Annotated in this window: 408 protein-coding genes, 3 tRNA genes, 1 rRNA gene, 2 pseudogenes and 1 riboswitch (1 of these 415 only partly in view); of the genes and pseudogenes, 188 read left to right on the forward strand and 226 right to left on the reverse strand. The window is 71.9% G+C overall.

Features of this window, described 5'->3' with window-relative positions; genetic code table 11:
* A 5S ribosomal RNA gene (gene rrf, locus ACZ4Z4_RS11960) occupies window positions 1-86 on the forward strand; the annotation flags it as partial.
* Between the two features lie 61 nt (window positions 87-147).
* Here the strand turns inward: rrf and ACZ4Z4_RS11965 are convergent.
* Genes ACZ4Z4_RS11965 through ACZ4Z4_RS11980 form a run of 4 tightly spaced genes read right to left on the reverse strand, consistent with a single transcriptional unit; the run spans window position 148 to window position 3,831 of the window.
* Window positions 148-828, reverse strand: coding sequence for a response regulator (locus ACZ4Z4_RS11965; RefSeq protein WP_468325828.1), 681 nt, complete (start codon window positions 826-828; stop codon window positions 148-150).
* On the reverse strand, window positions 825-2,108 hold the full coding sequence (locus tag ACZ4Z4_RS11970; RefSeq protein ID WP_468325831.1) for a sensor histidine kinase: 1,284 nt from the start codon (window positions 2,106-2,108) through the stop codon (window positions 825-827). Before ACZ4Z4_RS11970 ends, ACZ4Z4_RS11965 begins: the two co-directional genes overlap by 4 nt.
* Complete coding sequence (locus ACZ4Z4_RS11975) at window positions 2,105-2,863, reverse strand: ABC transporter permease (protein ID WP_468325833.1); 759 nt, start codon at window positions 2,861-2,863, stop codon at window positions 2,105-2,107. The genes ACZ4Z4_RS11970 and ACZ4Z4_RS11975 overlap by 4 nt, the downstream gene beginning before the upstream one ends.
* Window positions 2,860-3,831 (reverse strand): ATP-binding cassette domain-containing protein, encoded by a 972-nt coding sequence (locus ACZ4Z4_RS11980; protein ID WP_468325836.1) that lies wholly within the window; start codon window positions 3,829-3,831, stop codon window positions 2,860-2,862. Before ACZ4Z4_RS11980 ends, ACZ4Z4_RS11975 begins: the two co-directional genes overlap by 4 nt.
* Before the next feature lie 137 nt (window positions 3,832-3,968).
* Between ACZ4Z4_RS11980 and ACZ4Z4_RS11985 the strand changes: the two genes are divergently transcribed.
* Window positions 3,969-4,532: a GNAT family N-acetyltransferase gene (locus ACZ4Z4_RS11985; protein ID WP_468325839.1), complete on the forward strand. Its 564-nt coding sequence runs from the start codon at window positions 3,969-3,971 to the stop codon at window positions 4,530-4,532.
* A 64-nt stretch (window positions 4,533-4,596) separates the two neighbouring features.
* Here the strand turns inward: ACZ4Z4_RS11985 and ACZ4Z4_RS11990 are convergent, their stop codons facing one another.
* Window positions 4,597-5,193: an NADPH-dependent FMN reductase gene (locus ACZ4Z4_RS11990; RefSeq protein WP_468325842.1), complete on the reverse strand. Its 597-nt coding sequence runs from the start codon at window positions 5,191-5,193 to the stop codon at window positions 4,597-4,599.
* Between the two features lie 44 nt (window positions 5,194-5,237).
* Window positions 5,238-6,776 (reverse strand): MFS transporter, encoded by a 1,539-nt coding sequence (locus ACZ4Z4_RS11995; protein WP_468325845.1) that lies wholly within the window; start codon window positions 6,774-6,776, stop codon window positions 5,238-5,240.
* A 65-nt stretch (window positions 6,777-6,841) separates the two neighbouring features.
* Here ACZ4Z4_RS11995 and ACZ4Z4_RS12000 point away from each other — a divergent pair, with 65 nt between their 5' ends.
* On the forward strand, window positions 6,842-7,555 hold the full coding sequence (locus ACZ4Z4_RS12000; RefSeq protein WP_468325848.1) for a TetR/AcrR family transcriptional regulator: 714 nt from the start codon (window positions 6,842-6,844) through the stop codon (window positions 7,553-7,555).
* 28 nt (window positions 7,556-7,583) lie between these two features.
* Here ACZ4Z4_RS12000 and ACZ4Z4_RS12005 read toward each other — a convergent pair whose 3' ends face one another.
* Complete coding sequence (locus tag ACZ4Z4_RS12005) at window positions 7,584-8,549, reverse strand: helix-turn-helix transcriptional regulator (protein ID WP_468325850.1); 966 nt, start codon at window positions 8,547-8,549, stop codon at window positions 7,584-7,586.
* A gap of 148 nt (window positions 8,550-8,697) precedes the next feature.
* Between ACZ4Z4_RS12005 and ACZ4Z4_RS12010 the strand changes: the two genes are divergently transcribed.
* Complete coding sequence (locus ACZ4Z4_RS12010; RefSeq protein ID WP_468325853.1) at window positions 8,698-9,444, forward strand: SDR family NAD(P)-dependent oxidoreductase; 747 nt, start codon at window positions 8,698-8,700, stop codon at window positions 9,442-9,444.
* 28 nt (window positions 9,445-9,472) lie between these two features.
* Here the strand turns inward: ACZ4Z4_RS12010 and ACZ4Z4_RS12015 are convergent, their stop codons facing one another.
* The 11 genes from ACZ4Z4_RS12015 to ACZ4Z4_RS12065 all read right to left on the reverse strand — a co-directional run bounded on the left by ACZ4Z4_RS12015 (window position 9,473) and on the right by ACZ4Z4_RS12065 (window position 21,924).
* Window positions 9,473-11,146 (reverse strand): type IV secretory system conjugative DNA transfer family protein, encoded by a 1,674-nt coding sequence (locus tag ACZ4Z4_RS12015; protein ID WP_468325856.1) that lies wholly within the window; start codon window positions 11,144-11,146, stop codon window positions 9,473-9,475.
* On the reverse strand, window positions 11,136-12,536 hold the full coding sequence (locus ACZ4Z4_RS12020; protein ID WP_362993989.1) for an ATP-binding protein: 1,401 nt from the start codon (window positions 12,534-12,536) through the stop codon (window positions 11,136-11,138). The genes ACZ4Z4_RS12015 and ACZ4Z4_RS12020 overlap by 11 nt, the downstream gene beginning before the upstream one ends.
* Window positions 12,537-12,566: 30 nt before the next feature.
* The gene (locus tag ACZ4Z4_RS12025; RefSeq protein ID WP_468325859.1) at window positions 12,567-14,126 is read right to left on the reverse strand and encodes an SCO6880 family protein; all 1,560 of its coding nucleotides are present in this window, start codon (window positions 14,124-14,126) and stop codon (window positions 12,567-12,569) included.
* Window positions 14,123-15,496: a hypothetical protein gene (locus ACZ4Z4_RS12030; RefSeq protein ID WP_468325862.1), complete on the reverse strand. Its 1,374-nt coding sequence runs from the start codon at window positions 15,494-15,496 to the stop codon at window positions 14,123-14,125. Before ACZ4Z4_RS12030 ends, ACZ4Z4_RS12025 begins: the two co-directional genes overlap by 4 nt.
* Window positions 15,486-16,331, reverse strand: a complete 846-nt coding sequence (locus ACZ4Z4_RS12035) for a DUF8175 domain-containg protein (RefSeq protein ID WP_468325865.1) — start codon at window positions 16,329-16,331, stop codon at window positions 15,486-15,488. The genes ACZ4Z4_RS12030 and ACZ4Z4_RS12035 overlap by 11 nt, the downstream gene beginning before the upstream one ends.
* Window positions 16,332-16,582: 251 nt before the next feature.
* The gene (locus ACZ4Z4_RS12040) at window positions 16,583-16,891 is read right to left on the reverse strand and encodes a hypothetical protein (protein ID WP_055570172.1); all 309 of its coding nucleotides are present in this window, start codon (window positions 16,889-16,891) and stop codon (window positions 16,583-16,585) included.
* Between the two features lie 216 nt (window positions 16,892-17,107).
* Window positions 17,108-18,535, reverse strand: coding sequence for a hypothetical protein (locus ACZ4Z4_RS12045; protein ID WP_468325867.1), 1,428 nt, complete (start codon window positions 18,533-18,535; stop codon window positions 17,108-17,110).
* Window positions 18,536-18,942: 407 nt separating this feature from the next.
* Entirely contained in the window at window positions 18,943-19,665 is a 723-nt protein-coding gene (locus tag ACZ4Z4_RS12050) for a hypothetical protein (RefSeq protein ID WP_468325870.1), read from the reverse strand.
* Complete coding sequence (locus ACZ4Z4_RS12055; protein WP_468325873.1) at window positions 19,662-20,348, reverse strand: hypothetical protein; 687 nt, start codon at window positions 20,346-20,348, stop codon at window positions 19,662-19,664. The genes ACZ4Z4_RS12050 and ACZ4Z4_RS12055 overlap by 4 nt, the downstream gene beginning before the upstream one ends.
* Before the next feature lie 23 nt (window positions 20,349-20,371).
* Entirely contained in the window at window positions 20,372-21,601 is a 1,230-nt protein-coding gene (locus ACZ4Z4_RS12060; protein WP_468325876.1) for a putative T7SS-secreted protein, read from the reverse strand.
* A complete protein-coding gene (locus ACZ4Z4_RS12065; RefSeq protein WP_468325878.1) occupies window positions 21,598-21,924 on the reverse strand; it encodes a hypothetical protein in 327 nt (108 codons plus the stop codon). The genes ACZ4Z4_RS12060 and ACZ4Z4_RS12065 overlap by 4 nt, the downstream gene beginning before the upstream one ends.
* A gap of 179 nt (window positions 21,925-22,103) precedes the next feature.
* Between ACZ4Z4_RS12065 and ACZ4Z4_RS12070 the strand changes: the two genes are divergently transcribed.
* Complete coding sequence (locus ACZ4Z4_RS12070; protein ID WP_468325881.1) at window positions 22,104-22,748, forward strand: NADPH-dependent F420 reductase; 645 nt, start codon at window positions 22,104-22,106, stop codon at window positions 22,746-22,748.
* Window positions 22,749-22,809: 61 nt separating this feature from the next.
* On the opposite strand, the gene ACZ4Z4_RS12075 is transcribed toward ACZ4Z4_RS12070, so the two are convergent.
* Window positions 22,810-23,487: a DUF4232 domain-containing protein gene (locus ACZ4Z4_RS12075; protein ID WP_468325883.1), complete on the reverse strand. Its 678-nt coding sequence runs from the start codon at window positions 23,485-23,487 to the stop codon at window positions 22,810-22,812.
* 503 nt (window positions 23,488-23,990) lie between these two features.
* Between ACZ4Z4_RS12075 and ACZ4Z4_RS12080 the strand changes: the two genes are divergently transcribed.
* Window positions 23,991-24,473, forward strand: a complete 483-nt coding sequence (locus ACZ4Z4_RS12080) for a hypothetical protein (protein ID WP_468325885.1) — start codon at window positions 23,991-23,993, stop codon at window positions 24,471-24,473.
* 42 nt (window positions 24,474-24,515) lie between these two features.
* Here the strand turns inward: ACZ4Z4_RS12080 and ACZ4Z4_RS12085 are convergent, their stop codons facing one another.
* Window positions 24,516-25,190: a hypothetical protein gene (locus ACZ4Z4_RS12085; RefSeq protein ID WP_468325888.1), complete on the reverse strand. Its 675-nt coding sequence runs from the start codon at window positions 25,188-25,190 to the stop codon at window positions 24,516-24,518.
* 143 nt (window positions 25,191-25,333) lie between these two features.
* Here ACZ4Z4_RS12085 and ACZ4Z4_RS12090 point away from each other — a divergent pair, with 143 nt between their 5' ends.
* The gene (locus ACZ4Z4_RS12090; RefSeq protein WP_468325890.1) at window positions 25,334-25,816 is read left to right on the forward strand and encodes a GNAT family N-acetyltransferase; all 483 of its coding nucleotides are present in this window, start codon (window positions 25,334-25,336) and stop codon (window positions 25,814-25,816) included.
* 36 nt (window positions 25,817-25,852) lie between these two features.
* Here ACZ4Z4_RS12090 and ACZ4Z4_RS12095 read toward each other — a convergent pair whose 3' ends face one another.
* From ACZ4Z4_RS12095 to ACZ4Z4_RS12125, 7 genes are all read right to left on the reverse strand, one after another.
* On the reverse strand, window positions 25,853-26,110 hold the full coding sequence (locus tag ACZ4Z4_RS12095) for a DUF397 domain-containing protein (RefSeq protein WP_468325892.1): 258 nt from the start codon (window positions 26,108-26,110) through the stop codon (window positions 25,853-25,855).
* On the reverse strand, window positions 26,107-26,853 hold the full coding sequence (locus tag ACZ4Z4_RS12100; protein ID WP_468325895.1) for a hypothetical protein: 747 nt from the start codon (window positions 26,851-26,853) through the stop codon (window positions 26,107-26,109). The genes ACZ4Z4_RS12095 and ACZ4Z4_RS12100 overlap by 4 nt, the downstream gene beginning before the upstream one ends.
* Before the next feature lie 34 nt (window positions 26,854-26,887).
* Window positions 26,888-27,811: a hypothetical protein gene (locus ACZ4Z4_RS12105; protein ID WP_468325898.1), complete on the reverse strand. Its 924-nt coding sequence runs from the start codon at window positions 27,809-27,811 to the stop codon at window positions 26,888-26,890.
* A gap of 70 nt (window positions 27,812-27,881) precedes the next feature.
* Complete coding sequence (locus ACZ4Z4_RS12110) at window positions 27,882-29,135, reverse strand: putative T7SS-secreted protein (RefSeq protein ID WP_468325901.1); 1,254 nt, start codon at window positions 29,133-29,135, stop codon at window positions 27,882-27,884.
* 1 nt (window position 29,136) lies between these two features.
* Window positions 29,137-29,460, reverse strand: coding sequence for a hypothetical protein (locus ACZ4Z4_RS12115; protein ID WP_398302716.1), 324 nt, complete (start codon window positions 29,458-29,460; stop codon window positions 29,137-29,139).
* 38 nt (window positions 29,461-29,498) lie between these two features.
* On the reverse strand, window positions 29,499-30,437 hold the full coding sequence (locus ACZ4Z4_RS12120) for a hypothetical protein (RefSeq protein ID WP_468325903.1): 939 nt from the start codon (window positions 30,435-30,437) through the stop codon (window positions 29,499-29,501).
* A gap of 107 nt (window positions 30,438-30,544) precedes the next feature.
* Complete coding sequence (locus ACZ4Z4_RS12125; RefSeq protein ID WP_468325906.1) at window positions 30,545-31,204, reverse strand: hypothetical protein; 660 nt, start codon at window positions 31,202-31,204, stop codon at window positions 30,545-30,547.
* A gap of 226 nt (window positions 31,205-31,430) precedes the next feature.
* Between ACZ4Z4_RS12125 and ACZ4Z4_RS12130 the strand changes: the two genes are divergently transcribed.
* Both ACZ4Z4_RS12130 and ACZ4Z4_RS12135 read left to right on the forward strand, forming a co-directional pair.
* The gene (locus ACZ4Z4_RS12130) at window positions 31,431-32,441 is read left to right on the forward strand and encodes an NlpC/P60 family protein (RefSeq protein ID WP_468325909.1); all 1,011 of its coding nucleotides are present in this window, start codon (window positions 31,431-31,433) and stop codon (window positions 32,439-32,441) included.
* Window positions 32,442-32,687: 246 nt separating this feature from the next.
* Window positions 32,688-33,404 carry a phosphatase PAP2 family protein gene (locus ACZ4Z4_RS12135; protein WP_468325912.1) on the forward strand — a complete coding sequence of 239 codons (717 nt, stop codon included), beginning with the start codon at window positions 32,688-32,690 and terminating at the stop codon, window positions 33,402-33,404.
* A gap of 39 nt (window positions 33,405-33,443) precedes the next feature.
* Here the strand turns inward: ACZ4Z4_RS12135 and ACZ4Z4_RS12140 are convergent, their stop codons facing one another.
* Window positions 33,444-35,042 (reverse strand): FAD-binding oxidoreductase, encoded by a 1,599-nt coding sequence (locus tag ACZ4Z4_RS12140; RefSeq protein WP_468325915.1) that lies wholly within the window; start codon window positions 35,040-35,042, stop codon window positions 33,444-33,446.
* Window positions 35,043-35,132: 90 nt separating this feature from the next.
* Window positions 35,133-35,288: a hypothetical protein gene (locus ACZ4Z4_RS12145; RefSeq protein WP_468325918.1), complete on the reverse strand. Its 156-nt coding sequence runs from the start codon at window positions 35,286-35,288 to the stop codon at window positions 35,133-35,135.
* A gap of 102 nt (window positions 35,289-35,390) precedes the next feature.
* Here ACZ4Z4_RS12145 and ACZ4Z4_RS12150 point away from each other — a divergent pair, with 102 nt between their 5' ends.
* Window positions 35,391-36,209 (forward strand): SCO4651 family lipoprotein, encoded by an 819-nt coding sequence (locus ACZ4Z4_RS12150; protein WP_468325921.1) that lies wholly within the window; start codon window positions 35,391-35,393, stop codon window positions 36,207-36,209.
* Window positions 36,210-36,299: 90 nt separating this feature from the next.
* A complete protein-coding gene (locus tag ACZ4Z4_RS12155) occupies window positions 36,300-36,494 on the forward strand; it encodes a hypothetical protein (protein ID WP_468325925.1) in 195 nt (64 codons plus the stop codon).
* A gap of 56 nt (window positions 36,495-36,550) precedes the next feature.
* On the opposite strand, the gene ACZ4Z4_RS12160 is transcribed toward ACZ4Z4_RS12155, so the two are convergent.
* Window positions 36,551-36,910: a metal-sensitive transcriptional regulator gene (locus tag ACZ4Z4_RS12160; protein WP_468325928.1), complete on the reverse strand. Its 360-nt coding sequence runs from the start codon at window positions 36,908-36,910 to the stop codon at window positions 36,551-36,553.
* 194 nt (window positions 36,911-37,104) lie between these two features.
* Here ACZ4Z4_RS12160 and ACZ4Z4_RS12165 point away from each other — a divergent pair, with 194 nt between their 5' ends.
* Both ACZ4Z4_RS12165 and ACZ4Z4_RS12170 read left to right on the forward strand, forming a co-directional pair.
* Window positions 37,105-37,725, forward strand: coding sequence for a DUF47 domain-containing protein (locus ACZ4Z4_RS12165; RefSeq protein ID WP_030784908.1), 621 nt, complete (start codon window positions 37,105-37,107; stop codon window positions 37,723-37,725).
* A gap of 9 nt (window positions 37,726-37,734) precedes the next feature.
* Complete coding sequence (locus ACZ4Z4_RS12170; protein WP_468325931.1) at window positions 37,735-38,733, forward strand: inorganic phosphate transporter; 999 nt, start codon at window positions 37,735-37,737, stop codon at window positions 38,731-38,733.
* Window positions 38,734-38,838: 105 nt separating this feature from the next.
* Here ACZ4Z4_RS12170 and pstB read toward each other — a convergent pair whose 3' ends face one another.
* From pstB to mshD, 11 genes are all read right to left on the reverse strand, one after another.
* On the reverse strand, window positions 38,839-39,615 hold the full coding sequence (gene pstB, locus ACZ4Z4_RS12175; RefSeq protein WP_468325934.1) for a phosphate ABC transporter ATP-binding protein PstB: 777 nt from the start codon (window positions 39,613-39,615) through the stop codon (window positions 38,839-38,841).
* Window positions 39,616-39,668: 53 nt separating this feature from the next.
* Window positions 39,669-40,742: a phosphate ABC transporter permease PstA gene (pstA, locus tag ACZ4Z4_RS12180; protein ID WP_468325937.1), complete on the reverse strand. Its 1,074-nt coding sequence runs from the start codon at window positions 40,740-40,742 to the stop codon at window positions 39,669-39,671.
* Window positions 40,739-41,761 carry a phosphate ABC transporter permease subunit PstC gene (pstC, locus tag ACZ4Z4_RS12185; RefSeq protein ID WP_468325940.1) on the reverse strand — a complete coding sequence of 341 codons (1,023 nt, stop codon included), beginning with the start codon at window positions 41,759-41,761 and terminating at the stop codon, window positions 40,739-40,741. Before pstC ends, pstA begins: the two co-directional genes overlap by 4 nt.
* A gap of 113 nt (window positions 41,762-41,874) precedes the next feature.
* Window positions 41,875-42,999, reverse strand: coding sequence for a phosphate ABC transporter substrate-binding protein PstS (gene pstS / locus ACZ4Z4_RS12190; protein WP_468325943.1), 1,125 nt, complete (start codon window positions 42,997-42,999; stop codon window positions 41,875-41,877).
* Window positions 43,000-43,361: 362 nt separating this feature from the next.
* Window positions 43,362-43,850, reverse strand: coding sequence for an NUDIX hydrolase (locus ACZ4Z4_RS12195; protein ID WP_468325946.1), 489 nt, complete (start codon window positions 43,848-43,850; stop codon window positions 43,362-43,364).
* The gene (locus ACZ4Z4_RS12200) at window positions 43,847-45,034 is read right to left on the reverse strand and encodes a CHAD domain-containing protein (RefSeq protein ID WP_468325949.1); all 1,188 of its coding nucleotides are present in this window, start codon (window positions 45,032-45,034) and stop codon (window positions 43,847-43,849) included. The genes ACZ4Z4_RS12195 and ACZ4Z4_RS12200 overlap by 4 nt, the downstream gene beginning before the upstream one ends.
* The gene (locus tag ACZ4Z4_RS12205) at window positions 45,015-47,261 is read right to left on the reverse strand and encodes an RNA degradosome polyphosphate kinase (protein WP_468325951.1); all 2,247 of its coding nucleotides are present in this window, start codon (window positions 47,259-47,261) and stop codon (window positions 45,015-45,017) included. Before ACZ4Z4_RS12205 ends, ACZ4Z4_RS12200 begins: the two co-directional genes overlap by 20 nt.
* A 271-nt stretch (window positions 47,262-47,532) precedes the next feature.
* Window positions 47,533-48,501, reverse strand: coding sequence for an ABC transporter permease (locus tag ACZ4Z4_RS12210; RefSeq protein WP_468325953.1), 969 nt, complete (start codon window positions 48,499-48,501; stop codon window positions 47,533-47,535).
* Window positions 48,498-49,397 carry an ABC transporter ATP-binding protein gene (locus ACZ4Z4_RS12215; RefSeq protein WP_468325957.1) on the reverse strand — a complete coding sequence of 300 codons (900 nt, stop codon included), beginning with the start codon at window positions 49,395-49,397 and terminating at the stop codon, window positions 48,498-48,500. The genes ACZ4Z4_RS12210 and ACZ4Z4_RS12215 overlap by 4 nt, the downstream gene beginning before the upstream one ends.
* Window positions 49,394-49,831, reverse strand: a complete 438-nt coding sequence (locus ACZ4Z4_RS12220) for a GntR family transcriptional regulator (protein ID WP_468325959.1) — start codon at window positions 49,829-49,831, stop codon at window positions 49,394-49,396. The genes ACZ4Z4_RS12215 and ACZ4Z4_RS12220 overlap by 4 nt, the downstream gene beginning before the upstream one ends.
* A gap of 98 nt (window positions 49,832-49,929) precedes the next feature.
* Window positions 49,930-50,886, reverse strand: coding sequence for a mycothiol synthase (gene mshD, locus ACZ4Z4_RS12225; protein ID WP_468325962.1), 957 nt, complete (start codon window positions 50,884-50,886; stop codon window positions 49,930-49,932).
* A 301-nt stretch (window positions 50,887-51,187) separates the two neighbouring features.
* Between mshD and ACZ4Z4_RS12230 the strand changes: the two genes are divergently transcribed.
* Window positions 51,188-53,020, forward strand: a complete 1,833-nt coding sequence (locus ACZ4Z4_RS12230) for a bifunctional metallophosphatase/5'-nucleotidase (RefSeq protein WP_468325964.1) — start codon at window positions 51,188-51,190, stop codon at window positions 53,018-53,020.
* 58 nt (window positions 53,021-53,078) lie between these two features.
* Window positions 53,079-54,362 (forward strand): LmeA family phospholipid-binding protein, encoded by a 1,284-nt coding sequence (locus tag ACZ4Z4_RS12235; protein WP_468325967.1) that lies wholly within the window; start codon window positions 53,079-53,081, stop codon window positions 54,360-54,362.
* A 72-nt stretch (window positions 54,363-54,434) separates the two neighbouring features.
* Here the strand turns inward: ACZ4Z4_RS12235 and abc-f are convergent, their stop codons facing one another.
* From abc-f to ACZ4Z4_RS12265, 6 genes are all read right to left on the reverse strand, one after another.
* Window positions 54,435-56,057: a ribosomal protection-like ABC-F family protein gene (gene abc-f / locus ACZ4Z4_RS12240; RefSeq protein ID WP_468325971.1), complete on the reverse strand. Its 1,623-nt coding sequence runs from the start codon at window positions 56,055-56,057 to the stop codon at window positions 54,435-54,437.
* Window positions 56,058-56,190: 133 nt separating this feature from the next.
* Window positions 56,191-57,630, reverse strand: coding sequence for a sensor histidine kinase (locus ACZ4Z4_RS12245; RefSeq protein ID WP_468325974.1), 1,440 nt, complete (start codon window positions 57,628-57,630; stop codon window positions 56,191-56,193).
* Window positions 57,627-58,364 (reverse strand): response regulator transcription factor, encoded by a 738-nt coding sequence (locus ACZ4Z4_RS12250; RefSeq protein ID WP_468325977.1) that lies wholly within the window; start codon window positions 58,362-58,364, stop codon window positions 57,627-57,629. Before ACZ4Z4_RS12250 ends, ACZ4Z4_RS12245 begins: the two co-directional genes overlap by 4 nt.
* An 87-nt stretch (window positions 58,365-58,451) precedes the next feature.
* Window positions 58,452-59,507 carry a S1C family serine protease gene (locus ACZ4Z4_RS12255; RefSeq protein ID WP_468325980.1) on the reverse strand — a complete coding sequence of 352 codons (1,056 nt, stop codon included), beginning with the start codon at window positions 59,505-59,507 and terminating at the stop codon, window positions 58,452-58,454.
* A gap of 111 nt (window positions 59,508-59,618) precedes the next feature.
* A complete protein-coding gene (locus ACZ4Z4_RS12260; RefSeq protein WP_468325983.1) occupies window positions 59,619-60,641 on the reverse strand; it encodes a LacI family DNA-binding transcriptional regulator in 1,023 nt (340 codons plus the stop codon).
* A gap of 23 nt (window positions 60,642-60,664) precedes the next feature.
* Window positions 60,665-61,420 (reverse strand): response regulator transcription factor, encoded by a 756-nt coding sequence (locus ACZ4Z4_RS12265; protein WP_468325986.1) that lies wholly within the window; start codon window positions 61,418-61,420, stop codon window positions 60,665-60,667.
* A 205-nt stretch (window positions 61,421-61,625) separates the two neighbouring features.
* Between ACZ4Z4_RS12265 and ACZ4Z4_RS12270 the strand changes: the two genes are divergently transcribed.
* The 7 genes from ACZ4Z4_RS12270 to ACZ4Z4_RS12300 all read left to right on the forward strand — a co-directional run bounded on the left by ACZ4Z4_RS12270 (window position 61,626) and on the right by ACZ4Z4_RS12300 (window position 66,477).
* Window positions 61,626-62,492: an alpha/beta hydrolase gene (locus ACZ4Z4_RS12270; protein ID WP_468325989.1), complete on the forward strand. Its 867-nt coding sequence runs from the start codon at window positions 61,626-61,628 to the stop codon at window positions 62,490-62,492.
* Window positions 62,493-62,508: 16 nt separating this feature from the next.
* Window positions 62,509-62,763 (forward strand): MoaD/ThiS family protein, encoded by a 255-nt coding sequence (locus tag ACZ4Z4_RS12275; RefSeq protein WP_468087460.1) that lies wholly within the window; start codon window positions 62,509-62,511, stop codon window positions 62,761-62,763.
* Window positions 62,764-62,768: 5 nt separating this feature from the next.
* Window positions 62,769-64,025 carry a hypothetical protein gene (locus ACZ4Z4_RS12280; RefSeq protein ID WP_468325991.1) on the forward strand — a complete coding sequence of 419 codons (1,257 nt, stop codon included), beginning with the start codon at window positions 62,769-62,771 and terminating at the stop codon, window positions 64,023-64,025.
* 122 nt (window positions 64,026-64,147) lie between these two features.
* A complete protein-coding gene (locus ACZ4Z4_RS12285) occupies window positions 64,148-64,900 on the forward strand; it encodes an LmeA family phospholipid-binding protein (RefSeq protein WP_468325994.1) in 753 nt (250 codons plus the stop codon).
* A 172-nt stretch (window positions 64,901-65,072) separates the two neighbouring features.
* Complete coding sequence (locus ACZ4Z4_RS12290; RefSeq protein ID WP_351007875.1) at window positions 65,073-65,153, forward strand: putative leader peptide; 81 nt, start codon at window positions 65,073-65,075, stop codon at window positions 65,151-65,153.
* A gap of 156 nt (window positions 65,154-65,309) precedes the next feature.
* Window positions 65,310-66,155 carry a sulfurtransferase gene (locus ACZ4Z4_RS12295; protein ID WP_468325997.1) on the forward strand — a complete coding sequence of 282 codons (846 nt, stop codon included), beginning with the start codon at window positions 65,310-65,312 and terminating at the stop codon, window positions 66,153-66,155.
* Window positions 66,156-66,189: 34 nt separating this feature from the next.
* Entirely contained in the window at window positions 66,190-66,477 is a 288-nt protein-coding gene (locus ACZ4Z4_RS12300; protein ID WP_030784848.1) for a DUF1416 domain-containing protein, read from the forward strand.
* Between the two features lie 105 nt (window positions 66,478-66,582).
* Here ACZ4Z4_RS12300 and ACZ4Z4_RS12305 read toward each other — a convergent pair whose 3' ends face one another.
* Window positions 66,583-66,846, reverse strand: coding sequence for a DUF3099 domain-containing protein (locus tag ACZ4Z4_RS12305; RefSeq protein WP_468326000.1), 264 nt, complete (start codon window positions 66,844-66,846; stop codon window positions 66,583-66,585).
* Window positions 66,847-67,102: 256 nt separating this feature from the next.
* Here ACZ4Z4_RS12305 and ACZ4Z4_RS12310 point away from each other — a divergent pair, with 256 nt between their 5' ends.
* From ACZ4Z4_RS12310 to ygfZ, 3 genes are read left to right on the forward strand one after another with little or no spacing between them, the layout of a single operon-like run.
* Window positions 67,103-67,675: an FABP family protein gene (locus ACZ4Z4_RS12310; RefSeq protein WP_398302779.1), complete on the forward strand. Its 573-nt coding sequence runs from the start codon at window positions 67,103-67,105 to the stop codon at window positions 67,673-67,675.
* 15 nt (window positions 67,676-67,690) lie between these two features.
* Window positions 67,691-68,119 (forward strand): Fur family transcriptional regulator, encoded by a 429-nt coding sequence (locus ACZ4Z4_RS12315; protein ID WP_468326003.1) that lies wholly within the window; start codon window positions 67,691-67,693, stop codon window positions 68,117-68,119.
* A gap of 34 nt (window positions 68,120-68,153) precedes the next feature.
* A complete protein-coding gene (ygfZ, locus tag ACZ4Z4_RS12320; RefSeq protein WP_468326006.1) occupies window positions 68,154-69,119 on the forward strand; it encodes a CAF17-like 4Fe-4S cluster assembly/insertion protein YgfZ in 966 nt (321 codons plus the stop codon).
* Window positions 69,120-69,136: 17 nt separating this feature from the next.
* Here ygfZ and dtd read toward each other — a convergent pair whose 3' ends face one another.
* Window positions 69,137-69,574, reverse strand: a complete 438-nt coding sequence (gene dtd / locus ACZ4Z4_RS12325) for a D-aminoacyl-tRNA deacylase (protein WP_468326009.1) — start codon at window positions 69,572-69,574, stop codon at window positions 69,137-69,139.
* Between the two features lie 160 nt (window positions 69,575-69,734).
* On the opposite strand from dtd, the gene ACZ4Z4_RS12330 reads away from it, so the two are divergent.
* Window positions 69,735-70,343, forward strand: coding sequence for an RsiG family protein (locus ACZ4Z4_RS12330; protein WP_468326012.1), 609 nt, complete (start codon window positions 69,735-69,737; stop codon window positions 70,341-70,343).
* Between the two features lie 140 nt (window positions 70,344-70,483).
* On the opposite strand, the gene ACZ4Z4_RS12335 is transcribed toward ACZ4Z4_RS12330, so the two are convergent.
* A complete protein-coding gene (locus tag ACZ4Z4_RS12335) occupies window positions 70,484-70,669 on the reverse strand; it encodes a hypothetical protein (protein WP_468326015.1) in 186 nt (61 codons plus the stop codon).
* Between the two features lie 177 nt (window positions 70,670-70,846).
* Here ACZ4Z4_RS12335 and ACZ4Z4_RS12340 point away from each other — a divergent pair, with 177 nt between their 5' ends.
* A complete protein-coding gene (locus ACZ4Z4_RS12340) occupies window positions 70,847-71,758 on the forward strand; it encodes a winged helix-turn-helix domain-containing protein (RefSeq protein ID WP_468326018.1) in 912 nt (303 codons plus the stop codon).
* Between the two features lie 16 nt (window positions 71,759-71,774).
* On the opposite strand, the gene ACZ4Z4_RS12345 is transcribed toward ACZ4Z4_RS12340, so the two are convergent.
* Window positions 71,775-71,963 carry a hypothetical protein gene (locus ACZ4Z4_RS12345; RefSeq protein ID WP_468326021.1) on the reverse strand — a complete coding sequence of 63 codons (189 nt, stop codon included), beginning with the start codon at window positions 71,961-71,963 and terminating at the stop codon, window positions 71,775-71,777.
* 136 nt (window positions 71,964-72,099) lie between these two features.
* On the opposite strand from ACZ4Z4_RS12345, the gene ACZ4Z4_RS12350 reads away from it, so the two are divergent.
* The 3 genes from ACZ4Z4_RS12350 (at window position 72,100) to ACZ4Z4_RS12360 (ending at window position 74,976) form a co-directional block, all read left to right on the forward strand.
* Window positions 72,100-73,008, forward strand: a complete 909-nt coding sequence (locus tag ACZ4Z4_RS12350) for a GntR family transcriptional regulator (protein ID WP_468326845.1) — start codon at window positions 72,100-72,102, stop codon at window positions 73,006-73,008.
* Window positions 73,009-73,071: 63 nt separating this feature from the next.
* Window positions 73,072-73,776: an HAD family hydrolase gene (locus ACZ4Z4_RS12355; protein WP_468326847.1), complete on the forward strand. Its 705-nt coding sequence runs from the start codon at window positions 73,072-73,074 to the stop codon at window positions 73,774-73,776.
* A 168-nt stretch (window positions 73,777-73,944) separates the two neighbouring features.
* The gene (locus tag ACZ4Z4_RS12360; protein WP_468326023.1) at window positions 73,945-74,976 is read left to right on the forward strand and encodes an aminoglycoside phosphotransferase family protein; all 1,032 of its coding nucleotides are present in this window, start codon (window positions 73,945-73,947) and stop codon (window positions 74,974-74,976) included.
* On the opposite strand, the gene ACZ4Z4_RS12365 is transcribed toward ACZ4Z4_RS12360, so the two are convergent.
* Window positions 74,965-75,942 carry a hypothetical protein gene (locus tag ACZ4Z4_RS12365; protein WP_468326026.1) on the reverse strand — a complete coding sequence of 326 codons (978 nt, stop codon included), beginning with the start codon at window positions 75,940-75,942 and terminating at the stop codon, window positions 74,965-74,967. The two genes, ACZ4Z4_RS12360 and ACZ4Z4_RS12365, sit on opposite strands and share 12 nt — an antisense overlap.
* A gap of 60 nt (window positions 75,943-76,002) precedes the next feature.
* A complete protein-coding gene (locus ACZ4Z4_RS12370; protein ID WP_468326028.1) occupies window positions 76,003-76,776 on the reverse strand; it encodes an HAD-IA family hydrolase in 774 nt (257 codons plus the stop codon).
* Between the two features lie 206 nt (window positions 76,777-76,982).
* Between ACZ4Z4_RS12370 and ACZ4Z4_RS12375 the strand changes: the two genes are divergently transcribed.
* Window positions 76,983-78,122: a phosphotransferase gene (locus ACZ4Z4_RS12375; RefSeq protein ID WP_468326031.1), complete on the forward strand. Its 1,140-nt coding sequence runs from the start codon at window positions 76,983-76,985 to the stop codon at window positions 78,120-78,122.
* Here the strand turns inward: ACZ4Z4_RS12375 and ACZ4Z4_RS12380 are convergent.
* Entirely contained in the window at window positions 78,113-78,772 is a 660-nt protein-coding gene (locus ACZ4Z4_RS12380; protein WP_468326034.1) for a TetR/AcrR family transcriptional regulator, read from the reverse strand. The two genes, ACZ4Z4_RS12375 and ACZ4Z4_RS12380, sit on opposite strands and share 10 nt — an antisense overlap.
* A 72-nt stretch (window positions 78,773-78,844) precedes the next feature.
* Between ACZ4Z4_RS12380 and ACZ4Z4_RS12385 the strand changes: the two genes are divergently transcribed.
* The gene (locus ACZ4Z4_RS12385; protein ID WP_468326037.1) at window positions 78,845-80,902 is read left to right on the forward strand and encodes a HelD family protein; all 2,058 of its coding nucleotides are present in this window, start codon (window positions 78,845-78,847) and stop codon (window positions 80,900-80,902) included.
* Window positions 80,903-80,926: 24 nt separating this feature from the next.
* Here the strand turns inward: ACZ4Z4_RS12385 and ACZ4Z4_RS12390 are convergent, their stop codons facing one another.
* The gene (locus ACZ4Z4_RS12390; protein ID WP_468326040.1) at window positions 80,927-82,402 is read right to left on the reverse strand and encodes a peptidoglycan D,D-transpeptidase FtsI family protein; all 1,476 of its coding nucleotides are present in this window, start codon (window positions 82,400-82,402) and stop codon (window positions 80,927-80,929) included.
* A gap of 112 nt (window positions 82,403-82,514) precedes the next feature.
* Window positions 82,515-83,423: an NAD(P)-dependent oxidoreductase gene (locus ACZ4Z4_RS12395; RefSeq protein ID WP_468326849.1), complete on the reverse strand. Its 909-nt coding sequence runs from the start codon at window positions 83,421-83,423 to the stop codon at window positions 82,515-82,517.
* Between the two features lie 137 nt (window positions 83,424-83,560).
* On the opposite strand from ACZ4Z4_RS12395, the gene ACZ4Z4_RS12400 reads away from it, so the two are divergent.
* Window positions 83,561-84,535 carry a helix-turn-helix domain-containing protein gene (locus tag ACZ4Z4_RS12400; protein WP_468326851.1) on the forward strand — a complete coding sequence of 325 codons (975 nt, stop codon included), beginning with the start codon at window positions 83,561-83,563 and terminating at the stop codon, window positions 84,533-84,535.
* On the opposite strand, the gene ACZ4Z4_RS12405 is transcribed toward ACZ4Z4_RS12400, so the two are convergent.
* Both ACZ4Z4_RS12405 and ACZ4Z4_RS12410 read right to left on the reverse strand, forming a co-directional pair.
* Window positions 84,536-85,582, reverse strand: a complete 1,047-nt coding sequence (locus tag ACZ4Z4_RS12405) for an extracellular catalytic domain type 2 short-chain-length polyhydroxyalkanoate depolymerase (protein WP_468326042.1) — start codon at window positions 85,580-85,582, stop codon at window positions 84,536-84,538.
* Window positions 85,583-85,694: 112 nt separating this feature from the next.
* Window positions 85,695-86,378 carry a peroxiredoxin-like family protein gene (locus ACZ4Z4_RS12410; protein WP_468326045.1) on the reverse strand — a complete coding sequence of 228 codons (684 nt, stop codon included), beginning with the start codon at window positions 86,376-86,378 and terminating at the stop codon, window positions 85,695-85,697.
* Between the two features lie 133 nt (window positions 86,379-86,511).
* Between ACZ4Z4_RS12410 and ACZ4Z4_RS12415 the strand changes: the two genes are divergently transcribed.
* On the forward strand, window positions 86,512-87,105 hold the full coding sequence (locus tag ACZ4Z4_RS12415; protein WP_468326048.1) for a TetR/AcrR family transcriptional regulator: 594 nt from the start codon (window positions 86,512-86,514) through the stop codon (window positions 87,103-87,105).
* Window positions 87,106-87,238: 133 nt separating this feature from the next.
* Here the strand turns inward: ACZ4Z4_RS12415 and ACZ4Z4_RS12420 are convergent, their stop codons facing one another.
* Window positions 87,239-88,126 (reverse strand): NAD(P)-dependent oxidoreductase, encoded by an 888-nt coding sequence (locus ACZ4Z4_RS12420; protein WP_468326051.1) that lies wholly within the window; start codon window positions 88,124-88,126, stop codon window positions 87,239-87,241.
* 96 nt (window positions 88,127-88,222) lie between these two features.
* Here ACZ4Z4_RS12420 and ACZ4Z4_RS12425 point away from each other — a divergent pair, with 96 nt between their 5' ends.
* On the forward strand, window positions 88,223-88,627 hold the full coding sequence (locus ACZ4Z4_RS12425; RefSeq protein ID WP_468326054.1) for a winged helix-turn-helix transcriptional regulator: 405 nt from the start codon (window positions 88,223-88,225) through the stop codon (window positions 88,625-88,627).
* Window positions 88,628-88,782: 155 nt separating this feature from the next.
* Here the strand turns inward: ACZ4Z4_RS12425 and ACZ4Z4_RS12430 are convergent, their stop codons facing one another.
* Both ACZ4Z4_RS12430 and ACZ4Z4_RS12435 read right to left on the reverse strand, forming a co-directional pair.
* Window positions 88,783-89,907: a MerR family transcriptional regulator gene (locus tag ACZ4Z4_RS12430; RefSeq protein WP_468326057.1), complete on the reverse strand. Its 1,125-nt coding sequence runs from the start codon at window positions 89,905-89,907 to the stop codon at window positions 88,783-88,785.
* 158 nt (window positions 89,908-90,065) lie between these two features.
* Window positions 90,066-92,525: an ATP-binding cassette domain-containing protein gene (locus ACZ4Z4_RS12435; RefSeq protein ID WP_468326060.1), complete on the reverse strand. Its 2,460-nt coding sequence runs from the start codon at window positions 92,523-92,525 to the stop codon at window positions 90,066-90,068.
* Between the two features lie 253 nt (window positions 92,526-92,778).
* On the opposite strand from ACZ4Z4_RS12435, the gene rox reads away from it, so the two are divergent.
* Window positions 92,779-94,242 carry a rifampin monooxygenase gene (rox, locus tag ACZ4Z4_RS12440; RefSeq protein ID WP_468326063.1) on the forward strand — a complete coding sequence of 488 codons (1,464 nt, stop codon included), beginning with the start codon at window positions 92,779-92,781 and terminating at the stop codon, window positions 94,240-94,242.
* A gap of 30 nt (window positions 94,243-94,272) precedes the next feature.
* Here the strand turns inward: rox and ACZ4Z4_RS12445 are convergent, their stop codons facing one another.
* Together ACZ4Z4_RS12445 and ACZ4Z4_RS12450 are read right to left on the reverse strand one after the other, a co-directional pair.
* The gene (locus tag ACZ4Z4_RS12445; protein ID WP_468326065.1) at window positions 94,273-95,187 is read right to left on the reverse strand and encodes an aminoglycoside phosphotransferase family protein; all 915 of its coding nucleotides are present in this window, start codon (window positions 95,185-95,187) and stop codon (window positions 94,273-94,275) included.
* 493 nt (window positions 95,188-95,680) lie between these two features.
* Window positions 95,681-96,373 carry a TetR/AcrR family transcriptional regulator gene (locus tag ACZ4Z4_RS12450; RefSeq protein ID WP_468326068.1) on the reverse strand — a complete coding sequence of 231 codons (693 nt, stop codon included), beginning with the start codon at window positions 96,371-96,373 and terminating at the stop codon, window positions 95,681-95,683.
* A 53-nt stretch (window positions 96,374-96,426) separates the two neighbouring features.
* Between ACZ4Z4_RS12450 and ACZ4Z4_RS12455 the strand changes: the two genes are divergently transcribed.
* From ACZ4Z4_RS12455 to ACZ4Z4_RS12470, 4 genes are all read left to right on the forward strand, one after another.
* Window positions 96,427-97,551: an FAD-dependent oxidoreductase gene (locus tag ACZ4Z4_RS12455; protein WP_468326071.1), complete on the forward strand. Its 1,125-nt coding sequence runs from the start codon at window positions 96,427-96,429 to the stop codon at window positions 97,549-97,551.
* Between the two features lie 190 nt (window positions 97,552-97,741).
* Entirely contained in the window at window positions 97,742-98,194 is a 453-nt protein-coding gene (locus tag ACZ4Z4_RS12460) for a helix-turn-helix domain-containing protein (RefSeq protein WP_468326074.1), read from the forward strand.
* A gap of 49 nt (window positions 98,195-98,243) precedes the next feature.
* Window positions 98,244-98,855, forward strand: coding sequence for a hypothetical protein (locus ACZ4Z4_RS12465; protein WP_468326076.1), 612 nt, complete (start codon window positions 98,244-98,246; stop codon window positions 98,853-98,855).
* 154 nt (window positions 98,856-99,009) lie between these two features.
* Window positions 99,010-99,348, forward strand: coding sequence for a DUF2516 family protein (locus tag ACZ4Z4_RS12470; RefSeq protein ID WP_468326079.1), 339 nt, complete (start codon window positions 99,010-99,012; stop codon window positions 99,346-99,348).
* A 20-nt stretch (window positions 99,349-99,368) separates the two neighbouring features.
* Here the strand turns inward: ACZ4Z4_RS12470 and ACZ4Z4_RS12475 are convergent, their stop codons facing one another.
* The 3 genes from ACZ4Z4_RS12475 to ACZ4Z4_RS12485 all read right to left on the reverse strand — a co-directional run bounded on the left by ACZ4Z4_RS12475 (window position 99,369) and on the right by ACZ4Z4_RS12485 (window position 103,253).
* Window positions 99,369-100,817: a PP2C family protein-serine/threonine phosphatase gene (locus ACZ4Z4_RS12475; RefSeq protein WP_468326082.1), complete on the reverse strand. Its 1,449-nt coding sequence runs from the start codon at window positions 100,815-100,817 to the stop codon at window positions 99,369-99,371.
* 275 nt (window positions 100,818-101,092) lie between these two features.
* Window positions 101,093-102,196 carry a C40 family peptidase gene (locus tag ACZ4Z4_RS12480; protein WP_468326085.1) on the reverse strand — a complete coding sequence of 368 codons (1,104 nt, stop codon included), beginning with the start codon at window positions 102,194-102,196 and terminating at the stop codon, window positions 101,093-101,095.
* A 220-nt stretch (window positions 102,197-102,416) separates the two neighbouring features.
* Window positions 102,417-103,253: a class I SAM-dependent methyltransferase gene (locus ACZ4Z4_RS12485; protein WP_468326088.1), complete on the reverse strand. Its 837-nt coding sequence runs from the start codon at window positions 103,251-103,253 to the stop codon at window positions 102,417-102,419.
* 298 nt (window positions 103,254-103,551) lie between these two features.
* Here ACZ4Z4_RS12485 and mshA point away from each other — a divergent pair, with 298 nt between their 5' ends.
* The 3 genes from mshA (at window position 103,552) to ACZ4Z4_RS12500 (ending at window position 107,400) form a co-directional block, all read left to right on the forward strand.
* Window positions 103,552-104,907, forward strand: a complete 1,356-nt coding sequence (mshA, locus tag ACZ4Z4_RS12490; protein ID WP_468326853.1) for a D-inositol-3-phosphate glycosyltransferase — start codon at window positions 103,552-103,554, stop codon at window positions 104,905-104,907.
* Window positions 104,900-105,415 carry a type III secretion system chaperone family protein gene (locus ACZ4Z4_RS12495; protein WP_468326091.1) on the forward strand — a complete coding sequence of 172 codons (516 nt, stop codon included), beginning with the start codon at window positions 104,900-104,902 and terminating at the stop codon, window positions 105,413-105,415. Before mshA ends, ACZ4Z4_RS12495 begins: the two co-directional genes overlap by 8 nt.
* A 299-nt stretch (window positions 105,416-105,714) precedes the next feature.
* Window positions 105,715-107,400 (forward strand): glycosyl hydrolase family 28-related protein, encoded by a 1,686-nt coding sequence (locus ACZ4Z4_RS12500; protein ID WP_468326094.1) that lies wholly within the window; start codon window positions 105,715-105,717, stop codon window positions 107,398-107,400.
* On the opposite strand, the gene ACZ4Z4_RS12505 is transcribed toward ACZ4Z4_RS12500, so the two are convergent.
* Window positions 107,342-108,622 (reverse strand): MDR family MFS transporter, encoded by a 1,281-nt coding sequence (locus ACZ4Z4_RS12505; protein WP_468326097.1) that lies wholly within the window; start codon window positions 108,620-108,622, stop codon window positions 107,342-107,344. The two genes, ACZ4Z4_RS12500 and ACZ4Z4_RS12505, sit on opposite strands and share 59 nt — an antisense overlap.
* A gap of 175 nt (window positions 108,623-108,797) precedes the next feature.
* Here ACZ4Z4_RS12505 and ACZ4Z4_RS12510 point away from each other — a divergent pair, with 175 nt between their 5' ends.
* Window positions 108,798-109,559, forward strand: coding sequence for a phosphoglyceromutase (locus ACZ4Z4_RS12510; RefSeq protein ID WP_468326099.1), 762 nt, complete (start codon window positions 108,798-108,800; stop codon window positions 109,557-109,559).
* Between the two features lie 89 nt (window positions 109,560-109,648).
* Here ACZ4Z4_RS12510 and ACZ4Z4_RS12515 read toward each other — a convergent pair whose 3' ends face one another.
* From ACZ4Z4_RS12515 to phoU, 3 genes are all read right to left on the reverse strand, one after another.
* Window positions 109,649-109,999, reverse strand: a complete 351-nt coding sequence (locus tag ACZ4Z4_RS12515) for a hypothetical protein (RefSeq protein WP_468326102.1) — start codon at window positions 109,997-109,999, stop codon at window positions 109,649-109,651.
* A gap of 41 nt (window positions 110,000-110,040) precedes the next feature.
* Entirely contained in the window at window positions 110,041-110,262 is a 222-nt protein-coding gene (locus tag ACZ4Z4_RS12520) for a hypothetical protein (RefSeq protein ID WP_404751455.1), read from the reverse strand.
* Window positions 110,263-110,846: 584 nt separating this feature from the next.
* On the reverse strand, window positions 110,847-111,530 hold the full coding sequence (gene phoU / locus ACZ4Z4_RS12525) for a phosphate signaling complex protein PhoU (protein ID WP_468326105.1): 684 nt from the start codon (window positions 111,528-111,530) through the stop codon (window positions 110,847-110,849).
* Window positions 111,531-111,803: 273 nt separating this feature from the next.
* Here phoU and phoR point away from each other — a divergent pair, with 273 nt between their 5' ends.
* Both phoR and phoP read left to right on the forward strand, forming a co-directional pair.
* Entirely contained in the window at window positions 111,804-113,114 is a 1,311-nt protein-coding gene (gene phoR, locus ACZ4Z4_RS12530) for a two-component system sensor histidine kinase PhoR (RefSeq protein ID WP_468326107.1), read from the forward strand.
* Window positions 113,111-113,791: a two-component system response regulator PhoP gene (gene phoP / locus ACZ4Z4_RS12535; protein ID WP_030362171.1), complete on the forward strand. Its 681-nt coding sequence runs from the start codon at window positions 113,111-113,113 to the stop codon at window positions 113,789-113,791. The genes phoR and phoP overlap by 4 nt, the downstream gene beginning before the upstream one ends.
* Window positions 113,792-113,893: 102 nt before the next feature.
* Here phoP and ACZ4Z4_RS12540 read toward each other — a convergent pair whose 3' ends face one another.
* Window positions 113,894-114,643, reverse strand: a complete 750-nt coding sequence (locus ACZ4Z4_RS12540; RefSeq protein WP_468326110.1) for a copper chaperone PCu(A)C domain-containing protein — start codon at window positions 114,641-114,643, stop codon at window positions 113,894-113,896.
* A 658-nt stretch (window positions 114,644-115,301) separates the two neighbouring features.
* On the opposite strand from ACZ4Z4_RS12540, the gene ACZ4Z4_RS12545 reads away from it, so the two are divergent.
* From ACZ4Z4_RS12545 to ACZ4Z4_RS12575, 7 genes are all read left to right on the forward strand, one after another.
* Window positions 115,302-115,784 carry a CarD family transcriptional regulator gene (locus tag ACZ4Z4_RS12545; RefSeq protein ID WP_003953493.1) on the forward strand — a complete coding sequence of 161 codons (483 nt, stop codon included), beginning with the start codon at window positions 115,302-115,304 and terminating at the stop codon, window positions 115,782-115,784.
* A 313-nt stretch (window positions 115,785-116,097) separates the two neighbouring features.
* A complete protein-coding gene (gene ispD, locus ACZ4Z4_RS12550) occupies window positions 116,098-116,829 on the forward strand; it encodes a 2-C-methyl-D-erythritol 4-phosphate cytidylyltransferase (protein WP_468326113.1) in 732 nt (243 codons plus the stop codon).
* Window positions 116,819-117,322, forward strand: a complete 504-nt coding sequence (gene ispF, locus ACZ4Z4_RS12555; protein ID WP_468326116.1) for a 2-C-methyl-D-erythritol 2,4-cyclodiphosphate synthase — start codon at window positions 116,819-116,821, stop codon at window positions 117,320-117,322. The genes ispD and ispF overlap by 11 nt, the downstream gene beginning before the upstream one ends.
* Window positions 117,323-117,398: 76 nt before the next feature.
* Window positions 117,399-117,803 (forward strand): PPOX class F420-dependent oxidoreductase, encoded by a 405-nt coding sequence (locus ACZ4Z4_RS12560; RefSeq protein ID WP_468326118.1) that lies wholly within the window; start codon window positions 117,399-117,401, stop codon window positions 117,801-117,803.
* A gap of 78 nt (window positions 117,804-117,881) precedes the next feature.
* Complete coding sequence (gene cysS / locus ACZ4Z4_RS12565; protein WP_468326121.1) at window positions 117,882-119,285, forward strand: cysteine--tRNA ligase; 1,404 nt, start codon at window positions 117,882-117,884, stop codon at window positions 119,283-119,285.
* A 106-nt stretch (window positions 119,286-119,391) separates the two neighbouring features.
* Window positions 119,392-120,336, forward strand: coding sequence for a 23S rRNA (guanosine(2251)-2'-O)-methyltransferase RlmB (rlmB, locus tag ACZ4Z4_RS12570; protein ID WP_468326124.1), 945 nt, complete (start codon window positions 119,392-119,394; stop codon window positions 120,334-120,336).
* Window positions 120,337-120,453: 117 nt separating this feature from the next.
* Window positions 120,454-122,127, forward strand: a complete 1,674-nt coding sequence (locus ACZ4Z4_RS12575) for a DoxX family protein (RefSeq protein WP_468326127.1) — start codon at window positions 120,454-120,456, stop codon at window positions 122,125-122,127.
* 92 nt (window positions 122,128-122,219) lie between these two features.
* Here ACZ4Z4_RS12575 and ACZ4Z4_RS12580 read toward each other — a convergent pair whose 3' ends face one another.
* The 3 genes from ACZ4Z4_RS12580 to ACZ4Z4_RS12590 all read right to left on the reverse strand — a co-directional run bounded on the left by ACZ4Z4_RS12580 (window position 122,220) and on the right by ACZ4Z4_RS12590 (window position 124,805).
* Window positions 122,220-122,939: a nucleotidyltransferase family protein gene (locus tag ACZ4Z4_RS12580; protein ID WP_468326130.1), complete on the reverse strand. Its 720-nt coding sequence runs from the start codon at window positions 122,937-122,939 to the stop codon at window positions 122,220-122,222.
* Window positions 122,940-122,974: 35 nt separating this feature from the next.
* Entirely contained in the window at window positions 122,975-123,436 is a 462-nt protein-coding gene (locus ACZ4Z4_RS12585) for a hypothetical protein (RefSeq protein WP_468326133.1), read from the reverse strand.
* Between the two features lie 232 nt (window positions 123,437-123,668).
* Window positions 123,669-124,805 (reverse strand): ABC transporter ATP-binding protein, encoded by a 1,137-nt coding sequence (locus ACZ4Z4_RS12590; protein ID WP_468326136.1) that lies wholly within the window; start codon window positions 124,803-124,805, stop codon window positions 123,669-123,671.
* A 213-nt stretch (window positions 124,806-125,018) separates the two neighbouring features.
* On the opposite strand from ACZ4Z4_RS12590, the gene ACZ4Z4_RS12595 reads away from it, so the two are divergent.
* Window positions 125,019-125,092: transfer RNA gene (locus ACZ4Z4_RS12595), tRNA-Thr, on the forward strand.
* A gap of 68 nt (window positions 125,093-125,160) precedes the next feature.
* Here the strand turns inward: ACZ4Z4_RS12595 and ACZ4Z4_RS12600 are convergent.
* Window positions 125,161-128,334 carry a Tat pathway signal protein gene (locus ACZ4Z4_RS12600; protein ID WP_468326139.1) on the reverse strand — a complete coding sequence of 1,058 codons (3,174 nt, stop codon included), beginning with the start codon at window positions 128,332-128,334 and terminating at the stop codon, window positions 125,161-125,163.
* Window positions 128,335-128,500: 166 nt separating this feature from the next.
* Window positions 128,501-129,922, reverse strand: coding sequence for an NAD(P)/FAD-dependent oxidoreductase (locus tag ACZ4Z4_RS12605; RefSeq protein WP_468326142.1), 1,422 nt, complete (start codon window positions 129,920-129,922; stop codon window positions 128,501-128,503).
* Between the two features lie 150 nt (window positions 129,923-130,072).
* Between ACZ4Z4_RS12605 and ACZ4Z4_RS12610 the strand changes: the two genes are divergently transcribed.
* The 3 genes from ACZ4Z4_RS12610 (at window position 130,073) to ACZ4Z4_RS12620 (ending at window position 132,360) form a co-directional block, all read left to right on the forward strand.
* Entirely contained in the window at window positions 130,073-130,840 is a 768-nt protein-coding gene (locus ACZ4Z4_RS12610) for a DsbA family protein (RefSeq protein ID WP_468326145.1), read from the forward strand.
* Window positions 130,841-130,977: 137 nt separating this feature from the next.
* Window positions 130,978-131,820: an aminoglycoside phosphotransferase family protein gene (locus ACZ4Z4_RS12615; RefSeq protein ID WP_468326855.1), complete on the forward strand. Its 843-nt coding sequence runs from the start codon at window positions 130,978-130,980 to the stop codon at window positions 131,818-131,820.
* Between the two features lie 63 nt (window positions 131,821-131,883).
* Window positions 131,884-132,360, forward strand: coding sequence for a GNAT family N-acetyltransferase (locus ACZ4Z4_RS12620; RefSeq protein WP_468326148.1), 477 nt, complete (start codon window positions 131,884-131,886; stop codon window positions 132,358-132,360).
* Between the two features lie 37 nt (window positions 132,361-132,397).
* Here ACZ4Z4_RS12620 and ACZ4Z4_RS12625 read toward each other — a convergent pair whose 3' ends face one another.
* The 3 genes from ACZ4Z4_RS12625 to ACZ4Z4_RS12635 form a co-directional block, all read right to left on the reverse strand.
* Window positions 132,398-133,645 (reverse strand): GNAT family N-acetyltransferase, encoded by a 1,248-nt coding sequence (locus ACZ4Z4_RS12625; RefSeq protein WP_468326151.1) that lies wholly within the window; start codon window positions 133,643-133,645, stop codon window positions 132,398-132,400.
* Between the two features lie 113 nt (window positions 133,646-133,758).
* On the reverse strand, window positions 133,759-134,781 hold the full coding sequence (locus ACZ4Z4_RS12630; RefSeq protein WP_468326154.1) for a zinc-binding dehydrogenase: 1,023 nt from the start codon (window positions 134,779-134,781) through the stop codon (window positions 133,759-133,761).
* An 82-nt stretch (window positions 134,782-134,863) separates the two neighbouring features.
* Window positions 134,864-136,060 (reverse strand): NAD(P)-binding protein, encoded by a 1,197-nt coding sequence (locus tag ACZ4Z4_RS12635; protein ID WP_468326157.1) that lies wholly within the window; start codon window positions 136,058-136,060, stop codon window positions 134,864-134,866.
* 152 nt (window positions 136,061-136,212) lie between these two features.
* Between ACZ4Z4_RS12635 and ACZ4Z4_RS12640 the strand changes: the two genes are divergently transcribed.
* On the forward strand, window positions 136,213-136,944 hold the full coding sequence (locus ACZ4Z4_RS12640; protein WP_468326160.1) for a pentapeptide repeat-containing protein: 732 nt from the start codon (window positions 136,213-136,215) through the stop codon (window positions 136,942-136,944).
* Between the two features lie 749 nt (window positions 136,945-137,693).
* On the opposite strand, the gene ACZ4Z4_RS12645 is transcribed toward ACZ4Z4_RS12640, so the two are convergent.
* The 3 genes from ACZ4Z4_RS12645 to ACZ4Z4_RS12655 are packed head-to-tail and all read right to left on the reverse strand — an operon-like array spanning window position 137,694 to window position 140,056.
* Entirely contained in the window at window positions 137,694-138,194 is a 501-nt protein-coding gene (locus ACZ4Z4_RS12645) for a hypothetical protein (protein ID WP_468326165.1), read from the reverse strand.
* A 33-nt stretch (window positions 138,195-138,227) separates the two neighbouring features.
* Window positions 138,228-138,872, reverse strand: a complete 645-nt coding sequence (locus tag ACZ4Z4_RS12650; RefSeq protein WP_468326168.1) for a response regulator — start codon at window positions 138,870-138,872, stop codon at window positions 138,228-138,230.
* Window positions 138,869-140,056, reverse strand: a complete 1,188-nt coding sequence (locus ACZ4Z4_RS12655; protein ID WP_468326856.1) for a sensor histidine kinase — start codon at window positions 140,054-140,056, stop codon at window positions 138,869-138,871. The genes ACZ4Z4_RS12650 and ACZ4Z4_RS12655 overlap by 4 nt, the downstream gene beginning before the upstream one ends.
* A gap of 406 nt (window positions 140,057-140,462) precedes the next feature.
* On the opposite strand from ACZ4Z4_RS12655, the gene ACZ4Z4_RS12660 reads away from it, so the two are divergent.
* From ACZ4Z4_RS12660 to ACZ4Z4_RS12675, 4 genes are all read left to right on the forward strand, one after another.
* Window positions 140,463-141,020 (forward strand): GlcG/HbpS family heme-binding protein, encoded by a 558-nt coding sequence (locus ACZ4Z4_RS12660; protein ID WP_468326171.1) that lies wholly within the window; start codon window positions 140,463-140,465, stop codon window positions 141,018-141,020.
* A 61-nt stretch (window positions 141,021-141,081) separates the two neighbouring features.
* Window positions 141,082-141,684 (forward strand): ankyrin repeat domain-containing protein, encoded by a 603-nt coding sequence (locus ACZ4Z4_RS12665; RefSeq protein WP_468326174.1) that lies wholly within the window; start codon window positions 141,082-141,084, stop codon window positions 141,682-141,684.
* Window positions 141,681-142,841 (forward strand): YncE family protein, encoded by a 1,161-nt coding sequence (locus tag ACZ4Z4_RS12670; RefSeq protein ID WP_468326176.1) that lies wholly within the window; start codon window positions 141,681-141,683, stop codon window positions 142,839-142,841. The genes ACZ4Z4_RS12665 and ACZ4Z4_RS12670 overlap by 4 nt, the downstream gene beginning before the upstream one ends.
* 101 nt (window positions 142,842-142,942) lie before the next feature.
* Complete coding sequence (locus ACZ4Z4_RS12675; RefSeq protein WP_468326858.1) at window positions 142,943-144,370, forward strand: M1 family metallopeptidase; 1,428 nt, start codon at window positions 142,943-142,945, stop codon at window positions 144,368-144,370.
* A gap of 26 nt (window positions 144,371-144,396) precedes the next feature.
* Here ACZ4Z4_RS12675 and ACZ4Z4_RS12680 read toward each other — a convergent pair whose 3' ends face one another.
* From ACZ4Z4_RS12680 to ACZ4Z4_RS12700, 5 genes are all read right to left on the reverse strand, one after another.
* The gene (locus ACZ4Z4_RS12680) at window positions 144,397-144,906 is read right to left on the reverse strand and encodes a GNAT family N-acetyltransferase (protein WP_468326179.1); all 510 of its coding nucleotides are present in this window, start codon (window positions 144,904-144,906) and stop codon (window positions 144,397-144,399) included.
* A 52-nt stretch (window positions 144,907-144,958) separates the two neighbouring features.
* Window positions 144,959-146,008, reverse strand: a complete 1,050-nt coding sequence (locus ACZ4Z4_RS12685) for a hypothetical protein (RefSeq protein ID WP_468326182.1) — start codon at window positions 146,006-146,008, stop codon at window positions 144,959-144,961.
* Window positions 146,005-146,352 (reverse strand): PadR family transcriptional regulator, encoded by a 348-nt coding sequence (locus tag ACZ4Z4_RS12690; protein ID WP_468326184.1) that lies wholly within the window; start codon window positions 146,350-146,352, stop codon window positions 146,005-146,007. Before ACZ4Z4_RS12690 ends, ACZ4Z4_RS12685 begins: the two co-directional genes overlap by 4 nt.
* An 89-nt stretch (window positions 146,353-146,441) precedes the next feature.
* Window positions 146,442-146,819: a VOC family protein gene (locus ACZ4Z4_RS12695; protein ID WP_468326187.1), complete on the reverse strand. Its 378-nt coding sequence runs from the start codon at window positions 146,817-146,819 to the stop codon at window positions 146,442-146,444.
* Between the two features lie 150 nt (window positions 146,820-146,969).
* Complete coding sequence (locus ACZ4Z4_RS12700) at window positions 146,970-147,545, reverse strand: TerD family protein (RefSeq protein WP_030791572.1); 576 nt, start codon at window positions 147,543-147,545, stop codon at window positions 146,970-146,972.
* A gap of 183 nt (window positions 147,546-147,728) precedes the next feature.
* Here ACZ4Z4_RS12700 and arfB point away from each other — a divergent pair, with 183 nt between their 5' ends.
* Entirely contained in the window at window positions 147,729-148,157 is a 429-nt protein-coding gene (gene arfB / locus ACZ4Z4_RS12705; RefSeq protein WP_468326190.1) for an alternative ribosome rescue aminoacyl-tRNA hydrolase ArfB, read from the forward strand.
* 272 nt (window positions 148,158-148,429) lie between these two features.
* Here the strand turns inward: arfB and ACZ4Z4_RS12710 are convergent, their stop codons facing one another.
* The gene (locus ACZ4Z4_RS12710) at window positions 148,430-148,921 is read right to left on the reverse strand and encodes a flavin reductase family protein (protein WP_468326860.1); all 492 of its coding nucleotides are present in this window, start codon (window positions 148,919-148,921) and stop codon (window positions 148,430-148,432) included.
* 476 nt (window positions 148,922-149,397) lie between these two features.
* Between ACZ4Z4_RS12710 and cdgB the strand changes: the two genes are divergently transcribed.
* Both cdgB and ACZ4Z4_RS12720 read left to right on the forward strand, forming a co-directional pair.
* Entirely contained in the window at window positions 149,398-151,035 is a 1,638-nt protein-coding gene (gene cdgB / locus ACZ4Z4_RS12715; protein ID WP_468326193.1) for a diguanylate cyclase CdgB, read from the forward strand.
* Between the two features lie 87 nt (window positions 151,036-151,122).
* Window positions 151,123-152,115, forward strand: coding sequence for a carbohydrate-binding protein (locus tag ACZ4Z4_RS12720; protein ID WP_468326196.1), 993 nt, complete (start codon window positions 151,123-151,125; stop codon window positions 152,113-152,115).
* A gap of 10 nt (window positions 152,116-152,125) precedes the next feature.
* On the opposite strand, the gene ACZ4Z4_RS12725 is transcribed toward ACZ4Z4_RS12720, so the two are convergent.
* The 5 genes from ACZ4Z4_RS12725 to ACZ4Z4_RS12745 all read right to left on the reverse strand — a co-directional run bounded on the left by ACZ4Z4_RS12725 (window position 152,126) and on the right by ACZ4Z4_RS12745 (window position 157,303).
* The gene (locus ACZ4Z4_RS12725) at window positions 152,126-152,974 is read right to left on the reverse strand and encodes a class II fructose-bisphosphate aldolase (RefSeq protein ID WP_468326199.1); all 849 of its coding nucleotides are present in this window, start codon (window positions 152,972-152,974) and stop codon (window positions 152,126-152,128) included.
* Between the two features lie 99 nt (window positions 152,975-153,073).
* Window positions 153,074-154,009: a 1-phosphofructokinase family hexose kinase gene (locus ACZ4Z4_RS12730; protein WP_468326201.1), complete on the reverse strand. Its 936-nt coding sequence runs from the start codon at window positions 154,007-154,009 to the stop codon at window positions 153,074-153,076.
* Between the two features lie 156 nt (window positions 154,010-154,165).
* Window positions 154,166-155,317 (reverse strand): N-acetylglucosamine-6-phosphate deacetylase, encoded by a 1,152-nt coding sequence (gene nagA, locus ACZ4Z4_RS12735; RefSeq protein WP_468326204.1) that lies wholly within the window; start codon window positions 155,315-155,317, stop codon window positions 154,166-154,168.
* The gene (locus tag ACZ4Z4_RS12740) at window positions 155,317-156,300 is read right to left on the reverse strand and encodes an ROK family protein (RefSeq protein WP_468326207.1); all 984 of its coding nucleotides are present in this window, start codon (window positions 156,298-156,300) and stop codon (window positions 155,317-155,319) included. Before ACZ4Z4_RS12740 ends, nagA begins: the two co-directional genes overlap by 1 nt.
* Before the next feature lie 109 nt (window positions 156,301-156,409).
* Complete coding sequence (locus tag ACZ4Z4_RS12745) at window positions 156,410-157,303, reverse strand: SIS domain-containing protein (RefSeq protein ID WP_468326209.1); 894 nt, start codon at window positions 157,301-157,303, stop codon at window positions 156,410-156,412.
* Window positions 157,304-157,492: 189 nt separating this feature from the next.
* On the opposite strand from ACZ4Z4_RS12745, the gene ACZ4Z4_RS12750 reads away from it, so the two are divergent.
* The 3 genes from ACZ4Z4_RS12750 to otsB are packed head-to-tail and all read left to right on the forward strand — an operon-like array spanning window position 157,493 to window position 159,942.
* Window positions 157,493-158,758 (forward strand): ABC transporter substrate-binding protein, encoded by a 1,266-nt coding sequence (locus ACZ4Z4_RS12750; RefSeq protein ID WP_468326211.1) that lies wholly within the window; start codon window positions 157,493-157,495, stop codon window positions 158,756-158,758.
* 40 nt (window positions 158,759-158,798) lie between these two features.
* Complete coding sequence (locus tag ACZ4Z4_RS12755) at window positions 158,799-159,053, forward strand: DUF3263 domain-containing protein (protein WP_468326214.1); 255 nt, start codon at window positions 158,799-158,801, stop codon at window positions 159,051-159,053.
* 19 nt (window positions 159,054-159,072) lie between these two features.
* Window positions 159,073-159,942 (forward strand): trehalose-phosphatase, encoded by an 870-nt coding sequence (otsB, locus tag ACZ4Z4_RS12760; RefSeq protein WP_468326217.1) that lies wholly within the window; start codon window positions 159,073-159,075, stop codon window positions 159,940-159,942.
* Between the two features lie 19 nt (window positions 159,943-159,961).
* Here otsB and ACZ4Z4_RS12765 read toward each other — a convergent pair whose 3' ends face one another.
* Both ACZ4Z4_RS12765 and ACZ4Z4_RS12770 read right to left on the reverse strand, forming a co-directional pair.
* Window positions 159,962-161,368 carry an alpha,alpha-trehalose-phosphate synthase (UDP-forming) gene (locus ACZ4Z4_RS12765; RefSeq protein WP_468326219.1) on the reverse strand — a complete coding sequence of 469 codons (1,407 nt, stop codon included), beginning with the start codon at window positions 161,366-161,368 and terminating at the stop codon, window positions 159,962-159,964.
* Window positions 161,369-161,413: 45 nt separating this feature from the next.
* On the reverse strand, window positions 161,414-162,358 hold the full coding sequence (locus tag ACZ4Z4_RS12770; RefSeq protein ID WP_468326222.1) for a glucosyl-3-phosphoglycerate synthase: 945 nt from the start codon (window positions 162,356-162,358) through the stop codon (window positions 161,414-161,416).
* A gap of 192 nt (window positions 162,359-162,550) precedes the next feature.
* Window positions 162,551-162,679: riboswitch (SAM riboswitch) on the forward strand.
* Between the two features lie 17 nt (window positions 162,680-162,696).
* Here ACZ4Z4_RS12770 and thrC point away from each other — a divergent pair.
* The 4 genes from thrC (at window position 162,697) to groL (ending at window position 167,007) form a co-directional block, all read left to right on the forward strand.
* Complete coding sequence (gene thrC, locus ACZ4Z4_RS12775; protein ID WP_468326224.1) at window positions 162,697-164,025, forward strand: threonine synthase; 1,329 nt, start codon at window positions 162,697-162,699, stop codon at window positions 164,023-164,025.
* 142 nt (window positions 164,026-164,167) lie between these two features.
* Window positions 164,168-164,443 (forward strand): MoaD/ThiS family protein, encoded by a 276-nt coding sequence (locus tag ACZ4Z4_RS12780; RefSeq protein ID WP_468326227.1) that lies wholly within the window; start codon window positions 164,168-164,170, stop codon window positions 164,441-164,443.
* A 419-nt stretch (window positions 164,444-164,862) separates the two neighbouring features.
* On the forward strand, window positions 164,863-165,066 hold the full coding sequence (locus tag ACZ4Z4_RS12785) for a cold-shock protein (RefSeq protein WP_005315736.1): 204 nt from the start codon (window positions 164,863-164,865) through the stop codon (window positions 165,064-165,066).
* 315 nt (window positions 165,067-165,381) lie between these two features.
* Window positions 165,382-167,007, forward strand: coding sequence for a chaperonin GroEL (groL, locus tag ACZ4Z4_RS12790; RefSeq protein ID WP_468326230.1), 1,626 nt, complete (start codon window positions 165,382-165,384; stop codon window positions 167,005-167,007).
* 100 nt (window positions 167,008-167,107) lie between these two features.
* Here groL and ACZ4Z4_RS12795 read toward each other — a convergent pair whose 3' ends face one another.
* Window positions 167,108-168,418: an esterase/lipase family protein gene (locus ACZ4Z4_RS12795; RefSeq protein WP_468326232.1), complete on the reverse strand. Its 1,311-nt coding sequence runs from the start codon at window positions 168,416-168,418 to the stop codon at window positions 167,108-167,110.
* 407 nt (window positions 168,419-168,825) lie between these two features.
* On the opposite strand from ACZ4Z4_RS12795, the gene ACZ4Z4_RS12800 reads away from it, so the two are divergent.
* Entirely contained in the window at window positions 168,826-169,038 is a 213-nt protein-coding gene (locus ACZ4Z4_RS12800) for a hypothetical protein (RefSeq protein WP_468326234.1), read from the forward strand.
* Between the two features lie 10 nt (window positions 169,039-169,048).
* Here ACZ4Z4_RS12800 and murQ read toward each other — a convergent pair whose 3' ends face one another.
* A complete protein-coding gene (murQ, locus tag ACZ4Z4_RS12805; RefSeq protein WP_468326237.1) occupies window positions 169,049-170,044 on the reverse strand; it encodes an N-acetylmuramic acid 6-phosphate etherase in 996 nt (331 codons plus the stop codon).
* 48 nt (window positions 170,045-170,092) lie between these two features.
* Window positions 170,093-171,016 (reverse strand): MurR/RpiR family transcriptional regulator, encoded by a 924-nt coding sequence (locus ACZ4Z4_RS12810; RefSeq protein ID WP_362999572.1) that lies wholly within the window; start codon window positions 171,014-171,016, stop codon window positions 170,093-170,095.
* Between the two features lie 91 nt (window positions 171,017-171,107).
* Here ACZ4Z4_RS12810 and ACZ4Z4_RS12815 point away from each other — a divergent pair, with 91 nt between their 5' ends.
* Window positions 171,108-171,464 carry a hypothetical protein gene (locus ACZ4Z4_RS12815; protein WP_468326240.1) on the forward strand — a complete coding sequence of 119 codons (357 nt, stop codon included), beginning with the start codon at window positions 171,108-171,110 and terminating at the stop codon, window positions 171,462-171,464.
* Complete coding sequence (locus tag ACZ4Z4_RS12820) at window positions 171,461-171,736, forward strand: DUF4031 domain-containing protein (protein ID WP_468326242.1); 276 nt, start codon at window positions 171,461-171,463, stop codon at window positions 171,734-171,736. Before ACZ4Z4_RS12815 ends, ACZ4Z4_RS12820 begins: the two co-directional genes overlap by 4 nt.
* Window positions 171,737-171,752: 16 nt before the next feature.
* On the opposite strand, the gene ACZ4Z4_RS12825 is transcribed toward ACZ4Z4_RS12820, so the two are convergent.
* Together ACZ4Z4_RS12825 and ACZ4Z4_RS12830 are read right to left on the reverse strand one after the other, a co-directional pair.
* Window positions 171,753-172,826: a GNAT family N-acetyltransferase gene (locus tag ACZ4Z4_RS12825; RefSeq protein WP_468326245.1), complete on the reverse strand. Its 1,074-nt coding sequence runs from the start codon at window positions 172,824-172,826 to the stop codon at window positions 171,753-171,755.
* A 34-nt stretch (window positions 172,827-172,860) separates the two neighbouring features.
* Window positions 172,861-173,499, reverse strand: coding sequence for an HD domain-containing protein (locus ACZ4Z4_RS12830; protein ID WP_468326247.1), 639 nt, complete (start codon window positions 173,497-173,499; stop codon window positions 172,861-172,863).
* A 118-nt stretch (window positions 173,500-173,617) separates the two neighbouring features.
* Here ACZ4Z4_RS12830 and ACZ4Z4_RS12835 point away from each other — a divergent pair, with 118 nt between their 5' ends.
* Window positions 173,618-174,295: a maleylpyruvate isomerase family mycothiol-dependent enzyme gene (locus tag ACZ4Z4_RS12835; protein ID WP_468326250.1), complete on the forward strand. Its 678-nt coding sequence runs from the start codon at window positions 173,618-173,620 to the stop codon at window positions 174,293-174,295.
* A gap of 39 nt (window positions 174,296-174,334) precedes the next feature.
* Here the strand turns inward: ACZ4Z4_RS12835 and ACZ4Z4_RS12840 are convergent, their stop codons facing one another.
* Window positions 174,335-175,312, reverse strand: a complete 978-nt coding sequence (locus ACZ4Z4_RS12840) for a hypothetical protein (RefSeq protein WP_468326253.1) — start codon at window positions 175,310-175,312, stop codon at window positions 174,335-174,337.
* A 153-nt stretch (window positions 175,313-175,465) separates the two neighbouring features.
* On the opposite strand from ACZ4Z4_RS12840, the gene ACZ4Z4_RS12845 reads away from it, so the two are divergent.
* The 3 genes from ACZ4Z4_RS12845 to ACZ4Z4_RS12855 all read left to right on the forward strand — a co-directional run bounded on the left by ACZ4Z4_RS12845 (window position 175,466) and on the right by ACZ4Z4_RS12855 (window position 179,296).
* Window positions 175,466-177,787 (forward strand): heavy metal translocating P-type ATPase, encoded by a 2,322-nt coding sequence (locus ACZ4Z4_RS12845; protein ID WP_468326256.1) that lies wholly within the window; start codon window positions 175,466-175,468, stop codon window positions 177,785-177,787.
* A gap of 148 nt (window positions 177,788-177,935) precedes the next feature.
* Window positions 177,936-178,643, forward strand: a complete 708-nt coding sequence (locus ACZ4Z4_RS12850; RefSeq protein WP_468326259.1) for a copper homeostasis protein CutC — start codon at window positions 177,936-177,938, stop codon at window positions 178,641-178,643.
* A gap of 50 nt (window positions 178,644-178,693) precedes the next feature.
* Complete coding sequence (locus tag ACZ4Z4_RS12855; RefSeq protein ID WP_468326262.1) at window positions 178,694-179,296, forward strand: DUF2165 domain-containing protein; 603 nt, start codon at window positions 178,694-178,696, stop codon at window positions 179,294-179,296.
* Here the strand turns inward: ACZ4Z4_RS12855 and ACZ4Z4_RS12860 are convergent.
* From ACZ4Z4_RS12860 to ACZ4Z4_RS12870, 3 genes are all read right to left on the reverse strand, one after another.
* Window positions 179,293-181,359 (reverse strand): HelD family protein, encoded by a 2,067-nt coding sequence (locus ACZ4Z4_RS12860; protein ID WP_468326264.1) that lies wholly within the window; start codon window positions 181,357-181,359, stop codon window positions 179,293-179,295. The genes ACZ4Z4_RS12855 and ACZ4Z4_RS12860 overlap by 4 nt on opposite strands.
* Window positions 181,360-181,894: 535 nt before the next feature.
* Entirely contained in the window at window positions 181,895-184,642 is a 2,748-nt protein-coding gene (locus tag ACZ4Z4_RS12865) for a helicase-associated domain-containing protein (protein WP_468326267.1), read from the reverse strand.
* Between the two features lie 108 nt (window positions 184,643-184,750).
* The gene (locus ACZ4Z4_RS12870; protein WP_468326270.1) at window positions 184,751-185,518 is read right to left on the reverse strand and encodes a metallophosphoesterase family protein; all 768 of its coding nucleotides are present in this window, start codon (window positions 185,516-185,518) and stop codon (window positions 184,751-184,753) included.
* 181 nt (window positions 185,519-185,699) lie between these two features.
* Between ACZ4Z4_RS12870 and ACZ4Z4_RS12875 the strand changes: the two genes are divergently transcribed.
* A complete protein-coding gene (locus ACZ4Z4_RS12875; protein ID WP_468326272.1) occupies window positions 185,700-187,340 on the forward strand; it encodes a DNA repair helicase XPB in 1,641 nt (546 codons plus the stop codon).
* Window positions 187,341-187,362: 22 nt separating this feature from the next.
* Here ACZ4Z4_RS12875 and ACZ4Z4_RS12880 read toward each other — a convergent pair whose 3' ends face one another.
* The 3 genes from ACZ4Z4_RS12880 to ACZ4Z4_RS12890 form a co-directional block, all read right to left on the reverse strand.
* The gene (locus tag ACZ4Z4_RS12880; protein ID WP_468326274.1) at window positions 187,363-187,719 is read right to left on the reverse strand and encodes a hypothetical protein; all 357 of its coding nucleotides are present in this window, start codon (window positions 187,717-187,719) and stop codon (window positions 187,363-187,365) included.
* Entirely contained in the window at window positions 187,676-188,911 is a 1,236-nt protein-coding gene (locus ACZ4Z4_RS12885; RefSeq protein ID WP_468326862.1) for a glycosyltransferase 87 family protein, read from the reverse strand. Before ACZ4Z4_RS12885 ends, ACZ4Z4_RS12880 begins: the two co-directional genes overlap by 44 nt.
* 103 nt (window positions 188,912-189,014) lie before the next feature.
* Complete coding sequence (locus tag ACZ4Z4_RS12890; protein ID WP_468326276.1) at window positions 189,015-189,203, reverse strand: hypothetical protein; 189 nt, start codon at window positions 189,201-189,203, stop codon at window positions 189,015-189,017.
* 210 nt (window positions 189,204-189,413) lie between these two features.
* Here ACZ4Z4_RS12890 and ACZ4Z4_RS12895 point away from each other — a divergent pair, with 210 nt between their 5' ends.
* Window positions 189,414-190,508: a hypothetical protein gene (locus ACZ4Z4_RS12895; protein ID WP_468326277.1), complete on the forward strand. Its 1,095-nt coding sequence runs from the start codon at window positions 189,414-189,416 to the stop codon at window positions 190,506-190,508.
* A gap of 18 nt (window positions 190,509-190,526) precedes the next feature.
* Here the strand turns inward: ACZ4Z4_RS12895 and ACZ4Z4_RS12900 are convergent, their stop codons facing one another.
* Genes ACZ4Z4_RS12900 through ACZ4Z4_RS12915 form a run of 4 tightly spaced genes read right to left on the reverse strand, consistent with a single transcriptional unit; the run spans window position 190,527 to window position 194,486 of the window.
* Window positions 190,527-191,507, reverse strand: a complete 981-nt coding sequence (locus tag ACZ4Z4_RS12900; protein ID WP_468326280.1) for an ABC transporter substrate-binding protein — start codon at window positions 191,505-191,507, stop codon at window positions 190,527-190,529.
* Between the two features lie 11 nt (window positions 191,508-191,518).
* Complete coding sequence (locus ACZ4Z4_RS12905) at window positions 191,519-192,364, reverse strand: ABC transporter ATP-binding protein (protein WP_468326283.1); 846 nt, start codon at window positions 192,362-192,364, stop codon at window positions 191,519-191,521.
* Complete coding sequence (locus tag ACZ4Z4_RS12910) at window positions 192,361-193,467, reverse strand: FecCD family ABC transporter permease (protein ID WP_468326864.1); 1,107 nt, start codon at window positions 193,465-193,467, stop codon at window positions 192,361-192,363. Before ACZ4Z4_RS12910 ends, ACZ4Z4_RS12905 begins: the two co-directional genes overlap by 4 nt.
* A 20-nt stretch (window positions 193,468-193,487) precedes the next feature.
* Window positions 193,488-194,486 (reverse strand): FecCD family ABC transporter permease, encoded by a 999-nt coding sequence (locus ACZ4Z4_RS12915; protein WP_468326286.1) that lies wholly within the window; start codon window positions 194,484-194,486, stop codon window positions 193,488-193,490.
* Window positions 194,487-194,902: 416 nt separating this feature from the next.
* On the opposite strand from ACZ4Z4_RS12915, the gene ACZ4Z4_RS12920 reads away from it, so the two are divergent.
* Window positions 194,903-195,532, forward strand: a complete 630-nt coding sequence (locus ACZ4Z4_RS12920; RefSeq protein WP_468326288.1) for an HAD family hydrolase — start codon at window positions 194,903-194,905, stop codon at window positions 195,530-195,532.
* On the opposite strand, the gene ACZ4Z4_RS12925 is transcribed toward ACZ4Z4_RS12920, so the two are convergent.
* Window positions 195,525-195,776 carry a hypothetical protein gene (locus ACZ4Z4_RS12925; protein WP_468326291.1) on the reverse strand — a complete coding sequence of 84 codons (252 nt, stop codon included), beginning with the start codon at window positions 195,774-195,776 and terminating at the stop codon, window positions 195,525-195,527. The genes ACZ4Z4_RS12920 and ACZ4Z4_RS12925 overlap by 8 nt on opposite strands.
* A gap of 192 nt (window positions 195,777-195,968) precedes the next feature.
* Between ACZ4Z4_RS12925 and ACZ4Z4_RS12930 the strand changes: the two genes are divergently transcribed.
* The gene (locus tag ACZ4Z4_RS12930; protein ID WP_362999596.1) at window positions 195,969-196,352 is read left to right on the forward strand and encodes a cold-shock protein; all 384 of its coding nucleotides are present in this window, start codon (window positions 195,969-195,971) and stop codon (window positions 196,350-196,352) included.
* A 56-nt stretch (window positions 196,353-196,408) separates the two neighbouring features.
* On the opposite strand, the gene ACZ4Z4_RS12935 is transcribed toward ACZ4Z4_RS12930, so the two are convergent.
* The 4 genes from ACZ4Z4_RS12935 to ACZ4Z4_RS12950 form a co-directional block, all read right to left on the reverse strand.
* Window positions 196,409-197,299, reverse strand: a complete 891-nt coding sequence (locus ACZ4Z4_RS12935) for a 1,4-dihydroxy-6-naphthoate synthase (protein ID WP_468326294.1) — start codon at window positions 197,297-197,299, stop codon at window positions 196,409-196,411.
* Window positions 197,280-198,050, reverse strand: coding sequence for a futalosine hydrolase (locus ACZ4Z4_RS12940; RefSeq protein WP_468326296.1), 771 nt, complete (start codon window positions 198,048-198,050; stop codon window positions 197,280-197,282). The genes ACZ4Z4_RS12935 and ACZ4Z4_RS12940 overlap by 20 nt, the downstream gene beginning before the upstream one ends.
* Entirely contained in the window at window positions 198,020-198,529 is a 510-nt protein-coding gene (locus tag ACZ4Z4_RS12945) for a DUF2771 domain-containing protein (RefSeq protein ID WP_468326299.1), read from the reverse strand. Before ACZ4Z4_RS12945 ends, ACZ4Z4_RS12940 begins: the two co-directional genes overlap by 31 nt.
* Window positions 198,530-198,604: 75 nt before the next feature.
* Entirely contained in the window at window positions 198,605-199,999 is a 1,395-nt protein-coding gene (locus ACZ4Z4_RS12950) for an MFS transporter (RefSeq protein ID WP_468326866.1), read from the reverse strand.
* Between the two features lie 1,144 nt (window positions 200,000-201,143).
* On the opposite strand from ACZ4Z4_RS12950, the gene ACZ4Z4_RS12955 reads away from it, so the two are divergent.
* From ACZ4Z4_RS12955 to ACZ4Z4_RS12965, 3 genes are all read left to right on the forward strand, one after another.
* Window positions 201,144-202,082 (forward strand): DUF3027 domain-containing protein, encoded by a 939-nt coding sequence (locus ACZ4Z4_RS12955; RefSeq protein WP_468326302.1) that lies wholly within the window; start codon window positions 201,144-201,146, stop codon window positions 202,080-202,082.
* A gap of 552 nt (window positions 202,083-202,634) precedes the next feature.
* A complete protein-coding gene (locus tag ACZ4Z4_RS12960) occupies window positions 202,635-205,937 on the forward strand; it encodes a sacsin N-terminal ATP-binding-like domain-containing protein (RefSeq protein WP_468326305.1) in 3,303 nt (1,100 codons plus the stop codon).
* Between the two features lie 226 nt (window positions 205,938-206,163).
* A complete protein-coding gene (locus tag ACZ4Z4_RS12965) occupies window positions 206,164-207,006 on the forward strand; it encodes a calcium-binding protein (RefSeq protein ID WP_468326308.1) in 843 nt (280 codons plus the stop codon).
* 40 nt (window positions 207,007-207,046) lie between these two features.
* On the opposite strand, the gene ACZ4Z4_RS12970 is transcribed toward ACZ4Z4_RS12965, so the two are convergent.
* Both ACZ4Z4_RS12970 and ACZ4Z4_RS12975 read right to left on the reverse strand, forming a co-directional pair.
* Window positions 207,047-209,449, reverse strand: coding sequence for a cation-translocating P-type ATPase (locus ACZ4Z4_RS12970; protein WP_468326311.1), 2,403 nt, complete (start codon window positions 209,447-209,449; stop codon window positions 207,047-207,049).
* A 95-nt stretch (window positions 209,450-209,544) separates the two neighbouring features.
* Window positions 209,545-209,802, reverse strand: a complete 258-nt coding sequence (locus ACZ4Z4_RS12975) for a DUF2530 domain-containing protein (protein WP_468326312.1) — start codon at window positions 209,800-209,802, stop codon at window positions 209,545-209,547.
* A 195-nt stretch (window positions 209,803-209,997) separates the two neighbouring features.
* Here ACZ4Z4_RS12975 and ACZ4Z4_RS12980 point away from each other — a divergent pair, with 195 nt between their 5' ends.
* From ACZ4Z4_RS12980 to ACZ4Z4_RS12990, 3 genes are all read left to right on the forward strand, one after another.
* Window positions 209,998-211,446, forward strand: coding sequence for an NCS2 family permease (locus ACZ4Z4_RS12980; RefSeq protein ID WP_468326314.1), 1,449 nt, complete (start codon window positions 209,998-210,000; stop codon window positions 211,444-211,446).
* A 191-nt stretch (window positions 211,447-211,637) separates the two neighbouring features.
* A complete protein-coding gene (locus ACZ4Z4_RS12985; protein ID WP_468326316.1) occupies window positions 211,638-212,075 on the forward strand; it encodes a MarR family winged helix-turn-helix transcriptional regulator in 438 nt (145 codons plus the stop codon).
* Between the two features lie 147 nt (window positions 212,076-212,222).
* A complete protein-coding gene (locus tag ACZ4Z4_RS12990) occupies window positions 212,223-213,569 on the forward strand; it encodes an MFS transporter (RefSeq protein WP_468326317.1) in 1,347 nt (448 codons plus the stop codon).
* A 22-nt stretch (window positions 213,570-213,591) separates the two neighbouring features.
* On the opposite strand, the gene ACZ4Z4_RS12995 is transcribed toward ACZ4Z4_RS12990, so the two are convergent.
* On the reverse strand, window positions 213,592-214,122 hold the full coding sequence (locus ACZ4Z4_RS12995; protein ID WP_468326319.1) for a GNAT family N-acetyltransferase: 531 nt from the start codon (window positions 214,120-214,122) through the stop codon (window positions 213,592-213,594).
* Window positions 214,123-214,146: 24 nt separating this feature from the next.
* Between ACZ4Z4_RS12995 and thpR the strand changes: the two genes are divergently transcribed.
* Complete coding sequence (gene thpR, locus ACZ4Z4_RS13000) at window positions 214,147-214,737, forward strand: RNA 2',3'-cyclic phosphodiesterase (protein WP_468326321.1); 591 nt, start codon at window positions 214,147-214,149, stop codon at window positions 214,735-214,737.
* Between the two features lie 143 nt (window positions 214,738-214,880).
* Here the strand turns inward: thpR and ACZ4Z4_RS13005 are convergent, their stop codons facing one another.
* The 3 genes from ACZ4Z4_RS13005 to ACZ4Z4_RS13015 all read right to left on the reverse strand — a co-directional run bounded on the left by ACZ4Z4_RS13005 (window position 214,881) and on the right by ACZ4Z4_RS13015 (window position 217,109).
* Window positions 214,881-215,873: an aldo/keto reductase gene (locus ACZ4Z4_RS13005; protein ID WP_468326322.1), complete on the reverse strand. Its 993-nt coding sequence runs from the start codon at window positions 215,871-215,873 to the stop codon at window positions 214,881-214,883.
* Between the two features lie 51 nt (window positions 215,874-215,924).
* Entirely contained in the window at window positions 215,925-216,515 is a 591-nt protein-coding gene (locus ACZ4Z4_RS13010; protein WP_468326324.1) for a Uma2 family endonuclease, read from the reverse strand.
* A gap of 81 nt (window positions 216,516-216,596) precedes the next feature.
* Complete coding sequence (locus tag ACZ4Z4_RS13015) at window positions 216,597-217,109, reverse strand: MarR family winged helix-turn-helix transcriptional regulator (RefSeq protein ID WP_468326326.1); 513 nt, start codon at window positions 217,107-217,109, stop codon at window positions 216,597-216,599.
* A gap of 22 nt (window positions 217,110-217,131) precedes the next feature.
* On the opposite strand from ACZ4Z4_RS13015, the gene ACZ4Z4_RS13020 reads away from it, so the two are divergent.
* Window positions 217,132-217,638: a carboxymuconolactone decarboxylase family protein gene (locus ACZ4Z4_RS13020; RefSeq protein ID WP_468326327.1), complete on the forward strand. Its 507-nt coding sequence runs from the start codon at window positions 217,132-217,134 to the stop codon at window positions 217,636-217,638.
* A gap of 5 nt (window positions 217,639-217,643) precedes the next feature.
* Here ACZ4Z4_RS13020 and ACZ4Z4_RS13025 read toward each other — a convergent pair whose 3' ends face one another.
* Together ACZ4Z4_RS13025 and ACZ4Z4_RS13030 are read right to left on the reverse strand one after the other, a co-directional pair.
* A complete protein-coding gene (locus ACZ4Z4_RS13025; protein WP_468326329.1) occupies window positions 217,644-217,886 on the reverse strand; it encodes a DUF397 domain-containing protein in 243 nt (80 codons plus the stop codon).
* Entirely contained in the window at window positions 217,883-218,692 is an 810-nt protein-coding gene (locus ACZ4Z4_RS13030) for a helix-turn-helix domain-containing protein (protein WP_468326331.1), read from the reverse strand. The genes ACZ4Z4_RS13025 and ACZ4Z4_RS13030 overlap by 4 nt, the downstream gene beginning before the upstream one ends.
* Window positions 218,693-218,775: 83 nt before the next feature.
* Here ACZ4Z4_RS13030 and ACZ4Z4_RS13035 point away from each other — a divergent pair, with 83 nt between their 5' ends.
* Window positions 218,776-219,216, forward strand: a complete 441-nt coding sequence (locus ACZ4Z4_RS13035) for a hypothetical protein (protein ID WP_468326332.1) — start codon at window positions 218,776-218,778, stop codon at window positions 219,214-219,216.
* Window positions 219,217-219,289: 73 nt separating this feature from the next.
* On the opposite strand, the gene ACZ4Z4_RS13040 is transcribed toward ACZ4Z4_RS13035, so the two are convergent.
* On the reverse strand, window positions 219,290-220,027 hold the full coding sequence (locus tag ACZ4Z4_RS13040; RefSeq protein ID WP_468326334.1) for a GDSL-type esterase/lipase family protein: 738 nt from the start codon (window positions 220,025-220,027) through the stop codon (window positions 219,290-219,292).
* An 85-nt stretch (window positions 220,028-220,112) separates the two neighbouring features.
* Here ACZ4Z4_RS13040 and ACZ4Z4_RS13045 point away from each other — a divergent pair, with 85 nt between their 5' ends.
* A complete protein-coding gene (locus ACZ4Z4_RS13045) occupies window positions 220,113-221,117 on the forward strand; it encodes a TolB-like translocation protein (RefSeq protein WP_468326336.1) in 1,005 nt (334 codons plus the stop codon).
* Between the two features lie 14 nt (window positions 221,118-221,131).
* On the opposite strand, the gene ACZ4Z4_RS13050 is transcribed toward ACZ4Z4_RS13045, so the two are convergent.
* Window positions 221,132-221,908, reverse strand: a complete 777-nt coding sequence (locus ACZ4Z4_RS13050; protein ID WP_468326338.1) for a TetR/AcrR family transcriptional regulator — start codon at window positions 221,906-221,908, stop codon at window positions 221,132-221,134.
* A gap of 123 nt (window positions 221,909-222,031) precedes the next feature.
* Between ACZ4Z4_RS13050 and ACZ4Z4_RS13055 the strand changes: the two genes are divergently transcribed.
* Window positions 222,032-223,018 (forward strand): ATP-binding cassette domain-containing protein, encoded by a 987-nt coding sequence (locus tag ACZ4Z4_RS13055; protein WP_468326339.1) that lies wholly within the window; start codon window positions 222,032-222,034, stop codon window positions 223,016-223,018.
* Window positions 223,015-223,854 carry an ABC transporter permease gene (locus tag ACZ4Z4_RS13060; RefSeq protein ID WP_468326341.1) on the forward strand — a complete coding sequence of 280 codons (840 nt, stop codon included), beginning with the start codon at window positions 223,015-223,017 and terminating at the stop codon, window positions 223,852-223,854. Before ACZ4Z4_RS13055 ends, ACZ4Z4_RS13060 begins: the two co-directional genes overlap by 4 nt.
* A gap of 108 nt (window positions 223,855-223,962) precedes the next feature.
* On the opposite strand, the gene serC is transcribed toward ACZ4Z4_RS13060, so the two are convergent.
* The 7 genes from serC to ACZ4Z4_RS13095 form a co-directional block, all read right to left on the reverse strand.
* Entirely contained in the window at window positions 223,963-225,081 is a 1,119-nt protein-coding gene (gene serC / locus ACZ4Z4_RS13065; RefSeq protein WP_468326343.1) for a phosphoserine transaminase, read from the reverse strand.
* 124 nt (window positions 225,082-225,205) lie between these two features.
* Complete coding sequence (locus tag ACZ4Z4_RS13070; protein ID WP_468326345.1) at window positions 225,206-226,414, reverse strand: cytochrome P450 family protein; 1,209 nt, start codon at window positions 226,412-226,414, stop codon at window positions 225,206-225,208.
* On the reverse strand, window positions 226,411-227,685 hold the full coding sequence (locus tag ACZ4Z4_RS13075; protein WP_468326347.1) for a cytochrome P450: 1,275 nt from the start codon (window positions 227,683-227,685) through the stop codon (window positions 226,411-226,413). The genes ACZ4Z4_RS13070 and ACZ4Z4_RS13075 overlap by 4 nt, the downstream gene beginning before the upstream one ends.
* Window positions 227,682-228,353 (reverse strand): GTP-binding protein, encoded by a 672-nt coding sequence (locus ACZ4Z4_RS13080; RefSeq protein ID WP_468326348.1) that lies wholly within the window; start codon window positions 228,351-228,353, stop codon window positions 227,682-227,684. Before ACZ4Z4_RS13080 ends, ACZ4Z4_RS13075 begins: the two co-directional genes overlap by 4 nt.
* The gene (locus tag ACZ4Z4_RS13085) at window positions 228,334-228,690 is read right to left on the reverse strand and encodes a DUF742 domain-containing protein (protein ID WP_362998030.1); all 357 of its coding nucleotides are present in this window, start codon (window positions 228,688-228,690) and stop codon (window positions 228,334-228,336) included. The genes ACZ4Z4_RS13080 and ACZ4Z4_RS13085 overlap by 20 nt, the downstream gene beginning before the upstream one ends.
* Window positions 228,687-229,151, reverse strand: coding sequence for a roadblock/LC7 domain-containing protein (locus ACZ4Z4_RS13090; RefSeq protein ID WP_468326349.1), 465 nt, complete (start codon window positions 229,149-229,151; stop codon window positions 228,687-228,689). Before ACZ4Z4_RS13090 ends, ACZ4Z4_RS13085 begins: the two co-directional genes overlap by 4 nt.
* Window positions 229,148-231,067, reverse strand: coding sequence for a sensor histidine kinase (locus ACZ4Z4_RS13095; protein WP_468326351.1), 1,920 nt, complete (start codon window positions 231,065-231,067; stop codon window positions 229,148-229,150). The genes ACZ4Z4_RS13090 and ACZ4Z4_RS13095 overlap by 4 nt, the downstream gene beginning before the upstream one ends.
* 556 nt (window positions 231,068-231,623) lie before the next feature.
* Here ACZ4Z4_RS13095 and ACZ4Z4_RS13100 point away from each other — a divergent pair.
* Window positions 231,624-234,413 (forward strand): FAD-binding and (Fe-S)-binding domain-containing protein, encoded by a 2,790-nt coding sequence (locus tag ACZ4Z4_RS13100; RefSeq protein ID WP_468326868.1) that lies wholly within the window; start codon window positions 231,624-231,626, stop codon window positions 234,411-234,413.
* Window positions 234,414-234,416: 3 nt separating this feature from the next.
* On the opposite strand, the pseudogene ACZ4Z4_RS13105 reads toward ACZ4Z4_RS13100, so the two are convergent.
* Window positions 234,417-235,190: pseudogene (locus ACZ4Z4_RS13105) on the reverse strand (LysR family transcriptional regulator); the annotation flags it as partial.
* Between the two features lie 173 nt (window positions 235,191-235,363).
* On the opposite strand from ACZ4Z4_RS13105, the gene ACZ4Z4_RS13110 reads away from it, so the two are divergent.
* The 8 genes from ACZ4Z4_RS13110 to ACZ4Z4_RS13145 all read left to right on the forward strand — a co-directional run bounded on the left by ACZ4Z4_RS13110 (window position 235,364) and on the right by ACZ4Z4_RS13145 (window position 245,069).
* Window positions 235,364-236,425, forward strand: a complete 1,062-nt coding sequence (locus ACZ4Z4_RS13110) for an EamA family transporter (RefSeq protein ID WP_468326353.1) — start codon at window positions 235,364-235,366, stop codon at window positions 236,423-236,425.
* A 76-nt stretch (window positions 236,426-236,501) separates the two neighbouring features.
* Entirely contained in the window at window positions 236,502-237,299 is a 798-nt protein-coding gene (locus ACZ4Z4_RS13115) for a TIGR03084 family metal-binding protein (protein ID WP_468326354.1), read from the forward strand.
* Complete coding sequence (locus ACZ4Z4_RS13120; protein WP_468326356.1) at window positions 237,296-239,083, forward strand: acyclic terpene utilization AtuA family protein; 1,788 nt, start codon at window positions 237,296-237,298, stop codon at window positions 239,081-239,083. The genes ACZ4Z4_RS13115 and ACZ4Z4_RS13120 overlap by 4 nt, the downstream gene beginning before the upstream one ends.
* Window positions 239,080-240,678 (forward strand): acyl-CoA carboxylase subunit beta, encoded by a 1,599-nt coding sequence (locus ACZ4Z4_RS13125; protein WP_468326358.1) that lies wholly within the window; start codon window positions 239,080-239,082, stop codon window positions 240,676-240,678. The genes ACZ4Z4_RS13120 and ACZ4Z4_RS13125 overlap by 4 nt, the downstream gene beginning before the upstream one ends.
* 16 nt (window positions 240,679-240,694) lie before the next feature.
* On the forward strand, window positions 240,695-242,563 hold the full coding sequence (locus ACZ4Z4_RS13130) for an acetyl/propionyl/methylcrotonyl-CoA carboxylase subunit alpha (protein WP_468326869.1): 1,869 nt from the start codon (window positions 240,695-240,697) through the stop codon (window positions 242,561-242,563).
* Window positions 242,560-243,741: an acyl-CoA dehydrogenase family protein gene (locus ACZ4Z4_RS13135; RefSeq protein WP_468326360.1), complete on the forward strand. Its 1,182-nt coding sequence runs from the start codon at window positions 242,560-242,562 to the stop codon at window positions 243,739-243,741. The genes ACZ4Z4_RS13130 and ACZ4Z4_RS13135 overlap by 4 nt, the downstream gene beginning before the upstream one ends.
* A 12-nt stretch (window positions 243,742-243,753) precedes the next feature.
* Window positions 243,754-244,488: an enoyl-CoA hydratase family protein gene (locus ACZ4Z4_RS13140; RefSeq protein WP_468326361.1), complete on the forward strand. Its 735-nt coding sequence runs from the start codon at window positions 243,754-243,756 to the stop codon at window positions 244,486-244,488.
* Window positions 244,476-245,069 carry a TetR/AcrR family transcriptional regulator gene (locus ACZ4Z4_RS13145; protein ID WP_468326362.1) on the forward strand — a complete coding sequence of 198 codons (594 nt, stop codon included), beginning with the start codon at window positions 244,476-244,478 and terminating at the stop codon, window positions 245,067-245,069. The genes ACZ4Z4_RS13140 and ACZ4Z4_RS13145 overlap by 13 nt, the downstream gene beginning before the upstream one ends.
* Window positions 245,070-245,258: 189 nt before the next feature.
* Here the strand turns inward: ACZ4Z4_RS13145 and ACZ4Z4_RS13150 are convergent, their stop codons facing one another.
* Entirely contained in the window at window positions 245,259-246,359 is a 1,101-nt protein-coding gene (locus ACZ4Z4_RS13150; RefSeq protein ID WP_468326363.1) for a citrate synthase 2, read from the reverse strand.
* Between the two features lie 238 nt (window positions 246,360-246,597).
* On the opposite strand from ACZ4Z4_RS13150, the gene pdxH reads away from it, so the two are divergent.
* Complete coding sequence (gene pdxH, locus ACZ4Z4_RS13155) at window positions 246,598-247,233, forward strand: pyridoxamine 5'-phosphate oxidase (RefSeq protein WP_468326871.1); 636 nt, start codon at window positions 246,598-246,600, stop codon at window positions 247,231-247,233.
* Window positions 247,234-247,350: 117 nt separating this feature from the next.
* Here the strand turns inward: pdxH and ACZ4Z4_RS13160 are convergent, their stop codons facing one another.
* Window positions 247,351-248,214, reverse strand: a complete 864-nt coding sequence (locus ACZ4Z4_RS13160; RefSeq protein WP_468326364.1) for an alpha/beta fold hydrolase — start codon at window positions 248,212-248,214, stop codon at window positions 247,351-247,353.
* A gap of 589 nt (window positions 248,215-248,803) precedes the next feature.
* Entirely contained in the window at window positions 248,804-249,496 is a 693-nt protein-coding gene (locus tag ACZ4Z4_RS13165; protein WP_384253717.1) for a metal-dependent transcriptional regulator, read from the reverse strand.
* Window positions 249,497-249,656: 160 nt separating this feature from the next.
* On the opposite strand from ACZ4Z4_RS13165, the gene ACZ4Z4_RS13170 reads away from it, so the two are divergent.
* A complete protein-coding gene (locus ACZ4Z4_RS13170; RefSeq protein WP_468326366.1) occupies window positions 249,657-250,445 on the forward strand; it encodes an SIS domain-containing protein in 789 nt (262 codons plus the stop codon).
* Between the two features lie 99 nt (window positions 250,446-250,544).
* Here the strand turns inward: ACZ4Z4_RS13170 and ACZ4Z4_RS13175 are convergent, their stop codons facing one another.
* The 4 genes from ACZ4Z4_RS13175 to ACZ4Z4_RS13190 form a co-directional block, all read right to left on the reverse strand.
* Window positions 250,545-251,969 carry a PAS domain-containing protein gene (locus tag ACZ4Z4_RS13175; RefSeq protein ID WP_468326368.1) on the reverse strand — a complete coding sequence of 475 codons (1,425 nt, stop codon included), beginning with the start codon at window positions 251,967-251,969 and terminating at the stop codon, window positions 250,545-250,547.
* Between the two features lie 415 nt (window positions 251,970-252,384).
* Window positions 252,385-253,992 (reverse strand): transporter, encoded by a 1,608-nt coding sequence (locus ACZ4Z4_RS13180; RefSeq protein WP_468326370.1) that lies wholly within the window; start codon window positions 253,990-253,992, stop codon window positions 252,385-252,387.
* On the reverse strand, window positions 253,989-254,765 hold the full coding sequence (locus ACZ4Z4_RS13185) for an ABC transporter ATP-binding protein (protein ID WP_468326873.1): 777 nt from the start codon (window positions 254,763-254,765) through the stop codon (window positions 253,989-253,991). Before ACZ4Z4_RS13185 ends, ACZ4Z4_RS13180 begins: the two co-directional genes overlap by 4 nt.
* Window positions 254,766-254,870: 105 nt before the next feature.
* Window positions 254,871-255,530, reverse strand: a complete 660-nt coding sequence (locus ACZ4Z4_RS13190) for a bifunctional DNA primase/polymerase (protein ID WP_468326372.1) — start codon at window positions 255,528-255,530, stop codon at window positions 254,871-254,873.
* Between the two features lie 396 nt (window positions 255,531-255,926).
* Here ACZ4Z4_RS13190 and ACZ4Z4_RS13195 point away from each other — a divergent pair, with 396 nt between their 5' ends.
* Window positions 255,927-257,315, forward strand: coding sequence for a transcriptional regulator (locus ACZ4Z4_RS13195; RefSeq protein WP_468326373.1), 1,389 nt, complete (start codon window positions 255,927-255,929; stop codon window positions 257,313-257,315).
* Between the two features lie 158 nt (window positions 257,316-257,473).
* Window positions 257,474-260,119: a DNA polymerase III subunit gamma/tau domain-containing protein gene (locus tag ACZ4Z4_RS13200; protein ID WP_468326375.1), complete on the forward strand. Its 2,646-nt coding sequence runs from the start codon at window positions 257,474-257,476 to the stop codon at window positions 260,117-260,119.
* Between the two features lie 31 nt (window positions 260,120-260,150).
* On the opposite strand, the gene ACZ4Z4_RS13205 is transcribed toward ACZ4Z4_RS13200, so the two are convergent.
* Window positions 260,151-261,425: an ABC transporter substrate-binding protein gene (locus tag ACZ4Z4_RS13205; RefSeq protein ID WP_468326376.1), complete on the reverse strand. Its 1,275-nt coding sequence runs from the start codon at window positions 261,423-261,425 to the stop codon at window positions 260,151-260,153.
* Window positions 261,426-261,543: 118 nt separating this feature from the next.
* On the opposite strand from ACZ4Z4_RS13205, the gene ACZ4Z4_RS13210 reads away from it, so the two are divergent.
* Both ACZ4Z4_RS13210 and purU read left to right on the forward strand, forming a co-directional pair.
* The gene (locus ACZ4Z4_RS13210) at window positions 261,544-262,044 is read left to right on the forward strand and encodes an SCO4402 family protein (protein ID WP_468326378.1); all 501 of its coding nucleotides are present in this window, start codon (window positions 261,544-261,546) and stop codon (window positions 262,042-262,044) included.
* A 103-nt stretch (window positions 262,045-262,147) separates the two neighbouring features.
* Window positions 262,148-263,029: a formyltetrahydrofolate deformylase gene (gene purU, locus ACZ4Z4_RS13215; protein WP_468326380.1), complete on the forward strand. Its 882-nt coding sequence runs from the start codon at window positions 262,148-262,150 to the stop codon at window positions 263,027-263,029.
* 16 nt (window positions 263,030-263,045) lie between these two features.
* Here purU and ACZ4Z4_RS13220 read toward each other — a convergent pair whose 3' ends face one another.
* Both ACZ4Z4_RS13220 and ACZ4Z4_RS13225 read right to left on the reverse strand, forming a co-directional pair.
* Complete coding sequence (locus ACZ4Z4_RS13220) at window positions 263,046-264,359, reverse strand: zf-HC2 domain-containing protein (RefSeq protein WP_468326381.1); 1,314 nt, start codon at window positions 264,357-264,359, stop codon at window positions 263,046-263,048.
* Entirely contained in the window at window positions 264,356-264,952 is a 597-nt protein-coding gene (locus tag ACZ4Z4_RS13225) for a sigma-70 family RNA polymerase sigma factor (protein WP_468326383.1), read from the reverse strand. Before ACZ4Z4_RS13225 ends, ACZ4Z4_RS13220 begins: the two co-directional genes overlap by 4 nt.
* Window positions 264,953-265,240: 288 nt before the next feature.
* On the opposite strand from ACZ4Z4_RS13225, the gene ACZ4Z4_RS13230 reads away from it, so the two are divergent.
* The gene (locus tag ACZ4Z4_RS13230) at window positions 265,241-265,615 is read left to right on the forward strand and encodes an STAS domain-containing protein (protein ID WP_468326385.1); all 375 of its coding nucleotides are present in this window, start codon (window positions 265,241-265,243) and stop codon (window positions 265,613-265,615) included.
* Window positions 265,616-265,646: 31 nt separating this feature from the next.
* On the opposite strand, the gene ACZ4Z4_RS13235 is transcribed toward ACZ4Z4_RS13230, so the two are convergent.
* Window positions 265,647-266,108 (reverse strand): hypothetical protein, encoded by a 462-nt coding sequence (locus ACZ4Z4_RS13235; protein ID WP_468326387.1) that lies wholly within the window; start codon window positions 266,106-266,108, stop codon window positions 265,647-265,649.
* A gap of 174 nt (window positions 266,109-266,282) precedes the next feature.
* Here ACZ4Z4_RS13235 and ACZ4Z4_RS13240 point away from each other — a divergent pair, with 174 nt between their 5' ends.
* Complete coding sequence (locus ACZ4Z4_RS13240) at window positions 266,283-266,795, forward strand: EF-hand domain-containing protein (protein ID WP_468326388.1); 513 nt, start codon at window positions 266,283-266,285, stop codon at window positions 266,793-266,795.
* A 54-nt stretch (window positions 266,796-266,849) separates the two neighbouring features.
* Here ACZ4Z4_RS13240 and ACZ4Z4_RS13245 read toward each other — a convergent pair whose 3' ends face one another.
* The gene (locus tag ACZ4Z4_RS13245; protein ID WP_468326390.1) at window positions 266,850-268,481 is read right to left on the reverse strand and encodes a class I adenylate-forming enzyme family protein; all 1,632 of its coding nucleotides are present in this window, start codon (window positions 268,479-268,481) and stop codon (window positions 266,850-266,852) included.
* Between the two features lie 160 nt (window positions 268,482-268,641).
* Here ACZ4Z4_RS13245 and ACZ4Z4_RS13250 point away from each other — a divergent pair, with 160 nt between their 5' ends.
* From ACZ4Z4_RS13250 to ACZ4Z4_RS13260, 3 genes and pseudogenes are all read left to right on the forward strand, one after another.
* Entirely contained in the window at window positions 268,642-269,784 is a 1,143-nt protein-coding gene (locus ACZ4Z4_RS13250) for an acyl-CoA dehydrogenase family protein (RefSeq protein WP_468326392.1), read from the forward strand.
* A gap of 8 nt (window positions 269,785-269,792) precedes the next feature.
* Complete coding sequence (locus ACZ4Z4_RS13255) at window positions 269,793-270,662, forward strand: acyl-CoA dehydrogenase family protein (protein WP_468326393.1); 870 nt, start codon at window positions 269,793-269,795, stop codon at window positions 270,660-270,662.
* Between the two features lie 454 nt (window positions 270,663-271,116).
* Window positions 271,117-271,533, forward strand: a pseudogene (locus ACZ4Z4_RS13260) (ATP-binding protein); the annotation flags it as partial.
* 629 nt (window positions 271,534-272,162) lie between these two features.
* On the opposite strand, the gene ACZ4Z4_RS13265 reads toward ACZ4Z4_RS13260, so the two are convergent.
* Window positions 272,163-273,089, reverse strand: coding sequence for a cyclase family protein (locus ACZ4Z4_RS13265; RefSeq protein WP_468326395.1), 927 nt, complete (start codon window positions 273,087-273,089; stop codon window positions 272,163-272,165).
* An 83-nt stretch (window positions 273,090-273,172) separates the two neighbouring features.
* On the opposite strand from ACZ4Z4_RS13265, the gene ACZ4Z4_RS13270 reads away from it, so the two are divergent.
* The 4 genes from ACZ4Z4_RS13270 to ACZ4Z4_RS13285 all read left to right on the forward strand — a co-directional run bounded on the left by ACZ4Z4_RS13270 (window position 273,173) and on the right by ACZ4Z4_RS13285 (window position 278,142).
* Window positions 273,173-274,084 carry an SDR family NAD(P)-dependent oxidoreductase gene (locus ACZ4Z4_RS13270; protein ID WP_468326396.1) on the forward strand — a complete coding sequence of 304 codons (912 nt, stop codon included), beginning with the start codon at window positions 273,173-273,175 and terminating at the stop codon, window positions 274,082-274,084.
* A gap of 10 nt (window positions 274,085-274,094) precedes the next feature.
* Window positions 274,095-275,342, forward strand: a complete 1,248-nt coding sequence (locus tag ACZ4Z4_RS13275; protein ID WP_468326398.1) for an acyl-CoA dehydrogenase family protein — start codon at window positions 274,095-274,097, stop codon at window positions 275,340-275,342.
* Window positions 275,342-276,391, forward strand: a complete 1,050-nt coding sequence (locus ACZ4Z4_RS13280; RefSeq protein ID WP_468326400.1) for a Zn-dependent alcohol dehydrogenase — start codon at window positions 275,342-275,344, stop codon at window positions 276,389-276,391. The genes ACZ4Z4_RS13275 and ACZ4Z4_RS13280 overlap by 1 nt, the downstream gene beginning before the upstream one ends.
* A gap of 515 nt (window positions 276,392-276,906) precedes the next feature.
* A complete protein-coding gene (locus ACZ4Z4_RS13285; RefSeq protein ID WP_468326401.1) occupies window positions 276,907-278,142 on the forward strand; it encodes an MFS transporter in 1,236 nt (411 codons plus the stop codon).
* Here the strand turns inward: ACZ4Z4_RS13285 and ACZ4Z4_RS13290 are convergent.
* Window positions 278,074-279,069 (reverse strand): GlxA family transcriptional regulator, encoded by a 996-nt coding sequence (locus ACZ4Z4_RS13290; RefSeq protein ID WP_468326403.1) that lies wholly within the window; start codon window positions 279,067-279,069, stop codon window positions 278,074-278,076. The genes ACZ4Z4_RS13285 and ACZ4Z4_RS13290 overlap by 69 nt on opposite strands.
* A gap of 71 nt (window positions 279,070-279,140) precedes the next feature.
* On the opposite strand from ACZ4Z4_RS13290, the gene ACZ4Z4_RS13295 reads away from it, so the two are divergent.
* Window positions 279,141-280,472 carry an MFS transporter gene (locus ACZ4Z4_RS13295; RefSeq protein ID WP_468326405.1) on the forward strand — a complete coding sequence of 444 codons (1,332 nt, stop codon included), beginning with the start codon at window positions 279,141-279,143 and terminating at the stop codon, window positions 280,470-280,472.
* Here ACZ4Z4_RS13295 and ACZ4Z4_RS13300 read toward each other — a convergent pair.
* Window positions 280,462-281,172 carry a flavin reductase family protein gene (locus ACZ4Z4_RS13300; RefSeq protein WP_468326407.1) on the reverse strand — a complete coding sequence of 237 codons (711 nt, stop codon included), beginning with the start codon at window positions 281,170-281,172 and terminating at the stop codon, window positions 280,462-280,464. The genes ACZ4Z4_RS13295 and ACZ4Z4_RS13300 overlap by 11 nt on opposite strands.
* Window positions 281,173-281,243: 71 nt before the next feature.
* Here ACZ4Z4_RS13300 and ACZ4Z4_RS13305 point away from each other — a divergent pair, with 71 nt between their 5' ends.
* On the forward strand, window positions 281,244-282,104 hold the full coding sequence (locus tag ACZ4Z4_RS13305) for a hypothetical protein (protein ID WP_468326409.1): 861 nt from the start codon (window positions 281,244-281,246) through the stop codon (window positions 282,102-282,104).
* Window positions 282,105-282,135: 31 nt separating this feature from the next.
* Here the strand turns inward: ACZ4Z4_RS13305 and ACZ4Z4_RS13310 are convergent, their stop codons facing one another.
* The 3 genes from ACZ4Z4_RS13310 to ACZ4Z4_RS13320 all read right to left on the reverse strand — a co-directional run bounded on the left by ACZ4Z4_RS13310 (window position 282,136) and on the right by ACZ4Z4_RS13320 (window position 286,740).
* Window positions 282,136-282,984 (reverse strand): enoyl-CoA hydratase/isomerase family protein, encoded by an 849-nt coding sequence (locus ACZ4Z4_RS13310; protein WP_468326411.1) that lies wholly within the window; start codon window positions 282,982-282,984, stop codon window positions 282,136-282,138.
* 130 nt (window positions 282,985-283,114) lie between these two features.
* Window positions 283,115-285,340 carry an acetate--CoA ligase family protein gene (locus ACZ4Z4_RS13315; RefSeq protein ID WP_468326413.1) on the reverse strand — a complete coding sequence of 742 codons (2,226 nt, stop codon included), beginning with the start codon at window positions 285,338-285,340 and terminating at the stop codon, window positions 283,115-283,117.
* A 242-nt stretch (window positions 285,341-285,582) separates the two neighbouring features.
* Window positions 285,583-286,740 (reverse strand): flavin-containing monooxygenase, encoded by a 1,158-nt coding sequence (locus ACZ4Z4_RS13320; RefSeq protein WP_468326415.1) that lies wholly within the window; start codon window positions 286,738-286,740, stop codon window positions 285,583-285,585.
* 167 nt (window positions 286,741-286,907) lie between these two features.
* Here ACZ4Z4_RS13320 and ACZ4Z4_RS13325 point away from each other — a divergent pair, with 167 nt between their 5' ends.
* The 3 genes from ACZ4Z4_RS13325 to ACZ4Z4_RS13335 are packed head-to-tail and all read left to right on the forward strand — an operon-like array spanning window position 286,908 to window position 288,383.
* The gene (locus tag ACZ4Z4_RS13325) at window positions 286,908-287,351 is read left to right on the forward strand and encodes a Zn-ribbon domain-containing OB-fold protein (RefSeq protein WP_468326416.1); all 444 of its coding nucleotides are present in this window, start codon (window positions 286,908-286,910) and stop codon (window positions 287,349-287,351) included.
* Window positions 287,352-287,383: 32 nt separating this feature from the next.
* Window positions 287,384-287,539, forward strand: a complete 156-nt coding sequence (locus ACZ4Z4_RS13330) for a hypothetical protein (protein ID WP_468326418.1) — start codon at window positions 287,384-287,386, stop codon at window positions 287,537-287,539.
* Complete coding sequence (locus tag ACZ4Z4_RS13335) at window positions 287,529-288,383, forward strand: GNAT family N-acetyltransferase (protein ID WP_468326420.1); 855 nt, start codon at window positions 287,529-287,531, stop codon at window positions 288,381-288,383. The genes ACZ4Z4_RS13330 and ACZ4Z4_RS13335 overlap by 11 nt, the downstream gene beginning before the upstream one ends.
* Here the strand turns inward: ACZ4Z4_RS13335 and ACZ4Z4_RS13340 are convergent.
* Both ACZ4Z4_RS13340 and ACZ4Z4_RS13345 read right to left on the reverse strand, forming a co-directional pair.
* Window positions 288,361-289,053 (reverse strand): pyridoxine/pyridoxamine 5'-phosphate oxidase, encoded by a 693-nt coding sequence (locus tag ACZ4Z4_RS13340; RefSeq protein WP_468326422.1) that lies wholly within the window; start codon window positions 289,051-289,053, stop codon window positions 288,361-288,363. The genes ACZ4Z4_RS13335 and ACZ4Z4_RS13340 overlap by 23 nt on opposite strands.
* Before the next feature lie 43 nt (window positions 289,054-289,096).
* Window positions 289,097-289,441, reverse strand: a complete 345-nt coding sequence (locus ACZ4Z4_RS13345; protein ID WP_468326424.1) for a hypothetical protein — start codon at window positions 289,439-289,441, stop codon at window positions 289,097-289,099.
* A gap of 152 nt (window positions 289,442-289,593) precedes the next feature.
* Here ACZ4Z4_RS13345 and ACZ4Z4_RS13350 point away from each other — a divergent pair, with 152 nt between their 5' ends.
* Together ACZ4Z4_RS13350 and ACZ4Z4_RS13355 are read left to right on the forward strand one after the other, a co-directional pair.
* Entirely contained in the window at window positions 289,594-290,433 is an 840-nt protein-coding gene (locus tag ACZ4Z4_RS13350) for a helix-turn-helix domain-containing protein (RefSeq protein ID WP_468326425.1), read from the forward strand.
* A complete protein-coding gene (locus ACZ4Z4_RS13355) occupies window positions 290,430-290,687 on the forward strand; it encodes a DUF397 domain-containing protein (protein ID WP_468326427.1) in 258 nt (85 codons plus the stop codon). The genes ACZ4Z4_RS13350 and ACZ4Z4_RS13355 overlap by 4 nt, the downstream gene beginning before the upstream one ends.
* Here the strand turns inward: ACZ4Z4_RS13355 and ACZ4Z4_RS13360 are convergent.
* Entirely contained in the window at window positions 290,661-291,842 is a 1,182-nt protein-coding gene (locus ACZ4Z4_RS13360; protein WP_468326428.1) for a thiolase C-terminal domain-containing protein, read from the reverse strand. The genes ACZ4Z4_RS13355 and ACZ4Z4_RS13360 overlap by 27 nt on opposite strands.
* Window positions 291,843-291,995: 153 nt before the next feature.
* Here ACZ4Z4_RS13360 and ACZ4Z4_RS13365 point away from each other — a divergent pair, with 153 nt between their 5' ends.
* Together ACZ4Z4_RS13365 and ACZ4Z4_RS13370 are read left to right on the forward strand one after the other, a co-directional pair.
* Window positions 291,996-293,276: an acyl-CoA dehydrogenase family protein gene (locus ACZ4Z4_RS13365; RefSeq protein WP_468326430.1), complete on the forward strand. Its 1,281-nt coding sequence runs from the start codon at window positions 291,996-291,998 to the stop codon at window positions 293,274-293,276.
* Window positions 293,276-293,758: a nitroreductase family deazaflavin-dependent oxidoreductase gene (locus ACZ4Z4_RS13370; RefSeq protein WP_468326432.1), complete on the forward strand. Its 483-nt coding sequence runs from the start codon at window positions 293,276-293,278 to the stop codon at window positions 293,756-293,758. Before ACZ4Z4_RS13365 ends, ACZ4Z4_RS13370 begins: the two co-directional genes overlap by 1 nt.
* Before the next feature lie 91 nt (window positions 293,759-293,849).
* Here ACZ4Z4_RS13370 and ACZ4Z4_RS13375 read toward each other — a convergent pair whose 3' ends face one another.
* Complete coding sequence (locus ACZ4Z4_RS13375; protein WP_468326433.1) at window positions 293,850-294,497, reverse strand: TetR/AcrR family transcriptional regulator; 648 nt, start codon at window positions 294,495-294,497, stop codon at window positions 293,850-293,852.
* Window positions 294,498-294,675: 178 nt separating this feature from the next.
* Between ACZ4Z4_RS13375 and ACZ4Z4_RS13380 the strand changes: the two genes are divergently transcribed.
* A complete protein-coding gene (locus ACZ4Z4_RS13380) occupies window positions 294,676-295,518 on the forward strand; it encodes a VOC family protein (protein WP_468326435.1) in 843 nt (280 codons plus the stop codon).
* A 172-nt stretch (window positions 295,519-295,690) separates the two neighbouring features.
* Window positions 295,691-298,099: a protein serine/threonine kinase AfsK gene (gene afsK, locus ACZ4Z4_RS13385; RefSeq protein WP_468326437.1), complete on the forward strand. Its 2,409-nt coding sequence runs from the start codon at window positions 295,691-295,693 to the stop codon at window positions 298,097-298,099.
* On the opposite strand, the gene ACZ4Z4_RS13390 is transcribed toward afsK, so the two are convergent.
* The 4 genes from ACZ4Z4_RS13390 to ACZ4Z4_RS13405 form a co-directional block, all read right to left on the reverse strand.
* Entirely contained in the window at window positions 298,096-298,680 is a 585-nt protein-coding gene (locus ACZ4Z4_RS13390; RefSeq protein ID WP_468326438.1) for a hypothetical protein, read from the reverse strand. The genes afsK and ACZ4Z4_RS13390 overlap by 4 nt on opposite strands.
* Before the next feature lie 137 nt (window positions 298,681-298,817).
* Complete coding sequence (locus ACZ4Z4_RS13395; RefSeq protein WP_468326439.1) at window positions 298,818-299,612, reverse strand: enoyl-CoA hydratase/isomerase family protein; 795 nt, start codon at window positions 299,610-299,612, stop codon at window positions 298,818-298,820.
* Window positions 299,609-300,058 (reverse strand): Zn-ribbon domain-containing OB-fold protein, encoded by a 450-nt coding sequence (locus tag ACZ4Z4_RS13400; RefSeq protein ID WP_468326441.1) that lies wholly within the window; start codon window positions 300,056-300,058, stop codon window positions 299,609-299,611. Before ACZ4Z4_RS13400 ends, ACZ4Z4_RS13395 begins: the two co-directional genes overlap by 4 nt.
* A 91-nt stretch (window positions 300,059-300,149) precedes the next feature.
* Entirely contained in the window at window positions 300,150-301,301 is a 1,152-nt protein-coding gene (locus tag ACZ4Z4_RS13405) for a lipid-transfer protein (protein WP_468326442.1), read from the reverse strand.
* Window positions 301,302-301,415: 114 nt separating this feature from the next.
* On the opposite strand from ACZ4Z4_RS13405, the gene ACZ4Z4_RS13410 reads away from it, so the two are divergent.
* Complete coding sequence (locus ACZ4Z4_RS13410; RefSeq protein WP_468326443.1) at window positions 301,416-303,017, forward strand: FadD3 family acyl-CoA ligase; 1,602 nt, start codon at window positions 301,416-301,418, stop codon at window positions 303,015-303,017.
* 13 nt (window positions 303,018-303,030) lie between these two features.
* Here the strand turns inward: ACZ4Z4_RS13410 and ACZ4Z4_RS13415 are convergent, their stop codons facing one another.
* Entirely contained in the window at window positions 303,031-303,426 is a 396-nt protein-coding gene (locus tag ACZ4Z4_RS13415; RefSeq protein WP_468326444.1) for a VOC family protein, read from the reverse strand.
* Window positions 303,427-303,539: 113 nt separating this feature from the next.
* Here ACZ4Z4_RS13415 and ACZ4Z4_RS13420 point away from each other — a divergent pair, with 113 nt between their 5' ends.
* Complete coding sequence (locus ACZ4Z4_RS13420; protein WP_468326446.1) at window positions 303,540-304,385, forward strand: hypothetical protein; 846 nt, start codon at window positions 303,540-303,542, stop codon at window positions 304,383-304,385.
* 475 nt (window positions 304,386-304,860) lie between these two features.
* Here the strand turns inward: ACZ4Z4_RS13420 and ACZ4Z4_RS13425 are convergent, their stop codons facing one another.
* From ACZ4Z4_RS13425 to afsR, 3 genes are all read right to left on the reverse strand, one after another.
* Window positions 304,861-305,064 (reverse strand): hypothetical protein, encoded by a 204-nt coding sequence (locus ACZ4Z4_RS13425; protein ID WP_468326447.1) that lies wholly within the window; start codon window positions 305,062-305,064, stop codon window positions 304,861-304,863.
* Window positions 305,065-305,251: 187 nt separating this feature from the next.
* On the reverse strand, window positions 305,252-305,428 hold the full coding sequence (locus ACZ4Z4_RS13430; protein ID WP_468326448.1) for a sigma-like protein: 177 nt from the start codon (window positions 305,426-305,428) through the stop codon (window positions 305,252-305,254).
* Between the two features lie 203 nt (window positions 305,429-305,631).
* Complete coding sequence (afsR, locus tag ACZ4Z4_RS13435) at window positions 305,632-308,610, reverse strand: SARP-family global regulator AfsR (RefSeq protein WP_468326450.1); 2,979 nt, start codon at window positions 308,608-308,610, stop codon at window positions 305,632-305,634.
* Between the two features lie 325 nt (window positions 308,611-308,935).
* Between afsR and ACZ4Z4_RS13440 the strand changes: the two genes are divergently transcribed.
* The 6 genes from ACZ4Z4_RS13440 to ACZ4Z4_RS13465 all read left to right on the forward strand — a co-directional run bounded on the left by ACZ4Z4_RS13440 (window position 308,936) and on the right by ACZ4Z4_RS13465 (window position 317,317).
* Window positions 308,936-310,186: an amidohydrolase family protein gene (locus ACZ4Z4_RS13440; RefSeq protein ID WP_468326451.1), complete on the forward strand. Its 1,251-nt coding sequence runs from the start codon at window positions 308,936-308,938 to the stop codon at window positions 310,184-310,186.
* Window positions 310,187-310,934: 748 nt separating this feature from the next.
* A complete protein-coding gene (locus tag ACZ4Z4_RS13445; RefSeq protein ID WP_468326875.1) occupies window positions 310,935-311,843 on the forward strand; it encodes an LLM class F420-dependent oxidoreductase in 909 nt (302 codons plus the stop codon).
* 30 nt (window positions 311,844-311,873) lie between these two features.
* Complete coding sequence (locus tag ACZ4Z4_RS13450) at window positions 311,874-312,659, forward strand: SDR family NAD(P)-dependent oxidoreductase (protein WP_468326453.1); 786 nt, start codon at window positions 311,874-311,876, stop codon at window positions 312,657-312,659.
* A gap of 134 nt (window positions 312,660-312,793) precedes the next feature.
* Entirely contained in the window at window positions 312,794-313,921 is a 1,128-nt protein-coding gene (locus ACZ4Z4_RS13455) for an LLM class flavin-dependent oxidoreductase (RefSeq protein WP_468326455.1), read from the forward strand.
* Window positions 313,922-314,105: 184 nt separating this feature from the next.
* Window positions 314,106-315,845, forward strand: coding sequence for an N-acyl-D-amino-acid deacylase family protein (locus ACZ4Z4_RS13460; RefSeq protein ID WP_468326456.1), 1,740 nt, complete (start codon window positions 314,106-314,108; stop codon window positions 315,843-315,845).
* Complete coding sequence (locus ACZ4Z4_RS13465) at window positions 315,842-317,317, forward strand: aldehyde dehydrogenase family protein (protein WP_468326457.1); 1,476 nt, start codon at window positions 315,842-315,844, stop codon at window positions 317,315-317,317. Before ACZ4Z4_RS13460 ends, ACZ4Z4_RS13465 begins: the two co-directional genes overlap by 4 nt.
* A gap of 13 nt (window positions 317,318-317,330) precedes the next feature.
* Here the strand turns inward: ACZ4Z4_RS13465 and ACZ4Z4_RS13470 are convergent, their stop codons facing one another.
* The 3 genes from ACZ4Z4_RS13470 to ACZ4Z4_RS13480 all read right to left on the reverse strand — a co-directional run bounded on the left by ACZ4Z4_RS13470 (window position 317,331) and on the right by ACZ4Z4_RS13480 (window position 319,946).
* On the reverse strand, window positions 317,331-318,881 hold the full coding sequence (locus ACZ4Z4_RS13470; protein ID WP_468326459.1) for a CehA/McbA family metallohydrolase: 1,551 nt from the start codon (window positions 318,879-318,881) through the stop codon (window positions 317,331-317,333).
* Window positions 318,882-319,066: 185 nt separating this feature from the next.
* Window positions 319,067-319,360, reverse strand: coding sequence for a hypothetical protein (locus ACZ4Z4_RS13475; RefSeq protein ID WP_468326461.1), 294 nt, complete (start codon window positions 319,358-319,360; stop codon window positions 319,067-319,069).
* A gap of 157 nt (window positions 319,361-319,517) precedes the next feature.
* Window positions 319,518-319,946 carry an ankyrin repeat domain-containing protein gene (locus ACZ4Z4_RS13480; protein ID WP_468326463.1) on the reverse strand — a complete coding sequence of 143 codons (429 nt, stop codon included), beginning with the start codon at window positions 319,944-319,946 and terminating at the stop codon, window positions 319,518-319,520.
* An 83-nt stretch (window positions 319,947-320,029) separates the two neighbouring features.
* Here ACZ4Z4_RS13480 and ACZ4Z4_RS13485 point away from each other — a divergent pair, with 83 nt between their 5' ends.
* A complete protein-coding gene (locus tag ACZ4Z4_RS13485) occupies window positions 320,030-320,893 on the forward strand; it encodes a TIGR03619 family F420-dependent LLM class oxidoreductase (RefSeq protein WP_468326876.1) in 864 nt (287 codons plus the stop codon).
* Between the two features lie 91 nt (window positions 320,894-320,984).
* A complete protein-coding gene (locus tag ACZ4Z4_RS13490; protein ID WP_468326465.1) occupies window positions 320,985-323,582 on the forward strand; it encodes a bifunctional FO biosynthesis protein CofGH in 2,598 nt (865 codons plus the stop codon).
* A gap of 104 nt (window positions 323,583-323,686) precedes the next feature.
* Here ACZ4Z4_RS13490 and ACZ4Z4_RS13495 read toward each other — a convergent pair whose 3' ends face one another.
* From ACZ4Z4_RS13495 to ACZ4Z4_RS13505, 3 genes are all read right to left on the reverse strand, one after another.
* The gene (locus ACZ4Z4_RS13495) at window positions 323,687-325,129 is read right to left on the reverse strand and encodes an FG-GAP-like repeat-containing protein (protein ID WP_468326467.1); all 1,443 of its coding nucleotides are present in this window, start codon (window positions 325,127-325,129) and stop codon (window positions 323,687-323,689) included.
* A gap of 15 nt (window positions 325,130-325,144) precedes the next feature.
* Window positions 325,145-326,551 carry an FG-GAP-like repeat-containing protein gene (locus ACZ4Z4_RS13500; protein ID WP_468326469.1) on the reverse strand — a complete coding sequence of 469 codons (1,407 nt, stop codon included), beginning with the start codon at window positions 326,549-326,551 and terminating at the stop codon, window positions 325,145-325,147.
* Between the two features lie 62 nt (window positions 326,552-326,613).
* The gene (locus tag ACZ4Z4_RS13505; RefSeq protein WP_468326471.1) at window positions 326,614-328,044 is read right to left on the reverse strand and encodes an FG-GAP-like repeat-containing protein; all 1,431 of its coding nucleotides are present in this window, start codon (window positions 328,042-328,044) and stop codon (window positions 326,614-326,616) included.
* A gap of 200 nt (window positions 328,045-328,244) precedes the next feature.
* On the opposite strand from ACZ4Z4_RS13505, the gene ACZ4Z4_RS13510 reads away from it, so the two are divergent.
* The 3 genes from ACZ4Z4_RS13510 to ACZ4Z4_RS13520 all read left to right on the forward strand — a co-directional run bounded on the left by ACZ4Z4_RS13510 (window position 328,245) and on the right by ACZ4Z4_RS13520 (window position 335,451).
* Window positions 328,245-330,641 (forward strand): tetratricopeptide repeat protein, encoded by a 2,397-nt coding sequence (locus ACZ4Z4_RS13510; RefSeq protein WP_468326473.1) that lies wholly within the window; start codon window positions 328,245-328,247, stop codon window positions 330,639-330,641.
* A gap of 63 nt (window positions 330,642-330,704) precedes the next feature.
* Window positions 330,705-334,094, forward strand: coding sequence for a tetratricopeptide repeat protein (locus tag ACZ4Z4_RS13515; RefSeq protein WP_468326474.1), 3,390 nt, complete (start codon window positions 330,705-330,707; stop codon window positions 334,092-334,094).
* 238 nt (window positions 334,095-334,332) lie between these two features.
* On the forward strand, window positions 334,333-335,451 hold the full coding sequence (locus ACZ4Z4_RS13520) for an ADP-ribosylglycohydrolase family protein (protein WP_468326476.1): 1,119 nt from the start codon (window positions 334,333-334,335) through the stop codon (window positions 335,449-335,451).
* 6 nt (window positions 335,452-335,457) lie between these two features.
* Here the strand turns inward: ACZ4Z4_RS13520 and ACZ4Z4_RS13525 are convergent, their stop codons facing one another.
* Entirely contained in the window at window positions 335,458-335,895 is a 438-nt protein-coding gene (locus ACZ4Z4_RS13525; RefSeq protein ID WP_468326477.1) for a MarR family winged helix-turn-helix transcriptional regulator, read from the reverse strand.
* A gap of 125 nt (window positions 335,896-336,020) precedes the next feature.
* On the opposite strand from ACZ4Z4_RS13525, the gene ACZ4Z4_RS13530 reads away from it, so the two are divergent.
* Window positions 336,021-337,502, forward strand: a complete 1,482-nt coding sequence (locus tag ACZ4Z4_RS13530) for an MFS transporter (RefSeq protein WP_468326478.1) — start codon at window positions 336,021-336,023, stop codon at window positions 337,500-337,502.
* 390 nt (window positions 337,503-337,892) lie between these two features.
* On the opposite strand, the gene ACZ4Z4_RS13535 is transcribed toward ACZ4Z4_RS13530, so the two are convergent.
* Both ACZ4Z4_RS13535 and ACZ4Z4_RS13540 read right to left on the reverse strand, forming a co-directional pair.
* Window positions 337,893-339,467, reverse strand: a complete 1,575-nt coding sequence (locus tag ACZ4Z4_RS13535; RefSeq protein ID WP_468326479.1) for a sodium:solute symporter family protein — start codon at window positions 339,465-339,467, stop codon at window positions 337,893-337,895.
* 275 nt (window positions 339,468-339,742) lie between these two features.
* Window positions 339,743-340,537, reverse strand: a complete 795-nt coding sequence (locus tag ACZ4Z4_RS13540; RefSeq protein WP_468326480.1) for an SDR family oxidoreductase — start codon at window positions 340,535-340,537, stop codon at window positions 339,743-339,745.
* A gap of 149 nt (window positions 340,538-340,686) precedes the next feature.
* Between ACZ4Z4_RS13540 and ACZ4Z4_RS13545 the strand changes: the two genes are divergently transcribed.
* Window positions 340,687-341,526: a hypothetical protein gene (locus ACZ4Z4_RS13545; RefSeq protein ID WP_468326482.1), complete on the forward strand. Its 840-nt coding sequence runs from the start codon at window positions 340,687-340,689 to the stop codon at window positions 341,524-341,526.
* A 152-nt stretch (window positions 341,527-341,678) separates the two neighbouring features.
* Here the strand turns inward: ACZ4Z4_RS13545 and ACZ4Z4_RS13550 are convergent, their stop codons facing one another.
* The 3 genes from ACZ4Z4_RS13550 to ACZ4Z4_RS13560 all read right to left on the reverse strand — a co-directional run bounded on the left by ACZ4Z4_RS13550 (window position 341,679) and on the right by ACZ4Z4_RS13560 (window position 344,159).
* Entirely contained in the window at window positions 341,679-341,888 is a 210-nt protein-coding gene (locus ACZ4Z4_RS13550; RefSeq protein WP_468326484.1) for a DUF397 domain-containing protein, read from the reverse strand.
* Between the two features lie 228 nt (window positions 341,889-342,116).
* The gene (locus ACZ4Z4_RS13555) at window positions 342,117-342,974 is read right to left on the reverse strand and encodes a helix-turn-helix domain-containing protein (protein ID WP_468326486.1); all 858 of its coding nucleotides are present in this window, start codon (window positions 342,972-342,974) and stop codon (window positions 342,117-342,119) included.
* Between the two features lie 420 nt (window positions 342,975-343,394).
* Window positions 343,395-344,159 (reverse strand): GOLPH3/VPS74 family protein, encoded by a 765-nt coding sequence (locus tag ACZ4Z4_RS13560; RefSeq protein WP_362999208.1) that lies wholly within the window; start codon window positions 344,157-344,159, stop codon window positions 343,395-343,397.
* A 219-nt stretch (window positions 344,160-344,378) separates the two neighbouring features.
* Here ACZ4Z4_RS13560 and ACZ4Z4_RS13565 point away from each other — a divergent pair, with 219 nt between their 5' ends.
* Window positions 344,379-346,688 carry a D-alanyl-D-alanine carboxypeptidase gene (locus ACZ4Z4_RS13565; RefSeq protein ID WP_468326488.1) on the forward strand — a complete coding sequence of 770 codons (2,310 nt, stop codon included), beginning with the start codon at window positions 344,379-344,381 and terminating at the stop codon, window positions 346,686-346,688.
* A 78-nt stretch (window positions 346,689-346,766) separates the two neighbouring features.
* Here the strand turns inward: ACZ4Z4_RS13565 and ACZ4Z4_RS13570 are convergent, their stop codons facing one another.
* The 3 genes from ACZ4Z4_RS13570 to ACZ4Z4_RS13580 are packed head-to-tail and all read right to left on the reverse strand — an operon-like array spanning window position 346,767 to window position 349,977.
* Window positions 346,767-348,002 (reverse strand): ABC transporter permease, encoded by a 1,236-nt coding sequence (locus tag ACZ4Z4_RS13570; RefSeq protein WP_468326878.1) that lies wholly within the window; start codon window positions 348,000-348,002, stop codon window positions 346,767-346,769.
* The gene (locus tag ACZ4Z4_RS13575; RefSeq protein WP_468326490.1) at window positions 348,002-348,742 is read right to left on the reverse strand and encodes an ABC transporter ATP-binding protein; all 741 of its coding nucleotides are present in this window, start codon (window positions 348,740-348,742) and stop codon (window positions 348,002-348,004) included. The genes ACZ4Z4_RS13570 and ACZ4Z4_RS13575 overlap by 1 nt, the downstream gene beginning before the upstream one ends.
* A gap of 8 nt (window positions 348,743-348,750) precedes the next feature.
* A complete protein-coding gene (locus ACZ4Z4_RS13580; protein ID WP_468326492.1) occupies window positions 348,751-349,977 on the reverse strand; it encodes an efflux RND transporter periplasmic adaptor subunit in 1,227 nt (408 codons plus the stop codon).
* Between the two features lie 227 nt (window positions 349,978-350,204).
* Between ACZ4Z4_RS13580 and ACZ4Z4_RS13585 the strand changes: the two genes are divergently transcribed.
* Window positions 350,205-350,654: a hypothetical protein gene (locus tag ACZ4Z4_RS13585; RefSeq protein WP_468326494.1), complete on the forward strand. Its 450-nt coding sequence runs from the start codon at window positions 350,205-350,207 to the stop codon at window positions 350,652-350,654.
* Between the two features lie 9 nt (window positions 350,655-350,663).
* Window positions 350,664-351,572, forward strand: coding sequence for a hypothetical protein (locus tag ACZ4Z4_RS13590; RefSeq protein WP_468326496.1), 909 nt, complete (start codon window positions 350,664-350,666; stop codon window positions 351,570-351,572).
* Window positions 351,573-351,947: 375 nt separating this feature from the next.
* Here the strand turns inward: ACZ4Z4_RS13590 and ACZ4Z4_RS13595 are convergent, their stop codons facing one another.
* The 3 genes from ACZ4Z4_RS13595 to ACZ4Z4_RS13605 are packed head-to-tail and all read right to left on the reverse strand — an operon-like array spanning window position 351,948 to window position 355,260.
* The gene (locus ACZ4Z4_RS13595) at window positions 351,948-352,655 is read right to left on the reverse strand and encodes a twin-arginine translocation signal domain-containing protein (protein ID WP_468326880.1); all 708 of its coding nucleotides are present in this window, start codon (window positions 352,653-352,655) and stop codon (window positions 351,948-351,950) included.
* Between the two features lie 47 nt (window positions 352,656-352,702).
* Window positions 352,703-353,023, reverse strand: a complete 321-nt coding sequence (locus ACZ4Z4_RS13600) for a hypothetical protein (protein WP_468326498.1) — start codon at window positions 353,021-353,023, stop codon at window positions 352,703-352,705.
* Window positions 353,024-353,052: 29 nt separating this feature from the next.
* Complete coding sequence (locus tag ACZ4Z4_RS13605) at window positions 353,053-355,260, reverse strand: glycoside hydrolase domain-containing protein (RefSeq protein ID WP_468326500.1); 2,208 nt, start codon at window positions 355,258-355,260, stop codon at window positions 353,053-353,055.
* Window positions 355,261-355,803: 543 nt separating this feature from the next.
* Here ACZ4Z4_RS13605 and ACZ4Z4_RS13610 point away from each other — a divergent pair.
* Window positions 355,804-357,654, forward strand: a complete 1,851-nt coding sequence (locus ACZ4Z4_RS13610) for an MFS transporter (RefSeq protein ID WP_468326501.1) — start codon at window positions 355,804-355,806, stop codon at window positions 357,652-357,654.
* Window positions 357,655-357,675: 21 nt separating this feature from the next.
* On the opposite strand, the gene ACZ4Z4_RS13615 is transcribed toward ACZ4Z4_RS13610, so the two are convergent.
* The 8 genes from ACZ4Z4_RS13615 to ACZ4Z4_RS13650 all read right to left on the reverse strand — a co-directional run bounded on the left by ACZ4Z4_RS13615 (window position 357,676) and on the right by ACZ4Z4_RS13650 (window position 370,496).
* The gene (locus ACZ4Z4_RS13615; RefSeq protein WP_468326503.1) at window positions 357,676-358,980 is read right to left on the reverse strand and encodes an extracellular solute-binding protein; all 1,305 of its coding nucleotides are present in this window, start codon (window positions 358,978-358,980) and stop codon (window positions 357,676-357,678) included.
* A complete protein-coding gene (locus tag ACZ4Z4_RS13620) occupies window positions 358,977-360,170 on the reverse strand; it encodes a hypothetical protein (RefSeq protein ID WP_468326505.1) in 1,194 nt (397 codons plus the stop codon). The genes ACZ4Z4_RS13615 and ACZ4Z4_RS13620 overlap by 4 nt, the downstream gene beginning before the upstream one ends.
* Complete coding sequence (locus tag ACZ4Z4_RS13625) at window positions 360,167-361,777, reverse strand: VWA domain-containing protein (RefSeq protein WP_468326506.1); 1,611 nt, start codon at window positions 361,775-361,777, stop codon at window positions 360,167-360,169. The genes ACZ4Z4_RS13620 and ACZ4Z4_RS13625 overlap by 4 nt, the downstream gene beginning before the upstream one ends.
* Entirely contained in the window at window positions 361,726-364,200 is a 2,475-nt protein-coding gene (locus ACZ4Z4_RS13630) for a tetratricopeptide repeat protein (protein WP_468326508.1), read from the reverse strand. Before ACZ4Z4_RS13630 ends, ACZ4Z4_RS13625 begins: the two co-directional genes overlap by 52 nt.
* Entirely contained in the window at window positions 364,197-365,984 is a 1,788-nt protein-coding gene (locus tag ACZ4Z4_RS13635) for a trypsin-like peptidase domain-containing protein (protein ID WP_468326510.1), read from the reverse strand. The genes ACZ4Z4_RS13630 and ACZ4Z4_RS13635 overlap by 4 nt, the downstream gene beginning before the upstream one ends.
* A gap of 280 nt (window positions 365,985-366,264) precedes the next feature.
* Entirely contained in the window at window positions 366,265-368,220 is a 1,956-nt protein-coding gene (locus ACZ4Z4_RS13640) for a transglycosylase domain-containing protein (RefSeq protein ID WP_468326512.1), read from the reverse strand.
* A 155-nt stretch (window positions 368,221-368,375) separates the two neighbouring features.
* Window positions 368,376-369,056: a snapalysin gene (gene snpA / locus ACZ4Z4_RS13645; RefSeq protein WP_468326514.1), complete on the reverse strand. Its 681-nt coding sequence runs from the start codon at window positions 369,054-369,056 to the stop codon at window positions 368,376-368,378.
* A gap of 174 nt (window positions 369,057-369,230) precedes the next feature.
* The gene (locus tag ACZ4Z4_RS13650; RefSeq protein WP_468326516.1) at window positions 369,231-370,496 is read right to left on the reverse strand and encodes an MFS transporter; all 1,266 of its coding nucleotides are present in this window, start codon (window positions 370,494-370,496) and stop codon (window positions 369,231-369,233) included.
* 229 nt (window positions 370,497-370,725) lie between these two features.
* Between ACZ4Z4_RS13650 and ACZ4Z4_RS13655 the strand changes: the two genes are divergently transcribed.
* The gene (locus ACZ4Z4_RS13655) at window positions 370,726-371,172 is read left to right on the forward strand and encodes a PPOX class F420-dependent oxidoreductase (protein ID WP_468326518.1); all 447 of its coding nucleotides are present in this window, start codon (window positions 370,726-370,728) and stop codon (window positions 371,170-371,172) included.
* Window positions 371,173-371,205: 33 nt separating this feature from the next.
* On the opposite strand, the gene ACZ4Z4_RS13660 is transcribed toward ACZ4Z4_RS13655, so the two are convergent.
* Window positions 371,206-372,561, reverse strand: coding sequence for a cytochrome P450 (locus ACZ4Z4_RS13660; RefSeq protein WP_468326519.1), 1,356 nt, complete (start codon window positions 372,559-372,561; stop codon window positions 371,206-371,208).
* 268 nt (window positions 372,562-372,829) lie between these two features.
* Between ACZ4Z4_RS13660 and ACZ4Z4_RS13665 the strand changes: the two genes are divergently transcribed.
* On the forward strand, window positions 372,830-373,336 hold the full coding sequence (locus ACZ4Z4_RS13665; protein ID WP_468326521.1) for a response regulator: 507 nt from the start codon (window positions 372,830-372,832) through the stop codon (window positions 373,334-373,336).
* Window positions 373,337-373,441: 105 nt separating this feature from the next.
* On the forward strand, window positions 373,442-373,984 hold the full coding sequence (locus ACZ4Z4_RS13670; protein WP_468326523.1) for a sugar O-acetyltransferase: 543 nt from the start codon (window positions 373,442-373,444) through the stop codon (window positions 373,982-373,984).
* 60 nt (window positions 373,985-374,044) lie between these two features.
* On the opposite strand, the gene ACZ4Z4_RS13675 is transcribed toward ACZ4Z4_RS13670, so the two are convergent.
* The 3 genes from ACZ4Z4_RS13675 to ACZ4Z4_RS13685 all read right to left on the reverse strand — a co-directional run bounded on the left by ACZ4Z4_RS13675 (window position 374,045) and on the right by ACZ4Z4_RS13685 (window position 375,327).
* Window positions 374,045-374,611 carry a Uma2 family endonuclease gene (locus tag ACZ4Z4_RS13675; protein ID WP_468326524.1) on the reverse strand — a complete coding sequence of 189 codons (567 nt, stop codon included), beginning with the start codon at window positions 374,609-374,611 and terminating at the stop codon, window positions 374,045-374,047.
* A 128-nt stretch (window positions 374,612-374,739) separates the two neighbouring features.
* Window positions 374,740-374,812, reverse strand: a tRNA-Arg gene (locus tag ACZ4Z4_RS13680).
* 101 nt (window positions 374,813-374,913) lie between these two features.
* A complete protein-coding gene (locus tag ACZ4Z4_RS13685; RefSeq protein WP_468326526.1) occupies window positions 374,914-375,327 on the reverse strand; it encodes an organic hydroperoxide resistance protein in 414 nt (137 codons plus the stop codon).
* Between the two features lie 102 nt (window positions 375,328-375,429).
* Here ACZ4Z4_RS13685 and ACZ4Z4_RS13690 point away from each other — a divergent pair, with 102 nt between their 5' ends.
* Complete coding sequence (locus ACZ4Z4_RS13690) at window positions 375,430-375,903, forward strand: MarR family winged helix-turn-helix transcriptional regulator (protein WP_468326528.1); 474 nt, start codon at window positions 375,430-375,432, stop codon at window positions 375,901-375,903.
* A gap of 33 nt (window positions 375,904-375,936) precedes the next feature.
* Here the strand turns inward: ACZ4Z4_RS13690 and ACZ4Z4_RS13695 are convergent, their stop codons facing one another.
* The 4 genes from ACZ4Z4_RS13695 to ACZ4Z4_RS13710 form a co-directional block, all read right to left on the reverse strand.
* Window positions 375,937-376,575, reverse strand: coding sequence for an isochorismatase family protein (locus tag ACZ4Z4_RS13695; RefSeq protein ID WP_468326529.1), 639 nt, complete (start codon window positions 376,573-376,575; stop codon window positions 375,937-375,939).
* A 55-nt stretch (window positions 376,576-376,630) separates the two neighbouring features.
* Window positions 376,631-378,304, reverse strand: coding sequence for a (2,3-dihydroxybenzoyl)adenylate synthase (locus ACZ4Z4_RS13700; RefSeq protein WP_468326531.1), 1,674 nt, complete (start codon window positions 378,302-378,304; stop codon window positions 376,631-376,633).
* A complete protein-coding gene (dhbC, locus tag ACZ4Z4_RS13705; RefSeq protein WP_468326533.1) occupies window positions 378,301-379,524 on the reverse strand; it encodes an isochorismate synthase DhbC in 1,224 nt (407 codons plus the stop codon). Before dhbC ends, ACZ4Z4_RS13700 begins: the two co-directional genes overlap by 4 nt.
* 260 nt (window positions 379,525-379,784) lie before the next feature.
* On the reverse strand, window positions 379,785-380,591 hold the full coding sequence (locus tag ACZ4Z4_RS13710) for a 2,3-dihydro-2,3-dihydroxybenzoate dehydrogenase (protein WP_468326535.1): 807 nt from the start codon (window positions 380,589-380,591) through the stop codon (window positions 379,785-379,787).
* Between the two features lie 244 nt (window positions 380,592-380,835).
* Here ACZ4Z4_RS13710 and rho point away from each other — a divergent pair, with 244 nt between their 5' ends.
* Entirely contained in the window at window positions 380,836-382,080 is a 1,245-nt protein-coding gene (gene rho / locus ACZ4Z4_RS13715) for a transcription termination factor Rho (protein ID WP_468326536.1), read from the forward strand.
* Between the two features lie 5 nt (window positions 382,081-382,085).
* On the opposite strand, the gene ACZ4Z4_RS13720 is transcribed toward rho, so the two are convergent.
* Window positions 382,086-383,366 (reverse strand): M6 family metalloprotease domain-containing protein, encoded by a 1,281-nt coding sequence (locus ACZ4Z4_RS13720; protein WP_468326538.1) that lies wholly within the window; start codon window positions 383,364-383,366, stop codon window positions 382,086-382,088.
* A gap of 286 nt (window positions 383,367-383,652) precedes the next feature.
* Here ACZ4Z4_RS13720 and ACZ4Z4_RS13725 point away from each other — a divergent pair, with 286 nt between their 5' ends.
* Window positions 383,653-384,309 carry a TetR/AcrR family transcriptional regulator gene (locus ACZ4Z4_RS13725; RefSeq protein WP_468326540.1) on the forward strand — a complete coding sequence of 219 codons (657 nt, stop codon included), beginning with the start codon at window positions 383,653-383,655 and terminating at the stop codon, window positions 384,307-384,309.
* A 93-nt stretch (window positions 384,310-384,402) separates the two neighbouring features.
* Entirely contained in the window at window positions 384,403-385,926 is a 1,524-nt protein-coding gene (locus ACZ4Z4_RS13730; RefSeq protein ID WP_468326541.1) for an MFS transporter, read from the forward strand.
* Window positions 385,927-385,949: 23 nt separating this feature from the next.
* On the opposite strand, the gene ACZ4Z4_RS13735 is transcribed toward ACZ4Z4_RS13730, so the two are convergent.
* Window positions 385,950-386,465, reverse strand: coding sequence for a MarR family winged helix-turn-helix transcriptional regulator (locus ACZ4Z4_RS13735; RefSeq protein ID WP_468326543.1), 516 nt, complete (start codon window positions 386,463-386,465; stop codon window positions 385,950-385,952).
* Window positions 386,466-386,609: 144 nt separating this feature from the next.
* Here ACZ4Z4_RS13735 and ACZ4Z4_RS13740 point away from each other — a divergent pair, with 144 nt between their 5' ends.
* Window positions 386,610-387,380 carry a dioxygenase family protein gene (locus ACZ4Z4_RS13740; protein ID WP_468326544.1) on the forward strand — a complete coding sequence of 257 codons (771 nt, stop codon included), beginning with the start codon at window positions 386,610-386,612 and terminating at the stop codon, window positions 387,378-387,380.
* A gap of 98 nt (window positions 387,381-387,478) precedes the next feature.
* Here the strand turns inward: ACZ4Z4_RS13740 and ACZ4Z4_RS13745 are convergent, their stop codons facing one another.
* Window positions 387,479-388,525, reverse strand: a complete 1,047-nt coding sequence (locus ACZ4Z4_RS13745) for a questin oxidase family protein (protein WP_468326545.1) — start codon at window positions 388,523-388,525, stop codon at window positions 387,479-387,481.
* Between the two features lie 48 nt (window positions 388,526-388,573).
* Complete coding sequence (locus ACZ4Z4_RS13750) at window positions 388,574-389,104, reverse strand: GNAT family N-acetyltransferase (RefSeq protein ID WP_468326547.1); 531 nt, start codon at window positions 389,102-389,104, stop codon at window positions 388,574-388,576.
* Window positions 389,105-389,284: 180 nt separating this feature from the next.
* On the opposite strand from ACZ4Z4_RS13750, the gene ACZ4Z4_RS13755 reads away from it, so the two are divergent.
* Window positions 389,285-390,286, forward strand: a complete 1,002-nt coding sequence (locus ACZ4Z4_RS13755) for a sigma-70 family RNA polymerase sigma factor (protein ID WP_468326548.1) — start codon at window positions 389,285-389,287, stop codon at window positions 390,284-390,286.
* Between the two features lie 23 nt (window positions 390,287-390,309).
* On the opposite strand, the gene ACZ4Z4_RS13760 is transcribed toward ACZ4Z4_RS13755, so the two are convergent.
* Window positions 390,310-391,359: a helix-turn-helix transcriptional regulator gene (locus tag ACZ4Z4_RS13760; protein ID WP_468326550.1), complete on the reverse strand. Its 1,050-nt coding sequence runs from the start codon at window positions 391,357-391,359 to the stop codon at window positions 390,310-390,312.
* Between the two features lie 252 nt (window positions 391,360-391,611).
* On the opposite strand from ACZ4Z4_RS13760, the gene ACZ4Z4_RS13765 reads away from it, so the two are divergent.
* A complete protein-coding gene (locus tag ACZ4Z4_RS13765; protein WP_468326551.1) occupies window positions 391,612-393,144 on the forward strand; it encodes an MFS transporter in 1,533 nt (510 codons plus the stop codon).
* A 117-nt stretch (window positions 393,145-393,261) separates the two neighbouring features.
* Here the strand turns inward: ACZ4Z4_RS13765 and ACZ4Z4_RS13770 are convergent, their stop codons facing one another.
* On the reverse strand, window positions 393,262-394,545 hold the full coding sequence (locus ACZ4Z4_RS13770) for an extracellular solute-binding protein (RefSeq protein WP_468326553.1): 1,284 nt from the start codon (window positions 394,543-394,545) through the stop codon (window positions 393,262-393,264).
* Between the two features lie 144 nt (window positions 394,546-394,689).
* Between ACZ4Z4_RS13770 and ACZ4Z4_RS13775 the strand changes: the two genes are divergently transcribed.
* The 5 genes from ACZ4Z4_RS13775 (at window position 394,690) to ACZ4Z4_RS13795 (ending at window position 399,873) form a co-directional block, all read left to right on the forward strand.
* The gene (locus ACZ4Z4_RS13775; RefSeq protein WP_468326555.1) at window positions 394,690-395,337 is read left to right on the forward strand and encodes a TetR/AcrR family transcriptional regulator; all 648 of its coding nucleotides are present in this window, start codon (window positions 394,690-394,692) and stop codon (window positions 395,335-395,337) included.
* Window positions 395,338-395,505: 168 nt separating this feature from the next.
* A complete protein-coding gene (locus tag ACZ4Z4_RS13780; protein WP_468326557.1) occupies window positions 395,506-396,267 on the forward strand; it encodes a DeoR/GlpR family DNA-binding transcription regulator in 762 nt (253 codons plus the stop codon).
* Between the two features lie 23 nt (window positions 396,268-396,290).
* A complete protein-coding gene (pfkB, locus tag ACZ4Z4_RS13785; protein ID WP_468326882.1) occupies window positions 396,291-397,238 on the forward strand; it encodes a 1-phosphofructokinase in 948 nt (315 codons plus the stop codon).
* Between the two features lie 192 nt (window positions 397,239-397,430).
* On the forward strand, window positions 397,431-399,449 hold the full coding sequence (locus tag ACZ4Z4_RS13790) for a PTS fructose transporter subunit IIABC (protein ID WP_468326558.1): 2,019 nt from the start codon (window positions 397,431-397,433) through the stop codon (window positions 399,447-399,449).
* 109 nt (window positions 399,450-399,558) lie between these two features.
* Window positions 399,559-399,873: a hypothetical protein gene (locus ACZ4Z4_RS13795; protein ID WP_468326560.1), complete on the forward strand. Its 315-nt coding sequence runs from the start codon at window positions 399,559-399,561 to the stop codon at window positions 399,871-399,873.
* Window positions 399,874-399,894: 21 nt separating this feature from the next.
* Here ACZ4Z4_RS13795 and ACZ4Z4_RS13800 read toward each other — a convergent pair whose 3' ends face one another.
* The 4 genes from ACZ4Z4_RS13800 to ACZ4Z4_RS13815 all read right to left on the reverse strand — a co-directional run bounded on the left by ACZ4Z4_RS13800 (window position 399,895) and on the right by ACZ4Z4_RS13815 (window position 404,538).
* Window positions 399,895-400,677 carry a DUF6227 family protein gene (locus ACZ4Z4_RS13800; RefSeq protein ID WP_468326562.1) on the reverse strand — a complete coding sequence of 261 codons (783 nt, stop codon included), beginning with the start codon at window positions 400,675-400,677 and terminating at the stop codon, window positions 399,895-399,897.
* A 205-nt stretch (window positions 400,678-400,882) separates the two neighbouring features.
* Complete coding sequence (locus tag ACZ4Z4_RS13805) at window positions 400,883-402,088, reverse strand: L,D-transpeptidase (RefSeq protein ID WP_468326884.1); 1,206 nt, start codon at window positions 402,086-402,088, stop codon at window positions 400,883-400,885.
* Window positions 402,089-402,264: 176 nt separating this feature from the next.
* Window positions 402,265-403,302: a P1 family peptidase gene (locus tag ACZ4Z4_RS13810; RefSeq protein WP_468326564.1), complete on the reverse strand. Its 1,038-nt coding sequence runs from the start codon at window positions 403,300-403,302 to the stop codon at window positions 402,265-402,267.
* A gap of 27 nt (window positions 403,303-403,329) precedes the next feature.
* Entirely contained in the window at window positions 403,330-404,538 is a 1,209-nt protein-coding gene (locus ACZ4Z4_RS13815) for a low temperature requirement protein A (RefSeq protein WP_468326566.1), read from the reverse strand.
* Window positions 404,539-404,744: 206 nt separating this feature from the next.
* Between ACZ4Z4_RS13815 and ACZ4Z4_RS13820 the strand changes: the two genes are divergently transcribed.
* Window positions 404,745-404,969: a hypothetical protein gene (locus tag ACZ4Z4_RS13820; protein ID WP_468326567.1), complete on the forward strand. Its 225-nt coding sequence runs from the start codon at window positions 404,745-404,747 to the stop codon at window positions 404,967-404,969.
* A gap of 52 nt (window positions 404,970-405,021) precedes the next feature.
* On the opposite strand, the gene mscL is transcribed toward ACZ4Z4_RS13820, so the two are convergent.
* The 6 genes from mscL to ACZ4Z4_RS13850 all read right to left on the reverse strand — a co-directional run bounded on the left by mscL (window position 405,022) and on the right by ACZ4Z4_RS13850 (window position 410,807).
* The gene (mscL, locus tag ACZ4Z4_RS13825) at window positions 405,022-405,498 is read right to left on the reverse strand and encodes a large conductance mechanosensitive channel protein MscL (RefSeq protein WP_468326569.1); all 477 of its coding nucleotides are present in this window, start codon (window positions 405,496-405,498) and stop codon (window positions 405,022-405,024) included.
* Window positions 405,499-405,636: 138 nt separating this feature from the next.
* A complete protein-coding gene (locus ACZ4Z4_RS13830) occupies window positions 405,637-406,170 on the reverse strand; it encodes a hypothetical protein (RefSeq protein ID WP_468326570.1) in 534 nt (177 codons plus the stop codon).
* 216 nt (window positions 406,171-406,386) lie between these two features.
* On the reverse strand, window positions 406,387-407,247 hold the full coding sequence (locus ACZ4Z4_RS13835) for an S-methyl-5'-thioadenosine phosphorylase (RefSeq protein WP_468326572.1): 861 nt from the start codon (window positions 407,245-407,247) through the stop codon (window positions 406,387-406,389).
* A gap of 95 nt (window positions 407,248-407,342) precedes the next feature.
* Complete coding sequence (locus tag ACZ4Z4_RS13840) at window positions 407,343-407,678, reverse strand: FmdB family zinc ribbon protein (protein ID WP_468326573.1); 336 nt, start codon at window positions 407,676-407,678, stop codon at window positions 407,343-407,345.
* Between the two features lie 67 nt (window positions 407,679-407,745).
* A complete protein-coding gene (locus ACZ4Z4_RS13845; protein ID WP_468326575.1) occupies window positions 407,746-409,017 on the reverse strand; it encodes an MFS transporter in 1,272 nt (423 codons plus the stop codon).
* 233 nt (window positions 409,018-409,250) lie between these two features.
* On the reverse strand, window positions 409,251-410,807 hold the full coding sequence (locus ACZ4Z4_RS13850; protein WP_468326576.1) for a potassium/proton antiporter: 1,557 nt from the start codon (window positions 410,805-410,807) through the stop codon (window positions 409,251-409,253).
* 207 nt (window positions 410,808-411,014) lie between these two features.
* On the opposite strand from ACZ4Z4_RS13850, the gene ACZ4Z4_RS13855 reads away from it, so the two are divergent.
* A complete protein-coding gene (locus ACZ4Z4_RS13855; protein ID WP_468326578.1) occupies window positions 411,015-413,870 on the forward strand; it encodes a penicillin acylase family protein in 2,856 nt (951 codons plus the stop codon).
* 91 nt (window positions 413,871-413,961) lie between these two features.
* Here the strand turns inward: ACZ4Z4_RS13855 and ACZ4Z4_RS13860 are convergent, their stop codons facing one another.
* On the reverse strand, window positions 413,962-414,585 hold the full coding sequence (locus tag ACZ4Z4_RS13860) for a 5-formyltetrahydrofolate cyclo-ligase (protein ID WP_468326580.1): 624 nt from the start codon (window positions 414,583-414,585) through the stop codon (window positions 413,962-413,964).
* A gap of 94 nt (window positions 414,586-414,679) precedes the next feature.
* Here ACZ4Z4_RS13860 and galU point away from each other — a divergent pair, with 94 nt between their 5' ends.
* From galU to ACZ4Z4_RS13905, 9 genes are all read left to right on the forward strand, one after another.
* Window positions 414,680-415,591, forward strand: coding sequence for a UTP--glucose-1-phosphate uridylyltransferase GalU (gene galU / locus ACZ4Z4_RS13865; protein ID WP_468326582.1), 912 nt, complete (start codon window positions 414,680-414,682; stop codon window positions 415,589-415,591).
* Between the two features lie 4 nt (window positions 415,592-415,595).
* Window positions 415,596-416,942, forward strand: a complete 1,347-nt coding sequence (gene glp / locus ACZ4Z4_RS13870; protein WP_468326584.1) for a molybdotransferase-like divisome protein Glp — start codon at window positions 415,596-415,598, stop codon at window positions 416,940-416,942.
* An 84-nt stretch (window positions 416,943-417,026) separates the two neighbouring features.
* Complete coding sequence (gene moaC, locus ACZ4Z4_RS13875; protein WP_362998686.1) at window positions 417,027-417,551, forward strand: cyclic pyranopterin monophosphate synthase MoaC; 525 nt, start codon at window positions 417,027-417,029, stop codon at window positions 417,549-417,551.
* Window positions 417,552-417,604: 53 nt separating this feature from the next.
* Entirely contained in the window at window positions 417,605-418,138 is a 534-nt protein-coding gene (locus ACZ4Z4_RS13880) for a MogA/MoaB family molybdenum cofactor biosynthesis protein (RefSeq protein WP_468326885.1), read from the forward strand.
* A 59-nt stretch (window positions 418,139-418,197) separates the two neighbouring features.
* Window positions 418,198-418,758 carry a GNAT family N-acetyltransferase gene (locus ACZ4Z4_RS13885; protein ID WP_468326585.1) on the forward strand — a complete coding sequence of 187 codons (561 nt, stop codon included), beginning with the start codon at window positions 418,198-418,200 and terminating at the stop codon, window positions 418,756-418,758.
* A 228-nt stretch (window positions 418,759-418,986) separates the two neighbouring features.
* Window positions 418,987-420,204, forward strand: coding sequence for a divisome protein SepX/GlpR (gene sepX / locus ACZ4Z4_RS13890; protein ID WP_468326587.1), 1,218 nt, complete (start codon window positions 418,987-418,989; stop codon window positions 420,202-420,204).
* An 86-nt stretch (window positions 420,205-420,290) separates the two neighbouring features.
* Window positions 420,291-420,364 (forward strand) — tRNA-Ala (locus tag ACZ4Z4_RS13895).
* A 120-nt stretch (window positions 420,365-420,484) separates the two neighbouring features.
* The gene (locus ACZ4Z4_RS13900; RefSeq protein WP_468326589.1) at window positions 420,485-420,943 is read left to right on the forward strand and encodes a hypothetical protein; all 459 of its coding nucleotides are present in this window, start codon (window positions 420,485-420,487) and stop codon (window positions 420,941-420,943) included.
* Window positions 420,944-420,953: 10 nt separating this feature from the next.
* On the forward strand, window positions 420,954-422,174 hold the full coding sequence (locus ACZ4Z4_RS13905) for a sensor histidine kinase (RefSeq protein ID WP_468326591.1): 1,221 nt from the start codon (window positions 420,954-420,956) through the stop codon (window positions 422,172-422,174).
* A 33-nt stretch (window positions 422,175-422,207) separates the two neighbouring features.
* Here ACZ4Z4_RS13905 and ACZ4Z4_RS13910 read toward each other — a convergent pair whose 3' ends face one another.
* The gene (locus ACZ4Z4_RS13910) at window positions 422,208-422,795 is read right to left on the reverse strand and encodes a GNAT family N-acetyltransferase (RefSeq protein WP_468326593.1); all 588 of its coding nucleotides are present in this window, start codon (window positions 422,793-422,795) and stop codon (window positions 422,208-422,210) included.
* A gap of 69 nt (window positions 422,796-422,864) precedes the next feature.
* Between ACZ4Z4_RS13910 and ACZ4Z4_RS13915 the strand changes: the two genes are divergently transcribed.
* On the forward strand, window positions 422,865-423,656 hold the full coding sequence (locus tag ACZ4Z4_RS13915) for an exodeoxyribonuclease III (protein WP_468326595.1): 792 nt from the start codon (window positions 422,865-422,867) through the stop codon (window positions 423,654-423,656).
* 169 nt (window positions 423,657-423,825) lie between these two features.
* Window positions 423,826-424,845, forward strand: a complete 1,020-nt coding sequence (locus tag ACZ4Z4_RS13920) for a DUF6528 family protein (RefSeq protein WP_468326597.1) — start codon at window positions 423,826-423,828, stop codon at window positions 424,843-424,845.
* A 12-nt stretch (window positions 424,846-424,857) separates the two neighbouring features.
* Here the strand turns inward: ACZ4Z4_RS13920 and ACZ4Z4_RS13925 are convergent, their stop codons facing one another.
* Window positions 424,858-425,484 carry a MerR family transcriptional regulator gene (locus tag ACZ4Z4_RS13925; RefSeq protein WP_468326887.1) on the reverse strand — a complete coding sequence of 209 codons (627 nt, stop codon included), beginning with the start codon at window positions 425,482-425,484 and terminating at the stop codon, window positions 424,858-424,860.
* 379 nt (window positions 425,485-425,863) lie between these two features.
* Here ACZ4Z4_RS13925 and ACZ4Z4_RS13930 point away from each other — a divergent pair, with 379 nt between their 5' ends.
* From ACZ4Z4_RS13930 to ACZ4Z4_RS13940, 3 genes are read left to right on the forward strand one after another with little or no spacing between them, the layout of a single operon-like run.
* Window positions 425,864-427,408, forward strand: coding sequence for a flavin-containing monooxygenase (locus ACZ4Z4_RS13930; protein ID WP_468326599.1), 1,545 nt, complete (start codon window positions 425,864-425,866; stop codon window positions 427,406-427,408).
* A complete protein-coding gene (locus ACZ4Z4_RS13935; RefSeq protein ID WP_468326601.1) occupies window positions 427,405-428,292 on the forward strand; it encodes an alpha/beta fold hydrolase in 888 nt (295 codons plus the stop codon). Before ACZ4Z4_RS13930 ends, ACZ4Z4_RS13935 begins: the two co-directional genes overlap by 4 nt.
* Window positions 428,289-429,167, forward strand: a complete 879-nt coding sequence (locus tag ACZ4Z4_RS13940; RefSeq protein ID WP_468326603.1) for an SDR family oxidoreductase — start codon at window positions 428,289-428,291, stop codon at window positions 429,165-429,167. The genes ACZ4Z4_RS13935 and ACZ4Z4_RS13940 overlap by 4 nt, the downstream gene beginning before the upstream one ends.
* Before the next feature lie 105 nt (window positions 429,168-429,272).
* Here ACZ4Z4_RS13940 and ACZ4Z4_RS13945 read toward each other — a convergent pair whose 3' ends face one another.
* Both ACZ4Z4_RS13945 and ACZ4Z4_RS13950 read right to left on the reverse strand, forming a co-directional pair.
* Window positions 429,273-429,467 (reverse strand): hypothetical protein, encoded by a 195-nt coding sequence (locus tag ACZ4Z4_RS13945; RefSeq protein ID WP_468326605.1) that lies wholly within the window; start codon window positions 429,465-429,467, stop codon window positions 429,273-429,275.
* A 90-nt stretch (window positions 429,468-429,557) separates the two neighbouring features.
* Window positions 429,558-432,866 (reverse strand): S41 family peptidase, encoded by a 3,309-nt coding sequence (locus ACZ4Z4_RS13950; RefSeq protein WP_468326607.1) that lies wholly within the window; start codon window positions 432,864-432,866, stop codon window positions 429,558-429,560.
* Window positions 432,867-433,085: 219 nt separating this feature from the next.
* Here ACZ4Z4_RS13950 and ACZ4Z4_RS13955 point away from each other — a divergent pair, with 219 nt between their 5' ends.
* A complete protein-coding gene (locus ACZ4Z4_RS13955; protein ID WP_468326609.1) occupies window positions 433,086-433,676 on the forward strand; it encodes a TetR/AcrR family transcriptional regulator in 591 nt (196 codons plus the stop codon).
* Between the two features lie 102 nt (window positions 433,677-433,778).
* Window positions 433,779-436,004 carry an MMPL family transporter gene (locus ACZ4Z4_RS13960; protein WP_468326611.1) on the forward strand — a complete coding sequence of 742 codons (2,226 nt, stop codon included), beginning with the start codon at window positions 433,779-433,781 and terminating at the stop codon, window positions 436,002-436,004.
* Window positions 436,005-436,023: 19 nt separating this feature from the next.
* On the opposite strand, the gene ACZ4Z4_RS13965 is transcribed toward ACZ4Z4_RS13960, so the two are convergent.
* On the reverse strand, window positions 436,024-436,368 hold the full coding sequence (locus tag ACZ4Z4_RS13965) for an SsgA family sporulation/cell division regulator (RefSeq protein ID WP_468326613.1): 345 nt from the start codon (window positions 436,366-436,368) through the stop codon (window positions 436,024-436,026).
* A 299-nt stretch (window positions 436,369-436,667) separates the two neighbouring features.
* Between ACZ4Z4_RS13965 and ACZ4Z4_RS13970 the strand changes: the two genes are divergently transcribed.
* Genes ACZ4Z4_RS13970 through ACZ4Z4_RS13985 form a run of 4 tightly spaced genes read left to right on the forward strand, consistent with a single transcriptional unit; the run spans window position 436,668 to window position 440,504 of the window.
* Window positions 436,668-437,741: an energy-coupling factor ABC transporter permease gene (locus tag ACZ4Z4_RS13970; RefSeq protein WP_468326615.1), complete on the forward strand. Its 1,074-nt coding sequence runs from the start codon at window positions 436,668-436,670 to the stop codon at window positions 437,739-437,741.
* Window positions 437,741-438,502 (forward strand): cobalt ECF transporter T component CbiQ, encoded by a 762-nt coding sequence (gene cbiQ / locus ACZ4Z4_RS13975; RefSeq protein ID WP_468326616.1) that lies wholly within the window; start codon window positions 437,741-437,743, stop codon window positions 438,500-438,502. Before ACZ4Z4_RS13970 ends, cbiQ begins: the two co-directional genes overlap by 1 nt.
* Window positions 438,490-439,254 (forward strand): energy-coupling factor ABC transporter ATP-binding protein, encoded by a 765-nt coding sequence (locus ACZ4Z4_RS13980; RefSeq protein ID WP_468326618.1) that lies wholly within the window; start codon window positions 438,490-438,492, stop codon window positions 439,252-439,254. Before cbiQ ends, ACZ4Z4_RS13980 begins: the two co-directional genes overlap by 13 nt.
* Window positions 439,255-439,289: 35 nt before the next feature.
* Window positions 439,290-440,504 (forward strand): serine hydrolase domain-containing protein, encoded by a 1,215-nt coding sequence (locus tag ACZ4Z4_RS13985; protein ID WP_468326620.1) that lies wholly within the window; start codon window positions 439,290-439,292, stop codon window positions 440,502-440,504.
* Window positions 440,505-441,171: 667 nt separating this feature from the next.
* On the opposite strand, the gene ACZ4Z4_RS13990 is transcribed toward ACZ4Z4_RS13985, so the two are convergent.
* The 3 genes from ACZ4Z4_RS13990 to ACZ4Z4_RS14000 are packed head-to-tail and all read right to left on the reverse strand — an operon-like array spanning window position 441,172 to window position 442,392.
* Window positions 441,172-441,507 carry a hypothetical protein gene (locus ACZ4Z4_RS13990; protein WP_468326622.1) on the reverse strand — a complete coding sequence of 112 codons (336 nt, stop codon included), beginning with the start codon at window positions 441,505-441,507 and terminating at the stop codon, window positions 441,172-441,174.
* A gap of 55 nt (window positions 441,508-441,562) precedes the next feature.
* Window positions 441,563-441,862 carry a hypothetical protein gene (locus ACZ4Z4_RS13995; protein WP_468326888.1) on the reverse strand — a complete coding sequence of 100 codons (300 nt, stop codon included), beginning with the start codon at window positions 441,860-441,862 and terminating at the stop codon, window positions 441,563-441,565.
* A 5-nt stretch (window positions 441,863-441,867) separates the two neighbouring features.
* Entirely contained in the window at window positions 441,868-442,392 is a 525-nt protein-coding gene (locus ACZ4Z4_RS14000; RefSeq protein WP_468326624.1) for a hypothetical protein, read from the reverse strand.
* Window positions 442,393-442,479: 87 nt separating this feature from the next.
* On the opposite strand from ACZ4Z4_RS14000, the gene ACZ4Z4_RS14005 reads away from it, so the two are divergent.
* Together ACZ4Z4_RS14005 and ACZ4Z4_RS14010 are read left to right on the forward strand one after the other, a co-directional pair.
* Window positions 442,480-442,824 carry a PadR family transcriptional regulator gene (locus ACZ4Z4_RS14005; RefSeq protein ID WP_468326626.1) on the forward strand — a complete coding sequence of 115 codons (345 nt, stop codon included), beginning with the start codon at window positions 442,480-442,482 and terminating at the stop codon, window positions 442,822-442,824.
* Window positions 442,821-443,531 (forward strand): permease prefix domain 1-containing protein, encoded by a 711-nt coding sequence (locus tag ACZ4Z4_RS14010; protein ID WP_468326628.1) that lies wholly within the window; start codon window positions 442,821-442,823, stop codon window positions 443,529-443,531. The genes ACZ4Z4_RS14005 and ACZ4Z4_RS14010 overlap by 4 nt, the downstream gene beginning before the upstream one ends.
* Before the next feature lie 136 nt (window positions 443,532-443,667).
* Here ACZ4Z4_RS14010 and ACZ4Z4_RS14015 read toward each other — a convergent pair whose 3' ends face one another.
* The 3 genes from ACZ4Z4_RS14015 to ACZ4Z4_RS14025 all read right to left on the reverse strand — a co-directional run.
* Window positions 443,668-444,519, reverse strand: coding sequence for an EamA family transporter (locus ACZ4Z4_RS14015; protein WP_468326630.1), 852 nt, complete (start codon window positions 444,517-444,519; stop codon window positions 443,668-443,670).
* A gap of 4 nt (window positions 444,520-444,523) precedes the next feature.
* Complete coding sequence (locus ACZ4Z4_RS14020; protein WP_468326632.1) at window positions 444,524-445,048, reverse strand: YbaK/EbsC family protein; 525 nt, start codon at window positions 445,046-445,048, stop codon at window positions 444,524-444,526.
* Window positions 445,049-445,139: 91 nt separating this feature from the next.
* Window positions 445,140-446,055 carry the 3' portion of a penicillin-binding transpeptidase domain-containing protein gene (locus ACZ4Z4_RS14025; protein WP_468326634.1) on the reverse strand. The gene runs 836 nt beyond the window's last position, so only the last 916 of its 1,752 coding nucleotides appear in the window; its start codon lies off the right edge, out of view; it ends in the stop codon at window positions 445,140-445,142.

Below are 446,055 nucleotides of genomic sequence, written 5' to 3' on the forward strand. Positions count from 1 at the left end.
GTTACATTCCGAACCCGGAAGCTAAGCCTCATAGCGCCGATGGTACTGCAGGGGGGACCCTGTGGGAGAGTAGGACGCCGCCGAACTCCTTTTGAATGGGAAACCCCCGCACCTTATGGTGCGGGGGTTTTCTGCGTTTACGGCCCTTCACGACGGGCTCACCAATTTCGTGTCGTACGCCAGAATCACCGCCTGCACCCTGTCCCTCGCCCCCGTCTTCGCGAGAATGCGGCCCACGTGGGTCTTCACCGTGGATTCCGCGAGGTGCAGCCGAGAGGCGATCTCCGCGTTCGTCCAGCCCTGGCCGATGACCGTGAGGATTTCCAGCTCCCGGTGTGTGAGCGAGGCCAGACGCGGGTGGTCCGCAGGGGCGGTGGCCGAGGAGGCGGCGGTGTCGGCGGTCGGCAGCTGATCGGCGTACGCGTCGAGGAGCCGGCGGGTCAGGCTCGGGGCCACCACCGCGTCGCCCGAGGCCACTGCGCGTATGCCGGAGAGGAGTTCTTCGGGCAGCGCGTCCTTGATGAGGAAACCGGAGGCGCCCGCGCGCAGCCCCGCGTACGCGTACTCGTCGAGGTCGAACGTGGTGAGGATCAGGACGCGCGTGCGGGCGCCCGCCGCGACGATGCGGCGCGTGGCCTCGATGCCGTCCAGGCCGGGCATGCGGATGTCCATCAGGACGACGTCCGGGTGGAGTTCGGCCGTCATGCGGACCGCTTCGCTGCCGTTGCCGGCCTCGCCCGCCACCGTCATGTCGTCCTGGCTCTCCAGGAGCATGCGGAAACCGAAGCGCTGCATGGGCTGGTCGTCGACGATGAGCACGGTCGTCACGGTGTTTCGCTGTCCTTCGGGAGGTGGAGACGGACCCGCCAGCCACCCGGCGGGTGAGGCAGCGGCCCCGCCTCAAGTGTGCCGTCGTACAAGGCCGTTCGCTCGCGCATTCCGGTCAGGCCGCGACCACCCACGGCACCCGGCCTGCCGCCCACCCCCGTGTCCGTGACCTCCACCCGCACGCCGTCATCGCCGTAGACGACGTCGACGGAGGCCGTCGCGCCGGGGCCGGCGTGTTTGAGGGTGTTGGTGAGGGCTTCCTGCACCACTCGGTAGACGGTGAGTTGACGGCCCGCGGGAACCGCGTCCGCCCGGCCGCGGACGGTGCTGTGCACCGGGAGCCCCGCGGCGCGTACGCCGTCGACGAGCCGGGACAGGTCGGTGAGGGCGGGCTGCGGGGCGAGTTCGGCCGGGGCGGGGGTGTCGTCGCGGAGGACGTCGAGGAGGCGGCGGAGTTCGCCGAGGGCCTGGCGGCTGGTCGTGCCGATGGCTTCGAGTGCCTGGGCCGCGCGCTCGGGGGACTTGGCGGCGGCGTACGAACCACCGTCCGCGAGGCCCGTGATGACGGAGAGGTTGTGGCCGATGATGTCGTGCATCTCGCGCGCTATGCGGGTGCGTTCGGCGGCGGCGGCGAGCTGGGCCTGCTGGTCGCGCTCGACCTCAAGCTGGCGGGCGCGCTCGACGAGGGCCCGGGTGTAGTCCTGGCGGGAGCGCACCGCGATGCCGAGGAGAGCGACCAGGGCGTACGCCCATACGTACGGGATGATCTGCTGGTTCCAGCTGTCCTCCGGATAGCGGAAGCTGCCCACGACCAGCGGTGCCGTCATCATGAGGCCCGCCCGGCCGAGCGTCTTCAGCGGGAGCCACATCGCGATGCTGAAGAGGACGATCATCTGGATCAGCGAGGCCTGGAGCATCGCGCCGGTCCAGTTGCTGACCAGGCTCGCGGCCACCATGACGCCGAGGACCGCCATGGGGTGGCGGCGGCGCCACAGCAGCGGCAGCGAGAGCGCGACGCTGAGCAGGAGGACGAGCCAGCCCGGCACGCTCGTGTTCGGCGCGGTGTTGCGCCAGCCGCCACTGGCGTCCACGAGGGCGGCCACCACGAAGAAGCCCGTGACCACCAGGTCCCAGACGACCGGGTGGCGCCGGTCGAAGGCGCGCACCCGCTGCGTCGAACGCTGGAGGAGCCGGGTGAGGGGATGCGGCACGGCGTGTGGCTCGGTCACGGCCTCATCCTCGTACAGGACTCGTACGGGAGGGGGCGGCGTTGGCGTCATACGTCTCGTCGCTTGAGCAGCACCGACGCCACGGCGATGACCGCCGCCGACCAGAGGGCGAGCGTGACCAGGGCCGTGCCCGGCGCGATGGTGTTCTCGACCCTGGTGACCGAGCCGAGGGCGCTCGCCGCCTGGACGGGGAAGTACTTCAAGGCGGTGTCGACGGCGCTGAACGGCAGCATCGTCAGGACCTCGGGCAGGATCAGGACCGCGCCGACGAACGCGCCGATCGCGCCGGGCACCGAGCGGAACAGGGCGCCGAGGCCGAGCGCGACCAGGCTGAGCAGGGTGAGGGCCGCGGCGCTCGTCGCGAGGGCGCCGAGCACGCCGGAGTCGGTGAGGGAGAGCTCCTTGTCGGTGCCGGAGAGCCAGATCTGGGCGACGAGGAACGTGACGACGTTCGTCACCAAGCACACCGTGAACGCGACGGCCGTGAAGAGGCCGGCCTTGGACCACAGGACGGGCAGGCGGCTCGGGACGGCCGCGAGCGACGCGCGGATCAGGCCCGTCGAGTACTCGCCCGCGGTGACGAGGATGCCGAGGACGGCGAGGCAGATCTGGGAGAGCTGGGTGCCGATGAGGGTGAAGACGACGGTGTCGACATCGGCGTCGTCCCCGTCGTAGGTGGCGCCCATCGTGATGCCGACGGCGATGACGAGGGTGCTCGCGGTGAGCAGCGTGATCCAGGTGGAGCGGAGCGTCCACAGCTTGTGCCACTCCGAGCGGACGATTCCCTTCGCGGTGAGGGCGCTCATGCCGCCGCTCCTTCCGGCCGACGGGGCGTACGCGGATCGGGGTTCGGGACCGGACCCGTCGGGGTGACGTACTCGACCGCGTCCCGGGTGAGGTCCATGAACGCCTGCTCCAAGGACGCCGTCTGCGGCGTCAGTTCGTAGAGCGGGATGCCGTGCTCGGCGGCGGTGCGGCCGATGTGCTCGGCGTCCGTGCCGTGTACGTCGAGGGTGCCGGGCGCGTCACCGGAGATCCGCACGCCGGGGCCTGCCAGCAGTTCGGTGAGCCGGCCGGCCTCGGGGGTGACGACCTTGACGGAGCCGGTGCCCGACTCGCGTACGAAGCGTTCGACGGTGGTGTCGGCGAGGAGTCTGCCGCGGCCGATGATGACGAGGTGTTCGGCGGTGAGAGCCATCTCGCTCATCAGGTGGGAGGAGACGAGGACCGTACGGCCCTCGGCGGCCAGGGACTTGAGGAGGTTGCGGATCCACAGGACGCCCTCGGGGTCGAGGCCGTTGACCGGCTCGTCGAGGATGACCGTGGCCGGGTCGCCGAGGAGGGCCGCCGCGATGCCGAGGCGCTGGCCCATGCCGAGTGAGAAGCCCTTGACGCGCTTGCGGGCGACTTCCTGGATGCCGGCCAGTTCGAGGACCGTGTCGACGCGGCTCTTCGGGATGGAGTGCGTGTGGGCGAGCGCCATGAGGTGGTGGTGGGCGGAGCGGCCCGGGTGGACGGAGCGTGCTTCGAGGAGGGCGCCCACTTCGTGCAGGGGCGCGGGGTGGTCGGCGTAGGCGCGGTCGCCGATGGTGGCGCGGCCGCGGGTCGGCGTGTCGAGGCCGAGGAGCATCCGCATGGTGGTGGACTTGCCCGCGCCGTTGGGGCCGAGGAAGCCGGTGACGGTGCCCGGGTGTACCTCGAAACTGAGGTCGTCGACGGCCTTCTTGGCGCGTTTGCCGCCGTAGTGCTTGGTGAGTCGGTATGCCTTGATCATGTCTTCGATGCTGCCGTTCACGGGGGCGCGGATCGTCGGACCGGGGGCGGGGAGAGCGGGCTGCGGGTAGTACCCGGGTACGACGGCGGCCCCGGGGATCCCTTAGGGCGCCGGGGCCGCCGATTTAGGATCACCGCATGGAACAGGAGTGCGTGTACGTCGTACGAGCCGTAAGGGCCGAAGAGTGGCCGCAGGTCAGGGAGTTGCGGCTGGCGGCGCTGCGGGACCCGGCGGCGCCGGTCGCCTTTCTCGATACGTACGAGGACGCCGCCGCCAAACCGGACACGTTCTGGCAGGAACGGGCGGCGGGGGCCGCGCGCGGGGAGGGCGTCCGGCAGTTCGTGGCGGAGGGGCCGCACGGCGTCTGGGCGGGGTCGGTGACGGTGCTGGTCGAGGAGGCCGGGGCGGACGACGTCTTCGGCGGGGTGATCGAGCGGCGGCAGGCGCACTTCGTGGGGGTCTACGTGCGGCCCGAGCACCGGGGGCGCGGCCGGGGTGTGACGGACGCGCTGTTCGAGGCGGCTGTCGGGTGGGCGTGGTCGCTGGAAGGGCTCGACCGCGTGCGGCTGTACGTCCACGAGGACAATCCGCGTGCGCAGGCGTTCTACCGGCGATTCGGTTTCGTACGCAGCGGAGGGGTCGTCCCGGTGCCGGGCGACCCCTCCGCGCGGGAGTTCGAGCTGGTGCTGAAGCGGCCTTGAGGCGGTGGCCGAGGGGCGGGTGGAACCCAGCGGTACGGGTGGGGCCTAGCGGTACGGGTGGGACCTAGCGGTACGGCGTCTCCGTGCGGGCCGTCCGCAGGGCCTTCGCCCACCAGGCCAGCTGGTCCAGGAGGACCTTCGCGGCGCCGGCCGCGCCGTTCTCCTCGTGAGCGGGGCCGTTCTCGCCGAAGTGGTCCCAGGCGTTGTGGAAGCTGACGACGTCGCGGACGGTCGCGCAGTGCAGCTCGGCGAAGACGAGGCGAAGCTGTTCGACGGCCCGCAGACCGCCGCCGGCGCCGCCGTAGGAGACGAAGCCGACCGGCTTGGCCTCCCACTCGGCGCGGTGCAGGTCGATGAAGTGCTTCAGGGCCGCCGGGAAGCTGTGGTTGTACTCCGGGGTGATCACCACGTACGCGTCGGCGGCGTCGACCCGCTCGGCGAGGGCGGTGAGGGCGGGGGTGCGCTCGGTGCCCCAGTCCGGGTGGGCGGAGGGCAGCTCCAGGTCGGCGACGTCGATGACGTCCAGGGTGAAGCCGGTGTGCCGGCCGGCGAGGGCGGTGAACCAGGCGCCGACGGTGGGCCCGAAGCGGCCGTCACGGGTGGAGCCGACGATGACGGCGAGGCGGAGGGGGGTGGTGATTGTGTTCGGGGTGGTGGACATGGCGTACTCCTCAAGTGGTGGGCGTGAAGGGTGTTGGTAGGGGGTTACGGCCGCGCAGATGCGGGCGCAGCCGTACTTGCATTCGTATTCGTAGGCATGGGCGCAGGCGTACGTCTCCGAGCCCGCGGCCCGAGCAGCCGGTGGACCAGCAGCGCGAGCCCGGCCGTGCCGCCCGCCACGGCCCACAGGGTGATCCGCCAGGCCTCGGTGAACCGGTCGGCGTGGCCACCCGCGCCGGCCGTGACGCGCCCCGCGAGCTCCGCCGAGCCGACGCGGGACTCCACGAGGGCGAGCAGCAGCGCGCCGAAGAGCGTGAGCGTGACGGCGCCGGTACCGCCGCGGACGGTGTTGAGGAAGCCCGACGCCATGCCGACCTGCGCGGGCTCGACCATGGAGAGCGCCTGGGCGTCGATGATGCCGAGGGAGAGGCCCTGGCCGACGCCGACGGTCAGCAGGGGCCCGGCGAGCGCGGCCGTGGAGATGCCGGGGTGCAGCGTGGTCAGCCAGGCGTTGCCCGCGGCGATCAGGAGCAGGGAGAGGACGAGCAGGTGGCGGGCGGGGGCGCCGCGGTTGACCAGGCGGGCGCCGAGCGGCGGCAGGGCGAGGACGGGCACGGTCATCAGGAGCAGGATCAGGCCCGCCTCGCGCGCCGATGTGCCGCTCGTGCCCTGGAGGTAGGTGGGCAGGAAGACGAGGATGCCGGTGGTGCCCGCGCCGAGCCCGAAGGAGCCGAGGGACCAGCCGAGGAACGCGGGGTCGCGGGCGAGGGAGAGGTCGAGGACGGGCTGTCCGCCGGTCGCGGTGAGGCGCTTCTCGACGCGTATGAAGGCGGTGAGGAGTGCCAGGCCCACGGCGAGCGGCAGCAGCGTACTCGCGGACGTCCAACCGGACTTGGAGCCCTGTGTGATGGCGAACAGGGTCAGGGAGAGGCCGCCGATGAAGGTGACGGCGCCCGCCTTGTCGACGCGCGGCGGGGTGTCCGCGCGGGACTCGGTGAGGAAGCGGGTGCCGGTGAGGACGAGGGCGCCCGCGACGGCGAAGGCGAGGAACGTGGCGCGCCAGCCGAGGCCGTCCACCAGCCAGCCGGAGAAGGTGGGGCCGATGGCGAGGCCGACGCCCGCGGTGGTGCCGAGGGCGGCGAACGCCCTGGTCCGGGCGGGCCCGGCGAAGGTGGCGGCGAGCAGGGAGCCGCCGCTCGCCATGACTCCCGCGGCGCCCACGCCGGAGAGCAGGCGGGCGGCGTCCAGGAGCAGGATGTGGTGGGCGGAGGCGGCGGCCAGGGTGCCGGCCGAGTAGAGGGCGGCGCCCGCGGTGAGGACGCGGCGGCGGCCGAAGATGTCACCGAGCGAGCCGGCGACGAGCATGAAGGAAGAGGCGGCGAGGAAGTACCCGACGACCACCCACTGGAGTGCCGCGCCCGACGCGTCGAGGTCGGAGCCGATGCGGGGCAGGGCCACGGTGGTGCCGGACATCGCCATCGGCAGCGTGAACATGCCGAGGAGGACGACGAGGAGGGTCAGGGCGGGACGGCCCCTGCCGACGGGGCGCCGGTGCGGGGCCTGCGGAGCGGTCTCGTTGGGCATGCGAGTAAAGTACAACGTGCGTTGTAGGAATTACAACGGGCGTTGTAATTTTTTTGAGAGGTGAGATGGAGAGCAAGGCGGAACGGCAGGGTCCGGACGAACAGAAGCCCCAGCAGCCCCAGAAACCCCAGACGTCCCAGAAGCCCTTGCGCAAAGGGATGTTGGAGAAGCGCCGCGCCATCACGAGCGGCGCCCGCACGGTCTTCGGCCGCGAGGGCTACACGCGCGCGAGCATCGACGCCATCGCCGCCGAGGCCGGCGTCTCCACGCGCACGATCTACAACCACTTCGGCGACAAGGAGGGCCTTTTCCGCGCTGTCCTGCTGGAGAGCGCGGAGTCCGTCACGGCGGCGACGGAGGCACTCTTCGAGCGGCACCTGCGCAAGGTCCGTGACATCGAGGAGGACCTGCTCGACCTCGCCCGCGACTGGGTCGGCCAGAGCGAGGCGCACCCCGGGCACTTCTCCGTCGTACGCCAGATCATCCCGGAGGGCGGGCGGCTGCCCGCGGACGTCCTGGAGGAGTGGCAGCGGGTCGGGCCCCGGGCGTCCCAGGAGGCGCTGGCGCGCTGGATGCTGGAGGTGGGGCGGCAGGGGAAGATCGCCGTCGACGACTCGAACGCCCGCAAGGCCGCACGCCACTTCGCCCTCCTCGTGGGCGGCGGCGTGACCGCCGAGTCGTACTTCGGCGCGCTGCCGCTGGAGAAGGCCGAGATCGAGGAGATCGTGCGGGACGGGGTGGAGATCTTCCTGCGGTTGTACGGAGTGGAGGGCTCCTAGGGGCTGGGGGCCAAGGGGGCAGGTGCTTCTAGAGGCCGGGCTCCGTGCGGGCGATGAGGTAGCCGAGCTGTGCCCGGGACTGCGAGCCCAAGTCCCGGGAGAGCGCGGCCACATGGCCCGCCACCGTGCGCCGTGACACCCCGAGGCGGCGTGCGATCGCGTCGTCCGTGAGGCCCGAGACCAGCAGCTTCATGACCGCGCGGCGGACCTCGCCGACGATCAGCGGCTCCCGTGCGCGGCCGGCGGCCGGCTCGGCCACCGGCCTGGCCCGCTCCCACGCGTCGTCGAACCCCGCGGCGAGGTGCGCGACGACGGCGGGCTGCCGGATCTCCACGACGCCCTGGCCCTCGTGGGCGACGTATGCCGTCGTGCGGTCGCAGAGGATCAGACGGCCGGTGAGCTGGTGCAGGGTGCGCACGCGGCCGCCCGCCCGTTCGATGTCCTGGATGTGCCGCCACAGCACGGCGTGGGTGCGGGCCGCGTGCGGGTACAGGGCGTGGTGCGTGACGCCCGCCGGTACGAGGGCGGGGTCCGCGAGGTCGTACGGTCCGCGCTCGCCCGTCGGCTGCACCGTGAGCAGCTCGGAGCGGCAGCCCCGCACGGCCTGCTCCAGGAGTACGGGCACGGCGTCCGCGCCGTCGACGACCGTCAGCCAGTCCTGGGACTCGCGCCGGGCCGCCCGGTAGATCGCGTGGACCGGCGAGAAGCCCGCACTGATCGAGCGCAGCCGTTCCTGCTGCGCGTCGAGCGCTTCGCGTACCGGTTGCAGCAGCTCGGACTCCGCGATGTTGGGCGACACGGGCACGAGGACGTCCGGGTCGTCCGGCGGCGGCGTCAGGAGGCCGAGGTGTACGAGGCAGGGGGGCGCCGTCGCGCGCGGCAGGCAGCCCTTGACGACGGCGGCCCGGTAGCGGCTCAGGCCCTCGGCGCAGGGTGCCCCGGCGGCTTCGGTACATCTGCAACCGGCTTCCGGACCCTGTGCGTCATCGTGCATCGCACGATTATGCACCGGTATTTCCAAGGCCGCGGTGGTTTCTGGCTGTGAGACTTGCGAACAGAAGCCGCACGGGCTTGGGAAATGAAGGGTTCCCGGGGGTCAAGGGGTTCCTGGGAAACAGAGGGAGTAAGGGAGCGTGGTTCGTATGGATCTCGCCGAAAGCACCGTCGTGATCACCGGCGCGGGCAGCGGCATCGGGCTGGCCACCGCCGAGCTCGTCGCGCGGCGCGGCGCACGCGTCGTACTCACCGACCGCAGCGCGGACGTGGTGCGCCCGCACGCCGAGCGCATCACCGCGCTGACCGGGTCCCCGGCGGAGTTCCGCGCGCTCGACGTCACCGACGGCGACGCCGTCGAGGAGGTCATGGCGTCGGTCGGCACCATCGACCACCTCTTCACCTGCGCGTCCGGCAGCGTCATCGCCCCCTTCGCTGAGCTCACCGAGGCGAAGCTGCGGCAGTTCTTCGAGGTGAAGTGGTGGGGGCAGTACCGGTGCCTGCGGGCGGCGCTGCCGTACATGCCGACGGGGAGGGGGGCGGACTCCGGTGCGGGTTCGGGGTCGGTCACGCTCGTCTCCGGATATCTGTTCCGGAAGGCCGACCCGGGCTACTTCGCCTTCGCCGCCGTCAACGGAGCGGTCGAGGCCGCCGTGAAGTCCCTCGCCCTGGAGCTCGCGCCGCTCCGCGTCAACGCGGTCGCGCCCGGCCCCACCGACACGCACGCACACCTGATGAGCCCCGCCGAACACCGCGCCTACCGCGAGGAGATCGCGGGGCGCCTGCCGGTGGGGCGCCCCGGCACGGCGGAGGAGGTCGCGCACGCGGCGGCGTACCTGATGGAGAACTCGTTCACCACGGGGACGACGCTGGACGTGGATGGTGGAAAGCGGTGAGGCGGAGGTGACGACCGGGGGGGGCGGCCTACTGGACCGGTAGCTCGCTGTCCGGCCAGCGGGCTCTGCCCTGCTCCCGCGACCGGAGCAGAGCCAGGGTCGGCAGACCCCGGTCCGCCCCGGTGGAGAGCAGCTCCGGCAGCTGGGGCAGCGGCGCCACCGCGGCGACGTCGTCCAGGACGAGTGTCATTGGTGGGTCGAGCCGACCGGAGGATGACCGTGCGGCCATGCGCCGGCCGTGCTCGACCACGCTGGAGGCGAGTGCCGTCAACAGGGGCATGGCACCCGGGCCTTGGCGGGACTTGGGATCCTCGATCGCCTCACCCACCACAAAAAGCGTGCCCCCTTCATCGACAAAAGAATCCAGGGAAAGCGCATCAGTTCGGTTTGGTGTGCAGGATTCGCGCAGGTGCACGGTGAAGAGTGCGGAAAGGGCCCTGGCGGTCAGCTCTTGGGCGATGTCGCGGCGCTCGGGGTGCGCGGTGAGGGCGGCCTCCAGCTCACCGGCGGTGCCGGACGCGGCCTTGGGGTGGGCACGGAGGATGCGTACCGCCTCCTGGACCTGCGTGCCCTGCGCCCAGCGGTGCACGATCTTCATCGGCTTGTCGGCCACCGCGGCGGCGTGCAGGAAGCTGCGCATCAGCGTCTGCGCCGTGTCCGCGACGGCGACGTCCAGCTTCGCGGCCGGCCTTGTCGGGGCGAGGAGCGCGGTGGCGCGGTCGTTCGCCGTCGCCTTGTCCTGGCAGCCGGAGACGGGGGACCAGTGGAGGCGGGCCGGGGTGTCGCAGAGGTGGGAGGGGTCGTAGAGCAGGACGGGCCCGAGCTTGGCCCGGGCGTCCTTCGTCTCGGCCCACAGGGTCGGGTCGGAGGTCAGGACCAGGGCGGCGCCCTCGGCGTCCCGGACGGCCTGTACGGCGAGGGGGCGGCGGGTGGTGGGGCCGCCCAGGAACAGGGGGGTGCGGGGGGTGGGGACGGGGGGTGGGGGTGCCACGGGGGTGATGTGCTCTGCGCCTCCGGCGCGGAGGTCTCCGTCCGTCGCGCTCGGCACGGGGGTGCTGTTCGCCGCGCCTCCGGTGCGGGGTGCCTCGTGCTCCGCGCCCGGGGCCGGGGTGCTGTTCTCCGCGCTCGGGGTTCCTTGCTTCTTGCCTGGGGCCGGGGCGCCGTGCTCCGTGCCCGGGGCCGGGCTGCCGTGTTCCGTGCCCGGGGTGCCGTGCTCCGCGCCCGGAACCGGGGTGCTGTTCTCCGCGCCTCCGGCGCGGGTCTCCCACCCACCAGCCCTCTCTACTCGCGGCTCCGCACCCCCAGCAGCCAACCCGGCACCCGCCGCGGCCCGCCGCGCCCTCCGTACCGCTCGCCACCGCGTCACCGTCCCCAGTACGAAGACGGTCAGCACGATCAGGATCATCAGCTGGCCGATGAACAGGCCCCAGAACAGGCCGTACCCCGACAGCTGGTCCGGTGGGGTCTCGGGCCAGGCGCCCGTCACGTCGTCCGGCCGGCCGATCAGGTGGCGTACGGCCGGTGGCGTATGGCCGAAGGAGACCTTTTCCGGCCAGGAGCCGTGCGCGAAGCGGCCCGCGAGGTTCGTGGCGGACCAGACGAGTACCGTCGCGCCGATCAACAGGCCGAGGAAGCCCACCAACAGGCCGTCCGGAACGCCCCGTTCGGGGCGTCTGCGACGGTCCTCCCACTCATCCCGCATGCTGCTCCATGTACGCCGCCCGCTGCTCCGCCTCCAGCTCGGCCGCCCGCAGCGCGTCGTCGGCCGGTGTGTCGTCGGAGAGGTCGGCCGACGATTCGGTCATGGCGCGGTCGGTGAAGACCAGCGGCCGCTCCGTCTCGGTGATCAGGTGTTTCACGACCTGGACGTTGCCGTTGACGTCCCAGACCGCGATGCCCGGGGTGAGGGTCGGAATGATCTCCACCGCCCACCTGGGCAGCCCGAGGACCCGGCCCGTCGCCCGCGCCTCGTCGGCCTTCTGGGCGTAGATGGTCCGCGTGGAGGCCATCTTCAGGATCGCCGCGGCCTCCTTCGCCGCCGCGCCGTCCACCACGTCGCTCAGGTGGTGCACCACCGCCACGAACGACAGACCGAGCCGCCGCCCGAACTTCAGCAGCCGCTGGAACAGCTGCGCCACGAACGGCGAGTTGATGATGTGCCACGCCTCCTCCACCAGGAAGATGCGCTTCTTGCGGTCGGGCCGGATCCACGTGTGTTCGAGCCAGACGCCGACGATCGCCATCAGGATCGGCATGGCGATGGAGTTCCGGTCGATGTGGGAGAGGTCGAAGACGGTCAGGGGCGCGTCGAGGTCGACGCCGACCGTCGTCGGGCCGTCGAACATGCCTCGCAGGTCACCGTCGACCAGCCGGTCGAGGACCAGCGCCACGTCCAGACCCCAGGCCCGTACGTCGTCTATGGCGACGTTCATCGCCTCGGCGGACTCGGGCTCCGGGTGGCGCAGCTGCTCGACGATGTCCGTCAGGACCGGCTGCCGGTCGACGATCGTCTCGTTCACGTACGCGTGCGCGACTTTGAGCGCGAAGCCCGACCGCTCGTCGAGCCCGTGCCCCATGGCGACCTCGATGATCGTCCGGAGCAGCGCGAGCTGGCCCGTGGTGGTGATCGCCGGGTCGAGCGGGTTCAGCCGGATGCCCATGTCGAGGGCGGCCGTCGGGTCGAGCCGGATGGGGGTTATCCCCAGCTCCTGCGCGATGAGGTTCCACTCGCCGACGCCGTCCTCGCCCTGCGCGTCGAGGACCACGACCTGGCGGTCCTTGAAGCGCAGCTGCCGCAGGACGTACGTCTTCTCCAGCGCCGACTTGCCGTTGCCGGACTCGCCGAGCACCAGCCAGTGCGGAGCCGGCAGCTGCTGCCCGTACAACTGGAAGGGGTCGTAGATGTACCCCTTGCCGGAGTACACCTCGCGCCCGATGATCACGCCGGAGTCGCCGAGGCCCGGCGCGGCCGTCGGCAGGTAGACCGCCTGGGCCTGCCCCGTCGACGTGCGCACCGGAAGCCTGGTGGTCTCCACCTTCCCGAAGAGGAAGGAGGTGAAGGCGTCCGTGAGGACGGTCAGCGGATCCCGCATCACAACAGCCTGCCTCTACGTCGATACCGTCTAGCGTCGGATGCCGGTCGCGAACGGCAGCGTGTTGACGAAGGCCCTGTGGTGCTCGCGGTCGCACCACTCCAGCTTCAGATACGACTTGCCGGCGGAGGCCCTTATGGTGCGCTTGTCGCGCGCGAGGGCCTCGGGGGAGCGGGAGGAGACCGTGATGTAACCGACCAGGTTGACGCCCGCTGCGCCGCTCGCCAGGTCCTCGCCGCGCTGGTCCAGGCGGGAGTGCGAGGCGATGTCGCGGGGGTCGACCGTGCGGTTCATCTTGGCCTGGCGGCTGGCCTCGGCCTCGTCGTTGGTCTTCTCGGTCAGCATCCGCTCGATGGCGACCTCGGTGGGTTCGAGGTCCATCGTCACGGCCACCGTGCGGATGACGTCCGGGGTGTGGACGAGCAGCGGCGCGAGGAAGTTGACGCCGACGGGCGTCATCGGCCACTCCTTCACCCAGGCCGTGGCGTGGCACCAGGGGGCGCGGGTGGAGGACTCGCGGGTCTTGGCCTGGAGGTAGGTGGCCTCCGTGGCGTCGAGCTCGGCGGGCCAGGCGTTGCGCTTCGTCATCGCCTGGATGTGGTCGATGGGGTGGTCCGGGTCGTACATGGAGTGGACCAGAGAGGCGAGGCGGCCCTGCCCGAGCGGCTGCCGCACACGGATGTCGGCCTCCTGGAGCCGGGAGCAGATGTCGGTCAGCTCGCGGGCCATGACGACGGCGAGCCCGGCGTCCTTGTCGAGCTTCCTGCCGCCGACCGGGCGGGCCGCGCGGGCCATCGCCTGGGCCTCGGCGGCCAGGTCACGGGAGTAGTGCATGCAGGCGACCAGGTAGGCGCGGTGCTGCTCGCTGCTGGTCGACACCATCGACTGCAACTGGTCGTACGACTGCTTGAGCCAGGGCAGCGCACGGTCGTCGCCGCGCTGGGTGACGTCCTTGGCGTGCGCGTCCGGGTCGGCGGGCAGGGTGCGGGCGAGCATCTGGAGCCGGGTCACGAACCCGTCCCCGTTGGCGACGTGCTTGAGGAGCGTGCCGAAGCGGTCGACGAGGGCCTCCTGGTCCTCGCTGTCGCGCAGCCCGACACCGGGCCCCTCGATCTCGATGGCGGCGGTGACGGTCCGCCGGTCGGCGTGGAGCAGCACGGCGATCTCATCCGGGCCGAAGGGCGCGGCGAGCCAGCTGATGCGGCCGATGCCGGGCGGCGGCCCGACCTCGACCTCCCTGCCGTCGAGCCGGACGCCCGCCTCGGGCGCGGCGGAGCGGTAGGTGGCGCCGCGCTTCAGGGAGCGCTTGTAACTGCGGTTGATCTCGTACCACTTGTAGAACGTCCGGCCCTTGTACGGGACGTACACCGCCGCGATGGCGAGCATCGGGAGGCCGGTGAGCAGCACGATGCGCAGGGAGAGGACGGGGACGAGGAGCCCGCACATCATGCCGAGGAACGCCCCCACGATGATGAGGGCGATCTCCCCGGTCTCGCGGTTCTTGCCGACGATCGCGTTCGGCCGGGCGCGGCCGATCAGATATGTGCGGCGGGGCGCGACCGGCTGGGACACGTGGGACTGGGTCGTCAACGCCCTTCACCTCCCGTGCGGTTGGTACTGCTGGTGCGGGCACCGCCGCGGTTGCCCGCGTGCGGCGTGTTCGTGGCGCTGCTGCTGCGCGGCGCGGGCGCGGCGGAGGGGACGGATCCGCCGCCGTTGGAGGAGCCGGAGCCGTGGCCGGAGCCGCGTCCGCTGTGGGCGGCGACGCCACCACTGGCGGGGTTGGCGGGCCGCGGTTGGCTGTGCTGCCCGCCGCTGTTCCCGCTTCCGCTCCCGTTCCCGCGGGCGCTGTGGGTCTTGATGCCCTGCGAGACGAGGGAGGCGGGGGAGCTGATCACGGCGGCGGCCTTGTTCTCGGCGCCGCGCATGATGCGGTTGTTGCGGGAGCCCGCGATCTCGTCGCCGAAGCCCGGGACGAAGCGGTAGATCATGGCGCTCGCGAAGATGGCGAGCAGGATGATCGAGAGCCCGGAGACGACCGCGGAGAAGGCGTCGGGCCCGTCGTCGGCGGAGAGCGCGCCGGCGAGACCGAGCACGATGACGATGATCGGTTTGACGAGGATGACGGCGATCATGATGCCCGCCCAGCGGCGGACGTGGGACCACAGGTTCTTGTCGACGAGCCCGGCGTAGACGACGGTGCCGAGGAGCGCTCCTACGTAGAGGAGCGCCGCCCTGATCACGAGCTCCAGCCAGAGGACGCCCGCGGCGAGGATCGACACGAGCGAGACGACGATCAGCATGATCGGGCCGCCGCCGATGTCCTCGCCCTTCTTCAGCGCACTGGAGAAGTTCCCGAAGAACGTGTCCGTCTCACCGCCCGTCGCCTTCGCGATCACGTCCGTGACGCCGTCCGTCGCCGAGACGACGGTGTACAGGATCAGGGGCGTGAAGGCGGAGGCGAGCACGGTGAGCCACAGGAACCCGATGGCCTCGGAGATCGCGGTGGTCAACGGCACGCCGCGCACGGCCCGCTTGGCGACGGCGAGCAGCCACAGGAGAAGCGTCAGGATGGTCGACGCGGCGAAGACGACGGCGTACTGCTGGAGGAACGTGGGGTTCGTGAAGTCGACGTTCGCCGTCTCCTTCACGGCGTCGGACAACTTGTCGACGGTCCAGGACGCGGCTTCGGCACAGCCCTTGGCCAGGGAGCTGAGGGGGTCTAGGGCGGTGTCGTCGAGGGGGTTTTCGGTGGGGTACTTTTCGTCGCCGTTTTCTTCGGCGTTCTGGCCTTTTTCGCAGTACTTTTTGGCGGGGCCGCGGATCAGATCGCAGGCATCGTCGGAAGGCTGTGGGTCCGGTGCCGCGAAGGCGCGGGTGGCCAGCAGCACGGCCGCGGTCTGCACGGTGGTGACGGCGGCGGCCAGTGTGAGCGTGCGGCGACGGGTGCTACCGGGCATAAGTGAACCCTCCGAACTGCTCCACTGCCTTCGCCATGTCGTCAGCGGTGGATGCCCGCTGGTCGCGCCCGACCGGCACAGGACCGTCCTTCTGCTGGAAATCGGCGACCTTCCAGTCGCCGTCGACCCACCGCAGCTCATAGCTGTTGGTGAACCAGCTCTCGGACACGGGGTTCTTGGCGTTGTCGCCCGCGAGACCGAACAGGGACGAGTACCAGATCTCGACGGTCGCGCTGCTGCCGCTGTACTTGGTGGTCTTGGTGCCCACCGGGATGATGCGTGAGACGAACGTGGTGCCCTTGGGCGCGGAGCCGTCAGGGTTCAGACCGATGCTGGCCAGGAACTTCTCGCCCGAGTACACCTTGTCCAGGGCGGCCTGACGCTTTGTGGCCTGGTCCGGCGTATAGACGGTGTCCACGATGCCGTGCCGCAGGTCCTTGGAGAACATGTCGGCCGAGCCGAGGGCGACCGCGTAATTCGCCGCGGCGCTCTGCGCCCCCTGCTCATCATGCGCGAACCCCGAAGGAATCCCCCCGCTCCTGCCCCCGACCGGCTTCTCCCCCGTCGGGGCCGTCGCCGCCGCGTCCGGCTTCTTCGCGTCCGTGCCCGTCGAGGACGTCTCGTCCCCTCCCCGGTTGGCGAAGGCGATCGCCGCGATCAGGAGGACCACGACGCCCACGACCGTGACGAGGCTGCGCGGGGACGTCCGCCCGGAACGGGTGGATCTGCGCGCGCCGTAGACGTCGTCGCCCCCGCCCTCCCCCTCGGGAAGCCGCGTCCGGGTCTCCCCCGAGCCGCCGAAGAGGCCGTCGTCCCGCTCGTCGTCGAGGCTCATGCCGAGTACGCCCCCTCAACCTCTCGCTGGACCGTCACGTAGGACACGTATGACGGTAGCCCTGCTGGTTCCCGCACGGGCGCGGTGTGGTGACTCGACATCAGGGAGTTGCTACCTCAGCCGGTGGGCACGACGGACGGGTGGGGGAGAAGGGGGACAGGGAGAGGGGGACGGGTGGGGGAGAGGGGGACATAGGGACGAGGGGAAGGGGACGTGGGAGGGAACGGCGGAGGCGAGCGCGCGTGGGACCGCTAGACCGCCATGCCGTAGACGATCGTGAAGAGTGTGCCCAGCGATCCGATGATGAAGACGCCGGTCAGCCCCGCGATGATCAGGCCCTTGCCCTGCTCGGCGCTGAACGTGTCGCGCAGCGCCGTCGCGCCGATGCGCTGCTTCGCCGCGCCCCAGATCGCAATGCCGAGACAGAGGAGGATGGCGATCGCCATCACGACCTCGATCATCACGCGTGCCTCGTTGCCCAGGCTCCCGAAGGGACCCCAGTCGGGGGCGATCCCGCCGATGATGGTGGTGATATCGCCCTTTTCGGCTGCCATAAGCATGTGTAACTCACCGCCCCTAGTGGGTTGTTCTGCCACCTCTGCCCACCTCGGTGCAGAGGACAGCTCATTGTCGCCGACAATCGGGCCCGCGCATGTCGCCTTGGCGCCATTCGTTGGCTGACTTCGTACGTTTCCTCGTACGCGAGGTCCGGTGACTCTGTGTATCACGCGGTACGACGCCGGGCAATGACGGTCCGGCGCGCCTCTGACCAGGTCTTAAGTGGGCCCGAGCCCGGCGGTGCCGCGGGTCACGAAGGAGCAGTCGGTGTAGCGGTACGCGGTGCTGAGTGTCGCACCGTCGGCTCGATTGCGTACGGTGGCCCGCTTGTAGAGGAAGTGATACTCGCCGGCGGGCAGCCGCAGCGTGGTCGTGGGGTACTTCCCGACGCCGGCCCGGCAGGCCGCGTCGCCCTGGGATGTGGTGGCGTAGACGCGGCACGACGCGCAGTCCCTGAGGTTGACGGAGCCGGTGGTGGGGCCGGTGTAGAGGACTTCGAGAGCGCCGGGGCCGAGGTTGGCGACGACCAGTTCGACCGTGCCGCCGCCACGGCCGGAGGAGCGGGCGGGAGGCAGGCCGCGGCCCGCGCTCGGGCGTTCGACGGCGATCTCCGCGCGGACGGCGATGTCCTTGGCGCGGTCGCGCTTGGCGTTGCCGGGGTACTGCCGGGCGAAGTCGTTCAGGGTCTTGGCGGCCCGCGCGAAGTCGGCGTCCTTGAACTCGGCCACACCGCAGGCGTAGACGCCGCGTTCCACGGCGCGGTCGGTGGCGGCACGCAGAGCCTCGGTGTCGACCTTGCCGCCGGGCAGGGCGCCGGCGGTCGCGCCGATGGCGCGGAGCTCGACGACGTCGGGGCACGGGTCGGAGCCCTTGAGGGCGGCCGCCCGCGTGTCGATGGCGGCGCGCAGGGCGGGCTCGACCTTCGCGGCCTGGTCCGACTCGGGGAACGTACGGAGGAGTTCGCTCAGCGGGTCGTTGGCGTCGGCGCGGCCGAGGGCGGCGGCCCCGCACTCGTACAGGGAAGTGGCGAGGCGGTCGTCGGGCCAGGCGGTGAGGGAGCCGAGCCGGTCCTTGCCGGAGGGGCCGAGGATGCCGGGGACGGTCCGCAGGTGTTTGAGGGGGGTGACGGCGTCGCAGTACCGCTCGGCGGTGTAGGGGGCGGCGACGGACTTGTAGTACGCGTCGAGGCTGTCGGGCAGCCGGGCCGCCGCCCTCGACCCCCCGTGCTCCTCCGCGAGGCCGCGGTAGATCCCGAGGGCTTTCCTGTACTGCTCCTCCGTCATGCCGCCGAAGGGCCGGCCGTCGAGGCCCGCGACGATGCGGTCGGCGCTGTCGAGGCGGTCGAGCAGCATCTCCTCGACCGCCTCGTCGCGCGCGGCCTCGTACGCGAGGGCGCCGCCGACCGGCACGGCCAGCAGGACGAGGCCGAGCCCCACGGCGAGGGGCGCCCGCATCGGCCACCCGTGCCCGCCCCCTCCACGCGTGCGTACGGCACGCCGCGCCCCGTCGACCGCCACGACCACGAGAAAGACCACGTACCCGATGACGACGCCGCCGGGGACACCGTCCACGTCGACGGGCAACGCCACGAACAGCAGCGCGGCGGTCGCGGCCCAGCAAAGGGCGGCTAGCAGCCACTGCTTCAACAGGACATAGCCGAGACCGAGGCCGCTGAGGTTGAGGAGGGCGGTGAGGGCGGGGTGGGGGGAGTGGCGAGGGCTGGTGGGACGGGGTGGGAGTGCGGGGGGAGGCGGTGGGAGTGCGGGGGGTGGTTGTGGCGGCATTGGGGGTGGCGGCCCGAACTGCCCTGTCGGCGGGGCACCAGGTCGGCTTCCTTGCGGGGCTTCGCCCCGGAGCTCCTGCGACGCTCCGGGCTGACGCTCCTGCGGGGCTGCGCCCCGGACCCCCTGCTCCGCTCCGGCCACTCCGTCGTCGTCACCCGGTACCGCATCGTGCTTGTCCCCAGGTTGCATCTTCGGCTCCCCCCAGCCGCCGCATGCAGGGCGACGTATTGCGCCCAATTCCCACACGGTCGGGGAAAGTCGGACACCCGTCAACCGCGCGCGGGCCGACTGCCGCCGTCCGCTTCGGCGAGCGCCTTCATTTCGAGGAGGGGGTCCTCGAAGCTGACGTTCTCGGCGATCTGGTGGAGGAGGCTGCGGTACTCCGTGCGCCGGTGTACGGCGGTGGTGCCCAGCGCCAGTACCACCAGGCGTTTGCCGTCCGGGTGGGGGAGGTGGGCGAAGACCTGGAGTACGGGGTCCTGGGGGAGGCCGGAGTCGGCGTTCGGAGTGCGGAGGGTCTCGCTGAAGGATGCGGGGCCGCAGGGCAGTTCGAGGCACTCGATGTTCGTGTGGCCGTCGGCGCCCGTGACGGCTCGGGCGGCGGTGACGGCGGGGGCTGCGGGGGCGATGTCCCGCCAGGACACGGTGAAGAGGGAGAAGAGGAATCCGCCGCTGGGCTTGCCCTTGGCGGGGTCGGGAATGTCGTCGCGGTGCAGGCCGATGGCGCAGCGGGTGGTGCCGACCTCGGCCAGGGCGGCGAGCAGGTGCTGCCCCTGCCCGAGGTGGGCCAGGAACTGCTGGCGGGCGAGGTCGTCGTTGAGGGAGTCCAGGAGGGGGGTGAGGGCCTCGCGCAGTGCCTCGGCCCCGGGGGAGCCCGGCGGATTCAGCAACGTATGGAAGGGGATCGTGGTGAAGCCCTCGGGCTGGGCGAACCACATGTCGGCGTCAGGGTTGTGCGCAGACTCGTCGAGGATGAACCTGGGCGTGGTCACAGGGTCTTCTCTTTCGGCTTGCGCGGATCGGTGTAGGGGGTGAACCCGGCCTGACGCCCGCGCTCCACGTCTTCGGCTGTGGCACCCCACTCGGTGGTGAGGGCGTGCTCGGCCCCGGCAAGACGCTGCCGGAGGATTTTGAAGTGGCGCGGTGTCTGAGTGCTGGGTGAAGGAACGGCGATGAGGCCGATCATGCGGGGGTCACCGGCGAACCAGACCGTCTCGATCTGGGATTTCAACTCTTGTTTGGCGCGGGGTGCCATCCTGCGATGCCACCAGCCCACCCTGAGGTGGTTGGAGACGACGAGCGGGAGTTGCTGCTCGCGGTCGGCGGGGTTGGGGAACTTGAACCATCCGTACTGATTGCCGACGACGTCGGGATAGAGGCTCAGGCCGTTGGGAACCCCTCGGAGTTCTTGCCATGGGTAGGCGCGCAGAATGCGGAGTTTACGCATGGCGTTGGGGAAGTAGCCGAACACCTGGACGAAGAGTCGCCAACTCCCGTAAATGGTGTACGGAATGAAGACCCACAACACCAAGCTCTGATCGACGGGAATGACGATGAGGGCGATCCATACACCGATCCACCCGATGAGCCCGGCCACATTCTTGACCATGAGCAGAGCCCAGGCGCGTCGCGTCGGCGGATGCTGCCATGCGGAGGGGTAGTCGGCAGGGTTCATCGGGCCGCTTCTTTCTAGGGGGGTTAAGAGAAGGCGAAACGTGCGAGGGAGGGAATGCCCGGCAAGTCGAGAAGGAGACGTCCGCCATCGACCTTGGTCGATGCCTCGGACCTCTTTTCGTCGTCGTCGAGGAGCCCGTAGCCGGCAGTCATGATGCCCATGGCTCCCGACGTGACAGCCACGTTCGCAGCTGCTGTCTCGCTGGTAACCACTGCGCTGACCAGTGGGTTGCCCAGCTGGGTGATTTCCTTGCCCGCGTCCAGGGTGTGTGTGCCATAGGTGGCCAATTTCTGTCCCAGGGTCATGGCCCCGGTTCCAGCCATCACCGCCTGAGTGGCAGTGCGGCCACCCTTGACGACGGCCCCCAGCCCAGGCACCATTCCTGCGGCGTCGGCTCCGACCGAAACGACATTACCGAAGAAGTCGGCGTCGAACTCGCCCTTGGTGAAGCCGTCTTTCAGTGAGGCCCACACGACTGGGTCCGTCACTCGAAGACCGAGCGCCACCCCACTCGTAGCCGAAGCCGCCAGCATCAGCGCGGCCGCCACCCCGAGCCCCAGCGGGCCGGTGGCGATGATCGCCGCCAGCGCGAGGACTCCCGCGATGGCGCTGAGAATATCCGGCAGATTCTCCTTGACCCACTCACACGCCTTCTCGAACCAACCCGGCTCGTGCGGCGCCAGCTTGTCCGTCGCGTCGCGGATCTTTTCCGCGCGGTACTTCGACCGCTCCGCGTGCTCGCTCTGTAGACCCCGCGCCCTGCCCAGAATCCGGTCGAGCTCCGCCTGCGCGTCCTCGACCTTTCCGTCGGCGAGTTTCAGGGCCTTCTTCGCGTCGTCCTGCTTCTTGCCCTTCTTGTCCAGGTCAGGATCGTCGCCGACGGAATCGGCGTGTCCCTTCGCGGCCCTCAGCGCCTCTCGGGCGTCCTTGGCCTGCCCGTTCAGCTCCCGCGCCCGGCGCTGGAAGTCGTCGAGGTCGCGCTCCCAGCGCTCCAGTTGCTTGGCGGCCTTTTCGATGGAGCGTGCGGCGTTCTTGAGGTTGAGGGAAAGCGGCCCCTCGTCGATCGTCTCGCGGAAGGCTACGGCCGCGTCGCCTTCCCAGTAACTGCCGTCCATCAGCTTCGTGACCACCTTGCGGGTGTCACGGAGCACGGTGACGCAGCCGTCCAGCTTCTTGTACAGGTCCTTCACGGTGTCGCAGTCGCCGGGGGCGGGGTCGAAGCCGAGGTCCGGGTAGCGGGCGGCGCCTGTCACTTCGGGATCTCCACCGTGTCGTCCTTGGTCTTACCGGCCTTCTTCATGGCTTTCGTCAGCGCCTCTTCGACTTCCATGAAGGCGTTCTTGTTCTGCTCGATGATTTTGGAGAGGTCCTCCGTCTGCTCGCCGATCTGCTCCGCGCCGTACTTCCAGTCCTCTTGGAAGTCCTCGCACGCCTTGTCGAGTTCGTCAGTCCCCAGCCCGCCGACCGTCGCGCCGGCCAGGGCGCTGCGCAGGCCCTTCAAGGACGTGACGGACCCGTCGAGCAGCTTCATGAACTGTTCGAGCTCGACCGCGTCGATTCTGAGCTTCTCGGCCATCGCTGTCCCCGCCTTCGATCGGTCGCCTGATGAAGTCGTTCGCGCTCGGTGTCCATCGTGGCGGTAGCGCGAGGCGTGGGGTGGGGGTTCGGTGGGATTCGGACTAGGTCTGTGGGTCCAGGCGGAGTAGAGCCCAGGACCGATTCCCTCGCCGGGCGGGGGCGCTTAGCGTCCTCGTCATGAGAATCGGACTTATAGGGACCGGCAATGTCGCCCGGGCGTTGGCAGCGGGCTGGAGCAAGGCCGGGCACGACGTCGTACTGGGATCGCGCTCCCCGAAGGAGCGGCGGGAAGCGGATGAGCTGAAGGGGTTCACGCTCGTCGGGGTCGCCGAGGCGGGTGCGCATGGGGAGGTGGTCGTCAACGCCACGCCCGGCGCCGCGTCCGTGGACGTATTGAGGACGGTCGACGCGGCCGATCTCGCCGGGAAGGTGCTCGTCGACATCGGCGTCGGACTCACCGAGGACGGGAACCTCACGCACTCCAACCACAGCCTCGGCGAGGAGATTCAGGCGGCGTTCCCGGAGGTGCGGGTGGTCAAGACGCTCGCCACGGTGGACGCCGTCGTGATGACGGCGCCGGAAAGCCTGGAGGGGCCCGCCACGATCTTCCTCTCGGGCGACGACGCCGCCGCCAAGACGGTCACGAAGGGGCTCCTCGCCGACCTGGGATGGCCCGACGCCTCCCAGTTGGACCTGGGAGGCATCGAGACCGCGCGCGGGCAGGAGCACTTCGCGCCGTTGTTCATGGGCGTGGCTCAGGCGATCGGGTCGTACGACTTCGGGATCAGGGTCGTACCGCGGCAGCGGCGAGGCGGGCAGTAGAGCGGCGGGGGGGGGGGGCTGGTCGAGCTGGCCGGCCGGGGCGGATGTCTGATGGGGCGGGTCAGCCCGCCGGGGAGTCGCTGACCTTGCCGACCGGGCCGATGGCGAGCTTCGCGCCACCGGAGGGGGCGTCGGGGTTGGCCACCGGGAGGGAACCTGCGGGCCATGCGATGGTGACGGTCTTCGTCTCGTTCGGCGGCGTCACCAGGATCTTGGAGATGCGTACGCCGGAACCGCCGCTGTTGTTGACCGGGAACGTGATGTTGAAGGCGGCGGATTCGCCGTCCTTGATGACCGCGGGGGTGGCCTTCTCGCCGTTGCGGTTCACGGACAGCGTGTCGCCCGAGGACGTCTTCAGGTCGACGCCCGCGTAACCGTTGAGGGTGCAGTCGCGGCCGCCGCCGTTCTTGAACACGACGGTGACGACACCCTCCGTCTTGTCGGTGGAGTTGTCGACGGCGGACACCTCCAGCTCGTCGCTGCGGCAGATACCGGCCTGGCCGTTCTCGCCGGAGCCGGAGTCGGTGCCGGTGCCGGTGGCGGCGTCTGCACCACTGTTGCCGGACGAGCTGCCTCCGGTGCCCTGGTCCGAGCCACCGCCCGCCGAGGCGCTGGACGCGGAGTCCGCGGGCGCCGGGTCCGAACCGGCGGTGTCGTCGCCGTTGCACGCGCTCAGGCCGAGGGTGCTGATCAGCGCGAGGCCGGCGAGGAGCGTCTTGGTGGCGTGGGTGTGCTTCATGAGGGTTCCCCGTGAGGTGTGGTGTGGAGGTGTGGCGCGAGGTGTGATGTGAGGTGTGTCGTCTGTCGTACGAGGCCGTGGTGTCCGGCCTGGTGAACAGCGAAGCGGGGGCCGTCGGGGCGGGGCAAGGAGCGCCGGACGATCAGGGACGCTGGAACACTCCCGCCACCTCTGACCTGCGGAAACGCCCGTTCCCTGGAACGGTGCCATGGGACGCTACGATCATGAACATGACCCTGCGCGCACCTCTTCGTATGCTCACCGCCGTGGTCGCGGTCGGCGCACTCGCTCTGTCGGTCTCCGGGTGCGAGGAAGAGGACGGTGGGAGCGGGGCGAAAGGGGGCGGTGCGTCGGAGTCTTCCGGATCTTCCGGACCTTCCGGCTCTTCCGGGTCTTCCGGCTCCTCGCGTACTGCTGGCTCATCGGGCTCGCCGGGGTCCCCAAGCGATACGGGCGGCGATGCCAACCCCGGTCGTAACGGCGGCGCCAGCGGCGGTCCCGGCGTGCGGCAGAAGATGATGCTCGACAACATGCCGGAGGCCGGCATGGTCATGGCGGCGGGCGAGTACGTGCAGCGCTTCACCACCTGCGAGCGCTACAGCATCGACCCGTCGGACGAGCGCTACTACCCCATGGACGAGAATTTCGACGAGACGTGGGGCGTGCAGTTCCGCGGGACGTGCGACGACGGGGCGCGCGGGTACATCCGCGTCTTCAAGACGAGCGACATGAGGAAGTTCCAGACCGCCTACAAGGCGGACGTCGCCGCGCGCATGAAGACCAACGACCTCGCCGCCATCAAGGGCGGTTTCGCGATCGGCAAGGACTTCGCCGTGATCGCGCCCGGCGAACGGACGATCCGTGACCTGTCGGCGTCGGGCCTGCTGATCCTCAACTGCAACCCGAACTTCCAGCCGACCGGGGATGTCTCCACGGCTCCGGCGCTGGTGGAGGGGTGCGTGCTGACGGACGAATTCGTCGGCTAGCGACGGGGAGGGAGGGGAGGGGGCGAGGGGGGGCGGGGCTTCTCAGCGTTCGCCCTTCGGGGCGCCGTACCAGCGCCACTTGGTCGGGCGGGGGCGGTCCGGCAGGTCGCCGCGGCCTGTCGCCCACAGGAGGGTGGGCCACGGCTCCGTGTCCGTCGGGGCGTCCGGGAAGAGGCGGTTCAGGACGCGGGCGCAGAGGTCCGCGGGCGGGTTCCAGGCGTCGCGGCTGCCGAGACCGCCCGTGATGTCGTACGTGTGGACCAGTGTCTCCACGATGCCCATCGCGGCGAAGCCCTCCGGGTCGGAGACGCCCCAGCAGTGGTGGGCGCGGACCGTCGGCGGTGTGGTGGCGACCATGCCGGTGAGGAGGGCGCCGCACGCCTCCACGACCTGTAGCAGGCCCGCGACGCCCGCATCGCGGTCGGCGAAGGTGACGTTGGCGGGGCCGCCGTCCCTGCGGCGGTACCAGAGGAAGGGCACCTCGGTGTCCAGTGGAGGCTGCTGCGGGCCGAGTTGGACGGCGTACGCGAAGAGGTCGTCCGCGAGGTGCTCGGCGGTCTCCCAGCAGTCCCAGTCGAGTCCGCCCGCCCCGGCGCTCCAGTCGGCGTCGGCGGGTGCGGCCCGGAGGGTGGAGACGGCCAGGCGTACGGCGGTGGTGACGTCTGCGGCGGTGACGGGGGCGAGGGTGGGGGCGGGTGGGTCTACGGTCTCGGGCATGGCGGGACGGTAGCAGCGGCTGTGCGGGGGGTGGCCAGCGGATTTCGGCGAGCCTGGGTGGCTGAGCGGTGGGGTGGTGGCTGAGCGGTGGGGGTGGCTGGATGGTGACTGGGTGGCCGCCGGGCGGAGCTTAGAGTGCCCGGATGACAGAGACCCGTCTCCGCCTGGAGAAGATCACGCGCGACAACGTCGAGACCGCGATCGGGCTCAGCGTCCGCCCCGACCAGGAGCGGTTCGTCTCCCCGGTGGTCAAGTCGCTCGCCGAGGCCTACGCCTCGCCGGATGTCGCCTGGCCGCGACTCATCTTCGACGGGGAGGAGTTGGTGGGTTTCGTGATGGCGTTCTTCGGGGTCCAGTTCAACCCTGAGATCCCCGGCGACCGCCGCCGCTCCGGGCTCTGGCGGTTGAACGTGGCGGCGGGGCGGCAGGGGCGGGGGTACGGGCGGTTCGCCGTGGAGAGTGTGTGTGAGGAGTTGCGGCGGCGGGGGGAGTCGGTGGTGACGGTGACGTGGGCGCAGGGGGAAGGCGGGCCCGAGGGGTTCTATCTGGGGCTCGGGTTCCGGCTGACGGGGGAGATGAGCGGGGATCAGGTGGTCGGGGAGATGTCGCTGGTACAGGGCCGCTGACTCAGGAGCCGTCCGCGACGCCTGTCCACCTTCGACTCACTCCGCTCCCTCCGCCCCTTCCACTCCCTCCACGAAGTGGTCGAACTCGCCCGCCTGTACCCCGAGCACGAAGGCGTCCCACTTCTTCTGCGTGGTCGTGACGACGTTGTCGGGGTCGCTCGTCTCACGGAGGTAGACCGCGTCGTCCTCGCCGAAGGCGATCTCGATCCAGGGGCCGGGGCCCGGCTCGTCCTCGGGGGCGGCGCGGACCCAGTCGAGGTCGGCGGGGATTTCGGGGCGGGGGGTCTCGGTCATTTTCCGCTTCTCTGGGTGGGGTCGGGCTCCGGGGCTGGGTCCGGGGCGGGTTCCGGTGCGTTGTCGTCCTCGAGCGGCTCGGTGAAGGAGACCGTCCGGAGGATCGCCGTCATGATGTTGCAGAACTCGGTCCAGTAGTCCGTGGACGCGGTGTGGAGCGTGAAGACGGCGGTGAACGGGCCCGTGGGGAACGGGACATGGACCTGTATCTGTCCGGTGAGGAGATCCGTCGGCTCGCCGGTCGCCGTGATCTCGGGGTTCAGCTTGTACTCGGTCAGGGTGACGCAGGAGACGGCGGGGCCGCAGGGCAGGTCCAGCCAGCGGGCGTCGTTGTGCGGGGTGCTGGAGAGGGTGGCCAGGATGCCCTGGGCGACGGTTTCGGTGTCGCCCGGTGCCTGGTCGGTCGGGACGGCCGCGACGGTGAACGCGCACTGGGCGACGCCGGCGGAGGGCTCCGCTTCTTCTGCGTCCTCCGCCGTGGAGAAGAGCCCCATCGCCGAGTACGAGACGCCGGTCGCCGCCATGAGTTCGGCCAGGCCCGCGTAGTACGGGGCGGCGGGTTCCCAGATGCGGTCGTCGCCCCGGGAGTAGAGGCCGCGTACGAACTCGTGGGCGCGTTCGGTGCGCTCCTCCGGCGTTGCGGCGAGGGGGAGGGCGTGGAAGCCCTCGGGGATGTTGAACCAGAGGGGTGGGGGGTCGAGCGGGTCGGCCGACGGCGTGGGAAGGCTGGTGGGGGAGGTCATGGGGGAGTGTCCAGGTCCGGGTGCGTGGGCAGGGTCAGAAGTCTTCGGGGTGGTATGCGGCGTAGTCCAACTCGGTGCCGTCGGCGTTCATGCTCAGGTCGCGACTATTGGCACCGGAGAACGCGCTGAGCTCGCTCGGCACAAGGGCCTCGGCGCGGTAGTGCCCGCACGGTCGGCGTGTGACAAAGGGTTCTGACAGGTCCGGCGCGCGAGCGGTGGCGAGGAAATGATCGACGGCATCCCGTTGTGCCGGGGCCAGTGATTCCAGTGGGATCAGGTCAAGAGGAGAGATCAGGTATCGAGTGAGTTTGCTCCGGGTCGGCGAATTCAGGGTGCTCAACCTGCACCATGAGCCGTCGGTGAAGGACAACTTCACGTCCCAGCCGTCTTTGAAATCGCGCGGCTCGACTTTGCCGATGGTGGAACGGGGGGTTTCCCAGAGAACCTCGTCCTCGATACGGGCGAGGTCCTTCTTGTAGAAGGGGAGGCCGACGATGACCAAGCGACGGTCGGTGACGATGGCGTGGGTGCGGTAGTGCTCGTCGTTCGAACGCCCGGGGTCCAGTTGCCAGGGCAGAGTACGGGCGAGAGTGCCCGGGGCGGCCCACATGACGGGGAAGTCCTCGACTTCATCAGCGGGCTCGTCCGGAGTGTCCGATCCGGCATCGTCGAAGGCGCTCCCACTGAGATTGCCCCCGGCAGCGCTGAGCACAGCCATGATGGCGCCACCCAGGGCCAGCATCCCGCCCTTTCCGGCTTTGCGTGCCAGCGATGCGCTGCCCGATCGGGCCGTGTACACGGGGCCTGCCGGCCAGCCGGCCAGATCGTTCTGGATGTCGTTGCGCTCGGTGTCGCGGAACCAACGCATTCCCTTGACGCGCGTGGCCGCACCCGTGGCAAAGGTGACCGGTGCGCGAGCGAGAAGTGTCTCACCCGGTTCGGGCTGCCAGATGTCCATGTTCGTATGGCTCTTCCTCTGCGGCGGCTCAGGCTCCGTTGCCCGACGTTCACTCTGTCACTTGGCGCTCTCAGCCACCGGCTGCCGACTGCGCGAATTGGTCGCCGGGGAAGAGCGCTTCGCCCACGTGCTGGTGGATGCTTGTCACCTTGGGGAAAATCTTGAGCCCCGCATCTATGGCGATACCGGCGCCCATGGGGTCGATGTTCACCTTGGGGAGCAGGTTCAGCCCCTTGGAACCGACCCATTGGCCTTCGTGATATCCCGCGGCGGCGAGGCCGCCCATGCGGGACGCGAGCCCACTGGTGGCGTGTGCGACCTCGTAGACTTCGCTGGACTGGCCGCCGATCTTCACCAGGCCCGGCATACCGATGCCGCCCGTGAGCCCACGCGAGTTCTTCCCGAACGCCATGAGGATTTTCGCGTCGCCAATTTTGGTGTAATTGAACCCTTTGCCGAGGTTGGTGGCCATGGTTGCCGCCTTGCCCTTACCGACAACCTTGACCCCCTTCCCGAACATCCCGATCCCCGGCATGAGCCCCACCGCGTCCAGCCCCATCTGCGCCCAACTCACATCCGCCCCGCCCATCTTCGCCAGCCCGTGCGCCCCCAGCGCGAGCCCGCTCGTGATGAGTGCCGCCGTGCCGAAGACCGCGGCCAAGGGCGGGAACGGGAGCGTGACGATGGCGAGGAGGCCCAGGACCGCCGTCAGGTCGCTCAGGAGGTCGCCGATGAGTTTGATCAGGTCGGCGTGGTCCTTGAGCCACTTCCCCGTGGCGTCCCACGCCTCCTTGACGCCCTTGGTGAGCTTGTCCCAGAAGCCCGGCTCGTCCGGGGCGATGTCACCCGCCTTGTCGAGCTCCTTGCTGATCGCGTCGGCGGCTTTGCTGTAGCGGTCCTCCAGGTCGTGGACGTCGCCGATGACCCCGTCGACGTCGCCCGACGCCTTTGCGGCCTCCTTGCTGTCGGGCTTCGCCTCGGAGCGGGCGTCCAGTTTGTCGCCGGCCTTCTTCTCCAGACGGTCGGCCTCGTTCTGGAATTCCTGGAGTTCCCGCGCCCAGCGGTGCAGGGCGCGCGACGCCTTGTCGAATGATTGGTGGCTCTTGCGGATGAGCGGGGTGACGTCCTCACCTATGTACTCGGTGAAGGCGAGCGCCGCCTTGCCTTTCCACGCCCCGCACTCGATCCGCTCCAGGTCCCGGACCGCGGTGCCGAGTTCCGTCGCCAGTCCGCCCAGCTTCTTCGCGAGCTCACGGGTGTCCTCGACGTCACCCGGCGTGGGGTCCCAGCCTATGTGGGGGAACGCAGGTCGCTTGGTTCCCACGTCAGTGGCCCCCGCCCCTCTTCTCCGCGGACTTCTTCTTCGCCGTCTTGAGTGATTCGGCGAGGGCTTGGTCCAGTTTGCTGAACTCCTCGTCGATCTTGTCGATCATTTTGACGGCACCCTGGGTGTGCTTGCCGAGCTGCTTGACGCCGTAGCCCCATTCGTCGGCGAATTCCTGGACGTCCTCGGCGAGTTTGCCCGTGCCGACGACCGAACCGTCGGTGTTCTTGAGAGTCCGGCGTGCGGCGTCCATGCGGTCGCTGACGGAGGAAAACGTCTTCTTGAGGCTCTCGAAGACCGTTCCGTCGAGACGGAGGTCGCTCATGGTGTCGTTCCAGCCTTCTGTGCGTGGTCGTGGCGCGGTCAGCGGTTGACGGATTGGATCTCGCGTACGACGACGTCCTGCGTCGTGCCGAACTCGCCGGGGGGCAGGCCGCCGCCCTGGCCGTTCGTGCTCGTCCAGCTGACCTCCCAGGTGAGGGTGGCCTTCAGCTCGTACGAACCGTCGCGTGACGACCGCAGGTACCGCACTCCGCACGGCGGGTCCGTGTCCGCCGGGGTGCCCTTCGCCCGGGGCGTGCCGATGCGGCCGCCCTCGATCGGGCACTCGCCGGAGGAGGGGTACGTCTCGGCGTCCGACGTGCCCGGCTCGATCTTCAGGGAGACCGGCTTGGCGGTCGTCGTCGCGGAGAGGCCCGTCCCGGGCAGGGTCGCGGTGACCGAGATCTCCTTGAACCTGGCCTTGTCCAGCCACGCCCACGTGGGCAGGTTGACCTTCGTCTCACCCTCGGGCGCCATCTCGACCTCGGTGTCCGGGACGGGGAGCTGGCCGTACGCGTACTCGGCGAGGATCTTCGGAGTCACCGCGAGCGGTTCCTTCGGGGTCTCCCCGTCCTTCACCCAGAACGGCATCCGGTTACAGGCCTTGGCCTCTGGTTCGTCCTTGCGCTTGTCGTCGACGGCTGCCGCCCAGAACTTCCCCTCGCCCTGCTTGTCGAGGTTGTAGTCCTTGTACGGCTTGCCGTCCTTGAAGTACGAGTCGAAAATCCCGCCGACGAGGTCGCCGATGCCCCAGACCTTGAACTTCCGGATCGTCTTGACCGTGGCTTCGATCTGCTTCGGCGTGTACGCGGGTTCGTACCAGCAGGCCGGCGGGTCCCAGTTGCTGTTGGCTGGGGTCAGCGTGCCGGTCTTCGCGGACTGAGGGCTGCCCTCGACCCTTGTCTGGATCCTCGTCTGGATGCCGAGGTTCTTTCCTTGGCGGGTGCCCTGGGACTGCTGCTCGCTGCCCACGTTGGCCACGTCATCCCCTCCCGAGACGCCGCCGCCGGCATAAGCGGCTCCGGGAGCCAGGGCCACGGCCACTGCAATGACAGGAGCGGCCCAACAGGTGGACGCCCGCAGACCGATCACATGCACTTCTTCGCCCCCGCGGTCGACGTGACGGAATCCGTCTGCCAGACACCCTTGTCGTTCTTCTGAACGCGCGTATTGAAGAAGGTGTAATCGCTCGCGGAGCCCTGGATCGACCGGTCCACCTTGCCGGTCTTCAGATCCTTGGGATACGTCTTGGTCCCGTCCTGGCAGTACGTCACCGCTGCCACGCCGTCCTTGAGGAAGGTGACCTTGCGGTCGTAGTACCGCGTGGTCCCGACGAAGCTCCGGTTCTTCTTCTGGAACCCCCGGACGTACTCAGCCGAGGAGATCAGCGCGTCGCCCGCCGCATAGAACTTCAGCGCTGGGTGGTCCTCCGCCTCGACCGTCACCGCTTCGATCAGGGAGTCGACCCACCGCTCATTGTCCGCAAGCACCGCATCCTTCTTGGGATCACCGGTCTTGCCCCCCTCGAAGACGTTCTTCACGTCCTTCGGGAGCTTGATCTCCGGGCGGTCGATGCCGTCGTCCGACGCCTTCGGGGACGGGGATTTGTCTCTCTGCGTGCCCGAGTCCGCGCCCGCGATCTTCTCGTTGTCCTTGGACTCTCCGTCGCCTCCTCCGCAGGCGGAGAGCGTCAGGGCCGCTGCCGTGGTCAGGGCGGCGGCTGCGAGCAGGGCGGGGCGGCGGTTCACGGTCGGCTCCTGAGGGGGGAGGGTTCGCTGGAGTGAACCAAGCTATCGATGGAGTGCTGGACGGCTCCAATGGGAGGTTCGTCGAATGGCGCGCCATATGGGGCCATAACGGCTGCCAGTGATCCTTCTCCGATGTGCGGTGATCGTGCGGTGACCCCTCTCGATGTCGTACGCGGCCTCTACACTGAGCGCCGGTGGACTACCGGCGGGCGAGGGGTGGTTGACGGTGCGTAAGACGTGGCTGGTCGCGTCCGTCGGGGTCGGTGGGGCCCTCAGTTTCGTCGCGCTGCTCGTCTTCGGGACGTACATGGCGGCCGGCAGCATCGCGGGGGGCGGAGGAGGCGGGTCCGTCGGGCTCGCCAAGGGGGCCGTGCCCGCCACCTATCAGCCCCTCGTGCAGAAGTGGGGCAACCTCTGCAAGGCCATCAACCCCGCGCTGCTCGCCGCGCAGCTGTATCAGGAGAGCGGGTTCAACCCGCGGGCCAAGAGTCCGGCCAACGCGCACGGGATAGCGCAGTTCATCCCCGGCACCTGGGCCGCGCACGGGCTCGACGGGGACAAGGACGGGGACCGGGACGTCTGGGACCCGCAGGACGCCATCCCGTCCGCCGCCTCGTACGACTGCAAGCTCGCGAAGTATGTGAAGGACGCCCCCGGGGATCCGACCAAGAACATGCTCGCCGCTTACAACGCGGGGGCGTACGCCGTCATCAAGTACGGCGGGGTCCCGCCCTACCGCGAGACCCAGAACTACGTGAAGACCATCACCGACCTGTCGAAGAGCTTCGCCCGGCCCGTGGGCCGCGTCGAGCCCTCGCGGCAGGCCGCGGGCGCCATCTACTACGCGCAGAAGAAGCTCGGCACCCCGTACCTGTGGGGCGGCAACGGCACCGCCGACCAGGGCGGCCGCTTCGACTGCTCCGGCCTCACCCTCGCCGCCTACCGCTCCGTCGACATCACCCTGCCCCGCGTCGCCAATGACCAGTACAACGCCGGACCGCACCCCAAGCGGAGCGAACTGCTCCCCGGCGACCTCGTCTTCTTCTCCGACGACCTCACCAATTCCCGTGCCATCCGGCACGTCGGGATCTACGTCGGCGGGGGGTACATGATCAACGCCCCGCGGCCGGGCGCGGTGATCCGGTTCGACCCCATCGACACCCCGGACTATTTTGGCGCGACTCGTGTCACCGAGGACGGCGCCGAGGCCGTGCCGGCCAAGCGGTCGGCGGCCTGAGGCGCTCCGCGCGGGGGTGCGCGGGCGCGTGCGCATGGCGTGATGTGGCTTGAACCCTCCGTTAAAACACTCCCCTGAGCTGCGGCGATGTATCTCTCTTCGGTAACGTCTGAGTGATCTTTCGGTGGAGGGTGGAACGTAGGACAGGGGAGCGGGCGTTCCCTTGACTGGACCGACAACGGGGGTTGATGGAGAGGGTGCACGGGAAGGTGTGCCCATGGGCTAGAGACAAGGGGCCACAGCGCCATGGCTGGACTCGATGAAACCGGGTCGAACCCCGATGTCAGCCTGCTCTACGACATCAACGGCCTCACGAAGGACACCCCGTCCTGGTTCGACAGCGCCCTGGCGTTCGTCGGGGAGTACGGCTTGTTGCTCGCCCTCGTCCTCCTCGTCGTGTGGTGCTGGTGGGGCCAGCGCAGGCGCGGCACGCTCGACGAGGCCGCCTCGTCCGTCGCCGCCGTCGTCTGGGCGCCGCTCGCCGCCGGCATCGCCGTCCTGGTCAACGTCCCCATCCGCAGCTTCGTGGAGCGGCCTCGCCCGTTCCGCGACCACCGCGGCATCGAGCTCCTCGTCGACGGCAAGAACGACTACTCCTTCGTCAGCGACCACGCCACCCTCGCCATGGCCATCGGCGCCGGACTCTTCGTCGCCAACCGGAAGTTCGGGCTCGTCGGCCTCGGCCTCGCCGCCCTCGAAGGCTTCTGCCGCGTCTTCATGGGCGTGCACTATCCGACGGACGTCGTCGGCGGCTTCGCGCTCGGCACCGCCGTCACCCTGCTCCTCTCGCCGCTCGCCATGGCCCTGCTCACACCGCTCACCAAGGTGATCGGGCGGTCGTCCGGGCGCGTGGGCCGGCTGGTGTGGGACCGGAAAGTCGGCCCCGTCGCCCCGCTGAACGGGACGGCGTCGCCGTCGGGCGCCGCCTCGGCGGACCCGGACGAGCGGGATCTCGCCGCGTAGCGCTCACCCCCGTGCGGAGCGGGTCGCCAGTGAGGGTGCCTACAGCGCCTGCGGGAAGTCGAAGAACCTCCCCGGGTCGTACTGCTTCTTCAGCTTCTTCAGGCGCGGCGCCGCGTCCCCGTAGTACGCCTCGCGCCAGTTCGTCAGCGTCGGGTCCGTGTAGTTCTGGTACGCCGCCCCGGACGCGTACCGCCCCATCGCCCCGTGCGCCTTTTTCAGCCACGACCGGGCGGGTGAACCGGAGGTGCCCGCGCGCCACGACGCGATGTACTGCGCCAGCATCCGCGAGCGGCGGTGCACGAAGGCCGTCGCCGTCGGGTCGACGCGGTTGATGGCGCCGCCGAGCGCGGTGAGCGCGATGCTGCCCGCGCTCGCGCCCGTCACGTTCTCGATCTGGGAGAGCAGTGTGCGGATGCCCGCCGCCGACAGGGAGCGGTCGAAGAAGTCGGAACTCGCCGCGTACGTCTCACGCTTGAGGGCGCCCCGCGGGCTGCGGCCCGGCGTCGCGCCGGGCAGGTGGCACTGGGCGTCCGACGCGAAGGACGAGCAGCCCGCGTACACCTCCATCGCCTCCTCGTACGTACGCCGCTTGAGGGAGACGCTGCGCGCGGGGGCGCCGACCTTGTCGGCGAGGCGGTCGACGGCGTTCTGAAGCTCGCCGTACGTCCCGAGGGAGAAGCAGGCGACGGAGACGGTCGGGGTGCCGCCGGGGGTGTTCGCCAGGTGGAGGGACGACCAGATCTCGTCCGGCTGGCCTGGGGCCCACGCCTGCCAGGCCTTGACGACCGCCGACGCCTTCGACCAGGGCCAGGTCAGATACGCGGAGACGCCCTGGGGCGCGGCGTGCGTGCGGAAGCCGAGCTCGGTGACGATGCCGAAGTTGCCGTTGCCCGCGCCGCGCAGCGCCCAGAACAGGTCCTTGTGCTCGGACGCGGAGACCGTGAGCTCCTTGCCGTCCGCCGTGACGATCTTCGCGGAGGTGAGGCTGTCGCAGGTCAGGCCGTACGCCCGGGAGACGACGCCGTGGCCGCCGCCGAGGGCGAGCCCGGAGATGCCGACGGTCGGGCAGGAGCCCGCCGGTATGGTGACGCCCTTCGCGGCGAGCGAGCGGTAGACGTCGATGAGCTTGGCGCCCCCGCCGATGGTGGCCGTGCGGCCGCTCGCCCGGATCCTGCTCAGCTTCGACACGTCGATGATCAGCCGGCCGTTGCCGGAGGACCAACCCGCGTACGAGTGGCCGCCGTTGCGTATCGCGACGGGGGTGCGGTGCGTGCGGGCGTACGCGAGGGCGGTGCGGATGTCGTCGGGGTGCGCGACGTACGCCACCGCGGTGGGCCTCAGGTCGTCGTAGCGGGTGTTGTACAGCTGGCGGGCCGCCGCCCACTTGGCCTCGCCGGGCCTGACGAGGGTGCCGTCCAGGTCGCGGGCGAGCGCCTTGAGGGTGGCGGGGGAGGAGGCCGCGGCGCTGGACGTCCTGATGGGCGTGCCACCGGAGTTGCCGGCGCCGCCGGCGGCGTCAGCGCTGCCGCTGCGTGACACGGTGCCTCCCGTCCCGCCGTCCTGGCCGCCGGTGCAGCCCGCGACCGTGGCGGCGGCCAGCGCGGCCGCCGTCGTCCCGATGAACGTACGCCGTTCCATGTCGCCCTCCCGTTGTTTCCCGGAGAACGAGACGGTGTGCGGGGCGCCGGGGTTCCGTGCGCAGGGCCGTCGTGGCCGTGGCAGGGGCTGTCAGGGGGACGCCTCGTGTTCGGCTCCGTCCGTGCGCGCCTTGCTGCGGGCCCGCCGGGCCGGGCCGCGCCAGCCGCAGGTGCAGTGCGCCGCGACGAACCTCCCCTTCTCGACCGTCGTCGTGCGGTGGGGTGCGGGGTCTTGCTGATCGGCCACGCGGTCACCGTACCGACCTCGCGTGACGGGTCAACGAACTGGTCGTTATCGACAACGACGGGGGAACGGTCAGGCGCGGAAACGCTTGGGGGTACACAGGCGATGGTGCTGCGGCACAGGCGCACGGGCGGAGCGGCCGCCGTGGTCGCCGTGATGGGACTGATGGCCGTCACCGCCGGGTGTTCGGACCTCGGCGCCGCGGCCGACGGCAGCGCCGCGGGTGACCCCGGCGACGTGGTGCGGCGGTCCGCCGACGCGCTGGTCGCGGCGGGCAGCGCGAAGGCGAACACGTCCATGGAGATGGCCAGCGGCGGTACGCGCGTCACCATCCGCGGCACGGGCGTCTACGACTTCCGGCGGCAGCTCGGGCGGTTCGAGGTGGTGCTGCCGCCCGATCCCGCGGGGGCCGACGAGCACCGGCCGATCACCGAGCTGATGACCGCGGGCGCGCTCTACATGAAGAACCGCGGGGCCGGGGTGCCCGCGGACAAGTGGGTGCGGATCGAGACACGTTCGCTCTCCGACGGCAACCTCGTCACCGGCGGTGCCACGGACCCCCTCGCGGCGGCGGAACTGCTGCGCGGGGCGCGCAAGGTGGGGTTCGTGGGGCAGGAGCGCGTCGGTGGGACGGAGGTGCGGCACTACCGCGGTGTCGCGGACCTGCGGACCGCGGCGCGGGCCGCCTCCGCAGGTCAGCGCGGTGCGCTGGGGGTCGCGGCGGCGAAAGGGTTCAGCAAGGGGGGCGTCCCCTTCGACGTCTATCTCGACGACCGCGGGCGGGTGCGGAAGCTGCGGCAGCAGTTCACCGTGGCCGAGGCGAACGTGGCGTCGACCACACTGCTCTTCGACTTCGGGGTGCCCGCGAAGGTACGACTTCCGGCCGACAAGGACATCTTCGCCGGGAAGATTGCCGGGCAGTAGTCGCGTACTACTGGTGGAAATGGTCCGTCCGTGCCATGCGCGGTCCGTGCACCGCTCCCTACCCTGGGAAGTCGGCATCAGGAAGAGGTGATGAACGTGGCTCCGACGCGTGGCGGTACGGCGGTTCAGGACCACGTCGCCCTCGCCGAGATCGAACTGTGCGGCGAACTCATCATCGCGGCGAGCGCGGCGGCCGAGCGCCTGAGCTTCGACCGGATCGACGAGGTCCTGAAGGTCACCGACGTGCGGGAGGCCGGCCGGGCCTCCGGTGACGACCGCCGCTGAGGGTCCCGTCCGGGGCCCTCAGCGGCAGTGGCCGCGGCTGCCGATGCCGGGCCGCCTCATGTGCGCAGCATGCGGGCGATCGCCTTCGTGGCCTCTTCGACCTTCGCGTCGATCTCCTGGCCGCCCTTGACCGCCGCGTCGGCGACGCAGTGCCGCAGGTGCTCCTCCAGGAGCTGGAGCGCGAAGGACTGGAGGGCCTTGGTGCTCGCCGAGACCTGCGTGAGTATGTCGATGCAGTAGACGTCCTCCTCGACCATGCGCTGGAGGCCGCGGATCTGGCCCTCGATGCGGCGCAGGCGCTTGAGGTGCTCGTCCTTCTGCTTGTGGTACCCGTGCACTCCGTGGTCGTGGTCGGAGGGCGCTTCGGGCGCCCCCGGGGTGGGCACGGCCGCGTCGGCCGCCTCGGTGGTCGTCATCGCGTCCTCCTCCTGTTCGGTGGATCCACATACCCGATCCGTATACCCCCGGTGGGTATATGATAGCTGATTTCCCGGGGGGTGTGCTGATCACTGTGCCTGATGGGCGACACTGGGGGGCGGCCGGTTAGCCGTGGCCGGATGATGCGCCTAGCATCAGCCTGACCGCATCCAAAGCACCCCGAGGACCCCACGTGCGCTTTCGTCTGACCCCCAGGGAGACGAGCTTCTACGACATGTTCGCCGCATCCGCGGACAACATCGTCACGGGCTCGAAGCTCCTCATGGAACTGCTCGGAGCGGACTCTTCCGCGCGAGCCGAGATCGCAGAGCGTATGCGGGCCGCGGAACACGCGGGAGACGACGCGACGCATGCGATCTTCCACCAGCTGAACTCCTCGTTCATCACGCCGTTCGACCGCGAGGACATCTACAACCTCGCGTCGTCCCTGGACGACATCATGGACTTCATGGAGGAGGCCGTCGACCTGGTCGTCCTTTACCAGGTCGAGGAGCTCCCCAAGGGCGTCGAGCAGCAGATCGAGGTTCTCTCGCGGGCCGCCGAGCTCACCGCGGAGGCCATGCCGAACCTGCGGACCATGGAGAACCTCACCGAGTACTGGATCGAGGTCAACCGTCTGGAGAACCAGGCCGACCAGATCCACCGCAAGCTCCTCGCGCAGCTCTTCAACGGCAAGTACGACGCCATCGAGGTGCTGAAGCTCAAGCAGATCGTCGACGTCCTCGAAGAGGCCGCCGACGCCTTCGAGCACGTGGCGAACACTGTGGAGACCATCGCGGTCAAGGAGTCCTGAGGCCCCGCCATGGACACCTTTGCTCTGATCGTGACGATCGGCGTCGCGCTCGGTTTCACGTATACGAACGGCTTTCACGACTCCGCGAACGCCATCGCCACCTCCGTCTCCACCCGTGCGCTGACGCCCCGCGCGGCGCTCGCCATGGCCGCGGTGATGAACCTCGCCGGTGCCTTCCTCGGCAGCGGCGTCGCCAAGACCGTCAGTGAGGGGATCATCGAGACCCCGCACGGCGACAAGGGGATGTGGATCCTCTTCGCGGCCCTGATCGGCGCGATCGTGTGGAACCTCATCACCTGGTACTTCGGACTGCCCTCCTCCTCGTCGCACGCGCTCTTCGGCGGCATGGTGGGCGCCGCGCTCGCCGGCGGGATCGGCGTCATCTGGTCCGGGGTCGTCGACAAGATCGTCATCCCGATGTTCCTGTCGCCGGTGGTCGGCCTCGTCGCCGGTTATCTGGTGATGTGCGCCATCATGTGGATGTTCCGCAAGTCCAACCCGCACAAGGCCAAGCGCGGCTTCCGCATCGCGCAGACGGTGTCGGCGGCCGGCATGGCCCTCGGCCACGGTCTTCAGGACGCGCAGAAGACGATGGGCATCGTCGTGATGGCGCTCGTCATCTCCGACGTGCAGAGCGCGGACGCGCCCATCCCGATCTGGGTCAAGGTCGCCTGTGCGCTGATGCTCTCCGCCGGTACGTACGCGGGCGGCTGGCGCATCATGCGGACCCTCGGCCGCAAGATCATCGAACTGGACCCGCCGCAGGGCTTCGCCGCAGAGACGACCGGCGCGGGCATCATGTTCACGACGGCGTTCATGTTCCACGCGCCGATCTCGACGACGCACGTCATCACCTCCGCGATCATGGGTGTGGGTGCGACGAAGCGGGTGAACGCGGTGCGGTGGGGTGTTGCCAAGAACATCATCCTGGGCTGGTTCATCACGATGCCTGCGGCTGCCTTGGTGGCGGCGGCCAGCTTCTGGATCGTGAACCTGGCGTTCTTGTAGCTCGAAGAGATGGAGGAAAGGCCCGCCCCCGGGAGCCAGGGGCGGGCCTTTCTTGTTGTCCCTGCGGTGGCACCGCCATGCAGCACCGCGGGGAGTCGGGGGGGCTCAGCCGAAGCGGCCCGAGATGTAGTCCTCGGTGGCCTGGACCGACGGGTTGGAGAAGATCCGCTCCGTGTCGTCGATCTCGATGAGCTTGCCGGGCTGGCCGACGGCGGCCAGGTTGAAGAACGCGGTGCGGTCCGAGACACGGGCCGCCTGCTGCATGTTGTGCGTCACGATGACGATCGTGAAGCGCTCCTTCAGCTCGCCGATCAGGTCCTCGATGGCGAGGGTCGAGATCGGGTCGAGGGCCGAGCAGGGCTCGTCCATGAGCAGGACGTCCGGCTCGACGGCGATGGCGCGCGCGATGCACAGCCGCTGCTGCTGGCCGCCGGAGAGGCCGGAGCCCGGCTTGTTGAGGCGGTCCTTGACCTCGTTCCAGAGGTTCGCGCCCTTGAGGGACTTCTCGACGACGTCGTTCAGCTCGCTCTTCTTGTACGAGCCGTTGAGCTTCAGGCCCGCCGCGACGTTGTCGAAGATCGACATCGTGGGGAACGGGTTCGGGCGCTGGAAGACCATGCCGACCGTGCGGCGCACGTTCACCGGGTCGACACCGCTGCCGTACAGGTCCTCGTCGTCCAGGAGCACCTTGCCCTCGACGCGGCCGCCGGGGGTGACCTCGTGCATACGGTTCAGGGTGCGCAGGAACGTGGACTTGCCGCAGCCGGACGGGCCGATGAAGGCCGTCACGGAGCGGGGCTCCACGGTCATCGAGATGTCGTCGATCGCCTTGTGGGAGCCGTAGTAGGCGGTCAGGCCCGATACGTCGATTCGCTTGGCCATGGGGATCACTGCTTCTTTCGGAGTTCTGCGAGAAAGGTCGCTGATATGGCCGCTCAGCGGCCCGTCTTCGGGGCCTTCCAGCGGGCTACGCCGCGGGCCGCCAGGTTGAGGATCATGATGAAGCCGATGAGGGCGAGGGCCGCGGCCCAGGCGCGGTCGTACGACGCGTCGGTGCCCGCCGCGTACTGCTGGTAGATGTACAGCGGCAGCGAGCCCTGCGCCCCGTCGAACGGGTTCGTGTTGATCATGGGGGTCACCCAGACCAGCAGCAGGACCGGCGCGGTCTCACCGGCGATGCGGGCCACCGAGAGCATGACGCCCGTGGTGATGCCGCCGATCGCGGTGGGCAGGACGACCTTGAGGATGGTCCGCCACTTCGGCACACCGAGGGCGAGCGAGGCCTCGCGCAGCTCGTTCGGGACGAGCTTGAGCATCTCCTCGGTGGAGCGCACGATCACCGGCATCATCAGGATGGCGAGCGCCATGGCGCCGGCCCAGCCGGAGAAGTCGAAGCCGAGGATCAGGATCCAGAAGCTGAGGACGAAGAGGCCCGCGACGATCGAGGGGATGCCGGTCATGACGTCCACGAAGAACGTGACGGTCTTGGCGAGCTTCCCGCGTCCGTACTCGACGAGGTAGACCGCGGTGAGCAGGCCGATCGGCACGGCGATCACGGAGGCCAGGAGCACCTGCTGGAGGCTGCCGATGATCGCGTGGTAGATGCCGCCGCCGGTCTCCTCGTCGGCGACGACGCCCATGGAGTGCGTCAGGAAGTAGACGTCGAAGACCTTGATGCCGCGCTTCGCGGTCTCGTAGATCAGCGAGGCCAGCGGGACGACGGCGAGCAGGAACATGACCCACACCATCGAGGTGGCGAGGCGGTCCCTGGCCTGTCGGCTGCCCTCGACGGCCACCGCGAGGGCGTACGACCCGACGATGAAGAGGACGGCGGCGATCAGGCCCCACTGGATGCGGCTCTCCAGGCCGGCGGCGAGACCGATGCCGACGGCGACGGCGGCCGAGCCCGCGGCGACGGCCAGCGGCGACCAGCGGGGCAGCGACGCGGCCTTGAGGGTGGACGGCCGCTTGGCGAGCGGCGCGGGCGGGGTGGGTGTCGTGGTGCTCATGCGTTGGCCCCCGAGTACTCCTTGCGGCGCGCGATGATCAGGCGGGCCGCGCCGTTGACCAGCAGGGTGATGACGAAGAGGACGAGGCCGGAGGCGATGAGCGCGTCCTGGCCGTACTCACTGGCCTCGTTGAACTTGCTGGCGATGTTCTGCGCGAAGGTGCCGCCGCCGTAGTCGAGCACGGACGCGTTGATGAGGAAGTTCGGGGAGAGCACGGTGGCGACGGCGATGGTCTCGCCGAGCGCGCGGCCGAGGCCCAGCATCGAGGCGGAGATGATGCCGGAGCGGCCGAAGGGCAGCACCGACATGCGGATGACCTCCCAGCGCGTGGCGCCGAGGGCCAGCGCGGCCTCCTCGTGCATCTTCGGGACCTGGAGGAAGACCTCGCGGCTCACGTTGGTGATGATCGGCAGGATCATGATCGCGAGGAGGATGCCGACGGTCATCAGGGAGCGCGGGGCGCCGCCCTCGTACTCGAAGACGCCGGTCCAGCCGAAGTAGTCGTCGAGCCAGCTGTAGAGGCCGGTCAGGTTGGGCGCGACCACGAGGGCGCCCCACAGGCCGTACACGATCGAGGGCACGGCGGCCAGCAGGTCGATCACGTAGGCGATGGGGGAGGCGAGCCTGCGCGGCGCGTAGTGCGAGATGAAGAGCGCGATGCCGATGGCGACGGGGACGGCGATCGCGAGGGCGATGATCGAGCTCACCACGGTGCCGAAGACCAGGACGGCGATGCCGAAGTACGGCTTGCCCCCGGTGCTGATGCCGGCCGGGTCCCACTCGAAGGTGGTGAGGAAGTTGCCCGTGTTGTCGGAGAGGGCGAGGACCGTGCGGTACGTGAGGAACGCCGCGATGGCGGCCATGATCAGGAGGAGCACGATCCCGGAGCCCCGGGAGAGGCCGAGGAAGATCTTGTCACCGGGGCGGGTGGCGCCGCGGGCGGCTGCCTTGCTCACCGGGGCCGTCGGCTGCGCGTCGTCGACGGGCGGGGGTGCGGTCGTATTGCTTGGTATGTCCATGGGGTTCTCCGGTCTGCGGAGGCGCCGTGCGGGTGTCGCAGGCGCTCCGTGGCGGCGGTGCACCGGACGGTGCGGCCGGCCCGGCCTTGCGGGGCCGGCCGCACTCGGTTCAGCTAGCTCAGGCCCGCGACGGTGGCGCGGACCTTGGAGATGATCTCGGCCGGGATCGGCGCGTAGTCGTTCTCCTTGAGGACGTTCTGGCCGTCCTCGCTGGCGATGTAGGTCAGGAAGGACTTGGTGGCGGCGAGCGTGTCGGCCTTGTTGCCCTTCTCGCAGACGATCTCGTACGTCACCAGGGTGATCGGGTAGGCGCCCTCGGCGGTCGGCTTGTAGTTCAGCTCCAGCGCGAGGTCCTTGCCCTCACCGACGATCTTCGCCTCGGCGATGGCCTTGGAGGCGTTGTCGACGGTGGCCTTCACCGGCTCCTTGGCCGCGGTCTTCAGGTCGACGGTCTTGACGCCCTCACCGGCGTACGAGAGCTCGAAGTACGAGATGGCGCCCGCGGTCTGCTTGACCTGGCCCGCGACACCGGCGGAGCCGTTCGCGGACTGGCCACCCTTGGGCTCCCACGACTTGCCCGGCTCGTACGGCCAGGCGCTCGGGGCGGCGCCCTTCAGGTACTTGGTGAAGTTGTCCGTGGTGCCGGACTCGTCGGAGCGGTGGAAGGCCTGGATCTTGGTGCTGGGGAGCTTGGCGTCGGGGTTGAGCTTCTCGATCGCCTTGTCGTCCCAGTTCTTGATCTTGTTGTTGAAGATGTCGGCCAGGGTCTTGGCGTCCAGGACCAGGTTGTCGACGCCGGGGACGTTGTAACCGATGGCGATCGGGCCGCCCACCATGGGCAGGTTGATGGCCTGGCTGCCCTCGCAGACCTTCTTCGACTTCTCGACCTCTTCGGGCTTCAGCGCCGAGTCGGAACCGGCGAACGCGGTCTGGCCCTGCGTGAACGCGGTGATGCCGGCGCCCGAGCCCGTCGGGTTGTAGTTCAGCTGCACGTCCTTGCAGTTGGACGTGTAGACCTTCCGCCAGGCGTCGATCGCGTTCTTCTGCGCGGACGAGCCGGAGGCCGCGAGCTGGCCCTTGGCGTCGTCGCACTTGATGTTGGCGTTGGCGTTCGTCTCCTTGCCGCCGTCGCCCGAGCCCGTGTCGTCGGAGCCGCACGCCGTGAGGGCCAGGGCGCCGGAGACGGCGAGGGCGCCGAGAGAGAGGGCGCGGAGCCGGTTCTTGCGCTGAAGCTTCACTTTTCGGGTCTTCCTTCCGGGAGCCGCCGACCCTTTGCTGGCGGCGTGCGATGACTTGCGTCGTGTTGTAAGGCCGAAATTAGGCAGGGCAAGTGAAGCGGCCGATGGACGCGAGTGAACGGCGGGTGAACCTCGGCGGTCGGCCTGGTTGAGTGATGCGCTACAAAAAGTAGCGCCAAGACTACGCACGGTGAAGGGAGCTGGTCCAGAGGGCCCGGGATACGATCAGCGCATGATCTATCCGTTCCTGCTGGGCATGGCTGTCCTGCTCACCGTCGCCGGCGTGGGCGTCTGGATCTGCTGCGAATTCTGCAAGGCCCTGCGCGAGCGGCGGGACACGGCCGCCTAGGCCTGTCCGGTGCCTAGGGTCTGTCCGGCAGGCCCTGGCGCGCGGTGGGTGCGGCCTGTGCGGCCAGTGCGGCCAGCAGGTCCGTGACGAGTTCCGCGTCCCTGTCGCGTGTCAGGCGGCGGCGGGCGGCGTCGGGGGCCAGCCACCGGAGCTGTGAGACCTCGGAGTTGGGGGCGAAGGTGCCGGAGAGCGCTTCGGCGGCCCAGTAGCGGACCTCCTTGGGGCGGTCCTGTGCGTCCCTGTAGTGGGCCGTGGGGAGCTCCGGGCCGAGCTCGCACGTCATGCCGGTCTCTTCCAGCACCTCCCGCACGGCCGCGTCGGCCGCCGTCTCACCGTGCTTGAGCTTGCCCTTCGGGTGGGACCAGTCCGACCACTTGGGGCGGTGGACCAGGGCGAGTTCGATGCCGTGCGGGGCGGAGGGGGCGGGGCGCCACAGGACACATCCGGCCGCCCGGACGATCTCCTCACCGGGTCGGCGCTCCTCATACGTCTCATGTGTCACCGGGTCCTCGCCTCCTCGTGCAGCCACGCCTGCTGGAAGGCGAAACGTGCCGCCTCCACCTCGTGGCGCTGGTCGGCGTGGAGCACGCCGAGCGCGTACGCCGTGGCCGGGGCGATCCGCGGGGTCCGCGCCGCGTGGGCCGCCGCGGCCGCCGCGGCCGCGGCCTCGCGGTGGACGTTCAGGGCGTGGCTCGCGTCCGCGATACGGGGCTCCGCGTGCGGGTGGCCCTGGATCACCTCCTGGGCGTACCGGTACAGGCGCAGCAGGGAGCGGGCCTTCAGCCAGGGGGCGTCCTGGGCGTCCGGGGCGGTGTCCGACGCCAGGCCGTGGACGAGGGCCCCGGCGTTGTACGGGTGGCCCGCCTGGCCGAGGGGGAGTGTGGCGACGGCTTCGGTGAGGGTGGCCCTGGCCTGCTCCGCGAGGGCGTTCAGGTCGTCGCTCGCGGTGTCGCGGAGGGGGACCTCGCTGGCCAGTACGGCGACGTTGTCCGCCACTGCGTGGAAGCGGGAGGAGCCGAGGGCTTGGAGGGCGGTGGAGTGGGCGCGGGTTCGGGCGAGGGTCAGTTGCCGCTCCAGTAGCGCTGCTGCCTTGGCTGCGCCTACTGCCAGGCCCCGCGGGGTGCCGCCTCCGTTCTCTGTCCCCGGCACCGTGGGCTGTGCCCACCCGTTCCGCCGTGCGGAACGCCTGCCCACAGCAGTAGCGGCAGCGGCAGCGGGAGCGGAAGCGCCGGGCGCAGCCGCAGCGGGGGCGGGAGTGCCGGACGCCGCAGGGGCGGGCTGGGTGGTGTCCATCGCTGGTGCCGGGGGCGGGAGTTGCGGTGGGCCCGAGAGGCGGTGGAGGGAGGTGGTGAGGCGGTCCAGGCGGGTGGCGTAGGCGTGTTCCTGAGCCAAGGTGCCGGAGACCCAGGCCAGTTCGGCGCGTAGGGACGAGGCCCACTCCGGGTCGAGGAGGGGGCGGAAGGTGTGCAGGGTGCCGCCGATGCGGCGCGCCGCGCGGCGCAGGGCGCAGGCCGCCTCCAGGGACTCCTCCGCACCCTGCGCGTCCGTCGTGGACTCGCGGTGCAGCCGCAGCGAGCGGAGGAAGTCGGTGGCCTGGTCCTGAAGGTAGGCCGTGAGGGCCTCACCCGCGGGACCGGCACCGGCACCCGTCTTCGTACCCGTCATCTCATGGTGTTGCTGTGCCACGCCGGCGCCTCCGGGCGTCTATGAGCATCTCCTGCACGTTCCGCAGCGGCTGGCCTTCCGGATCCACCGAGTGGCGGGTCCAGTTGCCGTCCGCGCCCAGGTGCCAGGAAGCGGTGGTGTCCGACATGCCGGTCTCCAGGAGCCGGCTGAGGGCCGCCCGGTGCGCCGGGTCCTGGACCCGGACCAGCGCCTCGATGCGGCGGTCGAGATTGCGGTGCATCATGTCGGCGCTGCCGATCCACACCTCCGGTTCGCCGCCGTTGCCGAAGGCGAAGACGCGGGAGTGTTCCAGGAAGCGGCCGAGGACGGAACGTACCCGAATGTTCTCCGAGAGGCCTTCCACGCCGGGGCGCACGGCGCAGATGCCGCGCACCCACACGTCCACCTCGACGCCCGCCTGCGACGCGCGGTAGAGCGCGTCGATGATCGCCTCGTCGACCATCGAGTTGACCTTGATGCGGACGTAGGCGGGGCGGCCCGCGCGGTGGTGCTGCGTCTCCTTGTTGATGCGTGAGACGAGGCCGTCGCGCAGGGACTTGGGGGCCACGAGCAGCCTGCGGAAGGTCTCGCGGCGGGAGTAGCCGGAGAGCCGGTTGAAGAGGTCGGACAGGTCCGCGCCGACCTCCGCGTTGGAGGTGAGGAGGCCCAGGTCCTCGTAGAGGCGGGCGGTCTTGGGGTGGTAGTTGCCGGTGCCCACGTGCGAGTAGCGGATGAGGGTCTCGCCCTCCTGGCGCACGACGAGGGAGAGCTTGCAGTGGGTCTTCAGGCCGACGATGCCGTAGACCACGTGGCAGCCGGCCTCCTCCAGCTTGCGGGCCCACTTGATGTTGGCCTGCTCGTCGAAGCGGGCCTTGATCTCGACGAGGACGAGGACCTGCTTGCCGGACTCGGCGGCGTCGATCAGCGCGTCCACTATCGGGGAGTCGCCCGAGGTGCGGTACAGCGTCTGCTTGATGGCGAGGACGTCGGGGTCGGACGCCGCCTGTTCCAGGAAGGCCTGCACGGAGGTCGAGAAGGAGTCGTACGGGTGGTGCAGGAGTACGTCGCGTTCGCGAAGGGCGGCGAATATGTCGGGGGCGGACGCCGACTCGACCTCGGCGAGGTCGCGGTGGGTGCCCGCCACGAACTTCGGGTACTTCAGCTCGGGCCGGTCCAGCTTGGCGATGCTGAAGAGGCCGGTCAGGTCGAGCGGTCCCGGCAGCGGGTACACCTCGGCCTCGCTGATCTTCAGCTCGCGCACGAGGAGGCTGAGGACGTTCGGAGCGATGGTCTCCTCGACCTCCAGGCGCACGGGCGGCCCGAAGCGGCGCCGCATGAGCTCCTTCTCCAGGGCCTGGAGCAGGTTCTCGGCGTCGTCCTCCTCGACCTCCAGGTCCTCGTTCCTGGTGAGCCGGAACATGTGGTGCTCCTGGATCTCCATGCCCGGGAAGAGCTCCTGGAGGTGCGCGGGCGCGGCGATGACGTCCTCTATGGGGACGTACCGCTGGGGAGAGGCCTCCAGGAAGCGGGAGAGCAGCGGCGGGACCTTCACGCGTGCGAAGTGCTGGTGGCCGGAGACGGGGTTGCGGACGACCACGGCGAGGTTGAGGGAGAGCCCCGAGATGTACGGGAAGGGGTGCGCGGGGTCCACGGCCAGCGGGGTCAGGACGGGGAAGATCTGCTTCCGGAAGAGTGTGAAGAGCCGGGACTGCTCCTTCTCGGTCAGCTCGTGCCAGCGCACCAGCTGGATGCCCTCTTCGGCGAGGCCGGGCGCGACGTCGTCCTGGTAACAGGCGGCGTGCCGGGCCATGAGCTCGCGGGAGCGGTTCCAGATGAGGTCGAGGACCTCGCGGGGCTGGAGGCCCGAGGCCGAACGGGTGGCGACGCCGGTCGCGATGCGGCGCTTGAGGCCCGCGACGCGGACCATGAAGAACTCGTCCAGGTTCGAGGCGAAGATCGCCAGAAAATTCGCTCGTTCGAGGAGGGGGGTGTGGGGGTCCTCGGCGAGTTCAAGCACTCTTTCGTTGAAGGCGAGCCAGCTGCGCTCCCGGTCCAGGAACCGCCCCTGGGGCAGCTCGGCGCCGTCGTGGCCGACCGCGGCGTCCTCGTCGTACGCGTCGAGATCCGCGTCGATGTCGGGGTCCAGGTCGGAGACGGTGGCGGCGATCGTGGCGGGCCGGTGCGCGGCGATGGAACCCACGGAAGGCTGGGCGTGCTGCACGTGTCCTTGCGTGTTCTGCTGGCTCATGGATCCATTGTTCCGCGCGGGCACGACGATGGGCGCGTCGGAGAGGGCGGGAGCGAGGCGGAGCTTCCCGTTCTCCTGGGCTGGGTCGGGCGCGGCGGGCTGCATTGAGCGAGCGTCGCAAGGCTGTCTGAATCAGTGGTTACGGCGACATGACGTGCGGGACATCGGCCGAAGACCCCCGGGCGTCTACAGGGCCGGGGGTCTTCGTCGATCGTACGGTTCGGGCCACGTTCGGGCCATGGTTCCGGCCGTGCGGTTCAGGCCGTGTGGTTCAGGCTGTGCGGTGGCGGAGGAGGCGGAAGGCGGCGTAGGTGGCGAGGGCGGCGAGGGTGAGGACGATGCCGGTCTCGATCAACTGGACGTGCCAGAAGTGGGATCGGGGGTGGTAGTCCATGTACCAGCCGGTGATCTTCGTGTCGGTGGGGCAGGAGAAGCCGGGGGCCGGCTTCGGGAGGCACACGTGCTCGTTGAAGCGGTCACCTGCGGCGTTGGTGACTCCCTGGTCCATGCTGAAGGAGCCCCACGGGAACCTGGTGGGGAAGGTGTTGCCCGCGGTGGCGGGTCCGGTGGCGGTGTCGACCGGCACCAGGTGCCAGCGGACGTTGCCGAGGCTCCACAGGAGGAGCCCGGTGACGGCCCCGGTGGCGGCCATCGCGAGCAGCGTACGGCGTACGGCGAAGCCGATGAGCGTGCCGAGCGCCACGGCGAACAGGGAGTACGCGACGAGGACGGGGCCGATCGCCTCGTAGACGCCCCGGTCGGCCCAGTGGAGGGGTGAACGGCCGCCGAGCACGTCGGAGGCACCGAGCCGGAACGCCGCCATGAGGACGAGCGTCCCGAACGCGGCGAGCGCGGCGGCCGTGCTCAGCTTGGCGGCGAGCCAGCGCGTGGGTGACACGGACTGCGTCCAGGAGACCTTGTGGACACCGCTCTCCAACTCGCGTGCCACCAGCGGGCCCGCGACGAACGCGCCGATGAGCAGAGGCACCAGGAGCAGGCCCAGCGAGCCGCTCTCCATGCTGGCGTCGAGCAGGTCCTTGGCGCTGGCGAAGCCGAGGAAGGAGTCGCAGGCCTCGCCCACGACACAGTTGTCGTCCGAGACCGGATAGGCGCTCGCGGCCCAGCGCAGCCAGCCGGAGTAGGCGACCGCGAGGACGATGACGGCACCGGCCGTCAGGAGCGCGGTGCGATGCACGCGCACGTCCACCCAGCGCGGGCCCCGCAGAGTCGGCAGGCTCATGCCGTCACCCCCGGCCGGGACGTGGCGGTCGTGCCCGGCGTCAGCAAGGGGGGCGCGTCCGGGGACCGGAGATGGGCGAGCAACAGTTCCTCCAGGGAAGGCTCTTGTACGTCCCAGCCGTCACCGACCGGACCATCGGGGCGGATCAGGGCCGTCAGGCCACGGCCGGTGGCGCGGGACTCGACGACGGTGTGCGGGGCGAGTTCGGCGCCCGGGCGCGCGCCCGTCACCAGGGCGTGCGCGGTGACGAGGTCGTCGATGCCGCCGCCGAGCCGGATACGTCCGTCGGACACGAGAAGCAAGTGGTCGCAGGCGTCGGCCAGTTCACCGACGATGTGCGAGGACATGACGACGGTCGTGCCGTGTTCGGCCGCCTCCGCCATGAGCGTGCCCATGAGCTGGTGGCGGGCGAGCGGATCGAGGTCGGCCATCGGCTCGTCCAGGAGCAGCAGTTCCGCGCGTTTGCCGAGTGCGAGGGCGAGCGCGACGCGGGTGCGCTGCCCGCCGGAGAGCGTGCGGACACGGGCGCCCGGATCGAGAGCGCCCCCGGCGAGGACGCGCTCGGCGACGGCCATGTCCCAGCGGCCGGGGTTGAGTTCGGCGCCCAGACGCAGCGTGTCCGTGATGGTCAGCCGCGGGTGGAGCGGCTTGTCCTGGGCGACGTACGCCACGCGGGTGCGGGCCTTCGCGGGACTGGTGCCGAGGACGGTCAGCGTGCCGCCGCCGGGCCGGTCGAGGCCGGCCGCGAGGGAGAGCAGCGTGGATTTGCCGGCGCCGTTGGGGCCGACGACCGCGCAGACGCGCCCGACCGGCAGGCGGAAGGAGCAGTCGCGCAGGGCCTGACGGCGGCCGAAGCGTCTGGACAGGGCGTGCGCCTCTATGGCGGTGTCGGTCATGCGGGGTCCCCCTCGGTGGCCCGTGCCCGGGCCGGTTCTTCGGTGCGGTGCTCTTCCGGGTCGGTGAAGTGTTCGTCCAGTACGGCGTGGAAAAGGGCCGCGACGTCGTCCCGCTCCAGACCCGACGCGCGGGCCCGCGCGGCCCACTCGGCGAGCTCCCCCCGCAGCGGTGAGTCGGCGGGCGAGCCGCCCAGGGTGCGGCGGACGAACGTGCCGAGGCCTCGGCGGGCCTCCACCAGACCCTCGCGCTCCAGCTCGCGGTAGGCCTTCAGGACCGTGTTCGGGTTGATGGCCGTGGCCTCGACGACCTCGCGGGCCGTGGGCAGCTTGTCGCCGGGCTCCAGCAGGCCGAGGCGGAGGGCCTGGTGGGTCTGCTGGACGATCTGGAGGTAGGTGGCGACGCCGCTGCGCCGGTCGATGCGGTATTCGACCACTGCCTTGCACCACCCTTTCACTAATTGAGTAGTGAAAGGGTGGTGCAAGAAAGGGGCGGCGTCAAGTGACGCCGCCCCCGGGGGCAGGGCCCCGTCGGTCAGGTCTCCGTGCGGTACATCAGGTCCGTCTCGTACGTGACGAAGCCGAGGCGCTCGTAGACGCTGACGGCCGCCTTGTTGTCCGCGTCCACGTACAGCATCGCGGTCGGCAGGCCCGCCTGCGCGAGGTGGCGCAGACCCGTCGTGGTCAGGGCCTTGCCGAGGCCGCCGCCCTGGGCGCCGGGCCGTACGCCCAGTACGTACACCTCGCCGAGGCGCTCCTCCTCGTGCACCTTCGTCCAGTGGAAGCCGACCAGCTCGCCGTCGCTCTCCCGCACCGCGAGGAAGAAGCCCGCCGGGTCGAACCACGGCTGCGCCTTGCGGTCGTCCAGGTCGCGCTGGGTGAGGGAGCCCTGCTCGGGGTGGTGCGCGAAGGCCTCGGCGTTCACCGCGAGCCAGGCGGCGTCGTCCTGGCCCGGCACGAAGGTGCGTACGGTGATGCCCTCGGGGAGGGGCGGCTCGGACAGGTCGAGGGACTGGTCATGGTCTTGGACCACCAAGGGCCGACGCATCTGGCGGAGTTCGCGGAAGAGGGTGAGGCCGAGCACCTGTGCCAGGTGCCGGGCCGCGGAGTGTCCGCCGTGCGCCCACACGCGCAGGCGCCGGCCCGACTCGTGCAGCAGCGCCGTGCCGAGCGCCCTGCCGTGCCCGTGTCCGCGCCGCGACGGATGTACGACGAGTTCGGCGGCCGGCGCCTCGACGGGGTCGGTGTCCTCCAGCTGCGCGTACCCGACGAGCTGGTCGTCGACGGTGAGCAGCAGGTGCCGGACGCCGTCGCGGGCGCCGCCCCGAAGCTGGAGCCGCCCCTGCTCGGACACCGCTTGCTGGCCGTCCGTACGGGCGGCCTCGGCGAGCAGCCCGAGCACGGCGTCGGCCTGCGCCGGGGTCAGGGCGGCGAAGGTCTCGATCTTGCGGAGGGGGGTGGGGGAGGTTTCGGCGGGGCGGTCGTCAGTCATACACCCGAGCGTATTCTGGCGGGGCGCCTTTGGGGGGTGGGCATCGCGCTGCGCGCTCGCGTCCTCAAGCGCCGGACGGGCTTGCACCCTGGCTTGCTGTCCGGTCGTCCCCCGCGGGCGGTGGGTGGTTTGTCGCGCTCCGCGCTCGTCCTCAAGCGCCGGACGGGCTGGAATGCCTGCCCCTGCGTGCTCGCAGGCCGAGCAGCAACCAGGTCGTAACCCGGAACCCTCTGTTGCGCTACGCGCGTTGACCCTAGGCTTCGGGCCGTCCCGTCTTTCTCACACCTCCCCGGGGGAACGCGTGCCCGCCACAGCTAAGCACCGAAGGCCCAGACGCCGTACTACTCGCGTCCTCGCCGTTGCGGCGGGGCTCGCCACCGTCGGGGCGCTCGCCGCTTCGCTGCCCGCCAGTGCGGGGCAGGACGGGGCGGACGCCGGCAAGGGCGGCAAGAAGCGCACGGTGGACGTGCAGTTGCTGTCGTTCAATGACTTCCACGGCAATCTTCAGCCCCCGGCCGGGTCCTCGGGGCAGGTCACGGAGGTGCAGGCCGACGGGAGCGAGAAGAAGATCGACGCGGGCGGGGCCGAGTACCTCGCGACGTCGCTGCGCACCGCCCGCAAGGGCCACCCCTACACCGTCACCGCCGCCGCCGGCGACCTCATCGGCGCCAGCCCGCTGCTCTCCGGGCTCTTCCACGACGAGCCCACCGTCGAGGCGATGAACAAGCTCGGCCTGGACGTCACCAGCGTCGGCAACCACGAGTTCGACGAGGGGGCCAAGGAGCTGGCCCGCATGCAGAACGGCGGCTGCCACCCCAAGGACGGCTGCTTCGAGAAGGACAAGAAGGGCGAGCCCAAGAAGTTCAAGGGCGCCGACTACCCCTACCTCGCCGCGAACGTCACGAACGAGCAGACCGGCAAGCCCATCCTCAAGCCCTACTGGGTGTGGAAGGAGAAGGGCGTCAAGGTCGGGTTCATCGGGGTGACCCTGGAGGGGACCCCCGACATCGTCTCCGCCGAGGGCGTCAAGGGGCTGAAGTTCCACGACGAGATCGAGACCGTCAACAAGTACGCGAAGATCCTCGACAAGCAGGGCGTGAAGTCCATCGTGACCCTCATCCACGAGGGTGGGGCGCCGGCCAGCCAGGCGTACAACTACGACTGCGATTCGCCGGGCGCGGGTGACGGGATATCCGGGCCGATCACCACGATCGCCAAGGGCATCACGCCCAAGGTCGACGCGCTCGTCACCGGGCACACGCACGCCGCGTACGTCTGTACGATCCCCGACCCGTCGGGCAAGCCCCGCATGGTGACCTCGGCGTCGTCCTTCGGGAAGCTCTACACCGACACCACGCTCACGTACGACCGCAGGACCAAGGACATCGTGCGGACCAGCGTGAAGTCGGCGAACCACGTCGTCAGCCGCGAGCAGGCCAAGGCGCCCGACATGACCTCGCTCATCTCCCGCTGGGACAAGCTCGCCGCACCCATCGCCAACAAGGCCGTCGGGCACATCTCCGCCGACATCCCGGGCCGCGGCGCCACCACCCCCGAGTCCCCGCTCGGCGACCTCATCGCCGACGCGCAGCTCGCGCACGCCAAGTCGCTCGACCCCGAGGCCGACCTGGCGCTGATGAACCCCGGCGGCATCCGCTCCGACCTCGTCCACAAGGCGAGTGGGAGTGAGGGCGACGGCGTCGTCACGTACGGCGAGGCGTTCACCGTGCAGCCGTTCAGCAACACCGTCAACCTCGTCGACCTGACCGGCGCGCAGCTCGTCACCGCCCTGAAGCAGCAGGTCAGTGGGGCCAATCAGGCCTCCCCGAAGATCCTTCAGATCTCGGACGGGCTGACGTACACGCTCGACATGACCAAGACCGGTGCCGACCGCGTCGTCGCCGACTCCATCAAGCTGCACGGCAAGGCGCTCGACCCGGCGGCCACCTACCGCGTCGCCCTGAACTCCTTCCTCGCGGGCGGCGGCGACGGCCTCCCCGAGCTGGGCAAGGGCACGAAGCCGCTGGTCGGCGCGGACGACCTGAAGGCGTTCAACGACTACCTGACCGCCAACTCCTCCGCGGAGAAGCCGATCGCACCGCCGAAGGCGGACCGCATCACGATCGTGAAGTGACGCAGTCGACGTCCTGGTGAACTTGGGGTGGGGTGTGAACGTATGGTGAGATCACTTGATGCGTTCCCCCCACCGCATAGCCACGCGACCTTCGGAAGCACCACTCGACGCCCCACGCGACGCACCACTCAACACACCAGCCGACGCGGATTCCTATACCAATCCGTACGACGAACTGGGCGCCCTCGCCTCCAACCCGCTGGAGGAGTTCCTCAAGGAGGACGGCAAGGGCGGGACCGACGCGGATGCCCCCTGGACGCCGCCCAACCACCGGCGTGGCAGCCGCGGCCGTAACCGCAGCCGGCGCCGCCGCAACCGCTTCGCCGGTCTGCCGCTCGCCGCGAAGGCCCTGGTCGCCGTCCTCGTCGCCACCGCGTTCCTCGCGCTCGGCGACCGCTGGGCCCTGCTCTACGCCGAGCACGAGGCCGCGGAGAAGCTCAAGGACCAGATGCACCTGAGCGCGGCGCCCGAGGTCGACATCGAAGGGTTCCCCTTCCTCACGCAGGTCTTCGACAAGCGCGTGGACAAGGTGAAGGTGACCGTCCCGGACGTCGCGGCCGACCGGGTCTCGCTCGCCAAGGTCTCCGCCACCGCCTCGGACGTGACCATCGACGGCGACGGGCCCACCTCGATCACGGGCGCCACCATCGGGCAGATGGATGGCGAGGTCCTGCTCTCCTTCGAGGACCTCAACCGCGAACTCGGCGCCTCCCAGGTCACGTTCACCGGACGCGGCACCGACCAGGTCCTCGCGCGCGGCACGCTGCCCGTCGCGGGCCACGACCTGAAGGTGCGCGCCGACGCCCGCATCCAGCGCAACGGCGACCGCGGCATCTCCACCGACATCGGCGGCATGAGCCTGCAACTCGGCGACCTGGCGACCTACCGCCCGGGGGCGCGGAAGTCGGAGGGCCTGCACCTGTCGAAGAGCTCCGCGGACCGCGTGGCCAAGGAGACCGCCAAGGCGAAGGCGCTGCTCTCCGTCCCGGCGATCGTCGAGCGGCTCGGCGTCCCGGAGAACGTGGTGCGCGGCGCCCTGAAGAGCGACACCAAGCTCAACGAACTCACCGGCTCGCCGCGGTTCGTGAACGACGTGATGGGCCTGAACCTCATCGACGTGGCGATGGGCCACCCCGAGCTCCTCAAGAAGCTGGGCCTCGACCCCGCCCTCCTGAACGGCCTCTCCCAGCTCACCCGCCCCGTCCTCGCCGACCGCCTCACCCTCGCCTTCCAGCTGCCGAAGCTGCCGGGCACCGGGACGATGGCGCTGCGCGACGTGACGGTGGAGGAGGAGGGCATCCGGGTGCGGATCGCGGGGGCCGGGATCGGCGTCGGCCGCTAGGGCCTGTGCCGCTCCAGGTCCTGTGCCGCTCCAGGTCCTGTGCCGGGAGTCCCCTCGGCCCCGTGACGGGCTTCAGACGACCAACCGGCCATCCCGCAACGCCAACTCGTCGCCTTCGAACCGCGCCCGCAGCCGGCGGTCGTGGCTGACGATCACCAGCGTGCCGCGGTACTGGGCGAGCGCCGCCTCCAGGTCCTCCACCAGGGCGGGGGAGAGGTGGTTCGTCGGCTCGTCCAGGAGCAGCAGGTCCAGGGGGCGGGTGACGAGTTCGGCGAGTTCCAGGCGGCGGCGCAGGCCCACCGAGAGGGTGCGTACCGGCCGGTCGAGGTCCGCCTCGCGGAACAGGCCGAGGGAGAGCAGCTCGTCGCGCCGCTCCTCGCCGAAGACGGCGAGCACCGAACGGCGCTCCCGCCACAGTGCGTTGTCCTGCCGCAGCAGTCCGACCCGCGCGGGCCCGCGGACCTCCCCGCTCGCGGGCGTCAGCTCCCCGGCGAGCAGCCGCAGCAGCGTCGACTTGCCCGCGCCGTTCGGCCCGGTGACGAGCAGCCGCTCGCCCGCGCCGATCCGCAGCGTGCCGTCCACGGTGAGGCGTCCCGGCACGCGTACGTCGGTCAGTTCCACCGCCCCCGATGCCTCGCCCCGGACCCGCGCGGTGAAACGCAGGGGGCGCGGGGGCGGCGGCACCGGCCTCTCGGTGAGGCGTTGCAGGCGTTCCCGTGCGCTGCGGATGCGGCTCATCGCGCCGTGCGCCCGCGACCTGGCGCGGAAGGCGCCGGCGCCGCTGAACGCGGCGGGGGCCTTGCGGGGGATCGCGGAGAGCAGCCCGATGTTGGACTCGGCGAGCGCGGACTGCCGGGCGACCTCGGCGCGCCACTCGTCGTACTCGCGCTCGTGGCGGGCGCGCTCGGCGGCCTTGGCGGTGCGGAACCCGGCGTAGCCGTTGCCGTAGCGGCGCACGGTCCGCGTGTCGCCGTCGACCTCCAGGACCGTCGTCATGACGCGGTCGAGGAACGCCCTGTCGTGCGTGACGGCGACCAGCGTGCCGCGGTGGGCGCGCAGCCGGTCCTCCAGCCAGTGCACGGCCTCGTCGTCGAGGTCGTTCGTCGGTTCGTCCAGGAGCAGCAGCTCCGGGGCGGCCGCGAGGGTGCCCGCGAGGGCGAGGCGGGAGCGCTGGCCGCCGGAGAGCGTGCCGAGCGGGCGGGCGCGGTCCAGCGGGCCGCGTTCGCCGAGGCGGCGCAGGCCGACCTCGACCCGCCGGTCGGCGTCGTGCCCGCCGCGCGCCTCGAACTCGGCGACCAGGGCGGCATAGCGGTCGTACGCGGCCGGGTCCGCGCCCTCCAGGGTGGACTCGGCGATCCTGATCCGCCGCTCCAGGCAACGCAGTTCGGCCAGGGCGTGGTCGATCGCGTCGCCGACCGTCGCGGTGTGCGGCAGGTCGAGGGTCTGGGCGAGGTGTCCGGTGCCGCCGGGGGCGACGACGGTGAGGCTGCCGTTGTCGGGCTCCTCCTGCCCCGCGATGAGCCGCAGCAGCGTGGACTTGCCCGCTCCGTTGTCCCCGATGACGCCCGCCTTCTCGCCGGGCCGGACGGTGAGGGAGACGCGGTCCAGGACCAGGCGGTCCTCGTAGCGCTTGGTGACGTCGGTGAGGGTGAGCTGGGAGACGGTGGCGGGGGCGGGGGCGGTGACTGGGAACAAGTAGGTCCTCTTTGCTCGGCGGCATGGGCGGCGACACGACACGCAAGTGCGGTCGCTGGTACGAGACGTATCGTCTCGCGCACTCCGGAAAGGTAGCGCACTCCGGCCCGTTAGGCAAGACGCTCCGTCTCGTTCAGTTGATGGGAGTCTCCGGCGGCGGTGTCGCCGCCCCCGGCAGCTGCATCGTCGCCACCGTGCCGCCCCCCTCGGCCGCCGTCAGCGTCACCTCGCCGCCCGACTGCCGCACCGTACGGGCCACGATCGACAGACCGAGGCCCGAGCCCGGCAGGGAGCGCGCCGACGGGGAGCGCCAGAACCGGTCGAAGACGTGCGGGAGTTCGTCCGCGGGGATGCCGGGGCCGTGGTCCCGCACCGTCAGGCGACCACGGTCGAGGGTGACCTCCACCGTCCCGCCCCGCGGGCTGAACTTCACCGCGTTGTCCAGGATGTTGACGATGGCCCGCTCCAGGGCGGGCGGCTCCACGCGCACGTACCAGGGCGCGAGCTCCGCGGTGATCGTCAGCTCGGGGCCGCGCAGCCGGGCCCGTTCGATGGCCGTCCTCGTGACGTCGTGCAACGCCACGACCTGGACCTTGGCGCCGCCGGCCCCCGTGTCGGGGCGCGACAGCTCCTGGAGATCGCCGATGAGCACGGCCAGCTCGGTCATCTGCGCGGTGACCGAGGCGAGGAGCGCCTTGCGGTCGTCGGGCGGGATGGCCCGGCCCGTCTCCTCGCTGCGGGCGAGCAGTTCGATGTTCGTACGCAGGGAGGTCAGCGGGGTCCGCAGCTCGTGGCCGGCGTCGGCGATCAGCTGCTGCTGGAGGTCGCGGGAGGACGCCAGGGAGGCGGTCATGGAGTTGAAGGACTCCGAGAGGCGGGCGATCTCGTCGTCGCCGTCGACCGGGATGCGGAGGTTCAGGTCCTCGGTGCGGGCGACGTGCTCGACGGCCTCGGTGAGCCGGTCGACGGGGCGCAGCCCGGTGCGCGCGACCCAGAGTCCGGCCCCTCCGGCGCCGAGCACGCCGATGCCGGCGACGACGAGGAGGATCAGGGCGAGGTTGTCGAGGGTGTCGTCCATCTCGCTGAGCGGACGGGCCACGGAGACGGCGAGCGAGAGCTGCGAGTCCTCCAGCGGGTAGGTGTAGACCCGGTACTTCTCGCCGTTGGCCGCGGTGGTGTTGTGGTACGTCGCGGACTTCTTGCCGGCGGCCACCGCGGTGTCCGCGTCGCTGACCTTGATCGACTGGCGGCCGAGGATGATGCAGTTGGTGCCGTTCTCGGCCACCACCTGGATCGTCTGGTTGTACAGATCCGGGTTGTCGCGCCCGGGGATCTCCCGCAGGCACCGCGCCCCGCCGGCCACCGGGTCGATGTCGATCCGCTGGACCACGTCACCCGGCTTGGGACGATTGCTGCTCAGCGCGTCGTCCAGCGAGTCCAGCAGGGCATTGCGCACCACGAACCAGCAGGTGACGGCCGCCGCCGCGACGGCGAGGGCCACAGCCACCGTGACCAGCAACGCCAAGCGCGAGCGCAAAGGCAACCCCCGAAAGCGCCGCACCACCCCGTTCACTCGCCGCCCCGCAGCACGTACCCGACCCCCCGCACCGTGTGCACGAGGCGCGGCTCGCCGCCCGCCTCCGTCTTGCGGCGCAAGTACATGACGTACACGTCGAGGGAGTTGGACGACGGCTCGAAGTCGAAGCCCCAGACCGCCTTGAGGATCTGCTCGCGGGTGAGGACCTGGCGCGGGTGGGCGAGGAACATCTCCAGGAGGGTGAACTCCGTGCGGGTCAGCTCGACCGTCCGCCCGCCCCGCGTGACCTCGCGCGTCGCGAGGTCCATCCGCAGGTCGGCGAAGGCGAGCGTGTCGCCGTCGGCGGCCTGCCCGGCCCCCGCCGCGTACGAGCTGCGGCGCAGCAGCGCGCGGATGCGGGCGAAGAGCTCGTCCAGCTCGAAGGGCTTGACGAGGTAGTCGTCGGCGCCCGCGTCGAGTCCCGTGACGCGGTCGCCGACGGTGTCGCGCGCGGTCAGCATCAGGATCGGCGTGGTCGATCCGGTGGCGCGGAGTCTGCGCGCGGCGGTGAGGCCGTCCATGCGGGGCATCTGGATGTCGAGCACGACGAGGTCGGGCCGGTACGCCGCGGCCTTCTCCAGCGCGTCGGCGCCGTCGACGGCGACCTCCGTGCCGTACCCCTCGAAGGCGAGGCTGCGGCGCAGCGCCTCCCGCACGGCGGGTTCGTCGTCCACGATCAGGATGCGCAGCTGCTCGCGGTCACCGGTGCGGTCGCCTTCGGCGGGGCTCATGGGCTTCGGACTTCCTCGGGTCAGGGGGCGGAACGGGCCGGTACTGCCGGTATCAGCCTCGCACGCGGGGGCGCGGTGCGGCTGCCGTCACGTCTTCGATCCCGACCGCAGCTTGCCCAGGTCGTCCTTGACCGCGTCGATGGGGATGGCGAAGCCGAGGCCGACGCTGCCGGACGCGGACTCGCCCGTCCCCTGGCCGGAGGAACTGGGCGAGTACATCGCCGAGTTGATGCCGATGACGTTGCCGTTCATGTCGATGAGGGCGCCGCCGGAGTTGCCGGGGTTGAGGGAGGCGTCGGTCTGGAGCGCCTTGTACGTGGTCTTCGACGACCCGGTGTCGCCGTTGAACTCCCGTCCGTCGAACTCGAACGGCCAGCCGCCCTGCGGGTCCTGCGGCTGCTCCTGCCCCTCGCCCGTGGAGACGGTGACGTCGCGGTCGAGCGCGGAGATGATGCCGCTGGTGACGGTGCCGGTCAGGCCCTCGGGGGAGCCGATGGCGACGACCTCGTCGCCGACCTTGACGTTCTCGGAGTTGCCGAGCGTCGCGGGCTTGAGCCCGGAGGCGCCCTTCAGCTGGATGAGCGCCAGGTCCTTCTTGCTGTCGGTGCCGACGACCTCGGCGTCGTACGTCTTGCCGTCGTTCGTCCGCACCTTGATCGACGAGGCGCCCGCGATGACGTGGTTGTTGGTGATGATCTCGCCGTCGCTCGTGGTGATCACGCCGGAGCCGGTCGACTTGCCCTGCCCGCTCGTGGCGCTGATCTCGACGATGCTGGGGCTGACCGCCTCGGCGACTCCGGAGACGGTGCCCTTCTTGCTCGTCGGCACGACGTCCGTGCTGGCGGCGGTGGAACCGCTGTCCCGGCCCGTGAGGGTCTGCACGCCGTACGCGGTGCCGCCGCCCACCGCCGCCGCCGCGATCGCGACGGCCGCGAGCAGGGCCGCGGGGCCCCTGGCGCGGCGGCGCCTGGCGGGGGCGGGCGCGAGCAGCGGGTCCTGCGGCTGCTGAGGTGCCTCCGGCGCGTGAGCGGGCGGGGGCGGGTACGCGCCGTGTGCGTACGCTCCCGGCGTACCGCCGTGGTGCACAGGCGCTGACGACTGCTGCTGGGGGTACTCGCCGCTGGGGCGGAAGGTCTCGGTCATGACACTGAGACTGGCGGCCGCAGATGAGAGCTGCCTGAGTACGTCCTGAGAAGCCCGGCAGAAGTGCGTATGCCCGATATAAAGGCGAGCGCGGGCGCTGTCGGCGAGGCGCTACTTGCAGCCGCAGGACTGCCGCACGACCAGCCGCGAGGGGAACAGCTTCAGCCGCTCCCGCCGCGACCCCGCGACCCGGAGCCCGTCGTCCAGGACGAGGTCCACCGCGGCGCGCGCCATCGCGGGCCGGTCCGAGGCCACCGTCGTCAGCGGCGGATCCGTGAGGCCCGCCTCCTTGACGTCGTCGAAGCCGGCGACGGCCAGCTCGCCCGGCACGTCGATGCGCAGCTCCCGCGCCGCCCGCAGGATGCCGATGGCCTGGTCGTCGGTGGAGCAGAAGATCGCGGTGGGCCGGTCGGGCCCGGCGAGCAGCCGCAGGCCGACCTGGTAGGCGTCGTAGCGGTTGTAGGGCGCTTCGAAGAGCCGGCCCTCCACCGGACGCCCGGCCTCCCGCATCGCCCGCCGCCAGCCCTCGACGTGATCGGAGACGGGGTCGCCGACGGTCGGGGTCTCGGCCATGCCGCCGAGACAGGCGACGGACTCGTGGCCGTGTTCGAGCAGGTGCCGGGTGGCGAGCTGGGCGCCGCCGACGTCGTCCGTGACGACCGCGACGTCGTCGATGGCCTCGGGCCGCTCGTGCAGGAGCACCACGCGGGCGTCCCACGCGTCTATCTCGGCGGCGGCCTGGTCGGTCAGGCCGTGGCTGACGAGGATGAGGCCGGAGACCCGCATGCCGAGGAAGGCGCGGAGATAGTGGGTCTCGCGCTCCTCCACGTAGTCGGAGTTGCCGACGAGGACCATCTTTCCGCGCTCGGACGCGGCCTGTTCGACGGCGTGCGTCATCTCCGCGAAGAAGGGCTGCCGCGCGTCCGGCACGATCATGCCTATGAGGTCGGTGCGCCGCGAGGCCATGGCCTGGGCAACCCTGTCGGGCCGGTACCCCAGCTCCTTGATCGCGGCGAGTACCCGCTCGCGCGTGGCCGGGGCGACCGGCCGGGGTCCGTTGTTGATGACGTAACTGACGACCGCGGTCGAAGTACCCGCAAGTCTTGCCACGTCATCCCGAGTCACCTTGGCCACGCGCGGAGTCTACGCGGATGGAACTACCGCTGGGCAGGGCGTACGGCAGCTTCCTTCACAGCGGGCGCCGCGGCCTTCGCCTTCTCGGCCTCGGCCGCGCGTTCGACCTTCTCCGGGGCGACGAAGCGGTAACCGACATTGCGGACCGTGCCGATCAGCGACTCGTGCTCGACGCCGAGCTTCGCCCGCAGCCGCCGCACGTGCACGTCGACCGTCCGCGTGCCGCCGAAGTAGTCGTAGCCCCACACCTCCTGGAGCAGCTGGGCGCGCGTGAAGACCCGCCCCGGGTGCTGCGCCAGATACTTGAGCAGCTCGAACTCCTTGAAGGTCAGGTCCAGGACCCGGCCCTTCAGCTTCGCGCTGTACGTCGCCTCGTCCACGGAGAGATCGCCGTTGCGGATCTCCATGGGGGAGTCGTCGGAGGTGATCTGCTGGCGGCCCATCGCGAGCCGCAGCCGGGCCTCGACCTCGGCGGGGCCCGCCGTGTCGAGGAGCACGTCGTCGATGCCCCAGTCCGCGGTGACGGCCGCGAGGCCGCCCTCCGTCACGACGAGGACCAGCGGACAGCCGGGGCCCGTGGAGCGGAGCAGCTGGCAGAGGCTGCGGACCTGCGGCAGGTCGCGGCGCCCGTCGATCAGGATGACGTCGGCACCCGGGGTGTCGACGAGAGCGGGCCCCTCCGCCGGGGCGACGCGCACGTTGTGAAGGAGCAGGCCGAGAGCGGGGAGCACCTCCGTCGACGGCTGGAGGGCATTGGTCAGGAGCAGCAGAGAACTCATCGCCGACCACCTGCCCGGGTCGTCTGACTGTCGTGCACGTTTCGCTCGCCCATAACGTCGGTTCCTCCTCGGTCCCTGCGAGGACGTTTACGGCACTGCTTCGTACTTTTCTTGTACCTTCGACGGCCCGCGCCCAGGGGCCCGAAAGCACGAAAGGACCCGGGGGCTGCGCTGCCCGGATCCTCTGCCCAGCAGAATAGCCCACATGAGTTCCGGTCCGGCAGGTCAAACCGCGCGATCTTCTGTGCCTCCGATCACGCGCGGTCGGCGTCACGTTCAGCGGTACGCAACGCTGCGTACACAGGACGGAGTGGCCATCGAGGCCGCCCACGACCCCGGACCCGACCCCGCGGGAGAGCTCGCGATCGTCGTCGCGCACGGCTTCACGGGCGACCTCGCACGTCCGCACGTGCGCCGGATCGCGGGTGTCCTCGCCCGGCGTGCGGGCGTCATCACCTTCTCCTTCCGGGGGCACGGCCGCTCCGGCGGGCACTCCACGGTCGGCGACCGCGAGGTGCTCGACCTGGCCGCGGCGGTCGAGTGGGCCCGGTCCCTCGGATACGCGCACGTGGTCACCGTCGGCTTCTCGATGGGCGGCTCGGTCGTGCTGCGGCACGCCGCGTCGCACCGGGGGCGCACGGAAGCGCGGACCGACGCGGTGGTCGCCGTGAGTGCCCCGGCGCGTTGGTTCTACCGGGGTACGGCGCCGATGCGGCGGCTGCACTGGGTGGTCACCCGGCCCGCGGGCCGGGCGGTCGGCCGCTTCGGACTGCGGACCCGAATCCACCCGCACGAGTGGGACCCCGTGCCCCTTTCGCCGGTCGAGTCCGTCCCCCTCATCGCCCCGACACCCCTGCTCGTCGTCCACGGCGACCGGGACCCGTACTTCCCGCTCGACCATCCGCGGATGCTCGCCGTGGCCGCCGCCGGCGGGGCGGAGCTGTGGCTGGAAGAGGGCATGGGGCACGCCGAGCACGCGGCGACGGACGGGCTCGTCGCACGGATCGGCTCCTGGGCCACGGCATCATGGACGTCGGCAACCGCCGAGGAGACATCGGCGACCGCCGACTGAAAGGAAGGGGAGTCGCATGGTGAACGGCACCATTCGTTACTGGGCCGCTGCCAAGGCGGCCGCGGGCGTCGCCGAGGAGCCGTACGCGGCGGTGACGCTGGCCGAGGCGCTGGACGCGGCCCGCGAGCGGCATCCCGGTGAGCTCGTCCGGGTGTTGCAGCGCTGCTCCTTCCTCGTCGACGGGGACCCCGTCGGGACCCGCGGGCATGAGACCGTACGGCTGGCCGAGGGCGGCACGGTCGAGGTGCTCCCGCCGTTCGCAGGAGGATGAGCGCCATGTCCGAGCAGCCCAACGAGAGGTACGCGGGGCGGCAGGGGTACGAGGGATACGAGGGGTACGAGCCGTATCCGCAGCAGTACCCGCAGCAGCAGCCGTATCCGGAACAGCAGCAGCACCAGCCGTACCCGGAACAGCAGCAGTACCAGCCGTATCCGGAGCAGCAGTACTACACGCAGCCGCACGAGCCGCAGCAACAGCAGCAGCAGTACTACGCCGACCCCCAGTCCCAGCAGTACTACCCGGACCCCCAGCAGTACTACGCCGATCCGCAGCAGCAGTACGGCCACGACCAGCACACCCAGCAGTGGGAGGGCCAGACCTGGGAGACGCAGGTGCAGCCGCCGGCGGCCGCGGTGGACGTGACGGAGACGGCGTACCTGCCCGCGCAGGGCGCGAACGCGATGAGCCCAGCGGACGCGGCACGTGCCCAGGAGCCCGCCGCCGCCCCCGGCGACGACCCCTCCTACGGCCCCGCCACCACCACCGGCAACCCCCGCGTCACCGACGCCCAGCGGGCCCGGGCCGAGGGCCGGTCGCCGATCATCGAGCCGGGCATGCAGCCCGCCGCGCTGACCGCCGTGCTCGGGCTGCTGCTCGCGGCGGGCGCCGCCGTCGGGCAGTACGCGCTGCTCGTGCCGCTGGTCCTGCTCCAGGCCGTGACCGCCGCCGGATGGTTCCGCCTCAACGGCATGTGGCCCGCGCGGCAGGGCATCGCGCTCGCCTTCCTCGGCGGTGTCGTCGCGGACGCCGTGCTGCTCGGCGTCGGCAAGGAGCACGGGCCCGCCGCCATCCTCGGCACCCTCGGCGTGTGGGTGCTGCTCGTGCTGGTGCTGCAACTGCGCAGCAGGGCCGGTGCCGACGAGCGGATGTACGGGCTGATGGCCACCGTGGTCTCCGCCGCGCTCGCGATCGTCGCGGCCGGGCACCTCGCGGCCGCCTCCGACGCCGTGACCGTGGGCGGCATCGCCGTCGCCGTCGCGGTCCTCGCCCGCGCGCTGCCGCTGCCCACCCCCGCCTCCGTCGTCGTCGCCCTGCTCGCGGCCGCCGGTGCCGGGATCGCCCTCGGCGGGACCACCGACTACGGCAGCAAGGGCGCGCTGCTCGCCGTCGGCGCCGGGGTGTGCGCGCTGATCGGACACCGGGTCGCCAGCTACGACTACCCGTCCCGCTTCGTGCACATGACGGCGGGCGTCGCGCTGCCGCTCGCGGCCGCCGCCCCCGCCGTCTACGTCCTCGGGCGTGCCATCGGCTGACCGCCCCGCTGATCGTCACAGCTGTTCGACAGGTCCCCGGCCGAGCGATGCGGCCGGGGACCTGTCCTTTAGGCTCGCCGCAACGACAGTCGCCGCGGGGGACAAGTGGGGGAACACCGGACATGAGCAAGCGAGCCGTACGCATACTTCTGATAGTCGTCGTGGTCCTCGGAGGCCTCTTCGTGGCCGCGGACCGGCTCGCCGTGAACTTCGCCGAGGGCGAGGCGGCGGAGAAGATGCGCGCCAACGAGGGCCTGAGCGAGACGCCCGACGTCTCGATCAAGGGCTTCCCCTTCCTGACGCAGGTGGCAGGCGGAGAGCTCGACGACGTCGAGGTGGGCATCAAGGACTACGACGCCAAGTCCGGTGCCGACTCCATCCGGATCGCCGACCTCACCGCCCACATGAAGGGCGTGAAGTTCTCCGGCGACTACAGCTCGGCGACCGCCGCGACCGCCACGGGCACCGCCCACGTCTCGTACGACGAGCTCCTGAAGGCCGGCAAGTCCGAGCCCGTGGAGCTGCCGCTCGGCGCCACCGGCAAGGTCGTCGGCCTCTCCGACGGCGGCAACGGCAAGATCAAGGTCGAGATCGAGGTCAGCAAGGGCGGCGCGAAGCTGCCGAAGCCCGTCCACGTGCTCAGCTCGGTCCGCGTCGAGGGCGACACCATCAAGGTGCACGCCGACGAGATCCCCAAGAGCATCGACGTCCTCGGCGTCTCCATCCCGCTCCCCGAGGGCACCGCACGGAACGTCACCGACTTCGAGCAGAAGATCGACGACCTGCCCGCCGGGATCAAGCTGAAGAAGGTCGAGGCGGCGCCGGACGGCGTGGACATGTCCGTGGCCGGCTCCCAGGTGCGGCTGGCGGGCTGACCACAGTACGAGACGGCGGCGTCCGCCCGCCGGATGTGAGCGGCGCGACACGGAGCCCGCGGCCCCACCGGGGCGGCCGCGGGCTTCAACCATTCCCGCATGGCGGACGATCGTGTCTCACTATGCGGAGCGCCGGTGACACGGCAGCCTCTCCGTCCCTACGATCGGACCCATGCAACGACAGGCGGACCTCACGAAGCGGCGGGCAGTGGACCTGTGCCGCGTCGCCGCCATGCTCTGTCGCACCTTCTAGCGGGAGCCTCGAACCTCCCGTTTCCCCCGGCCCGTCGACGCTCTCGGTCAGGGCCACCCCGTGCCGTACGCCGCGCCTCCCCGCGCGCCCGTCGTCGTACGCGCACATCCCTCGCAGCACCGCCGCACCGCCGTAACTGCCCCGGAGGAGAAAAGCATGAGCCGCAGCGACGTCCTGGTCGACGCCGACTGGGTCGAGGCCCACATCGAGGACCCGAAGGTCGTCATCGTCGAGGTCGACGAGGACACCTCCGCGTACGACAAGAACCACATCAAGAACGCGATCCGCATCGACTGGACCAAGGACCTCCAGGACCCGGTCCGCCGTGACTTCATCGACCAGGAGGGCTTCGAGAAGCTCCTCTCGGCGAAGGGCATCGCGAACGACTCCACCGTCGTCCTCTACGGCGGCAACAACAACTGGTTCGCGTCGTACGCCTTCTGGTACTTCAAGCTCTACGGCCACCAGGACGTGAAGCTCCTCGACGGCGGCCGCAAGAAGTGGGAGCTGGACTCCCGCGACCTGGTCGACGGCTCCGAGGTCCCGAACCGCCCCGCCACCGAGTACAAGGCCAAGCCGCAGGACACCTCGATCCGCGCCTTCCGCGACGACGTCGTGGCCGCCATCGGCTCGCAGAACCTCGTCGATGTGCGCTCGCCCGACGAGTTCAGCGGCAAGCTGCTCGCCCCGGCCCACCTCCCGCAGGAGCAGTCGCAGCGCCCCGGCCACGTGCCGAGCGCCCGCAACATCCCGTGGTCGAAGAACGCCAACGACGACGGCACCTTCAAGTCCGACGAAGAGCTCAAGGCCCTCTACGAGGCCGAGCAGGTCGACCTCTCCAAGGACACCATCGCCTACTGCCGCATCGGTGAGCGTTCGGCCCTGACCTGGTTCGTCCTGCACGAGCTGCTCGGCCAGACCAACGTCAAGAACTACGACGGCTCCTGGACCGAGTACGGCTCGCTCGTCGGCGTGCCGATCGAGCTCGGCGCCAACAAGTAGGACCCCCGGACCTCTCAACCCCTCAGGAGTACCCATGTGTGGAGCAAAGGCCGGCGGCCCCGACGCTTCGACCATCAAGCCCGGTGAGACGACGATCCAGGGCCAGGTGACCCGCGACGGCGAGCCCGTCACCGGTTACGTGCGCCTGCTCGACTCGACCGGCGAGTTCACCGCCGAGGTCCCCACCTCGGCCACCGGACAGTTCCGCTTCTACGCCGCCGAGGGCACGTGGACCGTCCGGGCGCTGATCCCCGGCGGCACGGCCGACCGTACGGTCGTCGCCCAGACGGGCGGTCTGGCGGAGGTCGCGATCGCGGTCTGATCACACCGCACCGCACCGCAGACGGCTGGAGGGCCGCACCCCAGGGGGTTGGACGCCACTGGAACGGGGTGCGGCCCTTCGGCTGCGTCATGGCCGGCTACGCGGCTACGGCTGGTGTCTGCGTCTGCCGTCCAGCTCGTCCCACCACTCGTCGGACTCGGCGTCCCCGCTCGGGTCGTCCCACCAGCGGTCGTCCGGGCCCCGACGGTTCGCCGTGATCGCGGCCAGCGGCGGGATCACCATCGCCACGACACACATCCCGACGGCCACGGGAACCGACCAGAGCCGCACCACACCCCAGGCGAGGACGAAGAGCCCGACGCACGTCCCCATCATGGCGAAGTACAGATGGCGCCTGCGCGCGTACATACACCCAGCGTACGTCCCGAGCCCCCTCACAGAGAGGGACGGGCGCCGCCCGACTACAGTGGGACCGGCTCTGATATCTGCCCCGACCCGCTCACCGAGGAGCACCCCGTGCTTGAGGCCTTCTTCTCCGCCCTGCTGGTTCTCGTCTGCGTCGGCGTTCTCGCCTTCATGGGCCTGACCGTGAAGAAGCTGTACCAGGGCCAGCGCTGACCTTCCCGCCCCCCATCGCCACCTCCACAGATCGCCTGAGCTTCCCATGATCGAGATTCCGTCCGACCTGAACCCCGACCTCGTCCCCCTCGCCTTCCTCCTCGGCAACTGGGCCGGCGCGGGCGTCACCGACTTCCCCGGCGCCGAGAAGGCGAATTTCGGCCAGGAGGTCTCCTTCACGCACGACGGCCGGGACTTCATCGAGTACCGCTCGTACACGTGGGTGCTCGACTCCGAGGGCAACAAGGTCAAGCCCCTGGAGACCGAGTCCGGCTTCTGGCGCATCGACAAGGACCGCAAGGTCGAGGTCGTCATGGTCCGTGACGACGGTGTCGTCGAGGTCTGGTACGGCGAGCTGGCCGACAAGAAGCCGCAGATCGACCTGGCCACCGACGCCGTCGCCCGCACCGCCGCCTCCGGCCCCTACACCGGCGGCAAGCGGCTCTACGGCTACGTGAAGGGCGACCTGATGTGGGTCGGCGAGAAGCAGACCCCCGAGGTGCCGCTGCGGCCCTACATGTCGGCCCAGCTGAAGAAGGTCGTCACCCCCGAAGAGGTCGCCGAGATGGCCCGCAACCTCGGCGATCTGCCGGACGACGGCATCGCTTTCTTCAAGTAGACCTAGACTTCTGGTGTGACGAGTACCGACTCCGACTGGAAGAGCGATCTGCGTCAGCGCGGCTACCGGCTGACGCCGCAGCGTCAGCTTGTCCTCGAAGCCGTCGACACCCTTGAACACGCGACCCCCGACGACATCCTCTGCGAAGTGCGGAAGACGGCGTCGGGGGTCAACATCTCCACGGTCTACCGCACCCTGGAGCTCCTGGAGGAGCTGGGCCTGGTCAGCCACGCCCACCTCGGGCACGGCGCGCCGACGTACCACCTGGCGGACCGGCACCACCACATCCACCTCGTCTGCCGGGACTGCACGGACGTCATCGAGGCCGACACGGGGATCGCCGCGGAGTTCACCGCCAAGCTGCGGGACACCTTCGGCTTCGACACCGACCTGAAGCACTTCGCGATCTTCGGGCAGTGCGCGAAGTGCCGGGGCTCGGAATAAGCCCGGGCGCGGGCTGGTCGTAGTCTTTGTGAACATGAAGAGCCCCCTGTTGTCCCTGCCCGGCGCCGTCCCCGCCGAGGGTGTGGACGAAGGCGTCGCCGCCCACTACGGCGAACTGTTCCGTGAGCAGCGCGCCCTCGCCGACGGCACCGGTTTCGTCGACCTCTCGCACCGCGGGGTCGTCACCGTGACCGGCTCCGACCGGCTGAGCTGGCTGCATCTGCTGATCACCCAGCACGTCAGCGAGCTGCCCGCGGGCCAGGCGACCGAAGCGCTGATCCTCTCCGCCAACGGCCACATCGAGCACCACCTCTCCCTCGTCGACGACGGCGAGACCGTCTGGGCGCACGTCGAGCCGGGCACGCAGGACGCGCTCATCGCGTACCTGGAGAGCATGAAGTTCTTCTACCGCGTCGAAGTCGCCGATCGCACCGACGAGTTCGCCGTCGTCCACCTGCCCGCCGGCTCCATCGCCCCGGTCCCCCAGGGCGCCGTCGTCCGCGAGACCGCGTACGGCCGTGACCTGTTCCTGCCGCGCGCGGACCTGGAGGCGTTCGCCGCCTCCCACGGCCCCGCCGCCGGCCTCCTCGCGTACGAGGCGCTGCGGGTGGAGGCCCACCGGCCGCGCCTCGGCTTCGAGACGGACCACCGCACCATCCCGCACGAGCTGGGCTGGATCGGCTCCGCGGTCCACCTCCAGAAGGGCTGCTACCGCGGCCAGGAGACGGTCGCCCGCGTGCAGAACCTGGGCAAGCCGCCGCGCCGCCTCGTCTTCCTGCACCTGGACGGCAGCGAGGTGCACCTGCCGGCGGCGGGCACGCCGCTGCACCTCGCGAGCGAGGGCGCCGAGGGCCGCAAGCTGGGGTTCGTCACCACCGCCGTGCGCCACCACGAGCTCGGGCCGATCGCGCTCGGCCTCATCAAGCGCAATGTGCCGCTGGACGCGGGTCTTGTCGCCGGTGACACGGCGGCCGCGCAGGAGACCGTGGTCGAGCCGTAGCGAGGCGCCCGCCGCGGTCAGATCTCCACAAGCACCGTGAACGGGCCGTCGTTCGTCAGCCCCACCCGCATCTGCGCGCCGAAGCGACCTGTCGCCACCGTCGCCCCCAGGGCGCGCAGCCGCGACACCACCTCGTCGACCAGGGGCTCGGCCACATCGCCGGGGGCCGCCGCGTTCCACGTGGGGCGGCGGCCCTTGCGGGCGTCTCCGTAGAGCGTGAACTGGCTGATGACCAGGAGCGGGGCGCCGGTGTCGCTGCACGACCTCTCGTCGGACAGCATGCGCAGCGACCAGAGCTTGCGGGCGAGCCGGTCCGCCTTCTCCTTGGTGTCGTCGTGCGTGACGCCCACCAGGACGCAGAGGCCCTCACCGCTGATCTCGCCCACCGTCTCGGGGCCGTTCTCGCCGTCGACGACCACGCTCGCGCCGTCGACCCGCTGCACCACTGCTCGCATACGGCCATCATGCCGTGCCGGGGACGGCGCTCGGAACAAGCCCCGATCCCCCCATCTGGGGCCGATTCCGGGCACTCGCTCCCATAGCGGCCACTCGGGGTGGCACGATGCTCACACGCGGTGCACCGCGTCGACCGGTCGAGGGGACGGGTAGAGGCAGATGAGCACATCAAGTACCGGGCAGTCGCCCGGCCACATCTCCCTGCGGCGCACGGAGGTGCCACGGCCGCCCACGCAGCGCACCGGCGGCCGGCTGCTCGCCGAGGGGGCCGGGCGGGACCTCGGCGGGCTGCGCCTGCCGGAGCTCCGCGAACTGCGCAGGGCGGCCCAGCAGGACGAGGCCGACCTCAGCTATGTGCGGCGGCTCCTCCAGGGGCGTATCGACATCCTGCGGGCGGAGATCGCGCGCCGCGGGGAGCCGCACGCGCAGGCGCCCGAGCCGGAGGCGACGGTCATGGACCGGCTCGCGGAGATCCTCAGGGACGCCCCGGCCCGCCACCGCTCCTCGGCCCGGCACGTCACGCTCGGCACGCCGCACGGCGAGGAGTACCGCCTGCTGGCCACGGAGATGCTCGCGGAGGTCGAGCTCTCCGACTTGGCGGCGCGCACCGACGACGAACTGCACACGGCCATGGGTCGCCTCGTGCGGTACGAACAGCAGGTGTCCCGGCGCCGGCAGCGGCTCCAGCGGACGACGGACGAGTGCAGCGCGGAGATCGCGCGGCGGTACCGGGTGGGGGAGGCGCAGGTCGACGACTTGCTGGCGTGACGTCCGCCGGGTGGTGCGGTGGACGCGTCTGAGCCCCGGCCCGTCCGTAGCGATGGACCGGGGCTCAGCCCCCTGACAGCCGACCGGACTCCCGGCTCCCCTCCGGATGGGAGCCCGGCCTGCCGGGTCTGTGCGGCGCCTCAGCCCGACTGGGCGAGGAGCAGGACGAGGAGCCCGGCCCCGACGCCGCTGAGCTGCATGTTCTTCGCCTTGATGCCGATGGTCAGCAGGACGAAGGCGACGATGCCGAGCGGTCCGTACTTCCACTGGATGAGCTGCTCGAAACCGATGGCGAGGGCGGCGACGACGATGGCGATGAGTGGCATGACGGTCCCTCCTTCGGGATCGGGGCGGCGAACCCCGTTGAGCTGGTGGCCAACCCCGGGAGGGTCTGACCAGGTCGCCGAAGTTGGCTACCAACTTCAACTCACTTATCTCCGCTGAGAGTCGACTCATAACCACCTTTCCTGCAACTCCCCTAAGATGGCGCGAAGTTGTACTGTTTGGTTGTGAGCACCGAACCTGCCTCCGTCAACGGGCGCAAGCGAGCGCAGCGGTCCCACCGCGAGGTCGCCGACGTGCTGCGCGACCGGATCAGGTCCGGGACGCTGCGGCCGGGACAGCGCATGCCGACCCAGGCCGAGCTGGCCGACGAGTTCGGCGTGGAGCGTGGTGCGGTGCGGGAGGCGCTGCGCATCCTGCACCGTGAGCATCTGCTGTCCAACGTGTCCAAGGGCAGCCCCGCCACGGTCGCGGAGGCCGCCGAGCGCGCCCCGGCCGGACCGGGCGGCACGCGCCCGCAGCCCACGATGGTCGGCCTGGCCCCGCGCATCGCCGCCGCCTTCGACGTGCCGCACGTGGAGATAGACGCGCTCTGCCTCACGTCCATCTCGCTCACCATGGCCATCGGCGAGCCGCTGCGGCAGATCCACGCCGGACAGCTGAAACCGGCCAAGGTCGACGTCCGGGTGCTGCTGCCGAGCCGCGACATCGACCTCGCCTTCCCCGCGCCGGTCGACGGCGGGGACCACGAGGGCAACCAGGTCCACCGGCGCTGGCTCGACCAGCGCAACGCGCAGGGGCAGGTGCTGCGCCACAACCTCCTGGCGCTGCGGTCCTCGCACGGCATCGACGTATCGGTGCAGTTCCGCGCGCTGCCGTTCACGCCGCCGGTGAAGCTGTACCTGATCAACGGCTCGGAGGCGCTCTTCGCCTACTACACGCTGGCCAAGCGGGACGAGGAGATCGGCCAGGAGTCCCTGGAGATGTACGACGCGCAGGGCACGCAGTCGATGCTCTTCCCGTTCAAGGAGGGGGACGGGCTGCGGGACACCACGTTCGTGGAGCAGTCCCACCTGTGGTTCAACGCCCTGTGGAACACGATCAGTCAGGACCTGCACCTGGCGGCGGGGTAGCGGCCCGCCTGCCCGGTCAGCTCGCCGGGCCCGTCACCAGCAGGGCGAGGACGACGGCGCCGATGGAGCTGCACGTGGGGTTCCGCGCCTTGACGCCGATGGTGAGCAGGAGGAGGCCGACGATGCCCATCGGGCCGTACTTCCACTGCACGAACTGCTCGACGGTGACGGCGACCACGGCTGCGAGGAGGGCTATGGCCGGCATGGTGGTTCCTCCTTCTGCCATCTTGGACGAGTTGGCAACCAACTCTGCTTAGGTTGTCCCCACTTGGCGTAAGTCCATAAACAACTTCCCATCAACTCCCCGACAACTCCCCTGAGATGGCGAGCGGTTGTATCGTCTGGTCGTGACCCAGGAGAACGTTGCAGTGAACGGCAGCAGAAGACTCACCCCCCAGGACATCGCCGACACCCTCCGCGACCGCATCCGGGCGGGCGAACTCAAGGCGGGCGAACGCCTGCCGACCCAGGCCGAACTGGCCGGCGAGTTCGGCGTCGAACGCGGCACCGTACGCCAGGCGATGAAGCTGCTCCAGGGCGAGGGCCTGCTCTCCAACGTCAGCAAGGGAAGCCCCCCGAGGGTGGCGGACGCGGGGCCGGCTCCCGCGAGCCGGGAGCCACAGCCGTCGATGGTGGCGCTGGCGCCGCGGTTGGCGGAGGCGTTCGGTGAGCCGCATGTGCGGATCGACGTGGTTTCTTTCACCGCGGAGACGCTGATGCTGGCGTTGGGCGAGCCGGTGCGGCTCGTGCATGAGGGCCGGGTGCGCCCCGAGTCGATCACCGTGCGGATTCTGCTGCCGAGCAGCGACATCGAGCTGGCCTTTCCGGTGCCCATCGACACCGACGCGGAGAACCAGCAGCGGCTGCACCGGCGCTGGCTCGCCCAGCGCAACGCCCAGGGCCAGGTGCTGCGGCACAACCTCCGCGCCCTGCGCTCCTCGCACGGCATCGATGTGCATGTGACGTTCCGCGCGCTGCCCTTCACCCCGCCGGTCAAGATCTACCTGCTGAACGGTGTCGAGGCGCTGTTCGCCTTCTACTCGCCCCACCAGCAGTCCCTGGAGCTGGACACGGCCGACGGTGACGAGAGCGAGGTGGTGGCCCTCTACGACGTGGGAGGCGTCAAGGCGCCCGTCTTCTCGTTCGAGAAGGTCATGCCGGCCTCGCGTGACGCGATGTTCGTCGAAGAGTCGCAGAAGTGGTTCGACGCACTCTGGGCAACCGTCACGTCGGACCTGACACTCTCTTAAGTGACTCCTGACTCGACGCAACCCGACGCATTCCGGTCCGAGACGGTCGATGAAGAGATCGGCATGCTCCGCGCCCTGACCGGCCCTGTCCGCTTCGTGCTCTTCGACTTCGACGGCCCCATCTGCCGCCTCTTCGCCGGCCACTCCGCGGAGCGTGTGGCGCAGGATCTGGTCCAGTGGCTCGAGCGGCGGGGGCTGCACGGACTCCTCACCGAAGAGGAGCGGAAGTTGGCCGATCCGCACGTCGTACTGCGCGCCGTGGATCAGCGGCACCCCAAGAGCGATCTGGTCGACGAGCTGGAGGAGTGGCTGACCCGGCAGGAGCTGAGCGCCGTGGCCTCCGCCTGGCCCACCGCGTACGCCGACAGGCTGATCCGCACCTGGTCGGCGGTCGGCACCCGGCTCGCCGTCACGACCAACAACGCGCCCTGCCCGGTGGAGCGCTACCTCGCCACGCGAGGGCTCCTGGAGTGCTTCGCCCCGCACATCTACGGCCGCACCCAGAACCTCCGGCTGCTCAAGCCCGACCCGCACTGCGTGAACCGCGCCCTGCGCGCCATGGGGGCGGATCCGGACGCCACCCTCATGATCGGCGACGCGCCGTCGGACTACGTGGCGGCGCGGCGGGCCGGCGTGCGCTTCCTCGGCTTCGCGCGCAACGAACGCAAGGCGGGGCTGCTGCGCGAGGCGGGCGCGGAACACCTGGTCGCGACCCTCGAAGTGCTCTCCGGGGTTGTCTACGCCATGGGGGACAGGGAGGCGCAGTAGCGCCGGACAGCGCTCCTGACCGTGGCGACCGTCCACTTTGTGGCTACTGCCAGGAACGGCGTCGTCCGAGGGATACTCTCTGCGCTCATGCCGTCACCTCCCCCTCGTCCTCCCCGCGAGGAGCCGAAGAGCTGGCCCCGAGAACTCTGGATCCGTCGACTCGCCCTCTTGCACCGGGAACACCCGGACCGCCAGGTCGTGGCCGGTCACCACAACATCAACCACGTGGTGCCGCTCGGCTGGCGTCTCGCCCTGCTGCTGCGCACGATGCCCTTTCGCGCCCGGGTCAAGTGCCGGATGCCGCGTGACACCGTGAAGGTGGCGCCGCGCATCTGGCCGAGTGAGCCGGAACTCCTCGCCGTGGTGAGCCGGCACCTCAAGGAAGTCCCGCGCTGCCTGCGGGACTTCGGCGACTGGTCGCTGCACTCCTACCGGGCCGGGCGCGCGCTCTCCGAAGTGCAGCCGGAGGGACCCGTCGGCGAGCCGATGATGCGTTCCTTCGCCGACTTCTTCGCCCGGACGGCCTCCGTGCCGGACGAGGAGCTGCCACCGAGGCCTCCCGGCTGGCCGGAGTCCGGGCAGAGCGAGAAGTTCCTCCACTGGCTGATCGGCTTCACCGAGGACCGGGTGTACAGCCCCAACCGCTGGCGGTTCGGCGACCTCTTCGCCGCTGTGGGTATCCGGTCCGACGCTCTGGCGGCCTTCCGCGACGACCCGGGCCGCCGGCCCCTGACACCGCGCCCCTTCTGCCTCCTGCACACCGACGTGCACCGCGCCAACATCATCGTCGACCGCAAGCGCATCGCGGTGATCGACTGGGAGCTGGCCATGTACGGCGACCCGCTGCACGACCTTGCCACTCATCTCGTGCGCATGGAGTACGGAAAGGGCGAGCAGGCACGGATGGCGGAGCTGTGGGCCGAGGCGATGCGGTGGGCCGGCCACGGGGACATGACGGCGGACATGGCCGCCGATCTGCCTGTCTACCTGGACTTCGAGTACGCCCAGTCCGTCTTTCCCGATGTCATGCGCGCCGCCCTCGCCCTGCCGGCCGCCCCGGCCGAAGCCGAGCTGACCGAGGCGGCCCTGCGGGTGTGCCGGGCCGTGCGGCGCGCGGCCGAACCCCTGCGGATGGTGGATGTGCCGGATGAGCTGGACGTGCTGACGGCGCTGCGTCAGTGGGTCGGGTCACGGCGCTGAGCCGCTCGCTCGAGTCGGTTCCCACACGGGGTTGTGGATCACCGGTACCGCCGGTTTGACCTCGTCCAGCACGTCCCACAGGTTTTCGAACCAGGCCATGTGGTAGTTGGCCACCTGGCGGGTCGACCTGGTGCGGGAGCGGACATCCCAGCCGATGTACCGGGCCTCCCCGTGCTTGATGCCGAAGCCGGCGGCGTCCAGGATGCTGTGTGTCCTGCCACCCCGAGCGAACGTCTCCTTCTTGATTCCGTACGTCCCATAGATGGCCCTCTCCTCGTTGAGGATGAAGAGCTTGGACTGAGGGCCGTGCGGTGATTCACGCACCTCGCACTCGATTTCGATCTTGGGGTGCCTTCTGTGTATGGCATCGAGCAGGGTGCGGAATTCGCCCCAGTATTTGAGGGTGAAGTCCTCGCGCATGCGGTCGCGGTTCTCCGACGAGTCGTGGAAATGGAGCTTCCCGCTGTGGTGCCGGTCCGGTGTCAGAGCGCCGGGCAGGTTCATCGGGTTCTCCAGGTGGACCACGATGATGTGGAGAGTGAGCCGCTTCGGCCGCAGTCTGCCGTCGTAGATCTCCATGAGGCGGTCTCTGATGACGTCGTAGAGAGTCTCCATGGTGAATCCGGAGAAGAAGATCCGTATGTGCTTCGCCTCGAAGGCCTCCCTGGCCGGTGGGATGAGGTCGCTCAAGGTGCCGTAGACCTCGACGCCGGTGACTTCCCGGTCCGTGGCGCCGCTGATCGCGTCGAAGAGGATCAGCGCGACGACCGCCGCGAACGAGCCGCCGAGGAGCGGCTGGGCCTTGAGCGCATCGCCCAGGGGCTCGATGAGCTGTGCCGCCACGCCGAGGGCGGCCGTGCCCGCCAGGAGCGTTTTGATGAGGCCGGACTTCATGTCCGAGAGGCGTTGCTTCAGTTCGGCCAGGGCCGACGGTCGACCGTGTCCGTCCGGGTCGCGTGCGGGCAATCCAACCCCCCGAGGTAGTGACGCACTATCTTGGCGTCACCAACTGGGCGGCGCCAGCGCCTAATGGGCGGTGCCTCGTCCTTCGGCGGCCCGGATCAGAGGAGCCAGGGAGGTCCCCGCCCATGCGGCACCCCGCTGACGCATCTCGGCCGCTACGGCGGCGTTCCTGGCGTAGCCGAGAAAGGGTGTGCCCGCGGCGGCGGCCGCGGCGAGGTCGGTGAGCTGGTCGCCGACCAGCAGGCAGTCCGCCCGCTTCACGCCCAGGTGTTCCGAGGCCCGCTGTACGCAGTGAGGATGGGGCTTCATGTGGCGCATCTCGTGCGGGTCGCGGCCGAAGACCCGCTCGAACTTCGTTGCGAGGCCGACGCGTTCGAGGAAGGCCCAGATCGGTCCGTCGGCATTGTTGCTGACGATGACCAAACGTTTGCGTTCGGGCTGCCCCTCCAGTGCTGACAGCAGGGGCTTGATGTGCGGTTCCGGGAGTGCTTGAGCCGCTGCCCAGTACTCGTGGCGCGTCACGATGCCCTCGGCCATTTCGAGCGTCTTCTGGTCCTCGTGTCCCGGTCTGTCTTCGGTGAACACCTCACTTCTGAGGAGCTGGAGAAGGCCGTGCGAATCCCGCGATGCCCGGACCCGGTCCGGCAGGGGCACCTTGCGCTCCGACAGCATGCTCTTTATTTCCTCGGCGATGGGAGCCGTGGGGTAGCCGTCGAAGAAGCGGGTGACCGGGCCGTCGAAGTCGAGGAGGAGCGCGTCGGCGTCGGTCAGCAGGCGGGTGAGGAGGCCCAGTTCACCCCGGCCGGGGAAGCCTCCTGAGGGGCTCTGGGATGTCATTTCAGCAAGTCTGGACCGCAGGCGTTCGTTTGGCCACCGCGAGCGGTGCGCCGTACCGCATTTTCCTCGTACGGGCTAGCGCGGATTCACGCCTGGGTGGGGTCGGCCCCGTCACTTGAGCGGCACTGGACGTGGAGTACCCCGACGCATGGGTATCCTGCCTCACTCCTTCATCATCGGATCGGTCCCAGGCTGAAAGACGGGCGATGTCATCCGAAGCGACGTCTGCGGCCCGGGCGCGGGCCGCTCGGGTGAGCGGTGACCGGCGGGCTCTGATCGGCCCCCTCAAGGGCTATCACCACGAGACATACGTCTTCCCGTTGCCCGACGACCCGCTCGCGGGCGGAGAGGGCCGGCGCTGGAAGTGCCGTGAGCCGCGCAGGGATCTGCTCTGGTTCGACCGGCGTTGCTTCGGTTCCGAGGACGAGCTGGTGCGCGCCTTGGCCGGGCACATCACGCGGATCCCGGAAGTGATCGACATCGGCGGCATCGGCCTGCAAAGGTTCATCGAGGGGCGGACGCTCGGGTCACGCTTCACCTTCACCGATGTCATCCCGGATCGACTGATCAGCCAGATCGTCGAGTTGTTCGGGGAACTGATCGTGGTCGACCCCGAGAAGCTCTCCGTGGAGCGCAGGTGTGTGCTGGAGGACCGGCCGCCCGACGGCGACACCGGCGGGTTCCTGGAGCGGTTGATCTGCTTCACCGAGGAGAAGGTCTACCTGCGGAACGAGCCTGCCTTCGGCGGGCTCTTCCACGCCCTCGGAATCGGCGAGGAGTGCTTCGGGAAGCTGCGCAGAAACGTCCCGCGCATGACGCAGAGGCCTTTCGGACTGCTCCACGGAGACCTGCACAGGGAGAACTTCATCGTCGATCCCGGGGGGCTTCTCTGGACCATCGACTGGGAGTTGGCGATGGTGGGCGATCCGCTGTACGACCTGGCCACCCACCTCCATCTGATGCGCTACCGCCCGGACCAAGCCGAGCAGTTGACCCGACGCTGGTGCGAGGTCGTCGAGGCCGCCAGGCCGGGGAGTGCCAGGGGCTGGGAACGGGACCTGCCGGTTCTCCGTGATTACAAGCGGGCGCAGTCGGCCTTCACCGATGTCATTCGTGCGGCTCTCACCCTCGATGCGGGACCGGAGGGGCAGGGAAGGCAGGGCTGCTCCTGGTGGCCGCTCTTCCGCGCGGGCCGGAGGATTCGGGAAGTCGTCGCCCGGGCTGCTGCTCCCCTGGGGCTGACGTACGTACCGACGCAGTGGCAGGTGATGGAGGCGCTGAAGGTGTGGGCGCGCACGGGCGCGGCGCTGGTGCGCAACGGTCACGACGATGGAGCTCACGCGTAACGCGTGACCCCCGTACGCAGCTGCCCGAACGCCCTGTCCGCGGCCGTGACCGCGTCCGCGTGGATCTCCGGCGCCGGCTCGCCCGTCGCGATGCGGTGCCAGTTCTCCTCGGCGAGGATCCGCTGGACGGTGATGATCTGGCCGGCGGCGAGGCGGGTGTCCAGGGGGGTGCCGCCGTGGGCGGTGCGGAGGGCGGTGGCGAGGGCCTGTTCGGAGCGGTGCTGGTAGCCGTGGAGGCGGGCCACCAGGGCCGGGGTGCCGTAGAGGAGGCGGTGGAAGGCCAGGACGGCGGGGGCGTCGCAGAGGCCGGTGACGGGGTCGTGGCGGTCCAGGCCGTCGAGGAAGTGGCGGTGCAGGGCGTCGAGCGCCGTGGTGTCGCCGCGGGCGGTGACCACGCGGGCCGCCTCGTCCTCGTGGTCGGCGAAGCGGTGCAGGACCAGGTCCTCCTTGGAGGCGAAGTAGCGGAACAGCGTCGGCTTGGAGACCTCCGCCGCCTCCGCGACCTCCGCGACGGAGACCTGTTCGAAGCCGCGCTCCAGGAAGAGGGCGATCGCCGTCTCGGAGATCTCCTCGTACCTGCGCTGCTTCTTGCGCTCGCGCAGGCCCGGGGTGCCGGTCGTCGTGCTGTCGCTGGGCGTGGGGCTGGGCATGGGGGCAGTCTAGCCGGAGTGAGATGCGGTTATAAATTTAACTCGGTTGCGTTTTGTCGTTAGTCTGGGGGGATGACTTCGCCAGCCGATGCCCTCGCCCAGGAACGCAGCTACCACGACGCCTGCCGCGCCGCCCTCGCCGGCATGGTCGAAGGCGCCGAGGAACAAGTGGTCGTAGGCGCGGACGTCTCCGCGTCCGGGGCCGACGCCGAAGTGCTCGGCTATCAGTTCCGCAGCCACGCCAAGGCCATGCGGGAGCTCCCCGAGGCGCCGCTCTTCTTCGGGCGGCTCGACTTCGGCGGCGCCGGGCCGCAGGGGGACGCCGCCGGCGAGCACCGCGGGCAGCGCTACTACATCGGGCGGCTCCGCATCACCGAGCACCCCTCCGCCCCGCCCCTCGTCGTCGACTGGCGCGCCCCCGTCTCCCGCGCCTTCTACCAGGCCGGAGTCCAGGACCCGCAGGGCGTCGCCGTGCGCCGCAGGTTCGGCTGGGCCCCCGGCAGCAAGGGCGACTCCGCCGACCTCACCGGCATGGAGGACGAGCGCCTGGGGGAGGGGGAGAGCGGGAGCGGGGAGGGCAGCCGCATTCTCGCGGGGGAGATCGAGCGGCCCCGCGTCGGTCCCATGCGCGACATCGCCGCCACCATCCAGCCCGAACAGGACGACCTCGTCCGCGGTGACCTCGCCGCCTCCGTCTGCGTGCAGGGCGCCCCCGGCACGGGAAAGACCGCCGTCGGACTGCACCGCGCCGCCTACCTGCTCTACACCCACCCCCACCGCGTCCAGCGCTCCGGCCTCCTCATCCTCGGCCCCAACCGCACCTTCCTGCGCTACATCGCCGAGGTGCTGCCCTCCCTCGGCGAGACCGGCGTACGGCAGTCCACCGTCCAGGACGAGGTCGCGCGCCACCCCGTGCGCGCCCACGACGACGCGGCCGCCGCCCTCGTGAAGCACGACGCCAGGATGGCCGAGGTGCTGCGCCGCGCGCTGTACTCCCGCGTCGCGCCGCCCACCGAGCCCCTGGCGGTGCCGGACGGCTCGTACCGCTGGCGGGTGCCGCTCGGCGAGCTGGAGCGGATCATCGAGGACGTGCGGGGTGAAGAGCCGCCGTACACGGTGGGGCGCGAGCGGGTGCGGAGCCGGGTCGTCCGGGCCGTGCAGGAGCAGGCCGAGCGCCGGGCGGGACCGCGCAGCAACACCTGGGTGCAGCGGATCGGCAGGGCCAGGACCGTCAGCGCCTTCCTGGACGGCGCCTGGCCCAGGGTGCGCGCCGACGAGGTGCTCGCCGGTCTCCTCGGTGACGCGGGCGCGCTGGCCGCCGCGGCCGACGGCGTCCTCGACACCGCGGAGCAGCGGGCGATCCTGTGGGCCGTGCCCCCGCGCTCGTACAAGTCCGCGAAGTGGAGCGCCGCCGACCTGGTCCTCCTCGACGAGATCGAGGGGCTGCTCGAACGGCCCGCCGGGTACGGGCACATCGTCGTCGACGAGGCGCAGGACCTGTCGCCCATGGAGTGCCGGGCCATCGCGCGCCGCGCGGGCTTCGGCTCGCTCACTGTCCTCGGCGACCTCGCGCAGGCCACCACCCCGTGGGCGGCCCGCAGTTGGCCGGAGCTCCTCGCCCACCTGGGCAAGCCGGACGCCGCGGTGACGCCGCTGACCACCGGGTTCCGGGTGCCGCGCGCCGTCGTCGGGCTCGCCAACCGGCTGCTCGGGCGGCTCGACGTGGACGTACCGCCCGCCCGGTCGCTGCGCGCGGACGGGGAGCTGCGGGTGCGGAAGGCGGCGGGGTCCGCGGAGGTCGAGGCCGGGGTCGTCGAGGCGGTGCGGGACGCGCTGGGGCGGGAGGGGTCCATCGGTGTCATCGCCGCCGACCGGCGCGTCGAGCGGGTGCGCGCCGCCCTGGCGGCCGCCGGTGTGGCGTGCGCGGGCCCCGACGAACTGGGCGCGCGGGTGACCGTGCTGCCCGCCTCGGTCGCCAAGGGACTGGAGTACGACCACGTCGTCGCCGTCGATCCTGCGGAGATCGCGGAGGCCGAACCGCGCGGCCTGCACCGGCTGTACGTCGTCCTGACCCGCGCGGTCTCCCGCCTCGACGTACTCCACAGCGGGCCGCTGCCCTGGGAGGAGTAGGGACCTGCGTCGGAAGGGACCCTCTCAGCGGTCGAGGACCGCCTCCATGACCGCCTTCGCGATCGGCGCCCCCAGCTTGCCGCCGGCGATCTCCGAGCGCGGGATGTCCATGTTGGACGGGTCGACGAAGACGGCGACGGCGACGGGCGACTCGCCCTCGCTGTTCTTGGCGTACGAGACGAACCACGCGTACGGCCGCTCGTCGGTGACGTCCGCGCCGTGCTGGGCCGTGCCGGTCTTGCCGCCGACCGTCACGCCGTCGATCCGCGCCTTGTTCGCGGTGCCGTTCTCGACGGTGTTCTCCATCATCTCCTGGACCGTCTTCGCGGTCTTCTCGGAGACCGCCTGGTTCAGCGGGTCGGGCGAGGCCTTCTCGATCGTGGACAGGTCGGGGCCGCGCAACTCCTCGACCAGGTAGGGCTTCATGACCTCGCCGTCGTTGGCGAGGCCCGCCGTGACCATCGCCATCTGGAGCGGGGTGCTGGTCAGGCTGCCCTGGCCCATGCCGGTCAGCGCGGTCTGCGGCTTGTCGAGCCGCTCCGGATAGCTGCTGGCGACCGCGCGCACGGGAATGAACTGCTGTTCGTTGAAGCCGAACTTCTCCGCCGTCTCGCGCATCTTGTCCTTGCCGAGCTTGTCCGCGAGGTCGAGGAAGACGTTGTTGCAGGACCACTGCATGCCGGTCTTCACGGAGACCTTGTCGCAGTTGGAGTCCGGCACGTCGTTGCCGATGCGGGTGGAGCTGAGGGGGAGTTTGTACGGGGTCGGCGCGCCGGTCGGCTTGTCGATGTCCGTCACGACGCCGTGCTCCAGGGCGGCGGCCGCCGTGAGGATCTTGAAGGTGGAGCCCGGCGGGTAGATCTCCCGGAGCGCGCGGTTGCTCAGCGGTTTGTCCGCGCGCTTCTCCAGCTCCTTGAACTTCCTGCCCTCCTCGGCGGAGATGCCCGCGAACACCGACGGGTCGTACGACGGGGTGCTCGCCATCGCGAGGACCTTGCCGGTGCGGGGGTCGAGGGCGACGACGGCGCCCTTCGCGTTCAGGCTCACCAGACCTTCGTAGGCGGCCTTCTGCGCCTCGGGGTCGATGGTCGTGACGACGTCGCCGCCCTGCTGCTTCTTGCCGGTCAGCATGTCGAGGGTGCGCTTGATGAAGAGCCGGTCGTCGTTGCCGCTGAGGATGCCGTTGTGGACGCCCTCCAGGAAGGTGCCGCCCTGCGCCTGCGAGAAGTACCCCGTCACCGGCGCGTACATCGGACCCTCCTTGAAGGTCCGCTTGTACGCGAAGTCGGTGCCCGACGTCTTCTTGGAACCGGTGATGGACTTGCCGCCGACGATGATGTCGCCGCGCGGGTGGGAGAACGCCTCGATCTGCACGCGGCGGTTCTTCTCGTGGTTGGCCAGCTCGTCGTTCTCGGCGAACTGCACCCAGGTCGCCCGCAGCAGCAGCGCCAGCGTGAGGATCCCGCAGAAGACGGCTATGTGCCGCAGCGGACGGTTCATGGGTGGCTCCCCCCGGTGCCGGTGACCGAACTCTTCCGGACCCTTTCGGGCTCTTCCGGTCCATGGTGGCGGCTCACGCCCCGGCACGGGAGAGGAACGCGGGGAACGGCGGCTACGGCGTGGCGGGGGCCCGCAGCACCTCGATGACGCTCGCGAAGCTGTCCTGCCCGTGGCCCGCGGCCGCGGCGCGCTCCATCGTCGACCTCAGGAGCTCGGGCAGCGCGGTGTCGACGCCCCGGGCCCGCGCGGCGTGGACGAGGTGGTCGATCGTCGCGATCTGTACGTCGACGGTGGCGTCGTCGCCCGGATAGCGCGCGGCGTCCACCTGGGGCGCGTACGTCGTCATGAAACCGGAGACGGCGCCGGTCAGCCAGCGCAGGGCGATGCGGGTGAAGTCCGTGGCCGGGGGCCCGTCGGCGGTCACCACGGCGGTGCCGTGCAGCCAGCCGGTGAACGTCGCCCACATCAGGCCGAGCAGGGCGGAGTCGTACAGCGAGGCGAGGCCCGGCCGCGCGCCCAGGTAGAGCGGGTCGCCGAGCGCGGCGAGGGCGGGGCGGTGGGTTTCGAGGACCGTCTCCGAGCCGCTGTAGAGGAACATCATCTCGGGGCTGCCGACGCCCGGCGGGGTCGTCATGATGCCGCCGTCGAGATATCCCGCGCCGTGCTCCGCCGCCCAGGCGGCCATCGCCTCGGCCTGCTCCGGCGACCCGGACGTGAGGTTGACCAGGTCTTTCCCGGCCAGGCCGCCCGCCTCGGCGACCGGGTCGAGGACGGTGTGCAGCGCGTCGTAGTCGAGTACGCAGGCGAGCACGAGGCCGCTCGCGGCGACGGCCCGCGCCGGGGACGCGGCGACGTGCGCGCCGCGGTCGGCCGGCGCCTTCGTCTTCTCCGGGGAGCGGTTCCAGACGGTGGTGGGGTGGCCTCGGTCGAGGAGGGCGGCGGCGAGGGCGGAGCCCATGTTGCCGAGGCCGATGACGGTTACGGGGGCTGCGGTGCTTCCTGTGGTGTTCTCCGCGTTCATGTGCATGCGGATCACGCTCGCAGGGCGGCGCCGGGCCCGACAGTGACAGTGGTGACGGCGGACACCAAATTCCTGCCAGGCGCCGCGGAGGGGCCCGCTCGTCGTACGCTCCGGGCATGAGCGCTGGTTCCGTGGCCGTGGTCGTGGCCGACGAGATCGGGGTCCCGTCCTGGGACCTGTACGAACTGAGCATCCCGCTCACGGTGTTCGGCAAACCGCAGCCGGACCTCGCCGACCACTGGTACGACCTGCGGCTGTGCGCGACAGGGGAACGCGACGCGGACGGCGGCGACTTCGGGTTCGCCCTGCGCACCCCCTACGGCCTCGAAGGCCTCGCCGGGGCCGACACCGTGGTCGTCACCTCGGTGCCGGACGCCTGCGTCGAGGAGGGCGCGCCGCTGCCGGCCGGGCTCACCGACGCGCTGCGCGCCGCCCACGAGGCGGGCGCCCGCATGGTCTCGCTGTGCACCGGGGCCTTCGCGCTCGCCGCGGCGGGCCTCCTCGACGGCCGCAGGGCCACCGCCCACTGGATGCACACCGCCCAGCTCGCCGCCCGCCACCCGAAGGTGACCGTCGACGACTCCGTGCTCTACGTGGACGACGGCGATGTCCTGACCAGCGCGGGCCTGACCGCGGGCCTCGACCTCTGCCTCCACCTGGTCCGCCGCGACCTCGGCGCGCACGTCGCCAACCAGCTCGCGCGCCGCATGGTCGTGCCCGCCCACCGGCCGGGCGGGCAGTCCCAGTTCGTCGACCTGTCGGTGCCGGAGACGGACGACGCGGGCCTCGGGCCCGTACTGGACTGGGCCCGCGCGCACCTCGACCGGCCGCTCACCGTCGACGACCTGGCGCGGCGGGCCGCGCTGAGCCCGCGCACCCTCTACCGCCGCCTGCGGGCGGCCACCGGCACGACGCCGCTCCAGTGGCTGCTCAACCAGCGCCTCGCACGGGCCCAGAGCCTCCTGGAGTCGACGGATCTGCCGGTGGAGAAGGTGGGCGAGCTGAGCGGCCTCGGCACGGCGAACAACCTGCGGCACCACTTCCTCAAGCACGTCGGGGTCTCGCCGGGCGACTACCGCCGGTCCTTCTTCAGCCGCCGCCCAGCTGCTTGATCAGGCACCGCCCAGCTGCGTGACCATGTTCATGATGGCGGTGATCTGCCGGCCGCCCTTCTCGGCGTACTTGGTGTCACCGCCGTAACCCCACCAGTTCCAGCAGCCGCGCGGGTTGTCGAGGGATGTGGTGGCCTGCGGGTACAGGACGATCATGCGGTTCGTGTCGGCGTACTCGTTCAGATGCGCCTGGCGCATGAAGGTGTCACCGATCTGCCCGTACGTCTGCTGACAGCCGTGCAGCGCGACCATGAGACGGCATACCCCGTCGGCGCAGGCTTTCGGGACGTACGCGAAGCCGTCCCTGCCCATGCTGACGGCGGCCGCGCTGCCGCCCGGCGCGTGCCGGTTCTGGTCGAAGCGGACGAGGGTGCCGTCGAGCGGTGCGGTCGCCGCGGGGCTCACCGGGGCGCCGAAGAGGTGCGTGAGCATGGGGCGTTGCGGGTCGGTGCCGCAGTTGTTGAGGTAGGGCGCGGCGGTGCTCGTGCAGGGTACCGTGCCGAGCGGGGAGACCCAGGCGTGGCCCGCGGCGGACGACGTGTCGTACGCGACGTCCGCGCCGAAGTCCCGGTGGTAGCGGGCCAGATCGTCGTTGACCGGGCGGTCGACGGTCCGGTCGTTGGCGCCGTGGAAGAGCCAGACGGGGTCGCCGGAGAGGTTCGCCACCGGGTCGACGCGGCCGGCCGCGGCGCGCTCCCTGGTCAGCTGCTCCAGCTGCGCCGGGGTCCTGCGCGGCATGAACGTGTCCATGCAGGCGTACAGAGCGGTGTTGACGCTGCCCTGCGCGCAGTCGTAGGCACCGGCGCTGAAGATCCCGGCCCCCTCGTAGACGGCGGAGTGCGCCACGTGCAGCTGATCGGCGAGATACCCGCCGGACGAGACGCCGGACACGTACACCGACCCGATGTCGTAGGGGCGCAGTTCACCGGGGGTGGGGGCCGGGACGGCGGCCGCGGCGCCACCGGCCCCGCCGAGGGCGAGGGTGAGGGCGAACGTGAGGGCGGCGGCCGCGGCCGACAGCGTCCGCAGGGTCTTTCGGTACGCCATGAGTACCTCCGGGGACGGGGGTGGAAGCCGTCATCGTGGAGGCTCGGCGCGGGGACGACGAGGTGGGCCGGGGCCACTCCGTGGGTGCGGGGGGTGTGGCCCGGCGCCACGCTCAGGCCGACGCGTCCAGCGGTTCCAGCGCGTCCACCGGTCCCAGTGCGTCCAGGGCGGCCAGGATGTCGGAGGGCTCGGCCCGCACGGTGTAGTCGGTGTCGACGAACGCCCAGCGGACGACACCCGTGCGGTCGATGACGTAGGTGGCGGGCAGCGGCAGGGTGCGGGCGTGTCCGTCGTTCACCCGGCTCAGCTCGAAGCCCAACCGGTCGTAGAGGGCGCCGAGTTCGTCGGAGAGGTCGAAGGCGACGCCGTACTGCTCGGCGACGCGGGAGCCGATGTCGCTGAGGACGTCGAAACCGAGCTGCTCCTTCTCCGTGAGGGAGAGCGTCTCGTCCGGGATCTGCGGCGAGACGGCCACCAGGCGGGCGCCGCGGGCGGCGAAGTCGTCGTGGTGCCGCTGGAGCGCGCGCAGGGTGATGTTGCAGTAGGGGCACCAGGCGCCACGGTAGAAGGTCAGGACGACGGGTCCCTCGGCGAGCAGGCCTTCGAGGGAGACGGGACGGCCGGTGGCCGAGGGGAGGGTGAAGCGCGGGGCCGGGGCGCCCACCGCGAGCGCGCGCTCGGCGAGCCCCGACGCGGCAAGCTCCGTCGCGGCCCGGTCCATGATCTCCAGCACGTCCGGAGGGAGCCTGCGGTGGCCGTTCGTGTAGAGGTCGAGGAGTTCGTCCTTGAGGCACATGGCGACGGCGGCCTTTCTTGGAACGTCCGTTTCAGGATCGGTCGTCTCAGAATGGCGAGCGGCGGGGTGGGCGTCAAGAGCTATCTTGGAATTGCCGTTCCAAGTACCGTGAGGAAGCCGGGAGCCCCAACTCGTGCCCGACATCAAGCACTTCGACCCCGACGAGGCGCTGGACCGTGTGGTCCGGCTCTTCTGGCAGCACGGTGCCGCCACGACGTCGATCCAGGCGGTGACAGCGGCGACGGGCCTCAACCGGTCGAGCCTGTACGCCACGTTCGGCGGCAAGCGCGAGCTGTACGTCGCCGCACTCCGGCGCTATCTGCGCGACCACTCGCACCGGGCGTTCCGGACCATCGCCGAGGACGGGCGGGGGCTGCCCGGCGTACGGGACTTCTTCGAGGCGCTGATCACCCTGCGCTGCGAGGGTCCGTACGCGGGGTGGGGCTGCATGGTGGTCAACGCCCATGCCGGGGCGGAGCAGACCGACCCGGAGGTCCGGGCCCTCCTGGACGACCACCACGAGCGGCTGCGGGACGCGATGCGGGTGGCGCTCGAAGCGGCCCGCGCGCGTGGGCAGTTGGGTCCCGCCACGTCGGTCGATGACTGCGCCGAAGCCCTCGTCCTCCTCGCGTACGGCGTGAACCTCCGCTCCCGCGCCGGGGCCGACGCCACGGTGCTGCGCCGCACGGTGGACGGGGTGCTCGCGACCTGGTCGAGCGGGTGCTGACGGGGGAGCGACCGGGGCGCTGACCGGGGCGCTGACCGGGGCGCTGATGGAGGGCGTACGTGGGCTGAAGACCGTACGGGACGTGGAGGAGCGGGCGTACGTGGGAGGGCGGGCCGGCCCTCCCACGCTCCCTTCACCGGCGACCCAGCAGCTCCACCAGCCTGGCCGGCCCGTCCGTGCCGTGGCCCTCGCCGATGGCGCGCCGGACCAGGCCCTCGGCGGCGCGCATGACGCTCGCGTCGATGCCGCGGGCCTCGGCGGCGTGGACGACATGGGCCATGGTCGAGGCCGCCGACGTGATCGGGTTGCCGTCGCCGGGGTAGCTGCCCTTGTCGACATCCGCCACGGTCCCGTCGATGATCGCGGGCATGATCGCGCTGATGCCCTTCGCGAACGGCGCCAGCTCCTGCGCGGTGACACCCTCCGCCTTCGCCACCGCCAGCCCGTGCATGAGCCCCGTCATCGACGTCCAGAAGAAGTCGAGCAGCGCGATGTCGTACGCCGCCGCCCGCCCGATGTCCTCCCCCAGGTGGGTGTGGGTGCCGCCCAGCTTTTCGAGGACGGGGCGGTGCTCCTCGTAGAGCGCGGCGTCACCGCTGTGGATGAAGACCCCGTGCGGCGTGCCGATGGTCGGGGTCGGCGTCATGATCGCGCCGTCCAGGTACCGGACGCCGTGCCGGGCCGCCCACTCCGCGGTGGACCTGGACCGGCCGGGGGTGTCGGCGCTGAGGTTCACGACCGTACGGCCCTTGAGCGCGGCGGTGACGGCGTCGCGGCGCAGGACCGCGTCCGACGCGTCGTAGTTGACGACGCAGACGACGGTCAGCGGGCTCGCCGCCACCGCCTCCTCGGCCGTGGCGGCGCTCACCGCGCCCTGCCCGACCAGCTCGCCGTCCCGGCCGGGCGTGCGGTTCCACACGGTGGTGCGCACCCCGGCGGCCAGGAACGCGCCGGCCAGGGCGCGGCCCATCGGGCCCAGGCCGATGACGGTGACGGCGGACTGCTCGTTCTGCGAAGACATGATCCAACTCCCGTGTGAGTATGTGAATATGAATGGGCGTGCGTGGGGGCGTGCAGGCATGGGCGTGGCCCATGAGGGCGTACGAAAGGGAGCGATGTGACGCGCAGCCGTGCTCAGGACCCGAACGTGTGCGGCGTGACCGCCGCGATCGCGGTGATCGACGGCAAGTGGAAGACAGCGCTGCTCTGGCCCCTGGAGAGCGGGCCGCACCGCCCCGGCGAGCTGCTGCGGCTGCTGCCGGGCCTGACGGAGAAGGTACTGACGCAGGCGCTGCGCGAGATGGAGGCGGACGGCCTCGTGCACCGGGAGGTGTACGACGTACGGCCGTTGAAGACCGTCTACTCCCTCACGGAGTTCGGCCGCGACCTGTGCGAGGCCCTGGCCCCGCTGTCGGACTGGGGCCACCGGCGCCTGGACAGGCTGGCCGAAGGCGCCGTAGGTGCCATGGACATCGAGGACGCCGTGGACCGGCCGGAACTCCTGCACCGGCAGGCATCGTGACGCGCGACCACCTCACCCCCTTCATCCGGCCCGGTTCGTGCGCTCCGCCGCCCCTCAAGGTTCGCCGCTGAGCCGCCCCGCGCCAAGTACCCACTTAAAAGTGGCTATCGGGGGCGGAGGCGGGACGACGGCCGAGGCACAGGCACCGGGCCGGCTCACTGCCGGAGCTCCACCACATCCGCGATGACACAGCTGACGTTGTCGGGGCCGCCCCTGCCGTTGGCCAGCCCGACGAGGTCCCGTACGGCCTGCTCGGGTTCGCCGACCGTCATGACCACCCGCCGCACCTCCTCGTCCGGGACGACGGCGGACAGGCTGTCGGAACAGAGCAGGTACCGGTCACCGGCCCGCGCCTCGTGCAGACGCAGGTCCGGCGCGGCGTCGGAGCCCGGCGTGAGGGCCCGGAGCAGCAGGGAGCGCTGAGGGTGGGAGTCCGCTTCCTCGGGGGTGATGCGCCCTTCGTCGAGCAGCGACTGCACCACCGTGTGGTCGTGGGTGATGCGGAAGAACTCGCCGTCGCGCAGGAGGCAGGCCCGGGAGTCGCCGATGTGGACGAGGGCGAGGTGCGAGCCGGTCCAGAGCAGCGCGGTGAGCGTCGTACCGTCCTCCTGGGGCGGACCCGTGACGCCTGCCACGGCCCGCCGGGCCTCCTCGACCGCGTCCTCCAGGACGTTGAGGAGGCTGCCCGCGGGGATGGTCTCGGTCTCCAGGCGCTTGAGGGTGTCCACGGCCGCGGCGCTCGCGGGCGCGCCGCCGCGCCCGAACCCGTCGGCGACCGCGAGGAGCCGCGAACCGGCGTACGCGGTGTCCTGGTTGCTCTCCCTGACGAGGCCGGTGTCGGACAGCGCGGCGTAACGAATACCCAGGGGTAGGGGACGGTCGGCAGGGGACGTGGTGGAAGAGGCAGTGGGGGGAGCAAAGGGGAACGTGTCGTCGAACACGGCGGGGCTCTTCCGGGACAGGTGGTCGACGAGGAAGGCGGCCAGGTCCCGCCGCGTGGCGGTCTCCGCCTCGACCCGCGCCCAGTACGCCCGCACCTCCCGCGCCGCCGCGTCCGCGTCCAGCGTGCACACGTGCTGGATGCGGGCGAGCGGCATGCCCAGGCGGCGGAGCCAGGCGACGAGCCGGGCCCGCTCCAACTGGTCCGGTGCGTACAGGCGGTACCCGGTCACGGGGTCGACGCGGGCCGGGGGCAGCAGACCGAGCTCGTCGTAGAGGCGCAGCGCCTTCGGCGACAGCCGGGACGCCTTCGCGAACGCCCCGATGGTCAGCATCCCCATGCCCGCCCCCTTCCTCGGCCGGGCACTTCACCCGGCCCGACCGATGCTGCGGCTTCCCCCAAGGTGAAGGTCAACCGCCGCTCCGGCGCCGCGTTCCCACCGCCCCGCGTACCCGACGTCCCCGCTGTCCCGACGCGGCGGGGCGCCCGACGCGGGGATCAGCCGCCCACGTACGCCGCGAGGTGCTCGCCCGTGAGGGTGGCGCGGGAGGCGACGAGGTCGGCGGGCGTGCCCTCGAAGACGATCTTGCCGCCGTCGTGGCCCGCGCCGGGACCGAGGTCGATGATCCAGTCGGCGTGCGCCATGACCGCCTGGTGGTGCTCGACGACGATGACCGACTTGCCCGAGTCGACGAGCCGGTCGAGGAGGCCGAGCAGCTGCTCGACGTCGGCGAGGTGGAGGCCGGTGGTCGGCTCGTCCAAAACGTAGACACCGCCCTTGTCGGCCATGTGCGTGGCCAGCTTCAGCCGCTGCCGCTCGCCGCCGGAGAGCGTGGTGAGCGGCTGGCCGAGGCTGAGGTAGCCGAGCCCGACGTCCGAGAGGCGCCGCAGGATCTTGTGGGCCGCGGGCGTGTGCGCCTCGCCGGAGCCGGAGCCGGAGCCGGAGCCGGAGCCGGCATCCGGGCCGAAGAATTCCTCCGCCTCGTCCACCGACATCGCGAGGACCTCACTGATGTCACGGCCGCCGAGCCGGTACTCCAGGACCGACGCCTGGTACCGCCTGCCCTCGCACTCCTCGCACGGGGTGGCGACGCCCGCCATCATGGCCAGGTCGGTGTAGATGACGCCCGCGCCGTTGCAACCCGGGCAGGCACCCTCCGAGTTCGCGCTGAAGAGCGTCGGCTTCACGCCGTTGGCCTTCGCGAACGCCTTGCGGATCGGGTCGAGCAGCCCGGTGTACGTCGCCGGATTGCTGCGCCGGGAGCCGCGGATCGGGGTCTGGTCGACGGAGACCACGCCCGCGTGGGCGGGGACCGACCCGTGCACGAGCGAGCTCTTGCCGGAGCCCGCGACTCCGGTGACGACGGTCAGCACCCCGAGCGGGATGTCGACGTCGACACCGCGCAGGTTGTGCGCGCTCGCGCCGCGGATCTCCAGCGCCCCGGTGGGCTTGCGCACGCTCTCCTTGAGCGCCGACCGGTCGTCGAAGTGACGGCCCGTGACGGTGTCGGAGGCCCGCAGCCCCTCGACGGTGCCCTCGAAGCAGACGGTGCCGCCGCCCGCACCCGCGCCGGGGCCGAGGTCGACGACGTGGTCGGCGATCGAGATCGTCTCGGGCTTGTGCTCCACGACGAGCACGGTGTTGCCCTTGTCCCGCAGGCGCAGCAGCAGGCCGTTCATCCGCTGGATGTCGTGGGGGTGCAGGCCGACGGTGGGCTCGTCGAAGACGTACGTCACGTCGGTGAGGGAGGAGCCGAGGTGGCGGATCATCTTGACGCGCTGCGCCTCGCCGCCGGACAGGGTGGCCGCGGGCCGGTCGAGCGAGAGATACCCGAGCCCGATCTCCACGAACGAGTCGAGTGTCTGCTGCAACGCGGTGAGCAGCGGCGCCACGGCCTCGAACGCGCCGGCCGGCTGTCCCGCGGACGACTCCGCGAGGCCGCGGACCCACTCGGCCAGGTCCCTGATCTCCATCGCGCAGACGTCGGCGATGCTCTTCCGCTGGATCTTCGACGAGCGCGCGCCCTCACTGAGGCGCGTGCCGTCGCACTCGGGGCAGGTGGTGAAGGTGACCGCCCGCTCCACGAACGCCCGGATGTGCGGCTGCATCGACTCCTTGTCCTTGGACAGGAACGACTTCTGGATCTTGGGGATGAGCCCTTCATAGGTGAGGTTGACGCCGTTGACCTTCACCTTGACCGCCTCGCCGTACAGGAAGGCCTGGAGCTCCTTCTTGGTGTACTCGCGGATCGGCTTGTCCGGGTCGACGAAGCCGGACTGGGCGTAGACCTGCACGGTCCACTGGCTGTCCGACTTCCAGCCGGGGATGGTGAACGCGCCCTCGGCCAGGGACTTGGAGTCGTCGTAGAGCTGGGTGAGGTCGATGTCGGAGACCGTGCCGCGGCCCTCGCAGCGCGTGCACATGCCGCCGGTGCGCTGGTACGTCGCGGTCTGTGCCTTCGTCTTGTTGCCGCGCTCGATGGTGATCGCGCCGCTCGCCCGGACCGAGGCGGTGTTGAAGGAGTACGCGCTGGGCGGGCCGATGTGCGGCTCCGCGAGCCGGCTGAAGAGGATGCGCAGCATCGCGTTGGCATCGGTGGCGGTGCCGACGGTGGAGCGGGGGTCGCCGCCCATCCGCTGCTGGCCGACGGTGATCGCGGTGGTGAGCCCGTCGAGCACGTCGACCTCGGGGCGCGCGAGCGTCGGCATGAAGCCCTGCACGAAGGCGCTGTACGTCTCGTTGATCAGCCGCTGCGACTCCGCGGCGATCGTGTCGAACACCAGCGAGCTCTTGCCCGAACCCGAGACGCCGGTGAACACCGTCAGCCGGCGCTTCGGGATCTCGATGCTGACGTTCTTGAGGTTGTTCTCCCGGGCGCCGTGCACGCGGATCAGGTCGTGACTGTCGGCGGCGTGCGACAGCGGGGTCTGCTCGCTGCTCGTCTTCCTGGTGCTCATCGTCGTCTCCATCGAGGTCCGGCACGCGGCGTCGTGCGTTTTCACGCTAGCCGGGGGGTCTGACAATCGCGTCTCGACCGGTGAGGAGATCACTGAGGTGAGCAAAAGAGAAAGGCAAGGAGGGATACACACTCCTTGCCACTCTTAACTTATAGCGCACAGGGGGCCTTGCGGCAAGACCCCCGTGGTCCTGCACAATCACCGCTCGTAACAACGACGAGCTCGACAAACGCGGGCGCACATGGGGGACTTCATGGTGGATCACAAGGCGGAGCACACGGCGGAGCACACGGCCGACGTGATCATCGCCGGCGGCGGCCCGACCGGCTTGATGCTGGCGGCCGAACTGCGGCTACAGGGCGTGCACGTCCTCGTCCTCGAGAAGGAGACGGAACCGACCAAGCAGTCCCGTGCTCAGGGCCTGCACGTGCGCAGCATCGAGGTGATGGCCCAACGCGGGCTGCTGGAGCGGTTCCTGCCGCTCGGCAGGCAGTTCACGGTCGGCGGCTTCTTCGCCGGCCTCGGCAAGGCATGGCCCGACCGCCTCGACACGGCGCACTCGTACGTCCTCGCCATCCCGCAGGAGATCACCGAGCGCCTGCTCGCCGAGCGCGCCGCCGAGCTCGGTGTCGAGGTCCGGCGCGGCTGCGAGGTGGCCGGGCTGAGCCAGGACGACGACGGGGTGACCGTCGAACTGGCCGACGGCGCCCGGCTTCGCTCGCGCTACGCCGTCGGCTGCGACGGCGGCCGCAGCACGGTGCGCAAGCTGCTCGGCGTCGCCTTCCCCGGCGAGCCGAGCAGGAACGAGACGCTGCTGGGCGAGATGGAGGTGGCCGTATCGCCCGAGGTCCTCGCGGAGAAGATGGCCGAGGTCCGCAAGACACAGCTGCGGTTCGGCGCCATGCCGCTCGGCGACGGGGTGTACCGCGTCATCGTGCCCGCCGACGGCGTGTCCGAGGACCGGGCGGCCCCGCCGGTACTGGCGGACTTCCAGCGGCAGTTGCGGGCGTACGCGGGCACCGACTTCGGCGTGCACTCGCCGCGCTGGCTCTCCCGCTTCGGCGACGCCACCCGGCAGGCCGAGCGGTACCGGGTGGGCCGCGTGCTGCTGGCCGGCGACGCCGCGCACATCCACCCGCCGACCGGCGGGCAGGGCCTCAACCTCGGCATCCAGGACGCGTTCAACCTCGGCTGGAAGCTGGCCGCCGAGGTCAACGGCTGGGCGCCACAAGGCCTGTTGGACAGCTACCACGACGAACGGCACCCGGTGGCGACCGCCGTACTGGACAACACCCGTGCGCAGATGGAGCTGATGTCGCAGGAGCCGGGAGCGCAGGCGGTGCGCAGGCTCCTCGCGGAGCTGATGGACTTCGAAGAGGTGAACCGCCACCTCATCGAGAAGATCACCGCGATCGGCGTCCGGTACGACTTCGGAGAGGGCCACGAACTGCTCGGCAAGCGGCTGCGGGACCTGGAGCTGAAGCACGGCCGCCTCTACGACCGGATGCACGAGGGCCGCGGACTGCTGCTCGACCAGACCGGCCGCCTCTCGGTGGACGGCTGGACGGACCGGATCGATCACGTCGTCGACGTCAGCGAGGAGCTGGACGCCCCCGCGGTGCTGCTGCGCCCCGACGGCCACGTGGCATGGGCCGGCGACGACCAGCGGGACTTGCTCCGCCGGCTGCCGACGTGGTTCGGGCCGGCCGCGGGCTGACCGTCGGACACGGGGGCCCGGCACCGGCTGTCAGCCGATGAGCGCCTCGGTGATCTGCCGGGTGGTCTGCGCGGCGACCCGCGCGTCGACGGCGGCGTAGAAGGTGTAGGCGTTCAGGCCGGTGGCCAGGGCCCAGCCGCGGCCTCGCAGCCATGTGGCGTCGTCCACGCCGAGCGTGTCACGGAAGACGGCTCGGCCGCGGGCGGTCATCAGGGTGAAGGCGATCATCAGGTCGCAGGCCGGGTCGCCGATGCCGAACCCGCCGAAGTCGATGACGGCGCTGAGGCGGCCGTGGGTGGTCAGCAGGTTGCCCGTGTGGAAGTCACCGTGGAAACACACGGGAGGGCCGGCCCATCCGGGGGCGCTCATGGCCGCGTCCCACAGCTCGGTCATCGCCGCGGCGTCGAAGACGCCGGCGACCTCCGCGATGGCGGCCCGCGTCGCGCGGTCCCGTTCGGCCAGCGACCAACTGGAGAGATGCTCGCGCTCAGGGGCGGCTTCGGGTGTGCTGTCCCATGCGCTCTCGGGCGCGAACCGCTGGAGAGCGGCCAGAAAGTGCGCCAGTTCGGCGGCGGCCGTGGCGGAGTCGGCCAGTGCGTCGACGGTCGCCACGTCGCCTTCGAGCCATCGGGACACCGCCCACGGCCACGGATAGCCGAAGCCGGGTTCCCCCACTTCCACCGGCGCCGGAACAGCCAGGGGAAGGTGCGGGGCGAGCCGGGGCAGCCACTGGAACTCCTTCGCGGCCTGTCCGACGGCATCCGCATGACGGGGCAGCCGGACGGCGAGCTCCTCACCCAGCCGGTAGATCACATGGTCGGAGCCCGCCGGGTCGACCGGCTTCAAGGGCAACCCCGCCCACCGCGGGAACTGGGTGTCGACCAGGCGCCTGACGAGCGCGGCATCGATCTCGGGCCGGATGTCCGCGGTGCGCGCGGTTGCCAAGACAACTCCTGCGGTCGGTCCACTCCTTGTGGCGGACGGTACGGGTCATCACAGTGCGTCTCGGCTCTGCCTGTCGACCGATTTACTGTCCCGTCTCGCTCAACCTGTGAGGCATTCCGTCACGAACCCCTGGGCTTGTGAGCCGGGAAGAAGCCTTGCTGGCCCTGCCAAGGTTCCTCGCTCTCGCCGAACGTGCCGACCATCTGAGCCCAAGACGAGGCTGGCTTGCTCATCAGGTGTTGACGTGTTCAGGGGACACGGCTGCCGGCTGAGCCAGGGCTGACGGTGTGCGAAGAGAACCGCCCCCTGGACGCTGCTCGAACGGCAGGTGACGCGGCGTTCCGCCGACGTACCTACGCAGGCGTCGGCTGTACAGGAGGTGGAACCGGTCGACCGGGCGTGAAGTCGAGCAGCATCGGTGGTGGCGGCACAAGTTCCGCACGGCCCCCGGACACCGACCCCGAGCTCGCTCGCATTCGGCAGGAGCTGAGCGTCACGTCGACGGCGGGACGAGTTTGGCGGCCACGGCGTCGAGGACCCAGTCCAGGCCGGTCGTGAAGGAAGTCTCGGCGTCCACGTCCGTGCCGTCGTACACGGCCTTGGCCAGTGCCGGGAAGCGGCCCGTGGCCAGCATTCTTGTCACGTGCGGACCGTGGGCGCGCTGCCAGTCGTGCTTGGACAGGCCCGTGGCGCGCTCGGCCCGCAGGTTCGTGATCTCGCGCCTGATCGCCCCGGTGAAGTAGGCGCTGACCGTCTCCACGGCCCGCATGACGGTGTCGATGTCGGTGAGGCCGTCGAGAGCGGCCAGCGTCGTCTCAGTCACGGCGAGGCCGTTCGGGCCCAGGGCCGGGCGGTGGCCGAGCAGGTCGGCCAGCCATTCGTGACGGAGAGCTGCCAGCCTGGTGCGGTGGGCGAGGACGCTCAACGCCTCCCGCCAGTCACTGGGCTGTTCCTCGGGGAGGATCTCGGCCTGGACCTCGTCCACCATGAGGTCGAACAGCTCCTCCTTGGTGGAGATGTATCCGTACAGCCGCATCGGGCCCGCGTTCAGCCGGGCGGCGACCTTGCGCAACGACACCGCCTCCAGCCCGCCCTCGTCGGCCAGCGCGAGGGCGGCAGCAACGATCCGCTCCCGGTCGAGCGGCACGGGGCGAGTCGGCGGCTCCGGCCGGTCCCAGACAGTCATGGTCACATCGTACGGTTGCGATACGCCGTATCGGGAAAATACAGTGTATCGACATGAGACAACGTATCGCCGTGGTCGGGAGCGGTCCTGCCGGCCTCACCTTCGCCCGTGTCCTGCACCGCCATGGCCACCCCGTCACCGTCCTCGAACGCGATGCCGCCCCCGACGCCCGACCCCAGGGCGGCACGCTGGACCTGCACGAAGGGCTGGGCCAGCTCGCGCTGGACAAGGCGGGGCTGCTGGCGGAGTTCCAGGTGCTGTCCCGTCCCGATGGGCAGGCCATGCGCATCCTGGACACGGCCGGGACCGTCCTTCGTGACTGGCGACCCCGTCCGGATGACCGGGCCAATCCCGAGATCGACCGGAGTCAACTCCGCGACCTGTTGCTCGGCCCTCTGGACGTCCAGTGGGGCCGGGGCGTGACGCAGGTGGTGCCGGGGACCCGGGACGGCGTACTGGTCCATTTCGCGGACGGGCGACAGGAGACGTTCGACCTCGTGGTCGGCGCGGACGGCGCCTGGTCCCGGGTCCGCCCGGCGGTCTCGTCGGTGACGCCGCAGTACACCGGCGTCTCCATGGTCGAGACCTCCCTCGACGACGTCGACACCCGCCACCCCGACCTCGCCCGGTTGATCGGCGACGGTTCCGTGGCTGTGTACGGCGTGAACCGAGCACTCGTCGCCCAGCGCAACAGCGGCGGCCACGTCAAGGTGTACGCCCAGTTCCGCGCGCCGCTGGACTGGCACGCGAACCTGGACCTGGCCGACGTGGAGGCCGTGCGATCGGCTCTGCTGGCTCTGTTCGACGGCTGGGCCGCTCCCGTCCTCGACCTCCTCCGCCCCGGCACCGCTTTTGTCCACCGCCCTCTCTACGTCCTGCCCGTGTCCCACACCTGGACCCACGTCCCCGGGGTGACGCTCCTGGGTGACGCCGCCCATCTGATGCCCCCGTTGGGGGCGGGCGCGAACCTCGCGATGCTGGAGGGCGCCGAACTCGCCGAGACCGTCGCCACCGCCACCGGCCCTGGGGATCTGGACGAGGCCGTTCACGCCTTCGAGGAACAGATGTGGGCACGGGCCGGCGGATGGGCGAAGATCACCACGGCCGGTCTGGAACGCCTCGTGAGCCCGGACCCCGCCGAAGCCCTCGCCCTCTTCGACGAAGTCCAGCCATCCTGACTGCCAAGCGCGAGGACATCAGCACGTTGTCCGGGACTCGTGCACTTCACACCGCAGATCCGGCGGGAAGCCGCAGATATGCCGGGAACTGACACCGATTTACGGAACGGCCCCCGCAGACCGACGTGGCGTGGCGCACTTTTGCAAGCGGGTGCTTGCAATAGTTAGCGGAGTGCCGCACCATCGGGGCATGGCATCACTCAACGTCGGCAATCTCGGCGAGTACCTGCGCGAGCAGCGGCGCACCGCGCAGCTGTCGTTGCGGCAGCTCGCCGACGCCGCCGGGGTGTCCAATCCGTATCTGAGCCAGATCGAGCGCGGCCTGCGCAAGCCGAGCGCGGAGGTTCTCCAGCAGGTCGCCAAGGCCCTGCGGATCTCCGCCGAGACGCTGTACGTGCGAGCCGGGATCCTCGACGAGAAGGAGCGGGACGAGCTGGAGACGCGCGCCGTCATCGTCGCCGACCCGTCCCTCAACGAGCGCCAGAAGCAGGTGCTGTTGCAGATCTACGAGTCGTTCCGCAAGGAGAACGGCTTCGACGCCGCGTCGCACGACGCCCACGGCAGTGATCTCCACGGCAGTGATCTCCACGGCAGTGATGTCGACGGCAGTGATGCCGACACGAAGCAGACCCCCTCAAGCTGACAAGCCGATAGCGCTGACAAGCCGACGCGAATCCGGGAGGACCATCGTCATGGCCATCACCGATGACCTGCGCAAGACCCTCAGCAATCCCACCCCCGCGTACTTCGTCGCCGGGTCCGCGGACCTCGCCCTCCAGCAGGCGAAGAAGGTTCCCGGCCTCGTCGAGCAGCTGATCGCCGAGGCTCCTTCGCGCATCGACGCGGTGCGCAACACCGACCCCAAGACCGTCCAGGACAAGGCCGCCGCCCGCGCCAAGGAGGCGCAGGAGACCCTCCAGGCCAAGGTCACCGAGGTGCTCGGCACGCTCGACACCGACCTGAAGAAGCTTCAGGAGACCGCGCAGGACCTCGCGTTGCGCGGTGTCGGCGTGGCCGCCGAGCTCGCGGTCAAGGCGCGGGAGAAGTACGACGAGGTCGCCGAGCACGGCGAGCAGGCCGTGAAGGCGTGGCGCGGCGAGGCCGCCGAGGAGATCCTCGACCTGGCCGAGACGGTCGAGCCCGACAGCGAGACGGAGCCCGTGGCGGCCGAGGGCACGGCGTCTAGCTCCGCCGGCGTCGTCGCGCCCAGGAGCGCGCCCGCCGCTCCGGCGAAGAAGCCCGCCGCGAAGAAGGCCCCGGCCCGCAAGACGACGACGGCGAAGAAGACGCCGCCCGCCAAGTAACAGCTGTGCGGCACGCTTCCGGCGCGACACGCTGAGAGCGTGTACGAGGGGCGGGCATTCTCCGCGTGCCCGCCCCGTTGACGGGGTAGCGGGTACCGTGGCCGCGTAATCGATGAGCCGTGACTGGCCGAGACTGGTGGTGGACGTTGTGCTGATGCAAGGGTTCGCGAACTTCATGTGGCTGCTGTCGCTGGCCCTGATCGTCTTCAGCGGGTTCGCCCTCATCGACGCCGCGGTCCGGCGCGAGGACGCCTATCGCGCGGCGGACAAGAAGACCAAGCCGTTCTGGCTGATCATCCTCGGCCTCGCCTTCGTGGTGGACCTGCTCTTCCCGATCCTGTCGTTCCTGCCGATCATCGGGCTCGTCGCCACCATCGTGTACATGGTGGACGTGCGCCCGGCGATCCAGCAGATCACGGGCGGCGGGCGCGGTGGCCGCCGCGGCGGCTCCAGCAGCGACGGCCCGTACGGCCCCTACAACGGCGGCCGTTAGCCCGTCAGCCCCTCAGCCCGTCACCGCGCCCCGGGCGACCGGTCCAGGAGCAGCACCGCCACGTCGTCCGTGAGGTCCCCGCCGTTGAGGTCGCGGACCTCGTTCAAGGCCGCCTCCAGGAGCTCGTCGCCCCGCAGCCCCGCCGCTCGCTGGCGGCGGATCATCTCCACCATGCCCTCCTGCCCCAGGCGCTGGTTGCCCTCGCCGATCCGGCCCTCGATCAGGCCGTCCGTGTAGAGCATCAGGCTCCAGGCGCCGCCGAGCTCCACCTGGTGGCGCGGCCAGCGGGCGCGCGGCAGGAGACCGAGGGCCGGGCCGCCGTCCTCGTACGGCAGGAGCTCGGCGAGGCGTCCCTCGCGCGCGATCAGCGGAGCCGGGTGCCCGGCGAGGCAGAGACCTGCCCTGCGGCCGTCCGGGGCGATGTCGACCGTGCAGAGCGTCGCGAAGATCTCGTCGTCCGCGCGCTCGTGCTCCAGGACTTTCTGGAGCGTGGAGAGCAGCTCGTCGCCGCAGAGCCCCGCGAAGGTCAGCGCGCGCCAGGCGATCCGCAGCTCCACGCCGAGCGCCGCCTCGTCGGGCCCGTGGCCGCAGACGTCGCCGATCATGACGTGCACGGAGCCGTCCGGCGTGCGCACGGTGTCGTAGAAGTCGCCGCCGAGCAGCGCGCGGGAGCGGCCGGGCTGGTACCGGGCGGCGAAGCGCAGCGGTGAGCCGTCCAGGAGCGGGGTCGGCAGCAGGCCGCGCTCCAGACGGGCGTTCTCCTGGGCGCGCAGGCGCGACTCGGTCAGCTGGCGCTGGGCCGCGTCGGCGCGCTTGCGCTCCACCGCGTACCGGATGGCGCGGCTCAGCAACCGCCCGTCCAGCTCCTCACGGAAGAGGTAGTCCTGGGCGCCGACCCGGACGGCTTCGGCGCCGCGCTCGGAGTCGTCGTTCGCCGTGAGGGCGAGGACGGCGTGCCGGGGCGCGAGGCGCAGTACGTGCCTGAGGGCGACGAGCTCGTCGTCGTCCGCCTCGGCGGCGCCCGGGGCCGGCAGGGCGAGGTCGAGCAGGATGCAGTGCACGTCGTCCGTGAGCAGCCGCTCGGCCTCGGTGAGGTTGCGGGCGGTGCGGATACGGATGGGCTTGCCCGCGGAGTCGAGGAGCTCGGGGACGCTCAGCGAGCCCGCGGGGTCGTCCTCGATCACCAGCAGACTGAGCCCGGAGCCGCCGCCGTGGCCGGTCCCGGGCCGGCTGCTGCCGCCGGGGCCGACGGGCTTGCCGATCCCGGTGTGGCTGGTGCTGCCGATGTTGCTGAGGCCGGTGCTGCGGGTGCTACTGGTGTTGCCTGTGCCGCCAGTACTGCCGGTGTCGCTGTTGTCGTTCGATGTCGGGGCGTGGGCGGGCGCCGTCGCGTCGTGCGGGGGCGCCGCGTGAGCCTGACCGCCTTCCGCGGCCGGGATCGCTCTCTGCCGCGGTATGGGTGCGGGCATCGCTTGCTTCCTTCCCTCCCCCCGAGGGCATGGCGCCACGCAGGTCGACGCGGCACCGACGGGGACCATAGCGGTAGCCGTGCCTCCAGTGGAATGGCGCGCGGCAAACGGCCACCGTCATATGCCGCGTCCAGGAACGCACTTGGGCACGGCGGGGTCCCGCCGGGGATGACGAACATCACGCCGGGAGGGTTGAGCGGCCGCACGCGGGGTGCGCTGGGTCACAGGGCCCGCGCCCCTTCCGAGCCCGCCGCCGCGCCCGCCGCTTCGGACGCCTACTTGTCCGGGCGTACGACCCCGAGGATCTTCATCGATCCCGCACCCGCGATCGTCACGTCCCGGCCGGGCCGCGGCGCGTGCACGATCGCGCCGTCGCCCAGATACATCCCGACGTGGCTCGCGTCCGAGTGGTAGATGATCAGGTCGCCGGGGCGCATGTTCTTGACGTCGATGCGCGGCAGCTGCTTCCACTGCTCCTGCGAGGTCCGCGGGATGCCGCGGCCCGCGGCCGACCAGGCCTTCGAGGTGAGCCCGGAGCAGTCGTACGACCCAGGGCCCTCGGCGCCCCACACGTACGGCTTGCCGATCTGGGCGGTGGCGAACTCGATGGCCTTCCTGCCCTGGGGCGACGCCTTCCCGCCGACGTCCTTCAGGGCGCCCGAACTCACCCACGCCGACTGCTTCTTGAGGGCGGCCGCCTCCTCCAGCTTGCGCAGCCGCTCCCGCTCCTTCTCCTCCAGCGTCGATTCGAGCTTCTCGGCGGCCGCGATCTTCTTCTTTATCTTCTTCTTCGAGGCGGCCTTCGCCTTGCGGTTGGCTTCCAGCTTCTTCCAGCGGGCGGTGGCGTCCTCGGCGTATATCCGCAGGTCCTCCTGCGTGCGCTCCAGCTCGGTGAGCATGCCCTTGGTGGCCTTCTGGCCCTGCCGCAGGCGCCCGGCGCCGTCCAGGAACCGGCTCGGGTTGTCGCTGAGCATGAGCTGGGCCTCGTCCGGCATGCCTCCGCCGCGGTACTGCGCACGGGCCGCCGCGCCCGCGCGGGCCTTGAGCTTCTTCAGCTTCGCCTGGCCCTCGGCGATGTCCTTGGCCAGCTTCACGATCTGCTGGGACTGCTTGTCGGCCTTCTCCTCGGCCGCGTTGTACGCGTCGGTGGCGACACCCGCGTCGTGGTAGAGCTTCTCGATGTCCTTGCGGACCTCTTCGAGGGCCTTGTCCGTCCGAGGCGTCGGATCGGTGGGCTTCGCCGGACTGGTGGGTCTCGCCGGACTCGCGAAAGCCGTCCCCGGTGCGGCCAGCACCGTCGCCGCGCAGATCAGCGCCACGGCCGTCGCTGTCGAGTATCGCTTGCCAGTCACGCTCCGCCACCCCCAAAGCCGATGCATCCGATGTACCGCCGCACCCGAGATACCTGATTTACCGTCAGTAACTTATGGTCGCCACCGGGATGTTGCCATGTCGGAGCGCGATCCGACAGGGCCCGGCAGCAACTCCGCTCCCCATACGACCCATGTGACGTACCGCACGCGACGATCGTTCCCCCACGCCGCGTGCACGGGAACATCTCCGGGTGACGTCAGGGTGGACTCGGGGAGACCTGCGGGTTCACCCCGAGCGAGGCGCCAAGGCCGCCCAGCGCACCGTCACTTCGCCCTGCCGCCACCGCGCGACCCCGTCGGCCACCGGCCAGTCGGCCGTCAGGTCCCGCACCGCCCTGATCCACCGCTGCCGCGCCCCGTACGAGGCGTACGGCGCCGCGGCCGCCCAGGCCCGGTCGAAGTCCCGCAGGAACGCGTGCACGGGCTCGCCCGGCACGTTCCGGTGGATCAGTGCCTTCGGCAGCCGCTCGGCGAGGTCGGAGGGCCGGTCCAGGGAGCCGAGCCGCGTCGCGAAGGTCACCGTGCGCGGCCCCTCGGGCCCGAGCGCCACCCACACGTGCCGCCGCCCGATCTCGTCACACGTGCCCTCCACGAGCAGCCCGTCGGGGGAGAGGCGGGCGCGCAGCCGCTCCCAGACGGCGGCGACCTGCTCCTCGTCGTACTGCCGCAGGACGTTCGCGGCCCGGATCAGGACGGGCCCCGAGCCCCCCACCCCCGTTGGCCCCGCCGGCCCCGGCCGCTCCGGCAGCGGGACCTCGAAGCCGCCGTGCAGGAAGGAGAGACCCTCGCGCTCGTACGGCGCGGCGGCCGCAACGCGCGCCGGGTCGATCTCGATACCGACGACCCGCGCGCGTGGAGCGACGGTACGCAGCCTGAGCAGCAGCTCGACGGCGGTCCAGGGTGAGGCGCCGTAACCGAGGTCGACGGCGACGGGGTCCGCGGCGCGGCGCAGCGCGGGGCCGTGGACGGCGGCGATCCAGCGGTCCATGCGGCGCAGCCGGTTCGGGTTCGTGGTCCCGCGCGTCACCGTTCCCACGGGGCGGGAAGAGGTGCGTGGGGCCATGGGGAAAGGGTATGCGGGGACGACGGCGGCCGAGGGACGCGGAGTGGTGGCGCGGGCGAGGCGGCCGAGGGAGGCGGCGCGGGGCGCCGCGGCCGAGAAGGGCCCAGGCGGGGCGCCCGAGAGGGGGCCAGGCGGGGCCGCAGCACGAGCCACGCAGCGTAACGCTTTGGCAAAAACGGGCGGGTCGGCGGCCAGGCGGAAATGGAGCAGCCGACTCCGGTGTTCCCCCTCTGGAGGTACGTACGCCCTCCCCGTAGTCATGCCCGCAGTCATGTCCGTACGCAAGGAGGACCGCCACGTGAGCCAGTACGTGTCCAGGCTCGGGCGTCGCTCCCCGGCGGCACCCCCACGGCTCCGTATCCCCGGCTCCCAGCGGCGGCCGCGCCGCGTGGCGATGCTGAGCGTGCACACCTCGCCGCTGCACCAGCCCGGCACGGGCGACGCGGGCGGCATGAACGTCTACATCGTCGAGCTCGCCAAGCGCCTCGCCGCGATCAACATCGAGGTCGAGATCTTCACGCGCGCCACCGCCGGAGGGCTCCCGTCCGCCGTGGAGCTCGCGCCCGGCGTCCTCGTGCGCCACGTGGACGCGGGTCCCTACGAAGGACTCGCCAAGGAAGAGCTGCCGGCCCAGCTCTGTGCCTTCACGCACGGCGTCATGCAGGCCTGGGCGGGCCACCGGCCCGGCTACTACGACCTCGTCCACTCCCACTACTGGCTCTCCGGCCACGTCGGCTGGCTCGCCGCCGAACGCTGGGGCGTGCCTCTCGTCCACGCCATGCACACCATGGCCAAGGTCAAGAACGCGGCGCTCGCCGAGGGCGACACCCCCGAGCCCGCCGCTCGCGTCATCGGCGAGACCCAGATCGTCCGCGCCGCCGACCGCCTCATCGCCAACACCTCCGAAGAGGCCGACGAGCTCGTACGTCACTACGAAGCCGAGCCCGGCAAGGTCGCCGTCGTCCACCCCGGCGTGAACCTCGAACGATTCCGTCCCGCCGACGGCCGCGCCGCAGCCCGGCACCGCCTGGGCCTGCCCCAGAACGCCCTCGTGCCCGTCTTCGCGGGCCGCATCCAGCCCCTCAAGGCCCCCGACCTGCTGCTCCGCGCGGTCGCCGTGCTCCTGGACGAGCGGCCCGCGCTGCGTTCGAACATCGTCGTCCCCATCGTCGGCGGCCCGAGCGGCAGCGGCCTCGCCAAGCCCGAGGGACTCCAGAAACTGGCCGCGAAGCTGGGTATCGCGGACGTCGTCCGCTTCCAGCCGCCGGTCGGCCAGGAGCAGCTCGCGGACTGGTTCAGGGCGGCGTCCGTCCTCGTGATGCCCTCGTACAGCGAATCCTTCGGCCTCGTCGCCATCGAGGCGCAGGCGGCGGGCACGCCGGTCCTCGCGGCGGCGGTCGGCGGTCTGCCCGTCGCCGTACGCGACGGGGTGACCGGATTCCTCATCCCCAACCACGAACCGGCCCACTACGCGCGCGTGCTGCGCGATTTCGCCGACCATCCACACCTTGTGCACAGCATGGGCGAGGCCGCGGCCCGGCACGCGGAGTCCTTCGGCTGGGACACGGCGGCATCCTCCACGGCGGACGTCTACACGGCGGCGATGCACGATTTCCGCGCTTCCCGCCGTCACGTACGCTCGCACCATGGCTGATCAGGATCAGGCGGACACTGCGACGATCATCGAGCGGACCCTGGACGACGCCGAGCTCGAATGGGAGAGCGTCGAGCCGGGCTCGTACGTGGTGAAGCTCCCCGGCACCCGGAAGCTCTCCACGACCCTGTCCCTGCGGGTCGGCAACCACTCCCTCTCCCTGAACGCCTTCGTGATCCGTCACCCGGACGAGAACCACGCGGCGGTGCACCGCTGGCTCCTGGAGCGGAACCTCCGCCTGTACGGCGTCAGTTACGCGATCGACTCGCTCGGCGACATCTACCTCGCCGGCAAGCTCCCGCTCTCCGCCGTCACCCCGGACGAACTCGACCGCCTCCTCGGCTCGGTCCTCTCGGCCTCCGACGACTCCTTCAACACCCTCCTCGAACTGGGCTTCGCGTCGGCGATCCGCAAGGAGTACGAGTGGCGGGTCGCTCGCGGTGAGTCGACGCGCAACCTTGACGCGTTCACGCACCTGACCCGCCCGACGGGCGACGCGAACCACTGAGGTGAGGGCGGGAGCCCCGGGCGCTGGCGCCCCGCCACGCTTCCGCCGCCCCCGCCTCCTCGGGCTTGCCGTCCTGGGCCACCCAATCCGCCTCTCCGCCCGCCTCGGCTGCCGCCTGCTCCTACTCGCACGACTCGGTGCGGGGCAAACGGGTGGGTGGGTAGGAGTTATCCGCCGCTAAGCGGCGGCGTAGTCCCCCTCGCCCCCTTCCGCCCAGCGCAGCGCCATGCCATGCTCCCGCTCATCGCAAGCATGAACTCCGTTCACATCCATGGAAAACGGAAGGCGGCGGGCAGGGCATGGCGCACGAGGAACCCACCAGGCGAACCCTGCTCGGCGGCGCGATAGGCGTCGCGGCAGCCACCGTCACCGGCATCGGCGCCGCGACAGCCCACGCCACCGCGCCCTCGCCCCCCGCCCTCTGGCGGGAGTTCACCAAGACCCCCTACACCCACCCCCAGATCCCCTACATCGGTCGAGCAGGCTGCCGCGCGGGAAGACACCCCTCTGCTGCCCCCGCCCCCGGACCCCACCCCCGCATCGACGCCCGCCGCTACGGCGCCCACCCCGACGGCAAGTCCGACACCGCCCCGGCGATCAACCGCGCACTCGCCGACGCGGGCGAGAAGGGCGGCGGCACCGTAGTGCTGCAACCCGGCACCTACCGGATCGACGACCTCATCCGCATCACCCACGACAACGTCACCCTCCGCGGCGCGGGCAGCACCCGCACCACCCTCCTCGCCACCAAGAGCCTCACCGAGCTGATCGGCCCCTACGGCTCCCGCTACGGCGGCGACAAGTCCAGCTGGTCCTGGGCCGGCGGCCTCATCTGGCTCTGCCCCGAGTCCCGTTGGCGCTCCCTCACCACCGCCATCAGGTCAAAAAGCTGGCCCTTCGAGGGCTGGACCGGCAACAAGCGCGACGAATGGCAGACCCTCACGACCGTCCGCCCCGCCCGCCGGGGCTCCTGGTCGGTGACCGTCACCGACACCTCCCGCCTCCGCAAGGGCGACCTCGTCCTCCTCCGCCTCGCGGATGACTCCGACCACACCCTTCTGGAGCACATGGCGGGCGACGGCGAGGGCGCGAAGTCGTACACCTGGGACGACAAGACGAAGCTCACCTCGTACGTCCCCTACGAGTGGCCCGTACGGATCGCGGCCGTCGCCCCCGACAGACGCCGGGTCACCTTCGAACGGCCGCTCCCCCTCGACGTACGCCCGGAGTGGGACCCCCGTCTCACCACCCACGTCCCGGCACTGACCGGCTCCGGCGTCGAGGCCCTCACCCTGGAAGCCGTCGAGACCCCGCAGTCCCCGCACCTCCTCGACAGGGGCTACAACGGCGTCACGTTCCAGTGCGCGTACGACTGTTGGGCCGACGACATCGTCGTACGCCACGTCGACAACGGCTTCGGCCTGGTCGCCGCCTCCGCCTGCACCCTGCGCCGCACGCGCGTGACCGGCCGCGGCTCCCACCACCCGTACTTCTGCCGTGAGGGCTCGCACGACAACCTCATCGAGGACTTCCGGATCGACGCCCGCACCACGCCCGCCCCGCCCGGCACCCAGCTGCACGGCATCAACGTGGAAGGCCTCTCCTCCCACAACGTGTGGTCGCGCGGCCACATGGAGATGGGCACGTTCGACAGCCACCGCGGGATGCCGTTCGCGAACGTACGGACGGACATCACCGTCCACAACAACGGCCGGCACGGTGGCGACGCGAGCGCGGGCCCCCTCTTCGGAGCCCGCTTCACCCACTGGAACATCCGCGTCACCAACGAACGCGCGGGCCTGATGAAGATCGACGGACTCGCACCCCACAGCGCGACGGTCGGCCTCAACACGGTCCGCGAGTTCGACCAGATCGACGTCCCCGACTTCACCGGCGACCTGCACGCGCGCCTGGAGCTGTACGGCACTACGGACGCGGTTCGGCCACGGAATCTGTACGAGGCGCAACGGGCTCTGCGACGCTGACCTCGACGCCGCCGATCTCCTCCTCCGGCAGCTTCCGCATCAGCGCCCAGTACCCGACGGCCGCCCCCGTCCCGATCACCGCGCACGACGCCCACAGCCACTCCGCCCCGAACCGGTCGATCACGAAGCCGGACATGAGCGGGGCGATCAGCGCGGCCACGGACCACGACATCGTGTACATGCCCTGATAGCGGCCACGACCGTGCACCGGGGAGAGCCGCACGACCAGCCCGGTCTGCGTCGGCGCGTTGACGATCTCGGCGAGCGTCCACACGCACACGGTCAGCGCGAAGACACCGACCGACCCGGCGAACGCGGTGAGCCCGAACCCGTACCCGGCGAGCACCGAGGAGATCACAAGCAGCCGTCCCGCGTCCCGGTGCTCGATGAACCGCGTGACCGGGATCTGGAGGGCCACGATCAGCACGCCGTTCACGGCGATGGCGACGCCGTAGTCGGCGGGCGTGAACCCCGCGTCGCCCATCGCGATCGGCAGCCCCACGGACCCCTGCTGGAAGATCAGCGCGACGAGGAAGGACAACCCGACCACGCCCATGAAGCGCCCGTCCCGCAGCACGGTCCCGAGGCCCACGTCGGGCTCCGCCGCCTTCTCCAGCGCCGTCCGCACGGGCCGCGACTCCGGCAGCTTCGCGAAGACGACGATCGCGCAGACCATCGTCATGGCGGCCTCGATCAGGAAGCCAGCGCGATAGCTGTACGAGGCGATGAAGCCGGCGCCCGCCGAGGAGATGGCGAAGCCGAGATTGATGGCCCAGTAATTCAGCGAGAAGGCGCGCACCCGGTCCTCGGGGCGCACGATGTCCGCCATCATCGCCTGCACGGCGGGCCGGGACGCGTTGCTCGCCATGCCCACCGCGCAGGCGACGCCGGCGATCGCGACGGGGTGCTCCATGAACCCGAGCACCGCCACCGACACGGCTGTCGAGGCCTGCGCGATCAGCAGCGTGGGCCGCCGCCCGAGCCGGTCGGTCATCACCCCCGCGCCCAGCGAGGAGACGACACCCCCGAGCCCGTGCAGGGCGACCACGAGCCCCGCGTACGAAGCGGAATAGCCCCGCTCCAGGGTCAGGTACAGGGCCATGAACGTGGCGACGAAGGCGCCGAGCCGGTTGACCAGGGTGCTCGTCCACAGCCACCAGAAGGCGCGGGGCAGCCCCGAGACGCTCTCGCTGACAGCGCGTCTCATCGCAGTGAACGGCATGAAGATCCCCCCGAAGGTACTGACGACGTGAGCACCGCGATGTAAGCGTCTCCAGCGGCAGGCAAACATTACGAGCCGCGCCCCTCGACCCGCCACTCAATTGACGGCAACCGTCAACTGGCGCCCCGCCCGGCAGGCGCGCGGGGCCCCCTGGAGTTCGATTACGCTCAGAGGCATGGCCGACGCACCGTACAAGCTGATCCTCCTCCGCCACGGCGAGAGCGAATGGAACGCGAAGAACCTGTTCACCGGCTGGGTGGACGTCAACCTCAACGAGAAGGGCGAGAAGGAGGCGGTCCGCGGCGGTGAGCTGCTCAAGGACGCCGGCCTGCTCCCCGACGTGGTCCACACGTCGCTCCAGAAGCGAGCGATCCGCACCGCGCAGCTCGCCCTCGAAGCGGCTGACCGCCACTGGATCCCGGTCCACCGCAGCTGGCGCCTGAACGAGCGCCACTACGGCGCCCTCCAGGGCAAGGACAAGGCCCAGACGCTCGCCGAGTTCGGCGAGGAGCAGTTCATGCTGTGGCGCCGCTCGTACGACACCCCGCCCCCGCCGCTCGACCGCGACGCGGAGTACTCCCAGTTCTCCGACCCGCGCTACGCCACGCTCCCCCCGGAGCTGCGCCCCCGGACGGAGTGCCTCAAGGACGTCGTCGTCCGCATGCTCCCGTACTGGTTCGACGGCATCGTCCCCGACCTCCTGACCGGCCGCACGGTCCTCGTCGCAGCCCACGGCAACAGCCTCCGCGCCCTGGTCAAGCACCTGGACGGCATCTCGGACGCCGACATCGCGGGCCTGAACATCCCCACGGGCATCCCCCTCTCCTACGAACTCGACGCCGAGTTCAAGCCCTTGAACCCGGGCGGCACGTACCTGGACCCGGACGCGGCTAAGGCAGCGATCGAGGCGGTCAAGAACCAGGGCAAGAAGAAGTAGCCCCGCTCCACACAGATAGCCCCTGGCCGGTGCTTCATCACCCACGGCCGGGGGCTGCTGGCGGCTCTGACGGGGGGCGGCCGCCCCCCCTAGAGCCGGCGTGTCGCCGCCTCGACGCTGTCTCCGCCGTTGGCGTTGAACGCGATGGCGGCCTGGGGTGCATGGCGGTGGATCAGGTTCATGATCTGTTCGAAGAGGGGGAGCAGCTGCTCCGTCTTGCGGATTCCGGCGCCGACCACCACCACGTCCCATGGGCGCTCGGTCAGTGAGGCGACCAGTGTGGGCTCGGCCGAGTCGCCGAACACGACCAGCGTCATGGCGGCTTCGATGCCGTGCTCCTCGAACCGGGTGAGCTCCTTGTCCAGCGCCGCGCGGAGGCCCGCGGCGTCGACGCCGGGTATGGCCTGCGGGTCGTAACCAATGACGAGTACGGAAGACATGCCGTCAACCTACTCGGGCCCTCCGGGCGTGGTCTGTGCGCTCACGGGCCGGACGTGCTCGTGTCCGAGATGCCCTGGGCCAGATCCGTGACCACGCTCTGGATGCCCTGGCCGAAGTCCGTCGGGGCCACCAGGATGCCGAAGACCAGGACCACGGACATGGTCAGGAACGTGTCCGTCTTGGTGCGGGGTGCGACTCGTCTGCGGAGGAGCACGACGATGACGACAGCCAGCAGAACCGCGAGGTCGATCGACAGCACCACTTGGCCACCCCTCCCGTCAGGAGCCAAAGACCCGGACGTTCCTGTGTAACCCGAACTCCCGCGCTGTGGCTGCCCGGTCACGCGGAGTTGGCAGCAAAGCACTGAACCAAGGCCGAATCGGCTCGGAGCTCCAGGGGGGTTCGAGGGGGACTCATGGGCGTCGGCTCGGCGGGCGCGCGGGACGCACGGTCGGGCAGAGGCGCGCCGGTCCGGGGAGTGCGGGGCAACCGCCACGCGCGTGTGCGCCGTTGACGCGCCCCGGTCTTGTGGGCATGCAATGGCAGCAGGCAGTACGCCGGTACGCCTTCGAGGAGGAGACCATGGCCGAGTCCCCTACGCGCGAATCCGTTCCCGAGCAGTCGGTCTGTCTGTTGAAGTCCTGCGGCTGCGGCCCCGGTTGCAGCTGTGGCTGTCAGTCGGGTGGCAGCTGCCAGTGCGGTGGCGGTTGCGGCTGACCACCGCCGGGTCGTACGTGACGGTGCCCCGCGCGCAGCCGGCAGCGGCCGCGGGCGGGGCACCGTCATGCGTCCTCGCGATGTGGCTTCGCGCGGGGAGCGGGGAGGGTTACGCCTCCATCAGGAGGGTTACGCGCCCTCCACCTGCGCCGGCCCCGTCGTCTGTATCTCGTCCGCGTGTTCGCCCGTGACCAGGTACACGACCCGCTTCGCCACCGACACCGCGTGGTCCGCGAAGCGCTCGTAGTAGCGGCCGAGGAGCGTCACGTCGACCGCCGTCTCGATGCCGTGCTTCCAGCGGTCGTCCATCAGGTGCTGGAAGAGCGTGCGGTGGAGCTGGTCCATCTCGTCGTCGTCCTGCTCCAGCTGGAGCGCCAGGTCGACGTCCTTGGTGATGATGACCTCCGCCGCCTTCGCCATCAGGCGCTGCGCGAGCTGGCCCATCTCCAGGATCGTGGCGTGCAGGTCCCGCGGCACCGCAGAGTCGGGGAAGCGGAGCCTCGCGAGCTTCGCGACGTGCTGGGCGAGGTCGCCCGAGCGCTCCAGGTCGGCGCTCATGCGCAGCGAGGTGACCACGATGCGCAGATCCGTGGCGACCGGCTGCTGGCGCGCCAGCAGGGCTATCGCGCGCGCCTCCAGGTCGTGTTGCAGATCGTCGACCTTCTGGTCGGCCGCGATCACGCTCTCGGCCATCTTCAGGTCGGCGTCGAGCATGGCCGTCGTGGCGCGCCCGATCGCTGACCCGACGAGGCGGGCCATCTCGACGAGGCTGTCGCCGATCGAGTCAAGTTCCTCGTGGTACGCGTCCCGCATGTGGCTGTCCCTCTCTAGTACGTGCCAGGGGGCTGGCCCCTACGCTCCCACGGTGCGGGCCGGACGCGTCCGTTTCCGGCACCTCAAATGAACCACCACCGTCATCAAGGTGAACTATGGGCGACGACGGGCGGCACCGCACGACCGGCGCCGCCCGGCCCGCTCGGAGGAAGTGAACCGGTGCGGTCCCCACGGTGAACTCTGAGCGACGACTGTTCGAGCCCGCACCCGTACGGCTGTGACCGGCGCTTACTCGGCGCATAACCTGGACGCATGGACGTGAACGCGGCGGTCGCCGCAGCGGCAGCGATCGCCGGGGTGTGCACCGGTGTCATCGCCATGCTGGCGTTCCGATGGAGCGAGCGCGACCAGAAACGCCCCACCCGGACCTCCCTGCACACCGATCCCGTGCTGCCACCCGGCGTCGACACGGTGCTCTCCGTGCTGCGCTCCTCCGCGGTCGTCCTCGACGAGGCCGACAGCGTGGTCAAGGCCAGCTCGGCGGCGTACGCGCTGGGTCTCGTGCGCGGCGGGAAGCTCGCCGTCGAGCCCATGCTCCAGATGGCCCGCGACACCCGCCGCGACGGGGAGATACGCCAGGTCGAGCTGGACCTGCCGCGGCGCGGCACCGGCCGCGGCGAGGCCCTGGCCGTCTCCGCGCGCGTGGCCCCGCTCGGCTCCCGCCTCGTCCTGCTCCTCGTGGAGGACCTCACCGAGGCCCGCCGCATCGAAGCCGTACGACGCGACTTCGTGGCGAACGTCAGTCACGAGCTGAAGACGCCGGTGGGCGCCCTCTCCCTGCTCTCGGAAGCCGTCATGGACGCCTCCGACGACCCGGAGGCCGTCGAGCGGTTCGCCGGCCGCATGCAGATCGAGGCGACCCGGCTCACCAACCTCGTGCAGGAGCTCATCGACCTCTCCCGCGTACAGAACGACGATCCGCTGGAGGACGCCGAGCCCGTCCGCGTCGACGAGCTGGTGGCGGAGGCGATCGACCGCAGCCGCCACCAGGCCTCGCACAAGCAGATCACCATGGCCGCCGGAGGCACCGCCGAGCTCCAGATCTGGGGCAACCGCGGACAGCTCGCCGCGGCCCTCGGCAACCTCGTCGAGAACGCCGTGAACTACAGCCCGGCCCGCACCCGCGTCGGCATCGCCGCCCGCCGGGTCACCGCACCCGGCGGGGACCTCATCGAGGTCGCGGTCACCGACCAGGGCATCGGCATCTCCGACAAGGACAAGGAGCGCATCTTCGAGCGCTTCTACCGCGTCGACCCGGCCCGCTCCCGGGCCACCGGCGGCACCGGCCTCGGTCTCGCCATCGTCAAACACGTGGCCGCCTCGCACGGCGGGGAGGTCACCGTGTGGAGCTCCGAGGGTCAGGGCTCCACCTTCACCCTGCGGCTGCCCGAGGCGGCCGCACACCGCGATCGCGGCCCCGGTCGAGGCGACCGCGGATCCGGTCACGGCGGCGGACTCGACGGCGAGACCGCAACCGCATCACCCGACGCAAGCGCCGCGAGCGCCGCGACCGCCGGGACCACCACGTACGAACCCATTCCTGCCCCGGAGGTCCTTCCGTGACCCGAGTGCTCGTCGTCGAGGACGAGGAATCCTTCAGCGACGCCCTGTCCTACATGCTCCGTAAGGAGGGCTTCGAAGTCGCCATCGCGGCAACCGGCCCGGACGGACTCGACGAATTCGAGCGCAACGGCGCCGACCTCGTCCTGCTCGACCTGATGCTGCCCGGCCTGCCCGGCACCGAGGTCTGCCGCCAGCTGCGCAGCCGCTCCAACGTCCCGGTGATCATGGTCACCGCCAAGGACAGCGAGATCGACAAGGTCGTCGGGCTGGAGATAGGAGCCGATGACTACGTCACCAAGCCCTTCTCCTCGCGCGAACTGGTCGCCCGCATCCGCGCGGTGCTGCGCCGCCGCGGCGAGCCCGAGGAGGTCGCCCCGCAGGCCCTGGAGGCCGGCCCGGTGCGGATGGACGTCGACCGCCACGTGGTCACGGTCTCCGGCTCCAAGGTCGACCTGCCCCTGAAGGAGTTCGACCTCCTGGAGATGCTGCTGCGCAACGCGGGCCGCGTCCTGACCCGCATGCAGCTCATCGACCGCGTCTGGGGCGCCGACTACGTGGGCGACACCAAGACGCTCGACGTCCACGTGAAGCGGCTGCGCGCCAAGATCGAGCCGGACCCGGGGGCGCCCCGGTACCTGGTCACGGTGCGGGGGCTCGGCTACAAGTTCGAGCCGTAAACAGCACGGTGAACGCAGCACGGTGAACGCAGCACGCTGAATACGGAGAAGGGCGGGGCCCCGGTGGGATCCCGCCCTTCTCGTCCTGCTCTCGTACGTCGCTCAGTGCTCGGTGCCGGTACCCGTGCCCGCGTCCGCGCTGTGCGAGGCCGACCCCGTCGGCTCGGTGTTCGCGTCGTCCGCCGCGTGGCCGGCCGCGTCGTCGGAGGGGCTGCCGGACGGGTCCGTGGCCTCCCCGGAAGCGGACTCGCCGGGCTTGCCGGACTGGCCGGGCTCGCCGGACTTCGCGGGCTTCGACGGCTTGCCGCCGGGCGCCTGCGGCAGGGCGCTCGGGCCCCACTTGCTGAAGTAGCTCTCGGCCGGCACGACGAACGCTTCCATCTTCACGTCGCCGGTCCTGCTGAAGGAGAACGTGATCGGCTGCGCGTTGCCGTTCTTGACGGCGTCGCCGCCGGACAGGACCGCCGAGGCGTTGTCCTTGCCGCCGATGACGAGGGAGCCGCCGGCCGGGATGGTCAGCGGGCCGTTCGGCTTGGAGTCCTTGTCGTCCTTGCCGGGCGTCAGCTTGGCCTTCTTGTCGGCGCCTTCGACCGTGACGGACTCCAGGGTCTGGGGCTTGTCGCCGGCGTTGAAGATCGTCGCGGCGACCGCGGCCGGACCCGTGGACTTCTGGTCGGGCTGCGTGATGACCATGGCGTTCTGGATCTTGATGTCGCCGACGGTGGTCGCGGCGTTGTCCGGCTTGATCTCCATCGTCTGTGCGTTGTTGCCCGCCGCGCACGCGGAGAGCGAGGCGAGGGAGAACGCGATGGCGGTGGCGGCGAGGGCGCCGCGTCGAAGGCTGCGGCTCACGGCGGCGGCAACTCCTTGAACGTGGGCGGTACGGGACGGGCGGGCGGCCGTAAAGCCGTCCTAAGGGTGTGTCAGCGCGCTTAGGTTACCGAGCCGTTCCCGCGCCACCGCACCCGACCCGCCCCTTGGCTCACCCGACAGTCCACCCGACGGCCGCCCGCTCCGCAGCCGGCTGTCACATCGCTCCCGTGGGCCCCTTTCGTAAAAGCGTCACCAAGAGACTCCGGCGTCACGCTCTGTGGATTTCCGGTAAGGAATGCGAGAGGACCGCAGAATTGATCACCTGCTGCATCAACCGGTGGATCAACCGCTCGATCAACCGCTCGATCATGTTCGGCTTGATCAATTCGGAAACGGCTCCGACGGTGTGGAGCACATCTCTCCGGCATCCGAACGGAGTATCGGAAGTTCACCGCTTGGAACCGCGCAAACCGGGACGTTCAGCCGCTCCGAGCGCCCCCGGGGGGCGCGTAACGGGTGCGTTTCCGGCTCCCCGAAGAGCCGCTCCGACCTGCGAATACCCCGTTCCGATGCCCCTCCGCAGCACGTTCCTGTTGCTGTTGTCAAGCCCCGAGATATGCCCTGACCTGCGAAAACGCCATTCAGAAGAGGCGATTCTCGTGTTAGGATGGATAGCCACGGAAGGGGTACCTGTCACATGACGTTCAAGGTTGGCGACACCGTGGTCTATCCCCATCACGGGGCCGCGCTGATCGAGGCCATCGAAACTCGCCAGATCAAAGGCGTGGACAAGACCTACTTGGTGCTGAAGGTCGCCCAGGGCGACCTGACGGTGCGTGTGCCAGCGGACAATGCGGAGTTCGTCGGCGTGCGTGATGTGGTCGGGCAGGACGGCCTCGACCGGGTCTTCGAAGTACTGCGCGCGCCGTACGCCGAAGAGCCCACGAACTGGTCGCGCCGCTACAAGGCAAATCTCGAGAAGCTCGCCTCCGGCGATGTCATCAAGGTCGCGGAAGTCGTCCGTGACCTGTGGCGTCGGGAGCGCGAGCGTGGACTGTCGGCCGGCGAGAAGCGCATGCTCGCCAAGGCCCGTCAGATCCTGGTGAGCGAGCTCGCCCTCGCGGAGAACACGAACGAGGACAAGGCCGAGGCCCTGCTGGACGAGGTCCTCGCGTCCTGACGCGGACGGTCCGAGGTATTCGACAAGACCTCGGCAGTCCCGCGTCGACCAGGCGCAGCAATGCCGCGGTGCCCGCTGACCCTTCACAGGAGTCGCCGGGCGCTGCGGCATGTTCGTACCCGCATATTCTTCGCACCCTGGCACATCATTCGCACCCTGGCACATGTGAGAGCGGCCCCCGGGGAACCGTGTTGGCGTGCTGGACTCGGCAGCTGGCTCGACCAGATGTCACGGAAGGGTCCGGTCAAGATGCCACCCCGGCACGGTGAGGCCATACCCACGTCGGCCGAGCACACAAACCTGAACGGAACCGATGTCTAGCGAATCCCGTACCGCGGTGGTCATTCCCGCGGCTGGGCGGGGCGTGCGCCTCGGCCCTGGCGCCCCCAAAGCGCTTCGCGCGCTGAACGGCACACCGATGCTCATCCACGCCGTGCGCGCCATGGCGGAATCCCGTGCCGTCTCCCTCGTCGTCGTGGTGGCGCCGCCGGACGGTGCCCCCGAGGTCAAGACGCTCCTCGACGACCACGCGCTCCCCGAGCGCACCGACTTCCTCGTCGTGCCCGGCGGAGAGAGCCGCCAGGAGTCCGTGCGGGCCGGTCTTGACGCGCTGCCGGACGGTTTCGACATCGTGCTCGTGCACGACGCGGCCCGCCCGCTGGTGCCCGTCGACACGGTCGACGGCGTCATCGAGGCCGTACGCGACGGAGCGCCCGCCGTCGTCCCCGCGCTGCCCCTGGCCGACACCGTCAAGCAGGTCGAGCCCGCGGCGGAGCCCGGACAGCCCGAGCCCGTCGTGGCGACGCCCGAGCGGGCCAGGCTGCGCGCCGTGCAGACGCCGCAGGGCTTCGACCGCGCCACGCTCGTGCGCGCGCACGAGACCGTCACCGACAACGTCACGGACGACGCCAGCATGGTCGAGCAGCTCGGCCTGCCCGTCGTCGTGGTGCCCGGCCACGAGGAGGCGTTCAAGGTGACGCGCCCCCTCGACCTGGTGCTCGCCGAGGCCGTCCTCGCCCGCCGGAGGGCCAACGATGGCTTCTGAGACGCCCGCGCCGGTGCTCCCCCTGGTCGGCATCGGCACCGACATCCACGCCTTCGAAGAGGGCCGCGAGCTGTGGTGCGCCGGCCTGAAGTGGGACGACGAGGGACCCGGACTCGCCGGGCACTCCGACGCCGACGTCGTCGCCCACGCCGCCTGCAACGCGCTGTTCTCCGCGGCGGGTCTCGGCGACCTCGGCGCGCACTTCGGCACCGGACGCCCCGAGTGGTCCGGCGCCGCGGGCCTGACCCTGCTCGCCGAGGCCGCCCGCATCGTCCGGGACGCCGGCTTCACCGTCGGCAACGTCGCCGTCCAGGTCATCGGCCCGCGCCCGAAGATCGGCAAGCGCAGGGACGAGGCGCAGAAGGTCCTCTCCGAAGCGGTCGGCGCCCCCGTCTCGGTCTCCGGCGCCACCACCGACGGCCTCGGCTTCCCCGGCCGCGGCGACGGCCTCGCGGCGGTGGCCACCGCGTTGGTGGTACGCACGTCGCACTGAGGCCGGTATCGGGGTAGGTGTATGGCTCGTACCGACGATGATCCGTACGGCCAGCCGTCCACGAAGGAGTGAGGCCATGTCCGCCGCGATGTCCGACGACCTCAAGCAGCTGCTCGACACCCCCGTCTTCATCACCGTCGCCACCATCCAGCCCGACGGCAGCCCTCAGCTGTCGCCGGTCTGGGTGAAGCGCGACGGTGACGACGTGCTCTTCTCGACGACCGTGGGCCGCCAGAAGGAGAGGAACCTGCGCCGCGACCCGCGCGTGACGGTGGTGGTGCAGCCGTTCGACGCCCCCTACACGTACGCGGAGATCCGCGGCACGGCCGAGCTGACGACCGAGGGCGGCCAGGAGCTCATCGACGAGCTGTCCAGGAAGTACACGGGCAAGGACTACGCGGACTTCAATCCGGCGTCGAAGGACGACGCGGAGCGCGTGGTCGTGCGGATCACGCCGCGCAAGGTCGTCGGGCGACTTTGAGGGGTCTCACGTCACAGTTGCGTTCCCTGTGGCGTGAGGGGGCGTGGGGCACTGTCCCACGCCCACTACCCTGGAGTGGTGACGATTCGCCTGTACGACACCAGCGCCCGGCAGATCCGTGACTTCAGCCCGCTCAACGACGGCTGCGTCTCGATCTACCTCTGTGGTGCCACGGTCCAGGCTGCACCGCACATCGGGCACATCAGGTCCGGCCTGAACTTCGACATCATGCGCCGCTGGTTCGCCTACCGCGGCTACGACGTGACGTTCGTGCGCAACGTGACCGACATCGACGACAAGATCATCCGGAAGTCCGCGGAGCAGGGCCGCCCCTGGTGGGCCATCGGGTACGAGAACGAGCGCGCCTTCAACAGCGGTTACGACGCGCTCGGCTGCCTGCCGCCCACCTACGAGCCGCGCGCCACCGGCCACATCACCGAGATGGTCGAGATGATGCGCGGCCTCATCGAGCGCGGCCACGCCTACGAGGCCGACGGCAACGTCTACTTCGACGTGCGGTCCTTCCCGGGCTACCTGGAGCTCTCCAACCAGGAGCTCGACAACCTGCTCCAGCCCGAGAGCGAGGGCGAGACCGGGAAGCGCGACCCGCGTGACTTCGCCATGTGGAAGGCCGCCAAGGAAGGCGAGCCGAGCTGGGAGACGCCCTGGGGGCGCGGCCGGCCCGGCTGGCACCTGGAGTGCTCGGCGATGGCCCACAAGTACCTGGGCCGCGAGTTCGACATCCACGGCGGCGGCATCGACCTGATCTTCCCGCACCACGAGAACGAGATCGCGCAGGCCAAGGCCTTCGGTGACACCTTCGCGCGCTACTGGGTGCACAACGGCTGGGTCACCATGAGCGGCGAGAAGATGTCCAAGTCGCTCGGCAACTCGGTGCTCGTCAGCGAGATGGTCAAGCAGTGGCGCCCGATCGTGCTGCGCTACTACCTCGGCACCCCGCACTACCGCTCGATGATCGAGTACAGCCCGGAGGCCCTGCGCGAGGCCGAGTCGGCCTTCGCCCGCATCGAGGGCTTCGTGCAGCGCGTGGTGGAGAAGGCCGGCGACACCGTCGAGCCCGCCGCCCAGGTGCCGCCCGCGTTCGCCGAGGCCATGGACGACGACATGGGCGTCCCGCAGGCGCTCGCCATCGTGCACACCACGGTCCGGCAGGGCAACAGCGCCCTCGCCGCCGACGACAAGGAAGCCGCCGTGGCGCGCCTCGCCGAGGTGCGGGCCATGCTCGGCGTCCTCGGCCTCGACCCGCTCGACCCGCACTGGGCGGGCGGGGAGCAGGACCACGGAGAGGACCTGCACGGCGTGGTCGACACCCTCGTCCGTCTCGTCCTCGACCAGCGCGAGGCGGCCCGCGGCCGCAAGGACTGGGGCACCGCCGACGCCATCCGCGACCAGCTCAACCAGTCGGGCCTCGTCATCGAGGACGGCCCGGCAGGCCCCCGCTGGACGCTCGGCCCGCGCTAGGGGCCCGCTGATGTGCCGCCCGGCCTTCCGGGCGGCACACTTCATAGACGTACACCTCTGCGCGTACGCACGTACGCGCACACGCATCACGACAGACAGGTAGGTCATGGCCGCTAACAACCGCCGCATGTCCGGCAAGAAGGGCGCGCAGGTCGGCAGCGGCGGCAATCGGCGCCGCGGCCTGGAGGGCAAGGGGCCGACGCCGCCCGCCGAGGCGCGCAAGGGGCATGTGAAGAACCGCATCGCCACCGCCAAGGCCAAGAAGGCCGCGGGCCGCCGCGGCACCCCCAAGGGGCGCGGCGGCAAGGGGACCTCCGAGATGGTCGTCGGGCGCAACCCCGTCTTCGAGGCGCTGCGCGACGGCGTGCCCGCCTCCACGCTCTACGTCCAGCAGTTCATCGACAACGACGAGCGGGTCCGCGAGGCGCTCCAGCTCGCGGCCGAGCGCGGCGGCATCCACCTCATGGAGGCGCCGCGCCCCGAGCTCGACCGCATGACGAACGGCCTCAACCACCAGGGCCTCGTGCTCCAGGTCCCGCCGTACGAGTACGCGCACCCGGAGGACCTCGTCGCCGCCGCGTTCGACCAGGGCGAGGACCCGCTGATCGTCGCGCTCGACGGCGTGACGGACCCGCGCAACCTCGGCGCGATCGTCCGCTCGGTGACCGCGTTCGGCGGCCACGGAGTCGTCGTGCCCGAGCGCCGGGCCGCCGGCATGACGGCCGGCGCGTGGAAGACCTCCGCCGGCACGGCCGCGCGCACGCCGGTCGCCCGCTGCACGAACCTGACGCGCGCCCTGGAGGCGTACAAGAAGGCGGGCGTCGCCATCGTCGGCCTCGCGGCGGACGGCGAGCACGAGATCGGTGACCTGGACGCGCTCGACGGCCCCGTCGTCATCGTGGTCGGCAGCGAGGGCAAGGGCCTCTCACGCCTCGTCGGCGAAACGTGCGACTTCCGGGTGCGGATCCCGATGCCGGGTGGGGCGGAGTCGCTGAACGCGGGTGTCGCCGCCGGTGTCGTGCTCTACGAGGCCGCGCGGCGTCGCGCGTAGGTGTTCCCGGGCGTACAGATGTCCGGGCCGTGTGATCCCTTGACGGGAGTCTCTTGACGCGGTCCGGACATTTCCCCGTGGTCAAGGCAGTGTCCTAAACACACATCACTCGGTTAGATGAGTGTGGACACCAGAACACCCCGCACTCCCACAGGGGGAAGCTCGTCAGGTTTCGACGATGCTCCCGCGCTGAGCATGGTGAAGGTGCCGAGCGACCCGGCGCAGGTCATCGTCAATCACGCGAGTTTCCGCGTGCAGCTTCCCGCCGCTGGGCGCACTCAATCCCCTCGTATCTCACGGCACTTGGGCACGTCCGACGAGACGGTGCGCATCCCCGCCGCCGCGGCGGCCGCCAAGCGCCGCGCGCCCGTCGTCTGGAGCGGGAAGTCCGACCCGGACGACACCGGCGCGATCAGACTGTTGCAGGCCGTGCGTGGCGGCGGCATGCTCCGTTCGGCCGAAGAGACAGGCCCCTACGACGAGGGCGGCGCCACGCAGGTCATCCCGCGCGTCGACATCGACGAAGGCCCCGAGACCGTCGAGACGCCCGCCGTCATCGGGCCGCGCGTCCCCGAGTCCGGGACCCGGATGCTGCCGCGGACGCGGCCGTCCGGCAGCGACTACGACGAGCGGCTCGACGAGCAGGGCCGATACGCGGAAGACGCCGCCGACGCCTACGACGACGCCTATGACGAGGCGTACGACGACGGTGGCGAGGGCGAGGAGCGGGTCCGCAGACACGGCTCCGACCCCGTCCGGCACGCCTACTACCCCGGCCGCCGGATGAACCTCGGCGTCGTCCTGCTCCCGCTGCGCGTCTTCCTCGGCTTCATCTCCATCTACGCCGGCATGGGCAAGCTCTGCGACCCCGTCTACTTCGACGGCGGCGAACGCGGCTCCATGGTCAAGTGGCTCAACTCGCTGCACCCCTGGGCGCTCGCCGAGCCACTGCGCGACTTCGCCCTCCAGCACCCGGTGGGCGCCGGGCTCTGCATCGCCTTCCTCCAGGTCGTCGTCGGCGTCCTGACCGTGCTCGGACTCTGGCAGCGGGTCGCCGCCTCGATCGGCGTGCTGCTCTCGGCGGCGCTCATCGTCACCGTCAGCTGGAAGACCGTGCCCGCCTACGACGCGCCCGACATCATCTACCTCGCCGCCTGGTCGCCGCTGATCATCGCGGGCGCACCCGTCTACTCCATCGACGGGCGGCTCGCGGGCGAGGCGTGGCGCACGCTCGGCCCGCGCGTCGACATCTGGGACCTGCGGCGGCGCGTGCTGCGGCGCGGCGGTCTGATCGGTGCGGTCGTGGTCGGCGTGACGCTGCTCATCGGGTCGATGCTGGGCAGTGCGGTGCGCGACGCGGACCGGGTGACCGTGCCGGGCCCCGGCGAGGCGCCGCGCAACGAACTGCCGGGCTCCCCGCTGCCCCAGGACCCCGCGAAGAAGCGCAAGGAGCGCCAGTCGCAGTCCCCGACCGCCGCGACGGGGACGCCGACGCGCGGCAGCTCCGCGACCCCCACGCAGGGCGCCACGGCGCCGGGCACGACCACCCAGGAGACCGGCACGGGCGGCACCACGGGCGGGGGACAGCCCAGCCAGCCGCAGGGCAACAGCACGGCGGGGCAGGCCCCGCCGCAGCAGTCGGCGCCGCAGCAGCCGTCGGCCACGAGCGCGGGCCCGTCGTCCAGCGGCGGCACCGGCGGCAGTCCGAGCGGTACGGGTACCTCCGGCGGCACGAGCGGTGGCGCGGAGGAGAAGCCCGGCGGGCTGCTGGGCGGCGTACTCGGCCGCTGAGTACCTGCGTTGCTCCCTCTCCCGCTCCGATACGCCGACGGGCCCCGCACACACGCTGTGCGGGGCCCGTCGGCGTACGTACGGACGTACGGTCAACGGCTCTTGGCGGCCAGTTCCTTGGCGGCCTCGGTGAGGTCCTTCGCGGTGTCGATCGCGCGCCAGTAGGCGCCCTGCGGCAGCGGGAAGCCCGCCAGGCGCTTCTCGCGGGCCAGCCGCGGGAACGTGGTGCGCTCGTGGTCGCCGAGGTCCGGCAGGAGCGCGGTGAACGAGGCGGAGAAGACGTACACGCCCGCGTTGATGAGGTACGGGGACGGCGGGGCCTCGATGAAGTCCGTGATGTGGCCGAACGCGTCCGTCTCGACGGCGCCCCACGGGATGCGGGGGCGGGCCAGGGCGAGGGTCGCGGTGGCGTCGCGCTCGGCGTGGAAGGCCGCCATGTCGCGCAGTGAGAAGCGGGTCCAGATGTCGCCGTTCGTCGCGTACCAGGGCTGGTCCGCGTGCGGCAGGTGCCGGGCGGCGTACTTGAGGCCGCCGCCCCGGCCCAGCGGCTCCTTCTCGACGACCGTGCTGACGTTCAGCGGGAGGTCGGCGGAGTCCAGCCACTCCTGGAGGACCTCCGCGAGGTGCCCGCAGGAGACTACGGCGTCCGTCACACCCTCCTCGGCCAGCCAGGCAAGCTGATGGCCGATGATCGGGGTCCCCGTGCCGGGGATCTCGACCATCGGCTTGGGCCGGTCGTCGGTGTACGGGCGGAGCCTGGAGCCCTGGCCTCCGGCCAGGACGACAGCCTGCGTGGGCTTCAGCGTGGTCATGCTGGAAACCCTACGCGGCGCCGCGCGGCGCCCACTCAGCCGTTCTGATGGGCGGCTGCCACGCCGGTCGCGAAGGAGGTGTCGCAGACGGGCCTCGCGTACGACTGGGCGCGGGTCGGGCCGTACACGCGGACGGCGGCGCGGCCGAGCGCGCGGGCGATCGCCGCGCAGTGCCGGGCGAGCGACGGGTGGCGGTTCACCTCCTGCTGGAGATGGGTGAGCGCGACGCCGGGGTTCTTCTCCTGGAGTTCCAGGAGGAGCCGGTCGCGCAGGACGTCCTGCGGGGCGCGGGACTTGGCGGGCTTGGAGAGGTTGTCGGCGGATGCGGTGAGCATCGAGTCCGAGGACGGTCCCGACCAGTTGACGCTGGTGACCGCGAGGGTCCCGGAAAGCACCAGCATCACGGGCAGGACGAGAGCGAGCGTGCGGCCGATGCGGCGGGCGGGGCCCCGGTGGGATCGGCGCGGCTTCTGGGTGTAGTTGGCGGAGTGCGTCACGCGAGGAGCGTAGCGCTAGGTGATGATTTGGCGACATTTAGTCACCCGGTCGAGGGATAGGCAAGTGGGTTTCCCCGACGCGGTGTTGACGCCCGCAGGCGAAACGCCCGATGTGCCGGGGTATTTGTCGACAACGGGAGGGTTTCCGGGGTTTCTCCGGGAGTCCGGGTGGGCGTACGCGAAGGGCCCCGCACGCGTCGTGCGGGGCCCTTCGCAAAGCGGGGGCGGGGCGTCAGTCGCTGAGGCGCTCGCCGGTGGAGGTCGAGAACACGTGGGTCTCGCCGGGACGCGGCACGACGTGCAGCTGGGCGCCCTTCTCCGGGACCCGGCGGCCGTTCACGCGGACCACGAGGTCCTTGTGCTCGCCGCCGACCTCGGCGGAGCCGTAGACGTAGCCGTCGGCGCCGAGCTCCTCGACGACGTTCACCGAGACGGCGAGGCCGGCCGGGGCGTCCGCGGTCTCCTTGGAGAGGGACTTCGCGGTCTCGCCGTCCTGCTCGACGATGTCGAAGTGCTCGGGACGGACGCCGACGGTGACCGTGCGGTCGCCGCGGTCGGCGGCGGCGGAGAGCGCCTCGCGGTTCACCGGAACCACGGAGTTGCCGAACTTCACGCCGCCGTCGGTGATCGGGACCTCGACGAGGTTCATGGCGGGGGAGCCGATGAAGCCGGCGACGAAGAGGTTGGCCGGGCGGTCGTACATGTTGCGCGGCGAGTCGACCTGCTGGAGGAGCCCGTCCTTGAGGACGGCCACGCGGTCGCCCATGGTCATGGCCTCGACCTGGTCGTGGGTCACGTACACGGTGGTGATGCCGAGGCGGCGCTGGAGTGAGGCGATCTGCGTACGGGTGCTCACGCGGAGCTTGGCGTCGAGGTTGGACAGCGGCTCGTCCATGAGGAAGACCTGCGGCTCGCGCACGATGGCGCGGCCCATGGCGACACGCTGGCGCTGACCGCCGGAGAGGGCCTTCGGCTTGCGGCCGAGGTACTCGGTGAGGTCGAGGATCTTGGCGGCGTCCTCGACCTTCTGCCGGATCTCCGCCTTGTTCACGCCGGCGATCTTCAGGGCGAAGCCCATGTTGTCGGCGACGGTCATGTGCGGGTACAGCGCGTAGTTCTGGAACACCATGGCGATGTCCCGGTCTTTCGGCGGCAGGTGCGTGACGTCGCGGTCACCGATGCGGATCGCGCCCTGGTTCACGTCCTCCAGGCCCGCGAGCATGCGCAGGGAGGTGGACTTGCCGCAGCCGGACGGGCCGACGAGTACGAGGAATTCGCCGTCCGCGATCTCGATGTCGAGACCGTCGACGGCGGGCTTGTCGCCACCCGGGTAGATGCGGGTCGCCTTGTCGAACGTAACAGTGGCCATGGTGAGGGCCCCCTTCACCGGCAGGAACGTGCCGGACGATCCGAGTAGAGGGAGTGGTGTAGTCCACCTGAGTGAACTGGTGGTGACCGTACCCCGGGGGTCAGCGGTCTGTCAGTAGTCGCGGCGCTGCGACCTTCGAGGAAATTTTCGACGGGCGCACGGGCGGTGTTGGTTACACTGCTCGGGCACGTACGGCGCACGTCCGGCGTGCGTGCCTCCTTAGCTCAGATGGCCAGAGCAACGCACTTGTAATGCGTAGGTCGTCGGTTCGAATCCGACAGGGGGCTCCGTGTGGCGAAGGCCCAGGGCACCTCTTCGGTGGCCTGGGCCTTCGGGTTTTTCGGGGTGGGGGTGGCTAGCGGGTGACGGTTCCTGTTGCCTTGCTCGTGGAGGTGCCGTCGTGGTGGCCCGTGCGGTGGGCCGTCACCTTGAGCGTGATCTTCTTGCCGCGCTGGGCGGTCTTCAGGGGCAGGGACGACTTGGTGGCGCCGGTGATCTTCGTGCCGTTCGCGTACCACTGGTAGGTGTACGAGGACGGGGTGGGCGACCACGTGCCCTTCGTGGACTTGAGGGTCTTGCCCACCTTGGCGGTGCCGGTGATCGTGGGTTTCGTCGTGGCCTTGGGGGCGGTGCCCTTGGCGACCGTCACCGGCGCGGAGCTCGCGGAGGCGTTCCGGGAGGCGGCGTGGGCGGTGACGGTGACGCTCACCTTCTTGTCCAGGTACTTCGCCGGGATCTTGTAGGTCGAGGCGGTGGCGCCCTCGATGGGATCGCCGTTTGCGTACCACTGGTAGGTGTACGAGGACGGGGTGGGCGACCAGGTGCCGGGGGACGCGGTGACCTTGGAGCCGACGGTGGCGGTGCCCGTCACCTTCGGGGCGGTGGTGTTGCGCAGTTCCGGTTCGGTGACGGTGAAGGTGCCGCGGGAGAACTCCCAGCCGCCCCCGTGGACACTGACGGACCAGTCGCCGGCGGGGATGTCCGTCAGGTCCAGCGTCGCCTTCAGCGTGCGGTTGTCGGCCGACACCGACTGTGTTTTGGCCGTGAGGGTCTTGCCCGCCTGGTGCAGCCGGACCGTGAAGTCGGGGTGGAGGGCGGTGCCCGTCACCGTGAGCGTGGGCTTGGTGCCGCTGGGGGCCGTGGCGGGCGTCAGGCCCGTGACGGTGACCTTCTCACCGCCGCAGCGCGCGAACGAGCACTTGAGCGTGGCGCGGTAGGCGGTCTGGCCGGCCTTCTCCGGGAGGCCGAGGACCAGGAGGGAGGGCCTGGTCGGTGCCGACTCCGACTCGTTCACCCCGCAGACGTACCCGTCCGGGATGGTCAGGGTGCAGCCGTTCGTCCACTTGTTGTCGTAGAGCGAGGGGACCGCCGTCGTCGCGGCGCCGGTCGTGTCGGTGATCTCGGCGTCGAAGTGGTCGCCGTCGACGGTCGGCAGGACCGCGCACACCGCGGTGCGGGACTCGTCGAGGGTGCCGTTGATCGGTCCGTAGCCGTAGGCGACGGAGGGGACCTTGGCGCACTCGGCGGCGGGGCCTTCGGCGGTGGCGATGCGGAGGGCGTCGAGGCGGTACTCGGGTGCCGCCCGGCGGTTCGCCGGAGTCTGCACGACGACCTGGTAGGTGGTGCTTCCGGTGACGGCGCAGGCCCGGTTGCGCCGGGAGCACTCGTTGTCGCCGTTGCCGCCGAGGACGTACATGTCGGCGGTGCCCAGGGCGTCCCGCACGTCGAGGTGCACGACATCGGTGTCGGCCGGCGTGGTGACCTGGCGGCAGCGGAGAGTCCCGGGCGCGCCGTACGTGCCCTTGGCGGACGGTCCGCCGACCTTCGCCGCCGGCGTCTTCACGCAGCCCGCGGACGACGCCGTCGACGTCACGTCGCGGCGCGTCAGGGTGTAGCGGGCCGGCTTGTCGCTGCCGGTCACCAGGACCGTGTGGGCCTTGCCGGGTGTGAGCTCGCAGACCGTCCAGCCGTCGGTGGTGGCGTAGCGGTCGCAGACGCGCTTGCCGTCCGCGTCGACCACGGAGAACCTGGCGGGCACGTCACCGGAGACGGCCGTCAGCTGGAGGAGTTCGGCCATGGTGTGGGCGTCGGCCGGAATGGTCAGGCAGTGCGAGAAGACCCCGTCGCCGGTGGTGAGCGTGGCCTTGGCGCCGTCGGCGGAGAAACTGCCCGCGGGCAGGACGGGGCAGTCGTTCGCCGCGTCGGTGCGGTGGAGGGCGACGGAGTAGGGGCCGGTGCGGGGGGTGCCGTCGGCGTGGACGAAAGCGCGGTAGGGGGCGGTGCCGGTGAGCGCGCAGTCGCCTGCGGAGAGCTCTTCCCCGGAGCACTGGGCGGTGCCCTCGCTGTCGAGGAGCTCCGCGTCGGCGTCGACCCCGGGGCCGTCGAGCTCGGTGAGCGCGGCGATCCGGGCGTCCTTGGGCGCGTCGAGTTCCAGGCAGTCGTACTGCCCGGCCGTCGTGAACTCGCCCCGGTGCGGACCCATGTCCGCCTTCACACAACCGCGTCCGGAGGCGCGGTCGAGGACGATCAGGCCGCGCGGGCCGTCGTGGAGGGGGGACGCGCCGTCGAGAACGGCGGTGTAGGTGCCCGCGGAGGGCAGGCGGCAGCCTTCCTCGGTGGTGCGGCAGACGGTTTTGCCGGAGCTGTCGTACACGCGCACCGGCTCAGTGGTGCCTTCGCCGTCGACGGAGTCGATGAGGTGGCGGCCCGCCCGCTCGGGGGTGACGGTGAAGCAGGACGTCTTGGTGAAGTCCTGCGGCTCCAGCGGACCGTAGGGCCGGACCGGGGAGGAGGGGCAGCCCTGGGGGTCGTTCAGGCGGCGGACCTTCACCCCGTACTGGGTGGGGAATCCCGCCTCGGTGCTCGTGACGCGGGACAGCACGCGATACGGGCTCCTGCCGGCCAGGACGCAGCTGTTCTCGTCGTCCTCGGACGTGCAGACCCGGGCGCCGGTGGCGTCCGTGATCCACGCGCTGGAGTCGTCGTGGGCCTTGGTGCCGTGCGTGAGCAGGACGCGGTCGCCGGGCTCGGCCTCGAAGGGCTGGCAGTTGACCTCCAGGGGGCCGCCCACGGTCCGCGTGGCGGCCGGCAGGTCCCATGAGGTGCGGACGGATTCGGCGCAGCCTCGGGTGCCGGACAACGGCACGACGGTGACGGCGGTGTCCGCGTCCTCGAAGCCGTTGTTGACGACCTTCAGGGTGTAGTCGCCTGCGGCGGGCAGGTCGCAGGTCTTGCCGGTGCAGTCGATCTCCGTCTCACCGTCACCGGAGTACATCTGCGTGTACGACTCGTTGCCGCTGTCGGTGAGCGAGACCCTGTGGAGCCCCGCCCCGGTGGCGGTGAAGGTGTAACAGGTGGACGCGTCGGGTCCGACCTTCGCCCTGCCGACCGCGTCGCCCGGGTCGCCGAACGGGGCCAGGGCGAGGGGCGCGCACTCCGCTCCGGCGGCGTGGGCGGCCGTCGCCGGCAGCGCGGACGGTATGAGCAGGGCGAGGAGTGCGGTCAGGGTGAAGAGCACGGCGGCGGACACCGCGGGTCTCGCGGATCTTGTTGATCTCGTGGGTCTCGGACAGGGACGTGGTTCAGGCATCGAGCCCCCCCAGGCTGAACGGATGTTCGGGTGATCCGGTGATCGTGGCACAAGGGTGTGTCAACGCACCTGGAGGGGCCACCGGTTGCAGCGGTGGGCCGGGTGTTCAGTGGCGGCCCGCCACCCGGTCCGCCCACTGGGCCAGGCGGGAGGACTCGGCGGTGTGGGTGGTCAGTTCGCGGCGGTCGGCCGCGTGGTACGTGGCGTACATGCCGTGGACGCCGAGCCAGCGGAACGGTTCCGGTTCCCAGCGGCGGACCTTGTGGTCGACCCAGGGGAGCGTGGTGAGGTCGGTGGGGCCTGCCTGGCCCGAGTCCTGTTGGACCAGGTCGCGCAGGGTGCGGGCGGCGAGGTTGGCGGTGGCGACGCCGGAGCCGACGTAGCCGCCCGCCCAGCCGAGGCCCGTGGCGCGGTCCAGGGTGACCGTGGCGCACCAGTCGCGGGGCACGCCGAGGACGCCGGACCAGGCGTGGGCGACCCGGACGCCCGCCAGTTGGGGGAAGAAGCGGAGGAGGATGGAGTGCAGGGCCTCGACCGTGGGCTGCTGGGTGCGGCCGTCGTTGTCCGTCTTCGAGCCGTAGCGGTACGGGACGCCGCGGCCGCCGAGTGCGATGCGGCCGTCGGCGGTGCGCTGGGCGTACATGTACGCGTGCGCCATGTCGCCGAGCGTCTCGCGGCCCTCCCAGCCGATCGACTCCCACTGGGCGGGTGACAGGGGTTCCGTCGCGATCATCGAGGAGTTCATGGGGAGCCAGGTGCGGCGCTGGCCCTTCAGGGACGCCGTGAAGCCCTCCGTGCAGCGCAGGATGTAGGGGGCGCGGACCGTGCCGTACGGGGTGACCGCGTGCTTCGGCCTGATCTCCGTGACCGGCGTCGACTCGTGGATCGTGACGCCCAGGGCCTCCACGGCGTCGGCCAGGCCCTTGACCAGCTTCACCGGGTGCAGACGGGCGCCGTGCGGGGTCCATGTCGAGCCGACGGCTCCGGCGACCCGGATGCGTTCGGCGGTCTCGCGGGCGCCGTGCAGGGTGCGGTCCTTCTCGCCGTACGAGAGTTCCGCCTCGTGGAAGGCCTTGAGGCGGGCCAACTGCGCCGGCGTGTACGCCACTTCGAGTACGCCGCCCCGGTGGATGTCCGCGTCGATCGACTCCTCGGCGGCGGCGCGGATCACTTCGTCGACCGTGTCGTTCATGGCCCGCTGGAGACGGACCGCCGCTTCGTGGCCGTGCAGCTTGGCGTAGCGGTCGCGGCCCGCGATGCCGTTGTAGAGCCAGCCGCCGTTGCGGCCGGAGGCTCCGTAGCCGCAGAACTTCTGCTCCAGGACGGTGACGCGGAGGAAGGGGGCGGCCTTCTTCAGGTAGTACGCGGTCCACAGGCCGGTGTAGCCGCCACCGACGACGCAGACGTCCGCCGTGGCGTCGGAGGTCAGGGGTTCGCGGGCCGTGGGCAGGCCGTCGTCGGCGTACCAGAACGATATGCCGCCGTTGACCGTGCCGACCGCGTGGTGCGTGGTGTTCGCGCTGCTCATGGGCGGACGTTACTGCGCAGGTGGGGGCCGTGTGCAGGGGTCGGAGCCGGGGTCCTGCGGGGCGGGTCTCCCGGTGGGCGGAGGGCGGGGTAGATTCCGGTGCTTTGAGCGGTACGTGTGGAAAATGGCGAAACTGGGAGGGCTCAACTCATGGCCGTACACAAGGCCGTACACAAGGCTGGACGCATAGCCGGGCGCGTAGCGGGGCGCAAGGCCGGGCGCGTCGCAGCCGCGGTGGCGGCGGCGGCGCTGATCGGGGTGGCCGCGTCGGCCTGCGGTCCCGACGACGGCGACTCCGACGGCAAGGGCGGCACCGTCAGCGAGAAGCCCGCCGCGAAGCCCGCCGAGAAGCTTGCTGTGCCCGCGTCGGTGAAGGGCGGCGTCATCACCGTCGGTGATCCGAAGGCCAAGCATACGGTCAAGGTGTACGAGGACCCGCGCTGTCCGTTCTGCAAGAAGTTCGAGGACGGCGGGGCGCAGGCGCTGGTGGAGCCGGTGGCCGACGGCAAGGTGAAGGTCGAGTACACGATCGCCTCGTTCCTCGACGAGAACCTCGGCGGCAGCGGCTCGGTGAACGCGGCGAACGCGCTGCGGGCGTCCGTGGAGGCGGGCAAATTCCCGCAGTACCACGCCGCTGTCTTCGCCAACCAGGCGGCGGAGGAGACCGACGACGCCTACACCCCGGCCTTCCTGCTGAAGATCGCCGACGGGGTCGAAGGGCTGCGCGGCGGCGCCTTCGACAAGGCGGTCACCAACGGCACGTGCAAGAAGTGGGTCGGCGAGGCGATGGACTCCTTCAGCGCCGACGGCATCCGGGGCACGCCGACCGTCTTCATCGACGGCAAGAAGTCCGGCGGCGAGGCGCTGTACGAGCGGGCGGCGTTCGCCAAGGAGCTGAAGGCGGCGGGTATTTCTTGACTCTCTGAGTCTGCCGGCCCGTCCCTCCCGGCTCTCGGGGGCGGGTGAAATCCACGTGCGGCGTACGGGTGTACGTCGGTAATGTCCCGACCGTGATCGACATTCGCATTCCGGACGAGCTGGTCGAGTCGCAGCACATGTACGCGGGGGAGCCCGGCCGGGCGTTCATCGCCGGGCTGCCCGCGCGCGTGGAGGAGTTCGTCGACCGCTGGGACCTGACCGTCGACGGCGACCCGATGCACGGCATGGCCGCCCTCGTCCTGCCCGTCGTGCGCGCCGACGGCACGCCCGCGGCGGTCAAGTTCCAGCTCCTGGACGAGGAGACCGAGGGCGAGCCGGTCGCGCTGCGGATATGGGACGGGGACGGCGCCGTGCGCCTCCTCGACCACGACGCGGGCACCGGCACGATGCTGCTCGAACGCCTCGACTCCGCGCGGATGCTGTCGACGATGGCCGACACCCGCAAGGCCGTCCTCGTCCTCGCCGAACTCCTCGCCCGGCTCACCGCGACACCCGCGCCCGCCGGCATGCGCACGCTCGCCGACATCGCGGCCGAGATGGTCGAGGAGCTGCCCGCGGCCCTGAAGTCGGTCACCGACCCGGGCGAGCGCGCGCTCATCGAGCGGTGCGGGGGCGCGGTGCGCGAGGTCATGGGCGAGGCCGGCGACCGGATGCTGCACTGGGACCTGCACTTCGAGAACGTCCTGGCGAGCGACCGCGAGCCGTGGCTCGCCATCGACCCGAAGCCGCTCGCCGGGGACCCCGGCTTCGACCTGTGGCCCGCCCTCGACAACAAGTTCGACGCCGACGACGTGCTGTGGCGGTTCGACGCGATGACCGAGATCCTCGGCCTCGACCGCGAGCGGGCCCGCGCCTGGACCCTCGGCCGCGTCCTTCAGAACGCGCTGTGGGAGATCCAGGACGGCCGGCCGCCGGTGGCCGACGACATGGAGATCGCGCGGCGGCTGCTCGGCCGGTGAGAGCCCGGCTCAGGCCGTGAGACCGCGTTGACCGGCGGGGGCCCGCCGTGGCTTGCTGCTCCCATGATTCGTACCGCCACACCTGCCGATGTCCCCGTCATCCACGAGCTGGTCCGCGACCTCGCCGCGTACGAGAAGGTGCCCGACGAGGCGAGAGCCACCGAGGAGCAGCTGCGCGAGGCTCTCTTCGGGGAGCGCCCCGCCGCGTTCGCGCACATCGCGCAGGACGACACCTCCGGTGAGGCCGTCGGCTTCGCGCTGTGGTTTTTGAACTTCTCCACCTGGCGTGGCGTGCACGGGATCTACCTGGAGGACCTGTACGTACGCCCCGAGGCGCGCCGCGGCGGCCACGGCAGGGCGCTCCTCACCGAGCTCGCTCGGATCTGCGTGGAGCGCGGCTACGAGCGGCTGGAATGGGCCGTACTCGACTGGAACGAGCCGTCGATCAACTTCTACAAGTCGCTCGGGGCGCTGCCCCAGGACGAGTGGACCGTGTACCGGCTGACCGATGACGCGCTCACGGAGCTGGGGCGCGCCTAGGAGCACGCTCGGGGGTGGGTGAGCTCGTCGGAATTCGTCAGAACTCGTCCACGGTGTGCGGCAGGAGAGCGGTGTGCAGCGCCGCGTCCAGTGCCGTCGCCGTGCCCGCCGTGTGCTCCGTCGCCAGGCCCGCGCGGACCAGGGCGTCGGTCTTCGTGCCGCCCAGGTAGCAGGCGGCCAGGTCGCGCACGTCGAGGGTGAGGTCCGCGGGGTCCTCGGTCCTCTCGTACGTACAGCCGGCGGGGGACGCCGTCAGGCGGTGGTGGCCCTCGTTGGCCGGGAGGCGGTCGTCGCGGACGTCGAGGACGACGTCCACGGGGGCCGCCCAGGAGCGGGACTCCAGCGCCGCGCGCACGTCGACGAGGCGGACCCACAGGGCGGGGAACTCGCCCGTGACGCGCACCTGGTCGCGGTCGGCGGCGAAGAGGTGCAGCGGGTCGTCCAGGGGGCGGCCCCAGGCGCGGATCTGGCCGGTCAGGTCGATCGACGCGAGGTAGCGCCAGAGGGCGGCAGCGACGGCCGGGGTGTCCGCCTCCAGGTCGTCGAGGCGGACGAGGCCGGGGGCGTCGTCGCGGGTCTTGGTGCGGTAGATCGCGTAACCGGCCGGGGGGCCCGCGGGGTCGCCGAGGACGACGACGCGGGGCGGCGACAGCTCGTCGTCCTCCTCGTCCTCCGCCACCAGCCACTCCTCGCGCCACCACGCCTCACTGCGGGCGATGCGGCCGGCGCGCTCGGCGCGGGTGCGGTCGTAGTACGCGGCGAGGAGCTCGGGCGCGTCCGCCGGGTCGACGAGGCGCAGCGGCCGCTCGTCCGGGGCGATGCGCAGGGCCAGCGGGCGCCGGGAGTCGATCTCCAGGGTGTGGCCCAGGGTGGCGGGGCCGAAGCCGAACCTGCCGTAGATCGCGTCCTCCGACGCCCACAGGGCCGCGATCGGCGAGCCGTCCGCCGTCGCCCTCGCGAACAGCTCCGCGAGCATGCCGGAGAGCACGCCGCGACGCCGGTGCGTCGGCGCCACGGAGACGAACGTCAGGCACGGGCAGGGCAGTTCGCCCCCCGGCACGGACAGGGTGAAGGGGAACGCCGCGACGAAGCCGACGAGTTCGCCGTTCTCGTACGCGCCGACGCGGGTGCAGTCGCGCAGCAGGTCGTGGTGGTGCTTGCGCTTCTCGTCCTCCGGGGTCTCGTGGAAGACGAGGTAGGCGAGGGAGAGCGCGCGGTCGATATCCGCCTCGGGGATGTCGCGGAACTGGACGGATTCCGGAGTCGAAGCCAGAGCCATAGCCATATAACGGACAGTAGTTCCCGGAAGTCGTGCGGGCACCTGGATTTTCGGGCAGGGGCAGGGGCAGGGGCAGGGGCAGGGGTCGGGGCCGGGGCCGGGGCCGGGGGTTCAGGGGCTCACGGGATCAGGACGACCTTGCCCATCGTGGCGCGGGACTCCAGCGCGCGGTGTGCCGCCGCCGCCTCCGCGAGGGGAAAGCGCTGCACGGCCGGTGTGAAGTGGCCGAGCGAGGCGGCGGTGAGCGCGGCGAGCTCCAGGGTGCGGACGGGGTTGTCGCCGCCCGCCTTCCGCATCATCGCCGGGCCGAGCACGTTGATCCGTGTGATGCCGCGCGCGGCGAGCTCCGCCTCGGTCTCGGTCGACTTCGGCTCCTCGCCGTCGTGCGGGCCCTCGCCGGACCAGCCGAAGACGACGTGGGTGCCGCCCGGACCCAGCAGGTCGACCGCGGCCCGGCCCGCCTCGCCGCCCACTCCGTCGAAGACGACGGTGGCCGCGCGCCCTTCGAGCTTCTCCCGGAAGTACGCGCGGACCGCGTCGGGCCACGCCGGGTCGGTGTAGTCCACGGCCAGGTCGGCGCCGTTGGCGCGGACGCGGTCCGTCTTCTCCGCGCCGCCCGCCAGGCCGATCACCGTGGCGCCGCGGTGCTTGGCGTACTTCGTGAGGAGCGTGCCGATGCCGCCCGCGGCCGCGGGGATGACGGCCACGCTGTCGGGGGTCAGCTCCGTGAACTGAAGGATCCCCATCGTCGTACGCCCCGTGCCGATCAGGGCGACCGCCTCCGCGGCGTCCAGTTCGTCGGGGATCTCGTGCAGGCGGGACGCGTCGGTGACGACGCGCTCGGCGTAGCCGCCGGGGGCGAAGCCGATGTGGGCCACGACGCGCTTGCCCAACCAGTGCGCGGGCGTCCCTTCGCCGAGTTCGTCGACGATGCCCGCGATCTCCCTGCCGGGGATGGTGGGCAGGGACGGGAGCTCGGGCAGCGGGCCCTGGATGCCCTCGCGGATCGCGGTGTCGATGAGGTGCACGCCGGCGGCGGCCACGCTGATCCGGACCTGGCCCTCGGCCGGTTCGGGGGCCGGGATCTCCTCCAGGACGAGGTTTTCGGCGGGGCCGAAGGCGTGGAGGCGGATGGCGCGCATGGGGGCTCCTTGGAGGTGGGCGGGGCGGGGCGCTGGGCGCCGCTGATCCGGTACGGCGTTGATCTGGTACGCCCCCCACCCTTCAACCTGAAGTGGACTTGAGGTCAAGGGCCGACTTCGTCAGCGCGAGCGAGACCGCCTCCACGGCACTGTTGAACGACACCTCCGACAGCACGCCCGGAGCCGCCACCTGGTCGCCCGCCAGGTACACGCCGTCGCCGCGGTCGATCGCGGGGCGGTCCCGCCAGGTGGTGCCGGGGCGGTCCAGCGCGCCCGTACGGCCGTTCGCGACCGAGGCGCGACGCCACGTCAGACGCTCGCGCCAGCCCGGGCAGCCGAGGTCCAGCAGGTGCTCGGCGTGGGCCACGCCGTCGGCCTTCGTCTCCTCGGGGGCGAGCGGAATCTGCGCCTGTACGAGCTGTTCGCCCTCGGGGGCGAGGGTGTGGTCCTGGGCGGTGAAACGTTCGACCCAGCCCGTCCGGTCCAGGTCGGAGACGACGAAGGCGTCACCCCTGCGGGAACGGAAGGCCACGTCGACGAGTGCGGTGCGGCCGCTCTCCCAGCGCAGGGAGTCGTCGCGCAGGAGGCGGCGGGCCGCTTCGAGGGAGGTCGCGACGATGACCGGGCCGTCCTGGGGGAGGCCCAGGTCGGCGAGGTTGTCGACGCGGTCCAGCGTCTCCGTGCGGACGCCCATGTTCCAGGCCAGCGCGGCCATGCGGTCGATGACCGAGCCCCAGCCGCCGCGCGGGTAGTGCGCCTCCGGGGGCAGCTTCGTGGCGCGGCGCAGGCGCTCCTGCACGAAGCGGGCGGAGAGCGAACCGGGGTCGTGGTGGAACGTCGCCACGGCGATGTAGTGCGCGGCGGCCCTCGCGCCCTCCTCGCCGACCTGCTCGGTGGCCCAGCTGGTGAAGTCGCGGTCCACAGGGGCCTGTTCCGCCTTGCGGCGCAGCAGCTTCAGCATGGCGAGCGGCGGCGTGCGGCGCAGTGCGCCGTTGTGCAGCAGGCGCAGGCGGGTGCCTTCGAGGGGCGGCAGGGGAGCGAGCGGGCCGAGGAGGCCGCGCTGCTTCAGCCACGTCCAGTGGGGGCCGCCGTTGTAGAGGGCGTGCGGGCCTTCGTTCGTCTTGTACGTGCCTTCGGAGGTGCGGGCGCGGCCGCCGAGGGTGTGGTGGGCCTCGCGGAGGGTGACGCGGGCGCCTGCCTCGGCGGCGCTGATGGCCGCGGTGAGGCCGGCGAAGCCGCCGCCGATGACGGTGATGTGGTGCGGGCTCGCGGTGGGCATGGGTGGGGTTCCTTGGGGTTGGGGCCTGGTGTTTCTGCTTTCACCTCATGGACGTGCGGGGGTGGCTCGGATGTGACATGGCCGTTCGCGTTCGGGTTCGGGGCGTTGCCGGCGGAGGGCGGGTTGTCAGTGGTGGCGGGCACGATGGGGGCATGGGTCAGAATGCGGAACCGACGCGGGCGGCACGGGTGGCGGGGGCGGCACGGGCGGCGCGGGCGGTGCGGGTGGTCAAGGCGGCTCGGCGGGCCGAGGTGCGGTTGCCGCCGCTCCGGCCGTTCGAGGGGAGGGAGCTGGAGCCCGACGGGGACTACGACGGGGTCGAGTTCCGTGACCTGGACCTCGGCGGGCAGGACGGGGGCGGGGCGCTGTTCATGGACTCGGCGGTGGTGGGGTGCGGGGTCGGCGAGACGCGGCTGGCACGGGCGCGGTTCGTCGACTCCGTGCTGACGGAGCTGCGGGGGGTGGGGACGGACCTCGCGGAGGCGTCGCTGCGGGACGTGGAGGTCGTGGACGCGCGGCTCGGCGGGGTGCAGTTGCACGGGGGCGTGCTGGAGCGGGTGGTGGTGCGGGGCGGAAAGATCGACTACCTGAATTTGCGGAAGGCGCGGTTGCGGGATGTCGTGTTCGAGGGGTGCGTGCTGGTGGAGCCGGACTTCGGGGCGGCTTCGCTGGAGCGGGTGGAGTTTCGGGGGTGTGTGGTGCGGGGGGTCGACTTCACGGGGGCGCGGATGAAGGACGTGGATCTTCGGGAGGCGGGGGAGCTGGAGATCGCCCGGGGCATCGACTGCCTGGCCGGCGCGACGATCAGCCCACCCCAACTCTTCGACCTGGCCCCGGCGTTCGCGGCGCAGGTGGGGGTGAAGGTGGCGGGGGTGGGGGAGTAGGGCGGTGCGCGAGGCGCCCGGGTGCGGGTTGGCGCCTTTTGCTCGTCTGTGGGGCGGGGCGCGGTGGTCGGGTGCGGGTTTGCGCCTACTGCTCGCTTATGGGGCGGGGCCGCGGGGGTATGTGCGTACTCGCCATCCCTGCGCCGCGCCTCAAGTCCAAAGGCGCTACTGCTGGCTCGGTGCTCCGTTCGCACATACCCCCACGTCCCCTCCGGCGCGCTTGCGCCTGCCCGGCCGGTGGGGGTGGCGCTCCCGTCCCGCGGCCCGTCGCGGGAAACCCCCGGCCCGGCCGGTGGCGGTCGCGCCCCCGTCCCGCCGACCGTCTCGGGGGACCCCACCCACCCGCCCTCACTCCGGCATCCGGCACAGAGGCCCCACCCGTCCGTCCCTGCTCCCCAGGACGTGATGGGTCGGACCCGCCCGCGCGCTCCTGCTTGCGCTGGGTGTCGCGGGTCAGCCCCACCCACCCGCCCCTATCCCCGCAGAACGTCACGGGCCCCACCCACCCACCCCTACTCGCGCAGGACGTCGCGGACCACGCCCACCCACCCCTACTCGCGCAGGGCATCGCGGGGCACGCCCACCCACCCCTACTTGCGCAGGGCGTCGCGGGGGAGGCCCGCCCACCCCGCCCCTACTCCCGCGGGACGTCGCGGGGCAAACGGGTGGGTGGGTGGGGAACATCCGCCGCGGAGCGGCGGGCTTGGGGCTTCTGCTCGGGCGGGGTGGCGCGGGGCAACCGCAGGGGGCTAGGGGATGCGGGGGAAGCGGGAGAGGAGGGTCCAGATTGTGGGGTTGTCCGCAAGGGACTCGTGGAGGTCGGTCAGATCCGCCACGAGGTCGTGGAGAAAGTCCCGCGCCTCACGGCGCAGCTCCGCGTGGGAGAACGTGAGCGGCGGATCCTCGGGATCCATCCAGTCCGCCTCGATGTCGACCCAGCCGAAGCGCCGGGCGAACAGCATCCGGTCCGTCGACTCGGTGAAGTCGAGCTCCGCGTACTGGGGGCGGGACGCCCGGCTGCCGAGCGGATCCTTGTCCAGGGTCTCCACGATGTCGCACAGCGCCCACGCGAAGTCGAGGACGGGCACCCATCCCCAGGCTGTGGACAGCTCCCGGTCCGCCTTGGTGTCCGCCAGGTACACGTCCCCGCAGAACAGGTCGTGACGGAGCGTGTGGGCGTCCGCGCGGCTGTAGTCCAGCTGGGCGGGGTCAGGGAAGCGTCGGGAGAGCGCGTAGCCGATGTCGAGCACGGGTCGATGGTGTCATGGACCGGGCACCCCGGCTCAGGGCAAGAGGCGCTGCTCCTTCGCCACCGCCACCGCCCCCGCCCGCGTGTCCACGCCCAGCTTGTCGTAGATCCGCCCCAGGTGGGTCTTGACCGTGGCCTCGCTGATGAAGAGGGCGCGGGCGATCTCCCGGTTGCCGAGGCCCTGGGAGAGCTGGCCGAGGATGTCGCGTTCGCGGTCGGTGAGCGTCGGCTGCGGGGCGCGCATGCGGGCCATGACCCGGGAGGCGACGGGCGGCGAGAGCGTGGTGCGGCCCTGGGCCGCGGCGTGGATCGCGGAGAAGAGTTCCTCGGGCCGCTCCGCCTTGAGGAGGTACCCCGTCGCGCCGGCCTCGATGGCGCGGGTGATGTCCGCGTCGGTGTCGTAGGTGGTGAGGACCAGGACGTGGGGGGCGGGGGGTGGGGACTGCGTGATGCGGCGGGTGGCTTCGACGCCGTCGATGCCGGCACCCAGTTGCAGGTCCATCAGGACGACGTCCGGTGCCAGCTTCGAGGCGAGGGCGACGGCCTCCTCGCCGGTGCCCGCCTCGCCGACCACCTCGATGTCGGGCGCGCTGCCGAGCAGGGCGAGCAGTCCGGCGCGTACGACGACGTGGTCGTCGCAGACCAGCAGCCGGACGGGATGGATTGGTGCGGTGTTCACGGCTGGGGCTCCCACGGGCTCGGCTGGTGGTTCGAAGGCGGGTCCGACTGCGGGTGCGGCAGCGGGATCGACACGGAGAGGACCGCGCCCTCGCCCGGCGCCGACTCGATCGTCAGTGTGCCGCCGAGCTGTCCGGCCCGCGCCCGGATCGCGGGCAGACCGTGGCCCCGTACACCTGTCGGCGAGTCGGGACCGGCGGGCGGCGGCGTGAAGCCGCGGCCGTCGTCCGCGACGTCGAGGACCACCTGGTCGTCGAGGAGGGTGAGGGTCAGCGCCGCGGTGGTGGCGTCCGCGTGTTCGCGTACGTTCGCGAGGGCGCCCTGCGCGATGCGCAGGAGCGCCGAGCTGACCCGGTCCGGCAGCGGCACCGGCGCGCCCTCCGCGTGGAAGCGGACGGTGAGGCCCGCGTCGGACTCGCGTTCCGCGAGCGCCCGCAGCGCCTGCGTCACGCCGCCGCCGTCCGCGAGGTCGGCGGGGGCCAGGTCGTGCACGAAGCGGCGGGCCTCCGCGAGGCCGCGCTCGGTGATCGACCCGGCGGTACGGACGTGGGTGCGGGCCTTCGCCGGATCCGTGTCCCAGAGGCGGTCGGCGGCCTGCAACAGCATCCGCTGGCTGGACAGGCCCTGCGCGAGCGTGTCGTGGATCTCCATGGACAGGCGCTGGCGCTCGGCGAGCGTACCCTCGCGCCGCTCGGTGGCGGCGAGCTCGCGGCGGGTGCGGATGAGGTCGTCGATGAGTTCGCGCTGCCGGGCGGCCTGGCGCTGCATGTGGAGGAAGACGGCGGTGGCGACCGCGGCCCAGGCGGGCGGCGCGAGCAGCAGGTTCGGGTCGAAGCGGCCCGCGAGCTGCAACTGGGCGACGACGACGAAGGCGGTGAGGACGGCCACGAGGAACAGGGCGGCGCGTGGCGGCAGCGTCCGCAGGCCCGTGTAGAAAAGCGGCACCGCGCACCACGCGAAGCTCGGCGCGAGGACGACGAGCACGACCCAGACGGCGACGACGAGGATCAGCCAGGCGAGGCGGCGCGGCGCGGTGGGGCGGGCGCCGATGACGGGGCCGAGTACGTAGAGGAGGGCGAGGGAGACCGAGAGCGCGATGATCCACGGGGTGCGGGGTTCGCCGGGGTGCCGCATCAGGAAGCGGGTCAGCGACGACCCCAGGAGCAGGAAGAACGCCGTGTGCATGACGGCCGCGAGCCAGCGGGCGTCGGGGTCCGGCGTGCGGGGGTCGGGCCCCGGCCTGCGTTCTCCCACGGGGCGCCTCCCTTTCGTACTGCCGTCGGTGCGTGCGCGTACGCCGCGCCGTACTGCCGTCGTGCGTGTGCGCGCACGCCGCGTTGAACTGGGCAGACACCCTCATTGTGACCCGGTGGGGCCACGGAGGGGTCAACCGATCGGTTGACCCCGGTGTCGGCCGAGTCGCGCGCCGCTGCGAGCCGGTACGCCGAGGGGTGGGCCCCGGACCCGGCCGGAGGATTGACGGCAGAGGGACACGAGGGACACACGGACACCGGCTCCCTCGGTGCTCAGCCGCCCTCACCCCCTCAACCTCCGCACCTCATCCTCCGCGCCCCATCCCTAGGAGCCCCCGATGCAGAAGCTCTCCCGCCGCACCCGCGTCCTCACCGTCGCCGCCACCGCCGCCGTCCTCGGCGCCGGCACCTTCGGCGCGGTCTCCGCCACCGCCGGCACCCCCGACGCCGCCACGAAGGCCGCCGTCACCGCCGACGCGGGCAACAAGAACCTCACGCAGTCGACGCACCTCTCGGTCGCCGCCGCCACCAAGGCCGCGCAGGCCACCCTCGACGCTGCGAAGAAGGAGAACCAGCGCGTCTCCGTCGCCGTCGTCGACCGCAACGGCAACACCATCGTCCAGCTGCGCGGCGACGGCGCCGGGCCGCAGTCCCCCGAGTCCGCCGTGAAGAAGGCGTACACCTCCGTCGCCTGGAACGCGCCCACCTCCGAGCTGGCCAAGCGCCTGGAGCAGGCCCCGAACCTGAAGGACATCCCCGGCACCCTGTTCCTCGCGGGCGGCGCGCCGGTCACGGCCAAGGGCGCGCCCGTCGCGGGCATCGGTGTCGCGGGTGCCCCGAGCGGCGACCTGGACGAGAAGTTCGCGAAGGCGGGCGTGGCGGCGCTCGGCCGCTGAGGCCCCGAGCCCCCACGCAGAGCAAAGCCCCCCGGCACCCGTGGGACGTAGGAGATCCGGCATGAACACCACCGCCGCCGACCAGCGGCTGCTCGACGCCGCACGGGCCGGGAACGCCGCGGAAGTGGCCGCCGCCCTCGACGCGGGCGCCCGCGTCGAGGCGCGCGACACCGAGCTGCGCACTCCCCTGCTGCTCGCGGCCCTCGGCGATCACGTCGAGGCGGCCCGGGTGCTCGTCGCCGCGGGCGCCGACGTCGACGCGCAGGACCACCGTTCCGACAGCCCCTGGCTGGTCACCGGGGTGACGGGCAGCGTCGCCATGCTGCATGTACTGCTGCCGGCGGGGCCCGACCTGACGCTGCGCAACCGTTTCGGCGGGGTCTGCGTGATCCCCGCCTCGGAGCGCGGCCACGTCGCGTACGTACGGGAGGTCCTGCGCGTCACCGACATCGACGTCGACCACGTCAACGACCTCGGCTGGACCGCCCTTCTGGAGGCGGTGATCCTCGGCGACGGCGGCCGCGCGCACCAGGAGATCGTGGAGCTGCTGCTCGCCGCGGGCGCGACGCCGGACCTCGCCGACCGGGACGGCGTCACGCCGCTCGCGCACGCGGAGCGGCGGGGCTTCGCCGGGATCGCGGAGCTGCTGCGGAGGGCGTCGTGACGGCGCGCAAGGCGGTGCGGGGCGCCACCACGGGTCTCGTCGCCACCACGCGCCTCGTCGCCACCACGGGTCTCGTCGCCGCACTCCTCGCGGGGTGCGGGGCCGGCTCCGGCGGGGCCGCGGCGGACGGCCCAGTGCCCGCCCGTGCGAGCACCACGGCTCCCCTGCCCGCCGGGGCCGGGACCCCCGAAGGCACCCTCCTCGTCGCCGACTTCGGCTCCGACACCGTCACCTTCGTCGACCCGGGGAAGGGCCCCGTCGACTCGGTGCAGGTCGGCACGGCCCCCTACGGGCTGACCGTGGGGGACGACGGCCGCGTCTGGGTGGCCACGGCGGAGGGCGTCGCCGTCGTCGACACGGAGAGGCGTGAGCGCGTCGACCGCGTCCCGTACGAGACGGAGACCGGTCCGGTGACGACGGGCGAGTACCGGGGCGGCGGCATGGGCATCGCCCTCGCGCCGGACGGCGAGCACGTCTACGTCGGCGTCAACGTCCCGGACGGCAAGGGCGTGTTGGAGATCATCGACACGGACGAGCGCGAGGTGACCGACACCGTGCCCGTCGGCCGCCGCCCCTTCGACGTCGACGTCTCGAAGGACGGCCGGGAGGTCTACGCCACCAACCACGACTCCTTCGACGTGACCGTCGTACGCACGGAGTCGCTGCGGCCGCGCCGCCTCGAAGTCGCCCCCTACGGCACGGAGGGCGGCCTCGGCTCCTGGCTGAAGCCGCACTACACGGCCGTGCGGCCCTCCGACGGACGGCTCCTGCTGCCCTTCGAGGGCGAGCGGCTCGTCGTACTCGATCCGGGCACCGGCGACTACGACGTCGAGAAGATGACCGCGAACACGCACCAGCACGGCGTGACGGTCACCGACGACGGCACGCTGTTCGCGGTCGGCACCGGGCCCATCGACCCGGACGCCGACAAGGGGCCGTCGCTGACCGTGCGGACGAAGGAGGGCAAGGAGCAGGTCGTGCCGCTGGACGGGCCGCACGAGGACGTCGCCGTGTCGCGGGACGGCCGCACCGCGTACGTCACGGGCGGCTTCACCCGCGACGGCCACTGGAACGGCATCTCCGTCGTCGACACGGAGGACGGGTCGGTGCGCCGACTCCCCGCGGGCGAGCGGCCGTTGGGCATCGCGGTGCTCTGAGCGCCCGCGGCGCGGCGCTCAGGGTGGCCCGGTGGTCCGGCCGCCGGGCCTCATATCGCTCCCGTACCGAACAATTGCCGCATAAGATCACCGGCGTGGACCTGAGATCTCCGGCCGTCCGAGCCGCCACCGTCACCTCCTGCCTCGCCCTGCTCGCCACCGTCAGTGCCTGCGGCGGCGCGGGCGTCGACGGCACACCGGGCTCACCCGGCGTGCGGGACCCGTACTTCCCCAAGCTGGGCAACGGCGGGTACGACGTGGCGCACTACGGCCTGACCCTCGGCTACGACCCCGGCTCCCGGCACCTCACCGGCACCGCCGAGATCACCGCCCGCGCCACCAAGAACCTCAGCTCCTTCAACCTCGACCTGAAGGGCCTCGACGTCTCCGGCATCACCGTCGAGGGCAAGGCCGCCCGTTTCCAGCGCGCCGGCCAGGAGCTGCGGGTCCGCCCGGCCGACGAGCTCGACCGCGGCGAGACGTTCCGCGCGGTCGTCCGCTACTCCGGCTCCCCGGAGACCATCACCGACGACGACGGCGCCGAGGAGGGCTGGCTCAGGACGGGCGACGGCGCGCTCGCGCTCGGCGAACCGACCGGCTCCATGGCGTGGTTCCCCGGCAACCACCACCCGAGCGACAAGGCGTCGTACGACATACAGATCACCGTCCCCAAGGGCCTCAAGGCCGTCTCGAACGGCGAGCTGACCCGCGAGTCGACGAAGAACGGCCGCACCACCTTCGCCTGGCACAGCGCCGAACCGATGGCGAGCTACGTGGCGACCGTGGCCGTCGGCAAGTACGAGATGGAGACGTCGACGACGGAGGGCGGGCTGCCGGTCGTGACGGCCGTCGACCCCTCCCGGGCGAAGGCGAGCGAGAAGGTCCTCGCGAAGATCCCCGACATCGTGGAGTGGGCGGAGTACAACTTCGGCCCCTACCCCTTCTCCTCCGCGGGCGCGATCGTCGACCGCGAGGAGGACGTGGACTACGCCCTGGAGACCCAGACCCGGCCCGTCTTCCCCGGCGCCCCCAGCACCGCTCTGCTCGTCCACGAGCTGGCCCACCAGTGGTTCGGCAACTCCGTCACGCCCAAGTCGTGGCAGGACATGTGGCTCAACGAGGGCTTCGCGACGTACGCGGAGTGGCTGTACGACGAGGACAACGACGGCGACAGCGCGCAGGAGGTCTTCGACGCGCTCTACAAGGGCGACTACTACGAGGACGAGGAGGACAACGAAGCCATCTGGGCCTTCCCGCCCGCCAAGCCCACGGATGCCGCGAGCGTCTCCGACCCGCCCGTCTACGAACGCGGCGCCATGGTCATCCACAAGATCCGCCGCGCGGTGGGCGACGACACGTTCTACGACATCGTCCAGGGCTGGGCGAAGACGTACCGGCACAAGAACGCGGACACCAGGGACTTCACGGAGTACGTCGAGAAGCACGCGGGCAGCGAGGAGGCGCGCGAGAAGGTCAGCCGGATCTGGGGCGACTGGCTGTACGGCGACGGAAAGCCGGACCGCCCGTAGGGGGTGCCGGCCGTGCTGCCCGGTGGTCAGAGCCGCTTGCGCAGGACCGCGCACGGGCGGTGCAGGGCGCGGTCCTCGCGGTGGCCGATGACGAGGTAGCCGAGCGCGGTCCAGAAGCGCAGGGCCTTCGGGTTGTTCTCCAGGACGGCGAGGCGCACGGCGTCGCGGCCCGCGCTCCGGAACCGCTCCTCGACGAGCGACGCCAACTCCCGCCCAAGACCCGTACGTTGAGCGCCCGCCTCGACCATCAGCAACCCGATCCAGGGGTCCGGATCGGTCGGATCCGGGTGCCGGGCGAGCGTGATGGCGACCCCCGCGAGCCGCCCGCTCGAACGCCCGAGCAGCACCTCCGCGTCCGGGTGGGCGAGCTCGTCCGCGAGGGCCTTGGCGACCTGCTCGACGCGGATGTCGTCGGGGTCGGGGAAGTCCCCGCTGAGCGCGAAGAACTCACGGTTCGACGCGTACAGCGCGGTCACCTCGGTGAGGACGTGACCGGGCAGGGCACCGTCGACGGCGGCGAGCGGTTCGAGGATCATGCGGGGCAGGCTATGGCACGGGCTCCTGCGGTCCGGAGAGCGCGACGAGGTGTCACGTCCGTTGCTTGCGCAGGGTGCGCCATTCGCTGACCGCGCCCCACGCCGCGCAGCCGAACGCGCCCACGTAGCAGGCCACCCAGCCGGAGGACCGCTCCTGCGGGTCGAGCAGCGTGTCGACGGTGAGGACTCCGAAGAGCAGCGCCGAGGTCAGCGCGCCGTAGAACTTCTGCCGCGTGACGCGCTGGGCCCTGCGCGGCCCCTCGGAGAGGCGCAGGGCGTAGATCTCGACGTCACCGAAGACGTCCTCGGCGCGCCCGTCCTGCGGGGCGGCGGCCAGATGCTGCCGCGCTTCCCGTACGTGGCCACGCGCCTCGCCCGCCCGCATGCCGTGCCGGCCGCGCAGCAGTCCTTCCAGGCGGGCCAGCCACCGCTCGTCGTCGGGGCCGCCGGCCGGGCGTGCGGGCGTGAACCAGCGGTCGATCGCGGCGTCGGGGAGCAGGAAGGCGCCGACGGTCCAGGCGGCGCCGGCCAGCATGAGCACCGGGGCGGGCACGCGGAACAGCCGTTCGTCGGGCAGGGCCGTCGCGCAGGCGACCGCGGCCGCCAGGGTGGCGGCGGCCCCGGCGAGGAACGCCCACATGCCCCGGAGCCGCCCGGCGGCGCGGGCGGCGAAGGCGACGCAGGCCAGCGTGGCGGCCGCCACGATGCCCGCGAACCCCGCGACCGAGGACGCGTTCACCCCCACCCACAGCCCGTCCTGGATCCAGTACATGCCGAAGAGGGCGAACCAGAGGAACCCGAGCGACGCGAGCGAGCCGCTGATCCGTTCGCCGGGCCGCATGCCCCGCGTGTCGAGCTGGGCCCGGTACTCCTCGCTGACGCGCTCGGCGGCGACGGTACGGGCGTACGCGGCCGGGTCGCCCAGCACGTCGCGCGCGGGCTGCCCGGCCTCCTCGACCAGCTGGTGCGCCTCGGCGAGTATCTCCTCGGCGAACCCCGCGGGAGCGTCCTCGTCGAGCACGAGGCGCACCTGGACGGTGTCGGCCCACTCCTCGTCCTCCTCGCGCGCCCAAGTCAGCTCGGGTGTCGATGCTTTGCTCATCCCTCGTCCTCATCCCCCGTCGCCGGAAGGAGCGAGGCGACGGTCCGGGAGAACTCCCCCCACGCGGCCTGGTCACGCCGCAGTCTCGCCCGCCCCTCCTCGGTGATCCGGTAGTACTTCCGCCCCGGCCCGCCGTCCCCCGCGCCCCACTCGACCTCGACGGCGCCCTCCTCTTCGAGGCGCGTGAGGGCGGGATAGAGGGTCGCGGCCTTGACCCCGTCGAGCCCGGCCTCCCCGAGCCGCCCGAGCAGGGCGTACCCGTAACTCCGCGCCTCGCCGTCGAGGATCGCGAGCAGACAGAGGGGCAGCGCGGCACGGGTCCACGCGGGGGGCGGAGCGGCCACGGCGCCTTCTTCCGGTCCGGCACGACTGGCTATTCGGGTATTCATAATAGTCGGCGTTCCGTACATCGTCCGGGGGGGGGCGTCCGGACTCAGTGGCGGACCAGGCAGAACGGATGGCCCGCCGGGTCCGCGTAGACGTGCCAGCTGGTGCCGCCGGTCTCGGCGTCGAGGAGGGTCGCGCCTGCCGCGAGGACCCCGGCGCGGGCCGCCTCCAGGTCGGGGACCTGGAGGTCCAGGTGGAACTGCTGCGGGGCGGCGGGGTCCTGCCAGCGGGGCGGGACGTGGTCGCGGGCGCGCTGGAAGGTGAGGACCTGGCCCGTGGGGGTGTGGAGGGTCGTCCAGTCGGGGCTGGTGGTCCAGCGGGGGTCCGGGTGGTTCACCGTGCCGCCCAGGAGCGTCCGGTAGAACTCCGCGAGGGCCGTGGGGTCGGGGCAGTCCAGGACCACGCATTGCAGTTCGGCAATCATGGCGCAGAGGGTAGGGGAACGCGGGGCGCCGGGCGTGGACGCCGAAGGGCCCCGGCGGCGTCGCCGCGGGGCCCTTCGAACTGCCGGTCCCGGCCGCTCGCGTCGGGTGGGACGGAGCGGCCGGTGAGCGTCTCAGATGCGCACGTCGTCTCAGACGTTCACACCGAAGTCCTGCGCGATGCCGACGAGGCCCGAGGCGTAGCCCTGGCCCACGGCGCGGAACTTCCACTCGGCGCCGTTGCGGTACAGCTCGCCGAAGACCATGGCGGTCTCGGTGGCGGCGTCCTCGGAGAGGTCGTAACGCGCGATCTCCGTGCCGCCGGCCTGGTTGATGATGCGGATGAAGGCGTTCCGCACCTGGCCGAAGTTCTGCGAGCGGTTCTCGGCGTCGTAGATCGAGACCGGGAAGACGATCTTCTCGATGTCGGCGGGCAGGCCCGCGAGGTTCACGTTGATCTGCTCGTCGTCGCCCTCGCCCTGGCCCGTGACGTTGTCACCGGTGTGGACGATGGTCTGGTCCGGCGTCGCCTTGTTGTTGAAGAAGACGAAGTGCTGGTCCGAGAAGACCTTGCCCTGGGTGTTCACCGCGATCGCGGAGGCGTCCAGGTCGAAGTCGGTGCCAGTGGTGGTGCGGACGTCCCAGCCGAGGCCCACGGTGACGGCGGTCAGGCCCGGAGCCTCCTTGGTGAGCGAGACGTTGCCACCCTTGGACAGGCTTACTGCCATTGTTGGGAGTCCCTTCCCTCGTTGCATACGTACGGGCTTCGTACTGGGGACGAAGCTACCGTCACCCTTAACAACGCGGGCCGGGCCCCCGAGGGTTCCGCATCGCTTTACTTTCTTTACTCGCCTTACTCGCGTACCGAAAACCGTGTGACGTGAGCCCGACAGGCGCGGGACCATGGAGGCATGTCCGGTCCCTATCCCATCCGCGGCTCCGTCTTCCTGCCCGAGGCCGAGCTCATGTGGCGTTTCTCGCGGTCGTCGGGGCCGGGCGGGCAGCACGTCAACACCAGCGACTCCCAGGTCGAGCTGCGGTTCGACCTCGCCGGCACCGAGGCGCTCCCCGAGGTGTGGAAGCAGCGCGCCCTGGAGCGGCTCGCGTCCCGGCTCGTCGACGGCGTCGTCAGCGTACGGGCGAGTGAGCACCGCTCCCAGTGGCGGAACAGGGAGATGGCGGCCACGCGGCTCGCGTCCCTCCTCGCGGAGGCCACCGCGCCGCCGCCCAAGCCGCGCCGCGCCACGAAGGTTCCTCGCGGGATCAACGAACGGCGCCTCCGCAACAAGAAGGCACGCAGCGAAACCAAACGGGGCCGCTCCAGCCAGGGCTGGACCTAGCCCCCGTGCCGGGGCGCGCCTCACGCTGGGTGCGCCCCGTCAGCTGCGTCTGCGGGCCGTCGCGGGCTGAGCGCGCAGTTCCCCGCGCCCCTATGGGGCCCGTGCCAGGGTGCGCCTCGTGCTGGGTGCGCCCTGTCAGGGGCGCGGGGAACTGCGCGAGCGACCACGGAAAAGCCGCAGTCGCGTCTGCCGAGGTTGCGGCAGGTGCGTCTGCGGGCCGGCGGGGGCTGAGCGCGCAGTTCCCCGCGCCCCTCACGGGGCGGGGCGGGGTGCTAGCTCAGCTGGCGGTAGCGGCCGCGGAAGTACAGGAGAGGGCCGCCCTCCCCGCTGGGCAGCGACGCGGTCAGGACGCGGCCGATCACCAGCGTGTGATCGCCCGCGGCCACGGTCTGCTCCGTACGGCACTCCAGCGTCGACAGCGCGCCCCCGACCAGCGGAGCGCCCGACGCCGCGCCCCGCACGTACGGGATGTCCTCGAAGAGGAGCCGGTCGCTGATCCGGCCCTTCATCGCGAAGCGGCCCGCGATGTGCCGCTGGCTCTCCGAGAGGACCGACACCCCCCACAGGGGCTGCTCGGCGAGCAGGTCGTCCATCCGGGAGCCCTCGCGCAGGCTCACCATGACCAGGGGCGGGTCGAGGGAGACGGAGAGGAAGGCCGTGGCCGTCATGCCCACGTCCTCGCCCGCCGGCGCGGCCGGATCGTCCGGGTCGAGGCCGGGCTCGCGCGCCGTCACCAGCACCACGCCCGCGGCCAGGCGGGACATGGCCGCGCGGAACTCGTCGTTGCTCACCCCATCAGCATGCCCGTCGGGTGACGGGACGTGTGGGGCAGGCGGGGCCGGGAGAGTCTTCAGTACGTGAGCCACGACGTCGAAGCTAGCCCGTGCGCCCTCCTCGAAACATCGGGCTCCGGTCCCAGGCCGGTCCTAGGACCGACGGCGGAGCCTGTCGTGGGCAAGACTCGGCAAAGCAGGCACGCAGTGCCGTCCGGTGCGGTGGACTAGTCCAAGGGACTGGACCAACGGCGGCTCCTCACCTGTGACTTGAGTCACAGGACCCATATTTTGTTGACCCTGTGTACCGAGTGGGCAGCTCGCTGTGATTCAGTGACGGTGGCAATAAGACACTGAGGGCACAAAGGCACAAGACAGCAAGACACGGCACGGAAGACCACCACGGAAGAAACACTGCGGGCGCTGCGCATCCTGGAGTTGCTGTCGAGGTCTCGGGGAGAACGAGCATGGAGACCGAGTCGGAGCCGTACGTCCGTCTTGCGACCCTGCGGCAGCTGCACCAGGTGGTAGCGGAGCTGAACACGGCCCGGAGCCTGGCGGACACGCTGCAGACCGTCGCCGACGGCGTCGTCAACGGCCTTGGCTATGAACTGGCGTGTGTCAATCTCGTGCGCCCGGACGGCGACCTCGTCGTCGCCGCCTTCGCGGGCAACCCCTCCGCCGAGGCCCTCATCACCGGACGCGTCGGCTCCCGCGACGCCTGGGAGCGCCGCCTCGCGATGGGCGAGGCGTGGGGCGCGCTGCGCTTCATCTCGTACACCGAGGGCTGGGTCCTCGACGACGATGACGTCCCGCAGTGGTACACCGAAGGGCCCGAGCCCCGGTTCGAGGACGAGTGGCACCCCTCCGACCGCCTCTTCGCCCCCATGTACGCGACCGGGGCGGCCGGCGGCGAACTGCTCGGTGTGATCTCCGTGGACCGCCCGCGCAACGGCCGCAGGCCCGGCGCCTGGGGCCGCGAGGCCCTCCAGATGTACGCGTTCCAGGCCGCCATCGCGATCAGCAACGCCCGGCTCAGGGCCAACATGCAGCGCGCCCTGGTCCGCCTCGAACGGGAGCAGCAGGCGCTGCGGGCCAGCGAGGAGAGCTTCCGGCAGGCCTTCGAGTACGCGCCGTCCGGCATGGCCATCGCCGAGATGGGCGGCGACCAGCACGGCCGGATCCTGCGGACGAACGACGCGCTCTGCCGCCTCCTCGGCCGCCCCGCCTCCGCCATGCGGCGCTACTCGTTCTCCGACCTCGTGCACCCCGAGGACATCGGGACGCTCCTGCGCACCTCCGCCGAGGGCGGCCGCGCCGAGCTGCGGCTCGCCCGGCGCGACGGGACGTACGTATGGGTGAGCCTGCGCAACTCCGTGGTCGCCGACGCAGCCGACGGGCCCCGCTTCCTGCTCACGCACGTCGAGGACATCGAGGAGCGCAAGCGCCGCGAGCTCCAGCTCGCCCACCGGGCCAGCCACGACTCCCTCACCGGCCTGCCCAACTCCGCCGAGCTGCGCGCCCGGCTCAGCGCCCGCCTCTGCCGCAGGCCGCACGCGGGCCGGCCCAGCGCCGTGGACTCCCTCGACGCCGCCTACGAACACGGCTTCGACTTCGGGCACGCCTCGCTCCAGCAGGACGAGGGCTTCGACCCGCACGTGCACACCGTCGCGCCGCAGGGCGGCGAGGGGGACGTGGACGACGGCGCCAAGGGGCTCGCCGTCCTCTTCTGCGATCTCGACGGCTTCAAGTCGATCAACGACCGGTTCGGGCACCACACCGGTGACGCCGTCCTCATCGAGGTCGCGCGCAGGCTCACCAGCGGGGTGCGGGACGGGGACACCGTGGCGCGGCTCGGCGGCGACGAGTTCGTCGTGCTCGCCGACGGGCTCGGCCGCGCCGACGCCCAGGACCTCGCGGTCCGGCTGCGGAACGCGATCATCCCGCCGATCCGGGTCGACGGCAGAGCGGTCCGCGTGGGGGCCAGTTTCGGCATCGGCTGGGCGCACTGCGGAATGTCGGCGGACGAAGTGTTGCACTCCGCCGACCAGCGGATGTACGTGGAGAAACGCTCACGTGCCAAGCAGCAGCGACGGGCCGGATAGCGGTCTCGATGAGGTCAACGCCACCCCTTGGCCTCACTCGGACCGGGTAGGCTCCCCGCGTCAGCGATGCAAGGGAGTGACCTGGGAATGACGCCCGGCAATAACGGCGAGAACACGCCGAGCGCGCCGCAGGGCGACGACGATCCGTTCGGCTACCTCTACGAGGACGGCCAGGCGGCCGGCGCGACCCCGCCGAGCGGTGGCGGCGGCTACGGGTACCCGGGGCCCCGCTCCTCGTACAACCAGGTCAGAGCGGTCGGCGACCGCCGCCCCGCGTACGGCCAGCAGACCTACGGCGGCCAGCAGGCGTACGGCCAGCAGGTCCCGCACCAGACCCAGCAGCAGGGCTACGGCCGGCCGAACGCCCACTACACCGCCCCCGAGGCGCAGCCCGGCGGCTCCCCCGTCACGCAGCCCATACAGCCGGCGGGCGGCGGCGGCCGCGGACGCGGCCCCAACACCAAGGGGCTGCTGATCGCCGCCATCGCCGTGGTGGCCGTGGTCGCCATCGGCATCGGCGCCGCGATGATCTTCGGCCGCGACGACGACAAGGGCGGCGAGACGCAGGCGGGCGGCAAGCCGACGCAGGCGGAGTCCGTCAAGCCCAGCGAGAAGCCGACCAAGAAGCCCGAGAAGCCCGCCGCCGAACTGCCCAAGACGGACGCGAAGGCCCTGAAGCTGGAGGGCGGCACGACCACGGCGTCCGACGTCGAAGGCGCCAAGGCGTCCGGCGGCATCTACGTGGCCGGGTTCGACAAGGTCGGCGCCCAGGTGACGTGGACCGTCAACGGCATTCCGAAGGCCGGTTCGTACAAGCTGTGGGTGAACTACGGAGTCCCCGGCAAGGACTCGAACGCCACGATCCTCGTCAACGGCAACAAGCAGACCCGTCCCCTGAACATGGAGAACTTCTCCCACGCCGAGGAAGGCGACTGGGAGAAGGGCTGGACCCGCACCTGGGCGCTGGTCCAGCTCACCAAGGGCACCAACACGGTCACCCTCTCCTGCGCCCAGAGCGACCTGTGCGGGACGACCGGTGCGAACATCGACCAGATGTGGCTCATGGAGGCCAGCAGCTAGCCCTCCGGGGCTACTTCAGCAGCCCCAGGAACCCCGCCACCGTCCCGGCCATCGCCTCGCGAGCCGGGGCGAGGTATTTCCGGGGGTCGACGCCCTTCTCGTGGGCGGCGAGGTAGGTGCGGACCTCGCCCGTGAACGCCGTGTTGAGGGCCGTGCCGACGTTGATCTTCACCATGCCGGACGCGATCGCCCGCCGGATCTCCGCGTCCGGTACGCCACTTGAGCCGTGCAGGACGAGGGGGACGGGGACGGCCGCCGCGAGGGAGGCGATCAACTCGTGGTCCAGGGTGGCCGTGCGCTCCGTCATCGCGTGCGAGGAGCCGACGGCCACCGCGAGCGCGTCGACGCCCGTGTCGGCGACGTAGGCGGCCGCCTCCGCCGGATCCGTGCGCACCCCCGGCGCGTGCGCGTCCAGCGGGGCCTCGCCCTCCTTGCCGCCCACCTCGCCGAGCTCCGCCTCGACCCAGATGCCGCGCTCGTGCCCCCAGCGGACCGCGTCCGCCGTCGCCTTCACGTTCTCGCCGTACGACAGCTTCGACGCGTCGAACATGACGGAGCTGAACCCCTCCGGGTACGCGGCACGCAGCAGCTCGACGTCCGTCACGTGGTCCAGGTGGAGGGAGAGGCGGGCCGTCGACGCGCGGGCCACCGCGGCCGTCGCCGCCGCTATCGCGCAGAGGCGGCCGCCGTGGAACTTCACGGCGTTCTCGGAGATCTGGAGGATCGCGGGGGACCCGGCCCGCTCGGCACCGAGCGCGACCGCCTCCGCGTGCTCCAGGGTGATGACGTTGAACGCGGCGACGCCGTGCCCCGCGGCGCGCGCCTCCGAGACGAGTTCGCCGGTGCTGACCAGTGGCACGTGCTCCCCAAATCCCGGGGCGCTGCGCCCCGTTGTGCGGTGCGAGATGCGGTTCTGCGATCAGGTGCGGTGGTGCGCGCCGCCGGGGCGGCGGTGGTGTCAGGCTGCCGCGGTCTGGGCGGTCACCGTGACCAGGGGCAGCAGTTCTTCGTACGTGGCGGGGTCGAACTCGCCCGCCGCCGGCGCCACCACCGTCGCCGCCGACAGGGCCACGGCGCGGGCCAGGCGGTCGGGCCACGGCAGCTTCTCGGCGAGCCCGGAGAGGAGCCCCGCGACCGCCGAGTCGCCGGCGCCGGTCGGATTGCCGCCCACCCGCTTCGGGGGCCGGGCGCGCCAGCCGCCGTCCGGGGTGACCGCGAGGAGGCCGTCGGCGCCGAGCGAGGCGACGACGGCGTGCGCGCCCCTGCGGCGGGCGTCCCGGGTGGCCTGCGCCGGCTCGTGGGAGCCGGTCAGCTCGGCGAGCTCGTCCGCGTTGGGCTTGACGATGTCGGGGCGGGCGGCGACGCCGCGGCGCAGCGGTTCCCCGCTGGTGTCGAGCAGGACGGGGACGCGGGCCGAGCGGGCGGAACGTATGAGAAGGGCGTACGCCCCGACGGGGACGCCGGGGGGCAGGCTGCCGCAGAGGGCGACCGCGGTCAGGTCGCCGCGGTGCAGCGACTCCTCGTAGGAGTCCAGGAAGGCGGCCCACTCGGCGGGGGCGACGGTCGGGCCCGGCTCGTTGAGCTGGGTGGTGTCGCCGGTCGCCGCGTCGACCACGGCGAGGGTGCGGCGGGTCGTGCCCGCAACCGGGGCGAGCGCGTCCGTGACGCGCGGCTCGGCGGCGAGGCGCTCGCGCAGGATGCGGCCGGTGTCGCCGCCCGCGAAGCCGGTGACCGTCACCTCGTGGCCGAGGGCGGCGAGCACGCGGGCGACGTTCAGGCCCTTGCCGCCCGGGCGCTCGATCACCTCGGTGACGCGGTGCGTGGTGTGCGGGACGAGGGCGGGGACGCGGTAGGTGAGGTCGATGGCCGCGTTCAACGTGACGGTGAGGATCACGCGTACCACCCCCGAAGTGCCTGTCCGAACGGGCCTGCCGTTCGCCTCTCCTGTGCTCTGATCATGCCAAACAGAAGGCGGTTGGCCCAGGGGGGAGGGTCAACCGCCTTCTGTTCGAGACACGCGAACGGGTGGGGAAATCACCCGAGTTGGGGGTTAAAAGGGTGCAACCACCCATTCACCCTTCCGCATGACGGCCTTCAGGTCGAAGGCCGCGTCGAGGACCACCAGGTCCGCGTCCTTGCCCGGCTCCAGGGAGCCCACCCGGTCGGAGAGGCCGAGGAGGGCGGCCGGGTTGGCGGAGATGGCGCGGACGGTGTCCTCGACGGAGAGGCCGTCGACGGTCACCGAGCGCTTGAACGCGCGGTCCAGGGTCAGCGTGGAGCCCGCGATCGAGCCGCCCTCGACGAGCCGCGCCACGCTGTCCTTCACCTCGACCTCCAGCGGGCCGAGCATGTAGCGGCCGTCGCCGAAGCCCGCCGCGTCCATGGCGTCCGTGATGAGGGCGACGCGGGAGGCGCCCGCGTGGTGGAAGGCCAGCTCGAAGGCGGCCTCGTGGAGGTGGGTGCCGTCGTTGATCAGCTCGACGGTGACCCGCTCGTCCTCCAGGAGCGCGGCGATCGGGCCCGGGGCGCGGTGGCCGAGGCCCGGCATGGCGTTGAAGAGGTGCGTCGCGACGGTGGCGCCCGCGTCGATCGCCTCGACGGTCTGCTCGTACGTGGCGTCCGTGTGGCCGATGGCCGCGATGACGCCGTGCTCGGCGAGGAGCCGCACGGAGTCGAGGCCGCCCGGCAGTTCGGTGGCGAGCGTGCACATCTTCGCCTGGCCGCGGGCCGCGTCGAGGAGCTTGCGGACGTCGGCGGGGTCGGGGTGGCGCAGCAGGCCCTCGCTGTGCGCGCCCTTGCGGCACGGCGAGATGAACGGGCCCTCGAAGTGGATGCCCGCGATGTCGCCCTGCTCGGCGAGCTCGGAGAGCACGCCGGCCCGCTGGGCGAGGAAGTCCATCTCGCCGGTGACCGTGGAGGCGACGACGGTCGTGGTGCCGTGCAGGCGGTGGGTGTGGACGCCCTTCAGGACGTCCTCGACGGTGCCCGAGGTGAAGGAGGCGCCGCCGCCGCCGTGGTTGTGGAGGTCGACGAAGCCGGGGACGATCCAGTGGCCGGTGAGGTCGACGGTCTCGGCGCCGGTCTCGGCGTCGCCGGGCGGGCTCTGCGCGATGCGGGCGCCGTCGACGAGCACGCGGCCGTTCGGGACGGTTCCGGTGGGCAGCACCACCTGGGCACCGGCGAGAACCTTGCTAGTGGCCATCAGGTGGCTACCTCCGTGGGGTGGTCGGTCGTCGGGTTCGGGTCGGGGTGCGGGTCGGGCGCCGGGGCGAGGAGGTCCCAGGCCAGCAGGCCCGCGCCCAGGCACCCGGCGGTGTCGCCGAGGGCCGCGGGCACGATCTCCGGCAGCGTCTGGAACTGCACGACGCGCGCCGCGACGGCGGCCCGCAGCGGCGTGAACAAGGTTTCCCCGGCCTCCGCGAGGCCGCCACCGATGATCAGGGTGTGCGGGTCCAGCAGGGTGAGGGCGGTGAGCAGGCCGTCGGCCAGGGCGTCGACGGCGTTGCGCCAGACCTCCTGGGCCCTCGGGTCGCCGGACTCCACGGCCTTCGCGCAGTCCGCGGCGTCCGCCTCCGGGTCGCCGCTCGCCTCGGCCCACGCCCTGCTGACCGCGGACGCGGAGGCGAGGCGCTCCAGGCAGCCGCGCTGGCCGCAGCCGCAGGGCGGGCCGCCCGGGCGTACGACGATGTGCCCGATCTCGCCGGCCGAGCCGTGCGCGCCGGGCTCGATGGCGCCGCCGATGCCGATGGCGCCCGCGATGCCGGTTCCCAGGGGTACGAAGAGGAAGCGGTCGGCGCCCTTCCCCGCCCCTATGCGGCCCTCGGCGAGGCCGCCCGTGCGGACGTCGTGGCCGAGGGCCACGGGGATGCCCTCCAGGCGGGCGCTGAGGAGGTCCCGCAGGGGGACGTCGCTCCAGCCGAGGTTCGCCGCGTACACCGCGATGCCGCGGTCGGCGTCGACGATGCCGGGCACGGCGACTCCCGCCGCGGCGGCGGGCTCCCCGAACCGCTCGACGCCGAGGGCGCGCAGGTCCGCGGCGAAGCCGAGGATGGACTCGACCACGGCGTCGGCGCCGCGGTCGCGGCCCGTGGGCCGGCGCGCCTCGTACAGCAGGGTGCCGTCGCCCCCGACCAGCGCGGCCTTCATTCCGGTGCCGCCCACATCGAGGGCGATGACGTGTCTCACGGGGACAGTCTCGCGCGTCGACCGTGACAGGTCTAGTCCACTTCCCCCTCCCTTGCCGGGCGCGCCCTCCTTTTCGGGGCAGGTGTCCGCTTGTGGGGGCCCGCCGGAATCAGCTGAGGATGACGCTCCGCGTCAGGTTGCGCGGACGGTCCGGGTCCTGGCCTCGGGATTCCGCGAGGGCCACCGCCAGGCGCTGGGCGCGGACGAGGTCGGCGAGGGGGTCCGTCTCCTGGCGGGCGACCAGTTCGCCGCCGACGCGGGCCACGTCCCCCGCGAGCCCCTCCGGCAGCGTGCCGAACATCCAGGTCACCCGGCCGGGGCCGGTGATGGAGATCGGGCCGTGGCGGTACTCCATCGCCGGGTACGACTCCGTCCAGGCGCCGGCCGCCTCCCGCATCTTGAGGGCGGCCTCCAGGGCCAGGCCGTACGTCCAGCCGCGGCCCAGGAACGTCCACTGCTCCGCGCCGAGCACCGCCGCAGGCAGCGGCTCGGTCACCGCGAGCTCCGCGTCGACGGCCGCCTCGGCGACCGTCTTGAGGCCGGGGATGTGGCCGAGCCCGGCCCGCAGGAAGGCGAAGGCCGTCGTCGCGAAGCGGGTCTGGACGACCGACTCCTCGTCCGCCCAGTCCAGGACCGCGACGGTGTCCGCCGCGTCCATGACGGGCGTCTCGGGGTCGGCCGTGAGGGCGAGCGTCGGAACCGTGCCCTTCAGGCGGCCCAGCAGGTCCAGGACCTCCGTCGTCGTGCCGGAGCGGGTGATGGCGACGACCCGGTCGTAGCTCCGCCCGGCCGGGAACTCCGACGACGCGAAGGCGTCCGTCTCGCCGAGGCCGGCCGCCTCGCGCAGCGCCGCGTACGCGATGGCCATGAACCACGAGGTGCCGCAGCCGGTGACGGCGACCCGCTCGCCCGGCTGCGGAAGCCCCTCGAACGTGGCGGCCGCCTCCACCGCCCGGTGCCAGCAGGCGGGCTGGGTGGCTATTTCTGCTGCGGTACGCGACATGCGCCGGGCTCCTCGTCAGTGCGGGACTGTCAGTGCGGGACTGGTGCGGACTGGTGCGGGACCACCGCCATGGTCATCGGCGGGACCGCCGTTGCACAAGTGATACGCGGGTGGTGTAGACCTTGTGTCCGGACTCGGGGGAAACTCGCAGTTCAAGCGAATTGTGGAAGCAACGAGGGTGGGACAGCTGTGCAGCGGCGCGTGACAGGACTGACCGCGGCGGTGGCCGCACTGGGCATGGCGGGCGTGCTCGCCGGCTGCGGCGGTCCGGGCGACTCCGGCGACGTCACCCTCAAGCTGGTGGCCGCCGACTACGGCGACTCGGCGGCGAACAGCTCGAAGAAGTACTGGGCCAAGGTCGTCGAGGGGTTCGAGAAGGAGAACCCCGGGATCAAGGTCGACGTGACCGTGCACTCCTGGAACGACGTCGACCGCGAGGTCAAGGAGATGGTCAAGAAGGGCGAGGCCCCCGACCTGGCCCAGATCGGCGCCTACGCCGACTACGCCGCGCAGGGCAAGCTCTACGAGGCCGACGAACTCCTCTCCATCGCCACGCAGGCCGACTTCCTGGCCCCGCTCTCGCAGGCCGGCGAGGTCAACCGCATCCAGTACGGCATGCCGTTCGCCTCCTCCACGCGTCTGCTCTTCTACAACACCAAGCTCTTCAAGGACGCCCACCTCACCCCGCCGCAGAGCTGGAGCGAGTTGCAGGCCGACGCGAAGGCCCTCAAGGCGCGCGGCGTGAAGATCCCGTACGCGCTGCCGCTGGGCCCCGAGGAGGCGCCCGCCGAGACGCTGATGTGGATGCTGAGCGGCGGCGGCGGTTACACCGACAACGTCGGTTCGTACGCACTCGACTCCACCCAGAACGCCAAGACGTTCGCCTGGCTCAGGGACGAGCTCGTCAGCAAGGGCCTGACCGGTCCGACGCCGCCCGCGCAGCTGAACCGCGCCGACGCGTTCGCCGCGTTCTCGCGCGGCGAGGTCGGCATGCTCAACGGCCACCCGACGCTGATGAAGATGGCCGCCAAGAAGGGCGTGAAGTTCGGCATGGTGCCGGCGCCCGGCATCAACGGCAAGGCGCAGGCCACGATGGGCGTCGCCGACTGGATGATGGCGTTCAAGCAGAACGGCAACCGCAAGGAGGCCGGCAAGTTCCTGGACTACGTCTACAGCAAGAAGAACGTGCTGGAGTTCTCGAACGAGTACGACATCCTGCCCGTGACGACCTCCGCCTCGCAGGCGATGGCGAAGGACCGCGGCCACACCGCGCTCGGCAAGTTCCTCAAGGAGCTGCCGACCTCGGAGCTCTACCCGGTCGGCAAGACGTCCTGGGCGCAGGTCTCCGCGGACATCAAGAAGGACATCGGCAAGACCGTCGGCGAGGGCGGCGACCCCAAGTCGGTGCTCAGCCGGATCCAGACCCGGGCGATGACCGCGGAGAGCGCCGAGTAGTACAGCGGTGGTGTCGGAGGCGGCCGGTAGCGTGGCGGGCATGACCGATCAGGGACCCGAGCAGGGGCCGACGGCGCTCTCCGAGCGCGACCGCGCCGTGCTGGCGTTCGAACGGCGGCCGTGGTCAGGACCGGGCGCCAAGGAGCGCGCCATCCGCGAGGAGCTCGGCATGGTGCCGGTGCGCTACTACCAGGTTCTGAACGCCCTCCTCGACGACGCGCGGGCCCTCGCCCACGACCCGATTACGGTCAATCGGCTGCGCCGGGTGCGGGAGTCCCGGCGCGCCGAGCGCTGACGCGGCTAAGGTCGGGCCCATGGGTGACCCTACGTACTCGCTGGACCTGTCCGAGCCGCCCGGCCTGCCCGAGCCCGTGACCCCCGCGGGGCGCGACGGCCTCGCCGCGTTCCTCGCCCGGCCGGAGCGCGCCGTGGTGGCGCTGGACTTCGACGGGACGCTCGCGCCGATCGTGGCCGACCCCGAGCAGGCGCGCGCCCACCCGGACGCCGTGCCGGTGCTCGCCGCGCTCGCCCCCCGCCTGCGCTCCGTGGCGGTCGTCACGGGCCGCCCCGCGGGTGTCGCCGTCCGCTACGGCGGCTTCGCGGGCGTGCCCGGCCTGGAGCACCTCGTGGTCCTCGGGCACTACGGCGCCGAGCGCTGGGACGCGGTCACCGGCACGGTCCGCGCCGCCGAGCCGCACCCCGGGGTCGCGGCCGTCCGCGCCGAGCTGCCCGGCTTCCTGGAGGGGATCGGCGCCTGGCGCGGCTCGTGGATAGAGGAGAAGGGCCGCGCCGTCGCCGTGCACACACGCCGGGCGCAGGACCCGCAGGCGGCCTTCGATGCGCTGCGCGAGCCGCTCGGCGAGCTGGCGCACCGGCACGGCCTGATCGTGGAGCCGGGGCGGCTCGTCCTGGAACTGCGGCCGCCCGGCATGGACAAGGGCGTGGCCCTCGCCGAGTACCTGCGCGAGGTGGGCGCCGAGTCCGTCCTCTACGCGGGCGACGACCTCGGTGACCTGCCCGCCTTCGGCGCCGTGGAGAAGCTCCGCTCGGACGGTGTCGCGGGCCTGCTCGTGTGCAGCGGCAGCGCGGAGGTCGAGGAGCTGGCCGGGCGGGCCGACCTGGTCGTGGACGGCCCGCCGGGTGTCGTACGGTTGCTGTCGGCGATCGGCGCCCGGCTCTCCTGAGCGCGGGCGCACGGGCGCCTCAGCCCGTCAGGGCCCGCAGCTGGTCGAGGAACCACTGCGTGGGCGGCAGCGCCGTCGCTGCCGCCGCGAGGCGCTTGGTGCGCTCGGCGCGCTCCTCGGGCGGCATCACGAGGGCCGTGTGCAGGGCCTTGGCCGTGGCCGTGACGTCGAAGGGGTTCACGGAGAGCGCGTCGTCGCCGAGCTCTTCGTGGGCGCCCGCCTCCCGCGAGAGGACCAGCGCGCAGCCCTCGTCGGAGACGACGGGGACTTCCTTCGCGACGAGGTTCATGCCGTCGCGGATGGGGTTGACCAGGGCGACGTCCGCCATGCGGTAGGCCGCGAGCGAGCGCGCGAAGTCGTCCTCGACGTGCAGGACCACCGGGGTCCAGCCGTCCGTGCCGTACGTGGCGTTGATGTCCTCGGCGACCCGGGAGACCTCCGCGGTGTAGTCGCGGTAGACCGCCAGGTCCTGCCGGGAGGGGTAGGCGAAGGCGACGTGCACGACGCGCTCGCGCCACTCGGGGTGGGTGTCGAGCAGCTCGCGGTAGGCGTGCAGGCCCCGCACGATGTTCTTGGACAGCTCCGTCCGGTCCACCCGGACGATCAGCTTCCGGTCCTCCCCGTCCTGCCGGCCCGCCTGCTCCCGCAGCGTCCGCATCCGCTCCTCGACGTCGTCGCGCCGCGACCGCTCCCGCAGGAAGTCGGCGTCGGCGCCGAGCCCGTGCACCCCGATCCGGGTGCCCGACGTCCCGCCGACGAGCCGCACGCAGCACTCCGTGAACGCGTCCGCCCACCGCCCGGTGAGGAAGCCGAGCCGGTCGGCGCCGAGCATCCCGCGCAGCAGCTGCTCGGCCACGTCGTCCGGCAGCATCCGGAAGTAGTCGGCGGGCGCCCACGGGGTGTGCGAGAAGTGGCCGATGCGCAGGTCCTCGCGGAGCTCCCGCAGCATGCCCGGCACCAGCGTCAGGTGGTAGTCCTGCACCAGCACGGCCGCCCCCGGCCCCGCCTCCTCGGCGAGCGCCTCGGCGAACGCCCGGTTGTACCTCTCGTACGCCGCCCACTGTGCGCGGAACTCCGGTCCGAAGGCCGGCTCCAACGGCGTCTGGTAGAGCATGTGGTGGACGAACCACAGCACCGAGTTCGCGATGCCGTTGTACGCGTCCGCGTGGACGTCCGCGTCGATGTCCAGCATCCGTACGCCGGGTTCCCCGACGCCGCGCCGCACCGCCTCGCGGTCGCCGTCGCCGAGCGCCGCGCACACCCACAGGGCGTCCGCCTCGTCGCCGATGGCGCTGAGCCCGGAGACCAGGCCGCCGCCGCCACGCCTGGCGGTCAGCTCACCGTCCTCTCCGACGGTGTACGAGACGGGGCCGCGGTTGGACGCGACGAGTACCTGTGCTGCTGACGAACCGTGCTCGGAGACCATGTGGCAAAACGTAGCCCGTCCCGGGGGCGGGCAAACGTGCGGCCGTCAGGCGACCCGGCGGTGCGCGTACTCGGCGATGCCCGCCATGGGCGGCCGCTCCTCCGTGTCGACCGCGTACGTCCGCGGCACGAACCCGTGCTCGCCCCGCTCGAACTGCGTGAGCTCGGGACGTACGAGATGTCCGCGCGCGAGCCGCAGCTGTGCCGTCCGGTAGATTGCCGCCGCCATCCGCCCGAGCGCCTGCCCGTCCTGGTGCCGGTGCTTGCGCACCCCCACGTCCACCTGCGCCAGCGCGTCCAGACCCACCGTGTGCAGCGCGTCGACGAGCAGGCCGAGCTCCACGCCGTACCCGACGGGGAACGGCAGCCGCTCCAGGAGCGACCTGCGCGCCGCGTACTCGCCGCCGAGCGGCTGCACGAAACCGGCGAGCCGCGGCCAGTGCATGTTCAACAGCGGCCGGGCCATCAGCTCGGTCACCCGGCCGCCCTGCCCCGCCGCCGCGCCGAGCGGCCGGTCGTACATCGCCTTCACGAAGGCCACGTCGGGGTCGGTGAGCAGCGGGCCCACGATCCCCGAGACGAAGTCCGCGGAGAACTCCCGCAGGTCCGCGTCGACGAACGCGACGATGTCGCCGCTCGTCACGAGCAGCGAGCGCCACAGCACCTCGCCCTTGCCCGGCACCGCCGGGATGCGCGGCAGGATCTCGTCCCTGCGGACGACCTTGGCGCCCGCCGCCGCGGCGACCTCGGCCGTGCGGTCCGTGGAGCCGGAGTCGATCACCACGAGCTCGTCGACCAGCGGGACCCTCTCCATCAGCTCCCGGCGTATCTCGGCGACGATCTCACCGACCGTCCCCTCCTCGTCGAGCGCGGGCAGCACGACGCTCACCGAGGCGCCGCAGGCTCGCTTGGCGTCGGCGAGCCGGTCCTGCGGCCGGTCGGCGACCGACCAGGAACGCCTGCTCAGCCAGTGCTCGACCTCTTCCAGCACGGTCGCGGTCCTCCCATGGGTGATCGATGACCACAGGTGATCGACAAGTGATCGATGTGATCCATCTCGCTGTTCGGACGACTATCTCAAGGGTCCGGGGCTTCGGTTACAGTCTTGAACAACGCCGGTGACCATCGCATGTCGGGGTCGCCGCCGCGTTGAGATCGACAACTGAAACCCATAATCGAAAACCGCTCATCCAGAGGGGCAGAGGGAAACGGCCCGTTGAAGCCCCGGCAACCCTCCCGCCGACCGCGAGGTCACGGTGGGGAAGGTGCCAATTCCGTCTCGCGGCGAGATGCGTCGCGAGGAAGATGAGGAGAAAGGGCCTCGCCTCCATGGCTGTGCAGACTGTCGCCACCGAAAGCACCTCCGGGAACGCTTCGGGAAGCACCACCCCTTCCGTCGACCTCGGGCCCGCCTCCGGCCTCTCCTGCCGTGAGTGCGGCACCACCTTCCCGCTCGGCCCGATCTTCGCCTGCGCCGAGTGTTTCGGCCCCCTCGAAGTCGCGTACGACCTGCCCCTCGGCGACCCGGAAGCCCTCCGCAAGCAGATCGAGGCCGGCCCCGCCAACATCTGGCGCTACGCCCCGCTGCTCCCCGTCCCCGCCGACGTGGCCGACAAGCCGAACCTCAACCCCGGCTGGACCCAGCTCGTCAAGGCCGACAACCTCGCCCGTGAACTCGGCGCCCAGCAGGGCAAGTTGTTCGTCAAGGACGACTCGGGCAACCCCACGCACTCCTTCAAGGACCGCGTCGTCGCGCAGGCCCTCGAGGCGGCGCGCGCCTTCGGGTTCACCACGCTCTCCTGCTCCTCCACCGGCAACCTCGCGGGCGCCGTCGGCGCCGCCGCCGCCCGCGCGGGCTTCCGCTCCTGCGTCTTCATCCCGCACGACCTGGAGCAGGGCAAGGTCGTCATGGCCGCGGTCTACGGCGGTGAACTCGTCGGCATCGAGGGCAACTACGACGACGTGAACCGCTTCTGCTCCGAGCTCATCGGCGACCCGCTGGGCGAGGGCTGGGGCTTCGTCAACGTCAACCTGCGGCCGTACTACGGCGAGGGCTCCAAGACCCTCGCGTACGAGATCTGCGAGCAGCTCGGCTGGGAGCTGCCCGACCAGCTCGTCATCCCGATCGCCTCCGGCTCGCAGCTCACGAAGATCGACAAGGGGCTGAAGGAGCTCATCGCCCTCGGTCTGGTGGCCGACAAGCCGTACAAGATCTTCGGTGCGCAGGCCGAGGGGTGCTCGCCCGTGTCGGCCGCCTTCAAGGCCGGGCACGACGTGGTCCGGCCCCAGAAGCCGAACACCATCGCCAAGTCGCTGGCCATCGGCAACCCCGCCGACGGGCCGTACGTCCTCGACATCGCGCGCCGCACGGGCGGGGCGGTGGAGGACGTGAACGACGAGCAGGTCGTCGAGGCGATCAAGCTTCTCGCCCGCACGGAAGGGATCTTCGCGGAGACCGCGGGGGGTGTGACGGTGGGCGTCACGAAGAAGCTCTTCGAGGCGGGGCTCCTCGACCCGGCGCTCACCACGGTCGTGCTCAACACCGGGGACGGCCTCAAGACGCTGGACGCTGTCGCTGAGACGTCGCAGGCCACGGCGACCATCAAGCCGAGCCTTGAGGCGTTTCGCTCCGCGGGTCTTGCCGGCCAGGCGCCGTAGGGCCCGAGCCCTTCGTCCCGACTGCGGGTCCGCTGTGGCTGGTCGCGCCCACGCGGCGGAGCCGCATATCGAAACAGCCCCGCGCCCCTGGAGGGGCGGCCCCTGAAAGGGGCGCCCCCCGTGATCTATCGAGGTGAATCCCATGAGTGTCAACGTCCGTATCCCCACCATCCTGCGCACCTACACCGGTGGCAAGGCCGAGGTCGCCGCCGAGGGGGCGAATCTGGGGGAGGTCATCGCCGATCTGGAGAAGAACCACGCCGGGATCGCCGCCCGCGTCCTGGACGACCAGGGCAAGCTGCGCCGCTTCGTCAACGTGTACGTGAACGACGACGACGTCCGTTTCGAGCAGGGCCTGGAGACGGCCACGCCGGACGGCGCGGGCGTCTCGATCATTCCCGCCGTGGCTGGTGGCTGACATTTTCGCAAGTACCCTGCGTTAACTGAATTGCCCCCTCCGCGAGAGAAACGGAGGGGGCAATTCTGCTTGGTTGAGCGCGGTACAGTTGAGGTGCGTGCTTCGCCGTCAGTGCCGAGTGCATATACGAAGTCGGTCCGGAGCCGACAAGAAGTAGCCAAAGCGCACTGCCCATTCAAGCCTTATGCGCCTTTTGTCCGGCCCGACTTGCCCTGGATTCCGGTGAATTCTCCGCATATTACCGATCGGGCGCGCCCAGAATTCTCGTCCGATTGACCTGTTGCAGACGGCAGTTGGACAGATACATTCAGCGGCGGTCGACGCGTTCCGGCGCACACCCCCAATCAGTGGGGGGTGAGGTCTGACCCGGGTCCGCGAAGTGCGGTCCTGTGCAAGGGCCAGTAATAGGGGAGTTAGGCATGGCTCAGGGCACCGTCAAGTGGTTCAACGCGGAGAAGGGGTACGGCTTCATCGCGGTCGACGGTGGTGCGGATGTTTTCGTCCACTACAGCGCGATCCAGATGGACGGCTACCGCACCCTTGAAGAAGGTCAGCGAGTCGAGTTCGAGATCTCGCAGGGCCAGAAGGGTCCGCAGGCGGACATGGTCAAGCTCGCCGTCTAGCTCGGCGCGACCGACCACCGAAGCACGCACCGCGAGGGGCTCGTATCCCACCAGGGGTACGGGCCCCTCGTGTGTGCCCACGCTCCCGTGCTCCCGCGCGCCGGGCGGATCTGGCGGGAGCACCTTGCACTCGTGGGGGTCGAGTGCTAATCATTGGGCTTAGCACTCTCCCAGTGAGAGTGACAGAACTTGGATCGGGTCGGTGAGGTCCGCGGGCCGCGTGGGGCAAGGAACCACACGGCACGCAGTCCGTCCGTCGCGGGCACCAGCACGGTCCGTTTTTGCTTGCCACCCCGTCCGGGAGGACCACTTCACATGGCCAAGATCATCGCGTTCGACGAGGAGGCACGGCGCGGCCTCGAGCGCGGCATGAACCAGCTCGCCGACGCCGTCAAGGTGACCCTGGGCCCCAAGGGTCGCAACGTCGTCCTCGAGAAGAAGTGGGGCGCCCCCACGATCACCAACGACGGTGTCTCCATCGCCAAGGAGATCGAGCTCGAGGACCCGTACGAGAAGATCGGTGCCGAGCTGGTCAAGGAGGTCGCGAAGAAGACGGACGACGTCGCCGGTGACGGCACGACGACCGCGACCGTCCTGGCCCAGGCCCTGGTGCGCGAGGGTCTGCGCAACGTGGCCGCCGGTGCCAACCCGATGGCCCTCAAGCGCGGCATCGAGAAGGCCGTCGAGGCCGTCTCCGGCGCCCTGCTCGAGCAGGCGAAGGATGTCGAGACCAAGGAGCAGATCGCTTCGACGGCCTCCATCTCCGCCGCCGACACCCAGATCGGCGAGCTCATCGCCGAGGCGATGGACAAGGTCGGCAAGGAAGGCGTCATCACCGTCGAGGAGTCCCAGACCTTCGGTCTGGAGCTGGAGCTCACCGAGGGTATGCGCTTCGACAAGGGCTACATCTCGGCGTACTTCGCCACCGACATGGAGCGTATGGAGGCGTCGCTCGACGACCCGTACATCCTGATCGTCAACTCCAAGATCTCCAACGTGAAGGACCTCCTTCCGCTCCTGGAGAAGGTCATGCAGTCGGGCAAGCCGCTGCTGATCATCGCCGAGGACGTCGAGGGCGAGGCCCTGTCGACCCTGGTCGTCAACAAGATCCGTGGCACCTTCAAGTCCGTCGCCGTCAAGGCCCCGGGCTTCGGTGACCGCCGCAAGGCCATGCTCGGCGACATCGCCATCCTCACCGGTGGCACCGTCATCTCCGAGGAGGTCGGCCTCAAGCTGGAGAACGCCGGTCTCGACCTGCTCGGCCGCGCCCGCAAGGTCGTCATCACCAAGGACGAGACGACCATCGTCGACGGCGCCGGTGACAGCGACCAGGTTCAGGGCCGCGTCAACCAGATCCGCGCCGAGATCGAGAACAGCGACTCGGACTACGACCGCGAGAAGCTCCAGGAGCGCCTGGCGAAGCTCGCGGGCGGCGTGGCCGTCATCAAGGCCGGTGCCGCGACCGAGGTCGAGCTCAAGGAGCGCAAGCACCGCATCGAGGACGCCGTCCGCAACGCGAAGGCGGCCGTCGAGGAGGGCATCGTCGCCGGTGGTGGCGTGGCCCTGCTCCAGGCCTCCCAGGTCTTCGAGAAGCTGGAGCTCGACGGCGACGAGGCCACCGGTGCCGCCGCCGTGAAGCTGGCCCTCGAGGCCCCGCTGAAGCAGATCGCCGTCAACGCCGGCCTGGAGGGCGGTGTCGTCGTCGAGAAGGTGCGCAACCTGACCGTCGGCCACGGCCTGAACGCCGCGACCGGTGAGTACGTCGACATGATCGCCGAGGGCATCCTCGACCCGGCGAAGGTGACCCGTTCCGCCCTTCAGAACGCCGCCTCCATCGCCGCGCTGTTCCTCACCACCGAGGCCGTCATCGCCGACAAGCCGGAGAAGGCCGCCGCGGGCGCCGCTCCGGGCGGCATGCCGGGCGGTGACATGGACTTCTGATCGACCTCTGGTTGATCACTGTCCTCACGTACCGAGGGCGGCACTCCTTCGCAGGAAGGGGTGCCGCCCTCGGGCGTTTTCCGGGGTACCGGGTTCCGGGTTACGGCAGACGGTCCAGGATCCAGGTGCAGAGTTCCTCGGTGACCAGGGTGTGGCCCTCGTTCTTCGAGGCGCAGAGGAATTCGTCCAGTTCGCTCTCCTCCTCCGCGGAGGCCGTGACCGGGTCGTACAGCTTGTCGTGGGTGTCGATGTCGCGCAGGGCGATCGCGCTGACCGTCGGCACGAAGCAGTGCTCGCGGAAGTCCGCCTCGCAGCCGAGGCCGATCAGCGCGGGGATCTTGTTCAGCTCGTCGGCGAGGATGCCGAACCCCTCCAGGGTGCCGCCCGGCGCGCCGTCGATCTCGGGCAGGCCCGTGGTGCGGATGCGGGGCCTGCGCAGGGTCACCACGCGCAGCTGGGCGACGAGCTGGTCCTCGCCCGCGGACTGCGTGTACAGGTGGGTGCCGGTGATGGCGAGGCCCTTGCCGTGGAAGGCCTGCTCGCCGGCCGGGATGCCGTTGCTCTCGCCGATGCGGGAGCCGTTGGCCACGCCGATCTTCTTCGGCCGCGAGGGCCAGCGGCCCACCCGGTCGAGCTCGGCGAGGAAGGTGCCGCGCTCCTTGTCGGTGTCGGGGGTGTCGCCCCACTCGCTGATGTGCTGCCACAGCAGCTGGCGGGCGGCCGGGCTGTTCATCTGGTTCGAGAACGCCGCGTTGAGACGCCGGATGTAGTGCGCGAACGACTGCAACGCGATGGGGATCCAGGCGCCGCGGTGCGGGCTGTCGTACGAGAAGTACAGGGCTGTCTGGTGGTCGTTCTCGCCCGTCCCGCCGTCGTGCTCCATCTTGGCGAGCGCGTACCGGGTGACGAGTCCGCCCATGCTGAACCCGCCGACGGTCAGCGGGTGATCGCCGTTGCGCCGCGCGATGGTCTCCAGGATGGCGGCCCTGGCGACCTCGGCGTTCTCCAGGATCGACGCGCTGCGCTCGTCGAAGCCGAGCACGATGACGTCGTAGCCGCGCTGCCGCAGCGCGGTGAGGAACGGGTACGGGCCGCGCTCCAGGATCTCCCAGGAGAAGTCCAGCTCGCTCGGGCCGCTGCTGAAGCCGTCGCCGAGGATGACGGGCCGCGTCAGGCCCTTCGTCCGGTCGGCGAGGTACACCCAGGCGGTGCCGCCGGGCAGCGCCCACTCGTCGTCGGGCTGCGGGGCGGCGGCGGGGGCCTCGCGGGCCTCGCGCGGGCCCGGGGCCAGGGTGATGCGGGCGGCCGACCCGATCGCCTCGGCCACCTCGCGCTCGTCCAGCTCCTGGAGGTCCGGCCGGGTCGGCCGCTCGGGCCGGTGCGGCTCGTCGGGTTCGTTGCGCTTGGACATGAAGGGTCCCCTCCGGTCGTGCCGATGCGGTGACGTCCGGTGCCATCTTTGATACGTCGGGTAGTCGTCGACACCCGCTCGCGGCAATCCGCACCGGGGCCGGGGGCCTTTCGGACAGGGGGAGTTCGGCCGCGTACGCGTGTGACGCGTGGGGTGGGGGCCCTTGGCCTGGGGCGTACGCGGGTTCCTTGGCGCCGTACCCCGGCGGGGCGGCGGCGCGTCGGCCAACTCGGCGCGGGTCCGGCCCGCGCCGGGGGCGGGAACTCTGTCGCGAAGCCGACCGGGCCGACGCAGGAACCCTTCGCCGAACACGGAGCGTGGCGGAGACGGCCTGTACTTTTCAGCTCCGTCACAGTTGGACACTCTGGGTAATGGAAGAAGAACGCTCAGTGTGAAAGGCGGAGGTCATGGCGCTGACGACGGAGGAACGGGTGCAGGCGGTCGAGGACGCGGTGCGGCAGCTGAAGGCCGGTCTCGCGGAGGTCGGGGTCACCTTGCCCTCGCTGCGGATCGATCCGCTGACGGCGGCGGCCGAGGGAACGTTGCCTCTCGTCGAGCTGGGGCGCTGCAACCTCGACACCGCGCTGCGGCTGGCCGCCGTACTGGGGGAGGCGCGGTGACCGGGGCTGTCTAGGGCCTCGCCGTGGTGCGGGAGTTGTCGAGGGCCGTGCGGAGGTGGCCGCCGGAGGAGGTGAGGAGGGCGGCCGCCGTGGGGGCGTCGACTTGGCCGAGGAGGGTGAGGATGGCGTTCTTCACCTCTCCGTCGGTGGCGGCGAGCGCGGCCTCGATCTCCTCGTCGCGGGCGCCGGTGGCCAGGGCGACGATGCGGTGGGAGCGGGCCCGCAGCTTCTCGTTGGACGCGCGGACGTCGACCATGAGGTTTCCGTACGTCTTGCCCAGGCGGATCATCGTGATCGTCGACAGCATGTTGAGGACGAGCTTCTGGGCCGTGCCGGCCTTGAGGCGGGTGGAGCCGGTGAGCAGTTCGGGGCCGACGACGACCTCGATGCCGTGCTCGGCGGCGGCCGCGAGCGCGCTGTCCGCGTTGCAGGAGAGGCCGATGGTGAGCGCGCCGTAGCGGGCGCGGGCGTGTTCGACGGCGCCGATCGCGTACGGGGTGCGGCCGGAGGCCGAGATGCCGACGACGACGTCGTCCGCGGTGAGGCCGAGGCCGTCCAGGTCCTCGGCGGCCAGCTCCTTGCTGTCCTCCGCGCCCTCGACCGCCGTGACCATGGCGCTCGGGCCGCCCGCGATGAGGCCGACGACCTCGTCGGGCCCGGTGTTGAAGGTGGGCGGGCACTCGGAGGCGTCGAGCACGCCGAGCCGGCCCGCGGTGCCCGCGCCCGCGTAGATGAGGCGGCCGCCGCGGGCCATGCGCTCGGCGGTGCCGTCGATCGCGGCGGCGATGGCGGGGAGCTGCTCGGCGACGGCCGCCGGGACGGTGGCGTCCTCGCCGTTCATGATCTTCGCGATCTCCGCGGTGGGCAGCCGGTCGATGTCGGAGAGCTCGGGCCGGAACGCCTCGGTGGTCAGGGTGGCCAGCTGGGCGCGGAGCTCGCCGTAGTCGTCGCCGCGCCGGTGGTGGTGGGCGCCCGTCGGGTCGGTCGCGTCGGTGGTGGAGGTCATGGCGGCTGCGGCTCTTTCCGGTGCGGGGGGTGGCGGATGGGGAGGGCGTCAGCGGCTGGTGCCGCGCGGGCTGTGGCGGTGGGCCAGCGCCTCGTAGGACGCGGCGAGCGCGGGCGCCGCCGTCTCGTACGTCCGCTGGGCCACGCCCACGAACAGGCAGTCCACGACCAGGAGCTGGCTCGTGCGGGACGACATCGCGGCGGGCCGCAGCTCGCTCTCGCGGGCCGTGGAGGTGGTCAGTATGTGATCGGCGTACTGCGAGACGGCCGCACCCGGCCGGCCGGTGATCGCGATCGTCGTGGCGCCGTGCTCGAAGGCGACGCGGAGCGGTTCGATCACGTCGCCGGTGGAACCGGAGTGGGTGATCGCGATCGCCACGTCCTTCGCGCGGAGCGTCACCGCGTTGGTGACGGCGAGGTGCGGGTCGGAGTGCGCGTGCGCGATGTGCCCGATGCGGAGCAGCTTCTGGGCGAGGTCCTGGGCGACGAGGCCGGAGGCGGCGACGCCGTAGATCTCGACGCGGCGGGCGGTGGCGAGCGCGGCGACGGCGGCGCCGAGCTGCACGGTGTCGAGCCCGGCCGCGGTGTCGGCGAGGGTCTGCTGCTCGTCGTAGGCCAGCTTCGCGACGACGTCCGCGATGGGGTCGTCGACGGCGATGTCCGCGGTGACGGCGGGCGCGCGCCCCGACTGCTGCTGGGCGGCGAGACCGGCGAGCGCGAGGCGCAGGTCGCGGTAGCCCGGGTAGCCGAGGAGGCGGGCGGTGCGCACGACGGTCGCCTCGCTCGTGCCCGTGAGCTCGGCGAGCCCGGTGACCGTGAGGGCCGCGCAGCCCGCGGGGTCGCCCGCGACGGCCTCGGCGACCCGCTGCATGGACCGGGTCATCGACGGGGCCAGGGTCCGCACCTTGGCCGCGAGGGCGGCGGGGGCGGGGGGTGCGGCGTCCGCGAAAATTTCCTTCACGTCATGGGTCACATTTGAAAGGTATTTTCGGAAACGAGGCCGGTCAAGACCTTTGAAGGCGGTGCGCTCCCCGGTGTGGTGCGCGTGGGGGGACAATGGCCGCATGGACGCGATCGACCCCTTGGAGCAGGCGTTGCACGCCGCTCGCGCACTTGTCCTCGCCGACCTGGTCGCCCGTGAGGTCGCCGAGGCCGAGGTCGTCTCGATGGTCGAGGAGTCGGTGGCGCACCGGCGCTGGTGGGTCGAGCAGTGGCCGGAGGGCGTCGAGTACGTCGCGGGGCTCGTCGCGCAGGACGTCCAGGACGCGCTCCTGGAGCGGTACGGGCGGTGGCCGCTGTGTCCCGTGTGCGGGACGGGGGAGCCCCACGCGCTGGACGTGGAGCCGGAGTTGGGGCCCGACCCGCACTGGGTGTGCGGCAAGGCGGGCGTGGTGGTGGCGCCGGTGGGCGGTCTGACGTGAGCGTCTACATAGACCCGCCGACCTGGCCGGGGCACGGCCGCATGTGGTCCCACCTGGTCAGCGACGTCTCGTTCGACGAGTTGCACGCGTTCGCGGCGTCCATCGGCTGCCCGCCGCGCGCCTTCGAGCGCGACCACTACGACGTACCCGCGGAGCGGTACGAGGACGCGGTGCGGGCGGGCGCGGTGGAGGTCGGCTCCAAGGAGCTGGTGCGCAGGCTCACGGGGGCGGGGTTGCGCAGGCCGAAGGGGCGGCCTGCACAGGGGGCGTGAGGGGCGCCCGGATCGCTCAGCCCCGCCGCAAGCCGTACGCGTGGTTCGTGTCGCGGTCCGGCAGCCGGACGTAGCCCGCACCGGTCGCCACCCGTTGCGACGGGGCGTTGTCGGGGGTGGTGACGGCGAGGAGGGACGTCACCTCGGGGTGGGTCAGGGCCCACTCGGAGAGCGCGCGCAGTGCCTGCGTGGCGTAGCCGTGGCCGCGGGCCGCCGCCACCAGGTCGTAGCCGACCTCGGCGCAGCCGTTGTCGTCCGGCGGGCCGTGGAAGCCCATGCCGCCGACGGCCAGCTCGTCGGCGGTGCGGACCAGCGCGTACATGCCCCAGCCGGGGCGGAGGACCCCGGCGGCGTACGCCTTCGTGATCATCTCGGCGGCCCTGCGGGTGCCGTCGAAGGGGGCGCCGCCCAGCCAGGTCAGCCCGCCGGTGCCGCCCGCGGCGAGGTCGGCGGCGGCCGCGGGCGTCACCTCGCGCAGTGCGACGGGTCCCGCGGGCAGTGAGTGCGGGTTGTGCCAGCGCCACTGCGTGACGGGCGCGCGGCCCGGCAGGGTGCCGCGGCCCGTGGCCCACAGCAGCGTCGTCCAGGGGGTGGTGCCGGCGAGGGCCGGCGGCACGTGCGGGAAGAGGTGCGCGAGGACCGCCGCGCAGAGGTCGGCGGGCGGCTCCGCGTCGATGTCGAAGGCGCGGGCGATGTCGTGCGTGTGGAGGAGGACCTCCGTGACGCCCATCGCGGCGAAGCCCGTCGCGTCGGCGGAGCCGGAGGGGTAAGGGTGGTAGGCGCGGACGCCGCGGGGTGTCGTGCGGACCACGGCGGACAGGATGGCGCCCGCCGCCTCGATCGCCCGGATCGCGCCTTCGGGGCCCGTGCCCTCGTCGAGCGTGGCGTCGAGGGGGACGTAGCTGTCCGTGGCGCGGCCCGTCAGCTGGGTCGCGTACGAGATGTGGCAGCCCGCGATGTGTTCCGCCGTCTTCAGGCAGCTCCAGTCGCCGCCCGCCTTGACGTCCCAGTCGCGGTCGGCGGCCGCGCGCAGCACCCCGGCCGCGTGCGCGACCGCCTCGTCGATCTGGTCCCCACCCATAAGAATCATGCGGCGAGAGTACGGGAGCGGCGGCGGAAGGGCCTCAGATTTCCAGGAGCGCCAGTTCCGTCGCCAGGTTCGCGCGGGCCGGCGCCTCCCAGTTGGCCGCCCCGTACGGCGTCCTGAAGAGGCGGGGGAGCGCCATGAGGGCGCGCAGCACGTCCGCCCTGCCCCGGCGGAACGCCTCGTCGGGCACGAAGCCGTACTCCTCGCGGACGGCGGCCGCGTAGGCGGCGTACGCGTCGGGGGAGGCCGCGAGGATCGCCAGGTCGGCGTCGCACAGCGCCTCGCCGTTGTGGTCGCCGTCGGCCGGGTCGTGCGTGACGGTGAGGCGGACCAGGCGCGCCACTTCGGCCGTCCGGTCGGCGGGCAGGCCCGCTTCGGTGAGGGCGCGCTCGGCGAGGCGGGCGGAGCGTTCCTCGTTCTCCGAGCGGTCGGGTGCGTACACCGCGTCGTGGAACCAGGCCGCCAGGCGTACGAGGTCGGGGTCGTCGGCGTGGTCCTCCAGTACGTCGATGTGGTCGAGGACCGCCGCCAGGTGGTCGGTGGTGTGGTACCGGCGCTGCGGCTCGGCCCAGCGGGCGAGGAGGCGTTCCGCGTAGGGGGCGGGGTCGGGGGCGCCCTCGCCGGCGCGGAGCAGGGCGGTGGCCCAGCGGGCGTGGAGGTCCTTTTCGTCGGCCATGCGGCGACTCTAGTCCTTGGCTACCTCCGGGGGGTATGCCCCCGGGCCTTGCGTCGCCCGTGCGCCGCCGCGGGGCCGGCCTGTTGCCATGTGTGGCCGCAGGCTGTTGGCTGCCGCCATGACCGCCATCGACGAGACCTACGAACCCGACCGCGCGGGACGTCTCTTGCGTACCGAGCGCGACGCGCTGATACCGCTGTTGAGGGCCGCGCCCGACGAGGCGTACGAGATCCGCACCTGCTGTCCGGGCTGGACCGTGCGGCATGTGCTCGCGCACTGCGGCTCGGCGCTGATGCGAGTGGTGGAGAGCCGCTTCGAGGAGGGCGTGTACTCGCCCGAGAGCAACGAACGCGACATCGCCGAGCGCGCCGACTGGTCCAACTCCCGTGTCGTGGACGAACTGGAGCGCGGCATGACGGAGGCCGGACCGGTTCTCGCCGCGGCCAAGGGGGTTCTGGACGGTGTCGCCCTCGGGGAGTGGGTGCACGCCGGTGACGTGCGGGAGGCGTGGGGGAAGCCGGGCGCGTACGGCGGTGAGGGGCTGGCCGACGCGCTGCCGCTGCTCGAACGGTTCAGCAGGTCGGAGCGTGCCGCCACCGTGCTGCCGCCGCTGCACGCGGACGTCGACGGCTGGGACGAGCCGCTGTCCCTGGGCGTCACGGACGGGACGCGGCCGCCCGCCCGCTACATCGGGGACGCGCCGACGCTGGTCCGGCTCTGCGCGGGACGGCCGCTGACCGGCACGCGGTACGAGCTGGTCGGCGTCACCGAGAAGGAGTTGTGCGTCTTCGGGTGAAGGTGGCGCCGACCACCTGAGAGGTGCGCGGGGGCGGCGTCAGTGCTGGTGGCCGCCGTCCTTCTCGGATTCGGCGTGCCCGCCGTCCTTCTCGGGTTCGGCGTGCCCGCCGCCGCCCGCGTGCACGGTGAAGGCCGCCGTGCGGACCTTTCCGTCGTGCTTGAAGTCGAGGAACAGGCGGTAGGCGCCCTTGCTCGGCGCCGCCGTGCCGAACGAGATGCCGGGCCCGGCCTTGGTCCTTCCGTCGCCGGGCGCGCCGTTCGGGTGGACGTGCAGGTAGGCGAGGTCGCCCGCCCGCAGTGCGACGAGGTGGCCGTACGCCCCCAGGTAGGGCTGGAGGTCGGTCACCGGCCTGCCGTTCTTCGCCACGTTCAGCGTGAGGTCGCCGCCCGCGCCCGTCTTCAACTCGCCCTTCAGCGTGACGTCGTAGCCGTCGACCTTCGCGGTGGTGCTGTGTGCGGGCAGCTCCTTCGGGGCGTACGCGCCCGCCACCGCGAGGTCCGCGCCCAGCGTCAGGCCCTCCTTCGCGCCCCGGGGGCGGAAGTCGGCGAAGACGCGGTAGCCGCCCGCCTCGGGGAGCCGGACGCCGGTCGACCAGGTGCCGTCCGCCGCGCGCGTCGGGTGCAGATGGCGGTAGGTCGTCAGGTCGCGTGAGGCGACCACGAGGTGCAGCTCCTTGTCGTGCTCCTTCTGGTACGCGGTGACGTTGCGGCCCGAGGAGTCCTTGACGACGGCGAAGCGCAGCTCCTGCGGCCGGCCCGCGTCGATGCGGGGTGTCTTGAGGTCCAGCGTGTAGCCGCGGTCGGAGATCTGGAGGCCGCCGGGGACTTCCCCGCCGTGGCCCGCGGGCTCGCCCTTCCGCGGCCTCTCCTCGCGTCGGTCCTCGTCGTGCTGCCCGTGCCGGGCCGCCGGCGCCTTGTCCGTGACGGGGTCGATGCCCGTGCCCACGCCGTACGCGGTGCCGAAGGTCGCGGCGACGGCGGCGGCGAATGCGGTGATCTTCAGTCCGGAGTTCATGAGATCGAAGATACCCCCCTGGGGTATTAAGTCAAGCAGGGTGGGTGATGAGGTGAACCCCTTGCGTTCGGTACCCCCCAGGGGTATACATGGATCTCGTCAGCGGTACCCGCCCCGGGTATCGGGACCCCGACTCGTACAGGAGCCCGAACCATGGCCACCAGCACACCCGGTGCCGCCGAGACGGCGGCGCCCGCCGCAGAGGTCGAACTCGCCATCGGTGGCATGACCTGCGCCTCCTGCGCGGCCCGGATCGAGAAGAAGCTCAACCGCATGGACGGCGTCGAGGCGACCGTCAACTACGCCACCGAGAAGGCCAAGGTCAGCTACCGCGGCGCGGACATCTCCGTGCAGGACCTGATCTCGACCGTCGAGGCCACCGGCTACACCGCGCAGGAGCCCACTCCCGTACGCGACGAGACCGCGCCCGAGGGCGCCGAGCCGCAGACCGACGAGGAGCGGCAGGCCGCCGACGAGCGGCAGGCGCGCGAGGAGCTGCGGCCCCTGCGCCAGCGCCTGGTCACCGCGGTGCTGCTCTCCGTGCCCGTCATCGCCATGGCGATGGTCCCGGCGCTTCAGTTCGAGTACTGGCAGTGGCTGTCGCTCACGCTCGCCGCACCCGTCGTCACCTACGCGGCCTGGCCCTTCCACAAGGCGGCGTTCACCAACGCCCGGCACGGCGCCGCCACCATGGACACGCTCATCTCCGTCGGCACCTCGGCGGCATTCCTGTGGTCCCTGTGGGCGCTGTTCTTCGGCACCGCGGGCACGCCCGGCATGACGCACCCCTTCGAGCTGACCATCGCCAGGAGCGACGGCGCGGGGAACATCTATCTGGAGGCCGCGGCCGGCGTGACCGCGTTCATCCTCGCCGGGCGGTACTTCGAGGCCCGCTCCAAGAGAAAGGCGGGCGCCGCCCTGAAGGCGCTGCTCCAGCTCGGCGCCAAGGACGTCACCGTGGTGCGCGACGGCGGGCGCGAGGAGACCATCCCCGTGAGCGGCCTGCGGGTCGGCGACCGCTTCCTGGTCCGGCCCGGCGAGAAGATCGCCACGGACGGCAAGGTCGTCGAGGGCTCCTCGGCCGTCGACGCGTCGATGCTCACCGGCGAGTCCGTGCCCGTCGAGGTCGGCGAGGGCGACTCCGTCACCGGCGCCACCCTCAACGTCGGCGGCCGCCTCGTCGTCGAGGCCACCCGCGTCGGCGCCGACACCCAGCTCGCCCGCATGGCCAAGCTCGTCGAGGACGCGCAGAACGGCAAGGCCGCCGCCCAGCGCCTCGCCGACAGGATCTCCGCGGTGTTCGTGCCGGTCGTCATCGGCCTGGCGCTCGCCACCCTCGGTTTCTGGCTCGGCAACGGCGCCGGTCTGACCGCCGCCTTCACCGCCGCGGTGGCCGTGCTGATCATCGCCTGCCCGTGCGCCCTGGGCCTCGCCACGCCGACGGCCCTGATGGTCGGCACCGGGCGCGGCGCCCAGCTCGGCATCCTCATCAAGGGCCCCGAGGTCCTGGAGTCCACCCGCAAGGTCGACACCATCGTCCTCGACAAGACCGGCACCGTCACCACCGGCCGGATGACCCTCCTCGCCACCCACACCGCGGACAACGCCACGGAGGCCGAAGTCCTGCGGCTCGCCGGCGCGCTCGAGCACTCCTCCGAGCACCCCATCGCCCGGGCCGTCGCCGCCGGAGCCACCGCCTCGGTGGGCGAGCTGCCCACCCCGGAGGACTTCGCGAACGTCGCGGGCCTCGGCGTGCAGGGCGTCGTCGAGGGCCACGCGGTCCTGGTCGGCCGGGCCCAGCTGCTCGCCGAGTGGGAGATCCGCCTTCCCGTGGCGCTGGAGCGCGCCAAGGCCGAGGCCGAGGCGGCGGGACGTACCGCCATCGCGGTCGCCTGGGACGGTGAGGCCCGCGCGGTCCTGGAGGTCGCCGACGCGGTGAAGGAGACCAGCGCCGAGGCCATCGGACGGCTGCGCGCGCTCGGCCTGACCCCGATCCTGCTGACCGGCGACAACAAGGCCGTCGCCGAGTCGGTCGCCGCCGAGGTGGGCATCGCGCCCGAGCACGTCATCGCCGAGGTCATGCCGCAGGACAAGGTCGACGTGGTCAAGCGGTTGCAGGCCGAGGGCAAGTCGGTCGCCATGGTCGGCGACGGCGTCAACGACGCGGCGGCGCTGGCCCAGGCCGACCTGGGCCTCGCGATGGGCACCGGCACGGACGCCGCGATCGAGGCGGGCGACCTCACGCTCGTACGAGGGGACCTGCGGGCGGCGGCCGACGCGATCAGGCTCTCCCGCCGCACCCTCGGCACGATCAGGTCGAACCTCTTCTGGGCCTTCGCCTACAACGTCGGCGCGCTCCCGCTGGCCGCCGCCGGACTGCTCAACCCGATGATCGCGGGCGCGGCCATGGCGTTCTCCTCGGTCTTCGTGGTCGGCAACAGCCTGCGCCTGCGGGGGTTCAAGCCGCTGGCCTGACATTTCCTCCCGCAGGATTTCCGCACTCATTTCCGCACCCCGGCACGGGCGACTCGGCTCGCGCCGGGGTGTTCTGCGCGTAGGCTGGTAATTGGACTAGACCTATGTGACCGGGATCGCGAGCAGCGAGCAGAAGGAAGAGACATCCATGAGCAAGCGTGCAGTCCTGGAGGTGATCGCCCTCGACACCGAGGACGCCGTCGCCGCCCAGGCCGGCGGAGCGGACCGCCTGGAGCTGGTGACCGACATGGCCGCGGACGGCCTCACCCCGTCCCGCCAGACCTTCGCCGCGATCCGCTCCGCCGTCGACATCCCGCTGCGCGTCATGCTCAGGCTGGCCGACGGATTCGCCGCGGGCGACGTCGACGCACTGCTGCGCCGCGCCCACGAACTGCGCGGCGAAGGCGCCGACGAGTTCGTGCTCGGCTTCCTCGACGAGGCGGGCGGCCCCGACCTGCCCGCCGTCGAAGCGCTGGCCGGCGCCCTCGACGGATGCCGCTGGACCTTCCACCGGGCCATCGACCGCGCCGCCGACCGCGACGCCCTGCGCAAGCAGCTCGCCGACCTGCCCGGCCTCGACACCTACCTCACCGCGGGCGCCGCGACCGGCGTCGACGACGGCCTGCCGACCCTGCTCGCCGAGGCGGCCCGGCGCGGCGAACCGGGGTACGAGCCGCAGCTGCTCATCGGCGGCGGCCTCCGCCTCGACCACCTGCCGCACCTGACGGCGGCCGGCGTCGACGCCTTCCACATCGGCGGCGCCGCCCGCCCCGACGGCTGGTCGGCGCCGGTCTGCGCCGCGGCGGTCGCGCAGTGGCGGACCGCGCTGGACGCGGGACAGTCGCTCACCGGTTGATCGGTTCTCCGCGGGACGCGATAGAACTGGTGCGACACGGAGGGGACCTCATGCCGACACCAGCAGAAAAGACGCGTCCCGCGGAGCGCATACTCGCGGCCGGGACACTGCCCGTCGCCGCGACGCTGCTCACGGGGACGGTGGCGCTCTACATCGCGCTCGTCGCGTTCGGGAACATCACCGACTTCGACACCAACCGCCAGTTCGTACGCCATGTCCTCGCGATGGACACCACCTTCAAGGACAACGGCCTCAAGTGGCGCGCGGTGGAGTCCACCGTGCTCCAGGACGCGGCGTACGTCGGGATCATCGCCTGGGAGACCCTGGCCGCGCTGGTCCTCGGCACGTCGACTTTCCTGTGGGCCCGCGCCCTGCGCCGCCCCCAGGGCCCGGACCGGGCCCTGGGCCTGCACCGGGCCCGGCGCACGGGCAGCATCGGCCTGCTGATGATCCTCGTCCTCTTCGGCGTCGGCTTCATCGGGATCGGCGGCGAGTGGTTCGCCATGTGGCAGTCCGAGGCCTGGAACGGCCTGGACGCGGCGACCCGCGTCATCACGATGACGGGCATCGTCCTGATCGTCACGCACCTGCCGTCGGCCGCGGGCACACCGGCCGCAGCACCGGCCGCACACAAGGGCCCTGACGCCCCCTAGGCGAGCTGCTCGGGCAGCTCGGCCGCGTGCACGACGATCAGGCCCGACACGGCACGGGTCAGCGCCACGTACAGGCGGCGCAGGCCCGTGCGTTCGTCCGGTTCGCCGTCGACGACCGCGGAGGGCTCGTCGAGTACCACGTAGTCGTACTCGAGGCCCTTCGCGAGGGACGCGGGCACCAGCGTGAGGCGGGTGTCCGGCGTCGTCTCCTCGCCCGGCGAGAGGTAGGTGATCCCGGCCGCAGCCAACGCCCCGGCGAGCGACGGAATCCGGGCGTCCGCGGCGATGAGGCCGATGGAGCCCTCCTGCCGCAGCGACTGCGCGCACGCCTCAAGACAGGCCGCGTCCAGCCCCTCGGCACCCGCGCCCTCCGCCACCCGGCGCACCTCCAGCGACCCCGGCGCCTCCCGCACCGAGTCGACCGCCGTGAGACCCGGCGCGATCTCCGGCAGCAGCCGCGACGCGTACGCGATGACCTCGCGCGGCACGCGGAAACCGGCCGTCAGCTCCTCCACCACGGCACCGTCCTTGCCGAGGTGGCGCAGCGCCTCGTCCCAACTCCGCGTCGCCCACGGCGTGGTGCCCTGCGCGAGGTCCCCGAGGACGGTCGCCGAACCCGTCGTGCAGCGCCTGCCCACCGCGCGGTACTGCATGGGGGAGAGGTCCTGCGCCTCGTCGAGCACGACGTGCCCGAGGGAGTGGGTGCGCGAGACGAGATCGGTGGCCTCGTCGACGAGGACGGCGTCGGCGGCCGACCACTTGGCGGACTTGACGCTCCGCGCGGGCTTGGCCCACAGAACCGCCTTCTGCTCCTCCTCGCTCAGGATCCCCCCGGCGTGCGCGGCGAGGAAATCGGCGTCCGACAGCAGCCGCAGCACGAGCTTCGCGGGATCGACGGGCGGCCAGACGGCCTTCACCGCCGCCTTCACCGCGGCGTTGCGGGCGACGGCGTCCTGCACGCGGTCGTCCGGCGCCTCGCCCGCCTGCTCCATGCGGACGAGCACGGCGTGCGCGATGCGCTGCGGCAGGGCGTCCCGCGCGGCCCCGTACCGAATGTCGCGGGCGAGCAGCTCCTGGACGATCTCCTCCAGTTCGTACGCGGGAATCCGCCACCTGCGCGACCCGCGGACGACGACGAGCGGCTCGGTGGGCAGGGTGACGTGCGACCGCACGGCGTTGCGCAGCACCTCCGCCATGCGGGCGTCGCCCTTGACGAGGGCGGCGGCGGGATCGTCCGTGCCGCGCACCTCCACATGGGCGACGAGGTCGTCGACGGTGGCCTGCTTGACCTCCAACTCTCCCAGCGCGGGCAGCACTTGCTCGATGTAGTGCAGGAAGGAGGCGTTCGGCCCGATGACGAGGGTGCCGGTCCTGGCGAGCCGCTCCCGGTGCGCGTACAGGAGGTAGGCGACCCGGTGCAGCCCGACGGCGGTCTTTCCCGTCCCCGGCCCACCCTGCACACAGACGCTCCCGCTCAGCCCACTCCGCACGATCTCGTCCTGCTCGGGCTGAATGGTGGCGACGATGTCCCGCATCGGTCCGACGCGCGGCCGCTCGATCTCCCGCTGGAGCAGCGCGCTGGTCCGCTCGGCCTCGTCCGGGTCGCTGAGGTGCTCGTCCTCGTACGCGGTGAGGTCACCGCCGGTGTAGCCGAAGCGGCGGCGCAGCGCGATGTCCATCGGGTCCTTCTTGGAGGCCCGGTAGAACGGCTGGGAGACCGGCGCGCGCCAGTCGATGACCATCGGGTCCCCGTTGGCGTCGTGCACGTGCCGCCGCCCGATGTAGAACTGCTCGCCCTCGCCGCCCTCCGCCTGCTCGGCGCCGGGCGCGTGCAGGTAGTCGAGGCGTCCGAAGAAGAGCGGGGTGTGGGCGAGGTCGGCGAGCGACTTGATCCGTTCGTCGAGCTGCCGCTCCAGGACGGCGGCGTTCACCCAGTTCGCGGTGACGTCACGGATGTCGAGCGCCTCGGCGTCCTCACGCATGGCGCGCAGGGCGGCACGCGACGCGGCGAGGTGGCCGCGCTCCCGGGCGAGGGGGTCAGCAGGGTCGGCGTGCGCGTGCACGGGGTGCCTCCGGCGGTTCAGCGGTGTCGTGGTGCTGGCTCATCGCTCATCGAGCTGCCACCCGGTTTCCGTCCGGACGGCGGCGCTCCGCGGGGGAGGCCGGGGAAGGGGGAATCTTAGACGCGCTTTCCCTGCGGGTGCCAACGACTTTTTCCCGGGGAACCCGTGAGGGCGGCCCCTTCAGGGGCGTGGGGGAGCTTTTTCAGGGGTGCGGGGGAGTTTCTTCAGGGGTGCGGGAAGTTTTTTCAGGGGCGCGGGGAACTGCGCGACAAGCCACGACGCAGCGGCACCCGAGGGACGGGCGTCAGGGGCACTTTCCCAGGGGCGCGGGGAACTGCGCGACCAACCACGACGTGGCGGCACCTGAAGGACGGGCGCCAGGGGCACCTACCCAGGGGCGCGGGGAACTGCGCGACCAGGCACGGCGTGGCGGCACCCGAGGGACGGGCGTCAAGGGCGCTTTCCCAGGGGCGCGGGGAACTGCGCGACAAGCCACGGCGCAGCCGCACCCGAAAGACGGCCCCCAGAGGGGGCCTCAGTCGTCGGCGAGCTCGGCGACACCCGTGATCCGGTGCAAGGGAAACGTACGAACCTCATCCGCAGTGTGGTCGTACGCCGTCACGAACCCCCCTTCCACCCGCACCGGCGCGATGACCCGCTGACTAGCGGCCCCCTCCGCGTTGACGTACCCGATCCACACCGCCTCCCCGGTCAGCACCGCGGCCTGCATCGTGGCGAGCGTCTCGGCCGCGGTGGTCCGCGGCAGCCCCCCGTCCGCCGACGCGGAGGCGGCGGAGGCCGAGGAGGATGCCGGCGCCACCTTGCGGGGCGCCGTGGACGCCAGATCCCCCGCCCGGATAGCCCGCACCGCCGCGTCGACGAGCGTCGGACCGGGCACCGGCGGCCCGTCCGGCACCGGCTCGGGTGCCGAGCGGGGCGGCGTGCGGTGGGCGTGGGCGCGGGTGATCAGGACGTCGCCCTCCGCGCTCTCCGCGGCGGGCGCGAACCCCATGGCGCGCAGCCCCTCCAGGAGCGTGCCGGGATCCGCCTGTGCGGCGAGCACGGTCGGCGCGAGACGGCGCAGCCGCAGACTCTGCGCGCGCTTGTCGGCCATGATCTCGCCGAGCATCGCCTCGTCGTCGCACCGCACGTACGCGGAGGCGGCGCCGATCCGCAGGTGGCCGTGGCGGCGCGCCACGTCGTCGATCAGATAGGCCAGGGGCTGCGGGACCGGCGTACGGGAGTGCGCGGCGAGGAAGGCGTGCAGGTCGGACGCGGACTGCCCGGCGTCGAGCGCGCGGCGCACGGAGCCGGGGGAGAAGCGGTAGACGGTGGCGCCGCCCTTCGACTCGACGTCGGCGAGCACGGCGAGGGCATCGGCGAGGGGCCGCTCCAGCGGGCCGGGGGCGACGGCGGTGAGGTCGGCCTGGAGGAGGACGTGATCGAGGGGCTGGGGAAGCAGCGGCGCAAGAAGCTCAGCGGCACGCACAGCAGCGAGCCGAGCCTCACCGCTACTACTGCCCCCGGCACCCGCACCCGCTCTCGCACCGGCACCGGCACTCACGCCAGCGCCAGCACCGAGACCCGCATTCGCACCGGCACCGGCACCGAAACCAGCATCATCACCACCACCGGCACCGGCACCGGCACCGGAACCAGCACCACCACCAGCACCGGAACGGGAAGCAGCACCGGAACCAGCACCCGCACCGGAACCCGCACCCACCTCCCCCGTCCCCCCACCCAACAACGCCCGCCCATGCGCAGACAACGCCCCCCGCCCCGTGACCCCCAGCAGCTCCGCCTCGTCCAGCGTCCACTGGGCGATGCGCGAGCGCAGGTCAGGGGCGGACGCACCGTCCGTGGGGCGGTTGCGGGTGGTGGGTGGGCGTTCCCAGCGGAGGCGGGCCTGGAGGGAGTCCGGGGCGGGGGCCGAGCCCTCGGGAAGTGTGGCGAGGAGCGCGAGGACCCGGTGGCGGACCTCGGGGGCCGACGACCGGTCCAGGTGCGGGCCGAGCGCGGACAGCGTCCGGTCCTTGCCGTCGCGGCCGCCGACAAGACCGGCCGTGCGGGTGGCGGCGAGCCACGCGCCGGCGAGCGCGGCCCACCGCTCGGGGGCGGGCAGCTCCTGCCACGCGTCGTACGCGGGCGTCGCGGCGTACCGTTCGTCGGCCTCGCCGTCGGAGGCGAGCAGCCCCGCCGCGTAGGCGAGTTCGACCCAGAAGGCGGCCAGCGGCTCGGTCGTGTCGAGCGCCACCGCGGTCCGCTTCAGGTCGCGCACGCTGAGGCCGCCCGCGCGCAGCACGGCGGGGCCGCCCTCGTCCCAGTCCTTCAGGAGCTCCTCGACGGTGGTGAGCGCGGTGTACGCCTGCCCGGCGGCGGTCGCGTCCACAACCTGTGGACGGTGTTCGCGCGCCACCTCGACGGGCGGCGGCGTCGGCTCGACCGTGCGGTGGGCGCGGCCCGCGCGCAGGTGCAGGGCGGCCTCGCGGGGCAGTACGACGGTGCCGGGCGCCGTCGGCAGCAGCAGTCCGCGGTCCAGGAGCCAGCGCAGGTGCCGGGCCGGGTCGGCGGTGACCTGGCCGTAGGGCGGCCCCCACACCAGGCGGGACAGCACCTCCACGGATTCGGCGGGCGCCTCGTCGAGCAGCGCCGACATACGCGTACGGTCCGTGAACAGCGCGGTCAGCGACTGCACGGCGGAGACCGGGTCGTGCGTCGTCGGCAGCCCGGCCGCCGCGACGATCTCCTGGACACGGGTCGGCGACATCCCCGCCGTGGCCTCGGCGACGGTCGGGCCGAGACCGGTCGGGGAGGGGTGCTGCGGCGACGGGGCGAGGAGCTCCCGCGCGGTACGGACGAGCCGGAGCCGGTCGTCGGTCCCCCACACGAGGGCCTGAGCGTGGAGCGTGCCGAGGGCGCGCTCCAAGGCATCCTCGACGGCCGGGTCCCCGTCGTCCCCCGCGAGCAGCCCACGGAGTTCGTCGTACGAGGCGGGGTCCGAGGCCACGGCGAGCGCCTCCGCCACCTGCTGCGCGAACCGGTCGAGCCGCTCAAGGGCCCGCACCACGGAGGCCCGGGTCCCCGCACGCGTGGCGAGCTGGGTGAGGTCGCCGGGCACCGGGTTCAGCAGGTCGGGCCGGACCCGGAGCAGCTCGGCGAGCGCGCCGTCCTCCCGCGACCGCAGCGCTTCGGCGAGGGAACGGGGCGTCTCCGCGCCGCGGGGCGCTTGGGGCGCGCTCGCGCCGGCACGGTCCGTGGGCTGCGGCTCGTCGGTGCTCATCCGGTTCACGGTAGCGGGTCGGGCGCCCCGGCAGCCGCCCTCACGCCCGCGCCGGACCCCCTACGCCTCCCTCCCTCACGCCCGCGCCGGCCCCCCTACGCCGCATCCCTACGCCTCCCGCTGCTCCCGCCCGTCCCTTCCGTCCTGCGGCGCGAACGCCTGAAGTGCCTCGGCGTCGGTGGCGCGGGCCCGCACGTAGTAGTCGGCCCACTCGGTGATCCCGGGGTAGTCGCAGTCGCGGTTCACGCGGGCGACGGCCGCCTCGATGTCGTACTCCGTGGTGCGCAGGTCGACGCCGGGGCCCAGGAGCGCCCAGTGGGCCCCGGCCCGGCCGTAGGGCATGCCGACGCTGCCGGGGTTGACGACCATGCGGCCGTGCGCGAGGCGGACGAACGGCATGTGGGTGTGCCCGCAGACCACCGTCCGCACCTCCGGCCCGAGCCCGCCGAGCACGTCGCGCCACCGTTCGAGCCGGGAGTCGACGAGGACGACCTCCTCGTCGTCGCGGGGCGTGGCGTGGCAGAACAGCACCTCCCCGAGCCCCCGCAGCGTCAGCCGCACGGTCCGCGGCAGCCGGTCCAGCAGGTCGAGGTGCCCGGCGTCCAGCTGTTCCGCGGCCCAGGCGGACATGGCGTCGTCGCAGCGCCGCCCCCGCCGGTGCTCGACCAGCTCCCGGTCGGCGTTGCCCCCGACCAGGACGGCCCGGTCCCCCATCCCGGCCAGCAGCTCAAGCACCTCGGCGGGCTGCGGTCCCGCCGCGATGTCGCCGGTCACCACGATCCGCTCCGCCGCCCGCACCTCCGGCTCGGCGAGCACCGCCTCCAGAGCGGGCAGGACCCCATGGACATCGGACAGCACAGCCACGCGACTCAACATGCCCCCGACGCTCTCCCACTCCTACCCCCGACGTCCCTCCCTTACGCTCCCCGCGAAGCCACGCCCCCCGGCCGGGCGGGGGCCCACCGACCGGCGCCCCCGCGCCCTGTAGCCGACGTCACCACCCCGATCCGCCCCCATGCGGCACACTGGACGTTTGGCCTAAGGAAAGGGCGCTCGCGTGAACGGTCCCCTCATCGTCCAGTCGGACAAGACCCTCCTGCTGGAGGTCGACCACGAGCAGGCCGACGCCTGTCGTCGGGCCATCGCGCCCTTCGCGGAGCTGGAGCGGGCGCCCGAGCACATGCACACGTACCGGGTGACCCCGCTCGGGCTGTGGAACGCGCGGGCCGCCGGGCACGACGCGGAGCAGGTCGTGGACGCGCTCGTGGAGTTCTCGCGGTACCCCGTGCCGCACGCCCTGCTCGTCGACGTCGCCGAGACGATGGCGCGGTACGGGCGCCTCACGCTCTCCAAGCACCCCACCCACGGGCTCGTGCTCACCACCACCGACCGGCCGGTCCTCGAGGAGATCCTGCGGTCGAAGAAGATCCAGCCGCTGGTCGGCGAGCGGATCGACCCGGACACCGTCGTCGTGCACCCCTCCGAGCGCGGGCAGGTCAAGCAGACGCTGCTGAAGCTGGGGTGGCCCGCCGAGGACCTCGCCGGATACGTGGACGGCGAGGCGCACAAGATCGATCTGGACGAGAGCGGCTGGTCGCTGCGGCCCTATCAGCAGCAGGCCGTCGAAGGGTTCTGGCACGGCGGCAGCGGTGTCGTCGTGCTGCCCTGCGGGGCCGGCAAGACCCTCGTCGGCGCCGGGGCCATGGCGCAGGCCAAGGCGACCACGCTGATCCTCGTCACCAACACCGTCTCCGCCCGCCAGTGGAAGCACGAGCTGGTGAAGCGGACCTCCCTGACGGAGGACGAGATCGGCGAGTACAGCGGGACGCGCAAGGAGATCCGGCCCGTCACCATCGCCACGTACCAGGTGCTCACGACGAAGCGGAAGGGCATCTACCCGCACCTCGAACTCTTCGACTCGCGCGACTGGGGCCTCGTCATCTACGACGAGGTGCACCTGCTGCCCGCGCCTGTCTTCAAGTTCACCGCCGACCTCCAGGCGCGGCGCCGCCTCGGCCTCACCGCGACCCTCGTGCGCGAGGACGGGCGCGAGTCCGACGTCTTCTCGCTCATCGGGCCCAAGCGGTTCGACGCCCCGTGGAAGGAGATCGAGGCGCAGGGCTACATCGCGCCCGCCGACTGTGTCGAGGTCCGGGTCAACCTCACCGACAGCGAGCGGCTCGCGTACGCCACCGCGGAGGCGGAGGAGAAGTACCGCTTCTGTGCCACCACCGCCAGCAAGCGGAAGGTGACGGAGGCGCTGGTCAAGAAGCACGCGGGCGAGCAGACCCTCGTCATCGGGCAGTACATCCACCAGCTCGACGAGCTCGGCGAGCACCTGGACGCGCCCGTCATCAAGGGCGAGACGACCAACGCGCAGCGCGAGAAGCTCTTCGACGCGTTCCGGGAGGGCGAGATCTCCGTCCTCGTCGTGTCGAAGGTCGCCAACTTCTCCATCGACCTGCCCGAGGCGACCGTCGCCATCCAGGTGTCCGGCACGTTCGGGTCGCGGCAGGAGGAGGCGCAGCGGCTCGGGCGCGTGCTGCGGCCGAAGGCCGACGGGCACGAGGCCCGCTTCTACTCCGTCGTCGCCCGCGACACCATCGACCAGGACTTCGCCGCCCACCGGCAGCGGTTCCTCGCCGAGCAGGGGTACGCGTACCGGATCGTGGACGCCGACGAGCTGCTGGCCCCGTAGAGAGGGCGTGTCCCGGCAGGCCCTACGCGCCCGCGAGCATCGCCGCCGGGACCACCAGCACCGACGTCACCGCCAACGCCGTCCGCAGCCACGCCGCGCGCGAGTCGCGCGGCGTGAGCCAGCCCGCCGTCAGGCAGCCGAGGCCCCCGAGCGTCGCCAGGACGTAGCGGCCCACCACTTCCTGGTGCTCCGGCGACGACGGGTCGCCGAGCTCCGCGTCGAGCGCGACCACGAACCAGCCCAGGGTGAGCAGCAGGAGGACGGCCGGGGTCGCCAGGGCCAGGCCGACGACGCGGGACGGCCGTGGGACCGGATGTGCGGCGGCGGGGGCGGCGTCACGCGCCGCCCACTCGTGGCGGGGCTCCGTCTCGGGGTGCATGGAGCGAGTCAACCCGCGGGCGTGGGGCCCGCGCCTCGGTCCGCGTACTCAGGTACGTACTCAACATCGGAGCGGCAGGCGGAACGGCAGGCGGAACGACAGGCGAAGCGGAACGCCGAGCGGGGGGCGCGGCCAGCGCCAGTGACACACCCAGGGCCAGTGCCAGCAGCGCGTACGGCGACGCCAGCGGCTGCTGCCACCACGGCAGATGCAGGTCCAGGTCGCCCTGGTGGGGCAGCAGCCAGAAGGTGCGGGCGGTGCAGAGCACGGCCACGGCGGCGGCCGTCCACCGCCTGCCCTCCGCGATCAGGACCGCGAGGAGCGGCACGCACCACACCCAGTGGTGCGACCAGCTGATGGGCGAGATCAGCAAGGTCGTGAACGCCGCCGCGAGCAACGCGCGGGGCTCACTGGGCGTGCGGCGGGCGAGCCAGAGCCCGGCGGCGGCCGTCACGGCCGCCGGGACGGCCCAGGCCGCGCCCGGTTCGGCGTCGTGCAGGAGCCGGGCGATCAGCCCCTGGAGGGACTGGTTGTCGACGATCCACGCCTTGCCGACCCGGCCCGTCTCGAAGACGCGCCGCGTCCAGAACTCGACGCTCGCGGCGGGCAGCACCAGCGCGCCGAGCAGCACGGTGCCCGCGAACCCGGCGAGCGCGGTGGCCGCCTCCCGGACCCGCCCCCGCAGCAGCAGGTACGCGATGAACACGGCGGGCGTCAGCTTGATGCCGGCCGCGACACCGAGCGCGAAGCCCTTGCCGAGCGCGCCGGGCGGCCGGGTGAGGTCCCAGAGGACGAGGCAGGCCAGCGCGAGGTTGATCTGGCCGAACAGGACGGTCTGGAGGACGGGTTCGAGCCAGAGGGCGAGGGCCGTGGCGGCGCAGAGGGGCGCGATGCGCGCGGGCAGGCCCGCGAGCCGGCAGGAGAGGCGGACCAGAAGTGCGAGGAGACCGGCGTTGCCGACGAGGAAGACGCCCTTCAGGACCCCTACGGGAAGCCAGGTCGTCGGTACGAAGAGGATCGCGGCGAACGGCGGGTAGGTGGCGGGCAGTTCCCACTCGGTGACGGTGAAGCCGTACAGGTCGCCGCCGCCCGCGACGGCCGCGCCCTCGGCCCGGTAGACCAGGGTGTCGGCCATCCGCACGTCCTGGACGACGCAGAGGACGGCCAGCGCGGTGAGGGAGACCGCGAGCAGTGAGACGGCTGCGAAGGGTGAGGTCGGAGTCACCGCGCGTGATGTCACGGCGAGACTTTAATCGACCCCCGGGCGCGGGCGGGGGTGCCCGGCCGGGGCGGGGTCAGCGGTGTCGTACGCCCGCTTCCTCGGCGTACTCACCGAGCACGACGACGCCGAACGCGGCGCTCGCCAGGACCTTGGCGGCGCGCAGGACACCGCCCACGCGGTGCGGGTGCGGGGCGGGCCGCCCGTCGGTGGCCGAGTCGGCGGAGGAGTGGACGGACGCGGGGTGGAAGGCTGTTGCGCTCATGACTTCATGATGGTTTCCGGGCGTCCCGCGCACATCGGCCTGCGGTGCAACCCGCCCCTCGGTCTCCGGTGCACCTCACGGCGGAGCCCGTACGCCCTGAGGTGGAGGGCATCCCCTAGGGTGCGGGCGCCCGGCGGCCCGGAGGCGGTACCGTCGGGAGCGCTGTGCACAACCGCGGCGCGTCAACGCAGCCGCCCCGGAGGGGACTTCGTGGGGATCGAGAGCGATCAGCTGGTCTACGACTATCTGAGCCGGGTCGGAGACCTGGCCCAGCAGCGGCAGTTGCCGTCCGGCGACCGGATGCGGCTGGTCGCCGACCTGCGGAACCGGATCGACCGGGGCCGGTCGGGACCCGCGGGCGACAGCCCCGCCGCGATCCGCCGCATCCTGGCCCGCCTCGGCACGCCGGAGGAGGTCGTCGAGGCGGCGGGCGGGGCATCCGGCGACGTACCGGAGGAGCCACCCGCGGGGAAGGGGACGCCGGCGGGAAAGAGCGGGCCGGCAGGGAAGGGCGCGCCCACGGGGAAGAGCACGCCCGCCCTGTCGAAGCAGCGGGCCAACGGTCTGCGGCGCATCGTGCCGGGCCCCCGCCGCGAGGACGCCCCGCAGACCCCGCGCACCACGACCGCCCCGGAGCACCCCGCCGACTTCCAGGGCGCGTCGCCGCCGCACCTCGCGGGCACGGACGAGCTGGGGCCGAGCGGTTCCGAGCCCGACTGGTGGCGGGTGGACAGCAGTCCGTTCGGCGTCGCCGACAGCGTCCCCGGATTCGTCGGCGGCGTGGAGATCCCGGAAATACTCAAACCCCCGCCCAAGGGCGACGCCGAAGAGTCCGACGAGGCCGGGACGGACGCGTACGAGGAAGAACTCGAAGGAGAGGCCGGGGCAGAGGGAGAGGGAGCGGAGGCCGGGCGGCGCCGGTGGTGGCGGGTCGGCCGGGCGGGCGGCGGCGCGGGTCCGCGCCTCGCGTTCAGCAACCCGCTGCTCCTGCTCGCCGCCGCGCTCCTCGTCGTCGGCGCGATCCTCGGCAACCTCGTGGTCCTCGGCGTCGGCTGGCTCATCGCCTACGTCTCCCGCAGGCTGACCCCCGCCGAGGTGAAGTTCGCCGTCCTGTGGCTCCCGGGGCTCGCGGTGGCCGCGGGGATCACGTGGCTGTGGGGGCGCGCCGAGGAACGCTGGGGCGAGCCGATCACGGACGGGCACATGAGCGACGCGATCGCCGACACCTGGCCGTGGGTGGTGCGCGGCGCGGCCGTCGCCTCCGCGCTCTTCCTGCTGTGGAGATCGCAGCGGCGACGGCCGTGAACAGGACCCGCTCGCGGATCACTTCTTCGTCAGGGCCGCCTGCATCTCGTCGAGGATCTTGTCCGCCGCGGTGTAGCCGATGCCCTGGATCCACAGCTCGTCGTCGACGGTGTGGACGTTGCCCGACTTCACCGCCTTCATGCTCTTCCACAGGCCGCTGCCCACGGTCTGCGTCTGCTTGGCCTTCTTCGGATCGCCGTACGTCGACTGGAAGATGACGTCCGTGTCCGCGAGGTCGATCTTCTCGGGGGACAGGTCGTAGGAGAAGCCGTCCTTGGCCTTCGCGGAGATCGGCGCGCGGCCGAGCCCCACGTCCTTGAGGAGCGTGGCGATGTAGCTCTGGTCGCCGTAGAGGCGGATGTCGGCTCCTTCGATGAAGCGGATGACGTTGACCTCGGTCCGCTCGGCCTTGGCTGGCCCGCCGATGGCGGTGGTGACCTTCTTGGCGTGCGCCTTGTAGTCGGCGACGGCCTGCTCCGCCTCGGGCTGCTTGCCCAGCGCTTCGGCGTGGAGCTGGAAGTTCTCCTTCCAGGGGTAGCCGGTCGTCTCCGTCATGACGGTCGGCGCGATCGCCTTGAGCTGGTCGTACTTGGCGGCGTGCCGGATCTTCGACGTCAGGATGAGGTCGGGCTTGAGGGCGGCGATGGCCTCCATGTTGGGGTTCAGCATCTCGCCGACGTCCTTGATGCCGCTGACCTCGTCCTTGGGCAGGTAGCTCAGGAAGCCCGACTCGGCCTCGACGTGCGTGGCGCCGACCGGCTTCACGCCGAGCGTGATCGCGGAGTCCAGCTCGGCGGTGTCGAGGACGACGACGCGACGCGGCTTGTCGGGGACCTTCACGTCGCCCATGGCCGTCTTGACGGTGCGGGTCTTGCCGCCGGCGGCGCCGGACCCGTCGGAGTCGGAGGAGCCGCAGGCGGAGAGCGCGAGCGCGCCGGTCAGGGCCAGCGATCCGGTGAGGAGCGCCCGGCGGCGCAGCGGGGAGCGGGAGGGGAACATGGGGACGCCTTTCATACGGTCGGGTCGGGTGAGGGCGCGGACCACGGCGCCCCGGGGACGACCAGGGGGGAGCCGGTCACGGGGTCCGGCACCACCACGCAGTCCAGGCCGAAGACCTGGCGTACGAGATCCTCGGTGACGATCTCCGAGGGGGCTCCCTCGGCGACGACCTCGCCCCGTTTCATGGCGACGAGGTGGTCGGCGTACCGCGCGGCCTGGTTGAGGTCGTGCAGGACCACGACGACCGTGCGGCCCCGGCCGCCGTCGTGCGAGGTCGCGGCCAACTGGCGCACCAGGTCGAGGACTTCGACCTGGTGGGAGATGTCCAGGTAGGTGGTGGGCTCGTCGAGGAGGAGGATGTCCGTGTCCTGTGCGATGGCCATCGCGATCCACACGCGCTGCCGCTGGCCGCCGGAGAGTTCGTCGACGGAGCGGTCGGCGAGCGCGGTGACGTCGGTGCGTGCCATGGCGTCGGTCACCGCCTTCTCGTCGGCGTCGGACCACTGCTGCCACCAGCGCTGGTGCGGCTGGCGGCCGCGCGCGACGAGGTCGGCGACGGTGATCGCCTCGGGGGCGACGGGCGTCTGCGGGAGCAGGCCGATCTGCCGGGCGATCTCCTTGGTGGGCAGCTCGGCGAGGGACGCGCCGTCGAGGAGGACGGCACCGTTCCGCGGCTTGAGGAGGCGGCCGAGGGCCCGCAGCGTCGTGGACTTGCCACAGGCGTTGGGGCCGACGATGACGGTGACCTTGCCGTCGGGGATCACGAGGTCGAGGCCGTCGACGACGGTGTGGTCCTCGTAGGCGAGGGTCAGCTCACGGGCCGAAAGGCGGGCGGGGCGCGCGTCAGCGCTCGTCACGACGTGCCTCCATTGCGGACGGAGCGGCTCCGGACGATGAGCCAGATCAGGTACGGGGCGCCGACCGCCGCCGTCAGGACGCCCACGGGAAGCTCCGTGGGCGAGAAGAGGCGGCGGGCCAGCAGGTCCGCGAGGACCACGATGAGCGCGCCGAGCAGCGCCGAGCAGAGCAGCGGGAGCTGCGCGGTGCGGGTGAGGCGGCGGGCGATCTGCGGGGCGAGGAGCGCCACGAAGTCGACGGGGCCCGCGGCGCCGGTCGCCACGGAGGCGAGGACGACGCCGAGCAGGACGAGCCCGAGGCGTACGTGTCCCAGGCGCGTCCCGAGAGCCGTCGCCGTGTCGTCGTCCATGCTGACGGCGCGCTGGGCGCGGGCCGCCCACAGGACGAAGGGGAGCAGGACGAGCAGGGTGACGCCGAGCGGGTTCGCCTCGGCCCAGCCGCGGCCGTTGAGGGAGCCCGTCATCCAGATCTGCGCCTGCTGGGCGACGAGGTAGTCGCCCTTCGTCATGAAGAGCGTCGTCAGCGACCGCAGGGCGATGGCGAAGCCGATGCCGATGAGGACGAAACGGGTGGCGTGCAGGCCGCCGCGCCACGCGAAGACGTAGACGAGGACGGCCGCGGCGATCCCACCGAGCACGGAGAGGTAGGGGAGCACCGTGTACGAGGTGACGCCGAAGGTCATCGCGCCGACCGTCAGTGCGCTCGCGCCCTGACTGATGCCGATGATGTCGGGGCTGGCCAGCGCGTTGCGGGCCACGGTCTGGATGAGCGCACCCGCCACGCCGAACGCGGCGCCGACGAGGAGGCCCACCACCATGCGGGGTTCGCGCAGGGTCCCCACGACCAGCGTGTCCGGCGAGGGCTGTCCGAAGACGACCTTCAGGGCCTCGCCGGGCGGGACGAACGACTCGCCGACACAGAGGTACGCGAGACAGCTCGCGGCGAGCAGCAGGGCGAGCGCGACGGCCACGGCGGCGGCCCTGCGGTGCACGAGGAAGGCGGCGTCGCGCACGCGGAGCACGGTGTAGCCGGCGGGCCGGACGCGGGCCCGGTTCCGGTCCGGGGCGGGACCGGGAGACACGACACCCGCACCACCGCTCATGCCGCCACCCTGCATACCCTTCATGCCGCCACCGTCTTCCTGCGGACGAGAGCCACCAGGAACGGCACCCCGATCAGCGCGGTCATCACGCCCGCGGGCACCTCGCCGGGCGGGAAGACGACCCGCCCCACAGTGTCGGAGACGAGGAGCATCACCGGGCCGAGGACCGCCGCGAGCGGCAGTACCCAGCGGTGGTCGCTGCCGATGAGGGCGCGGGCGATGTGCGGCACGGCGAGGCCGATGAAGGCGATCGGCCCCGCGGCCGCCACGCCCGCGCCGGTGAGGACCGTCGCGCCGATCCCGCCGACGATCCGGACCGCTGCGACGTTCTGGCCGAGCCCCTTCGCCACGTCCTCGCCGAGCGCCAGCGCGTCGAGGCCGCGCGCGACCACGAGGACGAGCACCAGGCCCACGAGGAGGAACGGCCAGAGCCGGCCGACGATCCCGGCGTCGCGCCCGGCGAGCGAACCCACCTGCCAGAACCGGAACTCGTCCAGTGCGGAGGCCTTGGTGGTGAGGACCGCGGTCGTCACGGAGACGAGCAGCGCGTTGATCGCGGCGCCGCCGAGCGCGAGTTTCACGGGGGTGGCGCCGCCCCGGCCGCCGGCCGCGATGGCGTAGACGGCGACGGAGGCGATCCCGGCGCCTGCGAACGCCCACCAGACGTAACCCGTCAGGGTGTGGACGCCGGCGTAGGCGATGGCGAGGACGACACCGACCGCGGCGCCCTGGCTGATGCCGAGGATGCCGGGGTCGGCGATCGGGTTGCGGGTCATGCCCTGAAGAACGGTGCCCGCCACGGCGAGCGACGCGCCGACGAGCACGCCGATCACGGTGCGGGGCACCCGCATCTCGCGGATCACACCGGCGGAGCCGCTGTGCCCGCCGTGCAGCAGCGCGTCGAGGACGACGGAGGGCGCGATGGCGCGGGCGCCGACGCAGAGGCTGAACAGGACGGCGAGCAGCAGGGCCACGACGGCCGCCGTCATCACGGCGGCACGTCCGACGGGCACACGCATCGGCTGAGCTCGTTTCACGGGGCGAGGACAGGAGGGGGCGGGCCGAAGGGCTGGGGGAGCGGCGGTAAGGGTGGGCTAAGTCTATGTGCGGGCGGTGCGGCGGCCATCGCATCCGGCGAGGCCGCCATCGGATCCGGCGAGGCCGCCGTCGGCTCTGGTGCGTTAGCCATCGGCTTTGGCGCGTCGGCCGTCGGCTCTGATGGGGCGGCCGTCGGCTCTGGTGGGGCCGCCACCGGCTCTGGTGGGGCCGCCACCGGCTCCGGTATGGCCGCCGTCGGCTGCGGTGTGGCGGCCATCAGCCCCGGTATGGCGGCCATCAGCCCCGGTATGGCGGCCATCAGCCCCGGTATGGCGGCCATCAGCCCCGCTATGGCCGCCATCGGCTCCGGTGCGGTCGGCATCGGCAGAATGGGCTCATGAGCTCACACACGCTGACCGTCGGGTTCGACCTCGACATGACCCTGATCGACTCCCGGCCCGGCATCAAGGCCGCCTATCAGGCGCTCTCCGCGGCGACGGGGACGTACGTCGACGCCGACCTGGCGATCACGCGGCTCGGTCCGCCGCTGGAGCAGGAGCTGCGGTACTGGTTCCCGGAGGACAGGATCGAGGAGACGGCCGACCTCTACCGTGAGATCTACCCCACACACGCCATAGAGCCGACGCTCGCGATGCCCGGCGCCCGCGAGGCCGTCGCCGCGGTCCACGCGCACGGCGGCCGCGCGATCGTCGTGACCGCCAAGCACGAGCCCAACGCGAAGCTGCACCTGTCGCACCTCGGCATCGAGGCCGACGCCGTCATCGGCTGGCTGTGGGCGGAGGCGAAGGCGGCGGCGCTGCGCGAGCACGACGCGGCGGTGTACGTCGGGGACCACACCGGCGACGTACGCGGCGCGCGTACGGCGGGCGCGCTCTCCGTCGCGGTGGCGACCGGACCGTGCGACGCAGCGGAACTGCGCGCGGCCGGCGCGGACGTCGTGCTCGGCGGCCTCGCGGAGTTCCCCGCCTGGCTCGACGCGTACGCCGCGCGTGGCCCCGTCAGCTGACGCTCGACCTGGCCTGACGCCGCTGGAAGGCGATGCCGCGCAGCACCCCGATGCCCGCGATGAGGAACCCGACGCCCATCAGCATGCACACCGCGTACGCGATGGACGGAAAGGGATCGGTGCCCAGGAACAGCGGGGCCACCGTGACCAGTGTGGCCACGGCTCCGACGAAGAAGACGATTGCTCCGGTCCGGACCATTCCATCGCCGGGACCGGCGGAATTCGCTTGGGTTTTGTCACGCACCCGACCAGGGTAGTTCCCAGCGCGAAGGAAGAATCCGGGGACGTCTTGCCACCGGCCCCCGGACCAATAGTCTTGGGTTCGGCGGGTCGAGCGACCCGCTGTAGTGCTATCCAGAGCCGTTTTCGCCCCGCCGTTCCGGACGGGCGGACCCGGCATAAACGAGTACGACGAGTACGAGGACGAGGACTTCACGTGCCTACCGGCAAGGTCAAGTGGTTCAACAGCGAGAAGGGCTTCGGCTTTCTCTCCCGCGACGACGGCGGCGACGTCTTCGTGCACTCCTCAGTACTGCCCGCCGGCGTCGACACACTCAAGCCCGGCCAGCGCGTGGAGTTCGGCGTGGTCGCGGGCCAACGCGGTGACCAGGCCCTTTCCGTCGTGATCCTCGACCCGACCCCGTCGGTGGCGGCCGCGCAGCGCCGCAAGCCGGACGAACTCGCGTCGATCGTCCAGGACCTGACGACCCTCCTGGAGAACATCACCCCCATGCTGGAGAAGGGCCGCTACCCCGACAAGGCGTCCGGCGCGAAGATCGCGGGGCTGCTGCGGGCGGTCGCGGACCAGCTGGACGTGTAGCCGCTGTCCGGCCACGCGCCGAGCGCCAGGCGCCGGGCGCGCCCGCTGGAGAACCGCTAGGGAAACGCCAGAGCGTCCGGGCCGAGGGGCGGTACGAGCCCCTCGGCCGCGGCGCGCGTCAGCAGGCCACGGACCGCCGCGTAGCCGTCCTCGCCGAGGTCGGCGGTGAACTCGTTGACGTACAGACCGATGTGCTGGTCCGCCACCGCCGGATCCATCTCCTGCGCGTGCTCCAGGACGTACGGACGGGAGGCCTCCGGGTCGTCCCAGGCCATCCGGACCGAGGTGCGGGCCGACTCGGCGATCCGCCGCAGCGCGTCCGCGCCGAGGCTCCGCCGCGCGATGATCGCGCCCAGCGGGATCGGCAGGCCCGTGGTGGCCTCCCAGTGCTCGCCCATGTCGGCGAGGCGGTGCAGGCCGTAGTTCTGGTACGTGAAGCGGGCCTCGTGGATGACCAGGCCCGCGTCGACCTTGCCGTCGCGCACCGCGGGCATGATCTGGTCGAAGGGCAGCACGACGATCTCGCCGACGCCGCCGTCGCGGAGCGTGTCCGCCGCCCAGAGACGGAACAGCAGGTACGCCGTCGACTTCTCGCTCGGCACGGCGACCGTCTTCCCCGTGAGGTCGACGCCCGGCTCCCGGGTCAGGACCAGCGGCCCGCAGCCCCGGCCGAGGGCGCCGCCGCAGGGCAGCAGCGCGTACTCGTCCAGGACGTACGGCAGGACGGCGTACGACACCTTCAGGACGTCGAGGTCCGACTCCGCCGGGCCCCTCTCCGCGATGCCGTTCGTGATGTCGATGTCCGCGAACGTGACGTCGAGCGCGGGCGCGCCCGGCACCCGGCCGTGGGCCCACGCGTCGAAGACGAACGTGTCGTTCGGACAGGGGGAGTACGCGATGCGCAGGCGCTCCGCGTCGTTCCGGGGCTCAGTCGTGTGTGCTGCCATGTGGGTTCCAACTCCTCAGGACCGGCGCGGACTTCCCGAACGCGTCGCTCAGCGCGGCCAGCGCGTCACCGATCCGCCAGGCGGCGCGGTCGCGCGGGCCGACGGGGTTCGAGACCGCGCGGATCTCCAGGACGGGCAGGCCGTGCAGGGCGGCCGCCTCGGCGACACCGAAACCCTCCATCGCCTCGGCCAGGGCGCCCGGATGCCGCAGCCGCAGCTCGGCGGCGCGCTCGGCGGAGCCGGTCACGGTGGAGACGGTGAGGACGGTGCCGGTCGCGGCACCGCAGGCGTCCGCCACCTCCCGTACGAGGGAAGGGGGCGGCCGGTGTGTGACGGCGCCGAAGCCCAGTTCGGTGACCGGCGCGAAGCCGTCGGGGGTCTCGGCGCCCAGGTCGGCGACGGTGATCGCGTCGGCGACGACGAGCGAGCCGACGGGCGCGTCGGGTGCGAAGCCGCCGCCGATGCCCGCCGAGACGACCAGGGCGTAGGGGCGGCCCTCGGCGGCGGCACGGGCGAGTGCGGTCGCCGTGCCCGCAGCGGCGGCCGCCGGGCCGACACCGACGGCGAGGGCGTCGACGCCGGCCGCGTCGGGGCCGCCGGTCAGCGCGCGGGCCACCGCGTCCCGTTCGGCGGGGACGGCGGTGGCGAGGAGGACGCGGCCCGTGGTGCGTGCGGGGTCCGCGGTGTGCGCGGGGTCCGCGGTGTGCTCGGTGTACGTGGTCAGGAGTCCTTCTCGAACTTGAACGACCACAGACCCGTGGCCTTGGACTCCGAGCCCTTGCCGCCCTCCAGCAGGCTGACGGTCGACTTGCTGCCGCCACCGCCGTACTGCTGGTTGAAGAAGACGCTGCCCGGGATGACGACGTACGTCTTCTTGCTGGCCTCGGTCAGCGGCTGACCGTTCATCAGCAGCGTCCAGCCCTTCTCGGCCATCTCCGGGTCGACACCGAAGCGGACCTTCTCGTCCGGGTCGACCTTCACGGTCTTCACGTCCTTGTCCTGGAGGCAGGACTTCAGCTGGGACTCCTTCAGCTCCTTGCCGTCGTTGTAGCAGGAAGCTTCCGTGTGCACCGAGTCGCTGCCGACCGTCACGGTGGCCAGCGGCGTCGGCTTGTCACAGGCCGAAAGAACGAGGAGTCCGGCGGAGACGGCGCCAAGGGCGGCCACGGTGCGGCGGCGGCGCACCGCGCTGTTCACATTCGCGGCTCCGCCGCGGAGCAGGGAGGTCATGGGCGAAGGCTATCGGGCGCGTCCAGGGGTGCTGTTACGCGGGGGTCGCGGCGTGCCGTCGCCGGGTGGGGCGTCTCACACCACCCGGGCGCGGCGGGGGCTGCTGTGCCGGGAGGAGAGAAGCAGACCGCGCACGGTCGAGAGCCAGCCCACCGCCACTATCCCGGCCGCCACCGAGAGACCCAGCGTCCCGATCAGCGGCAGCGCGATGCCCACGGCGCCCCCGACCACCCAGGCCATCTGGAGCAGCGTCTCGGAACGGGCGAACGCGGAGGTGCGGACCTGTTCCGGGACGTCCCGCTGGATCAGCGCGTCCAGGGACAGCTTCGACAGGGCCTGCGCGAAACCCGCGCACGCGCCGAGGCAGGCGACGGCCACCGCGCCGAAGAACAGCGCGGACGTCACCGCCACGCCCAGCACCACCGCGACGACCGTCACGATGATGAGCTCCGGAGCCCGGGACTTCAGCCAGGCCCCGACCGCCGTGCCCAGCGCGTTGCCCGCGCCCGCCGCCACGCCCACTATGCCGAGCGACACCGCCGCGCTCTGCCCCGCGAGCGGATGCTCCCGCAGCAGGAACGCCAGGAAGAAGATGAGGAAGCCCGAGAGACAGCGCAGCGACGCGTTGGCCGCCAGGGCGTGGGTGACGGCGGGGCCGACCGTACGCAGCCCGAGGCGCCGCTTGCGGAAGGTGTCGGCCTCGGCCTCGGCTCGGGCGTGCAGATGCAGATGCTCCTCGTCGGCGGCGAGCAGGGCCTTGCTCTCGCCCTTCGACGAGTCGACCTTGTGCGGCAGCGAGAACGACAGGAACATCCCGGAGACGAAGATCACGAAGGCGCCGTACAGCGGCCAGCGCGGCCCGAGCGCCTGCAACCCCGCGCCGGCGGGCGCCGCGACGGCGGTGGCGAGCAGACCGCCGAGTGTGACCCGCGAATTGGCCTTGACCAGGGAGAACCCCGGTGGCAGGAGGCGGGGCACGACGGCGCTTCTGACCACCCCGTACGCCTTGGAGGCGACGAGCACGCCGAGCGCGGCGGGATAGAGCTCCACGCTGCCGGTCACCACCGCGCCCGAGAGGACCAGCGCGAGCAGCGCACGGGCCAGCATCGCGCCGGCCATCGCGGCACGGCGGCCGTGCGGGAGGCGGTCCAGGAGCGGGCCGATGACGGGGGCGAGGAGCGTGAACGGTGCCATCGTGATGGCGAGGTAGAGCGCGACGCGGCCGCGGGCCTCGTCGGTCGGCACCGAGAAGAAGACGGTGGAGGCGAGGGCGACGGTGATCATGACGTCACCCGCGCCGTTCACGGCGTGCAGCTCGATGAGCTTCCCGAGCCCCGACTCGCCCGCCCCGTGGGCGTGGGTGGCCTTGCGGATGCCTCGGGCGGTGCCGGTGAAGGGGAGGTGGAGGGCGCGGGCCAGCGCACGGGCGGTTCGTCTCGCCGGTCCCGGCGAGACGGTTCCTACGGACATCGACCTGGTGGGGGCCACCCCGTCATAGTGCCCCCTTGGGGGCACTACAAGTGCGAATACTGGCTGTGAGCCGTGGCGCCCTGTGCTGGGCCGCCTGGTGGGGGCGGGCGCAGCCCACCCGGACACGGGGCTTTGGCGCCCACTCGGTTGCGCGGCGCGGTGGGCCCCGGGGGGCGGTCGGGCTTTCCGCACTCCGCGGGGTGGACGTTCTCTCCGCCGCTTCGCGGCGGGTTTTTCCCGCCCACCCACCCGTTTGCCCCGCACCGCAGCGTGGAGGCGGTGCGCCGCTGCGCGGCGGGGGTAGGTCGGGCTTCCCGCATCCCGCGAGGCGGATGTTCCCTTCGCCGCTTCGCGGCGGGTTCTTCCCACCCACCCACCCGTTTGCCCCGCACCGCAGCGTGAACGCGAAGCGCCGCTGCGCGGCAAAGGCTCCCCGCCGCTTCGCGGCGAGTTTTCCCACCCACCCACCCGTTTGCCCGGCACCGCAGCGCGGAGCGTGTCGCGCCGCTGCGCGGCGAGTTTTCCCACCCGCCCGCCCGTGCGCCCCGCACCGCAGCGTGGACGTTGTTGCGCCGCTGCGCGGCGGGGCCCTACCCGGCGCCCACCCACCCGCAGGGGGAAATGGAAGGGCGGGTGGGTGGGGGAAACGCCGCGGAGCGGCGACGCGGGGCGAGTACGCGCAGGGGGACTGGTGCGGGTGCTCGGGCGAAACGGGAGGGGTGGTGGAAGGGGTGAGGTGGGTGGGGGAAACGCCGGGGATTGGTGGCGCGGGGCGAGTACGCGCAGGGGGACTGACGCGGTTGCCCGGGCGGGACGGGAGGGGTGAGGTGGGTGGGGGAAGCGCCGGGGAGGGACGGTGCGGGGTGTGGGCGCAGGGGGGTGTGGGGGAGGGGGATGAGGGTGGGCCGGGGCGCGGGGGCGTACGTCGGTGTAGGCCCAGGGGCCAGGAGAAGGTAGCGTGCGTAGCGCGCCTGCGGCGGTTGTTCTTGGCCGCGCGCCTCTCGGTCATCCCGCAGAATGGGTGACGTAGGTGCGCCCGAGAACGTCGGGCGCGGACGTTGACGCGGCCCTCTGGTCCGCTCCGTCCGTACCCCCGCGTAAGGGTGGCGCACTCGTGAGACGGCGTAGGAGAGAAGCGATACTTGTGAGCGCAGCGACAACGCGAAGCCGTACCCCGCGCACCCCGCGTACCCCGGACCGCCTGTGCGCCGAGGCGGTCGGCCTGGCACGCGCCGCGGCCGAGGAGGCCGCCGCGCCCGGTGTGGTCGGCGAGCATGTCGAGGTCGTGGTCGAGGGCGACCGCGTCGTCACGCACCTCTTCGAGTGCAAGGAATTCGGCTACCGCGGCTGGCGGTGGGCCGTGACGGTGGCCCGCGCCTCGCGGGCCAAGGTCGTCACCCTCGACGAGACGGTGCTGCTGCCGGGCCCCGACGCACTCCTCGCCCCCGAGTGGGTGCCGTGGAGCGAGCGGCTGCGGCCGGGCGACATGGGCCCGGGGGACCTGCTGCCGACGGACGCGGAGGACCTGCGTCTGGAGCCCGGTTACTCGGGCGAGGAGGAGCCGCCGCCGAACTCCGCGGTGTCGGAGGAGATGGCCGAGCTCGTCGAGGCGGAGGACGCCGAGATCACGCCGGTGTCGCCCGCCGAGCTGCCGGTCGCGCCGGCCCGCGGTTCCATCGCGGCGATCGCCGACGAACTGGGCATGCGGCGGGCGCGGGTGCTGTCCCGGTACGGGCTGCATGTCGCCGCGGACCGCTGGGACGAGGCGTACGGGGCGAAGACCGCGATGGCGCAGGCGGCGCCCGCGGCGTGCGTCAGCTGCGGATTCCTGGTGCGGATCGGTGGCTCGCTCGGGCAGGCGTTCGGTATCTGCGGCAATGAGTTCGGGCCGGCGGACGGGCACGTGGTGTCCCTGTCGTACGGGTGCGGTGGGCACTCGGAGGCCGCGGTCATGCCGAAGCCGCCGCGGCCGGCGCCGCCGGTGCTGGACGAGACGCGGGTGGACGTACTGCCGCTGCGGCCCGCGGCGGATTCCGGGTCGGTGAGCGGGGAGGGGCCTGGGGAGGACCTCGGCCACTCGTAGTTCCGGCGGCGGGGGGCGGGGGATTTGTGGCCGCCGCCCGCCTTGGCCGGGTAGCCGCATCAGTCCCCCTGCGCGCACAAGCCCCGCGCCGCCGCTTCGCGGCGTTTTCCCCACCCACCCGCCCTTTCATCACCCCTGACGGGGTGAGTGAGCGCCGCGCGTGAACCCGCCGCGAAGCGGCGGCGACCCCCCGCCCCACGGACCGCACAAAACCCGACCGCCCCTCCGCCGCGCAGCGGCGCACCGCGTCCACCTTGCGGTGCGGGGCGCACGGGTGGGTGGGTGGGAGCGATCGCCGCGAAGGGGCGGCAAGGACGCCCGCCTCACAGGCCGCGCGCAACACGCCCGCCTCGCCAAGCGGAGCAGCGGCTCCGTCCTGCGACGCTCCCGGCGGGACGCGGTACCGTTCGCCCGCAGGCCAAGCATCAAGCACCAAGCACCAAGCCAAAGCACCAAGCTCCCGCCCCAAAGCACACAGACGCACCCGCACACGCGCCGCACGCGTCCGCAGCCACCACAAGCCGCAGCCACCACAAGAGGAGACAGTCCACCGTGAGCAAGACCGTGCGGCCGGCGGCCGAGGGTACGGATCCCTTCGGCACCGCCCGCCTCCGCCGCGGAGTCCTCGACGCGTGGGCGGCGGCGCCGGCCCGTTTCCGTGAGGACGCCAACGCCGAGGAGGACCTCGCCCTCGGCGGCTACCGCGACCGGCTCGTCGTGGAGCTCGCCCAGAACGCCTCGGACGCCGCCGCCCGCGCGGGCGTGCCGGGCCGGCTGGCGCTGACCCTGCGCGGCGGGGTCCTCGCCGCGGCGAACACCGGCGCGCCGCTCGACGCCGCCGGGGTCGAGTCCCTCTCCACCCTCCGCGCTTCCGCGAAGCGGGAGACCGGTGGGGATATCGGTGCGGGGACCGGCGCGTGGACCGGTGCGGAGGCCGGTGCGGAGGACGCCGCGCCCAGCGCCGCCACCAGCGTCGGCCGCTTCGGCGTCGGCTTCGCCGCCGTGCTCGCCGTCAGCGACGAGCCCGCCGTCGTCGGGCGTACCGGCGGCGTCCGCTGGTCGCTCGACGAGGCGCGGGAACTGGCCGCGGAGACCGCCAGGTTCAGCCCGGGGCTCGGGGACGAGGTGAGGCGGCGGGGCGGCCACGTCCCGCTGCTGCGGCTTCCGTTCGCCGCCGAGGGCACCGCCCCCGCCGGGTACGACACGGTCGTCATCCTGCCGCTGCGCGACGCCGCCGCGGAGGACCTCGTGGCGCGCCTCCTCGACGGCGTCGACGACGCGCTGCTCCTCGCCCTGCCGGGCCTCGAAGAAGTCACCATCGCTACCCCGGACGGGGCGACCCGCACCCTGCGCCGCCGTACCGAGACCCCGGACGGGACGACTCGCACGCTGCCCCACCGTAGCGAGACCCCGGACGAGGCGACCAGCACCCCGAACGAGGCGACCAGCCCCCCGTACACCGTCATCGACGACACCCGCGACGGCACCACCCGCTGGCGCACCGTCAGCCGGCACGGGCCGCTCGACGCCCGCCTGCTCAAGGACCGGCCCGTCGAGGAGCGGCTCCGTCCGTACTGGTCCGTGACGTGGGCCGTGCCGACGGACGGTGACGGTGCCCCGGTGCGGCCCCGGACCAGCCCCGTCGTGCACGCGCCGACGCCGAGCGACGAGCCGTTGGGCGTACCGGCGCTGCTCCTCGCGTCGTTCCCGCTGGACACCGCGCGGCGGCACGCGGCTCCGGGGCCGTTGAGCGACTTCCTGGTGGAGCGGGCCGCGGAGGCCTACGTGGAGTTGCTCGCCGACTGGCGGCCGGTCACGGAGGAGGTCATCTCCCTGGTGCCGGGCCCGCTCGGCAGGAGCGAGCTGGACGGCGCGCTGCGGCAGGCCATCCTGGACCGGCTGCCCCGCACCGCCTTCCTGCCGCCCGCCCTGCCCCGCGCCGAGGGCGAAGAGGACGAGTTGCCGGAGACGCTGCGGCCGCGCGACGCGGAGGTCGTGGAGGGCGCCGGCGCGGACACCGTCCGGGTGCTCGCCGAGGTGCTGCCGAGTCTGCTGCCCGCGGGCCTGGAGCGCCGTGCCGAGCTGCGCACGCTCGGTGTCGCGCGCGTTCCGCTGACCGAGGCGGTGGACCGTCTCGCGGGTCTTGAGCGGGAGCCGGGCTGGTGGCGGCGGCTGTACGAGACGTTGGCGGGGGTCGACCCGGACCGGCTGTCCGGGCTGCCGGTGCCGCTCGCCGGGGGCACTTCCCAGGCTTTCGGCTCCGGGGGAGGGCGTACGACGATCGGGCCCCGGCAGGTGCTGCTCCCCGCACCCGGGGACGAGCGCGATCCGGCGTCCCTGGCCCGCCTCGGCCTGAAGGTCGCCCATCCGGACGCCGTCCATCCGCTCCTGGAGAAGCTCGGCGCGCTGCCCGCGACACCGCGCGCCGTCCTCACGACGCCGCAGGTCCGTGCGGCCGTGGCCGCGTCCCTCGACGACGACGCGTGGGACGAGGACGCGCTGGACGCCGAGGAGTTGGCGGACGTCGTGCTCGGGCTCGTGCGGGACGCGAACCTCGCCCCGGGCGACGAGCCGTGGCTGGCCGCCCTCGCGCTGCCCGACGAGGACGGTGAGCTCTCCCCGGCGGGCGAGCTCGTCCTGCCGGGCAGCCCTTTCGCGCAGGTCATGCGGGAGGGTGAGCTGGCGTACGTGGAGGAGGAGCTGGCGGAGCGGTGGGGGGAGCAGCCGCTCGCCGCCTGCGGTGTGCTCGCCACGTTCGCTCTCGTACGCGCCACCGACGTCGTCCTCGACCCCGACGAACTGGAGCCCCGCGACAGCGACTTCGCCGAGCCGGACGACGCGGGTCTGCTCGACGCCGTGGACGTGTGGTGCGAGGACGTGCTCGACCGGCTGCCGGACACTCCGGTGCCGCCGGTGGCCACCGAGATCGTCGCCGTACGGGATCTCGACCTGGTCGACGACGACTGCTGGCCGCAGGCGTTGGCGATGCTGTCGCGTCCGCCGCTGCGGGACGCGCTGACGCAGCCGCTGCGGGTGCTGCTGCCGGACGGGACGACGGAGACGGTCCGTTCGTACACCGCGTGGTGGCTGCGCGGCCACCCGGTCCTCGACGGCCGCCGGCCCGCCGGACTGCGGGCGGAGGGCGGCGATCCGCTGCTCACCGGGCTCTACGACGCGGCGGACGCGTCCGGCTTCGGCGACGAGCAGGTGCTGCGGGCTCTGGGCGTACGGACGTCCGTGGCCGCGCTGTTGAAGGAACCGGGTGGCGCGGCCGAATTGCTCGACCGGCTCGCGGATCCGGAGAGGGCCGTCTCGGCCGCGCAACTGCACGCCCTGTACGGGGCGCTGGCCGATCTCGACCCGGAGCAGGTGACCCTGCCGGACGAGTTGCGCGCGGTGGTGGACGGTGAGGTCGTGGTCGTCGACGCGGCGGACGCGGTGGTCGCCGACGCGCCCGATCTGCTGCCGCTGGCCGGCGGTGTGGCGCTGCTGCCCGTGCGGCCCGGCAGGGCGGGGGACCTCGCGGAGCTGTTCCAGGTGCGGCGGCTGAGCGAAACGGTGGCCGCGGAGCCGTCGGGGGAGGGCGTCGAGCACGCGGTGCCGGAGTCGGTGCGGACCCTGCTCGGGGCGTCGACTCCGAAGACGTACGTCGAGTACGAGGAGTTGGTGGCGGGCGGTGTGGAGCTGGACTGGCGCCGCACCCCGGACGGTGTCGTGCACGCGGCGACCGTGGAGGGGGTCGCGGCCGGTCTGGCCTGGGCGGCGGGCCAGTGGCCGCGCCGCTTCGAGGTGGCGGCGCTGCTCGAAGATCCGTCGCGGACGGCGGAGTTGGCTCGGGACCGCTGGTTCGACTGACGCGCCACGCATGCCCGTTCGGAATGCCCTGTTCCGACCCGACGGCCACCTGCCGACCCGGGATGGAACAGGGCATTCCACAACTCGGTCACATTTTCTTAACCCGTCGTACAACCGTTCCCTTCAGTGGCGAGTCTGATCTTGCGAGTCAACAGACTCCTAGATCACTCGGGCCTCGCGTGACGGCAATGCACCGCGAGGCCCCCTTCTCCAACTGGGGAAACACATGCGCATCCGTGCCACCGTGGCCGCACTGTCCGGCACCCTGGCCCTGTCCGCACTCGCTGTCCCGGCCGCCCAGGCCGACGACGCCCCGAAGGCTCCGAACCTCTCCTCCTTCGTCGCCAAGTCCGCCGCGGACGAGGTCGTCGGCGACACCAAGATCACGAAGGTCACCGTCAACGGCGGCAAGGACATCGTCGTCGGCACCTCCGCCAAGAAGACGGTCAAGATCGCCGTCACCGCGACCGACCCGACCGGCATCGAGGACGCCACCGCGTTCCTGTGGCACGGCACCGACTTCGACGCGGAGGACGGCATCGACGGCTCGATGGTCCCCGACGTCATGGAGGGCGACTGCAAGGTCGTCGACGACACCACGTCCACCTGCACCACGACGGTCGTCGCCGACCCGAACGTGAACATCTACAGCAACATCCTCGCCGGCAAGTGGAAGGTCTGGACGATCGCCCAGGGCAAGGACGGCGACCACATGTCCACGGACTCGTACCCGACCAACGTCTCGGTGAAGCGCGCCGCCAAGCTCACCACCAACGCCTCCCCGGAGCCCATCAAGAAGGGCAAGACCCTCACGGTCACGGGCGCCCTGACCCGCGCCAACTGGGACACCGCGAAGTACGCCGGCTACACCAAGCAGGACGTCAAGCTTCAGTACAAGAAGAAGGGTGCCAGCAGCTACACCACCCTCAAGACGGTCAAGTCCGACACCAAGGGCAACCTGAAGACCACGGTGACGGCCTCGGCCGACGGCTACTACCGCTACGTCTTCGCGGGCACGTCCACGACCCCGTCGGTGACGTCCACCAGCGACTTCGTCGACGTCCAGTAGCAGCCGCCGGCAGCAGAAAGCCGGTAGCAGCCGCCCGCCGTCAGGCGGGGAAGCGGCGGTCCACCACGCGGTAGACGACCTCGATGGCGAGTGAGGCCACCGCCGCGATCGCGACCGCCGCCCACGGCATCGTCGTGCCCACCAGCTTCAGCTGGAAGAAGTCCTGGAGCCAGGGCACGGTCAGCACGAGCAGGAAGCCGAGACCCATCGCGCCGATGAGGCCGATCCGCCACCACGTGTAGGGGCGGGCGATGATGGCGAGCACCCACATGGCGATCAGGAACAGCGCCAGGGTCGCCGCGCTGGTCTCGGCTTCCCGCGCGCCCGCGCCCTCGTAGTGGTGCCGGGCCAGCAGATACGTCGCGAAGGTGGCGACGCCCGCGATGACGCCGCCGGGGATCGCGTACCGCATGACCCTGCGGACGAAGTGCGGCTTCGCGCGCTCCTTGTTGGGGGCGAGCGCGAGGAAGAAGGCGGGGACGCCGATCGTCAGGGTGGAGAGCAGCGTCAGGTGGCGCGGCAGGAAGAGGTACTCGACCTGCGAGCAGACCACCAGCAGCGCGATGATCACCGAGTAGACGGTCTTGACCAGGAACAGCGTGGCGACGCGGGTGATGTTGCCGATGACGCGGCGGCCCTCGGCGACGACCGACGGCAGCGTCGCGAAGCTGTTGTTGAGGAGCACGATCTGCGCGACGGCGCGCGTGGCCTCCGAGCCGGAGCCCATCGAGACGCCGATGTCGGCGTCCTTGAGGGCCAGGACGTCGTTGACGCCGTCACCCGTCATCGCGACCGTGTGGCCGCGTGACTGGAGCGCGCCGACCATGTCGCGCTTCTGCTGCGGGGTGACGCGGCCGAAGACGGAGTTGTCGTCGAGGGCCTCGCCCATCTCGTCCCGCTCGGTGGGCAGCTTGCGCGCGTCGACCGTGTTCTCCGCGCCGGGCAGACCGAGCTTGCCCGCGACGGCGCTCACCGAGACGGCGTTGTCACCGGAGATGACCTTGGCGGCGACGTCCTGCTCCTCGAAGTAGCGCAGGGTGTCGGCGGCGTCGGGGCGCAGCCTCTGTTCGAGGACGACCAGCGCGGTGGCGCGCGCCCCGGAGGCGACGTCGGCGTCGTCGAGGGCGCCGCTCGCGCGGGCCAGGAGCAGCACGCGCAGGCCCTGCTGGTTGAGCTCCTCGATCTCGGCGAGGGACGCGTCGCCGTCGGGCAGCAGGACGTCGGGCGCGCCGAGCAGCCAGGTCGACTCGGTGCCGTCGCCCTCGCTGAAGGACGCGCCGCTGTACTTGCGGGCCGAGGAGAACGGAAGCGACTCCGTGCAGCGCCAGTCCTCGCTGTCGGGGTAGGCGTCGATGACCGCCTGGAGCGAGGCGTTGGGCCGCGGGTCTGACTCGCCGAGGGCGCCGAGGACCTTGCGGACGTAACCCTCGTCGCTGCCGTTGAGGGTGCGCAGCTCGGTGACGTCCATGCCGCCCTCGGTGAGGGTGCCGGTCTTGTCGAGGCAGACCGTGTCGACGCGGGCCAGGCCCTCGATCGCGGGGAGCTCCTGGACGAGGCACTGCTTGCGGCCGAGGCGGATCACGCCGATCGCGAAGGCCACGGAGGTGAGGAGGACGAGCCCCTCGGGGATCATGGGGACGATCCCGCCCACGGTGTACGCGATGGACTCCTTGAAGTTGTCGTCCTTGACGACGAGCTGGGAGATCACCAGGCCGATGGAGGTGGGGACCATCAGCCACGTCACGTACTTGAGGATCGTGGAGATGCCGGAGCGCAGCTCGGAGTGGACGAGCGTGAAGCGGCTGGCCTCCTCGGCGAGCTGCGCCGCGTACGCCTCGCGGCCGACCTTGGTGGCGGTGAAGGCGCCGCCGCCCGCGACCACGAACGAGCCGGACATCATCTTGTCGCCGGGCTTCTTGACGACCGGGTCGGCCTCACCGGTGAGGAGCGACTCGTCGACCTCCAGGCTGTCGGTCTCGACGGCCTCGCCGTCCACCGGGATCTTGTCGCCGGGGCCGAGCTCCACCACGTCGCCGAGGACGATCTCGGAGGTGGAGATCTCCACGGCCCTGCCGTCGCGCCGGACGGTGGGTTTGGCCTCGCCGATGACGGCGAGCGAATCCAGGGTCTTCTTGGCGCGCCACTCCTGGATGATGCCGATGCCGGTGTTGGCGACGATGACGAAGCCGAAGAGGCTGTCCTGGATCGGCGCCACGAAGAGCATGATCACCCAGAGCACGCCGATGATCGCGTTGAAGCGGGTGAAGACGTTGGCCCGGATGATCTCGCCCAGGGAGCGGGAGCTGCGGACCGGTACGTCGTTGACCTCGCCGCGGGCGACCCGCTCGGCGACCTCCGCGGTGGTCAGGCCGGTGGCCCGCCCTGGGGGCGGCGGCACCGGGTGGACCGGGTCGAGCTCGGCGCCGGCATCGATATGCGTCATGCATTCGACGGTAAGGGCGGTGCTTGGGCTTCACCCCTTGAATGCCCCAAAGATCCGACCAGGGTAGGACTCGACCCGTCCTGTGGTTGTACGGACTACTGCTGCTGTGTGACCTTCGCCCTCTTGATGGCGGCGTCGCGCCCCCGCACGTACCAGATGCCGATGAGGCCGAGGCCCGCGCCGGCCAGGCAGGTCCACACCCACCAGGTGGCGTCGCGGTCGTCGAACCAGCCGTAAAACGGCAGCTGGACCAGGAAGAGGACGAACCAGAGGATCGTGCCGCCCGTGATGGTGGCGACCACGGGGCCCTCAAGGGGCTCCGGCGCCTCGTGCTGTGGGGTCCACTTCGCCATGCGTACACCTTACGAGGCGGGACCGGGACCCCGTACACCCATGGCCCCCCAGGGGTCTACGCGCGGAGATAGCGATTTCGGCTTCATGTATTCATACTGAAACGGCTCGTTAATGGCCGATTGCTTTCGTATGAAGGTACAAGTTCGCGAAGCTCGGCACTTCACCTTCTTCATTCACAGGTCATGAGGTTTTCCATGTCTTCCTCGGCCAGCGCTCCGGTCGATGCCCGTAAAGAGCCGCCGAAGGCCCCGCAGAACGGCCTCGACGCATTCTTCAAGATCTCGGAGCGTGGCTCGACCCTCGCCAGGGAAGTCCGCGGCGGCTTCGCCACCTTCTTCGCGATGGCCTACATCGTCGTGCTGAACCCGATCATCCTGGGCAGCGCGAAGGACATGTACGGGCACCAGCTCGACAACAAGCAGCTGGTCACCGCGACCGTGCTCACCGCCGCCTTCACCACGCTCCTGATGGGCGTCATCGGCAACGTCCCGATCGCGCTCGCCGCGGGCCTCGGCGTGAACACCGTCGTCGCCCTCCAGCTCGCGCCCCGCATGTCGTGGCCCGACGCGATGGGCATGGTCGTCCTCGCCGGCTTCGTGGTGATGCTGCTGGTCGCGACCGGGCTGCGGGAGCGCGTGATGAGCGCCGTGCCGCTGGGCCTGCGCAAGGGCATCGCGATCGGCATCGGCCTCTTCATCATGCTGATCGGCCTCGTCGACTCGGGCTTCGTCTCGCGCATGCCGGACGCCGCGCACACCACCGTCCCGCTCCAGCTCGGCGGCGACGGCCACCTCAACGGCTGGCCCGTCCTCGTCTTCGTGCTCGGCGTGCTGCTCACCCTGGCCCTGCTGGTACGCAAGGTGCCGGGCGCCATCCTCATCAGCATCGTCGTCATGACGATCGTCGCGATGATCATCAACTCGCTCGCGGACATCCCCTCCTGGGGCCTGACCTCCCCGGAGTGGCCCGGCAACCCCGTCTCGACGCCGGACTTCGGGCTCGTCGGCGAGATCAGCCTGTTCGGCGGGTTCGAGAAGGTCGGCATCCTCACCGGCGTCCTCTTCGTCTTCACCGTGCTGCTCTCGTGCTTCTTCGACGCGATGGGCACGATCATGGGCGTCGGCGACGAGGCCAAGCTCACCGACGCCAACGGCAACATGCCCGGCATCAACAAGGTCCTCTTCGTCGACGGCATCGCCGTCGCCGCGGGCGGCGCCTCGTCCTCCTCCGCCACCACCTGCTTCGTGGAGTCCACGGCGGGCGTCGGCGAGGGGGCCCGCACCGGCTTCGCCAACGTCGTCACCGGCGGGCTCTTCGCCGTCGCGCTGTTCCTCACGCCGCTCGCCACGATGGTCCCGTCCCAGGCGGCCACGCCCGCGCTGCTCGCGGTCGGCTTCCTGATCCTGTCCGGTTCCATCCGGCAGATCGACTGGGCGGACCACACCATCGCGATCCCCGCGTTCGTGACGATGCTGATGATGCCGTTCACGTACTCGATCACGAACGGCATCGGCATGGGCTTCATCACCTTCACCGTGCTGCGGCTCGCGTCCGGTCGCGGCCGTGAGGTGCCGGTCGCGATGTACGCGGTGTCGGCGGTCTTCGCCTTCTACTACCTGATGCCGGCGCTGGATCTGACCTGAGCGGATCTGACCTGAGTGGTCTGACCTGAGCGTTCGTCGAAGTCGTCCCGAATGGGCGTCCGGACCACATGGTCCTGGACGCTCATTCCTCTTTTGGCCACCTCACTCGTTCGGGTGACGAATGGGTGGGGCGCGGTAAGCGGGGAAAACCAAGTGGTCCTTAGCTAGGGTAATGAGTTACGCTAACAAACATGCCGGACCTCTCCCATGGTGACGACGCCGTCGCCGTGAACGCCTTGCGCTCCGCTGTGATGCGCCTGTCCCGTCGACTCAAGCACCAGCGGGTCGACGAGTCGCTGAGCCCCACCGAGATGTCGGTGCTCGGCACCCTCGCCCGCTGCGGCTCCGCCACCCCGGGCGAGCTCGCCCGCAAGGAGCACGTGCAGCCGCCGTCGATGACCCGCATCGTGGCCCTGCTGGAGGCCAAGGGGCTGGTCCGGCTCGAACCGCACCCGGAGGACCGCCGCCAGAAGGTGGTGACCCAGACGGAGACCGCCGAAGCGATGCTCGAAGAGAGCCGCCGCAGGCGGAACGCCTGGCTGGCGGGTCTGGTCGAGCACCTCGACGAGGACGAGTGGGAGCGGCTGCGCGCCGCCGCGCCCGTCCTGGAGAAGCTCGCCCACCTGTAGTCCCGCGGAGCCCCGTGGGTACTCCCGCAGTACCTCGCGGGTGCCCCTGGGGCCTGTGTGGTCCCCGCGCCCGGCGGGACTCCCGCCGACCGGCCGGGAGCGTCAGACATTACGTACGCGCACGTACGCCAAGGAGGCGAACCTACTTTGAGTACGGGATCCGGAGCAGACTCCGCCCCCGCACCAACCACCCTCGACACCCCCGCCCGCCCCCGCAAGACCTCGATGTTCAGCTCGCTGAGGATCCGCAACTACCGGCTCTTCGCGACCGGCGCCGTCGTCTCCAACACCGGCACCTGGATGGCCCGCATCACCCAGGACTGGCTGGTGCTGAGCCTCACCGGGTCCTCCGCGGCCGTCGGCATCACCACGGCCATGCAGTTCCTGCCGATGCTCCTCTTCGGCCTGTACGGCGGCGTGATCGCCGACCGCTTCGCCAAGCGGAACCTGCTCTTCGTCACGCAGGGCGCGATGAGCCTCAGCGGGCTCTTCCTCGCCGCGCTGACGCTCAGCGGCCACGTCCAGGTCTGGCACGTCTACTTCGCGGCCTTCTTCACCGGCCTCGTCACCGTCGTCGACAACCCGACGCGGCAGTCCTTCGTCTCCGAGATGGTCGGCCCCGACCAGGTCCGCAACGCCGTCTCGCTGAACTCCGCCAACTTCCAGTCCGCCCGCCTCATCGGCCCCGCCGTGGCGAGCGCGCTGACCGCCGCCGTGGGACCCGGCTGGGCGTTCCTCGCCAACGGCCTGTCCTTCCTCGCACCGCTCACCGGCCTCCTGCTGATGCGCACCGCCGAGCTGCACCACACCCCGCGCAAGGCGCGCGGCAAGGGACAGCTGCGCGAGGGCTTGACCTATGTCTCGAAGAACCCCGAGCTGATCTGGCCGATCGTCCTCGTCGGCTTCATCGGCACCTTCGGCTTCAACTTCCCGATCTGGCTGAGCGCCTTCGCGGACGACATCTTCCACGGCGGCGTGGGGATGTACGGGCTGTTCAACACCCTGATGGCGATCGGTTCGCTGGCCGGCGCGCTGCTCGCCGCCCGCAGGGGCACCTCGCGGCTGCGGCTGCTCGCGGGCGCCGCGGTGGCCTTCGGCGTCCTCCAGGTCGTGGCCGCGTTCGCGCCCGACCTGTGGATGTTCGTCGCGCTGATCGTGCCGATCGGCATCCTCGGCCTGACGGTGAACGTCACCGCCAACTCCTCGGTGCAGATGGCGACGGACCCGGAGATGCGGGGCCGCGTCATGTCGCTGTTCATGATGGTCTTCACCGGCGGCACACCGCTCGGCGGCCCGCTCTTCGGCTGGCTCGCCGACGCGTACGGCGTGCGGATCAGCATGGCCGTCGGCGGCCTCGTCTGCGCGCTCGCCGCGATCGGCGTCGGCCTGATGCTGGCCCGCGCCGCGAACCTGCGGCTGAAGGTGGACCTGCGCCGCGGCCGGCAGCACGTGCAGTTCGTGCCGAGGGAGCGGGAGCTGGCGACCGCGGCGTGACCCCGCGTGGCCGGGCCAGGTGTCAGACGCGCTGTTCGAGCACCTGGCCGGGCCAGCTGCCGTCCGGGCCCGTGAAGGGCACGGTGGCGGTGAAGCCGTTGCTCTCGTAGTACGCGACGAGAGCCCTGTCCTCGCCCCGGTAGCAGTCGACCCGCAGCAGCCGGACGCCCTGCCTGCGGGTCTCCTCGACGGCGTGCGCGAGCAGCGCGCGGCCCACGCCGCGGCCCGCGAAGCGGCGGCGGTCGGCGGCGAGCAGGTGGATGTACCGCTCGGGTTCGTCCGCCGCGGGGATGGTGTCGCCGCCGGGCCCGTCGGTGAGCGTCACCGTGCCCGCGACCTGGCCGCCGATCTCCGCGATCCACGGTTCGCCCGTCGTCAGGTACTTCTCGACCAGGGCGACGGCCTTCGGATTCTCCGACCAGGGCTTGGTGCCCCACTGTCCCGTACGCCCCCGCGAGACGAGCCACTCCACGGCTCCGTCGAAGAGCGAGAGGACGGCGGGAACGTCTTCGGCACAGCCCGGCCGGATCTTTATGGACTCCCAGTCACTCATGCCGGGAGGCTAGCGTTCGCTCCCATGAGACTCTTCGCCGCCGTCCTCCCGCCGGACTCCGTGATCGCCGAACTGGCCGCCTCCCTGGGCGCGTTGCGGGAGCTGCCGGGCGCGGACGAGCTGCGCTGGACGGCGCGGGACGGCTGGCACTTCACGCTCGCCTTCATGGCGGAGGTCGACGACGGGACGGTGCCCGACCTCACCGCGCGCCTGGAGCGGGCCGCGCGCCGCACGCCGCCCTTCACCCTCTCCCTGCGCGGCGGCGGGCACTTCGGCAACCGGGCGCTGTGGGCGGGCGCCGCGGGCGACGTGGCCGCGCTGCGGCTGCTGGCCGCGCGGGCGGACGCGGCGGCCCGCAAGGCGGGCATCACGATGGAGGAGCACCGGCACTACCGCCCGCACCTCACGGTGGCGCGCGGCCGCGGCGAGCCGGATCTCGCGCCGTACGCGGACGCGCTCCGCTCCTTCGAGGGCACCGCGTGGACCGTCCGCGAGCTGACTCTCGTACGCAGCGACCTGCCGCGGAGCGGAGTGCCGGGGGAGCGGCCGCGGTACGAGGCGGTCGGGCGCTGGAATCTGGGAGGCGGCGTCCGGGAGCCGGGCGGCGCCGGTTAACCTCGACGGTGTGGACCCGAAGACCAGAAACCGGATCATGGCCGGTGTGCTCGTGCTGATGTTCGTCGTGGTGGCGGTGGCGTCCGCGGTCGGCGGTTAGCCGCCGGGGGCGCCACCGCCCCCCTCTCAACCTCCGCCCGGCCTCACCAGGCGAAGGACTCCGGCGAAGGGCCGGGCCCGGGGAAGATCTCTTCGAGCGCGTCGAGGACTTCCGCGGGCAGTTCCAGATCGACGGCGCGCAGTGCGGAGTCGAGCTGCTCCGCCGTGCGCGGGCCGACGATCGGCGCGGTGACGCCGGGCCGGGTGAGCAGCCAGGCCAGGGCGACCTCGCCGGGTTCCAGGCCGTGCTTGTCGAGCAGGTCCTCGTACGCCTGGACCTGCGCGCGGACCTCCGGCTTGGCGAGCTCGGCGGCGGCGCGCCCGCCGGTGCGGCGCGACCCCTCGCCCTCCTTCTTCAGCACGCCGCCGAGCAGCCCGCCGTGCAGCGGCGACCACGGGATGATGCCGAGGCCGTAGTCCTGGGCGGCGGGGATGACCTCCATCTCGGCGTCGCGCGCGGCGAGGTTGTAGAGGCACTGCTCGCTGACGAGGCCGTAGCTGCCGAGCCTGCGGGCGGTCTCGTTGGCCTGGGCGATCTTGTAGCCGGGGAAGTTGGAGGACCCGGCGTAGAGGATCTTGCCCTGCCCCACCAGGACGTCGATGGCCTGCCAGATCTCCTCGAACGGCGTCAGCCGGTCGATGTGGTGGAACTGGTAGAGATCGATGTGGTCGGTCTGGAGCCGCTTGAGCGACGCGTCGACGGCGCGGCGGATGCTGAGGGCGGAGAGCCGTTCGTGGTTGGGCCAGGAGGCTTCCCCGTCCGGGGCCATGTTCCCGTACACCTTGGTGGCGAGCACGACCTTGTCGCGCCGGCCGCCGCCCTGGGTGAACCAGGTGCCGAGGATCTCCTCGGTGCGGCCCTTGCCCACGCTCTGGCCATAGGTGTTGGCGGTGTCGAAGAAGTTGACGCCCGCGTCGAGCGCGGCGTCCATGAGTGTGTGGCTGTCGGGTTCGTTGGTGAGCGGCCCGAAGTTCATGGTGCCGAGCGTGAGCCGGCTGACCTTGAGCCCTGTGCGTCCCAGCTGCGTGTACCTCATGGGGTCCTAGCCAACGGGGTGGAGTGGGCTCTAGGCAAGGGGGGGGCTCGGTCAGTCGCGGGGGAAACCGTCGGTCTTGAGGACGAGGCCGAGGACGGTGCCGGTCAGGTCGACCTCCTCGCCGAAGTCGGACTTCGACTCGGTGCGGTACTCGCCGTCCTTGGGGTCGGTGTAGACGTGGCAGCGGCGCTGGTACGGGTCGGCGATGAGGTAGACGGGGACGCCCGCTTCGGCGTAGGTGGCCTTCTTCGGGCCGTAGTCGTTCATTGCGGTGCCTCGGGAGATGACCTCGGCGATGAACTCCACGTCCTGGTACCGCCAGCGGCCTTCCTCGTCCGGCTTCGATCCATCCTTGAGCTTCGCCATGTCAGGGCAGAAGCCGTTCTGATAGCCGGGGAAGTCGATGCGTACGTCCGTCATGACCAGCGTGTCCCGGCCGAACCTGTCGTCCAGGGCGTAGAGAACCCTTCGGATGATCTGCCAGTGCACATTCCGCTGCGGCACCATAGAAACGGCCCCCTCGACAACTTCTGCCTTGATTCCCTCGGGGGTCATCCGCTCGAGCAGCTCGAACCAGCGGTCCAAGTCCCACTCGACGTCGTCTTCGGCCATGGCGATCCTGTCGGTCTCCACGACGGTCATCGTGGCGCTCCTCCCCGACCGCCCTCGGTCGAGTGCAGCCGCGCAGTACAACGATACGCACGGAGCCAAGGTCACGTCCGGTCACGAGCCGCCCAGCCACCCCGCCGCGTCGAGCCGGAAGGCGTCCGGCGGTACGACCGTGCGGAGGGCCGACTCCAGGTCGGTGAGGCGGTCCGCGCCCACGGTCGCCGCCCACTCCGCCCGCAACTCGTCGAAGACCGCCGCCGACCGGCGCAGCGCGTCGAACCCGTGCGGGGTGAGCTCGACCAGCTTGCGGCGGGCGTCGGCCGGGTCGTCGGTGCGGGCGGCGTATCCGAGGGCGATGAGGCGGTCGACCGTCTTGCCCGCCGCCTGCTTGGAGACGCCGAGCCGCCGCCCGACCTCACTGGCGGTGGCGCCGTCCGCCCCGATGGCCTGCATCGCGAACCCGTGCGCGGGGCGGAGGTCGGGGTGGCCCTGCTCGGCGAGTTCGGCGTGGAGGCGGTCGATGAGGGTGCGGAACCCGGCGAAGAGGAGCAGCGGCAGTTCATATCCCCGGACCTCACCTCCCTTGCGTGGGTCGTCAACCTGGTTTACCTTCTCATCGTCAACCATGTTGTCGATAGTAGGGGGATGCATGTTCGCCGAGCACACCGTGGAGTCCGCCCCGCCCGAGTCCCGCCCCGCCATGGAGGGCGTCGAGCGCGCCTTCGGCCACCTGCCCAACGCCGTCGCCCGCCTAGCCGAGTCGCCCGAACTCCTCAACGGCTTCCTGGAGATGACCGCGGCCTTCGACCGGACGACCCTCGAACCCGTCGCCCGCGAGGTCGTCATCATGACGGTCGCGACGCGCAACGACTGCCACATCTGCGTCACGCTCCACACGGGCAAGCTGCGCAAGCTGGGCGCGTCGCCCGAGCTGATCGCGTCCCTCCGCGAGGGACGGGCTCTCTCTGACGAACCCCTCGAAGCGGTGCGGCAGTTCACGCTGACCGTCCTCGCCACGGCGGGCGGGGTCGACGACGCGGACCTGAAGGCGTTCCTCGCCCACGGCTGGACCGAGCGCAATGCCCTCGAAGTCGTCCTGGGCATCGGCACGTACACGATGTCGACGCTGGCGAATCGGCTGACGCGGGCGACCTGAGCGCGTCAGTCCGCCTCGCCGTGGGGCGCCAGGAAGGCGGTCCAGGTGGCGGGGGCTATGTGGAGGGTGGGCCCGGCCGGGTTCAGCTTTGAGTCGCGGATGTGGATGGTGGTGGGGGTGGCGGCGACTTCCAGGCATTCGCCTTCACTGCCGCTGTATGTGGACTTGGTCCAGGTGAGGGCTACCTCGATGCATTCGCCCTCGCCGCCGCTGTAACTGCTCTTGAACCAGTTGCGGTCCACGCTCATAGTCCCTGCGCCACCTGTTCGATCAGCTCCGCTGACTCTTCCGGGGTCAGAGCCTGCGCCCGCAGAATGCCATATTTGCCGAACAGGTCTCCCAGGTCCGGCTGTTCGCTTACGAAGTAGCCGCCTCGGTGGCCCTCCACATAGGCGAGCTGACGTCGCTCTGCTGTCTCCAGCAGAATCATCGAGCCGTTCAGTCCCGCATGGACCTGCCGTTCATGCGGCATGACCTGGATCTCGACGTGTCGCAGCTGGCTGATTCCGAGGATGTGGTGCAGCTGCTCCTTGAGGACGGGCGGGCCGCCGATGGGACGGGTGAGAGTGCTCTCCTCCAGGACGTAACTGACGTTCGGTGTGGGCCTGCGCTGAAACAGCTGCTGGCGACCCACGCGGTCGACCACCCGCTTCTCGACCTCGTCGTCGTCCAGGGTCGGGTAGCAGTTGCAGTTGTAGACGGCCCGGGCATACGCCTCTGTCTGGAGCGAACCGGGGATCACGTGGCTCTGGTACACGTGAAGGGCGGCGGCCTTCTTCTCCTCGGCCAGGTAGTCCTCGGTCCAGGGCCGCAGCCCGCTGCTCCCGAACTCCTTCTCCGCGAGCAGCATCAATGCACCCTGCGCGCCCAGCACCTCATCAGCAATCTCGACCAACTTGCCCTTGGGTGCTCGCTCCCCGCGCTCCACCATCGCCACCTGCGACTTGGAGTACTGAACATGCGCGCCCAGTGCCTCCAGGGTCATCCCGGCCCGCTCACGGTAGAAGCGCAACAGCGCACCGAACGTCTCCGACCCTCGTTCACCGGAGTGCACAGCGACCTCCCCAAGTGCACAGCGCAGCACGACGCCTGTGAATCCCTGGTCACAGTATGTGAGCGCCCGACAGCATCTGCTGCATGAACTCGGAAACCTCATCACTCAGGGTCCACGACTGGATCCCGGCGACGGGCCACGCCCTGCGGCACGCGGGCATTCACTTCGACGCGGTACGGATCGAAGGCGCGCTGGGCGAACAGGTCGCGTACGACCTGATGCAGTTCACGGAGTTCCGCGCGGGCCCGATCGTCCGCGAGGCGACGGGCGGACGCTACCTGTACTTCCTGCTGCCCCCGCAGGCGGCGGAGTCATACAGCTGGCCGGCTGGCGCGCGTGCGCTGAGCCGGCGCGCGGGAAACCTCGCGTACGTCGGCGTGCCCGCGCTGGACGGCTACACGTGGCCGCTGGACTGGAGGTCACGCCCCACGAGTGAAGTCCCCTTCGTGGAGGGTGATTTGTTGCACGAGACGTTGGCGCGCACCGATCCCTGGCCCCGGGCTGCGTGGCGCCCGCGTACGTGACCCGGCACGTGCAGCCGCGTCGGCGAGCCATCATTCAGTGGTCCTGAGGCCCTGCGCCTGGCCGTAGTCCGTGTCAGGGTCCCGGGACAGCGCGGCCAGCATGCGCGTCGGTGCCATCGCCCGTGAGGGTGGCGTAGGGACCGCCGATGCCCCACCCCTGGAACAGCGCCTCAGCGAACGCCGATGCCAGTTTGTGTTCGCCGCTCGCGTTCGGGTGTGTGCCGTCGTAGGTGTCCAGATGGATGTCGTACGAAGGGGGTGGGGAGGCCAGAAGCAGGGGGGAAGTCGGGGTGTCCAGGTCTGCCGTCGTCTTTGCCAGGAGTTCGTTGAAGTGGGCGACCTCGCTTGCGAACGGGGCGTCCGAGGTCGCGCGGGTGTTTGGGATGACGGGGAGCAGGACCATCCGGACGTGGGGGTTCGTCGCGCGGGCCGCCGTGACGAAGGCGCGGACGTTCTCCGTCGTCTGGTCCGCGTTCGTGTAGAAGCCGAGGTCGATCAGGCCGAGGGAGACGAGGAGGATGTCGGCCGGGTCGCGGGACAGTGCGTCGGCTATGCGGGGGGCCATGTGCAGCCAGCCCTCGCCCCAGCCCGCCAGGTGGTGGCGGGGGAAGTCCGGGGGGACGTCAGCGGCGTAGTCGTGGGAGCTGGGTTCTCCCGTCGCCTTGTCGTGGAGGGTCGTGCGCGGGCCGACCACGGCGACGCCCCCGGGGCCGAGGGTGGCGCGCAGGTGCTGCCACATCCGGTAGCGCCAGGTGTGTTCCCCGGCGCTTCCGATGGTCATCGAGTCGCCGACGAACATGAACCTGAGCATCCGGACATCATCCCGGATCGCGGCCCGCGCCTGCGATGTGAGGCTGCGCACTCCGCCCGGGAGCGCGGATGGCACTCTTGGGCCCATGCGTTCGCTTCGGGCTGTTCCGTCCTCCGTCCTTGTCGCCGGTGCCGTGCTGGTCTTCGCCACCGCCGTGCCCGCTGCCGCCGACGGCCACGACGGGTTCACCATCAAGGACCCGCGGATCGTCGAGTCCAGCGGCCTCGCCGCGTCCCGCGCCCACCCGGGCGTCTACTGGACGCACAACGACCAGGACAAGGGCGCCTTCCTCTACGCGGTCGACTCGAAGACGGGGAAGACCGTCGCCACCGTGACCATGACGGGCGTGGGCTCCCCGCGCGACGTCGAGGCGATTTCGGTCGGCAGCGACGGGAACATCTACGTCGGCGACATCGGCGACAACCTCAACGGCACCTGGTCGAACGTCTGGGTCTACAAGCTGCCCGAGCCGAAGCAGCTGAAGGACCAGACGATCCGCGCCACGCAGTACGTCGTGAAGTACGCCGACGGCGCGCGGGACGCGGAGGCGCTGATGGTGCACCCGAAGACCGGGCGGATCTACATCGTCAGCAAGAATGAGGACGGCGGCGGGCTGTACGAGGGCCCTGAGCGGATGTCCGCCTCAGGCACGAATGTCTTCAAGCGCGTGTCCGAGATCGATCTCTGGGTGACTGATGGGGCCTTCTCGCCCGACGGGAAACAGCTCGCGCTGCGCGGGTACTTCGGCGGCATCTGGTACGCCTGGCAGGGCGAGGGGAAGCAGCCGCAGCGCAAGGGGCGGCTGAGCGTTCCGTTGCAGCGGCAGGGCGAGTCCGTCACGTACACGACGGACGGTACGACCTTGATGTACGGCACCGAGGGCGCGCAGAGCGAGGTCGAGCCCGTCGAGGCGCCGGGGGGCGGTGCGGGGAGCGGGTCCGGTTCGTCGGCGGGCGGCGGCGGGTCCGACAGCGACGGGGGCAAGGACTCCGGGATCGACGGCAGCGTCAAGACCGGCGCCATCGTCCTCGGGGCCGTCCTCCTCGCCGTGTTCGGGCTGAAGCGGCTGGGCCGGCGCGGAAGCAAATAGCGGTCCGTCTCGGGTTATCTCCGGGTGCGCTGGGCCACCAGCACGTCCAGGCCGTCCAGCAGCCGTTGCAGACCGAACTCGAAGTGGTCGAAGTCCGGGCCGAACGAGTCCTCGGAGAGGCCCGCGAGGGTCGGGTAGCGGCCGCTCTTCATGACGCGTTCGAGGACGGGGGTCTGCGCCTCCCAGAACGCCTCGTCCGACAGGCCCGTCTTCTTCGTCGCCTCCACCTCGTGCACCTGGGTGCGGGCGATCCCGGTGACGTACCCCTCCGTCATCACGATCACGCCGATCAGTTCGGGGTCGCTCAGGCCCATCGGCTTGATCCGGGACAGGGTGCGGTCCAGGCCGCCGACGGCGCCCGGGCCGAGCACCGGGCGGGCCTGGTTGACCTGGAGCAGCCAGGGGTGGCGGCGGTAGAGGACCAGGGTTTCGCGCGCGTACGCCTCGACGCCCTCGCGCCAGCCGCCGGTCCAGGGGCCGTCGTCCTCGGGCGGCGCGTACACCCGGTCCAGCATCAGATCGACGAGCTCGCCCTTGCCGGGGACGTACCGGTACAGGGACATCGTGCCGGTGCCGAGCTCCGTGGAGAGGCGGCGCATCGACACCGCAGAGAGGCCCTCCGCGTCCGCGAGGCGCACCGCCTCGGTGACGATCCGGTCCAGCGTGAGGCCCGGCTTGGGGCCCCGGGTCGGGCGGCCGCCCTCGCCCCAGAGCAGCTCCAGGCTGCGGGCGATGTCGCCGCCGGTGCGCCGGTCGTCGCCGCTGCCGCTGCTGCTGTTCGTGCTCGTCATGGCTCTCAGCCTAATCGCAGGTCCAGAAATTGAGTACGCCGTACGCGCCGAAACTGGGTACGGTGTACTCTCTATTGGGTACGGCGTACTCAGAGCGGCGTACTCGGAGGGAAGGGGCGGTCGATGAGCGGCAACGGGAACGGCTTCGCGGTGCGAGCCGAAGGGCTGGAGAAGCGGTACGGGGAGAAGCGCGCCCTGGACGGCTTCGACCTGCACGTCGAGCAGGGCACGGTGCACGGACTCCTCGGACCCAACGGCGCGGGCAAGACCACCGCCGTACGCATCCTCTCCACCCTCGTCCGGCTCGACGGCGGCCACGCCGAGGTGGCCGGCGCCGACGTGGTGCGCGAACCCGCCCTGGTCCGCGGCCGCATCGGCCTCACCGGGCAGTACGCGGCCGTGGATGAGATCCTCACCGGGCGGCAGAACCTGGAGATGTTCGGCCGCCTCTTCCACCTGGGCGGCAGGCGCGCCCGGCAGCGCGCCGACGAACTCCTGGACCAGTTCCACCTCCAGGACGCGGCGGAGAAGGGCGCCGGTCAGTACAGCGGCGGCATGCGGCGCAGGCTCGACCTCGCCGCCTCGATGATCCTCGCGCCCGCCGTTCTCTTCCTGGACGAGCCGACCACCGGCCTCGACCCGCGCAGCCGCCTCGAAGTCTGGGATTCCGTACGGGACTTGGTGGCGCGCGGCACCACCGTGCTGCTCACCACCCAGTACCTCGAAGAGGCCGACCGGCTCGCCTCCCGCATCACCGTCATCGACCGGGGCCGCGCCATCGCCGACGACACCCCCGACGGCCTGAAGAACACGGTCGGCGGCAGCCACCTCGACGTCGTGGTCCGCGACGCCGCCGACCTGCCCGCCGCCGTGAAGGCCGTCACCTGCGTCTGCGACGGCGAACCGCTCACCGTCGACGTGGAGCGCCGCGTGCAGGCCGCCGTCACCGACCGGGTCGGCGCACTGACCGAGGTGGCGCGGAACCTGCGGGACGAAGGCATCGCCGTCGAGGACATCGGCCTGCGCAGGCCCAGCCTCGACGACGTGTTCCTGCGCCTGACGGGACAGACCTCCGAGTCCGCCGACACCACGAAGGAGGTCGCGGCATGAGCGTCGCCCTCACCGCCGACACCGCGCAGACGGCGCACGGGCGCCTCTTCTGGGCCCTCGCCGACTGCTGGAACGTCACCCGGCGCTACCTCACCCACTTCCTGCGCCAGCCCGTCACCATCGCCTGGCAGCTGGGCTTCCCCATCATCAGCGTGCTGCTGTACGGCTTCGTCTTCGGCGAGGCGATGAAGGTGCCGGGCGGCGGCGAGGATGGCGACTACAAGCAGTTCCTGATGCCCGGCATGTTCGTGATGACCATGGCCTTCGGGTTCATGAACACGGCGATGGGCGTCGTCACGGACGCGTCGAAGGGCGTCATCGACCGGTTCCGCTCGATGCCGATGGCCCCCTCGGCGGTGGCGTCGGGGCGCGGCCTCGCCGACCTCATCGTGGCCTGCGCCGAGCTGACCATCCTCGCGCTGACCGCGCTCGCCATCGGCTGGCGCTCCAGCGCGGGCGTCGTCGACACACTGCTCGCCTTTGGCCTGCTGCTGCTCCTGCGGTTCAGCCTGATCTGGGTGGGCGTGTACCTGGGCCTGGTGGTCCCCACTCCGGAGGCGGCGGGTGGCCTCTACGCGGTGGCGTTCCCGCTCACGATGATCTCCAGCGTCTTCGTGGCACCGTCCCTGATGCCGGACTGGCTCGCACCGGTCGCCGCGTGGAACCCCGTCTCGTCGACGGGTACGGCCACCCGTGAACTCTTCGGCAACCCGGGCGCGGGCGGCTCCAGCTGGGTGGAACAGCACGCGGTCCTGATGGCGGTGGTGTGGCCGATCGTGATCTCGCTGGTGTTCCTGCCGCTGGCGGTGAGGAGGTTCAGGCGGCTGAGCAGGTAGGGCGCGGGACCCGCGCCCCGTAAGGGGCGCGGGGCTGTGACATTTGCGGCTCCGCCGCGTGGGCGCGACCAGCCACGACGAACCCGCGGCCGGTCGCGCAGCGAAAGGTCAGAGACGCTCGATGACGAAGTCGATGCACTTGGTCAGCGCCTCGACATCCGCGGGGTCGATCGCCGGGAACATCGCAACGCGCAGCTGGTTGCGGCCCAGCTTCCGGTACGGCTCCGTGTCCACGATCCCGTTCGCGCGCAACGCCTTGGCGACAGCGCCCGCATCGACCTCGTCGGAGAAATCGATCGTGCCGATGACCTGCGACCGCTTCGCCGCGTCCGTGACGAACGGCGTCGCGTACTTCGACTCCTCGGCCCAGCCGTACAGCGTGCGCGACGACGCGGCCGTGCGGCCGGTCGTAAACTCGAGGCCGCCCTGGGAGTTCATCCAGTCCAGCTGCTCGGCGAGCAGGAACAGCGTGGCGAGCGCCGGGGTGTTGTACGTCTGGTTCTTGCGGGAGTTGTCGATCGCGGTGGGCAGCGAGAAGAACTCCGGGACGTGGCGGCCCGACGCGTGGATCCGCTCGGCGCGCTCGATCGCCGCCGGGGAGAACACGCCGAGCCACAGGCCGCCGTCCGAGGCGAAGGACTTCTGCGGGGCGAAGTAGTAGACGTCCGTCTCGGCGATGTCGACCGGGAGGCCGCCCGCGCCGGACGTGGCGTCCACGAGGACGAGGGAGCCGGCGTCGGCGCCCTCGACGCGCTTGATGGGCGCGGCGACGCCCGTCGAGGTCTCGTTGTGCGTGAAGGCGTAGACGTCGACGCCCGCCTCCGCCTTCGGGTCGGGGTGCGTGCCCGGGTCGCTCGCGATCACGGTCGGCTCGGCCAGCCACGGGGCGAGCTTCGCCGCCTTCGCGAACTTGGAGGAGAACTCGCCGAAGTTGAGGTGCTGCGACTTGTTCTCGATCAGGCCGTGCGTCGCCACGTCCCAGAAGGCGGTGGAGCCGCCGTTGCCGAGGATCACCTCGTACCCCTCGGGGAGGGAGAAGAGGTCCTTGACGCCCTCGCGCACGCGGCCGACCAGGTTCTTGACCGGGGCCTGGCGGTGGGAGGTTCCGAGGAGGGAGGTGCCGGTGGCGGCCAGGGCGTCCAGCGCCTCCGTACGCACCTTGGAGGGGCCCGCGCCGAAACGGCCGTCGGCGGGCTTCATGTCAGCGGGAATCTGGATCTCAGCCACGGGGCGAGCCTAGCGGCTCAGGGCGCGCCGTCTCGTTCGTGTCCGTCGGCTGAGATCGCGACCCCACCGGGCGTGGACGCCTCGGGGCTCCGCCCCGGACCCCGCTCCTCAAACGCCGGAGGGGCTAACTCGTCAGCCGTACCGGCAGCTCGTACAGGTCGTTCTGCGTCACCACCGGCTTGTTGCGGAGGGCCGTGTGCGGGACCGCCAGGGTCAGGTCGGGGAAGCGGGCGTACAGGGCCGGGAGGGCGACGCCCGCCTCCAGGCGGGAGAGCGCCGCGCCGGGGCACACGTGCGGGCCGTGCCCGAAGGAGATGTGGCGCGTGGGAGACGTGCGGGTGATGTCGAAGGTGCCCGCCGTGGGCCCGTGCGCCTGCTCGTCGCGGCCTATCGCGCCGTACGAGACGATCAGCGCGTCACCCGCGCGGATCACCTTGTCGCCGACGGGGACGTCCTCGGCCGCGAAGCGGATCAGGACGTGCGAGGTCGGGGTGGCGTAGCGCAGGGTCTCCTCGATGACCGCGTCCCAGCCGACCCGGCCGGACAGGACCAGGGCGAGCTGGTCGGGGTGGGCGGAGAGGTTCACCACCGCGTTGACGATGAGGGAGATCGTCGTCTCGTGGCCGGCCGCGACCATCAGCTGGAGCGTGGAGACGATCTCCTCGTCGGTGAGGTGGTCGCCGTCCTCGGAGGCCTGGATCAGCGCGCTGGTCAGGTCGTCGCCGGGCTCCGCGCGGCGGGCCGCGACGACCTTGCCCATCATCGCGGCGAGTTCGCCGAGCGTCGCCACGACCTCATCAGGGGGCGTCTGCGTGGAGAAGAACTTGTCGAAGAGGACCTTCAGGCGGGGGTGGTCCGCCTCGTCGATGCCCATCAGGTCACTGATGACGTACATGGGGAGGGGGTAGGCGAACTCCGCCTTGAGGTCGACCACCTGGCCGTCCGCCGGGAGGCCGTCGAGCAGGCCCTGCGTCAGCTCCGCGATGCGGCCGCGCATGTGCTCCACGCGGCGGGGCGTCAGCGCCTGCGCGACGAGCGTGCGCAGCCTGCGGTGCTCCTCGCCGTCGGCCGTCAGCATGGAGCGGCCGGGGTTGGCGAGGCCGATCAGCGGCCAGTCGGCGGGGATCTCGCCGCGCCGCCAGGCGCCCCAGACCTCGATGTCCTTCACCAGGCGCTTGTCGGTGAGCAGCTGCCGCGCCTCGGCGTGGTGCGTGACCGCCCACACCGGTACGCCCCCCGGCAGCTCCGCCTCCGCGAGCGGACCCGCCGCCCGCAGCCGTGCGCTCTCGCCGTCGAGGTCGGTGACGAACGGGTCCAGGGCGATGCGCGTCATCTTCGGTCTCCAAACGCTGAGGTCGGGGTCGGGGTGAAGCTCACCGGCAGTTCGGTCAGGCCGCGCAGCCACGGCGAGGGGCGGCGGGTCAGGGAGTCGGCGGGGACCGCGAGGTCGAGGTCGGGCAGGCGGTCGAGGAGGACCTCGATGCCGGTCCGTGCGATGACCTCGGCGACCTCCTGGGCCGGGAAGGGGCAGCGGTGCTCGCCGTGGCCGAAGGAGAAGTGGGCGTTGTTGCCGCCGGTCAGCGCGGAGCCGTCGGTGCGGACCTGCGGGTCGGAGTTGGCGGCGGCGAGGCCGAGGAGGAGCAGGTCGCCCGCGTTGATGCGGCGGCCGCCGAGGTGGGTGTCGCGGGAGGCCCAGCGGCCCGCGACGTTCTGCGTCGGGGTGTCCTCCCACAGGACCTCGTTCATGGCCTCGGCGACGCTGTGCCTGCCGCCGAACAGGGAGGCGGCGAAGCGGTCGTCGGTGAGCATCAGGCGCAGCGAGTTGCCGATCCAGTCGGCGGACGGCTGGTGGCCCGCGGCCATCATCACCATCAGGTCCTGGGCGATCTCCTCGTCGGTGAAGTCCGAGCCCTCTTCCGTCTGCTGGGTCTCGATCATGTACGAGGCGACGTCCTGGTCCGGCTTGGCGTGCTTGTCGGTGATGAGCCGCATCATGGAGTCCGCCAGGTGCTGCTGGCCCGCGAGTGCCCGCTCGCGGCCGTCGATCATGTCGTTCATGGCGGTGACGAGGCCGGGGCCCTGCTCGTCGGAGAAGCCGTAGATGCGGGCGAGGACGCGGACCGGGAGCAGCATCGCGTACTCGGAGATGATCTCCGTGGTGCCCTTGCCGCAGAAGCGGTCGATCAGCTCGTCCGCGAACGTCTCGGCGTGCGACTTGAGTTCGAAGGGGTCGACCGCTTCGAGGGCGTGCGCGATCATCGCGGCGCGCCGGGTGTGCCGTTCGCCGACGGTGTAGAGGATCGACGGCTGCTTGTGGCCGATCATGGGGAGCAGCGGCCAGTCGGCGGGGATGTTCGGCCACTGGTTCCACAGCTCGGAGTCGCGGCTGTAGAGGAGCGGGTCGCCGGTGACCTGGTGCAGTTCGCGGTAGCCGAGGACGAGCCAGGCCGGTATGCCGCCGTCGAGGAGCACGGGGGCGACGGGGCCGTGGTCGCGGCGCATCTCCCGGTAGAGCTGGGCCGGTTCGGTGGCGAACCGCGGGCCGGAGAGCGGGACGGGGCCGGGGGCGGCGCCCTGTCCGGCGCCGGTCACGGGGCAGGTCACTGAGCGGTCTCCTGGGGCGTGTGCGGCTGGGCGGCGGCGCGCTGAGCGGCGTACTGCGCTGCGTACAGCGTCTGGAGGTGTTCGACGAGCGTGATCAGCACGTCCTTGCCGGACTGCCGGGACCGCGCGTCGCAGTCGATGAGCGGCACCCCGGGGTCGAGGTCGAGCGCCTCGCGCAGCTGCTCCGTGGTGTGCGCGGGGCCGCCGAAGTCGTTGCGGGCCACGATGAACGGCGTGCCGTGGTGCTCCAGGCGGTCGATCGCGTACCAGGAGTCCTCCAGGCGGCGGGTGTCGACGAGGACGACCGCGCCGAGGGTGCCGGAGAAGAGGCGGTCCCACAGGAACCAGAAGCGTTCCTGGCCGGGGGCGCCGAAGAGGTAGAGGACGTTGTGCGCGTCGAGCGTGATGCGGCCGAAGTCGAAGGCGACGGTCGTGGACGTCTTGGCGCCCAGCCCTTCGAGGCCGCCCGTCTCGTCGATGCCCCGCCCGGCCTGCGTCATCGTCTCCTCGGTGTTGAGGGGACGGATCTCGCTGACGGAGCGGACCAGGGTCGTCTTGCCGACGCCGAAGCCGCCGACCACGACGATCTTCAGGCCGTTGTCGGCGGTGGCGGTCAGCTCTGTTCGGGTGGTCCCGGTAGCGCTGCGTTCAGAGGTTGCGGAGTCCAACGAGCACCTGCTCCAGGAGGTCGGAATCGGGAAGGCTGTGGGTGGGGCCCGAACGCGGGTGGCGGGCGCTGATCCGGCCCGCGTCGAGCAGGTCGGAGAGCAGGATGCGGGTGATGCTCACCGGCAGGCGGAGCTCGGCGGCGATCTCCACGACCGCCGTGGGCAGCCCGCACATCCGCAGGATCGCGGCGTGCTCGGACTGCATGCCGGGGACCGGAGCGGACTCGGCGACGACGAGGGTCACCAGGTCGAAGGGCGTGTCGGGCGCCGACCGGCTGCGACCCCCGGTGAGGGTGTACAGCCGGTCGGGGGAGTCGTCCCGGCCGGGGCGGCTCATGACGCGGGCCGGCCGCGGGGGGTGTCGTCGGCGCGGGGCGCGGCGCGCAGGTGCTCGCCCAGCTGCTCGACCAGCTCGCTCATGGTGTGGCCGACGAGACCCGCGTCGGCGTCCTCGGCGGCGATGACCGCGAGGTGGGCGCCCTCGCCGGCCTCGACGATGAAGAGGATGCCGCCGTAGAACTCGGCCATCGCCGAGCGGACCCCGCCGCTGCCGTCACCGAACTCGGCGGACGCGCCGTGCGACAGGGACTGGATGCCGGCGGCTATCGCGGCGAGCTGGTCGGCCTGGTCGACGGAGAGCTCGCGGGTGCGGCACAGCTTCAGGCCGTCACGGGAGAGCACGAGGGCGTGCCGGGCGCCGGGGGTGCGCTCCAGGAGGCCTTCGAGCAGCCAGGTCAGCTTGGCGTCGGTGGTGCTGCCGGGGGAGGTGCCGGTGGTGCCGGTGGTGCCGGTGGTCATCGGGGGGTGTCGCCTTCCGGGTGCTGGGGGATTGCGGGGGCGTCCGTGGCTTCCGAGGGGGCCGACGGAGTGGCGGGATCCGTGGGAGTGGTACGGACGGCCTGACGGAAGCTGCTGAAGCGGGCGGCGGTGCTCGCGGCGCCGGGGGCGCGGGGCCTGCGGGTCTCCCCGGTGTCACTGTCGGCACGGGCCCGCTCGGCGGCGGCGAGGGTCCGGCCGCGGGGCCGCTTGGGCAGCGGCGCCACGGCGGCCGACCGGTGGTCGGGCACGGGTTCCGCGTCGACGCGGTCGAGGGGGGCGTCCAGGAGGTACGCGTCCGGGGCGCCGGCCGCACCCGCGGCCGAGGGGAGCTCGGTCCGCGCGTGGGAGGGGGGCGCGGGTTGCCCCTGGGAGGGGAGTTCGGCGCGCTCCCCCGCGGGGGCTCCGGCCTGCGGCCGCGAGGGGGCGCCGGCCTGCCCCTGCGAGGGGAGCGCGGAGCGCTTACGCGCGGGGAGTTCGGCCTGCTCCTGGGAGGGGAGACCGGCCTGTTCCTGGTAGGGGGCGCCAGCCTGTTCCTGCGCGGGGAGTCCGGCCCGCTCGCGTGCGGGGAGCTCGGCCTGTCCCTGGGAGGAGATTCCAGCCTGCCCCTGCGCGGGGACCTCCGCCTGCTCCCGCGCGGGGAGCTCGGCCTCTCCCTGCGCGGGGGCCTCGGCCTGCCCCTGCGAGGGGAGCTCGGCCCCCTCCCGTGCGGGGAGTTCGGCCCCTTCCCGGGGCGGGAGGTGTGTCGGTGTCGCCGGGGGGAGTGCGGCGGCCGCCGCCGGTATCGCTGCCGTTTCCGACGGGCGGGAGAGCAACTCCTGCGGTATCAGCAGGAGTACCCCTGTGCCGCCGCGCGCCGACGGGCGGAACGACACCGTCAGCCCGTGCTTGCGGGCCAGCCTGCCGACCACCGCGAGGCCGAGCCGGGTGCCGGACAGACCGGTGAGCCCCGTCGTCTCGCCCGAGACGGCGCGCTCGGCGCGGCGCTGCTGCACGGGGCCCATCACCAGGCCGCTGTCCTCGACGGAGACGATGACGCCGGCCGCGACCTCCTCGATGTAGACGTGCACTTCGGAGGTGGGCGGCGAGAAGTTCGCGGCGTTGTCCAGGATTTCGGCGAGGGCGTGCATGACGCCCTCGGCGGCGTGGCCCGCGACGGCGAGCTCGCTCGCCGAGTGGACGCGCACGCGCTGGTAGCCGCCGATGCGGCCCATCGCGCCGCGCAGGATCGACTCCATGACGATGGGCCGGGACCAGCGGCGGCCCGAGCGGGCGCCGGTGAGCACGGCCACGGAGTCGGCGATGCGGCCCGCCTGCGCGGTCCTGTGGTCGAGGTGGAGGAGGTCGGTGAGGACGTCCTCGTCGGCGTGCCTGCCCTCCATCTCGCGCAGGTCGGCGAGCATGCCGGTGGCCAGGGCCTGCATGCGTCCCGCGGCGTTGGCGCACGCGGCGAGGGCGGCGGCCCGCTCGGACTCGGCGGTGCGGGCCCGCACGGTCAGTTCGTTCCGCTCACGGGCGAAGTACTCGGTGAGCGCGGTCCGCTCGCGGGTGAACTCCGCGGCGCGGGCCGCCTGTTCGAGGACGAGCCGTTCCGCGTCCTGCCGTGCGGCGGCCACGCGGCGGCGCAGCAGGGCGCCAGTGCGGAGGGAGTGGAAGGCGAGCGTCACGGCGGCGCTGAGCGCGAGGGAGGCGGCGCCCGCCCCCCATGCCAGGGGGGTCCGCACGGAGTCGGGGGCGACGGCCACGGCGGCTCCGGTGAGGGCCGCGGTGGTCAGGGCGCAGGCCAGCAGGACGAGCGCGGTCGGGCGCAGCGGGGGCTTCTCCCGCGTTCCTGTCTCCGCTCGAGCAGGGGAGGCCCCACTCGTCCCGGGGCGCGCGAGGGGGGTTTGCGCGGTCATCAATCGGGGTCCTCGATCGGAAGCGACACACTCTGCTCAAGTCGGGATCACTATAGGAGAGTTATGGACCGGGTTGGGAATCTTCCCGTCCGGATCGTGCAAAAACGGGTGGGGCGGGCTGGTCGCGAGGGGCCTGTGCGGGGGCATCCTGGACGGCATGAGCGATCTCGACGCCGACGCCGAGGGCGGTGAACAGGGCCTGCACGCGGCTGCCGACGGCCGGGCAGCCGACCGGCGTGCGGCTGCCGACGGCCGTGGAGAGGACCTGCACGCGGCCGCCGACGGCCGCGGAGAGGGCCTGCGTGCGGCCGCCGACGGCCGTGAACAAGACGTGCGCGCTGCCGCCGACGGCCGTGGACAGGACGTGCGCCCGGCCGCCGACGGCCGTGAACAAGACGTGCGCGCCGCCGCCGACGGCCGCGGAGAGGACCCGCGCGCCGCCGCCGACGGCCATCGACAGGTCCTGCGCGCCGCCCCCGACGGCCTCGCACAAGACCTGCGCGCCGCCGTGCGCGGGGACGTCGACCTCTCCGTCACCGCGCGGGCCCTGCACACCATGGACGCCTCCAACTACCGCCGGGTGCCCACCGCGGTGGTGGCCCCGCGCGACGCGGACGACGTGGCGGCGGTCCTCGCGGTCTGCCGCGAGCACGACGTGCCGGTCGTGCCGCGCGGCGCGGGCACCTCGATCGCCGGGCAGGCCACGGGGACCGGCGTCGTCCTCGACTTCACCCGCCACATGAACCGCGTCGTCGCCCTCGCCCCGGAGGAGCGCACCGCCGTGGTGCAGCCGGGCGTCGTCCTGGACGACCTGCGCGCCGCCGCGGCCCCGCACGGCCTCACCTTCGGCCCCGACCCCTCCACCCACAGCCGCTGCACCCTCGGCGGAATGATCGGCAACAACTCCTGCGGCTCCCACTCGGTGGCCTGGGGCACGACCGCCGACAACGTCTCCGCCCTCACCGTGCTCGACGGCGCGGGCGGACTCCGCAACCTCGCCAGAGGCTGGGACGGCGCCCCCGCGGGCCTGCGCGCCCTCGTCGACGGCGACCTGGCGCTCCTGCGCACCGGCTTCCCCGACCTGCCGCGCCGCATCTCCGGCTACGCCCTGGACGCGCTGCTCCCCGAACACGGCACGGACCTGGCGCGCGCCTTCTGCGGTTCGGAGGGCACCCTCGGCGTCCTCACCGAGGCGCGCGTACGCCTCGTCGAAGCGCCCCGCGCGCGTGCGCTCGCCGTGCTCGGTTACGCCGACGAGAGCGCGGCCGCCGAAGCCGCGGCGGGTCTCCTGCCGCACGGGCCACTGACCGTCGAGGGCATGGCCGCCGACCTCGTGCGCGGAGCCGCCCGGCAGAGCGGGCTGCCCAAGGGCGGCGCCTGGCTCTTCGTGGAGACCGGCGGCGACAGCCCGGCCGAGGCTCGCGCGCGCGGCGCCGCGATCGTGCGCGCGGCCGCCGCCGGCACCGTGGACGCCGTGGTCGTCGACGACCCGGCGGGGCAGCGGGCGCTGTGGCGGGTGCGCGAGGACGCCAGCGGGACGGCCACCCGCATGCCGGACGGGTCCGAGGCCTGGCCCGGCTGGGAGGACTGCGCGGTGCCGCCCGCCCGGCTCGGCGCCTACCTGCGGGACTTCAGGGCCCTCCTCGGCGAACACGGGTTGCGCGGCACGCCGTACGGGCATTTCGGGGACGGCTGCATCCACGTACGCATCGACTTCGACCTGCTGAGCCCCGAAGGCGTGGCCCGCTTCCGCGCCTTCTCCGAAGACCTCGCCGGACTCGTCGTCGCGCACGGCGGTTCGCTCTCCGGCGAACACGGCGACGGGCAGGCGCGCGCCGAACTGCTCCCGAAGATGTACGGCCCCGACCTCATCCGCCTCTTCGAACGGGTCAAGGACGTCTGGGACCCGGCGGGCCTGCTCAACCCGGGCATGCTGGTGCGGCCCGCGCCCCTCGACGCCGGCCTGCGGTTCGCGCCCCTGCCGCGTGAGCCGGTCGACGTCGTCTTCGGCTATCCGCACGACGGCGGCGACTTCACGGCGGCGGTCAGGCGGTGCGTCGGAGTCGCCAAGTGCCGTACCGCGTCGGCGGCCTCTCCCACCGGCGTGATGTGCCCGTCCTTCCGCGCCACGGGCGAGGAGGAGCACTCCACGCGCGGCCGCGCCCGCCTGCTGCACGAGATGCTCGCCGGTGAGGTGGTGACGGACGGCTGGCGCTCCACGGAGGTCAGGGACGCCCTCGACCTCTGCCTGTCCTGCAAGGGCTGCCGCTCGGACTGCCCGGTCGGCGTCGACATGGCCACGTACAAGGCGGAGTTCCTCCACCACCACTACGAAGGCCGCCGCAGACCCGCCGCCCACTACGCGATGGGCTGGCTGCCGCGCTGGCTGCGGGCCGTCGCGGCGACGCGCACGGCCCGGCTCGTCAACGCGCTGTCCCGGATCGCCCCGCTGGCCGCGCTCGCCAAACGGATGGGCGGCATCGCCCCGGAGCGGACGCTTCCGGAGGTGGCGACGCGGACGTTCCGGCAGTGGTGGGCGAGCAGGGACGAAGGCGGGAAGGGAGACGGGAGCGGGCCGCGGGCCGATGTCGTGCTGTGGCCCGACACCTTCACCGAGCACCTCTCCCCTTCCGTGGGGCAGGCCGCCGTGACGGTCCTGGAGGACGCGGGGCTCCGCGTCGCGGTGCCGGCGCGCGGGGTGTGCTGCGGCCTGACGTACGTCTCGACGGGCCAGCTCGACCGCGCCCGCACCGTCCTGCGCGCCACCCTCGACCGGATGGAACCGCTCCTGGCGGCAGGGACCCCGGTCGTCGTCCTGGAGCCGAGCTGCGCCGCCGCGCTCACCACGGACCTGCCCGAACTGCTCGGCGACGACCCCCGCGCGCCCCGGCTCGCCGCCGCGGTCCGCACCTTCGCGCAGGCCGTCGAGGAACTGGCCCCGCACTGGCGGCCCCCGGCCGTCGACCGCCCCGCCGTCGGCCAGACCCACTGCCACCAGCACGCGGTCCTGGGCGACGCGGCGGAGCGGCGGCTGCGCACGAAGGCGGGCCTGACGGGCGAACTGAGCGGCGGCTGCTGCGGCCTCGCCGGGAACTTCGGTTTCGAACGCGGCCACTACGACGTCTCGAAGACCTGCGCCGAGGAACAACTGCTGCCCTCGGTGGCGCAGGCGGACTCCGACGCGGTGGTCCTCGCCGACGGCTACTCCTGCCGCACCCAGCTGGCCCAGCTCGCCGGGGTGCGGGGACGGCATCTGGCGGAGGTGCTGGCGGACGGGCTGACGGACGGGGTGCGCCACACCCGTGCCGGGAGCGAGACGCGGGAGCCGGGCTCCGGAGACGGTTGAGCCCTACCCCCGCATGACCTCCCGCGCCAGCTCCACCAGTGCCCTCACGTACGGGTGCGGGGCGGGGCCGGCGCGCCAGGTCAGGGAGACCGGGAGGGGCGGGGCGTCCGTGAGGGGGACGTAGGTGACCGACGGGTGCGGGTGCATGCCGGGGGTCGCCGTGGTGGTGACGCCCACCGCGCGGTCGGCGGCGATCGCGGCCAGCCAGTCGTCGGTGTTGGCGACGGTCACCGTGGACGTGGGGCGCGCGTCGGCGGGCCACAGGTCGAGCGTCGTGGTGCCGGAGACCGAGTTGAGGGCGATCGTGCGGTGCGCCAGGTCCGCGAGGGCCAGCTCGGCGCGGCCCGCGAGGGGGCTGTCGGCGGGGACGGCGGCCACCCGGCGCTCCGTGTGGAGGAGCTCGGAGACCAGACCGGGCGCGTCGACGGGACCGCGCAGCAGTGCGACGTCGACCGCGCCACGGGTCAGCCCCGCGGTGCGGTCGTCGATGCGGAGGAGTTCGAGCGGTACGTCGGGGTGTGCCGCGCGCCAGCGGCGCAGCAGAGGAACGGTGTAGGGGCCCGCCGCCGACCACGCGTGCCCGAGCCGCAGCGGCCTGCGCACCGAGCGGCCCGCGTCCAGCGCGTCCTCGAACGCGGCGACGGCGACCGCCGCCCGGTCCCGGAACGCGTGCCCCGCGGCGGTGAGCGTGAGGTGGTGCGTCGAACGGTCCACGAGCCGCACGCCGAGCGCGTCCTCCAGCGCCGCGAGCGTGCGGGACGTGGCGGGCTGCGTGATTTCTCAAGCCGTGCCGGGCGCCGTAGCTTCGACATGTGGGCGCGGTTTGCGTACAGCAGTAAAAGCGCTCCACAATCCTGACGTGGTGCATTACTTTGTATGGCGCAGTGCAGCGTGATGTACTCCACGGACTTCAGGACTTCAGGACACCGGACCTCGGGAAAGGCTCGCGCGTGAACGTCTCCCGCAGCGATCAGGCAGCGCCGACGCCGCGTGCGTTCGGCTCCCTCGGCCCCGTGGGGCTCGTGCTCGCGGGCGGGATCTCCGTGCAGTTCGGCGGCGCGCTCGCCGTGAGCGTGATGCCGAGGGTCGGCGCGGTCGGCATCGTGGCGCTGCGGCTCGTCTTCGCCGCCCTCGTGCTGCTCGTCGTGTGCCGGCCGAAGGTGCGGGGGTACTCGCGGGCCGACTGGGGCACGGTCGTCGCGTTCGGCGTGGCCATGGCCGGGATGAACGGCCTCTTCTACCAGTCCGTCGCCCGCATCCCCATGGGCCCCGCCGTCACCCTCGAAGTCCTCGGCCCGCTCGCGCTCTCCGTCCTCGCCTCGCGCCGCGCCGTGAACCTCGTCTGGGCGGCGCTCGCCCTCTGCGGCGTCTTCCTGCTCGGCGGCGGGGGCGGCTTCGACGGCCTCGACCCGGTCGGTGTCGCCTACGCCCTCGGGGCCGGCGCGATGTGGGCGGTGTACATCCTCTTCAGCGCGCGCACCGGGCGGCGCTTCCCGCAGGCCGACGGTCTGGCCCTCGCGATGGCGGTCGCGGCCGTGCTGTTCCTGCCGCTGGGCGTCGCCGCGTCCGGGTCGCGGCTGGTCCAGCCGGGCACGCTGGCGCTCGGCGCGGCCGTCGCGGTGCTGTCGTCCGTACTGCCGTACACCCTCGAACTCCTCGCCCTGCGGCGGCTGCCCGCGCACACCTTCGCGGTCCTGATGAGCCTGGAACCGGCCATCGCGTCCGTCGCCGGGTTCCTCGTCCTGAGCCAGGCGCTCTCCGCCGCCGAGGCCGTCGCCATCAGCCTCGTCATCGCGGCGAGCATGGGTGCGGTGCGGACGCAGGTGGGACGGCGGCGGGCGCGTGCGGGGTCCGGTCCTGTGACCGGTGCGGAGCCGGCCGAGTCGGCGGCCCCCTTCGACATGACCGCCGTCCCCGGCGCCGAAGGCGGTGCCGAACCCAGTGCCGAAGACGGTGCCGCCCCCCGTGCCGCACACGGTGCCGAACCCGCCGGGCGGCCGTCCGAAAAGTAATGCAAGCACGCTTGCTTGTTTCTCTGCGCGCTGCCATGCTCCCAGGCACACCGCCGTGCCCCGAGGGGAGCGTTCCGTGTCAGACGCCCTGCCCGTCCTCGACGACCTGCGCAGCGAGAGCGAGGAACTCGACCGTCTCGTGGCGGGGTTGAGCCGGGAGCGATGGTCCCTCGCGACACCCGCGCCCGGCTGGACCGTGGCCCATCAGATCGCGCACCTGACCTGGACGGACCGGGCCGCGCTGCTCGCCGCCACGGACCCGGACGCCTTCGCCGCGGAGGTGCGCAAGGCCGCGGCGGCACCCGACTCCTTCGTCGACGAGGGGGCGGCGGAAGGCGCCGCGCTGCCGCCCGCCGAACTGCTCGCCCGCTGGCGTGCCGGGCGCGACGAGCTGTGGCAGATCCTGAGCGAGACCCCCGCAGGTACGCGCCTGCCCTGGTACGGGCCGCCCATGGCCGTCCCCTCCATGGCGACGGCACGGCTCATGGAGACCTGGGCGCACGGCCAGGACGTGGCGGACGCGCTCGGTGTGGCGCGGCCGGCGACGGACCGGCTGCGGTATGTCGCGCGGATCGGGGTGCGGGCGCGCGACTTCGCCTTCGCCGTACGCGGACTGCCCGCCCCGGGCGAGGAGTTCCGGGTCGAGCTGACGTCGCCCGTGACGGGTGAGCTCTGGACGTACGGCCCCGAGGAAGCCGCCCAGCGCGTCACCGGCCCGGCGCTCGACTTCTGCCTGCTCGTCACCCAGCGAGCCCACCGCGCCGATCTCGGCGTCCGCGCCGAGGGCCCCGACGCCGACCGCTGGCTGGACATCGCGCAGGCCTTCGCGGGCCCACCGGGCCCCGGCCGCCCCCGAAAGGCCCCGGCCCGATGACCGGCCCCGGCCCGATGACCGGCCCCGGCCCGACGACCGGCCCCGGTCACCCGCCCGAAGGGACCAGGACAGTGACCGTACGACCCTTCCGCATCGGCAACGCCTCCGGCTTCTACGGAGACCGGTTCGACGCCATGCGCGAGATGCTGACCGGTGGGGAACTCGACGTGCTCACCGGGGACTACCTCGCCGAGCTCACCATGCTCATCCTCGGCCGTGACCGCCTGAAGGACCCCGCGCGCGGGTACGCCAAGACCTTCCTGCGGCAGCTGGAGGAGTGCCTCGGGCTCGCCCGGGAGCGCGGCGTGCGGATCGTCGCCAACGCGGGCGGGCTCAATCCGGCGGGGCTCGCGGACGCCGTACGGGAGTTGGCCGGGCGGCTCGGGCTCGGGGAGACGCGGGTCGCGCACGTCGAGGGCGACGACCTCGGCCCCCGCTTCCCCGGCGCCCTCACCGCCAACGCCTACCTGGGCGGCGCCGGCATCACCGCGTGCCTGAACGCGGGCGCCGACGTCGTCGTCACCGGGCGCGTCACCGACGCCGCCCTGGTCACCGGGCCCGCCGCCGCGCACTTCGGATGGGGTCCGACGGAGTACGACCGGCTCGCGGGCGCCGTCGTCGCCGGGCACGTCCTGGAGTGCGGCGCGCAGGCCACCGGCGGCAATTACGCCTTCTTCGCCGAGCAGGCCGCGCGGCGCGGCGCGGACGTTCTGCGACACCCCGGACACCCCCTCGCCGAGATCTACGAAGACGGCTCCTGCGTCATCACCAAGCACGACCGCACCGGCGGCTTCGTGGACGTCGGCACGGTCACCGCGCAGCTCCTCTACGAGACGCAGGGCGCCCGGTACGCGGGACCCGACGTGACCGCCCGCCTCGACACCGTCACCCTCACCCAGGAAGGCCCCGACCGCGTCCGCATCGACGGCGTACGCGGTGAGGCGCCGCCCCCGACGCTCAAGGCGGGCCTCAACCGGCTCGGCGGGTTCCGCAACGAAGTCGTCTTCGTGCTCACCGGGCTCGACATCGAGGCCAAGGCCGCGCTCGTCCGCGCCCAGATCGAGGACGCCCTCGACCGCGCCAAGTCCCGCCCCGCGCACGTGCGGTGGGAGCTCGCCCGCACCGACCGGGAGGACGCGCCCACCGAGGAGAGCGCCAGCGCCCTGCTCCGCCTCGTCGTGCGCGACACCGACGCCGACACGGTCGGGCGCACGCTCAGCGGCGCCGCCATCGAGCTGGCCCTCGCGAGCTACCCCGGCTTCCACGTGACGGCGCCGCCCGGCAAGGGCTCCCCGTACGGGGTCTTCGAGGCGGCGTACGTCGAGCGGGACAGCGTCGGACACGTGGCGGTCCTGCCCGACGGGGAGCGGCGCCCTGTCCCGTCCGGCGCCGACACCCTCGTACTGGAAGACCTGCCGACCCCGCCCCCGCCCGCGCCCCTCCCGCCAGGACCCGTCCGCCGCGCCCCCCTCGGCCTCGTCGCCGGGGCCCGCAGCGGCGACAAGGGCGGGGACGCCAACGTCGGCGTATGGGTGCGGTCCGACGACGCCTGGCGGTGGCTCGCCCACGAGCTGACGGTGGACCGGCTGCGTGCACTCCTCCCGGAGACCGCCGGGCTGCGCGTCGTCCGCCACGACCTGCCGAACCTGCGCGCCCTGAACTTCGTCGTCGAGGGACTGCTCGGCGAGGGCGTGGCCGCGCAGGCCCGCTTCGACCCGCAGGCCAAGGGCCTCGGCGAGTGGCTGCGCGCCCGCCACCTCGACATACCGGAGGTACTGCTGTGACCGTCCTCGCCTCCGCGCTCGACTCCGCGAGCGCCGAGTACGCCGAGCACCGCCAGGCCATGCTGGACCGGCTCGCGGAGCTCGACGCCGAGCAGGCCAAGGCCCTCGAAGGGGGAGGGGAGAAGTACGTCCAGCGGCACCGCGAGCGCGGCAAGCTGCTCGCCCGGGAACGCATCGAACTGCTCCTCGACCCGGACACCCCGTTCCTGGAGCTGTCGCCGCTCGCCGCCTGGGGCAGCGACTATCCCGTCGGCGCCTCCATGGTCACCGGCATCGGCGTCGTCGAGGGTGTCGAGTGCCTGATCACCGCCAACGATCCGACGGTCCGGGGCGGCGCCTCCAACCCGTGGACGCTGAAGAAGGCGTTCCGGGCGCACGAGATCGGGCACGCCAACCGGCTGCCTTCCATCCACCTCGTGGAGTCCGGGGGCGCGGATCTCCCCTCCCAGAAGGAGATCTTCATCCCGGGCGGCGCCCTCTTCAAACACCTCACGCAGTCCTCGGCGGCCGGCATCCCGACCATCGCCGTCGTCTTCGGGAACTCCACCGCGGGCGGCGCCTACGTCCCCGGCATGAGCGACCACGTGATCATGGTCAAGGAGCGCGCGAAGGTCTTCCTCGGCGGCCCGCCCCTGGTGAAGATGGCGACCGGCGAGGAGAGCGACGACGAGTCGCTGGGCGGCGCCGAGATGCACGCCCGCACCTCCGGCCTCGCCGACCACCTCGCCGAGGACGAGCGCGACGCGCTGCGCCGGGCCCGCCGGGTCGTGGCGCGCCTCAACTGGCGCAAGGCGTACGCCGACCCGGGGCCTGCCGAGCCGCCCAAGTACGACGAGGAAGAACTCCTCGGCATCGTCCCCGGCGACCTGAAGAAACCCTTCGACCCGCGCGAGGTCATCGCGCGCATCGTCGACGGCTCCGACTTCGACGAGTTCAAGCCGCTGTACGGCAGCTCCCTCGTCACCGGGTGGGCCGCCCTGCACGGCTATCCCGTCGGCATCCTCGCCAACGCGCAGGGCGTGCTGTTCAGCGAGGAGTCGCAGAAGGCCGCCCAGTTCATCCAGCTGGCCAACCAGCGCGACATTCCGCTGCTCTTCCTGCACAACACCACCGGCTACATGGTCGGCAAGGAGTACGAGCAGGGCGGCATCATCAAACACGGCGCGATGATGATCAACGCGGTCAGCAACTCGCGGGTGCCGCACCTGTCGGTGCTCATGGGCGCGAGCTACGGCGCCGGGCACTACGGCATGTGCGGCCGCGCCTACGACCCCCGCTTCCTCTTCGCCTGGCCGAGCGCCAAGTCCGCCGTCATGGGCCCGCAGCAGCTCGCGGGCGTCCTGTCCATCGTCGCCCGCGCCTCCGCCGCCGCCAAGGGGCAGCCCTACGACGACGAGGCGGACGCCGGACTGCGCGCCATGGTCGAGCAGCAGATCGAGGCGGAGTCGCTGCCGATGTTCCTGTCCGGGCGGCTCTACGACGACGGGGTCATCGACCCGCGCGACACCCGCACCGTCCTCGGTCTCTGCCTCTCCGCGATCCACACCGCCCCCTACGAAGGCGCACGCGGCGGCTTCGGCGTCTTCCGGATGTGAGGCAGTGACGATGACGATGATCAAGTCAGTACTCGTGGCCAACCGGGGCGAGATCGCCTGCCGCGTCTTCCGCACCTGCCGGGAGCTCGGCATCGCCACGGTCGCCGTGCACTCCGACGCCGACGCGGACGCCCTGCACGTACGCGAGGCGGACACGGCGGTACGGCTGCCGGGGTCGGCGCCCTCCGACACGTATCTGCGCGGCGACCTCGTCGTGAAGGCCGCGCAGGCCGCGGGCGCCGACGCGGTCCACCCCGGCTACGGCTTCCTCTCCGAGAACGCCGGCTTCGCGCGCGCCGTCCTGGACGCCGGGCTCGTCTGGATCGGGCCGCCGCCCGAAGCGATCGAGGCGATGGCGTCCAAGACGCGCGCCAAGGAACTGATGGGCGTCGCGCCGCTCGGCGACGTCACCGAGGCCGACCTGCCCGTCCTCGTGAAGGCCGCCGCGGGCGGCGGCGGGCGCGGCATGCGCGTCGTACGGGACATGGCCGATCTGCCGGGGGAGCTGGCGGCGGCGCGGGCCGAGGCCGCCAGTGCCTTCGGGGACGGGGAGGTGTTCGTCGAGCCGTACGTCGAGGGCGGGCGCCACGTCGAGGTGCAGATCATGGCCGACGCGCACGGCACCGTGTGGCCGCTCGGCACCCGCGACTGCACCCTCCAGCGCAGGCACCAGAAGGTCATCGAGGAGTCGCCGGCCCCCGGCCTGACACCGGAACTGGTCGCCGAACTGCACGCACAGGCCGTGCGCGCCGCCCGCGTCACCGACTACCGGGGAGCGGGCACCGTCGAATTCCTGGTGGCCGGAGAGCGGGCGCACTTCCTGGAGATGAACACCCGCCTCCAGGTCGAACACCCGGTGACGGAGGCCGTGTTCGGACTCGACCTCGTCGCGCTACAGATCCGGATAGCCGAGGGCGCCGCCCTGGACAAGGAGCCGCCGGCCCCGCACGGCCACGCCGTCGAGGCCCGCCTCTACGCCGAGGACCCGGCCGCCGACTGGGCCCCGCAGACCGGCACCCTGCACCGCCTCGACGTGCCGGGCGGCGTGCGCCTCGACACCGGGTACGCCGCGGGCGACACCATCGGCGTGCACTACGACGCGATGCTCGCCAAGGCCGTCGCGCACGCGCCGACACGCGCCGAAGCCGTCCGCAGACTCGCGGGCGCCCTGGAGCGCGCCGCCGTCCACGGACCCGTCACCAACCGCGACCTGCTCGTCCGCTCCCTGCGGCACCCCGAGTTCACCGAAGCCCGCATGGACACCGGCTTCTACGACCGGCACGCCCCCGCACTCACCGCCGCCGCGCCCGACCCGTACGCCCCACTGGCCGCAGCCCTCGCCGACGCGCACGGCCGCTCCCGGTTCGGCGGCTGGCGCAACCTCCCCTCCCAGCCCCACCTCAAGCGCTACCGCACCGAACCCGACGGCACCGAGCACGAGGTGCGCTACCACCACACGCGGCAGGGCCCCGCCGCCGACGGCGTGACCGTGCTCGACGTGCACCCGGGACGCGTGGTGCTCGAAGTGGACGGCGTACGACGTACGTTCACGGTCGCGCGGTACGACGGCCGCGTCCACGTCGGCACACCGGACGGGGACACCGCCCTCACCCCGCTGCCCCTGCTCCCCGAACCCACCACCCGCCGCGCACCCGGCTCGCTCCTCGCCCCCATGCCCGGCACCGTCGTCCGCGTCGCCGACGGCATCGCCGAAGGGCAGCCGGTCACCGCCGGGCAGCCCCTCGTCTGGCTGGAGGCCATGAAGATGGAGCACCGCATCTGCGCCCCCGCCGCCGGAACGCTCACCGCCCTGCACGCCGTGCCCGGCCGCCAGGTCGAGGTCGGCGCGCTGCTCGCCGTAGTCCGAGAGGGAGAGTCCTCATGAGTGTCACCGCTCGCAGCACCGTCCTCGAAACCGAGGAGCACCAGGCCCTGCGCGCCGCCGTCGCCGCGCTCGGCAAGCGGTACGGCCGCGACTACGTCGCCAGGGTCGCCGCGGCAGGCGGCCACCCCGACGAGCTGTGGGCGGACGCCGCCAAGCTCGGGTACCTGGGCGTGAACCTGCCCGAGGAGTACGGGGGAGGAGGCGGCGGCATCGCGGAACTCTCCATCGTCCTCGAAGAGTTGGGCGCCGCCGGCTGTCCGCTCCTCATGATGGTCGTCTCGCCCGCGATCTGCGGCACGGTCATCGCCCGCTTCGGCACCGAGGAGCAGAAGCGCACCTGGCTGCCGGGGCTCGCCGACGGCACCCGCACCATGGCCTTCGGCATCACCGAACCCGACGCGGGCTCCAACTCGCACCGCATCACCACCACCGCACGCCGCGACCCGGACACCGGCGACTGGCTGCTCACCGGCCGCAAAGTCTTCATCTCCGGCGTCGACATCGCCGACGCGACACTCATCGTGGGCCGTACGTCCGACGCGCGGACCGGCAACCTCAAACCGTGCCTGTTCATCGTCCCGCGCGACACACCCGGCTTCGAGCGGCGGCGGATCGACATGGAACTCCAGGCCGCGGAGAAGCAGTTCGAGCTCACCCTCGACGACGTGCGGCTCCCGGCGGACGCGCTCGTCGGCGACGAGGACGCGGGCCTGCTCCAGCTCTTCGCGGGCCTCAACCCCGAGCGCATCATGACCGCCGCGTTCGCCATCGGCATGGGCCGGTACGCCCTCACCCGCGCCGTCGAGTACGCCAAGGAACGCAGCGTGTGGAAGTCCCCGATCGGCGCCCACCAGGCCATCGCGCACCCCCTCGCCCAGTCCCACGTCGAGCTCGAACTCGCCCGCCTGATGATGCAGAAGGCCGCCGGGCTCTACGACGAGGGCGACGACGTCGGCGCGGGCGAGGCCGCCAACATGGCGAAGCTCGCCGCCGCCGACGCCTGCGTGAAGGCCGTCGACCAGGCCGTGCACACGCTCGGCGGCAACGGCCTGACCAAGGAGTTCGGCCTCGCCTCGCTGATCGTCGCGTCCCGCGTGGCGCGGATCGCCCCGGTCAGCCGGGAGATGATCCTCAACTACGTCTCGCACCAGACGCTCGGCCTGCCCAAGTCCTACTGAGGAGCGCCCACCGTGAGTCTCACCGTCTCCTCCCCGGCCCGCGGCATCACCACCGTCACCCTGGACGCGCCCGAGCGGCGCAACGCGCTCTCGGCGGAGCTGGTCGGCGCCCTGGCCGAGGCGCTCGGCGACCTGGGCGAGGACTCCGCCACCCGCGCGGCCCTGCTCACCCACACCGGCTCGACGTTCTGCTCGGGCGCCGACCTGAAAGCCCCGCCCGACCCGCGGGACTTCGTGGCGCTGCTCCGGCAGCTCGTGACGCTCCCCAAGCCGGTCGCCGCACGGGTGGACGGGCACGTGCGGGCGGGCGGGCTCGGGCTGCTCGGCGCGTGCGACGTGGCGGTCGCGGGCCCGGGGGCGTCGTTCGCGTTCACGGAGGTGCACATAGGCGTCGCCCCCGCCGTGATCTCCCTCCCCCTCCTGCCCCGCCTCGACCCGAGCGCGGCCGCTCGCTACTACCTCACCGGGGAGCGCTTCGACGCGGCGGAGGCGGCCCGCATCGGCCTGGTCACGGCGGCCGCCACCGACGTCGACGCCGCGCTCGAACCGCTCCTCGACGGGTTCCGCGCGGCGGCGCCGGGCGCCCTGGCCGAGACGAAGAAGCTGCTCACGGCTAGGGTGCTCGACGCATTCGACGACCAATCGGACGCCCTCACGGCCCTGTCCGCGCGGCTCTTCGGCTCGGCCGAGGCGCGCGAGGGCATGACGGCGTTCCTCGAACGACGGGAGCGCCCATGGGTGCTGTGACCGCCGCCGACCGGGCACCCAAGCAGGACCGCAGCCGCGCGACGCGGCAGAAACTCCTGGAGGCCGCGGTGTCCTGCCTCGCCGAGCACGGCTGGGCGGGCTCCACGGTCTCCGTGGTCGCCGAGCGGGCGGGCGTCTCGCGGGGCGCGGCGCAGCACCACTTCCCCACGCGGGAGGATTTGTTCACGGCGGCCGTCGAGTACGTCGCCGAACAGCGCTCCACGGCACTCCGCGCCCTGCCCGCCCAGGACAGGGCCTCGGTGGTCGCCGCCCTCGTCGACCTCTACACCGGCCCGCTCTTCCGCGCGGCACTCCACCTGTGGGTGGCCGCGTCGAACGAGCCGGCGCTCGGCTCGCGGGTGACGGAACTGGAATCCCGCGTGGGCCGCGAGATACACCGCATCGCGGTGTCCCTCCTCGGCGCGGACGAGTCCCGCCCCGGCGTCCGCGAGACGATCCAGGGCCTCCTGGACATGGCCCGGGGCCTGGGCCTGGCAAACCTGCTGACGGATGACGGGGCGCGGCGGGAGAGGGTGGTGGCGCAGTGGACGGTGCTGGTGGAGGCGGCGCTACGGGCTTGAGGTTTGGCCTGTACCTCGCCGGAGGCAGCTGATCATCCAGCCGCCTCCGGCATGGGCTGTCTATTCTCAGCCGCCTCCGGCAGAGGGGCTTCTCAGCCCCTCCGGCGCGGGGTGCTTGTTTTCAGCCCCTCCGGCGATTGAGGAGCGGGGTCCGGGGCAGAGCCCCGCGACCTCAACGTGTGCCCGCGGTCAGCGGGCGATCTCCTCGTACCCCTCGATCTCCTGCGGGGAACGGCTGCCGGGCCCGACATACCGGGCGGAGGGCCGGACAAGCCGCCCCGTCCGCTTCTGCTCAAGAATGTGCGCCGACCACCCGGCGGTCCGCGCACACGTGAACATCGACGTGAACATGTGCGCCGGCACCTCGGCGAAGTCGAGGACGATCGCGGCCCAGAACTCCACGTTCGTGGCGAGGACACGGTCGGGCCTGCGGGCGTGCAGCTCGTCGAGGGCCGCCTTCTCCAGCGCCTCCGCGACCTCGAAGCGGGGCGCACCCAGCTCACGGGCGGTGCGCCGCAGCACGCGCGCGCGGGGGTCCTCGGCCCGGTACACCCGGTGCCCGAAGCCCATCAGCCGCTCACCCTTGTCCAGCGCCTGCTTCACGTACGCCACCGCGTCCCCCGTGCGCTCGATCTCCTCGATCATGCCGAGGACCCGGGAGGGCGCGCCGCCGTGCAGCGGCCCGGACATCGCGCCGACGGCCCCGCTCAGCGCCGCCGCGACGTCCGCGCCGGTGGAGGCGATGACGCGGGCGGTGAAGGTGGACGCGTTCATGCCGTGCTCGGCGGCCGACGTCCAGTACGCGTCGACGGCCTGCACGTGCTTGGGGTCGGGCTCCCCGCGCCACCGTTTCATGAACCGCTCGACGACCGTCCCGGCCTTGTCGATCTCCCGCTGCGGAACCATCGGCAGGCCCTGGCCGCGGGCCGACTGGGCGACGTACGAGAGGGCCATGACGGCGGCGCGCGCCAGGTCCTCGCGGGCCTGCTCCTCGCTGATGTCGAGCAGCGGCCGCAGGCCCCAGACGGGCGCGAGCATCGCCAGGGCGGACTGCACGTCGACGCGGATGTCGCCGGAGTGCACCGGGATCGGGAAGGGCTCGGCGGGCGGCAGACCGGGGTTGAAGGCGCCGTCGACGAGCAGGCCCCACACGTTGCCGAAGGAGACGTGGCCGACCAGGTCCTCGATGTCGACGCCGCGGTAACGGAGCGCGCCGCCTTCCTTGTCCGGTTCGGCGATCTCCGTCTCGAACGCGACGACTCCTTCAAGTCCGGGTACGAAGTCGGACATCAGGCGGCTCCTCAAGATGGATTCGACATGACTCGCGGTCCGGAACGGTAACCCGGTGATGCCCCGTGAGGCTGGTGGTCACCCAACCGATACGGCAGCAGGACGATATCCCTTGGTGCCACCTTTGGCGACGGTATGCGGCACTCAGTGCCACACGTCACCTCTCCGCACCGCGCGGCAAGTACGGCAAGATGACCGGGTGACCGACTCGAGTGTCCCCCTTCCGGAACCGGCCGACATGCGTGAGCAGTACGTCACCGGAGGGCTGTCAGAGGCCGAGCTGCCGGCCGCGCCCATGGACCAGTTCGCCCTCTGGTTCAAGGAGGCCGCACGCGACAGGGACGCCGTCCCGGAGCCGAACGCCATGGTCGTCTCGACCGCCGACGAGACGGGCCGCCCCAGCTCCCGCACGGTGCTCCTGAAGGGCTTCGACGAGCGGGGCTTCGTCTTCTACACCAACTACGGCTCCCGCAAGGCCCGCGAGCTCGCCGCCAACCCGCACGTCTCGCTGCTCTTCCCCTGGCACGCCGTGGCCCGCCAGGTGATCGTCACCGGCACGGCGGAGCGCGTCGGGCGCGAGGAGACGGTCGCGTACTTCCGGACCCGCCCACACGGCTCCCAGCTGGGCGCCTGGGCCAGCGCCCAGTCCACCGTGCTCGCCTCGCGCGCCGAACTCGACCGCGCCTACGCCGACCTGGCGGCCCGCTACCCGGAGGGCGAACAGGTCCCGGTGCCGCCGCACTGGGGCGGCTTCCGGGTGACACCGCAGGCGGTGGAGTTCTGGCAGGGCAGGACGGACCGCCTGCACGACCGTCTGCGGTACGTGCGTACGGAGGACGGCGGGGGCTGGCGGCTGGAACGCCTCAGTCCGTGAGGCCCGTGAGTCCTGTGCTGTCGGCCCGCAGCGGGGGACGATTCAGCCTGTCCGGCGCTTGAGGACGAGTAGGCCGAAGGCCACGACGAGACGGCGCCGAATGTGCGGGGCGCCGAGTCACCCCGCAAGGACCCCGTCCAGAAACGGCTCGACCGCGGCGCGCCACGCCTCCGGCTGGTCGTAGTGCACGAGGTGTCCCGCGTCGGCCACTTCCGCGTACTCCCCGCGGGGCAGCACGCGGACCATCTCCTGGGACTCGGCCCGGCCGAGCTCGCCGTCCTGGCCGCGCACGACGAGCGCGGGGCAGCGGACCTGGATGAGCTCCTCCCAGTGGGCGTCGTGCACCCACGTCTCGCGGGAGCTGAGCATCTGGGCGCGGTCGAAGACGGGCCGCCAGCCGTCCGGGCCCTCGGTCATCACCTCGGCGAAGAACTCACCCCGCGCGGGGTTGGGCCGCTCCACCCAGGGGTCGTCCTCGCCGAACCACTTGCGTACGTCGGCGAGCGTCGCGAACGGCACCGGCCAGGACTTGAACCAGTCCTCCCAGTCGCGCTGGGAGGCGGCCCCGAGCGCGGAGGCCCGCATGTCGCAGATGACGAGGCCCCGGACGAGGTCGGGGCGGCGGGCGGCGAGCTGCCAGGCGGTGAGGGCGCCCATGGAGTGGCCGATGAGGACGGCGGGGGCGAGGCCGAGCTGGACGAGGGCGGCCTCGGCGTCGTCCACGTAGGCATCGCGGGTGTAGGGGCCTTCGGCGGGCTTCTCGCTCCTGCCGTGGCCGCGCTGGTCGAGTGCGACCGCGCGGTGCCGCTCGGCGAGCCAGCGGGCGGTGCCCGCCCAGTGCGAGGCGCGGCCCATCAGGCCGTGCAGCAACAGCACTCCGCCGGACGCTCCCTCGGCCTCCCTGAGCTTGGGAGGGTCGGCGTACTCCCAGGCGGCGAGGCGTACGCCGCCCGCGCCCGTCACGTCGATGCGCCGCACCATGGTTCCTGGCACCCCCCTGGGTTCCGCTCGGGTTCCACGCCTGGCCCTGCTCCACACCCCCGCACGCTATCGAACTCCCTTTCGAAATCGGCCGGTTCGCCGATAACACCCCACCTTCGGGTGACCACGCTCGGGGATTGACCGGCGCGGCCGCGGGGAGATCTTCATCGGGAGGCGGGCCGCTCGGGGAGTTCGGTCCGAGGGGAATGACCCTGAGAGCTCGGGGCTCCGGGTCAGCACAGGGGAGGACAGGCCCCGGCGCTCACCAGCGCCGGGGCCCTCACCAAACGCACCAGACGGGCACATCCTCCAGCCCCCTCTCCGGCCGACCGGCCAGACCTGGCGCCGACACGGTCAAGAGCCCTCAGGTCATATGCCTCTCGCGACAGCCTCGCACGCAAAACGCTCGGGCGCTGCGATTCCGCACACTGAATCTTGGACTCCGCAAAAACGCGCGGAGATCAGGGAGAACCGTCAACGACCTCACGCGCAACGGGAGTTGACTGCCCCACACGGCCTGACCCGCTCCGGAAGGCGGCCCGCGGCGCAGTCGCCCCGCACCGGAAGGTGACATCCGCTGAGCGCGGCCTCAGCGCTTGGCGACGAAGACGTGCGACGCGACCTCCGTGGTGAGCTCCGCGGCCTCGCCGCTGCTGCCCACCAGGACACCGCCCGCCGACTCCGTCACGCTCACCACGGAGCCCGGCTGCACGCCGGCCCGCCGCAGCGTGTACATCAGCTGCGCGTCCGTCTGGATCGGCTCGCCGATGCGGCGCACCACGACCGTCTTGCCCTCGGCGCCCGGGTCGAGCTCCGTGAGGGAGACCATGCCCTCGTCCAGGAACGGGTCCGCGCCGTCCTTCTCGCCCAGCTCCTCCAGGCCCGGGATCGGGTTGCCGTACGGAGACTCGGTGGGGTGGCGCAGGAGCTCCAGGACGCGGCGCTCCACCGCCTCGCTCATCACGTGCTCCCAGCGGCAGGCCTCGGCGTGCACCTGCTCCCACTCCAGCCCGATCACGTCGACGAGCAGGCACTCCGCGAGGCGGTGCTTGCGCATCACACGGGTGGCCAGGCGGCGGCCCTCCTCGGTGAGCTCCAGGTGCCGGTCGCTGGCGACCGCCACCAGGCCGTCGCGCTCCATGCGCGCCACGGTCTGGCTCACCGTCGGTCCGCTCTGATCGAGCCGCTCGGCGATCCGGGCACGCATGGGGACCACACCTTCCTCCTCCAGCTCGAGGATGGTGCGCAAATACATCTCAGTGGTGTCAATCAGCCCCGACATGGGTGCCCCTCAGAATTCGCTCGTGCGCTGGCCCTGCCCTCAATTCTGACGCATACCACTGACAACCGTGTCGCGCCGGTGGAATTCCCGCCCAGTACTGGCCTGTGAGGGCCTGCGACGGTGTTGACAGGGCGCTGGTCCAGACCGCAACGTGATGCGAATGAGCTCGAAGAGCGAGAGCAAGCGCGAGGGCAAGAGCGAGAGCAAGTCGGCAGGTCAGTACTTCGACGCCGCGATCGGACTGCTCCAGAGGGTCCGCGACGAGGAGTCCGGGAACGTGGCGGACGCGGGCACGCTGCTCGCCGACGCGGTCGAGTCCGGCGGACGCCTCTTCGCCTTCGGCGCCGGGCACTCCTCCCTCGCCGCGCAGGACGTCGTCTACCGCGCGGGCGGCCTCGCCCTCGTCAACCTCCTCGCCGTGCCCGGAGTGGTCGGCGTCGACGTGATGCCCGCCACGCTGGGCTCCGCCCTGGAGCGGGTCGACGGCCTCGCGGGCGCCGTCCTCGACTCCTCGCCGGCCCGCCCCGGCGACGTACTCGTGATCATCTCGCTCTCCGGGCGGAACTCGCTGCCGGTGGAGATGGCCATGAACGCCCGCGCCCTCGGCCTGAAGGTCATCGGCGTCACCTCGGTGGCGTACGCGACGGAGACCAGGTCGCGGCATGTCTCCGGCACCTTCCTGAAGGACCACTGCGACGTGGTGGTCGACTCCAAGATCGGGGTCGGCGACGCGGAGCTCTCCCTCGACGGGGTCGATGCCCCATTCGGGCCCGCGTCCAGTGTCGTCACGAACGCGCTGATGCAGGCCATGACCGCCGCGGCCGTCGAGAAGCTCGCGGAGCGCGGCATTCAGCCGCCGCTTCTCCGGTCCGGGAACGTGGACGGCGGGCACGACTGGAACGGTCGCGTCTTCCAGGAGTACGGGGATCGCATCTTCTACCGGCACTGAGCACCGCCGGGGGCAGTCCTGCGTCGTCGCTCGCCTGCCGGTCGTGTGTGGTTGCTCGCGCAGTTCCCCGCGGCCCTGGGGTGTGGCCTGCGCTGTTTCTCACCCGTCGGTCGGGTTCAGGGTCTGGGCCAAATCCAGGGAGGCGGCTACGCGGGACGCGACGCTCTCCGCGTACGTCGCGTCGCCCCGGTCGAACTGGCCGCGTGCCGCGCCCCGGAGGAAGGTCAGCACGCCCAGTGTGCGGCCCCGGCTGCGCAGGACCACGCAGAGCGCGTGCACCGACTCCTCGGGCCACTGCCGTACCGTCGCCCACTGGCGGGCCCGCTCCGGTGCGGCCGCCGCCCCCGCGCTGGCCCGCACCGATCCGGTGCGCTCCACGCACTGGGGGGCGGGGTGCCCCTCGGGGTAGCGCACGGGGACGCCCGCCGTGGCGACGGGCAGGCAGGGGCCCGGCGCCCCCGCGGGCGTCGCAGCGACCCGGACGAGCCGCACCGGGTCCGCGCCGGCCGTCAGGTCCACCAGGGCGTGATCGGCGAACCCGGCGAGCGCGAAGTCGAGCTGGACCGTCGCCGCCTCCATGGGGCTCTCGCACTCCGCGGTGGCCCGTGCCGCCCGGTGCAGCTGCTGGGAGCGGAACCGCAGCTGCGCGGCCTCCTGCTCGGCCTGCTTGGCCTCGGTCACGTCGAGGAAGAGCCAGCCGACGCCGAGCGGCACGGGCTCCTCCGCGAGCGGCGACGCCAGCCGCAGGAAGCCGCTGCGCCAGCAGCGCCGCTCACCCCCGCCGCCACCCCCCTCCTGCCCGGCTCCGGACTGCCCGGCCCCGGACTGACCCGCCCCGGTGCGCACCGACACCCACATCTCGGCGGGCGCGGGCGGCGTCCCCTCGGCCAGCACATGGGTCAGCGCGCTCTCCAGCTCCTCGACGCCCGCCCCGAGCAGATCGGCCAGCGGCCGCCCGAGGACGGCGGCGGGGCCCACCCCGAAGGCGCGGGCCGCGTGTTCGTTCACCACGGCGGGCCGCAGGTCCGCGTCGACGAGGACCACGCCCCACGAGGCGCTCTCGAAGAGCGCCTCGCTGAGCGCGATGGACCGCTCCAGGTCTATCTGCGCGTGGACCTCGCTGAAGGCGCAGTACACCCCCGAGGGCTTGCCGTCACCGCCCCGCACGGACGCCGACTGCATCCGCACGAGCACCCGCCCGCCGTCCTTCGTGACGAGCGCGAACTCGTGCACCTGCCGGCCCGGCGCGTCCATCGCGGACAGCAGCCGCTCCTCGACCTCGACGGCGTCCGCGGCGCGCACCGCCCACCCCGCGAACCCGCGCCGCCCGACGGCCTCCGCCGCCGACCAGCCGAGTATCCGCTCGGCCTCGCGGTTCCAGTGCGTCACCACACCGTCGGCGTCGAACGCGCACAGGGCCGCGTCCATCCCGTCGAGCAGTGCCGCGAGCAACTCGGCTCCGCCGGGCTCGGGCTCTTCAGGACCCAGTTCGTCAGTGGTTCCGCTCCGCCGCGAAGCACTCACGTGGCACCCCCTACAGGCCGTCCGCCTGTACCGCATGTTCAGATCATTCAACTGGAACGTGACGCACCCCACAGGAAGTTCCCGGAAGTCGGACGGAAATTCGTGCGCGGAAATTCGGTTGTGCGGCCCGCGGGACGGTTCCTAGGGTGGCGCGTACACGAGAAGGGAGGTGGTTCGGCAGATGTATGAAAACCGGACGCGTGAGGTGACTGCGGGCTAGCGGCCCGACGTCGCAACTCGAATTCGGCGCCGGACCAGCGCGTGTGATGTGCGCGCAGCCGGCCCTATTCCCAAGCGGTCACCCGACCCGCGAGCCGCCGGTACGTCCGGCCGGCTTCCTCCGCCCCGGCGGCAGGAACCACGGCTCGCGGGTCGTCTGCGTCCCCGGACACCCCCGGGCCCCCTCAAAAGGCTCTCAGCCCTTGCTGACCGCCGTGAGGATCTCCGGCAGGCGCCGCGCGAGCCGCGGGGCGGCGAGCCGCGTCCCCAGCTCCGTCACCACCGCGCCGTACGCCGCGCCCAGGGGCAGCAGCACCCAGCTCCAGGCGGCCGCGCCCGAGGCGTGCAGCCAGATCGCCAGGGTCAGGACGGGGGCGCACAGCAGGGCCGCCGCGACCATGCCGCCGAGGATGGAGATCCAGGCGAGCCCCGCCTGACCGGGGGCGACGTTCTTGTAGCCCTCCTGCGGGATCGAGTAGGGGAAGCGGGCCGAGGACCACGCGCCCGTGGCCAGCATCGCGCCGAGCAGCGCGAAGGAGAGGCCGAGGACCTCCGCCAGCGCGGGCCAGTCGCCGAGCATCGCGGTGGTCAGGACGGTGACGAGCGCGGCGTACGGAAGGGTGATGAGGAGCAGCGCGAGGGCCCGGCCGCGCAGCTCCACGTACGCGTCGCGCGTCGAGGAGATCGTCATCGCCACCATCCAGAACGCGGACGTGTCCTGGCCGAACTGGTTGTACATGAGGATGCCGAGCATCCCCGCCGCGAAACACGCGAAGTAGACGGACCCGGTGCCCTGCAAGGCGTTGAAGAGCGGCACGATCAGGCCGATGGCGAGGGACGTCACCCAGGCCGCCTTGGTCTTCGGGTCGCGCCACACATAGCGCAGGCTGCGCTCCATGACGGTGCCGGTGCGGCCCGCGGGGAGCAGCGCGGCGAGGGCGCCGGAGGCGCGTGAGGTGCCCTTGTCCGGTTCCGCCGCGGCGAGCGTGGAGCCGTCCGGTGCGGTCATCAGGCGGGTGAGGCTGCGCTGCCAGAGGGCGAGGAGCGCCAGGAGGGCGGCCGCGGTCAGGGCGAGCTGGGCCGCCGCCGTCCCGTACGCGCCGCCGCTCACCGAGTCCACGGCGCCGAGCGCCGCGGCCGGCGGGATCCAGCGCACGACGTCCGCCGCCGGGTCGAGCGTGTCGAGGCCGGACGTGCCGAGCTTCTGCGCCCCGAAGTTGACGGCCTGCGCGCCGACGGCGATGACGAGGCCGCTGAGGACCGCAAGGTCGCGGCCCTTGCGGCTGGTGAGGAGCCGGATGTTGGCGGCGGCGACCGCGCGGGCCAGCGCCACGCAGAGGAGGAGGGCGAGGGCGGTGGCGAGGACGCCGGTGGCGGCCGCCGCCGCGCCGTGGGCCAGGGCGACCGTCGCGCCGGCCGCGAGGCAGAGGGTGAACAGCGGGCCGATGCCGACGAGGGACGCCACCAGGAGGGCCCGGACGAGCGGGCGGGGGCGCAGCGGCAGCATCACCAGGCGCGTCGGGTCGAGCGTCTCGTCGCCGCTGGGGAAGAAGAGCGGCATGACGGCCCAGCCGAGGGCGAGCACGCCGACGAGCAGGACGCAGACGGTGGCGGCGTGGGCGTTGCCGCGCAGGGCGACGAGGCCGAGCAGCTGGAGCGCGGCGAAGAGGAGCGAGACGGCGACGGACGCGATGTAGGCGGCGCGGCGGCCCGCCGACTGGCGCAGGCCGTTGCGGAGCAGGGACAGCTTGAGGGAGACGAGTACGGAGGTGACGGGGGTGGGCGCGGCGGGCCGTGTGGTCATCGCGGGCCGCCGCCGAGCCAGTCGAGGTCGGAGCTCGCGTCGCGGCTGTTCGCGCCGACGAGTTCGAGGAAGGCCTGTTGCAGCGAGGGCGCGTCGCCCCGCACCTGAGCGAGGGTGCCGTGGGCGCGGATGCGTCCCGCGGCCATGACGGCGACCCAGTCGCAGAGCGACTCGACGAGCTCCATGACGTGGGAGGAGAAGACGACGGTGGCGCCGGAGGCGGTGTAGCGCTCCAGGACGCCGCGGATGGTCTGCGCGGAGACGGGGTCGACGCCCTCGAACGGCTCGTCGAGGAAGAGGACTTCGGGGTTGTGGAGCAGGGCCGCGGCGAGGCCGGTCTTCTTGCGCATGCCGGTCGAGTAGTCGACGACGAGTTTGTGCTGGGCGCCCGCGAGGTCGAGTACGTCGAGGAGCTGGGTGGCCCGCTTGTCGACCTCGGCGCCGGGCAGGCCGCGCAGCCGTCCGGTGTACGCGAGGAGTTCGCGCCCCGAGAGCCGCTCGAAGAGGCGCAGCCCCTCGGGCAGTACGCCGATGCGGGCCTTGACCTCGACGGGGTCGCGCCACACGTCGTGGCCGACGACCTCGACGGTGCCGTGGTCCGGCCTGAGGAGGCCGGTGACCATGGAGAGGGTGGTGGTCTTGCCCGCGCCGTTGGGGCCGACCAGGCCGATGAACTTGCCCGCGGGCAGGGCGAGATCGATGCCGGCCACGGCGACCTGCTCGCCGAACCGCTTCCAGAGCCCCTGGATCCGTACCGCCGCCGCCTCGGTCACCGTGCCGCCCTTCGCCGCTTCCGCCGCTTCCGCCCTGGTCCGCACGATACGTCGGAGGCGGCCCCGGGGGCGGCCGGTGGGGCGGTCGGTGGGATGGCCGCTCGCTCAGCGGCGCGCTTCCCTGCCGCACGCGTACGCCAGCGGGGAGATGATCTCCTCGGCGTCCGGCAGCCAGCGGTTGGCGGCGGTGGGGCGGCAGGCCCACTGGACCGCGCCGGAGGTGCCGAAGCGGGTCGGGGGCGCGGCGACATAGGCGCCCTCGCCGAGCGGGACGAGGTCGATGGCGGCCGGCGGCCAGCCCAGCTTGCGGACCAGGTCGGGGACCTTGGCCGTGGCGCCGGGCAGCACGAAGAACTGCATGCGGCGGTCGGGCGAGCGGGTCACGGGGCCGAGCGTGAGCTGCATGCGCTCCATGCGGGCGAGGGCGAGGAAGCCGGCGGTCTCGGGCACGTCGATCGCGTCGAACGTGCGGCCCGTGGGGAGCAGGATCGACGCCTTGGGCTGCTTCTGCCAGAGCCGTCGGGCGACCGTCGCGCTGCCGGTGGCCTGGGTCGCCCAGTCCTCCCGGGCGGGATGTGCGCCGGGCGCACCGCACGGGACGCCCCCGCACGAGCACCGCTCGACCCCTTCGGCGGACTCCAGCCAGGTCCCCGGAAACACGTCCCAGTGACGCTCCTCCGCGTACCGTACGGCCGTGTCCAGCAAGGCTTCTCCGCGCTGCTTCGGGATCTGCGCGGCTGACGTCACTCCGATGGTCTCTTCCACGGAGTTCTCAACTCCCGGTGCCACCGCGGGTTACGGGCGCACGCGAGGGCGGGGGAGGAGCATCGATCCTGCGGCTGGGGCGCATGGGTGCATGGGTGGGGGCGCGCATGGGCAATGGCTCCCGGGTGCGGGTAACCAGGTCACGGGCAGTCAGAGAACGCCTCGGAGGAAGCCCGGGGGCCCACAGGTCCGCGGAGGCCCGTACAGACGTCCGTGCAGAGGTCCGTCCGGAGGCCCGCACAGAGGTCCGTACAGATTGGCATTTGTAGTTCTTAATGCCTTCTTTTGCTTCTTTTGTGGCGCATCTTCGCCTTGCCTCAAGGGCATTGATCATCGCGAGGCGGCCTACGGCGGCCGACCGATCCGATGGTCCACGGTGCACACAGGGGGTACGCCATGGCCGCAAGGCCGCTCGTCGCGCGACAGCCCAACGAAAGGCTGCAGGCGCTCATCCAGGAAGCCGGCTGCTCCAACGCCGGACTGGCCCGCAGGGTCAACATGTGCGGTGCGGAACACGGTCTCGACCTGCGGTACGACAAGACGTCGGTGGCCCGCTGGCTGCGCGGACAGCAGCCGCGCGGCCGGGCGCCCGGCATCATCGCCGAGGCACTCGGCCGCAAGCTGGGCCGCACCGTCACCATCGACGAGATCGGCATGGCGAACGGCAAGAACCTCGCCTCCGGCGTGGGGCTTCAGTTCTCGCCGACCGTTCTCGGCGCCATCGAGCAGGTCTGTGAGCTGTGGCGCAGCGACGTGGGCCGCAGGGACTTCCTCTCCGGGTCGTCCGTGGCCGCGTCCGCGCTCGTCGAACCCAGCCGCGACTGGCTGATCTCGTCGCCCGACTCGCAGGTCGGCAGGGCCGCCGGGCCGCGCGTCGGCATGGCGGACGTGGCCGCAGTCAAGGCGATGACGGAGGCGCTGACCCAGCTGGACCACCAGTTCGGCAGCGGTCATGTGCGGCCGGTCGTCGTCCACTACCTCAACTCCGTGGTCTCCGGGCTGCTCGCGGGCTCCTACCGGGAGGCGGTAGGTCGCGAACTGTTCGCCGCGGTGGCCCGCTTGACGGAGCTCGCCGGATACATGGCCGTCGACACCGGCCAGCCGGGCCTCGCCCAGCGCTACTACATCCAGGCACTCCGCCTGGCCCAGGCGGCGGGCGACCGCGGATACGGCGGATACGTCCTCGCCGCGTCGATGAGCCACCTCGCCGCACAGCTCGGAAACCCGCGCGAGATCGCGCAGTTGGCGCGGGCCGCACAGGAGGGGACGCGCGGCAGGGTCACGCCCCGCGCGGAGGCGATGTTCTACGCCGCCGAGGCGCGCGGGCACGCGCTGCTCGGCGACGCGCGGGCCACGCAGGTCGTGGCGGGGCGGGCGGCCGAGGCGATGGACCGCGCGTCCGGCACGGCCGACTCGGGCGACGACCCGGTCTGGATCCGCCACTTCGACCACGCGTATCTGGCCGATGAAATGGCGCATTGTCACCGGGACCTGGGCCAGGCCGACGCGGCGGCGCGCAGCGCCCAGGAGTCCCTGGACGGGCACCCCGAGACGCGGGCACGCCGCCGGGCGATCGGCCTCGTGCTCCTGGCCACGGCGCAGGTGCAGCGGCGCGAGGTGGAACAGGCCTGCCACACGGGCCTGAAGGCCGTCGAACTCCTCGGCACGCTGCGGTCCAACCGCGGCGCGGAGTATCTGGAGGACTTCCAGGAGCGTCTGGAGCCCTACCGGGAGGAGCCGGTGGTGCGGGAGTTCGGGGCGCGCGTCGACATCCAGGCGGCGTGATCCGGCGCGACGCACCCCTGAACAGCGCCGGGGCGGGAGGTTTTGTTACAGGCGACGGCGAGCGGAGGGCGGCGTTCTGAGCTGCGTGGCAGAGGGATGTGGCGACCCGGTAGCGTGACCCGACGGTTCCGTAGGTCCCCCCAGGTGTAGGAGTCCCGGTGACGCAGCAGAGCGGTCAGGGCGCTGCTTCTTCCGATCCGCAGCAGCGGCCCGCCCACGAGGGCGTCGTGCTGCCCGCGGACGGCGGCGAGCCGCTGTTCCCCGCCACCGCGGCCCCCCACAGCGCCCCGGCGGGCGGCACCCCCTGGAACCACTCCTGGGGCCCCGACACCCCCACCCCGCCCGCCCAGCCCCTCCCCCCGGAGAACGGCCCGGCCCCCGCGTACGACCCATCGCACGGAGACCGGCAGCAGCCCTATGGCACCCCGCAGCCGCAGCCGGGGTATGGCTACCCGCAGGCGGGCCCGGCCGCTCCGCAGCCGGGATATGGGTACCCGCAGCCGGGGCCGGCCGCTCCGCAGCCCGGTTACGGCTACCCGCAGGCGCAGCAGCCGGCACCGGGCACTCCGCAGGGATACGGCTACCCGCAGCCGGGCCCCGGCGCGGGACAGGCCATGCCGCAGCAGGGCCCCGGCGCCTCGCAGGCCGGTTACGGTGCCCAATACGCGGGCCAGGGCGCTGGGCAGCCGGGCGCCGCGCAGCAGGGACCCGGCACCGCACCGGCGGGCTACGGCGCCCAGCACGCGGGCCAGGGAGCTTCGCGGCAGGGCGGAGGCCCCCAGCAGATGGGTCACGGGACTCCGTCGACGGGGCCGGGTGCCGCGCCCGGCCCCGTCGCACAGCAGCCGGGGCAGGGTCCCCATCAGCCTGGGCCCGAGACCTCGCAGCCGGGCTACGGCTATCCGCCTTCGGGTCAGAGCGCCCCGCAGCCCGGTTACGGGTACCCGCAGCCGGGGCCCGGTGCCGCGCAGCCCGCCCCCGGCGCCCAGCCGTCGGGCCAGAGTGCCTCGCAGCCCGGTTACGGCTACCCGCCAGCTGGCCAGAGCGCTCCGCAGCCCGGGTACGGGTACCCGCAATCGGGGTCCGGTGCCGCGCAGCCGGCATCCGGCGCCCGGTCGGCGAACCAGAGCGCCTCGCAGCCGGGCTACGGCTATCCGCCGTCGGGTCAGAGCGCCCCGCAGCCCGGTTACGGGTACCCGCAGCCGGGGTCCGGTGCCGCGCAGCCCGCCCCCGGCGCCCAGCCGACGAACCAGAGCGCCCCGCAACCGGGTTACGGCTACCCGCCCTCGGGTCAGAGTGCTCCCCAGCCCGGTTACGGCTCCCCGCAGCCAGGGTCCGGTGCCGCGCACGGTGGAACCGGAGGCCCGCAGTCCGGTCACCCCGCTCCGGCGGGACAATACGGGCAGCAGCCCGGACAGGGCGCACACGGGGCGCAGGCGGCGCAAGGCGCCCACGCCGCACCGCCACAGGCGCAGGGCGCCCACTCCGCGCCGCAGACGCGCGGTGCCCACGCCGCCCCGGGGCAGCCCGCGCTGCCGAGACACGGCGCGCACGCCGCGCCGCCGCAGTCCGGGCAGGAGGGCCAAGAGGCCGCGCCGCGGCGCGGCCACCGTGCGCACGCCGCGCCTCAGGGCGCTCAGCCGCTGCCCCCCGCCACCCCCGCCGCACAGAGCATGCCGTTGCCGCCCGTCGCCGCCCCGGGAGCGCCCTCCGCGCCCTCCGACAGCGAGGCGACGCAGTACATGGCCCCCGTGGCCGACGAGGGCGCCACGCAGTACATACCCCCGGTGTCCGACGACGGCGCCACCCAGTACATACCCCCGGTGGGCCCCGGTGCCCTGCCGCCCGAGGCTCCCGCCGCCGATGCCACGCAGTTCCTCGGCCGCACCCCGGCGGCCGCGTCCGACAGTGATCCCACGCAGCTCATCGCGCCGGTACCGGCCGACAGCGCGCCGCCCGAGCCGACCGCCGCCCCGTACGGCATCCGGCCCGGCGCCCCCGGCGACCGGCAGCCGCCCGCCGAGTTCGACAGTCTCTTCCGTACCGACTCCGAGGCGGAAGGCCCCGCCTCCACCCAGCAGATGCCCCGCGTCGAGGCGCAGGGACCCCCGCCCGGCCCCGCACCCGCGCCCGGCGTGCCCGGCGGGCACGGCGGCGGTGGCGGCCGCCGCAACCGCACCGGATCGAAGGTGCCGCTGATCGCCGCCGTCGGAGTCGGCATCGCCCTGCTCGGCGTCGGAGCGGGCGCGCTGCTCAGCTCCGGTGGCGGGGACGACGAGGAGAAGGGGGACGGCAAGCCCGTTTCCGCCTCCGCCGAACCCGACGAGCGGCCCTCGCCCACCGCCGACCCCGCCAAGGACCAGGCCGTCGCCCTGGACAAGCTGCTCGCCGACAGCAACAACAGCCGTGACACGGTCATCGCCGCCGTACGCAACGTAGGAAAGTGCCAGGACCTCAGCCAGTCGGCGAAGGACCTGCGCGACGCGGCCCGGCAGCGGAACGGGCTCGTCACCCGACTCGCCGCCCTGAAGGTCGACAAGCTCCCGGCCAACGACCAGCTGACCGCCTCCCTCAACAGGGCGTGGAAGGCGTCCGCCGCGGCGGACAACCACTACGCCGCGTGGGCGGACCAGGTGGCGGGCAAGAAGGGCTGCCGCAAGGGCCACGCCCGCAACACCTCGCACACCGCGGCGGGCAACCGGCAGAGCGGTGCGGCGACGACGGCCAAGGAGCAGGCCGCCAACCACTGGAACGCGATCGCGCGGAAGTACGGTCTGACGGAGCGCACCAAGACGCAGCTCTGACGGGCCGGGGCCTGTCCGTACGCAGTGCGTACTACGTCGTCTGCTCCAGCGTCTTCTCCACGTTCACGAAGCCCTCGCGGGCCGGGACCAGCCGCCCGTCCCGCACCACCTGGAACGTGACGCCCGAGTTGATCAGGCGCGGGTACTCGCTCGCGGCGAGCAGGTCCTCGAAGCGCCAGCTCAGCGGCGGCGTGAGGCCGCCCGTCCCGACCCGCAGGCCGCCGTCGAGGGCGCGGCGCAGCGTGCGGGACGACACCTCGCCGCCGTCGAGCGACTCGACGGCGTGCTTCAGGACGGTGTACGCGATCCACGTCGTCTGGACGCCCGCGTCCGCCGGGTCGACCCGGTTGTCGCCGAACGCCTGCTCGCGGATGACGTCCCGCATCCGGTCCCACCTGGCGTCGCCCGCCGCCGGGTACCAGCCGGTGACGTACGCCCCTTCGTAGGGGCCGTTCGCGCCGCCGGTGCGGTCGATGAGGGACTGGTCGACGCTGCCGAGGACCGACGAGATCCGTACCGGCGGATAGTCGTCCTTGGTGCGCCGGAACGAGTCGTAGAAGGTGTCGGTGCGCGCCCCGAGCGCGGCCGTGACGCAGCCGTCGGAGGAGCCCGCATCCTTCAGGGCGCGTTCGGCCTGCGGAGTCAGGTCGGTGCCGTCCTCGGGGGCGCGGATGTCCGAGACGGGCTTGTGGTGGCCGTCGGCGAGGCCCTGGTTGAGGAGCTTGGGCAGCTCGTCGCCGGCGAGCGTGTCGGGGCGGACGAGGGAGACGCGTGCGCAGCGGGCGGCGAGCTGCCGGCCGTTGCCCGCGAGGAGGGCCGGTTCGCCGCCGTTGACCGGGTAGGAGAGCGGGCTGCTGAACTCGTCGTCGGTGATGCCGTAGCCGCCGATGTAGGGGATGCCGGCGACCTCCAGCGGGCCGAGGAAGGAGCGGCCGTGCTGGCTGTACGCGCCGACGACCGCCACCACGTCGTTCTCGACGGCCTCGCGCGCGCACTCCGCGGCGCCGACGGGGTCGTTGTGGTCGTTGCAGGTGAGGACCTTGAGCTCGCGGCCGCCGAGGCCGCCGTGGGCGTTGACCCAGCGGGCGTAGGCCTGCGCCATGGCGGGGACGCCGGGCTTGTTGGTGGCCTTGGTCTTCTCGGGCGCCCACGTCATGACGGTGATGGGGTCATTCCCGGAACCCCCCGTGGTTCCGGGAATGACCCCGCAACCGGTTATCAGGGACGTGCACGCCGCCACTGCGGCCGCCGAGAGCGCTGCGGTTCGGGAGGGGCGGGGGAGGAAGGTGCGTCGCCAGCCGGTCATGTCCCTGCACGATTCCGTGACGTGGCCAACCTTGGAGTGACGCGTTCTCAACGGACAGTGACATGAAGGTGAACGGGCGGGGTCCGGTTCGCGTGCGCGGCGTGGGAACGTACGATCCATGACCGTGCAAGGTTCGGAGAAGTCTTCCCGTCGCGGCCGTCGCTCCAGCACCATGGGTGGCATGCCGACCAACGACATGCCGTGGTGGCGCTGGCGCAGCAACGTGCGCTCGGCGCTGCACATGCTCTCCGACCCGGCGTTCCAGCGGGAGTGCTGGCTCGCGGGGCGCGAGGAGTACGGGGACGTGACCGACGCCGTGTACCGGCTGGTCGAGGACACCTGGCTGGACAACTGGTCCGCTGAGAAGTACGTGGGCACGATCTTCCGCGACCCGCAGGAGGCGGCCCTCGTCGACACGGCCGTGCTGCGGGTCCTGCGGATCATGCACGAGGTGGGGCCGGACGCGCTGGTCTCCGTCTATCTGGAGCACCCCGGCTGGCCCGAGGCGGTCCGTGCCGCGCGTGACGCGCACGTCCGGCTCGCGGCGGGCGACGGGGACGACCCCGACGTACCGCCGCAGACGCTCGAAGTGCTGCGGATCATGACGCGGTCCGCCTGACGGGACGTCCGCCGGCGCGTTCCCGGCCGCGCTCCCACGGCGACACGGTCCGACCCGCGGGACGATTGCCGTCCGCGGTCCCCGCTGTGGGAACCTTGGCCGCATGAACGAGCAGTCCACCGCGCCCGCCGCCCCCGCTGAGCAGTACGTCCTCACCCTCTCCTGCCCCGACAAGCAGGGCATCGTGCACGCCGTGTCGAGCTATCTCTTCATGACCGGCTGCAACATCGAGGACAGCCAGCAGTTCGGCGACCACGACACCGGACTGTTCTTCATGCGCGTGCACTTCTCGGCCGAGGCCCCGGTGACCGTCGACAAGCTGCGGGCGAGCTTCGCCGCGATCGGCGACTCCTTCCACATGGACTGGCAGATCCACCGCGCCGAGGACAAGATGCGGGTGGTCCTGCTCGTGTCCAAGTTCGGCCACTGCCTGAACGACCTGCTGTTCCGCTCCCGGATCGGCGCGCTGCCGGTGGAGATCGCCGCGGTCGTCTCCAACCACACGGACTTCTCCGAGCTCGTCGCCTCGTACGGCGTCCCCTTCCACCACATCCCGGTGACCAAGGACACCAAGCCGCAGGCCGAGGCGCGGCTCCTGGAGATCGTCCGCGCGGAGAGCGTGGAACTGGTCGTCCTCGCCCGCTACATGCAGGTCCTCTCGGACGACCTGTGCAAGGAGCTCAGCGGGCGGATCATCAACATCCACCACTCCTTCCTGCCGAGCTTCAAGGGCGCGAGGCCCTACCACCAGGCGCACGCGCGCGGTGTGAAGCTGATCGGCGCGACCGCGCACTATGTGACGGCCGACCTCGACGAGGGGCCGATCATCGAGCAGGAGGTCGAGCGCGTCGGCCACGACGTCACCCCCGACCAGCTGGTCGCGGTCGGCCGTGACGTGGAGTGCCAGGCGCTGGCGCGGGCCGTGAAGTGGCACGCGGAGCGCAGGATCCTCCTGAACGGCCGCCGCACGGTGGTCTTCGCCTGAAACCCTTGCCAGGGGCTCACATCCGGCTCAGCGAGGCCGCCGCGAAGAGTACGTCGCGGATCGCCTCGCGGTCGCCGTCCTGGCCCGCGGCCGCCTCCTCCGGCGAGACGTGGCCCGCCGCGAGCCGGCAGAACTCGACGCCGTCCAGCGCCACATGGGCCACCTCGTGCTCCCGCGACGCGGCCGCCGCGGGGGAGTCGAGCGGGATGAGCCACTCGCCGCCGCCGAGCCCCTCGATCTCCAGGCGCAGGCTGCGGCCCGGCGCGCCCGCCGCGACCAGCCGCCGGGGCGGCGTGGCGAGCCCGGAGCGGCGGCGCTCGGCGAGCGTGCCGGGGAGCATCCGGGCCGCGAGGTCGATCATGTGGTGGAGGTGCCGGGGCGCGGGCGGCGTGTACGGATAGTCGACGGCGTCGGCGATGTCGCCCGCGTGGATCCAGCACTCGAAGGCGCGGTCGACCATCGAGTCGCGCAGCGGCAGCTCGACGGTCTGCCGCGGTCCGGGCCCGGCGCCGCTGCCCGGGGCGGCCACCGTCCCGTACGGCACGGGAAGCCGGCCCGAGCCGCCGCCCGCGAACGACACCGTGCGGATCAGCTCGTGCGTCTGCTCGCGCCACGGGGTGCGCACCACGCGCGTGGGCGGGAAGTGCGAAGCGCGCCAGTACGCCTCGGTGCGGTGGGCCGGGTCCAGTGGGACCCCGGCCTCCGGCCCGAGCGGGTCGTCGAGGCCGAGGGCGAGCCCGACCATGCCGTCGACCGCGAGGAGATGCGCGATGACCCCGGCCACGGTGGTCTTCCTGCTGGCCGGGCCGTCCTCCTCGAACCAGCGGAGCCGCACGGGGGCGTGCCACTCCGCGTCGCCGATGTCCTGGAGGAGGGCGTCGAGGCGGGCGGTCTCCGCGTCGTACGGCAGGGCCCACTCGGGCACCGGGATGCGGGGCGGGCGGCGGCCGAGGCAGCTCTCCAGGACGCGGGTGCGCAGGCCCGGGTCGAGGTCGAGGCTCTCCTCGGGGTGGAGCAGGCCGACCGCGTCCCGCAGCCGCAGCGCCTCTTCCGCGCAGGGGCCGCAGCCGCCCAGGTGCTCCTCGACGGCGGTGGCCTCCTCCGCGGAGCAGGCGGCGAGCGCCCAGGCGCCGAGCAGGGACTTCAGGACGTGGTGCTCCAGGACGAGGGGCGCGGGCGCCGGCGGCGGGTCGGGCGGGTCGGGCAGGGGCTGCCCGGTGTCCTCCGGGGAGGCGCGCGGCGTCGGTATGCGCGGCGCGGTGCCGTCGGGGCGGTCGGGTCCCGTGCCGTCGGGGCCGTCGAGCGGTTCGGGGCGGTCGGCGCCGGTCACAGCGCGGCTCCGGGGCCGGGCGAGGTGTCGTGGGGCAGGCCGGCGGCGGGAGCGGGGGTGTCGTTGGCCGTGGCGAGGAGCTGGAGACCGAGGCGGAGCCTGCGGCGGGCCTCGTCCTCGGTGACGCCGAGGTCGGCCGCCGTCTGGCGGTAGTCGCGCCGCTGGAAGTAGGCGAGCTCCAGGGCGGCCCGGAGCGGGGTGGGCATGGCCGTCACGATGTAGTCCGCGCGGGCCGCGGCCGACGCGCGGCGGACCTTGCGCTCCAGGTCCTCGGTGGTGCCCTCGCCGCTGCGGGCGAGGGCGGCGGACTCGGTCTGGCGGAGCCTGCGCACGGCCTGCTGGTGGGCGAGCGTGGCGATCCAGGAGCGCAGGGGGCCCTGGCGCGGGTCGTACGCGTCGGGGTTCTCCCAGACGTGTCCGAAGACCTCGCGGGTGACGCGGTCGGCGGCGCTCACGTCGCCGAGGACGCGGTGTGCGAGGCCGTGCACGAGTGAGGCGAAGCGGTCGTAGAGTTCTCCCAGCGCGGCGGCTTCGCCGTGCGCGAGGCGCTGCTGCATGCGGCGGTCCCAGCGCTGCGGCGCGTCCTTCGGCATGCGGCCCCCTCGTGCGCTTGCCCTGTGCTGCCTACTCGAACGGTACTTCGAGTTCCCCGCTCATGGTGCTGTCCCTCTCTCTCGAATGTAGTCGGCGCCGCTGACAGCACACTCTCGATTGCGGCAAAGCCCGCACCTTGGCGGAGGCCGGATGATATTGCCGGTGGCCTGCTGGTGTTTCATGGAGGCTGCGATGGGGCAGCCGAAGCTGAACGAAACGTAAGGGCTGCTTCCGGATCATCACTCCGCGACGGCGGGGCAGGCGAGGGCGAGCGAGAGGCGTGGCGCGTGACGCTCAAGGTGACGGTGAGCGAGCAGGCAGGCTGGGCCGTGCTGTGCGTCTCCGGCGAAATGGACCTGCTGACCTCGCCCGTGCTGCGCCAGCGCGTGCACGACGCCGTGGCCGACGGCCGCCGCCGTATCGTGCTCGACCTCTCCGAAGTGCTGTTCTGTGACTCCAGCGGCGTCGGTGTGCTGATCGCCACACGCCGGCTGATCCGCTCCTTCCAGGGCAGGCTGCGGCTGATACTGCCCGCCCAGGGCGCCGAGGACGGCTCGCACGTCAACCGGGTCCTCGCGGCGCTCGGCGTCCGCAGGCTCTTCGAGGTCTTCCCGGACGTACCGGCGGCCCTGGACGACGGCGCGACGCCGCTCTCCGCCTAGAAGAGTCTCCGCCCAGGCCGGGCCCCGGCCGCTACACATGCCGCTTGGCCTGCGCCACGAAGGAGTTGATGGCGTCCCGCGAGACGCGGCGCCGCTCGGCCAGCTCGTCGCGGTCGTCGGCCCTGTGCACCTCGGCGACGTGGTCGAGGGTCTCCCAGGCGAGCCGGACGAGTTCGTCGTTGCTGGTGAGCAACTGCACGCGGAACAGCGCCTCCTGGGCCTCCGAGCGCATCTCGTACGAGCGGAAGCGGGACTCCTCGCTCTCCTCGTGCCGGTTCTCCGCCCTGCTGAACCAGCGGTCGACCAGGATCCGCCGGTAGTTGACCAGCGCTCCCGCGTACGCGCAGTACGCGTCGATCCGTTCCTGCCGCAGCCTCTCGCCGCGCGTGAACCGCTCCGTCCGTTCGATCGCCCTCCGCTGGAACGAGTGGGTCAGCCCCGCACCCAGCAGGGTTCCAAGCACCGCTATGACACTCGCCGCTACCGCTTCCACGCAGGACAGTGCAGCACATCCCACCTGTGGCACACCCGTGTCCCGGAATTCCGGCGGTCTTGACACAAGCGTCGCTTTCCCGCCTCCGGGCGGCCGTCGACCACGTACGCTCGCAGCCGGGGAGAACCACCCCGAGCAAGTACCCAACCGCGGAAGTGAGGCGGCCCGAAGATCATGGACAGTGCCGAGTACGAGCGTAGGATCGCGGCCCGGTTCGCCACCTTCGACCAGGACGGCAACGGCTACATCTCCCGTGAGGACTTCAGTACGGCGGCGGCGGCCCTGTGCGCGGAGTTCGACGCGACGGCGCGGTCCGAGAAGGGGCAGGCCCTCTACGTCGGAGCCGAGGCGTTCTGGCAGGGCATGGCCGGGATCGCGGACCGCGACGGCGACCAGCGGATCACCCGCGACGAGTTCGTGGGCGGCGCGGTGAAGCGGCTGCGGGACAACCCGGGCCGGTTCGCCGAGATCGCCCGCCCGTTCCTGCACGCGGCGATCGACGTCGCCGACGGTGACGCGGACGCCGCGGTGACGCCCGTGGAGGCCAAGCGCGCGCTCAAGGCGCTCGGCGTGCCCGAGGACGTCGCCGAGGGGGTCGCCGCGGCACTCGACGCGGACCGCGACGGCCGGGTCTCGGAGGACGAGATCGTGAAGGCCTTCGCCCAGTACTTCACGGTGCCCGAGTAGCACGCGCGCGTGGCCGCCAGGCAGGAGCACGCGCCCCAGGCGTCCGCGTAGGAGTCAGACGCGGGAGAAGCGCTCCCGCAGCTTGTACTTGAGCACCTTGCGCAGCGTCTCGTTGCGGGGAAGCGCCTCGACCACCTCCAGCTGTTCCGGCAGCTTGTAGGGGGAGAGGCCTTCCCCGCGCAGGTACGCGGTGACCGCCTCCAGCGTCAGCACGCCGGTCCCCGCGCGCTGTTCCACCACCGCGCAGACCCGTTCGCCGCGCTCCGGGTCGGGCAGCCCGACGACCGCGGCCTCGCCCACGGCCGGGTGCTGATGGAGCAGATCCTCGATCTCCTTGGCGGAGATGTTCTCCCCCTTGCGGATGATGATGTCCTTCGCGCGGCCGGTGAGGACCAGATGGCCCGTCTTCCTGAGGTGGCCGAGGTCCCCGGTGATCAGGAACCCGTCGGCGTCGAAGACGTCGGCGCTCTGCTCCGGGTCCACATAGCCCTGGCAGACGGCCTCGCCGCGCAGCCGCACCTCGCCGTCCGTGCCGGGCGGCAGTTCGTTTCCGTCCGCGTCCGTGATGCGGATCTCCATGCCCTCCGGAGGCAGCCCCTCCGTCGTCGCGAGGTTCTCCGCGGTGTCGTCGGGGGCGCCCATGGTGATCATCGGCACCTCGGTCATGCCGTAGCCGTGCGTGAGCTGGCAGCCCATTTCCCGTACGACGGAGTAATAGATCTCCGGCGGTTTGGGCGCTCCGCCGCCCGCGAGGAGGCGCAGGCTGGGGATGACCTTCCGCCCCTCCGGGAGTTGGCGCTGCTCGGCGAGGAACATCGAGTAGAAGGCCGTCGACCCGCCCGCCACGGTCACGCCGTGCCGCCGGTAGCCGTCGAGCGAGGCGGGCAGCGCGAAGTGCTCGAACATCACCGCGGGGAATCCGTAGAGCAGCAGCATCACGGTGTAGTCGGGGCCCGCGATGTGCGCGAAGGGGAACGCCATCGAGCCGACGTCCGACGCCCGCAGCCGCAGCGCGTGGGCCAGGCACGAGCCGCCCGCGATCAGGGACCGGTCCGTGTGCAGCACGCCCTTGGGGTCGGACGTGGTGCCCGAGGTCCAGTAGATCCAGCGCACCGACGTGCCTTCGGAGGGCGGCGGGGGCAGGACGGCCGGGTCGGCGTCGGGCAGCGACGCGTACGCCTCGAACACCTCGAAGTCACGGCCCGCGCCGAGCCGGTACGCCATCTCCAGGTGGCCGTGACCGCGCCAGACCCCCGGCACGGCGAAGAACTCCGCCTTGGACTCCCGCAGCGCGAAGCCGACTTCGCGGTCCCGGTGGAAGGGGATGACCGGCGACTGGACCGCGCCGAGGCGGGCGAGCGCGAAGGACAGCAGGGCCGTCTCGATGCGGGTCGGCAGCTGCCAGGCGACGACCGTGCCGGGCCGCACCCCCATCTCGTACAGACCCGCGGCGACGCGCTCGGCGCGGTCCCGCAGCTCGCCGAAGGTCAGCGTGCGGTCGTCCGCGGGATCGGCCGCGGCCTGGATGAGGACGGGCCTGTCGGGGGTGAGGGCGGCGCGGCGCGCGATCAGCTCCCAGAGAGTCCGGGAGGCGCCCAGTTCGTACGCGGTCTCCCCTTCCGGAGATTCGTACGCGGTGTCGTGCTCCGGCAGTCCGTACGCGGTGTCGTTCCCCGAGGCCCCCATGTGATCCCCTCCCGTCCCGCAGCAGCCGAGCTGACGGTCAGTCAGATCGTGCCGAGAGCGTAAGCCCCGGCGCCTTGTCGGTCCAGGGGTGCGGGGCTAGCCTGCGGTCAGACGCTATCTGACGATCCGTCAGTTAGCCCGCCGGACGCGTAGGAGCCGCATGGACCTCACGTACACCGACGAGGAGGAAGCCTTCCGCGCCGGGCTGCGCGAATGGCTCGCCACGGTGCTGCCCGGACTCCCCGCGAAGCCCTCACCGCAGGACTGGCCGGGCCGCCGCGCCTACGACACCGCATGGCAGCGCATGCTCCACGACGCGGGCTACGGAGGGGTCCACTGGGACGCCTCACCGACACAGCGGCTCATCTTCCTGGAGGAGACGGAGAAGGCGGGCGCCCCCTATGTGGGCGCCAATTTCGTGGGCCTGCTGCACGCGGGCCCCACCATCGCCTCCGAAGGCACACCCGCACAGCGCGAGCGGTGGCTGCCGCCCGTCCTGCGCGGCGACGAGGTGTGGTGCCAGGGGTTCAGCGAACCCGACGCCGGATCCGACCTCGCGTCGCTCCGCACGCGCGCGTGGCGCGACGGCGACCACTACGTAGTGAGCGGGTCCAAGATCTGGACCTCCCACGCCGAGGTGGCCGACTGGTGCGAGCTCCTGGTGCGCACCACTCCGGTCAGTGAGGCCGTGCCCAAGCACCGGGGCATCACCTGGCTCGCGATGCCGATGGACGCCCCCGGGATCACGGTCCGGCCGCTGCGGACCCTGGCGGGCTCGACCGAGTTCGCCGAGATGTTCCTCGACGAGGTGCGGGTGCCGGTGGCGAACCGCGTCGGGGACGAGAACGACGGCTGGCGCGTGACGATGGTGACCCTCTCGTACGAGCGAGGCACCGCCTTCGTCGGGGAGGTGGTGGCCTGCCGGCGCGTCCTCGGCGAGCTGGCCCGCGAGGCCCGCTCCAACGGCCGCTGGGACGATCCGGTGCTGCGGCGCAGGCTCGGCAGGCTGAGCGCCGAGTTCTCCGCGCTGTGGCGGCTCACCCAGTGGAACGTGAGCGAGGCGCAGCGCACCGGAGGGGTGCCCGGCGTCGGCGGCTCCGTCTTCAAGCTGCGCTACTCGCACGCGCGCCAGGAGCTGTACGACGCCGCTGCCGACGTCCTCGGCCCCGGCGCCCTCGACCTGCGGCACGAGTGGACCCTCGACCGGCTCTCCTCGCTCTCGTACACGATCGCCGCGGGGACCTCGCAGATCCAGCAGAACATCGTGGCCGAGCGGATCCTCGGCCTCCCGAAGGGGCGGTGAGGGTCCGTATGGATTTCCAACTCAGTGCTGACCAGCGGGCGTTGCAGGAAGGCGTGCGGCAGCTGCTTCAGGGCCGGTTCTCCCTGCGGGACGCCACGGACCGCATCGACCGGGCGCTCTGGCGCGAACTGGGGAAGGCCGGCTTCTTCTCGCTCGCCCTGCCCGAGGCGGAGGGCGGGGTCGGACTGGGGCTCCCGGAGGCCGTGTTGATCTTCGAGGAGGCGGGGCGCGCGCTGCTGCCGGGCCCCGCGGTGGCGTCGTTCCTCGCGGCGGGCGTCGTGCCGGGCGCCGGGACGGGCGAGACCGTCGTGACCGCGGTCGACGGCTCCCTGGTGCCGTGGCTGGCCGAGGCGGACGTGGTGCGCGGCGACGCCACCGGCGCCGTACCCCTGCGCTCCGTCGACCCGCTGACACCGCTGCACCGGGTGCCGGAGGCGGGGGGCCTTGCTGCCCGGGAAGCCCCGGAATCCCGTGGAGCCCCGGCGGTCCTCCTCCACGCGGCCGAACAGCTCGGCAGCGCCGCCCGAAGCTGCGAGACAGCCGTCCAACACGCCCGGCGGCGCGAACAGTTCGGCCGCCCCATCGGCGCGTTCCAGGCGGTGAAACACCTCTGCGCGCACATGCTCGTACGCACCGAGCTGGCCCGTAGCGCCGTGTACGCGGCGGCCGTGACGGGGAACGCGCTCGACGCCTCGGCCGCCAAGCTGCTCGCCGACGACGCGGCCGTGCGCAACGCGCGCGACTGCCTCCAGGTGCACGGCGGCATGGGCTTCACCTGGGAGGCCGAGGTGCACCTGCACCTCAAGCGGGCCTGGGTGCGGGCCGAGCTGGGGCGGTCGGCACGGGAGGCCGAGGAGGAGCTTGCCGCGGCGCTCTGAGGCGCTCCGCGAAAATTGGTCTGTCCGATAACGACGACTTTGTCATGGTCTTCCGTAAGGCTGAACCCGTCCGCGCGAAGACTACGGAGCGTCGATATCGGGTTGTGTCCTACGGGGGACTCGTCACGGCATGTGGTCGGTGTCCGGCTCGGGTACCTTGTGTGAGATGCGAGTGGTTCAGAGGCCGAGCCATGCCGGTGCTGCCCATGGGGCGGCCCCGGACCTGGCAGTGCCCGCCGCTCGCAGGACAGCGCGGGGCTACGCCGCCGCCTGTTCGACCCCCCGCGGCGCGCGTCGCACAGTATGCAGCACGCGTACTCCTTCGCGCTGGAATATGCCCGAAGCGCTTGTTGGGGTAACTGAACGTCAATCATGCTGTCTCCCAAGGGGATCACGTTCGGTGACCCTGTGGAGTCGCGAGGCGATGTGTCCGCCGGTTCGGATGGTGTGAGCGGTGCAGGTGCTTCAAGTTCAGCTGGAGGTCGGGGCCGACCCCGCGGAAGTGGGACGGGCCAGGCGATGGGCCCGTTCACGACTGGCGGGCTCCGGGATAGAAGCCGATGAGCCAGTGGCCGAGACCCTGATCCTGTTGATCTCGGAGCTCGTGACCAACGCCGTCGTGCACACCGGGTGTCCGGCCGTGCTGCGGATGCTCCTTCCCGGCCCCCCGGCCGACGCGGGCGAGGGGACCGGGACGGTGCGGGTCGAGGTGGTGGACAGGAGCGCGCGGCCGCCCGCGCAGCGGCACGCGCACGGCGACGACACCAACGGCCGCGGCCTGGAGCTCGTCGACGGACTCGCCGACCGCTGGGGCTGGCGGCCGGAGGGTGCGGGCAAGAGCATCTGGTGCGAGGTGGACCGGTGCGAGCCCGGTGTCGCGGCGGTCGCGTTCGAGGGGACGACGCATGACGCGGCGGCCTACGACGCGGCGGCCTGCGACGCCGCGGCCTGCTCCACGCCGGCCTGCCACGCGACGACCCACGATGTGACGGTCTGTGACGTCACGGTCCACGGCGTGGCACCCCACGGTGTCACGGCGTGTGACGGGGCGGGCGCCGGCTACGGCAGCCAGGCCTACGGGGTCTACGGCAGGGCGATGCCCAACAGGGCGGCTTACGGCGACGTCGACGTCGCCTACGAAGCGGTCTGAGCGTTCGAGCCCCCTGTGCGCCGCCATGTGCCACGGTGCGCGCACCTGTGCGCGGGTGGAACAAAAGGGGCATAAGCCCCTAATCCCCGGATCGGTGTTGACGTGTCGTGTCCGATTGATCACGCTTGTGTGCAGCGATTCGCTGCGAGGGGACGTCGAGGGTGCCCGGTGACGGAGGTCCTTGACGAAGTGTGGGTCGCGCGTTCGGCGTCAGTCCCTTCGTGGCCGCGCAGGTGCACAGGACGGGACCGGGTGCCGGAACCGGACGGCGGCGTGCGCGGCGGCGCGCTCGGGGCGGAAGCCGACGCGCCGCCGTCCGGTGCGAAAGCGGCGGTCGCGGTATGCGGCGGTCACAGTACGGCGACCGGCGCCACCGGTGTGCCCGTCCCGCCGACGAACGGCTCGGGCATCGCGGACAGCAGGAAGGTGTAGCGGGAAGCTTGTGCACAGGCTGTGGACAAGTTCTCCAGATTCCAGTTCTGGCCCTGGAGCATCCCCATCTCGACCAAGTGGAGCGCGTGCACGGGCAGCCACAGGTTCTCGACCTCCGGCGGGAAGATCTCGAAGGTGAGGGTGTCGTTCGCGACCGCCGCCACGTCCCGCGCGTGGAACCACTCGGGCGTGCGCAGCGAGAGTCCCGGTGACGGATGCCCGTACGCCTGCTTGTCGCCCGCGAGGTAGACCTGGATCTGCCCCGTGCGTACGAGCACGATGTCGCCCGCGCCGACCGTGACGCCTCCGAACTCCGCGGCCTCGTCCAGGTCGTCCGGGGTGACGGCGTGGTCACCGGGCAGCCGGTCGAGCCCTTTGGCGCGCGCGACATCGAGCAGGACGCCGCGCGAGACGACGTGCGGCACCTTGTCGATGCCGCTGAACCGGGCCCGCGTGTGGGCGGTGATGCTGTCCGCGGGGCGGCCGTTGTAGATCTTGCCCGAGTGGGAGGCGTGTGTGAGGGCGTCCCAGTGGGTGGCTGTCTGAAGGCCCATCGTCACCGCGTCGTCGCTGGTGGCGACCGTGCCGGGGCCGAACAGCTCCTGGTTGATCTGCACCATGGTGTGCAGGGGGTTCACGCGGCCCGGGATCAGACCCGTCTGCACGCCGTCCTCCTTGAGCGGGAGCGCGAGCGGGACGCGGTGGCCGGAGCGGACCTCGGCGGCGGCCGCGCGGACGACGTCGTCCGTGACGAGGTTGAGCGTGCCGAGCTCGTCGTCGGCGCCCCAGCGCCCCCAGTTGTTGACGCGCTTGGCGATGTCATGGAACTCCGGGGGCAGTGACATGGTCCCTCCCTGGGTCTTGTCTTCCGCCGTCTGACGGGCCATAGAATCTAACGGTCCGTCAGAAACCGCGGGAAGGGGCCGGCGTGGGGAACTTCTTGGCAGGCAAGGTGGTGGCCGTGACCGGCGCCGGGCGCGGTATCGGCAGGGCCGTCGCGCTCGCCGCCGCGGCCGAGGGCGCGAAGGTCGTCGTCAACGACTACGGCGTCTCCATGGAGGGCGCCGAGCCGACCAGCGCGGTGGCCGACGCGGTCGTCAAGGAGATCGAGGCGGCGGGCGGGGACGCCGTCGCCGTCGCCGACGACATCTCGACCATGGCCGGCGGACAGCGGATCGTCGACGTCGCGCTCGCCGAGTACGGGCGCGTCGACGGAGTGGTGTGCGTCGCCGGGATCCTGCGCGAACGGATGCTGTTCAACATGTCCGAGGAGGAGTGGGATCCGGTCGTCGCCACGCATCTGAAGGGCACCTTCACCGTCTTCCGTGCCGCGTCGGCGGTGATGCGGAAGCAGGGCTCGGGCACCTTGATCGGCTTCACCAGCGGCAACCACCAGGGCTCCGTCGCCCAGGCCAACTACAGCGCCGCGAAAGGCGGGATCATCTCGCTGGTGCGGAGTGCGGCCCTGGGGCTGCACAAGTACGGGGTGACGGCCAACGCGGTCGCGCCCGTCGCGCGTACGCGGATGTCCGCGAACGTACCGATGGAGCTGACGGAGATCGGGGACCCGGAGGACGTCGCCGCGCTGGTCGTCTATCTGCTGAGCGACCGGGCGCGCGAGGAGGAGATCACCGGGCAGGTCTACACGATCGCCGGCCCCAAGATCGCCGTATGGGCGCAGCCGCGTGAGCTGCGCGCCGGGTACGCCGAAGGGGCGTGGACCCCGGAGCGGATCGCGGAGTTCCTGCCGGGGACGGTGGGCACCGACCCGATGCCGATGCTGGCGCGGCTGGAGGCGATGGCGAAGGCGGCGGCCGACAAGAAACGCCCGAACGCGTAGGGGCGGGGCCGTGGATTTCGGGTTCGGGCCCGAGGACGAGGAGTTCCGCGCGGAGGCGCGGGCCTGGCTCGCGGAGCACCTGACCGGTACGTTCGCCGCCGCGGTGGGGCGGGGCGGTCCCGGCAGCGAGCACGAGGGCGGGGCGGTCCGGCGGGCCTGGGAGCGGGAGTTGGGGAAGGGGGGATGGATCGGGCTGGGATGGGATTCGGGTTCAGACATCGGCTTGGGCACGGGGGCGGGTGCGGGTGCGTACGGCAATCGGACGGCCACGCTGACCCAGCAGGTCGTCTGGGCGGAGGAGTACGCGCGGGCCGGGGCGCCCGGTCGGTACGGGCACATCGGGGAGAACCTCCTCGCGCCCACCCTGCTGGCGTACGGGAACCAGGAGCAGCGCGACGAGTTCCTGCCGCCGATCGCCCGGGGCGAGGCGCTGTGGTGCCAGGGGTACAGCGAGCCCGGGGCGGGGTCCGACCTGGCGGGCGTGCGGACGCGGGCGGTGCGGGACGGGACGGGGTTCCGGGTCAGCGGGCAGAAGATCTGGACGTCGCTGGCGCGGGAGGCCGACTGGTGCTTCGTGCTGGCGCGGACGGAGGAGGGCTCCCGGGGGCACCACGGCCTGTCGTTCCTGCTGGTGCCGATGGATCAGCCGGGGCAGATCGAGGTACGGCCCATCCGGCAGCTCACCGGCACGAGCGAGTTCAACGAAGTCTTCTTCGACGGGGCACGCGCGCGTGCCGGGCATGTGGTCGGCGGCGTGGGCCATGGCTGGCGGGTCGCGATGGGGCTGCTCGGTTTCGAGCGGGGCGTGTCCACGCTCGTGCAGCAGATCGGGTTCGCGGAGGAGCTGGCGGGGGTGGTGCGGGAGGCCGTGGCGGGCGGGGGTGCGGGCGATCCCGTGGTGCGCGAGCGGATCGTGCGGCGGTGGGCCGAGTTGCGGGTGATGCGGTGGAACGCGTTGCGGACGCTGGGTGGTTCGGGCGGCCCGGGGGCGCCCAGCGTGGCCAAGCTGTTGTGGGGGCGGTGGCATCAGCGGCTCGGGGAGCTGGCGATGGAGGTGCGGGGGGTCGCGGCCGCGGCGGGGCCGCGGGACTGGTCCCCGGAGGCGCCCTACGAACTCGACTCCGCCCAGCGCCTCTTCCTCTTCAGCCGCGCCGACACCATCTACGGCGGGTCGGACGAGATCCAGCGGAACATCATCGCCGAGCGGGTGCTCGGTCTGCCGAGAGAGGCCAAGGGGCCTCGTGAGGGGCGTGCGTGATGCGGGGTGTGGTGTTCGACGGGGCGCGGGCCGAGGTCGTCGACGACTTGGAGATACGGGGCCCGGGGCCCGGGGAGGTGCTGGTCGCGGTGGCGGCGGCCGGGCTGTGCCACAGCGATCTGTCGGTGATCGACGGGACCATTCCGTTTCCGTCGCCGGTGGTGCTCGGGCATGAAGGGGCGGGGGTCGTGGAGGCGGTGGGGCCGGGGGTGGCACATGTGGTGCCCGGGGATCATGTGGCTCTCTCCACGATCGCCAACTGTGGGACCTGCGGGGAGTGTCATCGGGGGCGGCCGACGATGTGCCGGCGGGCCATCGGGATGCCGGAGCAGCCGTTCTCCCGGGGCGGGGAGCCGGTGTACCAGTTCGCGGCGAACTCCGCCTTCGCGGAACGGACCGTCGTCAAGGCGGTCCAGGCCGTGAAGATCCCGGACGATGTCCCGCTGACGTCGGCGGCGCTGATCGGGTGTGCCGTGGTGACGGGCGTGGGGGCCGCGCTCAACCGCGCCCGGGTCGGGCGGGGGGACTCGGTGGTGGTGATCGGCGCGGGCGGGATCGGGCTCAATGTGCTTCAGGGGGCGCGGATCGCGGGCGCGGGCACGGTGGTGGCGGTCGACGCGAATCCGGAGAAGGAGGGGGTGGCGCGGAGGTTCGGGGCGACGCACTTCCTGCCCTCCACGGAGGGCGTCCGGGATGTGCTGCCGGACGGGGCGGACCACGCGTTCGAGTGTGTGGGGCGGGTGGAGCTGGTGCGGGAGGCGGTGGACCTGCTGGACCGGCACGGGCAGGCGGTGCTCCTTGGGATGCCGGGGGCCACGGCTGAGGCGTCGTTCGTGGTCGCGTCGATGTTCCTGGACAAGTCGATCCTCGGCTGCCGGTACGGGAGTTCACGCCCACAGCGCGATTTCGCGCTGTACGCGGAGCTGTACCGCAGCGGCCGGCTCCTCCTGGACGAGCTGGTGACGGCGACGTATCCCCTGGAGGACTTCGCGAAGGCGGCGGCTGACGCGGGGGCGGGGAGGGTGGCGCGGGGGGTTCTGACGTTCTGACGCGGCGGGCGGGCGCGGGCTGGGGTCCGCGCCTGGTGTTCGTCTGTGGGGCGGTGCGCTGGGCGCCTGGGTGCGGGGCTGCGCCTTCTGCTCGTCTGTGGGGCGGGGCCGCGGGGGTATGTGCGTACTCGCCATCCCTGCGCCGCGCCTCAAGTCCAAAGGCGCTATTGCTGGCTCGGTGCTCCGTTCGCACATACCCCCACGTCCCCTCGGGAGCGCGTGCGCCTGCCCGGCCGGTGGGGGTCGCTGCGCCCCCTTACCCCCGCAGGACGTCGCGGGCCACACCCACCCATTCGCCCTTACTTGCGCTGGACGTCGCGGGCCACACCCACCCATTCGCCCTTACTTGCGCTGGGCGTCGCGGGGGAGGCCCGCCCACCCCGCCCCTACTCCCGCGGGACGTCGCGGGGCAAACGGGTGGGTGGGTGGGGAACATCCGCCGCGGAGCGGCGGGCTTGGGGTTTCTGGCGGTTAATGGGAGGTGGCGGAGGGGGACGGGTGGTTAGCGTCGGGGGATGGGTTATCGGGAGGTCGTCACAGGGGGCGTCGCGCGGTGGGCAGTTGTGGCGGTGGGCGCGCGGATGCCCGTGGCGGCCGCGCCCCTCGCCCTCGTGTTCCTCGTCCGGGAGCGCCCGGGCGGCTACGTCCTGGGCGCGGCGCTCGCCGCCGCGTACGTCGTGGGGGAGATCATCGGTGCTCCCCTGCTCGGCATGCGGATACGGGCCGAAAGAGCGCGTCCACAGCTGGCTGTGGGACTCGCCGTGGGGGCCCTCGCCTTCGCGGGCCTCGGCGCCCTCCCGGACGCGCACCCCGCCGTGCTCGGCGGTCTCGCCTTCCTCGCGGGCGCCGGACCCGCCGCAGCCCCGGGCGGCCTGCGCGCGCTGCTGACGGGCCTCGTGCCGGCGCGGGCCGTCGCGCAGGCGCTGGCGGTCGAGTCGATGCTGACCTTCGGGATCTGGGCGGTCGCGCCGGCCGCCGTCACCGGACTCGCGCTGGGGGTCTCCCCCGTACTGCCGTTGCTGTTGGCAGGGTTGCTGATGGCCGCGTCCGTGGCCGGGCTGTGGATGCTGCCCGCGGGGTGGGAGTCGGACGTGGACGACCGGGGCGGCGAGTCCATGGCGCGGATTCTCGTCCGGGCCTGGCCCGTCTTCGTGACGGGTGCGGCCAGCCTGTCGATGCTGGCGCTCGCGGAGCTGGTGCTGCCCGCCCTGCTGGAGCAGCGCGGGATCGCCGTCGGGTGGGCGGGACCGCTGCTCGCGGGCCTCGCGGTGGGGTCGGCCGTCGGGTCGTTCGTGTACGGGCTGCGGCGGTGGCCGGGGCGGCTGCGGACGCAGAGCATGGTGTTGATGTCCGGCCTCTGCGGATGTCTGGGGCTGGTCGCCGTGGTGCCGGGGGTCGGCTGGATGCTCGGCGTGCTCGTGGTCGCCGGGGTGTTGCAGGCCGGTGCCATGCTGACCCGGAACCTGTCGCTGCGCGAGCTGCTGCCGCCGAGCGCGCTCGCCGCGGGCTACTCGGTGATGTACGCGGCCGTGGGCGCCGGCTACGCCGCGAGCGGCTCGCTGGCCGGCGGGCTGTTGAGCGTCGTCCCGCCGTCGACGGCGATCCTGGCGGGCGTGGCGCTCGGTGTCGTACTGACCGTGGTCGGTGTGCTGGGGGAGGCGAAGCCGCTGGCGGAAGGTCGGTCAGGCGGGGGTGACGTCGCGGAAGGTGCGGCGGTAGGCGGTGGGGGTGACTCCGAGCGCGGCCTGTAGGTGCTGGCGCATCGACTGGGCCGTGCCGAAGCCCGCGTCCCGCGCCACCTGGTCGACGGAGAGCTCGGTGGATTCCAGGAGGTGGCGCGCCCGTTCCACGCGCTGCTGCGTCAGCCACTGGCCGGGGCTGATGCCGACCTCCTCACGGAACCGCCGGGTGAACGTGCGGACCGACATCGACTCCTGCTCCGCCATGTCGCGCAGTTGCAGCGGTTGGTCGAGCCGGCCGAGCGCCCACGCCCGTGCCGTCCGCGTCGTCGCCAACTGCGGTTCCGGCAGCGGCCGGTGGATGTACTGCGCCTGACCGCCGTCGCGGTGGGGCGGTACGACGGTGCGGCGGGCCACGTCGTTGGCGACGGCGGTGCCGTGGTCCCTGCGTACGACATGGAGGCAGAGGTCGATGCCCGCGGCCACGCCCGCCGACGTCAGGACGTCGCCGTCGTCGATGAACAGCACGTCCGCGTCCACCCTGACCTTGGGGAAGAGCTGCTGGAAGTGTGCGGCCGACGACCAGTGCGTGGTCGCCGGGCGGCCGTCGAGGAGGCCCGCGGCGGCGAGGATGTAGCCGCCCGTGCAGATGGAGACCAGGCGCGTGCCCGGCCTGACGTGGGCGAGGGCCGCCGACAGTTCCTCGGTGAGGCGGCCCTCCTCGTACACCGGACCCAGTTCGTACGACGCGGGGATCACCACGGTGTCCGCGGTGGCCAGCGACTCCGGGCCGTGTTCGACGAGGATCGCGAAGTCGGCGTCCGTGCGGATCGGGCCCGGCGGACGCACCGAGCACGTCACGACCTCGTACAAGTGCCGCATCTCCGGGGTGCGGGCGCCCTTGAAGATCCGCTGGGGGATGCCCAGTTCGAAGGGGATCACGCCGTCCAGGGCGAGGACGACGACCCGGTGCGCGGCGGGCTCGGGCAGAGAGGCCATGGCCCGATCCTAGCGAATGCTGTCCCTCGGGCCACTCGTTCGGGACGTACCGTTTCCCGATCCTGAATGACGTGACCCAGACAACCGAGACGCCCGCGCGCGACACCCCGCCGGGCGGCACGCCCCGGCGCCGTACCCGTCGTACTCCCCGCATCCACCGCGCGTGGTTCGTCGCCGCCGTCACCTTCGTGACGATCATCGGCGCCGCCGCGTTCCGCTCGCTGCCCGGTCTCCTCTTCGACCCGCTGAACGACGAATTCGGCTGGTCGCGCGGCACGGTCGGGCTCGCGGTCTCCCTCAACCTCGCGCTGTACGGCGTCACCGCGCCGTTCGCCGCCGCGCTCATGGACCGCTACGGCATCCGCAAGGTCGTCGCCGTCGCGCTCGTCGTGATCGCGTGCGGGTCAGGACTGACCGTGTGGATGGACTCCGCCTGGCAGCTGCTGCTCTGCTGGGGTCTGCTCGTCGGGCTCGGCTCGGGCTCGATGGCGCTCGCCTTCGCCGCCACCGTCACCAACCGGTGGTTCACCGAACGCCGCGGTCTGGTCACCGGCATCCTCACCGCCGCCTCCGCGTCCGGCCAGCTGATCTTCCTGCCGCTCCTCTCCTGGATCGTCGAGACGCACGACTGGCGGCCCGCCACCGTGACGGTCGCTCTCGCCGCCCTCGTCGTCGTCCCCTTCGTCTGGCTGCTCCTGCGGGACCACCCCGCCGACGTCGGCCTGAAGCCCTACGGCTCGCAGGAGTTCGTCGCCAAGCCCCCGCCCGTCCCCGGCGCGGCCCGCCGCGCCGTCACGGTCCTCCTCAAGGCCGCCCGCACGGGCCCCTTCTGGCTGCTCGCGGGCACCTTCGCGATCTGCGGCGCCTCGACGAACGGGCTCATCCAGACCCACTTCGTGCCCGCCGCGCACGACGAGCACATGCCCGTCACGGCTGCCGCGTCCCTGCTCGCGGTCATCGGGATCTTCGACATCATCGGGACCGTCGCGTCGGGCTGGTTCACGGACCGCTTCGACGCGCGGCGGCTGCTCGCCGTCTACTACGCGCTGCGCGGCGTCTCGCTGCTCTTCCTGCCGATCCTGCTCGCGCCGACCGTCCACCCGCCGATGATCCTCTTCATCGTCTTCTACGGCCTGGACTGGGTGGCCACCGTCCCGCCGACCCTCGCCCTCTGCCGCGAGCAGTACGGCGACGACAGCGCGATCGTCTTCGGCTGGGTCCTCGCCTCGCACCAGGTGGGCGCCGCCCTGGTCGCGTTCCTCGGGGGCGTGGCGCGGGACGCCTTCGGCTCGTACGACGTGGTCTGGTACGCCTCCGGGGCGCTGTGCGCGGCGGCGGCGCTGATGGCGCTGGTGATCCGGCGGCGTGACTCCGAGCCGACGGCTCTTGCCGTCAGCGGGTGAAGCGGCCGAACGTCCCCCGGTGGAACAGCAGCGGGTCGGCGTCGCCCTCGGCCGCGCCGAGGGCTTCGACCCGGCCCACCACGATGAGGTGGTCGCCGCCCGTGTGGACGGCCTGGATCGTGCAGTCCACCCAGGCCGGCACCCCGGCCAGACGCGGCGAGCCGGAGACCGGCGCCGCGTCGTACGCCACCCCGGCGAACTTGTCGGCGCCGCTCACCGCGAAGGCGCGGCAGAGGTCGCCCTGGTCGGCGCCGAGGATGTTGACGCAGAAGACGCCCGCGCGCGCGATGCGCGGCCACGTCGTCGACGTACGCGCCACCATGAAGGAGACGAGGGGCGGGTCCAGGGAGAGGGAGGCGAAGGACTGGCAGGCGAAGCCGGCGGGGCCGACGGGATTGGTGGGGCCGGTGGGGCCGGTGCTTCCCGTGGCGTGCCCCTCCCCGGCGTCGTGCTCCCCGGTGATGTCCTCCCCGCCGTCGTCCGTGGGCGGGGCCGTGATCACCGTGACCCCCGTCGCGAAGTTCCCGAGCACCCGCCGGAACTCGCTCCGGTCGAGCGGTGCCCGCTCGTCGTCGCCGACCGCGCGCAGCTGAGGGCGGGGTAGCGCCTCGACGGAGGCCGTCGTGGTCCGGGCCCCGACCGACCTGAGGTATCGAACAGCGGTGGCCGCCATCCCTGCGTGTCCCATCACACCGCCCATTGAAGCTGACGGGCCGTCAGATGTGAAGGGCGTGGCTGAATCCCTGCGGACCCACACGTATCTTCAGTCCCATGAAGCGGGGGAGTACGCGCCGGACCTGGGGCGATGCGAATATGCGGGCCGCCGGGGCGGCGTGCGCGGCGCAGCTGCCGGTGGCCGGAGCGGTGGCATTCGTCCTGTCGCTCGACGACGACACGTACGGCGCGGCGGGCGGGCCCGCCATCGGTCTGGCCTGCGTCCTGCTCTTCGCGCCCCTGCTCCTGCCGCTCCTCGGCCTGCTGCACTCGGCCGTGCTCACGCTCCCGGCCTGCTGGCTCGGGCGCCGGGCCGCCGCCCGGTGGGGACGCGGACGGGAGTGGGCCTGGTCGCTCGCCGGTCTGCTGCCGATCGGCGCCGCGTGGGCGGCGCTCTTCGCCGCGCTGGGCGCCCCCTTCCTCCGGCCCGCGCTGTGGATCGCGGCGAGCGGAGTGCTGCCCGCGCTGAACGTCGCGTACTGCCGACGGCGCGAGGAGCGCCTCGGCAGGCCCCTGCGCAAGGTCTGGATCCTCTCCGGAACCGCCTCGCTCGGCGTGTGCACCGCGATCATCGGCGCGGCCGCCCTGGCCACGGCGGCCGGACTCCTCAAGGAGTACGAGCCGCCGCGCCCGACCGTCGCCCAACTGGCAGGTGTCTGGCGGGGCGAGGGAGGCGACCCCGGCCTGCGGCTGTACGAGAGCGGCCGTGCGGAGCTGCGCGGCTGTGACTCCGACGCCTTCTGGACGGTGGGCGTCGACTCCGACCTGGACCGGCCCGCGGTCCTTCTCGAAGGGCGCGACGGGAAGTGCGAGGTGAGCCCTACCTGGGTCATCGGGGGCACGGAGGACGACCTCGAACTCTTCGTGTCCTCGGGGGACCCGGACTCTCCGGATGTCGAGATCTTGCGGAGGGAGTAGGAGCGGGGTCCTGTGTGGGCTGGGGGGCGTGTCAGCGGCCCCGGTACGACGGGGTGCGGCGGTCGACGAAGCCGGCCACGCCCTCGTTGGCGTCCGCCGTGGTCATGTTGATCTCCTGGGCAGCCGCCTCCGCCGCGAAGGCCGTCGCGCGGTCGGAGTCCAGTGAGGCGTTGATGAGTTGCTTGGTCAGGGCGAGGGCGCGGGTGGGTCCGGCCGCGAGCCGTTCCGCCCACTCCCGTGCCGTCTTCTCCAGCTCCTCGGCCGGTACGACGCGGTTGACGAGGCCCAGCCGCTCGGCGTCGGCGGCGGACACGGAGTCCCCGAAGAACATCAGCTCCTTCGCCCGCTGCGGCCCGACGAGGCGGGGCAGCAGATAGGCGCCGCCGCCGTCCGGCACGAGGCCGCGGCGCACGAACACCTCGATGAAGCGTGCCGGTTCGGCGGCGATGACCAGGTCGCAGGCGAGCGCCAGATGGGCGCCGATGCCGGCCGCGGTGCCGTTCACCGCGGCGATCACCGGCTTCTCGCAGTCGAGGACCGCCGCGACGAGCCGCTGCGCGCCCTGCCGGATGGTGCGGGCGACGTCACCGGCCACGCGCTCGGCCGACCCCGACCCCGACCCCGATGCCGGTGCCCCGCGGAGGTCGGCACCCGCGCAGAAACCCTTGCCGGTCGCGGTGATCACGACGGCCCGTACGGCGGGGTCGCCGGAGGCCGCGCCGAGCAGGTTGATGACGCGTTCGCGCTGGTCCGGGGTGAGGGCGTTCAGGGCTTCCGGCCGGTTCAGCGTGATCCACGAGACGGCGTTGTCAGTGGTGTGCCGTATCAATGAGTCGAGGGGTTCGACGGGTCGGGTCCGTGGTTCGGGGGAGGCTGTCATGGGGGAGTGGCTCCGTTGTGTACGGGGGCGGGTGCGGGCGTCGGTCCGGGCGGGGGCACGGGTGTGTGCGTTGGCGCGGACGGTGTGCGGGCGGCTCCGGGCGCGAAGTGCGAGTGAGCTGCCGGGGGCTCTAGCGGCAGACGGCGAGCGCGTCGAGGGCGACGGCTCCCTGCCCGCGCGGCAGCACCATCAGGGGGTTGATGTCCAGCTCCGCGAGGTCGTCACCGAGTTCGAGCGCCATGCGCTGCACCCGCAGCACGACTTCCACGAGCGCGTCGACGTCGGCGGGAGCCGCCCCCCTCACCCCGTCGAGGAGCGCGCGCCCGCGCAGCTCGGACAGCATCGCCTTCGCCTGGTCCTCCCCGAAGGGCGGCACCCGCACGGCCGCGTCCCGCAGCACCTCGACGAGTACGCCGCCGAGCCCGACCGTCACGGTCGGCCCGAAGAGAGCGTCGTGCGTGACGCCGACGACCATCTCGACGCCCGGCTCGACCATCTGGCAGACGAGGATGCCGTCCAGCGGGACGTCCTCGTAGCGCGCGATGTCCGTGAGCTCCCGGTAGGCGTCCCGCACCTGGCTTGCCGAGGTGAGTCCGATCTTCACCAGACCCAGCTCGGTCTTGTGCGCGAGCTGCGGCCCCGACGCCTTCATGACGACCGGGTAGCCGACGAGCCCGGCCGCCCGGACGGCCGCCGCCGCGCTGGTCACCAGCTGCTCCCGCGGCACCCTGATGCCGTACGCGCGCAGCAGCTGCTTCGCCGCGTGCTCGCTGAGCTGCTGGCCGGGCCGCATCAGGGCCTGTGCCTTGCGGAAGGAGGGGGACGGCGTGCGCGGCGCCTCGTCGAAGGGGGAGCGGTAGCCGGTCGTGAAGCGGTGGTGGTCCAGATGCGCGCGCACCGCCGTGATGCAGTTGGCGAAGGTGCGGAAGGTGGCGACGCGCGACGAGCCGAGGAGCGTCCTGCGGTAGGCGTCCTCGGTGCCCACGGGCGAGCCCCACACCACGCACACCAGTTTGTCCGTCTGCTCCGCCGCGTCCACCAGGTCCTGCGCGAGTTTGTCGCTCATCGGCGGGAAGGGCCCGGTGATCGGGCAGATCAGCACCCCCACCTCCGGGTCGTCCAGGATCGCGTCGATGATCTTCCGGCCGCGCCAGTCGCCGACGGGGTGCCCGCCGTTGTCGACGGGGTTGGCGACGTTCAGGTAGTCGGGTATCCACTGGTGCAGCTCCGCCTGCTTGGCGGCGGAGAGGGTGGGCAGGCGGAGCCCGGCCTCCGTCGCCAGGTCCGAGAAGTGCGCGCCCGTGCCGCCCGAGATCGAATAGACGACGACGCCGTCCGCCTTCGGCTCGCGGGCCCGCGCCAGCAGGGTGGCGGTGTCCTGGAGTTCGTCGAGCCCGTCGACGCGGATCACGCCGAACTGCCGCATCGCCGCGTCCACCACCGCGTCGGCGCCGGTCAGTTTGCCGGTGTGTGAGGCGGCCGTGCGGGCGCCGGTCTCGGTGCGGCCGACCTTCACGGCGACGACGGGCACGCCGCGCCGGGCCGCCCGGTCGGCGGCGAGCAGGAAGGCGCGGCCGTCCTTGAGCCCCTCGACGTAACAGGCGATGGCGCCGACCTCGGGCCGTTCGGCGAAGTAGGAGATGAAGTCGGAGGTCTCCAGGTCGGCCTCGTTGCCGGTGGGCGCCCAGTGGGAGAGGCGGACGCCGAGCTCTTGCAGGGCGAAGACGGGGCGGCCCTGGTGGCCGGACTGGGTGATCAGGGCGATGGCGGGTCCTTCGAGATCGTCACGGAAGTGCTCGAAGGCGTTGAGGTTGGTGTTGGGGCCGAGCAGCCTGAGGCCCGAGCGCTGGACGGCGGCGGCGAGGCGGGCCTGGGCGGCGGCGCCCTCCTCCCCGGTCTCGGCGAACCCGGAGGCGAAGGCGACGGCGAAGCGCACCTTCTCCTCGGCGAGTTGCTCGATGACGGGCAGCGGGTCGCCGACCAGGAGTACGGCGAGGTCGACCTGTTCCGGCAGGTCCGTGACGGAAGGGAAGCAGGGGATGCCGAAGACCGACTGACGTGTGGGGTGCACGGGGTGCAGGCGCGCGCCGACCCGCTCGGCCCAGGCGATGAGCTGGCGGGTGATGCCGGTGTTGGGCCGTCCCTCGGCGTCCGAGGCGCCGATGACGGCGACGGAGTTCGGGCGGAAGAAGCGGTCCAGGTCGGGTACGCCGGCGTACAGCGGGCGTCCGCTGACGTCCAGGTCGTCCGCGGTGACGGCCCGGCCGTGGACCGCGCCGGGAGGGAGTTCGCCGCAGGCCACGACATGCGCGCGGCGGGGGTCGGTGGTGAAGGTGCCGTGAGTCGATCCAAGCATCGGTCCGCCCGCTCCTGTGTGACAGCACATACCTGACGCCTAACCTGACGCTTAGTCAGGTTACTGAACTGACGCTCCGTCAGGAACGGGGCTGCACGTAAAGGCTGGGCGGGACGGGGTTCCCCGTCCACGGAAGCGCATATTCCTGACGGTGCCAAGGTCGTGATTTGGCCTCGGGTTGTTCGTGGCTGGTCGCGCAGTTCCCCGCCCCCCTGAAGGCGCCCTTCGGGCGGCCTTACGGGCTAGCGGGATATCGCCTTGGCGATTCTCTGCGCGTCTCGGGAGAGTTCGCGGAGCATGCCGCTGATGGGGTTGGTGAAGCCGGTGAAGTAGAGGTCGGGGGCTTGAGGTGAGGGGCGGGGGCCGTGGGTCGTGGGGCGGCCCCGCGCGTCGAGGATGCCGAGGTGGGCCACCAGGTCTTCGAGGGCGCGGCGGTAGCCGGTCGCCGCGATGACGACGTCGGGGCCGATCCTCGTGCCGTCTTCGAGGACGACCTTGTCGTCCTCGAAGGAGTGCAGGGCGGCGACCGGCTCCACCCGGCCCTTGCGTACCGCGTCGATCAGGCCGACGTCCTGCACCGGGATCGCGCCCTGCTTCACCCGCGAGTACAGGCCCGTGTCGGGGCGCGGCAGCCCGTGCGCGGTGAGGTCGGGGACGCCGAGCCGGGTGATCGGGCGCGCGAGCCGGTCGACGAGGGCGACGGGGAGCCTGCGGCAGAGAATGGCGGAGCGCTGGGCGGGCCAGCCGGCCGTGGAGCGGCGCACGATGTGCGGGGCGGTGCGCACGGCGAGGCGGACCCGGGCGGCGCCGCCCGCCGCGAGGTCGACGGCGATCTCGGCGCCGGTGTTGCCGACGCCGACGACGAGGACGTCCTTGCCGGCGTAGGGGAGGGGGTTGCGGTAGTCGGCGGCGTGCAGGAGTTCGCCGGTGTAGGTGGCGTGGCCGGGCCAGTCCGGGAGGTGAGGGGTGTGGTTGTAGCCGGTGGCGACGACGACCGCGCTGCCGGTGAGTTCACGTCCGCCGGTGGCGTGCAGCAGCCAGCCGGTGCCGTCGGCGGTGCGCTCCAGGCGGGTCACCTCGACCCCGGTGACGATGTCGAGCCGGTGGTGTTCGGCGTACTTCTCCAGGTAGCGGATGACGTCGTCGCGCGCGACCCAGCGGCCGAACGAACGGGGGATGGGCAGTCCGGGCAGGGCGGAGAGGCGGCGGGTCGTGTGCAGGCGGAGCCGGTCGTAGTGGCCGCGCCAGGAGGCACCGACGTGGTCGGACTTCTCCAGGACGACCGCGCGGACGCCGCGTGCGCGCAGGGCTGCCGCGGCGGCGAGCCCGCCGGGTCCGGCGCCGATGACGTACACGGGACGATCCTGCGTGAGCGTAAGCGGAGGGATCGAGTCGGCCATGACTGGAGAGTAACCGCGTGATTACTTGATGGGTGACGGTCAAGTCCGAAACCGGTTGCGAATCGATCACGGGCGATCCGGCAGGGGCATCCCTTGCGTACGCAGTGCCGGGTGCGGTGAACTGACGTACCGTCAGATGGCTATCCCTTTCGTGATCGGACTCCCTGATGAGCGCGGAACAGCGTGTCGAGGCCCGTTTCGATCTTCCCGAGGTCGACGCCTTCACCCGGCCCTACTGGGACGCGGCCGCCGAGGGGCGGTTGCTGATACGCCGCTGCGGGGCGTGCGGCGCGGCGCATCACTATCCGCGTGAGTTCTGCCCGCGCTGCTGGAGCGAGGACGTCTCCTGGGAGCGGGCGAGCGGGCGGGCCACGCTCTACACGTGGTCGGTCGTGCACCGGAACGACCTGCCGCCTTTCGGCGGGCGGGTTCCGTATGTCGCGGCGGTCGTCGAGCTCTACGAGGGGCCCCGGATGATGACGGAGGTCGTGGAGTGCGAGGGGGAGGGGGAGAAGGAGGGGGCGTTGCGGGTTGGGATGGCGGTTGAGGTGACGTTCCGGGAGGTGAAGGAGGGCCTGGTGGTTCCTGTGTTTCGGCCGTGCCGGGCTTAATTCGGAGGCGCGTGCGAAGGGCGCGGGGGAGCATGGGTCATGCCTTCAGAGACTTCTTCGGCCGCCGCGTCTGCCGCGCAGGTATCTGTGCCCTCGACGCCCTCGACGCCCTCGACGCCCTCGACGCCCTCGACGCCCTCGACGCCTCCGGACCCGTCGCCGCCCGGCGTCTGGCGGTTGACCAGTGACCTCGATGAATTCCTCGACCGGGGTGGAGCATTCCTGCGTGCCGAGCCCGCCCTGCACACGGTGCTGCTCAGTGTGACCGAAACTCTGCGGGTGCGGGGGCTTCAGGCGTACGGGGAGGGGGCGCCCCTCTTCGGTACGTACGCCGATGCCGACGGCACCGTCCGTGGGGCCTTCCTGCGGACCCCTCCGCACCGCGTCTCCGTCAGCCCCGTCGGCCCCGAGGCCGCCGACTCGCTCGCCCGGCTCCTCGCCGACGTCAGCCCGGACCTGCCCGGTATCGCGGCCGAGGGCGTCACCGCGGAGACGTTCTCCCGGGCCTGGGGGAAGCACACCGGAGCCGCCGCCGCCCTCACCAGGCGCCAGCGCCTGTACCGGCTCGGCGACCTGACCCCGCCCGAACCCGCACCGCCGGGCCGGGCCCGCGTCGCCACCGCGGCGGACCGGGACCTGCTCGCCCGCTGGCACGACGAGTTCGGCGAGGCCATGGGCGAACGTGCCGGGACGGAGGCCGGGGAGTGGGCCGACTCCCGTATCGCCTACGGCGGCGTCACCCTCTGGGAAACCCCCGACGGCACCCCCGTCGCCATGGCCGGCGTCACCCGGCGAGTGGCGGGGCAGGTCCGCGTCGCCCCCGTCTACACCCCGGCCGAACTGCGCGGCCGCGGTTACGCGGGCGCCGCCACCGTCGCGGTCACCCGCGCCGCCCTCGACGCGGGCGCGGCCGAGGTGCTGCTCTTCACGGACCTCGCCAACCCCACCAGCAACGGCCTCTACCAGCGCATCGGATACCGGCCCGCCGGGGACTTCGCCCAGTGGGACTTCACGGCCACAACAGCTCCCTGACCCACGCCGGGCCGCCGTCCTCCTTCCGGTACCGCAGCCGCAGGTGGCGGCGGCGCGCGTCGCCCTGGAAGAACTCCGCCTCCACGGGGTCCAGGACGTACAGCGTCCACGTCGGTGAGTCCGCGTCCGGCTCCGCCTGCGCCCGCTCCCACGCGGCGGCGGACGACCGCTCCAACTCCTCGTACGAGGGAAGGATCTCGCTCTGCCGGCCCACCAGCGCCGCCGCGAGCGCGCCGGTCGACCGGGCGTGCAGGTCGGCGAGGCTCTCGGCGTGCGGGGCCGTCGTGACGCGGCCCCTGATCCGGATCTGCCGGCCCTGCGCCGCCCAGTAGAAGTGCAGGGCGGCCTCCGGGCGGGCCGCGAGCTGGCGGCCCTTCGCGCTGCTCGCGTGCGTGGCGAAGTGCCAGCCGCGCTCGTCGGCGTCGTGCAGCATCACGGTCCGTACGTCAGGACCGCCGTCCTCCGCGACCGTCGCCAGCTGCATGGTGTGCGGCTCGGACTGCCCGGCGTCCACCGCCTCCGCGAACCACCCGTGGAAGAGGGGCAGCGGCTCGGCCGGGGCGAGTGACGGGTCGTGTGCCGCGTCGAAGGCGGGGAGCTCGGTGTCCCAGACCTTCTGCGAGCGGAGCAGCGTACGGAAGGTCTCCTGCTGTGGCGCGGGTGAAGTCATGGGTCGATTGTGGCGCGGACCGTCCCGCCTCTTCTCGCTCCGGTCACTCCGGTTCACCGACCAGCTGTGCCATCAGTACGCCGTGCAGCAGCTCGCCGTCCACGAACACGCCCAGCCGTGGCGGTCCGCACCGCCAGCTCAAGGGGTACGTGTTGCCGTACGGCGCCGGGACACCGACGTACTGGTCCCGTGCGGCGGGCCCGAGACATGTGGCCCCTGGTGGCCAGTCGAAGTCCTTGCTCGTCCCCGGCGCGAGCAGGAAGTAGTTCCAGCGGCCCCCGGCCACCTCGCGGATCACGGGCCCGGGGTCGCCCTCCGTGAGCGTGGCGAGGTGGTGCAGGACGGCCTCCCCGCGTACGCCTCTGACCCGGATGGCTTCGAAGTGCACGCCCGTGAGTCGAAGTTGGTGGCCGGAGGCAGGTACCCAATCAGGGGTGAGTTCGCTCGTCATGACTACGAGGTTCGGGGTGACTGCGTAGCGTGACCAGAGGCGCAGGGGACACATCGGCAAGGCGTGGAGAGGGCGGTGGCGTTGTGGTGATGAGTGAGAAGACGACGACCGAGCGGGCGGACGCGGCTGTCCCCTCCCCGGCGCGGAGGCTGGTGGGCGGCCTGCTCCGGAACTTCCGCGAGCGGTCCGGGCTGTCCAGGAAGGACGTCGCCGGGCGGCTCTTGGTCTCGGAGTCCCTGGCGGGTGCGTATGAGCGGGCGGAGCGCATCCCGACGTCCACCTACTTGGACGACGCGGACTCGGTGCTGGATGCGCGGGGCGCGCTGAAGTCGTGCATTCCGCTGATGGAGGAGGAGAAGTACCCGCCCACTTATGTGGGGTGGGTACGGCTTCAGAAGTCGGCGGCCAGTTTCAGTGGATACGAAATCATGGTCTTCCCGGGACTGTTGCAGACCGAGGACTACATCCGGGCCCTGTACGAGGAGCGCGTGCCGCAGCTGACCGAGGGCGAGATCGGGAAGAACGTGGTGGCGCGGCTGGAGCGACAAGCGGTGCTGACCCGTACCCCGCCGCCCATGATCGGATACGTCATCGAAGAATCCGTACTCAGGCGCCCTATCGGTGGCCGGGAGGTTCTGCGGAAACAGTTGCTGCATGTGCTGGAGTGCGTGCGCACCCTGCATCACCTGAAGGTGCAAGTGATGCCGACGGAAACCCGGGAGCATGCGGGAGTCCACGGGGCGATCCAACTGCTGAGCACGCCCGAAGGCCGTAACTTCTCCTACGACGAAGGGCAGATCGCCGGTAGGTTGATCTCAAAGCCACAAGAGGTCAATCAACTCATCGACCGCTTCGGCGCCTTGCGGGCGCAGGCACTTACGCCACGGGCATCTGCGGAACTGATCGAGAGAATGGCGGGACAGCTATGAACGCCGAGCTGGCGTGGTTCAAGAGCAGCTACAGCAGCAATGAGGGCGGCACGTGCATCGAAGTCGCCTACACCTGGCGCAAGTCGAGCTACAGCAGCAACGAGGGCGGCGAGTGCGTCGAGGTAGCCACCTGCCCCCACGCCATCCACATCCGCGACTCCAAGACCGCCCACGAGGGCGGGCCCACCTTCACGGTCACGCCCACCGCATGGGAGACGTTCCTGCGGTCAGCGCCCGAGTACGACCGTCCCTGACGAGCAGAACCACCCGCCCGTCCCTGACGCCACTGCCAGTTCGGGCAGGGTGCCGTCAGGGCGGCGGACCTGGCCGTCGCCCGCCTGCCCCCTGAGCTGACGTACCGCCTCGACCAGCAGGAAAAGGCCACGCATGCCCGGGTGTTGGGCGGAGAGGCCGCCACCGTCCGTGTTCGTGGGCAGGCCACCGTCCCGGAGCAGGCGGCCCTTCTCCACGAAGGGACCGCCCTCGCCCTTCTCGCAGAAGCCGAGGTCTTCCAGGGTCACGAGGGTCATGTACGTGAAGGCGTCATAGATCTCGGCCACGTCGATCTCGCCCGGCGTGACCCCCGCCCGCTCGAAGGCGAGACGGCCGCTGACCGCCGCCGGGGAGACCGTGAAGTCGTCCCACTCGGACATCGTCGTGTGCGAGACGTGCTCGCCGGCGCCGAGCACCCACACGGGCTCGGACGCGCAGTCCGCCACGTACTCCTCGGCCACGAGCAGCACGGCCGCGCCGCCGTCGGACCGAATGCAGCAGTGCAGCTTCGTGAAGGGGTCGGCGATCATCGGGCCGTCCAAGACCTCGTCGACCGTGATCGGGGTGCGGAACATCGCGTCGGGGTTGGTGGCCGCGTTCGCCCGCGCCTGGACGGCGACGGAGGCGAGCTGTTCCGGTGTCGTGCCGTACTCGTGCATGTGGCGGCGCGCGGCCATGGCGTACTTGGCGATCAGGGAGTGCCCGTATGGGACTTCGAACTGGAGGGGGCCGCGCGCGCCGAAGGAGAGGTTCGACGTACGGCGGCGTGCCTTGATGTCGGCGCGGGCCGTGGAGCCGTAGACGAGGAGGACGGCGTTGGCGTGGCCCGCCGCTATCGCATCCGTCGCGTGCGCGGCCATGACTTCCCAGGTGGCGCCGCCGACCGACGTCGAGTCCACCCAGCGGGGGCGGAGCCCCAGGTACTCGGCGACCTCGACCGGTGCCAGTGTGCCCAGGCCCGCCGACGCGATGCCGTCGATGACGTCGCGGGCGAGGCCGGAGTCGGCGAGGGCGCGGCGGGCCGCCTGGGCGTGCAGGGCGTAGGGCGTCGCCTCGTCGACCCGGCCGCAGTCCGAGAGCGCGACACCGACGACGGCGACCTTGCGGGCGGAGCCGGAACGGGGGGAAGGAGACATGGGAACTGACGGTACATCAGATCCACCCTCAGCAAGGAGAATCCGATCGCAGTCCACACTCTGTGCATATCGGCGCCACCGCCCTAACATGACGCCCCGTCAGATCTGGAACCCGGGCCGCCGCGCCCGGGGCCCCCGGGGAGGAGCCTGCCGATGGACGCCGCCTTCAGCGCGGAACAGGGCGAGATCCGCCGCACCCTTCGCGAAGTCGTCACCAAGCGGTGCGGGCCCGACGAGGTCAGGGCCGCCGTGCGTACGCCGGACGGGCACGACGCCGCCCTGTGGAGCGCCCTCGCCGAACAGCTCGGGCTGCCCGGCCTCGCTCTCCCCACCGCGTACGGGGGTGTCGGCTGCACCTCCGCCGAGCTCGCCCTCGGCTGCGAGGAGCTGGGGCGGGCCCTCGCGCCCACGCCGCTCCTCGCCACCGCCGTGCTCGCCGCCCCACTGGTCCTCACGCTCGGCACCGACGAGCAGCGTGCCGCGCTCCTGCCCCGCATCGCGGCCGGTGAGCTGACCGCCGCCCTCGCCGTTCCGGGCACGGGGCTCGCCACGGCGCTCGGGCTCGTCGGCGACAACCGCGGCGACTGGGCGGGCGGCGGGCGTGCGGGCGGTGTGCAGGCGCGGCTCGCCGACGGGGTGTGGCGGCTGTACGGGCAGGCCGAGCAGGTCATCGACGGGCACAGCGCGGGGCTGCTCGTGGTCGCCGCGCACACGGGCGGCTTCGCACGGTCCCGCACGCTCCTCTTCCTCGTACGGGAGGGAGCGCCCGGCATGGTGCGGGCCCGGCAGACCTCCCTCGACGAGACACGCACGCAGGCCCGCGTGGAACTGCGGGACGTGGGGGGCGAGTTGCTGGGCGTCGACGAGGCCGATGTGCCGGCCGCGCTCGGGGCGGTCGGGGACGTCGCGGCCACCGTCGTCGCCGCCGAGGCCGTCGGCGCCGCGGAACGAGCCCTGGAACGTACCGTCGAATACGTACAGCAGCGGGAGCAGTTCGGGCGGGCGATCGGCTCCTTCCAGGCGGTCAAGCACCGCCTGGCCGACGTGTACGTGCAGGTGCAGGCGGCGCGGTCGGCCGCCTACTACGCGGCGTGGGCGGCGGGCGCGGAGGCCGCCGGGTTCGGCGGGCAGGGCGCCGAGCGGGCCGGGGGGCTCGCGCTCGCGCAGGCGCTCGACGCGCTGCGGACCGCCGCGTCCGAAGCGGTGCAGCTGCACGGCGGGATCGGCTTCACCTGGGAGCACGAGGCGCACCTGTACTTCAAGCGGGCGTCCAGTGACGAACTGCTCTTCGGGCCGGTGCACCGGCTGCGGGCGCGTGCGGCTGACCGGGCCGGGCTTTTCGAACCCGCCGAACCCGCCGAACCCGCCGAGGCCGCCGAGGCCACCGAGGCCGGGGAGGTCACCGAGCCCGCCGAGACCGCGGAGGCCGTCTGATGTCGGCGGGGCTGCGGCTGGTGCAGAAGGTGTCGTCCACGCGGACCTTCGCGAGGATCGCGCCGCACTTCATCCCGGCCATGGACCGGGCCGTGCACCGCGTCACCCGCGGCAAGGTGCTGCTCAGCGCGCGGATGCTGCCCGGTGTCATCCTGACGGCGCGCGGTGCGAAGAGCGGGCTGGTGAGGCGTACGCCTCTGGCCTGCATGCCGGAGGGGGACGGGGAAGGCGGCGGGAGCTGGGTGCTGGTCGGGTCCAACTTCGGGCGTCCCGGGCACCCCGCCTGGACCGCCAATCTCCTCGCCCACCCCGACGCCGAGGTGAACTGGCGTGGCACGGACATCCCGGTGCGGGCGCGGCTGCTCACGGGTGAGGAGCGGGCGGCGGCCTGGGAGGCCGCGCTGCGGTTCTGGCCGCCCTACGCCGCGTACCAGTCCCGGATCGACCGCGAGATCCGCCTGTTCCGCCTGACTCGCCGCTGACGGCGCCTTGGGAGGGGAGAGGGGCCGCCCCCGAAACCACAGTGGCGGACCACCCAAGGTGATCCGCCACTGGCTGACAGGAAGGAAAGGGCTACTTCGTCGGCTTTTTGCCGGTGACGCCCAGATGCACCAGCATCGCCAGGTTCGGCTTCAGGTCGTTCTGCTTGACGCCCCACGTCTGGAAGCCCCGCTGGTGGGAGGCGACCGCCGCGAGCATCGCGACCAGGGAGCCCGCCATGGCCGCCGGGTTGACGTCCTTGTCGACCTTGCCCTTGGTCTGGAGCTCCTTGACGGTGTCCGTAAGGGAGTTGTTGACCGAGTTGAGGATCTTCATCCTGATTTTGTAGAAGCGCTTGTCGCCTTCCGCGGCGCCCAGGTCGACGACCCGGAGGATCGCGTCGTTCTTGCGCCAGAAGTCGAGGAAGCCGTCGACCAGGTCCTGGGAGGTCTGCCAGCCGGCCTTGCCGACCCAGGAGCGCCCGTCGAGCAGCTGGGTCAACTCGGCGCCCTCGGCGGCCATTTGCTCCGCGATCTCCAGGACGGCGCCCTCGACATCGGGGAAGTACTGGTAGAAGGTCGCTGGTGAAGTCCCCGCCTTCCGGGCGACGTCGATGACTTTGACGTCCCGGTAGGGCGAGGAGCTGAGCATCTCGCTGAGGCAGTCGAGCAGCTTCTGTCGCGTCGCCTGACCGCGCCGACCGGCCACGCGGCCGTCGACGGTACGTACCTGTCCTGTCATGCCGTCAGCTTACCGAGGGGTGATCGGAGCGCGATTCGGCCGAGTGCAAATGGGGTTGGGGCGCGTGAGCGCGGCGCGGGGCGCACCCCGTCGCACCCGGACGCCCACCCCCGCGAATCGGCCAAGTGTTCGGATTCTGGCGGTGCGGGGGCCGGGGCGGGCGGTTAGCTTGGCTGACATGGACTACGCGGACCGGGAGACAGGGGGCAGCCACCGGTACACCGGGGGCGAGTACGCCGAGGGCGTGCCCTGCTGGGTCGACGCGACGCTCCCCGACGTCGAGGGCGGCAAGCGGTTCTACGGTGAGCTCTTCGGGTGGACTTTCGACCGGTTCCCGGGACCGGAGGACGAGCGCCACGCCCAGGCGTACAGCGACGGCCTGCCCGTCGCCGCCCTCGCCCCCAAGGCCGACGGCCGCATGCCCACCGTATGGACGGTGTATCTGGCCACCCCCGACGCGGCCGCCCTGGCCGAACGCGTGCGGGACGCGGGCGGCTCCGTGATCACCGAGCCCCGGCAGGTCGGGGCCGCCGGGACCATGGCGCTCGCCGCCGACCCCGAGGGCGCCGTCTTCGGGCTCTGGCAGGCCGGCACGCACCAGGGCTTCGGCAAGCGGCAGCGGCCCGGGTCGTACTGCTGGGCCGAGGTGTACGCACGCGACAAGGACCTGGTCGACCCGTTCTACGAGCGCGCCTTCGGATACGGCGGCTTCGACCTCGACCTCGACGGCGAACAGTTCCGCACCTGGTCGCCCCCGGGCAGCGAGCCGGGGCCCGACACGGCGATCGGTGGCCGCAGCCTGATCCCCGCCGCCGCGGACCCGGCCGCCCGGATGCGCATCCCCGATGAGATGCCCGCCCACTTCCTCGTGTACTTCAATATCGTCGACACCGACGCGACGGCCGCCGCGGTGACCCGCCTCGGCGGCCGCGTCCAGGCGCCGCCCCACGACACCCCGTACGGGCGGATCGCGGTGTGCACGGACAACCAGGGGGCCGCCTTCGCGGTCCTCCAGGACTGACAGGCCCGGGAGTCCGCCATTTTGTCCAAAGACACCCCGATCCCGCCCCGGGTTCGCCAGCGCCGCCCCGGACAGGAAGAATCAGGGTGCGTGCCGCCGTAGCGGCTCGGTGGTGAGACGCTGCACGGGGCTGTCTTCTTCGGCGGCCGCGTACGGGGAGGTGGCAGGGCAAGTGGTGGATCAGCTGACGCAGCACGATCCGAGGCGGATCGGCCCGTTCGAGGTCCTCGGCAGGCTGGGCGCCGGTGGCATGGGCCTGGTCTATCTCGCGCGCTCCGCGTCGGGGCGGCGCGTGGCGATCAAGACGGTGCGGACCGAGCTCGCCGAGGACCAGCTGTTCCGTGTCCGCTTCACGCGCGAGGTCGAGGCGGCCCGCGCCGTGTCCGGTTTCTATACGGCGGCCGTGGTGGACGCCGATCCGCGGGCCGCCGTGCCCTGGCTCGCCACCGCGTACGTCCCCGCGCCCTCCCTCGAAGAAATAGTGAACGAACACGGGCCGCTGCCCACCCAGGCGGTGCGCTGGCTGGCGGCGGGCGTGGCCGAGGCCCTGGAGTCCATCCACGGCGCGGGCCTCGTCCACCGTGACCTCAAGCCGTCGAACGTCCTCGTCGTCGAGGACGGGCCGCGCGTCATCGACTTCGGCATCGCGTCCGGCGTCTCCAACACGCGGCTCACCATGACCAACGTCGCCGTGGGCACCCCCGCCTACATGTCGCCCGAGCAGGCCAAGGACTCCCGCAGCGTGACCGGCGCGAGCGACGTCTTCTCGCTCGGCTCGACGCTCGTCTTCGCCGCCACCGGACACGCGCCGTTCCACGGCGCCAACCCCGTCGAGACCGTCTTCATGCTGCTCAGGGAAGGCCCTGACCTCGCGGGCCTGCCGGACGAGCTGCGCCCCCTCATCGAGTCCTGCATGCAGATGGAGGCCGCGCTGCGGCCCACCCCCGGCGACCTCCAGGCGCAGCTCGCCCCGCACCTCTTCGCCTCCGAGAGCGCCGACAACGACGACAGCGGCACGGCGTCCGCGTGGCTGCCGGAGCGCGCCGTCGCGCTCATCGAGGCCCGCCGCGGCGGCCGCCCGCCCGCCCGGGTCCCCGCGGCCGCCGGACGCAGCACCGGCCGGGGCGCCGCCCCCGCCCCCGCCGCCTCCGCCGTGTCCGCGGCCCCCGCCGCCCCCGTCACCGCACCGCCGCCCCCGCAGCAGCCGCCGCCCGCGCCACCGTCCCGGTCGCCCTTCGGCGGCAGCCCCGACACCGGGCCCGTGCGGCTCGCCGGGGCGAAGGTGCCGATCGGTCCGGGACCGCGCGTGGCCGGCGCCCGCCCGGCCGTCGCGCCCGGCGCCGCCGCGCTCGCCGCCTCCTGGTCGCGGTCCGCGGGCCACCGGCCCCCGGGCAACGGCGCGGAACCGGCGCCCGCGGTCCCGGCGCCCGCCCCGGCCCCGGACGCGGCCTCGACATGGCGGCCGTGGCGCTTCCGGATGTCCAACGACGTCTGGGGCACCCCCGCCGTCGCAGGGAACCTCGTCTACGTGACGTCCTTCGAAGTCCACGCCCTGGACGTCGGCACGGGCCGCCGCAGCTTCAAGACGCGGGACGTCGCCTGGTCCATGGCGGTCGCCGACGGCCGCATCCACGCCTCCGACGGCCCCACGCTCTACGCCCTCGACGGCGCCGACGGCGCCGACCTCTGGCGGCTGCCCACCGACGCCTGGGTGTACTCGCTCCAGGCCGACCGCGGCACCGTCGTGACCGGCACGCGCGGCGGCGGCGTCCAGGCGTGGGAGGCGGCCAACGGCGAGAAGCTCTGGGAGATCACCGGCGCGCAGACCGACTTCGAGACGCCGGAGGCCGGGCCCCTCGTCCTCGACGGCACCGTGTACGTCTGGAAGGACGCACGTCTGCGGGCGCTGGAGGCGCGCACCGGCGACGAACGCTGGTCGTACCCCGTCGGCGACGCGGCCTCCTGCGGCGGCGTGCCGGTGCGGCTCTCCCAGGGCCAGGACGGGTACGTGTACGTGGCCGCGGGCACCCGCGTCCTCGCCATCGACGTGGCGAGCGGGCACGTCCGCTGGCACTTCGAGGCGCCCGCCGCCTTCCTCTGCCCGCCCGCCTTCGCGCCCGGCCCCGCCGTCACGGGCGGCGGCGTGTACCTCGCCGACTACCTCGGCACGGTCTACGCCCTCGACGCGACCGACGGCCGCGACCGCTGGCGCATCGCCACCGAGTCCCGCTCCTCCATCGAGCCCGTCCTCGTCGCGGACGGCCACGTCCACGTGGGCAGCGGCAAGGGGCTCTACACCCTGGACGCCGTCACCGGCACGCCCAAGTGGCGCTTCCAGGCGGGCGGCGAAGTCGTGGGCGCGCCCGTCGTCGCCGACCGCCGCATCCACTTCGGCTCCACGGACCACCTGCTCTACACCCTGAAGGCGGACGACGGCCGCCTCCGCTGGAAGCTGGCCACGGGCGGCGAGATCACCGGTGCGCCCGTGGTGCGGGACGGCGTGGTGTACGCGTGCAGCAAGGACCGGTGCGTGTACGCGCTGGACGCGGAGCGGGGGACGGGGACGTCGCCGAGGGCTTAGCGAGGGGGCTGGTCCGGCTGGTCCGGCTGGTCCGGTGGGGCCTGCCACGGGGCGGGCGGGGCTGTCGGGTAGGGGGCCGTCGGGTAGTCGGTGTTGCCGTACGGGTCCGCGTAGGGCTCTCCGTGGGCGGTGGGCGCCGGTGCCGGTGCCGCGCGGCGTTCGCGGCGCCGGCCCGCCATGAGGGCCGCCGCGAGCAGCAGCGCCAGGCCGCCCGCGAGGGCGAGCAGGACACCCAGGCCGAGTCCCGAGCCGTCCCCCGCGACGGCCAGGCTGCCCTGCGCCTGCCCCTGCCGGACCATCCACAGCACCGTGAAGCCCAGCACGAGCACGCCCGCGAGCGCCACGAGGAGCCGCGACCTCAGCGCCAGACCGATCAGCGTCAGGAGCGCCGCGAAGGCGAACGGCAGGAAGGGGGAGCCGAAGAGCTCCGCCTTCGCGTCGGTGACCCCGCCGCCGGAGAACAGCTCGCCGATGCGGAAGTCACGTCCAAGACGGCCGTCGTACCAGGCTCGGAAGGGGCTCCATACGGCGGCCGTCGCTCCGGCGAGAGCGAGAATCGACCCGAGGACGTTGCGGACCATGAACGGGCCTCCTCGTGGCCTCCTCCTGGGCGTGCGACGCGCTGTGCGCATCCGTACGCGTCTCTCAAGATCGACGCTACGCCGGGTGGGGGGCGCTCGCCATGCGACCGTGACCACGGCCTCCTGACACGGCCCCCCTATCGCGTACGGAAGTCGCCGCCCCGCCGCGGCCGCTCCGCGAACAGCTTCGCCTGGCGGTCCGGCGGCAGGTTCCCCAGGGCGATCAGATGCGGCGCGTGCGCCAGCGCCTGCGCGCGGGCCGCCTCCTTCGCCGACCAGACCGCCCGCACCGTGCCCTGCACCGCTTCCGTGGGGTACGAGGCGATGGTCTCGGCGGCCCGGACCGCCGCCGCGACCGAGCCGCCCGGCGGGGTCAGCTCGGAGACGAGACCGGTCTCGTACGCCCGCCGCGCGGAGACCCGTTCGGCCGTGCCCATCAGCGCCATCCTCGCCACCTCGCCGAACGGCATGCGCTGGGCCAGGTGGATCGTCTCGTACGCGCTGACCATGCCGTACGTGGTGTGCGGGTCGAAGAACGTGGCGTGCTCGTCCGCCACGACGAACTCGGACTCCCCGATGAGGTAGAAGGCGCCGCCGCACGCCATGCCGTTGACGGCGGCGATCACCGGTTTCCACAGGTCGTTCGCCTTCGGGCCGATCGCGATGAGCGGGTCGTCGATCGTGTAGGGGGAGGACGGCTGCGGGACGTCCGCATCGCGGTCGATGCCGGTGCAGAAGGCCTTCTCGCCCGCGCCCGTCACGACGACCGCGCGCACCGTGTCGTCGAACCTGAACCGGCGCCAGGTCGCGGCCAGCTCGCCGGCCGTCCGCACGTCGAGCGCGTTGTGGCGCTCGGGGCGGTCCAGGGTCAGGACCGCCACGCCCGTCTCCTCGTCGACCGCCGTGCGCAGGGCGGCGGCGGCCGGGGTCACGGGCGCTCCAGGAGCCAGCGCGGCACCACGGTCCCGCCCACGTCCGCGAAGACGACCTGCACCTTCGCGCCGATGCGCAGCCGCTCCGGGGCGATGGAGTCCAGCGCGCCGTCGGGCGTCGCGACGAGGTTGCCGACGAGACGGATGCGGGGGGCGTCGGCCAGCTCGACGACGATCGCGTTGTACGGGGCCTGCGCGGCATAGGCGGGGAGGAGGGGTGGGTGCGGGAAGACGTACGACCAGATGCGGCCGCGGCCGCTCATGCGGTGCCAGTCGCTTTCGAAGGACTGGCAGTGGGGGCAGCAGGGTCTGGGCGGGAAGCGGAGTTCGCCGCAGGCGGTGCAGGACTGTATGCGGAGTTCGCCTCGGGCGGCGTAAGCCCAGAAGGGGGCGCCGTCGTCGTCCATCGTTGGTGTCAGGAGGGGGTCGGGTGTCGCGTCTGCCATGTAGTCGTCCCTTGCCGGGTGCGGGTTTGTTTTTGGTTGCTCGCGCAGTTCCCCGCGCCCCTGGAAGGCCCCTGCGGGGCCCCCAGGGCGGTTAGTCGGTCTTCAAGAGCAGCGCCGAGGTCGGGACTCCCTCGCCTGCCGTCACCAGGCATGTCGTTGCGTTCGGGACCTGGGCCGTGGAGGTGCCGCGGAGTTGTTTCACGCCCTCGTTGATGAGGTTGAAGCCGTGGACGTAGGCCTCGCTGAGGCCGCCGCCGCCCGTGTTGATGGGGAGGCGGCCGCCGCTCTCCAGGGCGCCGCCCTCCGTGAAGGCGCCGCCCTCGCCGCGGCCGCAGAAGCCGTAGCCCTCCAGGGAGAGGGGGATGAGCGGCGTGAACGCGTCGTAGATCTGGGCGACGTCGACGTCCTGGGGGCCGAAGTCGGCCTGTTTCCAAAGGTGTCGGGCCGCCGTCCAGGCCGGGCCCGAGAGCGGGTCGTCGTTCCAGTAGTTGACCATGCCGTGGTGCTGGGCGGGCAGGCCCTGGGCGACGGAGTGGACGTAGACGGGGCGTCGGCGGCAGTCGCGGGCCCGTTCGGCGGAGACGACGACGCACGCCAACGCGCCGTCGGTTTCGAGGCAGTTGTCGAAGAGGCAGAGCGGTTCGCTGATCCATCGGGAGTGCATATACATGTCGCGGGTCAGCGGGCGCTCGTACATCATCGCGGCCGGGTTCTGGTTGGCGCGGTTGCGGCAGGCGAGGGCGACGTTGAAGAGGTGGTCGCGGGTCGCTCCGTACTCGTGCATGTAGCGGCGCGCGAGCATCGCGATCTCGTCGACGGGGCGCAGGAGGCCGAAGGGGCGCGTCCACTGGGCGGGGGTGGGGAGCTGGACGGTGGTGTTCTTCCAGGGGCGCGGGCCGCTGCCGCGCTTGCGGGAGCGCCAGGCGACGCCGACGCTCGCCTGACCGGTGGCGATGGCCGAGGCGAGGTGGCCGACCGTGGCGCAGGAACCGCCGCCGCCGTAGCCGACCTTGCTGAAGAAGGTCACGTCGCCGGCGCCGATGGACTTGGCGACCTCGACCTCGTCGGTCTCCTCCATCGTGTACGAGGCGAAGGCGTCGACCTCGGACGGGGCGATGCCGGCGTCGTCGAGCGCGCCGACGATCGCCCGGCACGCCAACTCCTTCTCGGTCTGCGCGAGTCGCTTGGCGAACGGGGTCTGGCCGATCCCGACGATCGCAGTGGCGTCCTTGAGTGAAGCCATGGACAACGGCACCTCCGGCCTGTCGCGAGCGTGTCAAGGCTGCTGACAGCGCGTCAGGCTACAGCTAATCTGACGGTTAGTCAGCTACTGGGTTCTCTGCGGGAGGGGCTTGCGATGCGCGGCGACCTGGAGTGGGGCAGCATCCCGGGACTGGTCCGCGCGGCCGCCGGACGGTACGGCTCGCGGGAGGCGGTCGTCGAGGGCCGCACCCGCGTCTCGTACGCGGAACTGGGCGAGCGCGTGGAGCACGCGGCGGCCGCCTGCATGGCGAGCGGCGTGGAGCCCGGCGACCGCGTCGCCGTCTGGGCGCCCAACACCCTCGACTGGATCGTCTCCGCGCTCGGCGCCGTCTGCGCCGGCGCGGTCCTCGTCCCCCTCAACACCCGCTTCAAGGGCTCCGAAGCCGCGTACGTCCTGGCGCGCAGCCGCGCGAGACTCCTCTTCGTCACCGGCACGTTCCTCGGTACGTCGTACGTCGCCTCGCTGCGCCGCGCGGCGGCCGACGGTACCGGCGAAGGACCGCTGCCGGGCCTGCCGCACCTGGAGGAGGTGGTCGTGCTCGCTGACGACGCCCCGCAGGACTTCCGCACGTGGAAGGAGTTCCTGGCGAGCGGCGACGGGGTGTCCGGCGAGGCGGTCCGTAGGCGGGCGGCCTCCGTCGACGGCTCCGCGCCCTCGGACATCATCTTCACCTCGGGCACGACGGGCCGCCCCAAGGGCGCCGTCATCACCCACGCGCAGACCCTGCGCTGCTACGACGTGTGGAGCGACCTGGCCGGGCTGCGCGAGGGCGACCGCTATCTGATCGTGAACCCGTTCTTCCACACCTTCGGCTACAAGGCAGGGATCATCGCCTGCCTGATGCGGGGCGCGACGATGATCCCGCAGCCGGTCTTCAACGTGGACACCGTCCTCGCCAACGTCGCCGCCGAACGCATCTCGGTCCTGCCGGGCCCGCCCACCCTGCACCAGTCGCTCCTGGACCACCCCGCCCGCGACCAGCACGACCTGTCCGCGCTGCGGCTCGTCGTGACGGGCGCCGCGGTGGTGCCGCTGCGGCTCGTGGAGCGGCTGCGCACGGAGCTGCACATCGCCACCGTCCTCACCGCGTACGGACTCTCCGAGGCGAGCGGGATCGTCACGATGTGCCGCCGCGGCGACCCGCCCGACGTCATCGCGGCGACGTCGGGCCGGGCCATCCCCGACACGGAGGTGCGGGTGGTGGACCCCGCGGGAGAGCCGCTGCCGCCGGGCCGCCCCGGCGAGGTCCTGGTCCGCGGCCACCACGTCATGCGGGGCTACTTCGAGGACCCCGCGGGCACGGCGCAGTGCCTGGCGCCCGACGGCTGGCTGCGCACGGGCGACGTCGGCGTCCTCGACGAGGCCGGGAACCTCCGCATCACGGACCGCATCAAGGACATGTTCATCGTCGGCGGCTTCAACGCGTACCCCGCCGAGATAGAGCAACTTCTGGGTCTGCACCCGCAGGTGGCGGACGTCGCCGTGATCGGGGTGCCCGACCCGCGGCTCGGCGAGGTCGGCAAGGCGTACGTGGTGCGGCGGCCCGGTGCCGTCGTGACGGCGGACGACCTGATCGCGTGGGCGCGCCGCGAGATGGCCAACTACAAGGTGCCGCGGGCGGTGGAATTCGTGGCGGAACTGCCGCGGAACGCGAGCGGGAAGGTGGTCAAGGGCGAGCTGCGGGGCCGGGGCTGAGAGCTCGCGGGCCCTAGTGGGCGCCGGCGGCGATCAGCGCCTCCCGCTCCGCGGCGGCGCACTCCACGCAGAACTCGTTGCCCTCCGGGTCGGTGAGGGTGACCCAGCCCCGGCCGTTGGGCCGCCGGTGGTCCTCGTACAGCTTCGCGCCGAGCGCCAGCAGCCGCTCGACCTCCTCGTCACGGGTGCGGTCCTGCGGCTGGAGGTCGACGTGCAGCCGGTTCTTGAGGGTCTTGGTGTCCGGGACGGTCACGAAGAGCAGCGTGACGCCCTCCGACTCGACCAGGGCCTCCGGGTCGCCGGGGGAGTCGTCGTCGGAGACCTTGCCGCCGAGGACCTCGGCCCAGAAGGTGGCCTGGCGGTAGGCGTCGTGGGAGTCGAACGTGAGATGGCGCACGAGTGAGGTCATGGGCGGCACTATTCGCCGCGGGGGCGGGAGTTGTCCACGGGATTTCGACGGGTGGGGATGCGGTGGGATTTCGAGGTGCGGGGAGGCGGTCGGGGCTCTGCGAAAATTGTCCGATGCACACCGCACGACGCCGGCCCCGCCCTCGCATCCTCTTCGTCACGGACCTCGCCTACGTGGCGAACGGCCGCCGCTACTGCGACGAGGACATCTACCTCACCTCCCGCCTCCGCGAGGACTTCGACCTGGCCCTGTGCCACCCGCTGGACGCGGCGTCCCTGATGGAGACGGACGCCTTCGACACCGTCGTGATCCGCAACAGCGGCCCCGTCCTCCATTACGCGGCGCAGTGGGAGGACTTCACGGCACGCGCGGAGCGTCGCGGTGCGCGCGTCTACAACCAGCTGACCGGCAAGGCCGACATGGCCGGCAAGCAGTACCTGCTCGACCTGACGGCGGCCGGTCACCCCGTGATCCCCACGGTCGACGACCCGCGGGACGTCGGCCGCCTCCCGGACACGGACACGTACGTGGTCAAGCCGAAGGCGGGCGCGGACTCCATAGGCCTGCGGTTCGTGAGCCGCGAGGGCCTCGCCGAACTGCGGCCCGAGTCCGGCATCCTGATCCAGCCGCGCGTCGACTTCACGTACGAGGTCTCGTTCTACTTCGTGGACCACACCTTCCAGTACGCACTGCACGCGCCCGACCCCGCCGAGCGCTGGCGCCTGGAGCGTTACGACCCGACCGGGGCCGACCTGGCCTTCGCCCGCGGCTTCGTCGAGTGGAACACCATCGACCGCGGCATCCAGCGGGTCGACGCGTGCAGGACCCGTGCCGGGGAGCTCCTGCTGGTCGAGCTGGAGGACCTCAACCCCTATCTCTCCCTGGACCTCCTGGACGAACAGACGCGGGACGCGTTCGTGGCGGCACTGAAAAGGTCCCTGGCGGCGTCAGCCGATTGACGCACTGCGACTGGTGCCGCGTCCCGCCTTCCCTCCCGCCGCGGACAGTCCTAGCCTCACAAAGGAGGGAAGCCCGCGGCAGCATGGCAGCGCAGTCGCCACTCTTCCCCGTCCCCGGACCCCGGACGCGTCGTTCTGCCCTTGTCCCCACAGCAAGGAGGTGACGGAAGGGTGTGACGCCGAGAGGGGCCCAGTCCGGTGGCACGGCACCCCTCCTCAGACCTCTCGAAAGCGGGCCGAAGCACGGGCGGCCCGTGGACGCCGGAGCCGTGCCACCGACTCGATCGGCTCCGGTCCGTTGCCCTTCCGGCCCGCACCGACCGGGGCGTTCTCCCGCACACCCCGACGCCGCGAGGGCAGGCGTGCGCCGACACCGGAGGGGAGCTACGGCGTTGGCGCACGCAGGCGGCCACCGTCGGCCCGGCGCTCGGCGCCGCGACGGTGGCCGCCGCCACGGCATGGGGCGCCGGCAGTCCTAACCCCGGGGAGCGACCGGTGTGTGGCTGTCACCTTGAGGCGCGACCGGCGTGTGGCTGTCGCCCTGGGGCGCGACCGGCGCGTGGCTGTCGCTGAGCGGGGCCACCGGCGCGTGGCTGTCGGCCAGAGCGGGGCTCGCGGCACCGCCTGCGGCGGCGGTCGCGATGGCCAGGACGACGAGGACCTTCTTGGCGCGGATCATTCCAACTCCCTTGCATGGTTGAACTTTTGGCTCGTACAGACGCTAGCGGCGAATGGCACAGTTGTTCGCTTGGTGTGATCGGTATCCGCCACCAATAGGCCTGAACCAGACACCGGACATGCGTCGGCCGCGACGGCTCCCCCTCCGCGCCGCCGCGGCCGATCGTTCCCCCGTCAGGAATGCAGCTTCAGGCGTCCTTGGGCGGGGTGGGCAGGTGGCTGTCGCCCTGCGTGGTGATGCCGTCCTTGGGCGGGGCGGGCAGGTGGCTGTCACCCATCGTGGTGATGCCGTCCTTGGGCGGGGCGGGCAGGTGGCTGTCACCCATCGTGGTGAGGTCCTGGTTCTTCTTCTTGTCGTCGCTCATGGCTGACAACTCCCTCAAGTGGCGGTCGCTGGGGCAGAACGCCCGCTCGGCAACTCCCCCGAGGGTCGCCGAACGGGCGTTCCAGGGCCGCTCACCCTATCCGTGGGGCCCAAGCGACCCGTCTGCCCCCCGACGCGACGGATCGATGAGGTAAAGACTGGCAGTCACCCATAAACGTTCGATGAACGTCCCAGATGCTCAGGTCAGGCCACTGCGACGGGGGAGAGGAGGCGGCGCAGTTCGTCGGCCTCGGGCGCCGCTGTCCGCTCGTGAATGGTAAGTGCTTCCCTCCAGCAGGCCCTTGCCCGGTCGATCTGCCCGAGGCTCTGGAGGGACCTGCCGAGAATGGTCAGGACGTTGGCGCGCATCCAGTCGCCTCCGATGCAGCCCGTGGCGAGGGCCTGTTCCGCGTGCTGGGCGGCCTGTGCCGCTCGATGGGCGGAGAGCAGGGCCTCCGCCATGCGGAAATGCGTAGTGCCCTCCCACAAGCGCTGGCGACTCTCCCCGAACACGTCAAGAGCCTTGGTGAACTGCTCAAGAGCGTCCGACTGGCGGCCGGCGTGGCTGAGGGCGATCCCCAGCGCATACCTCGCGTTGGCGAGCCGGAAGGTGAGGCCCAACTCGTCGTAGACCGCCATGCCTTGCTGAGCCATTTCGATGGCGGCAGTGGTGCGCCCCATGAAGACCAGGACACGGGACAGGTTGCAGAGGGCGCTGGCCTCTCCCGGTCGGTTCCCGTCCGCGCGGAAGGCCTCGATGGCCTCGTGGAAATAGCCCTCGCTCGCCGCGTGATGACTCCTGCAATAGGTCACGATGCCCTGCTCGTTGGGAGCGTTGCTCTTGGTCCAGGGGTCGTCGGACTCCCGGCCCAGCTCGGCCGCGCGGTCCGCCTCGGGCGCGGCCTCGTCGAACCGTCCGGTGTTCCCGCGGACCTGGCTGAGGGTGACCCGCGCCCGCCCCTCCGCGTGGGCGTCACCGAGCGCCGCCGCCGCATCCCGTGCCGCACACGTGGCCGACTCGTACCGCAACGAGCTCGCCCCCGACTCCGCCAGGTCCTTGGAGGCCAGCAGCAGGTCCACCGCGCGTCGCAGCGTCCTCGGGCCCAGGGACTGCTGGACGCAGGCCAGGATGCAGGCCGCCTCCGAGTGGAGCCAGTCCAGGGCCTTCGTGTCGTCCGTGAAGTCCTGGCCCGCGTGTTCCGTGGGTTCCAGGTGGTCCACCGTGCGGTCGCCGGGCCGCTCGATCGCGTACACCCGGGCCGCCGAGGCGAGATAGAAGTCCAGGAGGCGGGAGAGCGCCGCGTCGCGTTCGCTGGGGGGCTGTTCGTCGCGCTCGGCGCATGCACGCGCGTAGAGGCGTACGAGGTCGTGGTAGCGGTAGCGGCCCGGCGCCGCGGACTCCACCAGGGAGGTGTCGACCAGGGACTCCAGGAGGTCCTCCGTCTCCTCCAGGGGGAGGTCGAGGACCGCGGCGGCCGCCGCGAGGGAGAGGTCGGGGCCGTCCGCGAGGCCGAGGAGGCGGAAGGCGCGGGCCTGGGCCGGCTCCAGCTGGCCGTAGCCCAGTTCGAACGTCGCCTTGACCGCGAGGTCGCCCGCCTGGAGCTCGTCCAGGCGCCGCCGCTCGTCCGCCAGCTTCGCCGCGAGCGTGGAGACCGTCCACGTGCGGCGCGCCGCCAGGCGGGACGCCGCGATCCGGATGGCGAGCGGCAGGAACCCGCAGGCCGCCACCACGTCCAGGGCGGCCTCGCGCTCCGACGTCACCCGCTCCTCGCCGACGATGCGGGTGAAGAGGAGAAGGGCCTCCTCGGGGGACATCACGTCCAGGTCCACCAGGTGCGCGCCCGCCAGATCCACCATGCGCACCCGGCTCGTCACCAGCGCCGCGCACCCCTCCATACCGGGGAGGAGCGGCCTGACCTGCGCCGCGTCCCTGGCGTTGTCGAGGAGGACGAGGACGCGCCGGCCGTCGAGGACCGAGCGGTAGAGGGCCGCCCGCTCCTCCAGGGAGTCCGGGATCGCCGAGTCGGCCGTGCCGAGGGCGCGCAGGAAGGCGCCGAGGACGGTCTCCGGCTCGGCCGCCCGCGGGCCCGCCCCCTGGAGGTCCACGTACAGCTGGCCGTCGGGGAAGTGGGTGCGCGCGACGTGCGCGACGTGGACGGCCAGTGTCGTCTTGCCGACGCCGCCGATGCCCGCCAGCGCCGACACCGCCATCACGCGGCCCTCGGCGGTGGAGAGGATGTCGCTCAGCTCGTCCACGAAGGAGGCACGGCCCGTGAAGTCGGGGACCGTCGCCGGGAGCTGTGCCGGGCGTACCGCCGTCGTGATCGGTTCCTGGTCGGGGGCGGTCGGCTCGGCGAGGGCGGGGTCGGCCTGGAGGATGCGCTGCTGGAGTTCCTTGAGGCCCGGCCTCGGGTCCACGCCGAGCTCGTCGGCGAGCAGCCGGCGCGTGTCCGCGTACACGGCGAGGGCCTCGGCCTGGCGTCCGCTGCGGTAGAGCGCCAGCATCAGCAGTTCGCGCAGCCGCTCGCGGAGGGGGTGCGCCGCCGTCAGGGCCGTCAGCTCCGACACCGCCTCCGCGTGGCAGCCCTGTTCCAGATCCATGTCGAGGCGGGTCTCGACGAGCTGGAGGCGCCACTCGTCGAGGCGGGTGCGCTGGGTGTCGGCGTACGGACCCGGAACGTTGGCCAGGGGCTCGCCGTCCCAGAGGCCGAGCGCCTTGTTCACCAGCGTGCGCGCCTGGCAGAGGTCGCCGACGCCGCGGGCCTTCTCGGCGGCCGCCCAGAGCTCCTCCGCCATGGCCAGGTCGAGCGCGCCGTCCGCGACCCGGACGGCATAGCCCCCGGCCTCGCTGACGAGCACCCCGGGAGGCAGCACCTTGCGGAGCCGGGACGCGTACGTACGTACCGCTGCCAGTGCCTGCGACGGCGGCTCCTCGCCCCAGAGCGCGTCGATCAGTTCCGACGCCGTGGCCGTGCGGCCGTCCCGCAGCAGGAGGGCCGCGAGCAGCGCCCTCTGCTGGGGGGATCCGGTGTTGAGCTGTTCCGGGCCGTGCCACGCGCGCACCGGTCCGAGCACGCTGAAGCGCGACGTCCGGACCTCGGGGGGGTGCCCCTCGGTCCGCTCCTCGGGGGTGTTCCCCGAGGCCGGACGCCGCTGCTCCGGTACTCGCGGTACATCGACCATCGCTCCCCCTGCCGCCCTGCCGTTCCCAATCATGCCGGTCGCGGGTCTGCCCGCCCGCGGTGGTGCGTGCCCTGCGGTCGTTCGGTCCTGCCCGGTCCGTGGCGCCCGGTTCCGCCCGGTCCGCCGTGCCGGTTCTTGCACCCCGCCAGTTTGCCTTGTCCATGCCGGATGCGTCAGCCGTGGGAGACGGCTCTCACAGGGTCCTCGCACGACATTCCGCATCGCTTTCCCGCCACGGGGCACGGCACCGGCCGGGCGGGCGCCCGGACGGTCGCCACCGCACGAGGAGCTGACGGGGCGTCAGATCGGCGCTACCGTTGCCCTCATGGAGACCATGGAGAGCTCGGAGCCCGTCCAGGAGACCTTCCCGAAGATCATCTCGGTGGACGACCACACGGTCGAACCCCCCGACGTCTGGCGGGACCGGCTCCCGTCCAAGTACCGCGACCGCGGCCCCAGGATCGTCCGCGCGCCCCTGCGGGAAATGTCCTTCCTGGGCGGCAAGTTCGCGCCTGTCATGGGGGAGAAGGGGGAGGAAGGGCCCATCGGGGACTGGTGGATCTACGAGGATCTGCACCGCCCCCTCACCCGCCTCGACACCGCGGTGGGCTACGACAGGGACGAGATCCGGCTCGAAGTCATCACGTACGAGCAGATGCGTCCCGGCTCCTTCTCCGTCCCCGACCGGCTCGCCGACATGGACGTCAACCACGTCCAGTCCGCCCTCTGCTTCCCCACCTTCCCGCGCTTCTGCGGCCAGACGTTCACCGAGGCGAAGGACCGGGAGCTCGGGCTCCTCTCGGTCCAGGCGTACAACGACTGGATGGTGGAGGAATGGTGCGGCCCCGAGGCGCACGGACGCCTCATACCCCTCACCCTCATCCCCCTCTGGGACGCCGAGCTCGCGGCCGCGGAGGTGCGCAGGAACGCCGCGCGCGGGGTGCGGGCGGTCGCCTTCTCCGAGATCCCGCCCCACCTCGGGCTGCCCTCCATCCACACCGACGCGTGGGACCCCTTCCTGCGCGCCTGCGACGAGACCGGCACGGTCGTCGCCATGCACATCGGCTCCTCCAGCAGGATGCCGTCCACGTCGGCGGACGCGCCGCCCGCCGTCGGCTCCACCATCACCTTCGCCAACTGCTGCTTCTCGATGGTCGACTGGCTGATGAGCGGCAAGTTCGAACGCTTCCCGAACCTCAAGGTCATGTACGCGGAGGGGCAGATCGGCTGGATCCCCTACATCCTGGAGCGGGCGGACGTCGTCTGGGAGGAGAACCGGGGGTGGGGCGGGGTCGCCGACAAGGTGACGCGGCCGCCGTCCGAGCTCTTCGCGTCGCACGTCTTCGGGTGCTTCTTCGACGACGCGTTCGGGCTGCTGAACCTCGACTCCATCGGGGTGGGGAACGTCCTGTACGAGACGGACTATCCGCACTCCGACTCCACCTGGCCGAAGTCGCGGGAGGTCGGTGAGAGCCAGATGGGTCACCTGGCTCCCGAGGTCGTCGACCGCATCGTCCGCCGCAATGCGATTGATCTTCTGGGCTTGACGGAGGCAGGCCTCTGGCCCGGGGCGTGAGAGGGGCGCCCCCTCTTGGCTCACTGCCCGGCGCCGCGCCGCCCTGCGGGGGCGGGGGCGGGTGGGTGTGGTTGCCCCGCGCCGCCCCGCGGGGGCAGGGGCGGGTGGGCGGGTCTTCCCCGCGCCGTCCCTCCCGGGTAGGAGCCTCAAGCCCGCCGCTTCGCGGCGGATGTCTCCCACCCACCCACCCGTTTGCCCCGCGCCGTTCTGCGGGAGTAGGGGCGGGTGGGTGGGTGTGCCCCGCGCCGTTCTGCGGGAGTGTGGGCGGGTGGGCGGGTGCGGCCCGTGACGTCCTGCGGAGCAGGGACGGGTGGTGGGGCCTCCGCGGCGGCCGTCGGAATGGGGCGGGTGGGTGGGGTTCCCTGCGGCGGTCCGTTGGGCGGGGACGCAGCCTCCGCCGGCCGGGCCGGGAGGTTTCCGCGACGGCCCCGCGGAGCGGGAGCGCAACCCCCACCGGGCCGGTACCCGCGAGCGCGCCGGAGGGGACGTGGGGGTATGTGCGAACGGAGCAGCGAGCGCACATCGGCGTCTTTGTCCGTGTGCCGCGGCGCAGGGATGGCGAGTACGCACATACCCCCGCGGCCCCGCCCCCAGGCGAGCAGTGGGCGCGGACACAAGCCCCCACCCTCCCCGCCCCCGCGAGGGGTTGTCTGACGAGGCGTCAGGCACCACCATGGCGGCAGCCGTCCACTGACGGGCCGTCAGGTCCAGAGCCAGGGAAAGTGGGGTGCCCGTGCTCCGCTACGGGATGCAGTTGCCGGTCCAGTCACAGAGCTTGCTGTACGCCGAACCATGGGAAGCCGAAGCCACCCCGGAAGACCTCATAGAGATCGCCCGTACCGCAGACCAGACCGGCTTCGCCTACATCGCCACCTGCGACCACGTCGCCATCCCCCGCCGACTCGCCCCCGCGATGGGCACCGTCTGGTACGACCCCGTCGCCACCCTCGCCCACCTCGCCGCCGTCACCACCCACGTCCGCCTCCTCAGCCACGTCGCCATCGTCGGCCTGCGCCACCCCCTCCTCTCCGCCAAGCAGTACGCCACCCTCGACCACCTCAGCGGCGGCCGCCTGATCCTCGGGGTCGGCGCCGGTCACGTACAGGAGGAGTTCGAGGCGCTCGGCGTCGACTTCGCACGCCGCGGCCCGATCCTCGACGAGACGATCGACGCCCTGCGGGCGGCCCTCGGCCCGGAGGAGTATCCCGAGCATCACGGCCGGCGATACGACTTCCGCGACCTGGGCCAGCGGCCCCGCCCCGCCCAGCCCCGCGTCCCCCTCTGGATCGGCGGCTCCTCACCCGCCGCCGTCCGCAGGGCGGCCACCCGCGGCGACGGCTGGCTGCCGCAGGGCGACCCCCGCGACGCGCTGCCCGCGCAGATCGCCCGGCTCAAGCGGCTGCGCGAGGAGGCGGGCGTCGAGGAACCGGTCACCGTCGGCGCGATCACCGAGGCGCTGTACGTGGGAGAGCCGGCCCACCCCGTGGGCCACCGCACGCTCTCCGGAAAGCCGGACGCCCTCGCCGAGTCCCTGCGCGAGTACGCCGCGATGGGCGTCGACCAGATCCAGGTGCGCTTCCGCAGCCGCACCCGTACCGAACTCACCGACCAGATGGCGGCATTCGCCGCGGACGTGGCCCCGCACCTCAACGACTGACGCGACTGACCCGACAGCAAGGAGCACGGCATGGGCAAGCTCGACGGCCGCGTCATCATCGTGACCGGCGCCGCGCGCGGACAGGGCGAGCAGGAGGCGCGCCTCTTCGTGGAGGAGGGAGCGCGCGTCGTCGTCGCCGACGTACTCGACGAACAGGGCGAGGCGCTCGCCAAGGAGCTGGGTGAGGACTCCGCGGCCTACGTCCACCTGGACGTAGGAGTGGAGGCGGACTGGCAGGCCGCCACAGCGGCCGCGAAGGACGCCTTCGGCAAGGTCGACGGGCTCGTGAACAACGCCGGCATCCTCCGGTTCAACGAGCTCGTCAGCACCCCGCTCGAAGAGTTCAAGGAGATCATCCAGGTCAACCAGATCGGCTGTTTCCTCGGCATCCGCACCGTCGCGCCGGAGATCGGCGCCGCGGGCGGCGGCACGATCGTGAACACGGCCTCGTACACGGCCCTGACGGGCATGGCGTACGTGGGCGCGTACGCCGCGACCAAGCACGCCATCCTGGGCCTCACCCGGGTCGCCGCCCTGGAGCTGGCCGCCAAAAACATCCGCGTCAACGCCGTGTGCCCGGGGGCCGTCGACACCCCCATGACCAACCCCGCGCAGCTGGACCCCACCGCCGACCCCACCGCGGCGCGGGAAGCCGTCGCGGAGCTCTACAAGAAGCTGGTGCCGCTCGGGCGGATCGGCCGGCCGCAGGAGGTGGCGGCGCTCGCGCTCTTCCTGACGGGGGACGACTCGGCGTACATCACGGGGCAGCCGTTCGTCGTGGACGGCGGTTGGCTCGCCGGGGTGAGCGTTATCTGACGCGCCGTCATGCACGGACCCCGACAAAGCTCCCCGACCCTTGACGCCCCTCCCCCGCCGATGGAACAGTCGACGCATCCCAATCTGACGGCTCGTCAGAAACCGTCAGACTCTCACGAGGACGGTGAACCTCAGTGGAATTCGGTCTCTTTGTACAGGGATACGTGCCCGCCCAGCGGGCCAAGGTCGACCCCGAAGCGGAGCACAAGGCGCTCATCGAGGAGACCGAGTACGTCATCCAGGCGGACAAGTCCGGCTTCAAATACGCCTGGGCCTCCGAACACCACTTCCTGGAGGAGTACTCACACCTCTCCGCCAACGACGTCTTCCTCGGCTACCTCGCCCACGCGACCGACCGCATCCACCTCGGCTCCGGCATCTTCAACCCGCTCGCGCCCGTGAACCACCCGGTGAAGGTCGCCGAGAAGGTCGCCATGCTCGACCATCTCTCCGAGGGCCGCTTCGAGTTCGGGACGGGGCGCGGTGCCGGTTCGCACGAGATCCTCGGCTTCATGCCGGGCATCACGGACATGAACCACACCAAGGAGATCTGGGAAGAGACCATCGCCGAATTCCCCAAGATGTGGCTCCAGGACGAGTACGTCGGCTTCCAGGGCAAGCACTGGTCGCTGCCGCCCCGCAAGGTCCTGCCCAAGCCGTACGGGACGTCGCACCCGGCCATGTGGTACGCCGCCGGGTCCCCCTCCTCGTACGCCATGGCGGGCAAGAAGGGCCTCGGCGTCCTCGGCTTCAGTGTGCAGAAGGTCTCCGACATGGAGTGGGTCGTCGAGTCGTACAAGACGGCCGTGAAGGAGGCCGAGGCGATCGGCGGCTTCGTCAACGACAACGTCATGGTGACGTCCACGGCGATCTGTGCGGAGACGCACGCCAAGGCGGTCGAGATCGCGGTCGGCGGCGGCCTCAACTACCTCCAGTCGCTCCTCTTCCGCTACCACGACACCTTCCCCCGGCCCGAGGGCATCCCCGAGTGGCCCGAGCTGCTCCCCGACTACACCGAGGAGCTCATCGAACTCCTCATCGCCGAGGAGCTGATGATCTGCGGCGACCCGGACGAGGTGCTCACGCAGTGCAAGCGGTGGGAGCAGGCCGGGGCGGACCAGCTCAGTTTCGGGCTGCCGATCGGGATCTCGCCCGAGGACACGAAGAACACGATCCGGCTCATCGGTGAACACGTGATTCCGAAGATCGACACGGATCCCGTCCACCGCACCACGCGATTCCGGCAGGCCGCAGGGGCGTAGTCCCTGATCCCTGACCGCCCCGGCTTCCCCTCCCGGACGGAGGCCGGGGCCCTCGCCGGGCGGGTGGGCGGCTCGGTGGTTGCCGCCACGGGGCTCCGCCCCGGACCCCGTCCATCGCCCTGCGGGCTCGTCCTCAAACGCCGGACGGGCTGAACTCGCCACTCCGAAAGGGGAAGGTCCCGATATGCTCGACCACCTCATCAAGGGCGCGACCGTCGTCGACGGGACCGGCGCCCCCGCGCGCGTCGCCGACGTCGGGATACGGGACGGGCGGATCGCCGTCGTCGCCGAGCCGGGTGCCGTCGCGGAGGAGGCCAGGACCAGTGAGGACGCCCGGGGGCGCGTCCTCGCGCCCGGGTTCGTCGATCCGCACACGCACTACGACGCCCAGCTGTTCTGGGACCCGTACGCGACGCCGTCGCTCAACCACGGCGTGACGACGGTCGCGGGCGGCAACTGCGGGTTCACGCTCGCGCCGCTGCACCCGGACCGGCCCGGCGACGCCGACTACACGCGGCGGATGATGTCGAAGGTCGAGGGCATGTCGCTGGTGGCGCTCGAAGAGGGCGCGCCGTGGTCGTGGAGCTCCTTCGGGGAGTATCTGGACGCACTCGACGGGCGCATCGCCGTCAACGCCGGGTTCATGGTGGGGCACTGCGCGCTGCGCCGGTACGTGATGGGCGCGGACGCCGTCGGGGGGCAGCCGACGCCCGCCCAGCTGGAGGAGATGCTGAGCCTCTTCCACGACGCGATGGACGCGGGTGCCTGGGGGCTCTCCACCACCCAGTCGTCCACGCACTCGGACGGCGACGGGCAGCCGGTCGCCTCCCGGCACGCGAAGCCCGCCGAGCTCCTCGCGCTCTCGCGAGCCGTCGCCGAGCACGAGGGGACGCAGATCGAGGCGATCGTCGCGGGCTGTCTCGACCAGTTCGGGGACGACGAGATCGACCTGCTCGTGGAGATGAGCGCGGCGGCGGGCAGGCCGCTCAACTGGAACGTGCTCACCATCGACGCCGCCGTCCCCGAGCGCGTGCCCCGCCAGCTCGTGCCGAGCGAGCGCGCCCGCAAGGCCGGCGGCCGCGTCGTCGCGCTCACCATGCCGATCCTCACGCCCATGAACATGTCGCTCGGCACGTTCTGCGCCCTCAACCTCATCCCGGGCTGGGGCGACATCCTCGGCCTGCCCGTGCCCGAGCGGATCGCGAAGCTGCGCGACCCGCAGGTGCGCGCGGAGATGCTGCGGCGCGCCGGCAGCAAGGAGGCGGGCGTCTTCCGGCGGCTCGCCCGCTTCGACCGGTACGTCATCGGAGACACGTACTCCGAGGCGAACCAGGGCCTCACCGGGCGCGTCGTGGGCGACATCGCGGCCGAGCGCGGACAGGAGCCGTTCGAGTGCCTGGTCGGGATCTGCGCGGCCGACGACCTGCGCACCGTCCTGTGGCCGATGCCCACCGACAACGACCCCGACTCGTGGGCCCTGCGCGCCGAGACGTGGCGGCACGAGGACGTCCTGCTGGGCGGCTCCGACGCGGGCGCGCACCTGGACCGCATGTGCGGGGCGCCGTACACGACGCGCTTCATCGGCGACTGCCTGCGCGGCCGCAAACTGGTCGGCCTCGAACAGGCCGTCAAGATGCTCACCGACGACCCGGCCCAGCTCTTCGGGCTGCGCGAGCGCGGCCGGATCGCCGAGGGCTACCACGCCGACCTCGTCCTCTTCGACCCCGAGCGGATCGACGCGGGCAAGGCCACCCTCGTCCATGACCTGCCCGGCGACAGCCCGCGCCTGGACTCCAAGGCGATCGGCGTCAACGCGGTCTGGGTCAACGGCGTCGAGACGATCCGCGAGGACGTGGTGACCGGCGCGGTGCCGGGCAAGGTGCTGCGCTCGGGGCGCGACACCAGGACGGTGAGCACGAAATGAACGTGCGCCGGAGCCTGTTCATCGGCGGCGAGTGGGTGGAACCCGCCCACGGCCACCACGAGGTGGTGAACCCGGCCACCGAGCAGGTCGTCGGCCTCGCCCCCGAGGCGAGCGCCGAGCAGGTCCTCGCGGCCGCGGCGGCGGCCCGCGAGGCCTTCGCGAGCTGGTCCCGCACGGCGCCCGAGGAGCGCGCGGCGGTGCTGTCCCGGGCCGCCGCGATCCTGCGCCGCGACTCCGCCGCGTACGCCGAACTCGCACAAGCCGAGAGCGGTGCCACGACCGCGACGGCGCACGGCATGCAGGTGGCGGTGGCGGTGGCGCGCTTCGAGCGGTACGCGAAGGGGGCGCTGGAACCGGTCGAGTCGGCGCTCCCGCCGCAGATCAACGAGGCGGGACCCATGGGGAGGGCGGGCGTCATGGGGGCGCTCGCCGTCCGCCGCCCGGTCGGCGTCGTCACCTGCATCACGTCCTACAACAACCCGTGGGCCAACCCGGCGGGCAAGGTGGCACCGGCCCTGGCGATGGGCAACACGGTCGTCGTGAAGCCCGCGCCGCAGGACCCCCTCTCCGTGTACGGGATGGCGGCGGCCCTGGAGGAGGCGGGCGTCCCGCCCGGCGTGGTGAACGTCGTCTCCGGCACCGACATGGCCGTCGGCGAGGCGGCCGTCGCCTCCCCCGACGTGGACATGGTGAGCTTCACCGGTTCGACGGCCGTCGGCCAGCGCATCGGCGAGGTGTGCGGCCGCGCCATGAAGCGGCAGCTCATGGAGCTCGGCGGCAAGGGCGCGGCGATCGTCCTCGACGACGCGGACCTCGACGCGGCGGTGGCGGGCATCGGCACGACGTTCTCCTTCTACAGCGGCCAGATCTGCACGGCCCCGACACGCGTGATCGCCCACCGGTCCATCTACGAACCCCTGCTGGAGAAGCTGACGGCCTACGCCACCCACCTGAAGGTCGGCGACCCGACCGAACGGGGAACGGTGGTCGGCCCGGTGATCTCCGCGGCCCACCGCGACCGCATCGAGGCATACGTCGAGGACGGCCGCAAGGAGGGCGCCCGCGTCCTCACAGGCGGCACCCGCCCCCCACTCCCCACCGGCTTCTACGTCACCCCCACCCTCCTCGCCGACTGCACCCCCGACATGCGGGTGGTCCGCGAGGAGATCTTCGGCCCGGTGGTCTCCGTCGTCCCCTTCGACGCCACGACCCCGGACGAGACCGAGGAAACAGCGATCACCCTCGCCAACGACAGCGACTACGGCCTCATCGACTACGTCTGGTCCACCGACGTGGCCCGCGCCTTCCGCGTCGCCGCCCGCCTGCGAGCGGGCGGCGTCGGCGTCAACACGATCGGCCGCAACATGGAGGCCCCGTTCGGCGGCTTCAAGAAGAGCGGAGTCGGCCGAGACGTGGGCTCCTACGCCCTGCACGCGTACAGCGAACTGCAATCGCTGGTGTGGCCGGGGTGAGGGGCCGGCCGGTCTAGTCCCCCAGGAAGATCGGATTCGTGAACGCGCACAAGGCCCCCGGCAGACCCGGTGTCGTCGGCGCGTGGCGGACTTCCGCTCTGACGTATGCCGCGTACGACGGTGTCGTGCGCCACTCCAGGGTGCCCGTGCCGGAGGTGGGGAGGGTGGGGCCCGTGTGCAGGACGCCCTGGTCGGTGATGAAGCGGGGGGTGCAGCCGGGGGCGCCCTTGATGTCCAGGCGGACCGTGACGGGGGCGTCGCGGTCGGCGGGGAGGCGGTCGCCGATGGTGGCGTGCCTGCCCTTGCCGCCCGCCGCCGTGAAGGTGAGCTCGACGGATTTCGACTCGGCGACGTAGGAGCGGCCGCGCCGGATGCCGTCCTGGATGGCCTCGCGGGTCAGGTCGTCGGCGAGGACGACGGTCTGCGGGCCGCCGATGCGGTCGGGGTCGCGGTGTGCGTCGCTGTTGCCCATGGCGGGGATCCACGGCCGGCGCCCGCCGCGCACCGACGTGACGAGCATGCTGTCCCAGTCGGCGAGGGAGACCTCGTCGTCGGGTGTGTACGTGCCGTTCCACACCTCGACCGCGTCCGCCTCGCCGAAGCCGAACTTCCAGTTGCAGCCGACGCAGGTGGCGTGCGGGTGGGCCGGGACGACGAGGCCGCCCGCTTCGCGGATGCGGCGGGCGTACTTGCCGAAGCGGTTGTCGCGGGCGCGGTAGCGCCAGTCGATGAACGTGCCGGGGTCGGTGCCGAGGGCGACGAGGTGGCCGTTGCGCGTCGTCACCTCCTCGCCGAGCATGATCAGGAGGTCGTCGCCCGCGTGCTCCGCCCAGTGGGCGTGCGCCGAGTGCGTGTTGTGCTCGGAGCTGTTGATGAAGTCGAGGCCCGCCGCACGGGCCAGGGCGGCGATCTCGGCGAGGGTGCGCCTGCCGTCCGAGTACACGGAGTGCAGGTGGCAGTCGCCGCGGTACCAGGCGCGGCCGCGGCCCTTCGCGCGCTCCGGCGGGTAGACCGGCTTCGGGGTGCGGCCCGGCGCCCCGTAGGTGAGGGTGATCGTCACCTCGTAGGGGAGACCTTCGGGTGCGACCGTGTAGGGGCCGAGCGCGATGTGCCAGGTGCCCGCGCGGATCCGGCCCGGGAGGTAGCCGGGCGTCGCGTCGTCGGCGCGGATGAAGAACTCCGTGCGGGCGCCGCCGGACCAGCCGCGGAAGCCCTTGCCGCCGAGCTCGGTGCCGCGCTCGTCGAACACGCCGATGTCGAGGGCGTTGCCCTGGGTGCCGGGCGGCACGGCCGGCTTCTGGTAGGTGTACGAGGCGTGGAACTCGCGTACGCCGTCCGGGACTTCCACCGGCAGGTAGACGAAGTCGGGGGAGCCGACGGGCAGCGTGCCGCGCACCGTTCTCGTCTCCTTGCTCCCCGGCGCCCTGTCCCGCCCGGGAGCGCGCCGCTCGGCGCCACTGGCGAAGCTCACACTGCCCAACGTAAGCGCGGCGGCGGCTCCCGTCACGAACAGTCCGCGCCGGTTCGGCCCCTTGTGTGCCGGGTGTTCGGTGTTCTCGCACATGCTGCGGCTCCCCAGGGTGTCGGTGGTGACATGGGTGGTGCGTGCAACCCTGGTATTGAGCCGTGAACTGCGCGGCAAGGGAAGGCGAGTGACGGTTTTCGACCCGGTGGCCGACGGACGCGACCCGGGGGGCAGAGGGGGAGGAGACCGGGCCTGGGAGCCGGGCCCGGTTCAGTGGCAGGTCGTCAGTTGTCGATGACCTTGCCGAGGAGCGGCAGCGCGGGCGCGGCCGAGTCGTCCGTGACGTGCGACTTCTGACGGATCTCGTTGCACTGGAAGGTGCGCGCCTGGTCCAGCACTTCCGCGGGGACGATGACGTCGATGTCCTGAACGGTCGGGCAGACGTCACGGATGACTTCGATGTTCTGCGAGTAGTGGCCGTGCGGCGACTCGTCGGCCATGGCCGACGGGACGGCCATACCGGTCGCGGCCAGGGCCAGCACCGACCCGGCCAGCACCTTCTTGTCCATAGAGCTCATGTTGCCGAGCGCTCCTTCCTGGGATCGCACGGCACCCCCTCCGGGTGCCGACGCCGGGGCCAACTGGCGCACCTTCGCGGAAGTTGCGCGATGAGCGGCGTATTCACCCAGTCGCCGCGTGTGCCTGGAAAATGACCCGGGGGCGTCGGGCGGGCGGTCAGGTGTCTGTCGCGCCCGCCGCCAGCAGTACCTCCACCGTCTCCGGATGCGGGCCCGAAGCGCCCTGGCGGGCCCAGCGCAGGGGCGTGCTCCCTGTGCCGTCGTCCTCGCGGAGGTTCGGGTCGGCGCCGTGCGCGAGGAGTTCGCGGACCGTGTCGACGTGGCCCCAGGCGGCGGCCCCGCACAGCGGCGTGCCGTCGGTGAGGCCGCGGCTCTCGGTGTCGGGCCGGGCGCCCGCCCGCAGCAGGACCCGCACCGTGTCGGCCGCGCCGTGCACCGATGCGGCGTACAGCGGCGTCGTGCCGTCGGCGTCGGGGAGTTCGGGGTCGGCGCCGGCCCGCAGCAGGGCACGGACCGTGCCCGTCACGCCGAGCGACGCGGCGAACACGAGCTCCCTGGTCAGCTTCTTCTGCCGGCGTCTCTTCACGCGGGCCAGGCTAATCAGCGCACGGGCATGGACCAACCGACTTTCCCGGGGTAGGAAGAGTGCCCCGACTTCCGGAGGGCTCCGTGCGCATCTCCGCGACGCTCCATCTGACCGACAGGACGATCACGCCGGTACGCCTGGCACGGGAACTGGAGCGGCGCGGCTTCGCCGGGCTCTACCTCCCCGAGCACACCCACATCCCGGTCCCCCGCGAAACCCCCTATCCGGGCGGTGAACTGCCCCCCGAGTGCGCCCGCATGCTCAGCCCCTTCATCGCGCTCGCCCAGGCCGCCGCCGTCACCGAGCGCATCGCCCTCGGCACGAACATCGCTCTGGTCGCCCAGCACGACCCCATCGACCTCGCCAAGCAGATCGCGACCCTCGACCACCTCTCCGGCGGCCGCGTCACCCTCGGCATCGGCTACGGCTGGAACCGCGAGGAGGCCGAGGACCACGGCGTCCCGTGGCCGCGCCGCAGGGAGTTCGTGCGGGACCGGATGGCGGTCATGCGGGCGCTGTGGGCGGATTTTCCGAAGGCGTACGAGAGCGAGTTCGGCGCCGTACGGGCGAGCGAGGTCCATCCGAAGCCGCAGCGGGTGCCGAGGAAGCGGCTCGCGAAGGGGCCGCTGTTCGGGCCGCGCACGCTCATCGGCGGGGCCGCGGGGCCCGGCCTGTTCGCGCACGTCGCGGAGTACGCGGACGGCTGGATGCCCGTCGGCGGCAGCGGTCTGCGCGAGGCGCTGCCCGTGCTCAGGGCGGCGTGGGCGGACGCGGGCCGCTCGGCCGACGACCTGTACGTGGCGGTGACGGCGGTCGCGCCGGACCCGGGCAAACTCGCGTACTACGAGGGCCTCGGCGTGGACGAGGTGATCGCGCAGCTGCCGCCGGCCGGTGAGGCGGAGGTGTGCACGGCGCTCGACCGGCTCGGACGGTACGTCACGCCGTGAAACCCGGTGTGACGCCTCCCGGCGCGTCCCGCACCCGCGCGGGCGGAAGCATCCGGCGGAGGCAGGTGTTCTCGCTCGTATGCTCGGAGACATGACCAACAGCGCGCAGCCCCCCGCCCCCGGACGACCCACCGCGAACGCCATGCGGCGCGCGCTCAAGCGGGCCAGGGACGGCGTCGCGCTCGACGTGACGGAGGCCGCGGTCCTGCTCCAGGCGCGGGGCGCGGATCTCGACGACCTCACGGCGTCGGCGGCCCGGGTGCGGGACGCGGGGCTCGACGCGGCGGGCCGGCCGGGCGTCATCACGTACTCGAAGAGCGTGTTCATCCCGCTCACCCGGCTCTGCCGCGACAAGTGCCACTACTGCACCTTCGCGACCGTGCCCGGCAAGCTGCGCCGCGACGGCCACGGCATGTTCATGTCCCCGGACGAAGTGCTCGACATCGCGCGGCGCGGCGCCGAACTGGGCTGCAAGGAAGCCCTCATCACCCTCGGCGACAAGCCCGAGGACCGCTGGCCCGAGGCGCGCGAGTGGCTGGAGGCGGAAGGGTACGACGACACCATCGCGTACGTCCGTGCCATCTCGATCCGCATCCTGGAGGAGACGGGCCTGCTCCCGCACCTCAACCCCGGCGTCATGACGTGGACGGACTTCCAGCGGCTCAAGCCCGTCGCGCCCAGCATGGGCATGATGCTGGAGACGACGTCGGAGCGGCTGTGGAGCGAGCCGGGGCAGCCGCACTACGGCTCCCCGGACAAGGAGCCCGCCGTCCGGCTGCGGGTCCTTGAGGACGCGGGCCGCTCGTCCGTCCCCTTCACCAGCGGACTCCTCATCGGGATCGGCGAGACGTACGAGGAGCGCGCCGACTCGCTGTTCGCGCTGCGCCGCGTGGCCCGCTCGTACCACGGGATCCAGGAGCTGATCATCCAGAACTTCCGCGCCAAGCCGGACACGGCGATGCGCGGCATGCCCGACGCGGAGATCGACGACCTGGTCGCCACGATCGCCGTCGCCCGGCACATCATGGGCCCCTCGGGGAACATCCAGGCGCCGCCGAACCTCATCGCGGGCGAGTACGAGCGGCTCATCGGGGCGGGCATCGACGACTGGGGCGGCGTCTCGCCCGTCACCATCGACCACGTCAACCCCGAGAAGCCCTGGCCGCGGCTGGACGAGCTCGCCGAGCGGTCGGCGGCGGCCGGGTTCCGGCTCGCCGAACGGCTCTGCGTGTATCCCGAGTTCGTGCAGCGCGGCGAGCCGTGGCTCGACCCCCGCCTCCTCCCGCACCTGCGCGCACTCGCCGACCCCGGGACCGGCCTCGCCCGGCCCGACGCGGTGGTCGAGGGGCACCCCTGGCAGGAGCCCGACGAGGGGTACGTGGCCTCCTCCGGCCGCACCGACCTGCACGCGACCATCGACACCACCGGCCGCACCTCGGACCGGCGCGAGGACTTCGACGAGGTGTACGGCGACTGGGAGGCCCTGCGCGAACAGGCGGCGCCCGGCATGGTGCCGTCCCGCATCGACGGCGACGTCCGCGCGGCCCTCGCCACGGCCGCCGACGACCCCACGAAACTCACCGACGACGAAGCGCTGGCGCTGCTGCACGCCGACGGGCCCGCGCTCGACGCGCTCTGCTCGGTCGCCGACGACATCCGCAAGACGGTCAACGGCGACGACGTCACGTACATCGTCACCCGCAACATCAACTTCACCAACGTCTGTTACACCGGCTGCCGCTTCTGCGCCTTCGCGCAGCGCAGGACCGACGCCGACGCCTACACGCTCTCCCTGGACCAGGTCGCCGACCGGGCCGCGCAGGCCTGGGACGTCGGCGCCGTCGAGGTGTGCATGCAGGGCGGCATCCACCCCGACCTGCCGGGCACCGCCTACTTCGACATCGCGCGGGCCGTGAAGGAGCGCGTGCCGGGCATGCACGTGCACGCCTTCTCGCCGATGGAGGTCGTCAACGGCGCCACCCGGACCGGCCTGTCGATACGGGAATGGCTCACCGCCGCCAAGGAGGCGGGCCTCGACTCCATCCCCGGGACGGCCGCCGAGATCCTCGACGACGAGGTGCGCTGGATCCTCACCAAGGGCAAGCTGCCCACCGCCACCTGGATCGAGGTCATCAAGACCGCGCACGAGCTGGGCATCCGGTCCAGCTCCACGATGATGTACGGCCATGTGGACCAGCCCAGGCACTGGCTCGGCCACTTCCGCACGCTGGCCGCGATCCAGCAGGAGACAGGTGGCTTCACGGAGTTCGTGACGCTGCCGTTCATCCACACCAACGCGCCCGTCTACCTGGCCGGCATCGCCCGCCCCGGCCCGACCACCCGCGACAACCGCGCGGTCACGGCCATGGCCCGCGTGCTGCTCCACCCGTACATCCCCAACATCCAGACCAGCTGGGTGAAGCTGGGCCAGGAGGGCGCCGCCGAGATGCTCCGGTCCGGCGCGAACGACCTCGGCGGGACACTGATGGAAGAGACCATCTCCCGCATGGCGGGCTCCAGTTACGGCTCGTACCGCTCGATCGAGGACCTCGTCGCCATCGCGGACGCGGCAGGCCGCCCGGCCAAGCCGCGCACGACGCTGTACGGGGAGGTCCCGGAGGAACGGCAGCAAGCGGCGCTGGCCTCGGACGGCCACTTGCCGGAGCTGCTGCCGGTGGTGGAGGGCTGAGGGGCGGGTTCCCCGCGCCCCGTAAGGGGCGCGGGGAACTGCGCGACCAGCCCAAGCGGCGCCGCAGCCGAACACTCAGCCCAAGAGATCAGGCAGCCAAACACTCACCCAGGAAAGCTCTCCCCGAAGTACGTCCCCCTCCACTTGATCTCCGTGCCGTCCGAGCCCCGCTCGGTCGCGCCCAGGCCCGCAGGGCCGAAGGAGACCGCACCCCGCGCAGCGGGACCCGACGGTGAACCCCGCAACACCCACACCGCCCCCGAGTCCGGATGCGCACCGTCCTCACCGGGCGCACCCACCATCAGCTCGGGCCGCCCGTCGCCGGTGAGGTCGGCGAGCCGCAGCGCCCCGCCGAAGCGGTCACCGCGCTCACCGGTGCCCGGCATGCCGGGGGAGTCCTGGCCGAAGAAGCCCGCTCCCACGCCCGTCGGACCGGAGCGGGAGCCGCGCAGCAGCACCACGCCACCCCTGCCACCGTCCTTGCCGGGGACGCCGACCGCGAGCTCCGCACGCCCGTCGCCGTCGACGTCGCCCGCGGCGAGCGCGTCGCCGAACCCGTCGCCGGGCGCGGCGATCCCGGGGATGCCGCGTGTGTCCAGGTCGATGAGGGTGCCCGCCCCCGTGGGGCCCGAAGGTGAGCCGGGCAGCACGCGGAGCTCGCCCTTGCTGTGTTCCAGGCCCTCAGCCACCGCGCCGACCTCCCGGGCGGCGAGGTCGCCGTACCCGTCGCCGTCGACGTCGGCCACGACCCCGGTGCCGTTGTAGACGGGCAGTTCTCTCGGCTCGCGGGCCAGCCCCTTCGAGCGGCCCTTGAAGAAGTAGCCGCGGTCCTGCATCTCCTCGAAGCCCTGGCCGGTGACGACGTCGTCGCGGCCGTCGCCGGTGAGGTCGCCGACGGTGATGGTGCGGGGCGCCTGGCTGTCGCCGTAGGAGGTGAGCGGTGGGGCGTCCGTCCTGCGTGGCTTTCCCGTACGGTCGAACGGCCCGTACCGGACGGTCAGGTCCGCGGCGAGCAGGTCGGCGTCGCCGTCCCCGTCGAAGTCCCCGCCCCGCACACCCGTCGCGGGCACCCGGCTCCCGGTGGTGAGGCCGTCGGGTGAGCCCCACAGGACGGTGCGGCCCGTCGCGAGGTCCGTGTAGCCGTCGCCGTCGAGGTCGCGGGCGACGCTGTCCGTCCCGAACCGCTCCTCGCGCGCCGCGAGTGCTCCCAGCGGCCCCTTCGTCGTACGGTCGACGACCTGCGGGCGCCGGAGGTCCGGCCCCGCACGGCCGCCGTACACGACCGACACGGAGCCCGCGAGCCGCACGCCGTCGACGGTGCCGAGCGGGGCGGGGACGGCCAGATCCGCGTGGCCGTCGCCGTCGAAGTCGGTGACGACGCGCTTGCCGCGCGCCGGGGCGGGCCCCTCGTCGACCTCCCCCGTGCCCCGGCCGAACACGACAGCGCCCGCGATCAGCGCCAGACACGCGCCGGCCGCCCACCAGGGCCACCGGGACCACCGGCGGGGGCGGCGCGACGTGCGCGGCGTGCGCGTCGTCAGCGGCATCCTCGGCCTGCGGCCTCAGCCGGCCAGGTGGTCGCCGAACCGGACGCCCTTGTCGGGGGCGCCGATCGCCGCCGGGCCGAAGGACTTGATGCCCGTGACGGTCAGGCCGCCCGCGGCGCCGCGCAGGTGCCAGACGGCGCCCGAATCGGCGTAGGCGCCGTCCTCCCAGGGGGCGGTCACGGTCAGGTCGGCCCTGCCGTCCTTGTTGGTGTCGGAGAGCAGGACCTGGCTGCCGAACTTGTCGCCCTTCTCGGCGGCGCCCGGCACGCCCTCCGTGGCCTGCTGGAAGGCCTGCGCGCCCGTGCCGGTCAGGCCGGAGCGGGAGCCCTTGAGCAGGACGGAGCTGCCGGCGTCGGCGATCGCGTCGATGTCCTCGCCGGGGATGCCGACGGCGACGTCCGCGTAGCCGTCGCCGTTCACGTCGCCCGCGCTGATGGCGGAGCCGAACTCGTCGCCGTCCTCACCGACGCCGGGGACGCCCGCGGTGTCCTGGGTGATCTTGGCGGTACGCGTGGAGGGTCCGTCCGCGGAGCCGTACCGGACGAGGATCGTGCCCTTCTGGTACGGCATGTCCTCGAAGTTGTCGCCGATGTCGCGGACGATCAGGTCGCCGTAACCGTCCCCGTCGACGTCGCCGACGGCGCCGCCGAGGGAGGGCGCGAGCTGCTGCGAGGCGGTGGCGACGCCGTCCTTGCCGCCCTTCCAGAACTTGCTCCTGTACGCCGATTCCTCGAAGCCGTGGCTGGTGACGATGTCGTCGGCGCCGTCACCGGTGAGGTCGCCCACGACGAAGTCGCCGGGGCCGAAAGTCTGGCTGGTGACGATCTGCTGGCTGTTCGCGGGCTTTCCGTCGCGCGCGAACGGGCCGTACGAGACGGTCATGCCCTGGTCGTCGTTGTCCATCGGGTCCTCGGACGGCGGGTACTCGGCCGTGACCAGGTCCCGCTTGCCGTCGCCGTTGAAGTCCCCTGCGGTGACGTGCGCGCCGTTCGAGGCGAGCTCGGTGCTGCCCTCGCCGGTGAGGCCCTGGGCGGAGCCCCACAGGACGACGGCCTTCTCGCCGCCGCCCGCGACGAGGTCGGTGTAACCGTCGCCGTCGAGGTCCGCGGCGGCCGTGTGGCCGCCGAACCGGTCGCCGTTCTCCGGGGTGCCGGGCACGCCGGGCGTGGCGCGGGTGATGGTCTTGGCGTGCGCGGTGTCGGGGCCCGCGGCCGAGCCGTAGACGACCGAGACCTGGCCGGGCGTGGCGCCGGCGGTGCCGCCCGGCGCGGATATGGCGAGGTCGGCGTATCCGTCGTGGTTGAAGTCGGTGACGGGGGTCTTGGGCGGTACGGGCGCGGCCGCCGCGGAACCCGCGGTGGCGAGGGCGAGCGGGGCCGTGAGCGAGGCGACGGCCACGGCGGCGACGAGAGAGCGGCGCACTGGTCCTCCAGAGAGCGTGTGTCGTGTGAGTGGTCGATATGCGGTATTCGGTGAGGTGCGGGTCAGCTGCCGAGCCGCAGACCGAACTCGGCGTCCTTCTCGGGGGCGCCGAGCTTCACCGGGCTGAGGGTGCTCGCACCGGTGGTGGTCAGGCCGCTCGCGGAGCCGAAGAGGTTCCACAGCGCGCCCGAGTCGGTGTAGGTGCCGTCCTCGCCGGGCGCCGTGGCGGTCAGGTCGGCCTTGCCGTCCTTGTTCAGGTCGGTGAGGGCCACCTGGCGGCCGAAGTCGTCGCCCGACTCGGAGACACCGGGTACTCCGGCGGTGGTCTGGTTGTAGGCGACGGCGCCCTTGCCGGTCATGCCGCCGGCGGCCTTGGAGGCGCCCTTGAGGAGGACGACCGCGCCGGTGCCGGTGCTCGCGTCGAGGCTCTCGCCGGGGACGCCGACGGCGACCTCCGCCCTGCCGTCGCCGTCCACGTCGCCCGCGCTGAGGGAGGCGCCGAACGCGTCGTTCTCCTCGCTCGCGCCGGGGACGCCCGCGGTGGCCTGCGTGATGACCTTCTTGCGCGCGTCGGTCGGGCCCGTCGAGCTGCCGTACTGGATGGTGATGCTGCCCGGCGCGGTGTCGATCACCTCGGTGACGTCCCCGATGTCACGGGTGATCAGGTCGCCGTACCCGTCGCCGTCGACGTCGCCGACGGTGCCGCTGTAGGCCGTGCCGAGCGACTTGGCGGTGTGGGTGACACCGCTCCTGCCGCCCTTCCAGAAGCGCGCGTCGTGCGTCATCTCCTCGAAGCCGTGCGTGGTGACGATGTCGTCGACGCCGTCGCCCGTCAGGTCGCCCGTGATGAAGGAGGCGAGGCCGGAGGGGCCGTCGCTCGTGGTGATGCTGTCCTTCTTGGCGGGCTTGCCGTCGCGGGTGAACGGGCCGTACTGGATGGTCATCCCGGAGACGTCGGGGTCGTCGCTCGGGTCGTCGTTGACGACCAGGTCGCGCTTGCCGTCGCCGTTGAAGTCGCCCGTGGCGAACTCGGAGTTGTTGTAGGGCAGGAGGGTGTCCTTGCCGGTCAGGCCGTCCTTGGAGCCCCACAGGACGGTCGCCTTGTTGCCGTTGTCGTCGCCGCCCGTCACGAGCAGGTCGGTGTACGAGTCGCCGTCCAGGTCGGCGGGGAGCGACTGGTAGCCGAAGGCGAACGTGCCGGTGAGCTCGCCGGGGACGCCCGGGGTGGCCCGGCTGATCAGCTGGTGCTTCCCTGTGCCGGGACCGGAGGCCGTGCCGTACACGACGGAGACGTAGCCCGCCTTCTCGACGCCGTCGACGGTGCCGTGGGGCGCGGCGACCGCGAGGTCGGCGTGTCCGTCGTGGTTGAAGTCGGTCATCGGCGCGCGGGGCGGCTGCGGGGCCGCGGCGGCCGTGCCGGAGGTGACGGAGATCGCGAGCGGTGCGGTGAGGGCGGCGACGGCGATGGCGCTGATGAGTGTGCGGCGGGGCACGGGTCCTCCTGGGGGCAACGTCTGTGACGTAACGGGAGACAGGTGCTCAAGAGGGAAGGTTGTACACCACAGGAACTCCGTTACGAGATCCGGACGTTCGGCTGACGACAGCCGCTGTTCACCTGACGCCGTACGGGTGTGTGACACCACACGGGTGTGCGGCAGACTGGCCGCGGGCCGTGGAGCACGGGAGGGACCGGATGGCGCGGACGAGGGTGTCGATGCAGGAGCTCATCCGGCGCAGACGGCGGGCGGGTTTCGTGGGGCGCCGCGAGGAGCTGCGGCTCTTCCGGGAGAACTTCGACCTGCCGCCGGAGGACGAGCGGCACCGCTTCCTCTTCCACGTGCACGGCCCGGCGGGCGTCGGCAAGTCCTCACTCGTGCGCGAGCTCGGCCAACTGGCGGCGGACCGCGGCGCGTTCGTCGCGTACCTGGACGACGCGGCGCAGGACATACCCGCAGTCCTCGCCGAGACCGCCGCGCAATTCTCCCAGCAGGGTCGCCGGCTGAAGTCCCTGGAGCGTGCTCTCGCCCACCACCGGCAGCGGGCCCACGAGGCCGTCCTGGCCGCCGCCCGCGAACCGTCCGCGCCCGACGTGCCGTCGGCGGGCGGCGCGGCCCTGGCGCGGGCGGGCGCCGTCGGGCTCGGCATGGTGCCGGTCGTGGGCGCCTTCGCCGGACTCGTCGACACCGACCGCGTCGGGCTCGGCGCGGACCGGCTGTGGGCCCGCCTCCGCAGCCAGGAGGACGCGCACCTGGTCCTGGAGCCGGAGCGCGCGCTGACCCCGGCGCTCCTCGCCGACCTGGCCGACGCGGCTGACACCGCGCCGTGGCTCGTACTGCTCTTCGACACGTACGAACGGACGGCACCGTTCCTCGACCGCTGGCTGCACGACGTGATGACGACCGACCGGTACGGGGAACTCCCCGCCAACACCGTCCTGGTCACAGCGGGACAGCGTCCCCTCGACCCGGACCGCTGGGACGACGCCGCCGACTTCGCCGCCGAACTGCCGCTGCACCCCTTCACCGAGACCGAGGCGCGCGGCCTGCTCGCCGCCAGGGGTGTCACCGACGAACCGGTCGTCGCCGAGGTCCTGCGGCTCTCCGGGCGGCTCCCCGTGCTCGTCTCCACACTCGCCGAGACCGGCCCCGCGGCCCCCGCCGACGTCGGCGACCCGAGCGCCACCGCCGTGGAGCGCTTCCTGCGGTGGGAGCCGGACCCGGTGCGGCGCGCGGCGGCCCTGGACTGCGCGCTGCCCCGGCGCCTCGACGAGGAGATCGTGCGGGCCGCCGCGCACCGCGGCGACGACAACCCCGCCGAGCTGTACGCGTGGCTGCGCACCCTGCCGTTCGTGCGGGCCGACCGCAGGGGCACCGCCCGCTACCACGACGTCGTCCGCGCCCCGATGCTCCGCCTGCGCCGCAACACCGCGCCCGAGCTGTGGAGCGCGGGCCACACCAGGATCGCCGAGCTGTACGGGCGACGGCGCGCCGCCCTGGAGGAGGAACTGCGGGGCGCGCCGGGCCGCCCCTGGATGCGCCCCGAGTGGCGTGCGCTGCGCGTCGAGGAGCTGTACCACTCGCTGTGCGCGGGGCCGCGCGCCGCGCTGCCCGGCGCGCTGCGCGAGGGCATCGACGCCTGCCGCGTCGACACGGCGGCGGCCCGCGAATGGGCGCGGGCGGTGGCGGACGCCGCCGAGGACACGGACGCCGAGCAGCTGAGGTCCTGGTCCGACGAGTGCCGGACGGCTCTCGCCGACGACCGCCTCGGCGCGCTGCGGCTGCTCGAACTCTTCCTGTCGCGCGCCGGGTTGGACGACGCGGGCCGCGTCGCCGCGTACAACGCGCACGGTCTGCGGCTCTTCCTCCTCGGCCGGCTGCGCGAGGCCATCGCCGACCACGAGCGCGCCGTCGCCCTCGACCCCACCGACCCCTGGGGCCACCACGGCCTCGCCGTCACCCACCGCGCCCTCGGCGAGTACGAGACGGCGCTCCAGCACCTGGCCGCCGCCGACGAGGTGGTGCCGGGCGCGGAGTGGGTGGCACGCGACCGCGGCGAGACGTACCGCCGCATGGGCCGCCCCGAGGAGGCCCTGCCCTGGCTGGACCGCGCGCACGCCCTCGACCCGCGCGAGCCGCTGACCCTGGGCAGCCGCGGCCAGGTCAAGTTCGTGCTGGGCCGCCCCCGCGAGGCCCTGGACGACCTGGACCGGGCGGTCGACCTGTGGCCCGACTACCCCTGGGCCCTGGCCCGCAGGGCCCGCGTCAGACAGTCCCTCGGCGATCTGGCGGGCGCCTTCGCCGACCTCGACCGCGTCCAGGAACTGGCCCCGGACGCGCCCGGCAACCACGGCGACCGGGGCGACGTCCTGCGCTTCGCGGGCCGCCACGAGGAAGCCGTCGCCGCCTACGACACCGCGATCGCCCTCGACCCGGAGTACGCGTGGGCGTGGGGCAGCAGGGCCCTGTCCCTGGAGGCCCTCGGCCGCACGGACGCGGCACTCGCCTCCCTCGACGAGGCGCTGCGGATCGACCCCGGCTACGGCTGGGCGCGGGAGCAGAAGCAGCGGATTCTGGGGACGGACGCGGGCTGACGGGGGAGACTGGTCCGGAGTACGAGCGGGGGTGCACGAGCGTGCGGAGCGGGGGGATGTGCGATGGCGCCGGCCGACGCGGACGAGCCGTCCATGCAGGAGCTGATACGCCGCAGGAAGCGGGCCGGGTTCATCGGGCGCCGCGGTGAACTCGCGGCGTTCCGTGAGAACTTCGACGTGCCGCCCGCGGACCTGCGCCACCGCTTCCTCTTCCACGTCCACGGCAACGCGGGCGTCGGCAAGACGTCCCTGGTCCACGAGTTGGAACAGGTCGCCCGCGAACGGGGCGCCCTGACCGCGTACGTCGACGAGCGGGTGAGCAGCGTCCCCGAGGCGATGGCCGCGATCAGCGCCGAGTTCGCCCGCCAGGGCCGGCGCTCGAAGGACCTCGACCAGCTGCTCACCACCCACCGCGAGCGCCGCCACGAAGCGGACTCGATACCGGCCGCGCCCCCGCCCGCACCCGGCGAGGCCCCGGCGCCGCCCGCCCCGTCCGCGGCCGGTCTGACGGCCGCCCGCGCGAGCCTCGTCGGGCTCGGCATGGTGCCCGGCGTCGGCGCCCTCGCGGGGGCCGTCGACCCGGCGCAGCTCGCACAGGGCGCGGACCGGCTGCGCGCCGGCCTCAGCGCGCGCTTCCGCAACCAGGAGGACGTCCAACTGGTCCTCGCCCCCGAGCGCGTCCTCACCCCGGTCCTCCTGAAGGAACTGGCGCAGGCCGCGAAGTCGGTGCCGTGGATCGTGCTGTTCTTCGACACGTACGAACGGACGGCGCCGTTCCTCGACGGCTGGCTGCACGAGGTGATGACGACGGAGCGGCACGGCGCGCTGCCCGCCAAGGTCGTCGTGGTCACCGCGGGCCAGCGGCCGTTCGACACCGCACGCTGGGGCGGCTACGCGGACTGCGTGGCGGACGTCCCCCTCGGCCCCTTCACCGAGCAGGAGTCCCGCGGCCTCCTCGCGGGCAAGGGCGTCGTCGCGGAACCGGTCGTCGAGGAGGTCCTGCGGCTCTCGGGCGGCCTGCCCGTCCTCGTCTCCACCCTCGCCGAGAACCGCCCCGCCGACCCGGACGACGTGGGCGACCCGAGCGCGACGGCCGTGGAGCGCTTCCTGAAGTGGGAGCAGGACCCGGTGCGCCGCGCCGCCGCCCTGGCGTGCGCGCTGCCGAGGCGGCTCGACGCGGACGTGGTCGCGGCGGCCGTGGAGGGCGTCTGCCCGGCGGCGGACGTGCCCGGTGTCTACGCCTGGCTGCGGGGCCTGCCGTTCGTCAGCGACCGGGGCGACCGGCTCCAGTACCACGACGTGGTGCGCGCGCCGATGCTGCGCCTCCAGCGGCACCGCTCGCCGCGCGGCTGGGCGGAGCTGCACGGCCTGCTCGCGCAGGCGTACGCGCGGTGGCGCGCGGAGGCCGCGCCGGGCCCCGCGGCGCGCGAGTGCTGGGGCGACGAGCAGTGGCGTGAGCTGCGGCTCGCCGAGTCGTACCACCTGCTGTGCGGGTCGCCCCGCAGTGCGCTCCCGGTCGTCCTGCGGGACGTCGTCGACGCGTGCGACGCGGACGCGGCGGTGGCCCGCCGGTGGGCGCAGCTGCTGGTGGACGCGGGGGCGGACACGGAGTCCGTGCGGATCGGGGAGTGGGGCCGCGACCTGCTGCGCGCGCTGGCGGACGGCGGGGGTCCGGCGGCCCTGCAACTCCTCATCGAGCGCGCCGGGTTCGACGTGCGGGGGCAGGCGCAGGCGCGGCTGGTCCGCGGCCGCGACCTGCGGGAGAGCGGCGCGTACGCCGAGGCGCTCGCCGAGTACGACCGGGCCATCGCGCTCGATCCCGGGCTGGAGCGGGCGTACTACGGAAAGGGCGTCACCTACTGGTACATGGACCAGGAGGAGACCGCGCTCGCCGCCCTCGACCGCGCGGTGGAGCTCGCGCCGGGCGACGCCAGGAACCACGCGATGCGCGGCGAGGTCCGCCGCGTCCTGAGCCGCTTCGAGGAGGCCGTCGAGGACCTGGACCGGGCGCTGGAGCTCGACCCGTCGGACGTGGAGGCGCTGGGCAGCCGGGGCACCGCCCACTACGCGCTGGGGCGGGACGAGGAGGCCCTGGCCGACCTCGACCGCGCCCTGCGGCTCACGCCGGACTACGCGTGGGCGCTGGTCTTCCGGGCCGCGGTGCGGGTCAACCGGGACGAGTACGACCAGGCGCTCGCGGACTGCGACCGCGCCGTCGAGCTGGCCCCCGAATCGGCCTGGGTCGTGTGGAGCCGGGCCGACGTCCTGCGCTCGGCGGGCCGGCAGCGGGACTCCCTGGCGGACTACCACAGGGCGCTCGAACTCGACGCCGAGTACTGGTCGGCGTACGCGGGCCGCGGCGTGGCCCGGCACCATCTGGGGCAGCTCCCCGAGGCGCTCGCCGACCTCGACAAGGCCGTGGAGCACGACCCGGAGTACGCCTGGGTGCGGGCCCGCCGCGGCATGCTGCTGCACGACATGGAGGAGTACGAGCGGGCCCTCGCGGACGAGGACCTGGCGGTCGGCCTGTCACCCGACTCCGACTGGATGCACTACCGCCGCGCCGAGACGCTCTTCGCCCTGAAGCGGTACGAAGAAGCCCTCGCCGAGCTGGACCGGGCGCTCGAACTGGACCCCGTGTACACGGCGGCGCTCTGCCGCCGGGGCGTCACCCTGCACCGGCTGCGGCGCTACGACGAGGCCTTCGCCGACCTGGACCGCGCCGTCGCGCTCGACCCCGGCAACACCTGGGCCCTGTACTTCCGGATCAGGCTCACTCTCGCCACCGGCAGGACCGACCGGGCCCTGGCCGACCTCGCCGCCTACGCCGAGAGCGGCGGGGACGCGGACTGGGCCCGCCTGCGCGTCGCGGAACTGCGCCTGTGGCAGGGCGATGCGGCCGGTGCGCTGGCCGCGCTGCCACCCCAGGTGGCGGGCGGTGCGGCGAGTGGGGACACCGGCGCGGAGGAGCTGGCGCAGGTGTACTGCCGGGCCGGTCTGTGGGCGCCCGCCCGCGCGGCAGCGGAGCGCCTGCGCGCACTCGACGACGAGGTCGGCACGGTGCTGCTCGCCGTCGTGGAGACCTGCGCCGGGGACACGGCCGCCGCCGCGTCCCTGTGGCGCCGGGTCGCCGAGCTGGTCGAGACCCCGGCCGCGGACCCCGCCTGGCGCGACTACGGACACGCCCTGGTCGCGATCGCCGGAGGCGACTGGACCGCCGCGGACACCCGCCTCGCGCGCGTCCTCGGCCCGGTCCTGCCGGATCTCGAGTGGGACGACCTGGCCGAGATGGTCTCCCACCTGACGAATCTCTCCCTCTCCCCGGCCGTCGACCGCACCCGCCTGGCACCCCGCCTCGCCCGCCTCACCGAGGCGCGGGACGCCTTCCGGGCACGCCACGCGGAGCCCGTCGGAACCGGACCCGCAGCCACCGGGAACATCCGCGTTCCGTAGCGGCTGCGAAGCTCGCGTGAACGCGCGTGAACGTCGCCCAAACTCGCCGGAGCTCGCGTGAACGTCGCTCAAAAGCGACCTCCAGGGCGACTCCGCGCATACCACTTGGTGCCTGAAGCGACCGTTCCTGTTCGATTACAGTGCTGCGCAGTCGCAACCGGTCGAGGTGCGGGGGTCGAGGCGCGACGAGGGACGTCAGCGCACGTCACCGCACGTCACCGCAGGGAGGGAGACCCGCGTGGGTACCGCAGCAGCCACCGGTGTCTGGGGCCGCGCCGAGCAGCAGGACTTCCGCAGCCGGGTGCGCGGCACGCTCCTCGGGGCCGCTGTCGGCGACGCCCTGGGCGCGCCCGTGGACGGGCTGTCCCTCGACGAGATCCGCGAGGCGCACGGCGCCGAAGGGCTCACCGAGCCCGCCCCCGCGCACGGCCGCCGCGGCGCCGTCACCGCGGCCACGCAGCTCACCCTCTTCACCGTCGACGGGCTCATACGCGCCCAGGTGCGGCGCGACACCGGCGCCTGGCACCCGCCGACCGACCTGCACCGCGCCTACCGCCGCTGGGCCGCCACCCAGAGCGACTGGGGCCCGGACGAGCGGCGCAAGGAGGACGGCTGGCTGGCCCGCGAGGAGTGGCTGTACTCGCGGCGCGACCCGTCCCGCGCCTGCCTCGTCGGCCTCGGCGACGCCATCATGGGCACGCTCGACGCCCCGAAGAACCCGGACGCGCGCGGCGCCGAGGCCGCCGTCAGATCCGCGCCCATCGGCCTCCTCGTCGGCTGGGAGCCGCAGCTCGTGCTCCAGCTCGCCGTCGAGGGCGCCGCCCAGACGCACGGCCACCCCACCGCCTACCTCGCGGCGGGCGCCCACACCGTCATCGTGCACGGCCTCGCCCGCGGCGAGTCCCTGGACGGGGCGATCCAGCGGTGCCTCGCACTCCTCGCCACCCGCCCGGGACACCCGCCGGTCACGGACGCGCTCCGGCACGCGCTGGGCGCCGTACGGCAGGGCATGCCGACGCCCGCGCGCGTGACGGAGCTGCTGGCGGACGGCACGGCGGAGGGCGTGCTGGCCGGCGCCGTTTACTGCGCGCTGGTCGGCGAGGACATCCGGCACGGGCTGCGGCTCGCCGTCAACCACGGCGGCCCTTCGGCGGCCTGCGGCGCCCTGTGCGGGGCGCTGCTCGGCGCGCTGCACGGGGAGACCGCGCTGCCGCCGGGGTGGCTCACGGAGCTGGAGGGCCGGCCCACGATCCTGGAGCTGGCGGACGACTTCGCGATGGAGATGACGCAGGGGCCCGCGCTGCACGGGCCCGCGCTCTCGTCGCCGGGCTGGCTGGCGCGCTACCCGAGGGCCTGACAGGTCCTAGTCGGCGGCGGACGCCGCCTTGAACGTGCGGCTCAGCAGGTCGTGGAGGGTCGCGCGCTCGGCGTCGTCCAGCGCGTCCAGGCCGGCCGTCGTGGCGTGCATGTTGGCGCGGATCGCGTCGACGGCCCGCTCGCCCTCGGGGGTCAGGACCACGTTCTTCACGCGGCGGTCCGTGGGGCTCGGCTCGCGGTGCACGAGACCGCGCTTCTCCAGGCGGTCGATGATCCCCGTCACGTTCGACGCGTCGCAGGACAGCGTCCGGGCGAGCTCCCGCATCGCGGCGGGCCGCCGGCGCAGCACGCTCAGCGTCTTGCCCTGGCTCGCGGTGAGGTTCTCCCGCGCCGCCGCCTCCGTGAAGTCGCCGTAATAGGCACCGAGCGACACCGCCAGCAGCTCCATGAGCTGAGCCGTGTCGACGCGGGGGGTTCCAGACATGTGAGTCACCTTACGCCATGAAACTTGACGATCTCAAATATTGAGGCTTACCTTCTACGAGTTACTTGATGTGCTCAAGTATCGAGATCCTTAAGTATTTGCGTAGTCGGAGAGAAGAAGTCACCGTGTCCCAACCCCAGCACGCGGCCCCGCCGAGACCCACCGGACAGACCGCCCTCGTCCTGGTGCTCGGCCTCGCCGCCATGGTCGTCTCGATGATGCAGACGCTGGTCGTCCCGATCCTGTCGATCATCCAGAACGACCTGGACGCCACCACGTCCGGCGTCAGCTGGGTGACCACCGCCACCCTGCTCTCCGCCGCCGTCTTCACCCCGCTGCTCGGCCGCTTCGGCGACCAGCACGGCAAGAAGCCCACCCTCGTCGGCGTGCTCCTCGTGATGATCGCGGGCTCCGTGCTCGCCGCCACCACGTCCTCCCTGACCTGGCTCATCGTCGGCCGGATCATGCAGGGCGCCGCCACCGCGATCTTCCCGCTCGCGCTCTCCGTGCTCCGCGAGGAGATCAGGCCCGCCAAGCTGCCCGGCGCCATGGCACTGGTCAGCGGCACCCTCGCGTTCGGCAGCGGCCTCGCCCTGGTCGGCGCCGGCCTGCTGACCCAGGGCTCCGACCCCGACTACCACCGCGTGTTCTGGCTCGCGGTCGTGCTCGCCGTGGCGGCGCTCGCCGGCGTGGTCACCGTGGTGCCCGCCTCGCGCTCGAAGACCGGCGGCCGCACCGACTGGCTGGGCGCGGGCACGCTGGCGCTGCTGCTCGTCCTGCTGCTCCTGCCCATCTCGCAGGGCCACGAGTGGGGCTGGAGCTCCGGCCGCACCCTCGGCGCCTTCGCTGGCGCGGTCGTCATGGCCGCCGTGTGGGTCCTGACCGAGTTGAAGGTCGCGGAGCCGATGGTCGACATGAAGATGTTCGCCCACCGCCCGGTCCTCTTCACCAACCTGGCCGGACTGCTGCTCGGCTTCGCGATGTTCGCCCAGTTCATCGGCGTCTCGTACCTCGTGCAGATGCCCGAGGAGCTCGCCGGGTACGGCTTCGGCGCCTCGGTGCTCGACGCCTCCGTCGTCTACCTCCTGCCGACCACGGTCGTCTCGCTCGTCGCCGCGCAGTTCGGTGGCGTCCTGGTCCGCCGGATCGGCGCCCGCGTCACGCTCGCCGTCGGCGCCGCGTCCGGCGTGGCCGGCTTCGCCTGGCTGACCCTGGCGCACGGCACCAGCGCCTCCGTCATCGGCGCGGGCATGGTCATCGGCCTGGCCATCAGCTTCGGTTACGCCTCGATGCCCGCGCTCATCGTGGCCAGCGTCCCGGCCCACCAGACGGGCATCGCCAACGGCATCAACTCCATCTCGCGCTCGGTCGGCAGCGCCGTCGCCAGCGCGATGATCACCTCGCTGCTCGCGTCGAAGACGATCGCGCTGCCGGCCGGGATGCCCGCCCTCCCCCAGGAGAGCCAGTTCACCCTGAGCTTCGCCATCGCGGGGGCGGCCTTCGTCCTGGTCGTCGCGGTCGCCCTGGCCGGCCTCACCCCCCACCATGCCCCGCGTACGCTCGCGCACCCCACCCCGGTGGCCACACCGGAACGCGCCGGGGTCTGAGTCGCCCCTCCAGGGGCGCGAGGAACTGCGCGAGCAACCACGAAACACCCGCAGTCGCGCCTGCGCGAATCCCGGCAGACGCGACTGCGGCATGTCCCGGGCTGAGCGCGCAGTTCCCCGCGCCCCTACCGGGGCGCCCCCTCCAGGGGCGCGAGGAACTGCGCGAGCAACCACGAAACACCCGCAGTCGCGCCTGCGCGGATCCCGGCAGATGCGACTGCGGCATGTCCCGGGCTGAGCGCGCAGTTCCCCGCGCCCCTACCGGGGCGCCCCTTCAGGGCCGCGAGGAACTGCGCGAGCGACCACGAAACAGCCGCAGCCGCGCCTGCGGGGATCCCGGCAGATGCGACTGCGGCTTGTCGGGGGCTGGGCGCGCAGTTCCCCGCGCCCCTAACGGCGGGGCGCCACCGCGTCGTCGCGCGGCTCCGCGGGACCCGGCACCGCACCGGCCGCCCCCGCGGCCCCGTCGTCATCGGTGTTGATGCGCTCGATGAGCGCATCCCGCTCGGGGGAGTCCTCGGGCTTGATGTAGCCGATGACGATGTACAGGACCAGCGACACCGCGAGCGGAATGGACACCTGGTACTGGAGCGGGACGCCGCCCTCGATGTTCCAGCTGATGGGGTAGTTGACCAGCCAGAAGGCGAGCAGGCCGAGCGCCCAACTGGTGAGCGCGGCCGTCGGCCCCGACCGGCGGAACGGCCGCAGCAGCCCCAGCATCATCGGGATCGCCATCGGACCCATCAGCCCCGCGACCCACTTGATCACCACGGTGATGATGTCCCCGAACGCCGGAGAATTGACCTGCGTGGCCGCCGCCATGGACAGACCGAGGAAGACCACCGTCGTCACCCGCGCCGCGATCAGACCGGAACGCTCGTTCCAGGCGCGCGCCTTCGCCGACACCACCGGCGCGCAGTCCCGCGTGAAGACGGCCGCGATGGCGTTGGCGTCGGAGGAGCACATGGCCATGGTGTGGGAGAAGAAGCCGACGATGACGAGCCCCAACAGGCCGTGCGGCAGGAGCTGTTCCGTCATCAGGCCGTACGAGTCCGAGCCGTCGGCCTTCTCCGACTCCACCAGGAGCGGCGACATCCACATGGGGAAGAACAGCACCACGGGCCAGACCAGCCACAGGACCGCGGAGAGCTTCGCGGAGCGCGCGGCCTCCTTCGCGTTGGCGGTCGCCATGTAGCGCTGCGCCTGGTTGAGCATGCCGCCGTTGTACTCGAAGAGCTTGATGAAGAGGAACGCGAGCAGGAAGACCGTGCCGTACGGGCCGACGAGCGGCTTCTCGTGGCCCTGGAGGGCCGGCTCGTCCCAGGCGCCGAAGAAGCCGATGCCCATGTCGTTGAGCTCCATCACCACGGCGACGAACATCGCGATGCCGGCGAGCAGCTGGATGACGAACTGGCCCAACTCGGTGAGCGCGTCGGCCCACAGCCCGCCGATGGTGCAGTAGATCGCCGTGATGACGCCGGTGATGAGGATGCCCTGGTTGAGGGAGACCCCGGTGAAGACGGAGAGCAGCGTCGCGATGGCGGCCCACTTCGCGCCCACGTCCACGATCTTCAGCAGCATCCCGGACCAGGCCAGCGCCTGCTGGGTCTTGAGGTCGTAGCGGTTCTTCAGATACTCCAGCGGGGAGGCGACGTGCAGCCGTGAGCGCAGCCGGTTGATGCGGGGGGCGAAGAGCCGCGCGCCGATGGCGATGCCGAGCGCGATCGGGAAGGACCAGGTGACGAAGGACGTCACGCCGTACGTGTACGCGATGCCCGCGTACCCGGTGAACATCACCGCGCTGTAACCGGACATGTGGTGCGAGATGCCCGACAGCCACCAGGGCATCTTGCCGCCGGCGGTGAAGAAGTCGCTGACGTTGTCGACGCGCTTGTGGGACCAGACGCCGATCGCGACCATCACACCGAAGTAGCCGATGAGCACGGCCCAGTCGAGACTGTTCATATGGCCCTCCAGGGGTCCGCCTGGTGAACTGCGCATAACTGGCTCGCACTTCGCCAGTGCCACGGAAGTGCCCGCTCATGGTGGGTTCGGGGGGTGGGCGCGGACAACGGGAGGTAAGGTCAAGAGCAGGTAAATTCGTTCGTTTCGCTGATTGTCGTTCACGTATCTGTTTACGAGATGGAGGCGCAGGCATAAAAAAGACGCCCCCTTAAGGGGCGTCTTTAAGGGGCGCGGGGAACTGCGCGCTCAGCCACAACGCACCCGCAGACAACCAGCTAGCGCATGACCTCCCCCGCATTGACCAGCAGGGACTGCCCCGTAATGGCCCGAGCCCGATCGGACACGAGGAACACCACGGCATCAGCCACATCCCCGTCCGTCGCCAGATCAGGCAGAGCCATCCGGGAGACGAGCCGCCCCCGGACCTCCTCCTCGGAAACCCCCTCGCTCTGCGAGGTGAACCGCACGTACGCCTCCACCGGCGGCCCCCACATCCACCCCGGCAGCACCGTGTTGACCCGGATCCGGTCCGGCCCCACCTCGTGCGCCAGCGAGTACATCGCCGAGGTCAGCGCCCCCTTGGACGCCGCGTACGCGGCCTGCCGCACCTGCGTAGGCGCCGCGATCGCCGACTGCGTGCCGATGATGACGACCGAACCGCCCCGCCGCTCCCTGAGCGCCGGCAGGCACGCCCGCGTCATGCGCAGGGTGCCCAGCAGATTGACGTCGAGGACCTGCTGCCAGGTGGCGAAGTCCGCGTCCTGAAGGCCGCCGAAGTGGCTGTCCAAGGCGGCGACATGGACAACGGCGTCGATACCCCCGAACCGCTCGCGCGCCAGCCCCGCGAGGGCCTCGCACTGCCCCTCGTCGGTGATGTCGGTGGCCCGGTAGGCCGTGCGGGCCCCTTCGGGGTCGATCTCCGCGGCCGTCTTGGCGAGGTTCGCCTCCGTGCGCGCCCCGAGCACGGCGTTTCCGCCGTCGCGCACGACGGCCGCCGCGACCTGGTGGCCGAGCCCGGCGCCGACGCCCGAGACGACGACGGTCTTCCCTTCGAGGAGCGACGACGGCATGGGGCGCCTCCCGGCTCTGGCAGTTTTGCTGACGGAGCGTCAGAGTATGGGCGCACGCCGGAGTACGGAAGAGAAGGCCACCGTACGAAGAGGAAGCCGCAGTACGGACGAGGAAGCCGGAGCACGGAAGAGGGAAGCAGGGGAGAGGCATGAGCGAGGAGACCCGGAGCGACGTCTACGCGGAGCTGGCCGCCGTCGGACCCTACGGCGTGCGCCCGGGACACGCCCTGATCACCATGGTCGAACCACACCCGGGGCACGAGTACGCGTACAACCGCTGGTACGAGGACGACCACTACTACGCGGGCGCGATGGCCATGCCCTGGATGTACGCGGGGCGCCGCTGGGTGGCCACGCGCGAGCTCCAGCTCCTGCGCTATCCCGACAAGTCCGCGGTGGCCGAGCCGGTCACCGCGGGGTGCTACCTCTCCACGTACTGGGTGACGGACGGCCGCTACGACGACCACATGAAGTGGACCGTCGCCATCAACAAGCGGCTCAACCGCGACGGCCGCGTCTACCGGGACCGCACCCACGTCTTCACCTCCTTCCAGGACCACGAGGCGACGGTCTACCGGGACGGCGCGGCGGGACCGCGCGACTTCCACGCGCTCGACCATCCGTACGGCGGACTCGTCCTCGAAGTCGTCGACGCCGAAGGGCCGGAGAAGCGGGCCGCGTTGCTGGAGTGGCTGCGGTCCCGGCACCTGCCGCGGGCCCTCGCCGGTTCGCCCGCCGCGATGGTCACGCTCTTCCGGCCGACGCCGCTGCCGGGGGACCGCATGACCTACGTGAAACAGGTCGAGGGCGTGGACACCCGGCTGACACTGCTGTGGTTCCTGGAGGAGGACCCGAGGGAACGCTGGGAGGCGCACTTCGCCGGGCGCGACGAGGCGGTGGCGGAGTCGGGGCTCGGGCGGGTGGAGCTGGTCGCGCCGTTCATTCCGACGGTGCCGGGGACGGACACCTACGTCGACGCGTTACGCTGACGGGGTGTGCGCCGGCGCGGGCGCGGGGCCGGGCAGGGCCGAGCCCCCTCGGCCGGGACGGCGGGCCAGTCGAGAGGGCTCAAACGGTACTGCTGGTACGGAACTGCCTGTGGGGTTGTTCCACTGGTGCTTCGCTGATGTGCGCAGTCGTCTCACGCGAGGTCGGCAGCCCCCCGGCTCACCTCGCTGACGAACGCGTTCCACGACGCGGCGGGGAAGGCCAGGACCGGTCCTTCGACGACCTTGGAGTCGCGCACGGAGATGCCGTGCTGCGCGGGGGACGTGACCTCGACGCACGCGCCGTTCCCGGTGGAATAGGAGGACTTGACCCACGTGTGCGAAGTACCCTGCTGAATCGCCATGTTCACTCCGGTTTTTCCAGTCGATGAGTTGCTGCCGCCGCAAGAACTGCGGTGACGGCGCCAACGCTCTTGCTCGATGGCGTGAATGACGCTACTCGCCAACATCGTGGCGTGAAGGGATCGTTCACTCAACCGGATGGCATATTCCAGTGGGGTCTTACGCGTCGACCGGACATGGGTGTACCGTGCGGCGCTTCCGTCAAGGACGGCCCCGGCACGGCCGTGGACTCAGCGGGCGTAGTCCTTCGAGATGTCCGCGATGAGCTGCCTGGACTGCTCGACGTTGAGCGCCTGGGCCCGCAGGTGCTCGTACATGACGCTGTACTGCTGGACGTCGTTCGCCTTCTCCAGGTACAGGTCGCTGGTGACACCCTCGATATAGACGACGCTGGAGTCGGCGGCGTCGGGGAACTCCAGGATCGCGTACTGCCCATTGAGCCCCGGGTGCGCGCCCATCTCGAACGGGATCACCTGGACCGTCACGTGCGGCAGCTGGGACTGCTCGACCAGATGCTCCAGCTGGTCGCGCATGAGATGCCGGGAGCCGACGACGCGGCGCAGCGCCGACTCGTCGAGGACGGTCCACAGGCGCAGCGGATTGTCCGGCGCCGCGATGCGCTCCTGCCGGCGCATGCGCACCTGGACGCGCTTCTCGATGTCGGTCGGCGTGGTCTCCGGGAGCGCGCCGGTGATCAACGCCTCCGCGTACGGGCGGGTCTGGAGCAGGCCGGGGACGACCTGCGGGTCGTACACACGGAGGGACGCGGCGTCCGTCTCCAGGCCGATGTACACGCTGTAGGGGATGTCACCGAAGGAGTGCCACCAGCCCTGCTGCCGCGAGTCCTTGGCCATCTGCATGAGCGAGTCGACGACCCGGTGGTCCTCGACCTCGTAGACCCCGCACAGATCGCGGACGTCGCGCTGGCTGATCGAGCGGCGGCCGTTCTCCAGGCGGCTGATCTTCGACTGCGAAACGAGCAGGCGCTCGGCGACCTCCTCGGCCGTCATGCCCTTGAGCTCGCGGAGCCGACGCAGCTCCTGGCCCAACCGGCGTCGCCTGACAGTGGGATTGACATTGGACGCCACGGGACGTGCACCTCCGGCTTGCCTGCCTCTACTTTGCGTATCTACTGCTCAGCAGGGTGCCACCAACGAGGCCGGCACCGCTGGGAAACAGCGGATGATGCGAACGTGCGGGCGGATGTACGAAGGTGCGGCCCTGCGGCGCCGAAGACGTACGGCCGCGCGGGGCGGTGGCACCGGGGTGTCGTCGTCCGGACGGTCCGGTGCCACTCCCCGCGCGGCTCAGCGGCTCCCGAACCGGGTCTGGGGACTGCGGTGCGGCGCTGATACGGGTGGTGCTGAGCGGTTGCGCGATGGTGGTGCGTGCTCACGTGCTTGCTGGTGCGTGACGCACGTGCTGACGTACTGACATGCTGACGAACTGACGTAGCTGATGTGCTTACGTGCTTCTGGTGCGCGTGACGAGATGGTGCTGAGCCGCGCTCAGTGAGCGACGGCGCGTGCCATGGATCCGCGGCGCGGCTGCATCGGCACCCCGCCGGGGTCCGCTGTCGCCCTGGCCGGTTGCCGGCCACCGCCCGGTCCCTGGGGACCCGCCGGTGCGGCGCTGCGGCGCGGCTGAGCCGCCACGCCGTTCTGGACGTCCATCACGGCGTGCGCCACGAGGCCGCCCATGGGGTCGTGCCTGATGAGATCCCGGAGGCGGGAGCGGGATGAACGCCCCTCGTTCCCGGGATACAGATGCTTGCCGAGACCGACCGCGTGGGCCAGTGCGGCGAGCGCGGCGGTCCGCGGATCCGGCGGTACACCGGTGCGGATCGCCGAATCGAGCCGGGACCTGATTTCCCGGCTGATGGCCGTCTCCGTCGCTTGGTAGCGCGTCGTCGGCAGCACCCCGCACATCTGACCGGCGACGGCATGCACCATGCCGCACCGCTCCAGATGCGAGAGATACGTCTGGCGGAGCCCAAGCCTGGGCCCGCCGATCCAGTGGACGGCCCGGACCGGGCTGCCGCGCCTGCGCAGCAGTTCCAGTGCGGAGTCCAATGTCGGATCTCCGGTCGGCCGTGGCATCACCACGGCGATACGATCCCCGTCTGGGGCTATCCGTCCGGCCAGCGCCAGCTCCACTAGCTGTGCTCCGGCCAGACCGAGGTCGAGCGACTGCGGCTGCGCTGTGGTGCCCGTGGCCGGGTCCAAAGCGAGCAGCAGAAGCTCCTCCGGAATTGTTCTGCGGCTCCTGCCCATCCATGCCTCCCCGCGTGGATGAATGACAGGGTGACCCCTCTCACATTGGTCTGTCGAGAGCGCGTGGGCGGGATGTACGGGAACCAGTAGGTATGTCGTTCTCGTCTACCACGGGGGTTAAGCCCTCACACAGGACACTGGTACACGGTTCGGACAGTGCGGTCCGGCCGGATTTGGCGCACGGTCAGCACACGGCAAGCATCAGTATCGGCAAACGGCATGGCGTACGAGGAGGCATCGGTGGCGGGCGAGACCCCCGACAGATCGAAGCAGCGGAAGTCGTCGGGGAACCCGACCGGGGCGGAGTCTTCCGAGCCGGCGCCGGAGGAACGCGACCCGCGTCTCGCGATGACCCGCGAGACGCCCCAGGTGCGGGAGGACCGGCCGGCGGCCCCGGAGGACCCGGCGGACCCGGAGGCCCCGGAGGACCCGGCGGACCCGGAGGCCCCGGAGAACCCGGCGAACCCGGCGGGCCCGGAGGAGAGCGGCGGCCCCGAGGACGCCCCGAAGGGCGAGGGCGGCGGTGACGCGCGGTTGCGCAACGCGGTCGCGGCGTGGGTCGCGACCTCGGACGAGCCGGAGCCCGAGCCGGACGCGGCGAAGGAAGGTTCCGACAAGACCGAGGCCGCCCCCGAGCCCAAGGCCGCGGCCGCGAAGGACGACGACACGAAGGACGACGACGCGCCGGCCGAGGACGCCGACGCCCCGAAGTCCACCGGCGTCGACCAGGCGACGGCCGTCTTCAAGGCCCCCGGCAAGCCCGTCGGCAAGCCCGTCGACCAGCCCACCACCATGCTCAAGCTGGGCGATCACAAGACGCCCGAGAGCAAGACCCCCGAAAGCAAGCCCGAGGACAAGGCTGCAAAGGGAACTGCAAAGGAAAGCGCAAAGGGAAGCGCGAAGGAAACCGCGAAGCCCGAGGCCGACTCCGAGCGGACCAGCAAGTTCGTCGCGCTGAAGCCGCTCGACGAGCCGTCCTCCCGCACCGCGCCCAAGGCGGCCCCCAAGCCCGCCGCCAAGCCCGCCCCCAAGGCGGGCGAGCCCAAGACCGGTGCACCCAAGACCGGCGGCGAGCCCAGGGCCGACAAGCCCGAGCCCAAGGGCGGCCAGAAGGAGGCCCCCAAGTGGGCGTCCGCGTCGGCCGCCGCCTCGGCGTCCGCGTCGGCCTCCGCGCCGGCCGGCCCCGCCGCGCCCCCGCCCGCGGAGCGCACCACCCAGCAGCCCCTGCCCCCCAAGCCGCCCATCGACCTGCTCGCGGAGCTGACCAACACCCCGCCGCCGCCGGAGACCCCCGTCCGCACCGCCGTGCGCCGGGTCAAGATCTGGACGCCGCTGGTGCTGCTCCTGATCGTCGTCTTTGCAGTCGTACAGGCCGTGCGTCCGCTGCCGACGCCCACCCTGAAGCTCACCGCGCAGCAGTCCGTCTCCTTCGACGGCGGCAAGCCGAGCCTGCCGTGGCCGGCCGACGGCCAGGCCGCGATGGACGTCAACGGCATCGGCACGTTCGGCACCTCGGGCGACCAGAAGCCCGTGCCGATCGCCAGCATCGCCAAGGTCATGACGGTCTACCTGGTCCTGCGCGACCACCCGCTGAAGAAGGGTGAGGACGGCCCGAAGATCCCGGTCGACGCCGCCGCGCAGAAGCACTACGAGACGGGCAAGCCGGCCAACGAGTCCGTCGTCAAGGTCACCGAGGGCCAGAAGATCACCGAGTACGAGGCGTTGCAGGCGGTCATGCTGCCGTCCGCGAACAACATCGCCAAGCTGCTCGCCCGCTGGGACACCAAGAGCGGCTCCGAGGACGCGTTCGTCGCCAAGATGAACAAGACCGCCAAGGAGCTGGGGATGAAGAACACCCACTACACGGACCCCAGCGGCCTCGACAAGACGACCGTCTCGACCGCCGAGGACCTGGTGAAGCTGGGCCGCGCGGCCATGGAGAACCCGGTCTTCGCCGAGATCTCCCAGCAGCGCAGCTACGTCGACCTCAACGGCGACAAGCAGAACAATTTCTTCGGCCTCGTCCCGAGCATCGCCGTCGGCATCAAGACCGGCACCACCACCGCGGCCGGCGGCAACATCCTCTTCGCCGCGGAGAAGGTGGTCGACGGCAAGACGCAGACGATCATCGGCGCGGCCCTCGGCCAGTACGGTGACAACGGCGTGGCCAACATCGACGAGGTCACCAGGGTCACCCGCGAACTCATCGAGGCGGGGCAGAAGGCCCTCACCTCCAAGACCATCGTGAAGAAGGGCGCCGTCGTCGGGCAGGTCGACGACGGCCTGGGCGGTACGACGCCGCTCGTCGCCACCAAGGACGTCTCCGCGGTGGGCTGGTCCGGGCTGACCGTGAAGCTGCGGCTCGACGAGGAGAAGGGCAAGTCCGTCCCGCACACGGCGAAGGCGGGCACCGAGGTCGGCGTGCTGAGCGTCGGTGACGGCAAGGGCGACGCAGTCGAGGCGCCGGTCGCGCTCCAGAAGGACCTCAGCGAACCGGGCTTCGGCGCCAAGCTGACGAGAGTGGGCTGACACCACGGATCGCCGGCTCCGAACCAAGAGGCTGTGGCCCGTCCCCTCACCGGGACGGGCCACAGCCTCTTCCTGATCTCACCGGCGCAGTGCCTCCGCGGGCGGCACCCGGCTGGCGCGCCACGCCGGATAAAGGCCGGCGAGTAGCCCGGTGGCCAGGCCAGTCACCGGAGCCGCGACCAACACCGCGGGGTGGGTGACGGGGGTCCACTCGCGGACGTACGCGACCGTGACGACGGCGACGGTGCCCGCGGCGGTCCCCGCGATGCCACCGAGCGCGCCCAGGATGCCGGACTCCGTGAGGAATTGGAGGGTGATGTGGCGGCGCCGGGCACCCAGCGCGCGGCGGAGCCCGATCTCCCCGGTCCGCTCCATGACGGCGACGAGCGTGGTGTTGGCGATGCCGACCGCGCCGATGACCAGGCACACCCCCGCGAGCAGCAGGAAGAGCTGCTGCAGGTCGCCGGTCACCGTGGTGCGCAGCGTCCGGGGGTCGGACGGCGGTACGGCCGTGAAGCGCTCGGGATGAGCGGGGTCGAGCGCCGTCGCCGCCTCTGCGGCCAGTTGCCGGGCCGCGCCGAGCCGGGTGGAGATGAGCATCCGGGCACGTTCGCCCGGATCGGGCTCGCCCCAGAGCTCTTCCGCCGTGCTCCGGGGCACTACGACGGACAGCAGCAGGTCCGGCTTGCGCTCCACGTCCTCGACGATGCCGATGACGGTGAACGGGGCGTCGTCGAGGAAGATCGCCGGGTTGCCGCGCAGGGTGGTGATGCCGAGGCGGGCGGCGAGGGCGCTGCCGATGACGGCGACCCGCTCGTGGCGCCGCTCGTGGAAGCGGTCGAGGACACGTCCGTGGCGCAGCTGTGCCCCGGCTGCCCGCAGGACACCGGGGGAGGCGGCCACGGTCGTGGCGCGCTCCTGTGCGGCGCCGGGCGAGAGCGACGCGCTGACCAGGTTGTTCCGGCCGGGGCTCACGGTCCAGTAGACGCCCGCGTGGAGAGTGCCGTTGAGCCGTTGGATCCGGGAGTCGGCATCGGTGGGAAAGGAGTTGGCGACGGTGTCGGAGTCCGTGCCGCCGGTGTCCCTGACCGTCACTTCGGTCGCGGTGAGCCGGTCGAAGCGGGCGTCGATCTGCGACGAGGCCGTGGCCGTCAGCCCCAGTACCGTCACGAGGGTGCCCACGCCGAGCACGGTGCCCAGCGCCGTGAGCGCGGACCGTCCCGGCCGCTGCAGCACGCCCGCGAGGGCTTCTGTCAGGAGATCCCGGGGACCGAAGTGGGAGCGGTCGCGGCCGGCGGCCCGCGTGCGGCGGATCAGGCGCACGGTGTCGCTCCGTCCGGGCTCCGGCGCTGTACGTCGGTGACCTCGCCGTCCCTGATGTGCAGCCTGCGGTCGCCGCGTTCGGCGACCTCTCGGTCGTGGGTGATGACGACGAGCGTCATGCCGTCCCGGTGCAGGGCGTCGAGGAGGTCGAGGACCGCGGTCGCGGTTGCGGTGTCGAGATTTCCCGTGGGCTCGTCACACAGGAGGAGCGAGGGGGTGGCGGCCAGGGCCCGGGCGATGGCGACACGCTGGCGCTCACCGCCCGAGAGGCGGGTGGGGGCCGCGTCGAGGCGGTGGCCGAGACCTACGCGCACCAGGGCGTCGCGGGCCAGCGCGGTGCGCTCGTGCCGGGCCACGGCGGGGTTGTAGACCATCCCCAGCATGACGTTCTCCACGGCGCTGCGGTGCGGGACGAGATGGAAGGACTGGAAGACGAAACCGATGCGGCCGCCGCGCAGAGCGGTGCGGGCCCGTTCGGAGAGGGCCGTGGTGTCGGTGCCGTCGAGCAGACAGGTGCCCTGTGTGGGTGCGTCGAGGAGCCCGGCGATATTGAGGAAGGTGGACTTGCCGGATCCGGAGGGACCCGTGACGGTGACGTACTCGCCGGGGTGGACGCTGATGTGGCAGGGCTTCAGCGCCTGGACGGGAGGCGGGCCGGGGTAGGTGAGCGCGGCCCCGCGCAATTCCAGTACGGGGGTGGTTGCGGGCGCAGCGGTGCGGGGCGCCGACACGTGCGGAGTCACCGGTCGTGCCGGGCGCGGGCAGCGGACTCGACACCGACGGAGACGGCGTCCGCCCGCCGCAGCTTCCCGCCGCCGGTCGGTGTGACCTCGACGTAACCGTCGCCGGACATGCCGGTGCGTACCGGTACGCGTCGCTGCCCGCCGTCCGCGGTGCACACCGTGACGAACGACGTGGCGTCGGCGCCGGAGGTGACCGCCGAGAGGGGGACCGCGAGCACCTTTCCCTCGGACGCAGCCGCTTCCACGGTCAGGCGCACATCCTGCCCCGCGAGCTCGGGGCGGAGCCGCTTGTCGGGGGTGACGGTGACCGCGTACCCGGCGCGGGAGTCGGGGGCGTCGTCCTGCTCGCCGTCCCGCGCGCCTTCGGACAGTTCGTGGGCGACCGACTTGACGGTGCCGCTCGCCGTCGTGCCGGTGGTCTCGGAGAAGATCTCGACCCGCTGGCCCGGGCGCACCAGGTTCTTCTCGTCGGGCTTGAGGGTGCCGCGTACCGTCAGCTCGCCGGTGCTGAGCGTCATCAGCTTCTCTCCCGGCTCCCGCCCGACCCGTGCGGTCACGGTCTCGACGCGGGCGGGGAAGTCAGGTACGTAGACGAGTTCGGAGACCGGGACGACAGGGCCCGCGGACGATCCGCCGACGGCGCCGACGGCTTTCTCCTCACCGCGTGACGGCTCGTAGCCGAGGGACGTGTAGAGGCGTTCGACGGCTCGTGCGGTGCCGGCCCCGAACCGGCCCGGGGTGTCGCCGCCGGTGGCGAAACCGGTGTCGGCCAGGGCCTTCTGCAGTTGCGCGACATCGTCGCCGTGCAGGCCTTGCCGCAGGTCACGGTAGGCGGGCAGGCTGCCGCGGAGTACGAAGACGGGGCGTCCGGAGACCTCGACGAGGACGTGGCCCGGCGACACCTCGTCGTCCTGCTCGACCTTCACGCGGGTGACGACGGACCGGGAGGCATCGCTGCCGCCCGTACCGGGCGTGCTGATGTCGAGGGTCCGCCGGGCCCGGATGAGGCCGCGGGTCACCACGGTGTCCTTGAGGACGCGCCGCTCCACGGGTGCGGTCAGCACGTCCGGTTCAGGGGGACCGGCCTCGGCGGCGGCCTGCTGCGGGGACTTGATGAGCCGGCCCGCCGCCACTCCCGTGCCGGTCAGGATGACCGCTCCGGCGACCAGGACCACCACCGTGCGGCGCCGTCTGCCCAGGGCCGTCGCCCGCTCGGTCGTCATGCTTCTTTCCTTCCGGCTTGCCGTGCGGCACAGGGCCAATTCCGGCTCAAGCTACCGAAAGCGCCGCACCTCACCGGTGCGCATTTCCGGCATAGCGCACAACTCGCGAGGGTGTCTGTCGTAAATGCGTCATCACAGTTGTTTGAGGTTGTGATGACTGCTTGAGGTTGATAGATCATTTTGGTCCTGAAACAGCTGTTTCGAAACGCCGGAAGAGAATGAGGAAGATGAAGATGAAGACGAAGAAGCTTCGCGGAGCCGCGGTGGCGCTCTCCGGCGCATGCCTCGTGGTCGCCGTCGGTACACCGGCATCGGCGACGGACAAGAACGTGGGCGCGAAGGCCTGCAACGCCGGTTGGGACTTCGCCCTGCGCCACAACTCGAACCAGAGTGGCGCTTACCGGTACTTCGGCTACTCCGAGGGGAATTTCGAGCGGGGCGCCAACCACCTCGGCGTGTGGCGTTACTGCGACGACACGCGTGCCCCGTACAAGAGTGGTGCGGGGAAGCCGGTGAAGAACAACGCGGCCTCTGCCCAGAACAAGAGCGGCACCTACAAGGCCACGGTCTACTTCAACAGCTGGTGGAAGGGCGCTTCCGACACCCTCCGCCCGAACACGAAGAAGAATCTGAAGAACACGTACAACCAGAACGCCTCCTTCAAGTGGCACAGCTGAGGTTCGAGCATGACGGGCGGCAAGAACGGCGGGCCGCGTGGCCTCGCGGTGCGGTGGGCGGCCTGTGCGCTGTCGGTGGCCGTGGTGTCCGGCTGCGCGGGCGGCGGCGCAGCGGGTGAAAGGGCGGACGACGGGTCTGCCGGCGGGGCGTGGGCTCTTCCCGTGGAGGCATATCTGCCGACAAGGAAAGAGGAGCAGGTCATCACGCAGGCGCGTGCCGCGCTGCTGAAGGACTGCATGGAAAGGCAGGGCTTTGCCTACAACCAGCCGCCCGAACTTCCCGAGATCGGCGGCCAGTCGCTGACCGACGGACGGTACGGGATCTGGGAACGCGACGATGTCGAGCGGTGGGGATACCACCCCGACCCGGAACTGCTCGCGGCGCACGAGAAAGCCACGGCACAGGTCACGGACCTCAAGCGGGAACTTTCCCGGGCCGAGCGCACCGCGCTGTACGGAAAAGGCGCGGGATCGGCCGAGGACCACGGACTCGGCGGCTGCGTGCGGGAAGTCTCGGAGAAACTGGGCGAGGGCGTCACCGAGGTGAGCTTCACGGAGCCGGCCGAGACGATGGCCAACGACGCGTACGGCCGGGCTCAGCGCGAGCCCGACGTGCGCGAGGCGTTCCAGTCGTGGTCGGCCTGCATGAAGAAGCAGGGCTACGGTTACCGGACGCCCATGGACGCCAATGACGATGCGGCCTTCGCCGAGCGGGACACCAGCGACGAGGAGCTCGCGGTCGCCCGCACGGACCTCGACTGCCGCGAGAAGTACCGGGTCAACCAGATCTGGTACGAGCAGGAGGCGCGCTGGCAGAAGCGGCTCATCGAGGAGCAGGCGGAGCCGCTGAACGAGGTGCGCCGGCAGACCGCTGATGTGGTGCGCAAGGCGCAGCGGGTGCTCGAAGCGTCCCGTTAGGCCGCGGCCGCGCTCGCGGCGGCTCCAGCCAGCCCAGCTGCTGGGCCCTGGCGCCCAGCGCGACCCGCCCGGGGACTTCCAGGCGGAGCATCAGTCGGTGGACGCGTCGCTGCACCGTGCGATGGCTCATGCCCAGCCGTCGGCCGATGGCCGCGTCGTCCAGTCCGCTGTGGAGCAGCTGCACGATCAACAGCTCCTGTCCGTTGCAGCTCTCCGCTCCGCTGCGGCTCTCCGCCGCCGCACCTGCGGGACGTGGGCTTTCGGGTGGGGTCATGGGGGTCGCCTCTGCGGTGATGTCGTTCCGGTTGCCGTGGCCCCGCACGGCCACCACGTCCCGCTCCCGGTCGTGGTGGCCGTTGCCTCTGGGCGTGCGGTTCAGCGCCTGCGTTGCCGCTCGGCCAGCCGGTTCGCCTGCTCGCGTCGCGACGCGGCCACCACGTCCACCTCCGCACCGGCCCCCTCGCCCGGGGTCGCCTCCCCGGCGCGCAGCTCGTCGGCGACCTGGGACACCAGGGCGTCGTCCGGGCCGCGGTCGAGGTAGAAGAGCGACTCGTCGACCGGGTCGTCGTCGCCGCCCCAGCGGACCACGCCCCGGCAGTCGGCGAGGATGTCGCGCACCACCAGTTCCTGGAGCGGGAAGAGCCCGCCCTTCGCGGTGGCGCCCGGGCGGATGCGCACCGCGGTGCCGGAGGCGAGGTTCGACTCGGGCAGGCCCTGGTCCAGGTCGCCGATCGGGCACCAGCCGGCCAGGTCGCCCCGGGGGAGCTGTTCGACCTCGTAGTGGAAGCGCCGGATGACGTGGAGCAGGATCAGCTCCGCGTCGCCGATCCGGACGTCGACCGCGAGGCCGGTGCCGGGGACGGGGCGGGTCCACACCGTGGAGACGTGGTTCGCCTCCTTCTCCAGGGGCCAGCCGTTCGCGGACGTAGGTGCTTGGGGAGGCGTCGCCCTCCGGTTCTGCGCGGGGGACGTCCGCGCGGGCGCCGCCGTGGCCACGCCCGGTACCGAAGCCCCCACGGCGACGGCCGCCGTGATGACGCCGGCGTGCTTCATCACGTTCCGCCGTGAGAGGCCATCCCGCATGTCGTGCTGCACGTCTTCTGTTCCTTGTCTCAAAGGGTTCGGTGGGTTCAGAGGGTGATGATGAGGGCGACCGTCGGCAGGAGTGTGGCGAGGACACTGAGCGGCCAGTACACGCGCGCAGCGAGCGCGGTCGCGCGCCGGAGGGGTCTGTTGGCCGACCACCAGAGCAGGCCGTACAGCCCGACGGCGAGGATGACGATCAGCAGCCAGCCCAGCATGCCGTCGTTCTCCGTCGGTTCCCGTGCGGTCAGGCCGAGTCCGGCCAGCGGCCAGTTCGCGGCGAAGTACCACAGCAGCCAGATCGGTACCACTCCCGGGATGCCGAGCAGTACGTTCACCAGGAGCGGCGCCGACCAGTGCCTTGCCATCCGTTCCCACTCTCCGTTCGTGCGGGTCGCTACTTGGCGCGCGACAGGGCGTTGTAGTTCTCCAGCACCTTGTACAGGCCGAGCAGCTCACGGCCGTACTGCTGCGCGTCGGGGCCGGTCCCGTTGTAGCGGGCCAGCAGGGCCTCGGTGTCCTTCAGGCCGGTGGTCGTGCTCGGCCGGGCGATGCCGAGCTGGTGGGCGTTGTAGAGCGTCAGGTAGGCGACCGAGCGGACGTTGTACGTCTCGTCCTCGTTGAGCTGCTTCCACACCGACGGGATGTCGTCCTTGGTGAGCGGAGTGCCGTTGATGATCTTCTGCTGCATGCAGTAGTTGCGGGCCGCGATCGTCACCCACGCGAAGATCTGTCCCCAGCCGGTGCTGGAGTCGTCCTTCAAGCCCTTCTTGACCAGCTCGTCGGCGGCGTAGTCCCCCGCGTTCAGCTTGCGCAGCTCCCACAGCACCGGCGCCTGGATGAGGGCCTTGCGGAGCTTGAGCTGGCGTGCGAGCGACGTGAACAGCCAGTCCGCGCTGAGCACCATGTCGAACGCCTTGGTGGTGGAGATGCCGCCCAGGGTGGCCCAGTCCTTGTCGGTCCAGCCGTCCCCACCGGTCTCGGGGACACCGATCGACGTCAGGTAGTTCTGGACGTCCTTCAGCATCGCGTCCCGGTAGGCCTTCTTGTCGAGGTCCCTGTCGACGCCGCTGAGCGAGGAGCCGGCGTCGAAGTCGCCCTGACCCGTGTCGCGTCCGGACGCGATGTTGTTGTCGATCTCGATCTTGCCGTCGCCCGAGCCGACGGAGATGGTGGCGATCTGGTCGAAGGCCCAGTTGGTGGGCAACGGGTAGCCGAGGTTGCCGGAGAATCCGCTGGACATGTCGGAGACGAAACTCGTCGCGGAGTATCCGGCGTCCGCGACGCGCTGGCACACGTTGCGCGGACCGTAGACGCCCACGCCGTACCCGGAGTTCTCACCGATGGTCCGCATCACCCCGCGGAAGTGCGGAACGATGTACTCGGTGACCTCGCCGTCCATGGCGTCGTAGTCGACCGCGAAGTAGATGATGGTGCCCGGCTTGAACCCGTGGACGCGGGCCCACTCGATCGCGCGGAACGCGTCCCCGGTGCCCTGGTTGTAGCTGAAGTAGTCCGCCGACCTGCTCCATGTCTGGAAGATCGGGAAGCAGCGCAGCCCGGCCTTCTTGATGGTGTCCAGCTCGCCGGGCTGGATCTGCTTCTCCTTGAGGTCGCCCTTCGGGTTGGGGTCCGGGTTGTACAGGTACCGGCCGATGTACTTGTACCCGGCGCTCTTCAGCGCCGCCGCGCGCGCCGGAGTGATCATGGTGACGCCGTCGCAGGCCGTTCCCTTGCGGGACTGGTCGCCGTACGAGACGAGCAGCGAGGCCCAGGTCCGGAAGTCGCCGAGGCCGGTGACCTCGATCTTGCTGAAGGACTGGAAGCTCTCCACGCCGGCCTTCACCGCGGGGGTGAAGTTCCCGAAGGCGACCTTGCGCTTGTTGAGGATCATGGCCCCGGTGAACAGCCTCGCCCAGACGCCCGTGGAGCCGACCGAGAGCGTGTGGGACTTGAGGCCGGACCGGGTGCCGGGACCGAAGGCGCCGTTGGCGACACCGTCGGCCATGCCCAGCTCGTACTGGATCGCGAGCAGCATCGACTTGGCGACGTCTCGGGAGTGGTGACCGTCGCAGGGGATGGCGTAGTAGTCCTTGCGCAGGATGTACTTGCCGTTCAGCCACTGCTGGATGGTCCGGATGGTGTCCGAGCCGCCGCTGACGGTGACGTAGGCGTCCATGTTGAACAGGCCCTTGACCACCTTCGGCCACAGGGAGCTGCCCGGATACGTGCCGTCCACGCCCATGTCCTTGTGCAGCTTGGCGACGGATGCCTTGACCCGGTCGTTGTACTTGCCGTCGATGTCACCACCGTCGTAGCCCTTGCAGTACAGGGCGGCCTGGATGATGCGGCAGAAGTTGGCGGACGGGATGGTCTTCTCGTCCAGCTTGCCGTACTTCTCGGCGATCGTGGCCAGCGTGGTCGGCCCGAAGGCGTTCGACAGGGACTTGATGCCCATCTCGTACTGGAGCGCCCTGGTCAGGGCGTACATCGTGGGCCAGCCGGTCTTCCCGTTCTCCGGCAGCTTGGATATGCCGAGCGTCGCGCCGTTGTTGTAGGTCGTGTTCACGAACCTTTGGGCACGCTTCACCATCTCGTCGGCCATGGGTCTCCTCCTGCCGTCCGGGGTGGGGCGGGGCGGGCTCCTGCCGCCCGGGACCGTCCCGTGGAAGGCGTGTCTGGTGCGCGTTGTGGGCAGCGTTGGCTGCGCTTGCTGTTCATGAGGCGTGTGTCGCGCGACGAGGCGGACCACGAACCGCCAACCGGCATGCCATCCGCGGCAGCTGAGGAGTCCCCCTGGGCTGCCGTCGGTCGGAGCGATGGCGCGGCCCGGCGAATGATCATCATCCTCAGGACTCGTCCCATATCCCGTCAAGCTGGATATGAGGGAAAATGACCTGATTCATAGAGTATGGGGCTGCTTCGGCGTGCAGTCGTGATCAACGCGATACGGAAATCATGGACATTCTGTGATCACTTCGAACGTCGTGGAGGCGGCCGCCCCCGGGCCTCCCCTCGCGCGCGCGTGCTAGCGTCACAAGCTCGGGGGTGGTACGCCGGGGCGGAGGACGAGTGTTCCGGGACGAACTCTCGTCGGCACGAAACCCCGGGTACTCCGGAAACAGGGACGACACGGGGAGAGCCTTCAGTGGCCACAGCGGAGCCGACGCGCGCCGACGACGCCGCCGCCGCGCCTGAGCCGGGCGGCGGCCGCCGCGCGGACGCGCGAATAAAGGTGCCGGCCCAGCGCCGCGCGCCCGAGAGCGGACCCGACGCTCCGTGGCAGCGGCGCTTCCTGCGCCACCCGGTGACGATCACGACGGTGGTCGCCGCCGCGCTGCACGTCGTCTGGTTCTTCGCCTTCGCCAACAGCGGCGGCGACCTCGCGGCGCAGGACGCCTGGGCCGAGTTCGTCGGCCGGCACCCCGACTCCGCGTACAACCTCGCCTGGTACGGCGGCATGCACCCGGTGTCGTACAGCGTCGTCTCGCCGTACCTGATGTCGGTGCTCGGCGTGCGGACGACGATGATGATCGCCGGCACCGTCTCCGCGGCGCTGCTCACCATGATCCTCATGCGCAGCCGGGCGGTGAAGCGGCTGTGGTGGCCCGTCGTCGCCGGCCTCTTCGCGCTGCTGTGCAACGCGGTGTCGGGCCGGGTGACCTACGGCCTCGGCCAGATGTTCGCGCTGATGGCGGTCGCCGCCGTCTTCTGCTGGCCGCACCGCTGGCGGTACAAGCGGTGGGCGAAGGCGCTGGTCGCCGCCCCGTTCGCGGCGCTCGCGACGATGGGCAGCCCGGTGGCCGGGCTCTTCGTCGGTCTCGTCGCCGTCGCCCTGTTCCTCAGCAAGCGCTACCCGGGCGCGTACGCGCTGGGCATCGCGCCGTCCATCGTGGTGGGCCTGTCCGCGTGGCTCTTCCCGTTCTCCGGCACGCAGCCGATGTCGTTCGGCTCGGCGTCGCTGCCGCTGATCAGCGCCGTCCTCGTCTACTTCCTCGTGCCCGAGCAGTGGAAGACGGTGCGGATCACCACCGCCGTGTACGCGGCGTTCGTGCTCGGCGTCTGGCTGATCAGCTCGCAGATCGGCTCCAACATCTCGCGCCTCGCGATGTGCTTCACGGGCGTCGCGCTGCTCGCCGCGCTGCCGTACACCGTGCCGAAGTCCCGCAAGTGGTACGTGATCATCGTGGCGTTCGTCGGCTTCACCGGCTGGATCGGTTTCAAGGCCGTCGACGACATCGTGCACACGCGCTCCGACGCCTCCTGGACGCGTGAGGTCGCGCCCCTGGTGAACGAGTTGAAGGAGCGGGGTGCCGCCAAGGGCCGCGTCGAGGTGGTGCCGGCCCGCAGCCACCGCGAGGCGTCCGCCCTGCCCGCGTACGTCCAGCTCGCGCGCGGCTGGAACCGGCAGGCCGACATGGAGCGCAACCCGCTCTTCTACGACGACACCCTGAACTCCGCGAACTACCACGAGTGGTTGCAGCGCTGGTCCGTGCATTACGTGGCGCTCCCCAAGGGCGAGCCCGACGGTGACGGCGGCAAGCGCGAGGCGCAGCTGATCACGGACGGCCTGCCGTATCTGAAGAAGGTGTGGGTCGACACCAACTGGCAGCTGTACGAGGTCGTCGACCCGAGGCCGCTCGCCGAGCCGAACGCCGTCGTGGAGCGCGCCGAGCAGGGCGAGATGACGCTCCGCGTGGACAAGCCGGGACGCATCCTGATCCGCATCCCGTACTCGCCGTGGCTGAGCGTCGTCGACGCCAAGGGCAAGGGCGTCGAGCGGCCCCAGGAGACCGAGGCGTCGAAGCGGCAGCGGGAGATGAACGAGAAGCGCCCGAAGAAGTACGAGAACGTCCACGGGTGTCTGGTGGAGGCCCGCGAGGACCAGGCCGGCGACAAGTGGGTCGAGCTGCTCGCACCGAAGGCCGGCATCTACCGCCTCGGCTCGCCCTACCAGCTGCCCCGCGGCACGCCCTGCCCGGAGGAGCTGGCGCGCTGACGCGGTTCCCCGGCCGGGCCCTCAGCCGCCCGGCGGCGCGCAGATCCCGGACTCGGGCAGCCGTCCGGGACCCGCGTCCGCCGCGGCCTCCGTGCGCACGGTGTCCAGCTGGCCGAGGAGCTCGTCGAGCCGGTCGCCGGACGGCTGCCTGAAGTACTGGAGGACGGCCCGGTGGAACGCGTCGCGCACGCCCGGCGGCATCACGTCCGAGGCGTCGAAGCAGAGCGTGCGGGCCTTGGCGGTGAGGATCTGCGCGATGCGCTTCCCGGTCGGGTCGGTCGGCTGGGGGTCGGTCGCGTCGGGGAAGAACGGCCGTAGCTCGGCGGCCGCGCCCGACCGCCACAGCGTGCGGGCCCGCTTGCTCGACAGGCGGTCGACGAGGGCGCGGGCCGCCGGTTCCCCGGTGAACACGGCGGCCATGTCGCCCGCCACCTCGTAGGCGCCGTCGTGGGCGGGGTCGCCGCCGAGGAAGCCCGCCGCCGGGTCGACGCGGACCCGGTCGTCCGCGTACACGTAGCGGATGAAGGCGCTCTGGTGCTCGTGCGTGCAGCGGGGCCGGAAGGATTCGAGGAGGCCGCGCGGGCCGCCGCCCTTGCCGTCGCCCTTCGCCGGTCCCGCCGTCCCCTCGTACGACGTGGTCAGTGACCGGTCGACCGACGCCTTGGAGCGGTCGCCGAGGAGCTCCGCCCACGTCGTCCACGCCCTGCGGACCCGCGGGTCGCGCCAGCTGAGCCGCCCGACGGCCCACCGCGTGTACGTCGCCGGGCCCGCCTGGTGGAGCAGGATGTCCTCGACCCAGTCGGTGCCCGGCCACCCCGAGGTGGCCTGCGAGGCGAGGCCCACGCACCATTCGGGGGCCTCGGCGGACCGGTCCTTCCTGCTCCACACCAGGCTTTTGAGGTCGACCTTCAGCGGCACCCAGTAGGTGCGGCGCATGCCGTTCACGTCGAGGCGCGGGGCCCAGGGCGGGTAGGCGCGGGCGGTGGCGGCGCGGTCGAGGGGGGTGAGGCGGTTGGCGCGGGCGTACTCGGTGAGCTCGCCGATGCTGTTGAGGATCGCGACGTCCGGCGGGTCGCCCGCCTCCAGCTGGGCGACGAGCGTCTCCCGCAGGGAACGGGTCCCCTGGTAGGTGTACGTGCGGCCCGTGCCGTCGTCGAGACGGTGCAGCATCGCCTCGAACGCGTCGCCCTCGGGCCCGGTCCAGGGGCCGAGCACGACGAGCGTCTCGGGCCGCGGGCTCCCGCAGGCCCCGGCGGTGACGGCCAGCAGGCACACGGCGAGAAAGGCGCGGCAGACGCGCAGGACGGTGAGCGGCCGACGGCTCATGCGGTGGCTCCTGAGCGGGAGATGAGGACGTACTCGCGGCGGTAGGCGTACAGCGTGCCGCCCATCAGGGCCGCGCAGAGCAGACCGGCGGGCGTCACCCACGGCGCGGCCCCGTCCAGGGAGGAGAGGCGGCCCTCGGCCAGACCGCGCCGGACGCGCTCCTCCAGGACCTGGATCAGCAGCGGGTGCCGCTCACCGAACGGCTTCTCGTCGATGGTCGACTCGACCGCGGGCGACGTGCGGGCGGACAGCTCCTCCGCCGTGGACACGACGCGCTGCTGCGCCCGGTGGGCGAGCACGGCGTCGGCCGTCAGGAACGGCAGCGCGAGCAGCGGCACGGCCGCGGCGAGCAGCGGGACGCTGACGTGCAGGCGCAGCCGGTGGCGCAGGAACAGCTGGGTGCGCCACAGGCCGACGGCGAGCAGGGCGAGGGCGAGCGCCGCGACGGCGCCCGCGGCGAGCACGCCGCCGCCGAGCGCCGCCCGGTCCGCGAGCCTGCCGCGCAGGCGGTCCTCCAGGGTGGAGATGCGGTCCACGACCGCCGTCGCGTCGGCGTCCGAACCGGTGTCGGGGCGGCAGGGCGGATAGCCGTCGGCGTCCGTCTCCTCGGCGGGCCCGGGGTCGGCGCAGAGCATGCTGCGGGCGTACGAGAGTCCGGCGTCGCGCAGCGCGGGGTCGCCGACGTTGTTCTGCGCGAAGGTGATCCAGTTGCCGTAGTCGACGACGAGCCCGGAGACGACGTCGAGCTCCTGGCGTTCCGCGGTGGTCAGGGCGCCGCTGCGGGCCACCTGGTTGAGGCGCTGCACGGCCCGGGTGGTGCGCGTGCTGTACCGCTTGCTCAGCCCGCCGAGCCGCACCGCCTCCCCGGCGCGCAGGCTCTCCCCGGCCTCGCGGTCGGCGATCCGCAGCGACGTCTCGGCCTCGGCGAGCCCGACGAGCGCGGGCGTGAAACTGTCCCGCAGCTCCGCGGAGCCCGCCCGCACGTCCCCGTACGCCCACCCGAACGTGACGGCCACGACGACGGTGAGCACCGGCAGCGCGATCAGCCGCTCCCGCAGGTAGGCCCGGTTGCGGGGCCGTCCGGCGAGCGGCGTGGGCCACACGTGGCGGCGCAGCGCCCGCAGCGCCCGCGGCACTCCGCCGAGGAGCGGCGGCGCGGCGCGCGTCCGGGCCGGTGGGGGCGTGGTCATCGGGGGCCGCCGGGGAGGACGGTCGTGCTCGACTGGATGCGGGCCGCCTCCACGTCGAACTTCGTGATGCGGTCGCGGAGTTCGACGGCGCCGCGGGCCGGGTCGCGGACGCGGACGAGGCGGCGCAGATGGTCCTGCATGGCGGTGTCGCCCGTCTCGACGGCGAGCCGCCAGGCCGTGCCGAGCAGCGTCTCGGCCGCCGCGCGCCTGCCGTGCTTCAGCTCGGCGCAGGCCTCCTCGAAGGTGCGGTGCAGCTCCTCCTCGTGCCGGTAGTGGGCGACCTGGGGGTCCAGCCGGCTGTAGAGGTCGGCGTCGTCGGTCCAGCGCATCAACACGGGCTGTGGGGCGGGGAGTTGCAGCCCGGCGGGAGGCGGGGTGTCCGTGTCCAGCTCCACCTCCGTCAGCAGGAGCTCCTTGCCGGCCTTGGCGGGGTCGTAGGGCACGCCGACGCAGAGCAGATAGGCACGGGTCTCCTCGCCGCACGGGCCGATGTCGTACTCCTCGACCGGCCCGCCCGCGCCCGTCCCGACGCCCGACAGGTCGACGCGGTCGGGGCTGAGCGCGACCCGCGTCGGGTGGACCTGCTCGAAGGAGTGCGGGCGCACCCCGGCCCGGTGGTAGAGGCGCAGCCGCAGGCCGGTGACGTCACGGTCGGCGGCCCGCCCGGTGAGCGAGGCCAGCTCGTCCGGCAGCCGCGTCAGGTCCGCCACGGCCCGGGTGCGGCCCCCCAACGCCCGCGCGATGAGCAGCAGTTCCTCGGTCTCCCAGGCGTCCCCGATGCCCACGACGTCGCACGCGAAGGCCCGCGCGCACCGCTCGACGCGCTCGTGCAGCTCGGCGCGCGTCTCGTAGCCGGGTTCGTTCTTGCCGTCGGTGAGCAGCAGCGCGTGGCGTACGTACCCGCCGGCGTCCGGGGCGGGCAGCTCGCGGAAGAGCTGGCGGGCGCGCTCCAGCCAGGTACCCATCGCGGTGCCGCCGCCGGGGGTGCACTCGTGCAGGGCGGCTTCGGCGGCGGCCCGCGACTCGGCGTGCGCGACGGCGAGTCCGGGCCGTCTCGGGTAGATCATCGCGGTCCTGTCACCGCCCGCGACCAGCGCGAACAGCGAACCGTCGGGGATACGGGCCAGCGCGCTGACGGCAGCGGCACGGGCGGCCGCGAGACGGCTCGGCGGCATCACCATCGACGAGGAGTGGTCGATGAGCAGCACTTCGGCGAGGCGCGGCCCGCCCACGCCGGTGCCCTCCGCCACACCGGCCGCCGGATCCCGCACCGTCGCACCACCCGGCGCATGCCCGCTGCCCGGCGTAGGCCCGGCGCCCGGCGTAGGCCCGCTGCCCGGTGCAGGCCCGCTGCCCGGTGCAGGCCCGCTGCCCGGCGTAGGCCCGCTGCCCGGTGCAGGCCCGCTGCCCGGCGTAGGCCCGCTGCCCGGCGTAGGCCCGCCGCCCTGCGCCTTCCCCGTCCCCGGCCTGCGCACCGTCACCGTGAGGACGGCGTACATCCGCGCCGCCTCCTCCGCGTCCGGTGTGCGGGGCCGGGGCAGCTCGACGACCTGGCTCACCTCCAGGTCGACCGAGGCGGCCACTTCCTGATCTTCTTGCCCAGCCATGGGGTGTCCTTGCCGAATCGTGAGTGCCGGAAGCCGAAGGGGCGTACCGCGTAGGCGCGGTCCAGGAGGATCTCGGCGAGCGGTATGCCGGTGCCGTCGTCCGCGGCCGGCGCGTCCCGGGCGGCCTGGTGGGCGAGGCCGCGGTAGAAGCGGGACAGGTCGGTGCGCAGGTCCCGTTCCGTCGCCGGGAATTCGAGCAGCGGGTCGGCGTGCGCGGCGACGGCGCGCAGCTCGGCGGCGGTCATGCGGGGGCCGCCCCGCTGCGTCTGTGCGCCGCCGTCGGTCTCCGCGCCGAGGAGGCGGTGCGCCGCGCCCCACACCTCCGCCTTCATCCGTACCCGGGACTGTTCGTCGGTCAGGCCGTGCGCGGAGAAGAGCTGGGCCAGCGCCCGCACCGCCGCGTCCAGGCCGGCGGCGTCCCGCGCGTGGTCGACGCGGATGCGCACGGCGGCCGTGCGGGCGGCGGTGCGGTGCCGGGAGTGCTGGGGCACCGCGTCCAGCGCGGCGATGGCGTCCGTGAGGGCGTCGGGGCCGCCGAGGGCGAGCCGTGCCCGGACCGCGCCGAACGCGGCGCTGCCCAGCGACGGATTGCGCAGCCGTACGGCCTCGTAGAAGGCCAGGGCCTCGTGCAGTCGGCCGAGGCGTTCGGCCGCGTATCCGAGGGCCAGCTTCGGCGCGTACTCGCCGGGGATCGCGGCGTAGACGCGGTCGAAGTGGCCGCGGGCCTCCGGCACCCGGGAGCGGGCAAGCGCGAGGAGCCCCCGGTGCCAGTCGAGCCGCCAGTCGTGCGGGGCGCGCGCGGCCCCTATGGCGTCCTCGGCCAGGGCGAGGGCGGTCTCGGCGCCGGTGAGCGCCCCGCCGTCGGTGCGCGGCGCCACCCGCAGCCGCAGCCTGCACCGCAGCAGGTGCACCTCGGGGGAGTCCCGCCAGTCGCCGGTGTGCTGGAGCAGCGCCTCGGGGTCGTCGTCGCTGAGCCTGCTGAGCTCGCCGTGGTGGTCGTCGTCCGGGTCGGGGCGCGGCACCGGGAGGCGCCGGGCGACCTCGGCCGGCGCGGGCGCGGGGTGCCGGGGCGCGGACGGCGGGGCGGCCCAGCGCGACACGTCGGGGGCGGCGCCGAGCCCGCCGTCGAGCGCGTACGGGGACTGGAGGAAGAGCGGCGACGGCTCGAAGGTCTCGGCGCCGGTCCGCAGGGAGCGCAACTCTCGGAAGACGCCGCGCAGTTGCTCGTCCATCTCGCGGGCCGTGGCGAAGCGCCCGGCGCGTGCGGTGCGGGTGGCGCGGCGCAGGACCCTGGCGAGGGAGACCAGGCCGAGGCCGCGGTGGCTCGCGGTGGCGTGGTGGCCGGTCGCGTCGGGGTCGGGGGCTTCGTTCAGCGGGTCGAGCGCCGCCAGGTCCGCCAGGTCGTGGCGGGTGGCGCCGAGACCGCACAGGGTGCGCAGCGTCTCGCCGAGGCTGTACAGGTCGTCCTGGGGCTGCGACTCGCCGTGCGGGCCGACGCTGGGGGCGCGGTAGAGGGCGGTGGTGAGGCCCGCCGCGCCCGCGCGGCGCACGCTGCCGACGTCGACGAGTTTGGTGGTGGAGCCGTCGTGCATGACGTTCGGCGGCTTCAGGTCGCCGTACACCTTCCCGCGCTCGGGGGCGTGCAGATGGGCGAGCGCGGCCAGGATCCGCACGCCGTACGCGAGCACGAACTCCAGGAAGCGTTCGCGCCCGAACTCCTCGGGGTGCTCGTGCGCGCGGGCCCGCACCTCTTCGAGGTTGAGCCCGTCGACGTACTGGAGGACGAGGAAGTCGCCCACCCCGGCGTGGTGCCCGTAGTTGAACACCCGGATGAAGCCGTCGTGGTTGAGCTCGACCAGCTCCTTGCGCTCGCCCCGGAGGAGGCTGTACGAGTCCGCGGCGAGCTCGGCGTGGAGCATCTTCACGGCGACGGCGCGGTCGTCGACCTTGGTGTCGTGGGCCAGGCAGACCTCGCCCATCCCGCCGTAGCCGAGCGGCCGCACGAGGCGGTACTGCCCGGCGAGCAGCGTGCCCGGCGGCAGCGGTAGCCCGCTGAGGGCGGCCGCGTCCGCGCCCTCCGCACCGTCCGTGTCGTCCGCGCTGTCCGCCCGGTCCAGGAGGGTGATCTCCGGCAGGACCGTGGGGTCGGGGTGCTCCGGCGGCAGGACGACGCGGGCCGGGCGGGGCGGGGGCGCGGCGACGCCCGGGTCGACGATCCACTGCTGGGAGGACTCGTCGGCCGCGGAGGGCTCCGGTTCCACGGCCGGGCGCGACGACGGGCGAGGCGCCGGGCGTGGCCGCGGCACGGGGGACGAGTGCAGGCCGGTCTCCGGGTCGACGCGCTCGCCGCTGGCCAGGCAGTACCCGGTCGGCGTGACGGTGCCCGCGCAGCCGGGGTGCGGGCAGGCTCTGACCGGCGTCACGCGTCACCGTCCGCCTCGGCCAGGCGCCGCACCACCCGTGCGAACGCCGCCACCGCCCGCTCGGCGTCCGCCAGCGGGCAGGGCCCCGCCAGCAGGAGCTGCTGCGCCTCGCGGTAGGGCCCGACGGCGTCGGGGTGCTCGGCGAGGCCGCGCCGGGCGAGCCGCGCCAGATGGTCCCTGAGCAGCCCGCGCAGCCGCAGATGCTCGTCCAGTACGCCGCGCAGCTCGCTCTCGGCGCGCTCGGCCCGCAACAGGTAGGTGTCCACGGCCTGTTCGGCGTACGACAGCTTCTCCAGGAACCGCGGCCCGCCCCGCCCGGTCAGCGGCCGCAGTTCGTTGCTGAGCTGCACCGTCCACAGCGCGGCCCGCGCCGCGTACCCGGTGGCGACCGGCGGGTCGACGACGTGCGGTTCGACGCGGTGGAAGAGGCGCCGGGCGCTGCGCTCGGTGTCGGCGAGGGCGTCGACGCGGGTGCCGAGCCGCTGCAACCACTGCGCGGCGCGCTCGGCGGGCAGCAGCTTCTCCGCGAGGGCGTAGGTGAAGCCGTGCGTACTGGACCGCACCACGAGCAGCAACCGGGCGCCCGCGTCGGCCAGTTCGCCGAGGACGCGGGCCGCGGTGGCCGGTTCGGTGGCGGACCTGTCGGCGTAGAGCACGGCGACGGCGGGACGGCGGCGCGGGGCCGTGTGCCGGCGTGCCGCGTGCCGCAGCTCGTGCCGCAGTACGGCGAGGGCCTCGCGCAGCTCCGGCTGGTCGGGGTCCTCCAGGGCGGCGCCCTCCAGATCGAGGACGAGCCCGATGCTGCCGACCCGGGGCGCGATACCGGCACGCGAAAGCAGCGAGTCACCTCCGGCGCCCAGCTCGACCGGCTGCACGGCCAGCTGTGGCGACTGCTCGCGGTCGGCCATGTTCAGCACGACGTACAGGGCCTGACGGGCCCGGTCGTCGTCCTCGGCGATGAAGAGGACCTCGGTGTCCCAGGCGTCCGCGTCGCCGTTCAGCCAGCGGGTCACGGTGCGCTGGAGGCCGTGCGGGCGGGCGGTGCGGGCCGCGTCGGCCGAGACGACGCGGTGGCCCGGAATGGCGTGCGGCCCGGTCACGTACCGCTCGGCGAACCGCCGGAAGTACTTGGCGACCGTCGCCGCCGGGATCATGTACCCGTGCTCGCCGCGCTCGTCGGCCTGCGCGAGGATGCCGAGCAACCGGTCCGTGCCCTCCTCCCGCACGCCCGCCCCGCTGAACCCGCCCCGCAGCCGCTGCCCGGACCCGGCCCCCGCCCCGGCCCCCGTGAGGTCGATCTGCACCCGCTCGTCGCCCTCACCGCCGGGCCCCCGGCAGGCGCCGGTGAGCCACTGGCCGCCCGACTGGTACTCGGGGAACCCGTCGATGAGGACCGTGGCGCCCCGGTAGTCGAGCGTGCGGTGCAGGGTGACCGGCGAGGGCACGGGCGCCGGTGTGTCCAGGACGAGCACCGCGAGGTCGCCCTGCGCCTTGCCGAAGGAGGGCACCCAGTGCCCGGCCTCCACGGTCGCGGTGCGGTGCGGGGTCCTCGCCAGGCCCTGGAGCAGCGGGAACTCGACCCGCACGCGGTCGGGCCGCAGCCCCGTCGCCGGATCGCGGATCACATGGGCGCAGGTGAGCACCCGGTCGGCGCCGAACAGCACCCCGGCGCCCAGCACGTCACCGCTCCCCGAGGCCGCCCACTGCCGCAGCCGGACCCGCCAACTCGCGTGGTCCAGCGGAGAGCCGTCCCCGTCGGCGGCGGACACCGCATCCCCCTCCATGCTTCCTCAGAATAGGCGCGGCACCCGCGGATGACTCCTGGGCTGCATGGGGAGGTAGTGGGGGGACCGCGCACGCAGGGAGCACGAACGGAGCGCATATGGCCGCCGCCCGCCGTCGGCTCCTGCTGGTCGCGCGTGGGCGCCGCGTGCCGCCCGGCACCACCGCCGGTCACTGCCGGGCGCCGACGGCTGCCGCCCGCCGTCGCCTCCTGCCGGTCGCGTACGGCCGCCGCCCGCCACCACCGCCGACCACTTCCCGTCGCGCACGCCTGCCCCCCGCCTACTGCCGATACTCCCGCCAGATCCGCGGCGGAAGCACGTTGCCGCGCTGTGACTTGGCGCCGGCGACGCCCGACATCGGCAGCAGCTGCGGCTCGCCGGGGCGTACCCGGAAGATGGTCACCGCCGTCGACAGGTCCCCGGTGAAGCCCGTGAACCAGGCCGATCTGAGGCGGTCCTGGTCGCCGGTGCGGCCCGCCGCGGCGTTCAGGCCCAGCTTCTTGCCGCCCGCCCGCAGCGCGTCGGTGACCTCCTGTGCCACCTGCGGGTCCAGCGCGCGCCGGGACGCCGGCGGGGCCAGGCCCGGCAGCGTCTCGCCGTCCTTCACGACCTTCGTCACGGAGTAGGGGTCGCGCTGCACGCCGTCGTTGGCGAACGTCCCGTACGCGGAGGCCATCCGGATCGCGCTCGGCGTCGACGTGCCGATGGAGAACGTCGGCTCCAGCCGGGCCATGCTCTGCCGCAGCAGCCCGGCGGCGACGGCCGTCCGCCGGACCGTGTCCCGGCCCACGTCCCCGCCGAGGCGTACGTACGTCGCGTTGCCGCCCGACACCAGGGCCTCGCGGAGCGTGGGGCGGTCGGGGTCGGGGCGCCCGGCGGCCCGGTGCAGGGTGCCGTCGGCGGCGTAGCGGCTGTCGGCCCGGACGCTCTGCCGCACGCCGGGCACGCGGCCCTTGAGGTGGGCCTCGGCGACCGGCTGCTGCCCGTCCCGCGCCGCCACCCCGTGCTGCAACGCGGCCGCCAGCACGAACGGCTTGAACGCCGAGCCCACCGGCACCCCCGACGTGTCGGCGTTGTTGGTGAAGTGCGAGGTCGCGTCGGGCCCGCCGTACAGCGCGACGACCGCCCCGTCGGAGGGCCGCACGGACGCGGCGCCGACCTGCACGTGCCGGTCGGCCGGGCGCCTCTTCGGGTCGAGGTCCCGGTCGACGACGCGCCGCACGGCCCGCTCCAGGCGGCGCACCTCGTCCTTGTCGAAGGTGGTGTGGATCTCGTGGCCGCCGCGGGCGAGTTCCTCGTCGGTGAGGCCGGTGTGCTGCTTCACGTACCGGTTCGCGACGTCGACGAGGTAGCCGGTCTGCCCGCCGAGGCTGGTGGAGCGCGACTGGCGGCGCGGCTCGGGGAAGGTCCGGTACTCGGCCCGCTCCTTCTTGCTCATCAGCCCCACGTCGACCTGCCGGTCGAGGATCCACGCCCAGCGCTGCCGCGCCCGCTCGTGGTTGGCGGCGCCGACCGACGGGTCGTACAGCTCGGCGCCCTTCAGCAGGGCGGCCAGCAGTGCGCCCTGGCTGGGGTTCAGCTTCTTGGCGGGGATGCCGTAGTAGGCGTGGGCGGCGGCCTCGATCCCGTTGGCACCCCGGCCGAACCAGCTGGTGTTGAGGTACCCCTTGAGGATCTCCTCCTTCTCCTTCACGCGGTCCACCTTCAGCGCGATCACGAACTCCTTGACCTTCCGCGTGACCGTCTGGTCCTGCGAGAGATACGTGTTCTTCACGTACTGCTGCGTGATGGTGGAGCCGCCCTGCGTCTCCTTGCCGCGCACCATGTTGACGACGGCGCGGGCCAGGCCCTTGGGGGAGACGCCGGAGTCCTCGTAGAAGGTCTCGTTCTCGGCGGCGATGACCGCGTCGACGGCGGACGGGGCGATCTGGTCCAGCTCCACGTTCTGCCGGTTGACCTCGCCCGTGCTGACCATCTGGGTGCCGTCGGACCAGTAGTAGACGTTGGCCTCGCGGCGGGCGGCCGCGTTCTCGTCGGGGATGTCCACGCTGACGTACACGCAGATGAAGAGCGCGGCGACGGAGGCGACGAACAGCCCGATGAGGGCGAGGTGTTGCCGCCAGGAGGGGAGCCAGCGCCGGACGCCGCTCCGGCCGGCGCGCGGGTAGTCCACGAGCCGCCGCCGGCCGCGGCGGCGCGACTTCTTCCCCTGAGCATGCTGAGCATGTGTCCCCATGCCGGAGGAGAGGGCGCCGCACGCGGCCGGGTTGGCCCGGAGCCTGTTTGCGGTACGTAACAGTCCGCCGCGGGGGAGCGGGCGGGCTCAACGGACCTTCAGGGTCAACGGACCTACAGGGTCAACGGACCTACAGGGTCAACGGACCTTCAGGGTCAGCGGACCTTCGTCAGGTTCCCCTTGTCCTGGAGGGTCGCGATCCCGCGCGCCCACAGGGAGTTCACCCGCTGGCGCTCCGTGGCGTTCGGCGTCGCGTTGGTGCAGGACGGGCCGGGTCCGCCGCCGGACATCAGCTCGCTGCACGGGCCCCGGTAGTTGTCGGGCAGCCCGAGCACGTGACCCGTCTCGTGGGACGTCACACGCGTGGAGTTGTACTGCTGGTTCTGCCGGTAGTCGAGGAAGATGTAGCCGTGCCCGCGCCCGTCGGTGTAGGCGTACGAGCCGCGCGAGTCATTGCCCTCGCGGTACTCGAAGTCGGCGCCCGACGTCACCTCCTGCAACTGCACGTTGCTGACCGAGGAGTTCCATATCCGGGTGCTCTGGGCTATCTGGCTGCGGAAGCTCGGCGCCCGGCTGGTGCTGTACCGGACGGTGACGGCCTGGATGCCCGGCTCCGCCGCCTGCCTCTTCAGCGCCGACTTCATGACGGCCTCGAAGAACTGGCGGTTGGCGGCCTGGTCCTCGGCCGAACCGGCGTACGTCGAGACGGTGTACGCGGAGGTGGGCTTGGCCGTCTCGGGGGCGGGGGCCGCGAGGGCGGTCGGGGCGGCGGCGAGGGAGGCCACGAGGGCGGCGGCGCCGAGGGTGGCGAGGAGACCGGTTCTGCTTCTGTTCATGGGGGTGTGTCCCTTCCGGGATGGAGGCCTGCGGGTGCGGCCTCCGGTCGGGACGAGTATCGGGAGCGCGGGCGCGTTCGGACCGATGCCATTCGGCGATAGCGCGAGAGCATCAACCTACCGGCCTGCCGGTTTGCTACCGGCTCCGGATCCGGTGGCCGGACCCGGCTCCGGCTACCCCACGCGCCGGATGCGATGGACGTCCCGTACGCACAGGTTGAGGAGCGTGGCGGCGACGATGATCCCCGTACAGGCGAGGAGCACGGACCGCCCCGCGAACACGGGCGAGACGAGCGCGACGACGAGATAGCCGAGCGGAATCGCGAGCCGCTCGCCGACCTGGTTGAAAGAGCTCATCCGCCCCAACTCCGCGTCCGGCACGTGCTGCTGGAACGCCGTCACCCAGGTGACACCCGCGACGTCCAGGGCGACGCCCGCGAGCACGGCGGAAAGCAGCAGCCAGGGCAGCGGCAGCCCGAGAGCGAGCCCCGCCAGCGGCAGCGCGAGCCCCGAACTGGCCCCCACGGCCACGGTGAGCAGCCGGTCCGGCTTCCACCGCAGACACACCACGGCCCCCGCGAGGAGCCCCAGCGAGAACGCGCCCTGGATGAACCCCCAGGTGCGAGCCCCCTCGTACTCCTGCTCGACGACGACGGGCCCGAGCAGCTGATAGCCCGCCAGCCAGGCGGCGACGAGCACCGTCCCCGCGGCCGTGTACGTCCACAGCCAGGTCCGCGACCAGAAGCCCGACCAGCCCGCCCGCAGATCGGCGAGCGCGCCGCCCTTCGTGACGGGGGCGCCGAGCCGCAGCCCGAGCAGCAGCAGCGCGGCGACGGCGAACGTGAGCGCGTCGAAGCCGAGCGCCCAGGCCGGCCCGCTCGCCGCGACGACCAGCCCGCCGGCCACCGGACCGACCACCTTGACGGCGTTGGTGGGCAGCCGCAGCAGGGCGTTGGCCCGCTGCAACTGGTCCGGCGCGACGAGCTGCGTCACCACGCCCTGCGCGGCGGGCGTGGTGAACGCCACCGCGACCCCCGAGACGAAGCCGCAGGCGGCGATGGCCCCGGTGCTGGCGTGGCCGCCGCCCACGACGAGGGCGACGGCGCCCTGCGCGGCGGCGGCGAGGAGATTGCCGAGGAACAGCAGCCGACTGCGCGAAAGCCGGTCGGCGAGGACACCGCCGACGAGCAGGAAGACAACGGTCGGCACGGTGTTGGTGGCCAGCACGAGCCCGAGCGCCCCGGCCCCGCCGCCCGCGCCGATCACCGCGTACGCGAGGGCGAGAGGGGCCATCGCGGACCCGGCGGCGGAGACGAGCTGCGCGAGCACGAAGCGGCGGAAGGCGGGGAGGCGGAGGGGGGAGGAGGAGGGGTTCGGGGATGGACTCGGGGAGGGGTTCGGGGAGGGGCTGGGCGTGCGGGTGGTTTCGGTGGTGGTCATGGTTCCCCCGGTCCCGTGGTGATGCGGGCAGCGTGGACGGCCCGGCGGGCAGGATAGGTGGCGGGAGTCTCTGGCGGTGTCGCCGGGGCTGGAGGAGGCGAGTGACAGCCGATCAAGAAGCGCGCCGTTTCGGGGAATTCACCGCCGCGGCGATGAATTGCTGTTGATGCGGCACATCGGTGCCGTGCGTATGCCCTGTCACGTCACCACGCCCACCTGGGAGGCCCCCATGTCCGAGACCCCCGCGCCCGCCCCCGCCTTCGACCCGCGCGAGCTGCTCGCCGAGTCGCGGCTCGGCGTACTCGCCACGATCAAGGCCGACGGCCGCCCGCAGCTCTCGCCCGTGATGCCCTTCTACGACAGGGAGGCGGGCGTCCTCCACGTATCGATGACGGAGGGCCGGGCGAAGACGGCGAACCTGCGCAGGGACCCGCGGGCCACGCTGGAGGTCACCGCCCCCGACGGCCGTTCCTGGGCCACCGCCGAGGGCACGGCGACCCTCACGGGCCCGGGGACCGACCCCGAGGGGCCCGAGGTGGAGGCGCTGGTGCGCTACTACCGCGTCGCGGCAGGGGAACACCCCGACTGGGACGAGTACCGCGCGACGATGGTGGCCGACCGCCGGGTGCTCATGACGATGACGGTCGACCACGTGTACGGCGAGCGGCTCGGCTGAGCCGCCCTTATCAGTGCACCCGTGGGGTCACGCTCATCGCGGGGTCACGGTCATGTGGATGTCGTCGGCGGCCCAGAGCACGAACCGTTCGACGGGCGTCACCGCGTGCCCCGGAGCGAGCCGGAAACGGAACCGCTTGAGCAGGACGGCGAGGACCAGCTCGGCCTCGACCATGGCGAGCTGGGCGCCCTCACAGCTGCGCGGCCCGATCCCGAACGGGATGTAGGCCAGCCGCGCCCGCTTCGCCACCGCCTCCGGGGTGAACCGCTCGGGATCGAACCTCTCGGGCTCGGGCCAGTGGTCGGGGTTCATGTGCACGGCCCAGAAGGGGTAGAAGAGGGTGGTCCCGGCCGGTATCTCGTACGCGCCGAGCCGCAGCGGCCCGGTCGTCTCGCGGGCGCCGTACGGCCCGGGCGGATAGAGCCGCATCGACTCCTTCAGGACCATGTCCAGATACGTGAGCCGCCGCAGGTCGGCGTAGTCGGGCGCGGACCGCTCACCGAGGACACGGTCCAGCTCTTCGGCGACGCGCTCGGCGATCTCCGGGTGGCGCCCGAGCAGGTACAGCGTCCATGAGACGGCGACTCCGGTGGTGTGGTGGGCGGCGAGCATGGTCACCATGACGGTGTCACGGATACGGGCGGGGGAGGTGCCGGCGTCCATGAGGGCACGAATGAGATCACTCCGGTCATTCGGGACTCGCTCCCCGTCCCCACTCCCGTCCTGATGCGCGGCGACGACGCGATCGACGGTGTCACGCAGGTACGCCAGCGCGCGCTCGGCCCGCGCCGCGCTCTCGTCCTGCTCGTCGCCGGAGACGCGGTAAATCCGCCCGAGGTGCTCGGTGAGTACGACCTCGAACGCGCGCACGACCTCGTCCGTATCCCCGACTCCTACCCCTACTCCTGCTCCTGCTCCTGCTCCCAACGCGTAAGCACAGATCATCCGCAGCGACAGCGCGGACAGATCCTTCTGCAACGCGACGGAGGCCCCGTCCCGGGCCGCGGCCGCCCACCGGCCGGCGAGCTCCTCCGCCAGCGCGACGAACTCCCCGAAGTGCCGCTCGTGCGAGGGTCGCCCGGCGAACACCTCCAACAGCACGCGCCGCCAGGGCCCGTGCTCCTCGGCCCCGATGACCTGGAGGTTCCCGGCCTCGCACAGGGGCGCCAGGAACTCGAACAACGGCGCGGGCCGCTCGTCGATCCGGGCCGTGGCCTCCAACAGCACCGGATCGGCGACGGAGACGGCGGCGCCCACCCCCGGCAACTGGAACCGCACCACGGGTCCGTACTCGGCGTGCAGCCGCAACTGGTGGAGGTGCAGCCCTCCGGCGGCCGCGATGGCCCCAGCCCCACCGTCGTCACACCACTCGGGCCCAGGAATGCGCATGCCCGTACCTCCTCGACACTGACGCCGACTCTGACGTCCACACTGATGCCTTCAGGCCAACGAACGGGCGAGGCAGGAAGCCAGCACGTTTTCGGTCAGTCGACCGCGCACCCGACGCCTCGTACCGCTGTGAGCGAAGGGGGCGCTTTTTTCTCTGTTGCTGCTGATACTGCGGCTATGAACTTAGGTATTGCCCGTGTGCAGACATACGGGATACACAACTCGGGGTCGGCTTAGCGTGGTTACTGACAGAGGGGGGCCTCAGTCCATGCTGACCAACTCCGTGATCCTGGTCGTCGACGACCACAAGGACACCCTGTTCGCGTTGGAGAGCGCACTGGGCCCTCTCGGCTACCCGTTGGTGAGCGTCTCCAACGGCGACGACGCGCTCCGGGTGATCCTGCGGGGCAACGTCGGGCTCATCCTGCTCGACGTGCGCATGCCGGGCGTGAGCGGCCTGGACGTCGCGCGCTACGTACGCCGCCTGGAGCAGACGCGCTCCATCCCCATCATCCTGCTGACCGGCTTCGACGTCAGCCGCGAGACGGCCGCCGCGGCGTTCCACCTGGGCGTGGCCGACGTGGCCCTCAAACCCATCGACCCCCTGACCCTGCGTACCAAGGTCCGCTACCTCTTCGAGACGTACGGGCAGCTGAAATCGATGCAACAGGAGATAGACGAACTCCGGTCCCAGCTGAAGTCCGGAAACAGCAAGCCCCCGACCGACAGCCACTCGGAACGCCGCCGCCACAGGGGCCCCCGCCCGGAAAGATGACCGACACCTCCGCCCCCCTCACAATGGTCGCACCCCTCCCCCCTGACCCGACATGGCGCCCGATCTGGGCAAGCCCACCGACACCCACAATGGAAAGACATCGGCATGCCCAGTGACCACCTGATGCGGATCCACAGCCCCGAGTTCCGGGCCATGGCGGAAAGAGTCCAGCGAGCCACCGAACTCACGTCCCGCCTGAACGTCCTCCCTTTCGATGACGAGCCGGGCAAGGCAACCCTGTTCCACGAGATCCTCGGCAAGCCTCTCCCCCCGAGAACCACGATCTACCCACCCTTCTACACGGACCACGGCCTCAACCTGCACCTCGCGGAACGCGTCTTCATCAACCAGAACTGCACGTTCCTGGACTACGCCGGCATCCGCCTCGCCGAACGCGTGATGATCGGCCCCAGAGCCACCTTCATCACCGTCGGCCACCCGGTCGACCCCGAGGACCGCCGCAGCTGGCTGACCGGCGGCCCCATCGACATCGCGGAAAACGTCTGGATCGGCGCCGGCGCAACAATCCTCCCCGGCGTCACCATCGGCCACGACGCGGTGATCGCCGCGGGCGCGGTAGTGACGGAGGACGTGCCCCCGGCAACGCTGGTTACGGGCGAGAAGGCGAGGCCGCGTCGGCAGTGGTGAGGGCCGTCCGAACACCTCCGCCGGACTGGCCGGGCCGCCGGACTGTCTGGTGGCCCGTGGTCAGATCCGCCTGAGGTCAATCTCCACCGGGAAGGGGGCCAGAGCCTTGAGAAGGCCGGTGAACACGTCTCCGTCCCGGTAGGACTTCGACGCGGGACCGAGAACGTAGGTGTACACGAGGGGAACACCTGTCGCGGCCTGCTCGATCCTCCAGTAGAAGCCGATGCCTGCCTTGGCGTACTGATCGGATTTCACGATCCGATCGGTGGTCTCCGAGCCTGGCGACACAACCTCCGCGACCAGCAGCACGTGCTCGGGGCGCGTGGGAGTGATGTCGATCGTGTCCGCGCGGTACACGACGACGTCCGGGCGGCGATTGGTGAGCGGCACGTTCTGGAGCCGGACGTCGAAGCCCGTATCGGCGTTCCACTCCGGCCCCGCGGCGGCATCCAAGGCGTTCGCCAGAGTGCGGGCCAGCCGATTGTGGCGCTTGGACACACCCGGACTCGGGACGACCATTCCGTCCACGACCTCGACACCGGCGCACTGCTCCTCGGACCAGGACGCGTACTCCTCCGCCGTGATCTGCTCATGCATCCATGCCGGGACCACCATCTCGGCCGCCATGAAGCACCTCTCCGCTCGGGACATCCACTCTCCGTCCACTCACGCAAACGGCCCCGGACGAGGAGTCCGAGGCCGAGTGTGAGCCCTCCCTGGCGGAGAATCCCCCAGGTCGGAGCGGTGATGCGTTGTGCCCCCGGCAGGATTCGAACCTGCGACACCCGCTTTAGGAGAGCGGTGCTCTATCCCCTGAGCTACGAAGGCGGGGTGGCCGCAGTCGCGTGTACTGCTGTGCCGCCGTCAGTGTAGCGGGTGGTCAATTCGGGGGTGGGGGGTTGGGGCCGGGTCAGGTGATCGGGAGTGGGTTACTCGATGACGAGTTCTACCGGGATGTTGCCGCGGGTCGCCTTGGAGTAGGGGCAGTACGCGTGGGTCTTCTTGAGGAGGTCCTCGCCCGCGGGGCCCTGGAGGTGGTCCGGGAGTTCGGCGCGCATGACCACGGCCAGGGCGAAGCCGCCGTCCGTGTCCTTGCCGATGCTGACCTCGGCGGTCACCGAGACGTCCGACACGTCGATCTTCTCCTGGCGCGCGATGCTGCCCATCGCGCTCGCGAAGCAGGCCGCGTAGCCCGCGGCGAAGAGCTGCTCCGGGTTCGTGCCCTTGTCGTTGCCTCCCAGTGCCTTCGGGAAGCCGAGCGGCAGGTCGATCTGGCCGTCGGAGCTGACGGCGCGGCCCTCGCGGCCGTTGGCGGTGGCTACTGCCGTGTACAGCGCGTCCATGAGTGGTCCCGTCCTCGTTGCCGTAAGCGTGCTTGCGTCGTAAGCATTGCATGCGATTTAGTTGTGCGCAACTTAATTGGGTGCTGTTGTAGGGTGGGAGGTATGGGAGAACGCGAGGATTTTCTACGGCTCGATGATCAGATCTGCTTCTCGTTGCACGCCGCCGCGCGTGCCTTCAACAGCGTCTATCGCGCCGCGCTGAAGGATCTGGGGCTCACCTATCCCCAGTACCTCGTGATGCTCGTGCTGTGGGAGCACGGTGAGCTTCCCGTCAAGAAGATCGGCGAGCGGCTGCGGCTCGACTCCGGCACCCTTTCGCCGCTGCTCAAGCGGTTGGAGGCCGCCGGGCACGTCGAGCGGCGGCGCAGCGCCGAGGACGAGCGGTCAGTCGCCGTGCGGCTCACCGACGAGGGGCGCGCGCTGCGGGAGCGGGCCCGCGCCGTGCCCCGCGCCATCGCCGAGTCCACCGGGCTCTCCCTGGACGAGGTGCGGGACCTGCGGCTCCGGCTCAATCAGCTCACCGATGCCTTGGATGGCGGGCAGAGGTTGCGGGATTCTCGTGACTGTGTTCGTTGAGCCTTCCCGTTCCTGGCTCCGGTCCCGGGCGGGTTAGCGCGGGCGCGTTTCGAACACCTTCTCCGTCGTCGTCACCACCGCGCACTTCCCCGCCGCCCAGCGCAGCGCCATCGCGTGGTCCTCCGGTGAGAAGTCCGCGACCGCGTCGGCCACCACGAACGCCTGGATGTCCTGCATCCACGCGTCGCACGCCGTCATCAGGACGCCGATGTGGGCGTAGACGCCGGTGATGACCAACTGGTCGCGGCCCTGTGCGCGGAGGCGTGCCAGGAGGTCCGTGCGGACGAAGGCGCTGTACTTCCACTTGGTGAGGACCGTCTCGGCGGGGGCCGGGCCGATCTCGGGGGCGATCGCCGCCGCGTGGGCGTCGTCGGGCAGGCCCGGGCCCCAGAAGTCCTGCTGGAGGCCCCGTTCGGCGGGGCTCTGGCCGCCTGGCTGTGCGGTGTGGAGGACCGGGATGTCGAGGCTGGTCGCCGTCTTTTTCAACTGCGCCACGTGGGACAGGAGTTGTGGTATTGGGGGTGCCGTGCGGTCGTATGCCGAGAGGAAGTAGTTCTGCAAGTCGTGTACGAGGAGGACCGCGCGGGACGGGTCCACATGCCAGTCGACGCGGTTCGCCGGCAGCTCGTCCGCCGACGGCAGCGGGTACGGGGGGATGGCGGGGAGGGCCATGGTGGTGGGTGGTTCCGTTCAGAGAGGGGCGGGCGGGATGAGGGGTGGTTGGTTGCTACTGGAGCGAAGCCGCCCGTAGTGCCTTTTTGGAGATCTTGCCTACTCCCGTCTTCGGGAACGCCTCCACGAACTCCACGCGGTCCGGCACCTTGTACGCCGCCAGGCCCCTCTCCCGTACGAACTTCCTGATCGCCGTCGGCTTCACGGGCTCGGCGCCCTTGCGCAGGATGACGTACGCGCACGTCCTTTCGCCCAGGTAGGCGTCCGGCTCCGCGACCACGTTCGCGTCGTGCACGGACGGGTGGGCGAGGAGGTGGTTCTCGACCTCCTCGGCCGCGATCTTCTCGCCGCCGCGGTTGATCTGGTCCTTCGCCCGGCCCTCGACGACGATGTGGCCGGTCTCGGTGAGGCGTACGACGTCGCCCGTGCGGTAGAAGCCGTCCGCCGTGAAGGAGCGGGCGTTGTGCTCGGGGGCCTTCCAGTAACCGCGGATCGTGTACGGGCCGCGGGTGAGGAGGTGGCCCGTCTCGCCCGTCGGCAGGTCGTTGTCCTCGTCGTCGACCACGCGGATCTCGTCGTCCGGCGAGATCGGGCGGCCCTGCGTGGTGACGATCGTCTCCGGGTCGTCGTCCAGGCGCGTGTAGTTGACCAGGCCCTCCGCCATGCCGAAGACCTGCTGCAACGTGCAGTTCAGGGCCGGCTTCACCCGGCGCGCCACCTCCTCGCTGAACTTCGCGCCGCCCACCAGGAGTACGTCCAGGCTGCTCAAGTCGTACGCGGTGGCCGGCGCCGCCTCCGTCCAGAGCAGGGCGAGCGGCGGGACGAGGCCCGTGATCGTGACGCCCTCGGACTCGATGAGGGGGAAGGCGGTCTCGGGGCTGGGTCGGGGACAGAGGACTACGCGGGCGCCCGCGTAGAGCGCGCCTAGCGAACCGGGCGAGGAGAGCGGGAAGTTGTGGGCCGCGGGGAGGGCGACCAAGTAGACGCTGTCCTCGTCCACCGCGCACAGCTCGTTGGAGCCGCGCAGCGAGTAGATGTAGTCGTCGTGCGTGCGCGGGATCAGCTTCGGTACGCCCGTACTGCCCCCGGAGAGCTGGAGGAACGCCAGGTCGGAGGGGGTGGGAGCAACCGAAAGCCCTTCGGGTGGCGGGTCCGCGGCCACGGTCGACAGCGCCTCGAACGGGCCCGCGTCGCCCTCCGCCACGAACACGTGCCGCAGCGTCGGGACCTCGTCGACCAGCTTCGCCGCCAGGCCGCGGTAGTCGAAGCCGCCCAGCTGCTGCGGGATGACGTACGCGACCGCCTCGGTGAACTCGCAGAAGTAGCGGATCTCCGTCTCGCGGTGCGCGGGCAGCGCGAAGACCGGGAGTGCGCCGATGCGGAACAGGGCGAAAATCGTTTCGAAGAACTCCGCGATGTTGGGGAGTTGGACCACCACCTTGTCGCCCTTGGTGATGCCTCGGGCGAGGAGGCCCGCCGCCAGGCGGTCGGCCCCGCGGTCCAGTTCCCCGTACGTCCAGCGGCGCGCCGGCGTGCCGGTGGAGCCCGGGTCCACGATCGCCACGCGGTCCGGGTGCTCGGCGGCCCTCTCGCGGAGCATCCCGCCGAAGGTCTCGCCCCGCCACCAGCCCGCGGCGCGGTAGCGCTCCGCGAAGTCGGCGGGCCAGGTGGGGGCGTCCGGTGCGTTCGGTGCGTTCGGTGCGTCCGGTGCGTTCGGCTCCGTGGTCACAGCTCAGCCCCCACCGCGTTGAGGAACGTACGGAACTTCGCGCCCGTCTCCGCGGTCTCCGCCGCCGGGTCCGACGCGGCGACCACGCCCGCTCCCGCGTACAGCCGCAGGCTGCGTTCCTCCGCCTCCGCGCAGCGGATGGTGACCACCCACTCGCCGTCGCCGTGCGCGTCGCCCCAGCCGACCACACCCGTGAAGAAGCCGCGGTCGAACGGTTCCGTCTCGCGGATCACCTCCCGCGCCGTCGCCGTCGGCGTGCCGCACACCGCCGGTGTGGGGTGCAGCGCGCAGGCCAGTTCGAGGGCCGAGGTGTCGGGCGAGGCGAGCGTGCCGGTCACCGTCGTGGACAGGTGCCACATCGTCGCCGTGCGGACGAGGGTGGGGCGGGGCGGGACCGTCAGGTCCGTGCAGAAGGAGGCGAGCGCCTGGTGCACGCCGTCCACCACGACGGAGTGCTCGTGCAGGTCCTTCGCCGACTCCAGGAGCGCGGCCGCGCGGCGCACGTCCTCGGCGAGGTCGTCGCTGCGGGGAGTCGAACCCGCCAGGGGGTTCGCGACGACGTGGTCCCCGTGGCGCGAGACGAGCAGCTCGGGGCTGGCGCCGATGAGGGTACGGCCGGGGGCCGTCGGCAGCGCGAAGGTGTAGCCGGACGGGTCGCGGCGGGCCAGGCGCTGGAGCATCGCGGGGAGGTCCAGCGGGGCGGGCGCGGTGAGTTCGAGGGTGCGGGCGAGGACGACCTTGCTGAAGTCGCCGCGCCACATGCGCGCGACGGCGGCGGCCACGCCGGCGCCGTACTCCTCGGGGGTCGGCACCGGGCGGATCCGCCAGCCCGTGGCGTCCGCGGTCTCCGTGGGCAGTGCGATCAGCGGGTCCGCGGCGAGGGGTGGGGCGGCGCGGAGGGTTTCGGGGACCGTCAGTGCGGCGGGCGCGGTGTGGTCGAAGGGGACCGCGCCGATGACGTACGGCTCGGTGCTGCCGGCGCGGCGTGCTTCGGTGAGGGCTTCGGTGACGCGGTGCGGCAAGGGTCTTTCGTCGTGGGGGACGTTGGCGTGGGTGCCGGTGACCAGCAGGGTGCGGGTGGGGGTTGCGAGGAAGCTTGCGGGTGGGGTGTAGGCGGAGAGGAGTGACGTGGCTGCGCCTACGACTGGGTTGGACTGTTCGGTCGTCGTGACGTGCTGGGGGTGCGGGGTGTGCGGGGCGACCTCGGGTGCCGTCGACACAGTGGCTCCAATGCTCGGGTGCGGGTCGGTGCAGGGGGTATCGGATGCGGTGCGTGGGGGGTGCGTGCGCCTCGGGTGCGTCGTGGGGCGGGGCTGCGGGGGTATGTGCGTACTCGCCATCCCTGCGCCGCGGCACACGGACTAAAGGCGCCGATGTGCGCTCGGTGCTCCGTTCGCACATACCCCCACGTCCCCTCGGGCGCGCTCGCGGCTGCCCGGCCGGTGGGGGCCGGCGTGCCCGGTCGCGGCGCGGCCGGTGGTCAGCGCAGGGTCGCACCGCCGTCCACGTACAGCTCCTGGAGCGTGATGTGGCGGGCGCGGTCCGAGGCGAGGAAGAGGACCGCGTCCGCGACGTCCTGGGGGGTGGCGATGCGGCCGAGGGGGATGCCCGTGCGGTACGTCTCCAGGTTGCCGTCGAGGACGGCGGCGGGGGCCTCGGTGGCGGTGGCGGGCCAGAGGGCGCGCTGCATGGCGGTGTCCGTGGTGCCGGGGGCCACGACGTTGCAGCGGACGCCGCTGCGGGCGATCTCCAGGCCGAGGCACTTGGTGAACATCGCGGCGGCCGCCTTGGACGCGGCGTACGCGGCCATGCCGGTCCGGGGGATGCCCGCGGCGTTGGAGCCGACGGTGACGATGCAGCCGGAGCCGCGCGCCGTCATGTGGGAGGCGGCGGCGCGGGAGGTGTGGAAGACGCCCGTGGCGTTCACGGCGAACGTGTCGGCCCAGTCGGCGTCGGTGAGTTCGGTGGCGGGGCCGCCGTGCAGGACGCCCGCCACGTTCACGAGGACGTCGAGGGCGCCGTGGTCGCGGACGGTGTCGGCGATCAGCGACCTGACTGTGGTGGCGTCGGTGACGTCCATGACCCGGGGCGTGATCGTTCCCGTGGACGCGGCGGCCAGTTCTTCGATGCCGTGCGCGTCGCGGTCGGTGGCGACGACGTGTGCGCCACGGGCGGCGAGCGCGGTGGCCACGGCTGCGCCGATGCCCTGGCCCGCGCCGGTCACCAGAGCCGTGCGCCCGGCGAACTCGCCTTCGGCGTCCGGCTCGTTCCGTATGTGCTCAGGCATGCGTGAGCTACCTCCCCGGAGTTCAGTTAGGGAAGCCTAACCTAACTTATGGCAGGAAGGGATCTTGACGGACCGGTGCCGTGGGGCGGTGCGTGTGTTACCTTGCGAGTGGTACGTGTGTACGCCCCTCTCTTCGGGGCGCCCGTGCCGGATCCTCTTCTCCCGGTCCGCCGGGATCTGTCAGGCCCGCTTTCGGCCTTCAACGCACTGTCCGCCTTGTGGCAGTGCTCTTTTCGTCCGCTGTGTGCGGGGCGTGTCATCGCCGCCCCCTCGCCGGGCCTCTCTCCCGCGTATTCCCGCGAATTTCGCGCATGTCCTTGAAAGGACGCCCACTGTGACTGTTACAGCAACCGAATCTTTGTCCGCCGGTCGTGTCGGCTCAACTGCCTCTGCGTGTGAGGGGGTTCTCGACGTCCAGCGTGATGGGCGTGGCTTCCTGCGGGGTGGCAGCCTTCTGCCGGGGAAGGGTGACGTGCAGGTGCCCGCCGCCGTCGTACGTCAACTCGGGCTGCGAGCCGGGGACTTCGTCACCGGTGTGTGCGGGCGGCCCGGTGTGCTCGCCGGGGCCGAGCTGGTCAACGGAGGCTCCGTCGCGGAGTTGCGTGGCCGGCCGCGGTTCGGCGAGCTGACGCCTCTGCATCCCCGCGAACGGCTCCGCCTCGAGGTGGAGGGCGGGCCCGTCGCCGGGCGTCTCGTCGATCTCGTCGCGCCCGTCGGCAAGGGGCAGCGCGGCCTGATCGTCGCCCCGCCGAAGACCGGCAAGACCGTGCTGCTCCAGCAGATCGCCGCCGCGGTCGCCCGGAACCACCCCGAGTGCCATCTCATGGTCGTCCTCCTCGACGAGCGGCCCGAGGAGGTCACCGACATGCGGCGTTCGGTCCGCGGCGAGGTGCTGGCCTCGACCTTCGACCGGCCCGCCAAGGAGCACATCGCCCTCGCCGAACTCGCCGTCGAGCGGGCCAAGCGCCTGGTCGAGGAGGGGCGCGACGTCGTCATGCTCTTCGACTCGCTGACGCGGCTGTGCCGGGCGTACAACAACGCGGCCACCGGCGGCGGCCGTACCCTCAGCGGCGGTGTCGACGCCGCCGCCGTGCAGGGGCCGAAGCGGCTCTTCGGGGCCGCGCGCCTCACCGAGGAGGGCGGCTCCCTGACCATGCTCGCGACCGCGCTCGTGGAGACCGGATCGCGCGCCGACGACTACTACTTCGAAGAGTTGAAGAGCACCGGCAACATGGAGCTGCGGCTCGACCGCGGCATCGCCGGCCGACGTGTCTTCCCGGCTGTCGACGTGGTTCCGTCCGGCACCCGGCGCGAGGAACTGCTGGTGCCGGAGGAGGAGTTGAGTGCCGTACGCGGATTGCGGCGGGCTCTGCACGGGAGGGACCAGCAGGGCGCCTTGGAGGCGCTGCTCGACCGGGTCAGGAAGACGCCGAGCAACGCCGCGTTCCTGCGGCAGGTGCGGCAGACCGTGCCCGGCGCGCAGCCGTGACGGTGCTACGGACGCGTCACGCGCACGCGGTAGTCGCCGTCGTCGGTCGCTCCCGTCACCGTGACCCGCACCCCCGTCTTGCGGTCCGTGAACGTCTCGCCGATGCCGTAGGTCGCGTCGGAGAGCTCCGCGTGGACGTTGGGGCGGCGGGTGCAGCCGCCGCTGTCGGGTGCGGCGTCGGAGACCGTGACCGGGCCGTGGCCGGTGTCGACCTCCGCGTCCACGCGGTAGACGAGCACGCCGGGCTTGCAGACCGCCTCGTCGTTGCCGCCGCGGGTGCGGGCCTCGATCGCGTACCCCGTCTTCTCGCTCAGCGGGGCGAACGCCAGCTTCCGGCCGCCGGAGCGGGCCAGTGGGGACAGGACGTGCTCGGTCGTGCCGGAGTTCGCGGCGCAGCCGATCTGGTCGTCGTCGAGCCAGCCCAGCTTCCACTTGTGCCAGGCCAGCAGGTCGTTGTTGGCGCCCCAGTCCTCGCTCATGATGTCCCAGTGCCCGACCGCGCCGCCGCCGTCCTGCGTGTAGAGGTCGGGCAGGCCGAAGACGTGGCCGTTCTCGTGCGGCAGGACGCGGTAGCCCGTCTCGTGGTAGCTGCCCGAGCCGTCGTCCTGGCGGCTGTAGACGAAGGACGCGTTGGAGACGGGGACGCCGTCCGCGACCGGCGCCTCGTGGTTGCCCGCGAAGGTCACCGACAGGACGGTGTCGAGGGCGGAGGGGCCCGCGTTCGGGGTGATCAGGATGTTCACGAGGTCGTACGTCCGGAAGTCCACGTCCGGGTCGGCGGCCGCCACGATGTCCTCGACGAGCCGCCGGTAGCCGGGGTCGAAGGGGGCGCCGCGCTCTATCCCGTACTCCTTGAACGTCTTCGGCATCCGCAGCCAGTCGGGTACGGGGGATTCCGGGCGGTAGTCGAGGCGCCCGTACGAACTGGTGCGGAACCACTGCGAGGTCTGCGGGAAGAACTCCGCGAGGCGGTCCATCGCACTGCCCTGACCCGGCGCGTCGGAGAAGTCCACCATGAGGTTCAGGGCCCGGACGGTGCCGGTGGAGCGCGAGTAGCCGGGCGGTGTGGGCACGCCCTCCGACATCTGTACGCCCAGCGTGCCGCTGATCATGCAAGGGCCGAGAGCGGTGCTCCGGGAGAGGGAGACCGGGCCCGCCGCGCTCGGCGCGTCCGCCATCAGGCGTCCGGTGCTCGCCGACGTGGTGACCGCGAGGGCCAGCGCGGCGCCGGAGGCCAGGGCGATGCCGCGGCGGGCGGGGCGTATCCGGCGCCGGGTCGGCTGCATGCGTGGGCCCTCCACTCCGCGGCAGCCGCCGGTCCTGGCTGCACCCTGTCCGGTCAGCCTGTGACGGCGGGTGCGCGGGCGCTCGTTGGGTGCGACCGATCGAGGGTTTCCCGGTGAAGGGGTGTGACTCAGGTCACGTAAATTGGGCATCCTGGCGGAAATATCCGGGGAGTCTCTCCCCGTTTAGAAGTGTGTCCGCATGAACCGGGGACTTACTCCCCACATCGCGGGCCCAGGGCCGAAAGCGGGCCCCGGAACCAGCAGTCGACCGAACCGAGGAGCAGCCGTGGACACCGCCACCGCCCCGCAGCGCCGAGTCACCCGCCCGCGGGCCGACGCCCTGCGCAACCGGGAGCGGATCGTCGCCGCCGCACGCGAGATGTTCGTGGAGTACGGAGCAGACGTACCCCTCGACGAGGTCGCGCGCCGGGCCGGCGTCGGCAACGCCACGGTGTACCGCAACTTCGCCGACCGCGCCGAGCTGGTGCGCGAGGTCGTCCGCACGGTCACGGACCGCGTCGCGGACCTCGCCGAGCGGGGCATCGCCACGGCGGACGCCGACGAGGGCGCCGCCTTCGCGGCGCTGCGCACCTTCGTGCACGCTGCGGTCGACGAGCGGATCGGCGCCATGTGCCCGATGCTCGCGCCGGACTTCGACCCCTTCCACCCCGATCTGCTCGACGCCCGCGAACGGCTGGAGCGCTCCATCGAAGGCCTCATGGAGCGGGCCCGCGCGGCGGGACAGCTGCGCACCGACATCGACGTCGGTGACCTGATGGTCGCCCTCTCCCAGCTCACCCGGCCGCTGCCGGGCACGGCCTGCGTGGGCATGGACAGCTTCATCCACCGTCATCTCCAGCTGTTCCTGGACGGCCTGATGACGCCCGCCCGGTCCGAGCTGCCGGGGGAGGCGGCGACGCTGAAGGATCTCCGCCGGCACTGACCCGCTCCGCCGAACCCGCCTCTCTGCACCACCCCTATCACCACCCCTTTTTTTCCGTTTTAGTTCACTCCGTACCGCTAGGTGGCTACCCCTATGTCCGAAACAGCCCTCAAGCCCGACTCAGGGCCAGACGCCAACCGCTGGAAGGCGCTCGTCTTCATCGCCCTCGCGCAGCTGATGGTCGTGCTCGACGCGACCATCGTGAACATCGCGCTGCCCTCCGCCCAGGAGGACCTCGGCATATCCGACGGCAACCGCCAGTGGGTCATCACGGCCTACGCGCTCGCCTTCGGCGGCCTGCTGCTCTTCGGTGGCCGCATCTCCGACCTGTGGGGCCGCAAGCGCACCTTCGTGACCGGCCTGATCGGCTTCGCCGCGGCCTCCGCGCTCGGCGGCGCCGCGACCGGTGAGGCCATGATGCTGGGCGCCCGCGCCCTCCAGGGTGTGTTCGGCGCGCTGCTTGCGCCCGCCGCCCTCTCGCTGCTCGCGGTGATGTTCACCGACGCCAAGGAGCGCGCCAAGGCCTTCGGCATCTACGGCGCGATCGCCGGTGGCGGCGGCGCCGTCGGCCTCATCCTCGGCGGCTTCCTCACCGAGTACCTGAACTGGCGCTGGACCTTCTTCGTCAACATCCCGTTCGCGGTGGTCGCCGCGCTCGGCGCGTACTTCGTCATCCGTGAGCCGGCCGGCGGCCGCAACCGCTCGCCGCTCGACATCCCCGGCGTGGTCCTCTCCACCCTCGGCCTGGTCGCGCTGGTCTACGGCTTCACGCGCGCCGAGTCCGACGGCTGGTCGGACTCCGTGACCGTCGCCATGTTCGTGGCGTCGGCCGTGCTGCTCGCCGCGTTCGTCCTCACCGAGGCCAAGGTCAAGTCGCCGCTGCTGCCGCTGCGCGTCCTGACCGAGCGCAACCGCGGTGGCGTCTACCTGTCGCTCGGCCTCGCCGTCATCGCGATGTTCGGCCTGTTCCTGTTCCTCACGTACTACCTCCAGATCGTCGAGGGCTACTCGCCGGTCAAGACCGGCTTCGCCTTCCTGCCGATGATCGCGGGCATGATCGTGGGCTCCACGCAGATCGGCGCCCGTCTGATGACGCGCGTCCCGCCGCGGCTGCTGATGGGTCCGGGCTTCCTGCTCGCCGCCGTCGGCATGCTGCTCCTGACGCAGCTGGAGGTCGGCTCCTCGTACACCGGGCTGATCATGCCGGCGCAGCTGATGCTCGGCCTCGGCATGGGTACGGCGTTCATGCCCGCCATGTCGCTCGCCACGCACGGCGTCGAGGCCCGTGACGCCGGTGTCGCCTCCGCGATGGTCAACACCTCGCAGCAGGTCGGCGGCGCCATCGGCACGGCGCTCCTGAACACCATCGCCGCCTCCGCGACCTCCGCGTACATCGCGGACCACGCGGCCGGCGCCGCCAACCCCAAGCTCGTCCAGGCGCAGGCCATGGTCGAGGGCTACACCAGCGCCATCTGGTGGGCGGTCGGCATCCTGGTCGTCTCCGCGCTGATCGCGGCGACGTTCATCAACACCGGCCACCAGGGCGGCGCCGCCGCCTCGGGCGGTTCGGTGGACGGCGCCGAGGACGAGGTGAAGATCCCGGTGATGGCCCACTGACCCGACCCTTTCCCGGGTAGCACCTAGCGGAGCCAGGGGAGGTCCGCACCGGCCTCCTTGGGCTGAAGTCCCTCGGCGACGATCGTCATGATCTCGCCGAGGGACTTCTGCTGTTCCGGGGTGAGCCGGTCGAAGAGGGCCTGGCGGACGGCGGTGACATGACCGGGGGCGGTCCTGCGCAGCACCTCGAAGCCCTCGTCGGTGAGTATCGCCAGCTGCCCGCGCTTGTCGGAGGGACAGTCCTCGCGGCGTACCCAGCCGCTCTTCTCCAGGCGGGCCACCGCGTGCGAGAGACGGGACCGGGTGATCTTCATGGTCTTGGCCAGCTCGGTCATCCGCAGCCGCCGCCGGGGGGCGTCGGACAGCTGGACCAGGAGGCCGTAGTACATGTGCGGCATGCCCGCGTCGCGCTGGAGCTGACGGTCGAGGAAGTCGTCGAGGAGGGTGGTCGCCTGGAGATACGCCCGCCAGACGCGCTGCTCGTCGCCGTCCAGCCAGTGCGGCTCGCCGGCCGGGGGAGGGGTCGCTGCCATATCCATGTACTCCACTGTACGAGGCCCTTCCTTGAAGTTTGAACAAACCGTGCGTACGGTTGAGCGGATAGCTTGAGGTTTCAAGTACTCACGCTCGGCACTCTCCCTCTGCTCCCTCCCTCCCACGTTCCGCCCGCCCGGAGGTTCGCGATGACCCGCATGCCCGCCCTGTACCTCAGCCACGGCGCCCCGCCGCTCGCCGACGACCCCGTCTGGCCCGGCGAACTGGCCGCCTGGTCCGCGGAGCTGCCGCGCCCCACGGCGATCCTCATGGTCTCCGCCCACTGGGAGGAGGCACCGCTGGCCCTCTCCGCCACCGAGACCCTGCCCCTCGTGTACGACTTCTGGGGCTTCCCCGAGCGCTACTACCAGGTGACGTACGCCGCGCCCGGCGCACCCGCACTCGCCGCCTCCGTACGCAAGCTCCTGCACGCCCCCGGCACGCCCGTGCAGGACGTGCCGGACCGCGGGCTCGACCACGGCGCGTACGTCCCGCTCGTGGAGATGTACCCGGGCGCCGACATCCCCGTCCTCCAGATCTCCCTGCCGACCCTCGACCCGCGCCGCCTCATGGACATCGGCCGCAAGCTGGCGCCGCTGCGCGACGAGGGCGTGCTGATCGTCGGCAGCGGCTTCTTCACGCACAACCTCGCCGCGCTGCGCCACGGCGGGGTGCCCGGCTGGTCGGCCGAGTTCGACGCCTGGGGGCACGAGGCCCTGGAGGCGGGCGACGTGGACGCGCTGCTCGACTTCGGGCACAAGTCGCCGGCCGGGCAACTCGCCCACCCGCGCACCGAGCACTTCGCACCCCTCTTCGTCACACTCGGCGCGGCCGAGGCGGTGGGAGACCTCGACGGACAGCGCAGTGTGATCGACGGTTTCTGGATGGGCCTGGCGAAGAGGTCGGTGCAGTTCGGCTGAGGTTCCCTCAAGGGGTGCCGGGGGGCTTCTAAGGGGCGCGGGGAACTGCGCGACCAGCCACAACACACCCGCAGCCGAAAAGAAGCACGCCCGGCCCCCTACGCGAGCGGCACGCTGAGCTCCACGGCCCGCAGGGCGGCCGCCAAGGCCTGCTCGTCCCCGACGTCCAGCACCGTATCCGTCAACTTGATCACGTGCTCGTCCCCGTGTGCGAGCGCCCGCTCGAAGACCTCCTCAGCGGTGAAGGCGCCCGGCGACACATACGCCACCGGCCCGTCCGGCGCGTACATGGCGGTGATCGCCGCCGACACCGTCCACGCGGCGTGCAGACTCGGCACCCACAGGGCGCGGGGGAGCGCGGGCAGGGCGCGCAGCACGGCGTTGGGCGCGGTCGCCGCGTGCACCAGCATCGTCTCGTCGCCGTGGCCGTGCGTGACGTACCGGTGGGTGGCCGCCCGCACCAGCTCCGTCAGCCGGCGCCCGGCCTCCTCCGGGTCGTCCACCGTGCCCGCCCACACCGGCAGCCCCTCCACCCGGCCGAGCCGCGCCGGGAAACCGCCGTCGGCCCGGTTCGCGATGGGCGGCACCGCTTCGAGCGCGGCCGCGGCGCTGTCGGCGCCCGGCAGCGGGGCGACACCGGCGAGCGGGTGGTGGCGGGCGGCCCAGTAGCCGAGGCCGTGCGCGAGCTCGGTGAGACGCGGCTCGGTCACCCCGCCCGCCCGACCGCGCCCCGCCTCCGCGTCGCTCCCCTCCAGGGTGCGCACGGCGTGGCCCACCCGGATCACCGGGTGCGCCGACCCGCCGTACAGACCGGGCAGCAGCCGTGGCCACCACTGGGCGAGCACGTCGCGCCACGGCCGGGCCTCGATCTCCCGGCCGAAGTACGCGATCCAGTCGGCGGCGCGGCGCGGGTCACCCAGGGCGGCTCGCCAGTTCACGTCGGTGACCGGCTCGAACGGGGCGGGGAACTCCTCCAGCTTGGAGGCGTAAAGATCAAGCCACCGGTGGACGGCCCGGGACTGCCCGTGCGCGGCGAGCGCCTCGACGGCCATCGGGGCGTGGTTGGTGAGCCGTCCGAGACGCTCGGGACCGGAGGTGTGCAACCGTTGCAGGGCTTCGTCGAGGATTCCTGTGGTGTCGTCCATGCGGGGACGGTAGGCCGCCGACCTGCCGCCGCGTAACGGACCGGAGATCTAGGTCCGCGGGCCCAGAGGCAGCTCGTACCAGGCGACGTCCCAGTACCGCCCGAACTTCCTGCCCACTTCCCCGTACGTCCCCACGTGCCGGAAACCGAAGCGCTCGTGCAGGCGTTCCGAGGCCTCGTTCGGCTGGGCGATCCCGGCGTAGGCGCGGTGCACGTCCTCGCCCTCCAGGGCCTCCAGGAGCGCCTTGTAGAGGAGCGTGCCGATGCCGCGGCCCGCGGCGTCCGGGGCGCAGTACACGCTGACTTCCACGGAAGTGGAGTAAGCGGGCTTCGGCCGGAAAGGACTACTGGTCGCGTATCCGAGCACTCGACCCGTGTCGCGCTCCTGAGCAACCAAGAGGCGGTGCGGGCCGTCTTCAGGGTGGGAGAGCAGCCAAGGGCGGCGCTCTTCCGGCAGGAAGGCGACGGTGTCGAAGGTGACGGCCGTCTCACGCACGTAGTGGTTGTAGAGGTCCGTCAGGGCTTCGAGATCAGCCTCGACGGCCGGTCTCACCTGCACCTCAGTACGCTCCGTCGGCATCCGGACCCCCTCCGTGGCGCGACAGGGTACTGCACTGTCAGGAAAAAAGATGCGCGGCTTGGGAATTCTGTCCGGATTCCAGTCGTTGTTTCCATCGGATGCAGGGCACCCGAGGGTGTGCCATCCACCACAGAGGCCCCAGAAAGGGCCGACCAGGACCACCATCGCAAGGGAGCACGCATGGCAACCCGTGCCGTCGCCCGTCGTAAGTCCGCCGCCTCCGGCGAGACCGACGCGGCACGCAGTGTTCGCGCCGTAGGCGGGGAGATCGCCGACCGCGACCTGGTCGGCATGTACCTCGACGAGATCGCGCGTACGCCGCTGCTCGACGCCGCCAAGGAAGTGGAGCTCTCCCAGGTCATCGAGGCGGGGGTGTATGCCCAGAAGATCCTGGACGGCGAGGTCGAGGACAGCAAGGTCACCGCGGACCGCGAGGAGCTCGAAGCCCTCGTGGCCGACGGCGAGCGCGCCAAGGACGTCTTCATCCGGTCCAACCTCCGCCTGGTCGTCGCGGTCGCCCGCCGCTATCCGCGCAGCGGCCTCCCCCTCCTCGACCTGATCCAGGAGGGGAACGCAGGCCTGGTGCGCGCCGTCGAGAAGTTCGACTACGCCAAGGGATTCAAGTTCTCCACGTACGCCACGTGGTGGATCCGCCAGGCCATCACCCGCTCCATCGCCGACCAGTCCCGCACCATCCGCCTCCCCGTCCACCTGGTGGAGGAGCTGGGCCGGATCCGCCGGGTCCAGCGCGAGTTCAACCGTGAGAACGGCCGGGATCCCGAGCCCGCCGAGATCGCCGCCGAGCTCTCCTCGACACCCGAGCGCGTCATCGACGTCCTGGACTGGGCCCGCGACCCCGTCTCGCTGAACATGGGCGTGGACGACGAGGGCGACACCCAGTTCGGCGACCTCCTGGAGGACACCTCGGCGGTCTCGCCCGAGCAGTCCGTCCTCTCGCTGCTCCGCAGCGAGGAGCTCGACGACCTGATCGGCCGCCTCGACCAGCGCACGGCCTCCATCATCAAGATGCGGTACGGCATAGACGACGGCCGCGAGCGCACGCTCACGGAGGTCGGCAAGGAGCACGGGCTGACCCGGGAGCGGATCCGGCAGATCGAGAAGCACGCGCTGCTCGAACTGAAGAAGCTGGCTCGGGACACCGGGTTCGACGCGGCGGCCTAGGCGGCCGGCCTTGGGCGGGTGCCTCAGCCTCCTGCGCCGTTTTGTTGGGGCGTCGCGCTTCGCGCGTTTTCCCCACCCGCCCGCCCTTTTGCCGGGAGCGAGTGCGTCAGGCGCTCGCTCATCGCTCTGATGCAGTCCACCAGCTCCGCCGGGCCGTGCACCGTGAAGTCGCAGTCCAGGACCGCCAGGCGGACCGCCAGCCACTCGACGGAGTCCGAGGCCCCGCAGCTCAGGCGGCAGCTGCGGTCGTCCACGGGCTCCACCGGGCCCAGGTGCGCGGGCAGCCGCGCGGTGACGAACTCCGCGGGCGCCGCGAAGACCACGTCCACGTCGTACGACTGGCGTCCTCGCCACATCGACTGGCGGATGTATTCCGCGGCGTCCCCCTTCGGCAGCTCCCGCGGCACGAACCGCGCGCCCGTGGCGAACGGATCGGCCACCCGGTCCACGCGGAACGTCCGCCAGTCCTCGCGGTCGATGTCGTACGCCACGAGGTACCAGCGCCGCCCCGTCGACACCAGGCGGTACGGCTCGGTGAGCCGGCGCGACTCCGTGCCGTCGCCCGCCCGGTAGGCGAACCGCAGCCGCTCGTGGCCGGCCGCCGCCGACGCCATCACCGTCAGCGTCTCCGGCGCGATACTCGCCCCGTCGCCGCTGGTCAGCGCCGTCGTCGCGGTCTGGAGCGCGGAGACGCGGTGGCGCAGGCGCCCCGGCAGCACCTGCTCCAGCTTGGCGAGCGCCCGCACCGACGCCTCCTCCACGCCTTCCACGGCGTGCCCCGCCCCGGCCCGCAGGCCGACCGCGATGGCCACCGCCTCCTCGTCGTCCAGGACCAGCGGCGGCATGGCCTTGCCCGCGACGAGCCGGTAGCCACCGGCCGCGCCCTGGCTGGCCCGCACCGGATAGCCGAGGTCCCGCAGCCGGTCGATGTCCCGCCGCACCGTCCGCCTGCTGACCCCGAGCCGCTCGGAGAGCTCGGCGCCGGGCCACTCGCGGGGTGTCTGGAGGAGGGAGAGGAGCTGGAAGAGACGCGCCGGAGTGTCCACACCGGCCGCCGTACCGTCCGCAGTCATGGTCGTACCGCCCGTTCTGCCGTCGTCGTGGTCCGCCGTGGCGACGCGACCCCGTGGCCGGTCGCCGTCATCGAGGTCTGCCGTGGCGACGCGACCCCGTGGCCGGTCGCCGTCATCGAGGTCTGCCGTGGCGACCTCGCACCGCCGTCCGTCGCCGTCGTGGCGGCGTCGCCCGGCGCGTCGCCGTCAACGCGTACAGCATGCCGGACAACTAGGTCACGGACTGGCCTATATGGCCCCTAGCCTTGCGGCATGACTTCACCCAGCACCGCTTCCGCCCCCGGAACACCGGCGGCCGTCGGCGACCGCCGGCGGTGGTTCGCCCTGGCCATCGTGATGACCGCCGCGTTCATGGACCTCGTCGACGTCACGATCGTCAACATCGCCATCCCGGCCATCCAGCGCGACGAGGGCGCCACGTACAGCCAGATCCAGTGGATCACCGCGGGTTACGCCCTCGCGTTCGCCGCCGGTCTCATCACCGGCGGCCGGCTCGGCGACATCCACGGCCGCAAGCGGCTCTTCCTGATAGGGATCACCGGCTTCACCGTCGCCTCGGCGCTCTGCGGCTTCGCGGTGAACCCGGAGATGCTGGTCGCCTCCCGCATCCTCCAGGGCGGCATGGCCGCGCTGATGGTGCCGCAGGTGCTCTCGATCGTGCACGCGACCTTCCCGGCCCACGAGCGCGGCAAGGTCTTCGGCCTCTTCGGCATGGTCGTCGGCCTCGGCGCGGTCTCCGGGCCGCTGCTCGGCGCGCTGCTCACCGAGTGGAACATCCTCGGCCTCGAATGGCGCCCGATCTTCCTCATCAACCTGCCGGTCGGCATCGCGGGGCTCGTCCTCGGACGGAAGTTCATCACCGAGTCGAAGGCGCCGCGCGCCCTCAAGCTCGACCTGTTCGGCGTCGTCCTGGTCACCGTCGGCCTGCTGATGCTGCTCTACCCGCTCACCCGCGGACGCGAGCTGGGCTGGCCGGTGTGGGGCCACGTCATGATGGCGGGCTCGCTCGTCGTCTTCGGCGCCCTCGTCGCGTACGAGAAGAAGAAGGCCGCCAAGGACGGCTCGCCGCTCGTCGAACTGTCGCTGTTCAAGGTGAAGAGCTTCGCCGCGGGCATCGCCGTGCAGACCGTCTTCGGCGTCACGATGGGCATCTTCTTCCTGGTCTGGACGCTCTACATGCAGGTCGGCCTCGGCTGGACCGCGCTGCGCGCCGGACTGACCGGGGTGCCGTTCTCGATCGCCGTCTCGGCGGCGGCCGGCATCTCCGTGCAGAAGCTCGTGCCCCGTTTCGGCCGCAAGGTGCTCCAGGCCGGTGCCCTCGCGATGGCCGCGGGCGTACTGATCTACATCTGGGAGGCCGGCCGGTACGGCGCGGACATCGCCCCCTGGCAGATGGTGCTCCCGCTGGTCGTGATGGGCATCGGCATGGGTCTGATCGTGGCCCCGCTGACGGACGCGGTCCTCTCGGAGGTACCGAGGGAGCACGCGGGTTCGGCCTCCGGACTCATCAACACCGTGCAGCAGATGGGCACCGCGCTCGGCCTCGGCCTGGTGTCGGTCGTCTTCTTCGGGGTGATCGACGAGCGGGTGCCGCGGGAGCGGATCCCCGCGGAGTTCGCGGACGGGTTCCAGAACGCGCTGTGGTGGGTGACGGGCGTGCTCGCCGTCATCTTCCTGGTGATGTTCGCCCTGCCGGCGAAGCCGAAGCAGCATGTCGAGGGCGGCGTGGACGAGGTCGCGCCGGACGCGACCGCTCCGCAGAAGGAGCCGGCGCTGACGCGGTGATGGGTGGTCATGCGGAGTTCCCCGCGCCGGATAGCCCTTCAGGGGCGCGGGGAACTGCGCGACCAGCCACAACCGGCCCGCAGGTCGCGAGGACACGGACCGCCCCCCTACAGAGCGCTAAAGCTCTGCCTGCGTGGCCGCCTCGTCCAAGGACTCCAGTACGGCCTTGGGGCTGCCGCCCTTGACCACCGCCTCGCCGATACGGCGACGCACCGCACTGCGGACCTCCGGCCACGATCCGAGGTTGGTCGGCTGGAACTGCGCCTGCGGCATCTGGTCGATGAAGTCCCAGAGCTGCCGGTGCTTCGGGTTCTTGCGCAGGGCGTCCGACGCGGAGCTCGTCACCGGCAGGGCGGACTGGCTTCCGCCGTACGCCAACGCGGACTTCCGGCCGTACAGGTAGCTCAGGAACGTGCCGCACTGCTCGCGCCGCCCGTTCTGCTTGAACGCCATCAGCCAGTCGTTGAGCCCCACGGGCGGTGCCGCGCCGCCGAGCTTCTTGGGGAACGGGGCGTGCGCGTAAGGGAACTTGGCCTGGTCGGCGGCGCCCATCAAAACAGGGTGGGCGATCATCATGCCGATCTTGCCGCGCAGGAACTGGGCGTACGCCTCCGTCCTCGTCAGCGACTTGGGGTCGGCGCCCGCCAGGCCGCGCGCCACGAGGTTGTCGCACAGCCAGGTGAGGGTGTCGATGTTGCTGGGGGTGGCGAAGTCGTAGCCGGTGAGACCGGCGTAGCCGCCGCCGTCCGCGAGGAGCCAGGCGAGCGCCTCGTCCTCGGCGGCCTCCGGACCGAGTTGCAGACCGTACGGCGTGGGTACGCCGATCGCCTTCAACGCCTCGGCCACCTCCCGCAGTTCGGCCCAGGAGCGGGGCGCCTTGACGCGAGCCTGCTTGAAGAGGGCCTTGTTGTAGAAGAGGCGCGGGGTGCTGGCGAGGAAGGGCAGGCCGTACTGGACGCGGTCGACCATGCCCGCCTCCGCGTAGGAGCGGATGAAGTCGCCCTCGGTACGGACGTCGAAGAGGTCGTCGGCGCCGTACAGCTTGCCGTCCTCGGCGTAGGGCGCGAAGAAGTTGGACTGCGCGATGTCGGGGGCGTCCCCGTCCTTCACGCGCCGGGCCAGGGTCTGGTCGAGCTTGGTGAACGGGACGCGTTCGAGGTGGACATCGATGTCCGGGTGGGCCTTCTTGAAGGTGCCGATGAGGCCGCCCCACTGGTCGCCGATCGAAGAACCCACGCTCTTGTCGTAGCTGGCCACGAGGAGCTTGAGCGGGGAGTCGGTCTCGGCGGAACAGGCGGTCAGGCCGAGGGTCCCGAGGGCGGTGGCGCCGAGCGCGGTGGTGCCGAGCGCGGTGGTGCCGGTGAGACCGGCCGTGTGGAGAAGGAACTTCCGACGACGCACCGTTGATTGCCACCCTCTGCTTGTCCACGCGCATCCCACGCGCATCCGACGACGGCGGATGCGCCTCTGGCGGTGGCAGATTCTGCCATACGGGCAGTAAGTGCCGATGGGGCCGTACCGGGGGACTGGCATAACCTGCCTGGCATGCCTGACATGCCTCCCGTTTCGCTCACGGAGCGACGCAAGAACGAGACCCGCCTGGACATCGCCCGTACCGCGGCGGCGCTCTTCGTGGCGGACGGGCTGCGGGCCACCCGCGCCGAGGACATCGCCCGGGCGGCGGGCGTCGCGCCCCGCACCTTCTACCGCTACTTCGCGACCAAGGAGGAGTCGGTCGCGCCGCTCTTCGTCGCGGGGGCGCAGCAGTGGGCGGAGGCGGTGCGCGGGGCGCCGGCGGAGCTGTCTGTGCCGGACGCGCTGGGGCACGCCGTCGCGGACGCGCTCGGCGCCGGCGCCGGCGGCACCGATGCCGATGCCGACGCGGTGGAGTCCCTGGACTGGGTGCGTGCGCTGCTGCGGATGTCGGCGGAGAGCCCGGCGCTGCGTTCGGTGTGGGCGGACGCGTGCCATGCGTCGGAGCAGACGCTGTTGGCGGTGCTCGCGGAGCGCGCCGGCGCATCGGTCCCGGACGTGGGGCTGGAGCTGCGGCTCGCCGCGGCCGTCGCGAGTGCGGCGGTGCGGGTGGCTGTCGAGACCTGGGCCGCGGGCGACGAATCGGCGGACGCAGCCGAGGGCCCGGCGGCGCTCGCGGCGCGCTGTCTCACGGCGCTGGACGCGTTTCCCTGGCCGTAGAGCTCGGGGCGAGCTTGGAGGCGAGCTTGCGGCACGGAGGTGCCCTCGGCGCGTCGAGCGAGGCCCGTTTGTGTCTGTCTTGCGCCCGGATCTGTTTACTTCAGGGAGATTCAGCCGTACTCTGCGAGTGAAACCACAAGCTCGGGCATTCGGCGGAGGCGAACGGACATGTACGCACCGGAGCGGCAGCAGGAGATCCTGCGGCTCGCGCGGGACGGCGGGCGGGTCGACGTCCTGTCGCTGGCCGAGGAGTTCCAGGTCACCGCCGAGACCATCCGGCGCGACCTGAAGGCGCTCGACCGGGCCGGCCTCGTCCGCCGTGTGCACGGTGGCGCGATCCCCGCCGGGCGCCTCGACTTCGAGCCGGACCTCGCCGAGCGCGAGGGCACCGCCGCCGACGAGAAGGACCGCATCGCCCGCGCTGCCCTCGCCGAACTGCCCGCCGAGGGCAGCGTCATCCTCGACGCGGGGTCGACCGTCGCGCGGCTCGCGGCGGCGCTCCCGCTGGAGTCGGCGCTCACGGTCGTCACGCACAGCCTGCCGACGGCCGCCCGCCTCGCCGACCACCCCGGCATCCAGCTCCACCTCATCGGCGGCCGGGTCCGGCAGCGTACGCGCGCGGCGGTCGACGCATGGGCCCTGCGGGCGTACGGCGAGATCCGCGCCGACGTCGCCTTCCTCGCCGCCAACGGCTTCTCCGCCGAGGCCGGGCTCACCACCCCCGACCTCGCCGAGGCCGCGGTGAAGCGGGCGGCCGTCGCAGCGGCCCGCCGTGTCGTGCTGCTCGCGGACTCCGCCAAGCACGGCCAGGAGCACTTCGCCCGCTTCGGCGACCTCGCCGACGTGGACGTGCTGATCACCGATGCCGGTCTGACCGACGCCGACACGGCCGCGATCGAGCGCGGCGGCACGGAAGTAGTACGCGCATGAGCACGGAAGCAGTCAGTACGCGCATGATCCTCACCGTCACCCCCAATCCGTCCCTCGACCGCACCTACGAGGTGCCGTCCCTCGACCGTGGCGAGGTCGTCCGCGCCACGGGCGAGCGCATGGACCCGGGCGGCAAGGGCGTCAACGTCTCGCGGGCCGTCGCGGCAGCGGGCGTGCGGACGGTCGCCGTGCTGCCGCTCGGCGGAGCGCCCGGTGCCCTCGTCGCCCAACTCCTGCGCGAGCAGGGCATCGAGGCGGCCCCGGTGCCGGTGACCGGGCAGACGCGGTCCAACATCGCGGTGGCGGAGCCGGACGGCACGCTTACGAAGATCAACGCGCCGGGGCCCGAACTGTCGGAGAGCGAGCGCGAGTTGCTGCTCACCACCGTCGGCGAGCGGTCGGCCGGTGCCGACTGGATCGCCTGCTGCGGCAGCCTGCCACGCGGCCTGCGGCCCTCCTGGTACGCGGAGTTGGTGTCCCGCGCGCACGCGGCGGGCGCCCGCATCGCCCTGGACACCTCGGGCCCCGCCCTGCTCGCCGCGCTCGCCGAACGCCCCGACATCGTCAAGCCCAACGTCGAGGAGCTCGCCGAGGCCGTGGCCCGCCCCCTGACGACGGTCGGCGACGCGGTCGAGGCGGCGGAGGAGCTGCGCGCGGCGGGCGCCCGCGCCGTCCTCGCCAGCCTGGGCGCCGACGGCCAGCTCCTGGTCGACGCGACGGGCACGTACTTCGCGAGCGCTCCCGTCGCCGCCGTGCGCAGCGACGTCGGCGCCGGCGACTCCTCCCTCGCCGGCTTCCTGATCGCCGGCGGCACGGGGCCGCGTGCGCTCGCCTCCGCCGTGGCGCACGGCGCGGCCGCGGTCCAGCTGCCGGGCAGCGCGATGCCGACGCCGTCGGACCTCGTCCCGGACGCGGTCACCGTGACGGACGACGCACCACTGTCCCGCCCCTTGACGGTCCCCGCATCCTGACGGCCCCACCCCCTCTCCTCGCCCCTCACCGACACCGACACCGGCACCGGCACCGGCACCGGCACCGGCACCGACACCGGCACCGGCACCAACACCGACACCTCCAGCCACTCCCGTCCCCCTCATCCCCTCACCCCTCCGCTCACCGCCCGACACAGGCGGCCGGGTGATACGCGTGCGAAGGAGCCCGCGATGACTCAGATGATCACCGCGGACCTGGTCGACCTCGAACTCGACCTGTCCGCCGAAACCAAGGAAGCCGCGGCCCGCTCCCTCGCCGAACGCATGGTGGCTCTCGGGCGGGTGACCGACCTGGACGGGTTCCTCGCCGATGTCGCGGCCCGTGAGGCGCAGATGCCGACCGGCCTGGACGGCGGCATCGGCATCCCGCACTGCCGCAGCGCGCACGTCACCGAGCCGACCCTCGCCTTCGGCCGCTCCGCACGCGGCATCGACTTCGGCGCGCCGGACGGCCCCGCCGACCTGATCTTCCTGATCGCGGCCCCGGCGGGCGCGGACGACGCCCACCTGACGATCCTGTCGTCACTGGCACGGCAGCTGATGGACGCGGAGTTCACGACCGCGCTGCGCTCGGCGGAGTCGGCCACGGAGGCGGCGACCCTGATCAGCGGCGAGACCCCCGAAACCGAAGCCGAAACCGAAGCCGAAGCCGAAGCTGAAGCCGAATCCGCACCCGAAGCCGAATCCGCGCCCGAAGCCGGAAGCGCCCCCGTCCAGCCGTTCCGCATCGTCGCCGTCACCTCCTGCCCCACGGGCATCGCGCACACCTACATGGCCGCGGAGTCCCTCGAAAACGCGGCTCGCGACGTCGGCGTGGAGATCACCGTCGAGACGCAGGGGTCGGCCGGCTTCACCCGACTCGACCCCGAGGTCATCGCCGCCGCGGACGGCGTCGTCTTCGCGCACGACGTCCCCGTACGCGACAAGGACCGCTTCGCCGGAAAGCCCACCGTCGACGTGGGAGTGAAGGCCGGCATCAACCGCCCCGCCGAACTCATCGCGGAGGTACGGGAGAAGGCCGCCCGTGGCGACACGACCGCCCCCGCGGGCCCCTCGCCCGTCGACAACGCCGGGGACAGCGGCGACGGCTACGGCACCAAGCTCCGCAAGTGGCTGATGTCCGGCGTCAGTTACATGGTCCCCTTCGTCGCCGCGGGCGGCCTCCTGATCGCCCTCGGCTTCGCCATCGGCGGCTGGAAGATCGACAAGGCGCCGTCCGTCGCCGAGCACTTCGCCTGGACGGACCACACCAGCTGGGCCGCGCTGCTCTTCCAGATCGGCGGCCTCGCCTTCGCCTTCCTGGTCCCGGTCCTCGCGGGCTACATCGCGTACGGAATGGCCGACCGGCCGGGCCTGGTCCCCGGCTTCGTCGGCGGTTCCGTCGCCGTCAATATCAACGCCGGCTTCCTCGGCGGCCTCGCCGCGGGCCTGATCGCGGGCGCCGTCGTCATGGGCATCCAGCGGGTGCGCATCCCGGCCGTGCTGCGCGGCATCATGCCGGTCGTGGTGATCCCGCTGATCTCCTCGGCGGTGGTCGGCTTCCTGATGTTCCTCGTCGTCGGCAAGCCCATCGCCTCGCTGCAAAACGCGCTGACCGACTGGCTGGAAGGCCTCTCCGGAGCCAACGCGGTCATCCTGGGCGTCATCCTCGGCCTGATGATGTGCTTCGACCTCGGCGGCCCGCTGAACAAGGTGGCGTACGCCTTCGCCGTCGGCGGCCTCGCCCACCCGACCGACGGGAGCCTCAAGGTCATGGCCGCGGTAATGGCGGCCGGCATGGTCCCGCCGCTCGCCATGGCGCTCGCCACGACGGTCCGCGGCCGTCTCTTCACCAAGACCGAACGGGAGAACGGCAAGGCCGCCTGGTTCCTCGGCGCCTCCTTCATCACGGAGGGCGCTATTCCGTTCGCGGCGGCCGACCCGTTGCGCGTCATCCCCGCGTCCATGGCGGGCGGCGCGGTCACCGGAGCCCTGTCGATGGCGTTCGGCTGCACGCTGCGCGCCCCGCACGGCGGTGTCTTCGTCGTCCCGCTGATCGGCCAACCCCTGCTCTACCTGGTCGCCGTCGCTGCCGGTGTCTGTGTGTCGACGGCCGTGGTCGTCCTGCTGAAGGGCGCCAGGAAGACGACGGCTTCGGGTCCGGCCGACGAGAGCGCGTCCGCGGAGAAGCGGGTGGCGGCGACGGTCTGAAGGGCCCAACAGGGCAATGGGTCCCGGAGTGTGCGAGTTGCGTCACTTCGGGACCTAAGTCCTATTACCCCCTGTCGAAAGACCCCACCCCTGTTGTCTACTGGGCCGCATGCTCCAGGATGTCTCGATCGTTCAGCAGATAGGCGTGGCCGTGCTCGCCGCGGCCACCGTCGTCTGGGCCGTCGGCCTGGTGCGGATGATGCGCAAGGACCGCTTCGACGCGGAGGCACCGCACCGCGCTCCCTCGCTCGGCACCCCTTCGGTCGGCGCCCCTTCGCTCAACGGCCCCTCTCTACGCGGTCCCTCGCTCCGCGCGCTGCCGGCCCAGCAGGGCCCGCCGCGCGCGGAGGCCGTGGAGCTCACGCCGGACGAGCGGGACGCCTTCGCCGTCCTCGTACGGCACTTCGGCGACGGCCGCTCCTAGGGCGTGCGTCAAACCCAGACCCTAGGAGGCCGGACTGTTCCGCCTCCGCGCCGTCCAGTCGCGGGCCCTGCGCTCCATCGCGGCGCGGGCCGCCTCCTCGCTGTCGTACACCTCGCACATGTGCCGGCCGTCGGGCGTGAGCGTGTGCTCGACCTCCCACAGGCTGATCTCGCCGCCGTCGAAAAGCAGGAACGCGTGCTCGTAGAGCGAGAAGGACGTGCGGATCTCACCGGTCAGGCAGGGGCGGCCGAAGGCCTGGGTGATCTGGTGCGCGAACGCCGCGCGCAGCAGCCGTGCCACGCTCTCGTCGGGGCGGTCGCCGTCCGGGTTCTCCGCGCGGCGCAGGAGCCGGCGCGCGTGGTCCGCGGAGTCGTCCGGAGCGTACGTGTGGCGGGGCTCGGAGTCGGCCGGGAACTGGAGCGCGACGGGCCGGCCGCACGCCGGCGGGTCGGGCGGCAGCGGCAGCCGTGAGGTGGCGATGCCGGCCTCTTCCTCGTCCGCGTAGACCTCGTGGGTCGGGGCGCTGCCCGGCGCGGTGTTGTGGACGAGCTCCCAGAGGGTCAGCACGGAGGCGTCGGCGAGCAGCCACGTGTGTCTGTATGTCTCGCGGTGCAGCCCCGAACTGTGGTGCGCGGAGTGCAGGGAGCTGTCGTGGGCGAGGGCCGAGCCCAGGCGGGCCAGGACCTCGTCCGGCAGGTCGAAGGAGTTCAGGGCACGGCCGAGGAGTCGCTCGAGGTGCTCCTCCGGAGAGTGTGGCTCGGGCGACTCGGGTGGCTCGTACGCAGTGTCGTACGGAACGCTCAAGGCTTGCTCCCGGCGTTGCTACATGTCACCTGGTGAGTGCATACCGTAGCCCCTGGGTCCGACATCATGCCCGGGAACGGGAAAACGCGCGAGCAAGATGCCCGGGATCAGGAAAACGGGCGGGCCGCCCGGGAAGTTCCCGCGCGCCCCGCCCAGTTGGCGCTGCTGTGCGTGCGTCAGGTGTGACGCGTCGGCTGTGGGTGCGTCAGCTCGCGCTGCCGGCCGTCCACTCGCTCCAGGACATGTTCCAGCCGTTGAGGCCGTTGTCCGGGGCGATCGTCTTGTCGGGGGAGCCGGTGACCGACACGACGTCGCCGATCAGGGAGTTGTTGTAGAACCAGGCACCCATGGTGTTCGGGTCGCCCGCGCCGCGCGCGTCCTGGAGGCCGACACAGCCGTGGCTGGTGTTGGCGCTGCCGAAGATCGACGGCGAGCCCCAGTAGTTGCCGTGGATGAAGGTGCCCGACGTGGACAGGCGCATGGCGTGCGGCACGTCCTTGATGTCGTACTCACCGCCGAAGCCGACCGTGTCGCCGTTCATCCGGGTCTGGGTGAACTTCTCCGAGATGACCATCTTGCCGTTGTACGTCGGGTTCGACGGGCTTCCCGCGGAGATCGGGATGGTCTTGATGACCTTGCCGTCCCGCTCGACCGTCATCTTCTTGGCCTTGACGTCGACGGTGGAGACCTGCGCGCGGCCGACGGTGAAGGTGACCGTCTTGTGCTGCACGCCGGTGATGCCGTTCCCGCCCTTCACGCCGTCCAGGTTGATCTTCATGGTGACCTTGGAGCCGGCCTTCCAGTACTCCTCGGGCCGGAAGTCCAGGCGCTGGTTGCCGAACCAGTGGCCGACGACCTTCTGGCCGCTGCTCGACGACACGGTGATGTTGGACTGGACGTCCTTCTTCTCCGTGATCGGCTTGTCGAAGTTGAAGGAGACCGGCATGCCGACGCCGACCGTGGTGCCGCCGTCGGGCGTGTAGCTGCCGATGAAGCTGTTGGCCGAGGAGACGGTGGTGAACGTCGCGTTCTCCGTCGCCGCGTTGCCCTTCGGGTCCTTGGCGTTGGCGGTCACCTTGTACTTCGTGCCGCGCTCCAGCTGGGCCTTGGGCTTCCAGCTGGTGCCGTCGCTCGAGATGGTGCCCTCGACCGCGGCGCCGGACGTCACCGACGTCATCTTCACGCTCGTCAGCTTGCCGCCCTTGACCTTCACACCGGTGGCGTTGATCGAGGCGTCGGTGGCGCCGTCCTTGGACGAGATGGTGATGTCCGCGCCCTTGGCGGCCGCCGAGTTTCCGCTCTTCTTGTCGTCGTTGGCGTCGGCGTCGCCGCCGCAGGCCGTGAGGGTCAGCGCGCCCACAGCGGCGAGCGCGGTGGCGGCCAGCAGGGCACGGCGCCGGGGGTTGACTATGACCGACCTTGTCACGGGCTGCTCCAAGTACGTTTTCTGATCAAGTTACGTGTTCTGATCCAGTACGGGTTAAGAGCGTTCCTGTGCGCGGATAGGTTCCCTCCGGTCAGTGTGAGAGTGAGCACACTCGGTGAGCCCAACAGGCGGCGCTGTGGGGCCTTTTGGGGCTCTTTGGGCTATTTCCCGGAGGGCTCGTAGAGGTCGACGTACGCGGGGAAGGTGCCGCCAGGCGTCTTCACGGAATGGGCCGCGAGCAGCGCCCGCGTGATCGCCGCCGTCACCACGTCCGCGCCCGCTGCGAGGATCTCGTTGAGGGCGAGCGGCTTCTCGGCGGGCAGGGCGTGCTCCCCGGTGGCGAGGGCGAAGACCGTGTCCCCGTCGTTGAGGAGATGCACGGGCCGGACCGCGCGCGCCATACCGTCGTGCGAGGTGCCGGCCAGCTTCTGCGCCTGCGCCTTGGTGAGTTCGGCGTCGGTGGCGACCACGGCGAGCGTGGTGTTCAGCGGTGGCGTGCCGTTCTCCGCGGCGGCCTCGGCGAGGCGCCGCCGCGCCTCCTCGTGCACCTCGGGCGCGGGATAACGCACCGGCCGCCCCTCGAAGTACCGCCCGTACAGCACCCCCGTCCCCGGATCGATCCCCGACCCCGCGGCGTTCGCCACGACCAGCGCGGCGACCGTGATCCCCGAGCCGAGCCGGACGCTCGCGCTGCCGACACCGCCCTTGACACTCCCGACCACCGCGCCGGTGCCCGCCCCCACGCTCCCCTCCACGACAGCGGTGAACGGCTCGGTGCGCGCCGCGTCCTCGACGGCCGCCCGGCCGGTCGCCGCGTCCGGGCGGGCCTTGAAGTCGCCGCCCCGGCCCAGGTCGAAGACGCAGGCCGCCGGGACGACGGGCACGACGTGGGAGGGATCGGGGCCCACCCGCACCCCCCGCCCCCGCTCCTCCAGCCACGCCACCACCCCGGCCGCGGCGTCCAGGCCGTAAGCACTGCCGCCGGTGAGGACGACGGCCTCGACGCGCCGCACCACATTGCGCGGATCGAGAGCGTCCGTCTCCCGGGTGCCGGGCCCGCCACCGCGCACGTCCACGGCGGCGACCGCCCCGCCCTCGGGGGCCAGGACCACGGTCGTGCCGGTCAGCCACCCGTCGCCCACCCGTGTGGCATGGCCGACGCGGAGCCCCGCGACATCTGTCAGGGAGTCAGTAGTCATGCCCCGATGCGTACCACGCGCCGCCTCTCATGAGCTCCGCCCCGCACGCGTGGTGAGCGTCACCCCCGTCGCGACCGTCGCCGCCGTCACGAGCCCGGCCACCAGCACCGCCCAGCGGCCCGCGAACGTACTCGCGAGCACCGCCAACGTACTGACCGGCAACACCAGTTGCTGCGCCGTCCCCACCTTGTAGTAGCGCGAGTGCAGCGCCCACACGGTGAACAGATAGAGCGCCGTCGGCACGGTCACCGCGGCGGACGCGGCCGACGTCGAGATGTGCGCCTTGCCGACGGCCTGCTCGACCGCCACCTCGATCCCGGCACCGATCGCCGCGGCCGAGCCGAGGATCACGTAATGGCCGTAACCCCACAGGAACGCCTGCCGGTTGCCGGCCAGCCGCCCGTGGATGGGCACCACGAAATAGATCCACCACGCGGCGAAGACGATGAGGAGGCCGCCCGCGGCGATGGGCAGCAGCTCGTCCAGCGCGTCGTTCTCCTCGATCCCCGACTTCACGGCGACGGTCGCCGCCGCGATGGTCTCGCCGAGCACGATGATGGTGAACAGGCCGTACCGCTCGGAGATGTGGTGCGGGTGCCAGGCCGTCGTGTACGAGCGCTCCGCGATCACCGGCACGCACAGCTCCGCCACCGCCATCACGAGGAACAGCCAGGGCCGGGCGCCCTCCGGCAGGAACAGCAGCCCCGACCAGCCGACCTGGCAGAGCAGCACACCGCACGCGTACCGCAGGGCCGTGCCGCGCTCGGCACCCGTCGCCGCCCCGGCCACCCGCAGCCACTGCGTGGTGAGCGCGATCCGCATGATCAGGTAGCCGAGCCAGACCAGGAGGAAGTCGTGCTCGTCGAAGGCCTTGGAGACCCCGGCGGCGAAGACGAGCACACCGGCGATCTGGACCAGCGTGACCACGCGGTACAGCACGTCGTCGTTGTCGTACGCCGAGGCGAACCACGAGAAGTTGACCCACGCCCAGAACAGCGCGAAGAAGACCATCGCGTAGTTGAGGACGCCCTCGCCCGCGTGCCCCTCGGCGACGGCGTGCACCAGCTCGGCGCCGGCCTGCGCGACTGCCACGACGAAGCAGAGGTCGAAGAAGAGCTCCAGCGGTGTCGCGGCGCGGTGCTCCTCGTCGCGCCCGCGGGGCAGGAGCGGCCGCAGCGGCTTCGGGGCGGCGGGCGGCCCGGTGTGCGGCGGGGGCGAGGGAGAAGTGGAGGTCATCCCTCCACAACAGCAGAACGGGTACGCCGGACCGGGCCGCTGCGGCGCGCGGCACGGCGCTGCCACCCGGGCGCCGCAGCGCCCGGGGCCCGAAGCCCTGCCGGCGCCTTACCGCCCCGGCAGATCCATCACCGACCGGGAGCCGCCGGGCCGCCGCAAGGCCGGCTGATCCGGGCGGCCTGGTCCGGCCGACGTACTCTGGAGGCATGAGTACCGCCCCCGCCCCCGAACCGCGCGATCCGGACGAGGAACCGCGCGATCCGGACGAGCCGAAGCCCAAGGCGAAGCACAAGCTGGTCTTCGACGACCCGCTGTCGCAGCAGTCCTCGGACGACACGGACCGAGGGTGGGGCGAGCGGGCCGAGACCGGCGGCGACAGCGCCGCCGACCTGGCGCGCTTCCTCGACGAGAAGCCGCCGCACCACCTCTGAGCCCACCGTCTCTGAGCCCACTGCCTCTGAGCCCACCACCTGCGGACCCGCGCTACTCCTCGCGGTGCCCCGAGCCGCGCTGCGCCACCAGGGCGTCGCGGATCTCCTTGAGCACCTCCAGCTCGGTGACCTCGATGACCTCCTTCGTGCCCTCCCTCTCGGCCCGCTTGGCCGCGACCCGCGCGAGGTACTTGGCCATCGGCAGCACCATCAGGAAGTACACGACGGCCGCGGTGATCACGAAGCTGAGGACCGCGCTGAGCACGGAACCCCACATGATCGGGATTCCCTTGGTGACCTCGCCCGCGGCGTTCACCTCGCACGGAGCCTTCAGGCACGAGCTGTAGTGATCGAGGTCCTTCGTCCCGAAGGCGCCGACCAGCGGGTTGATGACACCCTTGACCACCGAGTTCACGATGTTCGTGAACGCGGCGCCGATGACCACCGCGACCGCCAGGTCGACGACGTTGCCGCGCATCAGGAAGGCCTTGAAGCCCTCCCAGACGCCCGGTTCCTTCTTCTCGCTCACCACGAGGCCTTTCGTTGCATGTGCGGGTTGCTGGACAAACAACTTCGCAACCTACGTGAGGCCATGGCGGACCTGTCCAATCGTCCCGCACGAATGAGTTACTTGACAGGCTGTCAGTGCGATCGTGAACGTTCCGCTTCATGGCAGGGTCACCGCGAGACGCGTGCTCGCCCCGGCCCCGGCCAGCCGCGCCGCCGTGTCCCTGGGAACGGAGAACACCACCAGCGCACCGCTCTCGGCAGCGCCTTCCCCCGAGCTTCCCGGATCGGGCACCTCGGTCACCCGCGCTCCCGCCGCCACCACACGCGGTTTCCCCTCGCCGGGCGACCCCTCGGCGGCGACCACATCCACCCGGTCGCCGGGACGCAACAGCCGCGCCGCCTCCGCGTCCGCGATCCGCACGGGCGCCGCCACAGTGGGCCCGACCGCTCCCGCCGCTCCCGCCGCCTCCACCGGCTCCGCGGCGGACGCGGTCTCCTGCGGCCGGGCCGCGTCGCGCGGTGCCGTGGCCGCGAGGGCGGCGGCGGTCATCGCGAGCCCCACGGCCATCGCCCGACGTCTGTGCCGCAGCAGCCGGCGCAGCCGCGGGTGGCCGCCGCGCACCCGCACGGGCGGGAAGTGGGGGACCGGGTGTCCGTCTGCCGGTCGGGTCTGAGGAGGTACGTGCGTCACGACAACCACCGCCTGCGGTGCGAGGAGCTGTGCTTCCGCTCCCACGATGCAGGCCCGCGCCGATCCTCGCTGAGCCCCGTGGACTACTCACCGGTTGTGGACAATTCCCTCACCCGAAGGGGGAGTTCCACAACGTGTCGCCAGCCGTGCGGCCCAAGAACGTGTCGCCGACCGGGCGGCCCAAGAACGTGTCGCCGGCCGGTCGGGCCAAGCCCCTCACGGCAGCCGGATCCCCGGATCCACCCCGCCCAACGCCCCCGCGCACCCGCACTCCCGCCCCCCGTCGCCCCGCGGCAGCCCCGCCACCGCGTCGAACAGCACGTCCCGCAGCCGGTCCACATTGGCCGCGAAGACCCGCAGGACCTCGTCGTGCGAGACGCCCTCGCCGGTCTCCGCGCCCGCGTCCAGATCGGTGACGAGCGTCAGCGACGTGTAACAGAGCTCCAGTTCGCGGGCGAGCGCCGCCTCGGGGTGGCCGGTCATGCCCACCACCGCCCAGCCCTGCTCCGCGTACCAGCGTGATTCCGCCCGGGTCGAGAAGCGCGGCCCCTCGACCACGACCAGCGTCCCGCCGTCCACCGGCTCCCAGGCGCGGCCGCGGGCGGCCCTGAGCGCGGCTCCGCGGCCCGCGGGGCAGTACGGGTCGGCGAGCGAGACGTGCACGACGTTCGGCACGCTGCCGTCGGGCAGCGGTACGCCGTCGAAGTACGTCTGCGCACGCGTCAGGGTGCGGTCCACGAGCTGATCGGGCACCAGGAGGGTGCCCGGCCCGTACTCGGGGCGCAGGCCGCCGACCGCGCACGGCCCGAGCACCTGCCGTACGCCGACGGAGCGCAGTGCCCAGAGGTTGGCGCGGTAGTTGATGCGGTGCGGCGGCAGGTGGTGGCCGCGGCCGTGCCGGGGCAGGAAGGCGACGCGCCGCCCGGCGACCTCACCGAGGAAGAGGGAGTCGCTCGGGGCTCCGTAGGGAGTGTCGACCCGCGTCTCGGTCACGTCGTCCAGGAAGGAGTAGAAGCCGGAGCCGCCGATCACGCCGATCTCGGCCCGCGCGCCGCTCGCCTCCGCCGTGTGCACCATGGCCCGCACAGTAGCCGGGCGGGCACACGCCGACGACCCCGCCGTCACGGGACGGCGGGGTCACACGGAAGAAACAGAAGAACCTGCGGGAAGTCCTACGCGGCCGAGCTCGACGCGGACGCCGAGGAGGAGCCGGACGACTTGGAGTCCGAGGACGAGGAGGACGACGAAGACGACGAAGCCTTCGAGGCCGAGGAGTCGGACGACGACGCCGACTTCGACGACGCGTTCGCCGGGGTGCTGCTCGACGACGAACCGCGGCTGTCGTTGCGGTAGAAGCCGGAGCCCTTGAAGACGATGCCGACCGCCGAGAACACCTTCTTGAGGCGTCCGTCGCAGTTGGGGCATACGGTCAGGGCGTCATCGGTGAACTTCTGCACCGCCTCGAGGCCCTCGCCGCACTCGGTGCACTGGTACTGGTACGTCGGCACTTGCTTCCTCCTGGCACTCTCACTCGATGAGTGCTAACGACGGTCCATAGTGACGTATTCCGCGGGATCAGTCCACTGACACCGGCACGCGGTGACCGACGCCACGTGCCACGGTGCGGCCCGGGGTCTTGGGGGCGAGCCGCGAGCGCAGCGTCACGAGGACCACGAGGGCCAGCGCCGTGCCGCCCAGCGGGACCAGGAATCCGGCCCCGTCCCAGAGGCGGTCCTCCAGCTGTCCGGCGACCGTGACGGCCGCCGCCTGCCCGAGCGCGACCGCGCCGGTCAGCCAGGTGAAGGCCTCCGTGCGGCCGGTCGGCGCGACCAGCTTGTCGACCAGCGTGTAGCCGGTGATCAGCGCGGGCGCGATGCAGACGCCGACCAGCAGGCCGAGGCCGGCGAGCAGCGGCACGGAGTGCGCGGCCCACAGTCCGGAGGCCATCAGGGTCAGTGCCGCGTATCCGACGAGGAGCCGGCGCTGCGGCGAGATCTTCCAGGCGATGGCACCGCAGGCGACACCGGAGAGCATGTTGCCCGCCGCGAACGTGCCGTACAGGACGCCGTTCAGGCCGGGCTCGCCGATCGACTCGGTGAAGGCGGCCAGCGAGACCTGCATGCCGCCGAAGACGGCGCCGATCCCGAGGAAGGTGACGATCAGGACCCGCACTCCGGGGATGCGGAGCGCCGAGACGTGCTCCACGCGCGCGTGGGCGTCGTCGTGTGCGGACGGCTTCGGCTGGGTGCTCTTCTGCGCGGCGAAGAGCAGACCGCCCACCAGGGTGAGCCCGGCCTCGGTGAGGAGACCCGCGGAGGGCGAGATACCGGTGCACAGGGCGGTGGCGAGGAGGGGGCCGAGGACGAAGGTCAGCTCGTCGGTGACCGACTCGAAGGCGGCCGCGGTGGTGGCCAGGGGGGTGCCCTGGAGCTTGACGCCCCAGCGGGCCCGCACCATGGGGCCGATCTGCGGCGTCGACGCGCCCGCGGGCACGGCGGCCACGAAGAGCGCCCACAAGGGGGCGTCGGAGAGCGCGAGGACCGTCAGCGTGACGACGGACGCGGAGTGGACGAGCACGCCGGGCAGCAGGACGGCGCGCTGCCCGAACCGGTCGGCGAGCTTGCCGCTGAAGGGGGCGAAGAGCGCCATGGAGACGCCGGTGACGGCCGAGACGGCGCCCGCGGCACCGTACGAGCCGGTGGTGTGCTGCACCAGCAGGACGATGGAGATGGTCAGCATCGCGAACGGCTGTCGCGCCGCGAAGCCGGGGAGCAGGAACGTCCATGCGCGAGGGGTGCGCAGGAGCTGTCCGTAACCCGGGCGGGATTCGGTGACCGTGGATGCCACGGCCCGTGCCTTTCTGCCGCCTGGTAGCGGTCGCCCTGGTGGGGCGACGACGCCGAGAGCTGTCCTCTTGCGCGGAACTGCGGTAGATGCCGGGCTCCACTGCGGGGGTGCCTCGGCCGCCATACGGTCGCGCCAGCTCTGCTTCAGGCAGAGTTGGTTCGATCTGGTGCCTTTATCGTACAGGGGAACGTCCCATCAGCCCCTGTATTCGCAGCCGATGAGACCCCCGCCACCTACGATTGGTGTTTTTCTCCGTCGGTTCCCAGCCAACCGGCCAGCTTTCCGCCGTGGCCGACCGCGCGCAGCCGCCGCTCGGCCGCGTCCCGCACCGGGTCCGTCGCCACCACCAGGAGCTCGTCGCCGCGGCGCAGCACCGTCGTCGGCAGCGGCACGAACGATTCTCCGTCGCGGACGACCAGCGTGACCGCCGAGCCCTGGGGCAGCCGCAGCTCGCCCACCTCGACGCCGTGCATGCGGGAGCCCTTGGGGATGTCCACCGAAAGCAGGTGCCCCTGGAGGCGCTCCAGCGGCGCCGACTCGATGCCGAGGTCGGCGGCCTCCGCGCCGTCGCCGAGCCGCAGCTTCCTGGCCAGCCAGGGCAGCGTGGGGCCCTGCACGAGGGTGTAGACGACGACCAGGACGAAGACGATGTTGAAGATGCGCTGGCTGTCCTCGACGCCGCTCACCATCGGGATGGTGGCCAGGATGATGGGCACGGCGCCGCGCAGGCCCGCCCAGGACAGCAGCGCCTTCTCCTGCCACGGCGTGCGGAACGGCAGCAGGCTGAGCACGACCTCCAGGGGGCGCGCCACCACGGTCAGGACCAGGCCGATGAGGATCGCGTGCCAGGTGTCGTCCAGCAGGTCGTGCGGCGTGACGAGCAGGCCCAGCAGGACGAACATGCCGATCTGCGCGATCCAGCCGAGCCCCTCGGCGAAGCCGCGGGTGGCGGGCCAGTGCGGCAGCCTGGCGTTGCCGAGCACCATCGAGGCGAGGTAGACGGCCAGGAAGCCGCTGCCGTGCGCCATGGCACCCGCGGCGTACGCGGTGACGGCGATCGCCATGACGGCGATGGGGTAGAGGCCGGAGGCGGGCAGTGCCACGTGCCGCAGGCCGTAGGCGCCGAGCCAGCCGACCGCGATGCCGATCGCGGCTCCGATCGCCAGCTCCAGGGCGATCTTGCCGATCAGTACGTACCAGTCGTCCACCGGTCCCGCCGTGGAGAACGCCACGACGAGGATCACCACAGGGGCGTCGTTGAAGCCCGACTCCGCTTCCAGGATTCCCGTCACACGGGAGGGGAGCGGCACCTTCCGCAGCACCGAGAAGACCGCGGCCGCGTCCGTGGACGAGACCACCGCGCCGATGATCAGCGCCTGCCGCCACTCCAGGCCGACGAGGTAGTGGGCGCCCGCGGCCGTGATGCCGACGCTCACCGCGACGCCGACGGTGGAGAGCACGGCCGCCGCCGGCAGGGCGGGCCTGATCTCTTTCCACTTCGTCCCGAGGCCGCCCTCGGCGAGGATCACGACCAGGGCGGCATAGCCGATGACCTGCGTCAGTTCGGCATTGTTGAAGTGGACGTCGCCGATGCCGTCCTGGCCCATGGCGACGCCGATGCCCAGGTACAGCAGCAGGCTGGGGAGCCCGCTGCGCGACGAGATGCGGACCGCCGCGACGGCGACGAGCAGGACGAGCGAGCAGACGAGCAGGAGCTGGTTGAGGTGGTGGACAGTCAGGGGCCGTTCCTTCCGCCGCGAAGCCGAGTACTCCACCGGGACGCCGAGCACTACGGAGGAGTACTTCGTTACCTTACCTAATTGTTAACGCTTCCTTGACGCGATCGAATGGATATTCGATCTTTGGAGGCCCGGGTTCCTGACTCCGCGTCCGGAGCCGGAACGCCCTGCGCCTATGGTTGCTCCTGCGCTCCCAGAGCCGCCCAAGTCGACAGCACAGCCCGCCCTGCCGCTCGCGTAAGGACAGCAAGGACAGCGATGCCCTCCAACACCACTGCCTCTTCCGGTCATAAGTCCGGCAAGAAGAAGGGGCGCCGAGCCCGACTCGTCGTGATCGTCCTGGTCCTGGCCATCGTCGGAGGCATCGGCTTCGGCGCGTACTGGAGCATCAGCACCGTGCGCGCCTCCTTCCCGCAGACCAAGGGAACGATCAAGCTCGACGGCCTCTCGGGCAACGTCGAGGTGAAGCGGGACGGGAACGGAATCCCGCAGATCTACGCCGACTCCGACGCCGACCTCTTCATGGCCCAGGGTTTCGTCCAGGCGCAGGACCGCTTCTACGAGATGGACGTCCGTCGTCATATGACCTCCGGGCGGCTCTCCGAGATGTTCGGCAAGAGCCAGGTCAAGACCGATGAATTCCTGCGCACGCTCGGCTGGCACCGGGTGGCGAAGAAGGAGTACGACTCCAAGCTCTCGCCGGAGACGAAGAAATACCTCCAGGCGTACGCCAAGGGAGTCAACGCCTACCTCGCCGGCAAGGACGGCAAGGACATCTCCGTCGAGTACGCGGCCCTCGGCTTCAAGAACGACTACAAGCCGCAGGAGTGGACCCCGGTCGACTCCGTGGCCTGGCTCAAGGCCATGGCCTGGGACCTGCGCGGCAACATGCAGGACGAGATCGACCGCTCCCTGATGACGAGCCGCCTCGGCCCGTCGCAGATCAAGGACCTGTACCCGGAGTACCCGTACAAGCGGAACAAGCCGATCGTCCGCGAGGGCGCCTACAACAGCGTCACCGAGGAGTACGACCCCGACGCCACGGCCTCCGACACGCAGACCGGCACCGGAGGCGCGGGCACCGGTACGGGCACGGGCACAGGCGGCACCGGCACCGGTACGGGCTCCGGAAACGGCACGGGCTCCGGCACGGGCACGGGCACGGGCGGGACCGGCGGCACGGCCGGTTCCGGTCTCGCGGGCGGCACGCAGGCCCCCGACGGGCTTCAGTCGCAGCTCAACGGCCTCTCCGGCGCCCTGGACGAGGTCCCGGCCATCCTCGGCCCGAACGGCAACGGCATCGGCTCGAACTCCTGGGTCGTCTCCGGTGACCACACCATCACCGGCAAGCCGCTCCTCGCCAACGACCCGCACCTGGCGCCGCAGCTGCCCTCCGTCTGGTACCAGATGGGCCTGCACTGCCGGTCGGTCTCCGCGAAGTGCCAGTACGACGTCTCGGGCTACACCTTCTCCGGCATGCCGGGCGTGGTCATCGGCCACAACAAGGACATCGCCTGGGGCATGACGAACCTCGGCGCCGACGTCACGGACCTGTACCTGGAGAAGTTCACCGGGGACGGCTACCAGTACGACGGCAAGGTCAAGCCGTTCACCTCGCGCGAGGAGACCATCAAGGTCGCGGGCGGCAAGTCGAAGAAGATCACGGTCCGCGAGACCAACAACGGCCCGCTGATCTCCGACCGCGACGACGAGCTGGTCAAGGTCGGCAAGAAGGCCCACGTCGACACCGCGGCCCCCGACCGGGGCGACGGCTACGGAGTGGCGCTGCGCTGGACCGCGCTGACCCCCGGCAAGTCCATGGACGCCGTCTTCGAGCTCAACAAGGCGAAGAACTTCACCGAGTTCCGCAAGGCGGCCGCTTCCTTCGAGGTGCCGTCCCAGAACCTGATCTACGCCGACACCCAGGGCAACATCGGCTACCAGGCGCCCGGCAGGATCCCCACGCGCGGCAAGGGCGACGGCTCGCTCCCGGCGCCCGGCTGGGACCGCGACTACCGCTGGACCGGCTACGTCCCGCAGGACGCGCTGCCCTACGAGTACAACCCGAAGCGCGGCTACATCGTCACCGCCAACCAGGCCGTGATCAGCGACAAGTACCCGTACAAGCTCACCTCGGACTGGGGCTACGGAGCGCGCAGCCAGCGGATCGACGACCTCATCCAGTCGAAGATCAAGAACGGCGGCAAGATCTCCACCGAGGACATGCGCCTCATGCAGATGGACAACAGCAGCGAGATCGCCAAGCTGCTCGTGCCCAAGCTGCTGAAGATCGACGTCAAGGACAAGTACGTCCGCGAGGCGCAGAAGCTCCTCGAAGGCTGGGACTACACCCAGGACGCCGACTCGGCGGCCGCCGCCTACTTCAACTCGGTCTGGCGCAACATCCTCAAGCTGGCCTTCGGCAACAAGCTCCCCAAGGAGCTGCGCGTCAAGGGGCAGTGCCTGAGCGTCGAGCCGGCCGGCAACACCGGCCCCGCCGACGAGGGCAAGAAGGTGCGCGAGTGCGGTGAGCGCGACGCGGACTCGGCCCAGCCGGACGGCGGCGACCGCTACTACGAGGTGATCCGCAAGATCATCGACGACGAGACCAATGCCTGGTGGAAGTCGCCGGGGACCCGCACCGACAAGGAGACCAAGACCCGCGACCAGCTGTTCGCGCGGGCCCTTGAGGACGCGCGCTGGGACCTGACGGCCAAGCTCGGCAAGGACATCGACACCTGGAGCTGGGGCCGCCTGCACCGGCTCACGCTGAAGAACCAGACGCTCGGCACCGAAGGCCCCGGCTGGCTCCAGTTCGTACTCAACCGCGGCCCGTGGAAGCTCGGCGGCGGCGAGGCCGCGGTCAACGCGACCGGCTGGAACGCGGCCGGCGGCTACGGAGTGCTCTGGGTGCCGTCGATGCGGATGGTGGTGAACCTCAAGGACCTCGACAAGTCCAAGTGGATCAACCTCACCGGCGCTTCGGGGCACGCGTACAACGCGCACTACACCGACCAGACCGACAAGTGGGCCAAGGGCGAACTCCTGCCGTGGGCCTACTCGGACAAGGCGGTCGAGGGCAGCACGAGCGACAAGCTGGTGCTGCGCCCCTGACGGCCGCGCACGGCACATCCTGAAAGGGCCCTCCACGCACGCGTGGAGGGCCCTTTCGGTCGTTCAGGAGGCCGGGCGGCGGCCCCGGACCTCAGCGGAAGCGGCGTGTCCCCGACGGGGTCACGACGGCGTGCACCGGCTGGTCGTGTGCCTCTTCGGGGAGGTGGGCGACCACTTCGGAGTCGTACAGGAGCACCACGAGAGCGGGATCGGCGGCCGCGCGCTCCAGGCGGGCGAGGACCCGGTCGTACGATCCGCCGCCCCGCCCGAGCCGCATCCCGCGCGCGTCCACGGCGAGCCCCGGCAGCAGCACGGTGTCCGCCTCCAGGACGGCATCGGGCCCCAGGCGCGCGCCCGAGGGCTCCAGCAGCTCGATCTTTCCCTGATGCCGCACGCGGACGAGCGAGCCGGCCCCGTCGTACGCGCCCCAGTCCAGGTCGTTGTCCGGGAGCAGCGCGGGGAGCAGGACGCGGGTCCCGCGCGCGTGGAGGGCGTCGAGCAGTGCGCGGGTGCCGGGCTCGCTCCCCACGGAGACGTACGCCGCGACGGTCCGCGCGCCGGCGAGCTCGGGCAGCTCCAGCGCGCGGTCGGCGAGGAGCGCGGCCGCCTTCCGCACGTCACCCTCAGTCAACCCGCTTCTCACCGCGAGGAGGTCTCGCCGCAACGTCCGCTTGGTTGGCTGGCCGCCTGCCGCGGTTCCGTCGGTTCGGCTCATGGGGATCACACAAATCCTTCCTGGTCGGCGCATATGCCGAGAAATTATCTGGACCCACAGATTCCGCACATAGGCACCGGATATGGTGGGCGCCATGACTGAGTCTCAGCCCCCCCACGCCCGGATCACCAAGGCGGTCATCCCCGCGGCGGGCCTCGGCACACGCTTCCTGCCGGCCACCAAGGCGACCCCCAAGGAGATGCTGCCGGTCGTCGACAAGCCGGCGATCCAGTACGTGGTCGAGGAGGCCGCCTCCGCGGGTCTCGATGACGTCCTCATGATCACGGGCCGCAACAAGCGCCCCCTGGAGGACCACTTCGACCGCAACTACGAACTGGAGTCGGCCCTCCTGAAGAAGGGCGACGAGGCCCGCCTCGCCAAGGTCCAGGAGTCCAGCGACCTCGCGACGATGCACTATGTGCGCCAGGGCGACCCCAAGGGGCTCGGTCACGCCGTCCTGTGCGCCGCACCGCACGTCGGCAGGGAGCCGTTCGCCGTGCTCCTCGGCGACGACCTCATCGACCCGCGCGACCCGCTCCTCGCCCGCATGGTCGAGACCCAGGAGCGGCACGGCGGCAGCGTCATCGCCCTCATGGAGGTGGCCCCCGAGCAGATCCACCTCTACGGCTGCGCGGCGGTCGAGGCCACCGAGGACGGCGACGTCGTCAAGGTCACCGGCCTGGTCGAGAAGCCCGACGCCGCGGACGCCCCGTCGAACTACGCGGTCATCGGCCGCTACGTCCTGGACCCCGCCGTCTTCGACGTGCTGCGCAAGACCGAGCCGGGCCGCGGCGGCGAGATCCAGCTCACCGACGCCCTCCAGCAGCTCGCGGCCGACGAGAAGATCGGCGGCCCGGTGCACGGCGTGGTCTTCAAGGGCCGCCGCTATGACACCGGTGACCGCGGCGACTATCTGCGTGCCATTGTCAGACTCGCGTGCGAACGTGAAGATCTGGGCCCGGACTTCCAGGCCTGGCTTCGCAGTTACGTCACCGAGGAGATGTAGCACTTTGAGCAGCAGCACGACGACACCGACCACCGGCCGGAGCGAGTTCTGGTCGGTGGAAGAGCATCTGGACGACATCCTCGCGACCGTCCGCCCGCTCGAACCGATCGAGCTCCAACTCCTCGACGCCCAGGGCTGCGTCCTGGTCGAGGACGTCACGGTGCCCGTCTCGCTGCCGCCCTTCGACAACAGCTCCATGGACGGTTACGCGGTGCGGGTCGCCGATCTCGCGGGCGCGAGCGAGGAGTTCCCCGCCGTCCTGACGGTCATCGGCGACGTCGCCGCGGGCGCGGGCGAGCAGCCCACCGTCGGCGCGGGCCAGGCCGCCCGCATCATGACCGGCGCCCCGCTGCCCCCCGGCGCCGAGGCCGTCGTCCCCGTGGAGTGGACCGACGGCGGTCTGGGCGAGGGCCCCGTCGCCGGGATGCGGGCCCACAGCGCCGCCCCCGAGGGCGCCTCCGGAGAGGTCCGCGTGCACCGCCCCGCCGAGGCGCGCGCGCACGTGCGGGAGCGGGGCAGCGACGTCCGGGCGGGCGACCGTGCCCTGTCCGCGGGCACCGTCCTCGGCCCCCCGCAGATCGCCCTGCTCGCCGCGATCGGCCGTGGCACGGTGCGGGTCCGCCCCCGCCCGCGCGTGGTCGTCATGTCCACCGGCAGCGAACTAATCCAGCCCGGCGAGGAGTTGGCGGCCGGCCAGATCTACGACTCCAACAGCTTCGCCCTCACCTCCGCCGCCCGCGACGCCGGAGCCATCGCCTACCGCGTCGGTGCCGTCGCCGACGACGCGGAGACACTGCGCTCCACCATCGAGGACCAGCTGATCCGCGCCGACCTCGTCGTCACCACCGGCGGCGTCAGCGTCGGCGCGTACGACGTCGTGAAGGAGGCGCTGACCTCCATCGGCGACCCGGACGCGGAGGACGGCATCGGAGCGGGCGGCGGCGTCGAGTTCCGCAAGATCGCCATGCAGCCCGGCAAGCCGCAGGGGTTCGGCTCCATCGGCCCCGACCACACCCCGCTCCTCGCGCTGCCGGGCAACCCCGTCTCCTCGTACGTCTCGTTCGAGCTGTTCGTGCGCCCCGCGATCCGCACCCTCATGGGCCTCCCGGAGGTCCGCAGACCCGCCACGCGCGCGAAGCTGGTGTCGGACGAGGCGCTGCGCTCGCCGGAGGGCCGCCGCCAGTTCCTCCGGGGGCGGTACGACGCGGCGGCCGGCGAGGTCGTGCCCGTCGGCGGGTCCGGCTCGCATCTGATCGCCGCCCTCGCCCACGCGGACGCGCTGATCGTCGTCCCCGAGGACACCACCTCGGTGGAGCCGGGCACGGACGTCGAGGTGGTCCTGCTCGGCTGAGCAGGCCGCCCGCGCGGTACCGTGTCGCGCACAACAGGCCCGCGCGCCGCACCGCGCGGAGCCCGGACCGGGAGCGCCAAGCACATGACCGCGATTTCCCGGGGGGACACCCCCGGAGCCCCTGACCAGCAGCGACTGACCCACATCGACGAGGCGGGCGCGGCCCGCATGGTCGATGTCTCCGCCAAGGACGTGACCGCGCGCACCGCCCGCGCCAGCGGCCGTGTCCTGGTCTCGCCGCGCGTGATCGAGCTGCTGCGCGGCGAGGGCGTGCCGAAGGGAGACGCCCTGGCCACCGCGCGGATCGCCGGAATCATGGGCGCCAAGCGCACGCCGGACCTGATCCCGCTCTGCCATCCGCTGGCCGTCTCCGGAGTGAAGCTCGACCTGTCCGTGGCGGACGACGCCGTCGAGATCCTCGCCACGGTGAAGACGACGGACCGCACGGGCGTCGAGATGGAAGCCCTCACCGCGGTGAGCGTCGCCGCCCTCACGGTGGTCGACATGGTGAAGGCCGTCGACAAGGGCGCCGTCATCACGGACGTACGGGTGGAGGAGAAGACCGGCGGCAAGTCGGGGACGTGGAGCCGGGAAGGAGCCGGGGCGTGAGCGCGGGGGACGGGCACGCACACGTGGAGGACGATGCGGCGGCCCAGGCGGCACTGGACCCCTCGGCCTCGGCGGGCGGCGCCCTTCTCGCGCCGTACAGCGCGCTGGTCGTGACCGCGTCGAACCGTGCCGCCGCGGGTGTCTACGCCGACCGGGGCGGTCCGATCCTCGTCGAAGGGCTCACCGCGCTCGGCTTCGCCGTCGACGGTCCCCAGGTCGTTCCTGACGGTGACCCCGTCGAACAGGCCCTGCGCGCGGGCGCCGAGGCCGGTTACGACGTCATCCTCACCACCGGCGGCACCGGCATCTCGCCCACCGACCGCACCCCCGAGGCCACCCGCCGCGTCATCGACCACGAGGTGCCGGGCATCGGTGAGGCGATTCGCGCGTACGGCAGGGACAAGGTCCCGACCGCCGTCCTGTCGCGCGGGCTCGCCGGGGTCGCGGGCGGGACGCTCATCGTGAACCTGCCGGGCTCCACCGGCGGCGTACGCGACGGACTCGCCGTCCTGGAGCCGCTGCTGCGGCACGCCGTCGACCAGCTGCGGGGCGGCGACCATCCCGGTCCGCCGGGGGGTGTGAGCTGAACGGCTCCTCCTGGCCCGTCGAGCTGACGGACGGCGACATCGCCCTCCGTCCCATAAAGATGCGTGACCAGCGGGCCTGGCGCGACGTCAACCGGCGCAACCGCGACTGGCTGCGCCCCTGGGAGGCCACGATCCCGCCGCCCACGCCCAGCGGCCCGATCGTGCACCGCCCCACGTACCGTCAGATGGTCCGCCATCTGCGCGCGGAGGCCAACGCGGGCCGGATGCTGCCCTTCGTCATCGAGTACCGGGGCCGTCTCGTCGGGCAGTTGACGGTCGCGGGGATCACCTGGGGCTCGATGTGCTCGGGGCACGTCGGCTACTGGGTCGACGAGTCCGTCGCGGGCCGCGGGGTCATGCCGACCGCCGTGGCACTCGCCGTCGACCACTGCTTCCGCTCGGTGGGACTGCACCGTATCGAGGTCTGTATTCGCCCCGAGAACACGCCGAGTCGACGGGTCGTGGAGAAACTCGGATTCCGCGAGGAGGGACTCCGGCCGCGGTATCTGCACATCGACGGCGCGTGGCGGGATCACCTCGTCTTCGCGCTCACGACCGAAGAGGTCCCGGAAGGGTTGTTGCGCCGCTGGCACCAGGCGCGACCTCGGAACACGGCCTAGCGGGCCACCCGCCTCGGTAAATGAAATATGTGTTCGAAATTGATCGCCGATGGTCCGTCCGAGGCAGGTTTGCGACGGGTATGAGACTTGTCTCAGGCATTAATTTCCCGCTCCTGACGCGTCGTTGATCACATCAGTCACAAAAAAAGTTCGAGATATCAGCCAGATCGTGCGACACACCGGCGCAATTGGCAGATGGCCTCATGCAAACCCCTCTACCGTGTGAGCGTGAGCAGCAGCGGCCTCATCTACGCAGTCATCGTCGGGGCCTGGGCCGCCTACTTGGTGCCGATGTGGCTCCGTAGGCAGGACGAGCTGAACGAAGCCCGTCCGACGGAACGCTTCAGCACCGCCATCCGGCTGCTGTCCGGACGGGCGGGGATGGAGCGCCGATACGCCAGGGACCTGCAAGCGCGCTCGCCCGAGGAAGGGGAGTCGCTCGACGACCCGGACGTCATCACCGGCTCGGTGGACGTCCGGTCCTTCGTCGCGCCCCCGACCGACACGGCGGCCTCCCGACCCGACCGGGCCGACCGGCCCGACCGGGCGGAGCGCGAACCCGAACGCGCGCGGGAGCGGGAGCCCGAACGCACCCCCGCACCCCGCGCCCAGGCCCTCGCCAAGGACCCGGCCGCCAGGCCCACACCCACGCCCGCTCAGCGCGCCGCGTCGGCGGAGGCCGCCGCGCGCGCCCGGCGCGTCAAGGTGCTCGCCCGGCGCCGCCGCACGACGGTGCTCCTCTTCCTCGCCTTCACGGCCGGCACGGTCGTCGCCGCGGTCGGCGGACTCGCCTTCCTGTGGGCGCCCGCCGTGCCCGCCGTGCTGCTCAGCGCGTACATCGTCTATCTGCGCGGCCAGGAGCGGCGCCGCTTCACCTACACGATGGACCGGCGTCGGGCCGAGGCCGCGGCGCAGCGGCTGCGCGAGCGGCAGCCCCGCCGCGGGCCCGCGGGCGCGGAGCGCGGCGCCGACGGGGCGGCGCAACAGGGGCCGGCGCCCGAGACGGAGACCGGGCTCTCCGCGCTCGCCGCGGACCGCCGCGCCCTCGTCGAGCAGACCGACCACGCGGAGTGGGTCGACCAGCAGCGCGAGCGGCAGCGCGGCCCCGGCCGCGGTGACAGCTGGGACCCGGTCCCGGTACCGCTGCCGACGTACGTGACCGCGCCGGTCGCCCCGCGCGCCACCGGCAGCGTCGACCTGGGCGCGCCCGACGTCTGGAGCTCCGTGCGGTCGAGCACGGCGGAGCCGGCCGCCGAGCGAGCGGCCGAGCGGGAGCGGCCGGTCGCGGGCGCGGGGGACATCGACGGAACCGAGGGCGCCGACGCGGGCGGCGGCCGCAGCGACAGGCGCCGGGCGGCGTCCGCGCGGCGCGCACGTGAGCGCGGCCGCACCCCGCTCTTCGACCAGTACGAGGACGGCGACCGGCCGCGCGCGGCCAACGAGTGAAGCGTGGTGCGGTCCGCACCGGCTGACCAGCCAGGAACGGATTTCCAAGCACCCCGATCGGGATGCTAGAGTTTCACTCGTTGCAAGGGCCTGTGGCGCAGTCTGGTAGCGCACCTCGTTCGCATCGAGGGGGTCTGGGGTTCAAATCCCCACAGGTCCACTGCACATGAGATCCCGTCCAGTTCATCGAACTGGGCGGGATCTTTGCGTTGCGGTCCGAGAGGCCGCGCTCCGCGTGTGGGCTCCGTGCGGTTTGCCCGACGGTGGATACATTTGCTGCATGTTGTCCCCTTTGCGGGTTGCCGTGATCTGCGGCACTTTTCTGGCCGCCGTGCTCGTGGGCGGCTGCGCCGAGCCGCGAGGGCTGCGGGTGGAGGGGCCCGCGCTGCGGCCCACGAGGGTGGCGGGGCGCGTCTATGTGGCCGACGTGTCGGGGCGGCCGCTCCAGCAGCCGGCCGAGGTGCAGCTCACCGAGTCCGTCGTGGTCGCGGAGTTGAGTTGGCGGGACTGGGGCGGGCCGACCGCGAAGGCCACCGGGAAGCTCGGCGGCCCGTGGTGCCGGCCCGGGTGCCGTGCCGGACCGTACGACGCGACGCTGACGCTCAGCGGTCTGGAGCGGCCGGAGGGCGTGGCGTACTACCGGCGGGCCTCCGTCGAGCCGACGAAGCCGGAGGAGCTGCCCGCCGCGGCGGTGAACGTGCAGTTCCAGGGCATCCGGCTGTCGGCCCCGGAGCTCTGAGGGCGTGCGGATGAGCATCGGCACGGGGCTGCGCGCCAAGATCGGTCTCGCCATCGCGGCCACCGCGGCCGTGGTGGCCGCCGTGATGGGGCTCCTCGTGCACCACCGCACCGTCGAGGCGCAGTACGCGGGCGCGCGCACTCAGATCGGGGACCGGCTGCGGACCGCCGTGCAGGACCACGCGGCGGGGATCGACGGGGACCGCACCCTCATCGACCCCGCCGATCTGCCGGGGCCGCTCGCCGGGGCCGTGGCGAAGGGCCGGTGGGGCGTCTATCTGGACCGGAGCGGGCGGGTGCCGCAGCTGTGGGCGGCGAGCAAGTACGGCGACGAGGTCGTCGCGCTGAAGCGCCCGTACGACAGGGAGGCGGAGACCGTACGGGACCTGGACCGGGTGCTGTGGATCTCCGGCGGTATCGGGACGGCGCTCGCCTGTGTGGCGGGGCTGCTCGTGGCCACGCGGCTCGGGCGGCGCCTCAAGGCGAAGGCCGGGGCCGCGCGGCGCATCGCCGACGGGGATCTGACGGCGCGCCTGCCGCTGCGCGGCAAGGACGAGATCACCCAGCTCGCGGCCGCCGTGAACACGATGGCCGACGCGCTCGCCGCGCGGTTGCAGGCGGAGCGCGAGGTGACGGCGAACATCGCGCACGAGCTGCGCACGCCGGTGGCGGGCATGGTCACGGCGGCCGGGCTGCTGCCGCCGGGGCGCCCGTCCGAACTGGTGCGGGAGTCCGCGGGGCGGCTGCGGGAACTGGTCGACGACGTCATCGAGGTGGCGCGGCTCGACGGGGCGGGGGAGACGGTCGCCGCCGAGGCATGCGACCTGGGGGCGCTGGTGCGCAGGTCGGCCGCCGCCGGGGCCGCGGGGGCGGCGGGCATGACGGTGGACGTCGTACGGGACGTGCAGGTGATGACGGACCCGCGGCGGGTGGAGCGGGTGGTCGCCAACCTCGTCAGCAACGCGTTGCGGCACGGGGCGGTGCCGGTGGTGGTGGAGGTCGACGGCGGGCTGGTGCGGGTGCGGGACTCCGGGAGCGGATTTCCGGAGTCCCTGCTGTCCGGCGGGCCGCAGCGGTTCCGGAGCGGGAGCGGGGAGAAGGGGGTGGGGCTCGGGCTCGGGCTGACGATCGCGCAGGGGCAGGCGCGGGTCCTGGGGGCGGGGCTGCGGTTCAGTAATCCGGCCGGGGGTGGCGCGCTGGCCGAGTTCGACCTCCGGTCGGCGGTGGCGTAGCCATCGGCGGACGGGGTTCCCCTGTGGGAGGGGCTACAGGGGCTTCGCGTAGCAGCGGCTCAGGTCCTCGAAGCGGTAGTAGCCGAACTTCTCCGGGGCGGGCGTGTAGCCGCTGGAGGTGTAGAGGGCTATCGCCTCCGGCTGCTTGGTGCCCGTCTCCAGGACCATGCGGGTGCGGCCCGCCGCCTTCGCGTCGGCCTCCAGGGCCGCGAGGATGCGGCGGGCGAGGCCGAGGCCCCGGGCTTCGGGGGTGACGTACATGCGCTTCAGCTCGGCGTCGCCGTCCTGGTAGTTCTCCTCGTTCCGGTCCATGCCGCGCCAGCCGCCGGTGGCCAGCGCGGTGCCGTCGGCGGCGTACGCGATGAGGTAGAGGCCGCGTGGGGGCTCGAACATGGAGGGGTCGAGGGGGGTGAGGTCGCCGTCGTCGCCGTAGCGCTCGGCGTATTCGAGCTGGACGCGGTCGTTCAGGCGGACGGCGTCGGGGTGCGCGAAGGTGACGGTGCGCAGCTCGACGGCGGCGGTGGTGGCGGTGGTGTTACTGGGCTGGGTGGGTATGCGGGCGGCGGTTTCGCGAGGCTCGGCGGGTATGGGGGCGGCGGCGTCACGGGCGTGGATAGACATGCGCTCCATCGTACTTCTATGCGTAGTGGATGGGACTGGTGTCGTCCAGTGTGCCGGTATCGTGCCGGGATGCTCACTGTGACCAGCGTGAATGTGAACGGCCTGCGCGCCGCCGCCAAGAAGGGCTTCGTGGAGTGGCTCGCTGGGACCTCGGCCGACGTGCTCTGCCTCCAAGAGGTGCGCGCCGAGGCGCATCAGCTGCCGGACGAGGTGCGGGCCCCCGAGGGCTGGCACGTCGTGCACGCGCCCGCGGCCGCCAAGGGGCGCGCCGGCGTCTCGCTGTACACGCGCCGTGAGCCGGACCGGGTGCGGGTCGGTTTCGGGTCGGCGGAGTTCGACGGCAGCGGCCGCTATGTGGAGGCCGATCTGCCGGGTGTCACGGTGGCCAGCCTGTATCTGCCCTCCGGCGAGGTCGGCACCGAGCGGCAGGACGAGAAGGTCCGGTTCATGAAGGAGTTCCTCGACCATCTGAAGGAGCTCAAGGCGCGGGCCGCCGCCGAGGGGCGGCACGTCGTGGTCTGCGGCGACTGGAACATCGCCCACCGGGAGGCCGACCTCAAGAACTGGAAGGGCAACAAGAAGAATTCCGGGTTCCTGCCCGAGGAGCGCGCCTGGATGGACGAGGTCTTCGCGGAGTACGTGGACGTGGTGCGGGCCCAGCACCCGGGCGTCGAGGGCCCCTACTCGTGGTGGTCCTACCGCGGGCGCGCCTTCGACAACGACACGGGCTGGCGCATCGACTACCACGTCGCGACGGCCGGGCTCGCCGAGCGCGCGGTGAAGGCGTACGTGGAGCGGGCCGCGACCCACGCCGAGCGGTGGAGCGACCACGCGCCCGTGACGGTGGTCTACGACCTGTAGGCCGTCCTTCCGGGGGCTGTAGGCCGCCCTCCCGGGGCCATAGGAGTGGTCGGCGGCGGGACACGGGCACAAAGTCCGGCGGAAGACTGTCCCGGGCCCGTCCGGCGTGGCAGATTGCGGTCGCGTACATGACCAACTGCCGAGGTTCCGGGGGGACTTCATGCCGGCCATGCCATCGAGACGTGCCGTCGTGCTGGGCGCGGCGGGCGCCGGGATCGCGGCGGCGCTGCCCGCCGCGGGGGCGTACGCGACGGGCGGCGGTGGCGGGGTGCCCGCCGGTACGCCGCCCGTCCTGCTGACCGAGCAGGCGAGCAGGCGCCTCCTCGTGCTCGACCCGGGGCGCCGCGTCTGGGACCCGGCCGCCGATCCGTCCGTCGTGCGCTGGCAGTTCTCGCCGCTCGGCGACCCGCGCTACAAGGACCTGCGGCCGGACGAGAGCTGGGTGTATCCGTGCGAGGCGAAGGTGCGGGTGCACCGGCGGCGCACGTACGTCCTGACGACGGCGTCGTTCGGCTTCGTGGCCGTCGTCGAGCACCCGACGGGCCGGCGGTACTGGGGCGCGGCGCTCGGCCCCGGCGACGACCTGTTCAACCCGCACAGTGCCGAGATCCTGCCCGACGGCAATGTGGCCGTCGCGTGCAGCACGGGCGCGCTGGTGCGGCTGTACGCGGCGTCGCGGGGGCCCCGGGCCACGCGGTACGCGCAGGCGACGCTCAAGGGCGCGCACGGGCTGCACTGGGACGGTGCGCGCGAGGTGCTGTGGGCCATTGGCGACGACGAGCTGGTGTCGTACGCGGTGGGCGGCACGGCCGGGCGGCCCACGCTGACGCGGACGTACGCGGTGGGCCTGCCGGTGGGGACGCCGGGGCGGACGCCCGGCGGGCACGACCTCTTCCCCGTGGCGGGGCGGCCGGGGCGGCTGTGGGTGACGACCAACGCGGCCGTGTTCCAGTACGAGCCGGACAGCGGCGCCTTCCTGCGGGACTTCGTCGGGGCGCAGGACATCTCCCGCAAGTCCGTCAAGGCGGTCGGCGACGACCCGCGCACCGGGCAGGTCGTGAGCACCGTGCCGGAGAGCGGGCTCGACGAGACGTGGTGGACCACGACGGTGAGCGTGCACCGGCCCGCGAGCAGCTACAAGCTCGTCAACGGCGGTATCTACAAGGCGCGTTGGTGGCTGCCCCGCTGAGGCCGGAGTCGGTCAGGGCTGCTTGAGGCGGCGGTCCAGGGCCATGGAGAGCTCGGCCTCCACCACGCTCTTGGCGAGCGGGCGCAGCTGCTCGATGTCGACCTCCGCCGTGTCGGGCGTGTGGGTGCGCATGACCGTGATGAACAACTCCGCGAGGGCGTCGGCGTGTTCGCGGACGCGCTGGCCCGCCTCCAGGACGGCGGCGAGGGGAACTCCCTTGCGTACCAGAGTGGACGAGGCGTCGAGCAGGCGGCGGCTGATGTGGACCAGCTCGTCGCCGTCGGTGCCGAGATAGCCGAGGTCCAGGGCGGCGACGAGGTTCTCCGGTGTGACCTCGCCCGCGAAGTGGTCGGCCAGCTCCTCGGGGGTGAGGCGGACCGGCTGCTCCTCGGTCGGCGCGCCGAGGCCCAGGAGCTCGCCGACGTCGCGGCCCTTCTCGAAGGCGTCGGCGAGCTCGGCGATGCCGTTGAGGGTGTGGCCGCGCTCCAGGAGGGCGGCGATGGTGCGGAGTCTGGCCAGGTGGTGCTCGTCGTACCAGGCGATGCGGCCCTCGCGGCGCGGTGGCGGGATGAGGCCGCGCTCGCGGTAGAAGCGGACGGTGCGCACGGTGATGCCGGCCGCTTCGGCCAGTTCCGCCATGCGGTATTCGCGGGGTGCGCGGTCTTTTTCTTGTGCCTCTGCCACGGGGGAAGCCTATGCCGTGCCCCGGCGGGGGCGGGGGGAACTGTGCGCTCAGCCCCCCCCGGGCAGGGGCGCGGTCGCGTCTGCCGAGGGGGGGTTGCCTTGCGGGTGCGGGTTGTCGGTGGCTGATCGCGCAGTTCCCCGCGCCCCTGATATGGGGCTCGGCCTGTGCGTGCGTGCGGGTTGTCGGTGGTTGGTCGCGCAGTTCCCCGCGCCCCTGACGGGGCCGGGCCAGTCGACCTGTGCTTGACCCCTACCCATGAGTACGGAACTGCCCTACTCTCCAATTGCGCCAGTAGCCACTGGCACGGTTCGCGAGTTTGTGGGAGGCGGCGGAATGGCAGAGCACGAGCACGTACGAGTGGCGGTGATCGGTTCCGGGTTCGGGGGCCTCGGCGCGGCCGTACGGCTGCGCCGCGAAGGCATCACCGACTTCGTCGTCCTGGAGCGGGCCGGCGCGGTGGGCGGCACGTGGCGCGACAACAGCTACCCGGGCTGCGCCTGCGACGTCCCCTCGCACCTGTACTCGTTCTCCTTCGCGCCCAACCCGGACTGGCCGCGCACCTTCTCCGGCCAGGAGCACATCCAGGAGTACCTGGAGCACGTCGCCGACACCTTCCGGCTCCGCCCGCACATCCGCCTCGACACCGAGGTGAAGCTGATGACCTGGGACGCCGACCGGCTGCGCTGGGTGATCGAGACCAGCAACGGCACCTACAGCGCCGACGTCGTCGTCTCTGCCACCGGGCCGCTCTCCGACCCCAAGACCCCCGACATCCCCGGCATCGACACCTTCCCCGGCAAGGTCTTCCACTCCGCCCGCTGGGACCACGACTACGACCTGAGCGGCAAGCGCGTCGCCATGATCGGAACCGGCGCCTCCGCCATCCAGATCGTGCCCGAGATACAGAAGAAGGTCGGCAGGCTCACGCTCTTCCAGCGCACGCCCCCGTGGGTGATGCCGCGCGCGGACCGGGCCATCACCGGCGCCGAGCGCTGGCTGCACAAGCAACTGCCGTTCACCACGCAGGCCCGCCGCGGTCTCCTGTGGGGCATCAGGGAGTTGCAGGTCCAGGCGTTCACCAAGCGGCCCAACGAGCTCGGCATGGTGGAGCGGCTCGCCAAGCGCAACATGTACCGGGCCATCAAGGACCCCGCGCTGCGGGCCAAGCTGACCCCGACGTACCGCATAGGCTGCAAGCGCATCCTGCTCTCCAACACCTACTACCCGGCGCTCGCCAGGCCCAATGTTGACGTCGTCGCCAGCGGTCTGGCCGAGGTGCGCGGCAACACCGTCGTCGCCGCGGACGGCACGGAGGCCGAGGTCGACGCGATCATCTTCGGCACCGGCTTCCACGTCACGGACATGCCGATCGCCGAGCGCGTCGTGGGCGACGAGGGCCAGACGCTCATGGAGAGCTGGAAGGGCGGCATGAACGCGCTGCGCGGCGCGACCGCCGCCGGCTTCCCCAACTGGATGACGATCATCGGCCCGAACACCGGGCTCGGGAACTCCTCCATGATCCTGATGATCGAGTCCCAGCTGAACTACATGGCGGACTACCTTCGCCAGCTCGACGTGCTCGGAGGCCGTGCCGCCCTCGCCGCGCGGCCCGCCGCCGTGACCGCCTGGAACGAGCGGGTGCAGGCGCGGATGAAGCGCACCGTGTGGAACACCGGTGGCTGCAACAGCTGGTACCTCGACGAGAACGGCGTCAACACGACGGTCTGGCCCGGTACCACCACCGAGTTCCGGGCGGCGACGCGCCGGGTCGACCTCTCCGAGTACGAGGTGCTGCGGGAGCCGAGGGCGCTGCGGGCGGTGCCCGACTCCCCCGCGGCGGAGACGTCCGGGACGGAGAAGGTCGAGGCCGGGACGTGAACACGCCGAACGAACTGACCGCCGTCTCCGCCGACGGAGCCCGCCTCCACGTCGAGGTGCACGGCCCCGAGGGGGCGCCCGCCGTGGTGCTCGCCCACGGCTGGACCTGCTCGACCGCCTTCTGGGCCGCGCAGATACGCGACCTGAGCGACGGTCACCGTGTCATCGCCTACGACCAGCGGGGGCACGGGCGCAGCGCCGCGCCCGAGGGTCCCGACGGGTACAGCACACGGGCGCTCGCCGACGACCTCGAAGCGGTCCTGGCCGCGACGCTCGCGCCGGGCGAGAAGGCCGTCGTCGCCGGGCACTCGATGGGCGGCATGACGATCATGGCGGCGGGCGGCCGGGAGGGTTTCCGCGAGCACGCCGCGGCCGTCCTGCTGTGCAGCACCGGAAGCTCGTCCCTCGTCGCGGAATCGCTGGTGGTGCCCCTGCTGCGGGCCGGCCGCGTACGGACCCGGATCACCCGGTCGGTGCTCGGCTCGCGGGCGCCGCTCGGCCCCGTGACACCGCTGGCCAAGCGCGTACTCAAGTACGCGACGATGGGCCCCGGCGCGGCGCCGGAGAAGGTCGAGGCGTGCGCGCGGATCGTGCACGCCTGCCCGCGAGCGGTGCGCTTCGGATGGTCGCACGTGCTGGACGCGCTCGAACTGGACGCGGAGGTCGGCGCCCTGCGGGTGCCGACCGCCGTCATCGCCGGAGCGGCCGACCGGCTCACGCCCGTCGTGCACGCGCGGCGGATCGCGGCCGCGCTGCCCGACAGCTTGGGGATCACCGAGCTGACCGGGGTCGGACACATGACGCCCATCGAGGCGCCGGAGGCCGTCACGGGACGGATCCGGGAGCTCGTCACCACGTACGTACAGGTCAAGGAGGGCGCATGAGCAGGGTCAGCCTGGAGGGACAGGTCGCGGTCGTCACGGGGGCGGCGCGCGGGGTCGGTGAGCTGCTCGCGCGCAAGCTGTCGGCGCGCGGCGCGCGGGTCGCGCTCGTCGGCCTGGAGCCGGACGAGCTGAAGCAGGTGTCGGAGCGGCTGCACACCGAGTCCGCGCACTGGCATGCGGACGTCACCGACCACGCGGCGATGGCGCGGGTCGCGCAGGAGGTCAAGGAGCACTTCGGCAAGGTCGACATCGTCGTCGCCAACGCGGGCGTGGCCGGTGGCGGGCCCTTCCTGGAGTCCGACCCCGACTCGTGGCGGCGCGTCATCGAGGTCAACCTCATCGGCAGCGCGGTGACGGGCCGGGCCTTCCTGCCCGTCCTGATGGAGAGCCGCGGCTACCTGCTCCAGATCGCCTCGCTCGCCGCGATCACCCCGGCGCCGATGATGACGGCGTACTGCGCGTCCAAGTCGGGCGTCGAGGCGTACGCGCACGCGCTGCGGGCCGAGGTCGGCTACAAGGGCGTCAAGGTGGGCGTCGGCTATCTGTCCTGGACCGACACGGACATGGTGCGGGGCGCCGACCAGGACGAGGTGATGCGGGAGTTGCGGCAGCGGCTGCCGTGGCCGTCCAACAAGACGTATCCGCTGGGTCCGGCGGTGGACCGGATCGTGGCGGGCATCGAGCGGCGCTCCAGCCACGTGTACGCGCAGTGGTGGCTGCGGGGCATGCAGGGCGTCCGCGGCTATCTGCCCGCGCTCATCGGGACGGTCGGCCAGCGCGAGATGCGGCGCTTCGAGCCGCGGCTCGGCAGCGTGTCGACCGGTCTGGTCGGGGCGGGCGGCTCGGCGGACGAGGCGGCGCGCGCCGGGAGTTGACGTCCCCGCGCGGCAAGCACGGCAAGCACCGCAAGCACGGCAAGAGGCCCCCGGCGTCCCGGGGGCCTCTTCGCACGAGTGTGACGTCAGACGCGTACGCCGACGTCAGACGTCGTAGTCGCGGTCGAACCTGTCCCGCTGCTCCTGGGCCGACTCCTGGGCCTGCGAGGAGCGCTCACTCGCCTCGTCCTGGGCCTGCGAGGCGCGGTCGCGCGCCTCGTCGCTCTTGTCGCCCATGGAGCCCTTGGCCTTGTTGGCGAGGTCCTGAGCCTTGTCCTGGAACTGGTCCTTGATGCCCATGCGTTTCTCCCGTTTCTGGGTGAGGGGGACGGGGCCTCGACCAGAGTTGCACGGGTCGGCATACCTCGCATTTCGATCATGCGGGGCGGCTCACGGCCGGGGCGGCAGGGGCGGCCGGCTGCGGTCGGGCACGTCCGAGTAGTCGGGGGGCGCGACCGCCGGATTCCGCTCCAGGAGCTCCAGCGCGAGCCGTACCGCGTCGTCGAGTTGGGCGTGCCGCCCCTCCGCCCAGTCCAGCGGCGTCCGCAGGACGTCGAGGTCCGGCGGCACGCCGTGGTTCTCCACGCCCCACCCGTACGCGTCGAACCAGCCCGCGTTCATCGGCACCGTGATCACCGTGCCGTCGCCGAGCGCGTGCCGCCCGGTCATGCCGACCACGCCGCCCCAGGTCCGCTGCCCGACGACCGGGCCGAGCCCGAGCAGCTTGAAGGCCGCGGTGATCATGTCGCCGTCCGAGGACGTCGCCTCGTCCGCGAGGGCCACCACCGGGCCGCGGGGCGCGTTGGACGCGTACGACACCGGCTGGGCGTTCCGGGTCAGGTCCCAGCCGAGGATCTTGCGTGTCAGCTTCTCCACGACGAGTTCGCTGATGTGGCCGCCCGCGTTGCCGCGCACGTCCACGATCAGGGCGGGCCGGGACATCTCCATGCGCAGGTCACGGTTGAACTGGGCCCAGCCGGAGCCGCCCATGTCGGGGATGTGCAGATAGCCGCACTTGCCGCCGCTCAACTCCCGCACGACTTCCCGGCGTTTGGCCACCCAGTCCTGGTAGCGCAGGGGCCGTTCGTCGATGAGGGGGACGATCGCGACCCGGCGGGGCGGGCCCTCGCCCTCCGCGGGTTCGAAGGTGAGCTCGACGGTCGTGCCGCCTGCTGCCGCGAGGAGAGGGAAGGGGCCGGTGACCGGGTCGACCGGGCGGCCGTCGATGTGGGTGAGGACCGCGCCTTCCCTGATGCCGGACCCGGCGAGCGGCGAGCGCGCCTTGGAGTCGGAGGACTCGCCGGGCAGGATCCGCTTGACCGTCCAGCCGCCGTCCCGGTGCACGAGGTTGGCGCCGAGCAGGCCCATGGCGCGCTGGTAGTGCGGCGGGCCCTCGTTGCGGCGGGCGGCGGAGACGTACGCGTGCGAGGTGCCCAGCTCGCCGAGGACCTCGCGGAGCAGGTCGGCGAACTCGTCGGGGGACGCGACCCGTTCGACGAGCGGCCGGTACTGCGCGAGCACCCCGTCCCAGTCGATGCCGGACATCCCCGGGTCCCAGAAGTAGGCGCGGATGATCCGGCCCGCCTCCTCGTAGGCCTGGCGCCACTCGGCGGCCGGGTCGACCTCGTGCAGGATGCGGCGCAGGTCGATCCAGACGGTGGTGTCGGCGTCGCCCGTCTCGGTGGAGGGCACGGCGCTCAGGTCGCCGTCGTCGACGACCACGAGCCGGGAGCCGTCGCCGCTCAGCGCGAACCAGTCGAGGTGGTCGACGAGCTGGGACTTCTTGGCCTTGGCGATGTTGAAGTATTCGAGGGTGGGGCGGCCCGAGGTGTCGGCCGGGTTGACGAAGGTCTCGCCGAGCGCGCCCGAGATCGGCCAGCGCAGCCAGACCAGGCCGCCGCCGCTGACGGGATGCAGCGCCGAGTACTTCGACGCGGCGACCGGGAACGGCGTGACCCGGGCGGCGAGCCCCTCGACCTCCACCGTCGTGGTGCCGTCGCCCCCGGTGCCGTCGGCCGGGTCGAGGCCGCCCGCCACCGGGCGCCCGTCGGGCAGCAGCGCGAAGGGGGACGGGGTCGCGGAGGAGAGCGGTACGAGGTAGGGGCGGCAGCCGAGGGGGAAGGACAGGTCGCCGGTGTGCACGTCGTAGACGGGGTCGAAACCGCGCCAGGAGAGGAAGGCGAGATAGCGGCCGTCACGGGTGAAGACGGGGTTCTCGTCCTCGAAGCGGCCGTTGGTGACGTCGACGACGGTGCGGTCCCCGGGCCCGGCGATGCGGGCCAGCTTGATCTGGCGCAGGGAGCGGCCGATGCCGGGGTGCGACCAGGTCAGCCAGCAGCCGTCGGGGGAGAAGGCGAGGTCGCGGACGGGTCCGTTGACGGACCGGATCAGCTCGGTGACCTCGCCGTCCGATCCCTCCGCGTCCTCGGAGGCGTCGACGAGGAGCAGCCGGCCGTCGTTCGAGGCGATGGCGAGGCGCTCCCCGTCGCGGTCGGCGACCATCTCCTGGACGCGTCCGAGCCGCCCGCTCGCCAGCCTGCGCGGCTCGCGGGCGCCGCTGGCCCGCGGCAGGTAGGCGATCTCGACGGCGTCCTCGCCCTCAGCGTCCGTGACGTAGGCGACCTGTCCGCCGGTGCCGAGCATCTCGGGGAGGCGGACCCGCACGCCCGGGGTGTCGGTGATGGTGCGGGCCGGGCCGTCCCGGTGGGTGAGCCAGTAGAGGGAGCCGCGGACGACGACGGCGCTCGCCCGGCCCGTCGCGTCCACGGAGAGCGCGTCGAGGTGCTGGGCGGCGGGCACCTGGTAGATCCGCCGGCCGGCGCGCGGCCCGCCGAGCCGCACGTCGAGGCGGCGCGGCACGGAGTCCGCCGCGAGGTCGTCGACCAGCCAGATGTCGCCCGCGCACTGGTAGACGACGCGGGTGCCGTCGCTGGCCGCGTGCCGGGCGTAGAAGGCGTCGTGGTCGGTGTGGCGCCGCAGGTCGGAGCCGTCGGGCAGGCACGAGTAGAGGTTGCCGATGCCTTCGTGGTCGGAGAGGAAGGCGATGCGCCCGGAGACGAACATGGGCGAGTCGAGGTGCCCGTCGAGGTCGGCGAGGATCTGCTCGCCGTGCACCCACAGGCGGCCCGTCGCGCCGCCCCGGTACCGCTTCCAGGCGGCGGGTTCGTGCGGCGGCTTGCCGGTCAGGAGCAGCGTCTTGCGGTCGCAGTCGCTGTCGGCGAGCGAATCGGTGATCGCGATGTCCCAGACCGGGCCCCAGGGCAGCTTGCCGCCGGGGGAGCCGTCGAGGGGCACGCTGTAGGCCCAGCACAGGTGCGAGAAGGGCTCGCCGTGCGAGGAGACGGCGAGGATGTCGCCGTCGGGGGACCAGCCGCAGACCCGGGTGTCGGTGCTGCCCCAGTAGGTCAGGCGGCGCGAGGGCCCGCCGCCCACCGGCGCCAGGTGGATCTCCGGGTCGAGGCTGCGCCACGTCGTGTACGCGATGTGGCGGCCGTCCGGTGAGAAGCGGGGGTGGCTCACCTTGGTCCGGTCGACGGTGAGCCGCCAGGCCCGGTCGGCGGGGGTGCCCGCGGGGGTGAGGGGGGCCACCCACAGATCGTCCTCGGCGGCGAAACAGAGGCGGTCGCCGCTGAGGTGCGGGAAACGCAGGTAGGCCTGGTCGGGGTGGGCGTCCTGGGCATCGTCGCGCGCGTCGGTCACCTGTCCATGCTTTTCCGCTCCGGGGGCCGCGGCAACTTCTGCCGGACGAGAGATGTGGCGGGTGTGCGGCGTGTGGTGCGGTGTGGCGTGCGCGTGATGCAGCACACGTACGAAACCGTTTCGTTTCGTTAGGCGGGGGGCGTAGAGTCAGCCGTACCGTCTTGGCGTACGAAACAGTTTCGTACGAAGCGACCCGGGCACCCGGAGGAGGTGGAGACCATGACCGAGGCGACACCGGCGCGACGCAGCAGGATCACCCCGGAGCGCGAGGCCGAGCTGTACGAGGCCGTGCTCGACCTGCTCCGCGAGGTCGGCTACGACGCGCTCACCATGGACGCCGTGGCCGCCCGCACCCGCTCCAGCAAGGCCACCCTCTACCGCCAGTGGGGGAGCAAGCCGGAGCTCGTCGCCAAGGCGCTGCGGCACAACAAGCCGACGTCCCTCGCGGGCATCGACACGGGTTCGCTCCGCGGCGACCTGTACGAGATGGTGGCCCGCTCGGACGACTGCCAGATGGAGAAGGACGCCGCGCTGATGCGGGGCCTCTTCCATGCCGTGCACGACAACCCCGAACTCCACCAGGCGCTGCGGAACCTGCTCATCGAGCCGGAGCTCACCGGCCTCAACGACCTGTTGCGCAGAGCCGTGGACCGCGGTGAGATCGCCGCGGACAATCCGGCGCTGAAGTTCGCCGTCCACATGATGGTCGGCGCGTTCGTGGCCCGGGACCTCATCGAGGACCGCCCGGTCGACCGCGACTTCCTCGCCTCGTACATCGATGCCGTGATCCTCCCCGCCCTCGGCATCTGACCCTCCCCACCCCCTGCACCTGACGTCACGCACCGCTCACGTCGTCGGGCTGATTTCCCCTGCCCACATCCGGACACACGACCTGACCGGGAGTACGCCCTCGTGGCCACTTTCCTCTACAAACTCGGCAAACTCGCCTTCCGGCGACGCCACTTCGTCGCCCTCATATGGGTGGCGCTCCTGACGCTCGCCGGAGTCGGCGCGGCGTCGGCGCCCACGGCCGCCTCCAGCAGCTTCTCCATACCGGGCACGGAGGCCCAGAAGGCCTTCGACCTGCTGGAGAAGCGGGCCCCCGAGGCCAGCGCGGACGGGGCGAGCGCCCGTGTCGTCTTCAAGGCGCCGGACGGCGAGAAGGTCACCGACAAGGCCAACAAGGCCGAGATCGAGAAGACCCTCGCGGCCATCAAGTCGGGCTCGGACCAGGTGGCCCGCGCCGACAGCCCCTTCGCGACCAAGACGGTCAGCAAGGACGGCTCTACGGCCTACTCCGCGGTCTCGTACAAGGTCACCTCGATGGAGCTGACCGACGACGACCGTGACGCGCTGGAGAAGACCACCGACGACGCGCGCGAGTCGGGGCTCACGGTCGAGGTCGGCGGCGACGCGCTTCAGGCCATGCCCGAGACCGGCTCCACCGAGATCATCGGCATCGCGGTCGCGGCGGTCGTCCTCATCATCACGTTCGGCTCGCTGATCGCCGCGGGACTGCCGCTGATCACCGCGCTGATCGGCGTGGGCATCGGCGTCTCCTCGATCACCGCGCTCGCCGACGCGCTGGACCTCGGCACCACCACCTCGACGCTCGCCATGATGATCGGCCTCGCGGTCGGCATCGACTACGCGCTCTTCATCGTCTCGCGCTTCCGCGGCGAACTCGCCGAAGGACGCGACCGCGAGGAGGCGGCGGGCCGGGCCGTCGGCACCGCGGGCTCGGCGGTCGTCTTCGCCGGACTCACCGTGGTCATCGCGCTGGTCGGCCTCGCCGTCGTCAACATCCCGATGCTCACCAAGATGGGCTTCGCCGCTGCCGGCACGGTCGTCATCGCCGTCCTCATCGCCCTCACGCTCATCCCCGCGCTGCTCGGCTACGCGGGCAGGCGCGTCCTTCCCATGGGCGAGAAGAGCAGGCTGTTCGGCGGCGGCAAGAAGAAGGCAGCGGGCGGCTCCGGCGAGCCGAAGGAGAACATGGGCACCCGCTGGGCCCGCTTCGTGGTCCGCCGCCCGATCGCCGTGCTGCTCGTCGGCATCGTGGGCCTCGGCGCCGCGGCCGTCCCGGTCTCGCAGCTGGAGCTCGGCCTGCCGGACGACGGCGCGCAGCCGACGTCCACGACCCAGCGCAAGGCGTACGACCTGGTCTCGGAGGGCTTCGGCCCCGGCTTCAACGGGCCGCTGATGGTCGTCGGCGACCTGACGGGCGCCGAGAACCCCGAGGCGGCCGCCGGTGAGATCAAGAAGACGATCTCCAAGCTCGACGACGTCCTGGCCGTCGCCCAGCCGATGTACAACAAGGCCAAGGACACCGCGATCATCAGCGTCGTGCCGTCCTCCAAGCCCAGCGGCATCGAGACCGAGGACCTGGTCCACTCGATCCGCGACACCGGCGCGCAGATCAAGTCCGACTCCGGCGCCGAGATCATGGTCACCGGCACCACGGCCATGAACATCGACGTCTCCCAGAAGCTCAACGACGCGCTGCTGCCCTACCTGGCGCTGGTCGTGGGTCTCGCCTTCCTGCTCCTGATCGTCGTCTTCCGCTCGGTCCTGGTCCCGCTCAAGGCGGCCCTCGGCTTCCTGCTCTCGGTCCTCGCGGCCCTCGGCGCGGTCGTCGCGGTCTTCCAGTGGGGCTGGCTCGGCTCGCTCTTCGGCGTCGAGCAGACCGGCCCGATCATGTCGATGATGCCGATCTTCATGGTGGGCGTCGTCTTCGGCCTCGCGATGGACTACGAGGTGTTCCTCGTGACGCGGATGCGGGAGGCGTACGTCCACGGGGAGCGCCCGGCCCAGGCGGTCGTGACCGGTTTCCGGCACGGGGCGCGGGTGGTCTCGGCGGCGGCCGTCATCATGATCGCGGTGTTCGCGGGGTTCATCGGCTCCAGCGAGCAGATGGTGAAGATGATCGGCTTCGGCCTCGCGATCGCCGTCTTCTTCGACGCGTTCGTGGTCCGCATGGCGCTGGTGCCCGCGGTCCTCGCGCTGCTCGGCAAGAAGGCGTGGTGGCTGCCGAAGTGGCTGGACCGCGCGCTGCCCAACGTCGACGTGGAGGGCGAGGGCCTGCGCACGGCGGCCGAGCGGGACGCGGGCGCCGAGCGGGAGCCGGTGCGCGTCTGACCTCTGCCGGGCACAGGCCCTAGCGGGTGACCGGGGTGGCGGTCGTGTGAGTACGACGCAGGAAGCGGATCAGCGCCGACGCGTCGAACTGCACGACCGTCACCCCGTCGCGTTCGTGGAACTCCACGACTGTCTGGACCCGGCCGCACGGCCATACGTGCACCTCGCCGGCGGTGACCGGGGCCCGCAGCCCCCGCTCCAGGAGCCGCCGGGCGAAGAGGCGGTGCGGGGAACCGGGGAGGCAGATCCGCACCGTGTCCGGGTCGACCTCCGGGTCGTAGCGCAGGACGACGGAGACGGCGCGGTGGCCCTCGGAGGAGTCCGTGACGAGGTGGGCGCGTGCGTACTGCTCGACTGCGGGCATCGCTGGACTCCTCATTCCTACGGGCACTTCCTCACCAATGTCCCATATGTACGGTAATTCGCCGCGGGTGGGCGGGCGGCCGGGTGGTCGGCGGTGGGCGTGTGGCGCGGGATGTCCGGACGTGCGGACGCTCGGCCGCGTGGACGAGGCCCGGCGTGGCGGGCGCGGTGGGGGCGCGCGGGGGTGCGTAGCCGATTCGGGACCTTCGCGCTCTTGCAAACCGTTTGCAACAACGCACTATCCTTGAACGGTTCACGAGCCTTCCGCCCTGTCCAGGGCGCCTGCCCAGGAGCGCGCGCATGCATGTCCCCGACGGGTTCATCAATGTCCCGGTCTCCGCCGCGGCCGGGGTCGTGGCGGCGGGCGCCGTGGCCGTCAGCCTCAAGGGCGCCCGGCGTGAACTGGACGAGCGGACCGCGCCGCTCGCGGGTCTGGTCGCCGCGTTCATCTTCGCCGTGCAGATGCTGAACTTCCCCGTCGCGGCCGGGACCAGCGGACACCTGCTCGGCGGCGCGCTCGCCGCGATCCTCGTCGGACCCTTCACCGGGGTCCTCTGCGTCTCCGTGGTCCTGCTCATGCAGGGCGTGCTCTTCGCCGACGGCGGCCTCACCGCGCTCGGCGTGAACATCTCCGACATGGCGATCGTCACGACCGTCGTCGCCTACCTCGCCTTCCGCGGCCTGGTGAAGGTGCTGCCCCGCGGCCGCCGCTCCGTCACGGTCGCCTCCTTCGTCGCCGCGCTGCTGTCCGTGCCGGCCGCCGCCATCGCGTTCACCCTCGTCTACGCCATCGGTGGCACGACGGACGTCTCCATCGGCAAGGTCGCCACCGCCATGGTCGGCGTCCACATCCTCATCGGCATCGGCGAGGCCGCGATCACCGCGCTCACGGTCGGCGCCGTCATCGCCGTACGACCCGACCTGGTGTACGGGGCGCGGGGCCTGACGCAGCGGCTCAAACTGCGGGTCGGCGGGGAGCTGGTGGACGCGCCGGCCCCGGCTGCCGCCCCCGCCCCGGCCGCCGCCGCCCGCTCGACACGGCCGGTCTGGATCGCGGGCATCGTCGCCTCCCTCGTCCTCGCGGGCTTCGTCAGCTATTACGCCTCGGCCGACCCGGACGGCCTGGAGAAGGTCGCCCACGACAAGGGCATCGACAAGAAGACGGAGGAACACGCCACCGCGGACTCCCCGCTCGCCGACTACGGCGTCGAGGACATCACCGACGCCCGCCTCTCCGGCGGCCTCGCGGGCGTGATCGGCGTGGGCGTCACGGTGGTCGCGGGGACGGCGGTCTTCTGGACGCTGCGGCGGCGTCGTACGAGTGACACGTCCCCGGCGGCCGTCCCCGAGCCCACCCCCTCCGAGCAGGCCTGATGGGCGCGGGCCACGCCCACCGGCTCTACCGGCACGGCAGTTCACCGGTGCACGCGCTGCCCCCGCACACCAAGCTCACGGCGGTCTTCTGCTTCGTGCTCGTCGTGGTGTCCACGCCGCGTGAGGCGATGTGGGCCTTCGGGCTCTACGCGGTCCTGCTCGGCACGGTCGCGTACGCCGCGCGCGTACCGGCCGGGTTCCTGCTGAAGCGGCTGCTGATCGAGGTGCCGTTCGTGGCGTTCGCCGTGCTGCTGCCGTTCGTCGCGCGGGGCGAGCGCGTCGACGTGCTCGGCCTCTCCCTCAGCGTCGACGGACTCTGGGGCGCCTGGAACGTCCTCGCCAAGGGAACGCTGGGCGTCGCCGCGTCCGTGCTCCTCGCCGCCACGACCGAGCTGCGCTCCCTGCTCCTCGGCCTCCAGCGCCTGCGACTGCCCCCGCTGCTGGTCCAGATCGCCTCCTTCATGATCCGCTACGGCGACGTGATCACGGACGAGATGCGCCGCATGCGGATCGCCCGGGAGTCGCGCGGTTTCGAGGCCCGGGGGCTGCGCCAGTGGGGCGTCCTCGCCAAGTCCGCGGGGGCGCTCTTCATCCGCTCGTACGAGAGGGGCGAGCGGGTGCACCTGGCCATGGTCAGCCGCGGCTACTCCGGGTCGATGCCGGTCATCGACGAGGTGACGGCCTCGCGGGCGCAGTGGACGTACGCGCTGACCCTGCCGTTGACCGCACTGGTCGTATGCCTGTTGGGATGGATCCTGTGACTGCTACCGCCTCTTTGGAGGTATCCGGCCTCGCCTTTGCCTACCCGGACGGGCACCAGGCCCTCTTCGGCGTCGACTTCACCGTCGCGCGTGGCGAGCGCGTCGCCCTGCTCGGGCCGAACGGCGCGGGCAAGACGACCCTCGTGCTGCACCTCAACGGCATTCTGACCGGCGGCGCGGGCACGGTCACCGTGGCCGGGCTGCCCGTCGGCAAGGAGCACATGGCGCAGATCAGGCGCCGGGTCGGCATCGTCTTCCAGGACCCGGACGACCAGCTGTTCATGCCGACGGTGCGGGAGGACGTGGCGTTCGGGCCCGCGGCGGCGGGGCTGCGGGGGCCGGAGCTGGCGGCCCGGGTGCACGAGGCCCTGTCGCGGGTCGGCATGGCCGAGTTCGCGGACCGCCCGCCGCACCACCTCTCCTTCGGGCAGCGCAGGAGGGTGGCGGTGGCCACGGTCCTCGCGATGGAGCCGGAGATCCTGGTCCTGGACGAACCATCCTCGAACCTCGACCCCGCGTCGCGCCGCGAACTGGCCGACATCCTGCGCTCCTTGGACGTGACGGTCCTGATGGTCACGCACGACCTGCCGTACGCCCTGGAGCTCTGCCCGCGCGCACTGATCCTCAGCGACGGCGTCATCGCGGCGGACGGCCCGACGGGCGAGCTGCTCTGCGACGGCGACCTGATGAGCGCCCACCGCCTGGAACTGCCTTTCGGCTTCGATCCGAAGACGGTGAGGGCTCGCGGGTAGGGAATCGACGGGGTGGGGGGAGGGTTGACCTTGTCATGAGTCAGGTCATAGGTGGAGCCGTCGTGGGTGGGGCCGCTGGGGTGCGCGGCACGGTGGCGGCCGGTTACGAGCCGGTACGGGACGCTTTCGTACGCAACTTCGACGAGCGCGGGGAGCGGGGCGCGGCGGTGACCGTGTACCGCGACGGGCGCAAGGTCGTGGACCTGTGGGGCGGAACGAAGGACGTCGACGGGGAGCTCGCGGCGGGGGACGCGCCGTGGGAGCCCGGCACCGCGCAGGTCGTCCGCTCGGCGACGAAGGGGGTGGCGGCGGCCGCGCTGCTCCTCCTCCACCAGCGCGGGGAGCTGGATCTGGACGCGCCGGTCGGCTCGTACTGGCCGGAGTTCAAGGCGCGCGGCAAGGAGCGCGTGCTGGTCCGGCACGTGCTCGCGCACCGCGCAGGGGTGCCCGCCCTGGACCGCCCGCTCACGCCGTCCGAGGCGCTCGACCCGGACCTCGCCGCCGCGGTGGTCGCGGCGCAGGCCCCGTTCTGGGAGCCCGGCGAGGACCACGGCTACCACGCGCAGACGTACAGCTGGCTCACCGGCGAACTGGTGCGGAGGGTGACGGGCCGGCCCGTCGGCGAGTGGATCGCGGACGAGATCGCGCGGCCGCTCGGCGCCGACCTGTGGGTCGGAGTTCCCGACGCGGAGGCGGCGCGGGTCGGCCGCCTCGGCCCCGTCGAACCGGCGCCGGCCGGGGCGGGCGGGCTCCGCATGCGCCCCAAGCGGAACGTGGCGGAGGCGTACGCGGATCCCGGGTCGCTGACCCGTCGTGCGTTCGGGGCGATCGACCCCCTGCCGGACGAGAACGACCCGGCCTACCGGGCGGCGGCCCTGCCCGCCTCCAACGGCATCGCGACGGCGGACGGGCTGGCCCGCTTCTACGCGGCGCTGATCGGTGCGGCGCCGGGTGCGCGGCGGCTGTTCGACGCCTCCACGGTCTCGCTGGCGCGGGGCGAGGCGTCGGCGGGGCCCGACCGCGTCCTGGTCGTCGGCACGCGCTTCGGCCTCGGCTACATGCTGCACGGCGCGGCCTCGCCGCTCCTCGGCCCCGGCTCCTTCGGCCACCCCGGCCGCGGGGGCGCCCTCGGCTTCGCCGACCCGGAGTCGGGCGTGGCCTTCGGCTACGTCACGAACGGCATGACGAAGGGGGTCACGGCGGATCCGCGGGCCCAGGCGTTGGTGGGGGCGGTTCGGGGGGTTTTGTAGGGGGTGGGGGGTGGTTTGTGGGGCCGGCTTGGGGGCGTCGTACTCGTACTCGTCGGGGGTGCGGGGGCTGGCCTCGGCGCCGGGCCCCGTGGGTTCCCCCACCGCCCCGTCCGCCGCCGGGTTCCGCCATTTCCCACCGCGTCGTCCGCCGCCGGGCCCTGCCAGCTTCCCACCCACCCGCCCCCACCGAGGTTGCGGGCAGGCCCCGGGCCCCGGGCCCCGGCACGTGCCCCCAGCAGCCGCCGGCACCGCCCCGCACCGCGCCGCCCCGGCGTGCTGCCAGTCCACCCCGCACCGTCACTGGCTGCGCGGTTCCAGCCCCACCGCACCGCCCTCGGCCCGGCCCCGCCAGTTCCCACCGCGCCGTCCGCCGCCGGGCCCCGCCAGCTCCCCACCCACCCACCCGCCCCCGCCGAGGCTGGGGGCAGGCCCCGGGCCAAGGGGCGTCGCCCGCAACGTCGGGTGGCGCCTGCTCCCGTCGCGCCGACATTCGCCCGCTCCCGCCGAGGCTGCGGGCAGCCCTTGCGCCTACCCGACAGGGTGGCCCCGCCCCGTCATGTCCCGCGCTCCCAGAGCGGAGTCAGCTTCCCGCGCCTGCTGCGGCAACCCGCGCCGCTGGGCGGGAGGAACGGAGGAGCAACGCCTCATTCGTGGCGCCGGCCCCTGCTCAGGGGTTGATGCCCACAAGCGCGACCGTGGGTGCGAGCGTGCCGAGGATGCAGACGGCCCAGTACAGGGCCGGACGCATATGTGTGCGGATGGCGAGAGGGCGGTTGGCCAGCCACCACAGGAACCCGCCAAGGACGACGAAGGGTCCGAAGACGAGGAGGACGACGGCGAGGCCGTCGTTCTCTTCCGGTGCGGGGTGCGCCCAGGTCGCGACGACGTAGTAGAGCATCCAGATCGGGATGACGGCGGGGACACCGAGCAGCAGGTTCACGGTGAGCACGGCGTACCACCGTCCGTTCATACCGCCCCTGCCCTCGCCCCCGCGATCATCCATGGTTTCGGTGACAGTAACCGATGGCTGCCGAGGGGCCGGAACCGATCAGGGCAGCTCAGGGCAGGTCGGCCCTCCGGGGTTCTTGTGGTTCCTTCAGCCGCCGCAGGACCAGCAGACCACCGATCCCCGGGACCAGGGCGAGCCACCGGGCGGCGCGCGACGCGCCCGCGTCGTGCGCGACGGCCGCCGGAAGCATCCACGTGGCCGCGATCACGACGAGATACGCCGTGCCGTGCAACGGGCCGAGGAGCGACGAGACCGGACCGGCGTGGAGGGTGAAGAGGTTGGTCAGGAGGAGGGCCAGGGAGGCGGCCTCCGCGGCTGCCGCGATACGGAGCGTGCGCAGGGTGAGCATGCCGGTCACGCCCCCGTCGTGGAGCCGGGGCGGACGATCATGAGGACGGTGACCGTCGCCCAGAGGACGTTGAAGATGCCGGTGAGCATCGCGAGCCGGGCTGTGGCGGGACGCGCCGCCTCCGGAGCGGCGGACCGGGACGCACCGTCCGCGAGCTCCAGCAGACTCCGCTGCCGGGGCAGGATGACCAGCGCCAGAAGCCCCGCCGCGACCGCCGTCAGGAGGAGCGACGCGATGAGCCACGCGTCGGTGAGGACGCCCAGTTGGATGGCCGTCGCGATGCCGAACACGGGGACGGCGAGGCCGGCGACGGCGTAGGCACGGCAGACGCGGTGCAGCAGCGCGGCGATCCCCGCGGCCCGCCCGCTGTCACCCCACCTCTCCCCGTCGCTCGGCTCCCCACCGCCACTTAGCTCCCCACCACCCACCGCCCGCAACGCATAGCGCGGGAACATCGACGCGGCGACGGTGATCGACCCGACGGCCAGGATCGCCACGAGGACGTGCACGGACAATAGGAACTTGGTCACGGCGAGGCCTCCAGTACGGAACAACGCAATTGCGTTGGCTGCCAATACATACACTGCCAACGCCTTCTTTGGGTAGGCTGCCTACTCATGAAGGCGGATGCGGTGCGAGGGCACCTCGACGGACTGCTGCTGGCCGTGCTGGAACCGGGCCCGCTGCACGGGTACGCGATCATCGCGGCGGTGCAGCGCCGCAGCGGGGGCGTACTCGAACTGCGTACGGGCACGATTTACCCGGCACTGAACCGCCTGGAGCGCCTCGGCCTGCTCAGCAGCAGCTGGGAGTCGGCGGCCGGCGAACGACGCCGCAGGGCCTACGAACTCACCGACGCCGGACGCGCCACCCTCGCCGGCGAACGGGCGGCGTGGAGCGAGTTCACGGCAGCGATCGGTTCGGTCCTGAACCCCGGCACGGCTCCCGGACTCGCCACATGAGCCCGGCCGCAGGCCGCTCGCGGACGGCCGACCCCATCGCCGAGCACATCACGGCACTGACCGCCGCCCTGCACGGCCCGCCCAAGGCCAAGTCCCGGCTGGTCGAGGAGATGCGCACCGGCCTCGTCGAAACGGCCGCGGCCCACGCGGACGCGGGCGCGGACGACGAGGAGGCCGCCCGCCGGGCGATCCGCGAGTTCGGGACGGTCGACGAACTCGTCCCCGCCTGTCAGCGCGAACTGACCATCGCACAGGCCCGGCACACCGCCAGAACCGTCGCACTCACCGCGCCGTTCCTGGTCGCCTGCTGGTACCTGGCCCGCACGGCAGGGGGCGGGCCGACCCCCTGGCACCTCACACGGACCCCCCAACTGCTGGCCGTCCACCTCGCCTTCGTCGCGACCGCCGCCGCACTGCTCGCAGCGGCGACGCTGGCCGCGACGGGCCCCCTGGCCCGCCGACTCCCCACTCCGCACCGGCCCCCGCACCGAACCCCGTACCGGCTGCCCCTGGTCGTCGCCTGGACCGGCACCACCGCGAGCGCCGCGATGGCCGTCGCGACCCTCGCCCTCGCCACGGCCGCCGCCCTGACGACGAACTGGCCCCTGCTCACCGCCGCCGGAGCCCTGGCAGCCGCCTCCCACGCCGTCGTGGCAACCTCGGCCCGAGCCTGCCGCCGCTGCGCGGCCCTGCCCGTCCTCGCGTGATCAGCCTCCCCGTCGCAGTACGTGACGGGGACTCAGGAGACGACACGCGCGCCCGTAACGGCTCATCGCGCGTCACCATTACCGCCCCGCCGTGCGGCAGGTGGCGAGCCACCGAACCGCCGAACCGCTGTCGGAACTACCCCGCGTGCAGCATCAACCCGATCCCCGCCACCATCAACCCCGCCGCCACCAACCGCGGCGCCCCGAACCGTTCCTTGAAGAAGACCGCTCCGATCGCCGCGCCGACGATGATCGAGGATTCGCGCAGTGCGGAGATCGGGGCCAGGTCCGCCTTCGTCTGGGCCCAGAGGACCAGGCCGTACGCCGAGACCGAGAGGGCCGCGCCGAGGAGGCCGACGAGGGCGAAGGGGCGCAGGCGCGGGAGGAGTTCGCCTCGCCAGCGGTACGCCGCGTAGAGCGGGACCGTGATGCCCTCCAGGATCATCAGCCACGCGATGTAGCCGAGCGAGGAGCCCGAAGCGCGGACGCCCAGGCCGTCCACCACCGTGTACGCCGCGATGGAGACGCCCGTCGCGAGGGCCGCGCCGATCGCCGTCCAGTCCGGGCGGCGGCCCGAACCCCGTATGCCCCACAGCGCGAGGCCCGTCAGGCCCGCGCACGACACCGCGACCCCCGCCGCCTGCCAGCCGTCGGGGACCTCGCCGGCGAAGACCGCCGCGAGGACGGTGACCACCAGCGGCGCCGTGCCGCGCGCGATCGGGTACGCCTGGCCGAAGTCACCGAGCTTGAACGACTTCATGAGCAGCGCGTAGTAGCCGACGTGGATCGCGGCGGAGAGGAGCAGGTAGGGCCAGGCCCCGGCGTCGGGAATCGCCACGAAGGGGGCCATGAGCAGGCCGATCAGCGTGCCGCCGCCGGATATGAGCGTGAAGCCGACCAGTTTGTCCGTGATGTGGTGGGCGATCGCGTTCCAGCTCGCGTGCGTGACGGCGGCGAGCAGGACGGCCGCCGCGACCAGCGGGGTCACGCGGTCACTTCGCCGGCTCGCGCACGTCCACCAGCGTGCCGCCCGCGTGGGCGATCAGCGTCTTGGGTGCCATCGGGAAGACCGCGTACGGCGTGCCGGCCGCCGCCCACACCACGTCGTGGTCGAGGAGCGAGCGGTCCGCGAGGACGCGGGTGCGCGTGGCGTGGCCGAAGGGGGGCACACCGCCGATCGAGTAGCCCGTGCTCTGCCGGACGACGTCGGCCTTGGCACGGGTCACCTTCTCCGCGCCGAGCTCGCGCCGCACCAGCTCCAGGTCCACCCGGGACGCGCCGTCCATCAGGACCAGGACCGGCACGCCGTCCGCGGCGAAGATCAGCGACTTGCAGATCTCGTTGAGTTCGCAGCCGATGGCCGCGGCGGCCTCCGCCGCCGTACGCGTCTGCTCCGGGAAACGGCGGACCTTGGGGAGCAGTTCGCCGAGGCCCAGGTCACGCAGGGCCTCAGCGAATCGGGGGTGCGCGTCGGATGCCTCGGATGCCTTGGGGGGTTCGGGTGCTGTTGCGCTCATGCCCCGCACGCTAGCGGCCCGTGTAGAGGGCACGCGACCAGGTATCCGCATTGCGGACGCGTCGTATCGCGTGCCGGGGGGCTGATCCGGATCAGCCCCCCGCCCGCAGCATCGCCCTCACCACCGGCCCCGCCGAGTCCCCGCCGTGCCCGCCCTGCTGGACGACCGCCGCCGACGCGAGGTCGCCGCGGTACGCGGTGAACCAGCCGTTGGGCTTCTTCTGGCCGTCGACCTCCGCCGAGCCGGTCTTCGCCCCCATGTCGGAGCCGAGACCCCGCATCGGCTCGGCCGCCGTGCCCGCCACCGCCGTGTAGTGCATCAGTTCCCGCAGCGCCGCCGCCGTCGCGCCCGACATCCTGCGCGGTGCCGTCGCGAGCGTGCGGTCGTCGATGTCGGGGGAGACCAGGTAGGGCTGCTTGAACGTGCCCGACTTCACCGTCGCCGCGACCGACGCCATGTTGAGGGGGTTCATGCGCACACCGCCCTGACCGATCAGCGAGGCCGCCATCTGGGCGTCGCTCTGCACCGGCACCGCGCCGTCGAAGGACGGCACGCCGATCGACCAGTCGTCACGGCCGAGCCCGAAGACCTCCTGGGCCTGCTTGGTCAGGGAGTCGTCGTCGAGCTTCTTCGCCTGGCTGATGAAGGCCGTGTTGCAGGACCGCGCGAAGCTCGCCTTGAACGTGCCGTTCTTGATCTGGAACTTGTCGTCGTTCTGGAACTTCCACCCGCCGTACGTCTCGTACTTGGGGCACGGGTGCTTCTTGTCGACCCCGGCGAGCTTCTTCTCCAGAAGCATCGACGACGACACGACCTTCATCGTGGAGCCGGGGGCCAGCGAGCCCTGGAAGGCCGTGTTGAAGCCCGTGGGGTTCGAGTTCGCGGCGGCCAGGATCTCGCCGGTGCTCGGCTTGAGTACGACGACGGACGCCCGTTTCCGCTTGGCCGTCTCCCGTTCGGCGGCGGACTGAAGCGACCCGCTGAACGTCGTCTTCAGCGTGCCCGGC

The organism is Streptomyces sp. NPDC030245 (genome assembly GCF_055572995.1).

Coding starts and splice junctions, on each gene's coding strand:
- ACZ4Z4_RS13470 (WP_468326459.1), bottom strand. CDS start 318,881: ATGTGCGAGAACACCGAACACCCGGCACACAAGGGGCCGAACCGGCGC.
- ACZ4Z4_RS12355 (WP_468326847.1), top strand. CDS start 73,072: ATGCTCCGCGCCCTGACCGGCCCTGTCCGCTTCGTGCTCTTCGACTTC.
- ACZ4Z4_RS13925 (WP_468326887.1), bottom strand. CDS start 425,484: ATGGCGGAACTGGCCGAAGCGGCCGGCATCACCGTGCGCACCGTCCGC.
- ACZ4Z4_RS12335 (WP_468326015.1), bottom strand. CDS start 70,669: ATGCCACTCATCGCCATCGTCGTCGCCGCCCTCGCCATCGGTTTCGAG.
- ACZ4Z4_RS12405 (WP_468326042.1), bottom strand. CDS start 85,582: ATGGCGTACCGAAAGACCCTGCGGACGCTGTCGGCCGCGGCCGCCGCC.
- ACZ4Z4_RS12865 (WP_468326267.1), bottom strand. CDS start 184,642: ATGAGCACCGACGAGCCGCAGCCCACGGACCGTGCCGGCGCGAGCGCG.
- ACZ4Z4_RS13940 (WP_468326603.1), top strand. CDS start 428,289: ATGAGCAGGGTCAGCCTGGAGGGACAGGTCGCGGTCGTCACGGGGGCG.
- ACZ4Z4_RS12005 (WP_468325850.1), bottom strand. CDS start 8,549: ATGCACGATGACGCACAGGGTCCGGAAGCCGGTTGCAGATGTACCGAA.
- ACZ4Z4_RS13035 (WP_468326332.1), top strand. CDS start 218,776: ATGAACTCGGAAACCTCATCACTCAGGGTCCACGACTGGATCCCGGCG.
- ACZ4Z4_RS12090 (WP_468325890.1), top strand. CDS start 25,334: ATGACAGAGACCCGTCTCCGCCTGGAGAAGATCACGCGCGACAACGTC.
- ACZ4Z4_RS13675 (WP_468326524.1), bottom strand. CDS start 374,611: ATGGCGGCCGAGATGGTGGTCCCGGCATGGATGCATGAGCAGATCACG.
- ACZ4Z4_RS12915 (WP_468326286.1), bottom strand. CDS start 194,486: ATGCGTGTGCCCGTCGGACGTGCCGCCGTGATGACGGCGGCCGTCGTG.
- ACZ4Z4_RS13590 (WP_468326496.1), top strand. CDS start 350,664: ATGACGGGCGGCAAGAACGGCGGGCCGCGTGGCCTCGCGGTGCGGTGG.
- ACZ4Z4_RS11980 (WP_468325836.1), bottom strand. CDS start 3,831: ATGATCAAGGCATACCGACTCACCAAGCACTACGGCGGCAAACGCGCC.
- ACZ4Z4_RS12395 (WP_468326849.1), bottom strand. CDS start 83,423: ATGAACGCGGAGAACACCACAGGAAGCACCGCAGCCCCCGTAACCGTC.
- pfkB (WP_468326882.1), top strand. CDS start 396,291: ATGATCCTCACCGTCACCCCCAATCCGTCCCTCGACCGCACCTACGAG.
- ACZ4Z4_RS12375 (WP_468326031.1), top strand. CDS start 76,983: ATGTCATCCGAAGCGACGTCTGCGGCCCGGGCGCGGGCCGCTCGGGTG.
- ACZ4Z4_RS13640 (WP_468326512.1), bottom strand. CDS start 368,220: ATGGGGACACATGCTCAGCATGCTCAGGGGAAGAAGTCGCGCCGCCGC.
- ACZ4Z4_RS13615 (WP_468326503.1), bottom strand. CDS start 358,980: ATGAGCCGTCGGCCGCTCACCGTCCTGCGCGTCTGCCGCGCCTTTCTC.
- ACZ4Z4_RS12000 (WP_468325848.1), top strand. CDS start 6,842: ATGGAGAGCAAGGCGGAACGGCAGGGTCCGGACGAACAGAAGCCCCAG.
- ACZ4Z4_RS12500 (WP_468326094.1), top strand. CDS start 105,715: ATGGCGCACGAGGAACCCACCAGGCGAACCCTGCTCGGCGGCGCGATA.
- ACZ4Z4_RS12945 (WP_468326299.1), bottom strand. CDS start 198,529: ATGACCTCCCTGCTCCGCGGCGGAGCCGCGAATGTGAACAGCGCGGTG.
- ACZ4Z4_RS13265 (WP_468326395.1), bottom strand. CDS start 273,089: ATGTCACTGCCCCCGGAGTTCCATGACATCGCCAAGCGCGTCAACAAC.
- ACZ4Z4_RS13050 (WP_468326338.1), bottom strand. CDS start 221,908: ATGACGAGCACGAACAGCAGCAGCGGCAGCGGCGACGACCGGCGCACC.
- cdgB (WP_468326193.1), top strand. CDS start 149,398: ATGGAGACCGAGTCGGAGCCGTACGTCCGTCTTGCGACCCTGCGGCAG.
- ACZ4Z4_RS13325 (WP_468326416.1), top strand. CDS start 286,908: ATGAGCGCGGAACAGCGTGTCGAGGCCCGTTTCGATCTTCCCGAGGTC.
- ACZ4Z4_RS13635 (WP_468326510.1), bottom strand. CDS start 365,984: ATGGAGGGGGATGCGGTGTCCGCCGCCGACGGGGACGGCTCTCCGCTG.
- ACZ4Z4_RS12205 (WP_468325951.1), bottom strand. CDS start 47,261: ATGAGCCAGCAGAACACGCAAGGACACGTGCAGCACGCCCAGCCTTCC.
- ACZ4Z4_RS12855 (WP_468326262.1), top strand. CDS start 178,694: ATGCCGACACCAGCAGAAAAGACGCGTCCCGCGGAGCGCATACTCGCG.
- ACZ4Z4_RS13320 (WP_468326415.1), bottom strand. CDS start 286,740: ATGGCCGACTCGATCCCTCCGCTTACGCTCACGCAGGATCGTCCCGTG.
- ACZ4Z4_RS12215 (WP_468325957.1), bottom strand. CDS start 49,397: ATGACCGACACCGCCATAGAGGCGCACGCCCTGTCCAGACGCTTCGGC.
- ACZ4Z4_RS13605 (WP_468326500.1), bottom strand. CDS start 355,260: ATGGCCGACGAGATGGTGAAGCGTGCCCAAAGGTTCGTGAACACGACC.
- ACZ4Z4_RS13165 (WP_384253717.1), bottom strand. CDS start 249,496: ATGTCGGGGCTGATTGACACCACTGAGATGTATTTGCGCACCATCCTC.
- ACZ4Z4_RS11975 (WP_468325833.1), bottom strand. CDS start 2,863: ATGAGCGCCCTCACCGCGAAGGGAATCGTCCGCTCGGAGTGGCACAAG.
- ACZ4Z4_RS13055 (WP_468326339.1), top strand. CDS start 222,032: ATGAGCGGCAACGGGAACGGCTTCGCGGTGCGAGCCGAAGGGCTGGAG.
- ACZ4Z4_RS12380 (WP_468326034.1), bottom strand. CDS start 78,772: ATGCCCAGCCCCACGCCCAGCGACAGCACGACGACCGGCACCCCGGGC.
- ACZ4Z4_RS13550 (WP_468326484.1), bottom strand. CDS start 341,888: ATGGCGATTCAGCAGGGTACTTCGCACACGTGGGTCAAGTCCTCCTAT.
- ACZ4Z4_RS12430 (WP_468326057.1), bottom strand. CDS start 89,907: ATGGGGATGCTGACCATCGGGGCGTTCGCGAAGGCGTCCCGGCTGTCG.
- ACZ4Z4_RS12085 (WP_468325888.1), bottom strand. CDS start 25,190: ATGCCCGAGACCGTAGACCCACCCGCCCCCACCCTCGCCCCCGTCACC.
- ACZ4Z4_RS13445 (WP_468326875.1), top strand. CDS start 310,935: ATGCAGTTGCCGGTCCAGTCACAGAGCTTGCTGTACGCCGAACCATGG.
- thpR (WP_468326321.1), top strand. CDS start 214,147: ATGAGACTCTTCGCCGCCGTCCTCCCGCCGGACTCCGTGATCGCCGAA.
- ACZ4Z4_RS12970 (WP_468326311.1), bottom strand. CDS start 209,449: ATGACGCATATCGATGCCGGCGCCGAGCTCGACCCGGTCCACCCGGTG.
- ACZ4Z4_RS13460 (WP_468326456.1), top strand. CDS start 314,106: ATGCTCGACCACCTCATCAAGGGCGCGACCGTCGTCGACGGGACCGGC.
- ACZ4Z4_RS13775 (WP_468326555.1), top strand. CDS start 394,690: ATGCCTGACATGCCTCCCGTTTCGCTCACGGAGCGACGCAAGAACGAG.
- ACZ4Z4_RS12560 (WP_468326118.1), top strand. CDS start 117,399: ATGTCCGCCGCGATGTCCGACGACCTCAAGCAGCTGCTCGACACCCCC.
- ACZ4Z4_RS12845 (WP_468326256.1), top strand. CDS start 175,466: ATGGCCACCAGCACACCCGGTGCCGCCGAGACGGCGGCGCCCGCCGCA.
- ACZ4Z4_RS13885 (WP_468326585.1), top strand. CDS start 418,198: ATGCGTGACCAGCGGGCCTGGCGCGACGTCAACCGGCGCAACCGCGAC.
- ACZ4Z4_RS12835 (WP_468326250.1), top strand. CDS start 173,618: ATGACCGCCATCGACGAGACCTACGAACCCGACCGCGCGGGACGTCTC.
- ACZ4Z4_RS13620 (WP_468326505.1), bottom strand. CDS start 360,170: ATGACCACGCCCCCACCGGCCCGGACGCGCGCCGCGCCGCCGCTCCTC.
- ACZ4Z4_RS14020 (WP_468326632.1), bottom strand. CDS start 445,048: ATGAGCGCAACAGCACCCGAACCCCCCAAGGCATCCGAGGCATCCGAC.
- ACZ4Z4_RS12720 (WP_468326196.1), top strand. CDS start 151,123: ATGACGCCCGGCAATAACGGCGAGAACACGCCGAGCGCGCCGCAGGGC.
- ACZ4Z4_RS12680 (WP_468326179.1), bottom strand. CDS start 144,906: ATGATCCTCGAACCGCTCGCCGCCGTCGACGGTGCCCTGCCCGGTCAC.
- ACZ4Z4_RS13765 (WP_468326551.1), top strand. CDS start 391,612: ATGACTTCACCCAGCACCGCTTCCGCCCCCGGAACACCGGCGGCCGTC.
- ACZ4Z4_RS11990 (WP_468325842.1), bottom strand. CDS start 5,193: ATGTCCACCACCCCGAACACAATCACCACCCCCCTCCGCCTCGCCGTC.
- moaC (WP_362998686.1), top strand. CDS start 417,027: ATGACCGCGATTTCCCGGGGGGACACCCCCGGAGCCCCTGACCAGCAG.
- ACZ4Z4_RS13760 (WP_468326550.1), bottom strand. CDS start 391,359: ATGACTGCGGACGGTACGGCGGCCGGTGTGGACACTCCGGCGCGTCTC.
- ACZ4Z4_RS13600 (WP_468326498.1), bottom strand. CDS start 353,023: ATGGCAAGGCACTGGTCGGCGCCGCTCCTGGTGAACGTACTGCTCGGC.
- ACZ4Z4_RS13440 (WP_468326451.1), top strand. CDS start 308,936: ATGGAGACCATGGAGAGCTCGGAGCCCGTCCAGGAGACCTTCCCGAAG.
- ACZ4Z4_RS12575 (WP_468326127.1), top strand. CDS start 120,454: ATGAGTGTGGACACCAGAACACCCCGCACTCCCACAGGGGGAAGCTCG.
- ACZ4Z4_RS12255 (WP_468325980.1), bottom strand. CDS start 59,507: ATGACCGAGACCTTCCGCCCCAGCGGCGAGTACCCCCAGCAGCAGTCG.
- ACZ4Z4_RS12150 (WP_468325921.1), top strand. CDS start 35,391: ATGGTGCTGCGGCACAGGCGCACGGGCGGAGCGGCCGCCGTGGTCGCC.
- ACZ4Z4_RS12170 (WP_468325931.1), top strand. CDS start 37,735: ATGGACACCTTTGCTCTGATCGTGACGATCGGCGTCGCGCTCGGTTTC.
- ACZ4Z4_RS12285 (WP_468325994.1), top strand. CDS start 64,148: ATGAGCAAGCGAGCCGTACGCATACTTCTGATAGTCGTCGTGGTCCTC.
- ACZ4Z4_RS13860 (WP_468326580.1), bottom strand. CDS start 414,585: ATGAGCCGAACCGACGGAACCGCGGCAGGCGGCCAGCCAACCAAGCGG.
- ACZ4Z4_RS12470 (WP_468326079.1), top strand. CDS start 99,010: ATGCAAGGGTTCGCGAACTTCATGTGGCTGCTGTCGCTGGCCCTGATC.
- ACZ4Z4_RS13670 (WP_468326523.1), top strand. CDS start 373,442: ATGCCCAGTGACCACCTGATGCGGATCCACAGCCCCGAGTTCCGGGCC.
- ACZ4Z4_RS13745 (WP_468326545.1), bottom strand. CDS start 388,525: ATGGACGACACCACAGGAATCCTCGACGAAGCCCTGCAACGGTTGCAC.
- dtd (WP_468326009.1), bottom strand. CDS start 69,574: ATGCGAGCAGTGGTGCAGCGGGTCGACGGCGCGAGCGTGGTCGTCGAC.
- ACZ4Z4_RS13160 (WP_468326364.1), bottom strand. CDS start 248,214: ATGGTGCGGCGCATCGACGTGACGGGCGCGGGCGGCGTACGCCTCGCC.
- ACZ4Z4_RS12075 (WP_468325883.1), bottom strand. CDS start 23,487: ATGAAGCACACCCACGCCACCAAGACGCTCCTCGCCGGCCTCGCGCTG.
- ACZ4Z4_RS12030 (WP_468325862.1), bottom strand. CDS start 15,496: ATGCCCGGTAGCACCCGTCGCCGCACGCTCACACTGGCCGCCGCCGTC.
- ACZ4Z4_RS13430 (WP_468326448.1), bottom strand. CDS start 305,428: ATGAGCGACGACAAGAAGAAGAACCAGGACCTCACCACGATGGGTGAC.
- ACZ4Z4_RS13040 (WP_468326334.1), bottom strand. CDS start 220,027: ATGCTCAGGTTCATGTTCGTCGGCGACTCGATGACCATCGGAAGCGCC.
- ACZ4Z4_RS12305 (WP_468326000.1), bottom strand. CDS start 66,846: ATGTACGCGCGCAGGCGCCATCTGTACTTCGCCATGATGGGGACGTGC.
- ACZ4Z4_RS13020 (WP_468326327.1), top strand. CDS start 217,132: ATGTTCGCCGAGCACACCGTGGAGTCCGCCCCGCCCGAGTCCCGCCCC.
- ACZ4Z4_RS12345 (WP_468326021.1), bottom strand. CDS start 71,963: ATGCCGGCCATAGCCCTCCTCGCAGCCGTGGTCGCCGTCACCGTCGAG.
- ACZ4Z4_RS13945 (WP_468326605.1), bottom strand. CDS start 429,467: ATGGGCATCAAGGACCAGTTCCAGGACAAGGCTCAGGACCTCGCCAAC.
- ACZ4Z4_RS12055 (WP_468325873.1), bottom strand. CDS start 20,348: ATGAACCCTGCCGACTACCCCTCCGCATGGCAGCATCCGCCGACGCGA.
- ACZ4Z4_RS13580 (WP_468326492.1), bottom strand. CDS start 349,977: ATGACGACCGAGCGGGCGACGGCCCTGGGCAGACGGCGCCGCACGGTG.
- ACZ4Z4_RS12830 (WP_468326247.1), bottom strand. CDS start 173,499: ATGGCCGACGAAAAGGACCTCCACGCCCGCTGGGCCACCGCCCTGCTC.
- ACZ4Z4_RS13415 (WP_468326444.1), bottom strand. CDS start 303,426: ATGACCTCACTCGTGCGCCATCTCACGTTCGACTCCCACGACGCCTAC.
- ACZ4Z4_RS13560 (WP_362999208.1), bottom strand. CDS start 344,159: ATGGGCAGGAGCCGCAGAACAATTCCGGAGGAGCTTCTGCTGCTCGCT.
- ACZ4Z4_RS13690 (WP_468326528.1), top strand. CDS start 375,430: ATGGGAGAACGCGAGGATTTTCTACGGCTCGATGATCAGATCTGCTTC.
- rlmB (WP_468326124.1), top strand. CDS start 119,392: ATGGCCGCTAACAACCGCCGCATGTCCGGCAAGAAGGGCGCGCAGGTC.
- ACZ4Z4_RS12275 (WP_468087460.1), top strand. CDS start 62,509: ATGGTGAACGGCACCATTCGTTACTGGGCCGCTGCCAAGGCGGCCGCG.
- purU (WP_468326380.1), top strand. CDS start 262,148: ATGAACGAGCAGTCCACCGCGCCCGCCGCCCCCGCTGAGCAGTACGTC.
- ACZ4Z4_RS13205 (WP_468326376.1), bottom strand. CDS start 261,425: ATGACCGGCTGGCGACGCACCTTCCTCCCCCGCCCCTCCCGAACCGCA.
- ACZ4Z4_RS13135 (WP_468326360.1), top strand. CDS start 242,560: ATGAGTGTCACCGCTCGCAGCACCGTCCTCGAAACCGAGGAGCACCAG.
- ACZ4Z4_RS12755 (WP_468326214.1), top strand. CDS start 158,799: ATGACCGATCAGGGACCCGAGCAGGGGCCGACGGCGCTCTCCGAGCGC.
- ACZ4Z4_RS13735 (WP_468326543.1), bottom strand. CDS start 386,465: ATGGATATGGCAGCGACCCCTCCCCCGGCCGGCGAGCCGCACTGGCTG.
- ACZ4Z4_RS13915 (WP_468326595.1), top strand. CDS start 422,865: ATGCTCACTGTGACCAGCGTGAATGTGAACGGCCTGCGCGCCGCCGCC.
- ACZ4Z4_RS13855 (WP_468326578.1), top strand. CDS start 411,015: ATGCCCTCCAACACCACTGCCTCTTCCGGTCATAAGTCCGGCAAGAAG.
- ACZ4Z4_RS13090 (WP_468326349.1), bottom strand. CDS start 229,151: ATGACCACCGGCACCACCGGCACCACCGGCACCTCCCCCGGCAGCACC.
- thrC (WP_468326224.1), top strand. CDS start 162,697: ATGGCTGTGCAGACTGTCGCCACCGAAAGCACCTCCGGGAACGCTTCG.
- ACZ4Z4_RS12545 (WP_003953493.1), top strand. CDS start 115,302: ATGACGTTCAAGGTTGGCGACACCGTGGTCTATCCCCATCACGGGGCC.
- ACZ4Z4_RS13330 (WP_468326418.1), top strand. CDS start 287,384: ATGGGTCATGCCTTCAGAGACTTCTTCGGCCGCCGCGTCTGCCGCGCA.
- ACZ4Z4_RS13240 (WP_468326388.1), top strand. CDS start 266,283: ATGGACAGTGCCGAGTACGAGCGTAGGATCGCGGCCCGGTTCGCCACC.
- ACZ4Z4_RS13585 (WP_468326494.1), top strand. CDS start 350,205: ATGAAGATGAAGACGAAGAAGCTTCGCGGAGCCGCGGTGGCGCTCTCC.
- ACZ4Z4_RS13060 (WP_468326341.1), top strand. CDS start 223,015: ATGAGCGTCGCCCTCACCGCCGACACCGCGCAGACGGCGCACGGGCGC.
- ACZ4Z4_RS12020 (WP_362993989.1), bottom strand. CDS start 12,536: ATGCGGGATCCGCTGACCGTCCTCACGGACGCCTTCACCTCCTTCCTC.
- ACZ4Z4_RS13795 (WP_468326560.1), top strand. CDS start 399,559: ATGCTCCAGGATGTCTCGATCGTTCAGCAGATAGGCGTGGCCGTGCTC.
- ACZ4Z4_RS13625 (WP_468326506.1), bottom strand. CDS start 361,777: ATGGCTGGGCAAGAAGATCAGGAAGTGGCCGCCTCGGTCGACCTGGAG.
- ACZ4Z4_RS13755 (WP_468326548.1), top strand. CDS start 389,285: ATGGCAACCCGTGCCGTCGCCCGTCGTAAGTCCGCCGCCTCCGGCGAG.
- ACZ4Z4_RS13900 (WP_468326589.1), top strand. CDS start 420,485: ATGTTGTCCCCTTTGCGGGTTGCCGTGATCTGCGGCACTTTTCTGGCC.
- ACZ4Z4_RS13540 (WP_468326480.1), bottom strand. CDS start 340,537: ATGCCGTCGTCGCTCCTCGAAGGGAAGACCGTCGTCGTCTCGGGCGTC.
- ACZ4Z4_RS13835 (WP_468326572.1), bottom strand. CDS start 407,247: ATGGTGCACACGGCGGAGGCGAGCGGCGCGCGGGCCGAGATCGGCGTG.
- ACZ4Z4_RS12095 (WP_468325892.1), bottom strand. CDS start 26,110: ATGACCGAGACCCCCCGCCCCGAAATCCCCGCCGACCTCGACTGGGTC.
- ACZ4Z4_RS12710 (WP_468326860.1), bottom strand. CDS start 148,921: ATGTCCCGCCTGGCCGCGGGCGTGGTGCTGGTGACGGCGCGCGAGCCC.
- ACZ4Z4_RS13285 (WP_468326401.1), top strand. CDS start 276,907: ATGGGTTATCGGGAGGTCGTCACAGGGGGCGTCGCGCGGTGGGCAGTT.
- ACZ4Z4_RS12040 (WP_055570172.1), bottom strand. CDS start 16,891: ATGCTTATGGCAGCCGAAAAGGGCGATATCACCACCATCATCGGCGGG.
- ACZ4Z4_RS13210 (WP_468326378.1), top strand. CDS start 261,544: ATGACCGTGCAAGGTTCGGAGAAGTCTTCCCGTCGCGGCCGTCGCTCC.
- ACZ4Z4_RS13305 (WP_468326409.1), top strand. CDS start 281,244: ATGAAGCGGGGGAGTACGCGCCGGACCTGGGGCGATGCGAATATGCGG.
- ACZ4Z4_RS12850 (WP_468326259.1), top strand. CDS start 177,936: ATGAGCAAGCGTGCAGTCCTGGAGGTGATCGCCCTCGACACCGAGGAC.
- snpA (WP_468326514.1), bottom strand. CDS start 369,056: ATGAACAGAAGCAGAACCGGTCTCCTCGCCACCCTCGGCGCCGCCGCC.
- ACZ4Z4_RS13025 (WP_468326329.1), bottom strand. CDS start 217,886: ATGAGCGTGGACCGCAACTGGTTCAAGAGCAGTTACAGCGGCGGCGAG.
- ACZ4Z4_RS13370 (WP_468326432.1), top strand. CDS start 293,276: ATGTCGGCGGGGCTGCGGCTGGTGCAGAAGGTGTCGTCCACGCGGACC.
- ACZ4Z4_RS13965 (WP_468326613.1), bottom strand. CDS start 436,368: ATGCCCGCAGTCGAGCAGTACGCACGCGCCCACCTCGTCACGGACTCC.
- ACZ4Z4_RS13410 (WP_468326443.1), top strand. CDS start 301,416: ATGCGCGGCGACCTGGAGTGGGGCAGCATCCCGGGACTGGTCCGCGCG.
- ACZ4Z4_RS13310 (WP_468326411.1), bottom strand. CDS start 282,984: ATGACAGCCTCCCCCGAACCACGGACCCGACCCGTCGAACCCCTCGAC.
- nagA (WP_468326204.1), bottom strand. CDS start 155,317: ATGGCCACTAGCAAGGTTCTCGCCGGTGCCCAGGTGGTGCTGCCCACC.
- ACZ4Z4_RS13655 (WP_468326518.1), top strand. CDS start 370,726: ATGTCCGAGACCCCCGCGCCCGCCCCCGCCTTCGACCCGCGCGAGCTG.
- ACZ4Z4_RS12035 (WP_468325865.1), bottom strand. CDS start 16,331: ATGAGCCTCGACGACGAGCGGGACGACGGCCTCTTCGGCGGCTCGGGG.
- ACZ4Z4_RS13920 (WP_468326597.1), top strand. CDS start 423,826: ATGCCATCGAGACGTGCCGTCGTGCTGGGCGCGGCGGGCGCCGGGATC.
- ACZ4Z4_RS13195 (WP_468326373.1), top strand. CDS start 255,927: ATGGCCGCAAGGCCGCTCGTCGCGCGACAGCCCAACGAAAGGCTGCAG.
- ACZ4Z4_RS12235 (WP_468325967.1), top strand. CDS start 53,079: ATGCGTTCCCCCCACCGCATAGCCACGCGACCTTCGGAAGCACCACTC.
- ACZ4Z4_RS12625 (WP_468326151.1), bottom strand. CDS start 133,645: ATGGCTATGGCTCTGGCTTCGACTCCGGAATCCGTCCAGTTCCGCGAC.
- ACZ4Z4_RS12495 (WP_468326091.1), top strand. CDS start 104,900: ATGGCTGATCAGGATCAGGCGGACACTGCGACGATCATCGAGCGGACC.
- ACZ4Z4_RS12070 (WP_468325881.1), top strand. CDS start 22,104: ATGAGAATCGGACTTATAGGGACCGGCAATGTCGCCCGGGCGTTGGCA.
- ACZ4Z4_RS13955 (WP_468326609.1), top strand. CDS start 433,086: ATGACCGAGGCGACACCGGCGCGACGCAGCAGGATCACCCCGGAGCGC.
- ACZ4Z4_RS12455 (WP_468326071.1), top strand. CDS start 96,427: ATGAGACAACGTATCGCCGTGGTCGGGAGCGGTCCTGCCGGCCTCACC.
- ACZ4Z4_RS13720 (WP_468326538.1), bottom strand. CDS start 383,366: ATGCAGCCGACCCGGCGCCGGATACGCCCCGCCCGCCGCGGCATCGCC.
- ACZ4Z4_RS13300 (WP_468326407.1), bottom strand. CDS start 281,172: ATGGGCGGTGTGATGGGACACGCAGGGATGGCGGCCACCGCTGTTCGA.
- ACZ4Z4_RS13510 (WP_468326473.1), top strand. CDS start 328,245: ATGGCGCGGACGAGGGTGTCGATGCAGGAGCTCATCCGGCGCAGACGG.
- arfB (WP_468326190.1), top strand. CDS start 147,729: ATGTCCGGTCCCTATCCCATCCGCGGCTCCGTCTTCCTGCCCGAGGCC.
- ACZ4Z4_RS13255 (WP_468326393.1), top strand. CDS start 269,793: ATGGATTTCCAACTCAGTGCTGACCAGCGGGCGTTGCAGGAAGGCGTG.
- ACZ4Z4_RS13015 (WP_468326326.1), bottom strand. CDS start 217,109: ATGGTTGACGATGAGAAGGTAAACCAGGTTGACGACCCACGCAAGGGA.
- ACZ4Z4_RS13360 (WP_468326428.1), bottom strand. CDS start 291,842: ATGTCTCCTTCCCCCCGTTCCGGCTCCGCCCGCAAGGTCGCCGTCGTC.
- groL (WP_468326230.1), top strand. CDS start 165,382: ATGGCCAAGATCATCGCGTTCGACGAGGAGGCACGGCGCGGCCTCGAG.
- ACZ4Z4_RS12480 (WP_468326085.1), bottom strand. CDS start 102,196: ATGCATCGGCTTTGGGGGTGGCGGAGCGTGACTGGCAAGCGATACTCG.
- rox (WP_468326063.1), top strand. CDS start 92,779: ATGGTGGATCACAAGGCGGAGCACACGGCGGAGCACACGGCCGACGTG.
- ACZ4Z4_RS12685 (WP_468326182.1), bottom strand. CDS start 146,008: ATGAGCAAAGCATCGACACCCGAGCTGACTTGGGCGCGCGAGGAGGAC.
- ACZ4Z4_RS13730 (WP_468326541.1), top strand. CDS start 384,403: ATGTCCGAAACAGCCCTCAAGCCCGACTCAGGGCCAGACGCCAACCGC.
- ACZ4Z4_RS12700 (WP_030791572.1), bottom strand. CDS start 147,545: ATGGCAGTAAGCCTGTCCAAGGGTGGCAACGTCTCGCTCACCAAGGAG.
- ACZ4Z4_RS13280 (WP_468326400.1), top strand. CDS start 275,342: ATGCGGGGTGTGGTGTTCGACGGGGCGCGGGCCGAGGTCGTCGACGAC.
- ACZ4Z4_RS12605 (WP_468326142.1), bottom strand. CDS start 129,922: ATGAGCAGCGCGAACACCACGCACCACGCGGTCGGCACGGTCAACGGC.
- ACZ4Z4_RS13990 (WP_468326622.1), bottom strand. CDS start 441,507: ATGGATGATCGCGGGGGCGAGGGCAGGGGCGGTATGAACGGACGGTGG.
- ACZ4Z4_RS12920 (WP_468326288.1), top strand. CDS start 194,903: ATGAGCTCACACACGCTGACCGTCGGGTTCGACCTCGACATGACCCTG.
- ACZ4Z4_RS13290 (WP_468326403.1), bottom strand. CDS start 279,069: ATGGCCTCTCTGCCCGAGCCCGCCGCGCACCGGGTCGTCGTCCTCGCC.
- ACZ4Z4_RS13405 (WP_468326442.1), bottom strand. CDS start 301,301: ATGGCTTCACTCAAGGACGCCACTGCGATCGTCGGGATCGGCCAGACC.
- ACZ4Z4_RS13905 (WP_468326591.1), top strand. CDS start 420,954: ATGAGCATCGGCACGGGGCTGCGCGCCAAGATCGGTCTCGCCATCGCG.
- phoR (WP_468326107.1), top strand. CDS start 111,804: ATGGACGTGAACGCGGCGGTCGCCGCAGCGGCAGCGATCGCCGGGGTG.
- ACZ4Z4_RS13970 (WP_468326615.1), top strand. CDS start 436,668: ATGCATGTCCCCGACGGGTTCATCAATGTCCCGGTCTCCGCCGCGGCC.
- galU (WP_468326582.1), top strand. CDS start 414,680: ATGACTGAGTCTCAGCCCCCCCACGCCCGGATCACCAAGGCGGTCATC.
- ygfZ (WP_468326006.1), top strand. CDS start 68,154: ATGAAGAGCCCCCTGTTGTCCCTGCCCGGCGCCGTCCCCGCCGAGGGT.
- pdxH (WP_468326871.1), top strand. CDS start 246,598: ATGCGTGAGCAGTACGTCACCGGAGGGCTGTCAGAGGCCGAGCTGCCG.
- ACZ4Z4_RS12655 (WP_468326856.1), bottom strand. CDS start 140,056: ATGCACACGGCGTTCTTCCTGCTCCTGGGGTCGTCGCTGACCCGCTTC.
- ACZ4Z4_RS13565 (WP_468326488.1), top strand. CDS start 344,379: ATGGCGTACGAGGAGGCATCGGTGGCGGGCGAGACCCCCGACAGATCG.
- ACZ4Z4_RS14005 (WP_468326626.1), top strand. CDS start 442,480: ATGAAGGCGGATGCGGTGCGAGGGCACCTCGACGGACTGCTGCTGGCC.
- ACZ4Z4_RS14010 (WP_468326628.1), top strand. CDS start 442,821: ATGAGCCCGGCCGCAGGCCGCTCGCGGACGGCCGACCCCATCGCCGAG.
- ACZ4Z4_RS13145 (WP_468326362.1), top strand. CDS start 244,476: ATGGGTGCTGTGACCGCCGCCGACCGGGCACCCAAGCAGGACCGCAGC.
- ACZ4Z4_RS12295 (WP_468325997.1), top strand. CDS start 65,310: ATGAGCCGCAGCGACGTCCTGGTCGACGCCGACTGGGTCGAGGCCCAC.
- ACZ4Z4_RS12300 (WP_030784848.1), top strand. CDS start 66,190: ATGTGTGGAGCAAAGGCCGGCGGCCCCGACGCTTCGACCATCAAGCCC.
- ispF (WP_468326116.1), top strand. CDS start 116,819: ATGGCTTCTGAGACGCCCGCGCCGGTGCTCCCCCTGGTCGGCATCGGC.
- ACZ4Z4_RS12935 (WP_468326294.1), bottom strand. CDS start 197,299: ATGGCAGCACACACGACTGAGCCCCGGAACGACGCGGAGCGCCTGCGC.
- pstC (WP_468325940.1), bottom strand. CDS start 41,761: ATGGACATACCAAGCAATACGACCGCACCCCCGCCCGTCGACGACGCG.
- ACZ4Z4_RS12995 (WP_468326319.1), bottom strand. CDS start 214,122: ATGAGTGACTGGGAGTCCATAAAGATCCGGCCGGGCTGTGCCGAAGAC.
- ACZ4Z4_RS13710 (WP_468326535.1), bottom strand. CDS start 380,591: ATGCCTGAGCACATACGGAACGAGCCGGACGCCGAAGGCGAGTTCGCC.
- ACZ4Z4_RS12280 (WP_468325991.1), top strand. CDS start 62,769: ATGTCCGAGCAGCCCAACGAGAGGTACGCGGGGCGGCAGGGGTACGAG.
- ACZ4Z4_RS12590 (WP_468326136.1), bottom strand. CDS start 124,805: ATGGCCACTGTTACGTTCGACAAGGCGACCCGCATCTACCCGGGTGGC.
- ACZ4Z4_RS13490 (WP_468326465.1), top strand. CDS start 320,985: ATGACCAACAGCGCGCAGCCCCCCGCCCCCGGACGACCCACCGCGAAC.
- ACZ4Z4_RS12265 (WP_468325986.1), bottom strand. CDS start 61,420: ATGAGTTCTCTGCTGCTCCTGACCAATGCCCTCCAGCCGTCGACGGAG.
- ACZ4Z4_RS13170 (WP_468326366.1), top strand. CDS start 249,657: ATGAGCTCGAAGAGCGAGAGCAAGCGCGAGGGCAAGAGCGAGAGCAAG.
- ACZ4Z4_RS13545 (WP_468326482.1), top strand. CDS start 340,687: ATGAGCGAGGAGACCCGGAGCGACGTCTACGCGGAGCTGGCCGCCGTC.
- ACZ4Z4_RS12460 (WP_468326074.1), top strand. CDS start 97,742: ATGGCATCACTCAACGTCGGCAATCTCGGCGAGTACCTGCGCGAGCAG.
- ACZ4Z4_RS12610 (WP_468326145.1), top strand. CDS start 130,073: ATGGCCGTACACAAGGCCGTACACAAGGCTGGACGCATAGCCGGGCGC.
- ACZ4Z4_RS12840 (WP_468326253.1), bottom strand. CDS start 175,312: ATGAACTCCGGACTGAAGATCACCGCATTCGCCGCCGCCGTCGCCGCG.
- ACZ4Z4_RS13475 (WP_468326461.1), bottom strand. CDS start 319,360: ATGAGCTCTATGGACAAGAAGGTGCTGGCCGGGTCGGTGCTGGCCCTG.
- ACZ4Z4_RS13790 (WP_468326558.1), top strand. CDS start 397,431: ATGACTCAGATGATCACCGCGGACCTGGTCGACCTCGAACTCGACCTG.
- ACZ4Z4_RS12695 (WP_468326187.1), bottom strand. CDS start 146,819: ATGATTGCCGAACTGCAATGCGTGGTCCTGGACTGCCCCGACCCCACG.
- ACZ4Z4_RS12115 (WP_398302716.1), bottom strand. CDS start 29,460: ATGAGCGACCTCCGTCTCGACGGAACGGTCTTCGAGAGCCTCAAGAAG.
- ACZ4Z4_RS12765 (WP_468326219.1), bottom strand. CDS start 161,368: ATGGTCTCCGAGCACGGTTCGTCAGCAGCACAGGTACTCGTCGCGTCC.
- ACZ4Z4_RS12800 (WP_468326234.1), top strand. CDS start 168,826: ATGGCGCTGACGACGGAGGAACGGGTGCAGGCGGTCGAGGACGCGGTG.
- ACZ4Z4_RS12965 (WP_468326308.1), top strand. CDS start 206,164: ATGCGCATCCGTGCCACCGTGGCCGCACTGTCCGGCACCCTGGCCCTG.
- ACZ4Z4_RS13595 (WP_468326880.1), bottom strand. CDS start 352,655: ATGCGGGATGGCCTCTCACGGCGGAACGTGATGAAGCACGCCGGCGTC.
- ACZ4Z4_RS12900 (WP_468326280.1), bottom strand. CDS start 191,507: ATGTTCCCCTCCCGCTCCCCGCTGCGCCGCCGGGCGCTCCTCACCGGA.
- ACZ4Z4_RS13810 (WP_468326564.1), bottom strand. CDS start 403,302: ATGACTACTGACTCCCTGACAGATGTCGCGGGGCTCCGCGTCGGCCAT.
- ACZ4Z4_RS12140 (WP_468325915.1), bottom strand. CDS start 35,042: ATGGAACGGCGTACGTTCATCGGGACGACGGCGGCCGCGCTGGCCGCC.
- ACZ4Z4_RS13525 (WP_468326477.1), bottom strand. CDS start 335,895: ATGTCTGGAACCCCCCGCGTCGACACGGCTCAGCTCATGGAGCTGCTG.
- ACZ4Z4_RS12795 (WP_468326232.1), bottom strand. CDS start 168,418: ATGTCCAAGCGCAACGAACCCGACGAGCCGCACCGGCCCGAGCGGCCG.
- ACZ4Z4_RS13650 (WP_468326516.1), bottom strand. CDS start 370,496: ATGACCACCACCGAAACCACCCGCACGCCCAGCCCCTCCCCGAACCCC.
- ACZ4Z4_RS12465 (WP_468326076.1), top strand. CDS start 98,244: ATGGCCATCACCGATGACCTGCGCAAGACCCTCAGCAATCCCACCCCC.
- ACZ4Z4_RS13350 (WP_468326425.1), top strand. CDS start 289,594: ATGAGTGAGAAGACGACGACCGAGCGGGCGGACGCGGCTGTCCCCTCC.
- ACZ4Z4_RS13820 (WP_468326567.1), top strand. CDS start 404,745: ATGAGTACCGCCCCCGCCCCCGAACCGCGCGATCCGGACGAGGAACCG.
- ACZ4Z4_RS13495 (WP_468326467.1), bottom strand. CDS start 325,129: ATGCCGCTGACGACGCGCACGCCGCGCACGTCGCGCCGCCCCCGCCGG.
- ACZ4Z4_RS13780 (WP_468326557.1), top strand. CDS start 395,506: ATGTACGCACCGGAGCGGCAGCAGGAGATCCTGCGGCTCGCGCGGGAC.
- ACZ4Z4_RS13095 (WP_468326351.1), bottom strand. CDS start 231,067: ATGACCGCGCAAACCCCCCTCGCGCGCCCCGGGACGAGTGGGGCCTCC.
- ACZ4Z4_RS12450 (WP_468326068.1), bottom strand. CDS start 96,373: ATGACTGTCTGGGACCGGCCGGAGCCGCCGACTCGCCCCGTGCCGCTC.
- ACZ4Z4_RS12580 (WP_468326130.1), bottom strand. CDS start 122,939: ATGACCACGCTGAAGCCCACGCAGGCTGTCGTCCTGGCCGGAGGCCAG.
- ACZ4Z4_RS12510 (WP_468326099.1), top strand. CDS start 108,798: ATGGCCGACGCACCGTACAAGCTGATCCTCCTCCGCCACGGCGAGAGC.
- ACZ4Z4_RS13465 (WP_468326457.1), top strand. CDS start 315,842: ATGAACGTGCGCCGGAGCCTGTTCATCGGCGGCGAGTGGGTGGAACCC.
- ACZ4Z4_RS12155 (WP_468325925.1), top strand. CDS start 36,300: ATGAACGTGGCTCCGACGCGTGGCGGTACGGCGGTTCAGGACCACGTC.
- ACZ4Z4_RS12910 (WP_468326864.1), bottom strand. CDS start 193,467: ATGAGCGGTGGTGCGGGTGTCGTGTCTCCCGGTCCCGCCCCGGACCGG.
- ACZ4Z4_RS13995 (WP_468326888.1), bottom strand. CDS start 441,862: ATGCTCACCCTGCGCACGCTCCGTATCGCGGCAGCCGCGGAGGCCGCC.
- ACZ4Z4_RS12950 (WP_468326866.1), bottom strand. CDS start 199,999: ATGTCCGTAGGAACCGTCTCGCCGGGACCGGCGAGACGAACCGCCCGT.
- ACZ4Z4_RS12745 (WP_468326209.1), bottom strand. CDS start 157,303: ATGTCGCGTACCGCAGCAGAAATAGCCACCCAGCCCGCCTGCTGGCAC.
- ACZ4Z4_RS12420 (WP_468326051.1), bottom strand. CDS start 88,126: ATGTCTTCGCAGAACGAGCAGTCCGCCGTCACCGTCATCGGCCTGGGC.
- ACZ4Z4_RS13685 (WP_468326526.1), bottom strand. CDS start 375,327: ATGGACGCGCTGTACACGGCAGTAGCCACCGCCAACGGCCGCGAGGGC.
- ispD (WP_468326113.1), top strand. CDS start 116,098: ATGTCTAGCGAATCCCGTACCGCGGTGGTCATTCCCGCGGCTGGGCGG.
- ACZ4Z4_RS13930 (WP_468326599.1), top strand. CDS start 425,864: ATGGCAGAGCACGAGCACGTACGAGTGGCGGTGATCGGTTCCGGGTTC.
- ACZ4Z4_RS12270 (WP_468325989.1), top strand. CDS start 61,626: ATGAGTTCCGGTCCGGCAGGTCAAACCGCGCGATCTTCTGTGCCTCCG.
- ACZ4Z4_RS13315 (WP_468326413.1), bottom strand. CDS start 285,340: ATGCTTGGATCGACTCACGGCACCTTCACCACCGACCCCCGCCGCGCG.
- ACZ4Z4_RS13045 (WP_468326336.1), top strand. CDS start 220,113: ATGCGTTCGCTTCGGGCTGTTCCGTCCTCCGTCCTTGTCGCCGGTGCC.
- ACZ4Z4_RS11995 (WP_468325845.1), bottom strand. CDS start 6,776: ATGCCCAACGAGACCGCTCCGCAGGCCCCGCACCGGCGCCCCGTCGGC.
- phoU (WP_468326105.1), bottom strand. CDS start 111,530: ATGCGGGACGCGTACCACGAGGAACTTGACTCGATCGGCGACAGCCTC.
- ACZ4Z4_RS12390 (WP_468326040.1), bottom strand. CDS start 82,402: ATGAACCGTCCGCTGCGGCACATAGCCGTCTTCTGCGGGATCCTCACG.
- ACZ4Z4_RS12890 (WP_468326276.1), bottom strand. CDS start 189,203: ATGAGCGCAACAGCCTTCCACCCCGCGTCCGTCCACTCCTCCGCCGAC.
- ACZ4Z4_RS13390 (WP_468326438.1), bottom strand. CDS start 298,680: ATGGTCCGCAACGTCCTCGGGTCGATTCTCGCTCTCGCCGGAGCGACG.
- ACZ4Z4_RS12640 (WP_468326160.1), top strand. CDS start 136,213: ATGGGTCAGAATGCGGAACCGACGCGGGCGGCACGGGTGGCGGGGGCG.
- ACZ4Z4_RS13375 (WP_468326433.1), bottom strand. CDS start 294,497: ATGACAGGACAGGTACGTACCGTCGACGGCCGCGTGGCCGGTCGGCGC.
- ACZ4Z4_RS13355 (WP_468326427.1), top strand. CDS start 290,430: ATGAACGCCGAGCTGGCGTGGTTCAAGAGCAGCTACAGCAGCAATGAG.
- ACZ4Z4_RS12370 (WP_468326028.1), bottom strand. CDS start 76,776: ATGACATCCCAGAGCCCCTCAGGAGGCTTCCCCGGCCGGGGTGAACTG.
- ACZ4Z4_RS12015 (WP_468325856.1), bottom strand. CDS start 11,146: ATGCGGGATGAGTGGGAGGACCGTCGCAGACGCCCCGAACGGGGCGTT.
- ACZ4Z4_RS12615 (WP_468326855.1), top strand. CDS start 130,978: ATGTACGCGGGGGAGCCCGGCCGGGCGTTCATCGCCGGGCTGCCCGCG.
- ACZ4Z4_RS13085 (WP_362998030.1), bottom strand. CDS start 228,690: ATGAGCCGCCCCGGCCGGGACGACTCCCCCGACCGGCTGTACACCCTC.
- ACZ4Z4_RS12135 (WP_468325912.1), top strand. CDS start 32,688: ATGGCTGGACTCGATGAAACCGGGTCGAACCCCGATGTCAGCCTGCTC.
- ACZ4Z4_RS13340 (WP_468326422.1), bottom strand. CDS start 289,053: ATGACTTCACCCGCGCCACAGCAGGAGACCTTCCGTACGCTGCTCCGC.
- pstB (WP_468325934.1), bottom strand. CDS start 39,615: ATGGCCAAGCGAATCGACGTATCGGGCCTGACCGCCTACTACGGCTCC.
- ACZ4Z4_RS12505 (WP_468326097.1), bottom strand. CDS start 108,622: ATGCCGTTCACTGCGATGAGACGCGCTGTCAGCGAGAGCGTCTCGGGG.
- ACZ4Z4_RS13425 (WP_468326447.1), bottom strand. CDS start 305,064: ATGATCCGCGCCAAGAAGGTCCTCGTCGTCCTGGCCATCGCGACCGCC.
- ACZ4Z4_RS12630 (WP_468326154.1), bottom strand. CDS start 134,781: ATGCGCGCCATCCGCCTCCACGCCTTCGGCCCCGCCGAAAACCTCGTC.
- ACZ4Z4_RS12985 (WP_468326316.1), top strand. CDS start 211,638: ATGCCGGACCTCTCCCATGGTGACGACGCCGTCGCCGTGAACGCCTTG.
- ACZ4Z4_RS12780 (WP_468326227.1), top strand. CDS start 164,168: ATGAGTGTCAACGTCCGTATCCCCACCATCCTGCGCACCTACACCGGT.
- ACZ4Z4_RS12635 (WP_468326157.1), bottom strand. CDS start 136,060: ATGCCCACCGCGAGCCCGCACCACATCACCGTCATCGGCGGCGGCTTC.
- ACZ4Z4_RS13250 (WP_468326392.1), top strand. CDS start 268,642: ATGGACCTCACGTACACCGACGAGGAGGAAGCCTTCCGCGCCGGGCTG.
- ACZ4Z4_RS13180 (WP_468326370.1), bottom strand. CDS start 253,992: ATGACCACACGGCCCGCCGCGCCCACCCCCGTCACCTCCGTACTCGTC.
- ACZ4Z4_RS12660 (WP_468326171.1), top strand. CDS start 140,463: ATGCAGAAGCTCTCCCGCCGCACCCGCGTCCTCACCGTCGCCGCCACC.
- ACZ4Z4_RS13400 (WP_468326441.1), bottom strand. CDS start 300,058: ATGGCAGACGCGACACCCGACCCCCTCCTGACACCAACGATGGACGAC.
- ACZ4Z4_RS13450 (WP_468326453.1), top strand. CDS start 311,874: ATGGGCAAGCTCGACGGCCGCGTCATCATCGTGACCGGCGCCGCGCGC.
- ACZ4Z4_RS12065 (WP_468325878.1), bottom strand. CDS start 21,924: ATGGCCGAGAAGCTCAGAATCGACGCGGTCGAGCTCGAACAGTTCATG.
- ACZ4Z4_RS12410 (WP_468326045.1), bottom strand. CDS start 86,378: ATGTGCCTCAAGGACGAACTCCTCGACCTCTACACGAACGGCCACCGC.
- ACZ4Z4_RS13980 (WP_468326618.1), top strand. CDS start 438,490: ATGGATCCTGTGACTGCTACCGCCTCTTTGGAGGTATCCGGCCTCGCC.
- ACZ4Z4_RS12815 (WP_468326240.1), top strand. CDS start 171,108: ATGGACGCGATCGACCCCTTGGAGCAGGCGTTGCACGCCGCTCGCGCA.
- ACZ4Z4_RS13005 (WP_468326322.1), bottom strand. CDS start 215,873: ATGAGGTACACGCAGCTGGGACGCACAGGGCTCAAGGTCAGCCGGCTC.
- ACZ4Z4_RS13225 (WP_468326383.1), bottom strand. CDS start 264,952: ATGCCGAAGGACGCGCCGCAGCGCTGGGACCGCCGCATGCAGCAGCGC.
- afsR (WP_468326450.1), bottom strand. CDS start 308,610: ATGGTCGATGTACCGCGAGTACCGGAGCAGCGGCGTCCGGCCTCGGGG.
- ACZ4Z4_RS12980 (WP_468326314.1), top strand. CDS start 209,998: ATGTCTTCCTCGGCCAGCGCTCCGGTCGATGCCCGTAAAGAGCCGCCG.
- pstA (WP_468325937.1), bottom strand. CDS start 40,742: ATGAGCACCACGACACCCACCCCGCCCGCGCCGCTCGCCAAGCGGCCG.
- ACZ4Z4_RS13815 (WP_468326566.1), bottom strand. CDS start 404,538: ATGACCTCCACTTCTCCCTCGCCCCCGCCGCACACCGGGCCGCCCGCC.
- ACZ4Z4_RS12435 (WP_468326060.1), bottom strand. CDS start 92,525: ATGAGCACCAGGAAGACGAGCAGCGAGCAGACCCCGCTGTCGCACGCC.
- ACZ4Z4_RS13660 (WP_468326519.1), bottom strand. CDS start 372,561: ATGCGCATTCCTGGGCCCGAGTGGTGTGACGACGGTGGGGCTGGGGCC.
- ACZ4Z4_RS13695 (WP_468326529.1), bottom strand. CDS start 376,575: ATGGCCCTCCCCGCCATCCCCCCGTACCCGCTGCCGTCGGCGGACGAG.
- ACZ4Z4_RS12310 (WP_398302779.1), top strand. CDS start 67,103: ATGATCGAGATTCCGTCCGACCTGAACCCCGACCTCGTCCCCCTCGCC.
- ACZ4Z4_RS12620 (WP_468326148.1), top strand. CDS start 131,884: ATGATTCGTACCGCCACACCTGCCGATGTCCCCGTCATCCACGAGCTG.
- ACZ4Z4_RS12250 (WP_468325977.1), bottom strand. CDS start 58,364: ATGAGCCCCGCCGAAGGCGACCGCACCGGTGACCGCGAGCAGCTGCGC.
- ACZ4Z4_RS12825 (WP_468326245.1), bottom strand. CDS start 172,826: ATGATTCTTATGGGTGGGGACCAGATCGACGAGGCGGTCGCGCACGCG.
- ACZ4Z4_RS13665 (WP_468326521.1), top strand. CDS start 372,830: ATGCTGACCAACTCCGTGATCCTGGTCGTCGACGACCACAAGGACACC.
- ACZ4Z4_RS12515 (WP_468326102.1), bottom strand. CDS start 109,999: ATGTCTTCCGTACTCGTCATTGGTTACGACCCGCAGGCCATACCCGGC.
- ACZ4Z4_RS13070 (WP_468326345.1), bottom strand. CDS start 226,414: ATGACGCGCATCGCCCTGGACCCGTTCGTCACCGACCTCGACGGCGAG.
- ACZ4Z4_RS13515 (WP_468326474.1), top strand. CDS start 330,705: ATGGCGCCGGCCGACGCGGACGAGCCGTCCATGCAGGAGCTGATACGC.
- ACZ4Z4_RS13420 (WP_468326446.1), top strand. CDS start 303,540: ATGCACACCGCACGACGCCGGCCCCGCCCTCGCATCCTCTTCGTCACG.
- ACZ4Z4_RS13120 (WP_468326356.1), top strand. CDS start 237,296: ATGACCGGCCCCGGCCCGATGACCGGCCCCGGCCCGACGACCGGCCCC.
- ACZ4Z4_RS12100 (WP_468325895.1), bottom strand. CDS start 26,853: ATGACCTCCCCCACCAGCCTTCCCACGCCGTCGGCCGACCCGCTCGAC.
- ACZ4Z4_RS12290 (WP_351007875.1), top strand. CDS start 65,073: ATGCAACGACAGGCGGACCTCACGAAGCGGCGGGCAGTGGACCTGTGC.
- mshD (WP_468325962.1), bottom strand. CDS start 50,886: ATGACTGACGACCGCCCCGCCGAAACCTCCCCCACCCCCCTCCGCAAG.
- ACZ4Z4_RS11985 (WP_468325839.1), top strand. CDS start 3,969: ATGGAACAGGAGTGCGTGTACGTCGTACGAGCCGTAAGGGCCGAAGAG.
- ACZ4Z4_RS13100 (WP_468326868.1), top strand. CDS start 231,624: ATGGACGCCTCCAACTACCGCCGGGTGCCCACCGCGGTGGTGGCCCCG.
- ACZ4Z4_RS13365 (WP_468326430.1), top strand. CDS start 291,996: ATGGACGCCGCCTTCAGCGCGGAACAGGGCGAGATCCGCCGCACCCTT.
- ACZ4Z4_RS13985 (WP_468326620.1), top strand. CDS start 439,290: ATGAGTCAGGTCATAGGTGGAGCCGTCGTGGGTGGGGCCGCTGGGGTG.
- ACZ4Z4_RS13245 (WP_468326390.1), bottom strand. CDS start 268,481: ATGGGGGCCTCGGGGAACGACACCGCGTACGGACTGCCGGAGCACGAC.
- ACZ4Z4_RS13910 (WP_468326593.1), bottom strand. CDS start 422,795: ATGTCTATCCACGCCCGTGACGCCGCCGCCCCCATACCCGCCGAGCCT.
- ACZ4Z4_RS12880 (WP_468326274.1), bottom strand. CDS start 187,719: ATGCACCCCGAGACGGAGCCCCGCCACGAGTGGGCGGCGCGTGACGCC.
- ACZ4Z4_RS11970 (WP_468325831.1), bottom strand. CDS start 2,108: ATGACGCCAACGCCGCCCCCTCCCGTACGAGTCCTGTACGAGGATGAG.
- ACZ4Z4_RS12665 (WP_468326174.1), top strand. CDS start 141,082: ATGAACACCACCGCCGCCGACCAGCGGCTGCTCGACGCCGCACGGGCC.
- ACZ4Z4_RS12210 (WP_468325953.1), bottom strand. CDS start 48,501: ATGAGCCTGCCGACTCTGCGGGGCCCGCGCTGGGTGGACGTGCGCGTG.
- ACZ4Z4_RS13380 (WP_468326435.1), top strand. CDS start 294,676: ATGGACTACGCGGACCGGGAGACAGGGGGCAGCCACCGGTACACCGGG.
- ACZ4Z4_RS12975 (WP_468326312.1), bottom strand. CDS start 209,802: ATGGCGAAGTGGACCCCACAGCACGAGGCGCCGGAGCCCCTTGAGGGC.
- ACZ4Z4_RS12330 (WP_468326012.1), top strand. CDS start 69,735: ATGAGCACATCAAGTACCGGGCAGTCGCCCGGCCACATCTCCCTGCGG.
- ACZ4Z4_RS13750 (WP_468326547.1), bottom strand. CDS start 389,104: ATGCCGACGGAGCGTACTGAGGTGCAGGTGAGACCGGCCGTCGAGGCT.
- ACZ4Z4_RS12010 (WP_468325853.1), top strand. CDS start 8,698: ATGGATCTCGCCGAAAGCACCGTCGTGATCACCGGCGCGGGCAGCGGC.
- ACZ4Z4_RS12105 (WP_468325898.1), bottom strand. CDS start 27,811: ATGGACATCTGGCAGCCCGAACCGGGTGAGACACTTCTCGCTCGCGCA.
- ACZ4Z4_RS12870 (WP_468326270.1), bottom strand. CDS start 185,518: ATGTTGAGTCGCGTGGCTGTGCTGTCCGATGTCCATGGGGTCCTGCCC.
- otsB (WP_468326217.1), top strand. CDS start 159,073: ATGGGTGACCCTACGTACTCGCTGGACCTGTCCGAGCCGCCCGGCCTG.
- ACZ4Z4_RS12485 (WP_468326088.1), bottom strand. CDS start 103,253: ATGGCCCCACGCACCTCTTCCCGCCCCGTGGGAACGGTGACGCGCGGG.
- cbiQ (WP_468326616.1), top strand. CDS start 437,741: ATGGGCGCGGGCCACGCCCACCGGCTCTACCGGCACGGCAGTTCACCG.
- ACZ4Z4_RS13150 (WP_468326363.1), bottom strand. CDS start 246,359: ATGTCCGACTTCGTACCCGGACTTGAAGGAGTCGTCGCGTTCGAGACG.
- ACZ4Z4_RS13740 (WP_468326544.1), top strand. CDS start 386,610: ATGACCCGCATGCCCGCCCTGTACCTCAGCCACGGCGCCCCGCCGCTC.
- ACZ4Z4_RS12785 (WP_005315736.1), top strand. CDS start 164,863: ATGGCTCAGGGCACCGTCAAGTGGTTCAACGCGGAGAAGGGGTACGGC.
- ACZ4Z4_RS13010 (WP_468326324.1), bottom strand. CDS start 216,515: ATGACCGTCGTGGAGACCGACAGGATCGCCATGGCCGAAGACGACGTC.
- ACZ4Z4_RS12475 (WP_468326082.1), bottom strand. CDS start 100,817: ATGCCCGCACCCATACCGCGGCAGAGAGCGATCCCGGCCGCGGAAGGC.
- murQ (WP_468326237.1), bottom strand. CDS start 170,044: ATGACCTCCACCACCGACGCGACCGACCCGACGGGCGCCCACCACCAC.
- ACZ4Z4_RS12385 (WP_468326037.1), top strand. CDS start 78,845: ATGACTTCGCCAGCCGATGCCCTCGCCCAGGAACGCAGCTACCACGAC.
- ACZ4Z4_RS12160 (WP_468325928.1), bottom strand. CDS start 36,910: ATGACGACCACCGAGGCGGCCGACGCGGCCGTGCCCACCCCGGGGGCG.
- ACZ4Z4_RS13535 (WP_468326479.1), bottom strand. CDS start 339,467: ATGAACAGTCTCGACTGGGCCGTGCTCATCGGCTACTTCGGTGTGATG.
- ACZ4Z4_RS13130 (WP_468326869.1), top strand. CDS start 240,695: ATGATCAAGTCAGTACTCGTGGCCAACCGGGGCGAGATCGCCTGCCGC.